The sequence below is a fragment of the Lentibacillus halophilus genome (genome assembly GCF_055395055.1).
Window position 1 is genome coordinate 2,303,768 of sequence record NZ_AP043750.1, and the last position, 461,373, is coordinate 2,765,140.

Genomic DNA, 461,373 nt, shown 5'->3' on the forward strand with positions numbered 1-461,373 from the left:
CTTCACTATGTTTCCCGGAATGCGGCTGGTCAACCTCCGTCAATGGATCATTTTGAAGATCAGGGTATGCATTCGCATAAACAGCAAACGACTGACTTAACATGTAACTGTACAAAAACGATTGTTTTATGACATGTTGAATGGAACTATTCAGCATGCAATCATCCCCTTTCGTGAGTGACTTACTTTTAAAAGATTATTAAATGGGGTATCAATTTATGTGTGCCGGGAGTTAACGATTGTGTTACAATAGCAGGAAATATATCTTTAGCAGAACGGATGATGGGAGGGTAGACCATGTTAAAAGGCGAACGAGGGTATTTGGATCTATGCAAATACATATTGGAATATGGAACGAAAAAAATGGACAGAACGAATACAGGTACCTATTCGGTTTTTGGATCTCAAATACGATTTAAACTGAACGAAGGATTTCCGCTTCTAACAACAAAGAAAGTGCCGTTCCGATTGATCACGAGTGAGCTTCTATGGTTTATTAGGGGTGATACGAACATACGTTATTTGCTTCAACACAATAACAATATTTGGAACGAATGGGCATTTAAACAATGGGTTCATAGTGATGCTTATGACGGACCCGACATGACCGATTTCGGTAATCGAAGCCAGCGTGACGCTTCCTTTCGAAAACAGTATGAAGAACAGATGGAACGATTTAAGCAAAATATTCTTTATGACGATTCGTTTTCCGAGACCTTTGGAAACCTGGGCAATGTTTATGGAAAACAATGGCGCGCTTGGGAAACATCCCGTTATGAAACCATTGATCAATTGAAAGAAACAGTCAAGTCCATTCGCAATAACCCGGATTCCCGCAGGCATATCGTATCGGCGTGGAATCCGGAAGATGTGCCGCATATGGCTTTGCCGCCCTGTCATACACTGTTTCAATTCTATGTGGCTGATGGCCAATTGTCATGTCAATTGTATCAACGCAGTGGTGATATATTTCTTGGGGTTCCATTTAATATAGCCAGCTATGCATTACTTACTCTGTTGATGGCGCATGAGTGTAATCTTGAGCCGGGCGAATTCATTCTTACGCTTGGAGATGCACACATATACACCAATCATGCAGAACAGATGAAAACACAACTTGGGCGCGATCCAAGGCCTTTCCCGTCGCTTGAAATGAATAAAGAAAAGGAATCCATGTTTGCTTTTGATGTAACCGATTTTCAATTAATGGATTATCATCCGCATCCTGCCATCAAAGCCCCAATTGCAGTATGATTGAAAGGAGGGTTGGAACGAATGATTTCGTTACTGGCTGCAATGGACCAAAATCGGGTGATTGGCTATAAAAACGATCTGCCATGGCGCCTCCCGAACGACTTGAAGTTTTTCAAACAAAAAACAACCGGAAACACCATCTTTATGGGACGCAAAACATTTGAAGCCATTGGAAAGCCGCTTCCCAACCGTGAAAATGTCGTTATTACACGAAAACAGAAGGCCCATTTTCCGGAAGGCGTTGAGGTTGTTCATGATGTGAACACGGTACTTCAATGGAATGATGAGCATCCCGATGACGAACTGTTTATTATTGGCGGTTCGACCATTTTTGAACAATTTCTTGCGCACGCAGACCGCCTGTATATTACGTTTATTGATGACAGTTTTCCTGGAGATACGTATTTCCCTCTTTTTACAGAAAAATATTGGCAATTGACCGCAGAAGAAAAAGGGGAGCGAAATGACAAAAATCCTTACGATTATTACTTCCGTCAGTATGACCGGAGATAGTAAGGGGGATGATGCAGATGCAAGGAACTGGAGTAATTCTTGCGGGTGGTAAATCATCTCGTATGGGGACCGATAAATCATTATTGACCATCTATGGAAAATCAGCAATTACACACGTCACAGAAGAACTGAAAAAATGCAGCAGCCAGACAACGGTTATCACTAATAACCCTGCATCACACACGTTTCTTGGAATCGATATGTATACAGACCGATATAAAGACATGGGGCCGCTTGCCGGTATAGAATCCGGGTTGTATCATTCAAATTCGGATGTTTGTCTATTCGCCGCATGTGACATGCCGTTTATTGATCAGAGCATATACCATTTGCTGTATCAGTCACTCGAAAATGTTGATGCTGTTATTCCGGTATATAATGAGCGAATGCATCCACTTGCAGGTATTTATAAAAAACAGGTTCTTCCACAGGTTCAGTGCCTGCTTCATCATGATGAGCGGAAAGTGCGCACATTATTTAAGTATATTAACGTCCGATATGTGTCACATTATAAAAACATACCCGATCAAAAACTTGAAAAACATTTTTTTAACATGAACGATCCCGCTCAATACGAAAAATCAAAACAATTATAAGTTCAGTTGTACGCTGGTTGTGTCCCGTGTTACAATGGCAAGGAGATAAATTACTGTCAGACGGTGTTGCGATACGTTTTATTGTATGGACTGTCTATAAGATTGTGGAAAAAATAATCACACGGGGTGATGATAGTGGGAATAGGCAGTATTGGTATTCTGGGATTAATTTTAATTCTGATAGTGGCACTAATTATTTTTGGCCCTAATAAATTGCCAGAGATTGGTAAAGCGGCAGGGACTACATTAAAAGAGTTCAAAACATCAGCACAAGATTTAACTGGTGATGTTTCCAAAGAAGTTAATGAGGCCAAACAGGTTTTTAAAGAGGATGACAACAAATAATCATATGGAGTGATGATAATGGGAATAGGCAGTATTGGTATTCCAGGATTAATTTTAATTCTGGTCATTGCGCTGATTGTTTTCGGCCCATCAAAACTACCCGAAATTGGTAAGTCTTTTGGCAATTCATTAAAAGAATTCAAAAATGCAACTAAGGACATTGTTTCAGACGATGAGGATTCCAGAAATAATGATCATTCATCTAATCAATAACCGGATGGGCAAAGGGTGTAGGGGAAACCTTACATCTTTTTTCTGCCATAGTGGGAGCGTGAACGCATGGTTGAAGGACACGAATTTGACCAGGACAAAGACATGAATGTCGTTGGCCATTTATCTGAATTGCGCAACCGGCTAATCGTTACAGCCGTTTTTTTCATCCTGTTTTTTGTGGCGGGATTTGTGTATGTCGAGGAAATTTATGATTTTATAGCTGCGGATTTACCTTTTAAGTTAAGTGTTACAGGGCTTACTGATTTAATATCGGTTTATATAACGCTTGCAGGATTGGTTGCCATCATAGGGACATTGCCGATATTGTGTCTGCAAATCTGGCTATTTATTAAACCTGGGTTGACAAAACCGGAACGCAAAGCGACATTATGGTATATACCGATTATATTTCTTTTGTTTCTTATTGGCATTGTATTTGGATATATCATTTTTGTTCAATTGATTGTCCCATTTTTATTATCTCTTAATAATGACATGTTCAATGAAATTTTTACATATGACCGTTATTTTAAATTACTGTTCCGAATTGTTATACCGTTTGCCTTGTTCTTTGAAATACCTATTATAGCTATGTTTTTGACGCGTCTCGGTGTGCTTACGCCAGACTTTATGCGTAAAACGAGGAAATATGCCTATTTAATTATTGTTATCATCGGTGCTGTCATTACACCACCGGATTTTACGCTGCAACTTGTCGTTGCTGTTCCACTTATTATTATTTATGAAATCAGTATTTATTTGGCAGCTGTTGTGTACCGTAAAAAACTGAAAAAGCACCGTGAATTTATGGATAACAATAATAGTGACTAGCTGCTCATTGATCATTGCGTCCTGATTCACAAAGATGAAAACAGATAGAATAGGGGATTCCCGTCTACAACAAAATAGGCGCGTTTTCACCATATTCTGTCATTTCTGTGTTAAAAAATGCTGTTTTGTGCGGTTTCCCGGGAAATAGTTTGGGTGTAAGTAAAGGCTCTATCAGAACAGTGGATGTGTATCGGCCATGCACTTTTTCAGCATTTGTCACGTACAATACGATACGTAACAATCATGGAAGGGGAGGATCATAATGGTATGGCCGATGCAACAGGGTCCCAATTATCCATTTTACCAGCCACAGGGATTTTTTCCCCCTGGATTGCCTCAGCAACATTCCCCAGGTGGTTTGCAACAATTGTTTACATCCCATAACATGCAGCGTTTATTATCGCCGGATCGGATAAATAATTTTTCACAAAAACTGGGAAGCTTGCAGCAAATATTAAAAACGGTTCAATCAACGGCTCCTATCATACAACAATACGGACCGATGGTAAAAAATCTGCCAATGATGCTGCAATTAATGAAAGCATTGAACGAAAACGATGATGAAGAAGAATCAGAAAATCAGACAGCCTCTGAGACGTCTTTAGAAAGTAATGAGGAAAATGATGAACAGGATATGACGACACCGTCCATGGAAAACACGTCGGACGATAATACAAGTGATACGTCGCATCATTCAGGTGTATCAACGCCAAAATTGTTTGTTTGATTGTTTGCTACTCAGGCAAAATATTTGATTTTCATAGCTGAAAACGAAAAAATGGAACCAATGAAACCAGAACAAATGGGAGGCATTCTATGACGACCGAACTGGCAACATTTGCAGGCGGATGTTTTTGGTGTATGGTGGAACCGTTTGATGAGCGTCCGGGTGTACTGAATATCGTCTCAGGTTATACCGGCGGGCACACCGAAAATCCAACTTATGAAGACGTTTGTTCAGATCAGACCGGGCATGTAGAAGCGGTTCAAATCACATTTGATCCTGAAAAAATGCCTTATAAGGAACTTCTCAACACTTTTTGGCAACAAATTGATCCAACAGATACCGGTGGACAGTTCAATGATCGAGGCGAGTCCTACCAAACAGCTATTTTTTATCATAATGAAAAACAAAAACAACTTGCAGAACAATCCAAACAGGATTTGGAAAAAAGCGGAAAATTCTCGAAATCGATTGTAACGCCAATTATAGCCGCCAAACCTTTTTACAGAGCTGAAGAAGAACACCAGGATTATTACAAAAAACAATCATTCCATTATAGCCTGTATAAGAAAGGGTCCGGACGTGAGGCCTTTATTAAGGAGTATTGGCAGCAGAAACCGGAAAAGTCAGAACTGAAGGAAAGGCTGACCCCTGTGCAGTACAACGTGACACAGGAGAATGGAACGGAAAAACCGTTTGATAATGAATATTGGGATAAAGATGACGAAGGGATATATGTGGATCTGATCTCCGGTGAGGTTTTGTTTAGCTCACAGAATAAATTTGATGCGCAATGCGGCTGGCCAAGCTTTACAAAACCTGTTGATTCTTACCGACTGAAGGAAAATACCGATACCAGCCACGGAATGGTTCGCACTGAAGTCAGAAGCAAAACAGCCGATTCTCACTTAGGTCATGTTTTTCCTGATGGACCAGCCGATCAAGGCGGATTGCGCTACTGTATGAATTCTGCTGCTATGACATTCATACCGAAGGAAGAAATGAACGAACGAGGATATGGACAATACTTATCGCTTTTTGAATAAACCTTTTAATAATTATAGGCATTGGAACAGGAGCGTTGAAACGTGATACATTTAAACTGGCAAAATCGGGAAACCATGAAAATAGTGGAATGTGTTCATGCTGATGCTGAAAAATTTATAGTTCATCATAAGCTGACCCCTGGGCGACAGTATGATGTTAAGAATGAAACAGATGAATTTTATTTCATTGTTGATAACAGCGAACGTATTGGTGGTTTTTATAAAAATTACTTCCAAGAGATAAAATAACAGCAGAAAGATCCTGCTGTTATTTTATCTATCGGTTGCCCGTTACATATAAAGATTCGCTAACATGATTCCGAGCGATGCTTGATATATTTCATCAAACTGGGTGAAAGGAAGTGGATTGACACCCGAGCCCAATTCAACCGTAAAACCAGGGCGTTGATAATTTTTTATGAACCAATCTTTGAAACCGGCATAATTATCAACATAACGAACAGGGGTATAACCGCTCACACGACCGTATTCGTCGACTATAGTCTGTGCGGATGATGGCTCGATCCCTTCATAGCCCCAATAAATGACGTCGCCTTGTGTATGAAAAGCACTAACTCGCGAAAATTCGCGGGTATTGGCCAATGTAGCCATGGCCATTGATTCCGGTTCCGATAATGGATAGGGCCCTGGGTAGTCCCTTGGTTGCGGCGAATCGGGCTTTCTTGCGGTTTCTGTTTCCCGGCGTGCCGGATATTGATTGTTTAAATCCACGCCCGCGATATTTGCTTTCCAATTGGAAAAATCGGTGTCGTGATTATTGAGTGAAAGAACGTTTCTTCTGCGGTTACCAGCTGCCGACGCGCCATTTAATACAAGATCGACACCATCTGGATTAACCATTGGAACAACCGACAAATTCGTGTCTGTTAAGAGAGGAAGTGTGGATAGCGATCGTAATGGAAGGTTATTTGTCAATGCACGCGCGTATTCGTTTATAAAACGCATAATAACAGGAGTTGTAATCCATTCATTGGCATGAAACGATCCGTTCAAATGAACTTGTTTGTTGCCATTGCCCACTTGTATTTCAATGATATCCTTCCCCATAACAGAATGGCCGATCACCTGTTGCGTGATGAATGGATAGATTGTCGTCAGCTTTTGTATGTCGTTTATCATGGTATCAAATGTATAATGATGAAAATCCGTTAAAATCCGTTCGTTCACTCGTTCGGGAATCGCAATTGTGTCATTGATTGGCAGATGATCAGCAATTATGGATGGGTTGACTGATTGAAGCATATCAACGGACAAACGTTTTTCCTTGGCTATTTTCTTTAATGTATCATTCGGTGCCGTTGACTGATAATGAAGGGTATAACCGGGAATGTGTATGTTTCGCCCCGCTGTTAATGGTTGACCATTAATCTCTGAATTTGATTGGTCAATCAATGCAAACGGGATATCAAATAGCTCACTGTAATATTGTAATGAATCACCGGGCCGAATGGTGACTTTCAATGGTATCTCTCCTTCCCGTACTTCCGATAGTACATGATATGCATGAGTGCCTAGAAATGTGTTTTAATGCTTGAATCACGAGAAAAAATTATGTAATATTTATAATGAGATATTTAATCTTGCCTCTCATTGGAAGGAGGAAATAGCTTGGCTTTTGTTATTACATCACCATGTATTAATGAAAAATCAGGAGAATGTGTGGAAGTTTGTCCTGTTGATTGTATAGAAGAAGGCAAGGATATGTTTTATATTGATCCCGATATTTGTATCGATTGCGGTGCATGTGAGGCTGTCTGTCCGGTAGAAGCCATTTATATGGAAGATGACGTACCGGAAGAGGAAAGTAAATTTATAACAACGAACCGCGAGTTTTTTGAGAACCGCTGAGATATAAAGCACCTTGATGAAGCAAGAATCGCTTTTTACTGATGGCGGTTCTTTCTTTATAAACAACGAAGGGGGCTGTCATATCCGGCCTCTAAATAAGAATTGAAACGGACGATCAGCAGGAGATAAAATGCCTACTGATCGTCCGTTTCATTTTATGGAAAAATCCGTATACCCTTTATTATTCTGATCGAAATTTACATCCACATTTTCCACATGAATAAACGGACTGAATCCTTTTTTTAATATTTGTATAAATGAACGAACTTGTTCTGCGTCGCCTTCCGCTTCAAGTTCAACTGTGCCGTCTGTCTTGTTCTGCACCCATCCTGCCAATCGATGGCTTCTTGCCTGCTGTTGTGCAGAGTATCGGAATCCCACGCCTTGAACGCGTCCGCTGACGACGATATGTGCCAGCATCGTGACCTCTCCTTTGTCTATCATTGTATCGTTGCATACTGTTATCTTAAACATATTTTTTCCCTTTTTCCAATCATCAACTGCTGTTAAAAACATTTCACATTAATTGTCATAATCTTTTCGTGACAATAATCACACTTTCGCCATATGTTTCCATGAATAAATTGTTAGAGACCAGGTTGCGTGATATGCTGTAAAAAATCGATATTATTTTCAAAGAACACGTCGGTATCAAAAATACGAAAAGGAAAGCCCCAATGGTCGTATATCACGCTTAATAGGCTGTAAGGAGTGATAAAATGTCAGGTCCTGCTCTGAAAAATGCTGATAGCCACGCAGCTATACATGAAGCAGCATTAAACGAAGCTATCGAGTTAACGGAAATGCTCGAAAAACTCGCGGATGACAGCCAACAGGAAAAAGCGATGGAATTAGCTTATGTTCTTGTCGAGCAATGGGAGACGAGAACTCTCGCACATGCTGAATCGGAGGAAGAGGGGTTATATAAAGACCTGGTGGACGAAAATCCAGATGTAAAAGATGACATCGTGGCATTAACACGTGATCATGATTTGTTACGACTATTGATGGCTGAAATTAAGCAGTTATTGCCGGAATACGGCGTGACTAATGATGTGGTGCAACGGTTTCATTCCATGATTATCGTTGACCAGCTTCATAATCAAAAGGAATTGGATGTGCTTCCGAAGCACTGAATGATTACTTATTGTATGAGAGGTGACGTTATTTGGATTCCAATCAGACAGCATCCGGCAACGAACGGTCGCTCCGTATTATACTCCCGGAGTTATATCATTTTATAACAACTGAACTGGAAAACCGTTATAACATTCATAAATATGATATTCAGGCTAATGCAATTAAAGAAGAATCTGGATACAAGGTGATCCTTTATTACGGGGATGGATTTGCCCATCAGATGTCCCGGTCTTTGACAAATGACGTTCTTCATAACAAAAGGGAAGCATTGACGGAATTTTTGGAAGAAGCAGGCGAATCCTGCAAAGAAGTCATGATTGCTGATTATTTCCGAATGATGAAACCGTGAATCGGAAAGGATGTTTGACCCATGTTTATGTTTGAAGATGAAGCAAATATAGTAGACGATCGTGAAGATTTGCTAGCGATTTTGAAGATGAGATTTGGTGACATACCGCCAAAAATGATCGAGTCGATTTATGACATTAATGATTATGATACATTGGAACGGTTAATACTGGTTGCATCAAATGCACCAAGTTTAAAAATATTCATTGAAGAATTGAATGAGGGCAGTGGTAGTTTCCGTATATTGGGTGAACGGTTTAATCCAGTTGAAGCAACCCATGAGAGGGGTGACAAGGGTGAAAAAGAATAGAAATAAATTATTTGAAAGCTTAAGACATATTAAATCCGGAAATCATATCAATGAAGGATGGACTGAAGAAAGTACCCGCCCCCGTGATTCAGAGGATATATACAGAAGACGGTGGCAACATGACAAAGTGGTCCGTTCAACTCATGGTGTTAATTGTACAGGTTCTTGCAGCTGGAAAATTTACGTAAAAGACGGCATTATCACATCGGAAACTCAGCAGACCGATTATCCAAGCACCGGAGATGATTTTCCGGAATATGAGCCGCGCGGCTGTCCAAGGGGCGCCAGCTTTTCATGGTACACATACAGCCCAATCCGAGTGAAATACCCATACGTCCGCAGTGATTTATATTCATTATGGAAAGAAGAACGTGAAGCAGGCTTTGATCCAGTCGAAGCATGGCAGAATATTGTAAATACGCCAGAAAAACGTGCCAAATATGTACAAGCACGCGGAAAAGGCGGTTTTGTACGCGCGACATGGCGGGATATGAGTGAAATGATTGCGAGCGCGTCCATTCACACGATTAAACAATATGGACCGGATCGTGTGGCTGGATTCAGCCCAATACCGGCCATGTCGATGGTTAGCTATTCTTCTGGTACCCGGTTTCTTTCACTGATCGGAGGGACGATTTTAAGCTTTTATGATTGGTATGCTGATTTGCCTCCAGCATCACCCCAAGTATGGGGCGAACAGACAGACGTTCCGGAAAGCGCCGACTGGTATAATTCGAAGTACTTCATCATTTGGGGAACGAATCTCCCGCAGACCCGCACACCGGATGCGCATTTTATGGTCGAAGCACGCTACAATGGCACCAAAATTGTTGGTGTAAGCCCAGACTATGCGGAATATGAGAAATTCGCGGATATTTGGCTTCCGGCACGTGCCGGTACGGATGCTGCATTGGCAATGGCCATGACTCACGTTATTTTAAAGGAATTTTACGTTGATAAAGAGACACCATACTTCACCGATTACGCCAAAACGTTTACTGATTTGCCATACTTGGTCACTCTGAATGAACAGGATGGAGATTATCGCAGTGACCGCTTCCTTCGTGCGTCGGATCTAAATAATGACCACGACCTTGGCGAATGGAAAACGATCGTTTGGAATTCCGGCACAAATACGCTGGAGGCACCGAATGGCAGTATCGGCTTTCGATGGGATGGTGGAAGCAATTGGAACCTTCAGCTTGATAAGGACAATGGAACAACCATTGATCCAGAACTTAGTTTCATTGATCACTATGACGACACGGCAAACGTCAGTTTTCCCTACTTTGCCGAAAAAGAAGGAGATATTGTCAAGCGCGGTGTGCCTTACAGGGAAATACAGGATGTTGACGGAAACCATTTGAAAGTAACGACGGTTTATGATCTGATGATGGCTCATACCGGTATTGACCGTGGTTTGCCGGGCGACTATCCATCCGATTATCATGACCCGAAACCATATACACCGGCATGGCAGGAATCAATAACAGGTGTAAACCAAAATCACGTTATTAAGGTCGCCCGTGAATTCGCTGATAATGCTGAACGCACCAATGGAAAATCCATGATTGCCATGGGCGGAGGAACCAATCACTGGTTCCACAGTGATCAGATTTACCGTGCTATTTTAAACCTGGTGCTTCTGACAGGCTCACAAGGGGTCAACGGCGGTGGCTGGGCTCATTATGTCGGACAGGAAAAAGTGCGCCCGCAGGAAGGTTGGCAGCAGGTAGCTTTTGCTGGTGACTGGCAAAAACCACCGCGTCACCAGAACGGAACATCCTATTTCTATTTTGTAACCGACCAATTCCGTTATGAGAGCATTCCGGACGAATATGAAACAGAGTGGGGCGGTAAATACAGTGACATGCATCCGGCTGATTTGAACGCATTGGCAGCAAGACTAGGTTGGCTTCCATCCTTTCCGCAGTTCTCACAAAACTCCATTGACTTGGTTAAAGAAAGCCGTGACAGAGGTGCACAATCAGAACAGGAAATTATTGATGATGTTGTCGGCCAAATAAAAAATAATGAGATCGATTGGTCCATCGAGCATCCGGATGATCCGAGAAACTTCCCGCGCGTCTTTTTCAATTGGCGTTCCAATTTGCTGGGCGACAGCGGCAAAGGCCACGAATTTTTCGTTAAACATTTGGTAGGTGGAGATAACCAAGTACTCGCGGAGCCGGAAAATTCATGGCAACCAGAAACGATCAATACTGAAGGAGATGCGCCAACAGGAAAAGCCGATCTGCTGGTCAGTGTTGATTTCCGTATGACAAGTTCTGGGTTGTTCTCCGATATTGTACTTCCGGCAGCAACATGGTACGAAAAGAATGACATCAGCAGTACGGATCTGCATCCATTTGTTCACCCGTTCAACGCAGCTATTTCGCCGCCATGGGAAGCAAAAAATGATTGGAATACGTTCCGGGAGATAAGTAAAGTGTTTTCTGAACTGGCGGAAAAACACCTTCCACCAACAGAAGAACTGGTTATGTCGCCACTTGGTCATGATTCACCGGGTGAAATTTCTCAAGCCATGGGGAAGGTGAAAGATTGGCGCAAAGGTGAGACCGAAGCAATACCCGGAAAAACGATGCCAAACTTTAAGGTGGTTGAACGGGATTACCCAAATGTTTATCAACAGATGACGACGATTGGTCCGCTTATTAAAAATGGTTATGGCGGCAAAGGTGTAACTATTCCCGGCGAAGAAGTCTATGACGAGTTGGGCGGACGTCTCGGTAAATCCAAACGGGAAGGAATTGGTAAAGGAAATCCTGATCTGTACACGGATGAACAGGCTGCCAATGCCATTCTGTTAATGTCGGGAGCCACCAATGGGAAACGGGCGGTTGCCGGGTGGAAATCGCTTGAATCCAAAACCGGACAAAATCTTGAGGATATCGCCCAGCCACGTGCAGAAGAGGATCACACGTTGCGTGATTTGAGCATTCAACCACGCAATGCTATATCCACACCGGTATGGAGCGGTTTGGAAAAAGATCATCGGCGTTATTCACCGTTCACCTTAAATGTGGAATACAACATCCCATGGCGAACACTGACAGGTAGACAGAGTTTTTATCTCGATCATGAAATGATGCTTGATTACGGTGAAGGATTGCCACTTTACTTGCCGCCGCTACGATATGGACCATTCCTGAAAAAAGAATTGGGTGTGGAGGAAAACGAAAATAAATCTATTACTGTACGATATTTGACACCACACCAGAAATGGGGCATCCATACGATGTTTACGGATACGACCCATATGTCCCAACTGTTCAGAGGGTGGCAGACGATCTGGATGAACGAAGACGATGCAGCTTCCATTGACTTGAAAGACAATGACTTTGTCGAGGCTTACAATCGTAATGGAGCTATTGCTGCACGCGTCGTTGTCACGTACCGAATACCAAAAGGAACGGCTTATATGTATCATGCGCAGGATCGTACATTGGGTGTTCCTGCCACTTCCATTAATAAAAAACGGGGTGGAACCCACAACAGTGTAACGAGGGTTACATTGAAAGGAACGCATATGATCGGCGGATATTCCCAGTTAAGTTATGGATTTAACTATTATGGGCCGACCGGGCATCAGCGGGATACCATCGCAGTTATCAGAGCGCTGAAGGAGGTAGATTGGCTTGAGAATTAAAGCACAGGTAGCAATGGTGATGCACTTGGATAAATGCATCGGGTGTCACACCTGTTCCGTCACATGTAAAAACACATGGACCAACCGGCCTGGAACGGAATATATGTGGTTCAACAATGTGGAGACTCGGCCCGGAACCGGTTATCCTAAGCGCTGGGAGGATACGGAACGCTTTAAAGGCGGATGGGTTTTGAAAAACGGTAAATTACAGTTGAAAGCAGGCGGGCCTATTTCCAAGCTGATGAACATCTTTTACAACCCGGACATGGCCACAATGGATGATTATTATGAACCGTGGACCTATGATTATCAACACTTGATTAACAGTCCTAAAAGTGACAATCTGCCTGTAGCACGTCCGAAGTCCATGATTACAGGTAAATATATCGACAAACCTGAGTGGGGATCCAATTGGGATGATGATTTGGCAGGGGGAACAGAAGTCGTTTCACAGGATCCCACCGTTGAAAAACTGCAGGAGCATATTTCACTTGAATATGAAAAGACGTTTATGATGTATCTGCCAAGAATCTGTGAACACTGCTTGAATCCTTCGTGTGTAGCATCCTGTCCGTCCGGCGCCCTTTATAAGCGGGATGAAGACGGTATTGTTCTTGTGGATCAGGAAGCATGCCGCGGTTGGCGTTTTTGCATGAGTGGATGTCCGTATCATAAAGTGTATTACAATTGGAATACTCATAAAGCGGAAAAATGTAATTTCTGCTATCCACGGACAGAAGCGGGGTTGCCAACGATTTGTTCGGAAACCTGTGTTGGCCGGATCCGCTATATCGGTGTTGTACTGTACGACGCGGACAGAGTCAAAGAAGCGGCATCCGTTGAAGATCCGCAAGACCTATACGAATCACAGTTGTCCGTCTTTCTTGATCCATTTGATCCCGACGTCATTAACGAGGCACAAAAAGCAGGAATCACTGATGAATGGATTGAAGGGGCGCAAAATTCACCGGTCTACAAAATGGCTATGAAATGGAAAATTGCGTTGCCCTTACACCCGGAATACCGGACATTGCCGATGGTTTGGTATGTACCGCCGTTAAGTCCAATTATGAATCATATTACCAATGAAGAGGATTTGAGTACTGATGGCTATATACCGGCTGTTGATCAAATGCGCATACCTGTGCAGTATTTAGCATCCATTCTTTCCGCAGGTGACACGACAGTCATTCGGAACGTATTGTTGAAATTAACAGCCATGCGGGTATACATGCGGGGAAAAACAGTTGGTGGTGTGGATGAATTCAGACAAAGCGAATTGCTGAAAGAAGCCAACACGGATCCGGAAGAAATAGAGGATATGGCACGATTACTCGGAGTAGCCAAATATAATGAACGATTCGTCATTCCAACCGGACGCCGGGAAATGGATGATGATCTGTATTATGAACAAGGTGCTTGCAGCCTGGAAGATCTGGCACCACCTGAAGGCCTTACCGACTATTCATCTGAAAGAAAAACATCGCCAGGTGAAATGGTGACATTCACCTCAGGAGGCAAGAAGTAATGGAACAACAAGAACGCCTATTGCTCATTGTTGGCGCCCGTTTGCTGGCATACCCTGACGAAACATTTTTTGATGATATTGAAGACATGAAGGATGAAATGAAAAACGATAGCACGTCAATGGACACGCAGCAAAAAGCAACTGATGCTCTCCAGGCATTCAATCCTTATGCCATCGACGAATTGCAAACGGAATATGTGTCCACATTTGATCTCCGGGCAAAAAATGGGCTGTATTTGACAGCTCATGAACTCGGAGACAGCAATAAACGTGGTGCAGCATTGATTAAAATGCAAAAGATTATTAATCAAGCGGGATATGAACGGATTGACAACGATTTGTCTGACTATATCCCTATGCTTCTGGAGTTTCTTTCTGTTGCGCCGGACAGTCGTGATAATGAACGACTGATTCGCAGACTCTCGGTAGCCATTCATCGCATATGGAGCAATCTTCCAGAGGGCAATCCGTATCGTCCATTTCTGCAATTATTAATGGAAACGGTTTTCCCTGAACCAACAAAGAAAGAAATAGAACAATTAGAGTATGAACGGGAAGAAGCTGATTTGGAAGAATTGCCATTTCCTATTACGTACCAATAACAATTACTATTTGTGTTTTAGCTGTACTCTAACATTAACATTCAGGGAGGAATGGGATATGGGTGAAATCTTCTGGTGGGTCATTATTCCATATATTACCGGTCTGATTATGATCCTCGGATTAATATACCGTTTCGCTTACTTGCAATTGACTTGGGCTGCTCCTTCAACAGAGTTTTTTGAGAAAAAATGGCTGCGGCTCGGCTCCCCGTTATTCCATTGGGGTATTGTGTTTGCGTTTATCGGGCATGTTATGGGAATGGTCGTACCAATTGAGTTTTATCATGCGTTTGGTATACCGGATCATTTATATCATTTTGGCGCCATTTATGGTGGCGGTTTAGCCGGATTGATGGTTGTTGCAGGCCTTATCATTCTTCTGATCCGGAAGATAGTTATCGATCCTGTACGGGTACATGCAACGTTTGCTGATTTCTTTTCCATCATTGCATTGCTCGTCGTTTCCGGCTTGGGCGTTTACATGTCCATTGTTTACAATTTAACGGTTGTAGAATATGAATACCGGACAACCATTGGGCCTTGGTTCAGAAGTTTATTTATCCTTCAGCCAAAATATGAATTGATGGGCAGCGTTCCATTTATATTTAAGGTGCATGTTATCGCCGCTTTCGGGTTATTTGCAAGCATACCGTTTACGCAGCTGGTTCATTTTTATAGTCTGCCGGTCAACTATCCGGGCAGAGCACCACAGCAATACCGGTCCAGATCCCAATACAAACATTTAAAAATTAAATAATAGCTTATAAAAGAACTGAATGTCTTTTTCAATTCTTTTATTTTTGCATAAGATAGCGTGTCTGTATCAATCCTAGAAGTGACTGCGATTACGAAAGGACTGATACACATGGCAAGCAGTCTGCACGTACCACAATTTCCTAAAACCTATTGGCGGGCATCGGTATCATTGCCTGAATTTTCTTCATTGGATACGTCTATTAAGACGGATGTCGCAATTGTTGGCGGGGGTATAACTGGAATAACAGCGGCTTACATGTTGACAAAACAGGGCATGAAAGTCACGTTAATCGATGCTGGAAACATCTTGAACGGTGTTACCGGTCACACAACTGCCAAAATAACCGCACAGCACGGCATTATTTACGATGAACTGATGCAACATTTCGGGGCTGATAACGCATCGCTGTATTATCAGGCATGCAGCGACGCGAAACAATGGATAGAAGAAACCATCTCTAAACATGATATAAACTGTCATTATCAAAACGAAGACGCCTACATTTTCACGAATAAGGATGACTCTATATCAAAACTGGAAACGGAACGAAAAGCCTATGAGCAGCTAGACATTCCCGGGGAACAATTAGACAGTATCCCTTTAAATATCCCTGTCCAATCCGCTTTGAAAATGAAAAACCAGGCGCAATTTCATCCACTGATGTATTTAAAACAGTTGGTGGAAGAGGCGGTCAATGACGGTCTGGAGATATACGAACATACGACTGCAACGGATATCGAATATAACAAGCATCCAGCCATTATCACGAGAGATGAACACCGCATTACATGCAAATACGTCATTCAAGCATCTCACTATCCTTTTTATGACGGCCAGGGGTTTTATCCGACACGAATGTATCCGGAACGAGCCTATATTATTGCTGTTAAAACACCGGAAACATTCCCGGGTGGTATGTATATCAGTGCCGATTCCCCGACACGATCCATACGATCCACATCAATGGATGGCGAGGATTTATGGCTGATCAGTGGTGAGAATCATAAACCGGGGCAAGGCGAATCAACAATGAATCATTACGATGCCTTAATGAACTATGCGGAAAACACATTCGGTATATCTGAGTATGTATACCGATGGTCGGCGCAGGATCTGACCACTGTTGATAACCTTCCTTACATTGGACCGGTCACGAAAAAAGAGGACAATATTTTTGTTGCAACCGGTTACCGTAAATGGGGAATGACAAACGGGACCATTGCAGCAAAAATCCTTAGTGATCGCATTTTAAATAAAGATAATCCATATGCAGCGTTATTTTTACCATCACGTTTTCATGCTGACCCGGCCATACGTAAATTTACGAGCATGAATACTGACGTTGCTAAACATTTAATCAAAGGAAAACTTGAATATACGATTGACAATATAAAGGATCTCGCGCCGGATGATGCAGCTGTAACACGTATTAACGGTAAACGTACCGGTGTTTATAAAGATAGTGAAAATAATTTATACGCTGTTGATACAACCTGCAAGCATCTTGGGTGTGAGGTAAATTGGAATGCAGGTGACCGGACTTGGGACTGTCCGTGCCACGGATCGAGATATGCCTATACAGGTGACGTTATCGAAGGACCTGCGAAAGAACCATTAAATAAAGTGGAATTGTAATAAAATGAATCATTGATGGATGTAGCAGAATGAAATGCAATATATGAAATCACGTTGCACACAGCACACACTATAGGTTGTTAACGTGCAGCGTGATTTTTGTTTCATCTCACTATCACAAGTAAACTTAGGATTGACACATGACAACCTCCTTTTTAAATAAAACTTCCTATAATATATATTATGTAAACCCGTTTATAAAAGAACCGAGGGAAGCTTGTGCCCCGGATTGCCAATGCCTCCCTCGTTTTCAATTCATGGCACATATATACGTTATCATTCTTATATCTTTTTGTCCATTTCAATTTCAGGCGTAATGTTTTTGAAAAAAAGCATTATTGTTACTCACGTTTCCTGAATATAAATGGATATAATCCGGTCAGTTTCAGAATTATAAATAACTGTTCCTTGAACGGTCATGCGCTCTTGGTTCGCTTGGAGTCTAAACTGGTATGTTTCTTTATTTTTTTCCGGTGATACTTGTGTTTCATCGGTAAGTTGATACTCGGTTACTTGATAGGACGGATAAGCTGTTTGGGTGATCTTGAGTAAATATTCCCCCCATTTTTGCTGAGAGGTCCCATTCGTTGGAGTTATTTCAACATTGGCAACGCCTTGCTGTGGATTGATCCCCAGTGTCTGGAACGCCCGTCTGTGCAAATTAATTTGATTCTTTGAATACCCGGGCACTTCATCAACGACTGTCACCATAATGTCTCTTCCAGTAGCGGGGTTATGAATTTTCAATGTTTGCCCGCATTCGTACGGGGAATTAGTGCCGACCGCTGCCGTCATATATTGATTCGTAGACCATGGTATGCCGCATTTGGTAAGCTGTCCGCCTTCTGTCCAAGTTGCCTGCCCGCTGATTGTCTGTTGACGAAAATCGTTACCCTGCGTCGTTGGTATATAGCTGTGCCAATTCGAATAAATGTAATCATCATACGCTGGATAAAAATTTGGATATTGCCTATACATGGTTTTCCTCCTGTCAGAATGAATTCCCTGTTATGATATGCGCCTTTCACAGGTTCGTGACAGGTGTCTTCAACGGGAAAACCATGGACTCCAGATGAGAATATCATTCATCAAACAGATTCATGCTCAAATACCGTTCGCCGGTATCCGGAGATATACATAATACATGTTTGTCCGGTCCTAGGCGTTTGGCGGTCTTTATGGCTGCTATAACAGCCGCGGCACCGGATAAACCAGTAAATATACCTTCTTTCTGTGGCAGTAATTGAAACATGTCAATGGATTCATCGTCTCCGACTTGGATAATCTCATCATAAATTGGATGTATTTAAAATATCAGGAATAAATCCAGGACTGGTGCCTACTAATTTATGTTTGCCCGGTTCACCGCCTGACAATACTGGTGATCCCTTAGGTTCGGCAACAGCAATATACAGACCAGGAATTTTTTCTTTCAGCACTTCACCTGTACCGGTTATTGTGCCACCGGTTCCGGCAGTGGCGACAAATGCGTCCAATTGTCCATCCATCTGATCATAAATTTCGAGTGCTGTTGTTGTCCGATGAATGTCGGGGTTGGCATTATTTTCAAATTGTTGTGGAATAAAACTATTAGGTATTTCCTGGTGCAATTCTTCAGCTTTCCGAATGGCACCAGGCATTTTTTCATCACTTGGTGTTAACACGACCTTGGCACCAAATCCCTGCAGAATGTTTCTCCGTTCCGCGGTGCTGTTATCCGGCATGACGAAAATCGCGTGATATCCCTTGGCTGCAGCACTCATCGCAAGGCCGATACCGGTATTCCCGCTCGTCGGTTCGAATAATGGTGGCACCGGGTTCAATCAGACCTTCCTCCTCTGCTTTATCAATCATACTGTATGCCGCACGATCTTTCACACTTTTGCTCGGATTAAATGATTCCAGTTTAATAAACACTTCAGCAGCATCTTGCGGAACAATGTGATTTAATCGGACCACCGGGGTTTCCCCGATCAATGACGTCATATTTTCAACTGATTTCATTAATAGTCACCTTTCTATTCCAACGTTTTTCATTATGATCATATTATAGAACTTTTCCTGACATTTTTTCAGGTACAAGCGATAACCAGTCGCTCAAGCCATATGAATGATATAGGAACTGCTGTTGATCAAATGTTTGCAGTCGACCGGTTTAACAGATTAATTAAGATCAGAAAATTCCAACTTTGTAAATGTTTCTTCGACTACCGAGGCGTCATAGCACCATGACGCCTCTTCCGGCGTGCACTTTATCGTAAGATCACACTTGATTTCTGCGAGTTTTCGCGATAAAATGAAGCATTTCCAGATTGTCTTTTATTTTGTTCTGTGATCCATGAGACAAATATTCCATATTAGCAAGAAGGCTGTCAATTGTCCCGTATTCCTGCAGTAATTTTAGTGCCGTTTTCTCGCCAATTCCCTTTACACCGGGGTAGTTATCCGAAGCATCCCCCATTAATCCCTTTAAGTCTATTATTTGTTGCGGGTGAATCCCTTTTTTATCGTAAAACGTTTCATTGTTGAACACGTCATAGTTGCCGATCCCTTTTTTCATGATTGCGACAGTGATCCCAGTATCAACGAGTTGCAGCATATCTTGATCACCCGTTAAGATTAACACGTCGTGATCAACAGAGAATTGACCCGCCAATGAACCAATGCAGTCATCGGCTTCATACAAATCCTGTCCAACGTTTGGTATGCTAAACGCACTTGTAACCTCTTTGATCAATTCAAATTGAGGCACAAGCTCTTCGGGTGGCTCAGACCTGTTTGCCTTGTAGTCGGGGAACAACTCTGTGCGGAATGTTTTGCTTCCCATATCCCAGCAGCAAATGACATGGGTTGGTTCAAACCGATGCAGTGCATCAAGGAAATACCGCAAGAATTGATAAACAGCGTTTGTTGGAACCCCGTCTTTCGTGTATCTATAATGGCCGGATAATGCTGTTGCATAAAAACCGCGAAAAAGCAACGCCATGCCATCCACAAGTAAAATCTTCTGTTGCTTAGTCATATTTATACCTCCGCCATTTCGTATTTTTCCAACATGGATGTAAGAACATGGGCATTTTCCTTCAACGTTTGCATATCGGCCGGTTTTTCTGTCAACATTGCTGTTTGTCGGTTTGCATAGCTGTCAATATGATCATAAATCCACTGTTGTAAATCACTTATCATTCGGTACCATTGATTCGTATAAGTTTCTCTCATCACCTCATGATAATCATCAATATATTGCTTCGCATATGCGTATAAACGATTTAGCAGCGCGTCTTTCATAATTTCTTTTTCATTTTTAGCGAAGAATGCTTTGGTTCCTTTAAATTGTTTCAATTCATACGGAAAGCTTTGAGCATCAAGTTGCTGAAACGCCTGTTCATACTCCGGGGTGTTCAACACAGGCTGGTCGGCATCCGGCAGCATAAATGCACTGTCCATATCTCGGACCTTGTTCACATAATGGCGATGAACATCTTGTTTGAGCTCGGTAATAAAGGATTCTATTCGCAACGAGACAGCCCGAAGCTCCTGCATCAAGTCGTAACCCGAGTACTCAAGCAGATTGGCCAAGCAATTTTCCAGCTGACGTTGAGCCTCTTTGCCGGAAGCCGTGATTGTTGCTGGGTTGAATGTTTCCTTGAACATATCATGAAAACGGATGGAAAAACGTTCGAGTACATAGTGTAACTGTTTTTCCAGTTTTTGATCGATTTTTTTCGTGTACGTGGATGCATGTAATTCATCCGTCCATTTTTTCAGCGATGCCACCTCCGTTTTCAATGAGGCCTGAAATTGCTCTTTTTCTTTTGCTCCCCACTGAAGTGCATCAACATAGTGGCGCATTTCGTTAAGCGTTCGTTGCATATCCCATACAGCTGCTTGTTTTGTGATGGATGTCAAATCTTCGTGAATAAAATGATTCAATGATTCTTCAATAGCCAACACTTCGTTGTTAAGCGGTTTTCCGTCTCTTTTTTCCTGAATGGTTTGTCTGCTGGATAAAGGAAACAATTTCGGAAAGCGGATACCATACGAAATTAAGTATTCTTCAATATATTGGCGGACTGTTTCTAATTCGCTTTTATCCTCAGCAAGATCGGAAGCATTCATAATAAAGAACATTTTGTCCATCTGAAATGATTCCTTGACCCGCCCCAGTTGCACAAGAAAATCCTTATCCGCTCTTGAGAAAGCATGATTGTAATAGGTGACATAACATATAGCGTCCGCGTATTTAATATAATCAAAAGCAACCGTTGTGTGCCGCGCGTTCACCGAGTCAGCCCCAGGTGTATCCACTAATGTAATCCCTTGACGTGTTAATGGACAGTCGTAGTAGAGATCGACGGATGCAATGAAACATGCTTTTCTTTCATCAGTAACATAATCGTTTAACTCACCAACTGGAACAGTCTTTTGTTGAGCCATGTTGGAACGCATATTGTCGTATCCATCAAGTACAGCTTGGAGATAATTTTGACTGGTTTTCTCCAAGTCGGCAGAATGAACGAGATTGGTTTGTCTTATCCAAGTCAACAACTCGTTTAAATAGTCAAAAGCAGGTACTGTAAAATGGTTAATCAGTTTTTGAATATCTGCGATTAGTGTGCTCTCATCTTTTATCGTGACGATGGCCGTGCCATGCTTGTATGTGTCATTGATCGGATTGATTCGATTAATGACAGCTGTTGTCGGATTAGGAGATGAAGGCAATACAGATTCTCCCAGCAACGCATTGGCAACAGAAGATTTGCCCGCACTGAATGCACCGAACAACGCTATGGTATAGGATCGATGCTGAAGGCGTTCATATTTTTGGGTCAAATCATGGATAAGCGTTTCAAAACTTGGCAAACCGGAAATCATGTCGATTGTTTTTGTTAGCTCGCTGAGGAGTGTATTTATTTGTAAGTCTGTCGTTTCAGGTGATGGTTTCGTTTGTTCCTTTTTCTGGTCAGCTTGCCCGCCATCAGTAACCGTTGCAACAGAAGCAACATTCTCCGGCCATTTCGTTTCATAGGTTGTGTCTAAAGCGTTGTCTAATTGTTCTAGGGATGACTTAGATGCATCCGGATGTTCAAGTATTTGATCCATATGTCTGTACTGTTCTGCTAAATATTCCTGCAGCTTCTGCAAAGTTTTCTGCTTTTCATTAGCTTCTTCCAATTGCTGATATTGAGTTTCATATGCCACCAGTTTTTTATTGAGTTGTTCTTTTGCTTTATTGTTGATTAAATCCAATAGATGCAACGCTTTCTGTTTGAATTTCCGCTTAATATCTTCACTGACATCATTCGTGTAAACCAGAACATAATCTCCGGTAATTTTTGCGCCCGGTTTGATTAAATCACGCAGCATTTCTGTATCGTAAGAAACCATCACTGTTTGAATTTGTTCAGTCATATGTGGATCATCGAGTTCATAATAGGCAAGTAATTCTGTCCATTTGTCTCTTAACTTCCATTGGATGGATGTTTCCAAATTTTTCTGAAGGTCGTCAAGGAAATCATTTGACCGTTTGGTTCGCTCCACATCTGTCTTTTTCTTTGATCCGAATAATCCGACTTTAAAATCGTTTTGTTGAGCTTCCAGGAATAGATGAGCCTTGTCTCTCAGCTTCGCCGGCATTAAATACGCATTTTTTAACGTTGTATTCAATTCGTGAAGAAATGCGTCTTCTATTTGCTTTGGTTTGTTTTTTAATTGAATCAATTTCTCATTCACTTGTTCTATACGCTCATTGAAGTCGTCAATTTCTTCTATATCCTGAAGTCCATGATTAGACACGTCATTTTCATACGACGCGAGCAGATAGTGTTGATGGTCATCCCGTATTTGTCTTACCGAACGTTCAATATTATAAAGTGTTGGTTTCTCGTCGGTCATGAGAGAAAACAGTCTGGACTTAATGGCCGAAGCTTGGTTAACCTCCATATTGTCGTCCTTTATAGAAGAGTAATAAATAGACTTAGGATAAACTTCCCATTGATCAAACGTTTGTTTAACTTTTTTGAAGAAGTCCTCAAACGTCAATTCATCAGGATTATGTTTATCAATTTGATTGATAATAATAAAAACAGGTATTCCGTATTTCTGAACTTTTTTCAGGAACTCAAGATTCACTTCCGACTGTACATGGTTATAATCCATAACATAAAACAGCACATCCATCAGATGCAACGATGATTCCGTGATCATTCCATCGGTGTCATCAGCCGCATCTACACCGGGAGTATCAATAATAGTGGACCCTTCCGGCAAAATAGAATTCTGCAAATGGATATCTATTTTTTTAATAGTCCCTTTTGTCTTGGCAAACGTCTTAATATCATCAATATTATAAGCTTCTTCGTCATACGTGCATATAGTACCGTCCTCTAAATAAAGTTGCGCGCCCCCGTTGCCGGATTGAATCATTACGATATTGGCACTGGTTGGTATCGGACTTTTCGGCAGGATGGACGTTTCCAGAAGATAATCAATCATAGACGATTTCCCAGCGGAAAAGTGCCCGGAAAAACCAATCATCAAGCTCGAACGATTCCATTTTTCATAGACATCCAATAATTTTTCAGCGTTTTTCGTATCACCATTTTTTAGTATAAATTGATAAAAGGAAGCAAAGTGCTGCTTGGTTAGTTGGTTTTCTTCTGTTTTCATAGGCATAAGACTGTTTCCCCTTTTGTTAACACTTATTGCCTTCCATTATACGTGGATAACCACAGCATTTCCACCTGTCAGTCCGTTATTTCTGCAATGATATTCGTGGAAATAGAACGAATGATATCTCCACGACTGACAACACCTATGACTTGTTTGTGTTCATTGATGACCGGAATTTTTTTGAAATGGTATCCAGAAAAAATAGATATAACTTCTTCAATATCATCATCGGGATGAACCGTAAAAATATTTTTCTTCATGATATTTTTTGCACGATGTTCAATGCTGGATTTAAGTTTGTTTTTGAAATCTTCATGTTCGTTAACGATGACAAGCGAAAACATGTCATAAATGGTTCTTCCTTTTGGCTGTAAATGACGGATGATATCACCATCACTAATCATTCCTTTTAAGTGGTCTGTTTCATCAATAACTGGAAGCCCACCGATTTTATTATTCACAAGAATTTTCAATAGTTGTTCAATGGTTGTATCCTCGTGAACAAAAATTACATCAGTGATCATGATTTCGTTTATTTTCATTGTTTTTCACTCCAAAATTTCGGTTGGTTTGTCACGACTAATTCCAAACGGTCACATTATTATCCTACCACCAAGTAATAAATTTTAAAACAAAACTAGGTAAAATTGAGATTACATAACTTAATTATGGTAAACTCAATATAAAAAATGTATCCTCAACCATTATGGTACGGCTGAGGCATAGTTTGTCACACTGGATAAATACCATGTTTTCTTTCTGTGAATGTTACGTTTTTGGAATCGTATATCCGAAAGCGTTCAACCAATTCGTCCCGTAATTTGTCCGGATCCACGATAGCATCAATGACCATTTCTGAGGCTAATCGATAAATATCAATATTATCTTGGTATTCGTCTTGTTTTTCTTTAATAAAACTAGAACGTTCTTCTTCCGGCAATTCAGCTATTTTATTGGCATATACAGCATTCACTGCCGCTTCCGGCCCCATGACGGCAATTTGTGCAGTCGGTAGAGCTAAACAGGCATCAGGTTCGAAGGCAGGCCCTGCCATGGCATAGAGTCCGGCTCCATATGCTTTCCGGACAACAACCGATATTTTGGGAACGGTAGTCTCACTCATTGTTGCCAACATTTTTGCGCCATGGCGAATAATGCCTTCACGTTCCACTTTCGTCCCAATCATAAATCCTGGGATATCCATAAGAAATAGAAGTGGGATATTAAACGCATCACAAAGTTGAATGAACTTGGCGGCTTTATCGGCTGAATCCGGAAATAGAACACCGCCTTTCATGCGTGGCTGATTGGCAATAATGCCTATTGTTTTTCCATTCATTCTTGCCATACCAGTAATCAGTTCTGGCGCAAATGTCTTCTTAACTTCACAGAAACTGTCCGCGTCAATGATCCGTTTAATCAGATCGTGCATATTAAACGGGATGTTTTGATTGTCAGGAATAAGCTCTGTTAAAGATTTACCATAGTCTTTTGCTTCTTTAGGCTCAGATGCAGCCGGTTTATTTCTGAAATTGGCCGGAAAATAGTCCAAGTATCGTCGTGTATAGTCAATAGCTTCCTCTTCTGTTTTAACAAGGACATCACCAACACCGGAAACTGAACAGTGCATCTCAGCACCACCCATTTCCTCCAAGCTAGCCTCTTCTCCAATCACTTTTTCGGCCATTCTCGGGGATCCAAGATACATTGATGCATTTCCTTCGACCATGACAACGATATCACAGAAGGCCGGGATATACGCTCCTCCTGCAGCTGATGGTCCGAACAGCAGACACACTTGCGGGACCCGGCCAGACAATTGAATTTGATTGTGAAAAATACGCCCCGCACCACGGCGCCCGGGAAACATATCAACCTGATCCGTTATTCGTGCACCGGCGGAATCGACCAAATAAAGCATGGGGATCTCCAGTTTTTTGGCCGTTTCCTGAATACGTATGATTTTCTCCACAGTATGCTTCCCCCATGATCCGGCTTTAACCGTTGAATCATTGGCCATGACACATATATTTTGCCCGTTTATTTGTCCAACTCCAGTGATAACGCCATCAGCAGGCAATGAACCATCCATACAATTGGCGAAAAACGCATCTTCTATATTCATATCTGCATCGAACAAAAGCTCAAGTCGTTTACGGACAAACATTTTTCCTTTTTCTTCATTTTTTTGATGGTATTTGTCTCTACCGCCTTTTTTTATTTTTTCCGTTTGCTTTTTTAATTCGTTCTGGTCCGTCATCATATGCCCTCCCCAGCGTCACTTTCCTTTATAGACAGGTGCCCGTTTTTCTTTAAACGCTTGCAGTCCCTCTTTGCGATCCTCGGTCGGGATGGTTTCGTTATAACATAATCGTTCCACGTGTAGACCGGTGGAAATATCAGCCTGGATTCCTTTATCCACGGCAAATTTTGCCTGTTGTATGGCGAACGGCCCATTTTTAGCTATTTGTAAAGCCATCGTATAAGCGTCATCCAATAAGGCGTTCGACTCAGTAATCTCTTCAACCATTCCCAGTTGCCATGCTTCGTCAGCAAGCACTGGTTTGGCAGTGAATATTAACTTTTTAGCCTGACCTGTTCCGATCAGCCTGCTTAATCGTTGAGTACCGCCGGCACCAGGAATGATGGCGAGAGATGTTTCGGTCAGTCCCATTTTGGCATTATTGGCAGCCAGACGCATGTCACAACCAAGAGCCAGTTCAAGTCCTCCACCCAATGCAGCACCATTAATAGCTGCAATGACCGGCATGTTCATGTTTTCCACCGTTCTGACCGTTTCACCGATGGTATACGCAGCATCGACAACCTGTTTTTTTGTCATTTGCTTACGTTCTTTCAGGTCGGCTCCGGCACAAAACGCTTTTGACCCCGCTCCGGTTAGAATGGTCGTACGGATGTCGTCATTACTATCAATCTGTTTCATACAATCATTCAGCTCATCAAGAAGCGCCCCAGACAAAGCGTTCATTGCTTCCGGTCTGTTTAATGTCACCACCGCAATACGATCATCTGTTATGCTGCAGTCAACCAGTGACGTCACAAGTACCACCCTTTTATACTGAAGTTATAAAGACTGATTCCGAATAAACTGATGATTATTCTATGATTGCAATAATATCCCCTTCATTGACAAAATCACCTTCCGCTACCTTGAATTCCTTGACTGTACCATCTGATTCAGCAGGGATTGGAATTTCCATTTTCATAGATTCCATAATAACGATATCCTGGTCTTGTTCAATGGTGTCGCCCTCGCTGACAGAGAATTTCCATACACTTCCCGCTATTGATGCCTTGATTTCTGTCACGTATATGACCTCCTTGGTTATTCGTTTCAAATGTATTTCCGTATGTTTTAGCAACCCAATTGTCTGGCAATAACTAGACGCTGTATTTCCGACGTCCCTTCACCAATTTCAAGCAATTTGGCATCACGCAAATATCGTTCCACTTCATATTCCCGCATGTAGCCATACCCTCCATGGATTTGGACGGCCTGATTGGCTGTGCGGAAGGCGGTTTCTGTTGCATATAATTTGGCATATGCGGCTTCCATGGAAAAAGGTTTATCATTATCTTTCAACCAAGCAGCTTTATAAACCATATTGCGGGCAAGTTCGACTTCCATGGACATATCAGCCAGCTTGAATTGGATGGTCTGCAATTTTGAAATGGGGATACCGAACTGAGTTCGCTCCCGGGCATAACGAAGGGATTTATCGAGTGATGATTGCGCAATGCCCAATCCCAGTGCAGCAATGGAAATTCGTCCACCATCAAGGGTATGCAGAAATTGATTAAACCCTTTGTCAGGGTCACCGAGAAGATTGTCTTTTGGAACACGTACATTTTCCAGTACGATTTCCGCTGTATTGGAGCCTCGTACCCCCATCTTGTCGTAATTGTCTGTTATGGTCAGTCCTTCCGAATCAGCAGGGACGATTATGGCGGAAATGATATGTTTCCCTTTTTCATTCGTGCCGGTGATAGCGGTGACGATAATAGTTTCAGCATAGTTGGCGTTGGTAATGAAACATTTTTCGCCATTAATAACGACATCGTTGCCATCTTCAACCGCTGTTGTCGTGGTGCCTTGTGCATCTGATCCTGCATTCGGTTCCGTCAGACCAAACGCTCCAAGTGCTTTTCCTTCAGCCATAGGTCTCAAGTACGTTTCCTTCTGTTCTTTCGTTCCAAAGTAGTAAATGGGACTCGCCCCAAGAGACACCGTTGCAGCAAAACTGAGCCCCGTGCTCCCGCATACTTTCCCGATTTCCTCCACAGCGATGATATAGGACATGGTATCACCGCCAGAGCCACCGTATTCTTCTGGAAAAGGAATACCCAGAAGCCCAAGTTCCCCCATTTGCTTGAATGTGTCGTGCGGAAACGCAGCGTCTCTATCAATTTGCATCGCTCGTGGTTGAATAACGTCCTGCGCAAAATCCCGCACCATTTTTTGAATCATGGCTTGCTCTTTGGTCCATTCAAAGTCCATGTCAAACCTCCTGTGTTGACGTAAAAGACCGACTGGTTGATGTCAGTCATTGCGCAATAATTCCAAATAACAGTTGGTTTCAAACGATATTTTATGGCGGTTTATTGTGTCATTTAATGTCCTCCTTACTCCTTCTTCGTTAATCTAAATTTTATCACACTATTCTGGCAATAGAAAGCGTTTCCTTAAGTAATTAAACAATACAAACAGACAACCGCTAAAAAGCAGACTGTCTGTTTTGTTTCGTTCATTCCTTGAATGGTTTATCGTATGTGGCCTGTTTCCAAACGTCTGTTACTTCTCCTTGATTCTCACTGTCAATCACAAATGATCCGTTGCTGAGGCGATCACTGATGGAGAGTTTGCTTGGATATACACATTCTTTTTCGCCTTGGGAAGTCTGGAAGCATACGGTGTCATTTTCGGTGACGACGAATAATCCCCTCAGATGATGAGTCCTTGTTTTTAGTTCTCGCAGCATAAGCAAACCACGTCTGCCGCGTGTCGATTTTTCAAACGTTCGCAATGCCATTCGTTTACAAGCACCACGATGCGTAACGACGACGAGGGATAGATCGGTTCCATCATCGAATACTTGTCCGCTGACAATCCATTCGTTCTCCTTCAGTTGCATCGCTTTGACACCTGCTGCCCGCTGACCGACAATGGATATGTCTGACTCGTGATACCATAGACCATACCCTTTGTCAGAAGCGACGAACACATCTTTATTCCCATTCGTCCGGAATACATCGATAACCTCATCATCGCCTTTCAACTTTAGCGCAATCAAAGCTTTTGAACGACGCTGTGCCTTATACAGAGTCATCTCACTGCGTTTAATAAGACCGTTTTTTGTAACGAAAACAAGAAACTCATCATCGCTGAATTGTCGAACAGGTATGCATTGAATGATGCGTTCATCGTTATCAATCGTGACCAAATTGGAAATATGCTGACCAAGGTCTTTCCATCTGATATCGGGCATCTCATGTATAGGTAGATAAATATACTTTCCTTTGTTGGTGAATAAAAGAAGGTTATCAGTGGTGTTCAGCTCCAAAAGTCCGACGAGATGATCGTCATCTTTCATTGCAAAATCCTCACCGTTTGACGCCGTATAAGAACGGATGCTCGTTCGTTTCACATAACCATCAGAGGTTGCGGATACAACGACATCTTCATTGGCTACCGTCACGTCAATATCGAAAGTCAATTCTTCAATTTTGTCTTCGATTATGGTTTGCCGTTCTCCGGAAAAGGTTTTTTTCAACTGTCGCAAATCTTTTTTTATCGTTTGCAACAATTTTTTGTCACTTGCCAGAATAGCTTCCAGTTCATTAATTTTTTTCTTAAGATCAGCTGCTTCTTTTTCCAGTGATGTGACATCCGTATTGGTGAGCCGGTATAGCTGGAGCGTGACAATGGCTTCAGCCTGTGCCTCGGAAAAATCGTATTTAGCAATGATGCGTTTTTTAGCATCCTGTTTATCGTTGGATGCACGGATAACAGCAATCAGTTCATCCAAGACAGATACAGCTTTCATCAGCCCGTCAACAATATGTGCCCGGTCGTTGGCTTTGCGGAGATCATATGTGGTTTGTCTAGTCACGACATCTTTCTGATGGGCAATATAAGAATCCAGCATTTGCGGAAGCGACAGTAGTTTCGGCGTTTTATCCTCGATGGCAACCATATTAAAATTGTATGTCACTTGCAAATCAGTATTTTTATATAAGTAATTGAGCACGCCTTCTCCATCTGCTTCTTTTTTTAGTTCAATGACGATACGCAAACCGGTTCTATCTGTTTCGTCACGGACTTCCGCTATGCCCTCCACTTTTCGATCAATGCGCAGTTCGTCCATTTTTTTAACCATAGAAGCTTTGTTTACTTCATATGGCATTTCATCAATGACGATTTGCTGGCGATTGCCCTGGACAGATTCCACTGTCGCTTTTCCGCGCACGACAATTTTGCCTTTCCCTGTTTCATACGCCTTTTTAATGCCGTCTACTCCTTGAATGATCCCACCTGTCGGGAAATCCGGCCCTTGCATAATTTGCATTAAATCAGCAACGGATGCTTCCGGTTTGTCCATCTTTTTAATAACTGCATCGATCACTTCACCGAGATTGTGGGGCGGAATATCTGTCGCATATCCGGCAGATATTCCAGTTGATCCGCTGACCAAAAGATTTGGGAATTTAGAAGGAAGGACAACCGGCTCTGAAATCGTGTCATCAAAATTAGGGATAAAATCCACCGTTTCCTTATCAATATCACGCAGCATTTCGGAAGCTATCCGGGATAACTTCGCCTCGGTATAGCGCATCGCTGCGGGTGGGTCACCATCAATGCTTCCATTGTTTCCATGCATTTCAATCAGTTGATTCCTTACTTTCCATTCTTGGCTAAGACGAACCATAGCATCATAAACAGAACTGTCTCCATGCGGGTGGTAATTGCCGATAACGGTACCGACTGTTTTGGCGGATTTGCGAAAGTTTTTATCAGATGTGTTGTTCTCTTCATTCATTGCATACAGAATTCGTCGCTGCACAGGCTTCAATCCATCTCTTGCATCCGGCAGAGCCCGTTCCTGTATGATATATTTGCTATATCTGCTGAATCGATCACCAAGCACTTCTTCAAGCGGAAGATCCAAATAGTTTTCAGTTTGTGTCATACCAATCCCCCCTAGCCTTCTCATTTTTGAAATCATTAGACGATGTGTTAATGACTGATAACATAATAATTCGAAACCCACTCACGAGTGCAATTTATCGTTTTCCAATATATTGGCATCTTCTGTCATGCCGAATTCAACATTGCCTTCGATCCATTTTCTGCGTGGTTCCACTTTGTCACCCATAAGTGTGGTAACCCGTCGCTCCGCTCGTGCCAAATCATCAATCGTAACTCTGATTAATGTTCTTGACTCCGGACTCATCGTTGTTTCCCACAATTGGCTGGCATTCATTTCACCAAGTCCTTTATAACGCTGAATCGTATATCCGTTTTTCCATTTTTGAATAGCTGTTTTCATTTCATCATCATTCCATGCATAAACGGATTGTTCTTTCTTGCCTTTGCCTTTTGTTATTTTGTAAAGCGGAGGAAGCGCTATATAAACCATACCAGCTTCTACCAATGGACGCATATATCGATAAAAAAATGTTAAAAGCAGGACTTGGATATGGGCACCATCTGTGTCTGCGTCAGTCATGATCACGATTTTATCATATTGAACATCATTCAGATTGAAATCACCACCGACACCTGCACCAATGGTATGAACGATCGTGGAAATTTCTTCGTTCTTAAATATATCTTCCAATTTTGCTTTTTCGGTATTAATGACTTTGCCGCGCAAAGGGAGTATGGCTTGAAATTTGCGGTCGCGTCCTTGCTTAGCAGAACCGCCTGCTGAGTCCCCTTCGACTAGATACAATTCATTTTTCTTTGGATTTTTGGACTGTGCAGGTGTCAGTTTTCCACTTAAAAGAGTATCTTTCCGTTTTTTCTGTTTACCGGACCTTGACTCTTCCCGGGCTTTTCTGGCTGCTTCCCGTGCCTCTTTAGCTTTCATAGCTTTTTTGATAAGCGTACTTGCAGTATCCGGGTTTTCCTCCAAAAAATAAGCAAGTTTCTCTGAGACGACAGCATCAACGACAGAACGTGCTTCCGGTGTTCCGAGCTTATCTTTCGTCTGCCCTTCAAACTGTAGCATTTCCTCTGGGATGCGGACCGATACGATAGCAGTCATCCCTTCTCGTATATCCGATCCTTCCAGATTCTTATCCTTTTCTTTTAAGTACGCATTTCTTCTTGCATAGTCATTAAATACTCGTGTTATCGCTGTTCGCGCACCTGACTCATGGGTACCGCCGTCTCTTGTCCGGACATGGTTGACAAACGAGAGCATATGTTCAGCAAAGCCATCATTAAATTGAAATGCGAAATCTGTTTCAATGCTTTGCTGCTCCCCTTCAAAAGAAACAACTGGGTGAAGTGTATCCTTCTCCTCATTCAAGTACCCGACAAAAGATTCGAGCCCCGCTGGGAATTGATAGACTTCTTTCTGTTGCTGGCGTTCATCAACCAGTTTAATTTTCAGTCCTTTAAGAAGGAAGGCAGCTTCTCTTAACCGTTCCGATAATGTATCAAATTTAAAGACAATATTCGAAAAAATGGCAGAATCAGGTTTAAAGTGAATAACAGTCCCTTTTTTTGTCGTTGTTTCCAACTCTTGCAACTTTGTTTCCGGTCTTCCACCATTGCTGAACCGCTGTTTGTATGTCATACCATTCCGGTAAATCGTTACTTCCATCCATTCCGACAGGGCATTTACAACGGAAGCTCCCACTCCATGTAATCCTCCGCTCGTTTGGTAACCGCTTTGGCCGAATTTGCCCCCGGCATGAAGCATGGTGAAAATGACTTCTGTTGTCAGCCTTCCGGTACTGTGCGTTCCGGTCGGAATACCTCTTCCGTTATCTGTTACGGAAATGCTGTTATCCTTATGTACCGTCACTTTAATGACATCTCCGAATCCAGCTAATGCCTCATCAACGGCATTGTCCACCAATTCAAATACGAGATGGTGAAGTCCGCGGTGATCTGTGCTTCCAATATACATACCAGGTCTTTTCCGGACAGCATCCAGTCCCTCTAGAACCTGGATTGATTCATCGTTATAGTGCAATGATTCCTTAGTCATCCAGATGTATGCTCCTCTCTTTCATCATGAATGATCAATCTTTTGGTTATTATTTCAATAATAGAACAAATGTTTGTGATTGTAAACATGTTTCCCAACAGTGATTCTATATTATCGCAAAACATACCCATTCGTACACTATTAAGCAAATATAATTGTTTCCTTTATATTCTCGTGACCTCCATAAAAAATCGCCAGTCCCAAGGGGGTTCTGTTTCTTCAAACATTAAGCTCTGTTTAATATCCGTTCCGTACGGGGGGCAATCTTTATAAATTTAATCATATGTTTATTCCGTTTACACGCAATCCATGTCATGATGAAACAATTCTTCAGGCAGGATTATAGAAAACAATTCATACTGTAACAATGAATAAAGGTTCTTAGAATCGTCACTTCATGGTAAAATGTAAAAAAATCAACATTATAAATAATAGCGGAAAGAAGGAAGTCTTATGGAATTTATATTATTTGCTGTTCTAGCCTATTTATTTGGCTCAATCCCATCAGGGGTAATCATTGGGAAAGTCGGTTACCATATCGACATCCGTCAACATGGAAGCGGTAATCTCGGGGCGACGAATACATTCCGAGTTCTGGGTACGACAGCCGGCATTATAGTTACACTAATGGATATACTGAAAGGAACCGTTGCCACAGTTTTACCGCTTTTTTTTGATGCAGAGGTGTATCGTCTTGCCATAGGTTTATTTGCCGTTATCGGGCATACGTATCCATTGTTCGTTAAATTCAAAGGCGGCAAAGCAGTTGCCACATCGGGCGGTATTATTTTAGGAATTAACCCCATTTTGTTTGCTTTCATGATTGTATCCTTTATTAGCGTCCTATATGTATCCAAGTATGTTTCTCTGTCCTCCATGATCACCGGAATCGTTGCCATTATTGTTTCCGCTCTTTTCGGAGATATTGGACTGGTTATCGTTACAGCAGCTCTAACCATCTTTGTGCTTTACCGTCACCGTGAAAACATTAAGCGGATTAAAAATAAAACGGAACCCAAAATTACGTGGATGTAAGCGTGTGAAGCAAGCCAATCGTTTTATATTTATGTTAACATTTTGTATACTATATTATAAATGCAGGAATGCAATAAGAAAGGATTAATGATGCACTATATCATGATTGGGCTTATAACATTTTACCGAAAAGCAATCAGTCCCTTTAAGCCGCCCTCATGCCGATTTTTTCCGACGTGCTCGGAATATGGGATAGAAGCATTTAAACGATTCGGTTTCTTTAAAGGGGGGTACTTGACCATCAAGCGAATCAGCAAATGCCATCCTTTTCATTCCGGCGGCGTTGACACAGTACCTGACAAACAAGAAAAAAAGCAGCATACGTCATGGAGTTAAATGGGGGTGGATAAACGCGGATAAGCATATAGCACGGAGGAAGCCCCCTGACTCCATCTGTGTCAAATACAGGGTGAACATGCAGAGGGCGCTTAAATAATGGCTTCAGATTACAGTTCAAATCGTTTAATCTGATCCCATTTCCCTTCCTGCTCCAGGACACGTCTCTGTATCTCGCCAAACAGATCAAAATGAGGATATCGTTCGTCCCGGTGAATCCATGCAGGGTTTAATCGATACTTCCTCCCCCAAGCCATGAGTTTTTCTAAATCACGGCACCCTGCTTTCGTCACCGTATCACAGTCCGGAAACCGTTCATCAATCCAATAATGCGTCAAAAAAGCAATCCGGCCATTTTCCACTTCCTGCTGCCATTCTTTTAACTCCATTCGATTGACGCCGAACGCCATTACTCATCCTGGTCCAATTGCTCTAAATATGCTCTATGCCAAGCCGGAAATGCCTTTCGAAGGGATAAGGGGCGAAATGTTTCCTTATCCACAATCACATGTTTCGTCGTTCCGCTAACGGCCATTTCACCGTTTTCTTTTTTGATGGTATAAGCATAAACGGTCCGGATTCCATCATATGTATCAAGCCACGTTTCCACAGTCGCTTTTTCCCCATATTGTACGGGTTTACGGAAATGAACCTGCGCGTCAACAACTGGTGACACGACATTTTTCGTTTCCATGTCGGCATAAGACAGACCCAGGCTTTCTATATATTTCGTGCGGCCGATTTCAAACCAAATCAAATAATTAGCGTGATAAACAACCCCCATTTGATCGGTTTCCTGATATCGTACTTCGATCGGTGTACTTGTTTTATGCACTATGTTGCTCCCCCTTTCGCCTTATACACTCAAGTTTAACACATGTTGCATCGAAAATAATGAAAATGTGCTTTCAATAGAAGTGAAGATGGAAAATGGCCTCAAACCATCCCATCATGGTTTGAGGCTGTGTACGCGTTATTTTCTGGCTTCGTCTTTAATTTCTTGACGCATTCCTTCAAGAGATTCTTCCCGACGTTTATTTTTAGCTTTTATTTTTTCTTTTTGATTATCGGAACTGTACTGCATTGTTTCATGAGATTCTTCAATATTTTCAATGGTATCTTGTACCATATCTTGTAATTTTTCTACATTATCACTGCGGTCATCTGGTTTTGGCTCGTATTTATCCATCATCATTCGTCTCCCTTGCAAAAAATCACCCTGAAAGGTGGTCAGAACTCATTTTTTGCTGAGAATAAAAAATTATACATGATAAAACCCCATGAAAAGAGCCTGTTATTTTGAAGGAGTTTAAAAGTCAAGCTTCTTTATCTTCTTTCTGCGACGGCCGCATTTTTGTCTCCATGTTTTTTTCAATTTGTTCCATGAGTTGTTCATTCTGTAAAATTTGTTCACGATTTTCTTGCACAAGTTCCTCGAAGGAAACATTTTTCTTTAATGAAATGGCAATCACCTCTTTTTAAACCCATTATTGCCATTTCTTTGAAAATTTATAACAACGAAAAATAAAAAAGGTCAGCACATGCTGAAACGAATGTACTGACCTTTTCTTGATTTATTCAACTGGCTGTCAGTGGGTGCTAAAAAACGCCCACTGACTTAAGTTTCATTTTTATGATTCAAGTTTTTGTCGTAAGACCATTTGTAATATGCCACCATGGCGATAATAGTCAACTTCCACATCACTGTCAAAACGTGCAACAGCATTAAATTCGGTTTTACTTCCGTCTTCATCAACAGCTGTGACATTTACACGATCATGTGGTTTAACCTGTTCATTAACATCTACATGATACGTCTCCTTACCGGATAAACCAAGATTATCCGCACTGTCACCCTGTTCAAACTGCAAAGGCAATACACCCATCATAACCAAATTGGAACGATGAATTCTTTCAAAACTCTCTGCAATAACCGTTTTAATACCAAGCAAATCTGTTCCTTTGGCAGCCCAGTCACGGGATGATCCCATTCCGTAATCTTTGCCGGCTATAACAAGTAAATCAGTATTATCTTCTTGATACTTCATAGCTGCATCATAAAATGGCATGACCTCATCCGTTGGCCAATACGTTGTAAAGCCGCCCTCTTTCCCTTGGGCCAGCAAGTTACGAATACGGATGTTCGCAAATGTTCCGCGCATCATTACTTCATGGTTACCGCGGCGCGATCCATAAGAGTTAAAGTTTCTTGGTGAAACCCCTTTATCCTGCAGATAACGTCCGGCTGGCATATCTTTAGGAATGGCACCAGCTGGTGATATATGGTCGGTCGTTACTGAATCTCCAAATTTGCCGATAACTCGGAGATTGTTCAGTGGTTCCACAGTGCCGGCTTTTCTGGATAACCCTTCAAAGAACGGTGGGTTTTGAATATAAGTTGACTCACTGTCCCAATCGAATAATGGTTCATCGGTTGTTTGGATTTCATTCCATTTTTCATTGGAATTAAATACACTCTCATATTCTTTACGGAAGATTTCTGGTTTCACAACGCTTTGAACCGTTGATTTGATTTCATCGATGGACGGCCAAATATCCATTAAGTAAATCGGTTTCCCGTTGGAATCCGTTCCCAGCGCATCTTGTGTAAGATCGATATCCACCGTTCCGGCAAGTGCATATGCTACAACTAAAGGCGGTGAAGCCAAATAGTTTGCTTTCACAAGTGGATGAATACGGCCTTCAAAGTTACGGTTCCCCGAAAGCACGGAGGAAACAGTTAAATCTTTCTCGGATATGGCCTCTTCAATCTCCGGACGAAGAGGTCCCGAGTTGCCGATACATGTCGTACATCCATAACCTACAAGGTTGAAACCAAGATAATTCAAATAATCCTGCAGACCCGAGTCATCCAAGTAACGGGTCACGACCTTTGATCCAGGTGCCAATGATGTTTTCACATATTCAGGTACTTTCAAGCCTGCTTCTACTGCTTTTTTCGCGACTAATCCCGCTCCAAGCATAACGTAAGGGTTGGATGTATTTGTACACGATGTGATCGCAGCAATGGCTAATGCCCCGGTTGTCATGGTTGAGGTTTCCCCATTCGGATGATTGACAGTTACTTCTTTATCAAATTCCGATTCATCCAGTCCAAATCCCTGGTTGCCGGATGGTGCCGTTACGGCCTTGTTGAATTCTTCTTTCATATTGGATAAAGAAATTAAGTCCTGTGGGCGTTTCGGTCCGGACAGATTTGGTTCCAGTTCAGACAAATTAATTTCCACAACTTCTGTATATTCCGGATCTTCCTGATCAGAAGAATACCAGAGGCTGTTTTCTTTGCAGTATTTTTCTACCAGTTCAATTTGCTGTTCACTGCGCCCAGTCAAACGGAGATAATTCAAGGACTCGTCATCAACTGGGAAGAAGCCGCACGTTGCCCCGTATTCAGGCGCCATATTGGAGATGGTTGCTCGATCAGCAAGCGGCATATATTTCAATCCGGGTCCGAAATATTCGACAAATTTCCCAACCACATTTTTCTCACGCAGAACCTGGGTTACTTTCAAGGCCAAGTCCGTGGCTGTCGTTCCTTGCGGGAAGCTCCCGGTGAATTTAACACCAATAACTTCCGGTTCTGGGAAGTACGATGGTTGCCCGAGCATGCCTGCTTCTGCTTCAATTCCTCCGACACCCCATCCAAGAACGCCTAAGCCATTGATCATTGTCGTGTGTGAATCCGTACCGACCAACGTATCCGGAAAAGCGTCATACGTACCATCTTTATTTTCTTTGCCGTGAACAACATTTGCAATGTATTCCAGATTTACCTGGTGAACAATACCTGTTGCGGGTGGAACCGCGCGGTAATTATCAAATGCTTTTTGTGCCCAATGAAGGAATTCATAACGTTCCATGTTGCGTTCAAATTCCAATTCCATATTGGCCTGCAGGGCATTCGGCGTACCGTACTGATCGACCTGTACCGAGTGGTCTATAACAAGATCAACCGGTACCTCTGGATTAATTTTATCCGGTTCGCCATTCTGATCCACCATTGCTTTGCGCATAGATGCCAAATCAACAACAGCCGGAACGCCGGTAAAGTCCTGAAGAATAACCCTGGAAGGCTTAAAAGGAACATCCACCGTGGCGGCATTCTCTTTCCCCCATTTTGCCAGTCCTTCTATGTGTTCATCTTTAATCACATGACCATCTTGCTGACGCATGAGTGACTCCAGAAGGACACGAATCGAAAAAGGCAGACGGGAAATATTCCCCAAGTTGGCATCTTCAAGTGCTTGTAATTGATAAAAGTTGTACGTTTTTCCATTCAGATCAAACTGCTTCTTCGTATCAATGGACATATCACTTAACTCCTCTCTCATCACCTTTTTTTACAAACAGCATAACCATTTGTACAAAAAGAATCCTACTATATTATCATATACGAAATAAGGCTATAAAACAATCATTTGGCGGCTTCTTTCCTATATTAAAAATTTATAGATTATGATAAGTTCTGGTTATATGTTCATCGGCCAGCTTAAAGCATTTATTATACCGTGTTATGTTTCTGACCACGGAAGCGTCATTCGAAATGTACTTCCCCATTTTTTATTGTGCATGATGGTTAGGTCTCCGTTATGACGATTCAAAATTTGTTTTGTAATCATAATGCCCAATCCAGTGCCGGATGGCTTAGTTGTAAAAAAAGGTTCACCCAATCTATGTATAATATCATCCGGTACTCCAGGCCCTTCATCTATTATATCGATCACAACCATTTGATCCACGACATAATAATGAATGGTTATAGTGCCTGGATCATCCATCGCCTCAATTGCATTTTTTAATATATTGATCAGCACCTGTTTTATTTGGGAGCGATCACAATTGACATCCAGCCTGTCACTTCCTTCCTGGGATATGGAGATGTTTTTCAGGCTGGCTTGCTGCTGAAGGAGCGTCATGACATCGTTTATTAACTCCGGCAAGTTTTCCCATTCTTTGCTATTGGTCATTGGCTTGGAAATAAACAGCAATTCGGATGTGATAGATTCCATCTTCTCTATTTCATCGATCATAATTTTATAATATTCTTCTTTATGATTAACCCCGGCTTGCAGCAGTTGTAAAAACCCTTTCAACGATGTCATGGGGTTTCGTATTTCGTGTGCTATTCCTGCTGCAAGCTGGCCCGCAATAGACATTTTTTCAGAACGAATCATCACCTCCTCAGCTTCCTTTTTATCAGTTATGTCTTTGGTGGATACAGCAAAATAACGTTCATTATTTTCACAGACAAATTGTGCAACGATATTTTCAGTGTGCACATCGTTTCCTTTTATGTCTTGAATGGTTGCATAAAATGTTTGTGTACGACTAGGAGATGAATAAAGCATCTGTTTTATGTGTTCTGTGTTTTTAGATGAAATTTTTTTGAACCATTTTGATCCTAGTACTTCCTCTGTCGAATATCCCAAAAAATGCTCAATAGAACTGGATACATAAATAATAGTACCACTTTCATCACATACGGTAACAAAGCCATGCAGATTCTGTTCAAACCATGTGAGTATGGAGGAAGGTAACGACGTGAAATGTCGAAATTTGCGATGCTCAGGTAGACGATCCTGTTGTGGTGTCAGATTATCATCTTCGGTTTGCTGTTTATTATAGTTATCCTTCATGCCCTTCCCTCCCTATTGCGACATTGTATTTAATGTTGTATTGTCGTTTTATGTATGAAACCGACAAAGTTATGTCACTTGTATGTATCGTAACAACCTAATATAATGATATGTAACAATTATTTCGATTAGCACGTATAGATCTATTGTCATTATAGATGATAAAAAATAAGAATTAAAGGAAAAATATAGAATCATTGTTGGGAACGAAACAGGTGATAATATGTCAATAGTGGTCGATATGTTAATTATTTTGTGGGGATTTCTGCTACTGGGGCTTATGGGAGTCGGTGGGTTTTTCATGTTCCGGAAATTTTTGAAAAAATGGCCAAAGGAAGATGGCACTTCAGCGATGGACTGGGAAGAATATTATATCGAAGAGACGAAACACATGTGGCATAACCAAGAAAAAGAACTTCTGGAAGATTTGGTTTCCCCTGTTCCTGAATTATTCCGAGATGTCGCCAAACAGAAAATAGCTGGTAAAATTGGTGAAGTTGCTCTACGAAAAAAACGAGACGTCGTTACACAGGATATTCTTATAGAGGGATATATTCTGGCAACACCAAAACGCGATCAAAAGTTTTTGCGGAAAAAGTTGAATCAGCGCAAAATTGATATGACACCGTATGAACATTTATTTGAACCTGAATAGCAGACGCTACTTGGGTTATATTGATCGTGCGCTTTAATTAAAACGCACGATCAGCCACTGGCATATTCCATTTTCTTCTCCAATTTTTTAAATTTATACAGCATGGCGAGTCGCCATGACACAATCATACCGAAAGCTAGAAGAAAAAACATCCCACTCGTTTCACCTAAGGCAATGTTCGCACCTATGACCAGCTTCATAATAATTCGAGCTAACAATAATGCAAACAGTATAAATACAAATGATTTCGAAGGTATCAGATAAATAGCATCCCCTCGAATGTGAAACTTGGACGTTTTAATCAGAAATATAGAAAAAACCACTCCTACAAGTACAGCTTCAAGTACTTGCATCCAGCTTACACGAAATACAGGAAATAAAAACATAAATGCACCTGTGCTCATAAACAACGGTGGTAATATAATTTTTTTAGTAGATGCAGGTTTTTTGGATGCTTTTAAACGAACGAAAATCATTGTTACAGCCATAAAAGCTGCAACAATGGAACTGGTTACCAGCCAAAACATTTCCAATCACTCGTTCCTTCCCATTTATAGAAGTTCATTACAGACTTGTCGTGCTAATGATCGTTTGCAATCGATAAGATAATGGAAATAGTGACTCCCAAAACGGTAAAATAAACACCAATGTCGAATAGCATAGCTGTTGCAAGCTCAAGCTCACCCAAAACAGGAAAATGAAAATAACCATAGGTATGTGATAAAAACGGCTGGCCAAAAACAAACGCCCCTACCCCTGTACCAACGGCAAGCAGGAGTCCACCGGGAATTAATAGCCGATAATTAAGGGGCAGAACTTTTTCCATAACAGTTGTCCCATATGCCATATACATCAACACAACGGCAGCAGAAGTCATTAATCCCCCAACAAAACCTCCACCAGGTGCGTTATGCCCAGCAAGCAGCAAATAAATCGAAAAGCCTAATAAAATAAAAGCAATTAATGATGTCGTCGTGCGTAAAATTAAATCATTCGGCTTGTACATGGAGTAAAACTCCTTTGTTCAATTATTTCTGTATAATGAATGCATGTTTATTTTAATACAAATAAAGAAAAAATCCAATGAAAGCGGATTTAGAAACCTGTAAATCCGAATAGGCCGCCTAAAAACGATGTCAAATCCGTCATCCAATCAAAAAACAAAGCAATTCCGACTAAAATCATCAAGTATCCGCCAATTTTCATGATCGTTGCACTGTGTCGTTTTATCCAACCCAATTTCCCGACGAATAGAGACAACACAAAAAATGGAATGGAAAAACCTAAAATATAACTTATCATCATGACCAGTCCTAAGTCTGGATTGGTTGCTGCTAACGAAATAACAAATGTCAAAATTGGTCCCATACACGGTGTCCATCCCAGTGAAAATGTCAAACCAATCAAAAAAGACCCCGCGAAACCAGCCGGCCGGTTTTTAAAAGTTATTTTTTTGTCTTTCATTAAAAAATCAAACCTGAGCACGCCTATAATGACAAGACCGAAAAAGACGATCACAATGGCGCCAATTTGTCGGATGACAGCACTGTTTTCTTTCAAAAATTCCGAAATGAACATCGACCCAAAACCAAGAACGAAAAAGATGATTGAAAACCCAAGCAAAAAGAACAATGTATGTAATAAACTTTTCCGGGTAAGCATTTTGTTTTCTTCTTTTATTTCATGGACACTCATCCCCGTTATATATGATAAAAATGCCGGGTATAGTGGCAAAACACAAGGTGAAATAAATGATAAAACACCTGCTCCAAACGCGATAAATATATTTATCTCCTCATTCATGGAATTCCTCCCATTAATCTCTCACATCCATTTTATCAAACGGAAATGAAAATACCATAACAAGCCTTTGACAATAATGCAACAATATAACGTCGTTGCCATTCATGTAAAATACCCCCGTTATCCAAATATAACAAGGGGTTTTCACGTAAACAGAAGGCAATATATCATTATTTTCCTTGCTGCTGATTATTCATTTGACGCATCATCTGGTTAATTTTCTTCTGCGACGGTTTTTGTCCCATTTGCATCATAAGTGTTCGAAGCATCTGTTCATTAATAGGTGGATTTTTCTTCAAATAATTCATCATATATTTTCTGGCAATAAAAAATCCGAGTGCAAGACCAGCTATTAATGCAACGATTGCAATTAAAACAACCCAAATTATGCCCATCCAAGCTTTCCTCCTTCATGTTGTTTCCCGTATAGTATAGTAAATCAGAGGCATGAATACAATACTTGTCCAATTTTGTCCATTTTTGTCAACCGGCATACCGGTGATACCCAGCCAAAATCTTCCGTATTGTTTCCAACAACAAACAAATAAGGCTGGAAAGACCGTAAAGCGGGAAACAGCAAATCTTCAGCATCATATATGATGTCACTACGAAAGTTTATACGTTTTTTTTCCATATGTAAAGAAATATAGCGTTCGTCGTTCGCATAAATGTTCAACAAATCATTGTTCTTTATGGCAACGGTATCAGATGGAAGACATTCTGTTATATGGGTTGTTAGTAAACTACATGGAAATGTTTGTGTGATATATTGGAATTGGGAAGCGAGGTCTTCCCTGTTTCGATCATGTTCATAACTTTTGATGAACCGATATAATATTTCACTTTTGTAATAAAAAAAGTGCGCAAATTCTTTTCTGATCCAGTAAATAGAGTAATGGTTCAACCGAATCCCTCCTCTTTTACTTGTCAATATACCAATTCTATTTTAAAAACGTTGTCATTTCGCGTAGCAAACTAGAACTAGTTTTGTCGATGATCATAAAAAAGTGACTCCCGTAAAATGGAAGTCACTTTTAGGGGATCAGTCGAGAAGTGCTTGAACACGTTTCACAACATTATCCACTGTAAAACCATATTTTTCAACTACTTCAGAACCTTTTGCAGATGCACCAAATTGATCGATAGCCATAATATCTCCATGATCGCCTGTATATCTTTCCCAACCAAATGGAGCAGCCATTTCGATGGCAAGCCTTTCCTTTACATCGGGAGGAAGAACACGGTTTTTATACGTATCATCCTGTTTATTGAACCTATCCCATGAAGGCATACTTATAACATTCACAGCAATATTTTTTTCCTTTAGTGCGTCTTTTGCCCTGACGGCAAGTTGAACCTCTGAACCTGAAGCGAGAAGAAGTGCATCCGGCGTGTCTTTTTCACACGCACTCACGGTGTAGGCGCCTCGTTTAACACCTTCATACGCATTTTCTTTTGTTCCCTCCAATACTGGAACACCTTGTCTCGTCAGTACAAGTGCTGTTGGTTGATCCTTTGACTCAAGTGCCAGTCTCCATGCTGCCTGAACTTCATTTCCATCGGCAGGGCGAATAAGAGAAAGACCTGGCATAGCTCTGAGTGATGGCAGTTGTTCAATCGGTTCATGTGTTGGACCGTCTTCACCCACAGCAATGGAATCATGTGTAAAGACATATGTGACCGGATTGTTCATAATAGCTGAAAGCCGTACTGCTGGTCGCATGTAGTCGCTAAATACAAAGAATGTTCCTGCATAAGGTTTTATTCCACCATGAAGTGCCATGCCATTGACTGCAGCTGCCATTGAAAATTCCCGGACACCAAACCAAATATTTTTGCCGGTGTAATTTTTATTTGAAAAGTCATTTTCGCCTTTAACAGTCGTTTTATTGGATCCAGCAAGGTCTGCACTCCCACCGAAGAGGTATGGAATAGCTTTTGAAACTTCATTGAGCACTTCTCCGGATGTGGCACGCGTCGCCTTGGCATCGTCATCTGTGCTGTAAATTGGTAGGTTTTCGTTCCAACTTTTCGGCAGTTCTCCTTTTATAGCGCTTTCCAACTCAGCACCTGCTTCAGGATATGTTTCCTTATAATTTTCAAATAAACGGTTCCAGTTTTCTTCAGCAGAAGCGCCTTTTCGGGCTGCTTTCTCTTGGAAGTCCTGATACACTTCATCAGGAACATGAAATTCATCAAATGTCCATTCATAATGCTCTTTTGTTAATTTCACTTCATCTTCACCAAGCGGGGCCCCGTGGGAATCAGCTGATGCGGATTTGTTCGGTGACCCAAAGCCAATAGTGGTTTTGACTTCAATTAACGACGGTTGCTTTGTATTTTCTTTTGCTTTTGTGATGGCTTGCCGGATCTCTTCCAAATTATTACCGTCTTCCACACGCAGAACTTGCCATCCGTACGCTTTGAATCGTTCTTCAGTATTATCGGAGAATGATCGATTCAGATCTCCATCAAGTGAAATGTCGTTGGAGTCATACAATGCAATTAGTTTGCCAAGCCCCAGATGACCGGCTAGTGATGCTGACTCATGCGATATGCCTTCCATCATGTCACCATCGCTGACAAGTGCATATGTGTGGTGATCGATAATAGGAAATTCCTGCTTGTTGTAAGTGCCCGCTAGATGTGCTTCGGCCATTGCCATTCCAACCGACATCGCCAATCCTTGTCCAAGAGGTCCGGTCGTGGATTCCACGCCATCCGTATGATGCACTTCTGGATGTCCTGGGGTTTTGGATCCCCATTGACGGAAAGATTTTAAGTCATCAATGGTTACATTATATCCGGACAGGTGCAGCAGTCCATACAATAACATGGAACCATGCCCGGCAGACAAAACAAAACGATCCCGGTTGAACCATTTGGCGTTTTGGGGATTGTGGGTCATGAAATCAGTCCACAATGTATAAGCCATTGGCGCAGCACCCATGGGAAGTCCGGGATGACCGGAACTGGCGTTTTCAACTGCGTCAATGGCCAAAGTGCGAATGGCATTAATCGATAATTGCTCGGTATATTGCGACAATATAATACCCCTCTCTATCCTTGTATTCCTATCCTTCTTAATTCTATAACGAATCCGGCTATCCAACAAGTATATAAAGGAAGTTCAGCGTTTGTTGTCTCCTTTTTGCAAATCACGAACCTTTTCAGGTGTAACATCTTGTCCTGCCGGATCTTTTACTTTCATGGATTTAAGTTGATTTTTAAATGATTTTCTCACATTTTGCAAATATTCTTCGCGTAATGTTTTTTGTTCCGACTGCTCTTTTACTGTTAAACCTTCTTCCTTGGATTTTTTGGCTAGTTTATTTATGCGGTCCAGCTTTTCTTGTGATATCATATTTAACCTCCCGGAACCGATGAAAATGAAAACAGTAATGGTACTCTATTGGTACATATTACGCTTCACGTGCATCATTATCAAGTCTTTTGATGTTCCTGATATCTCCTGTTCACAGTAGCCTTTGAAACCGGGTGTCCTAGTTGATTTAAGGTGTGGGCAATCTCCTCAAATGTCATTTGATGGTTTTCCCTTAAGCGTACAACTTCATCCATTGGAAATTGTTTACGTTCTTTACCCGGGGCCTTGTCGCGATTGGTTAAATTATTGCCCGGGTTAAAGCCGTTGTTAACAGCTTTCCTCATACCTCGTTTAATTTTTGCATTATGAATTTTACGCTGATACTCTTCCACGATACTTACTATATGCAGGACCATAGAATCGGATTCAGACAATTCCAGTCTACCATTATGTTGGATGGTATAGATATTGACGTTCATTTTATGAAGTTGGTGGAAAAGGGCAATTTTCGTGTTTCCCCTCCCTAATCTTGTTTCATCCTGTATAAGTAGACTGTCAGCCTGGCCTGAGGAAAAGTAATCGAGCATTTGAAAAATACCGTCTCTATTTATGTCGTAACCACTGGATCTTTCCTCGATAGATTCGGCAATGGTAAAATGATAACGGGCTGCAAGGTCTGTCAATTCGTCATTTTGGCGCTTCAGTGACGTTTCCTGCGCTGATTTATCTGTACTCACACGGCAATAAATGATGGCTGTCAACACAAAGTCCCCTTTTATATTACGCACTTATTATTAAAGCAACATATAAAAAACCTAATGCAAATGCAAATGCCACCAAATAAAATACATCTGTTTTCGTCATTTTTTCAAACATTTGAATCGTCCCCTTCCAAATTAAGAACTATTGTTCGCATATTTAACTCTTATTGTATAAGAACATGTGATCTTGTCAAGCTCTTTTTTCGAACTTATGTTTGCTTTTTTAAAGTCTCCGTGATAAACTTTCATTAATAAATTCTATTCACGGGGTGTTAAATAGATGACAAAACTCTCTAAACGACAAGAGGCAATTTTGGATTTTATAAAAGAACGCGTATATGAGAAAGGTTATCCGCCGTCTGTTCGGGAAATCGCCGAGGCAGTTGAACTCGCATCAAGCTCAACTGTACACGGGCATTTAGCAAGACTTGAAAGCAAAGGATATATCAGACGGGATCCCACGAAGCCAAGAGCTATTGAAGTGTTGGATTTGTCTGAAGAAAGTCAGATCCCCAGGGAAGAAGCACGATATGCACCCGTCATCGGTAAAGTAACAGCAGGTTTGCCGATTACAGCTGTAGAAAACATTGAACAATTTGTACCACTGCCTGGATCGGTATCAGGTACCGAGGAAAATTTGTTCGTCTTAATCATTGAAGGGGAAAGCATGATCGAAGCCGGAATACTTGATGGGGATATGGTTATTGTTAAACAACAGAATGCGGCGCAAAACGGGGATATAGTGGTTGCTATGACAGAAGAAGATGAGGCGACAGTTAAGCGGTTTTTTAAAGAACAAGATCACGTACGTCTGCAACCGGAAAATGCCACGATGGATCCACTCATTTATCATCATGTGACCATTTTGGGAAAAGTAGTCGGACTGTATCGCAATATTGACTGAAAAGTACTGGATAGTTTTGTTATGATGAGAGTTATATAACATGTTTATGATTGCCGATTGATTTGTACATGTCCTTTTTATTGGTAAGAATATAGCAGTTAGCATCATGAAGCATGAGAATAGAGAGGACAGATTGTATGTTTAGGACGTATATGTGGCTGACATTCAGTGTGTCCGCTTGGGGAAGCAATTTTGTTTTCGGAAAAATACTTGTGAACGACTTTTCCCCAGCGGTCTTGACATCGCTCCGATTATTATTCATCGTTCTTTTCCTTATTGTCTTCGTTTTATCAAGACAAAAACTCCAGAAAGTTTCAATCCGAGATTGGAAATGGATTCTTATGCTTGGTGTTGTCGGGGTATTTATAAATCAGCTGACTTTTTTTAAAGGGCTTGTTACGGCCGATTCCACTTCTTCAGCGTTGATCCTTGCCACAGCTCCTATATTGACCGGATTTTTGGGCCGCTTTTTTGAAAGAACCATTCACATCACGTATGCTTTTTGGTTCTTTTATTGCAATCATTGGTATTTACTTTGTAGTGAGCAAAGGAGGAGTGGTATTCCACTTTGAACCAGGTTTGATGTGGATTGTTGCCACAATGATCTCTTTTGCTATACTGATTATTATTACCCGGATATTGTCGCAGCGCATAGACCCAGTCAGTACGACGTTTTATTCCAATGTAACGGGTTTTATTGTGTCTCTTCCGGTCATATTCGTCATGGATGATCCTGTGGAATTGAACGGGAATTGGCAAAGCTGGTCCTTTTTGATTGGGACAGCCATTGTTGTTCATGGCATTGCCACGTTGGTATGGAATCAAAACATTCGTTACGCCGATGCATCCAAGGCATCCATTTTATCCAATCTCGAACCGTTTGCTGCTATGATAATGGGGGTTATTTTGCTGCAAAAGCCGATTACCGGTCCTGAAATAATCGGTTCACTGTTTATTGTAGGCGGCGTTATGTTTGCAACCCATCAGCGTCGAAAACAGAGTCGAAAAGCACCCCAGCACTGATGTTTAATTATTATCAATTAATGTATTGATATCTTTATCTTTATATTTTATTACCTCAACTACGGGAAGCTTGGTGCATCCATAAAACATACCGCCCATTTAATCTTGCATGGACGGTATGTTAAGAAGTCATATTTTGTGGGTGTTTGCTTATATAAGGTTGTCACGATACATTGTTTTGACATACCAATGTTAATACGAACTCAAATACTGCTCCCTTTCCCAAGGATGCACAGTCGTACGGAACATATCCCACTCAATTTCTTTTGCCTCCATGAAATGTCCGTAAAGATGCTCCCCAAGTGAGTCAACAATCGTCGGATCCTTCTGAAGTTCCCGTAAGGCTTCCATTAATGTCTCAGGCAAATCTTTTATGCCGTTTTGTTCACGTTCATTACGATCCATTGCATATATATTTCGATCAACAGCTGTAGGTGGGGTTAGTTTATTCTCAATGCCATCGAGTCCGCTTGCAAGCAATGCAGACATTGCCAAGTATGGATTGGCTGATGGATCAACACTTCTTACTTCAATTCGGGTACTCAATCCTCTAGAATAAGGAATGCGGACGAGCGGGCTTCGATTTGCCCCGGACCAGGCAACATAACATGGTGCTTCATACCCTGGCACCAGTCGTTTATAAGAATTAACAGTCGGATTTGTTACAGCTGTAAAATTGGTCGCGTGTTTAATCATACCGGCTGTAAATTGATAGGCAACATCACTGAGCTGCATGTCACCATTTTTATCAAAAAAACTGTTTTCTCCATTTGCGAATAAAGACATATTAACATGCATGCCGGAGCCGTTAACACCAAACAAAGGTTTCGGCATAAATGTTGCGTGTAGATTATGTTTTCTGGCTATCGTTTTTACAGCGAGCTTAAATGTCTGAATATCGTCAGCATGCTTGACGGCATCTGAATATTTGAAGTCAATTTCATGTTGGCCTGGTGCCCCTTCATGGTGAGATGCTTCAATTTCGAATCCCATTTCCTCTAATTCTAAAACAATATCGCGACGGCAGTTTTCTCCCAAATCCGTTGGAGCCAAATCAAAATAACCGCCACGGTCATTCAGTTCCATCGATGGATCGCCTTTTTCATCCAACTTAAACAAAAAGAATTCTGGTTCTGTTCCGATGTTAAAAGCATCAAAACCCAGCTCTTCCATTTTTTTGAGATTACGCTTCAAGTTATATCGTGGACAGCCTGCGAATGGGCTACCATCCGGATTATAAATGTCACAGATAAATCGAGCCACTTTCCCTTTTTCCGATGTCCATGGGAAAACCACAAATGAATCCAGGTCTGGGTGCAAGTACATATCTGATTCTTCAATTCGGACAAATCCCTCGATGGATGAGCCGTCAAACATCATTTTGTTGTCTAATGCCTTATCAAGTTGACTGAGTGGAATTTCAACATTTTTTATCGTTCCCAGCATATCTGTAAATTGAAGACGGATAAATCGGACGTTTTCTTCATCAATTCGTTTCATAATTTGTTCTCTGGTTAAGTGATCGGACATTCATGTTCCTCCTGAATATGTGTCATTGGTTTATCTTGATAGAGTTATTCCTATATCAATATAATAAAGTAGAGTATCAAATGTTTCCACTGTTGTCAAATGGCGTTGTACCTTCGACAGCAATAAAAAAAGAGCCCTATACAAGCTCTTTTTCAACGGTTTGATTAGTTTAATCATCAAGTGTTGTGACGGCAGCCGTCAATGCCAGTTTTACATGAGCATAGGTCAGCCCACCCTGTATGAAAGCCATATATGGTTGTCGAATCGGGCCATCTGCTGTCAGTTCAATGCTAGCGCCTTGAATAAATGTACCGGCAGCCATAATGACCTCATCGTCATACCCAGGCATTGCAGCTGGATAAGGTGTTACAAAAGCATTGACCGGTGAGTTTTGTTGGATGGCTTGACAAAAAGCAATCATTTGTTCAGAAGAGTGGAACGTTACCGACTGTATTAAATCTGTGCGCTCAGCTTGATAATCCGGTGATGTATGGAATCCGGCCAATTCCAGAAATCGCGCTGTCAAGATGGCACCCTTCAAGGCTTCTCCAACAATCATAGGCGCCATAAATAAGCCTTGAAACATCTCCTGCAACGTATGCAACGTCGCACCTGTTTCTTTCCCGAGACCCGGGGCAGTAAGTCTATTGGCGCATTGCTGCACGAGGTCTCCCCTCCCGGCAATATATCCTCCGGCACGTACAATACCGCCACCCGGATTTTTAATAAGCGAACCTGCGATGATATCAGCATTTGCGTGCAACGGTTCTTGCTCTTCAACAAATTCCCCGTAACAGTTGTCAACAAAGACTGTTACATTGGTATTAATCGATTTAACATAAGCAACTATCTCCGCTATCTCATTAATGGTGAAGGAAGGTCTGTCATCATATCCTTTTGAGCGTTGAATGGCGACAATGCCTGTATTCTCTGATAATTTGCGTTTAATTTCCGGAAAATCGACCGAACCATTATCCATCAGATCAACCTGGTCATAGGCAATATGGAAATCAGCCAGAGAACCGGCTGCCTGTCCGTTGGTGCCAATGACCGATTCAAGTGTGTCATATGGTTTTCCAGTAATATAGAGCAATTCATCACCAGGTCTGAGCAATCCGAACAATGTTGTCGATATAGCGTGTGTGCCGGAGACAATCTGCGGCCTGACAAGGGCATCTTCTCCCCCGAAAATCTCCGCATATACGGCTTCGAGTGTTTCACGTCCAATGTCATCATACCCATAACCGGTTGTTGATTGGAAATGGGTATCACTGACATGGTTGTTAATGAAAGCATCCAAGACACGTTTCTGATTGCGTTCAACGATTGTGGATACATTGTCATGAACTTGTGCGCAGTCTTTTTCGGCTTGTGTCATTAAGTCGTCTGTCATTGGTTTTGAAACTCCTTCAGTACCCCGTTGAGTGGATGGTCAGGCCGGATATACCCTTGTATCGCATACATGTTTTTGCTGTCATCAAACGATTGTCTCGTAATAATGGTTTCTCGCTCCAAACGATGCATCCATTTTCCTTCTGCCGGATCCAGGTTCACCGAAAACCAGCGCCATTCCGATTGTAAGATCTCCTCGATTTTTTTTAGCAGCATGTGAATATCTGACGATTCGTAAGCACTCATCACGATGTTCGGATGATACACTGGTATAAAATCTTCTGTCAGCAAATCGTTTTTGTTGTAAACAGTCAATATCGGTAAATGATCCGCTTTTAATTCATTCAGCATGGATTGCACGGTTTCCTGCTGCCTTTGCAAATCCGGGCTTGCTGCGTCAGCCACGTGAAGAATAAAATCAGCTTCCGATACTTCCTCCAGTGTGGAGCGGAAAGAGGCTATCAGAGATGTTGGCAAATCTTGAATAAACCCAACTGTATCGGTGATAAGCGACTGAAAACCGGAAGGAAGCTGAATCTGCCGTGTCAGTGGATCAAGTGTGGCAAACAAGTAATTTTCAGAAGTTGAATCGCTTTTGGTAAGTTGGTTAAAAAGAGTGGACTTGCCTGCGTTTGTATAACCTACAAGGGCTATCTGAAAAACGTCATTGCTTTTTCGTCGCTCCCGGTATTGCCCCCGTTGGCGATCGGCTATTTTTAATTGCCGTTTAATATCGTCAATTCGTCTCCTGATATGCCGTTGATCGGTTTCTAATTTTGTTTCACCGGGACCGCGCGTTCCAATGCCGGCTCCAAGACGCGACATCTCTTCCCCTTTCCCGCGCAGTCTTGGCAATGTATATTCAAGCTGGGCAAGCTCTACTTGCAGTTTGCCTTCTTTGGTACGTGCCCGTTTAGCAAATATATCCAATATGAGTTGACTTCGATCAATGATCTGAAAACCGGATTGATCCGTTAAGTTCCGCAGCTGAGACGGTGATAATTCGTCATTGGAAATGATGACATCTATATTCAACTGTTCGGCGATTTCCTTTATCTCTGCAAGTTTTCCCTCACCGATATAGTATGCAGGGTGAATCTTTTGACGTTTTTGCGTAATCGTTTCTTCGACAGATCCATCAGCTGTATGGCATAGAGACACAAGTTCTGCAAGCGAGGATTCGAATCGTTCTTTACGGTCGTGCGGCAATTCTACCGCGATAATCAATACTCGTTCCATCATCGGTTTATCACATCCAGTACAGAATTCCTCAATCATCATAGCAAAGTTTGCGATGTACAACAATGTCAAGCTTGGATCTCAAGGGTCAAATCAGCCCCGGTTAAATAGATCAGATCATTTGCCGAAAAAGCCTCTTGATTTAACAATCGTACGGCATGATATCGAATGGATTGCTCAATCACATTGCGAATATAGCGCGCATTGGAAAAATTAACAGATGTTTCCCGCTTTTTTTTATATAAATGCGTTCGCAATTTCCATTCAGCTTCTCTGGTCAGTTCATATTCCCGTTCCTGCACCATTTGTTTGGCGATATTCATAAGCTGGTCGATATCGTAGTCATCAAAGTCGAGAATAAATGGAAACCTTGATTTTAATCCGGGGTTAAGCGTCAGAAAACGATCCATTTCATTCGGATATCCGGCCAATATAAGCACAAAATCGTTATGACGGTCTTCCATATGCTTCACAAGGGTATCAATAGCTTCTTTTCCAAAGTCCTTTTCGCCTCCGCGTGCCAATGAATATGCTTCATCAACAAATAAAATGCCTCCCATAGCCTTTTGAATGACTGACCGCGTCTTTTGTGCGGTCTGCCCGATATATTCACCGACCAAATCGGCACGTTCCGCTTCAATGAAATGCCCTTTGGAAAGCAAATTCATACTATGATACATTTCCGCCAGTTTTCGTGCTACCGTTGTTTTGCCTGTTCCAGGATTACCTTTAAATAACATATGAAGGACTTGATTAGAACCGGGGAGACCCATTTCGTTTCGTTTTCTGTTAACGACAATGGTTGCATATACTTCTTTAATGGTTTCTTTCAGTTCGTTCATTCCGATGAACGACGAAAACGCCGAATCAATATGAGAAAACGGATTATTTGTTGATAGCTGCCTATCACCGTTTTGTTCAAGCGGTGCACTCTGTTTATCCTGCAAAATAATATTGATTTGCCCGTTTTTGTTTCGCTTTTTTTGCGTTTCCACGTCATCACCCCTTCGTCACGATAGTATACGCGACAGGAATGGAAGACGTGACAGGTGCCTATTTCTTCATATCTGTAAGCAAAAAAAGGACGCATGAAAGCGCCCGTTTGGTATGTTATTCTTTTTCAATGGACACATTTTTAACAGGGGCAAATGTGGAAATGGCGTGTTTGAAAATGAGTTGCTGTTTTCCATCTGTTTCGATAAGTACAGTAAAATTATCAAATGCTTTCAGTACACCACGCAGTTGAAATCCATTCGTCAAAAAAAGCGTTACTGAAATATGTTCTTTTCTTAATTTATTCAAATATTGATCTTGAACATTTACTGATTGCGCCATGATTTTTCCTCCTCTTTCTATCTGTACATAACTATTTCTATATACTTTATAACATTCCTGCTAAATCATTTGAAATTTTTGCAACGGTTGCTTCCATTGTCGACGGTGTAATGGTGTACCAGTGAACGTTCAGTTTGTTTTTAAACCACGTATATTGCCTTTTTGCATAGCGTCTGGAATTGCGCTTCAATAACCGTATGCTTTCTTCAAGAGTCTGTTCGTCTTTAAAATAGGGAACAAATTCTTTATAGCCGATTGCACGCATAGCTTGCGAATCGCCATATCCATGATCATACAACCGGCGTACTTCATCGAGCAATCCATCAGCCATCATTCTGTCCACTCGACTGTTAATTCGCTCATACAATTGATCACGGTCCATTTCAAGACCGATAAAAATCGGATGATAATCGCTTTCATTCACCTGATTCTGCTGATATTCTGACATGGTTCGTCCGGTTGTTTCATAGATTTCCAATGCGCGAATAAGTCTGCGATGATTATTCGGATGAATCTTGGCCGCTTGATCCGGATCCAGTCGTTGAAGACGTTGGTAGAGACGAACAGCCCCGTACGTGTCCAATTCTTGTTCCAGTTGTTTGGTTACGTGCTTATCCCGGCGCTGATCCGAAAAATTATAATGGAATAGCGTTGCTTGTATATAAAGGCCACTGCCTCCCGCAATAATCGGCAATTTGTGCTTGGACGCAATGTGCTGAATATTGTGCTGGACATAATGTTGAAAGTCAGCTGCCGAAAAGGCTTCATCAGGATGTAGGATATCTATCATGTAATGGGGGATTCCCTGTTTTTCTTCTTCTGAAATTTTGGCAGTGCCAATATCAAGTCCTTTATATACTTGCATGGAATCACCGCTAATGATTTCCCCATCAAACGCTTTGGCCACTTCCGCGCTAACTCGTGATTTGCCCACGGCAGTCGGTCCGACAATGGCAATGACTGTTTGTTTCATTAGCATTCCCCTATAATAATGATTTATTCATACGCTCGATAGGCCCCCAACATCCAGACATATTTCTCCATCTTGCCTTGAAGAGTAATCAGTAAATCCATGGTTGGTCCGTCGTTTTCTTCCGATGCGTATGGTATTCCTTCTTTTTTTATTTCCTTAATTATTTGCTGATAATCGGTCACCAGCCGCGCTATCATTTCGTTTTCTTTGTCATCGGCTGAGGCTTCATCAAGTGTTGCTTCTTTTATGTATTTGCTCATGGTGGCCAATGGCTTGCCATCAATCATCAACACCCTTTCTGCGATCACATCAATATCATTGGCCATTGCCGTATACATATCTTCAAACATATCATGCAGTTGAAAGAAATGCGGCCCCTGTACAAACCAGTGGTAACGATGCAACTTGACATACATGACAAAATGGTTGGATAATAATTGATTCAAAAAGTTAATAAGCTTTTGATTATCCATTTGAAACACCCCGCTTTTATTATGCTCGGAATGTGTTCCATTTAAACACTGTCTACATAACCCGTTTGAACATTTTTTCAAGTTCGTAAGACGAAAAATGAATGATGACAGGACGACCATGCGGACATGTGAACGGATCGTTCGCTTGTCGCAAGTCGTTCAGTAGTCTTGTCATATCTTCTTGATTTAAATAATGGTTTGCTTTGATCGACCGTTTGCAGGACATCAAGGCAGCCGCATCTTCCCGGATTGCCTCGATATTGATGGTTTCCCGTTGTATCATTTGTTCAATCATTCCCCGGATGATATCTTCTTCCAGTCCATCTGGAAACCAAACCGGTAAGGATCGTATAATGTATGACTGTTGTCCAAATGGCTCTAAAAATAACCCGACGCTGGCTAATTCGTCTTTATGCTGTTCGATAAACATCGCTTCCTGTTTCGAAAAATCAAATGTTAATGGAATTAAGAGCTCTTGAACTTCATTAGGCGTCTGTCCCAAATGTTTTCGAAATTGTTCAAATTTAATCCGTTCTTGGGCTGCGTGCTGATCAATCATATAAAAGCCGTTCTCGTTTTGGGCGAGAATATAGGTGCCATGCAGCTGGCCGATGGGATAAATGACCGGCATTGATTCGTTTTTCCCGTTCTCTGGATCCATGTCGTGTTCAGCCGTTGTCCGCTTTACAGCTCCAACATTGTCTCCATTGCTGGTATCATCGGGCGTTTCTCCGGATATGGCCACCGATTCCGGTTCTTCATGCAACAGAGGTTCCTCTGACGTTAAGGCTGGCCGGGGTTCGTTCACTTGTTCGTGTGTTTCGTTCGATGAGTGTTTTGAAACCGGTTCGTCCAACGGCATGGCGTTTTGTACGGTAACCGTGCTTGGCTCCGACTTTTTCTGTTCCATTTCCGGTATGAGCGATGTACGACGAAACGTTGAACGAATCATTTCTTCTATGGCTGCAACGAGTTCCTGATCTTTACTGAAGCGGGCTTCCAGCTTGGTTGGATGAACATTAACATCCATCAGAATGGGATCCATTTCAATAGCTAACACCGTGATCGGAAATCGGCCGACAGGTAGCAATGTATGATACCCTCTTAAAATAGCCTGCGACAACTGCATACTTTTGATATAGCGTCCATTAATAATTGTGGATATATAATTGCGCGACGCTCTGGTAGTCTCGGGTTTTGTGATATAGCCTTTGATGGAAAAGTCCAGGGTTTCATGCTGGATTGGAAGCATCTTCCTGGCTGTTCCCATGCCATAGATGTGACCGATTACTTGCAGAAGATCACCGCTGCCGGTTGTTTTAAAAAGTGATTTGCCATTATGACGCAGCTCAAAACGGATATCGGGGTGAGAAATTGCCAGCCGGTTCAGCAAATCGGTTACATGTCCTAATTCTGTATGAATGGTTTTCATATATTTTAACCGTGCCGGTGTGTTAAAGAACAAGTTTTCCACTACTATTTCCGTTCCTTTGCGGGCATCACTTTTTGAACGTTCTTTTATGGTACCACCTTCAAATTGCAGGTATGTGCCAGCATTGTCTCCCTGTGACGTTTTCACAGTCAGTCTGCTCACAGCAGCAATACTGGCGAGGGCTTCTCCTCGAAATCCCAATGTATTGACGCGAAACAAGTCAGTTTCATTTTTAATTTTGCTTGTCGCGTGTCGTAAAAAGGCCTTCTCCGCATCTTCTTCCGTCATCCCGTTGCCATTATCCGTTACTTTGACCTTTTCCAATCCGGCTTCAGTCAATTCTACCGCTATAAATGTGCTGTCGGCATCGATACTGTTTTCAATCAGTTCTTTGACAACGGAAGCAGGACGTTCCACGACTTCTCCTGCGGCTATTTTATTGGAAAGCGCATCCGGCATTTGAAAAATTTCCATGGAATTTGTCCTTTCCTGGCTTATTTTTTGGCTTTTTGTTGAAGTCGATACAATGTATTCATGGCATCAAGTGGTGTCATGTCAAACAAATTCATAGTTTTTAAATCATTGAGAATAATCGATTCTGTTTGTTCTGCAACAGGTTTTTTCTCTTTTACACTGTTTTCTTCACCAAAGAACGACAATTGACCGCTATCGTCAGTCTTTGTCGTGTCACTGTTTTCCAATTGATCCAGAATGGTATTCGCCCGTTCAATAAGTGGGGATGGAAGCTCTGCCAATTTGGCAACTTGAATGCCGTAGCTCTGATCAGCAGCACCTTCTTTGACTTGGTGCAAAAAAATGACATTCCCGTCGTATTCGTCAGCGCGGACATGAATGTTTTTTAGCTTTTCCAGTGAATTCTCAAGAGCTGTCAATTCATGATAATGCGTTGAAAATACTGTTTTCGCATGAATCTTGTCATGAATGTGTTCAACAACAGCCTGTGCTAAAGCCATTCCGTCATAGGTGCTTGTACCGCGTCCGATTTCATCGAGAAGAATTAGGCTGTTTTCCGTGGCGTTTTCGATCGCATGGTTGGTTTCAAGCATTTCAACCATAAATGTACTTTGCCCGGAAACAAGGTCATCAGCAGCTCCTATACGAGTGAAAATTTGATCAAATAACAATAGCTCTGCTGCTTCACACGGGACGTAGCAACCAATTTGTCCCATAATCACCGTTAAGGCCAGCTGGCGCATATAGGTACTTTTTCCGGACATATTCGGACCGGTAATAAGCAGGATTGATGTTTCATCATCGAGCTGAATATGATTCGGTACAAACGTATCATCGTGCATCACCTGCTCCACAACAGGGTGACGTCCATTATTGATGGACAAACGATGGGATGAAAACACCGGACGTGTATACCCGTTGCTTTCACTGACCGTCGCAAATCCTTGCAGAACATCAATCTGGCTGATAGTCTCCGCTAAAAGTTGTATAGAGGAAATATGTTCTTTCACTGTATCACGAATCGTATTGAATAATTGATACTCCAGATCCACACTTTTTTCTTCGGCTTCCAGAATTAAGGCCTCTTTTTCCTTCAGTTCCGGCGTTATATATCGTTCCGCATTGGTTAGTGTCTGTTTTCGTTCATATCGTTCTTCCGGCAAAAGATGCAGATTGGCTTTCGTCACTTCAATATAATACCCGAAAACACGGTTGAATCCAACTTTTAACGATTTAATACCGGTAGCTGCTTTTTCTTTTTGCTCCAATTCTGCTATCCATTGCTTTCCATTGCGTGACGCTTCCCGATAGGAATCAAGCTTTTCATCATAACCATCTTTAATGATAGAGCCTTCAGTAATGGATATAGGTGGTTCGTCGGCCAGGCTTTGTTCGAGCAAGGATACAAGGTCTTCCGGGTATTGCAATTTATTATAAAACGCACGTATACCATCATCATTGAATACACTTAAAATCTGCTTCACATCAGGAATTTTAGCAAGTGATTGCTTAAGTTGAAGCAAATCACGCGCGTTCACATTCCCATAAGCGATTCTGCCGGCAAGCCGTTCCAAATCATAAACGGATCGCAGTGTTTCCCTGAGTTCATCCCGTTCCATAAAACCGTTCAGCAACTGTTCTACAACGTTAAGGCGGTTTTCAATTTCCTGTTTATAAAGAAGCGGGCGATCCAGCCATTTTTTAAGCATTCGCGATCCCATCGCTGTCACTGTTTGATCAAGTACCCAGAGCAGACTGCCATGTTTGCCTTTTTTCATGATTGTTTCCGTTAATTCCAAGTTGCGTTTGGAATACATATCCAGAGACAGATGTTGGTCCAATTCGATGACAGCAGCCGGCTGTAAATGATCCAGCGAACGTTTTTGCGTTTCCTGAATGTAATTAAGAAGCCGGCTGAATGCCTTAACCAATCGTTGATCATTCAAATGGCTGCACAATTCACGGTACTCCGCATTAAATGTTGTGTCATCCATATAGGACAACGTGATGTTCAGTTTGTCTTTCAGATCGTTTTGCAGAACGTCCGGCAGTTCTGAGGAAATGACCATTTCTTTGACCGGCTGGTTGTAAAGTTCATGAAGCACAGCATTCCACCCGGCTGAAATAAGTGCAACGTTTGTTTCCCCTACCGACAAATCATTATAAACTATCACGTACGAGCCTTCTGAAAAATGGGATATGCTAGCGATATAATGGTTGCTCTGTTCGTCCAACATAGTATTTTCCATGACGGTCCCTGGAGTGATTAATTGAATGACTTCCCGTTTAACAACGCCTTTGGTTGCTTTCGGGTCTTCAACCTGCTCACAGATGGCGACTTTATAACCTTTATCGATTAAAGTTTTAATATAGGTTTCAGCGGAATGGTAGGGTACACCGCACATAGGGACGGAATCCTGTTTTCCACCATCCCGTTTTGTCAATGTGATTTCCAATTCCCTGGCTGCCTGAATAGCATCATCAAAAAACATCTCATAAAAGTCACCCAATCGGAAAAATAGAAACGCGTCTTTGTGATCCGCTTTTATCTTTAAATATTGCTCCATCATTGGTGTATTTACAGCCATAATGCATCCTCCAGAACGTACTTGCGAATATATTGTTCTATTATAGCATATTTAACCGAACCCAGACGAATGCCCGGGACGGATCAGAAGAAAAACTTACGAGAGTATTACCCCTCGTAAGTTCTTCAATCTTTATCCCGGTTAACAAAATCAGGTTTTACGTCATGTAGTTCGTCATCGGTGATATCAAAATTCCAGTCATCGTCATCATCCAGTGTGAATCCTTTAGGGTCAACCTTAACAGCAACCTTCGTTTCGCCAATAATTTGTACGACAAATTCGCGTTCCACGTCAACAGAAATGTTGTTTCCATGACTGTCTATCTCACATTCCAGGCAATTCGGCTGCTGTATGACCTTGGCTATAACATCATAGTCATCATTCAGGCAATTATCATCTTTAACAGATAAGGGAATATGGTCATAATACGTAACACGTTCTGTGACGACTTCTGTTTTAGTGTTGTCATTGTACGAATACCAGATGTTAATGTCGTAGCTTCCATTGATTTCCACCGTGTCCTCTGATTTTTTCTTGGCGTTGTACAGATGATTGATAACCCAGCAACCGAGTATGCTTGATGGTCTGTGGGACGGTTGGATGTGGTGGGTGGCTTGAGTGAACTTTCTTCCTTTTCCACAAACAGCCTTTGTTATAACTTCTCGGTAATCATGATCAAGAAATGACATAGCTTCGTTACCTCCTTTTTCTCATAGTCATCGTATGCAAGACAAATACCTAAAGTGACTCATGAGAAAGAAGGAACGCAAAAAAGCCGGGTTCCTATTCACCCGGCCAGTGTATGCTGTTGACATCAAACTGATACTCAATCAAGTATATGATCGGGGCAGAAAAGATAACATTATTAACTGTTCGCTGCTTCTTCATCTCCCCATTTGGTTCCTGTTGTGCCTTCCAGAAGGTTGCCACCTGTTGATGTGATAACATTGTTGGTCACTTCTCTGGAAATGGTGCCGGACACCAGCTGCAATACATCGTTGACGACACCCTGCGTTTCTTTGAATTCCTGTACAATGGGTATGGCATCCACTTCCTCATGGAGCCGATCGATTTCTTCTTCCACATTTTTCAATGCTTCTGTTTTACCATATGCTTGAAAATTAACGGCTTGTTTCTGTAATGTTTTAATTTTTTTAATCAGTTGCTGCACCTTTTGATTGTTATTAATTTTGGCTTCTACTTGTTTAAAACGGTCAATCTCTTCTGTATTCGCCAGCATATCAGCAAGATGTTTTGCTTCATCCAAAATTTCTTTTCGAGAATATTGTGCCATATTATTTCACCTCTGCCGTCGTTTCTGCCATAACGCCGTTTAACGACCATGTTTTCGTTTCGGTAATTTGGACATCAACCAAGCTTCCAATAAGGGATTTGGGTCCCTTAAAGTTGACAAGTTTATTGCGCTCAGTATACCCAGCAAGCACATCCGGATCCTTTTTACTTTCGCCGTCCACAAGCACTTTCACAACTTGATCCTGATACTGTCCCATTGATTCAGCCGATTGCTTATTCACGAGTTCATTCAGACGGTAGAGACGCTGTTTCTTAACGTCTTCTGGCACATCATCCTGTTTGCGTGCAGCTGGAGTGCCTTCCCGCGGTGAATAAATGAATGTGAACGCCGATTCAAATCCGACTTCTTCCACCAGCGACATGGTTTCTTCAAATTGTTCTTCCGTTTCATTCGGGAATCCGACGATGATATCGGTCGTCAGCGTTGCATTTGGCATGGCTTGGCGTATTTTCCGCACTAATTCCAAATACTCTTCACGGGTGTATCGACGGTTCATCTTTTTCAGTACCTCGCTGCTTCCCGATTGTACAGGCAAATGAATGTGGTCAAGTAAGTTTCCGCCTTGAGAAAGTACCTCAATCAGACGGTCATCAAAGTCTCTTGGGTGGGAAGTAGTGAAACGGATTCTTGGAATGTCAATTTTATGAAGGTCGTCCATCAAGTCACCCAAACCATAGTCCGAATCGTCAAAATCCTTGCCGTATGCATTGACATTCTGACCGAGCAACGTAATTTCTTTATATCCCTGGGCTGTCAGGTGACGAACTTCCTGAATGATATCTTCTGGCAGACGGCTGCGTTCTTTGCCCCGTGTCATAGGGACGATGCAGTACGTACAAAATTTATCACAACCGTACATAATGTTGACCCATGCTTTCACACTGCCTTTGCGGGCTTTCGGAAGGTTTTCAATAATATCGCCTTCTTTGGACCACACTTCGACTACTTTTTCTTTACTGAACATAGCATCTTTCACAAGGTGTGGCAGGCGGTGTATGTTATGGGTCCCGAAAATCAGATCGATTTGCGGATGCTTTTGAAGAATTCGATTGACCACTTTTTCTTCCTGCGACATGCAGCCGCATACGCCCAGAATTAAATCCGGATTTTCCCGTTTCAAGGCTTTCAGATGACCAATTTCCCCGAAGACTTTGTTTTCGGCATTTTCCCTTATGGCACATGTGTTTAACAGAATAATATCAGCTTCATGCTTATCATCCGTTGACTCATAACCCATTTCGGACAAAATTCCGGCCATCACTTCCGTATCATGTTCGTTCATCTGGCACCCATATGTTCGAATCATGAATTTTTTATCTTGTCCGATGTTTTCCATTTCTTCGGGGATATTGAAATCGTAATGAACGTCTACGTCATCACGTCCGCGTTTTCTGGCTTTGCTCATATTTGGCGGCTCATACGTTGTTTCGAAGTATTTAGCAATCATATCGTCACTTGTTGTGTTTTTCAGCCGTTGCATATTCTCCGCATCGGATTTTACGTCCGTCGGATTATCAGCCTGTTTGATGTATGATTGCTGCTTTCGTTGTTGTTCGTTCATATCGCAACTCCTTTCGTTTATGTCTTTATATAGAAAAGCTTGATCTGCAAAACCATACGTGTTTTTATTATAAAGGTTTCCATTAAAATAAACAATAGATACTGTTTTCACAGGAAATAAAAAGTGCTGCGCTTATGCACAACACTAGAAGGAATGATTATACTATTATCTCGGTTCAACAATCAGCTTAATAGCTGTTCGCTCTTCTTCCTCGATCATAATATCGGTGAATGCCGGTATACAGATGAGATCGACTCCGCTTGGTGCAACAAATCCTCTTGAAATGGCCACAGCCTTGACTGCTTGGTTTAATGCACCGGCACCGATGGCCTGTATCTCCGCTGATCCTCTTTCCCTTAGAACGTTTGCAAGTGCTCCTGCTACTGAATTTGGATTTGATTTAGCTGAAACTTTTAATACTTCCACTACTGGTACCTCCTTCATGTACTATAGTTTTTCTAATGCTACTATATTCTTGGAGATGGTTGCTTATTACTCACATTATGCATCAATTATTCTAAACTTTCAAATAATCAGCTGTCGAATGGGTGATCATCATTAATCATAATCCGTTCAATAGACGTAGCCAGACCCGATGATTCATCAACCGTGACAATCATTCCGTTTAATTGGGTCCGTCCGCTTTTATCAATTTCAAAACGAACCGGCAAGCCCGTCAGAAACTTCTTTATAACTGCATCCTTCTCCATACCCAGAATGGCATCATAAGGTCCAGTCATGCCAACATCGGTTATATAAGCTGTGCCCTTGGGCAATACACGTTCATCTGCAGTTTGTGTATGAGTATGGGTTCCCGCCACTGCACTAACTTTACCGTCGAGATACCATCCCATAGCCTGCTTTTCACTTGTTGCTTCCGCGTGAAAATCAACAAAAATAATATTAGTGCGTTTTTTCGCTATTTCAATTAATTCATCCATTTTTCGAAACGGGTCATCGATCGCTGGCAGAAACGTTCGACCTTGCACATTAATTACAGCTGCTTCTGTTCCATTGATATTCATAAACGTAATACCTTTTCCTGGTGTGCCTTCCGGAAAATTAGCTGGTCGAACCATATTTTTGGCGTCATCAATGAACTCAAATATTTCTTTTTTATCCCATGTATGATTGCCCATGGTGATGACATGAGCGCCCCACTGCAACATTTGTTTATAAATTTTTTGTGTAATCCCTTTACCGGATGCAGCATTTTCTCCGTTGATTATTGTCAGATCAGACCGATGTTTGTCTTGTAATTTCTGTAAATATGTTTGTACCATGTCTCTTCCGGGCGAGCCCGCTACATCACCGATAAACAGTATTTTCATTACGCTTCATCCTAACATGTTATGTCATTTCAGTGTTACATATTGCCATCATATTGTAAAGAAAAGAAAAAGCGGCCAAATTGACCGCTTTTCTCAGTTTTATTTACTTTGCATATTCCACTGAACGTGTTTCTCTGATAACTGTTACTTTAATGTGACCAGGATAATCAAGTTCGCTCTCAATTTGTTTGCGAATATCACGTGCTATACGAGCGGAATCAATATCATCAAGTTCTCCCGGTTTAACCATAATCCGGATTTCCCTACCGGCCTGAATGGCAAACGATTTTTCCACACCGGTAAATGATTCCGAGATTTCTTCCAGTTTTTCGAGACGTTTGATGTAATTTTCCAATGTCTCACTTCTTGCCCCAGGTCTTGCGGCTGACAGTGCGTCTGCAGCAGCAACCAAGACTGAAATAGTGGAAGTGGCTTCTTCATCACCATGGTGTGAAGCAATGGAATTGATGACAACATCGTGTTCCTTATACTTGATTCCAAGCTCCTTGCCAATTTCAACATGGCTTCCCTCGACTTCATGATCAACAGCTTTACCGATATCGTGAAGCAGGCCGGCTCTTCTTGCCAAAGCTTCATCTTCACCTAATTCAGCAGCAAGCAGTCCGGATAGATAAGCTACTTCCGTGGAATGTTTTAACACATTTTGACCGTAGCTTGTACGATATTTCAGACGACCGAGTATTTTAACGAGATCCGGGTGCAGTCCGTGAATGCCAACCTCAAATGTTGTTTCTTCGCCGACTTCGCGGATATAATCATCAATATCGCGTCTGGCTTTGTCAACCATTTCTTCAATTCTAGCAGGATGTATCCGGCCATCTTGAACAAGACGTTCCAAGGACATGCGGGCGATTTCACGGCGAATCGGATCAAATCCTGATAGAACGACTGCTTCTGGTGTGTCATCAATAATCAAATCAATACCGGTTAACGTTTCCAGTGTCCGGATATTGCGTCCTTCTCGTCCAATAATCCGGCCTTTCATCTCATCATTCGGAAGATTGACAACCGATACAGTCGTTTCCGCAACATGGTCAGCAGCACAACGCTGCAGAGCGAGTGAAAGAATATTTTTAGCTTTCTTATCAGCTTCTTCTTTCGCGCGGTTCTCAGCTTCTTTAATCATTAATGCTGATTCATGGTTGACCTCTTGCTCCACTCGGTCCAAAATAACCTGTTTCGCCTGGTCAGTTGTATACCCTGAAATGCGTTCAAGCTCCGTTTGCTGCTCATTAAGTTTTGCTTCCACTTTGCTTTCCATTTCTTCAATTTGTTGTTGTTTTTCTGTTAATGATTCTTCTTTTCCCTCCAGTGTGAGTTCTCGCTTCTCAAGCGCGTCACTCTTATTGTCCAGACTTTCTTCCTTTTGCATCAGACGGTTTTCTTGCTTTTGCACGTCCATCCGGCGCTCACGGAGTTCATCTTCTGTTTCTTGGCGCAGTTTTTGATTTTCATCTTTTGCTTCCAGAAGTGCTTCCTTCTTGGCAGCATCTGCATTTCGATGACCTTCATCAACTATCTGTTTTGCCAAATTTTCCGCACTGGATATTTTAGCCTCTGCAATTGAACGGCGAATCATATAACCAACAACAATACCGACGATCAGGATTACGGCAAGCAAAATGGAGATGATTAAGGGACTATCCATGGTTTCACCTCCTATTGCTATATAGTTGTACAATTGATTCATTATTGTTGGCATGTACAATGTTCAATAATAAATAATTTAATGTATAATAAACTATAAAATTATACAAGTTAATTTTAATGCCACCCATACCCAATGTCAAGGAAACATGCAGTCAACAAAAATAAATCCTTTGCCGATGACCACAGGCAAAGGATTTAATAGCATTGAAAGATGAAGCGCGGTTAGCTTCAGACGTCAAGACTCTCATGATTCTCTTCATCCGATTCATTTTCGGGAGCATCATCCAAGTTATGATACTGACGAATGGCATGATGAATTTCACGTTTGATGTCCTCATTTTCTTTCAGGAACTGTTTGGCGTTTTCTCGTCCCTGTCCCAATCGTTCACTGTTATACGAGTACCAGGCACCACTTTTCGTAATAATATCCAGCTCCGAACCGACATCGAGAATTTCCCCTTCTTTGGAAATGCCTTCTCCATACATTATATCGACTTCTGCTTGTTTGAATGGAGGAGCAACTTTATTCTTAACAACTTTTAATCGCGCTTTGTTGCCTACCACATCATTTCCTTGTTTCAAGGTTTCCGCACGCCGAACCTCGAGTCTGACAGATGAATAAAATTTAAGTGCCCGGCCACCAGTGGTTGTTTCCGGATTACCGAACATAACACCAACTTTTTCTCTGATCTGATTGATAAATACAGCTGTTGTTTTAGACTTGTTGATGGCACCGGATAATTTCCGCAATGCCTGTGACATCAGCCTTGCCTGCAGACCGACATGGGAGTCTCCCATCTCCCCTTCAATTTCTGCTTTTGGTACCAGTGCCGCCACTGAGTCCACTACAATAATGTCGACGGCGCCACTGCGAACGAGTGCCTCAGCAATCTCCAGTGCTTGTTCACCAGTATCCGGTTGTGATAAAAGCAATTCCTCAATATCGACACCAAGAGCCCGTGCATACGTTGGGTCAAGAGCGTGCTCCGCATCGATGAAAGCAGCTTGCCCGCCCTGCTGCTGTGCTTCAGCAATAGCGTGCAGGGCGACGGTTGTTTTACCGGACGATTCGGGCCCGTAGACTTCAACAACACGTCCTCTTGGATAGCCACCAATACCAAGTGCCACATCCAATGCAAGTGAGCCACTCGGAATCGTTGCAACCTTCTGTCCTTCTTGCTCACCCAGTTTCATAATGGATCCTTTGCCAAATTGTTTCTCGATTTGCTTCAATGCCATATCCAAAGCTTGTTGTTTATCTCCCAATGCATTAACCTCCTTTAATGACCTGGTTACATCATACGCTTTTTTTCTTGTTTTGCCAAGGAATAAACGAATGAGTGTTCCCGTATTTTGCCTTGTCTTTTACGTAGAAAAAACACATTTACGCGGATAATAGTCGGTAAAATTCCATTTTTAGTTTGTTTTCCGGTCAATATGTTCATTTTAACAAATGATATAAAAGTTCATAACCCTTTAAAACGGCTTGTTCACGAATGGCGTTGCGATCACCGTAAAAGACATGCTTTTCCACTGGAATTTTTCCGGAACGGTCGGCGGAAAGAGCGATAAACACTGTTCCCGCAGGATGCCCTTCTGAACGATCAGGACCTGCGACACCTGTGAAACTGATGCCAATATCCGCATCCAACCGTGAGCTGACATTGTCGGCCATTGCCCTAGCGCATTCCTCACTGACTGTTCCATGCTCGTTAAGCAGACGGGATTCCACACCGAGCACGTGTTCTTTCACTGTTGTATCGTAGCAGACAATTCCGCCGCGGCATGCGTCTGAAGCTCCAGGAATCGCAATCAACCGGTCTGTAAACATTCCTCCTGTTAAACTTTCCGCTGCCGCCACCGTTTTTCCCTGTTCTTTAAGCCGCTCTAGCACTTGTTCTTCCAATGATTGTTCATCCATACCGAAATAATGATCTCCTACCCTGTTAAGGATGGCGCGTTTGGACTGCTCAATCAAGGTAAGAGCTGCGTCATCCGTTTCGGCTTTAGCTGTCAGTCGAATGGCAACGCCTTCACTTTGTGCTAGGGGGGCAATGGTTGGATTTTCCTGTTGATCAATAAGGTCTTGGATGTCGTGTTCAATCCGCGACTCACCAATGCCTATAAAACGGAGCATAACAGATTTAATAATCCTGTCTTCTCCCGTCAGACGTTGTAAATGTGGAAGCACATGATCGGTCATCATTCGTTTCATTTCATTCGGTACACCGGGCAGGAAAATCCACGTTGTATTTTCAAATGGAACAATCATTCCGGGAGCCATTCCGGTATGATTTTCAAAAACATCAGATTCGACAAATACTCGTGCCTGCTTGCGGTTGTTTGGTGTCATCTTCATTCCTTTTTTATCATAATAGGATTTTATCATTTCCATGGATGGTTCATGTTCTGTCAATTCTTTGCCGGACACCTGCTGGAAAGCCTCCCTTGTTAAATCGTCCTCTGTGGGCCCAAGTCCACCAGTGACGATGATGACATCCGATCGTTTATTCGAAACACGGAACTGTTCTTCCACACGATGACGGTTATCACCAACAACAGCATGATGATGGACATTTATTCCTATGGAAGCAAGCTTTTTTGATATCCATTGCGCATTGGTATCGGCAATCTGTCCAAGCAATAATTCTGTTCCTACTGCAATAATCTCCGTACTAATGGTAGTCATTATTTTGAATCCCTCATTACATGCCAATTTTTAACAAAATATTCCAATCCTGAAAGTACCGTAAAGACAAGCGCTGCATACAGCATGATCAAACCAAGTGGAAATCCTGCGAAAGCAAACGGGAAATTATGAAGCAACAAGATAGCTATGGCAATCATTTGTGTGGCTGTCTTTACTTTCCCCATACTGCCGGCAGCCATGACAACGCCTTCTCCGGCAGCTACCAGTCGCAATCCAGTGACGGCAAATTCTCTGCCGATAATAACAATTACGATCCATCCTGGTGCCAGACCCAAGTCGACAAGCATAATCAGTGCTGAAGCAACCAGCAGCTTATCGGCAAGTGGGTCCAGAAACTTCCCCATGTTTGTAATCAGGTTGTATTTCCGTGCATAGTGCCCATCAACCCAATCAGTTGCAGCTGCGATAATAAATAATAGTGCTGCGATTAGATGAGATACAGGAAGCGCATTGTCACCAATGGACCATTTTCCCCAATCCAGTGGAATGCTCAGTAATAAAATGAAAATAGGCAGTAAAAAAATACGTGAAAGTGTCAACTTGTTCGGTAAATTCATTATCGTTTCCTCCTGCGTGATAACCCCCTTCCATGATCATATAGGAAGGGTCTTTGAATAGCATCCATTTAACCGGATTGTTCTTCTGATCGGACAATGTCAATCCAAAGATATTGATGGTCTTTATTTTGTGCATCCACTGGATAATCGACAGGGACTCCATCAATGGTTATATTAAGAGTCGGGGCATACCCCACATTGAATTGAACTCGGTCTGTATCTGTGAGATCCACTTCAATAGGTGATTCTTCCACGGAAATCGTACCAGTGTAAAGGGTTTCTCCGCGGTCATTTTCAACCGCTACCCACGTGTCACTGCTTACCTCAATAGAGGCAGATACATCATCACTTGCATGGTTCAGTGTCAGCGTCGATTCCGGTGACGCTCCTGATCCGGTTTCTTCAACTATAAGCTCGGGAGAAGGATTATTCGTCTCATTATTCGTTGTTGAATCATTATTCTCCTCCTGTTCTGAATCCGGTTTTTTTCCGGAATTCTCCCCGGTTTCATCGTTATTATCATTCGTCTCTTGTTCATCGCCCTGATTGCCATCTTCTGAATTGCGGAAGACCGCATTATCCTCGTTCGGCTCTTCCGGATTGGCGCTGCTCCCCGAGGAGGTATCCTGATTAAATATCCATACGACAGCTACGATACCAATAACTAGAAGAACCACAATCAAAGTCGGCAACAGTGAAAAAATAGACTGGCTTTTCTTTGGATTATTATCTTTTCTGGACCGTTGAATATACGTGTACTGGGACGTGTTTTCGTCTTCGAACTGCGGTATTTCTTCTTTATGCTCCTCTAGCAGTTCTTTTCCGTCAAGATCAACAGCCGAAGCATATTCTTTGATGAAAGCCCGGGCATAAAAATTCCCGGGCAAAATGTCAAAATTCCCTTGTTCAATCGCTTCTAAGTATCTTTTTTGTATTTTCGTTGTTTCCTGAAGCTTGTCAAGCGACAGGTTTTTTGCTTCTCTCGCCTCTTTCAGTCTTGCGCCAATTTCCATAGATAACACCATCCATCAATCCATTTTAGAAAACGCCGCTTGTCGATGTTTATGGCGGCAAGCTTGCTATGTGTTTACACAGGAAAAATGTGGTTGTTTCCCTTTAAAAATCAAACATGGAAAAACCATCTTCCTGAGTGAATTGATCACTTTCCATCGAGTCATATGTGATTTGTTCGCTTTCATCATTGCGAAGTTCGATAATATAGTCAAAATCACTCAATTTATATTCCGTCAGCTGCACGAACATATCAGGATGCTCTACAACTTTGACAGACGGCAACTGCATAATTTCCCGAATCAATTCCCAGTGTTGTTCACCGGCCCGTTTAGTTGATAAAATGCCGTCCATAATATACAAATTATTACTGCTGTATTCGTCCTTGATCAATTCTTTTCGAATGGTTTGTTTCAGTAGTGTGCTGGAGACAAACAACCACCGCTTATTAGCAGATACACTAGCCGCCACAATAGACTCGGTCTTCCCCACTCGGGGCATCCCGCGTATACCAATCAATTTATGTCCGTCTTTTTTAAACAGTTCCGACATAAAATCAACTAGGATGCCCAATTCATTCCGGACAAAGCGAAATGTTTTTCGATCATCGCCATCGCTCTGAATATGGCGGCCATGACGGACAGCCAGCTTATCCCGTAATTTAGGATTGCGCATTTTGGTCACGCGTATGGTGTCCATCGTTTCCATAATGGACTGCAAACGAATGATCTGCTCCTTTGTTCTTGATAGAAGCAACATTCCGCGTTTTGAATCTTCCACGCCATTAATGGATATAATGTTAATGGAAAGCATGCCAAGCAATGACGATATATCTCCCAGAAGCCCTGGCCGATTATGTAGGATTTCATATTCAAGATACCATTCCGTTTTTTCCATTATTAGCTCCTATACATACGATTTTTTAATAACGTAATCATAATACTATAATAAAGTATTTTAAGCATGGTGAAAAGGTTATTGACCGAAAAAATAAAGAAGCTGTTCACACAGCTTCTTTATTTTTTGCTTAATTTGTATTTCCTTCGTTTTGCACGAGTTTCACCATTGCGCTGGCAATTGATTGACGCTCATCATCTGATGCAGCGGTCCAAATATCTTGAAGAACACCCTCTTCGTCATTCTTGGCTTCGGTGCTTTTCGCGAGATAGTCACCAACTTCATAAGCCATATTCGATATGGTTTCCTGTCCCATGCCCTGTGATTGTGCTTGTTCAAGTCTGCTGGCCAAAAAGTCTTTCCATGTGTCAAAATTATCAAGAACAGACATGCTTATCTGCCTCCTTTTAAATTGATCATCCTTAGTATTCGACGTATTGGCCGCATTATACATGGCATTCAGGACAGCCAGCCACCGGTCACATGGATAATTTCTCCATTAATATATCCCGATTTCTCATTCATTAAAAAGCTGACCGCATGAGCCACATCCTCAACAGTACCAGCGCGTCCTGCGGGAATGTCCTGTATAATGGCTTCTTTTTCTTCAGGAAGCAGATGCTCATTCATTTTTGTATCTATAAATCCCGGACTGACAGCGTTGACAGAGATTCCAGATGGCGCGGTTTCTTTGGCAAGTGCTTTGATAAAACTATTTTGCGCACCTTTGACAGAGGAATACACGACTTCATGGCTTGCACCCACTTCCCCCCAGATGGACGTGATCATGATGATGTTGCCTTGTTTTCGTGCAATCATGTGAGGAAGAATGTGCCGTGATATTTGCCATGGTGCTTTTACATGTAATGTCAGCATGCTGTCCATTATCGTATCATCGGTATCTTGAAAAAGCCCGGTATGAGCCTTTCCACCTGCAAACACAACAGCATCCACGGGAAGGGTGAGCTGGTTCAACAAATGGTTCACCCCATTGGCGGTGCTGAGGTCAGCCTTTATTTCCATAAGGATGGATTCCTGCTGCATGATGTCAGTGAATTGAAGTCCTTGTTTATTCTGATAATAATGCAAAATAAGGTGGTCACCATCAGCAGCAATCTGTTTATAAACAGCACGCCCAATTTCCCCACTTGCGCCAATAATTAATACGTTTCTTCCCATATCATCCCTACTCATTCACCATTTTACATACCGTCATCCGGTCATCATCAATCCAATCCTGGATAAACGAGTTGAAATCATCTGCCGTCAGCGACTGAATGAAAGGGATTACCCGGAACAAATCAACGCCAACTGTATCATAATGAATATACTTATTAGCCATAAATTCCAATGAATTCATAGCGCGAAGCAATTGACCAATTTGTTTCTTTTTCATTCGTTCGACCTCTTCGTCGGTAAAGGATTTTTTTTGGACGGACCGAAGCAGTTGGATGGTTTTTTCTGCAAATCGATCCGGATCAACAGTATTTCCGCCAATCAGCGAATACCCGAAATTTTTCTCCAGGTCGGTTTCAAAATGAAAACTATCGTCGATCAGCTGTTCCTCATACAACGTTTGATAAAACGACCCACCTTTGGAAAAGAAAAATTCAAGAACCATACTTTGCAGCAAATCTTTCTTTAGAAAAGCATCGCCATAAAGTTCATCTGATAACTCTTTAATACCTACGGTACATTTGGGAACTGAGACCGGCATGACCAGTGTACTTTCTTTCTGTGCGACTGAATCAGGTTCTGTCGGATAATTACGTTTGATGTCCGGTATATCGGCAAAATGTTTCGCTGACTGATTGGTACGGATCCAATCCATCATATGATCCACTTCAAAATTCCCAGTCATAAACAATGTCATATTGCTTGGATGATAAAACGTGTCATAACATGTGTACAAATCATCTTTCGTAATGGTACGGATGGAATCAACTGTTCCGGCGATATCAACCTTGACCGGATGATAATGGAACAGATTACGGAGCGACTCCATAAAAACTTGCCATTCAGGCTGGTCGTTATACATTTCGATTTCTTGGGCGATAATGCCTTTTTCTTTTTCCACGGAGTCTTTGGAAAAGTAAGGAGTCTGCACAAAGTCAAGCAATGTCGTTGTATTTTGTTTAATTTGGTCCGTGGCTGCAAACAAGTAGGCTGTTTTAGTAAAGGATGTATAAGCATTGGCTGATGCGCCCTGTTTACCAAAATCCGCAAACACATCCCGATCTTCTTGTTCAAACATTTTATGCTCCAAAAAGTGAGCAACGCCTTCCGGAACCGTAATCGTTTCCGTTTGATCAATGGGGATGAACGTTTGATCGATCGAACCGTAATTGGTTGAAAATATACCGTACGTTTTAGCCATTTCACGTTTCGGAAGCAAATACACTGTCAATCCATTGGCAAGCTTCTCTTTGTAAAGGATTTCTTCAATCTCATTATACGCTATTTTATTCATTTGAACCGCCCCCTTTGCTGCTCAGTAAATATACCGTGTCCAGTTGACATTGGTGTGCGATGCTGATTATTTCTTCCTTCCCGACATTTTTGATCATTTCTATTAATTCATAGGGAGATTTATCGGAGTCGGCAATGACTTGTTGGTACAATAGTTCAATTAATCCTTTGGAATCATCCATTGTCTCCAGCAGTTGATTAATGATCAGCCTCTTGGTATCATCCATGTCGTCGACAGTAAAATCGCCCTGTTTTATCGCGTCCAACTGCTGTTCAATGATATTTTTTGCCTGCTCATAATCATCAGGAGCAATGCCGCTTAAGACAAATAAAAGCCCTTTATGACTTTCAAGCCGTGATGCTGCATAATAGGCCAAACTATGTTTTTCGCGCACATTCCGGAACAGCTTGGAACTTGGGAAGCCGCCGAACAGGCCATTAAAAACATGTAGGGCAGCATACTCATTGTCAGCGTATGTAATATGGGTGCGGAATCCCAAGTGCAGCTTTGCTTGCTGGACATCCTCTGTTTCAATGATTTCATTCGTCTGATGCACCTGTTTTTCCATATCCGGTATTGGCTCAACATCATCAGGCACTTGATCACGAGCGATTTTATGAATCAGCTTTTCTTTCATGTCTGCACTGTCAAAATCACCGGATACATAGATGTCAAGCTGATCGTGTTTCAAGACGGATTGATAATACGCATACAAGCTCTCCGGAGTAAGGGTATTCAAATCATCTTCATAACCATGAATATGTATACGATAAGATTCATTTTGGCACATTTCATCGATGAGGCGCATGTTGGCATAACTCGCTTTATTGTCTTTCATACTCTTCATTTTCTGGCGTAAAGTATCTTTTTCCCGGGTCACAATCGATGGCATAAATGCGTCGTTGTCACTGATTGGATGAAAAATGATCTCTTGAAGTAAATCAATCGATTCATCCATAATGGATGCTTCATCTGAAATAAATTTCTGATTCGCTGTTTCAAGCCGGATGGTCATAATATGGTTGTTCCCTTTTTTGGAACCATCCACTGATAAAACGGCTCCGTATAACCGGTCAAGTGCTGTTTGAATGGCCTTTCGATCCGGATACGTTACTGTTCCCTGTTGCAGCACATAGGGGAGCAATGCACGTTTGGTAATGGTGTCTTTAGACAAGGGAGATTTGAATTTGGCCGTGATGCTGACCGTCTTAAACTTTTTATCCGGGACGAGATGTATGTTGGTTCCGTTTTCCCGAATGACTGTTTCCAAACTATTGGTCATGGCGGTTGCCTCCTTTGCTTTTTATATTATAGCTAAAACTTGCGTTGCTTATGTATACGACAGGCGCAGACCATCCAAAACCTGTTACAACGGATGAATGACTGCCCTGTACGCATATTAGGATGTCTTTTCGTCATCCATTTGTGAGACAAGGACAGATCGCGGTTTACTACCTTCATATGGACCAACAATGCCTCTGTCTTCCATGGCATCAATCAGGCGAGCGGCCCGGGTATAACCAATGCGGAATCTTCGTTGAAGCATGGACACACTGGCACTTTGCATGTCTGTGATCATTTGCACGGCCTCGCCGTAAAGCTCGTCATCAACTTCGGAATCCGGTTCTTCCGTTTCCTCAGGGATCATCTCTTCCTGATAAGATGCTTTCTGTTGGTCAATACAATGATCAACAACCCGCTCCACTTCTTCATCCGATAAAAATGCTCCCTGCACCCGTGTCGGCTTGGATGAACCTACCGGGGTGAATAGCATGTCGCCGCGGCCCAGCAGCTTTTCCGCACCACCGGCATCCAGAATTGTCCGTGAATCGGTTGCTGATGACACGCTGAAGGCTATTCTAGATGGAATATTCGCTTTAATGACCCCTGTAATGACATCCACAGAAGGCCGCTGTGTTGCAAGTATCAAATGAATTCCGGCGGCTCTAGCCATTTGTGCTAGCCTCGTTATGGCGTCTTCCACCTCATTGGAAGCTACCATCATCAAATCGGCAAGCTCATCCACTAATACGACGATATATGGCAGGTTTGGTTGTTGCTCCTCTTCCGGAACTGTTTGGTTATACTTACGAATATAGTCATTATAGCCTTCAATATTGCGTGTGCTTGTCTCTGAGAACAGTTCATAACGCCGGTCCATCTCATCAACGATTTTTTTCAATGCTTTCGATGCTTTTTTTGGGTCCGTAACAACCGGTGTCATCAAATGCGGGATTCCATTGTAAACGTTCAGTTCCACCTTTTTGGGATCAATCATCATCATTTTCACTTCATGAGGTTTGGCACGCATTAAGATGGTTGTAATAATACCATTCACACAAACACTTTTTCCGCTTCCGGTTGCGCCGGCAACCAACATGTGCGGCATTTTGCTCAATTCGGATACCACCGCCTCACCGGAAATATCCCGGCCAAGGGCGAATAAGAGTTTGGATGATTGTTTGGTAATCACACTGTCCAACACTTCCCGTAGCGACACCATCGCTATTTCATTATTTGGAACCTCTATTCCCACAGCTGATCGGCCTGGTATCGGTGCTTCAATCCGAATATCTTTGGCGGCCAGAGCAAGAGCCAGGTCATCATGTAAATTGACGATTTTACTCACCTTGACACCGGCTTCCGGAGAAACTTCGTACTTCGTTACGGACGGGCCGACGTGGACTTTGGTCACTCGTGCCTTCACACTAAAACTTTGAAATGTCTGTTCCAATTTACGAACCGTAGCCTGAATTTGTGATTTTTCCTGCTGCTGTGAATTTTGCAATGGCTCGGCAAGCAAATGCGAAGGTGGAAGTTCGTATTCATAGTTTTCCGTTTCCGTCATGGCCAACGGATTTTCATCATCTTTTGCATCTTCCGCCACATCTTCTTCAGCTGCTGTGGAAGGTGTTTCAACGTTTTCAGCAGTCGCATTTGAGCTGTCTTCCAGTTCCTGCGTATCATACGTGTAAGCATCTGTAAAATCCTGAATAACCGGCTCTTCCGGCTTTTCTGTTTCAATAGGCGTATTCGGTTCTATATCGGCTGGAGCATCGTCATGATGCTTCGCTTGTTTAATGGTCGTTCGGTGCGACTGTATCCGTTCCTTCATTGATTGAATCATGCCACCGATTTTTTTCATCCATCCGGCAACAAAATCACCAAGTGAAAACTCGGTCATAAAAATGATGCCTATTAAAATAGAAAAAACGGAAACTATTTTTGCGCCTGCCGCTGAAAACAAATAGTAATTAAACACTAGCAACAAGGCGCCAAGCATACCGCCTCCGGTTTGTGCAGCAGTCCCTTCTCCATTAACAAATGCAAGCACATTTTCCCATGTAGCTTTCAAAACAGATGGATCTTCTGGCAAAGCAAGAATACTTTCATATGTTTCAATATGGGTGAATAGCAACAAACCACCAAAAATAATATAAAATCCTGCCATTTTTCGGTGGGAAAAGTCCGGAAAGCGTCGTTTGATCATTAACACGAGTCCCGTGATCAATAGAAAAACAGAGGCAACAAAATACCAGATTCCAAGAAAAAACCGAAAAATATACTCTAGTCCACCGGGGATGGCACCATCACTAATGGCACTGGCACCGCTTCCGAAAATGGCTATGAACAAAAACAGTAGTCCAAGCAGCTCAAATTTAACTTGTTGGTTTAATTGATTGCTTTTCTTTTTTCGCTTCTTTTTCGCCAAGATGATCACCTCTCCGGCCGTCGTTCATTCATTGGTCAACAAATTTCTTATAGAAGAATAGTAACCCCCTGCCATCTGTTTAGGCAAGGGGATGCTGACAATTAGTTCCATTATAGCACAGTTTTCCGCATTTGACGTACCTTTATCGCAAAATAGTGCCGGGAGTGTAGTTTTCATCCATAAAGTCATTCGGATCAGAAGAGAGTACTTGCAATAATTGATAGCTTCCGTCGTTCAATTCTTCGACGTACAATTGTTTCCCGTTGTGCGAGACGCAATGCCGCTTGCTCATTTCCGCTTCCGACTCCGGAAAAATATCCATTTCAGACATTGGTGTATATAAAATCATTGTATCACCTGATCTTCCGGCCCTTTATTATCGGTAATCATTTCATTCAGTTTATGCATAGCTTGTGTTACACCACCAATTCCATCAATCAAACCATTTTGAACGGCATCGTCCCCAATAATATTTGTTCCGATATCCCTGGCCAGATTGCCTTTTGCAAACATAAGCTCGTTAAACGTTTCTTCATCAATATTGGATTGCCTGACTACAAAATCAACGACACGATCCTGCATTTTATCAATGTATTCAAATGTTTGCGGTACACCGATTACTAGCCCATTTAAACGAATCGGGTGAATTGTCATGGTTGCGGTTGGTGCAATATACGAATAATCAGCCGCTACGGCGATAGGAACACCAATCGAGTGACCCCCGCCCAAAACAATCGAAACGGTTGGTTTTGATATGGATGAAATCATTTCGGACAGAGCCAGCCCAGCTTCCACATCACCGCCCACTGTATTCAGCAATACAATCAAGCCTTCGATTTGAGGATTTTGTTCAATCGCAATCAGTTGCGGCAGCATATGCTCATATTTCGTAGTTTTATTTTGTGATGGCAGCTGTACATGTCCCTCAATTTGTCCAATAATCGACAGCACATGAATATTGGAATCAGGTGCTTGTGCAACATTGGATTGACCGAGCTGCTGAATTTTCTGCACTAAAGACGAATTATTGGTCTGTTCTTCCTGATTCTGACCATCTTTTTTTCCTGGATCTTTTTCCATATATGGTCCTCCTTTACCTGTACGTTCCATCCATAGTATGAACCAAATAAAGAAAGACCATACAAACGAATAAAAATATCGGCTGATATGCCGATATTTTTATTCAATCATCACATTCTTCAGTGCTTCTTTTTCCGATTCAGTCAATTCAACCAGAGGGAGTCGAACACTACCGACGTCGATTCCATTCATGCGCAATGCAGCTTTAACGGGGGCAGGTGATGGCTGGTTAAATAATCCATTCATAAGTGGCAGCAGATGTCGATGAATGGAAGCCGATTTATTCACATCGCCCGATTGATAAGCATGGACCATGGTCTGCAGGTTTGTTCCCACAATATGTGCAGCGACTGATACGACACCATCCGCACCAACGGAAAGCATAGGCAATGTTATATTGTCCTCCCCTGAGTATATACGAAAATCTCGGGATGTCTGTTGTATGATGTCGACAACTTGATTCAGGTCACCGCTGGCTTCTTTCACTGCAACGATATTGTTAATGTGGCTTAACTGTATAATGGTATCTGCATCCATTTTAACCGCCGTACGTCCAGGGACATTATACAACATGACTGGCAATGCGGTTGCATTGGCAATTGTTTCAAAGTGGCTGTACAACCCTTTTGGATTTGGTTTATTGTAATAAGGTGTTACGAGCATAATGCCATCCACACCCGAAAATTCAGCTTCTTTAGTCAATGACATGGACGCTGCTGTATCATTGCTTCCTGTTCCGGCAATGACTGGCACACGGCCATTAACCGTTTTAACAATATGCCGGAAAAGGGACTGCTTTTCCTCGTTTGTCAATGTGGGTGATTCACCGGTTGTACCGGCAACCACCAGTCCATCACTTCCATTCTTTAGCAAATGTTCAATCAATTCATCCGTTTTTTCAAAATCGATTTCACCATGCACGTCAAACGGCGTCACCATTGCAGTCAGAACATTACCAAAGTCCATTGCATGACACCTTTCTGTTTATAATAATCCTTCAAGAGACAGGGTTCCCGTGAACATGATTCAATTCAAACACATCATGAAGTGCGTTTACAGCTGTTTTTAAATGTTGTTCATGAATCAGCACCCAAATCGTCGTATGACTGTCTGCCGACTGCAATATTTGCACGCCGGCATCAGTCAGAGACTGAACAATTTTGGAGGCAACCCCTGGTACGCCGGTCATCCCGGCACCCACAGCCGAAACTTTGGCACAGTTTTTAGTAATCTCCGGATAGAAGCCCATGGTTTCAAGGATGTGTACCGCTTTTTCTGTTTGAGCATCAGGAACGGTGTAAAGAACCCCCGTTGGCGAAATATTGATAAAGTCAACGGAAATCCCAGCTTCAGCCATTGCTTTAAAAACATCTGACTGAAGTATGGACGTTTGCTCCTCTGTTTCCACTTTTATCTGTGTAATGGATGACATATGGGCGATACCGGTGACCAAACGATCGGAAATATCAGTACCTGCTTCCTGGATGCGTGATGATGTGATCAACGTTCCTTCATCCTTGACATAAGTTGATCGGACACGCATAGGAATTTTTGCCTGCATAGCAATCTCCACAGCCCGGGGATGAATCACTTTAGCACCTTGGTAAGCCAAATTACATATTTCGGTATACGTCACCACGTCCATTGGTCTGGCGGATGAAACGATGGTCGGATCAGCTGTCATCACCCCGTTCACATCCGTAAATACTTCTACGCGATCTGCATCTACAGCGGCACCGAGAGCAGCTGCGGTTGTATCACTTCCACCACGTCCTATGGTTGTTATTTCTCCGTTTTCTGTTTGTCCTTGAAATCCGGCCACAACAACAACATCATGCTGTTTCAAGGCTTCGAGCATTTGATCGGCTTTCACATCTTTAATTTTCGCTTGTGTGAAGTCATCGTTTGTCGTAAATCCGGCCTGTGCGCCGGTAAGGGCTGTTGCGTTAATATGATGTTTCTGCAGCTCATTGGATAGTACGACTGACGCAATGGTTTCCCCGCATGACATGAGTAAGTCCAATTCACGTTTTGATGTGAAATTTTTTGGGAAATCAACCAATCCCAACAATGTGTCTGTTGCGTAGGGAGCCGGGTCTCGCCCCAATGCGGATACAACGACTGCAAGTTTATAATTATTCATTAAAGCATTTTTAATATGTTGAATGACGTGATGTCGATTGTCTTCGGTTTGTACAGACGTACCTCCGAATTTTTGAACCACTATTTGCATGATTCCACCTCAATTTTTAAAGCCATTTATTATGAATTAATCGTTCGGCGATTTGAATGGTATTCAATGCAGCCCCTTTGATCAAGTTATCAGACACAATCCAGAAGTGGAAGCCATAATCATTGTCCAGATCTTTACGGATACGTCCGGCAAAGACATCTTCTTTGCCTTCAGCACTGAGCGGTGTTGGATAGGTCTGTGTCGTCGGGTCATCTTCAACGACAACACCATTCGCGCGTTCCAGCTCATCTTGTATATCGTTAACGGTAAGGTCATTGTTTTCCACTTCGGCATATACGCTTTCAGCATGTGATGTAAAAATAGGAAGTCTGACACACGTTGCAGCGATCGCCAGTTTTTGATCATGCAGAATTTTTTTGGATTCATGGATCATTTTCATTTCCTCAAACGTGTAGCCATTTTCTTGAAACGAATCAATTTGAGGAAGCGCATTAAAGGCAATCGGGAAGTGTTTTTCATCCCCTTTGACAGGTAATTGGTCCGCAGTCATTTCGTCACCATTCATATATTGTCTGGTTTGCTCCTCCAGTTCATCGCATGCTTCATTGCCTGATCCTGAAACAGCTTGATACGTCGATACGATAACACGGTTCAGACCAAATGCTTCCTGGATCGGCTTCAATATCGCAACCATTTGGATCGTGGAACAATTTGGATTGGCAATGATTCCGTTGTGTGACTGCAAATCGTCTTCATTCACTTCCGGGACAACCAAAGGAACCTGGTCATCGAGACGATAAGCACTTGTGTTATCAACAACAACCGCACCGCGTTCCACAGCTTCCGGCGCCAATTTTTTGGAAATGGATCCACCTGCAGAGAACAGTGCTATATCAACATTCTCAAAACTTTCTGGTGCTGCCTCCTCAACGGTTAATTCTTCGTTTTTAAAACGAACTTTTTTTCCTGCTGATCGTTTTGATGATAAAAGTTTCAGTTCACCAATAGGCATATCTCTTTCCTCTAATAGTTGAACAATTTTTTGGCCGACTGCACCAGTCGCTCCTACAACTGCTATTGTAAATGTTGTTTGTTCCGCCATGTATTCTGACACCTCACTGAAATGATAGATTCATTTTATTGTACCATATGTTAACCGGAATAAGGAATAATGACTGGCTGAATTTGCTCATAATTCAGTGCCGACTCAATGGTGGCGGAAACTTGACTCATGTCCGAAACAAGGGAATTTGGCTTTTTGCGTGGATTATCCTGACCATAGGGGATGAAATAATAATATTTGCTTGCCATCAACCGCATCAGATTGACACCATTCATCCCAAGTGCATCATTGGTGGCTATCCCTAGGACAACCGGTTGTTGATTTCTAATTGTTGCTTTGGCAGCCATTAGCACCGGTGTATCAGTCAAAGCGTTCGCAAGTTTGCTCATGGAGTTTCCGGTCAGTGGAGCTATCAGCATGCAATCAAGCGGAAAATCAGGTCCAAGCGGTTCAGCTTCGGGCATCGTTCTGATCGCGCGTTTGCCTGTAATCGACTCTATTTTGCTGACGTGATCGGCTGCATAACCAAATTTACTGTCCGTATTCTGAACTGTGTAAGAAATAATCGGTACCACATCAGCTCCGGTTTCCATCAAATTTTCAAGCTGTGGAAATACTTGATCATAGGTGCAATGTGACCCAGTAATACCAAATCCGATCCGTTTTCCTTCTAAACTCATAATTGATTCTCCTTCCGATTAATCAGAAATTGTTTGATGACATCGGCCAATATTTTTCCAGCTGTTTTTGGTGCAACTATCCCCGGTAAACTTTTAGCCAAGATCGCTTTGATGCCACGCTGTTCAGCATAGTCAAAATCGGTTCCACCTGGTTTGGATGCAAGATCAAAAATAATGGCATGTGGAGGAAGTTGCTGCACCTCTTTTCTAGTGACCACCTGCGCCGGAACAGTATTAATGAGCAAGTCGCATTCTGAAGTATGTTTATGCAGTTGTTCGAATGGGATAGCTGTATGTCCCAATTCCGTTATCCGAGCCAAATCCATAATGCTTTTTGCACAAACCGATACGTTTGCGCCGAGCGCTGCGAATTTATTGGCAACAGTATTACCTACTCTTCCAAAGCCAACCACGAAGACACGTGAAGAATGAATCGTGAAATCCGTATGTTCCATGGCCTTCATAATGGTGCCTTCCGCTGTGGGGATCGAGTTATAAATAGCAACATCATCTCTATTAAGCAATGGAATCAATGTTACATTGGCTTGTTCTGTCGCTTGATTCAGATAATCATTCGAAATGCCTGTAAACAAAACAGCCGTATCTTTCATTTTCTTAAACCAATCAGTCGTTAATTGAATTTTCTGATCGGAAAAAACGGTTTCCACATACCCTGAGCGATCCGTCCCGGTGATCGGCAAAACAATGGCATCCATTTTTTCTGGATCCAAATCAGAAAAAGCAATTTGGTGTGACCCGGTAAAGCCTTCCTCCAAATTGTCAAATCCAATTAAATAAATCGTTAACTCCGGCCATGCCTGCATCTGGCGTATTAATTCCAGATACCGTGCATCTCCGCCAATAACAGCCATTTGTTGAATCATTCGTATAACTACCCTCCACTGTTCTGCTGTTTTCATTTCAATATAGCCTATGCTTTAATGGGAAGTTAGTGATGGAGAGACCATTAAAAAACCAGCATCAATTAAGATGCTGGTTTCACTGTTGCTCAAGAGCCATCAGTGGGGGATCAAAGACCCATTGATTGACGTTTCACTTTATTATACGGTCATGATTCAATCATAATCATGTCTTCACCGATTTTTTTTACAGAGCTCCATCGTATTTTCGTCTCGGCTCCTTCTTTTTTCAAACCGAACCATTTGTAGCCTGGAATGATAAACGACTCAATCTGCCCTGTTTTTTCGTCAATTTCAAGGTCAGTCTGACCAAGAATACCAAGCCGGGATCCTTCATTAACATCAATGATTTCTTTGCCGCTGATATCTTTATAACGCATGGAAACGCCCCCAAAAATATTTTCTTAATAAATCATATGATAGCGACAAGAATCTATGACTGAGCCCATTAAGAGGATGGAGCAATCAATGCTGTTGCTGGGGATTCCTGAAAAACCGATTCAATAACATGACGAATTTTATCATGATCAACGGCATCAATCTCTCCGATTATTTCATCCATAGACCGATGCCGCCCCAGCAGAAGTTCGTTTCGTCCATTTCGGCTCATCCGGCTGCTAGTGCTTTCCAGACTGAGCATCAAATTTCCCTTCAATTGCTCCTTGCTGTTTTTTAATTCTTTGTCCGTTAGCCCATTTTTAATTAAATCATCCACTGTTTTATAAAGGATATCCTGCAATTGTGGCAGCTGATCTTTTCCAGTTCCGGCATAGATAGTCAGAAGCCCACTATCCAGAAATGACTCATGATAGGAAAACACGGCATAGGCGAGGCCCTGTTTCTCACGAATGTCCTGAAATAGCCTTGAGCTCATACTACCACCCAAAACATTATTCATAACGATCAGACTGTATATATCATTGTCATCGACGGGAAGACCGTTATAACCGATGCATATATGTGCCTGCTCGGTATCTTTGGATTTTTCAATGCGATTACCCAAGAAGCTCGGATGCATCACTTCTTTTTCATGATTGGATTTTTCCGGGAACCCGCTGAAATAGGATTCGGTCGTACGAACAAACGCCTCGTCCACATTGCCAGCAATCGATACGACTACATTATCAGGGGTATAACGCTCCTGAATATATTGTTTCAGGCCGTCCGAAGTAAATGACTGCAATTGTTTTTCCGTCCCGAGGATCGGATAGCCCAATGGATGTTGTCCGAATGCAGCACGTGCCAAAACATCATGAACGATATCGTCCGGTGTATCTTCATACATATTAATTTCTTCCATAACAACTTTCTTTTCCCGTTCCAATTCTTCTTCATCAAAAGATGAATGGAAAAACATGTCTGCTAAAATAGCCAGAGCATATTCTTTGTGCGTGTCAATGACTTTCGCATAAAAACATGTATACTCTTTTGACGTGAACGCATTCACCTGTCCGCCGATAGCATCAAAAGCTTCAGCAATATCTTGTGGCGATCTTGTTTCCGTTCCCTTAAAAAACATATGTTCTAAAAAATGGGAGATACCGTTGTTGTCTTCTGTTTCATTTCTGGAACCGGTTCGTATCCATATACCAATGGTTACCGAACGAACATCAGGTATCTTTTCCGTAACAATTCGAAGACCATTCGTACTTGTATGCTTTTCCACCAACATTTCTTCCTCCTAAATCATTGGAGCGTATGCGGACGCTCTTCATTTAACAATTCATCAATGGTGCCAAGTTTATACCCTTTGTCCTTGATACGAGCAATTAATGGGTCAAGATTTTTGGCAACTGATGGAGTGGGGTGCATTAAAACAGTAGCTCCAGGATGAATATTGTTCATTACGCGATTCATCATAACAGATAACGACGGATTCTTCCAATCAATGGTATCGACTGTCCACAAAATGGTATTTAACCCTTTTTTGGAAGCTGCGGTTACAGTCTGCTCGGAATAACTGCCGCTGGGCGGGGCAAACCATTTCGGCATATCTCCGGTAATAGCTTTCAAGATCTCGTTTGTGCGTGTCAACTGTGTACCAGTTTCTTCGTTCGACAATCGGGCCATATCTGGATGATTATACGCATGATTGCCGATGCTATGACCCTGTTCTTTGATCATTTTAACATAATCTGAATGAGTTTTAGCCCACTTTCCTTCGATAAAAAAGGTCGCCTTAACCCCAGTTTCCTTCAGGGTTGTTAAAATGGATGGTATGTATTTTCCCCCCCACGACACATTAAATAACAGTGCAACCATATTTTTTTCCGGATGACCGCGGTAAATGGGGGCAGACGGAAGATCATCCATGCTTATTTCCGGAGGGATTTGTTCATAGGTCAGAAGCGTCTCATCAAAACCACCTTCTTCTTTCATTTGTTCATACGATTGGCTCACGTTTACTTTCAGCCCATTAATGCCAGGCATTTTTTTCCATACTTTATGAATAACGGCATTTTCCGGTTCTGCTTCATAGCTTGAACGTTTCCGTTTTATTTTTTGATACAGCGCATCTTCCTGCTTGGCTACCTTACTGACAGTCTGGGAAAATGTTTTGGCTTCATTTGTCTGGAATGGATTATAGCTGTTTCCAAATGAAGCGAATACAATCAATACAAATACACAGACATGTACCAATCCCCGGTAATGGTGCATCCATATCCCTCCTCACTCCACTTTATGAATAAGAAGGACAAGATATGATCGCTGATAAACCGCCACTGTACTTGCATAATGTCAGGCATAAAAAAAGAAACTGGTGCTCCAGCTTCTTGTTTTACCTTATGAACTTGATTCTGTACTTTTTTCCCGTTCTTCTTTTAGCAGTGCTTTGCGGGACAAGTTAACCCGACCCTGGTTGTCAATTTCCTTCACTTTCACCGTTATTTCATCCCCAACGGAAACGACATCCTCAACTTTATTTGTACGTTCTTCAGCCAGTTCGGAAATATGAACGAGTCCGTCCTTTCCTTTAAAGAGTTCTACAAAAGCACCGAACTTCTCAATGCGTTTTACAGTGCCCCGGTATATTTGTCCAACTTCCACTTCACGGACTAAATCTTCAATAATCTGTTTCGCTTGTTGGTTCATATCAGCGTCAGTGGATGAAATGAATACACTGCCATCCTGCTCAATGTCAATTTTTACACCGGTATCTTCTATAATTTGATTAATCTGTTTACCACTAGGTCCGATAACGTCCCGAATCTTATCCGGATCAATGGACATGGTCAATATTTTGGGCGCATGTTGTGACAGGCGTTCTCTTGGTTCATTCAGTGTTGACAGCATAGAATCAAGAATTTGCATACGTCCTTTTTTAGCCTGTTCCAATGCTTCCTTTAAAATGTCTTTGGATAATCCTTCAATTTTAATATCCATTTGCAGTGCGGTCACACCCTGTTCAGTTCCAGCCACTTTAAAGTCCATGTCTCCTAGGGCATCTTCCATGCCTTGTATATCCGAAAGAATGGTGTAATCATCGCCTGATTTCACAAGTCCCATTGCAATACCAGCAACTGGTGCTTTAATGGGTATCCCTGCATCCATCATAGCTAGCGTACTGGCACAAATACTGGCCTGTGATGTGGAACCGTTGGACTCCAACACCTCTGAAACGAGACGGATCGTATATGGAAATTCTTTTTCAGACGGAACGACTTTCTCGAGTGCCCGTTCGCCCAGTGCTCCATGACCAATTTCACGTCGACCGGGGCCTTTGATTGGTCCAGTCTCACCGACGCTGTATTGTGGAAAGTTATAATGGTGCATGAACCGTTTCGACTCTTCCAGATCCAGGCCATCGAGGACTTGGACATCCCCCAATGCTCCCAATGTGCATACACTTAATGCCTGGGTTTGTCCGCGTGTGAAGAGTCCTGAACCATGCGTCCGGGGCAATATATCGACTCGTGATGACAAGTGACGGATCTGATCAATATGACGCCCATCCGGACGGATATTTTCCTTCGTTATCAGGCGGCGGACTTCTGACTTAACCATGTCATCGAGAATGGAATCGATTTGTTTCAGGACGTCCTCGTTTTCACCTTCTTCTTCAAATGACGCCAGAATCTCATTTTTCACATGACTGATAGCTTCATCACGGGCAAGCTTTTCTTCTGTTCGGATAGCTTCAAGAAGCTTGTCTTCTGATTGTGCTTCCACTCTGGAGATTAAGTCGTTATCCTCATCAGGAGCTTGAAAATCCTGTTTCGTTATGCCGACTTCTTCCACAATGGCTTCCTGGAATTCGATCAAACGAACAATTTCTTGATGACCGAACATAATAGCCTCAAGCATAATGTCTTCCGGAATTTCGTCCGCGCCAGCTTCCACCATATTCACAGCGTTTTTTGTTCCAGCAACTGTCAAGTCAATGTCGCTTTTTTCTTCCTGTTCCACTGTCGGATTAATAATAAATTCACCGTCAATCCGTCCGACATGAACACCGGCAATCGGTTCAGAAAACGGTAAATCAGAAATGGACAGTGCAATTGATGACCCAATCATCGCAGCCATTTCGGACGAACAATCCTGATCAACACTCATAACGGTACTGATGACCTGTACTTCATTTCTGTATCCATCCGGAAACAGTGGTCGAATCGGACGATCAATCAGACGGGACGTTAATGTTGCTTTCTCGCTCGGACGCCCTTCCCGTTTAATAAAGCCTCCAGGGATTTTTCCTACGGCATATAAACGTTCTTCATAATTGATGGTCAATGGGAAAAATGGTAAATCTTTTGGTTCGTTGGATCCGGTTGCCACTGATAATACAGATGTTTCACCGTAACGAATCATCGCGGCACCATTTGCTTGTTTAGCCAGTTCTCCAGTTTCAACAGTAAACGTTCTGCCGCCGATTTCAGTGGAGAATGTTTTCTTTGCTTCTTCCATTAGTCATATAACTCCCTTCAAAAACTTTCTGCTTTCATTTTATAGTTAATAAGCATAAAAGTAAATTTTATGTATCGTTTTGTGATATTAAAATGGATCAAAGCGGAATAAAGTGAAAAAAGCAGGATTTCTCCTGCTTTTCACTTCTACTTCTTATCGGCGAAGGCCGAGTTTTTTAATTACGTCACGATAGCGTATAACGTCTTTGTTACGCAAATAATTGAGTAAATTCCGGCGCTTACCCACCATCTTCAAAAGACCACGACGTGAATGGTGATCTTTCTTGTGAAAGCGCAAATGTCCGTTAAGGGTTGTGATTTCTTCCGTCATAATAGCAATCTGTACTTCCGGAGAACCGGTATCACTTTCATGGACTTTGAACTCATTTATGATTTCATTCTTGCGTTCTTTTGTGACAGCCATCAGGCTCACCTCCAAATATGTTTATATCCCCATTCTCCCAGCAATCGCCGGAGTTACGAATTGCCATGAGATGGTTCACGATATTAAGAATACACCTTTTTGTTAAAAAATGCAAGAGTTGTCATGAATAACGGAAAAAATCACGTATTTGCCGTTCATCATCTTCAATTTGCTTGACCAATTCGGCAACATTGTCGAATTTTTCTTCATCCCGTATGAAGCGGTGCCATTCAAGGACCAATTCCTCACCATAAAGGTTATTGCTGTAATCTAGAATATTAACTTCAACGCTTGGTTTTTCCTTATTTTCCGTGAATGTTGGATTATAGCCCAAGCTTCCCATTCCTAAATAAATGTCATGCCCGTAACGGACTTTCACCGCATACACACCCACCTTAGGCAACAATGCATCGGCAGGAACATTTAAATTGGCGGTAGGATATCCAATTTCCCGTCCGCGCATATCTCCCTTTTTTACTATGCCTCGAACAGACAAGGGCCTGCCCAACTGTGAATTAGCCCTGGTGATTTGACCATTCCGAAGCCACTCCCTAATTTTTGTGGAACTTATTTTTTCATGACTCATCTTCACTTCGTCAACAGTTGTAAAGGTAAATGATCCCTGTGCATGGTCCTGAAGTGTATGTACATTTCCTCGTCCTTTATGTCCATAGGAAAAATCAAATCCTGTAACAAGATGCTTAATATGCAACTGTATAATGAAATGATTGATAAATGTTTGCGGTGTCAGTTTGGATAGTTCGTTATTAAATGTTATAACATATAGGTGGTCAATGCCAAGCTGCTCTACCAACTTTTCTTTTTCCTTCAGCGGAGTGATGTAGTTGACATGATGGACATCTTCCCGCAGCACAACGGAAGGATGAGGATGAAACGTAATGACAGCGCTTTGTATTTGTCTCGTTTCCGCTTCAGATATGGCAGTCCGGATCACGCGTTGATGACCTTTATGGACGCCATCAAAAAAGCCAATGGCAGCAACCGTTTCCGGCAGTTCGTTTCTTAATAAGGTATGTGGATAAGTCAGCATTGTCGTCTGCAATTGGATTCACCTACTTTTCAATCATTAAAAACTCGCACCGGTTTTATAAGATGTTTATCTTCAGGATGGGACTGATAAATGGCCAGAACCTGTCCATCCGCCATCATTAAAAAGGGCTCCGTCTTTGGTGGGGAGTCAGGTTTTGGCAGCTTTTGTCCACTATATATCCGTTTTTTAAGAGATACGTCCACATGCAATTGTTCCATGTGTGTCAGGCCACGCGCAATTGGAAAAAGAAGTTTATCCAATTCATTATTCGTCACGGCGTTTTCTATATCATCAAATGAGACCGTTTCTTTTGTTTCAATACCACCTGATTTTGTACGACACAGCGTTCCCATATGCGCAGGATAGTCTAATTGAGCGCCTATATCTCCACATAATGTACGGATATAGGTTCCTTTTGAACATACAACTTGCACCTGAAACGAATGGGTATCAATACTTTCGTCTATTAAATCCAAACTGTAAATAAACACGTGTCGTTCCGGCCGTTCAACCGATTCATTGTCCCGAGCATATTCGTACAATTTTTTGCCATTCACCTTCACAGCTGAATACATGGGAGGAACTTGTGTTATACCTCCTTGAAACAATCGTAACACGTTTTCAATAGCTTGTTGAGATGGAGGGGACATGACGGTTCTCGATTCGATAACATGCCCATGGCTATCCTCGGTTTCTGTGGTTGTACCAAGGATAATTTCAGCCGTGTACATTTTTTTCGTATCAGTCAGAAAAGGAACAATCTTAGTCGCCTTCCCTATGCAGACAGGCAGTACACCTTCTACTTCCGGGTCAAGTGTTCCGGTATGGCCTGCTTTGTGGATGCCTGTTAATTCTCGAATTTTCATGATGCAATCGTGCGATGTTATGCCTTTTGGTTTCCATAAAGGTAAGATGCCTTTCATACAGCCACCCCCAGTCGCTCGGTAGACAGATAGAGCACGGAAAAAATGGACCCGTCAGCCTGGTTGCCAACGAGTCAGATTGCCCATGCGCGCTGTTTAACTATTTAAATCACGTAATATCCTTTCGATTCGATTGCCGTGTTCAAGGGCTTCATCAAACTCAAATGTGATTTCCGGTGTTTTTCTCAGTCGTATACGCTGTCCGATTTCAGAGCGGATAAATCCCTTTGCTTTTGCCAAACCAGTCAGTGTGTCGTGTTTCTCTTCTTCATCGCCGAGAACGGATATGAAGATCTTGGCTTGCTGCAGATCCCCGGTGACTTCCACATCAGTAACGGTCACAAATCCAACACGCGGATCTTTTATTTTCCGGCTCAAAATCTCACCCAGTTCTTTTTTCATCTGCTCCGCCACACGATTCGAACGAATATCACCCATTTTGATCACCTCAGTTTATATGACGATCTGCCGGAGTCGTACGATTACAAATGTTCAACATCTGTAATCGTTCGTTCCAGATCAGGAAACGTATCCATCATCTTTAGTATTTCCTGTATTACTTGCTCAGCATGCACTTTATTATTGGAAATAGTGACAATGCCAAATTTAGCCCGCTGCCACAGATCGTGATAATTCAGTTCAGTAACAGCAACATTAAATTCATTTCGTAACTTGGAGCTTACACGTTTAATGATGGATCGTTTCGCCTTTAAAGACTGGACTTCATACAGCATGCATTCGACTTCGGCATAAATAATCATGTGCGCTCAATTTCTTCCATAACGAATGCTTCCAGTATATCGCCTTCTTTTATATCATTAAAGTTTTTAATGGTTATGCCGCATTCGTAGTTTTGAGCAACTTCTTTGGCGTCATCCTTGTACCGTTTCAATGTGTCAATTTCTCCCTCAAACTGCACGACGCCGTCACGAATAAGACGTACACCCGAATCTCTTGTAATTTTTCCATCTGTAACATAACTACCTGCAATGGTACCGATCCGTGACACTTTAAATATTTCCCTAACTTCCGCTTGTCCGATCACTTTTTCTTCGTATTCCGGATCGAGCATCCCTTTCATGGCTGCTTCTATTTCTTCAATGGCTTTGTAAATAACACGATGCTGACGAACATCCACTTTTTCTGATTCAGCCGCTTTTTTGGCGTTGGCATCCGGACGTACATTAAAACCAATAACAATGGCATTGGATGCAGAAGCAAGGATGATATCCGATTCTTTTATAGCTCCGACACCAGTGTGAATGATTTTGATTTTAACGCCTTCCACATCAATTTTTTCCAGTGACGATGCAAGTGCTTCGGCGGAACCCTGAACATCAGCTTTAATAACAATATTTATTTCTTTCATTTCGCCTTGTTTAATTTGTTCAAACAAGTCGTCAACACTGACTTTTGCTGTTTCTGAACGTGATTCCTGAATGTGTTTTTGCTGCCGTGCCTGACCAACTTGACGCGCTTTTTTCTCATCTGAGAATACGAGAAATTGATCACCGGCTTGCGGAACATCATTTAACCCCGTCACTTCCACAGGGGTTGACGGATCAGCGGAATTGACACGTCGTCCTTGATCATTGACCATTGCTCTCACCCGGCCGAATGTGCTTCCGACAACAATGGAATCACTCTTATGAAGTGTGCCGTTCTGTATGAGCAGTGTAGCAACTGGGCCCCGGCCTTTATCCAACTCCCCTTCAATGACCGTTCCAAATGCATTTGCCTGTGGGTTAGCTTTCAGTTCTTCCATTTCAGAAACAAGAAGCAGCATTTCCAAAAGGTTGTCGATCCCGTCATGTTTAACAGCTGACATGTTTACAAAAATCGTATTACCGCCCCACTCTTCAGAAACCAGCTCGTATTCCGTCAGTTCCTGCATAACACGATCGGGATTAGCCCCTTCCTTATCCATCTTATTGACAGCAACGATAATAGGAACGTCGGCGGCCTTCGCATGATTAATAGCTTCTACGGTCTGTGGCATAATGCCATCGTCTGCCGCGACAACCAGAACGGCAATATCTGTCACCTGTGCGCCACGGGAGCGCATGCTTGTAAAGGCAGCATGACCGGGTGTATCCAAAAAGGTTAATTTCTTTCCGTTGTTTTCCACTTGGTAGGCACCAATATGCTGGGTGATTCCGCCTGCTTCATCTTCTTGCACTTTTGCCTGGCGAATCGCATCCAGGAGTGTTGTTTTTCCATGGTCAACATGTCCCATAATGGTAACGACAGCCGGCCGTTCAACTAATTGGTCCTCATCATCTTCCTGGAGGTATTTGTTGAAATCAGTGTCATCCAGGATAATTTCTTTTTCCACTTCGACGCTGAATTCATTACAAATCAATTCGACAGCGTCATCATCAAGATCCTGATTTTTGGTTGCCATAACACCAAGAAACATAAGTTTTTTAATGATTTCTGATGTTTCTTTATTTAATTTGGTTGCCAATTCATCAACAGTAAGCGTTTCACTGTATGTGATTTTCTCAGGTACTTTTTTAGCAGGTTTTTGCTTATGTTTAGCTGATTGGTTCGTTTTATCGCCTTTTTTGTGCTGTTGATTCTTGTGTTGTCGACCCTTTTTCTGTTGCTGCCCTTGACGTTTTTGATGACCGCTTTGTTTCTGCTGTTCCTGTGATGATTGCTTTTTATTTTGGTTTTGCTGCCCTTGGGATGCCTGTTTTTTATTCTGGTTTTGTTGGTTTTGGCTGTTTGCCTTGTTATTTGATTGTTGTTGTTTATTCATACGCTGACCGCTTTCATTTTTAGTATTGTTGGTTGGATTTACGTGTTGTTTGCTGCCTCCAGGCGCCTTTTCCGTTTCATTGTTCTTTGACGCAAACGTTTTATCCAGTTCCGCGATCGTGTCGGTGGAAATGGTTGACATATGGTTTTTTACATCGATGCTTAAGTTTTTTAGTTGTTGAATGACGTCTTTACTGGTTGCGTTATTCTGCCGTGCATATTCGTATATGCGCATTTTGCTCATACATCCACCCCCAAGATTTTTTACCTCAGCAGCGATTGGATCTTGGTTGCAAACCCATCATCCAGTATAGCTGCTGCCACTCGTTGTGTTTTGCCGATGGCGTTTGAGAGGGTTTCCCTGTCCTCGACAAAAACAAATGGCACGTCATAGGTTTCACACTTATTTATGAGTTTTTTTCGTGTACGTGTACCGATATCATCTGCCAACAGAACCAGTTTTGCCCTGTTTTTCCGGATATCGTTCACAATGATGTCTTCCCCCAGGGAACACTTCCCTGCGCGATAAGCGAGTCCAATGATACTCAAATAATTATTTTTCATCGGTCTTCCCTTCTGCAGTCTGTTTCAGTTCTTCATATATGGACGGATCAATGTGTGTGTTGAGTTGACGACCAAGAAGATCCGCCTTTTTTGCTCGTACAATCACGTCCGGATCCGCTGAAACATAGGCACCTCGTCCGTTTTTTTTGCCGGTGAGGTCAATAAAAACCTCGTTTTCTTTATTACGGACAACCCGGATGAGTTCTTTCTTTGGTTTCATTTCATTCGTTACAACGCATTTTCGGTACGGTGTTTTCTTTTTTTTAACCATTGGAATCCTCCTTATTCAAACAAGTCTTCTTCATTGTCAGAATAAGAATCATCAAACTCATCAAGCTCATCGTCATCATCCGCTATAAGACCTTCTGCACGTGCTTCCGACTCGCTTTTAATATCAATCTTCCATCCGGTCAGTTTAGCCGCAAGACGTGCATTTTGACCTTTTTTTCCGATGGCCAACGACAATTGATAATCTGGTACAATCACTGTGGTCGCCTTATCGTCCTCATCCACGAGAACGTCCACCACTTTGGACGGGCTCAGGGCGTTGGAAACGTAGACAACAGGATCATCTGAAAACTCGACCACATCAATTTTTTCACCCTTCAGCTCATCAACAACAACTTGTATCCGCTGTCCGCGCTGACCGACGCATGAACCGACAGCATCAATTTCCGGATCGTCAGCATGAACAGAAATTTTAGACCGATCGCCGGCTTCACGAGCCACGGATTTTATCTCCACAATACCATCATAAATTTCCGGAACTTCCATTTCAAATAAGCGTTTTAACAATCCCGGATGTGACCGTGATATATAAATCTGCGGTCCTTTGCTTGTATTTTCAACTTTTGTAACAAATACCTTCAGCCGATCATGCACGTAGTAGTCCTCGGTCGGCATTTGCTCCGATTCAGCTAGTTTTGCTTCGATTTTACCAAGATTGACATAAATAAAACGCGAATCTTTACGAGATATAATGCCATTCATGACATCTTCTTCACGATCGGCATACTCACTAAAAATAACGCCCCGTTCCGCTTCTCTTACACGTTGAGTGACAACTTGTTTGGCTGCCTGTGCTGCTATTCGGCCGAAATCTTTTGGGGTTACTTCCACTTCGATGACATCATCAACCTCATAATTCGGATCGATTTCCCTCGCTTCATCTAAGGATGTTTCTTCTAGACTGTTTTCAATCTCTTCCACAACCGTTTTGCGTGAAAGCACTCGTAATGATGACGACTCCTCATCAATATCAATACGCACATTGGATGCTGATTTAAAATTCTTCTTATAAGCGGAAATAAGAGCGGCCTCGAGTGCCTCCATCAATATATCTTTATCAATCCCTTTTTCCGTTTCTAAATAATCAATGGCATCAAACAATTGATTGCTCACTTTCATTTTCCCCCTTTACAATGTGACCGCCAATCTCGCTTTTGCAATTTTGTCATATGGTATTTCCGCAATTTTTGTGCGGGTTTTGATTTTATATTCGATGGATGCTGTTTCTCCGTCAAATGTTTTTAATATCCCCTGGTGCTCTTTATCTCCATCAATGGGGGCATACAGTTTCACATAGACGTTATTGCCAATATTTTTTTGAAAATCATCTTTTGATTTTAACGGGCGTTCAACACCTGGTGATGACACTTCCAAAAAATAAGATCCTTCAATGGGGTCTATCTCATCAAGCTTTTCACTGAGCTGTTCCGAGACAATACCACATTCGTTAATATCAACACCGCCATCTTTGTCAATATAAACCCGAAGGAACCAATTTTTGCCTTCTTTCACATATTCAATGTCAACCAATTCCAGCCCTTTTTCTTCTAAAATAGGCGTTGCTAATTCTCTGGTCGTTTTAATGACATGAGAACTCACACAAACAACCTCCTTTTATTCAATTGTGATTATTAACCAGTTTGAATCATTTTTACACATTTTATTGTGTAAAAACTGCTAAGCAATTGCTGCACTACTTAAACGCCGTTGTTCGCTGTTCAAATTGAACAATTAGGAAGCAAATCCAACGATAATATAAACCCCCTGCCGGAAGATGGCAAGGGGGAGTAAGTGCCGAAGTCAGCAGTATGAATAAAGAGTGGGGGAGACCCACTCTTTCATCACTACGTGTCGTTACGTACTTTTAAACTATAGCATAATTGAACGATTCATGCAACGATTTCTTATTTTTGCCATTTAGTCTTAAAACAGAGATAACTGATTCTGATTGGCCATCCCGTCCAAACAGCCATGGTTATCCAAGTATTCCAATACCGTTTTGGATATGCGACTTCGCTGAAGGAGGTCTTCTTTCGACAAAAATTCACCGTCTTCTCTGGCATTAACAATGTTGATAGCGGCATTTGTGCCCAGGCCATCCACGGCATCGAATGGTGGTATTAGTGACTGACCATCAACCTTGAATTCCGATGCCTTTGACTGATAGAGACCCACTTTCTGAAACGAAAACCCTCGTTCACACATTTCCAGTGCGACTTCCAATACGGTTAAGAGACTTTTTTCTTTAGGTGGCGCATCGTTTCCTTTTGCCATGATATCTTCTATACGTTGTCGGATTGCCTGAGATCCTTTAATCATCGTATTCAATTCAAAGTCGCCAGCCCGAACAGAGAAATAGGCAGCATAGAAATAAATCGGGTAGTGGACTTTAAAATAAGCAATTCGTACTGCCATTAGTACATAAGCAGCAGCGTGCGCTTTCGGGAACATATATTTAATTTTTTTGCATGACTCGATATACCAGTCCGGGACCCCGTGATTTTTCATTTCGTCTATCCACTCATCTTTCAGTCCTCTGCCTTTTCGGACATATTCCATAATCGTAAAGGCCATGGATGATTCAAGCCCCTTTTGGAGCAGATAGACCATGATATCATCACGGCAGCCGATGACATCCGGCAGTTCACAGATTCCATCATTAATCAGCTGTTCAGCATTGCCGAGCCACACATCCGTCCCGTGCGACAATCCCGATATGATGACAAGTTCCGCAAACGTATCCGGTTTTGTATCTTCCAGCATTTGTCGGACAAACCTTGTACCGAATTCCGGTACTCCCAGTGTACCTGTTTGACAATTAATCTGTTCCGGAGTGACACCGAGCGATTCCGTTCCGGAAAAGATTTTCATCATATCTGCATCGTCCGTTGGTATCGTTTTCGGATCAATGCCGCTTAAATCTTGCAGCATGCGGATCACCGTGGGATCATCGTGTCCGAGTATATCCAATTTCAACAAATTGTTATCGATGGAATGAAAGTCAAAATGGGTCGTCTTCCATTCACTGTTCCGGTCATCAGCCGGGTATTGAATCGGTGTAAAATCATAAATTTCTTTATCTTCCGGAACAACGATGATGCCGCCCGGATGTTGGCCTGTTGTCCGCTTCACACCGGTACAACCTTGAACCAGACGATCAATTTCGGCATTTTTATATACAATTTGTTTGTCGGAAGCATATCCTTTTACATAGCCAAACGCTGTTTTTTCTGCAATGGTTCCGATGGTTCCGGCACGATAAACATTTTCTTCTCCAAACAGCTCTTTTGTATAGTTATGGGCTTTTGGCTGATACTCACCGGAAAAATTCAAATCGATATCCGGAACTTTATTTCCCTTAAATCCCAAGAATGTTTCAAAAGGGATATCTTGGCCGTCTTTTGTCAACGGCACACCACAATTCGGGCACGATTTATCCGGCAAATCAAACCCGCTTCCGACCGAACCATCTGTGATAAAATCGCTATAACGACAGTTGGTGCAAATATAGTGGGGCGGCAGTGGATTAACTTCAGTAATCTCGGACATCGTCGCAGCGAGCGACGAGCCGACAGATCCGCGTGAACCTACCAAATAGCCATCGTCAAGCGATTTTTTTACTAGTTTATGAGAAATAAGGTAGATGACGGAAAACCCGTTACCGATAATGCTGGAAAGCTCATTTTCTAGCCGGTCTGTCACTATTTCAGGAACGGGATCACCATAAATGGATTTAGCCTGGCTATAACAGAGATCCCTCATTTCCTGGTCGGCGCCTTCAATTTTCGGTGTGAACAGACCATCTTTCACCGGTGATACATCTTCAATACGATCAGCTAATGTGTTGGTATTATCCACCACGATTTCCTTAGCCTTGTCGTCACCGAGAAAATGGAAGCAATCCAGCATTTCATTTGTTGTCCGGAACTGTGTATCCGGCAATGTCTGCCTATTCAATGGGTTTCCGGACTGGGACGCGATTAAAATTTGTCGGTAAATTTTATCATGCTGCTCCAAATAATGGGCATTGCCCGTCGCAACGACCGTTTTGCCCATTCGCTCGCCCATGTCGACCAGGTTCGAAATAATATCCAAAATTTGCGCCTCGTTTTGAACAAGCTCTTGTTCAATCAGATGCGCATAATTGGCCGGTGGTTGAACTTCAATATAATCATAAAATGCAGCAACTTTTTCCGCTTCATCCGACGATTTTTGCATCATCGCTTCAAACACTTCACCTTTGTCACAGGCTGAGCCAACCAGAAGCCCTTCACGGAATTTCTGCAGCAGGGATCTCGGTATTCTCGGTACACGGTAAAAATAATCGATATGAGCTGCTGAGACGAGCTTATACAGATTTTTTATCCCCACATCTGTCTGTGCCAGCAGAATGCAGTGCGATGGACGGGAGCGTTTATACGCATCTCCTTCGCCCATATGGTCATTTAATTGCCGGTGATTGATGATATCCTTTTTCAAAAGTCGCTGAACCAGCTTCCACATGAGATAACCCGTAGCTTCCGCATCATAGATGGCCCGGTGATGCTGGGTCAGCTCGATATCCAAATGCTTACACATCGTATTTAAACGGTGGTTTTTCAAATCCGGAAAGAGAAGCCGTGACAACTCCAGTGTATCAATAACGGGATTAGCGATTTTATCAACACTCATTCGTTGAAACCCCTGATTCAAAAAGCCTATGTCAAAACTGGCATTATGCGCTACAAGGATACAGTCATCCATCCATTCATGAAATTTGCCTAACACGTCATCCGCATCGGGAGCGTCTTTCACCATATCATCCGTAATCCCGGTTAGATCAGTTGTCGTCTGTGACAATGGATGGTGAGGGTTGGCAAAGGATTCAAACCGATCAATCACTTCACCTTGATGAATTTTCACACCTGCCAGCTCTATAATCGTATCGTAAACAGCGGAAAGTCCTGTTGTTTCCACATCGAAAACAACATAGGCGCCGTTTTCCAAACCGACGTCTTTTTCATTATAGGCAATGGGTACACCATCGTCGACCAGATTGGCTTCTACACCATAAATAACTTTAACCCCATGCTTTTGACCGGCTTCATGTGCTTCCGGAAAGCCTTGTACGCCGCCGTGATCTGTAATGGCAGCAGCTTTATGTCCCCAGGAAGCCGCCTGCTTTATCAATGCTGTCGGTGACATGACCGCATCCATTTGACTCATGGTTGTATGTGCATGGAATTCAGTACGCTTCTCGTCTTCCGAAGCGGTGTCCTGGCGTTCTTGTATTTTGACTTCATGAATGTCATTGGCCATCATGGCAAGTTCATTGGTATACATATCTGTCTGAATGCTTCCTCGGGCTTTAATCCACATGCCTTCTGTCAATGATTTAAAAACTTCTGCGTCTTCATCACCTTTGGAAAACATTTTTATTTGTAAAGAATCCGAATAATCCGTTGCTTTGACAATCAGCAAGCTTCTTCCGGAACGCAACTCTCGAATTTCAGCTGAAAAAACATAACCCTGAACCGTAACCCGTCGTTCTTCATCCTGAATGGCTTCCATTTGCATTGGTTCATCTTCAATTTTATAACCGAGCATAAATGGTTTGTTTTCTGTCTCATATTGTTTTTCTTGATCACGTCTTTCCTTCTCCTGTACTGTCTTCATAACCAATTCCTGATCTTCTTGTGCTTTCTGTTCCCTGAATTTGGCTAAATCTTCGGGTGATGTTTCTTTCACTTCAACATCAATGGTAAGAGGCGGTGCTCCAACTTTTTTACAATAATCCTGAAATGGTTTCTCCAACCGTTTTTTAAGTTGCTTTCCTTCCGCCTCGTTTCTTGCGGTCAGCATCATTTTTTGATTGGATACTTGTGGAATCTGGTCAAAAACAAGATCTTTATAAGCTGGTGACAAATCGGGGACGGATTGCAAAAATATTTGCCAGTAACCTAAAATAGTCGCCTCTTCCACATAAGTGTCTTCCGTATATAATGTTATATCAACATACGCTAATGAACTGAATGTTTTCTGCAGATTATTATAAAAGAGTGAATACACATGAGCTGGGAGCAATTGATTCACTTGAATATGAAAATGCCATAGTTTTTTCTCTTTAAGGACTTCCAATTTCAGTAATTGACTCTCGTGGAAATAGGAATGATTCTCAGTTTGGCTCATCCCAATCTGATCGAGAAGCAAGTTCATTTTTTTACTTTTCGAAATACCCATTATGATGTCCCCCTGGTTTCATTCAAAAAAATCAACCATAAAGTTGTGAACCCTTGCCGTGTTTGCCGGACAAGGGTTCACATCGAAAGCTGGTTCCTGTTTTTAGAAAAGTCGCTGAATATCGTTCCATGTGACAACAATCATTAAAAGCATCAGCAGTGCAAGACCGACGAAATGAACAATACCTTCTTTTTGCGGATCGATCGGCTTGCCCCGGACAGCTTCAATGCCGACAAAAAGTAAACGTCCGCCATCGAGAGCCGGGATGGGCACCAAATTAACAATTCCCAGATTAATGCTTAAAATGGACATCCATTGCAAAAATGTCTCAAAGCCTGATTGCACCACTTGGTCTGTTGTGTCGTAAATACCAACAGGGCCTGACAACATCTCGATGGAATACTGTCCGGTTATAAGTTTACCTAAATTGGTCAAAATCAATGTCGTGGTATTATATGTCTGTTCAAACCCGTATTGAATTGTTCCGACAAACGATTTCTCGGAGGCCCGCCGTACACCCAATTGTCCTTGCGTAGCATCTGTCCCCCGGGTTTTGACTTCAGCAGGTGTGACAGATAAAGATTGGGTATTGTCATTACGCTTCACCGTCATATCCAGTTCTTCGCCAGGGCTTTGCCTAACGATTTGCGTGAACTCGTTCCATCCAGAAATGGCGTTGCCTTCAATCCTGACAATTTCATCCCCTTTTTGAAAACCGGCATCAGCAGCAGGAGTATCCGATACCACACTTTCAATTAACGCTTTGTCGGAAGGGACTCCAAAAGCAATACCGACAATGAAGAAAATAACAATCGCTAGGAGAAAATTCATCATCGGTCCGGCAAACAGTTGCATAGCTCTTTTTCCAACACTTTTGGAAGCGAATTGACGATCAAACGGCGCAATCTGTGTTTCTTCTTCATCCATAACCAAAAAAGCTTTGCGGTCAACGGAAAAATGTAATGTCTCACCTTCTTCATCCGGTTCGTAGCCCTCAATCATTAATTGATGATCCAAATCTGCACGTTCCACCTCAATGATTCTTGCATCCGGATGTTTTGATTTATGGTTGACTATGATTTTTTGCACGTTTCCATCTGCATTGAATTCAAGTCCAATATGCTGACCTGGCTTTAATTCGATAATTTCCGGGTCATCACCGGCCACCCGGACATAGCCTCCAATCGGAAGCAGTCGAATGGTATACACCGTTTCATTTTTAGTGAATGAAAACATTTTTGGTCCAAATCCGATAGCAAATTCGCGAGCAAGCATTCCCGCCCGTTTTGCGAAGATAAGATGGCCAAACTCGTGAATGAACACAAGCAGACCGAACATGAATATAAACGCAATGACTGTGGTCAATGAAACCACCTTCCTTTAAGTAATGAGAAGTCCGTATGTGTCATAGGTATGGACGCATCGTTTTCAGATTTCAATCAAAAAATTGAATGAAATGCAGGAACGGTAACACAAAGATTAAACTGTCCAGCCTGTCCAGAATGCCGCCATGCCCGGGCAATACATTTCCGGAATCTTTGACACCGTAAAAGCGTTTGAACGCCGATTCGACTAAATCTCCTATTTGTCCAAAAACCGATGCTGAAATCGTAACAATAACTATAACTATCATATCATATTCAAAAGGATAAACAATATGAAAGAAAATACCAATGACACAGGCCAGCATAATACCGCCAAGCGCACCCTCAACTGTTTTGTTCGGGCTGATTTCTGGCCATAGCTTATGTTTACCGAAAGCGCGTCCGAAAAAATAAGCCCCTGTATCGGTTGCCCAAATGACAAGCAATACATACAACAAATTGGCAAGCCCTTGTATATTACTTCCTGCATCTCGTGTTTCAATCGAATAGAAAAAACCCATTCCAACATAAATTAAACTCAATATAATAAAGCCGGCATCATCAAAAGCAAATTTATTTTTAGCCAGTACCGTATAAGCTAGCAGAAAAAGGACAAATATCATAATCAATTCCATTTTTCCGATGACTGGCCATACAGCTGCGAGATCAGGAATCAGAACAAGCCATAATAAAATAATAGCCAATACAACGGGGGTATAATACGTACCGATTTTGCGCATACGGATCAGCTCAATCAAAGCCGTTGTTGCAAGCACATACACAAGTAATCGAAACAGGGTTCCGCCGACTGCCATGAACGGAACAAAAATAATAAATGCCAGTATGGCTGTCAGAATTCGTTGTCTCATCGATCGTTCAACACCTTATACGCCTCCATAACGTCTTTTTCGACGCTGATAATCAAGGAGCGCTTTTTCAAACATTTCTATCGAGAAATCCGGCCATAATACATCCGTGAACCAGAATTCAGAATAGGCAACCTGCCATAATAGAAAATTGCTCAGCCGTTTCTCACCGCTTGTACGGATGAGTAAATCGGGATCAGACAATCCGTTCGTATAAAGGTATGCTCCAAATGTTTCTTCATTAAGTGAGTTCAGGTTCAGCTTATCATCATCAACGTCTGTGACGATTTGTCTAATAGCTTGCATAATTTCAAATCTACTTCCATAGTTTAAAGCAAAATTTAATAATAATCCATTATTATTTTTGGTTTTTTCTTTAGCATAGTGAACAGCCTTTTTGGTATGATCAGGTAACAACTCGATATCACCGATGGTTTCAATCCGGACATTGTTTTCTATAAGTTCAGGCAAATAAATATGTAGAAATTCTTTCGGTAGCCGCAGCAAATAATCAACTTCCGAATCCGGTCGCCTCCAATTCTCGGTTGAAAAAGCATAAAATGTCAGGATTTCAATACGATTGGATACGGCAGCGTTTACCACTTTTTGCACCACATCCATACCTTCTTTATGGCCGGCAATCCGCGGAAGCCCCCTCTTCTTTGCCCAACGGCCGTTTCCATCCATAATAATAGCAATATGTTTCGGCACCGTATCAAGCCCGAACTGTTCTTTTATGTTTGATTTCTTTTTTTTAAAAAAAGGAAGTCTCATTGATTGGTCCTCCGATATCGTTAATGCTCTTTATAAATAAAGCAGGGTCGGGGAGTATTATGATCAGAAACAGCACAGCCACACATGCCGTATAAATCGTATATGCTGTTCCTTATAAGGATGAATAACCACTGTATGAAAGGAATGAATTGCTGTGTGGTGATGCCGATATGGAAACAAAAGCCCTCTTCAGCAAGAGGGCTGTCGTTGCTCATAAATGGTATACCATTACGTTATATCTCCAATATTTCTTTTTCTTTCTCTTTTACAAGGGCGTCAATTTTGCCAATTTGTTGATCCGTTTCTTTTTGAACATTATCTTGTTCGTTTTTTAGATCGTCTTCGGTCAAATCGCCATTTTTTTCGGCTTTTTTAAGTTGATCATTAGCTTCACGGCGGACGTTGCGAACCTGTACACGTGAGTCTTCAGCATATTTCCCAACAATTTTACCCAGTTCTTTGCGGCGTTCTTCTGTCAATGTTGGAATGTTGATGCGGATAACACTGCCATCACTTGAAGGAGACAATCCAAGGTCAGCTTTTTGAATGGCTTTTTCAATATTAGAAATCGATGACTTGTCAAATGGGGTGATAACCAACAGTCTTGCTTCTGGCGCAGAAATATTGGCCAGCTGGTTAAGTGGCGTCATGGCACCGTAGTAATCAACTTTTACACCGTCCAAAATAGCAGGATTGGCACGTCCGGCTCTGACCGTTGCCAAACTTTTAGAGAAAGATTGTACAGCTTGTTCCATTTTGCTCTTCGCTTCTTTTACTATATCATCAGCCATCATTTATTCCCCCTTATCATTGTACCAATTGGTTCGCCTTGTAGAACACGTTTAATGTTACCTTTTTCCATAATTGAAAAGACAATAAGTTTGATATCATTGTCCATGCACAACGATGATGCTGTCGAATCCATAACCCCGAGTCCTTCGTTAAGCATTTGCATATAAGAAATCTCTGTATACTTTTCAGCGTCCTTGTTCACTTTCGGGTCATCCGAATATACACCATCAACACTGTTTTTGGCCATCAGAATGACTTCAGCTTCAATTTCAGCAGCCCGCAGTGCAGCTGTTGTATCTGTTGAAAAATAAGGATTGCCTGTACCAGCGGCGAAAATGACAACACGTTTCTTTTCAAGATGACGGATTGCTTTTCTCCTTATGTATGGTTCGGCAACTTGCCTCATTTCTATGGATGTTTGCACTCGAGTTGGAATGCCGCCTTTTTCCAAACTGTCCTGAAGCGCCAGTGAATTCATGATGGTAGCAAGCATTCCCATGTAATCAGCAGTAGCACGATCCATCCCCATTTCACTGCCTACCTTGCCGCGCCAAATGTTACCGCCGCCGACAACGACAGCAACTTCTACACCAAGTTCAGCGACTTCCCTCACTTGTGCTGCAATCGACTGAATGACTTGCGGTTCAATTCCATATCCATGGGTGCCACGTAATGCTTCTCCACTTAACTTTAACACAATTCTACGGTAATGAGCTGTTGTCATACGTACCTCCATCAAACGTCATATTATCAGCAAGCATTCATAAGCGTTTGCAAACCGCTTTTAACGACATAGGGAACGCCTATACCGGGTTCCCTGTGTCGTTTAGTCGTTTTAATTTTTCATTTGGTTCTTAACTTCTTCAGCAAAGTTTTCTTGACGTTTTTCCATTCCTTCGCCAACTTCGTACCGGACAAAGGTTTTAAGTGACGCATTTTTACCGTCAATATATTGTTTCACTTTTTGATCCTGATCTTTCACAAAATCCTGTTCAAGCAGGCAGATTTCCTCAAAATATTTGCCGAGACGTCCTTCAACCATTTTATCGACGATATGCTCGGGCTTGCCTTCATTCATCGCTTGTGTCTTCAATACATCTCGTTCTTTATTAACTTCTTCTTCTGGTACATCGTCGCGTGATACGTAGCTCGGGCTGACAGCTGCTGCATGCATAGCAATATCTTTGGCAGTATCTGCATCTGTTGTCCCTTCAAGCAATGTCAAAACGCCGATGCTTCCGTCCATATGAGTGTATGCACCAAACGTATCATTATCCGTTTTATTCAACAATGTAAAACGACGCAGCGAGATTTTTTCACCAATTTTCGCAACGGTAGCGTTAATATATTTCTCGACGGTTTCGCCGTCACCTTGAAGTTCTTGCTGCAGTGCCTCCTCAACGGTTTCGGGTTTTTGTTTGAGAATATGCTTCCCAAGCTCACTGAGCAATGCTTTAAACTGATCGTTTTTAACAACAAAATCCGTTTCGCAATTGACTTCCAAAAGAACAGCCGTATTATTGCTCACTTCAATATGTGCGGCTCCTTCAGCAGCAATGCGATCAGCTTTTTTAGCTGCTTTGGCCATTCCTTTCTCCCGCAAAAACTCCATTGCTTTATCCATATCACCATCTGTTTCTTGAAGTGCTTTCTTGCAGTCCATCATGCCGGCACCTGTTTTTTCACGCAAATCTTTAACAAGTTTTGCTGTTATTGCCATCGTATTTCCTCCTTTTGTATTATAATCATCGTCAATTACTCTTAAAAAAAGGTGATAAAAGGCTCGCATCCCCTTATCACCTATCCTCTCACCTTTTACTCATTATCTGTTTCTGATTCAGCTTCAGTGTCTCCAGCAGGAACGGCTTGGGCTTGTTCCTCTGTTTCCACATCTTCTGTTTCCTCTCCTTGTTTCACTTCAAGGACAGCATCCGCCATTTTGGACGTCATCAGCTTAACAGCACGGATGGCATCGTCATTTGCGGGAATGACATAGTCAATTTCATCCGGATCGCAGTTGGTATCAACCATAGCAATAATCGGGATGTTCAATTTATGCGCCTCCGCAATGGCAATTCGTTCTTTACGCGGATCAATAACAAACATGGCATCCGGAAGTTTGTCCATTTCTTTGATTCCACCCAAGAATTTAACAAGTCGGTCTTCCTCTTTTCTAAGACCCATCACTTCTTTTTTCGGAAGTAACTCAAATGTTCCATCTTCTTCCATACGTTCAATATCCTTCAAACGGTTAATACGCGTGCGTATAGTCTGGAAGTTCGTAAGCGTTCCGCCCAACCAGCGTTGATTCATATAAAACATACCTGAACGCGTTGCTTCATCTCGGACAGAATCCTGTGCTTGTTTTTTCGTTCCGACAAATAAGATGGAGCCACCATTGGCTGCAATATCTCGCACATAATTGTAAGCTTCTTCAACCTTTTTGACCGTTTTTTGCAGGTCAATAATGTAAATGCCGTTACGCTCCGTGAAGATATATTTTTTCATCTTCGGATTCCATCGGCGTGTCTGGTGACCGAAGTGCACACCGGCTTCTAGCAGTTGCTTCATTGAAATGACTGACATAATCCATTCCTCCTAATGGTTTTTCCTCCGCTCAAGATCATCTTTGTATTATGACCATATTGATAAACTGAACATTGCTCTCAACAAATGGCACCAATGATACAAATCACTTGGCGTGTGTATTTGATTTGTGTTTATTCCTGAGTTAAACACAGTCTTACACCAAAAATAAATATATCATAACAAGAATAACCAATCAAGGGTTATGTTAGGCATTGTTTTGAAATTTTATCACCGTTTTATTAACGTGCCATTTTTCGCTGGTGATTATCCCGGAATTGAACATTACCGGATTTCATTTTACATGATAGTTCACCAGATATATAATATTCTCTCAGTTCGTTATTGTTCCGGCATTTTTAGATAATCTTTGACACGTCGGTTCAATGCTTTTGATACAACTGCCACAAAAAACAGCTACCTTTTTGATAGCTGTTTTTGTGTGTCATTGTTGATGTTTACCTTGAACGAAGCTTATCAAGTTCAACCAGAAATTTGTCATTCAATACCTTGATATACGTTCCCTTCATGCCAAGGGACCGTGATTCAATGACGCCAGCACTTTCAAGTTTTCTGAGAGCATTAACAATTACCGATCTCGTGATACCGACCCGGTCTGCTATTTTACTTGCAACAAGGAGTCCTTCCTTACCATTAAGTTCCTCAAAAATATGATCAATGGCTTCCAGCTCACTATACGATAGTGAACTTATGGCCATTTGCACGACAGCTTTGCTTCTGGCTTCCATTTCAATTTCTTCCGTTTTTTCATGCAATATTTCCATTCCAACCACTGTGGCACCATATTCAGCAAGAAGCAGATCATCATTATTAAATTGATCGGTCAGTCTGCTTAATACGAGTGTTCCGAGTCGTTCACCGCCGCCGATGATGGGAACAATAGTGGTTAGTCCGCTTTGAAACAGTTCGCGGTTTTCTTCAGGAAATGCCGTGTACGGACTGTCAATACCAAGATTGGACGTCGTTTCATTAAAATTGAATAAGCCATTTGTATATTCTTCAGGGAATTGCCTTTCTTCAAGCACGGTTTTCATGCGCTCGTTTTCAATCTCTTGGTTAATCGCCACCCCGAGTAGCTTTCCGCGTCGGCTGACAATAAACACATTGCCTATAATCGCATCTCTTAATGTTGCGGACATATCATTAAAATCAACTGATTTTCCTGTCGTTTTCTGCAGCATGGCATTAATTTTTCTTGCACGGTGTAATAGTTCCATAATTTTTCCTCCATTTCGTTGTCATTCCATTTTAGAGAATGAACTGACTCAAATCTTTATCATTTACAATATTTTTTAATTTCTCATCAACGTAGGAATCGGTAATTTCAACAGTTTCCATCGTAATCTCAGGAGCCTCAAATGATAAATCTTCCAACAATTTTTCCATAATCGTGTGAAGCCGTCTTGCACCAATATTATCGGTTTCTTGATTCACTTGAAAAGCAATTTCCGCCAATCTATCCACAGCTTGGTCGGTGAACACAACATTTATACCTTCCGTTTTTAATAATGCTGAATATTGTTTCAACAATGCATTCGATGGCTCTTTCAATATACGCTTAAAATCTTCGACAGCCAGTTTGTCAAGTTCCACACGTATTGGAAATCTTCCCTGCAATTCCGGTATTAAGTCAGATGGCTTTGCTGTATGGAAGGCGCCTGCAGCAATGAAAAGCATATGATCGGTTTTTACCGGACCATGTTTGGTGACAATCGTCGACCCCTCGACAATGGGAAGAATATCACGTTGCACCCCTTCACGGGAAACGTTCCCAGAATTGTCCTCTTTACCGGAAACTTTATCAATTTCATCAATAAAGAGAACGCCTGTCTGTTCGGCACGGTCAATGGCTTCTTCAGCCGCCTCTTCCATATCAATAAGCTTCTGAGCTTCCTGCTGTGTCAAAACGTCTCTGGCTTCTGAGACAGGAAGTGTCCGTTTCTTTTTCTTTTTCGGCATAAATTGACTGAGTGCATCTTGCATATTCATACCCATTTGTTCCATTCCAGAACCCTGTAACATATCAAACATGGAAGGTTGCTGTTCGTCTATTTCAATGGTTACTTGATGATCTTCCAATTCACCCATTGATAACTGATGTTCCACTTGTTTCCGTTTATTTCGAGTGTCTTCATCGTTGTCTGATGACTCATCATCCTGTTGGTCATCATCTTGTGAAGAAAATAACATTTCAAACGGATTCTTCATATTGGATTGCTTCTTTGCCTGTGGAACAAGTAGTTGAACGAGACTTTTGTTCGCTTCTTCACGTGCTTTATCCTTCACGTTTTCCATTTTTTCTTCTTTAACCATGCGAAGAGCCATTTCCACAAGATCACGTACCATGGATTCCACATCACGTCCGACATACCCAACTTCGGTAAATTTTGTCGCTTCGACTTTAACAAAAGGGGCATGAACCATTTTCGCCATACGGCGGGCAATTTCTGTTTTACCGACACCGGTCGGACCAATCATCAAAATGTTTTTAGGAACAATTTCATCTTTTATTTGCTCATCAAGCTTCGTACGCCGGTATCTATTCCTCAAAGCTATGGCTACAGACTTCTTGGCATCCGCCTGGCCGACGATATAGCTATCAAGCTGATCAACGATTTGTTTCGGTGTATAATGAATACCCATAAACAAAAGCCTCCTTACTAATCAAGAACCTCCAGGGTAATCTGATTATTGGTGTATACACAAACCTCACCAGCAATCTCCAAAGCAGCCCGGGCAACCTCCTTGGCTGTCAGATTGCTTGAATACCGAACCAAAGCTCTTCCGGCACTGAGTGCAAAGTTCCCGCCTGAACCGATGGCGAGAATGTCATCATCCGGTTCAATAACTTCTCCAGTCCCGGAAACCAGAAACATCTTATCTTTATTCATGACAATAAGCATGGCCTCCAGTTTTCGGAGGACTTTATCACTGCGCCATTCTTTAGCCAATTCAACAGCTGATTTGGCAAGATTGCCGTCAAATTCCTTCAGTTTTCCTTCAAATTTCTCAAACAATGTAAATGCATCCGCCACTGAACCGGCAAACCCCGCCAGAACCTGATTATTATATAGTGTTCGGACTTTTTGGGCTGTGTGTTTCATGATGGTTGCATCTCCCAAGGTAACTTGCCCATCACCACTCATAGCACATTGTCCATTATGCCTAAGGGCAAATATGGTCGTTGCATGCATCTCAGATGTCACGATCATCACCTCTTTATAATTATTGATCCTTTGCTCGCGGATGACTGTTCATATATACACTGCGCAGTCGATCTTTGGTTACATGTGTATAAATTTGTGTTGAGGCTAGATTCTCATGTCCCAGTAATTCCTGGACCGTTCGGAGATCAGCACCTTCGTTCAGCATATGGGTAGCAAATGTGTGCCGCAGTTTATGCGGATGCACATGAACAGTAAGAGCAGCTTTTTCAACCATTTTGTCCAAAATGACACGGATGCCTCTTGCAGTTAGTGCACCGCCTCTGTTATTTAAAAAAACAGCGTCTCCGGGTGTAGATGCAGAAGCCTTTTTCAGCAGTTGTTTTCGTCCATCATCTATGTATGTTTCAAGTGCTATTTCCGCAAAACGTCCAAATGGAATATACCGTTCTTTGCTTCCTTTTCCCTTGATGAACATAGTCCCGATGGTAAAATCAATATCTGAAAGCCGCATGCGCTGGCATTCACTGACACGAATCCCGGTTGCATAAAGTGTTTCAATAAGAGCTTGATTACGCTGTCCAATTGGATCGCTTAAGTCATTTACTTCAAAAAGTTTCTCGAGTTCCTCCATATACAGAAATCCAGGAATCGCTTTTTCAGCTACGGGGAGGTTGATATGGAGGAAGGGATTGCCATATATATTCTCTTCCCGTTCCAAAAACCTGAAAAAACTCTTCAAACTCGAAATTTTCCTCGAAACAGACCGCCTGCCCAACTTTTGGTTATACAAAGACGTTAAAAAGGTTCGGATAACCCGGTAATCCACATCCTGCAGGTTTGTAATCCCTTCCCGATGTAAAAAAAGATAAAATGTTTCAAGATCATCCGTATAATACGTAATGGTATATGGTGACGCGTTCTTCTCAATTTGTAAATACGCTACAAATGCTTTTGTCAACTCTGAAAATTGTTTCACTATGTCACCCCAAAAAACAACGAATAGAGCATATCATACGTAAGCATGTAAGGCAATAAACTTAACGAAATTGTAACAAAATTCAGAAACATGTGCAAACCCTTTAAAGGGAGGTCTTTGAACCAAACACTATTAAAACGCAACCTGAATAAAACTGTCAAGCAAATCACCTTACCAATGCGCAATTATATCTGTTTCCCATATGATAGTCAATAAAGTGAAACATTAATCAGTGAGGTTACTATCCATTGATAGACAGATGTTTCCTCTTACTTTCACATGTAGCACGTTGAAGGAGAAAGTATAAGAGTTTATGGATGAAAAACAATAAATGTATTTCTAATATGATTGTTCAATGGTTAATCATTCACAATACTTTCTGGCTCGTTTAACTACCACAGTAGAGAACTGACCGCCGTGGGTCCACAGCGGTCAGTTCTCTTCGGTTTCCCTATAATCACAGTTTGTGCATTGCACACGTGTTTCTTTCTTTGTCTTTTTCTCAACCATGAATGAACTGCATTTTGGACATGGTCTGGAGATAGGTTTATCCCATGATATGAATTCACACTCCGGATAACGGTCACATCCAAAAAACTTTCTGTTCTTTTTGGACGTGCGTTCGACAACATCCCCTTGTTGACAGCGCGGACACGTTACACCAATTTTTTTAAGAATCGGTTTCGTGTTACGGCAATCCGGAAAGTTCGAACAGGCCATAAATTTACCATATCGGCCCATTTTATAAACCATTTCATGGCCGCAATGTTCACAATTAACTCCGGCAGGTTCATCACGAATTTCCACTTTTTCCATTTCCTCTTCTGCTTTTTCCAGCCGCTTTCGGAAATCAACATAAAATTCATCCAAAACCTGAACCCATTCAGCTTTTCCTTCTTCAACGGCGTCCAAATCCTCTTCCAGTTTAACAGTGAAATCAAGATCGATAACCTTTGGGAAAAACTCTTTCAATATATCAGTAACAATTTCTCCCAATTCAGTTGGAACAAACCGTTTATTATCCAGTTGCACATAACCTCTGCGCTGAATCGTATCCAGTGTGGGGGCATAGGTTGAAGGTCGTCCGATTCCCTGTTCTTCCATGGTCCGGACAAGCCTTGCCTCTGTATACCTTGGCGGAGGCTGAGTGAAATGTTGATTTGGTGTGATGTTATTTGCCTCAACAGTCATACCTTCAGTCAATTCGGGCAAAAATTTATTTTCGTCTTTTTTCTTATCATCGGTTCCTTCAACGTATACCTTCGTAAAACCTTTAAACTTTATTTTTGAGCCTGTTGCCCGGAATTCAACCCCATTATTGAGCAAATGAACCGTCATGGTATCCATGATAGCTGGTGCCATTTGACTTGCAAGGAATCGTTCCCAGATCAGTTTATAAAGACGGTATTGATCCCTTGATAAAATTGGCTTAAGCGACTGCGGATCACGTCCGACGGAAGTAGGTCTGACTGCTTCATGAGCATCTTGTGCGCCTTGCTGTTGTTTCGACTGCCCGGAAGCGCCGAGAAACTTCTTACCATAATTTTCTTCAATATAAGTTGCGGCTTCCTGTTTGGCTGTATTGGATATGCGCGTTGAATCTGTGCGCATATACGTGACGAGTCCGGTAATTCCACCTGCCTTTTTGCCTAGATCAATCCCTTCGTATAATTGCTGGGAAACCATCATGGTCTTTTTGGCCCGGAAATTCAGTTTTCGAGCCGCTTCCTGTTGCAAGGAAGATGTAGTGAATGGTTTGGCAGGATTACGTCTGCGTTCGCGTCGATTCACTTTATCGACTGAAAATGTCTTTCCGTCCAAACTGTCAGTGATTGTTCGCACATCCGATTCTGATTTCAGTTCTTGTTTCTTGCCTTCCACTCCATAAAAAGATCCTTCAAAATGTTCGGATTCCTTCTGAAAGTCAGCTTCTATGGACCAATATTCTTCCGGCTTAAAATTTTGGATTTCTTTTTCCCGTTCAATAATCATTTTCACAGCGACTGATTGTACCCGCCCGGCACTCAATCCTTTTTTAACTTTTTTCCAAAGTAAGGGGCTGATGTTGTAGCCAACAAGCCTGTCAAGAATCCGTCGAGCCTGTTGAGAATTGACCAGGTCATAGTCAATAGATCGTGGATTTTTAAATGATTCTTTAATCGCATCTTTCGTAATTTCATTAAAAACAACTCGGCATTTCGAGTCTTGGTCAACGTTGAGTGCATATGCCAAATGCCAAGCAATAGCTTCGCCTTCTCGATCGGGGTCTGCTGCTAAAAAAACTTTTTTGGACTTTTTCGCGGCGGATTTTAAATCTTTTAAAACATCCCCTTTTCCGCGGATTGTTATATATTTCGGTTGAAATTGATTATCCGGATCTACAGCCATTCGACTTTTCGGTAAATCCCGAACATGTCCCATGGATGCTTTCACCTTGTATTTTTTTCCCAAATAACGTTCGATCGTTTTCGCCTTTGCCGGCGATTCCACGATCACAAGATAATCTGACATATGTTCTCCTCCCACATCAGGACGCATTTATAGAGGTGTGTATTGCAAATCCTATTCAACATTGGAAATCTTCACTAATAGTAAATAGTCAGTTTTCGTTTGTCAACTATGATATGTCGCTTCGAACGTCTATATGTTCCAGTAAAATTCCATTTGCTTCCAGTCGTCGACAATATCTGATGAATCCAGTACTAATTTTGCACCGTCCTGAATCATTCGATTACAGCCTTTTGCGTGTTCGGCAAGCGGGGAACCGGGGAGTGCATATACATCTCTTCCTTGGTCCAGAGCTTGGTCAACTGTAATCAATGTTCCACTGCGTTCCATTGCTTCAATAACAAACGTACCGAATGACAGTCCACTGATGATTCGATTGCGTTCAGGGAAATGATAGCGTTCAGGTGAAGTGTTCGGAGGGTATTCGGATAAAACCAATCCTTTTGCTGCAATTTGCCTGAACAACTGTATATGCTGCTTTGGGTAGACATAATCGAATCCACTTCCCAGTACGGCAATGGTTTTTCCTTGGTGATTCAAAGCAAGATGATGTGCATAGCTGTCAATGCCCATGGCCATGCCACTGACGATAAGCCATCCTTCCTGAATAAGTGGGACCAAATATCGTTTCATTTTAGGCATTGCTTCTGTTGATGGCTTTCTCGTACCAATCACACTGAGCATGGGCTGGTGGGTTAATAAATTGGTGTCTCCCATAGCGTAAAGCACAAGTGGCGCATCTTTAATAGTTTTTAACACAGATGGATAGATATCGTCAACGATGGTTATTAATTTGCAATAGGTCTGTTCATGTTTTATTTGCGATTTCAGATCGGGATTACGAAGATCGGAATGAAATTTAGCGGCTTTTTTGGATGGCAACGAGAAGAACTGACTGATGTTGGAAGACGAACGTTGATAAAATGTTTTGAGTGTGGGGTCGCAGCGTATAAACGCACGTACAGTCCTGCGGCTGATACCACGGCATCGGGTTATATGAATGAGCCGTTCACGAAATGTTTCCAATGAATCACTACCTTTTTTATATTATTGTATGTGGATAACTAAATAGCATTCAGCATAATATAGGTGGAACCCGGAAAGCAAATATAGCATTCCTGGGTTCCTTCAAAACCACTAATGTGTTTTGCATTTTTCCTGCAAACCATTTTCTTTTAGTACGCCAATCATGGTGTCACCAATGTCAGCCGGTGTGGAAGCGGTCTTAATGCCTGCTTCATTCATCGTACGGATCTTTTCTTCTGCCGTTCCTTTACCGCCCGAAATGATGGCTCCAGCATGACCCATTCGTTTTCCTGGAGGTGCTGTCGCTCCACCAATAAAGCCAACAACGGGTTTATTCATATTTGCCTTTACCCATTCGGCTGCCTCTTCTTCAGCTGTACCGCCAATCTCACCAATCATGACGACTGCTTCTGTTTCTGGATCGTCATTAAAATCCTGCAGAGCATCAATGAAACTGGTGCCGTTTACAGGGTCTCCACCGATACCGACGGCCGTTGTCTGACCATAACCGGCTTCTGATAGCTGGTGTACAGCTTCGTAAGTCAATGTGCCGGAACGCGATATAACGCCGATATGACCTTTCTTATGGATGTATCCCGGCATAATGCCAATTTTGCATTCATCAGCCGTAATAACACCTGGGCAGTTTGGACCGACAAGACGCGTTTTTTTGCCTTTCATAGCCCGTTTTACTTTAACCATGTCCATAACCGGAATATGTTCAGTGATGCATATAACCAAATCCAGTTCGGCATCCACCGCTTCCAAAATAGCATCCGCCGCAGCCGGAGCCGGGACGTAAACGACAGACGCATTAGCACCAGTTGAGTCAACAGCATCCTTCACTGTATTGTATACCGGAACACCTTCTACTTCAGTTCCGCCTTTTTTGGGCGTAACACCGCCGACAACCTTTGTTCCGTATTCGAGCATTTGTTTCGTATGAAATTTAGCCGTGCCGCCAGTGATTCCCTGGACAATAACTTTTGTATCTTCATTTACATATACACTCATCTTCGTCCGTCCTTTCTGATGTAATCAATAAATGATTCACTACTTTCAGTTTTTAACCGCAGAAACAATCTTTTCGGCGCCATCAGCCATGGAACCGGCAGATGTGATGTTCAAGCCTGACTCGTCCAGAATTTGTTTGCCCCATTCGACGTTCGTTCCTTCCAGACGCACCACAAGCGGAATGTCAAGACCTACTTGTTTTGTAGCTTCAACGACACCTTCTGCAATGACATCACATTTCATGATGCCACCGAAAATATTGACAAAAATGCCTTTGACATTGTCATCGGACAAAATAATTTTAAATGCCTCAGTGACTTTTTCAGCTGTTGCACCACCACCAACGTCAAGGAAATTTGCCGGTTCGCCGCCGTAATATTTGATAATATCCATCGTGGACATGGCTAGCCCTGCGCCATTAACCATACAACCAATATTTCCATCCAGTGCTACGTAACTCAAGTCGTATTTGGAAGCTTCGATCTCTTTCTCATCTTCTTCATCCAAGTCACGCAATTCAGCAATATCTTTATGACGGAACAATGCATTGTCATCAAAGTTCAATTTCGCATCCAGTGCCATCACTTCACCGTCACCAGTCGTAACAAGCGGATTGATTTCAGCAATGGAGCAATCTTTTTCAACAAATACGTTGTAAAGACCGATCATAAATTTGGCTGCTTTGCCGATTAGTTCGTCCGGAATGTTAATGTTAAATGCGAGTCTCCGTGCTTGATAACCGGAAAGCCCGACCACTGGATCAATGACTTCTTTAAAGATTTTTTCCGGGGTTTCGGCAGCCACGTCTTCAATCTCCGTGCCGCCTTCCTCTGAAGCCATCATCACTACACGGGAAGTCGCACGATCCAGTACAAGTCCAACGTAATATTCGTTTTGAATATCGCTGCCTTCCTCTATGAGCAAACGCGTCACTTCTTTGCCTTCCGGGCCTGTCTGGTGTGTCACTAACTGTTTGCCTAATATGTCATCGGCATATGTACGCACATCATCCGAATTTTTGGCAATTTTAACACCACCGGCATTCCCGCGTCCGCCGGCATGGATTTGCGCTTTCACAACGGTAATATTGCCCTTTAATTTATTAGATGCTTCTACTGCTTCGTCGACCGTATATGCCACATACCCATTCGGAACACTCACGCCGGATTCGCGTAAGATATCTTTGCCTTGATACTCATGAATGTTCATAAATTCATCCTCCCATCAAATTTCACTACATTGTTATTGTATAAAAAAACTGGTATTTGCACAAGAAATAGCGATTCTCATCAACATATGTCTTAATGCACCTGACAATCAAATGGTTATGTAAACGTCATTGTTATTCTACTGGCTAAGAGCATTCTGTACAGGCGAAAATGATCTGCGATGATACGGTGATATTCCCTGTTCCTTCAGCATGTCAAGATGCTGTTTTGTGCCGTAGCCCATATTGGATGCAAACCCGAATGCCGGATACTGCTCATGTAATTTTTTCATGAAATGATCCCGAGTGACCTTCGCTAAAATACTTGCCCCTGCAATAGATATGCTTTCCTGGTCCCCTTTCGTTATCGCTTCGGACGTGCACGGCAGGTTATCAACAGAAACAGCATCAATCATGACGTGGTCCGGTGAAGGATCAAGCTGCTTGACCACACCATGCATAGCCCTTTTCGTAGCTTGATAGATATTGATGTCATCGATTGTTTGATTATCAATCATTGCAATGCTATAGCTGACAGCATTCTTTTTGATCAAGTGAGCGAATTCGTGGCGCGTTCGTTCATTCAACTGCTTGGAGTCATTCAGTCCGAGCAATTTAAAATCATGCGGCAATATAACTGCCGCAGCGACAACCGGACCTGCTAACGGACCACGCCCGGCTTCATCCACTCCTGCTATATAAGTACAGCCATTGGCATAATGTCTCTTTTCATTCCGAGACATGCGGTTAAAATGTTCTTCAAGTGCCTTTTCCTTCAACTTTTTTCGCTCATACCGTTGAATCAGCTGCTGTACTCCTTTGCGTTCATCTGATTTCAATGCATTTATGTATGCCTGATCCAATTCATCTGCTTCCAATGATTGTTTTAATACACCAATGGATTGCTTTTTCAAACGAATCACCTTCGTCTCTTGTTTGTTTCATTATAGAAAACTGGAATAGCGTTTATCCTATCGAAATGTGTATGTCATGCTACTGATACAAAGGAAATAAAAACACTCCAGCGATAGATTTTTATTCATCTATTGCGGAGGTGTCTCCATTGTTAAATGACCAAGTTTTCCTGCACGCAAATCATTGAGAACCAAACCGGACACTTTTTCAAAATTAACATTCCCGCCGCTTTCCAAGGCACCACGTTGTTTTCCGATCGTTACAAATATGTCCCACATGTCGTGCATGTCACGATCAATTCCGTATCGTTCCAGCAATGGCCCAGGATAATGTTCCTGCATATACTGAATGACAAATGCAACGACATCGTCCAACGGCAACAGCTGATCTTTAATCGTACCAATAGCTGCTAGCCTGTAACCAATGATTTCTTCTTCAAACTTGGGCCATAGAATTCCGGGTGTATCTAATAACTCAAGGTCACCTTTCACCTTAATCCATTGCTGCTTTTTGGTCACACCTGGTTTGTCACCGATTTGGGCAATTTTCTTATGGGCTAGACGATTAATCAACGTCGACTTCCCCACATTCGGTATACCGAGAATCATCGCCCTAGGAGAACGCGGATTCACACCTTTCTTTTTTAGCTTGTTCTGTTTTTCCTGACCAAGTTCCTGACCGGTTTGAACGACCTGCTTCATATCGGCTTGATCATTAACATCAACGGCAATAGCGGACATTCCCTGATCATTAAAATAAGCAATCCACCGATCTGTCATCGAAGCATCTGCGAGGTCTTTTTTCATCATGACGATCATTTTTGGCTTCTGATGTAAAATATCCTGAAGCATTGGATTTTGGGAGGATAAAGGTGCGCGGGCATCGACAAGCTCCATTACAAAATCCACTAGTTGCACGTTCTCCTCTGCTTCACGTTTTGCTTTAGCCATATGACCCGGAAACCATTGTATTGGCAACATCCATCCTCCTAATCATGTATTATTCGCATTCGATCAAGCGGCCAGTAAATGAAACTGGTCTGTCCGACAACCCGATCCATCGAAACAAGCCCCAACATTCGGCTGTCTGTGGAGTTATTGCGATTATCTCCCAATACCAACACATAACCGTCCGGAATGGTTTCGTATCCACCAGGAAGATCTTCAAGCTGAAAATCACCTGTCAATGTCTGATAGGAATGCATATCTTCTTTTCGTTCCTGTAAAAAGGGTTCTTTTCTTTTGTCTCCATCGATATATAAATTATCATCTTTAACGGCAACATGTTCGCCCGGCAAACCAATAACACGTTTAATAAAATCTTTTTTGTCTGATGCATGGAACACAACGATATCAAACCGCTCGGGTTCCTGTATATCATAAATAAATTTATTAACAATCATTTGATCACCATCATGCAATGTCGGCATCATTGAGGGACCATCAACAACAATAGGGGCAAAAAAGAACGTTCGTACTATAAACGCTATACCAAATGCAATCAGCAACGCTTTTACCCAGTCAATCCATTCCCTCTTCCGTTCCGTCATAATCCCACCGCCTGTAACAGTCTATATATAGCTTGTTTATTATTATGTCTGTTATTATAGCATGATGTGTTTTATTTCCACAGGGTAACGTCCTGCGTATTGTGATACGCTTATATTAACCATGCTTAAGAAGCAAAAAGGAGCTTGTGTAAAATAACCAAGCCCCTTTTCATCAGTCATTCTATTGGCGAATCTAGCGGCGTTCCTTAATACGCGCTGCTTTTCCGCGCAAATTACGAAGATAGTAAAGTTTCGCACGACGAACAAGGCCGCGGCGGGAAACGTCGATTTTCGCAACACGAGGTGAATGCAATGGGAATGTACGCTCGACACCAATTCCGTAAGAAATCTTTCTTACAGTGAATGTTTCGCTAATTCCACCGCCTTGACGTTTGATAACGACACCTTGAAACACCTGAATACGCTCACGGCTTCCTTCTACAACTCGAACGTGAACTTTAACCGTGTCACCCGCACGGAACTCAGGATGATCGGTACGAAGCTGATCTTTTGTCACTTCTTCAAGTATGTTTTGCATCCTGTTTCACTCCTTCCAAACCAATGCTCATATCGCACTACGGACAGCGGAACATCGTTTATAAAACTTAAGTATGAACTTAAGCACAATCATCAATATACCATAATAAGCAACCTTATTCAACATTCATTCTGAATTTTTACCCCAAACGTTACGTTCTTCATCTGTCAATTGTTGTTCATTCACCAGTTCGCTTCGCCGCTCTAATGTACGTTTCAACGACTCTTTTCGGCGCCAATCATCAATTTTTGCATGATTGCCGGACAGTAATATATCTGGAACTTTCATGCCCCGGAAATCAGCAGGACGGGTATAGTGCGGATGTTCCAAAAGACCGGTGGAAAAAGAATCCCCCGGTGCGGATTCGTCATTGCCAAGCACATCTGGCAATAATCGCACCACACTGTCGATGACGACCATGGCGCCAAGTTCTCCGCCAGTCAGGACATAATCACCGATGGATATTTCATCGGTGACAAGGTGTTTCCTTATCCGTTCATCATACCCTTCGTAATGGCCACAGATGAAAACCAAGTGATCTTCTTCAGCCAGTTCTTCAGCTTTTTTTTGATTGTATGGCTCTCCCTGTGGACACATTAAAATAATCCGCGAATTCATCGGTTTCCCATTGGTAACAGCATCCACGGCATCAAAAACCGGTTGCGGGGTTAATACCATCCCGGCGCCGCCACCATATGGGTAATCATCTACTTTGCCGTGCTTATTTTCCGAGTAATCACGGAAGTTCACCAGATTATAACTGAATTTCTCATTTTCCCGGGCTTTTTTGAGAATGGAAGCATCAAAGACACCTTCGATCATTTCCGGAAATAATGTCAAAACATCTATATGCATCAGTCAAGCAGTCCTTCCATCGGTTCGATGACCACTTTTTGTGCAGCAACGTCCACTTCTTGAACAATATTTTCAATATAAGGCACAAGCACATCTTTTCCCTGTTCACGTTTCACGACCCAGACATCATTGGCACCTGGAGACAGTATCTCCTTAATGGAACCGAGATAGCTGCCGTCTGTCAAGTAAGCGGAGCAGCCGATAATCTCATGGTAATAGTATTCATTTTCATCAAGTTCGGTCAGCTGGTTTTCACTGATTTGAAGGTGTTTCCCTTTGAACCACTCAACATCATTGATGGTGTCATAGCCTTTAAAATGAATGAGGTCGAACCCTTTATGAATACGGTGTCCATCGATTGTTAACACCAATTCCTGACTGTCTTCATTTACAAGTACCAACTGGTTGCCGATGTCAAATCGATCATCGAAATCCGTGATCCGTTGAACTTTAACCTCGCCTTGTACGCCATGAGTATTAATAATTTTTCCTACATTCAGCATTTGTGTCATGTCATCACCTGCTACTGATCAATTCGAACAACGATGCCATCTTCCACGACGATAGCTGCTTCTCCCATAATTTCATTCCAATGCGACCCTTCTTCAACCTCAACAAGAGCGTCAACTTCTTTTTCTGTTATTTCACTTCCGATTTCCAGTATATCCAGCTGTTCCAATTTAAAGTCAGCCTGTTTCATTTTTTCTTTTCGATTTTTTATTTCCTGCTGAAACCGTTGTGAAACTTCCTGTTTGGACGTTTTTCGTTTATTCTCCAATTTACGCTGTTCAAACCTGAGCTGTTGGCACTCTTGTTCAAGCTGCATTTTGTGATCCTGAAAGCCTTTCCTTAACGTCGCTTTGCTTTTCTCTGTAACAATCTGTTTGATAAGGACCTTTCTGATAATTTGCATACTGATTCCTCGCTCTCTCTCGAATCAATCCTAGCACAGACATGCATTTTCCGTTCATTCATCCTTATCCGGTAATTCAAGCATTATCGGTTCGATTGTCTTTAAATGGTAAAAAGGGAAAGGTGCCCCCCCCTCCCTTTCTACATAATATCTAAATAAATACGCTTGTTTGTAGTCGGCTTTGCAGAATAAACAATCGTACGGATCGACTTGGCGATCCGGCCATTTTTACCAATCACTTTGCCGACATCACTCTGATGAACGGTGAGATGGTATGTCGTTTTGTCATCTTTTTCCGTTTCTGTCACAGTGATGTCTTCAGGGTAATCAACTAATGGCGTTACAATGGTCTCAATCAGGGCCCTCATGATATCACACTACTTTATGGGTTAGTTTTTCTGTTCGTGGAATTTTTTCATGATGCCTTGTTTGGAGAAAAGATTGCGTACGGTGTCACTTGGTTTCGCACCATGTGTCATCCAGTCCAATGCTTTCTCTTCATTTATTTTGACTTCAACCGGTTTGACAACAGGATTGTATGTGCCGATTTGCTCAATAAAACGTCCATCCCTCGGTGAGCGCGAATCTGCCACAACAATACGATAGGATGGATCTCGTTTGGACCCCATTCGTTTCATTCGGATTTTTACAGCCATGTTCACACCTCCAATATCTTATGTTTCACAATTTTAGATTGTAACAGATCGTTTGAGGTCTGTAAAGTGTTTTTCCATTACAGGATGTCTGACATTTACAGGACATCTGTGCACGGAGGTTGGAAAAACGTAGCACATGTGCTTGCGAGTGTGCGTCCGCTTCATTTTTACATAAAAGGTAAGTTCATTCCTTTGCCCTTTTTTCCTTTTTGTCCAGAAGTCATTTGTTTCATCATTTTCTTCATTTCATTAAATTGTTTTAGCAGCCTGTTCACTTGGGATACGGATGTTCCGGAACCTTTGGCAATCCGCTTTTTCCGGCTTGCATTCATGATGGAAGGATCCTGTCGCTCATCCTTGGTCATGGACTGAATAATGGCTTCCACATACACCAGTTGTTTTTCATCAATTTGTGCATTCTTCAGCCCCTTCATTTTGTTGGCACCTGGTATCATTCCCATTAAATCTTCGAGAGGGCCCATGTTTTTTACTTGACCCATCTGTTCAAGGAAATCATCAAATGTAAATGTCGCTGAACGCATTTTTTCCTGTAACTCTTTTGCCTGTTTTTCGCTGACATTGGTTTCCGCTTTTTCAATCAGACTCAGCACATCGCCCATGCCAAGGATACGTGACGCCATTCCTTCGGGGTGAAAGGGTTCCAACTGATCGAGTTTTTCGCCCATACCTGCGAATTTGATCGGCTTGCCGGTGACAGCTCGTATAGAAAGCGCCGCCCCGCCGCGTGTATCGCCATCGAGCTTCGATAGGACAACGCCGGATATTCCCAGCTGGTCATTAAAACTTTCCGCCACGTTGACTGCATCCTGTCCGGTCATGGCATCAACAACGAGAAAGATTTCATCCGGATTAACGGCTGCTTTGACCTGATCGAGTTCATCCATCAAATCCTCATCAACATGCAACCGACCGGCCGTATCAATAATAACGTAATCATGATGTTGTTCTTTCGCCTGTTCCAGCGCCTGTTTGGCAATAGCCACAGGGCTTTCGTCCGTCCCTTTGGAGAAGACAGGTATATCAAGCTGCTGTCCAACTGTTTCCAATTGATCAACGGCAGCCGGCCGGTAAACGTCTGCGGCGACCAAAAGAGGTGACCGATTGTGTTTCTTGCGCAGATGCGTGGCTAGTTTGCCGGTGGTTGTTGTTTTTCCGGCACCCTGCAGTCCGGCCATCATAATAACGGTCGGCGGACGGTCGCTGGCAGCTATCTGGCTCTGTTCCCCTCCCATCAGTTCGGATAACTCTTCTTTTACAACTTTAATAACCTGCTGTCCGGGTGTTAAACTTTCCATCACTTCCTGGCCGACAGCACGCTCTTTAATCCGTTTTATCAGATCTTTGACCACTTTAAAGTTGACATCGGCTTCTAAAAGGGCAAGACGGACTTCTCTTGTCATCTCCTTAACATCCTGTTCGGAAACTTTCCCTTTGCCGGTGATTTTTTTCATGGTGCCTTGCAGCCGGTCGGCCAATCCTTCAAATGCCATGGAAGGAGTCCCCCTACTCTAATTCTTTTAATTGATGAATCAACGCTTGTATGTCACTATTATTAGCCATATGATCCATCCGATCCAAAATGGTCATGCGCTTCCGGAATCTGTCATATAACCCAAGTTTTTCTTCATAATTTTCAAGCATCTGTTCCGTCCGACGGATATTATCATATACAGCCTGTCGGGAAACGTTTAGCAACTCGGAGATTTCACCAAGCGAATAGTCCTCACGGAAATACATATCCATATAACTGCGCTGTTTCGGGGTTAATAATGGTTGGTAAAAATCAAATAAATAATTGACTCGTGTTGTTTTTTCCAGCAACTGAAAACACCCTCTATCAATACGTGAGTCATAAATTGTTAAGTGAAATCCCTTTACAAAAAGTTTACCATCATTTATCGTCATCTTCAAGCAAATCCGCGAACAATCCATAGACGAAGGCATGCGCATCAAAATGTTCAAGATCTTCCACGTTCTCACCAAGACCAACGAATTTAACAGGAATGTCCAGCTCCTTACGAATAGCCAATACAATACCGCCTTTTGCTGTTCCGTCAAGCTTAGTCAATACAATCCCCGACACGTCGGTTGCTTCAGAGAATGTCTTCGCCTGACTCAAAGCATTTTGGCCAGTCGTTGCATCCAGTGTAAGAAGGACTTCATGCGGTGCTCCAGGCACTTCCCGTTCAATCACCCGTTTAACTTTAGCGAGCTCATTCATTAAATTAACCTTGTTCTGTAGTCGGCCTGCTGTATCACAGATAAGCACATCAGCATTACGTGATTTAGCAGATTTAATCCCGTCAAAAATAACCGCAGCAGGATCACTGCCTTCGCTTTGTTTAATGACGTCGACGCCGGCCCGTTCGCCCCATATATCGAGCTGTTCAATAGCTCCGGCGCGGAATGTATCCCCGGCTGCCAACATGACAGTTTTTCCTTGCTGCTGCAATTGATGGGCCAGTTTGCCAATGGACGTTGTTTTGCCGACACCATTAACTCCGACAACGAGAATAACCGATAATCCTTCGTCCTGCAGATGTAGCTTCTCAACGTCTTCGTCATCATTGCCATAATAAATGTCCACTAACTTTTCTGAAATAACGCCTTTTATTTCGGATGAATCTTTTATATTTTGACGCTTCACTTCCATTTTTAACTCTTCAACCAAATCCATAACGGTATTAACCCCGACATCCGCACCGATCAACACTTCTTCCAGTTCTTCAAAGAAGTCTTCATCCACTTTGCGGTAGCGAGCGACTAAATCATTTATTTTTCCGGAAAATGAATGACGCGTTTTTTCCATGCCTTTTTTGTACTTTTTGGTAACGTCTTCTGCATCCTCTTCATTTTGTTTGAATTTACTTTTTAATTTGTTTATGAATCCCATCGAATGGATACCTCCTATGCATTAATCAGCTCATCGGTTTCATCCATGCGGACCGAAACGAGCCGGGACACACCCGACTCCTGCATGGTTACACCGTACAGGACATCGGATTCTTCCATCGTTCCTTTTCGATGCGTAATGACAATGAACTGTGTATTTGCACTGCATGCCTTCAAATAGTCAGCAAAACGGGTAACATTGGCTTCATCCAAAGCTGCTTCCACTTCATCCAGTACACAAAACGGTACCGGGCGGACATGCAAAATAGCGAACAATAACGTTATGGCAGTTAACGCTCGTTCACCACCAGACAGCAGTCCAAGGTGCTGCAGTTTTTTACCGGGGGGTTGAGCAATGATTTCCACACCCGTATCAAGCAAATTTTTGGGATCGGTCAACGTCAGTTCAGCTTTACCACCGCCAAATAACTGTTTGAAAACAGTAGAAAATTCTTCGTTAATTTGTGCAAATGTGTCACTGAAGCGTTTTTCCATTTCATCATCCATTTCGCTGATAACCGTGTGTAACGTCTGTTTTGCTTCTAAAAGATCATTCTGTTGTTGTGATAAAAAGTCATGCCGTTGCCAAACTCGGTCATATTCATCGATGGCACCTAGGTTCACGGTACCCAGTTGCTCGATGGCTTGCTTTATCCGATTGACTGTGTTCTCTGCTTCTTCGGCATTGTCCGTTTTTTCATATGTTTGTTGAGCTTTTTCAAATGTTATCGTATAGTCGTTCTGCAGCTTGTTCAACCGGTTTTCCAACTCAACATCCAAACGATTGACGTTGACTTCTTTTTCTTGAATGTCTTGTTGATAGGCGTTATGGTCCTTGTTTTCTTCTTTCAATTCACGTTCTTGATCCTGTACGTATTGGCTGCGTTCGGAACGATTGGAACGCAAGCTTTGGATTTTTGCTGTGATAGCCTCTTTATCTTCTTTCGCTTTCCGGATATTTGCTTCCACTGTTTCTTCGGTTTCTTCGGCCTCTTGCATTTTCAGCAATTCATTCAGATCATTGGCATACGTTTGATATTGGTCCTGATATTCACGCAACTGTGTGTGGATGTTATCCGTTTTTTCCTTCTGATTTTTCAACCGTTCTTCTTGTTCAGCCAGTGTTACTTGTTCTTTTTGATAGTCTTCTTTCAACTGTTCCTGATTATCCTGAAATGTTTTTTCCTGTTCGGACAGCTTATCAATGTGACGCTGAGCCGTTTCCAAATGCTTGGAAATAGTCTGTAACTCGTTCGTAAGCTGGTCGCGGCGTGAGTGCAGATCATTCAAATCTTTGTCAAATTGTTGCTTGTCCTGTTCATACAACGCAATTGTTTCATTCAATGAGGCTAGTTTCATTTCAGCTTCTTTAAAGGATGTGTTTAGATCCTGACGTTTTTGCCGTTCTTCTGAAATATCGTTCTCTTTAGCAGCGATGTCCTGTTCTATTTTAGTAATCTGTTCTCTCTGTTCGTCCACCTGTTTTTCGATCGCTTTTACATTGTGTTGAAAGTCACCCAGTTGTTCAGTTACTTCTTGCAAATCTTTTTCCCTTGTAAACAACGATTGCTTTGATTTTTTCTGCGCACCACCGGACATGGACCCACCCGGATTGACTACATCGCCCTCAAGTGTAACAACACGGTGCTTGCGTTTAACATCTTGGGCGATGACATTGGCATCTTTTAATGTTTCTGCAATGAGGACATGTCCCATCAGATGACGGACGGCCTTTTGAAAAGGGGAGGTTGCGGACACAAGATCGGCAGCAACCCCGACGAATCCAGAGTGGTGTTTCACTTGTCCCAGCGTATCATTTGGAATAAATCGTTCATGAATGGATTGAAGCGGCAAAAAAGTGGCTCGTCCGTTGTTGGTCGTTTTGAGCCAGTCAATGGCTTGTCGTGCCGTCTGATCATCATCGACTACCACATGCTGGGCTTGGCCGCCCAAGACCGTCTCTATGGCCGTTATATATTGATTTGGAACGTCAACAAGCTCAATGACTGCCCCGTGAATGCCTTTCAGTTTCTTTTCTTCACGTGCTTTAAGAGTGGCTTTTACCCCATGGAAGAATCCTTGAAATGACTCTTTCATATCTTCCAGCATTTCTTTTTTGGATTTCAGTTTTTCTATATATTGATAGCCTTCATTCAGCTTTGATTGTGCTTCTTGAAACGCATCACGTTTCGTTGACACGTCTTCTTTGAGTTGCTCAATAGTCTCGGATTTATGTTTGAGCACGTCTTCCTGTTTGGCATAATCCGATTTTAGTTCCGTTGCTTTTGATCTAAGGTCTTTCTGTTCAGATAATAAATCATCTATTTTTTTGTCTTGTTGTTGCATTTTGTTGGAAATATTATCAATCTGCTTTTGAATAGACTGTTGTTCATTCCGTTTGGCTGCCTGGTCATTCAAATACTCGATATAATCCGATTTCCATTCATCGATTTGTTTGGCAATATCATCTTTGTCCGTTGTTAATTCAGCCTCGAATTGCTGGAGGCGATTTTTTGTTTTATGTCGGGTTTCCTGCAGCGATGTGAGTGTCTCATTTTCTTGATTGAGTTCATGCTTAAGCGTCTCGATGCGTTCGGATGTTTCTTTTTTCTGATTTTCCAGTTTTTCTTTATTTTCATCTATGTGTTTGGTTCGTTCGTGAAATACTTGCTTTTTGCCTTCATCCTGTTCAAGTTGTTCCGTTGTCGACAGAAGGTTTGCCTGCAGTTGCTCAATCTCTTCATCCAACGTCTGAATTGTCTGCCGTTCCTGTTCCAGTTCAGCTTCTTTTGTTTGGATGGCCGTTTTTCGGTTCAGTTCCTCATTTTTCGCTTTATCCAGTTCACCCAGCATTCCCTGCCACTGGTCATAAAGCTGTTCGATTTCCGTAATGAGCAGCGAAATTTCACATTGTTTCAACTGTTCTTTTTTGTCAAGATAGCTTTGCGCGGTTTCTGCTTGGTCTTTCAACGGTCCCATTTGCTGTTCCAATTCATGGATAATATCTTCCACACGGTTCAAGTTTTCTTGTGTTTCTTCCAATTTATACTCAGCTTTTTTCTTACGTTGTTTATACTTCAAAACGCCAGCAGCTTCTTCAAAAATTGTCCGCCGTTCAACCGCTTTGGAGCTTAAAATTTCCTCAACCTTTCCCTGACTGATAATCGAAAAGGCTTCACGACCCAATCCAGAATCCATAAATAAATCAATGATATCTTTCAATCGACAATACTGCTTATTGATATAGAATTCACTGTCACCGGAACGATAAACCCGTCTGGTGACACTTATCTCGTTATAGTCAAGTGGAAGCGCCTGATCACTATTTTCCAATACGAGCGTTACTTCTGCAACATTGAGTGCTCGTCTCGTATCACTGCCTTGAAAAATAACATCTTCCATTTTCGATCCGCGCAGTGATCGAGCTGACTGTTCACCGAGCACCCATTTAATCGCTTCAGTGATATTGCTTTTCCCGCTTCCATTCGGCCCCACTACTGACGTCACGCCAGGAACAAAATCCACATTGATCCGTTCTGCAAAGGATTTAAAGCCAACACTTTCCAATCGTTTCAAATACATTAAACATTCTCCTAAATTTCCGATGCACAGAAGAAGGAATATGTTTTATAGAAAACATATTTTTCTCATTTGGCATTTTAACGTATTTATTTTATCATAAAGGCAAGGAGAAAAGAAGGCTTAATCCGATACATAAGCTTTTTGCAATGATATTTAGTAGAGGGAGTGTTCATGTGAATCTGGAAGAACCAACGCAGGAAAACTTGAAATTTATGCTCGAGGAACTCGCTGAAATGTTAAGTGTTGTTAATCGCGAAATGCTGGAGGCGCAAGATTATGATTTGAACAAATACGAGGATATTAGATTTATGTATGATATGGTCAAGCAGAAAGGTCAGCTCAGTGCATCCGAAAAGCAGGCATTTATTGACGAGCTGCGGTCTGTAAGGAAAGCATAACATACTGATCAAAAAGAAAACCTGGATCCGCTGAAAAGGCGGTCCAGGTTTTTAGATGTCTTTATCAGTCGTTGTACAACAGTCATTACTTGCTGTGTCATGGCCCCCATTCCTGCATGGGAATGGTTTTCTGCGGTGACAAAGACCTCTTTTGTTTCCCACACATTAACCTCGCCGGTAACCCAACGCCGTCTGTATATCCTGAACAACATGTTTAATGGCTACAAGAAGAACACAAAAAGCCCCGATGGGTATAATGGCCTTCAGATGATAGAGTGGTATAGAAATGGCGGTCGGTGTTGTTTCAGCCCTCGCAAACGATGATGACGCCGCCTCTATCCCTTTTGTAATCAATACATACAAATATAGAAAAGCAAAGAAAAATGTAATAATATTACAGACTGCTTTCGCTTTAGGAGACATTTTTTCATAAAACAGATCCAACTTGACAAAGGAGCCTGTGTTCAACGAGAAAGCACCGGACACGCAAGCCAACAGAACCATAGCGTATTGTATGGTTGTGGAAATCCATAACGTAGGTGCATCGAAAAAATATCTCATGATAACGTCATATAACCCGAAAAACAGCGCATAGAGAATAAGAATCCAACCAATTTTGCCCAACCACTCACTTATGACGTCAACGGTTCGCTCAACATTGTTCCAAATGGTCATTTAGTTACGTACCTCCTTTCGCATCAAAATGATTATTGATAACCATCGCATGAATGATGTTGATAGACACGCCACCTCTTCTTTGTAGCCATGTTTCTCTTTATAAAAACTGAAGAGGTGGCTGTCATTATAAAGTCAAACATACCGTTGATATAATTATTCTATTTTACCTTTATCTTTCAGGAATTGTTTCCACAACTCAACACCTTTGGCATTTCGCTCGGATTTTTCAGCAATTTTAGGCCAAACTTTCTCAATGGTTTTATTTCGCATTTCTTGTACTTTTTCTTCGCTCAGTTCGATAACCTCACCACCGCTGTCCTTGAGATCCTGCAACGATTGCTCCACACCTTCTGCATGCATTTCACTGGCTTTGAAATAGTTGGATTTAAATATTCCATTTATTTGCTCCCGTTGCCAATCATTCAAGCTTTGCCATGCATCCTGATTAACATAAATTTCTTGGTGTTGAGCAGGATTCCACCCCGGAAGCATCGCATAATCTATAACTTCCTGGAATTTCATATCATTCATGCCGCCAGTATCCCATAGCGTGCCTTCGATGGTTCCCAGATCAATGGCCGAATAAATTTCATCACTTTCCAAAGATACGGGTGTTCCGCCCATAGCTTCCAAAAATAGGGCTTGGGGACCACCGGCTCTAAGTTTCTTTCCTTCCAAATCTTCCATACCCTTTACTGGAAACTTAGTAAAGACCGAGTTAGGGCCTTGGTTCGCCCAGCCAACCCATTGCAAATTATTCTCATTGGCTGCTTCCTGAACAATTTCACCAATTCGATACTTATCATTTCCCCACATAGCTTCCCATGCTTCTTCGGAGTTTTCAGCCCCCATCGGCATGCCATATGCGAGCATACCCTCGGGCATAATGCCACCGTAAACAGTTGCCCAGCCAGCATAAACATCGATGGTTCCGTTACTAGCAGCACTGAATGCTTCATTTCCGCTGACGATTGAACCAGCTGGGAGAAGCTCAATTTTCACGGTGCCTTCCGTCGCTTCTTCCACAGCTTTAATCCACGGTTTAACGCCATTATCCCAACCGGCATCACCGGAATCAAAAGCAGGCTGAAAGGTCCATTCCGTCACCTCATCTGGAGGGCCATCTTCTCCGCCGGAATCACCTGAATCAGACCCATTTCCACCCCCGTTCGATGTGTCGTCCGCAAGACATCCAGTCATGACAATACCAGCAAAAACGAGCATCAATAATAGCACAATATATTTTTTCATCATGATAACCCCCTATTTGTAATAGACGATGTGTTCTAAACATGTCGTTTAACGTCCTTGAATGATTATGAGGCGAGTTCCGGCAGGTTCAGCACCATGTCATAAACCTATTCACCCCTCCCTTCAAAAGATAAATTGCCGGTTATAGCGCACATAGATATGTACGCAATTAACAGAAGAATCACCCCCTTTAGTCAATAGTATTTCCCATCAAAGCGAGATCCGGTTCATTATTTTATCGCATCGTGCTTGGAAGCCACGTCGCCAATTCAGGAAATAGAATCAGCAAAATAAGCCCTATTAACTGAAGCCCAATAAACGGCAAAACCGAACGGTAAACATCTCCCATCGTGACATCTTCCGGTAAGATACTTTTTATCCAAAACAGAACAAAACCAAAAGGAGGTGTTAAATAGGCAATTTGTATATTAACGATAAACAGAACACCAAACCATAACGTGCTAATATCCAATTCATTTAAAATAGGGACAAATAACGGTGTGACCATCATAATAATGGCCCAATCATCCATCACCATTCCGAGAATCATGATGATAAACATCATCATTAACAGGGCGCCCCACTTACCACCGGGCATACCTAAGACAGCTGACGTAATAACATCCTGACCACCTAAGGCACTAAAGATGTTAACAAAAAAGTTGGCAGCAATCAGAATCCAGAATCCCATACCAACGAGCTTAACAGTGAATATAATTGAATCTTTGACGATTTGCCAAGTTAAACTACGGTATAAAATATTAATCAGAAGAGCACCACCGGCACCGAATGCAGCCGCCTCAGCAGGTGTAGCTACTCCCATCCATATAACGCCTAAAACAATAATAATGAGAACAAGAAACGGCCAAATACCTGCAATAGCACCAATTTTCTCACGTACAGAGTATCTGTTATCTTTTGGGATTGCCGGTCCCATATGCGGCTGCAATTTACACCTGATCCCAATATAAATAACGTATAAAATAGACAATATTAATCCGGGAATAATACCGCCCAAAAACAGGGCACCCACTGATTCATTGGATAATATACCGTAAAAAATAAACGGAACACTTGGAGGAATAAGAGCACCCAACGCTCCACCGGCCCCGATGGAACCAATAGCAATTCCTCTGTGGTATTGATAGTGCATCATGGAAGGGTAAGCAATTTGCCCCATTGTAATGGTGGCTGGCGGCGTGACACCGGTTATAGCAGCAAAAACCGTACACACCTGCACCGTTCCCATAGCCAGACCCCCCGGTAGATGGCCAATTAATTTATATGCAGCATCATAAGCGTCCTGCGCAATACCTGAGTAACGAACAATATTCCCCATAAAAATAAACAGTGGAACAGTTACTAAAATATTTTGCCACGGTGTTGAAAAGAAAGAGCTCGGAGCAGCCATCAATACATCCGGCACGTACAAATAGCCAAACAGGGCAGCTGTACCGCCCAAGCCAAGAGCAACTGGCAATCCTAAAAATAGAACAATAAAAAGACAAGCAAACATGGCTGCTATAATAAGTATGGTGTTCAATTAATCATCTCCTTTCTGCCTCTGAAAAAAGGTATCATCCAAAAAATGGATGTACGGATATTGCTCGTAATGAAATGATTTTTTGACGTGTTAATATATTCATACCGTGATAACAGTGCCCCCTCTAATACAGGCGCTTATTACAAACTTAGAGGGCACTCAATAGAATGGGGAACCATCTCCTTTCCATTAATGAATTCGCTTACAAACCAAAGAATACTAAATGGTATTGTTTCTTATTTACTTATTGAAACATTTATCCATATAGGATTCAATGGATTTTGAATATTTTATATATTATGATTATAAATAATATTTATTAAACAGACAAATAAGTCAATTTCCGTAATGGGGGATCTACATGATACGTGTAAAATATACAGTTAGGGATGGATTCAAATAACCATCCCATGATTTATTCCGTTAATGTAAGTTTTTCGTCTAACGGTTCTGGAGGTGATTCCAAGTCAATGATGTAATCACCAAACCTTTTAATATGCCCCCTTAGATACGGACTCAGATCAGCTAAATCTTCATTTTTGATTTCATATCCTTCCTGTTGAAGTGATCGAAGTACTGTCGTTAAGTCAGCAACATTTTGAAAGATAACAGCATTTGCAACCAAGTCATTATATTTGATGGCTTTCTCCTGCTGTTCAGGATCATTATCTGTAATGATGCCTTCTTCTCCGAAGAAAAGCCATTTCGCGAAACCATTATAAGCTTCGGCAATATTGGTTGTGGCCGTAATGTATCGCCTTAAGTCAATGTTTGTAATATATTCTAAGAGAAAAACCGTACGCACAGCTCTCCCCAATTCCTGAAAAGCCTGATACAATCGATTTTTACGGCTATAAGTTCCTAACCTTCTCAATAACAGTGAGGAGGACACCTTTCCGGCCTTGATGGAAAGAACAACACGCATGAGATCCTTCCAATGCGTTTCAATCAATCCCCAATTAATCGTGTCCGTGAATAGATTGTCCGTATGTTCAAACGTCGTATCTTTCGTCGGCCGAAAAAATTTAAGACTTTTCAAGTTACGAATTCGCGGCATCAATTTAATGCCCAGCAGGTATGACAAGGCAAATACAGGTGTCGATTGTCCTTGAGTATCCGCAAACAGTGTGTCAGGTTGAACGTCGGATTGATTTTTTAAAAGCCCTTCAATAATGTAAACAGCTTCCCATACACCACAAGGAATAAAGTGGCTGAACAAAGCAATGTACTTGTCTGAAACATGATGATAGGCAACGCCTCCGTATCCACCATGCCTAATGTGATACTCAGCTACCAAATTTTCTTGGTAAATATCATAGTTGGTTCCATCAGCTGCTGCCGTCTTGCCACTTCCCCATGATTCCGGGAGTTCAAATTTATCGTACTGATCGATGATATCCTTTGTGGCTTTGTTTAATTTATGAGGTGTTACGTGTCGCTGATTAATAAAGGAAAGCGTCCTTGGTGTGACTGTACCGCGCATATGACGGGCAGCTTGTGATGGTCCCAAGTTACAACCATAAGCAAAGGTATTTAAGACATAACGTTCTTTGGGGCGATCCAATTTAGGATCGGAGCCGGAAAGAGGGCCGAAATGTCGGCTCCAATTGACCCAATATTCAACGTTAGAAAGGACATCAATAATGTTACGCTCCGGCATTCTCTCTTCGATCAAGGTTTCCAAGTGTTTTGAAAAAGAACTGGGTTCTTTTGCGTCCGCCTTCTTTAATATCGGTTCACCTTCTTCCGTAATTTCTACCGAATCTTTGTTAACGGGAAAATTCTTATCAACATCATGCGATTTATGAAGCATCCAATTCTTTAACTGGTTCACGAAATCCGGTCCATTTTCGGGAAAGCCCATTTCATTACAATAATCCTCTAGCATGGGCCGGCATTCTTCCCAACTCAATAACTGTTCCCGGTAATCAGCGTATTCATCGGATTCACTTATACAGATATCGCCGGTTTTTAATTCCTTGGCGAGATAGGAAAACACACAAACTTCTAAATGCCTCCGATGAATTTTCCATCCCGACCCTTCGCGAACTCGAATGGTTCTTCTCCATTGTTCTGAAGCAAAGGATAAATCAACCTCATCGGGTAAATAATTGCTTTTACGATGACGGTTATCCATAACATAGTAAAGCGCTGACATGACCGAGGTATCTTCACTAGTCGAGGAAAGTTGCAGACTTTCAACCATTTGAAACACTTTTGATCGGTATTGACGGAAAAATTTCAGGATAAGAGGCAAATAATTATTGCCATTATAGGAAGCCACGGCCTCACAATCCTCCAGCAATGTCTGAATGTTACCCCTTGTTGCTACGGCTTTTTTAACAAGTTTTCCGGCTTGATCATCTTCTGGTTCATCTTCTAAGGTTTGCAGTATGTCTGTCAGGGTTGCAACCAGGTTTTCCGTTTTCTCTCGATGTTGTTCTTTGACGCGCTCCAGCTCTTCTTTTCCAGAGTTATGTAAGTTGCCCATCCTTTTCATCAGCATCGTACCAAGGTTGTCGCGGGTAGCAACCTGCGTATGATAAATCATTGATAACAATAATGTATAACGTTTGGGAGCAGCATAATCCCTAATACTTTGTGCATCCAGAACCTTCGCTTGTGCAGCAAAGTGTCGAACCTTAATAGGAGGAATGTTTTCAAGGTGGTGGCCTACGTCCCCAAAATTCAAAAGCCAATGGAGTTGATTGATTTGTTCTTGGATCTTTGATAATCGTGGTCTTTTCGGCAATTGTTTCAGACGGTTATAATGGCTAAAAAATTGATCGGCGTCTTTTTGAACCAATACATCAAGTTGTCCGATCTCTTCTTTTGATAAGCGATCCAATACTTGCTGGAAAAAGGATTCGTTGACTAATCTTCGAATACGGCGAGCCAAACGATCCAAGGTGCTAAATGCGGGAAGTTCATAATATTGATTGATGAGTTCGGCAATCGCTACATTAATAAGATCTGCGGGATTATCCATGGTCTTTGCTGCCTCTTGTATGGATTGGATCGCAATTTCCTGTGCTTTCTTACCGTACGAATGAATCCCCAAGTGTTTCCGGATAGCTGTTTGATGGACATACATTGTACGCGGTTTTTCATACCCAACGACTATTAATTCAGGAGGCAGGTTTAAACTCACCCGGATATGATCTACAATACCTTGCGGTATTTCATTCAATTTAGGAAAGTAACCAAGCTTTTGAAAGGATTTAAGCAATAGAGTTGCATTAAAACGGTTGTTTTTGCCACGTGTTATCGAAAGAATAAAGTTAACCTCATCCGTCTGAGGTGTATAGACTTCATCCAACTCTTTTTGTGTCACCATGCGCTTGAAACGCGGGTATGCCGTTCGTTCAATCGACGCCAATGAAATTCCCTCCCGATTATTGCCAAGCTATTTTTTCGACCTCGCCCTGTAGGTCGGATCGAGTCGCTCGAACATAAACCATGGTTGTATTCAAACTGTCATGCCCCATGATTTGTGCCAAACGGTGTAATGGTGTTCGTTCCGACATGACGTAACCGAAACGATGCCGAAGATCATGAGGACTAATATCTTCGATATTGGCTAGTTTCATATATTTCAAAATCAAATGACGTAGAGCACGTTCCCCCATATGTCTTCCGGTTTTGTTTGAAGGAAAAAGGGGGTCATCATCTGATTTGATCGTAGGACGATAGGCTTCCAGCGCCCGTCGGATCGTTGCATTTAATGGAACTTCCCTTTGCTTATTGCGCTTCCCAGAACGAACAAGTAATCGGCCACTTCTTTTTCCGATAGTAATGTCGGATTTGACCAGGCGACAGACCTCCATGGTTCGAAGCCCGGTGTGCAGCATTAAAAGAACAAGATTGTAATCCCGTGTTGTGCCATGATTTTGAACAGCTGTAATCAGCGATGCTTCTTCCTGATCCGTCATGTGACGAGGACTGGTGGTTTCCTCGGGGACAAGTTTCAATGGTTTGGCTACATCAAGAGAAACCATTTGCTTTTGTACAGCCCATTCAAAAAAACGCTTCAGCGTGTTCAATCTCCGATTAATCGTTTTTGGTTTTAACGAACGAACCTTTTGCATGTATTCTCGATAATGGATCAAGGTCGGCGTAGTCATCTCGTTAGGTGCGAAATAAACCTCCTCTGCTTGGTGACGGTGCCAGCTACCTTCATACCAATCTGCCAAATGTCGTAGGTCGCTTGCATACTGCGTTAATGTTTTGGCACTTAAATCCTCGTTGGATTCTATATCATTAATAAATTGCTGGATGTAATGATTCGCCTGAGAAGATACCGTAAAGGATGGCTTCATAAACTGCTCCTTCCAAATAACCTTAGTGGACATGATATTTTGAGGTTATCAAAAACCTTAGCGGACATCAATACGGGGATTTTTGGCTTGTTATGTCCGCTAATGATTATTATTGGATATTATAAAAACGCCGCTTTCGCGACGTTACACTTTTTATTCCGATGCCTAACTGTATATTTCACACGTATCATATAGATCTCCCTTCGTTGGCATGAACATAATAGTTCCTCTCGTCCTTCAGGTCCAGATACGAGACCAATGTACGGGAAACCCCAATTGCTTCGTCGAATTCTCGGAATAAAAAACCACTGTATCGGACGAAAGATCTCCTCCGTTGCCAGTTAATTTGACGCGAGCATTTAAACGAAGTGTCATTTGCGGTAAAGTAGTCATTAGAAGAACCCCTTTCTGTTGGTTTGGTTGGCTACTTTAACTATAACAGAAACTGGGTTCTCTTTTCATTTTTTTGATTCATACTCAACATGGCTGGAAACCTTGGCATTCAAGAGGTTAGCCATTAATCAAGATTTTCTGTGAATAATTCAGATAAAAATATTTATTGACAACTGATTTTTCAGGGAGTAAGATTTGCTTCATCGAAATGACAGCTGTTACTTTCGTGTTTTACACGAGTTCGTGATTTCAGTTTTATGAATTTACCAACTAACCATATCGCTGAATTTTTTAGGGAGCGGGGAATCCAACATTTGCAGTTATTTTGACTGCTAGGGGTGTCTCGATATTTCGAGTAAGGCTACTTCCATGTCCGAAGCCGACAGTTAATCTCGTAAGTGTTTCGAGTGGGGATGACTAGTAATCAAAATTGACCACAAGGTTGTTACTCTAGCGGTTTTGATGTATTTAAAACAGGGTGAATTTTTGAGGTGAGTTGAAAAGGTAATTAAACAATCAAATAATCGCTGAGTCTTCTTTTTGGAAGAACGGAGGAACCGAGTTTTATGCAGTTTGAAGTATTGCTGCTAGGGGTGAATCTTTATGTTTGAAGTTAAAGTAGGGAATCTCTCAGTCCCGAACCCGACAGCTAACTTCGTAAGCGTACTGAGAGGTAACGGAGTCGTGTTGATAACACGTGTTGTTTTTGATGGAAAAAATCCGCAAAAGGTTACCTCTTTTGCGGATTTTTATTTCTTTCTGCGGGTTGTTTTTTCCTTTCATTGAAATGAAAGGAAAAAACAACTTAATATTAATTCAAAGCTTAAGTTAAGGGGGAATTGCTGTGCTGGATATTGCGATGCTTGCATTATTCATCATCTTGCCGATGTTTATGGTTGGTCTGGCCAAATGGACTTCAACTGTTGTTGAAAAAGGACGTGATGAATAATGACGACGTTATTGTTTGTTGTTGGTATTGCTGTCACATGCTATTTACTTTGTGTTCTGTTAAATCCTGAGAAGTTTTAGGAGGAATGAAACAATGATGTTAACAATTCTCTCAATCATAGTGACACTGTTGATTGCAGCAGTGCTTGCAAAATGTATGGGCACCTATATGGCTTATGCCTTCGAACATAATAAAACAAGATTGGATAGTTTTTTTGGACCATTTGAAAATTTGTTGTTTAAGATCGGCGGCGTTAAACAGGAAAATCAGACATGGAAACAGTATGCACTGGCGCTCGTATTAACAAACGGGTTTATGATGTTGCTTATTTATGCTGTATTTCGGCTTCAGGGTGTACTTCCGTTAAATCCTGAAAATGTTTCGGGCATGGATCCGACGCTGGCTTTTAATACGGCTGTAAGTTTTATGACGAACACGAATCTGCAACATTACAGTGGGGAAAGTGGATTATCTTATCTTTCGCAAATGCTTGGAATCTTGTTTATGATGTTTGCCGCACCAGCAACAGCATTAGCTGCCTGTATAACACTTATCAAAGCGTTGGCACGAAAAAGGATTGGTAACTTTTTCGTTGATTTGACACGAGCTATAACAAGGGTTTTACTGCCAATTTCCATTGTTGTAACGATTATTATGGTTGCATTTGGTATGCCACAGACATTTGAGTCTCCGGTAACAGCACAAACCATTGAAGGAGAAGAACAAGAAATTTTCCGAGGACCTGTAGCTTCCTTTTTAACGATAAAAGAACTAGGAAATAATGGAGGGGGGTTTTTTGGTATAAATTCATCACATCCGTTTGAGAATCCGAATCCTATTACGAACCTTCTGCAAATTTTGCTGATGTTGTTATTAACGACATCATTACCATTCACTTACGGAAAGATGGTGGGCAATCCGAAACAAGGGCGAATATTATTTACTTCGATGGCTTCCATCTTTTTGATTCTTCTTTCGGGAGCTTTGTTTTCGGAGTATCAGGGAAATCCAGTCATCAACCAGTTGCCGATGCAAGGGAATCAAGCGAGTATGGAAGGGAAAGAAGTTCGGTTCGGTGTCGGACAGTCGACATTATATGCGATGGTGACAACTGCTTCTGAAACAGGTGCTGTCAACACATTGCATGATAATTTGATGCCATTAACCGGGATGATTGCGCTTGTCAATATGATGCTAAATACTGTATTTGGTGGAGTAGGTGCTGGACTTATGAACGTCTTGATGTATGCAATGATTGCTGTGTTCATTTCCGGTTTAATGGTTGGGCGAACCCCTGAATTTTTAGGCAAGAAAATTGAAGGACGGGAAATGAAATTAATCGCACTGACATTGTTGATCCACCCTTTGTTGATTCTCGGATCGACGGCTTTAGCGTCATTTACACCTTTAGGTAACAGTGCCATATCCAATCCAGGATTCCATGGGTTAAGCCAGATGCTTTATGAGTATACATCGTCAGCAGCGAACAATGGTTCAGGTTTTGAAGGACTTGGGGATGCAACACCATTTTGGAACATTTCGACCGGACTTGTCATGTACGTTGGACGATTTTTCTCGATTGTGACGTTGCTGGCTGTGGCTGGATCGCTTCTAGCAAAACAGTCGGTACCAGAAACCTCTGGGACGTTAAAAACCGATAACAGTTTGTTTGGCGTGATATTCATTGCTACGACAATCATTGTCGGTGCATTAACCTTTTTCCCGGTTCTCGTACTTGGGCCTGTGGCTGAATTTTTAACACTCGGTTAAATATTTGTTAGGAATAGGAGGAAGAGACAATGGCTGAACAAAAATCATTAATAAATAGAACCATTGTTAAACAGGCTGTGAAAGATGCATTTGTTAAGCTTGATCCAAGGGTAATGTTTTATAACCCGGTCATGTTTGTCGTTGAAATTGGGTTGTTTGCAACAGTGTTACTGATGCTTGTTCCAGGTTCACTTGGAGAGATGGTTGATACGTGGTTTAACATCAGTGTTGCGATTATTTTGCTCTTGACGATATTGTTCGCAAATTTTGCAGAAGCAGTCGCGGAAGGACGAGGTAAAGCACAATCTGATGCTTTAAAACAAACAAAACAAGATATTATGGCCAATAGAATAAAAGAGAATGGTGATATTGAACAAGTTTCTTCAACAAGCCTTCAAAAAGGTAATATTGTCATTGTTTCTCAAGGTGAAATGATTCCCGGAGACGGTGAAGTGATTGAAGGGTTAGCTTCTGTCGACGAATCAGCAATCACAGGCGAATCGGCACCGGTGATTAAGGAGTCAGGCGGTGATTTCAGTTCTGTTACAGGGGGCACTCGAGTTGTCAGTGATAAAATCAAACTAACAATCACAAGCAATCCTGGACAGTCGTTTCTGGACCAGATGATTTCACTTGTTGAAGGTGCGCAGCGTCAAAAAACGCCAAATGAAATTGCATTAACCACTGTTTTGACGAGTTTAACGTTAATTTTTTTAATTGTCATTATGACGTTACCAATGTTCACCAGTTTATTTGATTTTGCGATTGGCATTCCCATTTTGATTGCGTTACTTGTGTGTCTCATTCCGACAACAATAGGCGGACTTCTTTCAGCTATTGGCATTGCCGGTATGGACAGAGTAACCCGATTTAACGTTCTTGCCATGTCCGGGAAAGCGGTTGAGGCAGCAGGCGATATTAACACGATGGCTCTCGATAAAACCGGAACGATCACATATGGGAACCGTTTGGCTGCAGAATTCGTTCCTGCAGGTGGGGCAGATCAAAAGGAATTAACTGAAATAGCCATTGTGACGTCTCTTTATGACGAAACACCTGAAGGACGGTCCGTACTTGATCTTGCCAAAGAGCAAGGTTATACCTGGGAAGGATCCCAATATGAGGGAGCGGACATCATTTCTTTTTCAGCAGAAGAACGGATGAGCGGGGTCGATCACAGCGGTTTTCGTTATCGCAAAGGATCTGTGGACGCCATCAGTGCATACGTTGAAAAATGTGACGGAGTGGTACCTAATGATTTAAAGGAGAAAAATGAAAATATTGCGCGAGAAGGTGGCACACCGCTCGCGGTTTCAATAGACAACAAGATTTTGGGAATCATTCATTTGAAAGATACGGTAAAACCGGGTATGAAAGAACGATTTGACGAAATGCGGAAAATGGGAATCAAAACGATTATGTGTACAGGAGATAACCCGTTAACTGCGGACTCGATTGCAAAAGAAGCGGGCGTAGATGATTATATTGCTGAAGCCAAGCCAGAGGATAAAATCAACGAAGCAAAAAAAGAACAGGAACAAGGAAAACTTGTTGCAATGACCGGAGACGGTACAAATGATGCTCCGGCATTGGCACAGGCGGATGTAGGGCTGGCAATGAACAGTGGTACGATTGCAGCGAAAGAAGCAGGTAACATGGTAGATTTGGATTCCAACCCGACGAAGCTCATTGAGGTCATTTCAATCGGCAAGCAACTGTTGATTACGCGCGGGGCTTTGACAACATTCAGTATTGCCAATGATGTTGCAAAGTATTTCGCGATTATTCCAGCTATGTTTATGGTTGCAATTCCAGAGATGGATGCACTCAATATCATGAGACTTGATTCACCGGTTTCAGCGATATTGTCTGCGCTAATTTATAATGCGATTGTTATTCCGTTGCTCATCCCCATCGCGATGAAAGGTGTAAAATACAAACCGTTCAGTGCAAATACGTTATTACGAAAAAATCTTTTTGTGTATGGAATGGGCGGCTTGATCACGCCGTTTATTGGAATTAAGGTGATAGATTTGATCTTACAGTTGTTCATATAAGTGAGAAAGGAAGTGAACACGATGAAACAAGAATCTCATGAGAATGGTTTGGGAACAATCATTAGAATTAGTCTGTTGATCATGCTGCTTTGCGGATTGGTCTATCCAGCTATTATGACGGGTATTGCTCAGGCCACCATGCCAAACAAAGCAGACGGCAGTCTCATTTATAATGAGAAAGAGGAAATAATCGGTTCTGAACTAATTGGGCAGCACTTTACAGAGCCGCAATATTTTCATGGCCGGGTATCAAGTATTAAATATGATGCTTCAGGTTCCAACTCACCTAATTATGCACCGTCCAATCCGAAATTACTTAAGCGAGTGAAGGCATCCATGGAACAGTGGAAGCAAAATAATCCGAAGTCTTATGTGACGGCAGATTTAATGACCAATTCCGGTTCAGGGCTTGATCCGCATATCAGCCCTGAATCGGCTCAAATACAAATTCCGCGTGTTAGTGAAGAAACTGGAATTTCCGAAGACAAATTGAAACAATTAGTGCAAGAGCATATAGATGGACCTGACCTGGGTATATTCGGTGAATCACGAGTAAATGTATTAAATCTGAATCTTGATTTACAGGAAATGTTATAGAGTTATAGTTTGTCAGGTGCCTCGATAGTATATTATCGGGGCATCTATATAAACATAAAATGATAGAAGGTCATGTTGAATGTTGTTTTTATCACTCATAAAGAGAAGCAACTTTTGCTGCATGCAAAGAACTTCAATCAGCCTTCTGAGCAAAACTTTCAGCCGGTTGTTGAGAATTAAGGGAGGGAGAATGGTCAGTAGTTATTAGAAGAAAAAATATATTTTGTATTGTTCCAAATTGTTATTGAGAGCTATGTTTAAATATTACTAACACATGTGGAGAGTGAGTCTATTGAATGCATTCACCGATGATTACAGAAAAAAAACACCTGAAGAGATTTTGGAAGAGGTTCAGAAATTACAGCAAGGTAACTTGAAACTGTTTATAGGTTTTGCTGCTGGAGTGGGTAAGACTTTCAAAATGCTTTTGGAAGCACACGATTTAAAGAAAGAAGGAATTGATGTGGTTGTAGGTCTTATCGAGACGCATAACCGAAAAGAAACAGCTGATCTTATCGGAAGCCTTGAAATTCTTCCAAAACAGAAGGTAGATTACAAAGGATACGTGTTAGAAGAACTAGACGTTGATGCTATTATAGAGCGAGCACCAGATGTCGTTCTTATTGATGAACTGGCTCATCATAATATAGCAAATTTAAAGAATGAAAAACGTTATATGGATGTTGAAAAAATATTAGACTACGGAATTAATGTTTTATCGACTTTTAATATTCAACATTTAGAAAGCCTTCATGATATTGTTGAAAAGATTACAGGAGTCAGTGTAAGAGAGCGTATTCCAGATCAAATACTTCATACAGCACATGAAAATATTTTAGTTGATATAACACCAGAAACACTTAGAAAACGATTGAGGGAAGGGAAAATTTATACGAATGAAAAAATTGAACAAGCTTTAAATAACTTTTTTAAGGAAGCCAATTTGTCGTCACTTAGAGAGCTATCATTGCGGGAAGTGGCTGATGATACAGACGAACGGATGGAAAAAGCGAGATTGAAAAACGATCAGAAGGAGCCGACAGGGGTTAATGAAAAGATTCTCGTTTGTATTCAGTATAATAAAAGTGCGGAAAAATTAATCCGACGTGGATGGCGAATTGCGAGCCGATTGAAAGTTGAGTTACATGTACTTCATGTTATAAATAAAGCAACACCAGATTCATCGCAATTAAAAAAAATTGAAGCTTGGAAACAACTCACTTCTCAATTTAATGCGACGTTTCATCTACAACAAAATACCTCAGGAAAAATCACCTCTCATCTTATCGAAGTCTCAAAAAAATGGGGTATTACTCAAATTATATTGGGGCAGTCTGCCCGAACAAGGTGGAAAGAAATACAAAAAGGATCAATTGTTAATGATATTATGCGCAAAACAAACGGAATCGATATTTATATTGTTTCAGACAAAAGCGATTTAAAGTAATTCGTGAAATGATTATTATTGGACATTATAAAAACGCCGCTTTTGCGACGTTACACTTTTTATTCCGATGCCTAACTGTATATTTTACACGTATCTTGTAGATCCCCCCGTAATATCATAAATATAGCCTGATTTAACATTAAAAAATCTCCTTGTTGTCAGGATAGAACTGCATTCCTGTCACAAGGAGACACATGACCTATATGTTTCATCCATCATAACGGATCATAATAAAAATCCGCCGTACAATAATGCTCCCGCAATAACAAAAGCTGGATGAATGTTTATCCGTTCCATGAGTAAATAACTGACACCAATCAACAAAGCAGTTTGCAGCCAGCCAATCCCTTGATACGACTCTACAAAAAATTGCAAAGCCATTACACCAAGTAATACAGCAATAACTGGTCGAACATAGAGAGTCATTCGTTTAATTTTTGGCGACTCTTTATACTTAAAAAGAATGCCTACCAAAACAATCATTAAAATGAGTGATGGTGCCACTGTTGCAAATACACCGGTAACTGCACCGGGGATACCTGCTGTTTCATAACCGATATAGCCGGCCATTTTTGTTGCAATGGGTCCAGGTAACGAATTACTAAGTGCTAACACTTCACTGAATTCCTGAACAGACATCCATCCATACCGCTGAACCACTTCATTTTCTACTAAAGGGATGGATGCCGGACCACCTCCATATCCCAGGATACCGGGTATAAAAAAGGCTAGAAAAATTTTCCAAAAAATCATGATGACGAAACACCTTCTTTTTGCCTTTGACGCTCATCATCCGGATCGGTATCTTTTTGAACTAATGCCAATATCAATAATGCGGCAATGACAATGCCTGGATGAACACCGATCCATTCGAGCAAGATGACGACTGCAGCGGACATAAGCACTGTTTTTAACCATCCCATTCCTTTGCCAGCTTTTTCGATGAATTGCCAAGTCAGGACGGCCAGCATCACGCCGACAACAGGAATGACCGCTGCCGTCATGCCTTGTACCCAATCAAATTCTTTAATGGAAGATAACGACGCAAGCAATACAATCATTAATAGAATGGTTGGCAGTATAGAGGCCATAACAGCATTCACCATTCCCCATATCCCTTTAACGCGATAACCGATGTAGCCTGCAAGTTTTGTAGCAATCGGTCCTGGCAGTGTGTTTCCCAGTGCTAGAATATCGCCAAATTCATCAGCAGTCATCCATTCATATTTATCAACCACTTCTTTGTGTATTAAAGGAATGGATCCCGGCCCGCCGCCATATCCAAGCATTCCGACACGAAAAAATGCTATAAAAAGATTCCAATGTTTCCGCATAATGAAGACTCCCAGACGTTATATTTTTACCAACAAGCAATTGTCCCATCCGTTCTGGACTCGGTTCCACCAACATATACACCTGTTTCAGGATTGCGCCAAATAATTTGACCACGCCCAAAACTATTCGGCTCCAATTGAATGGTAATCTCATGTCCCTTATCCGCGAGCTCTTGAGCAAGATGATGCGGGAATCGATTTTCAACTTCGACTTTTTTATCTTTAAACCATTGCCATCTCGGTGCGTCCAACGCAGCTTGTGGATTCATACCAAAATCAATCGTGTTCATGATTACTTGCACATGGCCCTGCGGCTGCATGAAACCACCCATGACACCAAAAGGGCCAATGGGTTGATTATTTCTTGTTAAAAAGCCGGGTATAATCGTGTGATATGTTCGCTTTCCACCTGCCAGTGCATTAACGTGATTCCGATCCATGGAAAAATTGTGACCCCGATTTTGCAATGCAATGCCGGTTCCGGGAACGACCAGACCTGATCCAAATCCCATGTAATTGCTTTGGATAAATGAAACCATATTGCCTTCATTATCAGCCGCAGCCAGATAAACCGTACCACTCATAGCGGGTTCGCCCGCTTCAGGCTGCAAGGCATGTTCCCCTATTTGACACCGTCGCTTCTCACTATATTCATCACACAATATATCATCTGTTGAACGATACATATGTTTTTCTTCCGTCACATGTCGTTCCCCGTCGGCAAATGCCAGTTTCATTGCTTCGATTTGTTTATGATAGACGGATGCTGATTCCTTTTCATTAAACGTAAAGCCTTTTAATATATTCAATGCCTGCTGCGCAACAATTCCTTGCCCATTAGGCGGTATCTCCCACACATCATAACCACGATAATTCACCTTAATAGGGTCCACCCAATCAGGCTCAAAAGTGGCCAGATCTTCCTTCGTCAGAAAACCATCATGCTCGTGTGAAAATTGACTTATTCTTTCCGCTAATTCTCCACGATAAAACGATTCAGCATATGTCTGTGCAATAGATTGCAATGTTTTGGCATGATCAATCGACGACCAAATTTCTCCAGCATGTGGTGCGCGATCTTTTGGAGCAAATGTGTTAAACCATTCCTCAAAAACAGGATCGGACAGCTCTTCTTTAAAATGAGCATAGGCATCTTTCCAATACTTGCTTACAGTGGACGAAACCGGAAACCCTTCTTCAGCATAACGGATGGCCGGCTGCAATACCTCGGATAAGGTTAATTTGCCGAATCGTCTAGATAAAGCAGCCCAAGCGGCAGGTGCACCTGGTACCGTAACTGGAGTCCAGCCATACTTCGGTATCTGTTCATACCCCGCGTCTCTAACTGCATCAATCGATACATTTCGCGGCGAATAACCACTGGCATTTAAACCGTGCAATTCACCTTTCATCCATACCAATGCAAATGCATCTCCGCCAATCCCGTTTGAAACAGGTTCAACCACGGTAAGACAAGCGGCTGTTGCAATTGCCGCATCAACGGCATTACCACCCTTTTTTAATATTTCCAATCCAGCCTGCGCAGCTTGGGGTTGAGATGTTGCTACCATGCCATTCCGGGCATAAGTTGCATTGCGTGCAACACGGTAAGGGGACGATTGATTATGAAATGAATCCATTAAACCACTCCTCCGTTTTCAGGAATATTTAGATTATTTTCTTATAACCATAATATGCAAATATAAATTTAATGTCAATATAAACATATCATTAATAATGTTATATATAATTAATACTTTCATTTATAAATATAAACATGTGTCGGATCTTCTATTTTTTTAGCTATTTTGATACTCAGTATGAGGTCGTGCATAAGGATTTACCAATTATAAATGAAACTCATCCGATAAGTTTCACTACACCTAATGTAAGAAACACCACAATAACAAACACTAATAAACCGTTATGATAAAATTTATTTCTAAATTCAGAACCCACTTGTTTGGAATTAAGAAGAATCAATAAGGTTAAAGCTAAAAAAGGTAAGAACAATGAACCTAATGCTGCATAAAACAAAATTAAGCCAACTGGTTTGTTAACCAACAATAAAAGCATTGATGGGAAGGTCAGCCAAGCTAAATACACTCGATAAGCAGGATTCTTTTCCGTAATGGGCTGTGTGTTTTCAGAACCTGTTTTATAATCTTTTTTCATAACCCTGACAAAATCTGCAAACAGATACGGTATGCCATTCCAAGATCCTAACAATGAGCTAACGGTTGCACTCCAAAATCCTATTGTTAGAATAATTTGAGGAGCAGTTCCAAAGCTATCGCCGTATAATTGAAGAAAATCCCTTATACCATTAGCACCTTCAAAACTTACATTCGATCCATATAGAAAAACTGTACTGATAACCATTAGTGATATTGAAAATAATCCGGTAACAGAATAAGCTACCGTTGCATCCATTCGCATAAATGGAATATAGGATTTATCATTCCAACCCTTTGCTTGAATCCAGTATCCATATGCTGCAAGAGCCATTGTACCTCCTATACCCCCCACTATACTCAGTACCCGATATACGGAGTCACTTGATATGGCTGGAATAAGCGCTTCAGCGGGAAGATCAGCAAGGTTGGGAATCAACATAATTGCAGAGCCTACGATCGTAACAGACATAATACCAATCAAAACAGTAATAACCCGTTCAAATATTTTATATCGACCAAACCAAATAAGGGTGAAACCTGCTACTGAATGAATAATTGCCCATGCCCACCAGGGAATAATCGGAAGAATTGCATACATCATAATTCCACTGGCAGAAGCTATTGAAGCCCCGTAAATTAAACCAAACAATGTAACGTATATAATAAAATAGCCCATTGTCCATTTTCCAAGAGAACGCCATCCTTCTAAAATGGTTTGACCCGTAGCTAGTGTGAACCTTCCAACGCTTTCAGTCAGCAGCAATTTTAAAGAAACACCTATAATTACTGCCCAAGCGAGCATAATACCAAACTCTGAACCAACTGTTGTGTTTGTGATAAGATCGCCTGATCCGATTCCAGTTGCAGCAAGAACTATGCCAGGACCAATTATAGATGTTTTTTTATTCTTTTTTTGTTTTTCTTTCTTTGTATTTTCAAGATTTTTCTTTTCCAATTCCATAGTATTACCTCCAATAAAATTTAAGGACAAACACAGAATACACACTCAAAATGTCAACGCTTTCATTTATTCTAAACCATTTTAAAACCCCCCTATTTTACTTGAATTTAAATAAATAAAAGTAGGTATCTTTCAAATCGAAAGATATTTATTATTTATACTGTATTAATGTATTATTTTCATCTTAGACACTATCATGAATTCGTATTAGGGTCAACAATGTTTTTAAATTTTCTAAACTTTAATGGATCGGTTCCTTCCTCTAATAAAACTTCACGAACTTGTATTGCACAGGTCACTACTTTTGCTCCCCTTGTCATTTTGCTATAATAAACGATATACATGGCCTTATTTTATGAATAAAGGAGCTGGAATTATGAAAAATGATCAATTTGATGAAGTCGACAGAATCATTATTAATGAGCTGGTGGATGATGGACGGATGTCTTACGTGGAATTGGCGGAAAAAGTTGGATTGTCACGTGTTGCTGTCAAAGACCGTATCAATAACCTGCAAAATCAGGGGGTCATTGAAAAATTTACTGTTGTGGTCAATTCTGAAAAATTCGGGAAGAAAGTATCAGCCTTTTTTGAGGTTGATGTTGAACCGATGCAGCTTCAGAAGGTTGCTCAAAATCTCGCGGAAAACCCTGCTGTGGCGAGCATTTATCAAATGACAGGTCCCAGCACATTACATATGCATGTTTTGGTGGAAGATTTTCAAATGCTTGAAACATTTATTAATAATGAACTTTATTCTGTGGAAGGAATTACACGGGTGGAGAGTTCTGTTATTTTGAAACGTTTTAAAAGCAGAAATGGGTTTAAGCTGTAGTTATTTAACGGTCAATCTTTCTCAAGGAACTAAAAAATACAGCGAACCTCTTTGGGATCCGCTGTTTTTCAATTCTAACCTCTCACTTCGTTTTTAATTTTGTCCGTCTTTGCTCTGATACAACGTCTCATTCAAGATCATACGCATCCAACGCATTTTTGGCAGCGCGTTGTTCTGCTTCTTTTTTTGTATGGCCCTTGCCTTCACCGGAAGAATAGCCGTTTATGATAACTTGAGCAACAAATTCCTTATCATGGGATGGACCATTTTCATCCGCAATCACATAATCCACACTATGGTTTCGTTGTTTTTGAACATATTCCTGCAGTTGGCTTTTATAGTCCATCGCATGTGAAAAAGCACCAGTGGTTATTTTCGGATACACATATTTTTGAAGGAATTGAATCACAACATCAAAGCCCTGGTCAAGATAAAGTGCTCCCAAAAACGCTTCAAAGACATCAGCAAGCAGTGCGGGACGATTCCTGCCGCCTGTCTGTTCTTCGCCCCGGCCAAGCAGTAGATACTCACCAAAATTTAATTCTCTGGCAAATTCCTCCAACGATGCTTCACAGACAATTGATGCGCGCAATTTGGTTAAATCCCCTTCAGCTAGCCGCTCTTTTTGTCGGTATAAATACTGAGACACACCCAATTCAAGAACAGCATCTCCTAAAAATTCCAACCGTTCATTATCTGATGAAGATTTCTGTCGATGCTCATTCACATAAGATGAATGCGTAAAAGCCTGCCTGAGCAGTTCATGGTCGTTAAATGTTATGTTCAACTGATTTTCCAATTCGGAAATAGTCATATCTGTTGTCACCACTCAAAATCAAAATTAAATTTGTGTACCATAAAGTCAAGCGGAATGTTGATATACATAAAGTGAACATCAATCACTTTTCATTAATGATTAGTTGAACAAATCAGAAATTGACGGGCTGTTGTCAATCCGCCATCGTCACGTATGTCATGACCCACATCGTGAAGTGGAGATAGAACAGCCCGTTAATGCATGGGAAAGCCCCCGCACTAAGCGAAACTTTCCAACAGTTATAGAGAGATCAGGATTGATTGCTGTTTATGTAATTAACAGCATCACCGACCGTATTGATTTTTTCAGCTTCTTCATCAGCAATTTCCATGTCAAATTCATCTTCAAGTTCCATAACAAGCTCAACCACATCTAGTGAGTCTGCTTCGAGATCATCTTTAAATGATGCCTCCATGGTAACTTGCGCTTCTTCAACTTCAAGTTTATCAACAATAATGTCTTTTACTTTATCAAAAACCTCATTCATTTCCGTCACCCCCTTTCAATAAAAAATGAAACCGATGGATTTTTGTTTCAGCTTCAACAGTGTTCTACATCACCATGCCACCATCAATATGAATGGTCTGTCCTGTGATATAGTTGGCATCATCAGACGCTAAAAAGCGAACGACACGTGCAACGTCTTCAGGCTGTCCCAATTTTTCCAGCGGTATCATTGAAAGTATGTCGTTCTTTTGCTCTTCGGTCAGTGAATCCGTCATATCGCTGGAAATAAACCCAGGGGCTACGGCATTCACTAAAATATCACGCGAAGCAAACTCTTTCGCTACTGATTTCGTCAGTCCGATCACACCGGCTTTGGCGGCTGTGTAGTTCGCTTGTCCGGCATTACCACTCACTCCGACAACCGATGAAACATTAATGATCCGACCGCCTTTTTGCTTAATCATTTGTCTGGAAACCGCTTTGATGCATTGGTAAACACCTTTTAAATTGGTATCAATCACTTGGTCAAACTCATCTTCTTTCATCCGCATAAGTAAATTATCCCGATTGATGCCTGCATTATTGACCAAAATATCAAGGCTGCCAAATTCATTGACAACATCTTTAACCATTGCTTTTGTATCTGTTTCATCGGCAACATCAGCCTGGATCTTTATTGATTGTACACCGTATTGTTTCACATCTTCAACAACCGATTCAGCTTTGTCTTCACTCCCTGAAAAATTCACGGCGACATTAGCTCCCTGTTTGGCCAATTCCAGTGCAATGGCGCGCCCTATGCCTCGTGAAGCGCCTGTTACCAATGCATTCTTATTATTGAGCATTAGGAATCCTCCCTATACCATGTTAAAAACGCGTTCAGTGAATCAGGATCCTGCACAGCAAACGTTTTGGCTTTCCGATTTATTTTTCGTACCAATCCACTTAATACCTTTCCATTCCCAACTTCTACAAACGCATCGATATTTTCATCCATCATTAGACGAATGGATTCATCAAAGCGGACCGGGGAATACATCTGTCTGAGCAACAAATCTTTAATACGATTTTTGTCGGTTTCCGGAGATGCGGTCACATTGGCATAAACTGGTATATTGGCATCTTGAAAATGAATGGCTTCCAATTCTTTTGCAAATTGTTCGTTAGCTGTTGTCATCAATCTGGAATGGAATGGTCCGCTCACATTCAAAGGCAGCACACGTTTAGCGCCATTTTCCTTCAGCAAATCAACGGCTGTATCCACCCCTTCTTGAGAGCCGGAAATAACAATTTGTCCGGGGCAATTCAAATTGGCTATATCCACCACGTGGTCATTATTTATTTGCTCCAGTGTTTGTTCAATCGCTTCCTGTGACATACCAAGCACTGCCGCCATCGTTCCCTTCCCTTTTGGAAAAGCTTCTTCCATCAGCCTTCCGCGGGTTGCAACGAGAGGCAACGCTTCATCAAAAGACATCGCACCTGCAGCTACCAATGCACTGTATTCACCAAGACTGTGCCCAGCAGCCATCACCGGCTGAACGCCTTCACCGCTGAGAAGCTTTTGCACAGCAATGCCTGATAGCAATAGTGCCGGCTGTGCATTTTCCGTTTCAGTCAGTTGTTCCTCAGGGCCTTCAAACATCAGTTCAGACAGCTGCTTTCCCAATAGGCTGTCCGCTTGTTGATAAAGTTCTTGCACCTCAGGAAATGCATCATTCAATGCTTTTCCCATGCCCGGAGTTTGGGAACCCTGCCCCGGAAAAAGAAGAGCTACTCGTTTCATTCGTCCTCCCCCTTCTTGTCATTCATTGCTTGGACCGTTGTTTGAATGGTTCCGGTCACATCGTTTTCAATCATATGCACCGCTTGTTGAATGGCATTGGAAACTGCTCGGCTGTTCGATGATCCATGGGCTTTTATCACCGGCGATGCCAAACCGAACAGACCAGCTCCACCATACTCGGAATAATCCATTTTGTTTTGGAGGCCCTTTAAATCACCTTTTACCATGCCGGCGGCCATTTTTGTTTTCAATGATGATTTAAACGTCTGCTTTAACATGGAAAACATCGTCATCGCGGTTCCTTCAATCGTTTTTAATGCAATATTGCCACTGAATCCATCGGTGACAACCACATCAGCTGATCCCAATAGAATGTCCCGGGCTTCCACATTGCCAACAAAATTAACCTGCGCTTCTTTTAAATAGCTGTATGCTTTTCTGGACAACTCATTGCCTTTCCCTTCTTCTGTTCCGATGTTCAATAAACCGACAGCGGGATTTGGTATTTTTCGTACATTCTCCATATAAATAGACCCCATCATCGCATATTGAACCAAATTATGTGCTTTGGCATCCACATTGGCACCGACATCCAAAAGCAAAAAGCCGGTTCCATCGGTTGTAGGCAGTGTCGGGCTGAGGGCAGGACGATCAATACCTGGGATTCTGCCAACAACAAACAATCCGGCACTCATAAGGGCGCCGGTATTGCCTGCTGATATGCACGCATCCGCACGATTTTCTTTTACTTCATTTGCCATCAGAACGAGTGATGAATTCTTTTTCCGACGTACTGCCCGGACCGGCTCATCGTCTGCGGTAATCGTCTCGTCCGTTTGAATAATATCAATCCGCTCATGATCAGCCATATATTGTCTAATTTGTTTTTCATCCCCGACAAGAGTTATATGGACATGTTCCATTTGCGAGACTGCTTCCACAGCGCCTTGAACAATCGCTTCAGGTGCATGGTCGCCTCCCATGGCATCAATTGCTATTTTCATAGTACTAATCCCCTTTTGATCCGTTTGAACGATACATATGAAAGACACCAGTGAACACTTTTTCATGGTCAACATAACTGTCTGCACGGACAATTGTCATGCCTTTATCGTCAACATCTTCAACGAAGACTTTGGCAATGACACGCTCACCTTGTTTAACTTGTCGAGTGAACTTAATGTCCGATTTGGCTGTCAGGGCAAGTTCATCATTGATAACAGCTACTGCAAGAGAATTTGCCTGCGCAAACAAATGATGACCTCTGGCTATTTTATTACGGGAAAATACGTGATTCTCTTGGATCGCCAAAATGGAAATCGCACGGTTGTCAAGTTCCAGGTCGACGACTTCCCCAACCACTTCATCCAATGGAAGTGCTTTGACCGTTTCGTTCCACTGATCGGAAGCTACCGATTTAATCCGCTCACGCAGTTCTGGAATAGCGAGTTCCATACGGTCAAGCCGGATCGTTTGTATACTGACGCTAAACTTGTTTGCTAACTTACGGTCCGTAATAAAAGGTGTCGTTTCAATCGTTTCTTTCAACAATCGTTGACGCTGAGATTTGTTGATTTTCATAATGCTGCACCGTCCAATAAGGTGAACGTGGCAATCTAAAAAATGATGATAGCCAAGTTTCCCCGATTTCACCAGTACATCTTAGGATTTAATCCTATGACTTGGTACTAATAGTAATATATAATACGGAGGCACCGTATTGCAAGTCATCTTTAATCCAGTTTTTCATAAAAAATATCTTTGCTTTCCAAATAATGATTTAACGTTTGATAAGAAGGATCCTGATGCAATAAATCCTGTTCGATTATGCTCGCGGCATCATGTCTTGCTGTTTCGAGTGCTCGGTAATCATGAATCATATCAGCTACTTTGAATTCCGGCAAACCGCTTTGTTTTTTGCCAAAGAAATCCCCTGGTCCACGCAACTTCAAATCCTGCTCGGATAACTCGAAACCATTATTTGTTTCTGTCATAATGCGCATACGCTCTTTCCCTGTTTCACTTTTCGGATCAGCAATCAGGATGCAATAGCCCGGCCGCTCTCCACGACCAACCCGACCCCTGAGCTGATGCAGTTGGGAAAGGCCGAAACGCTCCGCATCGTAAATCACCATAATCGTCGCATTGGGAACATCCACACCAACTTCCACCACTGTCGTCGAAACAAGAACATGGATATCGCCATCAACAAATTGTTTCATAACATGTTCTTTTTCTTCTGGCGAAAGGCGTCCGTGCATAAGACCGACAGTCAATCTATTCTGATAAAATGCCTCCAAATGATCGTATAAGTCGACAGCATTCTGGATGTCCAGTTTATCTGATTCTTCAATAAGCGGACAGACGACATAAGTCTGTTCACCGTGCTGCACACGTTTGCCGATAAATCGCAATAGACGGTCCAATGTGTTTTCTTTTACCCAGTACGTTTCAATCGGTTTTCGGCCTGAGGGCATTTCATTAATGACTGAAACATCCATATCCCCAAACGCTGTGATGGCCAGTGTTCGTGGAATCGGTGTGGCCGTCATAAACAAGACATCCGGATTCATGCCTTTTTCACGTAATACACGGCGTTGTTCGACACCAAAACGGTGCTGCTCATCAACAATCGCGAAACCGAGATCATGAAAATGAACATCGTCCTGAATAAGCGCATGGGTTCCGACGACAATATCAATGTCTCCATCCGTCACTTTGTCAAGCAACACCTTTCTTTTTTTACCTTTGACTGATCCGGTTAATAAAACGATGGAGGCTTTGTTACCAAAGGTTTTTTGAAGGGATTGAACATGCTGCTCGGCCAATATCTCTGTGGGCACCATTAAAGCACCTTGTTTACCGGCTGTGATGGAAGCGTAAAGACAGGCGGATGCCACTGCTGTTTTACCGGAGCCGACATCTCCTTGCAGAAGTCTGTTCATGCGATAAGACGACCTCATATCCCTCAAAATCTGATCCATTGCCTGGTTCTGCGCATCCGTCAGTTGAAACGGAAACTGTTCAATGAATTTGTGGACACGTTCCGTATCATACAGCTGTTCATTTCCAACCGTTGATTCTCTCACCGATTTCCGCAGGAGCTGCATCTTCAGCTGAAATAACAAAAATTCTTCATAAATAAAACGCCGTCTCGCGTGTTTTAATTGGACCCGATTTTGAGGAAAATGCATGATTTCCGTCGCTTGTGCCCTTGTGGGAAGTTTATAGGACCTGAGATATGTATCAGGCAATATTTCAATAATGTCATCTTTATATGTCTGCAAAGCGTTACGGACTGTTTTTTTTATGGTATGACTGGTCACGTTGCCTTTAATGGAATAGATGGGTTGAATTGATGTCTGCTGATCGGCCGGACCTTTCTTATACTGATTGACGGTTATTTGAAGACGGTGTGCATCCCACTTGCCTGTCAATGTAACCATATCGCCGGCATTCAGCTGTTTTTTGGCAAATCCACGATTGAACATAACGGCTTTTACCGCTACGTCCTCCACATCAACGGGAAATGAAAGGCGTGATTTATTTTTTCCATAAAAAGTAAGGGAAGGGTCGTGAATGATCCTCCCCTCTATCGTTACTTTATCGTCATGGATGAGCTCATCCAATGGTTTGATTTCAAAAACGTCATACCGATAAGGAAAATAAAACAAAACATCGTCCACTGTATGTATAGCCATGGACGCCAAGTCTGCTGCCAGTTTTTCTCCAATCCCTTTCAAGGTTGTCACGGGTTGGTTCAGCATGTTGTCTCACACTTTCTAAACCAATGGTCGATTATCACTTAGCTACTCTACCGAAAATATAAACGAATAAATGGGTTGGTTGCCTTGATATACGTCTATTTCGATATGGCTATAAGTATCTTCTATAAATGTCTTGATGGATTCCACCTCTTCATCACTGGTATCTTCACCTTGTAAAATGGTCAGAATGTCATCGTCTTCTGTCACCATGTTACTCAGCAATGACTGAGCTGTTTCCAGTTTGTCCGCGAAAGATGCTTGAATCGTTCCATCAGCTATACCCATGAAGTGATCTTTCTCAATCGTCATACCGTCAATCTGTGTATCACGTACAGCATATGTAACTTGTCCAGTTTTCACATCTTTGCTTGCTGATTGCATGTTTGAACGGTTATCATCCATCGCAGCTTCCGGATGAAAGGCGAGCAGTGCACTGATGCCTTGTGGAATGCTTGTTGTTGGAACAACTGTCGCATGGTCATCTGCCAGTTCAGCAGCCTGTTCAGCAGCCATAATAATATTTTTATTGTTCGGTAAAATAAGCACGTTGTTTGCATGCGCTTGCTGTATGGCTTCCGTTATATCCTGTGTGCTCGGATTCATCGTTTGACCGCCTTCAATAACAACCGTTGCACCAAGGCTTTCGAACAGTTGTTTAATACCTGTCCCCATAGCAACAGTTACAATGCCATTGGGCGATTTGTCCTGCTGCACTGTTTGGTTTTCAGTTTCGTTGACAATAGCTGTATGTTGATCGCGCATGTTGTCGATTTTTATATTCATCAAACTGCCAAACCGTTGTCCCAGTGTCATCACGTCACCAGGATATTCCGCATGAATATGTACTTTAACCAAATTTTCATCCGATACTACCAGCAAGGAATCCCCGTGCTCACTCAACGTTTTGCGAAATGCTTCTTCATCAAACGAATGGCCATGCAGCTGGTCAGAATCCAATCGGATCATGAACTCGGTGCAATAACCATACTCAATCTCAGCCGAATGTTTAAAGTCTTGAGCCATCTTGTGGTGCTCGGCATTAACCATGGCGTCCATATCAATGGTATCCGTATCCTGCTCGGACACTTGCTTACCTGTCAGCGCTGACAGAAAACCTTCATATATCGTTACCAGTCCTTGGCCACCTGAGTCAACAACACCTGCTTCGTTCAATACGGGTAACAGCTCCGGCGTACGTTTTAATGAGGCTTTCGCTTCCCGTACAATTTTTTCCATCAACGCCATCATATCCGTTTCGGTTTCCGATTCAACTACAGCTGTTTCCGCTGCATCCTTGGCCACAGTCAAAATAGTGCCCTCGACAGGTTTCATGACGGCTTTATATGCTGTTGTCACACCACTGTCCAGAGCATTGGCCAAATCTTTGGCTGACAGTGTCTCAAGCTGGTCAACACTTTTAGCAAACCCGCGGAATAATTGCGACAGAATGACACCGGAATTGCCTCGTGCCCCCATCAAAAGCCCTTTTGAAAAAGCATTCGCAACATCTGTTACATGGTCATTGTTATGTTTTTTTACTTCATCCACCCCTGATGTGATGGATAAGTTCATGTTTGTACCGGTATCCCCATCCGGAACCGGAAAAACATTTAATGCATCTATTTTTTCGGCATTGTGTTTCAAATGATGCGCGCCTGAGATTATCATCTGTGTAAACATGGCACCATTTAACGTTTCGGATGTCACTGTTTTTCCTCCTTCATAAGTGGACTGAGGATAGGCGAATGCTGCATACTACCGGGCGCCATGCAGCCAGCCTGATCCTGTCATCTACTCGCGGGACACACGCACACCTTGGATATAAATATTAACGGAGTCGACCTCCAGTCCAAGTGATTGGCTTAAGGTATACTTAACCTGCGACTGGACATTGTGCGCAACTTCGGAGATTTTCGTCCCATAGCTGACGATGATGTACATATCGATATGAAGATGGTTGTTCATTTGTCGCACAATGACGCCTTTGGAAAAATTTTCTTTTTTAAGAATTTCAGCAATCCCATCTCGTATTTGACTTTTGGATGCCATGCCGACAATTCCATAGCATTCAACGGCGGCACCACCGGCAATAGTTGTTATTACTTCGTCTGTGATCGTCACTTGACCATCATTCGTATTCAGCTCTATGGACATTATGATCCTCCTTTATGATAACTACCAGTTTATTAACTTTCCATTATTGTGATCGCATTTTCGAGGCGAACTTATCGTACCATTAAAGGAATGATTTCCTTTTCACAATGAACGATTTTAGGCTGACTGTCAAGTTTTCTTTCTTTATAATTTTTTAGTACGAATTGCAATAAGTAAGGGACTTATGATAAATTAGATAAGTATTATAAGATATAAGTGTGGAACAGGAGGGAATGTCATGTCTAGAAAATGTGTTGTTACCGGACGCAAAACTCGCACCGGTAATAATCGTTCTCATGCTATGAACGCTACAAAACGTAACTATAAAGCCAATGTGCAAAAAGTTCGCATAATGGTGGACGGCAAACCACAACGCGTTAAGGTTTCTACCCGTGCTCTGAAATCAGGCAAAGTACAGCGCGTTTAATACAATGAGAGGTCAATCGTGATATTTCTTGATTGACCGACCGTGAAAAAGCATCCGTACAGTCGGGTGCTTTTTTTGGATTGGGCCCTTTGCCCCATTGTAAAATAAGACGCCAATCAACGGGGCTCCTTTAATTAGTCAGAACCAATCGGGACAACGTGCAAACAGAAAATAAGCTTCTGCCAGCATCGTGGCAAAAGCTATACAGCGTTACTTGCCCTTCTTGAAAGCTCCGGCAACAACACGTACCATGCCGCCGATGAATCGTGGGAGTTTAATCGTATAAAATTTCATGAGTTCTCCGCCTCCTCTGTACAGAAACAAGCTTATACCATCGTCTTTGGACTATCCGCCATTCTTCTTTATTATCAATCGTATGTCTTTATCAAGCGAAAAAGTACTATATTTTAAAATAAGCTTGTTGAAAATACAGGGATTGGTATTCAAAAGCGACAGTTGATACGCCATTCATGACCATGTCCGTTTTCCTGCATAGGGCATGCAAATAGTTTATACTTGAGCTGATCGGCGGATGGCTTCCATGGCTTTGCGGCGATCGTCATGTTTAAAAATCGCGCTGCCTGCAACCAGCACATCGGCACCGGCTTCTGTGCAAGACTTCGCTGTTTCTGTATTAATGCCGCCATCGACTTCAATTTCAAAGGACAGCCCGTAAGCGTTTCGCCACCGGGCAATTTGTTCCAATTTCTCAATGGTGCGAGGGATAAATGATTGCCCTCCGAATCCCGGATTAACGGTCATGATGAGAACAAGATCGACATCATGTAAAATATCCCTGATCATTTCGGCGGGCGTAGCCGGATTAATAACAACACCCGCTTTCACCTCATGATGCTTAATTAGCTGTATCGTCCGGTGCAAATGCGGCGTTGTTTCCTGATGCACCGTGATAATCGAAGCGCCTGCATCGACAAACGCTGGAATGTATTGATCAGGATTTTCAATCATTAAATGAACATCCAACGGCAATTGAGTATGCGGCTTGATGGATTCTGCAATCAAAGGGCCGATAGTGATATTGGGAACAAAGTGTCCGTCCATCACATCAACGTGAATATAATCCGCCCCCGCCTTTTCCACATCGTCGATTTCTCTGGCCAATTGAGAAAAATCGGCGGAGAGAATCGATGGTGCCAATTTTGTCATACTAATACCTCGGCTTTCTTGAGTTAATTTCATCCAAAAATCGGATATAATGCGCATACCTCTGTTCGGTTATCTCCCCATTTTCCACCGCCTGTTTCACCGCACACCCCGGTTCTTTGTAGTGATAACAGCTGCGGAATTTACATCCGATAAGATGTTCTCTTATTTCCGGAAAGCAGTCGCCTAAATCTCCGGCATCAATCCCGCTCAAATCGAGTGCGCTAAAGCCTGGCGTGTCGGCAACAAGGCCTCCGCCAGCTTCAACGAGTGCCACATGCCTTGTCGTATGTTTTCCCCGTCCAAGACTGGTTGATATCGCGTTCGTCTGAAGGTCCAAGGATGGATTCAGGACATTGAGCAGTGACGACTTGCCAACACCGGACTGTCCGGAAATAACCGATACCCGATCCTTGAAATATTTTTCAAGACGTTGAATGCTGTCTTTGCCATGGGCAGCGGAGACACGTTCCACAGGGTACCCGATGGCCTCGTACATGTACTGGCGGTTCAGCCATTTCTCATGGTCTTGTTCAGACAACAAATCTTGTTTCGTCATAAAAATAACCGGATGAATATCTTTTGATTCAATCAATACTAAAAACCGGTCCAAAAGCAGTGGATTGAAATCAGGCTGAACAGCAGACGTCACAATGATTGCTTGATCAATATTTGCTACCGATGGACGGGTCAGTGCATTTTTTCTTGGTTTGACTGAGAGAATAAAGCCTTCCCCTTGCGTACTTTTGTCGAATTCCACAAAATCACCGACCAAGGGAGTGATATTCTTTTTGCGAAAGAGACCTCTGCCTCTGCATCGGTATATTTCGTCTTCATGCTTCACATCGTAAAAACCGCTTACTGCTTTTATAATTCTTCCTTCCGTCATTTATTCACCTTCTGCATCTTCGTATCGGATGGATTTATTCATAATCACTTTGTCATCACGAATGACTTTGTATTCAGCAATACTGTCCGGCATAATTGTCAATGTAATCGTGAATGTCTTGTCTTTGGTGATGGTGTGCGTATCATAAACCTCGGAAATCGATCGGTTTTTGTCATCAATATAAATTTTCACTTTTTGCTCGGGTTGCTTGTCGTTGCCATTATTTTTGTCACCTGGATTATAGGGGACCTCAAATTGTTCTTGATGGTTGATCGGCGGTTTTTTCTCAGGTCCTTTTGAAATATAAACGGTTACCGTATCACCCTGACTCATTTCTGTCCCTGTTTCCGGCTCCTGTCGAATCACTTCGCCCTCTGGTGTCGTTTCAGAATGTTCTTCTTTAATACTGGAGGACAGTCCTTGCTTTTTCATAGTTTGAATGGCCTTTTCCTCCGTCATTCCTTTAAAGTTGCGTAAATCAATTGAATCCGGGCCGATGCTGACTTTAAATGTAACATCTGTTTCACTTGGTATAACATCCTTTCCCGGTGTTGGACGAATATGAGAAATGATGTTGCCTTCGTCAATGTCATTGGAATGAGATTCTTTCGAAGTAACGTTATACCCCTGGGTTTCAAGAAGCTGCTTGGTCTGATTATAATCGTCCCCAGTATAATCCTTAAAAGCAACTTTCTCTTTTCCTTGGCTGACAATAAGCGTCACCGTATCGTCTTCTTTTACTTTACTTTCGGATGCGGGGTCGGTACGGATGACAAGCCCTTCCTCCATATCGGAAGAGTACATCATGTCACGTTCGGTGTTCAAGTTGGCCTCCCGTAAATCCGTCACAGCATCCTCATAAGGCATGGCTGTGACATCAGGGATAACAACATCTTTTGGACCAAACAAGCCCGGAAAGACAAAGAAAATGGCTGCACCTACACCTAAAAGAACTAATAATAAACCAAGCGGGATCAGCCATGTCTTCTTCTGTCTTGGTTTCTCTGTTTTGGCCGATGGTTCATCGACGGCGGGATTATTGTCGTGTTCCTTAGTATCTTCTTTGTAGGTATGGGTAATAGTTTCATCATGAATGTTTTGTTGGACATGATTATCCGTAATAATCGGAATAGCTTTTGTTTCTTCCCCGGCTTCTTCAGGGGGAACATATTTTTCTTCGTCGCGTTTTTCCGGATCAAGTGCTGTAACTAGTCCTTCTTCCATGTCATACACGGAATCATAGCGGTGAAAAGGGTCTTTCGTCGTTGCTTTCAGGACAATGTTCTCCACGCTTTGTGAAACACCGGGGTTGAAGCGTTTGATAGATGGTGTATCGTGCTGCAAATGTTTCAAGGCGATGGATACTGCTGTCTGGCCGGAAAATGGCAATCGACCTGTCAATAGCTCAAAAAGAACAATTCCCAATGAATAGATATCGGACTTTTTGGTAGCCATACCACCGCGTGCCTGTTCCGGTGATAAATAGTGCACCGACCCGAGAATGGAGTTTGTTTGAGTCAGTGACGTGGCACTCAAAGCAACAGCAATTCCAAAGTCTGTCACTTTCACTTGTCCGTCATTGTTTATCATTATATTTTGCGGTTTAATATCACGATGAATAATTTCGTTGGCATGAGCGTGGGCAATGGCATCGGCGACTTGTTGCATGATATCAAGCGCCTCTTGAACATCGAGTGGTGCGTAATGCTGAATATATTCTTTCAGTGTCATTCCGTCCACATACTCCATCACCATGAACAAAATCTGATCATCTTCACCGACATCATATATACTGACAATATTTGGGTGGGATAAACTTGTTGCCGATTGTGCCTCGCGGTCGAACCGGGAAATAAACTCCTCGTCATCAGCATAATCAAGACGCAGCATTTTAATCGCCACGTCGCGGTCCAGAATGATGTCCCTGGCGAGATAGACATTGGCCATGCCACCACCGCCGATTGTCCCCTTTATTTTGTACCGCTCATTCAGCAGATAACCTTGAAACATTACGAACCACCTGCTTTTCCGGAGACATCATGCTGTACGATAATAAGTGATATATTGTCCTCTCCACCGCGTTCATTTGCCAGGTTGATTAGTTCTTCCGCCGTTACATCAATCGATTGATCGTTTTGTAAATAGGAATGAATTTCGTTATCGTGTAATTTATTGGTCAACCCGTCGGAACAGAGTAAGAGTTTATCCCCTGTACGCCATACGATGGTTTGCGTTTCAGCTGTGGCATATTCTTCTGTACCCAATGCTTTTAAAAGAACGTTTTTACGGGGATGATATTCGGCATCGTCTTTGCTGATTTGCCCGGATCGAACCAGTTCATTAACTAACGAATGATCCTCCGTTACCTGTGACAAACCATGTTCATTCCATACATACAAACGGCTGTCACCGATATGTGAAATGACGGCATAAATGTCCGAACAAACGGCCATAACAGCCGTTGTTCCCATACCGGCACAATCTTCATTTTCCCGGGCATGCTCCAATAAAGCTTCATTTACATCGGACGCCGTTTCATACAGCCAGTTCTCAATGGCTTCAGAAGACGAAAAATCACCTGTTTGTTCCCATTGTTTCCGGACAAAGGCTGTTGCCATCTGACTAGCTACATCTCCGGCTTGATGACCACCCATACCGTCAGCTATAATAGCCAGCAATTCGCCTTTTTGATTATAAAACAAGCCGCCGCAATCCTCATTATGGTTCCGGACTTGTCCCTGGTCTGTCTTAAATACACCTTTCATTCTTTCACCCCTCGCACACACGTTGCTTTCTCCAAAGCAAGCAGAGCTGTTACACTCGCAAGATTCTTGTAAGAAAAAATCCATCCGTCGAAAATGTTTGCGGAAACAGTTGCAACCCTGTTGCTGATTGACCTGGTGATTCCCGCACCGGTGACGGCAAATCTTCTACGAAAGTTTCATCCACCTTATATTCCGAATGCCGCTGTAAAAACGTGTTGACGACATGCTCATTTTCTGTACGATCCACGGTACATGTACTATATATTAACAACCCGCCTTTTTTAAGCAACGGTGCTGTTTGTTCCAATATGTCGATCTGTATGCGGGCTAACTGGCCGATATCCTCTTCCTGCTTGTTATATTTAATATCAGGCTTCCCTCGAATAACGCCAAAGCCTGTACATGGAGCATCGACTAGAATACGATCAAAGCTCTCCGGTTTATGATTTGACTGCAGCTTACGGGCATCACCCTGTCCAGCAGTAATAATGGTCAAGTTCAACTGATCAGCTTTTTGTTTGATTTGTTTGGCTTTTTTGGCATGCAAATCGTAAGCAGCAATAGTCCCTTCGTTTTGCATTTTTTCTGCTGTATGGGTCGCTTTTCCACCTGGTGCACTGCAAGCATCAAGCACTGCCATACCGGGTTTTGCCTTCAACATTTCGGTCACAAGCATGGAACTCTGATCCTGAATCGTTAGACAGCCTTCGTCAAATAACCTCGTTGTAAAAACATTTCCTTCATCAATAATCATTCCTTGTTCTGAGAAGTTGGATGCACGGACGACAAATCCTTGTTCATTCAATTCGTTCATGGCTTGTTCCCGAGAAATTTTCAGTGGTTGGACACGGACCGACATCGGTTTCGGCTGGTTATTGGCATAGCACATATCTATGGTCATTTGCCAGCCGTATATATTCATCCATCGTTTGACGAGCCATTCAGGATGGCTCGTCTCGATGGACAGTCGCTGGATATCATCATCGATATCAGATGGGTCCGGAACACCCTTACGCTGTATGTTTCGGAGAACACCATTGATAAAGGATTGAATCCCTTTATGTCCGCGATGCTTAGCGATTTCAACTGCGTCATGAATGACAGCATGATCCGGAACCCGGTCCAACCATTGCATCTGATAAACCGACATCCGCAGCAGACTGCGCACCCAAGGCTGTATTTTTTTCGTTGTCTGTAAAAAAGGATTGAGATAATAATCCAGTGTCATCCGCATCTGAACAACGCCATAAACAATCTCTGTCAACAGCGCCCCGTCTTTGGTAGAAAGTTGGCGGGATTTAATCTCATGGTCAATCAGAAGATGGCTATACCCACTATCCTGTTCGATGCGTACGAGCAAGTCAACAATGGCCGCCCTCATTTCGAATGATCGCATCTAATCACCCATCACTGTTCCTATTTTCAGTCTGTCCCGAGATCCTTGCACATATTGTCCGACAGTCATACTCTTTTTCCCCGCAGGCTGTATGTTTGTAACACGGATTCCTTTGTGATCACCGCAGACGACAACGGCACCTTCCTGATCCACATGAACCATTTCACCAGGGGAGCCTGCATATGTAGTCGTATCTTTTTCTCCCCACCAAATTTTCATAACATTTCCTTCATATGTTGTAAATGCGCCCGGCCATGGGTGAAGTCCTCTAATGTGATTATAAACCATATCCCGGGGCTGCTGCCAATCTATTTTTTCCTGCTCCCGTTTCAAGTTAGGGGCAAATGTAGCCAGATGGTCATTCTGCTTTTCCGGTGTTATATTGCCGTCTACAATCGAAGGCAATGTATCAACCAGCAGATCTGCCCCAGCTTCGGCCAGTTTATCATGTAAATGTCCAACATGCTCATCTTCTGTAATGGGGACTTCCCGCTGGGCAATAACATCGCCTGCATCCAATTTTTCCGCCATATACATAATCGAAATGCCTGTTTTTGTTTTGCCCTGTAGAATGGCATAATGAATGGGTGCACCGCCACGCAACTCCGGAAGCAGGGATGCATGCACGTTAATGCAGCCCAACGGCGGTGTTGTCAAAAGTTCACTAGGCAAAATCTGACCATACGCTGCGGTTATAATCAGATCCGGTTCATAAGCGAGTATTCGGACGGCATCATTTTTTACATGTTCCGGTTGCATCACCGGCACCCCATGTTTTTCCGCCTCCGTTTTCACAGGTGGGGGTGTCATGACCTTTTTTCGGCCTTTGGGTCTATCCGGTTGTGTTACGACAAGCGCTATTTCCTGTCCGGATTCAATTAGTGACTGCAGGATAGGAACGGCAAATTCTGGTGTCCCCATAAATACCATTCGTTTCATTCAGCTGGCTCCTTTCTCCTGGCTTGCTGCGTTAAATAAGCTGGTATGGCTGCATATCAACGGTGATTTGCAGGTTACTTTTTCGCATCTGATCATCAAACTGGGCAATTAACCGGTGGATCGATGACCGCAGATTTGGCTCGTTTTTATATTTTATCATGCATTGGTAGCGGTATCTATCTTTCATTCTTGGTATGGGCGATGGCGTCGGTCCTAAAACAACCGTTTCGGTCTGCACAGATTGCCACAAACCTTTTGCTATCTGTTGCGCGGCTCGTGCAGCAGCAGCATGATTCTCATCAGATACGGTTATTAAAGCAAGAAAAACAAACGGCGGATACTGGAATGTTTTCCGCACACGCATTTCATTCTGATAAAACCGCACATAATCATATTGGCTGGCCAGTTCAATGCTATAGTGTTCCGGCGTATACGTCTGGACAATCACCTCGCCCGGCAGTTCATGTCTCCCGGCACGGCCACTCACTTGCGTTAAAAGCTGAAATGTTTTTTCTGCTGAACGAAAATCAGGAAGATGCAACATAGAATCCGCAGTGAGAACACCGACAAGCGTCACATTTTCAAAGTCAAGACCTTTTGCGATCATTTGGGTTCCAAGCAAAATATCCGCTTCTTTATTGGCAAATTGGTTCAATAGTCGTTCATGCGCTCCCTTGCGCCTCGTTGTATCCACGTCCATTCGTAATATACGCGCTTGGGGAATTAATTGAACCAAAGCTTCTTCCATTCGTTGGGTACCTGTTCCAAAAAAGCGAATCAACTCACTGTTGCAGGACGGGCAATACGTCGGCATCGGCTCTTCATACGAGCAGTAGTGACATTTTAGTTGATTGCTATTTTTATGAAATGTTAATGCGATATCACAGTGCGGACATTCTTTTACATGCCCGCATTCCCGGCACATGACAAACGTTGAATATCCGCGCCGGTTCAGAAGCAGGACTGCTTGTTCGCCGCGGCTGATGCATTGTTCGACTTTGTTTTTTAAACTGCGGGAAAACATCGACCGGTTACCGGCATGCAACTCATGGCGCATATCAACGAGTTCCATCTGCGGCATCGCTTTATTGTTGGTGCGTTTGGATAAGGTGGCCAGTTGATAGACCCCTTTTTGAGCCCTGGCATAGGATTCCAAAGCCGGTGTTGCACTTCCGAGAATAACCGGACATTGATGATGACGTCCCCGCCGTATAGCGACGTCTCTGGCATGATAGCGCGGCTGGTCTTCCTGCTTGTAGCTGTTTTCATGCTCTTCATCAATAATAAGTACCCCCAAGTTTTCAAAAGGAGCGAAAACCGCTGAACGGGCCCCAACCACCACTTGAACGTCTTTTTGTTGAATCCGGCGCCATTCATCGTATTTTTCGCCGTTTGACAAAGCACTATGCATCACGGCCACACTAGAGCCGAATCGGCCTTTGAATCGTTTGACCATCTGAGGCGTCAGTGATATTTCCGGAACCAGCACAATCGCTTCTTCCCCTTTAGCGATAACATCCTGAATGGCTTGCAGGTAGATTTCAGTTTTTCCGCTTCCGGTCACACCATGGATAAGAAAAACGTCATGCCGTTCTTCTTTTATATCCTGCTTTATCGGATCCATAGTCTTTTCTTGCTCGTCGGTCAGCTTCAGTGCTTCCGTTCGTTCAAATACCTGATTATCATAAGGGTTGCGGTATATCTCCTGCTGCGATGTTTCCAGAAGTTGTTTTTCCAGCAGAGTGTTGACTGTGGACCGTGTTGTGCCGAGCTTTTTAAGGAGTGAATTCAGCTTGATTTCTTCCGGCTGCTGTATAAAATAAGCCAGTAGTTCTTTTTGCTTTTTAGCTCGATTGGAAAGGTCATTGTATGCTTCTTCAAGTAAGTGAACATCACGGGATGGTTTGATATATGTGATACGTTTTTTGGTCACCCGTGATTTGACAAGGTAATGCACTGTGATATCCCCTTGCCGAATCGCCTTTTGTACGTGATGGTAACCAATACCGGCATCGTTGAGTTCATCATATGGAACGACTAGCCGTCCGGCAAACAAGGACTCCAGCTGATTCGGCAGTGATGCGTCCGTCAGCCGTTCCAGTTCTTTTTTATAATTGGCTTTCAGCACCTGTGGAAGCATTGCCTGATAAGCTGTAATATATAGACTGAGTGTATCTTCTGCCAGCCACATTCCCAATTCGAGCAATTCATCCGTCAAAACCGGTGTTAAATCAAGAACCTCGGCAATCGTTTTCAGTTTATTATGGGACGATTCATGCGCTAATCCTGTTACAAAACCCATCACGTTTCGTGAACCGAATGGCACAATCACCCGCATGCCCGGCTGTATAACACCCTGGAAATGCTCTGGAATGTGATAATCGAACGATTGGTTAATCGAACTGGCAGGAACATCAACAATAACGTTAGCTATCATTCCCTTTGCCTGTCTTCCTTATCACGTATAATCAATTCAAGAATGCGAACAGCAATATCCCGTTTGGACGCCAGCGACATATTTTCGACATCCTGTTGACGATTCACATAGCTTACCATATTTGTATTCCCTTCAAAACCCGCTCCTTCCGCACCTACATCATTGATGACAATCGCATCCAGTCCTTTTTTCTGCAGTTTACGAATCCCATAGTCAATCGGTTTTTCCGTCTCAGCGGCAAAACCAACTAAAAATTGATCGTCTGTCTTTTGTTCAGCAAGCGTCTGCAAAATATCATTGGTTCGCTCCATTTGGACATGCCAATGGCCATCATGCTTTTTCATTTTTTCGTCATAACGATGTTCAGGGCGGTAGTCGGCGACTGCTGCAGCTTTTATGGTAATATCATTCGATGGAAAATGGGCAATCATCGCCTCTTCCATCTCACGGGCGGTAACCACATCTACTCTATTTATCCTGGAGTCTGATAATGAAAGGTTTACCGGACCTGTTACCAGTGTCACCTCCGCACCCATGTAGCTTGCCGCCTCAGCGAGTGCAAACCCCATTTTTCCGGTTGACCGGTTGGTAAAAAAGCGCACTGGGTCAACGCTTTCCCTCGTAGGACCGGCAGAAATCAATATGTTTTTTCCTTTTAGCATCATTTTTTGCTTCTGATGGTCTTCTATCGCTGCCATAATGCTTTCGGGGTCTTCCAAACGCCCTTTGCCAACGTATCCACAAGCGAGATAGCCATCGCCGGGTTCTATGAAATGATACCCCCATGAATCAAGCTGTTTCATATTTTTCATAACAGCCGGGTGTGCATACATATGGACATTCATCGCTGGTGCTATGTAAACCTGTGACCGGGTGGCAAGCAAAATGGTGGAAAGCATATCATCACCGATGCCATTAGCGAGTTTGCCGATAATATTCGCAGTGGCTGGTGCGATAAGGGTAATATCAGCCCAATCGGCCAGATCGATATGAGCAATTTTGGTTGGATCTTTTTCATCAAATGTGTCGGTATAAACAGGATTTCTCGACAGTGCCTGAAAAGTTAGCGGAGATACAAATTCCTGAGCATGATCCGTCATGATCACTGTCACATCGGCACCACGTTGACTCAGCCTGCTCGTCAATGCACAGGCTTTATACGCCGCAATACCCCCAGACACGCCTAACAGAATACGTTTGTTCGCGATCATCATCATCCCCCTCTCGTATGGCAACTGACAGGATGCCCAAATGTAAAACCCCCGCAAACAAGAAAGAAGCGAGGGATGATATCGTTACTTGCTATCGTCTTTTACAAATAGTTTTCCTGCGTGTATTTCATCCAATGCTTGCCCTACATACTTATTGGATTTCGAATCAACAAGGACGTTATTCGTATGCTGAAGTTCATGTGCCCGTTTGGCAGCAATGGTAACCAGTGTGTATTTTGATTTGATGGTTTTCTGTAAGTCATCAATGGACGGTTCAAGCATCATAATTAACTTCCTCCAATAAACGTTTATATTGTTTCGCAATGCGATCGCGCCTGCAGTGCTCACTTTGAATAATGGACTGAATTTTCATAACCGCCTTCTGCACGTCATCATTTACAACAACGTAATCATAGGCGTCCATCATATCAATTTCACTGCGAGCTTCCTGCAACCGTTTCAAAACGGCATCCTGGGATTCTGTCCCCCTGCTGGTGATACGGCTTTTCAATTCGTCAAGACTTGGTGGGAATAAAAAAATGAAGACACCTTCCGGAAAATTGTCTTTTACTTGCATAGCTCCTTGCACTTCAATCTCTAAAAAAACGTCTTGTCCTGCTGCAAGGGTATTCTCGACGTATCTCCTTGGTGTTCCGTAATAATTATTGACAAACCGTGCGTACTCTAAAAGTTCGTTATCGGCAATAAGCTGTTCAAACTGCTGATTGGTTTTGTAAAAATAATCAACACCATCCTGTTCCCCTGCACGACGTTCCCTTGTTGTCATAGAGATGGAGTAAGCAAGGTCATCCTCCTGCTCAAAAAGCTCTTTTCTTACGGTTCCTTTCCCGACACCGGAAGGCCCCGACAATACGAACAAAATCCCATTTTCATCCATCAGCTGCGTTCCTCCTAGTTGCTGTCATCGATCATTTCCTCGTGACTGATCACGCGCTGGCCCACCGTTTCCGGTTGTACGGCCGACAAAACAACATGATCACTGTCCATAATAATAACCCCACGTGTGCGCCGGCCATAAGTGGCATCCACCAATTTATCATTGTCACGGGCAACGGTGATGATTCGCTTGATTGGTGCGGATTCCGGCGAAATAATCGAAACGACCCGATTGGCCGAAACAACATTTCCAAATCCGATATTAATCAACCGTAAACTCAAATCGACTCCCCCTCATTATTCTCTCTCGTTACTGTCATCATTGCAAGTCTTATTAAATTATTTTTATCTGTTTATTTTTTATCCGGGCTAAGCGCCTAATAAATCTATTATAAATAAACTAAAGACCCAAATACAAGCATTTACTCTCCAATGGACGCGGTTATCGTTCGGCCACACTAATAAAAAGCATGATTCATTATAATATGTGTTCAAAAAGTTGACAAATTAGAATGTTGGGCTGAGGTCGTCACGTCCTGTACACCGTAGAGTAGGGTAACCTTTCTCAAGGACACCCTTCATCAAACCGTACGTGCCCTATTAAAGCATACGGCCTACCATCGTATTACATTGTTAAAATAATCAAAGGCAGCTTATTGAAAATATGCCGTCTACAGAACTTTCATCAACTTCCGACTAGTGAACAATCGAAGCTATGGGACGAGGGAAAAACGTCATTGTTGGCGATCCTAAACAACCGCCAACGGATTTCTTTGGCACCAAACAGGAAGAGGATAATTTTGACCTGCAGGATCTGAAAAGTGTTCTGGACGATAGTCTGACGATACAACTGCCACTCTCCGGCCCGATATCGGTCGTGAGAGCCCTTTTCTCGGACTTTTTGATGGCTTTCCGGCTCGCTTCGGCCGTGAGAGCCTTTCTCTCGGACTTTTTTGACAGCTTTCTGGATTGCTTTTGGCGCTGAGAGCCCTTCTCTCGGACTTTTTGACAGCTTTCCGGTTCGCTTTTGGCCCTGAGAGCCCTTTTCTCGGACTTTTTGACAGCTTTTCGGCTCGCTTTGGCCCTGAGAGCCCTTCCCTCGGACTTTTTGACAGCTTTTCGGCTCGCTTTGGCCCTGAGAGCCCTTCTCTCGGACTTTTTGATGGCTTTCCGACTCGCTTTTGGTCGTGAGAACCCTTCTCTCGGACTTTTTGTCAGCTTTCTGGATCGCTTTTGACTGTGAGAATGTCCCAGCCTCTTTTTCCTCACCTCACATGCTGACCGTTAGAAGCTAAACGAGCACAAGTCGTATTCCGCCTTAACTGATGCAAGATTTTCTAATAAATTATTCTTTGATTTGTCCCTCACTACGGATTGTATATTTCGTTGAGGTTAATGCGGGCAGCCCCATCGGTCCACGGGCATGCAATTTTTGTGTGCTAATACCGATTTCAGCACCAAATCCGAATTCAAAGCCGTCTGTAAAACGCGTTGATGTGTTGTGATAAAGGGCTGCGGCATCCACATTATTGAAAAATTCCAGCACATGATCGTCCGTTTCTGTCACAATCGCCTCTGAATGGCTGGTACCATAACGAGCGATGTGTGCGATAGCATCCTGAACGTTTGTAACAATTTTGACGGCCAAGATTTTATCCAGGTATTCGGTTTCCCAGTCTTGTTCTGATGCCGGCACAAGATTTCCGGTCATCTCCTGTGCTCTGTCATCGGCTCGCAATTCAACATGATGATCCTGGAGGGAATTAACAAGCTCATGTAAATGCTTTTTCGCCCACCCTTCATGGACAATCACCGTTTCTGCTGCGTTACATACGGAAGGGCGTTGTGTTTTGGCGTTGACGGTTATATCGATCGCCATTTGTGGATTGGCTGATTCATCGATAAAGATGTGACAATTTCCCGAACCCGTTTCCAACACCGGAACTGATGACTGTTCAACGACGGTTTGAATGAGGCTTTGCCCACCACGTGGAATCAAAACGTCAAGATAATCATTCAGCTTAAACATCTCAGCAGCTGTTTCCCTGCTATTATCTTCAAGCAGCTGCACGGCATCCTCAGGAATATCCGATTTCTCAAGTGCACGGTGAATAACGTCTACAAGCGCCTTATTGGAATAAAGGGCTGAGGAACTGCCTCGTAGGAAGACCGCATTTCCTGTTTTCAAACAAAGACTTGCCGCGTCCACCGTCACGTTCGGTCTTGCTTCATATATGATTCCAACGACACCCAGGGGAACCCTGATCTTTTCGATATTAATGCCATTAGGGCGGTCCCACGATTCTAATACGTCACCGACGGGATCGCTCAGGTCAGCCTGTTGTTTGAGCGCATCCGCCATATCATTAATCCGTTGGTCATTTAACACAAGTCGGTCGATCAAGGCTTCATGAAAACCGTTTTGTTTAGAGCCTGTGATGTCCTTTTCATTTTCGTTGATAATAAAATTCTTTTCACTTATGAGTTGTTCGGCCATCAAATGCAATGCTGCGTTCTTTTGATCGGTGGTTTTAATACCAAGTTCCTGAGCAGACGCCTTTGCTTGTTTGGCTTTTGCTATTAATTCGCTCATAACATCTCCTCCTTTAAAGATAGTACTAATCGATCGCGATGAATCGCTTCCGGACGGTCTCGTTCCGTTTTTACCATGGCTTCCACGCTCGAGAGCCCTTTGATCGTATTTATATCTGAGGATGAATAATTCATTTGGCCTCTTCCTATGACCGTTTTGTTGGCGTTTATGATTTCGACCACATCCCCTATATCGAACTCGCCTTCAAATGCTTTGATTCCCGCCGGTAACAAACTTTTTCCGTTCGAGATAATCGCCCATTCTGCCCCTTCATCAATTTCAATTTTTCCGGAAACAGGTGAGTGAAAAGCAATCCATTGCTGCGGTTTTTTTAAATTGTGAGTCTTGCTGTCACCGATATAGGTGCCATCGCCTTCCCCATTCAAAATATGCATCAGTTTTTCCTGTCCGGTACCAGTTCCGACAAATGAAGGAACACCAAGTGACAGGGCCGTTTGTGCAGCTGACAATTTCGATGTCATACCGCCTGTTCCAACCTTGGAACCTGAATTATTTTTGGTTTGATTAAAAAGGTCCTCTGTAACAGCAGGCAAAAAATCGTACCGTTTGGCTGTATGGTTTGTCCGCGGATTGCTCTCATACAGTCCATTAATATCCGTCAACATGATCAAAAAATCCGCATGGACAAGACCACTGACCAACGCGGATAGCATATCATTGTCCCCGAACGTCAATTCATCAACTGCAACCGAGTCATTTTCATTTATAATTGGCAAAACCGACCGCTTTAAAAGCTCTGTCAGCGTACTGTAAACGTTACCGTATTGTGTTTGATTAACAAAGGCAATTCGTGTTAACAACAATTGCGAGGCAATGATTCCATGATCTTTTAAAGCGTCAGTGTAAGCCTGCACCAATAATCCTTGGCCCACCGCCGCAGTCGCTTGTTTGCCTGCCAATGTAACAGGACGGGACGGATAACCAAGTTCGCTAAAGCCGGCTGCAACAGCTCCCGAAGAAATCAGAATCACTTCATAACCTTGTTTTTTTAGATGGGCCAATGCCTCTGCGTGTTCATTCAGTTTGCTTTCGTTGAGCCCTCCGTTTTTATTCGTCAACAAACTGCTGCCGATCTTAACTACAATTCGTTTTTTTGCCATAGAATCATACCTCTCCTCCACAAACTTAGAAACACCAGACATTTCCCTTGTCCTTTAGCCGATTCAGACGTTTTACTTAAAAAACCGTCTATCATCGGTACTTTCTAACGTTATAAAAAAGACTCTTTTCCATCCTTCGCACAGTGTTGCAAAGGACGGAAAAGAGTCTACGTTCCGCGGTACCACCTTTTTTGGCACCAAAATATAATGATGCCCTCTCATCCCTGTAACGCAGGAGAACGGTTAGGTTGTTTTCCCAACAGCTCAAAGGGTAGGTTCAATAGCCTGATAAACGCTGGAGTCTTTCAGCCGGTGGACGCCATTCTCTTTCGTTCCGTGTACTATTTATTGACCCTTATCAACGCCGAATCGAACATTAATTTAAGATTATTATGCTTCATTTAACCGAATATGTCAAGAATATATTCTTATTCGGCGCCTGTCAGTTCTTGTCTTCACGAATAAATGGCAAATGACATTCATTTTCTTGTGAACCCAAACAGGATGCTCGGCAGGGCGCTCATGCCAATGATAAACAGCCAATCCTTGAAGCCCAAAAACGTTGTGTGAAATATCGGCTGCAATGGTTCCCAATAAATGACCACAGCGAGCAGAACGATAGACGATAGTACCGACAACACCAAATAGATGTTTTCAAACGGATTTCTGCTAAATATCGAATGCTCACTCCGACAATCAAAAACATGGATAAGCTGAGCCATCACCAACGTTGTAAATGCAACCGTCTGGCCATAAATAAGATTATCCGGATCACCTTGATAGGCCAGCATAAAGGCAATAAGCGTGGCTGAACCGATCAATATGCCGCGACTGATGATTTTAAAACCGAGCTCCCTGGCAAACACGCCTTCTCTCGGATTCCTCGGCCCTCGCTTCATGACGTCATCTTCCGACTCGTCCAAACCAAGCGCCATAGCCGGCAGTCCGTCCGTCACTAAATTGACCCATAAAATTTGCACTGGAACCAGCGGCAATGGCATGGCAAGAAGCATGGCAAACAACATGACGAGAATTTCGCCAACGTTTGAGGCAAGCAAATAACGAATGAATTTTCGGATGTTTTCGTAAATATTGCGTCCTTCAATGATCGCTGATTTAATCGTTGCAAAATTATCATCCATCAACACAAGAGACGATGCCTCTTTCGTTACATCGGTTCCGCTTTCACCCATGCTTATCCCGATATCACTTGCTTTAATCGCAGGAGCGTCATTGACGCCGTCCCCGGTCATAGCGACAATATGGCCTTTTTCTTGAAAAGCATTCACGATTTTCAGTTTATGTTCCGGGGTGACCCGGGCAAACACATATACTTGATCAATAATATCTTGCAGTTCGGATACGGACATGTTGTTTAGCTGCTGGCCATTGAGCACCATACCGTCCTCTGGAAGTAAATCCAATTGAGATGCAATAGCCCTGGCTGTTTTTTCGTGGTCACCGGTAATCATGACCGATTTAATACCTGCATCCCCGCATTCATGAATAGCTTTTTTGACATCTTTTCTAGGTGGATCCATCATTCCATACAAACCGATGAATGTCATATCGTGTTCCAGGGACGTTGATGTAAGGGAATCATCTCTGGACAAAGGTTTTACGCCGATCGCCAGCGTCCGCAATGCCTTTCCAGCCATATGATCAATCGCTTCATTCATATGCTTCCGGTCATCGTATTGCATCTGTCTGCGCCCATCTTTCTTCATGACATACGACGAACGCGGCAATAAAGCTTCCGGTGCGCCTTTCGTAATCAGAAAACGCATGTTATTGTCATCTTCCACAACAACGCTCATCCGTTTCCGTTCAGAATCAAACGGAAATTCTTTAACGACGCGATAATGATCATTCCATTTGCGCTGAAGTCCGAGCTTCCGTGCGGCCACGATCAATGCACCATCTGTTGGATCACCGTCGATGACATATTTCCCTTTTTTCACTTGAAGAGATGCGTGATTGCATAGCATACCATAGAGCATCATGTTTTCCAGATTCGGAAAATCATTCGTTACTTTGTCGTTGTTCCAAAAATAATCACCATGAATATCATAGCCGTCACCCGTCACAGACAATGTGGTTCCGTTCAAAAAAACTTCTTTTACTGTCATTTGATTTTCTGTCATTGTCCCGGTCTTGTCCGAACATATAACCGAAGCACACCCCAACGTCTCAACGCCTGATAGTTTCCGGACAATGGCATTTTTTCGGATCATGCGTTGCACGCCAAGCGACAGTGCCACCGTTACAATCGCGGGCAACCCTTCAGGTATAGCCGCAACGGCCAGAGACACGCCAGCGAGGAACATATTGTAGACTGAATGACCTTGATAGACACCAAAAAGAACAACCAATGCCGTTAACGCCAGCGCAACGCCAATCAGGACTTTACCCAACTCAGCCAGTTTATGTTCCAAAGGTGTCGTGGTCTTCTCGGTTGTCACCATTAATGATGCAATTTGCCCCATAACGGTATCCATGCCTGTACCGACAACAATACCGACGCCGGAACCTCTCGTTGCCATTGTGTTCATAAATGCCATGTTTCGTTGATCCTGTACATCTAGATGATCTTTGGCAATGCTGGAGGTGTGTTTTTGTACTGGCAGTGATTCACCAGTCAGCGCAGATTCTTCTGTTTCCAGACTGTTGGACCGAACAAGCCGGACATCGGCGGGAACACGGTCACCACTGTTGATGCGCACAATATCGCCTATAACAATATCAGAAGTCGGTATTTTTTCCCATTTGTTTTCGCGCAATACATTCGCTGACGGTGCGCTCATTTCTTTTAATTTAGCAAGCGACTTCTCAGCCTTTTGTTCCTGAAAATAGCCGAGAAACCCATTGACAAAAACGATTACCATTATGGCTATGGCATCAACATATTCTTCCAAGAGACCAGCGATCAATGTGGCCGCAAGTAGAACAAGAACCATAAAATCCTGAAATTGTTTCAGAAAAATGAGCCATTTGGATACCTTTTTTTCAGACTCCAGCCGGTTTGGCCCATAGTGCTTCATCCGCTCGTCCACTTGTTTATGGGCCAATCCTTGTTTTGTTGTTACATACAATTTTTGTTCGACTTGATCCGCATTCATCTGATACCACTTCATCTGCATTCCTCCAGCCACATAAAGTGAAACTTAAACCTATTGACGATTTACCTTCTTGACCGATAATTATGCAGACCTGTCCAGAAACATGCTATAATACAGAAAAAGCACGCTGACTGTATAAGTGACTTCGGACGGAAAGACGTTCGGCGAGCACCGGTGCAGACAGATGGAAAAGGTGATTACATGCCATTTGATGGAATCGTTACCCGTGCGGTGACAACAGAACTGACCGAAAAAATCATCCCAGGCAAAATAACAAAAATATATCAACCAACCGAAACCGAGCTCGTTTTCACGGTACGCAGCCAGGGTGAAAATCATTCTTTGCTCATGTCCATTCACCCTGTGTATGCTCGGACTCATTTAACCGGGGACACATACCGTAACCCAAAAGAGCCGCCGATGTTCTGCATGCTTCTGCGCAAGCACCTGTCCGGCGCTGTTCTTGAATCCATCGATCAGTATGGAATGGAACGGATCATCACATTCACCATTCAAGCGCGAAATGAGATAGGTGATCAAACGACCAAAAAACTCGTCATTGAATTGATGGGTAAGCATAGCAACATCATGCTGATTGATGACGACAAAGGCCATATTCTCGACAGCATGAAACACATCTCTGCAGCACAAAATCGGTACCGGACGATCTTGCCCGGGCATTCTTACAAACTGCCACCAAGCCAAAATAAATGGAATCCACTCGACATGAATGGCGATATGTTTATTAGGAAGCTGGATTTCAATGCCGGGAAAATGGAAATGCAAATCGTTCGGATATTGACCGGTTTCTCACCATTCATTGCCAGTGAACTCGTTCATCGAGCAAGGCTTGGAGGAGTGGATACGTATCGGGAAGCATTTGAGCAACTTCAGCAATTCATTAACGACAACCAATACGTACCGGCTATTTACCACGGCAACAGAGACGATTTTCACGTTTTGCCAATCACTTATTGGACTGGAACATCCGCTACGTTGGCCGGAACGAATGAGATGCTGGATGAATTTTATTCCGGTAAAGCTGAGCGTGATCGCGTCAAGCAACAAGCGAAAGACCTGTACCAGTTCATTAAAAGTGAGCAGGACAAAAACAAACGCAAATTAAAGAAACATGAACAGACATTGGCAAAATCCGAAGATGCTGAAATCTATCAAAAACTCGGCGAATTGCTAACCGCTCATATGCATATGGTACGTCCAGGTGATTCTGAAGTGACCGTCACAGATTATTATGATCCCGAACAACAATCCATGACAATTGAGCTGAATCCTGATAAAACGCCGAGTGAAAATGCCCAGTGGTTTTTCAAAAGGTATCAAAAGCTGAAAACATCGAAGAAAAAAGTACAGCAGGAAATAACGAAAACCCATAACGAATTCGCATATCTGGATCAGCTGTTACAGCAAATGGATACAGCTCGAGAGGATGATATTGAAGAAATACGGGACGAACTCAGGGAAGAAGGCTATATAAAGAAACAAAAACAAGGGAAAAAGAAGAAAACACAAAAACCAGCCCCGGAAACGTTTACAGCTACTGATGGGACGACCATTCTTGTTGGTAAAAACAATAAACAAAATGAGTATGTGAGCATGAAATTGGCACACCGTGATGACATATGGCTGCATACAAAAGATATACCTGGGTCTCACGTGCTTATTCGATCAAGAGAACCGAGTGAGGAAACATTATTCGAAGCAGCCCGGCTGGCAGCCTATTTTAGTAAAGCACAAGAGTCTTCATCCGTGCCTGTCGACTATACCCGGATACGGCATGTCAAAAAACCGAATGGTGCCAAGCCCGGCTACGTCACATATGATAATCAAAAAACATTGTTTGTCACACCCGATGACGAAACGACAGCCAAATTAAAAGACGGATGACCCGGTAAGGCGGTCATCCGTCTTTTTAGTCTATTAACTTGGTTTTTCCACAGCCATTGGATTCAATGTGACATTAATATTATTTCCGATGGCTTTGGAGTACGGGCAAATCAGATAAGCTTCATTGGCCAATTCTTCTGCTTCTTCCGGATTGGCTCCTTCGATTCGCACGTCCAGATTAACAGCGATTTTGTATCCGCCATCGTCCGCATCGTTGCATAAACTTACTTCAACCGTTGTTTCCGAGTCCACACTTTCATGTTTCTTTTCTGCCGCGAGCTGAACGGCTCTGTCAAAGCAGGCGGCATAAGCTGCGGCAAAAAGCTGTTCCGGATCAGCGCCTTCATCCCCATTCGGGATTAGAGGATTAACAAGGTTCAAATCAATATATCCGTCTGCTGAACGTACATGACCGTCGCGACCATTTGCTGCAATAGCTTTGGACGTAAATAGAACGTCACTCATGATTACACTCCTATCTCATCTGTGTACAGGTTGTATTCCTGCTTTCCTCCCTGTTTAAACTTATAGAAATGCTTTTTGTTCGATCCCCTCAATAAAACGGTCCACTTGTGGCAAATTGCGGACACCTTCTTGATAACATATCCAAGTCTTACGCGTGACTGGACGTCCGTCCAACTGAAGGGCTACATGCGGATATTTATCCATTAGCGAGCTGGATACACTTTCCGGCAAAACAGCCATTCCCAACCCTTCCTGCATGAATTGTTTGCACGTTTCGATTTGGTCGACACTGATTTTTTTGACTGTTTTAATGTCTTGATGATAATACAGCCAGGTATCAACTTGATTATGCATACTATCATCGCTTTTAAACGAAATAAGCGGACGTTCTTTCAATTGATGATCCGGAAACGGTTCGGTATCAAATATATATAAAGCATCTTCAAATAATAGCTTGCTGATGGATTCCTTCAACGTCTCCCCGCGTATGATACAGACATGATAATGATTATGTTCGCGCTTAATGTCCTCACTGAGCCCAGTCACTAAATCAATTTCAACGTTCGGAAATGCTTGCGTGTATTCACCCAAAATAGACGGGAGAAAACGCTGGCTGACAAGCGATGAACAAGCCACCGATAATGTGCCTTGCACCTCACCGCTTGACCGCGCAAGTGTGTTTTTAATGGCCTTTTCCTGGGTGGTTACTTGGCGGGCATGACCTAGAACTATTTCTCCTGCCGGCGTCGGGACCAGGGTTTTGGGTGTCCGTATAAATAATTGTTCACCAAAATAGTTTTCCATATATTTTAGACGCTGCGTCACAGCCGGTTGTGAAATGAGAACGTCTTTGGCAGTACCGCGAACGGTGCCAATTTTCTGCAGTTTTAAGAGTAACTCATAATCGTCTATTTTCATGCCCATTCCCTCACTTAATACATTATACCGTATTATGCTGCGTATCACACTTATCACTAAGACTGGAATTAACAACAGCAGTTCTAAAAAAGTCAGAGATGGGCGCGCCATTCTTTTAATTCGTTCTGCTCTGTGTCTGTCAACGTCCCATCATTTGCCAAGAGCTGAACAACGGTATCGAAATCCGTAACGGTCCAAAAATCCAGGTTTGCCTCGTCAAATTGTTGATGGGCTTTTTTTAGACCATACGTAAAAATAGCCGCCACCCCCAGCACGTCAGCCCCAGCTTGTCGCAATGCTTCTGCTGCTTCAATCGACGAGCCACCGGTGGATATGAGGTCTTCCACAACAAGTACACGCTCACCCTTATGTAAATGTCCTTCAATGCGATTTTCTAATCCGTGCTTTTTCGGCTTTGAACGGACATACACCATAGGCAAATCAAGTTCCTCGGCCAACCAAGCAGCATGCGGAATTCCGGCTGTGGCACAACCGGCTATAACGTCTGGCTGCTCATTCATTTCGTCTATTATCCCGGTGAATCCGGACACAATTTGTTTGCGCACATCAGGATAGGACATCGTCAAACGATTATCACAATAAATGGGAGAACGAATACCTGATGTCCAAGTGAAATAATCATCCGTTTTAATTTGGATCGCCTTTATGTCCAACAATTCTCGTGCCATCGTATCATGCATTTCCATTATTCCACTCCTCTATCACATGGTTATAAGCGACTGCGGGATCAGGCGCATCACGCACCGTCCGTCCAAGAACGAGGATGTCAGCCCCATTTTCCCGGGCTCGGGACGGCGTGGACGGGCGTTTTTGATCATCTGCGGAGACTCCTTTTAAACGAATGCCCGGTGTAACAGCCAGAAGCGATGATCCACAAGCCTTTTTTATTGCTGGTACTTCGTCGACCGACGAAACCACGCCATCGGCACCATTCCGATGGGCTAATGATGCCAAATGGACGGCATGATCTTCCACATTGCCCGTAATTTTTAACTCATTATTCATCACAGCTGCATCGGCCGAAGTGAGCATCGTGACAGCAATCAGTTTGGGTGGACGTCCGGATGAAGCACCGGCCATCAGTCCTTCTTTTGCTTGTTGGATCATGGCACTGCCACCGGATGCATGAATGGTAATCATATCCACATCCAGTCCGGCGATATTTTTCATCGCTTTGTTGACCGTTGTCGGAATATCATGCAATTTCAAATCAAGGAAAATGCGGTGACCATTTTTCTTCAACGTCTCTATAAATGTTGGACCTTCCCGATAAAAAAGTTCCATTCCCACTTTTACCGGGATGCCCTGCAAATCATTTGCATCTATAAACTGTTCAGCTTCCTTTTGACCGGAGAAATCCAATGCAAAATATATCTGTTCCTTCATTCGTTATGACCCCTTCCGATCGCGTCTTGGACCGACTCATATCCATATTGCTGTAACACACCGGGCAAACGGTTGATCATCTCCGGGCATGTATACGGATTCGTGAAATTAGCCGTTCCAACGGCAACCGCACTGGCTCCTGCCAACATAAATTCCAGAACATCTTCCGCTTCAGCAATACCACCCATCCCGATAATTGGAATGGATATATGCGGTTTCACTGCATAGATCATCCGGATGGCAACCGGTTTGATGGCCTGCCCGGAAAGACCACCTGTTTTATTGGCCAGGGTCGGTTTTTGACTAGCCAAATGAATCTGCATCCCGGTCAGCGTATTGATCATGGACAGGCCGTCCGCACCTGCCTGCTCCACCGCTTTGGCCATTGCAACGATATCAGACGTATTTGGTGATAATTTGACATAAACGGGCAAATGGCTAACAGCTTTGACGTGTTCGGTCACCTTAGCAGCCATATCCGGATCAGAGCCGAACTGAATGCCACCTTCTTTTACATTCGGACACGAAATATTCAATTCCAAAGCACTTACCGATGGTGTCTTATTAAATGCTTCTGCAACAGTCACATATTCTTGAATCGTACTACCTGCGACATTCGCTACCACCGGAACATGGTACCCTTCCAAAAAAGACACTTCACTGGCGATAATCTGTTCTACTCCGGGATTCTGCAGGCCGATCGCATTCAGCATGCCTGAGGCGGTTTCAGCGACACGAGGTGTTGCATTTCCTAAACGGGCTTCTCCGGTGGCCGCTTTCATAATAACGGCTCCGAGCTTATTCAAATCATAGAAATCACTGTATTCCCGCCCGAATCCGAAACAACCTGATGCAGGCATAACCGGATTCTTCAGGCGCAGCCCCGGTAGGTCAACAGCCAAATTAGTCATAATATCACCCCATTCGCACCAAAGACTGGTCCATCTGAGCAAATTTTTTTGTAGCCACTCGCCGAATCATCCCGTATCATGCAAGCAAGACATGCTCCTGTACCACAGCCCATACGCTCCTCCAATGAAATGGAGCCGGGTTGGTCCTGTAATTGATGCGTCACGGCTTTGAGCATCGGAACCGGCCCGCAGGAAAAATAGTAATCAAACTCTCCCGCCTCATCCACTATATCCGTGACAAGCCCGTGATGACCGAGGCTTCCGTCATCAGTAACAACATACGTTTGACCGATGCGTTCAAACCGTTCTTTGTAGAATACGTGCGCTTTGGATTGAAAACCTAGGATTGTCTTTACGTTCACCCCTTGTTCATGCAATGCGTGAGCAAGACCGTACAGAGGAGGAACGCCAATGCCTCCTCCTATCAGCAAAGCTGTCTGCAGTGATGTCTCCTGCAAAGCAAACCCATTGCCGGATGGTCCTACTGTATCCAACGTCATACCAGGTTTCAAACGCGCCAGACAACGTGTTCCGTCGCCGATAATTTTAAACAGAATTGTTACGGTTTCCTGCTCGCTATCAATCGACGCAATGGAAATGGGTCTTCTCAACGTGTGCCCCTCCGCCAATACGTATAAAAATTGTCCGGGCTTGGCGGCCGCTGCAATATACGGATGATGCAGCGTCATTTCCATCGTATCCAAAGCGATCTCCTTGACAGATAAAATGGTCATATCCACACGTTCTTTCATGAACGGACCTCCTGATGAGAAGTCATTGGTGTGGCTTTAAACGTTGTCGAATCAATGACATTCAAAATGGCATTGGCTGTATCAAGGTTGGTAAGGCATGCAATACCGTGTTCCACTGCCTCCCGGCGGATCATAAACCCATCTGAACGCGGCTGTTTCCCAGAGGTCAGCGTATTAACGACAAGCTGAACTTCCAAATTCTCAATAATGGAGATGACATTTCGCTCAGCCGAGCCAATTTTGGCGACTTCTGTAACGGGGATACCAGCGTTTTGCATATAGGCTGCTGTTCCTTTGGTGGCATACAAATGGAAACCAAGCTCGTGAAACCGTTTAGCGGATGCCAATGCTTCTTGCTTATCTTTGTCCGCAACGGTCAATAAGACAGCACCATCTTTCGGCACAGGCATACTGGCCGCTTTTAATCCCTTGTACAATGCTTTTTCCAATGTTTCATCGTGGCCGATTGCTTCTCCGGTCGACTTCATCTCAGGACCAAGTGTCGTATCCACGCTGCGTAACTTTTCAAAGGAGAAGACCGGAACTTTTACCGAAACAGCATCTTGTTCAGGCAGAATTCCGGTTGCATAGCCCATCTGCTGCAAGGATTCTCCCAAGATGCAGCGGGTGGCAAGAGCTGCCATCGTCACACCGGTAATTTTGCTCAGGAATGGTATCGTACGACTGGCTCGCGGATTTACCTCGAGAACGTATACGTCACCTTGATCAATGATGAACTGCAGATTGATCAAACCGACAGCATTCATACGACGGGTTATTTTGATGGCTGCATCCAGACATTTCTCTTTGACATCTTGACTGATTCGCTGCGGCGGATATACCGCAATGGAGTCACCGGAGTGAACACCGGAACGTTCGATGTGTTCCATAATACCCGGGACAATCACGGTTTCCCCATCACTGATGGCATCGACTTCGATTTCAATGCCGGTTAAATACTTGTCAATCAAAATGGGATGTTCGCTATCCGCTCCATCCGACTTCGCTAAATAAGCGTCGAGTTCCTCCTCATCATGCACAACATCCATTCGGCTGCCGCCAATAACATAAGAAGGCCGGACGAGCACCGGATAACCGAGTTCTCTGGCAGCATCAAAAGCATCATCAAGTTGAGGGACTGCTTTGCCTTTTGGCCGTAACAAATTAAGTTCATTCAGCAACGCTTCAAATTTATCACGGTCTTCGGCTTTATCAATCGCCTCCAAATTCGTACCCAAAATGGTAACGTTCCGTCGTTTCAGCCCATCGGCCAAGTTGATTGCTGTCTGACCACCAAATTGGAGAATGACGCCTTCAGGCTGCTCCAGATCAATGACATGCATGACATCTTCCAATGTGAGCGGTTCGAAGTAAAGTTTGTCCGATATACTGAAATCGGTTGAAATCGTTTCCGGATTGTTGTTCATAATGATGGCTTCATAACCCATTTCCTGAATGGCCATCACGGAATGGACAGTGGCATAATCAAATTCAATCCCTTGACCAATCCGTATGGGTCCGGAGCCGATAACGAGTATTTTTTTACGTTCGGACGGCTGGGATTCATTTTCATCTTCATAGGTGCTGTAAAAATACGGTGTATCCGATTCGAACTCCGCCGCACACGTATCCACCATTTTGTAAACGGGTGTAATGGATTGTTCCATGCGGAATGTATAGATTTGATCGACTGATACATCCCATAACCGTGCAATATGTGTATCCGACAAACCGGCTTCTTTTGCTTGTTTCATCACTCCAGGAGAAAAAGGTTGGGCAGAAAGACTTTCTTCCAAACCAATCAGTTGCTGCAGTTTCACAAGATAAAAGCGGTCAATCTGTGTCAGCCGGTACAATTCATCAATGGGGACATCTCTGCGAATCACCTCAGCCAAAACAAACAAGCGTTCATCATCGGCTTTTTGAAGTCGATTTTTCAGTTCGTCAACCGTCAGCTCAACAAGACTTGGAAGCCATAGTTCTTCCGTGCCGATTTCCAGGGACCGGATTCCTTTAAGTAACGATTCCTCGAAACTTCGACCAATAGCCATCACTTCGCCGGTTGCTTTCATCTGTGTTCCGAGATAGCGGTTTCCGGTTACAAACTTATCAAATGGGAAGCGTGGAATTTTCGTTACCACATAATCCAAGGACGGTTCAAAACAAGCATAGGTTGTACCTGTAATCGGGTTGACGATTTCATCAAGCGTCAAGCCAATGGCGATTTTGGCAGCGATTTTCGCAATCGGATAACCGGTTGCTTTTGATGCTAAGGCTGACGACCTGCTTAGACGCGGATTTACCTCAATAACGTAGTATGCAAAACTGTTCGGGTCGATGGCCAGTTGTACGTTACAGCCGCCTTCGATTTCCAGGGCACGAATAATGTTGAGCGATGCATTCCGCAATAGCTGATATTCACGGTCACTCAATGTCTGTGATGGAGCAGCTACAATGGAATCGCCTGTATGAATTCCTACCGGATCAATGTTTTCCATATTGCAAACAGCAATAGCCAAGTCCTGTTTATCCCGCACCACTTCATATTCTATTTCTTTAAAACCGGCAATATTTTTCTCAATCAGACATTGATTGACCGGTGAAATGGCTAGACCATTCCGGACGATTTCTTCCAATTCATTTGCGTTATAGCACATTCCTCCGCCGGTGCCGCCTAATGTGTAAGCAGGACGAACAATAATCGGATATCCGATAGATGCAGCAAAATTTGAAGCCGCCTCGACAGAATTAACAATCGTGCTTTCAGGAACGGGTTCGCCGAGGTCATTCATCAACGAACGGAACACTTCTCTGTCTTCTGCTTTTTGAATAGCGCTCAGGGATGATCCCAAAAGTTCAACGTTATACGCATCCAATATACCACTTCTATCCAATTCAACTGCCATATTCAGACCGGTTTGTCCGCCCAGTGTCGGCAGTATGGCATCAGGCTGTTCTTTCCGGATAATTTTTGTCAAAAAGTCTGCCGTTAATGGCTCCATATAAACTTTATCCGCCATAGTATGATCGGTCATGATCGTGGCAGGATTGGAGTTAGCCAGAATAACCGTATAGCCTTCCTCTGACAGTGCCTGGCATGCCTGTGAGCCAGAATAATCAAATTCAGCGGCCTGACCGATCACAATCGGGCCCGATCCAATAACGAGAATGGTCTGTATATTCGTTTTTTTAGGCATACATATCCTCCTTACCATTGCGTGTGCAGTCTGTAATCAACTGTAAAAATTCATCATATATGTGCTTCATATCTTCGGATCCCGGTGAACTTTCTGGCTGATATTGAACGGAAAAAGCCGGGTGGACCGTGTGCCGGATACCTTCTACGGAATGATCATGAACGGAAACCTGTGTCAGTTCCAAGTCAGTTTTTGCTAATGAATCACGGGATACGGCATAGCCATGATTTTGCGACGTTATGAATACCTTATCATTTGTGAGGTCCTTCACTGGATGGCTCGGACCTCTATGACCGAATGAAAGCCTTTCTGTGTCTGCTCCAGTGGCCAGAGCCAACAGTTGATGACCCAAACCGATGCCGAACACAGGATAGCTGCCAACCATTGACCGGATGGTTGCAACCGAATCAGGAATATCTTTTGGATCACCTGGTCCGTTCGAAAGCAAGATCCCATCCGGCTTCAGTCGCAAAATGGCCTCCCATCCATAGTTATATGGAACAACAGTCACATGACAATCACGTTTGGTCAGCTCCCGTAAAATGCCATGCTTCATTCCGAAATCGATAAGAACGATTCGCTTGCCACCGCCTGGTACCACATAAGGCTTCAAGGTGGATGTTTTTTGAACTAAATCGCTTTCCCGCTCCGAATGGCGCAATCGTTCCAGTGCTTGTTCTGCGTTTTCACCAATTCCACTCATGGCTGCTCGCATCGTGCCATGTGCGCGAATTCGTTTCGTTAACATTCGGGTGTCAATCCCTGAGAGTCCGGGAATATTATTGGCCCGCAAATAATCATGGAGCGTCTCTTCACTACGAAAATTGGACGGAGATGAGCAGAATTCCTTTGCAACAAATCCATATACGAACGGGGTGACGGTTTCGAAGTCATCCCTATTGATGCCATAATTGCCTGCCAAAGGATATGTTTGCATCACAATCTCTCCGCAGTACGATGGGTCTGATACTATTTCCTGATAGCCGGTCATACCGGTGTGAAACACCATTTCTCCACTGGTGCCGTTATCAGCACCGAAGCCTTCACCTTTCAACGTCGTTCCATCTTCCAAAACTAAGAAACGTTCAGTCATATACATCCTCCTTGTAAACGATATGTCCGCCCACCACTGTCATAACTGGCATGGCTTGTACATGCCAGCCTTGAAACGGGGTGTTCTTTCCCTTGGACGACAATGCATGTTTGTCGATGATGCCTTCTTTATTGAGATTGACAACCGTAAAATCAGCAACGCCACCTTCTTCTAATGTTCCGTATGGCAATTGGAAAATGTGGGCAGGGTTGACGGTCAACCAATCAACAAGTTGTTTCAATGGAACCTTTCCCGTCTGGACCAAGTAAGTATATAAAAGCGGAAAAGCCGTTTCCATCCCGGTGATTCCAAATGGAGCATCACGGAATCCGCCCGCCTTTTCATGAGCTGCATGCGGGGCATGGTCTGTCGCAATACAATCAATGGTTCCATCAAGCAACCCTTCCAGCAACGCTTGTTGATCTTCTGTACTGCGCAAAGGCGGATTCATTTTAAAATCAGCATCATCAGCTGTGACAGCTTGTTCATTCATTAACAGGTGGTGCGGTGTAACTTCGGCTGTAACACGAATCCCTGCCTTTTTGGCATCACGAATGACACGAACAGACTCCTTTGTGCTGACATGACACACATGATAATGGCAGCCACTTGCCTCAGCCAGAAGCACATCACGGGCAATCTGTACGGATTCACTCAGTGACGGGATACCCGGCAAGTTCATCCGTTCACTTACGTCACCTCGGTGCACAACACCGTTATACACCAATGAATTATCTTCACAATGGGCAACCACTGGCATTCCATTGGCGGCGGCTTCCGACATAGCCCGAAGCATGTGATCGGCCGTCTGCACCCCGACCCCGTCATCAGTGAAAGCAAACACGTTCATTCCGGAAAGTTCTTTAATAGGTGTCAAATCATCCCCCTTTAGCCCTTTCGTAATGGAGGCATATGGCAACACATTTACGTAAGCATCCCGACTTATTCGATCCAGCAGCTGACGCACCGTTTCCGGATTGTCCGGAACAGGGTTGGTGTTTGGCATGGCGCATATGGTTGTAAATCCGCCGCGGGCAGCTGCCGTTGTTCCAGTAGCTATGGTTTCTTTATGTTCCCCGCCTGGCTCACGTAAATGCACATGAACATCGACAAATCCCGGAAGGAGCAGCTGATCCATGCAATCAATAGTGCAAGCCGATTCATCACTTATAACTGGAGCCATCGTTGTGATCATACCATCTTCCACCAAAAGTTCACATGGTTCTGTTTCCCCGTTCTGTAATAGCTGACGTGCATGTTTAAATAGATAACGCATTATAAGATTCCGCCTCCTTCGTCTAATAACCGTTGAATAATAGCCATTCGTACTGGTACCCCGTTTTCCATTTGTTTAAAAATCCGTGATCGATCACACTCGACCAGCCTTGTATCCATTTCAACGCCACGGTTCACCGGTGCAGGGTGTAATATGATGGCATGATTCTGCATATTCCTTTCCCGTTCCATCGTTAATCCATAATCTGCCAAATAGGATGATGTATCATAAGCGGATAATCCATGCCGTTCATGCTGAATGCGGAGCAGCATCAGCACATCACACATCTCACATGCCTCATCCATTGTCACATACGGAATGCCTAGTGTTTCATCTTTAAATCCCGGTACTTCTACAAAATAGACGTTGGCACCCATCGTCCTGAGCGCACTGGCATGCGAATACGCCACTCTGCTGTGCTTGATGTCACCGGCAATCGCAACATTAAGGCCTTTAAAAGCACCGAATTCCTGTTTAATGGTGAGCAAATCCAGCATGCATTGCGTCGGATGATCTTTTTTCCCGGAACCGGCATTAATAAGGGGAATGGAAATGTTTCCGGACAACTGGTCATACCACGTGTCCTGGCAATGTCGGATAACCAATAGATCCGCACCGACCGCTTCATAAGTTCGGGCCGTGTCGTAAAGGGATTCCCCTTTTGACATACTGGACGTATTCGTCTGTAAATCAAGTGTCTCCATTCCCAGCTTTTTTTCCGCCACAAGAAAGCTTGTCTTTGTACGTGTGCTCGGTTCAAAAAACAAATTTGCAGCAAAATAGCCTTTGGCATTCGGTGATGGATTATTGCCAACCTCTTCTGCTCGTTGCAAAATTGAGTGTATGGCATTGGATGAGAGATCGTTTACTGATAAAAAGTGCTGCATGCTTTTTCATCCTTTCTCTTGGTTTGACTGTTTATGCCACATGGTGATCGTGACTGTGACTGTCAGTTGAAAGACTGCTGTCATCAAACAAAGCTCCGTTGCCATAACCGCTTTCCTTGCCGGGAAGCACAAGGTTCAAGAGAACACCTATGATAGCTGACAATGCCATCCCGGCAATTTGTAAGTTATCCGATAATTGGATGAATGCTCCACCGACACCAATGACAAGGATGACCGAAGCGATAACAAGATTTCGTTTGTGACTGAGATCAATCTGGTTATCAATGAGCATCCGCAGACCATTCGAAGCAATAATACCAAACAAGAGAATGGAGACACCGCCCATGACTGCCGATGGAATCGAGCTGATCGTGGCAGTGACAATCCCGAGGAAGCCGAACAGGATAGCAAAGAGAGCCGCACCGCCTACAACGAAGACACTGAATACACGTGTAATGGATAAAACGCCAATGTTTTCACCGTACGTTGTATTCGGCGGACCACCGAGAAATGATGCGATCATCGTTGCAACCCCATCACCGAGAATGGAACGGTGAAGTCCAGGCGTTTTAAGAAAGTTTTTTCCGGCAACTTTGGAGAGCACCATTTGATCACCGATATGTTCGGCAATAGTTACGAGCGCCACAGGAACCATCAACAAAACTATCTCTCCGTTCATCACATCCAATGGCGCGTAGTCCAGAAACGGAACAACGAAATCCGGTGATTGAAACAATGCAACAAAAGCACCCCAAACGGATCCTGCTGATGCAATGGCTGTCCACTGCTCATTGATGCTTGATGTGTCAACAATACCTTGAAAAAGTGCGAATACATACCCGGATACAATTCCAATAAGAATCGGAATGAGATTTAAGAACCCTCGAAAAAAAATGGTGGCAATAATCGTTACGGCCAACGTAAACAGTGCCACACTGAAATGCGTCCCGCTATATACATCGTCATCCAATCCGGGCACATACATGGACATATCAATCGCCGTGGAAGCCAATCCGAGTCCAATAACGATGATCACCGGACCAACGACAATCGGTGGCAGTATGCGCATAAGCCAATTCAGTCCAAGCAGTCCGATCAAAAGCGCGACACCGCCATATACCAACCCTGCCAGGAAGGTGCCAATCATCGCGCCGGCCGGTCCACTGGCTGAACTGGCACCGATAATCGGAGCGATAAATGCGAAACTGGACCCTAAATAGGCTGGAATTTTTCCTTTGGTAACGACAAGATAAGCCAGTGTCCCTAAACCGCTTGATATCAATGCGACTGCCGGGGACAATCCGGTCAAAAACGGAACCAATATCGTAGAGCCGAACATCGCGAATAAATGCTGCAGACTGAGAGCGATCCACCGCTGCCATTTTGGCACGTCATGTACATCCATTACCATTTCCTGTTTTTTCATCGTTATCTCCTCCAAATTTTTCATGGCTTTTCATAACCACCAAAAAAATGCCTCTTTGCGAAAAGGCCGCAAAGAGGCACACGTGGTCATCAAATCAAGTACGCGTTTCCTGGAAGCGACCTTATTAATCTCACCGGATTCACTTAAAGGTCTATCTATTTATTTATCATAAATACTCACTTCATCATGGGCATCCACATCATTCAGCTGAACAACGATGATTTCACTTTCCGATGTGGGGATGTTTTTGCCAACATAATCGGCTCGAACTGGAAGCTCGCGGTGTCCCCGATCAACAAGAACACCAAGCTGAATTTGGGATGGCCGTCCGATATCCATTACCGCGTCCATTGCCGCACGGACGGTTCTGCCGGTATACAACACATCATCGATTAAAATAACTTTTTTGTCTTGTAAATCAGCATCAATTTTCGTTTCTTTCAACTCCGGATCCGCACTGACGGTTACTGTCTCCAAATCATCCCGGTATAGCGTTATATCAAGTTCTCCAACAGGGACAGTGACACCTTCAATTTGTTTAATTTTATCTTGCAGCCGTTTTGTCAGCGGAATTCCTCTTGTTTTAATACCAGCAAGAACAAGATTATGACCACCTTTGTTCTTTTCGACAATTTCATGGGCAATTCGTGTTATAGCCCGTCCTATGGCTGCCTGATCAAGCAATACGGTCTTCTTTTGCAAATGCAACCTCCCCTTCGTACCGAAAAAATCCCTTTTTCCTAGGAGGGAAAAAGGGATTTGGATATACGTGACGTGTCAGCGCATGACATTTCCGGTACCTTTTTAGCCTCACAGGACTATATTAAAGGTTCTTTATTTATTTCCTTTTTATTATCGCAGACGTTACTACTGCTGTCAATCGATTTTTTCCAGTTGTGTCAAAAGATCACGAAAATAAGGGGGCGCTTCCACTGTGAATTGAACTCTTTCTTCTGTTTTTGGATGGATAAAGGCCAGAGATTTTGCGTGTAATGCCTGTCCGTCTATCGCCATCGTTTTACGTTTTCCGTATTTGGGATCGCCTGCAATCGGGAAACCGATATAATTCATATGGACACGAATTTGATGGGTACGGCCCGTTTCCAGCTGACATTCAATATGTGTAGCATGTTCGAATCGTTGCAACACGCGGAAATGGGTGACGGCCTCCTTACCATTATCAACGACACCCATTTTTTGCCGGTTATTTTGATCTCTGCCAATCGGAGCATCAATGATACCCGTGTTATGGTCGATGACCCCATGTACGATCGCTTCATACTCGCGGTCCACGTTGTTAGCAGAGAGCTGATCTGCCAAATGTCTGTGCACGGTATCCGTTTTGGCGACGACCAATAGACCACTCGTATCTTTATCGATGCGATGAACGATGCCGGGACGTTCTTCGCCGTTTATCTGTGACAAATGATCACAGTGGTTAAGCAACGCATTCACGAGTGATCCGGATGAATGACCGGCTGATGGGTGGACGACCATTCCACGTGGTTTATTGACAACAAGCAAGTAATTATCTTCGTAGACAACCTCCAATGGAATTTGTTCCGCTTCAATTGTTAATGAATCAGGTTCGGGAACCGTCCATTCAACAACGTCACCTGTTTGACATTTATAATTGGTTTTTACGTTTTTGCCGTTAACATGTACATATCCATCTGTTATCCATGACTGAAGCTGTGAACGGGATGTATCAGAAAGCAGCCCAGTCAGCAGTTTGTCAATCCGTTTTTGATGTTCCGTTTCTGTTACCGTGTGTTGGTGTATCATGGTTACGTTTGTCCTTTCGCTCTTCAATAATCGTTGTTATGATCACGAGTATCACACCGACAACCAGAGATGCGTCGGCAATATTAAAAATGGGGTAGTCGTATCCAAAAATGACAAAATCAAAAAAATCGACCACTTCCTGTCGGAACAATCGGTCAATGAAATTGCCGATGGCACCGCCCAGAATCAGACTTAACGCCACCGCCAGCCATCGATTTTCCTTAGCATGTGTCTGCATGAAATAAACTATCCCAATCACAACGATGACGGTAATAATGTAAAAAAAGATCATTTTGCCCTGAAGGATTCCCCAGGCCGCCCCGCTATTACGATGGGACGTCATATAGAAAAAACCGCCAATAACAGTCAGTCGTTCCCCAATTTCCATGGTCTGTACAACAAACCACTTACTCAGTTGATCCATCACAATAACGAGGAATGCCAATAAATAATAGAAATACATGCCCGTGCCTCCAGTGTCTCAATCCCAATGTTTTATAGTTTACCACAATAAACCCGTTCAATAAAAATAGGAATGCCGTAACGCAAGCATTCCCATTTTATCGACGCCTGTGTCGTTGGTTGCGTTAAGACACCGTATAATGCTCATTCACAATGTCCGCACAGCGTAAGCATAAATCCGGGTGATTCTGATCCTGGCCAACCGTTTCAGAAGCCGTCCAGCAGCGTGCACACTTCTCTCCGGGATGTTTCTCCACAAGTACATATACGTATTGATACTCGTTCGCTTCCGGTGCGTCATCGGTAATAACAGCTTCAGAAACGATAAACAATTGATGAACATGAGGAATATTTTCCAAAACGTCTTTCGTCTCTTGATCTTTCGGAACAATGGTGATTTTGGCTTCCAGCGATTTTCCAATGTCTTTTGTTTCACGAGCTTCCTCCAGCGCTTTCAGGACATCATTTCGCACCTGCATAAAGTGATCCCACTTCGCATACAGCTTGTCAAAGCCCGTTATGTCACGTGGTTCCGGAATATCAGTCAGTTGCACACTTTCCTCTTCCACACCGGGGATATACTCCCAAATCTCATCGGTTGTATGCGGGATAACCGGTGTCAACAATTTTACCAAGGTGGTCACAATCTCATAATAAGCTGTCTGAATGCTCCTGCGACGCTCATTATCCGCCGCTTCGATATATAAAATATCCTTAGCAAAATCGAGATAAAACGAACTTAAATCAATGGTACAGAAATTATGAATTTCCGAATAAACCTGAGCAAATTCATATTCATCGTAACTGTTCCTGACGTTTGTTAACATATTTTGCAGGCGATGCAGCATATAGCGATCTACTTCAGCCATTTCTGCTTCAGGTAACGCATCCTTTGCCGGATCAAAATCATTTAAGTTTCCAAGCATAAAACGCACCGTGTTTCTGATTTTCCGGTAGCCTTCTGAAATCTGTTTCAAAATTTCCTGCGAAATCCGCACATCAGCCTGATAATCTACAGACGACACCCAAAGACGCAATATATCCGACCCGAGCTGTTTTTGAATTTTCATCGGATCCATGACGTTGCCGAGTGACTTACTCATTTTGCGTCCATTTCCATCCAGTGTGAAGCCATGGCTAATAATGGTTTCAAATGGTGCCTTACCAGTCACCGCCACCGCTGTTGAGATGGATGAATTAAACCAGCCACGATACTGATCGCTTCCTTCCAGATAGACATCAGCCGGGCGCTTCTGATCATCCCTCTCCACCAATACGGCTTCATGGGAAGACCCTGAATCAAACCACACGTCCATAATATCCGTTTCTTTTGTAAAGGTTCCATTCGGGCTATGTTCCGATGTAAACCCGTCCGGAAGTAAGTCGGTTGCATCCCATTCAAACCAGATATTTGATCCGTGTTGTGCGAACAATTGGGAAACATGATCAATCGTTTCATCATTAATAATTGGCGTTCCATCTTCTGCATAAAAAACAGGTATAGGAACACCCCATGTCCGCTGCCGAGAGATACACCAATCTTCCCGGTCACGCACCATGTTATAAAGTCGTGTTTCTCCCCAAGCCGGATACCAACTGATTCGTTTGATTTCATTCAAAATATCCTGACGAAAATCTTTAATGGAAGCGAACCATTGCGATGTTGCCCGAAAAATCGTCGGTTTTTTTGTACGCCAATCGTGTGGGTACGAGTGTGTAATGAATGTCAGTTTCAACAGTTTTCCGTTTTCACTTAATTTATCGGTAATGACTTTGTTGGCCTGATCATAAAACACACCTTCCAATCCGGGAGCTTCATCTGTGAAATATCCTTTATAATCAACAGGAGACAGTGGATCGAGGCCGTAAGTGCGCGCCATATGAAAGTCGTCTTCGCCATGACCCGGTGCTGTATGAACACAGCCAGTACCGGCATCAGTCGTCACATGCTCACCAAGCATCACAAGCGAATCACGATCATAGAACGGATGCTTAGCGGTCATCCTATCTGCTTGGTGTCCTTGAAATGTTTGAACAACTTCCGGATTTTCCCATTCCAATTCCGCTGTGATTGTTTCCACCAAGTCATGAGCAACAACATATTTTTCACCGTTAACAGCGACAACAGCATAATCCAGTTCCGGATGGAGCGCAATACCAAGATTAGCCGGAATCGTCCATGGTGTTGTCGTCCAAATAATAAATTTCTCTCCACCATTTAATATATGTTTGCCATCCTTTACGTCAAACGCAACATAAATCGATGGCGAGCGTTTATCATGGTATTCGATCTCCGCCTCAGCCAGTGCTGATTCCGATGATGGAGACCAGTATACTGGCTTCAATCCTCGATAAATGTAACCATTTTTGGCCATGTCACCGAACACTCTGATTTGGGCGGCTTCATAATCGTTCGTCAATGTAACATACGGGTTATTCCAATCGCCGCGGACACCGAGTTTCTTGAATTGGGTCCGTTGATTATCAAGCTGACCCATAGCATATTCGGCGCACTTCTGACGAAACTCGGCTATGCTCATTTTTTTGCGGTCGACGTTTTTCTTTTTTGTCAAGGCAGTTTCCACCGGCAGTCCATGTGTATCCCAGCCGGGGACGTATGGCGCATGGAATCCACTCATAGATTTATACCGAGTAATAAAATCTTTTAAGATCTTGTTAAGGGCATGACCAATATGCAAATCGCCATTGGCATACGGAGGACCGTCATGCAAAATAAACATCGGACGATCGTTTGTCCGTTCCAGATTCTTTTCGTAAATGTGTTCATCATCCCATTTTTTCTGGCGTTCCGGTTCTTTATTTGGTAAATTCCCACGCATCGGAAACGTTGTTTTAGGCATCAGCAGTGTATCTTTATAATCCAATGTACTTCCTCCTATTCATTTTTGTTTACTTATTTAGACCACAGTCTGAATATAAAAAAATCCTCTCTATCCCGGAAAGGGACGAGAAGACTCGCGGTACCACCCTTATCAATTTAAAATCGATGTTTATTTTAAATTTACTCGATATCCGTAACGTGGATAAACCGTCCATTTTTACTCGCTTCCAAATGGACACTCGGGAGTGATTTTCTGAATGACCTTGCCGTATCAGGCTTTCACCATCCCTGATTCGCTGAAGCAATAGCAACATTCATACTGTCTCCGTCATCATGATTGTGTATTTGTTCAGACCTTTATCATAATGAATTATATGTAATATTTCGGAAAGCGTCAAGGCCTAAGCATTGCTGTCAACATAGTTGGATGTTTCTTCCTTTTCCTCTTCTGTTTCGTCATTAAATAAGTCTTCCCAATCGTTTGTATTGATCACTTCGAGTTGTGCTTCTACAAGCATTTTTAGACGGGATCGGAACACTTTGGCCTGTTTTTTCAGTTCCTCGATATCCATTTCAATTCTTCTCGATTTATTTAATGATTCATTCACAATTCGATCGGCATTTTTTTCAGCTTCTTTAATAATCAATTTCGATTCTTTTTGCGCATTGCCTTTCACTTCCTCAGCGGTTTCCTGCGCCGTTAGAATGGAGTTATTCAACGTGCTTTCAATATTCGTGAAGTGCGAAAGCCTTTCATTCAACTGCTCCACCTGCTCCTGCAATTCCTTCTTTTCACGAATGGTCATTTCGTAATCTTTTATAACCTGATCAAGAAATTCGTTGACCTCATCTTCGTCATAGCCCCGAAAGCTCCGTGTAAACTCTTTATTGTGTATATCGAGCGGTGATAATGACATACAGCCACCTCCTTTTATCCAAATTGATTCGACAAAAACAACAAAAATCCTTCATCGTGTACCGGAATTATTTTAATACAGCTACAGTGATGTTTATATGACCTTTTTTTGTATAACCGTTGTTGTGCACCAATTTGCTTCGGCCCTTTCCTCGAAGCGACAATATATCACCTTCTTGAAGGGTGAATTTTTTGTCGTCTATAATTTTATGATTCACCTTCACCAAACCTTGTGAGATCATGTCAGAGGCTTTTGTTCTGGACAATTTATAAATAGCTTTCACAACCGTATCCAACCGTAATGACGACACGGTATGCGTGGATTCTATCCAATCGGTTTTGCTTTCGATCATTGTTGAAAGCGGCTTTTCATCCAGGCGGATACTCGTTTTTTTGATAGTTGTCAAATTTGCAAGCACATATGGGATAATTTCATCGGCGACCACCATCTGAACAAGCCCATCTTCCACGATAATATCGCCCAATTTTTTACGCTTGATGCCCAGGGATAAAAATGCGCCCATGACATCACTGTGTGTAAGCGAAACGAATTTGGAATGATAGAACCCTTGCAAGAGAGCAAGTTGAAAGGTGTCTTCCGTGATCGGTTCATATCTTGGTGCAATGACAATCCGATTCCGTTCAGTAGACGGATGGCCGCCATGTTTCAACACGGTTATATCCTCTAGACTGGTCCCGGCCAACATGTCGACAATTTGCTGCTCTCTTGGATTTAAAAAGTCTGTCAGTTTCGGCTGAAAGGTCTTCTCTACATCGTCTATCCAAGACAAGGCTTGATCAATGAATGGCTTCTCGTCTTTTCGAAAATGTTGGTATATATCCATTGCAAACCGCCTAGAACCAGCCGAATAAAACCGGGACACCCATCCTGGCAAAATAAAGAACCATAATAGCAACAATCGGTGACAAATCAATCATGCCGAGTGGTGGTATTATTTTTCTGAATGGCTCAAGATACGGTTCGCATATTTTCGTCAACATATTTCCGAAGGCTGATTCACGAGCTCCGGGAAACCAGGACATGAAAATGTAAATAATCAGTGCAAAACTGTAAAGCTGCAATGCCCCGGACAATAAAACAAATAGTAAATCCATCGTCTGCTACCATCCTTTATATGATTCGTCGTTTTCTGTTAAAACATCGGTGATACTTCCGGAAACATCCACATTCTCTGGTGTGCACAAAAATGTTCCGGTACCAAGTTTCTGAATATCCCCATTCACAGCATATACGGTTCCGCTCAAAAAATCGACAATACGCTTGGCCTCCTGGTGATCAATACGCTGCAAATTAATGACCACGGCACGTCGATTAACAACATTATCAGCAATTTCCTGTGCTTCATTATAATTGCGCGGTTCACATAACACGACCTTCGAGGAAGGCTGCTGAATACTTGTTAAATTAACGACATTTTCCTTACTCCGATGGTGAGCCGTTTGGCCAGAACCGTCATCACTCCTGTTCATCTCCGTTTCATCATCCATATAGATTTCTTCTTCATCCATGGTGAAGAACGTTTTCAATTTATTCATAATGCTCAATACGCTCACTCCGTTTCCGCAGAACCAACCAACGACGATCCAACACGGATATGGGTGGCTCCTTCTTCTATTGCGATATGATAATCGTTGCTCATGCCCATCGATAAATAATCGCACGGAGCGTTCGGCAACTGTTCGGCCTGTACGGTATTCCTGAGCGACGCCAACGAACGGAAAAAAGACCGCAGGCGTTCTTCATCATCGATGTGTGGAGCCATTGTCATAAGACCGGCCACACGAATGTTTTTATAGTTTTCCAGTTTCTTAATGAACGGAAGAACCTCGTCCGGCGAAAGACCATGTTTCGATGCTTCGCCGCTGACATTAACCTGTACCAGGCATTGTGTGGGATTGGTGGCCCGTTTATCAATTTCTTTAGCCAGTGACATCCGATCCAGCGAATGAATCATATCTGCCTTGTCGATGACATCTTTCGCTTTTCGTGACTGCAATGTTCCGATAAAATGCCAACAAGCATCGTCCTGTATGTATTCGTATTTATCCAAAAATCCTTCCAGACGGTTTTCGCCAATATGAGTGACCCCGGCAGCAATCGCTTCCTGCGCCCGTTCGATGGTAACATATTTCGTAACACCGATAATGGTTATGTCTTCCGGATCCCGATTGCTGTTTGCGCATGCCTGTCCAATATGCTGACGAACATGTTCCAGATTGGTTGCCACATCCATTGTATCCATTCCTCCCCATCATAATCCATTAACAAAACCTATATAACCGAGCATTCGTCCAGTTTTTGCATAATCCCGTCGATGAGAGAAAAACAACGATTCATCACGGAAAGTACAATATTGTGTCACGTCTATATTACGACGTATAACACCCTGCTGTAAAAGAATTTCTGCATTTAATTGTTTTAAATCCAATAAAAAGCGTCCATTGCCCTGATCGGTGACTGTTTTTGCGCACCATTCATCAGGAATATACCGGATAACATGCTCATCCACTTCATAAGCCTCACCGGAAATGCACGGACCAATCACTGCGAGCAAGTCAGACGGATTCGTTCCCTTTGCTTGAAACGATTGCACCATTTTTTCGCAGATTCGATGCACGGTTCCGCGCCAGCCTGCATGCGCAATGCCGGCCATTTTGGATACAGGGTCTACGAAGTAAATGGGAACACAGTCGGCAAAGTAAGCCGTACATAAGATACCGCTTTCCTCTGTGATAAGTCCGTCAACACCAGGTAGCGCCGTTTTATAAAGGTGTGCTCCTTTTCCCATGTCCTCCGGTGTGACTGCATGAACGGTTGTTTGATGGGTTTGCTCTCCCGACACCCACGATGATAATGGAAAAGGAACGGTGGCCGTCAGTCGTTGTCGGTTGGTGACGACATTTTCCTGAATGTCCGAAACATGCATACCCAGATTCAATGAATGGAAAGGGGTTGAACTGCACCCACCCTGTCGTGTTGTAAATCCTGCTCGCAGATCCGGGCAAATGGCTTGCCACTTTTCAATCGCCAGTACAGATTGTGTCAGCTGCTGGAATGGTTCCGTCATTTGTGTCCCCCCCGGAATAATATTATTTCCATTCTATCACATTTTCGTTGCAATGGATAAATGGATTATATCATTCAACCATAGATGACAACCCATTCATCTGCTATTCGATTAAATATTGATCTGGATAAAGAGTAGGTGTACTCGTTTCCTTAACCAATATGACGTCCGTACCGATGACTTCAATATAATTCCACGGAATAATCAGTTCATCTGCTTTTCCAAACAACCCCGACTTTTTATTTTTTGCGTAAAGGATCAACGCTGTAATTCGTCCATTGGTTGTATCAATCTCCAAGTCAGAAATATGTCCAAGCCGTTTTCCGTCATTCAACATAATGACTTCCTTTATTTGTAAATCTGATAACGTCACCACGTGTTTTCACCTGCCTTATTACCCATCATATGCAGGCAGAGTCTTAAAATATTATGCTCGAATATGTTCTTGTACGATGATCCCCTCCATCACATTAAAAAATCGACACCACAAGATATGTTATGGTGCCGATAATCGTTTATCATTATACCTTATTAATGACTTCACTTAGACGATCAATACGCAATTGAAACGACTTATTCGAACATTTCCTTATTCATCTGATCAATGGCTGTTTTTTCAAGCCGGGAAACCTGAGCTTGGGAAATACCGATTTCATCCGCTACTTCCATCTGTGTTTTTCCCTGAAAAAATCGTTTGTTCAATATGGATTTTTCTCGTCCTTCCAATTGGTGCATCCCTTCTTTTAATGACAATTTATCCACCCAAAGGTAATCGGTATCATTGTCATCACTCAACTGATCCATAACATAAATCGGGTCTCCGCCATCATTATAAATCGGTTCAAACAAGGAGACAGGGTCCTGTATAGCATCCAATGCAAAAACAATGTCTGAATGCGAAACCCCCATTTCTTCCGCTATTTCCATTGGTGTTGGTTCTTTGGATGTTTGATTGATCAATTTTTCACGGACTTGGAGAGCTTTGTACGCGTTATCCCGCAATGACCGTGACACTCTGATTGGATTATTGTCACGTAAATATCGCCTGATTTCTCCAATAATCATTGGAACAGCATATGTGGAGAACCGTACATTATGTCCTAAATCAAAATTATCGATTGATTTCATAAGCCCTATACAGCCAACCTGAAATAAGTCATCACCATATTCACCCCGGTTATTAAATCGCTGAATGACACTCAGGACAAGACGTAAATTGCCGTTAACCAGTTCCTCACGTGCTTCGAGATCGCCTTCCTGCATTTGCTTAAATAATTGACGCATTTCATCATTTTTTAAAACGGGTAATGTTGACGTATCAACACCGCAAATTTCAACTTTATGTTTTGTCATATTCTACCCTCCCGGTTGGAGATGCTGTCCATGGTCAGTATCTCCCCGTGGGAGGGATTTTATGCAGTCAGGTATGGTTCACAGATGGCTTGAAACCTCTGGAATTCACGTCAGATCAGGGTCATACCATTTTATTAAATTCTTTTTGCAGACGTCGTATAATTTTCTTCTCAAGTCGTGAAATATACGACTGAGATATTCCAAGCATTTCAGCCACATCTTTCTGTGTTTTTTCCTCTTGACCAACAAGCCCGAAGCGAAGTTCCATAATTTGTTTTTCTCTCGGATTCAACTGGTGAAGCGCATCTTTTAACAGATGTTTATCCACTTTTGATTCCATATCTTTCGTTGTCACATCATCATCGGTTCCCATCACATCCGACAAAAGCAATTCATTGCCGTCCCAGTCAATATTCAACGGTTCATCAAACGATATTTCGGATTTTAATTTATTATTTCTCCTCAAATACATAAGTATTTCATTTTCAATACACCGTGATGCATAGGTGGCAAGCTTGATTTTCTTTTCCGGGTTAAATGTATTAACCGCCTTAATCAGCCCAATCGTTCCAATGCTGATGAGATCCTCAATGTTAATACCAGTATTCTCGAATTTGCGGGCAATATAGACAACTAAACGAAGATTACGTTCAATAAGCATAGCTCTTGCTGTTTTATCTCCGTCTGTCAGCAATTCCAGCAGTCGTTGTTCTTCTTCCTTCGACAATGGCGGAGGAAGAGCTTCACTGCCACCTATGTAATAAATTTCATCTGTTTTCAAACCGAGTTTAAATAATAATTTATACCACCATAAACGCAATCGAAGTCTTAGTAATGTCACATTGAGCCGCTCCTTTTTGCTAGTTTTGCAATCAATGGCAGTATAAGCCATTTAACGTTAGTTTCCGAAGAACCTCGTCAAGCCGTTGTCGCTCTTGCCATCTTGATAAGCTGTGGATGCAGCAGACAATGGTAGGACTGATCTTTCGAAAGTGCTGCAAATTGAATGCCTATCAATGCTTTGTGTGTCACAATTTCTTTATCGTCATACTCAATGACGATTTTATCCGGTTTCAATGCCAGCATAAATGTGCGATTGCCGTCCACGCCTTGATATGGAACAATCTGACACTTTTTTTCCCATTTTATTGGAAGTTCTTCAAAGTCGAGTGTTTCATGAGCCGTTTTCAATGCGTGCCAGTCATTTTCTGTGAACCATTGTTTCAAAAAGTGTTGATCACAAATGATGACCGGTTTTTTTGTTAGTGGGTCCGTTAATTGGTTGCCACTGTCAATATAGGCTGTTGTTGCATGTTCCCATTCTTTAATTTGAATGCTGATGGGGCACAGTTGATCATAACGGATTTTTTCCACGGCATGCTTGTCCATACGGATCTTTGTAAACAACCATGAAAGCGGGAATCCAATCACGACAAACAGCCAGCTGACCGGATCCCCATAACCGCTGTTAAATGTGAGAATGCCATTCGCTGACAGGTTGACCGGATTTTGAACGAGAAAGTGTATGGCTATCAATCCACCTCCTATGGAAAACGTTACAAAATAAAATAAGAAAAACAATTGCATCATCCGATAAATCGATCGAAATGAAAAGCTGCAAACAATAATCATGACAGAATAAATAAGTTTGCCGATCAGACTAGTGAAAAATGAATCTGGATAATAAATCGACACTGGAACCAATAACGAAGCAATAAATGCACCAAAAATAATACGCGGTTTTCCTGTGCTGTCTTTTGCGATGGCTTGCGTAAGCATAAGAAGCATCATATCCAGCAATAAATTCAGTAGCCAGACAGCATCAAGATAAATGGTCACATCCTTCTTCCTTTCTTGGAGCTGATCATTCACATCGAGTATAGAAGGATTGGACAGCAAAGTCTGTCAATTCGTGTAGGACTATTGGGGCTAATTTTATCTGCTTATCAGAGACTTTGTCGGAGATAGCTTATCGGGATAGCACTTAACGTTTTGAGCACAAAAAACACCACTATGGCCGTTTATACAACATTGCCATAGTGGTGTTTTTTGGACCCACTATACCGATTCGCATTCGTTTTGTACGAAAAATATTTACCTGTCAAACGGGTTGATTTAACGATTACGGTTGCGGTTACGCAAAAAGGTAGGGATGTCCAGTTCATCGTCCTGCTGATTTGGACTCGGACGGTTTTGCTGTTGCTGGCTTTGCTGTTGGTTTTTCCCCTCTTCATGATCACTCGAGCCATCGTCTTTCTCTCTTGTCGCTGCTGTCTGATTGTGACCGATGGAAGGACGTTGCCGTGTTTGATTTTCTTCCTGACTGGATTCGTCAAATCCAGTAGCGATAACCGTAACGATCAGTTCGTCTTTTAAGTTCTCATTTATAACCGAGCCAAAGATAACGTTTACTTCCTGGTCTGCTGCTGATGTCACAAGATCAGCAGCTTCCTGCACTTCATACAAACTCAAATTCTCGCCGCCTGTTATGTTCATCAGTACGCCATGAGCCCCATCAATCGAGGTTTCCAGAAGTGGGGACGAAACAGCTTTTTTCGATGCTTCAGACGCTCGGTTTTCACCGGTGGCAATACCAATCCCCATCAGCGCAGACCCTTTATCAAACATGATGGTCTTGACGTCAGCAAAATCCACGTTAATAAGGCCGGGTTTGGCAATCAAATCAGAAATGCCCTGCACACCCTGGCGCAATACGTTGTCTGCTTCCCGGAACGCTTCCAGCATTGGTGTGTTTTTATCCACAATTTCAAGAAGACGGTCATTCGGAATAACAATAAGTGTATCAACATTTGCTTTTAATGCATCAATACCTGTTCCAGCCTGTGTTGATCTCCTTTTTCCCTCAAATGTAAACGGACGGGTTACAACACCAACAGTCAGTGCTCCCAGATCCTTTGCTGTCTGAGCAATCACCGGAGCAGCACCTGTTCCGGTACCTCCGCCCATACCAGCTGTGACAAAAATCATGTCTGCTCCCTGCAAAGCCTCTTCAATCTGTTCCTCATTCTCTTCAGCAGCTTTCCGACCCACTTCCGGATTCGAACCTGCTCCGAGCCCGCGTGTCAGTTTTTCACCCAATTGCAACTTTGTTTCCGCATTTGACAGATTGAGAGCCTGTGCATCCGTATTAACGGCAATAAATTCAACGCCTTCCACACCATGTTCAATCATACGGTTGACAGCATTGCTTCCACCGCCGCCAACGCCGATGACTTTTATTGTAGCAAGTTGGTCCATGTTTGTATCAAAATCTAACATACATCCGTTCCTCCTAATATGCTGACTAATATGCTGAATTCAACGTATTCAAATGCTCCGAACCATGGCGCGGCGACAAGCAAACCATCTATCCGGGAGCATTGCTTAAACCGATTATTCGCTTAATCAAAGAAATACTTAAACAGATTGGCCAGTCCGGATTCTTTTTTCTTGTTTTTGGCTGGTTGATCCTCTTCGGGCAACTGTTTTGAACGTTTTGTCCTTGTTGCCTTTACGTCATCCTGTTCCGGTGCTACTGATGGTAATAATTCTTTTCCCTGTATTTTCGCATTACGGTGGGCAAATTGCAAGATGCCTACACCGGCGGCAAATTGTGGTTCACGCACGCCTATGTAGTCGGGAATGGCAATACGGACATTTGACTGGAATAAATCCTGTGCCAATTCAAGAACACCCGGCATTTTCATGGTACCACCCGTCAACACGTACCCTCCCGGCAATTGTTGGAAACCCATGCGCCGGATTTCCCGCTCAGCATAAGCATATATTTCTTCAAGACGCGCCTCTATCATATCAGCAATCTGCAGCTGGTTATATGTTTCTGAGTGATTGCTGCCTATGATAGATACATCGAAAGTCTCGTCTTCCTGAGCATCATCATAAAACCCATGCCCATAATTCCGTTTAATATCTTCTGCTTCCTCGGTTGATGTGCGCAAGCCAATGGACAAGTCTTTCGTTATATTGTCCCCTCCAAGTGGAACAACGCTTGTACTTGCCAAATGTTCATTTTGAAAAACAGAGACAGTGGTGGAACCGCCTCCTATATCAATTAATGTCACACCAAGACTTTTTTCATCTTTTGATAAGGCAACTGTCCCAGCTGCAAGTGGTTGGAGGCAGATATCGGACACGTTGAGGTTGGCACGTTCCACACATTTCAGAATGTTATGTAGGACGGTTTTGGAACACGTAATAATGGTTCCTTCCATTTCCAACCGCACACCAATCATCCCGCGCGGATCCGTTATTTCATCCAGTCCATCAACAATAAACTGCTTCGGAGTAACATCAATGATTTCACGCTCCGGCGGAATGGAGACCACTTGGGCACCGTCAATAACGCGAGTAATATCGTCATTGCCAATTTCCCGATTTTCGCTCTGAACAGCCACAACGCCGTGACACGGCTGCAGTTGTATATGCTTGCCGTCAATACCGACCACAACGCTGTCAATTTCCATGCCTACCATTCGCTCCGCTTGTTCAACGGCAGTCCGGATAGACTGGACCGTCTGATCAATATCCACAATTGCACCTTTCTTCATGCCATTGGAGTGTGCTGTCCCTACCCCGATAATATTTAGGGTATCATTTAAAACTTCGCCAATGATAACTTTAATGTTTGATGTACCTATGTCAAGACTCACTAGTATTTCGCTGTTATTCAAAGAAAGGCACCTCCTGATCGAGAAGCATACGCTCAACCGTCCGCAACATATGCAGCCGGATGGATTATCTTACTCTATTATTAGCCTTTAATCTATTATTTTAAAGGAATTATCACAAAAAGAAAATATGTATCCATTAATTCGACATAAAAACAATAAAATCCTTTTCATTCATCGTTTTATATCAGTCTAATTATCATGACTGGATCGCTCTCCTGCCTCTGATTCCTTGCTTTCGAATTCTTCAAAATAGGCCCCGACACCAATATGAAGAATCCCTTCTTTATCCGGATCCAACTGGGAAACAATGGATGGATAAACACTTATCTTATCCGCAAAATGCCGGATAGTCCCATCCACCAAATTTCCGTCATTCATATAGAGCAGAATGTTATGCTTATTATCCTTTTCCGGCTTCCAATGTATTTCCGATATGAGCTTGCGGATGCTCACGGGCAATGAACGAAGCTCTTTTGCCATATCTTTCAAATAAGTCTTTTCAGAGAAGTTTATAAGGAGCGGGGCATTTCCATTCGCCGTTGATGACTCCGGTCGTTCTGTCAATACGTTCCCGTTACCGAGAACCGGATAAACATCATCATTCTTATGGACATAACCGACCAGCTCTGTTTCAGTTATATGCAATTCAATTGTCCAAGGCAATTGGCGCTCTACATCCACATCTTTGATGGCGGGATTGGAAGATGCTGCCTGTATTATTCCATTTTTATCAACAGTCCAAATGTTCGTCCCCTCAGATAAATCAATGGCTTCTTTAACGCGCTTGTCGCTTACAAATGAATTGCCGGTAATCGTAATCGTGCGGACATCGCTTAATGGGGACTGAAGATAAACAATGACGGAAAGCAATAGGAAAAAAATAGAAACATAAAATAGAAGACGGCGATTTGCTTTTTTCTTTCGTTCTTGCTTTAGGGTTGGTATGCGATCCTCAATGGAAACAACATTCTTTTTCCTCAATTCTATTTCTTCCTTTGTCAGGTAATTAATATCTGTGAAATGATGAAAACGGCACGATACCATGCCGTTTTATCACTTTCCATTATAGCACATATGAAGATAGAATATGTAGTAAACTTGTACCAGTTTTTGCAAATCTATCTCTATTATAATTTCGCATACCGGCTGATATTCAGTAGAATTCCGGCCAAGCAAAGCGTCAATGTTAAAGATGATCCGCCATAGCTTAAAAACGGCAAGGTGACCCCAGTGACAGGAATTAAACCAATAACAACACTGATGTTCATCATAACCTGAATGGTAAGTATCGCTACAATACCAAGGGCTAAAAACTTCCCGAAGTTATCAGGAGCCTGCAACGCAATGCGCATACCTCGCCAAAACAGCAGCACAAACAATCCAATCACAAAGGTACTGCCTAGAAAACCAAATTCTTCACCAATGATTGCAAAAATAAAATCATTCTGCGGTTCCGGAAGATAAAAATATTTCTGAATGCTTTCTCCGAATCCGAGCCCCATTAACCCCCCAGGGCCAATGGCATACAAGGACTGGATAATTTGAAACCCATCACCGCTCGGATCTTCCCATGGATTTAGAAAGGCTGTAATCCGACTGATGCGATATGGCGCGGAAAGAATCAGACCGGCTAATCCAATGAGTCCAATCGCCAAAATTCCTGCAAAGTGCTTCACTTTGGCTCCTGCTGCATAAATCATGATCATACACGCCGCAACAAGTACAGCTCCTGTTCCGAGATCCGGCTGGAGCATAATGAGGCCGAATACCGTAAATACGAGAAGAAGACACGGTAAAAATCCTTTTTTTAAAGACGTAATAAATTTTTGGTGCATCGTTAAATAAGCAGCTAAATAGATAATCAAACCAAGCTTCATAAACTCAGACGGTTGCACACTGAAAGCACCGACGCCAATCCAGCTTTGCGCCCCGCCGCGTTCCATACCGATCCCCGGTATCAACACGAGCAAAAGCATGATAAAGCAGACTAAAAGAGCGATATGGCTGTATTTTTTCCATGTAGTATACGGAATGGCCATGAAGAAAACCAGTGCAACAACACCTATGCCACTGAACAGCAATTGCCGTTTTAGAAAAAAATACGGATCAGCATACTTATATTCCGCCCAAATGTAGGAAGAACTATAAACCATGACAGCCCCTATTGCGATTAACATCAGAATGACGGCAAGTAATGTATAGTCCGGTGCATTTTTAGACTTGAACAAGTTCCGTAGCATGCAAACACCCCGTTCCGAAAGGTTGGAATAGGGGCGTCGTTTCCGTTTTCTGTTCCGGATGTGCCCGGAATGGACATCTAGTAATAGCCAGGCTGCTGCGTTATGATACCAACACCTGCTATGCTTGTGTCTGAAACAAGCCCCTAATCTATTTTATGCACAGCTTGTTCAAACATGTCTCCTCTTTCTTCAAACGTGCGGTATTGATCCCAGCTTGCACACGCAGGGGACAACAAAATAATATCTCCACGTTCCGACTGAGTGAAGGCGAGTTTAACAGCTTCATCGAGATGGTCTGTTGTTTGTATAAACGGCACCGCTGCTTCAACAGCGATTCGCTGCAGCTTTTCTTTCGTTTCACCAAACAGAACCATTGCTTTGACGTTGTCTAAATACGGCTTCAGATCATCAAATTCATTGCCTCTGTCAAGGCCACCTGCAAGTAGAATCACCGGGTTTTGAAAAGCGGATAGGGCCTTCTGCGTTGCCAGTAGATTGGTTGCTTTAGAATCGTTGTAAAACAAGCGTTCGTTGATCGTTGCAACATGCTGAAGACGATGCTTAACACCCGAAAACGTCTGCAATACATGCCGTATCGCGTCATTAGTAACCCCACTTAATTTGGCAGCACATACGGCAGCAAGTATATTTTCCAGGTTATGATCGCCGACAAGGACGATATCTTTTTTATCAGCTATTTTTTCTTCATTAAAATAAATGCAGGTTTCATCCGACCATGCACCATGTGTCACTCGCTGTGAAACAGAAAACGGAATCTTTATAGCAGCTGCATCCGCGACTGACGCATTCACGACTGGATTATCGGCATTATAAACGAGATAATCATCACTCGATTGTTCAGCAAATATATTGCATTTTGCCTGTCTGTAATTTTCAAATGTTTTATGATAGTCAAGGTGGGCCTCATAAATATTCAAAAGAACGGCAATGTTTGGATGAAATGTGTTGACACCCATTAATTGAAATGATGACAATTCCAGGATTAATGTTTCATTGACCTGCAATGTCTGTGCCACGTCTGTTGCGACAGAACCGATGTTACCGGCTAGCTTTGCCGTTCGATCCCCTTCATTGATCATTGCTGTGGTTAATGTTGCCGTCGTCGTTTTACCGTTCGATCCGGTGATTCCGACGATATCATTATCTACAAGAAGTCCTGCCAATTCAATTTCAGTCAATATGGGAAGTTCACGTTGTACCGCTTCTGTCAATATCGGGTGATCATAGGAAATTCCGGGATTTTTAATAATCACATCCATATCGTCCAAAACAGATAATGGATGGGAACCGGTAATCAATTCCGCTCCAAGGGCGTGCAAGTCATCCAGCACGTCTTCATCCGGTGCTTGCTGATCGTTCACCCGAACCTTTCTCCCGGTCGACAATAAATACTTTGCTGCAGCTGTTCCACTTTTAGCCAGTCCCAATACAAGCACACGACTGTATGGGAAATGTTTTAATCCTTTCAAACGATCCACACCTCAATGTATACACCCAATGCTGCAAAAATCAATCCCATCAACCAGAATGTTGTCACGACACGCCATTCCGACCACCCAAGCAACTCATAGTGATGGTGCAGCGGGCTCATTTTAAAAATTCTTTTTCCGGTTGTTTTAAACGAAATCACTTGAATAATGACGGATAGCGTCTCCAGCACAAACACACCGCCAATAATAACTAAAATAACTTCCAGTTTTGTCAATATGGCGACAGCAGCAATGCTGCCGCCTAGAGCAAGAGAGCCGGTATCCCCCATAAACACCTTCGCCGGGTGGGCATTGAACACCAAAAAACCGAGCAGGGATCCGACGGCCGCCAGTGAGAAGATGGTCACCTCTACTTGTGGAAATCCATACCACGCCAAGACCCCAAACGCACCAAATGCGATGGCAGCTGTTCCTGCCAGCAAGCCATCCAGTCCATCGGTTAAATTGACAGCATTGGACGCCCCGACAAGCATGAAAACAATCAGCAATGCATAGCCCCAACCAAGTTCAAATGTCACGGGTGTTCCCGGAATATGAATATACGTCGCAAAATCGTGGTATCTTAAAATAATATAGAATACGAGTGCAATAATCAGCTGCCCCGCCATCTTCTGTTTGGACGTCAGCCCCAGATTTCGTTTCATTGCAATTTTGATAAAATCGTCCAGAAAACCGAGCAGCCCATAGCCAACCATGACGAACAAGAGCAGCCATAATTCATAACTAACAGCACCTACACCCGTTTTACTGATCATAATCAGGGACGTTGCCGCTACACTGACAACAATCATCATGCCGCCCATCGTCGGTGTGCCTGTTTTTTTCATATGGGATTGTGGGCCCTCTTCTCGGATGCTTTGTCCAAACTTCAGACGCCGCAGGAATGGGATGAAGATGGGTGATGTCAGGACGGTTATTAAAAAAGCTACGGCGATTGTTATTATTAATACAACGATATTCACTGTCAATCCTCCTCTTGCAGCGACCGCCCAGGATACTATGTTGACTCAGCTATTTGCTCGATATAGGATTCAAATTGCATGCCCCGGGATGCTTTGAAAAGAATAAGCGTTCCCTGCGCCATATAGGAGTCAATAGCTTGGAGCAACGTTTCTCCGGATGTGAAGTGTCTATTATCTATTTTATCAGTGCGTTCACGGACAGCCTCTGTTATAGATGTCGCCTGCTCACCAAACGTAAAGACAGCATCAATCGATTCATCAATTCCGCTTGCAGCTGATTGGTGCAAGTTTATTGCATCTTTTCCGAGTTCAAACATATCACCTAGAACCAGCACCTTCCGGTTAAACCCTTCCATCTGTTTAACCACATCAATGGCTGCTTTCATGGATGTCGGGGAAGCGTTATACGCATCATTAATAATGGCTGATCCGTTCATTCCATCCAAAAACTCAAAACGCATCGACGTCCATTCCAATGTCCCGAGCGCTGTTTTTATTGTATGATCAGGTATTTTCAAACGTCTGGCCACGGTGACGGCAAATGTAGCGTTCAATGCATGATGGCTTCCAGGAAGCGGAATCGAATACACGTCTGTTTCATGATTGAGCTGAAATTCAGTATGTTGGTTCGTTAAGGTCACGTTTTGAATAACGGTATCATTGGATGAATGGAATCCGCACAAAATAGTAGGTCCGTGCCATGTGGTTTTTTGCAACAACGGTTCATCCCCATCGATAATGAGATACCCGTCACCCGGCATTCCCCGGATAATTTCCATCTTTGCAGCAGCAATGGCTTCTCTGGATCCTAATTGAGCGATATGCGATTCACCAATATTGGTGATCACCCCATAGTCAGGTTTGGCAATGCCGGTCAGCGTTTCAATCTCACCACTATGATTCATACCCATTTCCACAACAAGCACGTCCGTTTGTGCCGGCATGGATAAAATCGTGAGAGGGAGGCCAATGTGATTATTCCAATTGCCTTGAGTCGCATGAGTCCGGTACGTTTCGCTCGTAACAGCTGCGATCAAATCTTTTGTTGTCGTTTTGCCATTGGAACCGGTGACACCGATAACGAGTGGATCTATTTTTTGCCTGTACGCTGATGCGAGTTGTTGCAGGGCTGTCAATGTATCCTCAACAAAAAACACCGGAAAATCTGCTGGCACATCATCCGGCAATGGTTTCCCTTTTTCCCACAATGTTGCTACTGCCCCGTGACGAAGTGCTTCCTTCACATAATCATGACCGTCAAAATGCGCACCGGACAACGGAACAAACAGTGAGTGGTGCATGTCTTTGCGACTATCCGTCACTACGTCATCGATCGCGATTCCATCAGACGGGGAGTTAGGAGACGGGCCCCCCTGGTGGTCACTGAATAATGTTGTAAGCCAACCGGTTGTAAATAGCATAATCTGTCCCCTTTATCATCATCAAACACATAAACAAACAAGTGTTGCCGGATTAATGTCCAGCATACACTTGCATAGCTTGCCTTGCTACGTTACGGTCATCAAAATCATATCTAATATCGCCAATTTCCTGATAGGTTTCATGCCCTTTACCGGCAATCAGTATAATATCACCTTTTTCAGCAAGTTGGACGGCATGAGTGATCGCATCGTTACGGTCTTCAATAACCTCAAAACCATCTCCGGTCAAACCACTGGTCATGTCGGCTAAGATCGCATTCGGATCCTCTGTTCGAGGGTTATCAGACGTAAATATAACATGATCGGCATGTGATGTGGCGACTGATGCCATCATTGGGCGTTTTTGTTTATCCCGATCACCACCACAGCCAACAACAACATACACGTTATTTTCCACGAACCCGTTAATGGTTTCAAGCACATTTTCCAACGAATCCGGTGTATGAGCATAATCCACAACCACGGCAAAATCGGTATGGCCATGAACAGGCTCAAACCGTCCGCTTACCCCTTTCATCTGCTTTAATGATTGTTGAATAACGGAAAGAGGAACTCCCGCACTAATTGCTGCGGCTCCGGCTGCAAGCATGTTGTAAACATTGAATTGACCGATCAGGTTGCTGTCAATCCGAATCGAACCGACCGGTGTTTCCATCGTGAAAGTCGTGTGGGTCACATCAAGTTCGATATTTGTTGCTCGGACTTGTGCAGACGGCTCACAGCCATAGGTGACGACATGCTGTGCCGTACTTTTCCGTAAAACGACAGACGCCGGATCATCATCATTAACGACAGCGAATTTTTTTCGATCACTCGCATACGTATTTCCGAGCTGTGCAAACAATAGACTTTTAGCGTGCAAGTAATCATTCATATCCTTATGATAGTCGAGATGATCCTGCGATAAATTTGTAAACACGGCTATATCAAAATCGCAACCATGAACACGTCCCAGATCCAAAGCGTGTGATGATACTTCCATAACCGCTGTATCAACATGGTCCTTTTGCATTTGCTGAAATGTTTTTTGCAGTAACAGAGCATCTGGAGTTGTATTGTTTACAGGATAAGCATCCTGGCCGATCTTCATTTGAATCGTTCCTATCAGCCCTGTTTTCCGTCCCCATTCGTTCAGAATGGATTCCAACAAATATGTGACCGTTGTCTTTCCGTTTGTGCCTGTCACACCAATAAGAGGAAAATGACGGGTCGGATTTCCATGGAATGCTGCGGCAAGAACAGCTGCCGCCCGCTGAGTACTTTCCACATGGATAACCGGTACGGACGTATCCATAGGTTTTTCTGCTAAAATAGCGGAAGCACCATTGGAAACGGCTTGTTGAGCAAAATCATGACCATCCACTGTATACCCTTTGACACAGACAAACAGTCCGCCGTCTCCCACCTTTCTCGAATCGGCTTCCAAGTGAGAGATTTCCATATCTCCCAACGGTTCCGATACATTATAAAATGGCAAAACGGAAAGCAATGGTTTCAATTTCATGATTATCATCCTATACTTGCATTATTTTTCCCAATCGATACCGAAACACGGCAGGTGCTTCTTGACCTGTGTCATATTGGAACGGTCACCGTTAAAGCAATCTTTCATTATTATAGCAAACATTCGTCTGAATCACGATGGATTTTTATCAGATAGATAAATTCTTATTTTTTCGCCTTGTTCGACTTTTGTACCGGCGCTTGGCTGCTGGTCGATAATATATTTACCGGATCCGCTCGTTTCAATGGATAACGTCGTTAAATATTCCGACAATTCCTGTTTAGTTGATCCAATCAAATCCGGCACTTCAACTTTTGGTTTATCAGGCCACGTATACTCTTTTTCCAGGCCTCCCTTACGCTTTTCAACGCCCATTGCCTGCAAGCTGTCATGAATGATCGTGCCCACAATTGGGGCTGTGACCACACCGCCGAACTGGGATGTTTTTTTTGGATTATCAACCGCAACATAAACGACTATTTCCGGATCATCCGCCGGTGCAAATCCAATAAAAGACAAAATATAATTGTTCGCTAGATAATTCCCATCCGGCCCCACTTTCTGGGCCGTTCCAGTTTTGCCACCGACACGATAGCCATCAACATATGCCGAACGGCCGGTTCCTTTTGCGACAACACTTTCCAACGTTTGGCGAATTTCCTTGGATGTGGATGATGAAATAACGTTCTCTTTTATAGTTGGTTTGATGGTATCCACAACGTTATCAGTTTGTGGATCAATCCATTTCCGGGCAATGTGCGGTTTGTATAATTTTCCCCCATTAATCGCAGCTGTCACGGCCATTATCTGTTGAATCGGTGTCACCGATACCCCTTGACCGAACGACGTTGTTCCAAGTTCCACTGGGCCTATATTATCCGGGTCAAACAAGATGCCTCTCCCTTCTCCATTTAAATCAATGCCTGTTTTTTCTCCAAATCCGAAATCATCGATATAACTAAACAATCGTTCCTTGCCAAGCTTTTGACCCATCTTCACAAATCCCGGATTGCAGGAATTTTGAACGACTTCAAGATACGTCTGGTTTCCATGTCCACCACTTTTCCAACAATGCAGTTTCGTGCCACCGACTGAAATATCGCCGTCGTCGTTGTATTCATCGTCCTGCAAATCGACTACATTTTCTTCAAGAGCGGACGCCAGTGTAATGATTTTGAAAGTCGATCCTGGCTCAAACGTGCTCCATATTGGCAAATTGCGGTTATATATTTCCGGATCAACTTGCTGATAATTCTCGGGATTGAAATTCGGTCGGGTTGCCATCCCAAGAATCCCGCCATTATCCGGGTCAACAGCTATAGCCAATGCACCTTCGGGATTGTATTTCGATTCGGCAAGATCCAGTTCACGTTCCATAATGGTTTGAATTTTGGCATCGATGGTCGTTTCTAGATTCAATCCATCTTCCGGCGGTTTATAGTCATCGGCTATCTGTTCCAGTTTTCCTCCTTTAGCATCGGAGTAAAAAGACAGGCTTCCTTCCTCCCCATCCAGTTTGTCATTATAATACAGTTCCAGTCCCATCAGCCCTTGATTATCAATTCCTGCGAAACCGAGCACATGGGACAAATAATTATCAAACGGATAATGGCGTTCGGAATCCTTGGCGAGGTAGACACCATCGAGATTAAGTGTCTGAAATGCTTCTTCCTGTTTTTCTGAAATTTTTCTGCCTTCCGGATGAACACGCGTATACACGGCATCTTCAGTCACGTACTCGTATGCCGTTTTTTCCGATATGTCCAATATATCAGCCATCTCCCCGGCTGTTTTTTGTGGATTTTTGATTTGTCTCGGCACAACAATCACCGAAGGAGCCGACACATTCTCTGCCAGAATTTCGCCGTGCCTGTCCACTATTTTTCCGCGTTCCGGTTCAAATGTAATGTCCCTACTCCAGGATTCATTGGCGAGTTTCATCAATTCATCACCAATCCAAAATTGAACATAACCTAATCTGGCATCAATGATGGTAAAGAATAACAACCCGCAAAGAAAAATAATAACCATTCGTTTCCTTACAGTGACAGTCGATACACGTTTCATTCCATATCCCCTTTTCATAGGCTGGCTTGTATCCACTATATGTTTTTTAGAAAACAAATAGAACATAATTTGGATCGGGAGAAAGGAATAGTCTTATAAAAACGAAGCTGAGACAAAAGACGTGTAGTCAAATAAAAATCCGAACTATGATTCGAAAAAGATCTGAATCAGTTCGGATTTTTCGTTTAGCGCAGGAAAAACACGGAGACTCCTGCGGGATGAAAAGCCTAGATAAGACCCCGCAGTGCGATGAGCACAAAGCAAAGCTTCCATGAGTAGGCTTCGACCTGCGAGGAGCGTAGGCTTCGACGAATAAGCTTGCAACGCGACGAGCACGAGGAGGCTTATCAGCGCCCGGGGAAAGCGCAGTGTTTTTCCGGAGCGATGGCCACGCCTTAAATATATCGTTCGTATTTGGAAGCGATTTGTTCAGTCTTGTCCCAGCCCCGTTGTCGTTTTTCGTATGACTGACTAGTCTTCGTGTCCGTTTGTTGATTCTTCAACCGATTCGGGTGGCTTCAATTCCACAGACAGGTAATCCTTTCCTTGAAGAGAGGTTCCTTCTTTAATGCTCTGTTTGGTTACATAACCCGTTCCTATTGTTTCCGCCTTTAAATCCAAGAGATCAGCAAGTTGTAACACATCTCTCTTGGACCATCCTATAACGTCTGCCATGACCGGCTTATTAGTCAGAAGAATGACACGATCGCCCTTAAGAAGCTTATCGCCTTTGTCCGCACTAGCCGCTTGCACTGTACCGTCCGAACCAATCATAGATACAGTCAATCCTTTATCCGTAAGTGTTTGTTTTATGGACGATGCGTTTTGCCCCGTTAGTTTCGGCAGTTTCACCGGCTTTACGTGATTGGCATCATTTTTATCCGGTTCAATATCCAAATAATGCAAGGCCTTTTGCATGACATTTTTGAAAATAAAAGCCACTGGTGCCGACCCGCTCTCATTGCCTTCGATATCCGGTTTCTTGACAGATACATACATCATCAGCTTTGGATCTTCTTTTGGTGCCATACCAAGAAACGAATAAATGTAGTTACCGTGCCCGTACAAATAGTTACCATTTTCATAGATTTGAGCGGTTCCCGTTTTTCCCGCCACAGAATAATTGGGTAGTTTATATTCCTGTCCTGTTCCATGTTCTGATGAAATGACGGACCCCATTAAATTCAGAACATGATCGGCCGTTTTTTCGGAAATGGGTTCACTCACCACTTCAGGTGTTTTTTCATTGATTACGTCGCCAGTTTCCGGATCAACCGATTTTGAAATGACGTAAGGCTTCATCATTTTTCCGTTATTAGCAATGGCAGTCGCTGCTTTCATTTGTTGGATCGGAGTGATGGTAGTCGCTTGGCCGAACGCTGTGGTAATCTTATCACGAGGATAATTATAAACCAGTTTTCCTTTCCGTTCATTCGGCAAGTCAATACCGGTCTTTTCATCAAAATCAAATGCCTTCAGATAATTCAGATACGCATCCGTCCCCATCTTTTCCCAGACGAGTCGGGCGGCAGCAACATTTGACGACCGTGTAAAACCTTGATCAAATGTAATGGAACCCCAGTCCTTTTTCCAATCACTCACCCGTCTGACACGGTCACTGATCTTATATGAACCCGATTTGAACTGTTCATTCCCATTATAATCGCCTTCTTCAATGGCAGCTGCCCACGTGAACATCTTCATGGTCGAACCAGGTTCATACGGAGAAGAAATCATGTTATTAAACCAGTTTTCCACATCTTCCAGCTTATTTGGGTTGTAGCTTGGCCGATTGCTCATAGCCAGAACTTCACCAGTTTTCGGATCCATAACAGCCGCCGTCATCTGCTCGGGACTATATTGATTATTCACCTGTGTCATGACATCTTCAAGAAGCGTCTGAACTTTTTGATCCAACGTCAAGTACACATCGGATCCATCTTGAGGTTTTTCCATAACTTGATCCGGGTTCAGAAGCTTATCGTTGTATTGATCCTGCTCATACGAAATATGGCCATCTTTTCCTTTAAGCTTCTCATTCATTTCTTTTTCAATGCCATTAACACCTGTGATGGTCTTATTATTTTCCTTGGCATATCCGATCGTATGAGCTGCAAACTGGCCGTTGGGGTAATAGCGAATCGCTTCTTCCTTGAAACGAATCCCGGGTAGATTAAGTTTCTCAATCTTTTCTTTTGTCTGTTGGGATATCTCTTTACCGGCACTCCCGAATTCCACTTGAAATCGATCTTCTTCTATGGCTTTTTGCAGCCGTCTTAATATATAGCTTTTATCCACATCCAGCACAGGAGCCAGTTCTTCAGCCGTTTTTTTCGGATTCTTTACATGCCTTGGCTCGTCAGGGTCAGAGGTATACGATTTTCTGACGATAGCCTGAATCCGGTAAGCCGGCCGATCATACGCTAAGGTCATACCGTTTCGGCCATATATATTTCCACGTTTGGCATCAAGAGTATAAGACGCCTCACGCTGCTTTTCAGCCCATTTTTCCAATGAAATGTTGCTAATCTCCCCTGTGGCCTGAATATAGAGAAATCGGCCGGCAATTAGCAAAAATGCTCCTGAAAACACAATAATAAGAATACTGGACATGAAATGGGTTCGTTTGTTCTTTTTCATAACCATCCGCCTTAGTTGCTGTTATACACGGTCGCTTGTTTGACATGGGCGTCTTGAATCTTCAAGCCATTCTCCTTGGCAATTCGTGCAATACGTTCCGGACGGCTTAATTGTTTCTTTTGGTACAGCAAACCTTCATTGGTAACTTGCTGTTGCTCTACGGTCTCCTCCAGTGATTGCACTTTCCGGTTGAGGGTATCGGTTGATGAGGCAAATGAAACCACATAGATGCATGTGGCAATCAATAAAAATCCTATGACGGAATAAATGAGTTTTTCTCCTTTTGTAATCCAGCGTTTTTTCTGAACATGAACCGTGGTTGTCTGCTTCTCCTGTTCAGGTATGTAGGAGGTATACGATTGATCCCATTTACGCGCTGCATTTCCATCCATCACTATTTCCACCCTTCTTCATATGTAAATGTTTCATCCCATTCACGCACCTTTTCAGCAATACGCAGTTTCGCTGATCGGGAGCGGCGATTCGTATCGAGTTCCTGCTCACTCGCAATAATCGGCTTTTTGTTTACTAATTGAAATGGAGGCTTATGGTCATCAGGAATAACCGGTAAATTCTTGGGTACCGGTTTGGTGGTGCTCCATTTTTTGAATGCTTGCTTACAAAGCCTGTCCTCAAGTGAATGAAATGTGATGACGGCAATTCGTCCATGGATTCCCGTCATTCGTGCCGCTTGGTGTAATGCATCGTTAAATGCTGTCAGTTCGTCGTTGACGGCAATTCGCAATGCTTGAAAAATGCGTTTCGCCGGATGTCCGCCCTTCCTGCGGGCAGGTGCCGGTATGGCATCTTTAATGATGTGTACTAATTGATGTGTTGTTTCAATTGGCTGTTTGCTTCGTTCCGCTTCGATTTTTCTGGCTATCTGTTTGGAAAACTTCTCCTCACCATAATGAAAAAATATTTTGGTAAGATATTCATAGGATCGTTCATTGACAATATCCCGGGCATCCAGGTCCTGATCCTGATTCATGCGCATATCCAGTCTGGCATCCTGTTGATAACTAAAGCCACGGTCGCCCCGATCCAGTTGCGGGGACGAAACACCGAGATCAAACAGAATCCCATCAGCGCTTTTCAATTGCCGGATGGTCATTTGTTGTTCGAGTTCCTGAAAGTTCGCATGAATGAATTCCACACGGTCCCCATATGTCTGGAGCCGGTTTTTTGCAGCCTCAAGCGCTTCCCAGTCCTGATCAAACGCCATCAGCATGCCTTCTTCTCCCAAGCACCCTACTATTGACTCCGCATGTCCACCGCCGCCGACGGTACAATCAACATACGTTCCATCCGGCCGGATATTCAGTCCTTGCAACACATCATCGCGTAGTACACTGTCATGTTTAAACATTGTTACACCTGCTTTTTAATCTTCTCCTTAAATATCAAAATCCATTAAATTCTCAGCAATGTCACCAAATGATTCCTGGGCATCTTCAAAGTATTCATTCCAACTATCACTTGCCCAGAATTCAACTCTGTTTGAAACACCGATGACAACGCATTCCTTATCCAGTTCTGCGTAATTCCGTAACGGTTGTGGAATGTTTATCCTTCCCTGTTTATCCACGTCACATTCAACGGCGCCCGAGAAGAAAAAACGTGTGAAAGCTCGTGCGTCTTTTTTGGTGAGTGGCAATTTTTTCAGTTTTTCTTCCAGTTGCTTCCACTCATCCATAGGGTAGGCGAACAGACATTTATCCAGTCCACGGGTGACTACAAAACTTTCTCCAAGCCCTTCACGAAACTTGGCCGGCACAATAATTCGTCCCTTGGCATCGATATTGTGCTGGAATTCACCCATGAACATAGAGCTCGCCCCACTTTCTTACACACATGTTACCACATTGCCCCACTATTCACCACTTATTTTTAAAAATTTCTTCGATGTTTTTTAAAATGGGACGAAAGATCCAGTATGGTATACAGAAAAACTCACGAGTCAGTTGCCATTCACACCCTGTTTGAACACTTGCCTGAGCGCAGGCTTAAATATATTTTTATCCAAACGTTAAAAAACCCCCACTTTTTACCGCGCTCGTTGTAAGCGTGGGAAAAAGTGGGGGCATCGGATATATCCGTTACAGATAAACAATGTAGTGGTTGTTTCTGAACGAAAATGGTTCCCTTGCCATCTCCCGAATAAAACAGGGGCCATAGTTATTCATAAACGGCAATGGGTTCCAGATACGTTCCTGAAGTCCATTTGCCGGATGTATAGCATGATGAGCAAGGTCAAATTGCCTTATTTCATTGTCGTATTTTTCTTCCACAGCTTGGCGTAGTCGTTTTTCAATGAAATCAATATTGCTGTGGAGATAATACAAATTTTTATCGCCCAATTCACCAAGATTAGCACCCATGTCGTTAGCCATTTGACGCAATGGCTCATGCACACCGCGAATGGCGTCCTTCACTTCTTGAGCAACGCGCTCCACAGGTGGATTATGTTGCGCAGCCAACCACGTCACTTTTGAATCTTCCAGACCGTATTCAACAGCGTATTCTGCGTTAATACCGAACTTGGTTAATGTTTTTTCCACATTCCGGTCAATCAATGTAAACGATAAACGCGGCTGAACCGGTGGCATTTCCATACCTAATGCATGAAATGCCGGTTTTAACGCAGCCCAGTAACCAACTTCACCCGGACCACCAATAAATGCCAGTGTCGGAAACAACCATTCCTGCATGATTGGTCTGGTCACCACATTGTTGCTCAAGCGTTCCGGGGTCTCCCTAGCTGTCTGCAACACTTCCTGGGTTGTCAGCAACACTTCATTCTGTTTCCCGACCCAGTTGCCTTCATCATCACGAACAAGTAACACTCGTTCATTGTTTAAATGATAGAAAAGATGCGCATCATTAGGCCCAACATCGAGTGATGGGCTATACCCTTGCTCCTGCAATTGCTGAATGGCGGAATGGACACCATGACTAATGTCTTCCTGTTGTTCAATCAAATGGGAAAAAGCCTCTTGTTCCAGATGGCGCATGGCCGGATGGCCCGAATCAGCGAGAATGATTGGTTCTCCGTCCAATAGCTGGTAAAGAAACCGGGCAAAAAAATCAACATAAGTCGATGATTGCTCCCAGCAGTCCTGTATCATATGATAAAGCTGTTTCGTGTGCTCTGTTTCGGGCAACGTTTCAAACAATTGATCAACCCAGGACGTGAGAGCTTCTCCATCAATCGGTATGTCAGAAACAGGTTGTTTTCCCTCTGGCTGTTGTGTCAATGAATGCTTTTTTAATCTCATTTGTTCAGATACAAATACATGATTAACTTCATCAAAATCATGATCCTCACCCGCTATCCAAAACACTGGAACAATGGGAACCCCTAATTGGCTTTCCTGCTGTTTAGCAAACTGTATCACCGAAATAACTTTGTTAATCGTATACATCGGGCCCGTCAGCAATCCTGCCTGCTGACCGCCAATGACGACGGCACTATGTTTTTCTTTCAACCGTTCTATTGCATCATATGTTGAACCGGGGGCGCCCCACTGGTTATTCATTTCTGTTAATGCTTGAATTAATTTATCACGGTCCATATTTTTTTCCTGCAATGCCTGCAAACGCTCAGAATACGTTGTTTCCGTATATGGATCATAATCAAAGTGCTTCATAACGCGCGATTGTTGATTTTGGTAATCATTTATGAGTGGATTGTGTTGTTGTTTCATTGAACTGAACTGCATAGCGTGCATACTCCTTTTACTTTAATGAATCGATCCCATACGTATTGTATAAAAAAAATATATCAATTGCACTTATTCTGTCTGTTTTCCAATAATCGTCAATGAGCTGCTGTGTCATAAAAAGTGACCGATAATTCCTGTTATCGCCAACAAACCATATAAACATGCAAACAGCAAAAAACAAACACGCCAAAAAATTTTAAAAGCTTTGCTAAAAACAACTTCCGTATGCCGCTTCCACCGAATAACAACAATGACAATAAATAACGTCATCAAAAAAACGGGAATCATTTCAACATAATCTATACCGAACATCATATAAAGCATTGTTGATACAGCCAATATGTATAAAAGGGTTGTCCAGTTCGCCGCGGTATGAATGGCTTTCCATTGGTTCCACCCAGCCCCGGAAGCTATATAATAAACACCCCAGGTTGCCAACATCGGCAGCGTAACGATGATGCCAATGATAAAAGCAATCACATCAATGATCATACGTATTTCACCCTCTCCTTCCACTTATCACACCAATCCGACACCGTCAGTACGAAAAGTGTCTCAATTATGGTTCCGCCATTCCCTTCCTTTCCTTTTTATATTATAATAAAAGATATAGATATGCTAAATGATTTTGTTAAAGGGGGAAATGACATGATTAATGATACGGATGTGGAAAAGCTTTTCATTAATTATAAAACGTTAGAGCAGTTCAAACGATTCAAAGAATACGGAAATCAGGAACTTTCGATGATTGAGGATTTGCAAAACAATATTGTTGAAAACAACAGCGAATCACCGTTTTACGGAATCTACTTCGGAGACAATCTCATTGCCCGCATGAGTTTGTACAAAGTGAAAGCAAAATACGACAACTATTTTAATCCACCTCAGGAGTATCTTGAATTATGGAAACTGGAGGTATTGCCTGATCATCGTGGAGAGGGGTATGGCAAACGAATGGTCGACTTCGCCAAAAGCTTTAACCTGCCGATTAAAACAAATCCGCGGATTAAGTCGCACGGTTTTTGGGAAAAGATGGGCTTTCAAAAAGCGAAATATGAAATGGAGCGGGACCTCGGGGAAAATCCTCTTATCTGGTTGCCAAAAGGTGTTTCCGAGAAAACATCTGACAATTCATAAAGAGATACGCCTATCAACAGGCGTTTTTACTCCCACTGATGGCCGGTATGATGCGATAAATAAAAGACATGAATGGCATATACGGACATTCATGTCTTTTCCTCTCATTGTTTCGATTCCCTTACCCAGTTCCATAGTTTACCCATTTCCCGCCATGCTTGTTCGTAATGATGCAGCTGCTGTTTAAGTACTTCATTTTCCTTTTCCAGCTGTTTAATCGTCGTTTCTTTTTCATAAAGGGCCAAGGTACTCTCATCCAAATAGCCTGCACGTACCTTTTCAAGCATAGCTATCGCGTGATCAATGGGATTTTCTCCCGTACTCAGATCTTTCATCGGTTCGTCATACCCGATGGACTGTGATCTATTTTGATTTTTTCGATCTTCTTTAGCCCGCTCAATATCCTGGGCATATGTTTTACGGATAGCGGCGTTCCATCGAAAGCCACATGCCGCCGAGGTCCTCGACAATTGCTGAGCAACATCCTGAAAAGCTTCCAGTTGTGTTTTGCCGTCTCTGACATAGCTCAGGACCGTTTTAGCAAGCAGTTGGTCTTCATCTTCTGACCACGCATCCTGACGTGCAACATTCATAACACCCCTCCTTATCAGTTGCTATCAATGTATGCAAAAAATAGGAGTGATAGAATCGCCCAGATGAAATTGTTTGGAAGCACAAAGATACTCATGACCTCCAAACGGCACAAATAAACGTTCCATATTAGCGGTTTTTCCGATGGGATTTTGATGGGATTTTGCTTTGATCCTGTCTTGTCAATACCAACTCAGCTTTTGGATCCACATAAACAATGGACCATACATAAAAAAACAGATCACTGTCTGTCAGTGATCTGCTCGTTAACGTATGAATTCTTATCAGTCGTTAGCCACGACCTGTTTTCCGTCATAATGTCCGCATGATCTGCACACGTGATGTGGTTTTGTCAGCTCACCACAGTTGGAGCACTCCACCATGCCGGGCACATGCAATTTTTTATGCGTGCGGCGTTGATTTTTCACCTTTTTCGATGTTCTGCGCTTCGGTACTGCCACGACTTACACCTCCTTCAATAGCTGACTTGCCAGATGTACTACTCGTCTTCATCGTTCAATAACTGTTCGAGTTTTTTCATACGTGGATCCGTCTTTTTTTGCTGTTGATCTTCGGTCGTGAAATTCCATCCCTCACCCTCAAACACAGCTTGATCAATGATTTCGTCATCATCAGAGAATACCCGGTAAGGCACTTCCAATAAGATATTCTCTTTAATAAGCGGGGTTAAGTCGAGGACTTCCTCCTCAATGGGGTGAATGTCATTCTCCGTCTCATCATTGGATGGTGATTCCGAAAATATTTCAACTGCATCCACGTTAAATGAATAAGGGACATCGGCCAATGTACGAGCACATGGAAGCACCATATCCCCTTCAATGTTGAACGTAAACACGATATCATTGCCCTGATCGTCTGCCGAACCATGGACATGAACAGAACCAATGTTACGTATATCATTATTCATGGTTTCCAATTCAGAAACATCCACCTGTTCATCAAACCAGTAAGGGCCATTGCTGTCGTTTTTCTTAATATGTCCTATTGGAATCTTCATCAACTATCACCTCAAGGCAACAAGAATTATTTTAAAAGGAATCCGGGTTTTTGTCAACATTTTTCCTTTACACGCTATATTATATACTACAATTATATCATGATTATCAAAATGTTCATTATCACGTATCTAACCATGCGATGGGGATTCTTTTTTGATACAATGAGAACGAATCTTTAAACAGGGGCTGAGCGTATATGAAAGCTTGCGGACTGATTGTTGAATACAATCCGTTTCACAATGGCCACGTCCACCATATGAAGCAATCCAGACAGGAATCCGGCGCCGATTGCCTGATTGCCGTGATGAGCGGTCCATTTCTTCAACGCGGTGAGCCGGCCATTATGGATAAATTCCACCGAACCAAAGCAGCATTGGCAGAAGGCGTGGATATCGTGTTGGAACTTCCTTATTTATATGCTGTCCAAGGCAGTGATTGGTTTGCTGAAGGGGCTGTTCGCACATTGTATCAAAGTGGTGTTTCCAGTATATGCTTTGGGAGTGAGTCCGGCAACTCCCGTGCGTTCACAGACGGTTATGCCATGTTTAAAAAGAATGAAGCGACATACCGAAGCGTTCTTAAACATTCTCTGAATGCAGGAGCTGCTTTTCCGGATGCGAGTCAATTGGCCTTCCAGCACATCGGTTTGAATGGTGGAAACATGGATTTGGAACAGCCAAACAACATTCTCGGCTTCAGTTATGTCCGAACCATCATGGATAACAACCTTCCCATTACCCCACTTGCCATCAAACGGAAAAAAAGCCATTACCATGATCAGACAATGGTCGGATCAATTGCCAGCGCAACAAGCATCCGGAACAAATTGCTTCAGGATCGGAGCGTTTCAGAAGCGATTGCTGATACACTTCCAGAGGAAACCATTCGTCAGCTGTTTGCTTATCTGGAAAAAACCGGATCATGGCATACGTGGGAGGACTACTTCCACCTCGTCCATTATCGTGTCATGACGATGACCATTGCTGAACTTGCTGCCATACACGGGGTTGATGAAGGATTGGAATACCGGATTAAACGAACAGCACGAGTTGCATCATCCTTCTATGACTGGATCCAACGAATAAAAACAAAACGCTACACATGGACCCGCCTGCAGCGAATGTTTGTACACATTTTGACCAATACGACTAAAACAGATATGCACCGAGTGAAACAATTACGAGAGGTTCCATACGTCAGGATTCTCGGAATGACAAAAATGGGACAAGCTTATTTAAACAGGCAGAAAAAAAGAATGGATGTTCCCCTTATTTCTAAATTGGGAAAAACCATGGATCCGCTCCTGTCAATTGAAGAAAAAGTGAGCGACGCCTATTACAGCATGCTTCCAGCAGACAAATGGGAAAAAGGGCATCAGCAGGAATTACAACCCCCGATCATCATGGACTGAATGGCTGTATGATCCCGGAGGAAGAGCATATGGATCCGTTTTCTCCCTTTCGCTATTTCTCTTTTGCCTGTAATTGTTGTAAATAATTTAATGCGTCCGAAAATGTATCAACCGGAACTATGGTCATATCGGTGCCAATGTCATCAGCAGCTTCCATGGCTGCTTCATAATTTGAATCGTTGGCACCATTCTCATTCGGCGCAAAAAATATGGCACATCCTTCATCATCTGCGGCAATGACCTTTTTCTTAACACCACCAATACGCAGTATGTTGCCTTGATAGTCAATTTCACCTGTACCGGCTACTTGAAATCCATTGGTTACATCCGTCTTTGTCAGCTGATCATAGATTTCCAACGAAAACATCAGACCGGCACTCGGACCACCAATGTCACCACTTGAAAATTGAACATCTGGATCGACCTGAACTGCCCTATCCGTTGCCAGTCGGATACCAATCCCCGTCTTATTTTTATCGTCTGGAAATGGTTTCAGTTTGATGTCTTTCGTCAGTGTCTGGTCATCCCTTTTTATATCCACTTCGATCGTGTCACCCGCCTGTTTCTTTTCCACGTAGCTGATTAATTCATCGGCCTTTTGAATGGTTGTATCATCAATACCTGTAATACGATCCCCCCGTTGCAACACATCACTGGCTGGCATCTCATCCACGACAGAAACAACATATACGCCTTTATAATCGATATCAATATCTTTATCTGCTGCTTGATACGCCACAACCTTTGCTTTTTCCTGTGAACTCTCCATCATTTGCAGTTGTACATGAAGAAATTCATCTTTTGATACACCTTCAGGCCTCACTTTCCGAAGTGGAAGAACTTGCTGGTGGGGTAGGACTTTTGCCCATAAATATTGAACTGGTGTAGCTTGTCCCCCTTGAATCGTGACCAGATGCATATCTCCCTGGCTTTTATAACCTCCTTCGACCTCCACAATGGGATTCAATGCGTCGGCCCCACCAGGTTTATATATATAATAAGGCATCTTGTACATGGAAACAAACAAAGCAATGCCTATGACAATAATTAAAAAAATGAACTGTTTTTTTGTAAATAGCACCGTAAAACTCCTTTCACCTTCTCACCAGCACGACTGACCCTTTAATGTATTCAAAAGTGTATGTCATAAAAATGGGATGTATGTGCGTATATTGATATAGACTTGTACTATTTATTCATCCAGTCTAAAACGTAAAATCGATCTGAAATGAAGCTGGCAATAATTTTACTACCGTAAGCCATAAAAGTACAGAATCAGCACTTATTAGGAGGCCCGGCATTGAAACAGCAAATAACAACCATTGCACTTGCAGGAATAACTGCCTTTATTGCCATTTCTTTAATAAAGTTCCCCGATCAGTCATTGGAAGCCAGCATAAGAGGATTAAATATGTGGTGGGAAATTGTCTTTCCGTCATTATTGCCTTTTTTTATTACGGCTGAGTTGCTGATCGGTTTCGGCTTTGTAAAATTTATCGGTGTACTGTTTGAACCGATCATGCGTCCCGTATTCAAAGTTCCCGGATCCGGAAGTTTTGCATGGGCAATGGGTATGGCCAGTGGGTATCCAACCGGTGCTAAAATCACAACCCGTCTCCGGGAAGACCGGCAGCTGACACGCATACAGGCTGAGCGACTTGTATCATTCACCAATGCATCCAGTCCACTTTTCATTTTTGGAGCTGTATCAGTTGGATTTTTTTATGATGCAAAACTCGGAATTATCCTCGCGGCTGCCCATTATATCGGGAATGCCCTAGTCGGTGTCTGTATGCGTTTTTATGGACGAAACGAAGAAAAGTACGACCCTATTTCCAAAACAGGCAAACAACGATTCTCCATCCTTAGGGCCTTCAAAGAAATGCACCGTACCAGGATGGACGACCCACGCCCGTTCGGGAGAATTGTTGGGGATGCCGTTTTAAACTCCATTCAAACGCTTGTTATGGTCGGCGGGTTTATTATACTTTTCTCTGTTTTCACAAAGCTGTTATATATTGCAGGGATATCACAGACCATCGGTGTTTTGTTTCAATATGTACTGAAAATGGTTTCCTTACCTGGGGATCTGGCCATCCCCATGCTATCCGGCCTATTTGAAATTACATTAGGAGTGAATTTAATTTCATCGAATGATGCCGCCCACCTTCTGGAAAAAATTATTGTCGTCAGTTTTATCCTTGGCTTCAACGGACTGTCCGTTCAGGCGCAGGTCGCAAGCATTATATCATCATCCGATATTCGGTTTTATCCGTACTTTTTCGCACGTATTCTGCATGGTTTGTTTGCAGCTATACTGACTGTTGCTTTTTATACACCGCTGTATTTAAACAAAACATCGTTTGATTTTAAAGGTATTCCCGTTTCCAACCATATACAGGAGGGAACGTGGCGGTATGTACTTCAGACATTAGCCGATATAGGCCCTATAATAACAGTCATTTTTCTGTTTATCGCCATCCTTATTCTGATGAACCGTCAGTACAAACGTTAAAAAGATGTTGCCCCATGCAACATCTTTTTTTGGTCATGTGACGCGATATTTCTTCTTCAGGGCTGTCTGAACGACTTCAGGGACCAAATCGGAAACATCCGCCTGATACTTTGCTACTTCTTTAACAACGCTTGAACTCAGGAAGGAATATTGATTGTTGGTCATCATGAAAAGTGTCTCTATATTGTCATCCAATTTTCTGTTCATGGCTGTAATCTGTAATTCATATTCAAAATCACTGACCGCACGAAGGCCGCGTAAAATAGCATCAGCACTATGTTGTCTAGCATAGTCAATCAGCAGTTCACTGCTTCTGTCAACCGATACATTCGATAAATAGCTGGTTGTTTCTGACAGAAGGGAAACTCGTTCATCCACTGAAAATAAGGGATCCTTGGATTGATTATTAAAAACAACAACGATAACTTGATCAAAGATTTCAGAACCCCGTTCAATAATGTCAAGATGTCCATTGGTTACGGGATCAAAACTGCCTGGGCAAATCGCTAATCGGGTCAATGGTACTTCTCCCTTCTATTCTTGCTTCTTTTGATAAATGGTGACACCAGTCGTTTCGCCATATAATCCAGTTTTAAGGATGTCATAGCGATCATCGTGGATGGCTACATGGTCATTAGCATCATGTTCACAAAAAATCATGCCATGGTCATCAAGCAAATCCCGTTTAATCACGTCATTCAAAAGTTTCGTGTAATTCATCGTATTATACGGGGGGTCAAGCAATATTAAATCGAATCGGAGGCCTCGTTTAGCTGCACTGTTCAAGGCCCGGGAGGCATCTGTTCTGAATATTTCCGCATTGTCTTCCAATTGCAGCATCCGAATATTGTCATAAATCGTATGTATAGCTTGCGGATGTTTATCGACAAATATTCCTTTCTTCATGCCTCTGCTTAGTGCTTCCACACCTAATGCCCCACTTCCGGCAAATAAATCAAGACAAACACCTTGATCAAAAAAAGGGCCCAGTATTTGAAAAACCGCTTCCTTAACTTTATCCGTTGTAGGCCTGGCTGTTTTACCAGGGACCGCTTTTAGTTTACGCCCTTTATACGAACCTGCTATAACCCGCATGCAACCACCTCAATAAATCATAATAAGTGTAACCGGATCAAAGCGCAAGACATACGATTTAACCATTATTATTTTTTATACATGATGGCCTTAAAAATGGATTAGTTATGTATAATATACGAATCAATGGTTATACTAAGCTAATGAAGCAGCTTAAACATTGCTTGGCTGTTTCAAAAACTCGGAGAAGACTTACACTTCCCCATAAGTTCTTTCTCCGGTTTCTCCTCTCCCTTTGCCTTTTTGTTTTCCAGCGTGAAAACAAAAGGACCTGCAGAGTTATATCTGCAGGTTTTTTGTTTTTCCTGAACAGGCCCGTATCTGACCCAGCGAATGGAAACGATTCTCCAAATTCATCAACACTATTGCAAAAAACCTTTGCGAGTAAAGCTATGTAGCTTCCGCAAAGGTTTAAATATCCATTTTATAGTCATATTGTTTGGCTTTATCAGGTTTTGCATTTTCAAAATTTGTTTGAACAAATGGCTTTTGTGAACGTTCCACACTTATGATAAACGGTAACTTCAGTAATTCAGCCTCTGTTTGATCAAGTGAATCCTGATCAGCATAAAGCACAGCATATTTTAATCTTTTTGATGAATGAACCAAATGTCCAAACCGTTTGATGTGTCTGGTATTTTTCATATGTTTAAACCAGACAATAAGTCCTTGCCGTTTTGTTCTCATACAGTATCCTCACTATTCCCTATTTATGGATAAGTGTACCAGAATAAGGCGTGGGCTTCAATCCATTTATGCACTGCACCCGCATGATCCCCCGTTACCACATCCATCGTCGGTCAGCGCAGCGCCATCTTTTGGTGCTTTTATCTGATCGCTAACGCTATAAGCGATATATTCACTCACTTCATCAAGCATTTTCTGTAAATTGCGTTCAGCCACTTTAAAGGCGGCAACTTTATCATTCATGTCCATTTCGCGTTTGGATGAACGAACCTTTTTCATAATGGCATTGTAATCCGGATGGTACCGCCCAAAACGTTGCACTTCTTCATATTGTTCTTTTATATCATTAAACGCATGGATTAGCTGTTGCGCTTCCTTATCTTCATCCATGGATTGACGAGCCCTTTCATAGGATTCCACGACATCCGACTGTAAAATCATATTACTGATCTGTTCGGAATAATCCAATGCTTCTGCATACTCCATTGTTCCTATCACTATTACACCTCCTATTTTTTATCTTATCATGGAATCGTTGTGAATAAAACCGGTATCCTGGCTCGTTAATCTTTCATCATATCGGCAAATTGAACCAACATTGCAGTCATTTGCATATGATGTTTGATTTTGTCCGCTTTCTGGGGCCATGTTTTTCCATAGAAGGATTTGGATACCTTTTCAAGTTCCGCCACCCTCGTCGGATCCCGTGTCAAGTACCGGTACCAAATAGGATTGAATCGAACGAAATGAGCCAATCTTGGATTTTGTTGCAAAAATTGCTGCACTGATGTTTGCATCATCTCACCTCAATCCCGGAATCCGCCAAATGGCCGGTTAGTGTTTCTAAAAGATGAACCGAATGGCTGCCGATGAGATTGATCCGATGGCTGAAATTGGTGCAACAGTTCCTGAACGGTTGAAATCGCACTATTAATGTTATCAACTTGCGATTGAAATTTGTCCATATCAATGTTTTCCGACATGTGTATGAGTCGATCCATTATTTCCCTTTTTCCATCTTTTGGCGTACTCGTTGACTCCTGTTTACCACGGTATTTGTCCCACATGGGATCATCTTCGCCAAGCAAGGCCCATTTCTCATACGTTTCTTGCCATCCCTTGCCACTCCGTCTGACTTTCTCAACCAATGTCGGGTGCCGCTGCAGGAAATCTTTAAAATCTTTTACACTTGGATGGAGGTTCTCACTCAAGTCCATTCACCTCTTTAGCAACTGATGTGTTGTTACTAATCAGCGTATGAACAAGGCGAGAAAACTGTGTTTGATACAGACATCGTGTATGAAACACGGCGAAAAACGTGTTTCGACACAGGTGTTTTCCATTATTGTTTTGTTACAAAGTTTTGCGTGTAATACAGCTTGTACACCCCTGCACCTAAATGAGTATATTCGTCTTTTAACAATGCCTCTCTGTGCCCTTCACTGTTCAACCATCCGTGCATCGCAGCCTGAGCATCGGGATACTGAGCAGCAATATTTTCTCCCGCCGATTTGTAAAAAACATCTTTTGTAGCCAATCGCTCTTTTAACCCATCACCATCCTTGTTGTAGTGGGAAAAATAATTATTATCAGCCATATCTTTGCTGTGACGATAGGCCACTTTTCCAACAGCTTCATCCCATTTTAATGGTTGCTTTTTGTGTTGATTCCGGATAACGTTCGTCATAAGAAATATTTGACGCTCCATTCCCTGATCGATTTGTTGTTGTTCGTCACTGGTATGCCTCGGCTTTTCCGGTAACTCCCCGCGATAATTGAGCTCATATGGTCGGCGAAGCAACAACACATCAGCCGTCAGTGCACGAACACCTACTAATTTATCGGTATACCTGTCAAAATACAACTGCATAAAAATATCGTCTGTAACTTTGACAAGAGGACGAGATGCAAGCTCATCATCACGGAGGTGAAACGAGTAAGTTGGGGAATCTTCGCTGTAATTCACCTCTTCGGAAAAAGAGAGCTCCTCCTTCACCGATGCATAGCTTTGTCCTATATGAATAGGGTCAAGCGACAATTGATCACCAGTCGCATAAACCGACGTTACGGTTTGATTGTCAAGGGCAAATTGAATATAATTTTTCTTGCCGTTCGTATACACCCACGATTCATACCCATAAGGGCTTAAATCTTTACGTACTGGTTTGCCGAATTCATCTTCCAGAGCATCCGTTTCCTTCCCGATCCATTGGAAAAGTTGTCCCTCATATGGTATTTCTGGACGAACATCGGGAGTGGATTTTGTTTTTAATGTGTTGTTTTTTTGTTTCATTGTCTGTTGCTGTGGCTGATTCATCCTATCTGACATCCATTCCGATTCAAGACCAATGTAATAAATGCCGGATATAACCAGTACTGCTAAAATGACTATTCGTATAAAACGCATATAGGCTTCCCCTTCTATTAAAACGTATTGGTTCCATGGTATGCTGTCGTTAATAGATACATGCTTTTTTTATTATTTTGACCATAGAGATTCAGGACAACGAATGGAATCAAAGAAAAATCCGAACAATGATTCAAAAGTCATCGGTGGAATTTCGAATCAGTTCGGATTTTATGGTGTAACAGCGTTTAAATCAATTCATGGGTCGTTTTTTGTGGTGATGATCGCTAAAAGTCATTATTTTTGTAAGACGTCATCCCTATATCATGTGATTAATGAACTTCCGGCCGTTCTGAAATATCTTCAAGAGCACTACCTGCCGCCTCATTCGACTTTTCCTCCAATGAGAGGTCGCCAAGCGAAACAATACCTGTTAACTTATCATTTTCAACAATCGGCAGACGGCGGATTTGCTTTTGAGCCATTGTATCTGCCGCCTCTTGGACGGATGTTTCCGATGACTCATAAAACAATTCGCCGCTCATTACGTCCTTGACAGCTGTTGTATCCGGCTTACGCTCAGCATACCCACGTAATACGAGATCCCGGTCCGTTATGACACCGAGCAATGTTTTGTCTTCCGAGCATACTGGTATGACCCCTGTATTTCGTTCTTTCATTTTCATGGCGGAATCGTAAAGCGTATCTTCTTTACGGCAAACAGCCACATCGGTGCTCATTACATCTTTTAACGATTTCATGATGTTAACCTCCTTAAGATAGTTCGATGCTTACATTCCTTATTTCTTCCCAAACATCGCATTATCTTTCATTAAATACGAATTCTTTTCCATTGAAACTTGGACTTTTTTCGATTATCATAACGTTGAAAGGATATATTTGTGAGGTGGATAAAATGAAACTGGAAAACACAGGAATTGACGACGCAATCATAAATGTGGAACCGTTGGACCGGCTAATGGGAAGACAGGCTTTTATCCGGGGAGGACAATGGGACTACGAACGGGTGACATACGATTATAAAATTGCTTCCAAGGAAAAGAACGTTACATATTATATCCGTATTCAGGGATACGCTGTTGAAGGAGACGTCGATCAAGGCGATGCGCTCATTCAACTGAAAACACCATTCCTTGGTAAACATTATTATCCGCACGGTGTTGAATATGGAGAAGATGAAAATTTTCCTGAAAATCTGGTTGACCGCGCCATTAATTTGGTAACGAAAATCAAAGAAGACGTTGATCAATACAAACAATAAGAGTATGTCCACTGCTCGTCACTTTTACGAGCAGTTTGTTTTTTCAAGACGAACGGGCATAAATGCACCCGGCCTGATTTGTCCCTTACCGATTACGGTTACCCATCGGTGCAATTATCACGTTAGTCATCTTAAGAATTGATCATGGACATCATTCCTGCAATGAAAGGGGACTTTTTTTAACATTGTTTCGTTCAATAACAAAACGCCAATGGTCTCTCATCTTTTTACTGCTTATCCTGATCCTGTTTATCCTGTTCATATTACCGGTATCCATTCCACTGGTTCTGGCATTGGTTACAGCCTTAATTCTCAACCCTGTGATCCGGTTTACGCAGCGAAAAATAAAACTAAGCCGAAAAACAGCAGTCATTATTGTTTTTCTGCTATTTTTGATTTTCCTGAGTTTGAGTGGGACGTTTATCGTGACGAATGCCGTAACCCAAGTCGTTACGTTTGTTGAAGATATCCCCTCCTATGTGACACAGCTTAACAGTGCTTATAAAGATTGGGAGTCCAGTTTTAAAAAATATACCGAAAACCTTCCAGATGAATTTTACCAACGGGTATCGAACACCATTGAATCACAGCTTACAAACATGAGTATGACATTAAAGGAAACAATCACCATTGAACGAATATCCCAGGTGGTTGCACAGGTTCCACAATACTTAATCAGCTTTCTGGTGTACTTGATTGCTCTATTTTTATTCATGCTCGAACTGCCGCTGCTTCAATCAAAACTGTACAGCATTATGACAAAAGAAACGACCGAAAAAGTGTCATTTATGAATCGAAGACTTTCCACTGTGATTCTTGGGTTTTTTAAAGCACAGTTTCTTGTCAGCATCATTATCTTTGTTGTCACCTTAATCGGGTTGCTTTTGATCATACCGGATGTGGCGATTATTATGTCGATTATCATCTGGTTGATTGATTTTATCCCAATAATCGGTTCCATTGCCATACTTGGACCATGGTCGGTATTTGCCCTCCTAGGCGGAAATATTTTTCTTGGGGTACAGCTTGCCGTTCTGGCTATTATTTTGCTGGCGATCCGGCGAACGGTTGAGCCGAAAGTCATGGGACAGCATATCGGCCTGTCACCGCTGGCCACATTGATTGCCATGTTTCTTGGGATTAAACTGCTTGGATTACTGGGATTCATACTCGGTCCCCTCTGTCTCATTGCATTCAATTCAGCAAAGGAAGCAGGCATTATCAAATGGAATACAAAAATTTAACGTGTGCAGACATCGTTGTCCGCACACGTTTTTTAACTGCCTAAAATAGCCTTGAGCATACTGGTGGTTTCACCGCCATCGTAAATGATGTACAAAAGAAGATAAACAGCCACACCCGTAATGGCGCTGCAAAACCAAATAATACTCGTAATCGGACCAATTTTTCGGTGTATTGATATTTTCCTTTTCAATGCCAGTGTAATCGTTACAACACCGAACACCGCTCCTGTCGTGGCCAGGAAGATATGAAAAATCAGGAATATGGTGTAATAGATCTTGATATCATCCGGGCCGCCAAAACTCGTATTACCTATGAAGGCTGTTCGGGACACATAAATAATAAAGAATAATAAAGCACTGACGGCTCCTGACAACATCGTCCGTTTATGTGCTTTTGGCTTGTTATTTACAATTAATATCCAACCAATCGCCACTAATACGGCGCTTGTAACAATAAAAAACGTACTTATCGTTGGTAAAAATGGCATACTGCTGCTAGTCATTCCTTTCCACAAACGAATAAAACACGACACCCAATAAAGGATGCCATATTTGATTCCGTTCATTTATTGTTCTTCATATGCATTCGCAGGAATTGGGTCCACACCGCGATTTTCTTTAGAAAACCATTCCGCAATAACGGACAAGAGAACCGCACCATACGTTATTTCCTGCATGAGTTTCATAACAATACCACCAAGTTGCTGATCTTCACGGATTGACATTGGTGAAAAGAATTCCGGGCCGGAAATAGAACCGGGAAGTCCTTGCAGTACACCGGTTGGAACGCATAAAGATAACGCCTGCATCCAAGCTCCGCCTTGAGTGTATGCAGCATAAACTGGATCACCAGCGAAAATAAGCAACACACATGCCGGTGTAATTAAAAGACTGTCAGCAAAAATATAGAATATTTTACCAAGTGGCGACATCCGGTCAAATTCTTTCAAAGGTGTAAGCATTGGCCACCAAACAATAAACGCTGCGAGTAACAGAATGATCGCAAAAGACGAATGAGCTATTTGTGATGATTTAGCGAAATCGAATATGACCGGTAAATGGTAAAACGAAAATAACGCATTAAATAACAACAATGGTATCAGCGGTTTTGAGAAAAACGATACGATCGGCTTGATCACTGGTCGATAAACAATGTTTTCCCACAGCCATGCTGGGATCCCTTTAATAATCAATATCGGAAAAATCAATAAATAAATCGCCATTTGTATCATATGAGCTGTCAGCGTAATATGGCTCAACAAATCGATGGGAGCCCCTTTAACAGCGTAGAGAAGAACCATACCAACATAGAAAAGGAACTGTTGTTTTCCGGATGGACGCGCGTATCCACGGCCGCCAATTTTATGACGGTAAGGCCCTGTCAGCAAATAATAAGTCAAGGCAAGTCCCAAAACAAACAGAAGATAATAAGGACTCCATAAAGCTCGAAATCCGAATATTTGTAACTCCAGCCACATACGACCACACTCCAAATATGGGTATTGTACATATTATTATAACGTATCTACCGCCAACATACACGTCAGTAATATGACAATTTATAGACAGTAACATGCAATCGGCGAACAACATTTGGCTATATTGCCATTTATGTGCGGAGTAAAAAAGACCGGGGTGAACGCCCGGTCTTTTCTCAAAGATTACCACCAAGTAATGACTCCCAGTGCAGCAAGTGTCAGGACCGCAGCCCACACACCTCCATAAAACATAACTGAAGCAAATTCATGCCCTTTGTCTTTTAGGTGCATAAAATAATACAACTGGAAAGCAACCTGTACAATAGCCAAAAGAAGTAAAAGTGGGACGACAAACATTTCGTCCATCATATCTGTTATCACAATGACGAAGGCGATAATCGTAAGCAGGATGCTCATAGCAAAAGAAATAAGCTGCTTTTGCATCTCTTCTTTTTTCTTTTGTTTCTGATACGGATTGGATTCGTTGGAATTGGTATTCTCTGCCATTGATTACCCCACCTTTCCCATCAAGTAAACAACAGTGAAAATAAACACCCAAATAACATCAATAAAATGCCAGTAAAGACTGAATGTGTAATATTTAGGTGCATTATATAAGTTTAAACGCCGTTTGGCATTCCGCACCATTAAGCCAATAAGCCATGCCAAACCAAATGTTACGTGACCACCGTGGAAACCGACCAGTGCATAGAAAGCAGAACCAAATGCAGACGAACGGAATGTAAAGCCATATTCAGTAATATAATGGGTGAACTCATAAATTTCACTGCCCAGAAATCCAATACCCAAAAGGGCTGTGATTCCAAACCATAGTTGCATCTTGTTAAAATCGTTGTTCCGCATATGATAGACCGCATAAACACTGGTTAGAGAACTTGTCAAAAGAAGCATCGTCATGATGAAGACAAGTTCCAGTCCAAATATTTCATTCCCCGTAGGACCGTCAGCCGTTGAGTGGCGCAGTGCAATGAATGTACCAAACAGACTGGCAAACAACACCGTTTCGCCACCAAGAAAGAACCAAAATCCGAGAAATTTATTCTTTCCTTCCAGGGTGGCTTTTTCCGGTTCATTCGGCATGATATCCGGATTCAATGACTGATCATGACTCATATTATTTAGCCTCCCCTTCTAGATCTTCTTTCGGTATATGGTGCCCATGATCATCTTTTAATGAACGGATCATCATGCAGACCAACGTAATTGCCATACCACCAAACAACAAACTATAAGCCCAATTATGATCCACTTGGTAAATAAAACCAAACCCTGCAATGAACAGACCAAGCGATATCATAAATGGCAGGAAGCTTGAATTCGGCATATGAATGTCACCCAGTGGTTCTGCAGGTGTCATTTTGCCTTTTCCTTCCGTTTTTTCAATCCATAATGGATCAAGACCACGTACAAGCGGTGTCTGTTTAAAGTTGTAATGCGGTGGTGGTGACGCAATGGTCCACTCAAGACTGCGCCCATCCCATGGGTCCGCTTCGGCTTTTTCTCCTTTAACAGCTGTATGCACAATGTTAATCAAGAATACAATAACGCCGAACGCCATGAAGAAGGCACCAACCGTACTTATTTGGTTTCCAAGATCAAGACCTTGATTCTCAAGGAAAACCCAATAACGACGCGGCATTCCCATTAAACCGAGGAAATGCTGGATAAAGAATGTCAAATGGAAACCAATGAAAAATGTCCAAAACGTTAATTTGCCCATGGCTTCATTCAGAATGCGTCCAAACATTTTCGGCCACCAGTGATGCAGACCTGCCATGATTCCAAACACCGTACCTCCAACAATGACATAGTGGAAGTGCGCAACAACAAAGTACGTATCATGATACTGATAGTCCGCAACCACAGATGCAACCATAACGCCGGTCATTCCACCAATGGTGAATGTAGGGATGAAGCCCAATGCCCACAGCATCGTTGAGTTTATGGAGATGCTTCCACCCCACATCGTCGCCAACCAGTTAAAGATTTTTATTCCAGTGGGCACGGCAATAGCCATGGTTGCAATCGCAAACAGCGAGTTGGCAACAGGACCAAGCCCTACGGTGAACATGTGGTGCGCCCAAACCATAAAACCTAGGAAAGCGATCAGAATCGTCGCAAATACCATGGCTGTATAACCAAACAAACGCTTTTTCGAAAATGTTGAAAACACATCGCTAAATATGCCGAAGACTGGCAATATTAGAATATAAACTTCCGGGTGACCGAATATCCAAAACAGATGTTGCCAAATAATGGCATTCCCGCCAAGGCTGACATCAAAAAATGCTGTACCGAACATCCGATCAAACATCAGAAGGAACAATCCGATGGTTAGCGCCGGAAATGCAAACAAAATCAGGACACTTGTTATAAATGTCGTCCACGAAAACAGTGGCATACGCATAAATGTCATACCGGGTGCACGCATGTTAATAATGGTGGCCAAAAAGTTAATGCCGCCAATTAAAGTTCCGGCACCCGCTATTTGCAATCCCATCACGTAAAAGTCTACCCCGTGTCCTGGTGAGGTTGTTGAAATTGGTACATAAGATGTCCATCCGGCATCAGGTGCACCGCCAAACAACCAACTCATATTCAGCATAATACCGCCGAATAAAAACAACCAGAATCCAAGCGAATTTAAGAATGGAAACGCAACGTCCCGCGCCCCGATCTGGAGTGGGACGACGGCATTCATCAGACCAAGCAATAGTGGCATAGCCGCAAGGAAAATCATCGTTGTCCCATGCATGGTAAAGAGTTCATTGTAAAAGCCGGCACTGACTAAATCATTTTCAGGTTTAATCAGCTGTATACGAATAATCATCGCTTCCAGACCGCCAAGCAAGAAGAAGAACCCTCCGCCAAACAAGTACAAGTGTGCAATTTTCTTATGGTCAACAGTTGTTAAATAGTCCCACAGAAAAGCACCGAAGCTCCTTTTTTGAGAAGCTGCCATACTCATACCAATAACCTCCCTTTCATTTTCTCAAATTGAAACCAACCATTTCCCATTAATCTTTAGCACTTTCAGGTGTTACATCGGATGGTTTTAATTGCAGCAAATACTCTGCAATTTTTCCTGCTTCACCTTTTGAAACTTCCGGATAATTACCGGTCATCTTGTTACCGGGTTTCATGGACTCAGGATCCATTATCCATTTAACAAGATTTTCTTTGTTCAATTCTTCCACGCCGGCCAGTTTAGTCCGATTGCCGAAGTCTGTCAGGTTTGGACCGACTTGAACCGGAGATGAGCCAACAGCGTGACATCCCATACAGTTATTCTCTTGAAAGAGGGACTTACCTTCCTGAGCAACCGTACTCTCCGGTTCGGCATCAGGGTTAACATTTTGCATATCTTCAACCCATTGGTCAAATTCCTCCTGGCTCACGGCAATCACTTTAAAGTCCATAAGCGAGTGGGACGGCCCGCAAAACTCAGCACATTTACCCCAGTAGACGCCCTCTTCGTCCGCTTCAATGTACATGGTATTCTCATTCTCAGGGTTCACGTCCATTTTCCCTGTAATGGTAGGGACCCAGAATGAATGAATCACGTCCGAGGACTTCATGTTCAAATATACTTTTTCACCAACCGGGATATACATGTCCTGGCTCGTCTGGATTTCTTTACCTTCATAATTAAAGTGCCACCAATACTGATTTCCGGTAACCTGAATATTCAATTTGTCGTTGGAACCGGATGTATCAGCTAAATCAAAGGTCGCCGTTACAGTTGGAACAGCAATAATCAACAATAGAATAATCGGAATAACGGTCCATACCGTTTCCAGTGTTTTGTTGCCTTCCACCTGTTTGGGGACAAAGTCCGGATGTTGTTTCTTCCTTCTGTACCTGATCAAAACGATGGTATAGACAAGCAATACAACAGCCAAAACAAAAAGCATTACAACGGTTGAAATAATGATCAAATCAAATGATTTTTCTGCTCCATAGCCTTTCGGATCAAGTGCGGTCAGGTTTTCCTTACCGCATGCCGAAAGGACCAGGGCTGTCAGACTCAATAGAAAAACTGCACGAATTTTCCCCATCCAACCTTTCATGTGTTCATACCTCTCTTTCTCCTTGTAACGTCCTTTTGCGTACTATGTGTCAGTTATTGGCTTAACCAAAGGGGAATTCAAACGTTACGCCAACCATCAATAAAAATAAGATCGTTAAATAATTCAGGGAATAGATAAAAATCATATTTGCCCATTTCAAATCATTTTTCATAACGAAGCCACTGAAACTCACTGCCAACCAACCAATGTTCAAAAGAGTCGCAATCACGATGAAAACAGGTCCCAATTCTCCCATAAGAAACGGTAAGGGCAAAAGGAATGCAACGTATATAGCAATCTGGCGTTTCGTCATGGCAAATCCGTGAACCGCCGGCAACATTGGCACACCGGCCGCTTTATATTCTTTTGTCTTTTTCATTGCCAATGCCAGAAAATGCGGTGTCTGCCAGATGAACATGATTAGAAAAAGCATATAAGCTATCGGATGAAGGCCGGGATCAACGGCTGCCCATCCAATCAGTGGCGGTACTGCTCCGGAAATACTGCCAATGGCGGTGTTCAGAGTATATCGACGTTTGGACCACACCGTGTAAAGAACGACGTAAGTGAACCAGCCCAAAAATGCAATCATTGCCGCTTCCAAAGTCGTTAACAATAAAAGGATGTGACCTAAAGCAGTTGATGAAACTCCTGCCATGAGAATACGGTTACGCGGTATACTGCCTGTCACAGATGGTCGGGTTTTTGTTCTCGACATCACCGGATCGATATCAGCATCATACCAGTTATTGATAATGCATCCACCGGCAATTACCAGTGCGCTTCCCGCCATTGTCAACAGGAAAACATCCCAATTGGCAGTGAACGAAGCACCTGTAAAATGAACGGCAAGCCAAAATCCCGCAAAGGTTGTTATCAAATTGGAATTTACAATACCTGTTTTGATTAATGCTTTCCATTCCTGGAGAAGTGATGGCCCCTTTTCTTTTGCAGCAGTTGAACCGTCGATCAGCGGTGATGCAGGTGACTCCACTTTATTCATTTCATTTATCCCCCCTTTAACCCCGATAAAAAACATCAAATGGATAGGTGCATTATTATCATACCTAAGTACCCCTATTATCCTTTGAATTACCGCAATTATACCATGGAATATTAATACAATCCATCGGTGGACGGCACGATTCAACATAATTCACGCGAAAAAGTATGACGAATTTGTGAAAAATGGACTGACATAAAACGAAAGGCCCTTTCAGGCCTTTGAACCAAATTTTTTTACATATGTACTTCTTCCCATAATGGCGGGTACGGAGGTTTGAAACCCACTGAATTTCCCCTATATTATTTCTAGCAAACAACAATCAACATTGCAAGAGGTTTTTTGTTTTTATAATGAAAACCCGCTTGAATCATGATAAGATGAGCGTGGTGATTCAAATAGTACTCTATACACTCAGTTGATGCAATCACGCCTATATCAGTAACACAGACATACATTATTATCCATGAAGTGAGGCAATCATATGATTAGAACCTTAAAATCACTCGCCGTCGTTTGCACCCTTGGCATGGTGTTTGTACTCATTGGAGGATCCCTTGTCACCAAAACCGGTTCAGGTATGGGATGTGGCGCTAGCTGGCCGCTTTGCAACGGGCAATTCCTTCCATCTGATATAACACCAAAACTTGTGATTGAGCTGAGTCACCGACTCATGTCCGGAATTATGGGAATTGCTGTTCTTACCCTCTCTGTTCTTTCCTGGATTAAAATAGGACATATACGCGAGGTGAGATTCCTTGCTTTTATGTCATCGTTTTTCCTATTGTTGCAGGCACTGATCGGAGCAGCTGCCGTGATATGGAACCAATCGGATTTGATCATGGCCACCCATTTCGGGATTTCACTCATTTCATTCACTGCCGTGTTTTTACTGACGCTTCTCATTTTTGAAATCGATCAGAAATTCGATGCCAAATCATTGACCATTAAGAAAAAACATCGTCGTGAGATATACGCCATAAGCATTTATACGTTGGCTGTTGTTTATACGGGCGCGCTTGTACGACACGTTAACGCTAGTATGGTATGCGGTGGCTGGCCTTTTTGCTATAATGGTTCTCCATTTTCGTTTAATATATACACCGTTGATCAGTGGGTGCAGATGGGGCACCGCCTTGCTGCTGGTATATTATTCATATGGACAATTGTATTATTTATCAAAATGATGACAAATTATCGAAAACATCGGGTCATGGCTTGGGGCTGGACGGCAACATTGCTGTTCATTGCTCTTCAGGTAGGTTTAGGGGCCATGATTATTTTCACGATGCTTAACCTTTGGATTGCTTTATTGCATGCATTTATCGTATCGTGCTATTTCGCCATGCTCAGCTACTTCTGCTTGCTGTCTTCCAGAAGTGCAAATCATGAAAAAGGGTAATGGCAATCCGCCATTACCCCTTTTTTTATTCAAATTCAAGCAACAGGTCATTGACTTCGATCGTATCCGTATCCTTCACGTAAATCCGTTTAATAACACCACTGAATGGCGCCTGTACTGTTGTTTCCATTTTCATTGCTTCATTAATAAGAAGGTGATCCCCTTTTTGGACCGATTCTCCTTCACCACAAATCACTTTTACAACGGTTCCAGGCATGGTGGCGCCAATGTGTTTTTCATTTGTCTGATCTACTTTTGGCCTGGTTTCAACGACGGACGTTACATTTTCATCCTTGACGACGACTTGTCTGGCTTGCCCGTTTAATTCAAAATAAATAACCCTCGTGCCATCCGAACGTGGCTCAGATATGGAAACCAATTTAACAAATAGCGTCTTCCCTTGTTCAATTTCCACCTCAATTTCTTCATCCAATTTCATGCCATAGAAGAACGTCAGCGTATCAAGGACCGAAATATCTCCATACGTGTCATAAAAACGGTTGTAATCCATAAACACTTTCGGATACAACGCATACGAGATCAAGTCAAAATCGGTAATCGGTCGGTTCAGTGTCTTGTACAGGGAATCGCGCATTCGTGTAAAATCAATAGGATCCAATAATTCGCCAGGACGATCCTCAACCGGATTCTTTCCTTTCAGGATAATGCGCTGTAACTCTTTCGGAAAACCCTGATACGGCTGACCGATATACCCTTGCATAAATTCAATAACTGATTCCGGAAAGTCCAACGATTCTCCGCGCTCATAAATATCATCTTCTGTTAGGTCATTCTGAACCATGAATAAGGCCATATCCCCTATCACTTTAGAAGACGGGGTCACTTTGACAATATCACCAAACATATCGTTGACACGCCGATACATTGTCTTCACATCATTCCAGCGTTCCTCCAGGCCAACCGCTCGTACCTGCTGCTGCAGATTGCTGTACTGCCCTCCCGGCATTTCATGATAGTAAACTTCGGAATGTGGTGCTTTCAGACCAGCTTCGAAATCCTGATAGTGATTGCGGACGCCCTCCCAGTAATGGGACAGCTCCTCATAATTATTTATATTAATCCCAGGCTGACGCTTCGTTCCTTCCAGCGCATAATACAATGTCTGCGCACTTGGCTGTGATGTCATCCCGGCCATTGGCGCATTAGCCACATCAACAGCATCCACGCCTGCATCGACAGCACGTGCATACATATGAATGCCATTGCCGCTTGTATCATGCGTATGCAAATGAACCGGCAAGTCAATGGTCTCTTTTAATTGAGAGATGAGCTGATACGCTGCTTCCGGCTTCAGAAGCCCCGCCATGTCTTTAATACCAAGTATATGGGCACCGGATTGCTCAAGTTCTTTAGCGAGATTTTTGTAGTAATCCAGATCGTATTTCTGACGTCCTGAATCCAAAATATCACCCGTGTAACACATAGCTGCTTCAGCAATTTTGTGATTGTCACGAACGGATTGAATGGCTGGACGCATCCCATCGACCCAGTTCAGACTGTCAAATATTCGGAATACGTCAATGCCGGCTGATGAACTTTTCTCAACAAAATCATTAATTAAGTTATCAGGATAGTTTTTATAGCCGACAGCATTGCCGGCACGCAGCAACATTTGCATCAAGACATTTGGCATTTTTTCGCGCAATGTTAATAGTCGTTGCCACGGATCTTCTTTCAGAAATCGGTAGCTGACGTCGAAGGTTGCACCTCCCCACATTTCAACCGAGAATAACTCAGGAAGCATTCTTGCCGTCGGTTCAGCAATTTGTTCCAAGTCTTTCGTCCGCACTCTAGTTGCAAGCAACGACTGATGGGCATCCCGAAATGTTGTATCTGTTAATTTGACGTTGTTCTGTTTTTTCAGCCATTCGGCCAAATAGTCCGGACCATGCTCATCAAGAATCTGCTTCGTGCCATCCGGAATGTTTTCCCTTTTGTTTATATACGGAATTTTCGGACGATTAAGATCCGGCTTTTCTCGTTTTGGAACACCCTCAAATCCATTAACGGTCGTATGCCCAATATAGGTCAGCATTTTGGTTCCGCGATCTTTCCGTTTTGGAAATACAAACAATTCCGGTGTTTGGTCAATAAACGTTGTCTTATATTCCCCTGAGAGAAAATGTTCATGAGATATAACATTTTCCAAAAACGGAATATTCGTTTTGATACCCCGTATTCGGAATTCCTTTAAATTTCGGACCATTTTTTGTGCAGCTTGTTCAAACGATAACGCCCATGTCGATACTTTCACAAGAAGCGAATCGTAGTGCGGCGAGATAACCGCTCCTTGAAATCCATCTCCTGCATCCAAACGGACACCGAAACCACCCCCGCTCCGATATGCCATAATCTTTCCGGTATCAGGCATAAAGTTATTCAAGGGATCCTCGGTTGTGACGCGGGATTGGATCGCATATCCAAGCGTTTTAATATTTTTCTGTTCCGGTATACCGACAGATGTGCTGTGAATATGTTTCTTTTCGGCAACCTTGATCTGTGTTTGAACGATATCAACACCGGTAATCATTTCAGTAATGGTATGTTCGACTTGAACACGCGGGTTTACTTCAATAAAGTAAAAACCATCATCTGTCACAAGAAACTCTACTGTGCCGGCGTTGATGTAGCCTACATTCTTCATGAGACGGACAGCTGCATCGCAAATGTCTTCCCTGAATTTCTCAGAGAATGATACGCTTGGTGCTGTTTCAACGACTTTCTGGTGCCGGCGCTGCACGGAACAATCACGTTCATACAAATGAATGATATTCTGATGAGCGTCTCCGATAATCTGCACTTCTATATGCTTTGGATTTTCAATCAGTTTTTCCAAATAAACTTCTTCGCTTCCGAAAGATGCCTGGGCTTCTGATCTGGCACGATCGAACGCTTCCGTTAAAGCTTGTTCACTCCTCACAATCCGCATGCCGCGGCCACCACCACCGAGTGAGGCTTTAATAATGATCGGGTAGCCATGTTCCTTTCCAAATGCTTCCGCTTCCTTCAGGGAGGAGACAGGACCGTCACTACCAGGAATAACCGGAAGTCCAGCATTAATTGCCTGTGTCCTCGCTTTCACCTTGTCACCAAACATATTCAGATGTTCACTCGTCGGGCCGATGAAAATGATCCCCTCTTCTTCACATCGCCTGGCAAAATCAATATTTTCCGAAAGAAAGCCATACCCTGGATGAATCGCATCAACGCCGACATTCTTAGCAAGGTCGATAATCCCTTCGATATCAAGATAAGCTTCAATCGGTTTTTTTCCTTCCCCTATAAGATAAGCTTCATCCGCTTTATACCGATGAAAGGAACTGATATCTTCTTTGGAATAAATAGCCACTGTCCGGATATCCAATTCGGTACAAGCACGAAACACCCGTATAGCAATTTCTCCACGATTGGCTACCAAAACCTTGTTGATCTCATTTACCTCACCCATGTTTTTCCTCCTTCAAATGTAAAATCACTTTTTTCCGAATCTTTTTGTTTATGGACAGGTACAGGGTCTTGATCGTTCTTTTTAACAGATTTAGCGATGTTGTTCAACATCCCCATGCTTGTCATCATAACCAGTAGTGAGGAACCGCCATAACTAACAAATGGCAGTGGAACACCTGTTATAGGCAGCATACCACTTATCGCTCCAAGGTTCACAAGAGCCTGAGTTCCTACCATGGCCGATATTCCAACAGCCAGGAGCGATCCAAAGCTGTCCGTACATTTTTTTGCAATGACCAAACCGCGCAGGACAATGGTGGCAAGCATGCCAACAACAATTACGACTCCTAAAAACCCGAGCTCCTCAGCTATAATAGCCATAATGAAATCGGTATGCGGCTCCAAAAGATAACCCAGTTTTTGAACACTCTGCCCCAGACCCTCACCAAAAAGATCTCCTGCACCAATCGCCAGATAAGACTGAATCAGGTGATAACCATCATCGCCCGGGTCTTCAAATGGTTGATAAGCTCCAGCAAATCTGCTTATTCGTTCGTCCGTTATTAAGCTTGGCACTGTAAGCAAAACAAGAAGTGATCCGACCAGAACAAGCAGCATGAGATGTTTGAATTGTATGCCTGAGCTAAAGATAATTGAACAAGCGATTAAGAATATGATCGCAGCCGTTCCGATATCCGGCTGCAATACAATAAGTCCGAGTATAATAGCAGTGAGTACCAATGGAGGAAGGACTCCGCGGTAAAATTCGTTAATATACGATTGTTTTTTGGAATAAATAGATGCCAAATAAATAATTAACCCAAGCTTGGCAATCTCGGCAGGTTGCAGGCTAATTGGTCCAAGAACAAACCATGACTGAGCATTGTTGAAAGTATTTCCAAAAATAAGCACACCGACTAACAGGAACACGATAATAAGTACAATGGGCTTAATCAGTTTCTGGTACATTTTATATGGGATTATGCTCGTAACAATGAATCCTCCGAGAGCTAAAACGAACCACTGCATTTGTTTAACGAGATAATAAGAACTCTCATGCTCTTCCACTACAGCCAAAACCATACTTGCACTGTAAATCATAACCATTCCGAACGCCGCAAGCAGTATAGGTGTGATAATGAGTGTAAAATCGTAGTCCTTTATTTTCTGTAACATGGTACATCTCCTTAGAATACGTATGATATAAATGAAATGAAATTCCAAAGAGCATAACATAACATTCGAATCGTATCTCAATGTTTAAACACATATGCTACACCTATATAGTAAAAAACCTTGCCACAATCCATACAGGCAAAGGTTCACAGCGCCGAAATATTTACACGGATTTCTGTGCTGTTTCATGTAAAATATTAAGTTGTCTTTCCAATCTGTCCAACAGTGCTTTGCCTTCATGTTCGTCGATTAAATTAAGGCGAACAGCAAAATCAATTTCCCGTGAAAGACCGAACATTTGAGTGTCCAACACCTCTTCATATAGAGGACATTGTGGTTTTGTCAAGTTTTCTATTTGCACTTCAATAAGTCCGTGTATTTTTTCAGCATCCGCCTTTAGAAGGGCATAAGCTTTTTCACGATGCGTTTCGGTCACATTTTGAATCAAATATATCCCTCCATTAAGTACAGTCCCTTATAGGTTATAATATCGTTTGTATTATGAAAATGCAAACAATATTTATTCCTTTGTATAAAAAAAACAACGACAGCCATCAGCTTTTTTGTATATTCCACCGTTGATCAACCACACTAATAAAACAGCCTGTTCCGGTTTTACATTAAAGGAGGATTAATCCCATGCCATTACGTACAGGAATGCTGTTTTTGTTTGGCGTTGCCGTTTTGTTGTCCGGATGCCAGCAAAACAATGACGAGGAATCGTTGCCGGAAGAAACGGGCAATAATCGCTATATTCAGGTGGAAGATTCTGATCAAACGGAACAATCTGATTTGTCAAGCCATGACATAGCTTCTCATCTGGCCGGGGTTGCCGGTGATATACCGAATGTCCACGATGCCACTTCCGTAGTAGCCGGACCATATGCTGTTGTCGGTATTGATGTGGACAAGGATTTGGATCGTTCGCGTGTCGGTTCCATTAAGTATACGGTGTTGGAAGCGTTGCAAAAAGACCCATATGGTAAAACAGCCGTTGTCGTTGCTGACGGTGATGTGGTAGAACGCATCCGATCAATGCATGATAAAATCAGACAGGGTTATCCTGTTCAAGGGGTCATTGACGAATTATCAGCGATAGTGGGAAGATACATGCCTGATTTTCCAATTAATGAAGATCGACCAAAAGAACGGGATCAGAATAAACATTCGATCCCAAAAGATGATAAAAAACAATTGGATGATATAGAGGAAGAACAATCCAATCATCAAAACGACGAATAACAAGGGTGCACAACCCCATATCATCCGGGTGTGCACCCTTATTTTAATCGTGCAAAGATTCGTCTTTTACCGTGTTATAGTATTCTACACCAAATTGCGATCCCTCTGAAACCATTTTTGCATTTTCCACCTGTGCTGCGTCATCATCGTCCACCTGACCCGGCATACCGGCATCCATTAGTGTCGACTCCATTTCTTCATCACGCTGTCGATTATGCCGATTCATCAACATATAATATGTCATACCTGCTCCAACCGCTCCGGCTACCGACGCAATATATCTCTTTTTCATGCAACCACCTCTTTAATTACTGCTTTTTATCCTTATTCCCCATTAGTTTCATTTAAAACGTATTCTTTTATACATAGTTAATTCATGTTATAGTATAAAATGCCCTGTATAGGCGATTATATCAACATTCTGCGTCCTGATCATCGGAGGTGACAAGATGAAAGTAACATGTGCCCTATGTGATACACTCCATGATTTACAAGATGATTCGTTACAGGCCAAACGACTCCGCAACCGCAGAATCAGCATGTATTTATGTGAAGAGTGTAATGGACGGATTTATAATAAAACGAAAAAACGCCATGAAACGGGCCAATTCCAGCTATACAATAGACACAGAAAAAAGAAAGACCTTATTTAAACCTCCCATGTTGGAGGTTTTTTAATTGGCAGGCTTTTCATTTCCTGGTTTCCGCTGTAAATGAAGACGATACCGGTAAATGCCCAGAATAAGACAAATAACAATGAGGCTGTCTGTTACCGGATAGCCAACAATGCTGAACAAATTTAATACAAGCATACCTACCGCAAGCATCACATACACTAGCACCGATTTGAGCACTGGAAGCTTCCGTGCAAACCCGAGTTTATACGCAACGGCTGCGAAAGCCAGATTCAATACGTAAAAAACCCAATAGACATTGACGCTGTCCTGATAGTTTACAACCAAGTCGAAAATGAAACTGAAATCTGAAACCATATAAATCCTCCATTTGGTATTGCAATCCATACTCTTTTCTATCATACTAAATCTTGCGCTCGCATGCCAGAAAAAATAGAGACGTTTTCTCTTAGTGGCCACTGCATCCAATCTTTTGATAAAAAATGGAGTGTTTTTATGAAAAAAATTGACATACCCATGTTGTTATTAGCGACACTCGTTATTTTTATGTTTGTTCTCGTTGGAGTCTCTATTGCTTACCGGAATATTTGGCTTATCTTATTGTTTCTGATCCTCGGATTTGTGTTCATGGGAGTCGGTCTCTCGATCAAACGAAAAAGAAAGTGACTTCATACGAAAAGTCACTTTCTTCCTTGTCGGGTGTAATCATGGATTATCGGTTTATGAATAGATGGATTGCACGTCAATACCGAGGTTCCACGAAGCAGTTCGATCGGATCACCGAAAGCCGTTGTTGTCAGACCACCCGCCTCATCCACAATGATGATGCCTGCTGCTATATCCCATGGGGAAAGTCTCATCGCCATATAACCATCGATAACGCCTTCTGCAACAAAAGCAAATTCAATAGCCGCTGAACCATATGTCCGTACTCCTCTTACCGTCCGGACCAGCTCTTGCATCTTCTTTTCATGAACAAACCGGTTGTTGCAAAGCCAAAAATGATTCATGCCTAAGATGGATTCATAAATGCTTTTGTCATGGGAAAGCCGGGACAGTCCGAATTCATTTTTAAATGCTCCTTCCCCTTTTTTGGCGCTGTATAAATTATCCCCTATGACATCATAAATTAGCCCAATTTCGCCAACCCCATTGTGATATACACCGATGGAAATGGCGAAATTCCGTTGTTGATGGACAAAATTCATCGTCCCATCAATGGGGTCAATAATCCATACTGTCCCATCAAATGTTCTCACATCATCGCCGTAACCTTCTTCACTCATAATCAAATGATTTGGATAGACATGTTTTATGTTGTTTATGAAATAGTATTCCGTATCCTTATCCATACTCGTTACAAGATCATTCGCATCCGATTTGGTATCGATGGTAAGCGGGTCATACAAACGCTTTCTGATTGATTCGCCCGCCTCAAGAATCCATCCTTTTGCCAGTGCAAACATAGCATTACGTTCCTGCTTATTCATTTGTATGCCTCCAGTTTCCGAATCTGTTGCCATCATATCAGAATAGCGGATAAGAATCATTTCCCATGGTGCTTATCGGAGGCAGGATGGCACCTGGTAATCAACCATAACTCCCAAATGATTCATACCCTTAGCGTAAGCGTATGTAACTTTGGGATCACATTCCTTATTATTCCATGGCTTCTAACAGACGTGCTCGTAACGCTTTTAATTTGTCTTTCGATTTCATTATTTGCACATGATCATTTGCCTGCATGGCATCGTATAAAGTCATCAGTTCATAATCAATTTCAATGCGGATAACGGGCAGTTTGCTTCTGTTGACGTCTCTTTTCAGTTCCTTCACAACATATTTCACGTCATCCACAACCTTTCAATAGCTTTAATTATATATATGCTGTTCAATGCCATTTTGTTCATCCTTTCCTCCGTTCATTGGCTTTTAAAACGTTTTGCGGGAGATAAACAACTTGACGAGCCGTTCAATTTCACAAATAATAAGAACTATAAATCTCTTAACGACGGGAAAGGAGTTGATAATGATGGCATTCACAGGGTTCCATCAAGATGATTTTAATGTTTTTGACATAGACGGGTTGGATGAACGGATGGAATCAATCAGGAATCGCATCCAGCCGAAATTCAAGGCTATCGGGGATGAACTTACTGAACCAGTGTCGCGCATGACGGGCCAAGAAATGCATGTGCATATTGCCAAACATGCCAGACGGACTAAAAATCCGCCAAATGACACGTGGATGGCCTTTAGTCATGACAAAAAAGGATACAAAAAACACCCGCATTTTCAAATCGGGCTGTTTGATGATCATTTGTTTATGTGGCTGGCCTATATTTATGAACTGCCTGGAAAAGAGCAGGTGGCCGAGTCGTTTCTAAATCACATAACCGATATACATCAATCCATACCGGGAGATTATGTCATATCGCTCGATCACACCAAAAAAGAGGCTGAACGTTTGGATGCCATTGATCTTGAAAAAGCGTTGACACGGCTTCAAAACGTAAAAAAAGCAGAATTTTTGATTGGCAGGCATTTTCAACCGGATGATTCTGTTTTGAAAGATCGAAATCGTTTTTTAAAAGAAGCACAGACCACATTCCAAACGTTAACGCCCCTTTTCAATATTTCCATGGAATCGACATAATAAAAGACCTTTCATCGCGAAAGGTCTTTTATTATGTCATACGTTTTTCACCTATGGTATGTCCAGGCATTCATACCAATCAATTGAAACGGCACCATACAACTCTCTTAGTTGCAACGGGCGCATGTTCCATAGAGTGTAGCCACTTTCTCATTATCAAAATGCTCAATCACTTCCTGACACTTCTGACAAACAATCGTCCCCATCTCTCCCAACTCCTTTTTACGTGTTTAGTTAGGTGTATTATAGTATGACACAATTTAATTTTCAACCGCTTATTTGTATATCATATTATTTATTTTATGTTTTGTTTCCACCCTCATTATTTTCTTTTTTCTTTACTGTGCGGACACATATGACGTATCGGATGATCACTACGTGGAACAATAACGTAAGTAAAATATATTTAAATGATGCATGTCAGCCTATCGGTTGAATTAAATGACAATTTATGACACAATTCCTTATTGTGCTGTCTTCCATTGCAATTTACATAGAGAGGAGCAGGTGATATGAAAAAAGTAACACGCGTCTTTTATATTTCAGCTATTGTTGCCATTATTTTCATTATTTGGGGAATTTTGCCCGGATCCAATATGGATAACGTAACCAATCAGATCCAGAGCTTCATTGTTGATAAATTCGGTTGGTTCTATTTAATGAGTGCAACGGGATTTGTTATCTTTTCCATCTATTTGATTTTTTCAAAATATGGTAAAATTAAATTAGGCAAACCGAACGATGAACCGGAATACTCGTATATTACTTGGTTTGCCATGCTTTTCAGTGCAGGTATGGGCATCGGCCTCGTATTCTGGGGCGCAGCTGAACCATTATCCCATTATCACACCCCCCCATTCGGAGAACCAACAACAAATGATGCTGCAAAAACAGCCATGCAGTACAGTTTTTTTCACTGGGGGCTGCACCCATGGGCGGTTTATGCCACGATTGCCATGGCACTGGCCTATTTCAAGTTTAGAAAGCAGGCCCCAGGCGTCGTCAGTGCTATTCTTGAACCGTTATTTGGTGATAAAGTTAAAGGGTCACTTGGAACAATCGTCGATTTTATTGTTGTTTTTGCCACTATATTTGGTGTAGCAACCTCGCTCGGACTTGGTGCAAAACAAATTTCCGGTGGGCTATCCTTTGTGTTTGATTTCGAAGATACGATTATGCTTCAATTGATCATCATCGCCATTGTAACCGTTTTTTACATGACATCGGCCATGACAGGATTGAATAAAGGGATTAAATATTTAAGCAACACAAACATTGTTTTAGCCCTGTTACTGATGATTTTCGTCCTGTTTGCCGGGCCTACGAATTTCATCATGGACTTTTTTACAACAACGTTTGGAAGCTACATTCAAAACCTTCCCAACATGAGTTTCCGATTGACACCTTTCGATACAGATAATACATGGATCAACGACTGGACGCTTTTTTACTGGTCATGGTGGATTGCTTGGTCACCATTTGTAGGAACATTTATTGCTCGTGTATCCAGAGGTCGGACGATTCGTGAGTTCGTTCTTGGTGTTCTACTCGTTCCCACCATTTTTGGAGGGTTATGGTTCTCTGTTTTTGGAGGAACCGCCATTAATTTGGAACACTTTGGTGGCATCAACTTGATCCAGTATATTAACGACTTCGGTGAGGAAATCGCATTGTTTGCTCTGTTTGAACATATACCGATGGGCTTTATAATATCTATATTGGCCATTCTTCTGATCAGTACATTTTTTATCACGTCTGCCGACTCGGCGACATTTGTTCTGGGTATGCAAACAACGGGCGGAAGCTTATACCCATCGAACAGTGTTAAATTCGTTTGGGGTATTATTCAGTCAGGCGCCGCGGCCGTTTTACTTTGGCAAGGTGGTCTGCAGGCGTTGCAAACTGCGTCTATTATTGCCGCACTTCCGTTCGCGATTATTTTGATACTAGTCGTCTTTTCACTATTGAAAGCCTTTAAAGAGGAAAGACATGACATGGAACAAAAACGCAAACACCGCGTATAAGATGCTCATATATAAGAAGGCCGGATTCACTGAATGAATCCGGCCTTCTTTCGTCTTAAAAGATATGCAGTCATTATTTAAAATGGTTCTGTTGCACTATTTTACATCGTATGAACAGGTGTCCCGAGTGCTACATCCGCAGCTTCCATCGTTATTTCACCCATGGTCGGGTGAGTATGGATGGTAAGAGCAATGTCTTCAGCTGTCATTCCGCCTTCAATAGCCAGTCCCACTTCAGCGATTAAATCACTTGCATTTATTCCAGCTATTTGTGCACCGATCACCAATCCGTCGTCTTTTCTGGTAATCAGTTTCAGGAAGCCATCTGTTTCGTTAAGGGAAAGTGCACGGCCATTAGCAGCGAATGGAAACTTCGATGCTTTTACATCATAGCCGGCATCTTTAGCACCTTTTTCGGTATAACCCACGGTCGCTAACTCAGGATCGGAGAATACCACTGCAGGAATGGCCATATAATCAATCTCGGCTTTTTCACCACTAATAACTTCCGCAGCCACTTTCCCTTCATACGACGCCTTATGGGCAAGTGGTGGTCCCGTGACAATATCCCCTATGGCATAAATATTGTCAATGTTGGTGCGGCATTGTTTATCAATGGTGACCAAACCGTCATCATCCATCTCAATGCCAACTTGTTCAAGTCCAAGTTCATCCGTGTTTGGACGACGACCGACCGTTACCAATACATAATCAGCATCGATGGTTTCTTCCTGATCGTTCGCCTTATAAGTAACTTGAACACCGTTATCCGATTCCTCAACACCCTGTGCCATTGCACCTGTAACGATGTTAACACCTTTAGCTTTCAACCGTTTCTTTACCAATTGAGCCATTTGTTTTTCAAATCCGCCCAAAATATCTTCCGTTCCTTCCAAAATCGTTACGTCCGTTCCAAAATTAGCATACGCTGTTCCCAATTCAGTGCCAATATATCCGCCGCCAATCACTACCATTTTTTCCGGAATTTCCTGCAGGTTTAATCCGCCGGTGGAATCCAGAACCCGGTCGGAGAACTTGAAATTCGGGATCTCGACGGGAGATGACCCCGTAGCAATAATGCAGTTGTTGAAGGTATACGTTTGAGAATTTTTCTCATCCATAATTTTCACAGAGTTTTTATCAACAAAATAGACTTCCCCTTTTACAATGTCTACTTTGTTCCCTTTCAATAAACTTTCCACTCCGGAGGTCAGCTTCTTAACAACGCCGCCTTTCCATTCTTGAACTTTGGAAAAATCGATCGAAACATTTTCTGTTGTAATACCCAGCTCTTCATCTCCGCGTGCACTTTCTGCTTTATGACCGGCTTCAATAAGTGCTTTGGACGGAATACAACCAACGTTCAGGCATACACCACCAAGATTGTCTTTGTCGACAATCGTCACATTTTGTCCTTTTTGTGCCGCCCGGATAGCTGCCACATAGCCCCCGGGGCCCGCACCAACAACTAATGTATCTGTTTCAATCGGGAAATCTCCTACTACCATAGTTCACGCCTCCATCATTATTAATTGTGGATCATTCAATAAACGTTTTACCTGATTCATGGCCAGCTGTGCCGTTGCCCCATCAACAATACGATGATCAAAACTCAGCGATATGGCTAAAACAGGGGCTGCAACAATGTCACCTTCCCGTACGATTGGCTTGTCTTGAATACGGCCAATGCCAAGAATAGCCGCTTCCGGATAATTGAGAACCGGTGTAAACCATTGTCCGCCAGCAGAACCAATGTTGGTAATCGTGTTCGATGCCCCTTTCATCTCTTCGGGTGCCAGTTTACCACTGCGGGCTTTTTCTGCCAATTCATTTACTTCCTGTGAAACAGCAAAAATCGATTTGCGGTCAGCATCTTTAACAACCGGCACGAGCAGTCCTTTATCCGTATCGGCTGCAATGCCAACATTGTAATAATGCTTATGAATAATTTCATCAGTTTCATCATCAACAGAAGCATTTAAAATAGGATATTGCTTGGATGCAGAAATAAGTGCTTTAACAACATAAGGCAAATAAGTCAATTTAATATCCTTCTCAGCAGCTACCGATTTAAATTTCTTACGGTGTGCAACAAGCTCTGTGACATCAACCTCATCCATAAGTGTAACGTGTGGTGCTTTTGTCTTAGAATCGACCATAGCCTTAGCAATGGATCTACGGATGCCAGACATTTTTTCACGGGTTTCTGGATAGGTTCCTTGTGGAATGTCGGTAGTTACATCCGCTTGTTTGGATGTGTCTTTTGCTTCAACTGGTTCTTCTGTTGTTTGTTCACCGCTTAAGTACTGATCGATGTCTTCCTTCAAAACACGGCCATTTTTCCCGGATCCTTGCACGTCTTGAATGGTTACATCATTATCACGTGCGTATTTGCGAACAGACGGCATGGCAATAACGCGCCCGCTGTCATCATCGGTTTGTCCGGAATCCGTTGTTTTATCGTCAGCGGACGTGTCCGTTTCAGCTTCTTCATCCGCCTCAGCAGTCTTCTGTTCTGCTGATGTGTCCTGTTCAGCCGTCTCGCCTTCATCTTCATCGGATTCGTAGCCTTCCGCGTCAAAAGTGATCAGTGTGTTACCAACAACCGCTACTTCTCCTTCATCCACATGAACTTTTTTTACCGTGCCTTCAACCGGTGATGGAATCTCGACAACGGATTTATCGTTCTGCACCTCACACAGCACATCGTCTTCCTGTATTTCATCGCCTTCTTTGACGAACCATTTGGCAATTTCACCTTCATGTATACCTTCCCCGATGTCAGGGAGTTTAAAGTTATATGCCATTATAACAACATCCTCCAATCATTCATTAAAAGTTAATAACCTCATTTACTTTATTGATGACATCCTTATGGTTCGGAAGCCACACCTCTTCAGCTTGTGAGAATGGATACACGGTATCCGGTGACGTCACTCGCATGATTGGTGCTTCTAGATGCAGAATAGCACGTTCCTGAATTTCAGATATAACATCTGCGGCGACTCCTGCCTGGCGCTGTGCCTCCTGAATCATGACAACCCGGTTGGTTTTTTTCACGGATTCGACAATGGTTTCGGTATCAATCGGAGAAATCGTACGCAGGTCAATAACTTCTGCATCGATATTATCCTGTTCCAATTCATCGGCAGCTTTTAATGCTGTATGCACCATCGCACCATAGCCGATAAGAGTGACATCTTTACCGTCGCGTTTAATATCAGCTTTATCCAATTCGACCGTATATTCCTCATCCGGTACTTCCCCTCGGAAGGAGCGGTATAATTTCATATGCTCCATAAAGAATACCGGGTCGTTGTTCCGGATGGAGGCGATAAGCAACCCTTTGGCATCGTAAGGTGATGTCGGAACCACTACTCTAATTCCTGGTTGTTGGGTAATTAGGCCTTCAAGAGAATCAGCATGCAATTCGGGTGTATGCACACCGCCTCCGAACGGCGTACGTATCGTTATTGGCGCCGGTTTGGTGTCGCCCGAACGATAACGCATACGTGCTATCTGGCCATTAATGGCATCCATGGCTTCGTACGTGAAACCGATAAACTGTATTTCCGGAACAGGTCGGAAGCCTTGCAGCGCCAAACCCAAAGAAAGACCGCCAATCCCGGACTCAGCAAGCGGTGTATCAAATACACGTTCTTCCCCAAACTCATCCTGTAATCCTTCTGTTGCACGGAACACACCGCCATTTTGGCCGACGTCTTCACCGAACACAAGTACATTGTCATCATTCTTCAGTTCATGATGCATTGCATCCGTAATTGCCTGAATCATTGTTTTTTGCGCCATCTTACTTCGACTCCTTTTCCCTGTATTCTTCCATTTGCTCCTGCAGGTTGGATGGAAGCTTTTCATGCATGATATCGATCAGGTCGGTTACTTTTTGTTTTGGATAGTCATCAGCCTTCTTGATAGCTGCTTTAATTTCTTCTTTCGCCTCATCGATCACGTTATTTTCATCTTCTTCCGACCATAAGTTTTTGGCCCCAAGGTATTTGCGGAAGCGAATGAGCGGATCACGTTTTTCCCATTCGTTATCAAGATCATCGGTACGATAGCGTGTCGGATCATCACCGGCCATGGTATGCGGCCCGTAACGGTATGTCAGCGTTTCTATCACTGTTGGACCTTCCCCATTAAGTGCCCGTTCGCGGGATTTCTTTGTGGCAGCATAAACAGCCAGTGGATCCATGCCATCAACCTGCAATCCTTCCACACCGGCAGCAACCGCTTTTTGCGCTAACGTTTCTGTATTTGTCTGCTTTTCCACCGGAACCGAAATAGCAAACTGGTTATTTTGGACAAAGAAAAGCGCCGGAGCATTATACGCGCCCGCAAAGTTGACACCTTCATAGAAGTCACCCTGAGACGTCCCTCCATCGCCTGTATAGGTTACGGCAACGCTTTGTTTGCCGCGTTTTTTCATCCCCAGGGCAACGCCTGCAGCTTGTGTGATCTGCGCACCGATAATAATTTGTGGGCTTAGACCATTAACACCTTCCGGAAACTGATTGCCATGGAAATGCCCTCTTGAAAATAAAAATGCTTGATACAGTGGCAAACCGTGCCAAATAAGCTGAGGAACATCACGATATGCCGGCAACAGAAAATCGTCCTGCTCAAGAGCGTAATGGCTGGCAAGCTGAGATGCCTCCTGCCCTGCAGTCGGTGCATAAAATCCTAAACGCCCCTGGCGGTTCAGTGCAATGGAACGCTGATCAAGAACCCGTGTATAAACCATTCTGCGCATAAGTTCTTTTAAATCATCATCCGAGAGATCTGGTTCATAGTCTTTGTTCACGATCTCACCATTTTCATCAAGAACCTGAAACATTTCAAATTGATTTTCAATACTTTCCAGTACTTGTTTCAAATCGTTCACCTCTTCCTTTCTAATCCTCTGTTATTTTATTCTTTTCCAGCTTTCCCGAAACATGAAAAAAAGTGCACTTGTTTGCCTTTATGTATGTCTCGACATCATGCGTCATCGCCATCAACCAACAACGTCAACATGACCTCAACTGTTACATTAGAAAGGCAAAAGTAATTAGTACAATATGTGTTCCATGTTAGAGTTTAGCGCATTTTGAATCTGTTGGTCAATTACTTTGATTTATTTATCATTGTTTTTTTCCTGAATGATACCGCTTTCGTTCATTACTGTACCATTTTAACAAAACTGTTATAATAAATGCTGGAAACTGTATCACTTTTGGTTGACAACAACCTTAAACATTCGAAAAATCAAAATAATCCGTCAGTCGGATCTCTGCTTACGACCCATCCTCCTGCATACAAAAAGAACCGGACAACGCCCGGTTCTTTTTGTATGCCATTCGTTCTATTTATCGTTTTCCGATTTCGGATTGTTTTCTTTGTTTTCATTATCCTTGTTGTCTTTATTCTTTTTATTTTTATCGTCTTTATCTTTTTTCTCTTCATTGTTCTTATTTTCATTGTCATATTGAACGTCAATCTCAGCAGCGTCATAGAATTCCTTTTTAAGTTTGTTATACTCATTCGTCAGATTATTGAATGTTTCGTTCGCTTCAATAACCGCCTGATAGCTGTTGTTCAGATCCTCAATATGGTCGGATAATGCGTCCTGTTTCAAATCTTTATCCTGCAGCATTGTATACAATTCTTTTTCCTTGGATAATGAATCCGAATAAGCATCATGCAGCTTTTCGTATGCATCATAACGATCGGACATGACGTTAAACATATTATCGGCCTTGTTGCTCACAGATTCATCCTCAAGATCGTTGAGAATGTCCTCTATTTTCATAAATTCCTCTTTGGACGATTGCATGCTTTCGTTTTCTTTCTTTATTTTTTTCTCGCGTTTTTCAATGTTTGTAATGGCTTTTTTGGATAATTTTTTGATTTTATCCATATCATCCATATTTAATTCGATAACCTTCTTATAAATCTCTTGTTCCTCTTGTTCTAATTCCATAATGGGGTCCTGTTGTTTTTCAAATGTTTCTTCCAGCTTCACCGCTTTTTCCAGATGGTTATAAATTTTTTCCGCTGGAGGTGTGTTGCTGCAGGCAGTTAATAATACCATCATAATAATAGGACTAATGAATAATACCTTTTTTAATACCACGCTAATAGATCCTCCTTCTCCCCTAATACAACGTTTTTTAAGTATAACATACAATATATGATAGCAAATCTTTTTTTCGATCACTAACAATTAAAATAGATGATCTTCAGCATTTTTATGATACGGAAAAATAGTTTATGTTAAAATGAAGTTATTCACGTGTGTCGCAAGTTGTTTTGCCCATCATTTCAGGGTTCCAGCTTACACAGCATGTAATAGCTATCGACGATAAGGAGTGTTCAGCATGATAACAATGGACGATATTGTGCGGGAGGGACATCCGGCTTTGCGCAAACAAACGCAAGAAGTGACCGTTCCCCCTTCTGAAGAGGATCAGCAATTATTAAAAGATATGCTTACATTCATACAAAACAGTCAGGACGAAGAGTTGGCTGACAAATATCAATTACGGGCGGGTGTCGGGCTTGCCGCACCACAGCTGGGTGTCAGTAAACGGTTGTGCGCTGTCCATTTTGAAGATTTCAAAGGCGTGATACATAGTTATCAACTTGTCAATCCAAGAATCGTTAGTCACTCTGTCGAAAAGGCCTATTTATCTTCCGGAGAAGGCTGTCTATCGGTTGACCGGGATGTGGAAGGCTATGTACCCCGTTATGCCCGAATAACAGTCAAAGCCAGTGATATGGAAGGAAACGAATACAAGCTGCGTCTGCGTAACTTCGCTGCCATTGTTGTTCAGCATGAAATTGATCATCTCGACGGCATCATGTTTTACGACTATATTCATCCGGAAGATCCTTTTTCCGTACCAGACCAAGCGAAGGCAATCGATTGATGGTTGGTTTGTTGAATGCATAAAATCCCAGTTGTTAGCAAACACTAACGACATATCAACGCCGGAAAACAAGCTTTTTTCAATCAAATATAGTATTTTCATTTCAAAAATACAAAAACCGTATTATACTAGGAAATAAGAGGGATTGGATCGGCAGTACGTTTTTATCGCTTTTCTTACACAATAGAAAGGAGATGCGTATCACATGTTGAAACGCTTACGGGAAAAGCTAAAAAAACGCTGGAAAGATTTTCTGGGAAGAGGACGTGTACCAACCACCTTTAACAATGATTCCCCTGAATAAATGAGGCGGCACATGTATGAGCAAAATCGCCCAGAGACGAAACATCGAACCGGATGAATATGACTGTGTAAAAGAGGTAGAACTGGGTTATACTGAACAACCGGAAACCGTTACACAGCTGAACAACTAATAAAATGAACGTTGACATGTATGGATGAAGATTCCATTCCATCGACAAGGAAACAGACGACGAAAAAACTATTTGTTTAACAAGCGAATCGACAGAGGAGAGATAACCATGATTTACAAAGTATTTTATCAGGGCTTGCCCGATGAGATACCAGTGCGCGAACGAACGCAAAGCTTGTATGTCGAGGCCGAGTCCGAACAAGAAGTCCGTAATAAATTGTATGATCGCAACTATGATATCAATATTGAATATATCCAGCCGCTTAGTGATGCACATTTGAATTATGAAAAACAATCCAGTCAATTTACAGTGGAGTCCGTCTAGCTGATGAAATTTGTAAAAAATGATCAGACAGCGGTATTTGCACTGGGCGGACTTGGTGAAATCGGAAAGAACACATATGGCATTCAATTTCAGGATGAAATCGTCTTAGTGGATGCCGGGATTAAATTCCCAGAAGACGAATTGCTAGGGATCGATTATGTGATTCCCGATTACACCTATCTTGTGCAAAACCAGGATAAAGTTAAAGGATTATTCATCACCCACGGACATGAGGATCATATCGGAGGCATTCCGTACCTCTTACGTGACATTAATGTGCCTATTTATGCCGGCAAACTTGCGATCGGATTAATCCGCAACAAACTGGAGGAACATGGCTTGTTGCGCAGTACACAATTGTATACTATTGAAGAAGATACTGTTATTAAATTTCGTAAAACGTCTGTTTCTTTTTTCCGTACAACCCATAGCATACCCGATTCATTCGGTATCGTTGTCAAAACGCCGCCTGGAAATATTGTTCAAACCGGTGACTTTAAGTTTGACTTCACACCTGTTGGCCAGCCCGCAAACCTTGCAAAAATGGCCGAGCTGGGTCAGGAAGGGGTTCTATGCCTGCTCTCCGATAGCACGAATAGTGAAGTGCCAGGTTTCACGATGTCCGAACAAGTCGTGGGCGATAATATTAATGATATTTTCAGCAGAGTTGATGGGCGTTTAATATTTGCGACATTTGCTTCTAACATTTATCGTCTGCAACAAGTCGTGCAGGCGGCCGTCAAACATGATCGTAAAATTGCTGTGTTTGGACGGAGCATGGAATCATCCATCCGAATTGGACAAGAGTTAGGCTATATTCAGGCACCGAACGACACATTTATTGATGCCAATCAAATCAGCCGTCTCCCAGCTCATAAAGTAACGATTCTGTGCACAGGTTCTCAGGGTGAACCGATGGCGGCACTGTCCCGTATTGCCAATGGCACCCATCGTCAAATTCAAATTATTCCTGGCGATACGGTGGTGTTCTCATCATCCCCAATCCCCGGCAATACGGTCAGTGTAAGCAGAACAATCAATAAACTTTACCGTGCCGGTGCGGACGTCATCCACGGTAAGCTCAGTAATATTCATACTTCGGGCCACGGCAGCCAAGATGAACAAAAGCTGATGCTTCGATTGATGCAGCCAAAATATTTCATGCCGATTCATGGGGAATATCGCATGTTGAAAGAACACCTAAAACTGGGCGAGGCGTGTGGAATCGATCCGAATCATTCCTTTGTCATGGATAACGGTGACGTTCTCGCCCTCGGTAAAGATAACGCGATGATTGCAGGCAAAATTCCATCCGGCTCCATTTATGTTGATGGAAGTGGAATCGGCGACATAGGCAACATCGTTCTGCGTGATCGTCGTATTCTCTCGGAAGAAGGCTTGGTGATGGTCGTTGTGAGCATCAATATGAAAGAATTCAAGATTGCTTCCGGACCCGATATCATTTCGCGCGGTTTCGTTTATATGCGTGAATCCGAAGACTTGATCAATGAGGCGCAAAAGTTGGTGGCCAAACACTTGAAGAAAGTTATGGAACGCAGAACGAGTCAATGGTCCGAGATTAAAAATGAAATAACCGATACGATTTCACCGTTTCTGTTTGAAAAAACAAAGCGGAGACCGATGGTGTTGCCCATTATTATGGAAATATAACCAAAAAGGAATGGAAAACGTCCCTTATCCCGGAAACCTGATGCAATTTCATCAAAAAGTGCCGTGGACACTTATCGTGTCCACGGCACTTTTTACATTAAAGATTGGGGCTGGGACAAAAGACGTTTAGTCAAATGAAAATCCGAACTATGATTCGAAAAAAATATGAATAAGTTCGGATTTTTCGTTTAGCGCAGGAAAAACACGAAGACTCCTGCGGGATGAAAAGCTTAGATAAGACCCCGCAGTGCGATAAGCACGAGGAGGCTTATCAGCGCCCGCGGAAAGCGTAGTGTTTTTCCGGAGCGGTGACTACGTCTTAACTATATTATTCGTGTTTAGATGTGATTTGTTTAGTTATGTTCCAGCCTCTTTTTTACACTACAGATTCACCAGCTTCGGTTGGCAACCATTTAATCGATAACCAGGTTCTTTTCAAATCTGGAGATATCTTTATCTGAACCAATAATAATGAGAATATCCCCTTCCTCAAGAACATCATCTGCTGCCGGCGATACATTAATGTCTTTCTCCTGTTTAATGGCGACAACGTTACAACCGTAATTCGCACGTATATCAAGGTCCACTAACGTCTTACCACGCATTCGTTCCCCTACTTTCACCTCTACAATGCTGTGATCATCCGATAGTTCTAAGTAGTCCAAAATATTATTTGAAATAATATTGCGGGCAATGCGTTTTCCCATATCCCGTTCCGGGTGCACAACTTGATGAGCACCAATACGGTTTAATATTTTTTCATGATAATCATTCTGTGCTTTTACGGTAATTTTCTTTATGTTCAAATCTGTCAGAACAACGGTTGTCAAAATGCTCGCCTGAATATTGTCTCCAATGGCTACAATCACATGGTCAATATTTTTAATACCCAATTCCCGTAACGTTGCTTCATCTGTTGAATCAGCCATAACGGCATGCGAAGCTATATTTTTGAATTCATTTATTTTGTCTTCATCTTTATCGATGGCCAAAACCTGCATTCCTTCTTGATTCAGCTCTTGACAAATACTGCCGCCAAAGCGGCCAAGCCCGATTACGGCATAGTCCCTTTTCAATCCGGACTCCCCCTGTCACTCTATTTGCTTCTTATAGTCTATCATACCGCGTCCGTAAATGATATGTTGTTGACCAAACGCGTTGTCACCCTTTTGACGTAAAGTTTTCATCTTAATGTCATAGCCAGACGCGTTTCTGTATGACACAATCGTATATACTTATTGACATAAGAGAAACTATAATAACGACTTGGTTGCTGGAATTGAATTGACCCATCAATGTCACAAGGAGGAACGATAATGGAATTGGACACCGTCCTGATGAGCCGTTTGCTGACCGCAATGACGCTTGGATTTCATATTATTTTTGCCACGCTTGGAGTGGGCATTCCACTGATGATTTCCATTGCTGAGTTTATTGGTATCAAAAAGAACGACCCGCACTATCAACTTCTTGCCAGACGTTGGACCCGCGGATTTGTCATTACAGTTGCCGTCGGTGTCGTCACAGGTACCGCTATTGGACTGCAGCTGTCTCTCATATGGCCGAATTTTATGCAAGTAGCCGGCAATGTTATCAGTTTGCCGCTGTTTATGGAAGTGTTTGCATTTTTCTTTGAGGCGATATTTTTAGGAATCTATTTATACACGTGGGATCGGTTTACCAATCCGTATATCCATTGGTCCTTCTCGCTCCCTATTATTATTGGCGGTGGATTTTCAGCCGTATTCATCACCACGGTCAACGCTTTTATGAACACACCGGAAGGGTTTACAACAGAGAATGGAACGTTTGCCGCGGTCAACCCGCTCGCAGCCATGCTGAATCCGGCAACGCCAACGAAGGTATTTCATGTTCTGAGTTCTGCCTACTTAACGTGTGCAGCTATTTTGGCGGCGATCACCGCCTTTATGATATTGAAAAGGAAAACGACAGATTATCATAAGAAAGCATTGCGGCTAACGATGACTATGACATTCCTGTTTGGCCTTGTGACAGCTTTAGCAGGAGACACGTCAGCAAAATTTCTGGCCGATCATCAATCTGAAAAATTAGCTGCCGCCGAGTGGCATTTTGAAACATCAAACAACGCTGATCTGATTTTGTTTGGATGGCTGAATGAAAACAATGAACCGACCGGCGAAATGCGCATCCCAGGGTTACTGAGTTTCCTGGCCCACGGTAATTTTAATGCGGAAGTAACCGGTCTGGAAGAGGTTCCGACAGATAAACAACCCCCTCTTTGGATACATTACATGTTTGATTTGATGGTCACCATCGGATTTTTATTACCGGGCATCGCCTTATTGTATTTCATTTTAGCCATGGTGAAACGATGGAATGAGCACAATAAAGGACTTCTATCATTGATTTTTCTCAGCGGCCCATTAGCGGTATTAGCTATTGAATTCGGCTGGATTTATGCAGAGGAAGGGCGTCAACCATGGATTATCAGAGGGTATATGACGGTGGAAGAAGCCGTCACATCATCGTCCTACGTCCCGCATATGTTTGTTCTTTTCTTCGTGCTTTACGTGGTGCTCGGCACATTATGTGTTGTGACATTGCGTAAACTTTTCCGCAACAATCCTGCTGAAGTCGAATTGGAAAAACATTATCCAACGATAACAAAGGGTGATGACGAATGAGTTATGAACTGGTTGGTATCAGCGTTTTATGGTTATTTCTTTATGGCTATTTAATTGTCGCATCGATTGATTTCGGTGCCGGGTTCTTTGCCTTTTATGCCAAGGTTACCAAAAAGGATCATGTGATCAATCAACTGATCGCACGATACCTCTCCCCTGTCTGGGAAGTGACCAACGTGTTTTTTGTGTTTTTCTTTGTCGGAATCGTCGGCTTCTTCCCGGATACTGCCTATTACTATGGAACGGCCATGCTGGTGCCGGCGAGTTTCGCCATCATCCTGCTCGCCATCCGTGGCTCATTTTACGCGTTTGAAAATTATGGGTCCAAGCAAAGCACACTTTATACATTCCTTTACGGCGCATCCGGCCTTTTCATTCCAGCATCCTTATCGGTGGCCCTGACCATATCGGAAGGCGGCTTTATTACAGAAGCGAATGGCAATGTCTCGCTGAACTATATGGACCTGTTCACCAGTCCGTTATCATGGAGCATCGTTGCCCTGTCCATTGTCTCCATTTTGTTTATCAGTGCAACGTTTTTAACATTCTATGCTGCGCGCGCCCAAGATTGGCCGGCTTTAAAGCTCGTTCGGACATTTGCGCTGTTCTGGAGTACGCCAACCATCATTGCCGCTCTGACAACGTTCATTGTCTTAAGTCAACATAATGAACGGCATTATGAGAACATGCTCAATCTCTGGTGGGTATTCGGCCTGTCGGTTGGTTTCTTTTTGATAGCTATTTGGCTTCTTTACCAGCAAAAACGTTATGGCCTGGCATTCATCAGTGTCATGCTGCAGTTTTTATTTGCCTTTTTTGGTTATGGCGTCGGGCAATACCCGTATTTGCTTGATCCCTATATATTGATTCATGAAGGGGCTACTCATCCATCAATGGGCATTGCGCTGATTGCTGCATTCATCGGCGGCCTTTTGTTATTGATACCGTCGCTGATTCTGCTGTTCAAACTCTTTCTGTTTGACGCCGCATATGTTAAAGGAAAAAAATAACCACTCAAACAATCATAACGCATTGGAGGAAACAATATGTCCGGAGCAACCATTCTGTCCCGTCACAAAAAAACGGTTCTTTTCCTGTGCATCCTGGCCGTACTGACAGCCGTTATGATTGTACTGCAAGCCTATTTCCTTGCAGCTATCGTCGAGAGCATCTTCGTCCAGAAGCAGGTCTTTTCACATGTTACTTGGATGCTGGCCGGACTTCTGGGGGTTTTTCTGCTTCGCACGACATCCACATATATCGGACGGCGGACAGGTATTGCGATGGCCGCAAACGCGAAAGCCGATTACCGACAATCACTCTTGGATAAGTTTGCAGGAAAATCTGTCCTTCAAGCTTCACAGGGACAAGCAGGCGGAAAAGTGAGTGTAGTGCTTGATGCTGTTGATGACATGGACAGCTATTTCAGTAACTATATTCCACAACTGATCCAGGCTTCCATTATTCCTGTCATCATTCTGGCGACAGCTTTTTCGCAGCATGTCAACACAGGGCTGATTATGATTATTACTGCCCCGTTCATTCCGATATTCATGATTATTATCGGTATGCAGACGAAAACTAAATCCGAAGAGCAGCAGGAGACATTATCTGCCTTTTCCGGTCAATTTCTGGATGCATTGCAGGGACTGACGACATTGAAATTATACCGGCAATCCCGGAGGCAGGAAAAAGCCATGGAAACGAGCAGTCTTCGCTTCCGGGATGCCACGATGGAAATATTAAAAATAGCGTTCACCTCGTCATTCATGCTTGAGCTTATTTCCATGCTAAGTATTGGCATTGTCGCTCTCGAACTGGCTATACAGCTCATTATTTACGAACAGGTATCATTTTTTACAGCCTTCTTTCTCCTCATACTGGCACCGGAATTTTATACGACGTTAAAAGAACTCGGCAGCACCTTTCACAGCGGACAGACCAGTAAAGGGGCGGCTACAAACGTATTAAATGAACTGGACGCAGAAACGCAAACCTTGCAATGGGGAGACATGGAACTGGCTAGTGGTGACGCGCCTCCGTCGATTCAACTACAGCACGCCGGCTATCACTATGACGAAGGGAATTTCAGTCTGGAGGACATCCACACCGCTTTTCCTCCATATGGAAACATCGCTATTGTCGGACGCAGCGGGTCAGGCAAGTCGACCTTGCTTCATCTGATTGCCGGCCTCCTCCCTATTAAGGAAGGCACCATCATCATTAACGGGCATCCATTAGCTTCCTATTCCGAGACAGCATGGTTCGAACAAATCAGTTATATATCCCAGCATCCGTATCTTTTCGCAGGAACCATCGCCGACAATATAGCGATTGGCAGCAACCGCAAGCCGACGCGTGCAGACATTCAACACGCAGCTGAGCAGGCAGGTCTTAAAACGGTCATCAGTCAGCTTGAAAACGGCTATGATACACCAGTCGGTGAAGCTGGAAGAGGGCTTTCAGGTGGAGAAATGCAGCGGCTGGCACTGGCCCGGGCCTTCCTGAAACAGCCTGCGATCATCTTGTTCGATGAGCCGACAACCGGGCTTGACCTTTATACCGAACGTATCCTCTATTCATCAATCAATCAATTGGCACAGCAGGCGACAGTGATAACCGTAGCCCATCGCCTCTATACCATCAAAGATGCAGATGCCATTCTATTTTTAAAACATGGGCGGCTTTTAGCGGAAGGCACGCATATTGAACTTATGGAAAACGTCCCGGACTATTACGATATGGTCACAGCTCACGAAGGAGGGAACGATCATGCGTGATTTGGCGATCATTCTGAAAGCAATGGCAACCGAAAAAAAAGATATTATTTATTCCATTTTATTCGGCTTTATAGCTGGCATTACGGCTGTCGGCCTATTTGCCGCCAGTGGCTTTCTGATTTCCAAAGCCGCGCTGACACCGCCTCTTTATACGCTGATCATTCTGACATCAGCGGTGAAACTGCTTGGAATAACCAAAGCCATCGCCCGGTATGCTGAACGTTATTTTTCACACCGGGCAACGTTCACGATTTTGAGTAATCTGCGGGTTGCTTTTTTCCAAAAATTAGAGCCATTGACACCAGCCTTGTTTCAAAAATATAGAAGCGGTGATTTGCTCTCCCGAATTGTAGGCGATGTGGAAACACTGCAGCATTTCTTTCTTCGTGTTTTCTATCCGCCGATTGTGCTGGTGACTGTTTTTCTGAGTACCATTTTGTTTACGTCTTTCTTCTCCATAACGATCGCGATCATTTTATTAGCAGGTTTATTGCTTACCGTGGCTGTCATTCCAACCTTATTTTTATGGCGCCAGGAACGAATCGACCAGGATGTGCGAAACCGCCGCAGCCATTTGTCAGCACGCACAACCGAGTTTCTTCAAGGGTTCCGTGATTTAACCATTCATCAGAAAGTCCATGAAGCAAAAACAAACGTCATCCAGTCATCAGACAGCTATATCAGCGAACAAAAACGGGAAAACCTGAACAAATTGTACAGTGAATCGGTTAATACACTTGTTTCGCTAGCCATTACCTGGACCGTCCTTGCCTTCGGAGCGCTTCTCATTACGAATGGCCAGCTGGACGGCATTCTGCTGGCCATGCTCGTGCTGATTTCGTTGACAGTCTTCGAGGATGCGGGGCCGATGGCTGCGTTTCCGCTTCATCTGCAGGATTCGAAACGGGCTTCATCCAGGCTTTCAGCTGTAACTGCAGAGACGCCGAATCGTTGCGGTGAGCACACCGGGGTCACCTATCTGGTACAATCCCGCCCCATTACTGCAGCGCTGGAAGGTGTGTCTTTCCATTACTCCGGTGAAAAACGGCCAACATTACACAACGTCGACATAACATTGCCGGCTGGTTCCAAAACAGCCATTGCCGGTCCCAGCGGCTCGGGTAAATCGACACTTCTGCAGCTTCTGCTAGGGTTGAACCAGCCCAATAAAGGCACGATTTCCCTGGACAATATCCCTATCGAGCAGCTTGATAAGGCGTCCATCTGGGACCATGCAGCTGTCATGCTGCAAGACAACCACTTTTTCTTTGGAACAGTCAGGGATAACCTTCTTCTAGCAAAGAATGACCTGACAGATGACCAAATGACGGCCGTTCTGACGAAAGTCCATCTGGATTATTTCCGTTTGGATGATCCTGTCCAGGAAAAAGGCGATAACTTATCGGGCGGAGAAAAGCAGCGGCTGGCTCTGGCCCGTACGATGCTGAAGGAATCGCGCCTGTGGATCCTGGATGAACCGGCGTCATCAGTGGACGCGTTGACCGAACAGGCCATTTATGACCATCTTTTCGAACAGGCTGCCGGTGACACGATGGTCATTGTCAGCCACCGCTTGACAAACCTGGAAAAGATGGATCAGATCATCGTTATCGATCATGGTGAAATCGTTGAAACAGGCACATTCGATCATCTCATGCACCAGCAAGGCTATTTATACGACATGAAACAAATTGAAAAAAGTCTGCTGTAAAGGACCCCCTCCCGATGAAGACGGGAAGGGTGCCTTTTCATTTGGCTATCGTTGATTTCATCGGACAAGCCAATTGCCAGAATTTCGAACGCTTCAGTGTAATCCGCTTTTTTCATCCCAGACGTTCCATCAGCCAGAAATTCTTGCCGATGGCCATGTCATGTTTACAACAAGTGAAAAAGGGTATATCATTACAGCATTGGAGACTGCTATTAGGAGGATACATATGGAGTTTTTTGGAATATCATTCGATTTGTCAGCTATCATTGGCATGCTCTTACGAATCGCACTGCTTATTATCTTATTCATTATATTCGTTCCGTTCGGTAAAAAAATAGTGGAAAAATCCATACAAAAGGCGGGAGCAAACCAAAAACTGTCACCGACTAGGGTGAAAACACTTCAAAAATTACTCGTTAATTTGTTTTCCTATGCCGCCGTGTTTTCATTCATCGTTATGCTGTTTGCAGCACTTGGCATCCCTATCGGTCCGTTGCTCGCGGGAGCCGGCATTGTTGGACTGGCCATCGGTTTCGGTGCACAGGGACTTGTCAGCGATATCGTAACCGGATTTTTCATCCTACTGGAACACCAGCTTGAAATAGACGATTATGCGACCGCTGGCGGATATGATGGGATTATTGAAGAAATAGGACTGCGCACAACAAAGATTCGCAGTTTTGACGGAACCCTGAATTACGTACCGAATCGACTCATTACAGGCGTAGCAAATCATTCCCGTGGTAATATGCGTGCATTGGTTGATATGCGCATCAGCTATCAAGATAATATGGATGAGGCGATTGCTGTATTGGAAAAGGTATGTGCGGAATTTCAGGAAGATGAACGGTTCAAAGACGGCCCTAATGCGGTTGGTGTGCAAAGTTTGGGAGCATCGGAAGTCGTCTTGCGTGTTGTCGGGCAGACGGAAAATGGTCTGCAGTGGGAATGTGAACGTGCCTTGCGGAAACGGATGAAAGAAGCATTTGACGATGACGGGATCACTATTCCATATCCGCACCATACGATTGTGCAAAAATAACAAAAGCTTCGGTCATGCTGGAAAGCAAACGACCGAAGCTTTTCGTTTCTCTATTGATTGGTAGTTAACCGATCATTGACGAGCTGACAAACATCCTGGGCAGTCTGACCGCCTGCATTAATGACAGGGCCCGCTATGCTTGCTGTGGACATTCCCATCACATCTTTATCCTGTCCTGATATGACACAGCAGTCACAATTGCCCGTATCGTCTTCTGATTTTAAGTCGACTGTCTGATGCCCCATTTCCGCCAAAGCTTCCTTAACGTCTGTCAGTGTTTCTTCGACTCCGATTCGTGCCATTTGTATACCTCCTCCAGGCAGAAAATAGTCATTACCTAGTTTTGACGATTGCGGCATACATATACAGACACATTACCGGCCGGACAGAGCATGAATCATCGATGAAACGGCACGGATGCCTGTCTCTAACGCAGCTTCATCAGGCTGCAGCTGCGCACTGTGCAGGCCGGCGGGCGAATCCACTCCAAGCCAGAACATGAATCCAGGAATTTCCTTAAGCATATAGCCAAAGTCTTCTCCTGTCATCGCCGGTGCTGCTTCTTGATGCGCTATATGACATTCTCTGGAGACGTCAGCAAACAAATCCGTCAACCATTGCTCATTCGTTACCTGATAATAGTTTGCGCCGTAATCAACAGAAATCGAACAGTCATGAGCCACCTCAAACCCTTTGATAGACTGTTCCAGCTTTTGTTTTATAATCCCGATAGAAGCTGGATCAAGTGTGCGGATTGTTCCTTCCAAACGTGCAGTTTCGGCAATGGCGTTCTGAACGGAACCACTTTCGATTTTTCCGATCGTCAGCACCGCACTTTCCAACGGGTCCAGTTTTCGTGAAATAATTTCTTGTATTTCCACGACGAAACTGCTCGCCGCCACCCCCATATCCTTTGTCAGATGTGGATACGCGGCGTGGCCTCCTTGGCCTGTGAAATCAAGGAACAATTCACTCGTATTGGCAAACAGAATTCCTGGACGGCTGGAGACCGTTCCAGTCGGAAGCTCCGGAGCAATATGAAGAGCAAACACCACATCCGGCTTCCATGCCTGAAATGGTTCGGACTGAAGCATAGGCCATGCACCACCCGGCCCTTCTTCAGCAGGCTGAAAAAGGAATACCGTGTGATCATCCGGTGGGTTCTCAATGATTGTCTCGAGCGCTCCCAAAGCAATGGTCATGTGAAAATCGTGACCGCATGCGTGCATCTGTCCGGAATGCTGTGACGCAAATGAATACCCGGTTTCTTCCGTTATCGGCAATCCATCCATATCACTGCGGTATCCGATTGTTTTAGCAGGATTTTCCCCTGCAACATGGACAAGTATACCGGTTTTCCACGTTGTAATCGTCATCCGATCGGTTTTGATGGTTTGCAGTTTGTCGAGCAGATATCGCTGCGTTTTTACTTCCTGAAAGCCAAGTTCAGGAATTTGGTGCAATTCCCGACGAATGGTCTGCCATTTAAATGTAGCCATTTCATCCCCTGCTTTAATCATCCAATTTGCGGAGTTCTTGCTTAATCTCCGTTTTTGCTTTCGTATTTTCATCGATTTCTTTAAGTACTTTAGCAGGTGTTCCGGCGACCAATTTATTCGGCGGAACATCCTGTGTTACAACCGATCCTGCAGCCACAATGGATCCCTTGCCGACTGTCACTCCTTCCAATATGACAACATTGGCTCCGATAACAGCTTCGTCCTCAATGACCACTGGTTTTGCGGAAGGCGGCTCCACCACCCCGGCCAATACTGAACCAGCCCCAATATGACAATTTTTCCCGACAGTGGCCCGTCCGCCGAGAACAGCATTCATGTCAATCATAGTCCCTTCACCGACGACGGAGCCAATATTGATAGCTGCCCCCATCATGATGACGGCGCCATCACCGATGGATACCTGGTCACGAATAACAGCTCCAGGCTCAATGCGGGCATTGATTTCCTTTTTATCAAGCAGCGGAATAGCGGAATTTCTTCGATCGTGTTCCACAACGTAATCCGTAATGGAGGCCTGATTCTGTTCCAAAAAGGCACTGACATCGTTCCATTCACCGAACACAACACCACTTTTTTGTTCGGCAAAAACCTGGACGGCGTCATCATGATCAGATAAAGCGTCCAGCTGCTCACCCTTCACATACACTTTGACAGGTGTCTTTTTCTTACTGGTAGAAATAAAATTGATAATCTCATTAGCATCCATCATTTCCATGTTGATCCCTCCCTATTTTTGTCACTCAACAACTTTACTTTAGCAAAGGAATCCGGCACTCGCAACAGGAAGCCTGAACCGAACGTAAGCGCAACCATGGCGATTGTCGGTATACCAATATCATTCATGCTCATGTTCGACGGTGTAATAATTCCTTTTTAATTGTTTCAAAATGGCACGTCTCGTCAAAATGCCGTCGAAGTGATTGTCTTCATCCGCAACACAAACAAACGGGTAATTAATAACAGTCTTTAATCCGTCCATGAAAGAATCGGACCTGGATAGACTTGGAACATCTGTGTTCATGGCTTCATCTACCCGCATATCGGATAATTTTTCCGTTTCAAATCGTTCCAACCCCAATACGGCATTTAAAATGGGGGTTTTACCAATGGTTCCTTTCAATTTAAATGATGAATCCAAAACCGGCACAGCGGAATACCCTGATTTCACAAGAATCAACAGGGCGTGCTCCAGTGGGTTATGCAGTTGGACATGTGCCACTTTTTCCGATGATATCATTAAATCATCTATTACAATGTCTGTCAGCTTTTTATCTTGTGTTGCACTCATAACAAACGCTCCTTTTCATTACTTAAAAAGTACCATACTATGTTACGCCGATAAAAGGAGTTGGGGTCATTTATCTTTACGTACAGTTTACCACATGACTCCGGCAGAAACATCACTTCGTTCTGAATAGCCCGGCACCATTATCACATCCTACTCAACACGATGGTTATCACAGAACACATTCGCTCTGTATATAATGAAACGACTAATATAATGAAAAAGAGGAACGATCATGCAACTGCAAACCTATACCAAAAAAGAAGAAGCCGTACATGCCATTACTCACGGCTTTGGTGCGTTATTGAGCATTGTCGGTCTCATGTTTCTTATCGCCGACACGCCGCCGGATAGTGATGGGAAACGCATGGTTGCTGTGCTCATTTTCGGTATCACCATGTTTCTCATGTATTTAATGTCCACTATTGTCCACAGCCTGCCTCAAGGAAAATGGAAAACCCTTTTCAAAACCGTTGATCAAGCTTTTATTTACTTATTCATCGCGGGAACCTATACACCTTTTTTGTTGATGCTTCTGCCGGATAATTTGGGAAAGACAATGCTCATGATCGTATGGGGGATCGCAGCGGCAGGCATTTTGTTGACCATTGGTTTTATCAAACGGTTTCGTGTACTATCCACATGTTGCTATATTTTTCTAGGATGGCTCATTTTATTTGTGTGGGGGCCACTGACATCAGCTATGCATGAAAATGGGGTTACTCTTTTAATGACCGGCGGTCTATTTTATACCATAGGCACTATTTTTTATCTATGGCGGGGGTTTTGTTATCACCATGCTGTTTGGCACATTTTCGTGCTAATGGGATCGGGGTTCCATTTTTTTTGCATATTTCATTATGTTCTTTGATGACCAGCCAACCATAAATTATGTCCATAACTTCCATGATGTTCCCTACTTTACAGCATAAATGCGACAATGATAAAAGTCAAAACAGGTGCACATATCGATATCTTTTCATCCCGACATCTTTCCTAAGCATGTTAAATAAGGTATGATGATAACAGGTAGACTATACAAACCTGAAAGGCAGATACGTATGAACAGGCGGACCTTTTTGAAACGAATACTGGGAAGTGTAACGGCACTTGTCGGCCTGGGTGGGGGAGGCTATTATTATGCGCGTGATGTGGAACCGCGACTACTCACCACTACGAGCGAAAACCTTACATCATCTAAAATCCCTCCTGAACTTGATGATTTTACTATCGTACTTTTTTCAGATACCCATATCGGCTTTCATTACTCGCTGGAACAGTTTGCTGATCTCACCGACGACATCAACCGTTTAGATCCTGATTTAATTGTTTTCAGCGGGGACCTTGTTGATGCACCGGATACGTACAACTGGAACAACGAGCTGATCCAACTGTTGCAAAAACTTAAAGCCAATCACGGAAAGTACTGGATTTACGGCAATCATGACCATGGGGGCTATGGAACAGAGACTGTAAAAAACGTCATGGACAAGGGTGGATTTGAACTTCTGCAAAATACGCATAAAACGATTAAACGAGACAGAGGTCAATTTGTATTGGCAGGCATTGATGATGTCATACTTGGCAAGCCAGATCTGAAGATGGCATTGTCCGGTGCGGATCCCGATCTGTTCACCATCCTGCTGGCTCACGAGCCCGATTATGCGGATAACACCGCCCATTTTCCGGTGGATGTCCAACTTTCAGGCCATAGTCATGGCGGTCAAGTTCGCCTTCCGTTCATCGGTCACTTGTACACCCCTCTCTATGCACAGAAATATGTACAGGGGAAACATGTACTCGATGAAGGCAATCTGGCATTATACGTGAACCGCGGAATCGGTACCACTAGACTGCCGTATCGATTTTTTTGCCGACCCGAGATGCATATATTCCGGCTGAAATCCTGACATATACACAGTTGAAGCCGTCCGTGCAGTCTGTTTGTCTGCACTCTATCTGGAAAACATATATATTGCAACTGTCCAATATTTGTGATATATTATTTTTACGTATAAACGATTGTCCAAAACATAGATAAGGAGGTTTGATGAATGAGCGAAAAAGCCACCATTCCACTCAATGAGCTCGCTAAGGCGCTGTTCACCATTAACCGCCATGCTAAAACCGCTCCCCAGCCCCAACATCTCTATTATATTAAGAAAGAATCGATTAACCGTCTTCTGCGAGAAAACCGCGCCCAAAAAATAGGCTTGCATTTTTCCAATCACCCTAAACTGAGCAATCAACATTCAACGCTTTTAGTGAAGGTTGGCGACTATTTTTTTCACATTCCCCCATCAAAGGAAGATTTTAAACAGTTGAAGCATTTAGGTACATTGGACAAGCAATACCGAAACCCCCAGGTAAAAATGTCCTTATCACAAGCCAAAAAAACAATTTATCGGTATATCAACTGGTCACCGCCGAAAAAACGCCATACGACAGCACGACACAATACATCCGCCAGTTTCACCCCATCATCCCTCGGCAAAATGAATGGACCCCCAAAAAAACCGCGGCGGAGCACCAGGACACATTTTTAAATCCTCTTAAGCGCGCCGATTCATTCAGACGCGCTTTTTTCTGTTTCGGAAAAGATATTCCACGGTATGGATAACAATCAACATTAAACCGAACAAAGCCAAACAATTAAGCACTACTGCCAAAATCATCTTGTCCAAAAAGGCGGTTAATACAATTCCTGACAAAATCAGCACGAGAAGTAACAGACTACTGAGTATGTAATTAAGAAATTTGGTCGTTTTAACCATGACTGCCCACTTGATCATCGGGCGGATGATTGTATAAAGAGCCATCAATGCGATAAAAATATAAATATATGTTTTATTGAGTTCGTTCCATAGACTATCCAGCTCTTCCAACATAAACATCCCCTCCTTTTCAACTTATTCGCGTTTTACAAACAATAAAAACCCTACTATCACTATGTACGAAATTATTACGCATTATACTTGGATGATTGCCCTGCTTTACACAGGATCTGTATGATGATTCATCCTATCATCGAACGATCCTGATATATCTCAAAATCGAGATCAATAAGTGATAGTCATCACGTCATAAGTAAAAAAAACCCTTTATGATGGATATATATCAATTATTTGGAGGGTTTGATGATGACTGAATTTACACTGGATCATAAACCGGCTGACATTGTAAAAGTTTTTCCTAAGGCAAGTGACGTATTCAAACGGAACCGGATCGATTTTTGCTGTGGTGGTGACCAGCCATTGAGGGATGTATGCTCGAAACGGAATCTGGATGAAACGGCTGTTATGGAAACGCTGAACCATGCGTATCAGGACTGGCTAAAGGAAGACGAGCACCCCATTGACTGGGATCGTATGCCAGCAAGTGATATCATCGATCACATTACCCAAACACACCACGCTTACTTAAATGAGGAACTTCCGGCACTGGGAACATTTGTTTCTAAAATTTTCCGTGTGCACGGTAAGAATCATCCGCATCTGAAAGAACTGCATCGTCTGTATAATGATTTTAAAGTGGACATGGAAGAACATACAGTCAAAGAGGAAGAAGAGGTCTTTCCACTGATCAAACAATATGAAGATCATCCAAATGATGACCTGCTGCAGCAGATTCACGAAGCCAATGGCGGATTGGAAGATGAACATGACGCAGCCGGAAACATGCTGAAGCGAATGCGAGAGATTACCAATGGATTTGAACCGCCGGCAGATGCATGCAACTCTTACCGTATTACGTATGCCCGCTTGGCCGAACTGGAAGCCGACACGTTTCAGCATATCCATCTTGAAAACCATGTGTTGTTCAAAAACTTATAATCCATCAAACGAATCGTGGGGTTGGGACGAGATTGAACAAATCACTTCTAAACACGAACTATATATTTAAGACGTAGTCACCGCTCCGGAAAAACACTACGCTTTCCGCGGGCGCTGCTGAGCCTCCTCGTGCTTATCGCACTGCGGGGTCTCACCTAGGCTTTTTGATCCCGCAGGAGTCTCCGTGTTTTTCCTACGCTAAACGAAAAATCCGAACTGATTCAGATTATTTGTGAATCATAGTTCGGATTTTTCTTTAATTAAACGTCTTTTGTCCCAGCTCCATATAGAAAAAGCAGGAAGCATGAACTATATGCTTCCTGCTTTTTCATTTTTGTTGTATTTCACCGCATACACGGTATGTTATGATATATTTAATGTCTCATCATCTTGTTCTTTGACAGATGTATGACGACTGAATCGTTTTTCGAGACGATTCTCAATTTGTTCGATCTTTTTATCGTTTTCCATAAGTTCTTGTTTATTTTGTTGAACTAAGTCTTCAAAACGTTGATGCTTTAAGCGCATACTCATCTTCTCCTTTGCCTAGTCTATGATCTGTCCGTACTTATAGTATAACGTATTTTTTTATCTTCAAATCAAAATTGTTTGAACATTTTATAACATTTTCTCAGGAGGTTGCCACATGCGGCCAAACATTGATCCAACTGCCCAATCCATTGAAATATCAGGGATTCGACAATTTTTTAATATGGTCTCCGATGAACAGGGGGTCACATCATTAACGATTGGACAACCCGATTTCAGTACACCTGACCATGTAAAAAACGCGGCCAAAATTGCCTTGGACACAAATCAAACTACCTACACACCGAATGCTGGCTTGATGGCATTGCGCACAGCAATAAGTGATTTTTATGAACGGAACTACGGCGTGAATTACCAGCCAGATTCGGAAGTCATTGTCACATCCGGAGCATCTCAAGCTATCGATATAGCGTTACGGACCATTTTGACAGCCGGAGATGACGTTCTTCTTCCAGCACCCATCTACCCTGGTTATGAACCATCAATTAAAATGAACGGTGCAGAACCTGTCCATATTGATACGACCCATGATGACTTTAAGTTGACGAAAGACCATTTAAAAGAACATATAACAAGTCGGACGAAGTGTGTGGTTCTGCCCTACCCTTCCAATCCAACAGGTGCCTCGTTCACGAAAGAGGAGTTGGCGAACCTTGTTTCCGTTTTGAAACATGAAAATATTTTCATTTTAGCGGATGAAATATACAGCGAGCTAATCTATGACCAAGAGCATACATCGATTGCACAGTTTGAAGACGTGAAAGACCGTACGATTGTCATTAATGGCGTTTCCAAATCGCATGCGATGACCGGATTCCGCATTGGCTATGCCCTTGCCCCCGAATGGTTATCTAAGCACATGCTGAAGGTGCATCAGTTTAATGTATCGTGCGCGTCATCAATCAGTCAGCACGCAGCAATCGAGGCTCTAACCAATGGCCTTGATGACCCTATCGCCATGCGGGATGCCTATAAACAACGGCGCGATTACATGTACAGCCGGTTAAAAAACATGGGACTTGAGGTTAATAAACCGGACGGAGCCTTTTATTTCTTCCCTGCATTTCCCATCGATAAATCATCCTTTGATTTTGGCTTGGATCTGGTACAGAAAGGAAAAGTTGCGCTCGTACCAGGCAGCTCGTTTTCATCGATTGGTGAAGGATATATGAGGTTGTCCTATGCTTACCATATGAGTACGATTGAGGAAGGCCTTAATCGTCTGGAATCGTTTTTATTGAAAGAGAACATGATATCATGAAAGTCATGAACAACGTCCGGTGATTGACGTCTGTTAGCACGTATTACCTGTATGTTTCATTGAGTCATAATGGTTCATCAACCTGTCCAATTCTTGACTCAGCTTAATGGATTCATGGCTTGTAAAACCTTTTTCCAATGCGACAACCGTCATATGACGACGCAATCGTTCAATATGATTTAAAAGCTCGTCAGCATTCATAGTTAAGGGGTACTCCTTTTATCCGGGATGAGATGGTAACATAGCAACATAATAACAAAAACTGACAAATCCCAGAAAGAATTGGTTTTCAAATGGGACGAAACATCATGCATTTGGACATCAATGGAAACTATAAAGAAATAGTGACAATAGAGCTTAAGCATATCGCTAAAAAGAATAAAGAATCTATATCGTTTGGCTGAAAGGTTGAGTGCACTTGAAAAAAACAAAAAAGAAAAACGAGTGGTTGGAATGGGGAAAGGCTCTTCTTATTGCAGTCATACTGGCTTTATTTCTCCGGTCATTTATATTTGCAACGTCTGTGGTTGACGGTGAGAGTATGGAGCCTACACTTGAAGATGGTGAAACGATTCTGTTTAATAAAATGACTTATTTATTCGATGAACCCGAGCGGGAAGATATCGTTATTATTAAAAAACCGTTAAAAAATTATGTCAAACGGATTATAGCTATGCCGGGAGAAACGATCACTGTTAAAAATGGTGGGTTATATATCGATGGAAACCTTTATGATCAAGCGTTCCTCCATAGTGATCAATTGACTGGAACCGGAAGATTCGGACCCATTAAAATACCCGAAAACAGCTATTTCGTTATGGGTGATAACCGAATGATAAGCAAAGACAGCCGTAATGGACTTGGTCTCATACAAGAAACTGAAATCATCGGAAAGTCGGAATTCATCATTTTCCCTTTCAATGAATGGTCCGTGACGGATTGAAATCATGACCCTTGCGAAATGGACATGCTGCATCCGCTGCACTGGACCAATTCCTCGAAAAATCCCAACTTGCCGGCCGGAGCAGCACATGAATTTGTTGTCCGGCCCTATTCATAATGCCTGCTGCCAACGGTTCCTACCCATTATCAAAGATACAGTAGCCAATATTCAATACGATCAATCCCAGGCAAACTACACCAAAAACAGTTTCCCAAACGTCCATATGCTTGTACCTCCTTTATATGTGTTATGGTATGCAATGTCATTCAACGTATCCGTTTCTTCCATAATACCAATTTCCTCATCCAAAATAAAGTAAAAATATGATAAAATAAAATTATCTAAGAACGACCGGAAACGACAAAATATAACACGAAAAAGAAAGCAGGTATAACGATGCACTACTGCCCTTATTGCGGTGCAAACGTTCTGGAGAATGAGGACTATTGCATCAACTGTGGCAAACAACTGCCACAAGACCGGCATGAACGGATGAAAACCAAACAACCATTCAATAAATATTGGTATATCCCGATCGCGGTCGTCGCTCTAATCCTATTTGTTTCTGGTTCCTATTACATTTTTCTACAAAATCAATCTGCTGAAGCCACCGACTTGTATCAAAATGCTGAAACATATGCGCTGAATGGGGACTATTCAAAAGCAACGTCTTCACTTGAAGAATCGCTTAACCACCGAAGTGACTTCCAACAGGCGAAGAATGCCCTTGCATTCACCCAAAAGGCTGTAAAAATAAACGAAGACTTAGACAAAGCGTCAAACCTGCAAAAGAAAGGCGAATACCGGGACGCATCAGCACTTATCAATGAAGCGGAAGACAGCATTGCCAACTATGACGGGGAAGCAGTCACGAAGCTTATCGATAAACTTACTGCCAAGCGCAACCATATCAAACTGGCCCATTTAAAAAATAAACTGAATCAGGATCCAGGTATCGATAAATTAAAAGTACTTTTATGGGAAGCAGATGCGATCCCCTCCGATGAGGCCGACGACATCAAGTCGTCTATCCGGGGACAAATTGTTGATTATGTTTTTTCCAATGCAAGTAATCAACTCAACAACCATCAATTCTCAGATGCGTTGTTGATGGTGGAAGATGGATTAAAATATGCACCCGATTCCAAAAAGCTTCTCAGTCTTCAAACAACAATTAAAAAGGAAAAAACTGCTTTTGAAACAGCCCGAAAACAGCGAATTGAGCAAGCGATCAGTTCGGCGGAAAAAGAAAAGAAATTAAACGAAAATGATGCTGTCGAACTTATCTCCGTCAGCACCGAAGAAAACAAACAAGGGAATCTATCGGTCACAGGCAAAGTGAAAAGTGTTGCCACTGTCCCGATCCATTCCATATTGATTGAATACTCCCTGTCTTCGGATGAGGAAACCATTTTAACGAATGACGTCTATATCTATCCGGACACGCTTTACCCGGATGCCACCGGTGAATTTGAATTCACGCATTATAATATGGAGCAGCAGAAACCGAACGATATCCATATTAACGTAGACCGGATCAAATGGTATACAGATCAATCATAGGAGATAATTTGGGGTGAAATTTATGCACAAAAAAATACTTGGTCCGGTCATTGTGTCCGTCCTTCTAGCAGCGGCCAGCGTTTTTATACTGATTGTGATACATAATCAATACACATCACATAACATTAGCGTTAATAATCCGGTGATCCGGAAAGTGAAAACAGCTACTCAGGACCTTGATTTGAAATCCATCATCCATACCGCTGAAAAAAGCGTTGTGCAAATTGAAGGAAAGCATGAGAAAACAACCGTCACCGGTTCCGGTTTTCTATTTAATGAAAAAGGCGATATTGTAACAAATGCGCACGTTATCAAAGATGCAGATGTCATTTATGTCCGGACGACGAATGGGCGTGTTTACCCAGCTGCCGTCGTTGGAGCAAGTTCGGATACGGATATTGCCGTTATTCGGGTACCACAGCTTGCCGGCCAACCATCACTGGATATCAACACGGAAACCAAAGCAGAGATTGGTGATGACGTTATTGCACTTGGCAGTCCCCACGGCTTTCAAAATACTGTCACGCTCGGAATCATATCGGGAACCGAGCGGAATTTCTCTGTGGATGGATATAACTATGAGCATGCCTATCAGATTTCTGCTCAAATAACCAATGGCAACAGCGGTGGTCCCCTTATCAGCCGAAAAAGCGGCAAAGTCATTGGTATCAACGCCGTTGGAACAAACGATGGAACACTCGGATTCAGTATACCTATTGATGACGTTTATAAACAGCTGTCAACATGGGCAAACGAAGCACAAAACAAAAACCTGACATTTGGCTCCACCAAAGATATCACCGATGCAGCCAATACCCAACAACTGGTTAATGATGCGGAATATGTGGTTGACTACTTCCTGGAAAGCATCAGCATGCGGGATTATGTCGCTGCCTACACCCTGCTTGGGAGCAACATGCAAACAGAGTCGGCCTATTCTGATTTTCGGAAGCAGTTCATTCATTATATTGATCTTCAATACTCAAATATGACAAGCAAAGTGACCGACGATGGCAACGTGGAAACAACCTTATCGGTAACAGCGGAGAAAAGCCAAAATAATAAAACAAAAACAAAACAGGAAACATACACCTATGTCTTCACGCTTGGTCATGAAAACGATCAGCTGAAAATATTGCAGATCAACCAATCACCCGAAGATAGCGAATAGAGTTGTGTACAATCATCTGCTTTTTATTAGTTGAATCAGTCAACTTCTCCCTGACCAGACGTTTTCGGCCAGGGAGAATGCGATTATCCGTCAATCATGATGGTTGTTTGTTTATGCATTACTTCCCCCTTTTATAATCATTACCCAATCACCATCTTTTCTTTTGGATAGTGATATTTTCCTGTTTGCTTATGACTGGTGAAAATGAATAGAAACGTAAGGATACCAATCCGGCCAATGAACATCAGTATCATGAGAACAATCTTGCTGAATACAGATAAATCATCGGTGATTCCAAGAGACAGACCAACCGTACCGAACGCAGAAGATACTTCAAACAATATCTGGGATAAGCCAAATGGCTCGGCAATGCTTAACAAAATGGTCGCTGTTAAAACAAAAACAATCGCCATTAACGTGACGGTTACAGCTTTGAATAAATCCTGTTCATGTACTTCACGGTTGAATATCCGGATGTTTCTTTGGCCTCTCGCATACGTAATAATAAAAATAACGACTAGTGCAAACGTTGTCGTCCGTATTCCACCACCGGCACTGCTGGGGGAAGCACCAATGATCATCAGAATGGACATAAACAGATGATTCGGTTCACTGAGCTGGCTCACATCCATCGTTGTCAATCCTGCGCTTCTTGTTGTAATGGACTGAAACAGCGAATAAAAGAGTGTCTCATGCCATGATTTCCCTGCAAAAAATCCACCTGCATCAAGCAGCATAATGAACAGAGCGCCAACAACAATCAAGATCAAAAATGTCAACGTCGTTACTTTTGCAAACAATGAAAAGCGGAGCGTCTGCCGCTTCACCTCGCCTGCAAACAAATATTCCTTCACTTCAATGAGAACCGGATAGCCAATCGCCCCGAAAATGATCAACAGCATATTAATGAATTGAACAAAATAATCATCTTTAAACAATTTTAACGATTGACCGGTAATATCAAAACCACCATTTGTTGTGGCACTGATAACTCCGAAAAAACTTTGAAAAAACGCTTCTTTTGCTGTTGGAAAGTATTGGAGATAATACGTACCCAGGACAATGAATCCAATAAACTCAATCGTTAAAATGACGAGTAATATTTCCCGGACAAGTCGGACAATGCCTGAGAAGGACGACTGATTTTGATCAGCCATAATCAGCTTCCGCTCCCGGAGACGAATTTTCTTACCAACAACCATCCAGATAAATGTACCGATGGCCATTACACCGACTCCACCCAATTGAAGAACGACAGCAAGTAGAACCGCCCCCGTCGTACTGAACGTGTCGGCAATTGTCAACGTGGACAAGCCTGTCACACTGAGTGCGCTGACAGCAGTGAACAAAATGTCAATAAACGGTGGCCGGGCTCCTGATTGATATGCAGCCGGCATAGCAAGAAGGGCTGTGGCTACGATAACTGCTATAAAATAAAATAAAAAGATCATTTGAACTGGGGATAATTGTTTCACCCAGCGTGAAATGGATTGTCTGAACATAGTATACTCCTTGGTACCATAGTCATTACATCAAATTATAATCAAAAACGTAATAACATTATAGCAGGCAACGGGATTCAATGTCTCTATTACAATAAATATTAACGCACCTTTTAACAGTACGTAATAGTTGGAGATAAAAAAGGTTAGTCATAACGGCTAACCTTTTAAATCTTTTCTTTAAATTTTTGTAGCAGCAATGGACCCTGATACCCTTCATCAATCAATTCTTTCAACGTTTTTTCAATCTTTTCTTTACGTTGATCGACAATGGTTCCCATAAAGAGAACGTTGATTTGATCACCGATATCATTGATCCCGATGATGGAAGTAATGAATGTAGCCGGCTCATTGCTTTCTTTCGTTATTTTCACCTGCAGCAACACGTCTGTTTCTTCGCGGGCCAGTTTCTGAAAAAAATCGTTGTAGGATGGCTCAAGGTAGATTTCGATAAGCCAACGGTTCTGTTCATCTTCGCGATTAATGATCAGACCGTCCATGAAGAGGATATCCTGCTGCAGCATATCCTCTTCATCATTATCAATCACTTTTAATGATTGGAGCTTGAATGTCTTCAACGCTCGTCGCCTCCTTATCAGCCACCGATATAAGACATTTCAATTTTTTTGCGGTTCTTCCGAGTTTCCTCGGATCGCTCTTCCGAATAGCGATCCTTACGCCTTCCCCACAGATTGGTCAACACTTCCTGGAGTTGATCATCGGTCAGATCATTGCGTATTTTTTCCCGGATATCAAAACCGTCTGAAGCAAAGAGGCATGTGAATAGTTTACCATCCGGTGACAATCTAATCCGAGTGCACGTTCCACAAAAAGCATCGGTAACCGAGGAAATGACACCTATTTCCCCATCTCCATCCTTGTAGCGATATCGTGATGCAACCTCTCCATAATAATTTTCTTCGGCAGGCTCAATCGGCATTTCCTGGTCAATCGTTTGAATGATATCCTTTTTGGAAATGACGTTTTGAAAGTCCCAGCCGTTATGGTTGCCGACATCCATAAACTCAATATATCGCAGGATGATATCTTTTCCTTTGAAATACCGTGCCATCGGCAAAATCTGACTGTCATTCATCCCCTTTTTAACGACCATATTCACTTTCACCTGAAGCCCGGCTTCCTCAGCAGCCTCAATCCCTTTCAGGACAGGGCGGGGTACGACACCTTTTCCGTTAATTTGCTTGAACACGTCATCGTCTATGGCATCAAGGCTCAAATTCACACGTTCGAGTCCGGCGGCTTTCAGTTTTTTGGCGGTTTTGGGAAGAAAAACACCATTCGTTGTTAACGCAATATCTTTAATGCCGGGTATTTGCGACAGCTCAGCAATCAGTTGATCTAAATCACGCCTCATGAGCGGTTCACCGCCTGTAATGCGTATTTTTTCCACACCGAGATCGGCGAATATTCTGGCCAAACGGATGATTTCATCAAAACTGAGGAGTTCTTCTTCCGACAAAAATTGGTAATCGTCACCAAAGATTTCCTTAGGCATACAATATGTGCACCGAAAATTGCACTGATCAATCACCGAAATACGAAGATCTTTCAGTACTCTTCCGAAATGATCTTTAATGGGGGCTGGATTTTGTTGCACACGACCACTCCTTTTGGAATCAAAATTCACGCTGTCCTTCCCGATCGTCGAGTAACAGTACTTCCACGTCATCACCGTTTTTAAATCCGCGTGTTCCTCCGGGCAATACTGTTAAGGCGTCAGCATTGGCCAGTGATGTCACAACATTCGATTTATCGATCCCGGACGGCAAGGCGTGAACGGACCCGTTGTGATATGTTATATAGCTGCGCACAAACCGGGTGAACGGATTGGGTTTTGGAAAGTCCGTTCCCAGTACCGCTTTAATCCGTTTTAAAAATGGCTTTTGGCTGGCCAATTGATGCTGCAAAATAGGCCGTACAAACAATTCAAAACCAACGTAGCAAGCAGACGGATTACCGGACAATCCATACAACAGGGTGTCTCCGCTTACTGCCGCTGTCGTGACACTCCCCGGGCGCATGGCCACCTTATTAAACAGCACATCTGCTTCCAGTTTATCATAAATAGCCGGCATAAAATCAAAATCACCGACAGAGACGCCGCCTGTCGTTATCAGCATGTCAACCTCTGCCAGTGCTTTGGAAACCATGTCATAGCTTTCTTCCAGGTTGTCCTCGAGTTTGCCGAAATAACGATAGTCAGCACCAACCCGCTTTATCTGCGAGGCAATCATGTACGCATTGGAATTGCGAATCTTGCCGGGTTCCAGATCCTCATCTACATCAAGCAATTCAGTTCCTGTGGCAATAATGCCGACAACCGGTTTTCTGCTCACTTTCACATCACTGTATCCGAACGTAGCCAATACGGCCTTCACTCCAGGGTTAATCATTGTCCCCCGCGGAATTAGCAAATCCCCTTTGGCCACTTCCGACCCTTCTTCAATAATATTCTGTCCGGACTCCATCGTGCGTGTCATGGACATATACGACTGGCCATTATCGGTATATGTCTGACAAATTTCAAACATCGCAATGCAATCGGCTCCGTCGGGAATTTTGGCTCCAGTCATGATCCGGGTTGCCTCGCCTTCATGCAACTGTTTTTGCGGCAATTCGCCTGCTCCGATATGTTCCACAACCTTGAATGATACAGAGTGATTTCGACCGGCTTCGGTTGTATCCGCCGAACGCAACGCAAATCCGTCATACGGTGATTTTGGAAACGAAGGAACAGAGTGCGAAGCAAAAATATCGTCAGAAAGCCTTCGATTATCCACATCCGTTATCGGTATATCATCGGTAGCTCCATTTGGCCTTCTCTCCCAAACACGTGATATGGCTTCCTCAACCGGAATGGGTTTTCGCATGTCTTCCATATTACATCAGACCTTCCATACTAACCATACTAAGTCGCTATCGCCATTTTAACAAAATTGAAAGGAAATTGATAACAATGGCAAGTATGTGTCAATCTTTTCTCGATGTGGTTGTCACACCAATATATCTGGCACTTTATCTTTGTACACTTTTTCCGGCTACCGCGCTGTCGCTTGGTGGCCTGCATATTTTCGTCACGTTCCAAAACCCGGAACCTGACAAAAACATGCAGGATATTACCTAAAACTCTTCATCAAGTTTCCTATCGCTGATGAATGGGCTGTATATAAACTGATGGATCCTTCTTTTGCGCCAATCGATGGGCGTGTTGGCTGATTCAAGTATTCCGTCATACGAATGGTCTTTTCAACGTCTCGCTGCTTGCGTGCGCTTCGTTTTTGGGATGTGAGATAAACATCTCGCAACGTGTTATTGAGGATACCCTGTTTTACTTTCACCATAGCTTCACTGCCGTCGGCGCTCCAATGCATCCCACGTCTTTTCATCCGGAAAGAAACGCGGCGCTGATTGGATTCCATAGCCCCTAAGCCTCGTGCGTCTTCTGGCGGGTCTTCCACTTTCTCACGCCAGTCAAATAGACGATTCCAATTGTGCTGAATGTAAGTTCGAAAACCGTTTACCTTTTCCAGCTGTTTCGCGTCTTCCAGGGTACTTTCGTATGTATCCAGCCAAAGTATGACCTGTTGCCAATCGTGTTGTTCTAACGCTTTCCTTATCCCATCCTTAAATTCACTCTTTTCACCGCCTAATGCCCGATTTAACGCCTGGGCTATATGATACGTGTCAAGTTGATTCAATACGGGGTAACGGGACTGGGAAAAGGCTTCTTGAAATCGTTCAGCTGTATAGCCCTGCCCGCCATCACTATTGGTCACAACCTGCGTATTCTCCAGCGAATAACCATGGGCTGCATATGACTGTACCTCTTTCCAAAAGTCATCAGCCGGTTTGGTTGTCATGATCACATGTTGATTGCTGAGTGATACTCGTTTGCCATTTTTGACCCAGCCTTCATGCATCATCGCATGCCGGATCTCATGGCTTTTCTTCTTTTTCGTTGAACGTACAAATACACCGTCAGCCTCTGCATACAAAAAGTCTACTTCTCTTGCCTCCGGAAGGGACGCTGCTTCCTCCAGTTCAGCCGCCATTTCCATATCAGCCTGGGACTGCGCCTCTCCAACACGCTTTACGATACTCCCGACTGTTTGATGACTCATCGTTACGGGTGTCCATTCCTTCAAAGTTTGGGCTGATGCACGATACGTGCTCTCACTAGCCAATTCAGCCACTTTTACCTCCGTCAGGGGACTGTACCGTTGACTTTTCCGAAGACCAGCCCACTCATCAAAGGGATAGTGAGAATCACCTTTCAGGTCATGCATTAATGTATGCCGAAAACGAACCGCCCCAAACGTGAATTGAACCGTTTTCCAATCTTCGCGCTCGACAGTCCAGCCCAACTTCTGTTTCTCAGCTTTAATCACCTTATTAATCTGTGTGAACACTTCTCCCACCTGGGAAGCGAACACCTCATACATATAGAGTCGAATGCTTTCTTCCAAATCAACTAAGTTGTTTGTTTCCTTTATTAATGCGTATAATCTTGATATAATAGTTTCCATGAGAAGGCCTCTTTCGAAATGTATTTGCCCGTCAAAGCATACATTTCATGATAGAGTGCCTTCTCTTTTTTGACTAGAAAATTGCCTCAGGTGGCCCCGAGAATTATTTTACACATATCAATGGCAACCATTCGTTCTGCCTACTTAAATAAAAGGTTATCCTTATGATTAATCGTTATCGTCTCTCCGCCTGCTGTGAACGTCGATTGACTGTATAATGCGTGTTCTCCTTCGGTAGGTGCTTTAAATATTTTTGGTCCCTGCGGATGGTAACTGCCACCTTTGTGGACCGTTTTCGAAATAGTGCTGCCTGTATAGTCGTGATTCCGATTTTGGAATGAAACAGAAATGAGTGGTGTCTGATGTTTCAATGTAATAGGCTTGTCCCCCATATATTGAATCGACCGAAGTACTTGGAAACCATTCTCCACATCCTCCACTCGGATATGGAGGATAAAATTACCTTTATGTATTTCTTTTGTTTTGTCGCTGACGAGCTCAGCATCCACCTGCCCATAAACCAAATACAGCGATAAAAAAAGCAAACCACTAACAATAACCAAGATACTTCCTACTTTTTTCACATGTAATCCTCCTGTCTTCTTATTAGACGAATGGCACTGCTCAAACGTTTCCAATCATTCATAAAAAAAGGGAAAAAAATAGAAAGCATAATTCCAATCATTCTTTAAAAAATAAATGATGAAGCACTTGGGAAAAAGAACTTATTTTCTTTATTCCCGTTTGCTGTGACCTAAAAACCCGTTCTTGAAGGAGGATACCAATGACCGTCGCAACCCAAGTGAAACAAACAGTCGCTGGTTTAAAAAGCGCACAGGCAAGCTTTGAACAATTTGCCCTGGAAACCGAAAACAAACAGGCTAAAAAGTTGTATGAAAGTGCTGCACAACAGACACAAACCATACTTCAGTCGGTAGAGCCGCGCGTACAGCAAATCGAGCAGGAAGAACCACAATATAAAGGATTTTAAACCGTGAGGCTGGCCATCACAGCCAGCCTCATGCCATTTGGAGGAAGGCCATGAAATTATGTCAAATCGCGCTGATACTCGGAATGATTATTTTCTTGATAGGGTGTGGAGCACCGAACGACAATGATACATCACAGTCGAAACCGGACAATACGCATTTTCAAAAAATAACGACCACCGGTACTATGAGCCAATCCATTGCCAACCAAGCAAAAGAAAAATTGAAAAAACGGGAATCTATAACAGCGATTTATGCGATTAATACCGATAAAAAACTTCTTATCGCATTTGAGATCAAACATCACAAACGTTTTCAGCTGGATTCCATTCGAAAAAATGTGCGCAAACAAATGAACAAACGATTTCCCGACTACAAAGTGAACGTGTCCATAGACAAACGAATCGTACTTGACCTCAAACAACTCGAAAAAACGATAGCCAAAGACAAATTGTCCAAAAAAGAACTGAAGAAAAAAGCAAAACAGGAAATCAAGTTAATGAAAGATAAAACATAAAGCGAGCGTGATCGACCATGGCAAATAAAAAGAAGAAAAATTTACCACCGGCTGCACAACGGTATCAGGAATTTCAAAACAAAAGGGAAACGAAACGCCCTTTGTTAAAAAATTGCGTAAAAGCATTCTTCGTAGGCGGTTTTATTTGTTTCATCGGTCAAGTTATATCCACCATATACATCTATTTCTTTAATTTCACGGAACAGACAGCAGGCAATCCAACCGTGGCGACTCTCATTTTTATAACGATGCTTTTGACTGGATTTGGGGTTTATGATCGTATTGGCCAATTCGCCGGGGCTGGATCGACAATTCCTGTCACTGGTTTTGGAAATTCTGTCATATCAGCAGCCATTGAACATCGATCAGAAGGCTTCATTATTGGTGTTGGTGGCAATATGTTCAAACTGGCCGGACCAGTTATTGTGTACGGTGTTTTTTCAGCCTTTGTCATCGTTCTAATCAAAACAATTTTTAAACAGTGGGGTGGCTTGTAATGTTGCAAGGACGTACATGGATCTTTGACAATCAGCCTGTCATTATCTCGACCGGTACGGTTGGCGGCCCATTCGAGGCTGAAAGTCGAATACCGGAAGCATTTGATATATTGCACGACGATATTTGGATGAATCAATCATCATTTGAAAAAGCACAACAAATAATGATGGAAGAAGCAAGCCAAATGGCTATTAAGAACAGCCTGATTCAAAAGGAAGACGTTCAATTTTTTATAAGTGGCGACTTAATCAACCAGATTACACCAAGCAATTTCGCTGCCAAAACCATGGATATTCCTTATTTGGGATTATTCAGCGCATGTGCCACCTCCATGGAAAGCCTGGCACTTGCTGCATTTTTCCTTAATAGCAATGGGGCGGATTATATTTTAAGTGGAACCGCCAGCCATAATGCAGCCGCCGAAAAACAATTCAGGTATCCAACGGAGTATGGCGGACAAAAACCGCCTACCGCTCAATGGACCGTGACCGGTGCTGGATGTGCACTCGTCGCCAAAAATGGTATTGGGCCAAAAGTAACGTCGGCAACGATGGGTAAAATCGTTGATATGGGAGTGACCGACCCATTCAATATGGGTGGGGCAATGGCTCCTGCTGCTGTTGATACGATTGAAGCCCATTTACGTGATTTGAATGTGGATGCATCGCACTATGATTTAATTATTACAGGCGACCTTGGTCAAGTTGGGCAGGAGGCTTCTCTGGATATGTTACAAAAGAAAAATATTGGGATTACGGAAGCCATGTATGAAGATTGTGGACTGACGATTTATCGGAAGGATCAACCTGTTTTCTCCGGCGCAAGTGGAACAGCCAGTTCAGCCGTTGGTGTTTACGGGCATTATTTGCAGTTGCTCAAAGAAAAACAACTCACCCGCATTCTTGTTGTGGCAACAGGCTCATTACATTCACCATTGAGCGTACAACAAAAAGATACCATTCCTTGTATTGCCCACGCCGTAGCCATCGAAGCAGGATGTGATGGATCATGATTTTTTTCTGGGCGTTCGTTGTTGGTGGCCTTTTTTGTGTCATCGGACAAATTCTATTCGACGTGTTTAAATTGAATCCAGGCGTGGCACTGACCATCTTCGTCGTTTCCGGCGCTGTACTGGAAGGAATTGGTTTATACAGACCACTTATTAATTTCGCAGGCGCCGGTGCGACGGTGCCAATCACTAATTTCGGCAATCAACTCGTCGAAGGTGCCATGCAGGAAGCTGAACAGCATGGATTGATCGGTGTTGTAACAGGCATTTTTGAGGTCACGAGTGCCGGAATTTCGGCAGCTATTATTTTTGGTCTCATCGGTGCCTTTCTTTTCAAACCAAAAGGATAGGAGTGTTCATTATGACAGTCGGTGCACAAGTAAAAGGATGTTTTGCGTCGCTTAAAAGTGTTGAAGCGACACTGGAAACCCTGGCAGCTAAAACACAGGATCAAGAAGCTGAACAGGCGTTTCAAGACGTCCGGAAAACGATTCAAACCATTCAAAAGGACTTGGAGAACCAAGTTATTTTCCTGACGAAGGAAGAGCCGCAGTATAAAAGCTGACTCTAAGCGAAGTGGCAGAGTGTTTTAACATCCCATACAAACAGGCAAAGGAGTGGATATTGTGCCAAACTGGGTTGAAATCATCATTCGTTCGGTAACCTTATTACTCGTTTTATTTGTTTTGAGCAAAGGTCTCGGCAAAAAAAGCTTGGCACAGATGACTGCGTTTGAATCGATGGTGATGATCGTTATTGGCGGAATCGTGGCCTTGAATACCGTCAATCCGGCCACTCCGATCGTATATGGCCTTACAGCGTTGGCTGTATGGTTCATGATTCCTTATATAGCCGTATTCATTGCAATGAAAAGTAAACGATTCCGCAATGTCACGCAAGGCAAAGGAACCGTACTCATTCAAAATGGTAAAATTATGGAGGATAATTTGAAAAAAGAACGGGTATCAACCGACGATCTCCTCAGCAAATTGCGCAACAATCAAATCTTTACTGCTGCCGATGTCGAATTTGCCGTCATTGAACCGAACGGAGACGTGAATGTGCTTCCGCAAAAACAGCATCAGCCGGTTACACCGAGCATATTGGGAATTAACGTATCACCTGTGAAAGAACCTCAAACCGTCATCATGGATGGAAAAGTGCTGCTGGAACCATTGGCGAATGCATCGTTGAATCCAAATTGGCTGGAGACAGAGCTGGAAAAGATGAACGTCAGCATAGAAAACGTTTTTCTTGGACAAGTTGACAGTGATGGCCAGTTGACGGTTGATTTATTCGATGATCAGCTCTCAGTGCCAAGTCCGACCGAAAAACCCCTCCTTTTGGCCACCATGAAAAAATGTCAAGCCGATTTGGAAATGTTTGCTCTAGAGACGGAAAACGAACAATCCAAAACCCTCTACCAAACAAACAGCGAACGACTTCAGCAGGCAATCAGTAAGCTCAAACCATATGTGAATGAATAAAGGAGACCCCCTCGGATTGAAGGGGTCTGTTTCATGCTACGAGCGAATATCGATGTAGATTTTTCCAAATTGTTTGGTTTCTTTTAAATACGAGAACGCGTCGGACGCTTCGTTAAGCGTAAATCCCTGATCAACCACCGGATGTATGTTGTGGTTTTCAATAAATTGGATCATATCGCGAAGTTCATCTCTGCTTCCCATCGTTGTGCCAATCAACTGATATTGTCCATAAAAAAATGCTCGGATATTCAATTCAACCGTATCTTCCGTTGTCGCACCGAATGTAACGAATCGCCCGCCTTTCTTTAATACCTCTAATGAGCGGTTAAATGTTGCCCTACCTACACTATCAATGACTAAATCAATCGTTTCGTCCGCGAGTTCTTCCGGCCAGCTGCTGTTGGTATCAATGGCGCGGTCGGCTCCAAGTTTTTCTGCTTGTTCCCGTTTTTCCTGACTGCGGGAGGTGACAATCACTCGTGTACCCGCCTTTTTGGCAAATTGAATTAGGAACGTTGCGACGCCACTTCCAGCCCCGGGAATAAAAACCGTCTCGCCCTTTTTAACATTCCCTTTTGTAAACAATGCCCTGTAACCGGTTAAGCCTGACAACGCAAGCACACCTGCCTCCTTCCATGACAAATGGTCCGGCTTTTTTTCCACTTGCTCTGCGGGCAGAACGATATACTCCGTAAACGTTCCATGATCAGGCATCCCCAAAATATCAAATGATGTCGGTGGTGCATCACTATTGTCATACCAGCCAAGTGCCGGATTTATAATAACCTCATCTCCCGGCGAAAATGCCGTGACACCTTCCCCGGCGGATTCGATAACACCTGCTCCGTCCGAACCGAGAATAAGCGCCTTAGCATCATCTCCCCGCCGGCCGGGAACAGCACAATCGCGCCGGTTCATTCCGGCTGTTTTTAACGCAACGGTGACCTGTCCGTGATCCGCAAACGGTTTGTTCATGTCTTTAAGATGTAATGCACCTTCTTCATGTACATATGCTCTCATTTTCTTACGTCCTCCTTATAAATAGTTACTTAATGTACTAATATCCTGTTTTTCGGTTATGTCGTGTGAAAAAAGTGGGATATAAATTTTTTCTTGTTCCGGAAATGTCTCGTTGTCTGGTTCTGCAGCATTCCCTCAATCCAGACTCCCATCAATTCAGGCAGTGACAGCAGACGGATCGTATGTCCTGTTGGTGCTGTGTCAAATATCAGCTTATCATAATGTTGCCTCTCTTCTAAAATAATTGATATTAATTTATCGAATAGCGCCGCTTCATCGGCACCGGGGGATGCTTTTGCTGTATCCAGCTGACGGTGTACCTCTTCCATCATACCGGAATGCACAACATTGCTGATATTGGATTTCACTTCTTTTATATAGGCGCCCGTCTCTTTCTGCGGATCGATTTCAATGACATCAAGGCTGGTGGCTATTTGGGTAACCACCGATCTGCCGATTAAAAATATCCCCCAAGTTATGGGCAGGATCTGACAGAAATTAAAAATCCCTCACTGGAATATATGCGGAAAACGTTTTCTAGTACAACTTTATTTTACAATATACCCAGATGTGAGATGAGAAAAAAAGAGGCTGGGACATTCTCACTGAAAAAAGCGAGCTGAAAAGATGTCAAAAAGTCCGAGAGAAAGGCTCTCATGGCCAAAAACGAGCTGAAAAGATGTCAAAAAGTCCGAGAAAGGGGCTCTCACGGCCAAAAAAGGGCTGGAAAGATGACAAAAAGTCCGTGAGAGGGGCTCTCATGGCCAAAAGCGGGCCGGAAAGATGACAAAAAGTCCGTGAGAAAGGCTCTCACGGCCATTATACGGTCATCCATCATTTACAGTCTCTGACGTTATTAAAACCCTGACAGCGTCAATCGCTGCCAGGGTTTTATTTAAGCTTTTCCCATGCCGCGCAAAAACTGCAACAGCATCGTGACGCTTCGATTTATCTCCGGATCTTTCAATGCTTTAAGCAAATCCATATAGGATGTCTTTTCCGATGTCTCGGAAGCAGCAGCCTCCTTGACCGCATGGTTCATCCGATCAGCTAAATACTGCATTTCATCCACATCCATTTTTCCTGCTATTTGAACCAATTTCACGATGTTTTCAACAGGCGCGGCATACTCAGACTTATTCAGTTCGCGTGTGATATTGGACAGTGCAGCTTCCCGATGCTTAACAAGAGCTGTCAGCGTATCGAGCATTTCACTCTGATTAAGAGCTTCCAGCAGATCAATGCCTTTGAGAATAGACGTCTTATGGTTACTGACGGCTGTTGCCACTTCCTCCAGGTTGTTCTGACGAATGGTTTCTTCAGGTATTTCCATCCGCTTTACATTTGATATTTTTTCAGCCATTCTGTTTCACCTGACTTCCCGGAAAAATATAGTCGTCACGCTCCCATTTTTCCTCAACCCGGACACTTACTTGCGGTTGCGGATTGCCGCGCCGGTAGTTGTTTGGCGGAAGCGGACTTTTTCCTTTTTTCTTGATGACTTCCATTTTCACCGCGACCTCTTTATACGCCGGTGTGTCCGTATCTTTATCGACATTATTGTCCGTTAAATAATTAATAGCTGTTCGTCCATTGTCATTTAGTGGCAAATACAGTTCATTGCCGCTGACGCGATCGGTAATATGCACCGCTCCAGTAACTTCTCCTGTTCTTGATATCAATTTTACTTCAGCGCCTTCATTGATGCCCCGTTCATTCGCCAGATCAGGCGATACTTCTATAAAAGCGGTGGGCATTTTACTAGTGATGCCAGGCGACTTATATGTCATATTCCCTTCATGGAAATGCTCTAGCACGCGACCGTTATTCACATGCAAATCATATTCATCATCTGTGTCATACCTCAACTCAAATGACAATGGATACAACTTCGCCTTATTATCAGCAAATGGGAATCCGTCTGTGAACAGAAGTGGCGTGTCTGTGCCATCCGGTGCCACCGGCCATTGCAGACTATTGTAGTTGGTTAATCTGTCGTAGCTGACACCGGCAAACAATGGTGCCAGGGACGCTGCCTCATCCATAATGTCTGACGGGCTGTCATAAAGCCAGTCATAACCCAGTTTTTCAGCAATATCCCTAATGATCCGCCAATCCGGGCGGGAGTCACCAACCGGATCAAGCGCCTGATACAACCGTTGGATGCGACGTTCTGTATTGGTAAACGTTCCTTCCTTTTCAAGACTTGGAACAGCCGGCAAAATAACATCAGCATATTTGGCCGTCTCCGTTAAAAACAAATCCTGTACGACAAAGAAGTCCAGTTTTTCAAATGCAGCTGTTACATAATTGATGTTGGCATCCACAATACCCGTGTCCTCACCGAGAACATAGAGACTTTGGAGCTCACCCTCATGGATGGCACCGATCATTTCGTGATTGTCCAGACCGGGCGTAGCAGGAATATCCACTCCCCACGCATTTTCATAGCGCTGGCGCACCTCATCGGATGCAACTTCTTCATAACCGGGGAAGAAATTCGGCATGCTTCCAAAATCGCTGCACCCTTGCACATTATTGTGTCCGCGCAATGGATAAGCACCGGTTCCTTCGCGCATGTAATTGCCGGTGACGAGCAGCAGATTGGAGATGGCTGTACTTGTATCGCTGCCAAGCTGGTGCTGTGTGACACCCATAGCCCAGCATATGGCTAATTTCCCGACACTTGCAACCTGTTCAGCAATCTCTGTCAAATTCGCCTGGGTAATGCCGGTCATCTCCTCCGCATACTCAAGCGTAAAAGGTTCTAACGATTGTTTGTAAGCATCAAAATCGTTTACCCATTGATCGATAAATGCGCGGTCTTCCCATCCTTGGTCTATAATATATTTGGTCACCGCCGACAGCCAGACAAGGTCCGTGCCACTCTTCGGCTGGAAAAACCGATCAGCGCGCTGACCCATTTCCTGTTTGCGCAAATCAAACACGTATAACGTCTGCCCAAACAATTTTTGCGAGCGTTTAATCCGTGAAGCGAGCACAGGATGAGATTCCGCCGTATTGGATCCAATTGTTATCACCATATCTGCCTTGGCAATGTCATCAATAGATCCGGAGTCACCGCCATGCCCAACGGTTCGAAATAACCCCTTCGTCGCCGGTGATTGACAATAGCGGGAGCAGTTATCAACATTGTTCGTGCCGATAACTTGCCGCGCCAATTTTTGCATGGAGTACGACTCTTCGTTGGTCGCTTTAGATGAGGAGATAAATCCTAGTGCATCCGCGCCTTTGTCAGCCTTAATCTCTTCAAAGCGCTTCGCTGTATAGTTCAATGCCTCATCCCATTCCACTTCAACAAACGACTCCCCGTTACGAATAAGCGGCTTGGTCAGACGTTCTTCCGAATTCACATAATCCCAGCCGAATTTTCCTTTGATACAAGTGGATATACCATTGGCCGGTGATTCCTGTTGCGGCTCCACCTTAAGCACTTTCCGATCTTTGGTCCATACATCAAACGTGCAGCCGACACCGCAGTATGTACAAACGGTTTTTGTCTTGTCAATACGCTCTTCACGCATTGATGCCTCTGTGTCGGAAACAGCAAATAAGGGGCCGTATCCAGGCTCCGCTGTCTTGGTTACATCAATCATGGATCGGAGCAAACCTGGTTCATGATCGGTCATATAGCCGGCCTCACCCACCATGGATGTTTCCATTAGGGCATTGCACGGGCAAGCGGTTACACATTGACCGCAGCCAACGCAGGATGATTCATCAATCGGTACATCATTATCCCAAACAACACGCGGACGCTCACGATTCCAATCAATTAAAAGTGTTTCGTTCACTTGAATATCCTGGCACACTTCAACACATCGTCCACATAAAATGCACTGATCCGGATCATACCGGTAAAACGGGCTGGAATTATCGATTTCATATGGTTTGGACTCAAACGGGCGTGACTGGTGTTCAAGTCCGAATTCCTGTACGGTATTATGAATTTCACATGATCCATTATTATAATCACAGACCGTGCAATACAGCTCATGATTTTCCAGTATTCGATCCAGCGCCTCTTTCTGTGCTGTATTCACATGCACTGGATCTGTCTTCACATTCATGCCTGCCTGTACGGTGGTTCCGCATGCGCGGACTATTTCCCCGTCCAATTCAACCATACACGTATCACATGTCTGGATAGGACCCAACGATTCGTTATAACAAATTTGCGGAACAAACGTTTCTGTTGTGTTGATCAGATCCAATAAGTTCTGACCCGGAGAAGCCAAATAGTCTTCCCCATCGATCGTTACGATAAGATGGTCGTGGTTTTCCACCTTCCACCCTCCCTTATTTGATAAAGTGCCATGTTTATCCGTGGGCATTTTTTGATTGCCCACGGATGGTTTATTTAATAAATAACTATTTTAGCAATATTATAACATAACGTGGCATAAAAACGAATCAGTTTTATGACTTTTGCGAAGATAGTCTATCAATTTAACGATTGGAAACGTCTTCGAAACCCGTATACAACGATCCTTCCTTCATCTTCCGCATGACTGCCCTGATCCAAATAGAGATCAATAACGAAACGACATGCATGATGCCAAATATAACGAGGACCAGCTGATAACTGTTGGTTGAATCATAGATCAACGACAAGAGCATCGGGCCAACAATACCGGCGACTGCCCAGGCGGTCAGCATGTAGCCATGGATGGCACCAAGCTGTTTTGTTCCGAACAAATCGCCAATATAAGCCGGAACCGATGAAAACCCGCCTCCATAACAGGACACGATGGCATATACGAGAATTTGAAACAAAACAATCGATGTGATAACCGGCAAGAAAAAGTACGCGATGGTTCCTATAATGAAAAACAATGTGTACACATTCGGCCGGCCAATATAGTCGGAAATCGTCGCCCAACCGATTCGCCCGACACCATTGAAAAGCCCCATTATCCCGACCATGGAAGCTCCTGTAACAGCTGACATGCCGGCAATTTCCTGTCCCATTGGTGATGCAACCGAGATGATCGCAATACCTGTCGTCACATTCAAAAACAGCATCGTCCACAGCATCCAAAATGGTTTTGTTTTAATGGCCTCTCTGGCCGTCATTTGCGAAAGATCTTCTTTTTGACGTTTCGGTTGAGAGGCTTGGTCATCTTGCATGCCTTTGGGCTTCCAACCTTCAGGAGGCGGTGCAAGGTACTGAGACGCAGCCATCATAACGATCAAATAGCTTGCTCCCAATATAAAAAATGCATTGGGAATACCAACCGAACTGACTAACGCTTCTCCCGCCGGACCACTGATCAGCGATGCGAAGCCAAACCCCATAATAGCAAGGCCTGTCGCCAAACCACGGTGATCCGGGAACCATTTGACGAGGGTTGATACAGGCGCAATATAGCCAATGCCCAGACCTATTCCACCAATAATACCGTAGAAGAGATACATCAATGTCAATGATTCAAGGGCTGTCGCCAAACCGGTTCCCATGACACCAATTCCGAAAAACACTGCAGCAAGCATTCCTGAAATGCGCGGCCCCTTTTTCTCAACAAATGTTCCCAGAAAAGCAGCAGAAAAGCCGAGAAGAAAGATAGCGATACTGAATGCAAAGGAAATCTGACTCGTGCTCCAACCATACGCATCAGCCATTGGATTGGTAAATACGCTCCATGCATATGCTGACCCAATACAAATATGAATGCCTACACCCGACAGAGCGATTAACCAACGATTTTTCACCTTTTCCAAGTTTGCTCCCTCCTGTCAAAATTAATTTAATTTTCTTATTATTTACGCCTTATGGTACTAGGATTATATTATTTATGCCAGTAAAAATGCGAATAATTTAAAAATTCATTATAAAAACCCGGCAAAAATGTTGTTCACACATCTTTGCCGGGTTTTTATTCATCATTTAAGGGTAGTGGATTACTGGTTAGAAAACAATCAACGCAACAACTGTGGACAGAAACAAACCGAACATAACCGGTAGAAAGTTTTTGCGGACGAGGTCCATGACCGACACACCACAAAAACCGGCAATAGCTATTAATGATGACCAGGCAACAATGGTTCCACCACCGGTCCAAATTGACCCCATTTGTCCAATAGCCGCCAAAGTACCCGCATCAATGGCCCCATTTTGCAGCGATGAGGCCAGTGCGCCGGTCAATGGCAAGCCGGAAAACCCGGATCCATCAAGACCTGAGACGATGCCAATAATCAATATGCTGAATGCAGCCGGAAAAGCATGTTGTGGAAGAAATGCCTGCGAAGATTTGACAAGATCAAACAACAATCCTGGTGCGTTGTCATCGATCCCGAGTATACTGCCGGAAAAGTCAGAACTGCCAAGGAAAAAGAACCCTGCAATCGGGATTACCGGTCCCATTGCTTTAAACGCGAACACAAACCCCTCTGTTATATGGTTGGTAATATAGTCGAGCGCGTGCTGACGGCCGAAAGCGACCGTTGACAAAAGTAGGAGTATAACGGCAACACCACCGACAAATGCTGCACCATCACCGCCTTCAAACCCGGTCGTGCGGCCGGAATTTACTTTTGCAACCATCATGTAAATAACCACGGCGAGCAGGGAAATCGGGACAAGGACGGCAAACAATTTGCTCCATACTGTCAGATGAACGGATTTCGATGTGTTTTCGGATTCCTTGGCAGTTTGCATTTGATTCATTTCAATTTCATTAAGTGGATCGTCTTTTGAGCGTATTGTCCTGCGGTAAAGAACATAAGCCATGCCAATCGCCGCTGCTCCTGCCACGAGTGACAGTATAAGTGCTTTCTCAGCGACAACTGTTGTATCAATGCCTGCTGACACTGCCGATAGATTGGGGGCTACTTGCACAATGTAATCAGACGACAGTGCCATGCCTTGCCCGGCTAATGCAACCGCGACACCTGCTGTTATAGCGGGAAGACCAGAGCGGATTGCTGCAGGAACAAGAAGAGCACAGATGAGCGGAACGGCCGGTGTCGGCCAAAAGAATAGGGAAATACAATAGGTAACAACGATTAACACGAAAAAGGAAACATGTCCATTAATCATCAGTTTCTGAATCGGTTGAATCATTCGCCGGTCGGCGCCAAGATCTTTTAACGAATGCAATAAGGCTATCATGAAGGTGATAATGAGGAATATATTAAAAAGTTCTTTCGCTGCAACAAGATTTGCGTTAAATATGGCTGTGAACCCGCTAATCATACTTCCTTTGTACACCCAGGCGATAATAAATGTTCCAAGCAACGTTGGCAGCACAACACCTCTACGGAAAATCATTGTCAAAATGATAATCAGCGTAAAAATCCCATATAACGCATGGGCGGCAGTCAGTTCCAAAACGACCACTTCCTTTCTCAACTGTGTACATAGCCTATGCACAAGTAAAGGAAGCGGTGCAGACTGGAACATGGCGACCATCATACACCTTTGAAAGACAACAATCTATGAACCATATTCGTCACCCGCACATTCATGGCAGAGCAATTGTCCATCCTCTTGAACGCCATCGAAAAACCCGTTCTCGCAATAAACATTCTCACCACAAATGTGACACGGACCAATTAATTCACGCATGAGACATCCCCTCCTGTATCAATGGTTTATTTCCAGTATATATCGCCATGTTCTCCTATGTAAAAAAAGATGGCAGCCCAATAAGCCAACACACAAGGCGGCGTTTGGGTCTGCCTGTTTTCTCAATTATGAATTAAACTGTTCTGATTCTGTTGATCCTGCCAATGCGCCCGTTGACGATGTGTTATTGGAGATAACCTGGGCCACATCATCAAAATATCCCGTTCCGACTTCACGTTGATGACGTGTTGCTGTATAACCGTGCTTTTCACTGGCAAATTCGTTCTGTTGCAGTTCGGAATAAGCGGCCATACCATCCTCTTTATACTTTCTTGCCAAGTCGAACATGCTGTGATTTAAGGCATGGAAACCGGCCAATGTAACAAATTGGAATTTGTATCCCATCTCAGCCAATTTATCCTGAAATTCTTTAATTTCTTTTTCTGAAAGTTTTCCTCTCCAATTAAAGGAAGGGGAACAGTTGTAAGCCAGCATTTTATCCGGATATTGTTCATGAATGGCATCCGCAAACCGTTTAGCGTCTTCCAGATTCGGCTCCGATGTTTCACACCAGACCATATCCGCATAAGGAGCATAAGCTAAGCCTCGTGCAATCGCCTGATCCAATCCGGCTTTTGTTTTAAAGAATCCTTCTGACGTCCGTTCACCGGTAATAAACTCTGCATCGTCCGGATCGATATCACTCGTAATCATGTCAGCCGCATCAGCGTCCGTTCGTGCAATAATAACGGTTGGCGTTCCCATGACATCAGCTGCGAGTCTGGCAGAGATAAGATTGCGTACGGCCGTCTGTGTCGGCAAAAGAACTTTTCCGCCCAAATGACCGCATTTCTTTTCGGAGGCCAGCTGATCTTCAAAATGAACAGCCGATGCACCGGCTTCAATCATGGATTTCATTAATTCAAATACGTTCAATTGACCGCCAAATCCTGCTTCAGCATCAGCAACAATGGGAGCAAACCAATCCGTTGAGTCATCCCCCTCTGAATAATGAATTTGATCGGCCCGTTGCAGCGCTTGGTTAATCCGTTTAACAACTGTGGGGACACTGTTGACCGGGTATAGACTTTGATCCGGGTACATTTGTCCTGCTTCATTGGCATCTGCGGCAACCTGCCAGCCACTTAAGTAAATGGCCTGCAAACCTGCCTTAACCTGCTGTACCGCCTGATTTCCCGTCAGAGCACCCAATGCATTAATATAATTCGGACCATTGAGCCGATCCCACAACTTTTCCGCACCTTTTTGAGCCAGTGTGTATTCCATATCCAAAGAGCCTCGTAGTCGATCCACATCCTCAGCAGAATACGGCCGTTCCACACTTACCCAGCGCATATTATTCTCCCAGTCTTTTTGAATCTTTTCCACACGTTGATTAGACATATCAGTGTCCCCCTTTGATTTATTCATAGACCGTTACGTTAAATTTCCCGACCATTCATGGTCATTCACACGATTCATATTTCGTAAGCTTGAACCGATGACACTCTATTCTTCTTTTTTGGACAAGCAGTACTCGCATTCAAGAATCATGCTTCGTTCATCAATGGTTCCACCACATTCAGGGCACATTGGCTTAATCATATATGAGCCTCCTTCCTTATATATAACAGTTAATTCATTTATCGTGTTGTTATAGTACAGTTTATGGGATGTGTTTAAAAAATGCAACCCCTTTTTTTAAAAATTTTTAATTGATTTCCCTGAAAGGAACGTTATGTATGTTCATCCTTGTTACAGCAGTCTTTTGACAAAATAAAAAAAGCCTCGATTTAATCGAGACTTTTTATTTCGTCTTTCTACCAGCATAGTGACAGTTATGTATTAAAAACTACATCTATGATCCATCATGGTCGTAAGCATGTATTACGCATTAGTCAGTTTTACAAATCGGTCTTCGTATTGCTGTTTTTTCTTTTCTTGACCAGTTCGATCGAAAAAAGCAATTACATCGCCCAGTGCATTTTCCAACAGTTCACGATCATTCGTTTTCTCCAAACGGGCCACAGCTTTTTCATATGTGTTTCCGGCCTGAGAGATATCGTTTTCTTCCATATATTCCAGGCAGTAGGCATATTGCATGTCAATCATCCCTAATTTTCTGTGCGGCGTTTGCGACAGTTTCTCATAAATGGCAACGGCTTCGCGATAATATGGGACTGCCTGCTGCAATGCCGATTTATAAAAATGATAATAAGCCATTTCTGTCAACGCTTCGGCATGAGTGGCGGTCTGTTCCTGTTCCGATCCTTGCAGAAGGTTGAGTGCGTTTTCCAGATAGGGGTACGCTTTTTCATTGTCATTATTGCTTCCATATGTTTTGGCAATCGTCACCAAGCTGTTTATTTTCAATCCGACGTTTGTTTCCCCGGCGTTATTCAGGACATAGCTGTGATACGCCAATGATTGTTCCGGTTCATTCTGCATGGAATACATCATGCCGATTTTAAAATGCAGATATAGTATCATATACTGATCCGTCGAATCGTCCGTTTGAAAATAACTCAGTCCTTTTTTAAAATATTTAATGGCCCGAACAAATTTTTCCAGATTTTCTTCTGTTTCAGCCAGCACCAAATAACCACGTGCCAATGTAAGACGATCGGTCGTGTCGTCGTTTTCCATTTGATTAACGGCTGTGCTTAAAATCCGGCGGGCCAATTTAAAATCACACATGTACGCCAACTCACCCAATAGCATATTATCGATGTTAGATGTATTGAACAGCTCCGATATAATGGATGTGGCTGCTTTTACCTCGCCTATTTCCGAATGCGCTATGGCTTCCACCATGCGCAATTTCTCGCGCATCTCATTATCCAGGTCCGTCTCTGCACGCAGGTCGGATGATTTGGACAGCACATTCGGATAATGACCGCGTTTAAACTCGTCCAACAGTTCCTTAAGGCGGTCGTGGTAATTAGACACCAAATCTTGTTTAAAATAGTCGTCCAAGTTCAAAATATCCATGCGAGGCACCTCCCTTTCCTTAAATGTTAACCAAAAATCATTGCAAAAAAAGTAGAAAGAAGACGGGAATTGCCCTTTTTCCATTTATCGTGACTCTGATGACAAAATTTCAATCGCCATATTTCCATTTTTCGCTGAGGCACGGATCAGAACCGGTCTGCTCGTTGTATTTTTAAAGACAAAATCAGGTCCATGCCAGCTCACCGTTGCATCACGCCCCGGGGGCACATAGGGAACACTGCGGCTGTGCGAATACCGTTCAACAATGCTGATGCCATTGATATCAACAGCATTGTACAGTGTCGAGGAAACTTGGCAAATCCCGCCGCCGATATCTTCAGCCAATTCGCCTTTAACAATAACCGGCGCGCGTTTATACCCTTTTTCTTTCGTCCGTTTGCCGACTGTTTCGTTAAATGAAAACGATTCATTCGGAAAGATAACCTGATTATCAATGGCCTTTGTTGCCAATTCAATATTGCGCGTCCGTTTTTTATTCGTTTGACGGAAGGTTGTTCGATAATGGCCGACGGTTTGCTCTGTAATATCAGCTAGCAGCTCACTGTCAACACGCGGATAAACGTTACGTGTAGGCAGCGTCAATTCGGCTGGTTCGCCATAGTAAAAATAGTCACGGAACATCGTTCGAAACGTTGTCTTATCCAGTGCCAAACCAGGCTTTTCGCTTATGATGTCACCGTTGTCATCCAATTTGGCGCTCACCGGTGCCTGATACACTTTCTTATTTAAAACATCCATTTGAAAATCCAGCTTGACATCATCCATGAACAGTCTATCCACGCCGGTAAGTTCAAAATCTTCTTTCACTAATTTGTCTACCATTTGTCCATCATGCATAATCGATAACGGCGTTGATGCCAATAAAACAGACAGGAAAACGGTCAACATATCACCACCTCCTGTCTGTTAGCATCCATCATTGCTTTAAAAATATGCCAGTGGATGGATAGATTCTGCAATCAATGGTCAGTTAATGTAGAACGCAAAAACGAGCAATGAACCGACAATGGCAATGCTATATATGGCAATCTGCAGCGGTATATTTGATTTAAGTGATGATGATTCATACTCACGGGAGCGACGCAGCTGATCATCCGCTGTATCCCCCTCTTCTTCCAATCGTTTCATTTTGTTCTCTTCCTGTTTAAAAGCGTAAAGAGTCCCACCCAATGCCGCTATAAAAAGAATCGTCAACAAAATAAGCAGTTTAATGGTCATGGAAATTCCCTCCCTATCATTCATCCTACATGATTAATACGATTCAAACAGTGATAATCATCACATTTTTAATAAAATATGAAAAAACCATCCTGATGGTTATTTACACAGGATGGTTCATAGGTTTGTTTCTTTTACTTCCGTTGTTCAGCCTTAACGAAAGTCCCGTGTGTTCTCAAGACTGCGTGTTGCCACGGTATATCCGGTCATAGCCGCAATGGCTAACAAGAACACATACAGTACAGAATTTTTCATAAAAAAGCCCTCCTCGATTAATTAAAGCATGCGCAATTTACCTTTTTTCAGGATGAGTCTCGGTCCGCCAAGCATAAACAGATAACGGTTATCAATGACTTTTTTCATGGAAACAGCCGGTTTGCCGTACAATTTCGTGTCATTGAATATGGTTCCCATGGCATCTGATTGACCGAGGGACGCCACTGTTCCTTTGTCATCAAATACAAATTTATCCAATGGCTCATTATGCAACAGCGCCCGCAGATTGTTGGAACACGTATCTGCATGCTGCATGGCTGCTTGTGCTGTCGGTGGAAATGGTTTGCCTTTCTCTTCATCCATAACCCACGCACAGTCACCAAGAATGAAAATGTTTTCTTCACCCGGTGCACGCATATCTCCATTAACGGTTACTTTGCCTTTCGTAATATCAAATCCGGCTTTGGACAGGAGTGAATTTCCGGTGACACCGCCGGTCCAAACAATGGTGCCCGCTTTGACCTCTTCATTGTCATCACCGATCACAAAGCTATTTTTCTTGCATTCGTTAATTTTGGCACCTTCCATAAATTCAACGCCGCGGTCTTCCAACGATCGTCGTGTATAGTCAATAAGCTCGTTATTAAAGCCCGGCAATATGCTCGGCGCGGCTTCGACATTAATAATGCGCGCCTTATTGCGGGGGACATCATATTTTTTACACAGTTCCGGCACTTTTTCGGCCAATTCACCGACAAATTCAATGCCTGTAAACCCGCCACCGCCGACGAGTATGTTCAGATCCTCGTCTTTTGGTTGATCGGATGAGCTGTATTTGGCAAATTTATAATCCAAATGCTCGCGGATCATGCGGCTTGATTCAATGTCAGTAATGGAAAATGCATTTTTCTCCATCCCTTTAATGCCAAATGTATTCGTCTCGAAGCCCAATGAAATAACCAAATAATCATATGTAATTTCACTGTTTTTTAAAACGACACGGTGATCATCTTTTTTCACATCAATCACGTCATCATAAATCAGATTGACACGATTGGGATTGATAACATCACTGATCATCATGCGGGCTTGATTTGGGTTGACCGTACCAGCTGCCACTTGATGAAGCCACGTTGTTTGATAATGGTAATTATGCTTATTGACAAGCACCAATTCTGCTTCTTCCGGGCGTAGTTTTTGCATTAACCGTTTTGTTGTCATCATACCGGCATATCCTGCGCCAAGGACAACTATTTTTGGTTTAGACATACAATATCCACCTCTCTTATAATAATAAACAGCACATACATGCAGATTGTAAAAAATGCATTGAATTGATAGCATCATAATTATACCAAAGAATGATAGTTTAGGCTAACAAATTTCCGTGATCATCCTTTCATTTCCCAAATATAATAAAGACGAGGTGGATTTATGGAACCATTAACCATTAAGCAAGATGATCAAGCCGTTATGGAACTGGGACAGGCTGATCCAACCATGGGCAAACTGATCCATACAATCGGAGATATACAAGCAACTATGCGCCCTGAGTTATTTAAATCGCTCGTACGCGCCATCATCGGCCAGCAGATTTCCGTACAAGCAGCGAGTGCTATTTTTAAACGTCTGGATGCCCTTCTGGATGAGCACATTACGGCCGAAACCATTTCATCAGCATCGGATGAATCGTTACGAGCCATCGGTCTGTCAGGCAGAAAAGTTGTTTACTTGCGTGATCTGGCTGAAAAAATTCTCAGCAGCGACCTAAGACTGGACCAATTGCATGAACGTGATAACGACGACGCCATAAAGCAGTTGACAGGCATCAAAGGAATTGGAAAATGGACGGCGGAAATGTTCCTTATTTTTTCGCTTCGCCGAATGAACGTGCTCGCCATCGATGATATAGGCATTCAACGTGGTGCTAAATGGTTGTACGGGGTGGATAAATCGGAACGTCGGAACATTTTGGTGGAAAAGGAGACAGTCTGGCGTCCGCATCTGACCATCGCTTCGTTTTATTTATGGGAAGTTGTCCACCTTGATTTCGAGAAAACATTTGCGTCCATCGATGATATGTGACTGGGGTGACAGTTATAATCCGGTGCTGCTGGTTAGCCCCTCCATCGCCGCTTGTCTCAGTTTCTGACACCGTATTCCGTAAGCACCATATCCGTTTTAACCGTGATGGGAATATCGGGATAGACGTCTTTAAATTTTTTTTGCTGAACATCCCGGATTTGTTCCTTGGCCCGTTCGCCGATGCCGAGCGGATCGACTCCCAGCTCCTGAAAACGGTCAATGAGCCGTTTGGCATTTTTCCGAAAATCCTTTTGCACCTTTTTTTCTATTTCCGTGAGGTATCTTGATGCTCTATCCTTGGAAAATTCCCTGATGACGCCGTCCATTTGCACATTGATCGTTACTTCTATTTGTCCGTTTTTTTGGACAACGTTTATATGTCTCGATGAATCCATATTTTGAATGGACGCTTTAAAATCGGAAGCAGCAATATTGTATTGGCCATCCTCAACACTTTCATACAGCTTCTTAAACACCGAAGCTTTCTCAATCGGTATCGTAGCCACCAGTTTATCCTCATCGAAAAAGGCCAGAGCTTTCACACGCGGATGGCCCTTCTTAAGCCCAAAAACCGGAAGAAATGGATCCTGCCCTTTGCTTATCAATCCGGAACTGAACGTTTTCAAGTTCGACATCGGCAGCGGCCCGTGCTTCACGTTATGCCGCATTAAATCCTCCATATACTTGCCGACTCCTTTAGAAAATTTAACGGTGTTCAGAAAATCTTCTGAAGAATCTTCAACAACAGCCAGGTACAACGCATTGCCGATCGATGGATCACGCAACAGGTAACGCACATAATTAGACAGTCCTTTTTTTGCCAGGTCTTTATTGTACATCGACATCATCATTTTAGCGTCAAGAAGCTGTTCCGATGCCTGTTCGTTCAGCTTAAGCTTGTTTTTATAAATGCTGTTAGCTGTCCCGGTATACCGCAAGTCCTTCTGCTGGCTCTCTGCCGGAAAAAAGGGGGTGACAACAGTCGTTGTTACTTTCCCATTTTCTGCAAGGTCATGACCAGCGACCGTAACCATCTGAATTTGGTCAATAATTTTTTTAGGCATATTAAAATTGACTCCCATACTGATCATAACGAATAACAGGAAAACAGCATAATTACGGCCCATTTTTCTGCCCCTTTCTGCGAATCCAATTCAGAACAAATAAGAACGGCACATAGCCAAACAAAAAACCGAGCCCGATGTTCCCCAGCACATTATTCAGAACACCAATAGTCATTCTGTCTGTCAAAACGATATTCGCCACAAACAAAATAACAAGCAGCAGGATGGCCATGCGCTTATGCCCTGCGTTAAACGTTCTGTCCAATGTGCGTGCCGACGCCCAAACCAGCAGCACAAGGTTCGGCAGAATGGCAAAAAACAGGGTGGCTATGCCTAAATATTCAAAGCGTGCAAAGAACGGAAGCTCAATGATCTTCCATAAGCCGAGTGTTGGCCAGATAACTTCCCGCAGTTCCGTCTGATTGTAGTAAAGATAGGTCACGAGACTGACCATTAAATAGATAAGCAAGGAATACCCATTTCCGAGGTGGGCATACGTTTGCGATTTCACCGCATCCCGGATGTACGGGTAAAACACAAGCAAAGCGGAAAATCCTATAAACTCCAGAACAGCCAATGATGACGATTGCATAAGCTCAGTCACCGAGTGATCCATGACCGGCATGATGTTTGTTAATGTTGCATATTTCAAGGGGTAAAATAATGTCAGCAGCAGGAGAGACGGATAAACAACCCCAAGAAAACAGACCCCAACAACCGTCCGGAATTCCGAAGATATCGTATAATAAACAAGGGGCAGAATCAGCAGCAGCAATGCCCATATCTTGATATGCGGAAACATCCATACTTGAATGACTTCCACATACGTGCGCAATACCACGGCAGTCATCAGCATTAAGTATGCCGTGAACAGCAAGGTAAAAATGGCCCCCAGCCACTTGCCATAAGTGAACCGGTGAATAGCGACAATATCACCTATATCATGGTGAGACAACAAACGATACATGATCCAGATGATCACACTGATGGCGATCCCCGCAATGATGACAGCTATCCAGGCGTCATGGCCGGCGTATTGACCGATAACCCTCTGAAATCCAAGCACCCCAACGCCAACCTGTGATGAGGTAATCAAAAAAAACACGAAAAACGCTGAAACTTTATCTTTTAGCTTGATCATTAGGAATCCCTCGTCTGGTCGTTTTCTTTTGCTGGGGGACGCATGACTTTACTGGGTCTGACTTCATACGGCCGTGTGTTTTGCTTTTCAAACGGCAGCCGGATTAAGGCATCTTTGAAATCCTTGATGCGGAATGGAAAAATGGGTTCCATAAACGGCCGGCCGAGCGATGTCAGCCGCAGCAAGTGCACCATAATATAAGCAATAAAAATCGCCAGTCCGAGCAAACCATACACGTGGGCAACGATTAACAGCGGAAAACGGATCAAGCGAATGGTGTTGCTCATTTTATACACGGGTGTCGTAAATGACCCCAATGCGGCAATTCCGACAACAATCAAGAGGACATTGCTCGTCAGTCCCGCCTCGACCGATGCCGTACCAATAACAATACCACCCACAATACCAATGGTCTGGCCAACCTTTGTCGGCAGTCTTGCCCCCGCTTCACGCAGCAGCTCAATAGCCATTTCCAGCAAAAGGGCCTCCAAAATGGGAGGGAATGGCACTTGTGCCCGGGAGCTGATTAACGTACTCAGCATTGTATTTGGTATAATTTCAAAATGGTGCGTCAGAACGGCCACATAAATTGGTGTGACCAAAATGGAAAAAAATACGGCAATAAGACGAATCAGCCGAAATGCAGAAGCTGTCAGCCAATTATAAAAATAGTCATCAAAAGCCGAAAAAAATTCAATCAGCGTTGTCGGCCCCAACAGCACATGCGGGGAGCCGTCTACAAAAATAGCAACTTTTCCTTCCACCAGGATCGAAGCAATCCGGTCAGGCCGTTCGGTATCAAGCAACTGTGGAAATGGCGAATTTTTATTGTCGGTAATGGTTTGCTGAACGAACGAACTGTCAACAACCTGATCCATGTTCATATCTTTAATTCGCTGAGTGACGGTTTGGACGTTATCATCATCTGCTATCCCTTTAATGGACACGACGGCAACGGCTGTTTTTGTGACGGTTCCCACTTGAAGTTTTTGAATGTTTAATTCCGAAATGGCCAAGCGTTTGCGAATGAGATTTAAATTCGTATCGATATCTTCCACAAACGCTTCCTTAGGTCCGACGACACTGAATTCCACTTCAGGTGTACTCACTTCCCGTTTGTTATCCAGTGGAACGGGAACCAGCAGATAGGCCGGGTCTGACCCTTCCATATGTATAAACAAAAACCCGTTTACAAGCTTTTCTTCTATCGTATCCGGGTTGTTCTGCAGTTCTGTTTTCGTTATGGGAATATGATCTTTCAGCTCCGTCAGATTGTTATAAAGATAATCCTGTACCCGGGTCAGGATATACTTCTCCAGCTTTTTTGGATCAACGGACGTCTTGAAATAGCCGACATGCACCATGCTATTGTGATGCTTGACCTGGTGATGAATGAATCCGTCTTTCTTCTTTAAGGCCGACAGCCATTTTTCAAAATCCCGCTTCATCTTTTTTTGCTCTGTGTTCTTGTTCATTCAGATAACCTCTCAGGCGGAAGATATAGTCATGATTTTTAGTATGAAAGAAATGTCGTTTGCTTATACAGGAAAGGAAGACAGACTTTATGTGAATGGCGTCTTCACAATAATTCCGCATGTATCGTTTTAAAATGCTAGAAAAAAATTTTAAAAAGCATACATATTTTCACAGACATCGGTAACAACTAGGTAAGGAGCATGAAAGGCTCTTAAACTAAATATCCAATTGGAGGTTATTTATTATGGCTCAACAGAACCAACAGCAACAGCTGCAACAAGCTGTTCAACAAGCTCAGCAGGCTGAACAGGCGGTACAGCAAGCTCAAGCGAGTGCGGATCCGCAACAGCTGCAACAAGCCCAGCAACAAGTTCAGCAGGCTCAGCAGGAATTGCAAAACGCACAGTCACAAGCTGGTGCCAATGCTCAGCAGGATCCACAGGTCCAGCAGGCGCAACAGCAGCTTCAGCAGGCTCAGCAACAAGCGCAGCAAGCACAACAAAATAACAATCAATAAACGCCTGTATTATAAAAAAGGAGCCACACACGGCTCCTTTTTTTATGTGATGTTGCTCGTTCCACGCCGCCATCATGAAAAAAGTCACCCGTTTGGATGACTTTTTAAGATCTACATCATTTTTTTAATGGTCGATGGATCGACATGGCCTTTTTTCTTCATCAGTGTATCAACAATTTTATCTTCTGTTTGCTTGGAAACCGGTTTATTGGCGATTTTCGATACTTGTTTGACAAGCTGGCGAATACTCTGTTCATCTGAGAAATCCATACCATTCACCGATTGAGCGAGCTTCTGAATATCTTTGCTATTGACACCTGTTTTGTTTTCCACTTTTTTCAACATATCATCCACTCGGTTCACCTCCCTTACTTCCCTTTTCAGCATTATCCTATGCAAGTCGACCAACAAGGGACAAGGCGGGTGTCGGATGATAAAGAAATATATATTTCTACAAAACAGCCTGCTGCAAAGTCAGCGAAGAAAAAAACACCGGCCATTCCTGAGTTTTGAATGACCGGTGTTACCATTATTCACGAACTAATCCATCGCTGCTTCCATGATTCGGTGCGGATGGGTATAGACATTCATTTTGGATCCTCTGGCAAATCCGATGACCGTTATTTGCAAATCGTTAGCCAGCCGCAGCGCGAGATCGGTCGGTGCCGATTTGGACAGAATAATCCCGGATCCGATTTTGGCTGTCTTCAACACCACCTCAGACGATAGCCGACCGCTGAATACGATCAGCTTATTTTTGACAGCTATCCGGTTTTCCAACAAATGGCCGTATATTTTATCAAGGGCATTATGCCGCCCGATATCCGTCCTGACAGCAAGAAGATGATCCGGTTCTGCCAGTGCGGCATTGTGAACACATCCCGTGCGCATAAATTGTTCGGATTGCTGCTGCATTTCTTCCATCAGTGCATAACATTGTTCCACCGATACTGACAGCCTGCTGTAAACAGTTTTAGCCGTTTTGGCATCGGTTTTAAAATAAAACTGCCGACTTTTCCCGCAGCATGACCCAATTAAGCGTTTGGAATGATCATTACGGATGTCGTCCAGTTTTTTATCAACAGTCATATAGGCAAACCCTTTGTAGTCGTCAATGGACATACTGGTTATCTCCGTATAGGAACGAATGATACCTTCCGATGCGAGGAATCCTATCAGCAAATCGTTTAAATCAGTGGGCGAGCACACGATGGTGGCAAATTCATCCCCGTTCAAAACAACCGTAAGCGGCCATTCGCTGGTAACCTCATCATTTTTGACAGAAGATTCCGTGCCTTGAAACTGGATTATCTCCCACGCACGTTCTTCAGTTTTGTCCATGTCATCACCTTCTGATTGTATTCCGTTTGTCTCTGCGTTGAATAGGCAGGTGCATGCAAAAATATACACAGCACGAACGTTCCATGCATTGTTTATTCATTTAATTCTGTCTTTTCAATTTATCATGAATATGCGTCCAGTTCAATGATTCTCCTGCGATGGTATGTGTCAATCTTTTCTCGATGTGGTTGTCACACCAATATATCTGGCACTTTATCTTTGTACACTTTTTCCGGCTACCGCGCTGTCGCTTGGTGGCCTGCATATTTTCGTCACGTTCCAAAACCCGGAACCTGACAAAAACATGCAGGATATTACCTAAAACTCTTCATCAAGTTTCCTATCGCTGATGAATGGGCTGTATATAAACTGATGGATCCTTCTTTTGCGCCAATCGATGGGCGTGTTGGCTGATTCAAGTATTCCGTCATACGAATGGTCTTTTCAACGTCTCGCTGCTTGCGTGCGCTTCGTTTTTGGGATGTGAGATAAACATCTCGCAACGTGTTATTGAGGATACCCTGTTTTACTTTCACCATAGCTTCACTGCCGTCGGCGCTCCAATGCATCCCACGTCTTTTCATCCGGAAAGAAACGCGGCGCTGATTGGATTCCATAGCCCCTAAGCCTCGTGCGTCTTCTGGCGGGTCTTCCACTTTCTCACGCCAGTCAAATAGACGATTCCAATTGTGCTGAATGTAAGTTCGAAAACCGTTTACCTTTTCCAGCTGTTTCGCGTCTTCCAGGGTACTTTCGTATGTATCCAGCCAAAGTATGACCTGTTGCCAATCGTGTTGTTCTAACGCTTTCCTTATCCCATCCTTAAATTCACTCTTTTCACCGCCTAATGCCCGATTTAACGCCTGGGCTATATGATACGTGTCAAGTTGATTCAATACGGGGTAACGGGACTGGGAAAAGGCTTCTTGAAATCGTTCAGCTGTATAGCCCTGCCCGCCATCACTATTGGTCACAACCTGCTTATTCTCCAGCGAATAACCATGGGCTGCATATGACTGTACCTCTTTCCAAAAGTCATCAGCCGGTTTGGTTGTCATGATCACATGTTGATTGCTGAGTGATACTCGTTTGCCATTTTTGACCCAGCCTTCATGCATCATCGCATGCCGGATCTCATGGCTTTTCTTCTTTTTCGTTGAACGTACAAATACACCGTCAGCCTCTGCATACAAAAAGTCTACTTCTCTTGCCTCCGGAAGGGACGCTGCTTCCTCCAGTTCAGCCGCCATTTCCATATCAGCCTGGGACTGCGCCTCTCCAACACGCTTTACGATACTCCCGACTGTTTGATGACTCATCGTTACGGGTGTCCATTCCTTCAAAGTTTGGGCTGATGCACGATACGTGCTCTCACTAGCCAATTCAGCCACTTTTACCTCCGTCAGGGGACTGTACCGTTGACTTTTCCGAAGACCAGCCCACTCATCAAAGGGATAGTGAGAATCACCTTTCAGGTCATGCATTAATGTATGCCGAAAACGAACCGCCCCAAACGTGAATTGAACCGTTTTCCAATCTTCGCGCTCGACAGTCCAGCCCAACTTCTGTTTCTCAGCTTTAATCACCTTATTAATCTGTGTGAACACTTCTCCCACCTGGGAAGCGAACACCTCATACATATAGAGTCGAATGCTTTCTTCCAAATCAACTAAGTTGTTTGTTTCCTTTATTAATGCGTATAATCTTGATATAATAGTTTCCATGAGAAGGCCTCTTTCGAAATGTATTTGCCCGTCAAAGCATACATTTCATGATAGAGTGCCTTCTCTTTTTTGACTAGAAAATTGCCTCAGGTGGCCCCGAGAATTATTTTACACATATCCTGCGATGGTGGGTTCCGGAATACAATCAGCCATACGCATGATGCTTACTTTTTCATGAATTTTGTAAACAACGGACTTACTTGACCATAAAGTTTCCCGACTTGTTGTGCTGTATTGGTAATTTTATCGATATCAATATTCCCTTCTGAATCACGGAATTGATTGATCAATTGTTGCTTCATAGGCGCCGGTCGTTGCTCCATCGGCGGTCCCGGTCGGTTCATAAATGGTTGTGGAGGCGGCATGGGACGTCTCGGCCGTTCTGGAAACATAAACACATCACCCCCTTGAGCAAATTTACTATAGTCTATTCAACCGGGAGCATAAATGAAAAGGTATGTGTCTATGCAAAACGCAATAATCGGTAACATTCCCCTGTATTCCGACATAGTTTATGGAAAAACCATTAGTATGAGGAGTAGACACATATGACTGTTATTCGAACCGACAAATGGCTGTTGGACTTCTGTGAAAACCCAATAGACCTTTGCCAGAAATTAAAAGCTCAATTTGATGAGGATGTCCGTTCTTCTGACATTCACCAGCACCTCTCGAACCACGGCATGTATCGCCAAGCCCCCATGAGCGGCGAGGAATGGATTGGCCGTCTACAGGAAAAAAACATATGGCAAACGGTTAGACGGGAAGAACGGCAGCTTCGCACGTTATGGCAAGGGCCGGACATTCCTGTTTTTATTTTCCCATCGGACCCATTTAACCAGACACTTTGGAAGGATCAAAACGGCAAGTCAGGACTGGCATTCCCAGACAAATTATTTCTTTTCGTATCAGAAAAAAACTCTGAAAACGAAATACGGGCCCTGTTCACGCATGAATACCATCATGTTTGCCGGCTGAACAGCTATCGCAAACATATGCAGGACTACGAGCTGCTGGATACAATTATTCTGGAAGGAGCGGCTGAAAGTGCCGTCCGGGAGCGTTTGGGAGAACAGTATACAGCGGACTGGACAGCCTATTATTCAAATGAGACAGTGGAAAGACTATGGAAGCACTACGTTTATCCGAACAGAACAGCCCACATAGTCAGTCCGATTCATCAACAAATTTTGTATGGGCATGGTTTTTTGCCTAAAATGACCGGCTACTGTACCGGTTATTACCTTGTTAATCACTATATGGAAGCCACTAACGCAACATCGTCTGATTTATTGACCACTGAACCAACAACCATTATTGAAAAAATGGATGGTGCCTAATCCCTTCTATCGGACACGTCGAGCGAAATATCACCTAATTCGGCCTCGAGAACCGTTATATCGGACGCTTTCATCGAAAAAATCACTGCTCCCAGCCCTGGGAATCACTCTATCAGATGTTTTAACCAAAAATAACACTGCATCCAGGATCCATCACAAATAGCATACCAATCACAGTCCGATGTGGTATGCTATCTCAACCATTCACTTTTCATCCATCAAACACATGATGGGTTCCAGTCCTCATCTGTTGTTTCCTCCCTATCAAAAGAAAAATGGAAGCAAGGCGAGTGTGCCAATGGCTCCTAACGCAATACCATAACCGAAGCCACCATAACCACCGTAGCCACCGTAGCCATACCCTCCAGAACCATAACCCGGACCGTAGAATCCATATCCAAACCCACCTAAACCGGATGAGCGCCCTATTGGCTGTAAATACACGCAATCCCTATCAACATGGCGTATGATCCCTTTATGAACACCACCATCATGGGTGTTAATGCGAACGCACTTCCCTTTATACCGACAGCATAAATCGTAATAATAATCTTTTGACATGTTTCCATCCCACCTTTTTTGACGTATACATCATTCTATGCGGGAAGCTGTCATCCGCAAGGGACAATTGTATTGAGGAAAAAGTGGAAAGTACGCCATACATCGCCCAATTGTGCCTATTTGGCAGGGCATCCATATCAATTTATATTCGCCTGCATATAGTATTAACAAATGGTTATGGAGGTGTTATTGAATGAGCGATTATGCCGGCGGATCAGGCTACGGCGGCGGTTTCGCCCTGATCGTAGTACTGTTTATTCTCTTGATTATTGTAGGCGTTGCTTACGTTGGATACTAATAATAACGTTACACCCACTAAATATATAAGGAGGAATTTCAATGGGTTTCGGATCTAGTTGCTGTGGACCCGGATACGGACATGGCGGTCAAGTTGCAGGCGCTGGTTATGGTGGACCAGTCGGAGGTGCCGGCTACGGCGGTGGCTACGGCTGTGGCGGCAGCGGATTTGCGTTGATCGTCGTACTGTTCATCTTGCTGATCATCGTTGGCGCAGCCTGGTTTTAATCATTGCAGCCGCTAATCAAAAAGCAGTGGAAAAGCTGCCGGGAACTATCCGGTAGCTTTTTCGTCTATTAACTCAAAAAAACAGATTCAAAACGGGACTGCTCTTATAACTGAGCAGTCCCGTTTTGCATATCAGGATTCATTCGTCTGAGCTTCTCCATGAATCTGACGGACGATTGCTTTTTCTTTTTTCGGCGGATGAAGAAACAAAGCAAGAATCAAAGCTGCGATGGACAAAATGGTACTGCCCATAAAGGCCCACTCAAAACCTGACACTTGTGCTTGCTGCTTCATCAATTCAGGCGATGCGGATCCCTGAGGTTCGAAACTTTTCGCTCCCATTGCAACGAGCGTCACAAGAATAGCCGTCCCCATCGATGCTGAAATCTGCTGCAACGTGTTAGCCATGGCTGATCCGTGCGAATACCATTTCGGTGGGAGTTGATTCAACGCGGACGTCATCACTGGCATCAAAGTAAACGACAAGCCAAACATACGAATGGCATAAATGACCGCAAGATACGTAAACGATGTCTCAAGCGACAATTGGGTAAACATAAATGTCGTGACCGAGACAATGGTGAGTCCGATAAGCGCCAACCACTTTGCCCCGAACTTATCAAACAACCGACCCGTCAGCGGCGACATAATTCCGATAACAACGGCTCCAGGCAAGAGCATGAGTCCGGATTTTAATGGTGAAAAACCAAGGACGTTTTGCATAAATAGCGGCAGCAATGTTTCTGCCCCGATCAGTGATACAAGCACTGTCATCGTAATGATGATGGCCAGTGTAAAGATCCGGAATTGAAACACGCGGAATTCAAGCATTGGTGTGTCGAGAACCATTTGACGCCAAATAAATAGTCCGATGACGACCGATCCAACAATGATTGACGCGAGAACGATCGCACTGCCCCAGCCATTATCGGATGCAATACTGAAGCCATACAGGAACGAACCGAAACCAACGGATGACAGTATAATTGACAACACGTCAATCTTTGGCTTACGCAGGTCCGTCACATTTCGTAAAAACAGGGCCGCAACGATAATGGTCACCGCCACGATCGGCAATACCGTTAAAAACAGCGCCCGCCAATTGTAATGTTCCAGGAGCCATCCGGAGAGTGTCGGACCAATCGCCGGACCAAAAGCGATGACGACTCCAATCAACCCCATGGCTGTCCCGCGACGTTCAACAGGAATGACTGCCAGTAAAACGGTCATGAGTAATGGTAGCATGATCCCGGAACCGGCGGCCTGTATCACACGCCCCAGTAAAAGAACGGGGAAAAAAGGAGCCGCGGCTGCAACAGCGGTTCCCCCACCAAATAAGCTAATGGCCGTTAAAAACAAGCCGCGTGTAGTGAATCGATCAATCAGAAAAGCAGATACCGGTATCATTACGCCATTTGTCATCAGAAACGCGGTTGTCATCCACTGCACATGCGACTGTGATATCGAAAAAGCATCCTGAATGGATGGAAGTGCCGTCGCCAGCAATGTTTCATTTATAATTCCCATAAAAGCGCCTATTAATAATGCAGCTATCATCAATCCTTTTTGTTTGGGAGAAAAATCCCAAGAAATCTCTGTTCCACTCATGTCCAATCTCCTTTCCACATTTCCCAATTTGTCAATATCTTCGTAAGGTGTTTTCTAAAATCCGACCGTTGATGAAGCCGCTGCAGCAACGCGTCAATCAGAAATTCTCTCGGATTATCCTGATCAAGTTCATCCATCAGTAACGCCATTGTCTGCACATCTTTCTGTTCTGCAAAATTATCAGTCTCCGGATTACCCGCCTCTGTATATAATCGCTGAATGTCCTGTCTAATCGTGTCGATCAGAGTCTCATCCCGGAATTCATTTTCGGAATAACTAAGCATGACCGGTGACAATTGATCGCCATTGACAGCTATAATATGCAAACAATCCACAACGAAATCAGCCAGCCTCTCCGATGATAATTCCGATTGTTGCCAAGCAATCGCCATCAAATAACTGCGGAGAATCCCTTCCATGATAATCGTCAAATCTTTGGCATACTTCGCTGTCTCTGATCCAAATGCCTCCAATATCGCATTGGTGTGCCACTGCTGGTGGTCCGTATGAATTTGTTTCAAAAATTCAGGAACCGGCCCCTTCATATGTGGTGGAAATTCCATGATTAACGCATAAAAAAACGACCGGTATTCAATCGACTTTTCTATCTCAATAGCCATTTTCTTTTTCAATTTCAAAAGTGGAGCATGAGAAAGAGCTTCGGCATACCTGTCCGCTTCCGTAAATATATCATCATAATACCGTTGCACCAATTCCAACATCATGTTTTCTTTGGAATCAAAATGCTTATAGAAAGCCCCCTTCGATATACCACAGGCACTGGTGATGGCTTCAATCGATGTCGCATGGAAACCGTGCTGCTGAAACAGTTTGGCAGCCGCATCCAAAAGATCATCATGTCGTGTGGCCATGGATCCGCCCCCCCTTTTATGACTATTCATTTACCTTTTGTAAATAAAATTCACCTGATCATAATAGCATCTTCTGCATGCTGAATCAACACAATATATGGAACGATTCAGATGCAAAAGACATACGGGAATCCTTTTTATTTTCCATATGCATAAATGGAACTGCCATAGGAAATACTGAAAGGAAAATGCAGGAAAGGAGTGTTACGGATGACCGATGACTATTCAAACAATAATCATACCGATGAAGCCAGTGACCCGGGCCGACGCAGGTTTATTAAGAATACTGGAATGATAGCAGGAGGCGTTGTCGGAGGTTCATTACTCGGTGGATTGCTGACGAATCAATTTACTGATACGGAAGACGATGTCAAAACAGAATCATCGAAGGACAAAGAAACAAACTTTCAAGAAGCGCGTCAGTTTTTCACCCGAATGGAAGACTTCGCTGTATTGCAAGCTGCCACCGAACGACTATTTCCTGAAAATGATGATGGACCGGGTGCCATAAAACTTGGTGTCCCTTATTATATTGATAAACAATTGGCCGGTCTGTGGGGAATCAATGGGCAGGATTATCGTCATGCACCATTTAATCCACAGGCGCAAATTGATATCAAAAACCCGGAATACCAAGCATCTCAAATTCCACTGAACCGCGGGACTGTATTTTTGCACGGGTTGCGCAAATTGAATGAAGAAAGCCAAAAACAATTTAATAGTACATTTGATAAAGCCGATAACGACCAACAAGAAACCATCTTAAGCAAAGCGGAAGAAGGCAACATAACGATGAGTGGAATGACATCATCCAACTTCTTCTTCCTGTTGCGCCAGGCAACATTGGAAGGCGCCTATTGCGACCCGTTGTATGGCGGAAATCGGAATATGGAAGGCTGGAAAATGAAAGAATTCCCAGGAGCACAAGCGTCTTATGCCAATGTCATTGACAAAGACGAATTCGTAACTATGGAACCGGTCAGCTTGAAGAGCTACCAAGGAGATTAATGCTAGGAGGGTCACTATTATGCCAAAAAAGCTGGAAAAAGTGGATGCCGTTATCGTGGGCTCTGGATGGGCCGGTGGCATTACCGCAGCTGAACTGACGAAAAAAGGCCACCAAGTCGTTATTTTGGAGCGCGGGCAGTCACAAAAGCAGCAGGACTATATCGGCAGCAAAGACGAACTTCGCTATTCTCTGCGCTATGATCTTATGCAGGATTTAAATAAGGAAACGATAACGTCGCGAAATGATTTGGACGAAACAGCATTGCCCGTGCGAAACAATGATAATGCGAGATTAGGTAATGATACGGGAGGCGCCGGGGTACACTGGAATGGAATCAGTTTTCGCTGGCTGCCTTACGATTTTGAAATTTACAGTAAAACCGTCGAACGCTACGGCAAAGATAAAATACCCGAAGGAAGCACGATGCAGGATTGGGGGATCACTTATGACGAATTGGAACCGTATTACGACCAATATGAAAAAACAGCCGGAATCTCGGGCGAAGAGAATCCCATCGGACCGCCCCGTTCCAATAAATACCCAAATCCGCCCCTGAAGAGTACGCCGTCCATTGATCTTTTTAAGAAAGCCACCAGTAATCTGGGCTATCACCCGTATCATTTGCCCTCAGCAAATGTGTCCCAACAATATGAGAATCCGGACGGTGAGACGATTAATGGCTGTATGTACTGTGCTTTTTGTGAAGAATTCGGCTGTGACTTCGGCGCCAAGGCGGACCCAATGGTGACCGTACTTAAAACTGCCGAAAAAACTGGCAATCTTGAACTGCGGAATCATGCCAATGTGACACGTGTCTCCCATGATGGAAATCGCGCATCAGGACTGGTATACACCGACACAAACACAGGAGAAGAATTCGAACAGCCAGCTGATATCGTGGTGCTGGCAGGTTTTGTTTTCACGAATACACGACTGTTGCTGCTGTCAGAAATCGGCAAACCATATAATCCAGAAACTGGACAAGGAATTATCGGCAAAAACTTCACCGGTCACTTCACCAATATTTCCACCTATATCGGTGCACGTGGATTTTTTGAAGATAAAAAGTTCAATCTATTTATGGGAGCCGGTGCCCTAGGAGCAACGATCGACGATTTCAGTGGTGACAACCAGGACCATACTGATTTAAACTATTTGCATGGCTATGAAGTGCATTACAGCCAGTTAGGAAAGCGCCCTATGGCCAATAACCATGTTCCTAAGGGCACGCCTAACTGGGGAGAAACATTTAAGAAAAATTCGTTGCATTACACGAACCGAAATTTGTTTATCACGCCTCAGACAGGATTTTTACCGAATAAAAACAGCTATATGGATTTGGATCCAACATATAAAGACGCCCTTGGAAATCCGCTCCTTCGTGTCACGTGCAAATACGCAGAGCAAGATCGTGAACGTGCCCGGGCAGGTGTCGCACGATGCGAAGAAATTATGAAGGAAATGGGTGCAGACATTGTTGATGTGGATGATGTAGCAGATGATGCAGATTTTGATCATAAATTTTATACGGACCATTTTTTTGGTGGTGCTATTATGGGAGCAGATCCGGATACATCAGCCGTCAATACATACTCACAAATGTGGGAGATGGAAAATTTATTTGTTGTCGGCGGCTCGTCCTTTCCACACAACAGCAACTACAACCCTACTGAAACGATAGGAGCGTTTGCTTACCGCGCAGCTGAAGGAATGAACACCTATTTGAAACAAGGAGGCGGACTTTTGACACAAGGTAAAGAAGCGCAAAAAAATGCTTAATATACCGAAATGGATAGAATGAATGGATCGCGTGCATAAACAGTAAGAACGATCCCACATTAACGGGAAAAAGGGCTATTTTTATTGACATGGTCTTTTTTCTCCCTACTATTCCAATAAAAGAGGTGAGACTTATGGGGATAGCCAACATCGGTATTCCAGGTTTGATCCTAATTGTCGTTCTGGCTTTGATTATTTTTGGACCAAAAAAATTGCCAGAAATCGGAAAAGCTACTGGACAAACGTTGCATGAATTTAAACGTTCTGCCAACGACTTAGTCGGTGACAGCGAAGAAGAACCAGTCGAGCAACCAGATCAAGCAAATCATTCCGGAAAAGGCAGTAACCATGATTCATAAGCATTTCACAATCGAACACCGACGATGGAAGAATATTATTAAACCATAACGAACTTAACCCTGCCCTCCATTCCCAGTGATGATAATAAAAACTAAATCGCGGATATTTGACGTTTTCACCACTGGGACAACGGGCCATAGCCTGCTAAGATAACTAGAGTTACGCTAATATTCGTAGGAATCCTTCACGTCACGCATCATTTGAGCGAAAGGCGTTCAAAAGATTTTTTCCATTAACGTGGACACTTCCGTAAAACCCAATCGTTTATAAAATGTTTGTGCGTCATTTCCTTCAAATACGTTTAACTGTACTTTGCTGTAACCATCTCGTTTCAGTTGACGGCATGCTTCCTTACATAACTTTTGACCAATACCTTGTCTGCGATACAAAGGGAACACGTAAAGTTCCGAAATCATGCCAGTCCTTTCTTCTGTTAGCGGATCTGTCATCTTTCCAATACCAATCCATCCTTTGATCGCCATACCATCTTCATAGACCAAATAATAACCACCCCCTGCCAACGTATCCGATAACACAACGCTTTCCACAGTTCTTGGCGTCATATATCCAGCAGTTGCTTCCTTTTGAACAACTGCAGCGTGGTTATATATAAATTCCAACGCTTCACGCCCAGCTTTTTTGATGGCCATTCTCATACACCTCCCAGATGATTAACACCCCGACTATCTGTCACCGCTGCTTGCATTTCACAGACGTTCCGGGATAGATTCATTTTTCTCTATTGTCCGACCGTCTCAAAGTATATAAATTCGGTATGATAATACATGCAATCAATGGTTTATACCGATAGATTATTTAAAGCGGGACATAGAGGATTGGATCGGGAACTCCTTCGCCCTGTAACATGTTAAGTGACAGTTACCGATAACGAAAACCAAGCAAGTAAAACGATTGAAAAACCCAACGTACTGAATGATTGGCTTTCATCGTGGGAGACTTATAGTAGAGACAGCTAAAAAGCGAACAGCCTTTATTGATGTTCGCAGGAATCCCCTATATTAGTGGTAGGATGTTCAAACAGACGATCAATATATCCTTATGGTATGAATCATAAGCCTGTATGATTCGGCTATTTTCGTAAGTTTATCAGCGATGTTACTAACTTCACTCTTGTGGGTCAATCGAGGTTTAAAGATAAGAGGTTCGTTATAAGTAATCCAATAGGGAGTTGCGATGCGAGGTTCTGACTGATTGCACGAGATTATCACGATGGTACAGGAGGTTCTTGATTGTGGCACGACTTTTCGCCGCAGCCGTGCGCGTTTGGAGCTGAATGGCGCGCGTTGAGCCTCGAGTCACGCGAAATTGCTAATTATTTCGTGAGTTTGTGCTTGGAGCTGCGCGAGTGTTAGCCATTACTGCGCGAGCTTTCTCCTGAGCCGCACGAGTTTCGCTCTGAACTGCGTGACCTTCATCCAAAGCTGCGCGAATTAACCGATTATTGCGCGACTTGATCCTTGAATGCGCAACTTTCCGCAGAACTGCGCGAGTTTATCGATTATTGCGCGAGCCCGGCTCTAAGCTGCGCGACCTTCTCTCGAACTGCGCGCGTGTCTATCGATTTCATTACCGGTCTTTTTAAGGTCAATGATTTACTAAATAAAAAAAGCCAGTGTACTCGAAAAGATTCGATACACTGACCTTTCAGTTTGCCTGGCGGTGTCCTACTCTCGCGGGGGCAAGGCCCCGACTACCATCGGCGCTGGAGAGCTTAACGGCTGTGTTCGGCATGGGAACAGGTGTGTCCTCTCCGCTAATACCGCCAGACCTAAGTTGTGACAATAGACGATGATTGATACCCAAACCCGATGTCATCAAGGACAAGGATTATTATAGCGATTATCGTCGAAAAATGCAAGGTTTTTTTTAATTGCACCCTGAAAACGGAATAAGAACATTAGGCCATTCCAATGTGAAATGTGTGGTTAAGTCCTCGATCGATTAGTATCCGTCAGCTTCACGTGTTGCCACGCTTCCACCCCGGACCTATCTACCTCCTCGTCTTGGAGGGATCTTACTCACTGAACGTGATGGGAAGTTTCATCTTGAGGGGGGCTTCATGCTTAGATGCTTTCAGCACTTATCCTGACCACACGTAGCCACCCAGCCGTGCTCCTGGCGGAACAACTGGTGCACCAGCGGTGTGTCCATCCCGGTCCTCTCGTACTAAGGACAGCTCCTCTCAAACTTCCAGCGCCCACGACGGATAGGGACCGAACTGTCTCACGACGTTCTGAACCCAGCTCGCGTACCGCTTTAATGGGCGAACAGCCCAACCCTTGGGACCGACTACAGCCCCAGGATGCGATGAGCCGACATCGAGGTGCCAAACCTCCCCGTCGATGTGAACTCTTGGGGGAGATAAGCCTGTTATCCCCGGGGTAGCTTTTATCCGTTGAGCGATGGCCCTTCCATGCGGAACCACCGGATCACTAAGCCCGACTTTCGTCCCTGCTCGACGTGTCAGTCTCGCAGTCAAGCTCCCTTATGCCTTTGCACGCTGTGAATGATTTCCAACCATTCGGAGGGAACCTTTGGGCGCCTCCGTTACCTTTTGGGAGGCGACCGCCCCAGTCAAACTGCCTGCCTGACACTGTCTCCGGACCGGATCACGGCCCTGGGTTAGAATGTTCGTACAGCCGGGGTGGTATCCCACGGATGCCTCCACGTAAGCTGGCGCTCACGCTTCGACGGCTCCCACCTATCCTGTACAAGCTGCACCAACATTCAATATCAAGATGCAGTAAAGCTCCACGGGGTCTTTCCGTCCTGTCGCGGGTAATGCGCATCTTCACGCATAGTATAATTTCACCGGGTCTCTCGTTGAGACAGTGCCCAAGTCGTTGCACCTTTCGTGCGGGTCGGAACTTACCCGACAAGGAATTTCGCTACCTTAGGACCGTTATAGTTACGGCCGCCGTTTACTGGGGCTTCGGTTCAACGCTTCGCGCGCCGAGCGCGCTAACGCATCCCCTTAACCTTCCAGCACCGGGCAGGTGTCAGTCCCTATACATCGCCTTTCGGCTTTGCAGAGACCTGTGTTTTTGGTAAACAGTCGCTTGGGCCTGGTCACTGCGGCTCACGTAAGTGAGCACCCCTTCTCCCGAGGTTACGGGGTCATTTTGCCGAGTTCCTTAACGAGAGGTCTCCCGAACACCTTCGGATACTCTCCGTGCCTACCTGTGTCGGTTTGCGGTACGGGCACCTGTGAACTCACTAGAGGCTTTTCTCGGCAGTGTGAAATCCGGAACTTCGGTACTTGATTTCCCTCCCCGTCACAGCTCAGGATCCGTTGAGCGGATTTGCCTGCCCAACACCCTTGCTGCTTGGACGCACACATCCATCGGTGCGCTTTCCGTATCCTTCTGCGTCCCCCCATCGTTCCAACGCTCACGAGGTGGTACAGGATTATCGACCTGTTAGCCATCGCCTACGCCTTTCGGCCTCGGCTTAGGTCCCGACTTACCCTGAGCGGACGAACCTTCCTCAGGAACCCTTAGGCATTCGGTGAAAGAGATTCTCACTCTTTTTTCGCTACTCATACCGGCATTCTCACTTCCAGACGCTCCACCGGTCCTCACGGTCCGACTTCGCAGCATCCGGAACGCTCTCCTACCATTGTTCGATGAACAATCCGCAGCTTCGGTGATACGTTTAGCCCCGCTACATTATCGGCGCAGCGTCACTCGACCAGTGAGCTATTACGCACTCTTTAAATGATGGCTGCTTCTAAGCCAACATACTGGTTGTCCGGGCAACGCCACATCCTTTTCCACTTAACGTATACTTGGGGACCTTAGCTGGCGGTCTGGGCTGTTTCCCTCTCGACCATGAACCTTATCACCCATGGTCTGACTCCCAAGGTGATACGTTGCCGGCATTCGGAGTTTGACTGAATTCGGTAACCCGATGAGGGCCCCTCGTTCAATCAGTGCTCTACCTCCGGAACGCATGCCTTGAGGCTAGCCCTAAAGCTATTTCGGAGAGAACCAGCTATCTCCGTGTTCGATTGGCATTTCACCTCTACCCACACCTCATCCCCGCATTTTTCAACATACGTGGGTTCGGGCCTCCTGTCAGTGTTACCTGACCTTCACCCTGGACATGGGTAGATCACACGGTTTCGGGTCTGCGCCCGTATACTTATGCGCCCTGCTTCAGACTCGCTTTCGCTACGGCTCCGTGTTGGCCACTTAACCTTGCATACGAACGCAACTCGCCGGTCCATTCTACAAAAGGTACGCCGTCACCCATCAACGGGCTCCGACTACTTGTAGGCACACGGTTTCAGGGTCTTTTTCACTCCCCTTCCGGGGTGCTTTTCACCTTTCCCTCACGGTACTGGTTCACTATCGGTCACCGGGGAGTATTTAGCCTTGGGAGATGGTCCTCCCAGATTCCGACGGAATTTCTCGTGTTCCGCCGTACTCAGGATCCACTCCGGAGGAAATGGCTTGTCGACTACAGGGCTCTTACCTTCTCCGGCCGGTCATTCCAGACCGTTTCGTCTAAGCCATTTCTTGATGACTCCCATGGAGTGTCCTATCAACCCCGGAAAGCTATCTTTCCGGTTTGGGCTGGTTCCGTTTCGCTCGCCGCTACTCGGGAAATCGCGTTTGCTTTCTTTTCCTCCGGGTACTGAGATGTTTCAGTTCCCCGGGTGTGCCGTGCGCATCCTATGAATTCAGATACGCATGCTGTCCCATTACGGACAGCGGGTTCCCCCATTCGGAAATCCCCGGATCAACGTCTGCTTACGACTCCCCAGGGCATATCGGTGTTGGTCCCGTCCTTCATCGGCTCCCTGTGCCAAGGCATCCACCGTGCGCCCTTGGTCACTTAACCATTGTTTCATTATTAATCATTGAAATGGATGGCTCTTATTCCGTTTTCAAGGTGCAACAACCACCAAAGGTGGCTGATTCATGAGGGTTGCTCCCTCAAAACTGAACCAAACAGCCATGTATGACATCCGTTTTCTCATTCGTCCTTAGAAAGGAGGTGATCCAGCCGCACCTTCCGATACGGCTACCTTGTTACGACTTCACCCCAATCATTGGCCCCACCTTCGGCGGCTGGCTCCAAAATGGTTGCCTCACCGACTTCGGGTGTTGCCAACTCTCGTGGTGTGACGGGCGGTGTGTACAAGGCCCGGGAACGTATTCACCGCGGCATTCTGATCCGCGATTACTAGCGATTCCGGCTTCATACAGGCGAGTTGCAGCCTGCAATCCGAACTGGGAATGGTTTTGTGGGATTGGCTATCACGTCGCCGCTTCGCGTCCCTTTGTTCCATCCATTGTAGCACGTGTGTAGCCCAGGTCATAAGGGGCATGATGATTTGACGTCATCCCCGCCTTCCTCCGGTTTGTCACCGGCAGTCACCTTAGAGTGCCCAACTTAATGCTGGCAACTAAGATTAAGGGTTGCGCTCGTTACGGGACTTAACCCAACATCTCACGACACGAGCTGACGACAACCATGCACCACCTGTCACTCTGTCCCCGAAGGGAACACGGCATCTCTGCCGCTGTCAGAGGATGTCAAGACCTGGTAAGGTTCTTCGCGTTGCTTCGAATTAAACCACATGCTCCACCGCTTGTGCGGGCCCCCGTCAATTCTTTTGAGTTTCAGCCTTGCGGCCGTACTCCCCAGGCGGAGTGCTTAATGCGTTAACTTCAGCACAAAGGGGCGGAAACCCCCTAACACCTAGCACTCAACGTTTACGGCGTGGACTACCAGGGTATCTAATCCTGTTCGCTACCCACGCTTTCGCGCCTCAGCGTCAGTAACAGACCAGAGAGTCGCCTTCGCCACTGGTGTTCCTCCACATCTCTACGCATTTCACCGCTACACGTGGAATTCCACTCTCCTCTTCTGTACTCAAGTCTCCCAGTTTCCAATGACCGCTCGCGGTTGAGCCGCGAGATGTCACATCAGACTTAAGAGACCGCCTGCGCGCCCTTTACGCCCAATAATTCCGGACAACGCTCGCCCCCTACGTATTACCGCGGCTGCTGGCACGTAGTTTGCCGGGGCTTTCTGGTCAGGTACCGTCAAACCATGGCCCTGTTCGAACCACGCCTGTTCTTCCCTGACAACAGAGTTTTACGATCCGAAGACCTTCATCACTCACGCGGCGTTGCTCCGTCAGACTTTCGTCCATTGCGGAAGATTCCCTACTGCTGCCTCCCGTAGGAGTCTGGGCCGTGTCTCAGTCCCAGTGTGGCCGATCACCCTCTCAGGTCGGCTACGCATCGTCGCCTTGGTGAGCTCTTACCTCACCAACTAACTAATGCGCCGCGGGCTCATCCGTAAGTGACAGCACAAAGGCCGTCTTTCAGCCCTCCCCCATGCAGGGAAAGGCATTATCCGGTATTAGCTCACGTTTCCGCAAGTTATCCCGGTCTTTCGGGCAGGTTGCCCACGTGTTACTCACCCGTCCGCCGCTCGTTCCACAGACGCACGCCCCGAAGGGCGATTGTCTGCTTCCCGCGCTCGACTTGCATGTATTAGGCACGCCGCCAGCGTTCGTCCTGAGCCAAGATCAAACTCTCCAAAAAAGTTTGGAATACGACTGACACCGATCAGCCGTTCATTGGCTTCGCTTATTTTGTGGATTTCAAGGGGTAAGTCATCCAGCTGATATACACATCAGCATTCCGACTTCCTGCCTCTGACATCCAACTGTCATACTGGCTGTTTTGTTCAGTTTTCAAGGAGCAACTTATCATTAGTGTTTTAATATCAATCAACTTTTTAAGTTTAACAAACAGTCACTTTCAAGTCAATAACTTTTAATAACTTTTTATGAAATAGTTTAATTGAGTTGGTTCGTTGAAAAGCGACTTAATAAATATATCATTTGTTGCAAATGAAGTCAATAGTTTCAAAGAGATTCTATAAGACGAAAATATTGCTTCTTGCTGTTCATTACCTTTTGAAAGGTGCTCTTTTGAAGGAGCACGATATATATTACATGTTACAGATGGATGAGTCAATACGTTTATAACATACAAATATTTCACTCTTTTTGTTCTTTATTGATACGTTTATCACGCATGAAAAAGCCGTTCATCTCCACTCTCAATACAGGCAGTAGCCACATGTGTGAAAATGGCTTATTACCATCCAACCATGTGATGTTGCTCAACGAACCATCAATAGAACAAAACGTGCGTTGATTAACGTATCTTGTTACGCGTTGCTATTTTTCACACCTTTAGCTACTTAAACTATGCCCCAAATTCTGACCAGTGAAACATAGTGCAACAAACAATGGGAATAATTATAGGCAGTGAACAAATGTTATAAATGGGAGGTGATACATGATGGATGAAAGAAAAAAGAAGCAACAGGACTATGATGGTGTTGCTCCGGGTATTGACCCTGATGATGCTTTCGGCCAAAACGCTTCTGAAAATGACATTAAACGAGGAGAATCTACAAAGGTAACCAGACTTATATATGATGAATACGACCCTGACCAATCATAAACACTGCTCTCTACTGCTCTCTGCGCGATTTATGCTCGTGTACGGATTTGCTCATGCTGGCCAAAAACAAACAAGCAAATGACAGAAAGCGACATCGTTCAGTCAAATTTTTTACGCTGAAGTGAATCCGGATGGCACGCTGTATATTGATAAAAAAAGAGATGGCATACATTGAGCGCTATTAAAAACGTCGTAACAGCAAAAGACGTGCCCATCGCGTCGTTGGGCACGTCTTTATGACGGCAAACGCGTCTATTCCCGCTTAAAACTCTCTTTTGCTAATGGGGGATAACGGCTTTATCCCTTTTTTGTTACCTGGAATAATGCGCGAATCAGCTGCGAGATGAGAGGCATAACCCATCACACAAGCAACAAACATACCCTCCACCTGTACATCTGCTGCAAACAAATAACTGATATAACTGAAAAAAAGCAGACCGAGCAACGTATGGGTGTATGATCGATGAGAAAAAAGCGATGCCAAAAACACAAATCCGCCTGCGAGCAAAAGCCACAACACATTCATAATCGCTCCCAAAACGAGAATGCTTATGCCTGTTACGGTCAGCATCTTTTTTTGTGACAATTTCCTGGAGAGGGCAAACAACAAAACGCCGGTACCGACCCCGGTTACACGTTCTGCACCTGTTCCGGAATGAATGGAATAATAGACAAGCCATAAAGCCACAAAGCCGATGATTAATTTAAAAGGTTCAGCAGGAATCGTCATTCGCCGGGATAAACGACCACTTGTGTCCAGATCCGGACAAAGCCCGGCAATCATTCCCGCACTGATAAGCGCAAAACTGTCCACAGCGGATGCGCCATAATAAACCGCTGCGCCAAAGCCAGCCGCTCCGCCTAACACGGCATGGGATGTTCCCTTCATGATGGTTCCTCCTCTCTTTGGGAGTATACCGCAAGGAGCGTTCATGAAACGTGAGCCTTTAGCACCAAATCAGCACGAGGCAGATTCGTATGCCGGCGTTTTGCCAACGATCGTTAGAAATATACCTTTATAATGCTGTTCCACACGGCTGACCCTAATGCCTGACTGTTTGACAGCCAAAAGGGTATCACGGTTAAGGTGGCAGCCATCACAGACATGTCAAACGTGGAAACCAGTTTTTCATCAAATGACCCCATTTTTAGCGCTTGAATTCCGATTAGTACCTGCTGCTCAACTTATATATCAAAAATGAAAACCCATACCTCGTAAGAAGCATGGGTTTGTAAACGAGCAGTCCGCTGACAGGTTTTTTGTTTTATAATACGTCACTATTATTTTGCTGCGCTTCCTGCACTTGCTGCCTTGTGTCATGCAATTGTTCATACGCCTGCTGAAATTGCGCATTTTCGGTTGCATCTGTCCCCGATTCGTCCTGAACCGACTCCAGTTGCTGCTGTGCTTCCATTAGTTCCTGCTCCGCCTGTTCAAGAAGCTTCATATCAGAGCCTTGTCCGATACGGGCGGACTCTTGTGCATCATGTAATTTTTTGCTTGCCTGCTGCAGCTGCTCATGTAAACGCTGATCAGCCATATACGTCCCTCCATTCTGTTCATGATTGAAGAAAGTCCGTATATAGTGTTCCCCTGATGTTTAAGTTTATCCGGGCCAGCTTCTGCCTATCTTCCGCTTATTTTAATCAGTGGGTTTTGCGTGTTTATCGGCGATTTCGCTCAATTATCATCGGTTTTCACGTTTTTATCGGCGGTTTACACTCGTTTATCAGCGGTTTCCACGATTTTATCAGCGATATCAATCATTCCGGCACAGTGCAGCACCATTAAGCAACTTTTAGCTCATGCGCCCAAACTACTTGTTCCGGATCCCATACATCTTCCCCATGTATGCTTGTAATGCCGCTTTTATATTCCTCCAAGTCTGAATATCCTTCCTGACGCGCATCATCATCAGTAATTTCACGAAGCTTCTGAGGAAAAACATGTTCCACAATGACCGTACGTCCATTTAACGTCATGCTGTCACCCGGGTCAGCGTATCGGTCATTGCGCCGTACCGACGTTTTTTTGCCGCCAATAATTTTGTCCACATCGTTCTGGATTGTGACAAGTCGATTAATATCATATTTGTCAGGCCAGTTTTGCTTTGCTAATTCCATGTTATCATCTCCCTTTTATAATTTTCCTGTTTCAGCGTAAAATTAAACACAGATCAGACGATTCCCACCATTGGTTTTTTCTTAAAAACAAATGTAGAATGAATTCAAGTCAAAAACGACGGGAGGGATGGTATGAGCATAGCAGAACAACGCCTTTTATCACAGTCGGTAACGAAAAGTTTTTTCCAATATCTCCTCCCTACCCTTGTCGGTATGATGCTGATGTCGGTCAATATTGTCATTGATGGAATCTTTGTCGGGAACGGCGTTGGGTCCGTGGCGCTTGCCAGTGTCAACATTGCTGTGCCTGTCTGGTCCATTATCATATCCATCTCGCTCTTAATCGGGGTTGGCGGAGGGACGCTGTATTCCATAGAAACCGGAGCCCGCGATGCAAGCAAAGCAAAACAGATTTTCACACTTTCCATGATCCTTGTGACTATCGTGATTACGTGTATCGGTATCACGGGTTATCTGACCGCAAAACCGCTCGCTTTCCTGTTCGGTGCGAATGAGGAAACACTCGCTTATACTATGGATTACATGCAAATACTTTTCTTATCGGCTCCCATCCTTGCCTGGGAAAATTCACTCAGTATTTTTGTCCGCAATGATGGCGGTCCGAATATTGCCATGGCTGGTCTTGTCGTATCAGCATTGCTTAATATCGTTCTGAATTACTGGATGATTTTTATATTGGGCATGGAAGTAACTGGCGCCGCACTTGCATCCGTGATAGCAACAGGAGCGGGGCTGCTTATTTATACGATCCATTTCTTCAAACCCGGATCGGGATTAACATTTATACGACCGCAGTGGACAAAAACAGATATCCTTTCGATTGGAAAATTGGGATTCCCTAACTTTCTTGCCGAAGCAGGAACCGGTGTTTTCGTCATGGGCTACAACGTGGCATTATCCTACTATGCGGGGACTACCGGACTCGCTGCATTTTCTGTTATAAATTATTTGCATACATTTATGTTTCTGGCGTTTATCGGCATCGGCACATCCATTCAGCCGATGATCAGTTTTTATTTTGGCGCCAAAAAATACGGATCCATTAAACATACCGTCACGATGGCGGAGATAACCGGATTGGCGCTGGGTGTTGCCTTTCTTGGTATTGGTTATTTCGGGGCTGATTATCTCGTATCCATTTTCGGAGTGGAGACCGAGGGCGTTCGTAACCTTGCCATGAAAGGCATCAAACTATTTTTTACTGGTTACTTGTTTATGGGCATCAATTTTGTCTACATGACCTATTACCAATCGATCGCCTATATCGGGCCATCCATTGGGATCACGCTGTTCCGGGGCTTTATTCTGCTCATTGCCGCCCTTTTGATAATGCCGGTCCTGTTCGGCACGACGGGAATATGGCTGGCACTTCCGGTCGCAGAAGGTCTGGTTGCTATTTTTCTCATCGTGTTTGCGCGAAAAGGTGTCCAGAACCGGCCCCTGCGGTCACAAGGATATTGACATCAGCGCTCTGCTTCTCCTTTTCAAATTTTGTATAGAAAGGCATCTTATGGGAAATATAAAGGTGACCAGATAAGAAGGAGGCGATTATCATGCGGAGACTGATTCTTTATTTCGGGGTCATCCTGATGCTTGGAGCCGTTTTGACAGGATTTACGGACAATACGGGACAACATGCATCCACTGACGAAAGTACCGATATACAAGAGGGCACCGATGGCGTCATTGCTAAAGTAAAGGAATTAAAGGACCTAACTGAAAAAGATGCCAGCAATACGGAAGACATCAATGAGCTTGGAGAAGCGTTGAAGAAAAACTGGGATACGATCGAAAAGAAGGTAGAGACGTCTTATCCTGACGATTACCAAAATATTGAGGAGAGCCTTTACCCATTAATCGCTTTGGCTAAAAAAGACAAGGCGAATAAAGCCCATATACGTGAGTTATCACTTGAAACATTGGATAAGTTAGAAGCGTTCAAAGAAAAACTGTAGGTGTGGCTCAACGAGGAGATACCGGGCCATCTCCTCGTTTTTTGCTTTGAGCTGGTCTGCTCGGCCTTGCTACCATCCAGCTCTTTAATACTTCTGGTAAGCTTTCAGCGACCAACGCCAGCACAGGGTCCAGACACCAATGGTCAGCACAACCGTGGCTCCCCACATCAAGAACGGGGTCCGCGCCATCCAATCCATCGTCTGCTTGGCTAAATGGTCGACAACATCCAACTGATTCGCAACCAATAGCACCAATACTAAAGCAAAACTAGTGCTGCCCCAATGAAAAAAGATTCCCAATTGAACAGCCAACATACTGAAAGCCAGCAAGAAACCAATCATACATAGCCCTGTCCAGACTTGCAGTGATGCTGCATCCGCCACACTGATTTCATAAAGACGCCACACCATACTAAGCCAGCCGAGCATCAATCCGTTTATAAGGAAAGCAGCCGTGTACTTCGCCGTGACCACTTCTTTTATAGCGATTGGTAATGTATGCACAAATGTGTAAAATCCTGCTCGTTTCTCTTTATCCACCTTATAAACAAGGATCATCCAACTGATGGCATACGGTATAAAGAGAATAGCGAATACACTCAATGAAAATTGTTCGAAACTGAGCGCAGACTGACGAATCTGCTGAGTCACCCACTTAAGCTGACTGCAAATAATCATCGCTATATCCAAAATCAACGTCAATCCTATGTACCATAATAGCATACGCCGCTGACGGTACCATTCTTCTTTAACAAAACGGAATATCACTCTTGCCCTCATGTCAATCCCCTTTTCCCCTTGTGCCAATAACTTTGATGTCATCTTCCTTATATCCTGTTTCTGGTGGGAATCCGTGCTTGTTCACGTTTCGTATCACGAATCCCCAGCAACATAGATACACCAGCAGTGACACTAGTATATAGATAACAAAAACGAAACGATCCGGTTCTTTCCCCAAGCTTTTCATGAATAATCCACTTAAAACAAACAGAACCGCCCAACCAATAAGAGAGATCCAGTACATAACGGTTAGTTTATCAGCACCTTTTGTAAAATAAGTCAGGAGCACGACAGCCTCAATAAACATAATCATCGATGAAAAAAATCCCGTTGCAAGCCAGAAGTCACTTGCCGTAACGTCGCTTAATAATGTATTGACACCTGCAATGATAAACATCCAACCAATAATACATACGCTTAACAACAGGACACTCGTAAATTTGGCATGTATAATGGACGTTTTTTTCACCGGTAATGTCTGCAGGAATGTTAACTGCCGATAGGTGCTTTCCCGGAACAAGTACAGCGAGACCGCTTGCGAGCTGTGAATCAAACCAATAACTAAAACCGACGTATTCATCATTTCTCCACTCATAAGGCCAACGACGCCAGGACCGAGCACCCAAATGATAACCGGAACTCCGATTCCTAAAAAGCCGTAGATGGACATAAATGCTTTACGTTTATTTTGGTAGTCCGAAGCGAGGTGCATGCCATCGATTTCTCGTTTCATTAACGCTCCCATCAGCGAGACCTCCTTTCCACCTGCCACACCATTAATAAACCTCATCCGTGACAAAATCATCCCTGTTCTCTTCCGGAATTCCCCTTGCATTCACTTTCCGTACAGCAATCCGCCAGCTTATACCACATATGATAAAGGCTGCTATCAATGCTGTTCCCCAAAGTTCACCTTTCGACAGCCCCGTTTCTTTCAAAGTTAACCCCAGCGGAATAAAGATAGCCGCCCAAGCCAAGGCAGACAAATAGAACACCGCTTGAACACCGCGATACCCCTTTGAAAAATAACACAGCAAGGCCATTGCCTGAATAAATAAAGACGCTGATGTGAACCCCCAAACGTGTGTCCACAATTCAAACGTCCAACTGCCATTCAAAAGCAAATTTACAGAAGTAACAGCGGAAAGCCAGACAAATGCCATAGCCCACATTAATAACATATGAAGAAATTTGGCATGGACCAGTTGGCTTTTAGGTACCGGCAACGTTTGTAAAAAGCTCATTTGCCGGTTGCTGCTGTCATTCTTTAACTTTTCATTAATGGTCGACGAAACCACTATAATTGCCATAACGGAAACAAACCGATTCATCCCCATTATGCTAAACCAATCTAGTACCCGTGGACCGAGAAGCCACGTCAGAACGATCAGCACCGTACCGTACATAGCATAATAAATGATTCTTTCCTTCAGATCGGATGCCAATTCCCCTTCCAGTTCCCGTTGCATCAAAACGTTCATCTACTACGCCTCCTTCCGTCCTGTCAACAACACGAACAGTTCTTCCAGTGTCAGGCGTTCAGCGTGCCAATTCCCTGTAGCAAATTTCCGGAATTGCTGAAAACGGTCGGTATAGCCAATATAACCACCCGCAGTTGCTTGACAGTGAAACAATAATGGCGAGTCCGTCGCTTGTTGACCACTTTTTCCTGGAATGACAATACGCCGATATCGGTCCAGGAGTGATTCCTTGTCTTCGCTGAAAACGATATGCCCATCGTCAAGCACTGTCACCCAATCCGCAATTTTTTCCACATCGGACGTAATATGGGAAGAAAAAAGCACACTGCGATTTTCATCTTGAACAAAATCCAATAACATTTCCAGGACCTCTGTTCGCACGACAGGATCCAGTCCGGATGTCGGCTCATCCAGAAGCAGCAATTTCGGTTCATGAGCCGTCGCGAGGATGAGTGATGCTTTTACTTTCATCCCTTTTGATAACGCGCTTATTTTTTTATCCTTAGCAATCGCAAAGCGCTCCAGGTTTTGTTCGACCGCCTCCTCATTCCAATTTGGATAAAACTGGCGGGCAAAACGCAATGTCTGTTCCATCGTCCAAGCGTTGTTCAAGAGCGGGGTATCCCCGACATAGCCAACTTGTTCCTTCACGGCAACCTCCTCTTCCGGCATCGGCATACCAAGAATATGAATGGCTCCTTCGTCCGGCTTGATCAGATCCATGATCGCTTTCATGGTCGTGCTTTTCCCCGCACCATTCCTGCCGAGAAAACCCATGATGGTACCGGCGGGAAGACTCACGTTCACATCCTTTAACTGAAAATCCGGATACGTCTTGGTTAGATGGCGCACGTCCAACAAAAGCTGTTCATTATTATGAGTCATTGTCGTCTCCCTCCTGTTTGCCTTCATCCACTTCCTTCCACATCCGTTTGATTAATTCGTGGAATTCGTCTTCTCTTAAATGCAGTTTTTTCGCTTGCAATACCGACTCCAACAACGGTCCCCGCACCTGTTTCATTTTCCACTGTGCCAGCCTTTCGTCACTTAGTTTGGCTACATAACTGCCTTTTCCTTTCCGTGTATAAATAAACCCTGTCTGTTCCAGTTCCTGATAGGCACGCCGAATGGTGATCCCGCTTATCATCAACTGTTTTGACAATTCACGAATCGACGGAAGCATCTCCCCCGGATCCATATGCCCCATGGCAATAAGCCGTTGAATCTCCTCAATCACCTGTTCATACATTGGCGTCGAACTCGTTTGCGAAATATGTATCAGCACATTCGAACACCCCCTCACTCAACCAAGTATACTGTGTATACGTTATATACACAGTATACATAGAAAAATACATGAACGCAAGACTAAACAACAGGGGTAATGGCATTCAGTCTGACGTTCCAATGATTGTGCAATCATTCATTGATATATGTTTGCAAATCAGCTTTCCGTGTTATAATATAAGTAGAAAGACATAAAATAAGAAAGACCGAAGATAAGGGTATATCTTCGGTCAGCAATAAGTCGCTTCCCCTTCAAGAGGGGTCAGCGCAATGAAGGATATAGACCTCCACCAGGCTGTTAAACTCTAGGGAGGTCTATTTTCTTTGGTCTATGATTGTAACAACTAATGTTGCAAACGCAATCATTAGAATTAATGTTTCAAAGATAGACAAGGCAACACCTCCTTTCGTTATAGCGTATCGCGTGACACTACAACGACGGAAATGCGCCGACCCCCCCTTGAGAAATGCGACGATTGCATGTACCAATTATAACCTATCGTATAACCTATCGCTACCTTGCTTTGACGTTATTTTCATCATTGTGAAGCTATACGATGAAATAGAATAATAAACGTTTTCAACCAGCTAAACATGTTGATATACTGAATTCAGTACACTGTGTCAGATGGAGAGAGAAATAATGAATAGGAGAGGGAGGAGTGACAATGGATGTCAAATACCCCATTGGGCCATTACACGTTCCTGAAAAAGTAACATCGGAAACGATTCAGGAATGGTTAAAGAACATCGAAACGTACACAACCCGATTAAGAGAAACGGTTGACGCATTAAGCGATGAGGAATTAAACAGAACATATCGTGATGGCAGCTGGACCGTTCGCGAGCTTGTTCACCACATTGCGGATTCCCAGTTGAATATGTATCAACGTTTGAAGCTGGCTTTAACAGATGAGAATCCGACAGTGCCAGCTTTTGATCAAGACAAATGGGCTACTCAACCGGATACTAAGCTCCCTGTTGAAAGTTCCATTAAAATGCTGGAAGGTATCAATGAGCGCGTCGTATCTTTGGGTTATCGTTTAAATCAGGAGCAATTAGATCGGACGTTTACGCACCCGCAAAACGGTCAAATAACCGTTGCTACAAAAATTGCCAAATTATCGTGGCATGAAGAACACCACTTAGCCCATATAAACATCGCATTATCAAAATAATATCATTTGTATAAAACTGGCTTATCAACGTTCGATAGGCCAGTTTTTTAAAATAAGGAATAATAATTCGTTCAACGAAAACAAAGAAGACAATAGACCTGTATCAATAGCTTTGCCAAATCAGAAGCTCTACGCTTCCGATCTGGCAAATCGCATCGTAATATTTTAATAGCATTTATTAATATCAGGCTTCTCTCGGCCAATTTTTGTATTGTTTTTCGGCCTCTTCCATCACGGCATTCGTAATAAATTCCAGCTGTTGACCGGTGATTTTTTCCTTCAAAAGCACTTGCTTGACGGCTAGTTTCATTTTAGCGTAGATATTTTTACGGTGATCACTCGTCCAATCCTCGCCCAAATTCTTTTTAAGCTGTTTAACGATTTTATGAATAAGATCTGCTAAAAATTGATTATCAAATGCATCCAATTCCAAGGCTGTGATAGCTTTATAGAATTCCGCCTCTTCATCACTCAATCCGAGTTCTTCCCGAAACGCTGCTTCCTCATCTGTTTCTTCTTTCATATTGACCATCATGCGCACCACATCAGCGGCTTGTATAATGCGGTTATGGTAATCCTCAAGTGTTTTCTCCAGCATTTCGCGCATATCGCGTTCCTTTTTACTGCCTGATTTAAAATTAACAGTGATATGATCCTCCAGCAATTTTTGCAACAGTTTCAGACGAAGGTCCTCATGTTCTTTGCCTTCAGTATCTTTCAGGAAATTTTCATCTAAAATGCTGATATCTGGCTTTTCGATCCCAGCTACAGCATAAATATCGACAGGGTCCTGGGTCTCCAGATGATCATCCACAAGATCATTCAATCGTTCTTCAATGGTCTTATTCCCCTCAGGTTGAACGGGTTTAGAGGTTATATGTTTTTTCACTTGAACACGAACCATTTGATATAAGGTGACCTCATCCCCATACGGGATAATCTCATCCAGATGTTTTACGAGCTTATAAGCCTTTTCCAGCTTGACACACGTCTCAACGAAAGATTCCGGTTCCTGGTTAAGTTGAGCACTCAACTTTCGCACCGCAGAATGAGCCTGTAACCCTTGATATGCCTTGATCTAAACCAAACTGACTATGCTGCTTGTGCGTTAAATTCCTCATTGCCAAGAAATGTTTTCTTTAAAAATTGCGGGAGGTTATCAAATAGCTCATCGATGATGGATTTGACTTTTTCTTCTGAAAGCACTGGTTCATTTGAAAGTGTTGACTTTAACGCATCTATGATCATCATGAACGCTTGGGCAAACCGAATGTCTTCCATTTCATCGCAGCACAAATAGAAGAGCTGTCCAATCGTTTTTGGATCTTTCTCTTCACGGGAGCTTATCGCAAGCATGATATAGCGTGTGAAGACGATTGTCGTATGGGCTACGAGCGCATCATAATGACGTGACTGGCATTCTTTCGCTAAACGTAGATGGGATTTGGCGACCTTGAAAAAGCACTCGATATCCCAACGCTTCCCATAAAGGCGAACAACTTCTTCTTCCGGCAAATCCAGATTTGTAGAAAGAAGCGCCAACCATTGTTTAGAGCGGTTTCGATCCCGTACAAAAACAATACGGGCTTGTATATCCTTACCATTGTCATCTAATCCCAGGCTGACAACAACAGAAGCAAGAATCTTAGCACGTCCCCGTTTTTTTCGCACTTTTTTATAGAGTTGGTTCAAGGTATATTTCTCGCCTTCGTAGGTGTAGTAAACCCGATGCATGCTTTTGAGCATACAGATGACATGAAGAGGATAGTCAGAAACAACGCGCTTAATCACTTTAGGAAAGGCAAACCAACTGTCAAACAACAAGGTTCTGGCACAAAGCTGTAACGGATTAACGTCATCCAAGAGATCAAACATCGCTTCAGTTGATTTTTGCAGGGCTTCCTGACGTCGCTTGTAGCCAACCGTGCGCTTGTCAATTTTGGAGTTTATCTCCTGAAACCGGTTCTTGCGCTGTTTGGAGCTTAATAACGAGAAAGCCAATGGAATGAACGTATTCCCATCTGACCAGCCAAGTGTAAGCATTCGAAACCCTTTGACAAACTGCCCTGTGGTATGGTCATGCACACGAGCAAGCAGTTCGACGGTCTTACTGCGAGCACGGCTGTATAAAGAATCATCGAAAATAAGGACGCGTTCACGGTCACTTGAGACCAGAGACAACAGGCTGGTTACAATCACATTCCTGCTCAACAACACAAGAAACTTTCGCCAGTTGTATCTGGGATTGTTGAGAAAACGGTGGACTGCATCTTTTCTTGGAGCATCTGAAACACGGTCCGAATCAAGAATTCGAAAAAGGTTCTTGCCGTGCAGGACAAGCGAAAAAATAAACTGGAGAAGGAACACGGGAGAAAATCCATCTTCTTTTCGAATGTTCGCCTGATTAAGCAGTGACCCCAGTTTATTTTCCTTGAAAAAGCGTGAAATATAAGAATTAGCCTCGTTTTTTGGTTCAGAATTTGGTAAAATAGTAGCCATAAATACATCCCTTTCTGGTTTTAGTTGTGGTGACTATATTTTACCAAATTGGGATGTATTTTTGTGTGATTTTTTAATATTGTTTTCCGGATTAGCTCAGTCATATCAAGGAATTATTAGCGTTTTTTAGATGCGAAAGTTGAGTTGAGCATTAACAAGATCGGCAATTAAATCATCCCGTTCAACTTTTGTTAACGACCGCCAGTCCTGAACATGGTCAACGTCACCTATATAACGGCGCACTTCTTCCAGATGCGTATAGAAAATATCCATTGCAGCACTGATATCAACATTAGATCCGCCGCTTCCTTTACCACCTGTGTAGTCATTCGTCGCTTCTTTAAGAGAGGTGGCAATGCCGATGAAATCAACTATGACACCGCCCTCTTTACCGGGGAATACACGGTTAACTCTTGCAATAGCCTGGATTAAATTGTGACCGCGCATTGGTTTATCGATGTACAAATAAGACAGGTTCGGTGCATCAAATCCCGTCAGCCACATATTGACCACAATCACTAGTTTCAGCGGATCATCGACGTCACGCAGTTTTGATTTAATTTCTTCTTGTTCTTCCTTCGTTTTAATATGTGCGTACTGACTACCCGGATTCTTTTCCCGCCAGCTTGTTGGGTCTTTTTCAATATAGCCAGTCATAATAATTTCAACTTCCGGACAGTCTTCGTGCTCTGTCATCGCGTCATATAATCGAACCGCTATATAACGATTCATGGCGACAATCATACCTTTTTGGAACGGATCAGCCGCCGCATTAAAATGATCTAAAATAGAACGTGATAACTTTTTAAGACGCTTAGGCGTCCCCACCACTTTTTCCAAAGCAGCCGATTTCAGCTTGTATTTGTCCGATTCTTCATCTTCCATATCAAGTTCTGATACGACATCACTAAATTCTTCTTCAATGCCGGCTCCCTCGAAATCGAGCGGAATCATACGGCTTTCATAATACAAAGGCAACACAGCTTTATCCTGAACAGCCTGAGACATGTCATAGCGGTGAATAATATGACCAAATATCTCTTCTGTGTCATTTCCGAGCAAGTTCACCGGTGTTCCAGTGAACCCGACAAATGACGCATTAGGCAAACTGTGGCGCAGTTGAGCCGCATAACCGCCGTCAAAACCGCTCTGTGTCCGGTGCGCCTCATCAGCAATCACAATAATGTTTTTCCGTTCCGATAAGACTGGATGCCTGGCCTCGCCTTCCTTCAAGCGGAATTTCTCAATCGTGGAGAATACAATCTGGCCACCTTCGCCTTTCAGCCATTCCCGCAATTGGTCACCCTTTTGCGCGTGATGGACATGACCAATCATACTGTGGCCTTCTGAAAAGGTATCATACAGCTGTTCGTCCAAATCATTTCGGTCAACTTGCAGGACGATCGTGGGGTTATTAAGTTTCGAATGCTTTGACAATATATTAGCATAAAACAGCATACTCAAAGATTTACCAGAACCAGTGGTATGATAAATTACACCGATGCGGCGATCACCGTCTGTATCTGTTGCACGAACAGTTTCACCTACCGCAAAATTAACACCGAAAAACTGGTGATATTTCGCACCGATTTTGACGTACTTTTCCCCTTTATCCAAATAGACGATAAAATTCTGTATGTAATTGAGCAATCGCTTTTTCGAAAACAACCCTTCAATTAACGTACGCATCGTATTAGCCACATTATTATCAACGGTATGGCCGTCAATTGATTTCCAGGAAGCAAAGTAGTCATAAGGCGCAGACGGCATGCCATGCATCGTTTCCACGCCATCAGAAATAACAACAAATGCATTATACTCGAAAATCTTCGCAATATCGTATGTGTAATTGCGAATTTGGTTGTACGCATCATAGACCGTGACATTTTCTTTGTTCGGGTTTTTCAATTCAAAAACAACCAGCGGAAGACCATTGATATAAATAACGATATCCGGCCGGCGCGGCATGCGTCCCTCAATGGACAGCTGATTAACGACTAAAAAATCATTATTTTCCGGTTCATTCCAATCAATCGGAAATACATGCTGAAATCGTTTCTCACCATCCATTTCATATTCAAAATCAATTCCCTTAATAGACCGTTGATGAAAATTAAAATTCCGTTGTTCCCATCCCACGCCTTCATTTGTCACCAGCATACTAGCTAATCGAGGAATCTCTTGGTCAGGAATCATCGGATACGCTTGTTTCAAATGATCTCTCAAACGCCCATGAAGGACAACTTCCTGCAGGCGGTCTCGCTCGCCATTCTGAAACAACTCTTGTCCGTTACGATATTCATAACCTATCTGCTTCAATCGTTCAATCGTTGTTTCTTCAAATTCTGATTCTGGCAAAACAGCCATATTAACACCTCCTTCTATAAAACTTGTTCAACTTCTTTTTCCTCTTCTGATAAGTCTATTTCGCCTGATAAGAGCTTAGGGAGAAGATAGTCACGTGTTTCAATCAGTCTTTTTATTTCTAATGAATTAGCCAAAATTAGTTCATAGTAAGTTTCCAGTTTTTCTTGAATTTTTAATAATATATAATCATTAGGTAAAGCTATCTTTTCTTCTTTTAGATGATTTTTGGTTATATGACCCATTGTTGTTGCTCTGCTAGAAGCAATAGAAATGAATTTTTGCATTAATCTTTTTAACATAAAATATATAAAGGATTTCTCCAAAATGGAATCTTGTTTAGGTTGGACATTAAAAATATGTTGATTTAATAATGCTTTATCCCCGTCCCATAAATAAACACCTAAAGATGCAGACCAAGCGAATAAGACATCACCATTATTTATTTCATATTTTGCTTATAAGAGTCAGGGCAATATTTGGTTGTATTACCTATACCTGATTTTAATTCAGCTATTTTAATAACTGGTAAACCTATATGTTCTTCATTTAAATTAGCTGTTTTGAAAGCCTTTCCGTTTACAAATTCGGCCAAATCAAACAGTGAATAAATATCCCAGCCTTCTGGAGTCATTCCTAATTCTGATTCCACAAATTCACCATCTTGGAAAGGGCCGAAATCGACGAACCAATGTTTGTATAGCGTCATTGCCATTTCCTCAAGCGTTTCGTTCATTTGTAGATTGATTTCGATTTTATCGTCTAAACCTTTCAATATAGATGAAATTCTTTGTTGGGTACTTATTTCAGGGACAGAAATGGGTAATTTTTTTTGATTTGTAATATTCAAATAATATCTTGTAGATCCTCCGCCTGCCCAGGAATTAATAAGAGATTGAAAGTAAGGTGATCTGAAATAATACATTAAATAATCTCTATCCAGAAAATTATCATTTAATATTCTATAATAAGTAACCTGTGGTGTTGTCATAAGAAATTCACTAGCTATATTTTCAACGAGAGCAACACGTCCTATAGTAGCTTTATGACTTAATAAAACATCTCCTTCTCTAGAAAAACCTTTTGGTAATGTTTTTGCCTGCTCTTTTGTAATATATTTACAATTTTTAAGATCAACTTTACCATTTTGTAAATCAGAAGCCATAACAAATGGTATTCCATCAGAAACATAATCGGAACCTTTGGGATGCTTCCCTCCGTGATTACCATCAAGAGGAGGTTCTAATACTCCCTCTTTTATTAAATCATTAACGATATATTTTTTTGCACTCACAACAATCCCTCCAAGTCTTTCTTAATTTTTTCTTGAAGGCGGTTGGATTCCTCGAATTGTTCTAGCAATTGTGTTCGCAGTCCTTCCATTTTTTCTTCAAAAGGGGTGCCGTCATCTTCCTCTTCTTCCACACCAACATAAATGCCTGGCGTCAGCTTATAATCATTTTCCTTCACTTCATCCAACGTGGCGATTTTGCTGAATCCAGGTGTTTCTTCAACCTCGTCTGCATCATATTTGAAGTTATGATAGACATTCGCAATCTCTTCAATTTCCTCAGTTGAAAGTGCTTTTTGCCGTCGGCTGACAAGCGACCCTTTTTGACGGGCATCAATAAACAAAATCTCATTATCACGTTGACGATAACCTGCTTTACCATCCCGGTTTTTACTCAAGAAAAATAAACAAACTGGAATACCTGTGGATAAAAACAGTTTTTCCGGCAAAGCAACAATACAGTCAATATAGCCGTTATCAACATACCATTCCCGAACCGTTTTTTCTTCACGCAAATTGGTTGTCATAGCACCATTCGCCATAACAAAACCCGCAGTACCGGACTCATTCAAGTGGGAGAAGAAATGCTGCATCCACATATAGTTAGCATTACTATTCGTAACTGTACCGACAAGACGTGGGTCATCATTAGAGATTCGGTCTGCACCCCAATCACTTTGATTAAATGGTGGATTGGCGATAACATAATCCGCTTTGAGATCGGCAAATTGATCATCCAGCAACGAGTTGCCCATGCGCATATCCGCGTTGATACCATGAAGTAAAATATTCATTTTCCCCAATCTGCCTGTTGTCATCACATTTTCCTGCCCGTGGAACGACAAAGCAGATTTTCGGGATGTATAATTTTCACTTTGTATGAACATCCCGCCTGAACCACATGCGGGATCCAGTACCTGTCCTTCCTGCGGCTCTAACATTGATACAAGCAGGGAAACCACACTATAAGGCGTGTAGAACTCGCCGCCCCGATTGCCTTCTGTTGATGCGAATTCACTAATGAAATATTCATATGTACGTCCGAGGACATCCACACTATGCTCATCATCAGCTCTGAAAACGTCACGTGAAAATATCTCAATCAGCCCAGACACATTATCCGTCGATAAGTTACTGCCCTGAAACGTTTGCGGAAGCATTCCTTCTAATTCCGGGTTCTCTTCTTCCAATCGCTGCATGGCATGATCCAGAATTTCTTTGATATTCGGCTGTTTAGCATTGTCACGGATGGTTGACCAGCGTGCTTCTTCCGGTACAAAAAAGACATTTTCCGCCTGATACATATCCCGGTCTTCAATGAGCATTTGCTGCGTGTCTTTGTCTGGCGCATACCAGCCACTGTTTGGATCATTAACCGTTTCGTGTAATTCATCTTTTTTAAGTTCATAACTATTGCTTAAATAACGCAGGAATATAAGCGGCAGCACATAATGTTTATAATCCGCTGGCGCAATACTTCCCCGCATTTTGGTCGCAGCATCAAACAAATCTTTCTGAAAATCTATATCAGCTTTTGCTGGCATTCATCATTCTCTCCCCATATTCGTTTTAGGTCTATATGACTAATCTTATCAAACAATGGTCAAGATTGCAGTCTATGATTCTAAAGGAAATTTAAATGAGTAAATATGAGAGAGACTCCATTCATTTCAATCATAAAATTTGTTGACCCATAATTTTTGTATCAATCCCTACAAAATAAAGACCGAAAATACTCAAATATCTTCGGTCAACAATAAGACGCTCCCCCTTGCGATAGTGGACCAGTGGACCTGTCCCCGTGGTCCACTAGTTTGGTGTTGTTACGACTGATTTGCCTCGGGCGTGTCTTGTTTCAGTTTTTTCGAGTGCGTCTAATCCCTGCTCGAAAGGATAGTCATTCTCGATAACGAGCGTGATTTTTTCGTCTGCAATGTCTTTTGTAAGCTGGATGACGTCCTGTTGGGTATCCGGATGGTGGCCAATCTGCTGAACAGTAACGCCCTGTTCGTCCGCCAGCTGATCGCCTGATACCGTAACCACCTTCCCGCCATTTTTAACCACGTGGATGCATTCCTTTCCTGTTCCCGGCTGGATGGCCAACGCTGCTGTCACACCGTCACCAGACCATTCCCTGATTTGCTGTTGCCAGTCAGTATCATGATAATCGACCGTTTTGTCCGCACCAAGGGATGTCATGTAGTCATGATTTTGAGCAGAAGCTGATCCGGCCGCGTGAATGCCCCTAGCTGCTGCCAGCTGGATAACAAGCGTGCCAATAGCTCCCGAAGCACCTGCGATAAACAGGCTGTCACCTTCAGAGAGGTCAAGGGCCCGCATGCTTTCCAGTGCTGTTTTTACAGGAACTGGTATTGCTGCACCTTCCTGGAAGGTCAGCTGGTCAGGCATAGGGACCAAGGTCGCTGGCTTAACAGCGGCATATTCCGCCCACGCACCGCCTTTTGACTGCATAACGGTCGTGAAAATAACCCGGTCGCCCACCGCAAAATCGTTCACCTGACTGCCCAGCTCAGCAATTCTGCCTGCTCCTTCAACACCTATCGTGTAAGGAAATTCAGCATCTTTCGGAATATAATATCGATCGTGAATGCCGACACCAAATGCTTCCACCCGGACGAGCACTTCATCATCCTCAATAGTCGGTACAGGAAGGTCAGTGATTTCCACATCCCGGGTAGTGGCGTTTGTCCGCACGAAAGCTTTCATCGTTTTCATGTCTGTTACCTCCTTCAGTTGATGCGTTACTGCTCAGTTGAAAAGCGACTTACGCGATCAATCAGAATTGACGTCTCCTTCAGTTGGGACTGGACCAATGAACCCGCCCCTTATCCAAAAGAGGCAGCGTTCAATGCTTCAAATTAAAGCCTTACGCTTCCGTTTTAGCAAATCTTACTGTAGCCAGGACAATAAACACGGCTGCAATCCCGAGAACAATCAGGATATCTTCCGTAAATGAAATCGTATGCCCGAATAAGTCCAGGTTGAGCCCCATCGCTTGCTGCATTGGTTCACTCAGCGTATCCGGCTGCAGGACAACATTTTTAAGCATATCGACTGAATAGGTTAACGGATTAATTTTGACGATAATATCCATCCATGCCGGCATTCCATTTAATGGGAACAGTGCGCCGGATAAAAACAGCATGGGGAATAATAGTATTTGCGATACCATTTGGAAACCTTGGGCTGAATTTAACAGACTTGCTATCAGGAGACCAATGGATGACATGGTAAAGCCAACGAGAAACATAATCGGAATTAATTGCATGACCATGAGAACGCTTATTGAAACACCGATAAATGGTACAAAAATAAGCATCATTAAACCTTGAATAACAGCTACCGTCGTACCACCCAGCACTTTTCCAATCGCAATGGTTACACGGGACATAGGTGAAACAAGAATTTCACGCATGTAGCCAAATTCCTTATCCTGTACAACGGATAGCGCAGAAAATATAGAGTTCGTAAAAACAACCATTCCGATAATACCTGGAAACATAAACGTCACAAAGTCGAAATCAGCCAGTGGACCGCCGCTACCGCCGATCATTGACTGCATCGCGCCACTCATGCCGCTCCCAAAAAGAATTAAAAACATAAATGGCATAGCAAATGAGCCTAATAACCGGCTTATATCACGGAAAAATTTGATGACATCACGTTGCCATACAGCCAGAATCGCTTCCATCAGTCCGTCCCTCCTTCAGTTTCGTCATTCTGCGTTGAGGCGTCTTCCCGGATTTCCCGACCGGTTAAATACAGGAATACATCATTTAAGGTTGGCCGGCGCAAATTAACAGTCAAAATGTCGATCGAAAAATCTCTGACAAACTGAACAAGAAATTCGCTGCCGTTGCTTACTTGAAATGTCAGGGTATTATCCTTTTCCTTAACCTCCACACCGTAATCAGCTTCGATTTTAGCTTTAGCCTGATCATTATCAGCTGTCTGAATTTCTATAATATCTCCGCCAACATCCGTTTTCAGCTTTTCGGGGGAATCGAGGGCAATCACTTCACCGTGATCCATAACAGCGATACGGTCACAAATTTCTGCTTCATCCATATAATGAGTGGTCAGAAACATAGTAATCCCCTGCTTTTTCTTCAAGTCCAAAATATAATCCCAAATATGATTACGTGTGTTCGGGTCAAGACCAACAGTTGGCTCATCCAGAAACAGCACCCGCGGATAATGCAGCAGACCGCGTGCGATCTCCAACCGGCGCTTCATACCGCCCGAAAAGGTTTCAACAATCTGCTTTCGGTTGTCTGACAGATCTACAATTTCCAGCACTTCCTGAATACGCGCTTCTCGTTTTTCTTTAGGCACGTTATAAAAACGGCAATGCAGCATCAAATTTTCATTCGCAGTCAGCTTTTCATCGAGCGTTGTCTCCTGAAAAATCAGACCGATGCTGCCGCGCACTTTATTTTTATCAGATACGACCTGAAATCCGTTGATAATGGCATCACCACTGGTTGGTCTGTTAATGGTTGACAGCATATCAATCGTGGTACTTTTGCCGGCACCATTTGGGCCAAGAAAACCAAATATTTCGCCCTTTTCAACGGAAAAATTGACGCCCTTAACAGCTTCTTTATCCTTATAACTCTTTTTTAAGTCATTCACTTCCACAATTGTCTCCATATGACTCCTCCCCTTTCTCAGTCTGAGCATTTCTGTTTAATACATCTTTCATTAATTGCAAACCGCTGATAATCTGATCACGTTCCTCAGCTGTGGCGTCTTGCACCATGTTTTCCATTGTTGAGTTAAGACTCGTGCGCAAGGAATCCTTCCATTCCATGGCCCGTTCAGAAAGAATAATCTGGACAACCCGCTTATCCTCTTGTTTGCGCCTGCGAACAACTAAATTATGTCGTTCCAGCCGGTCCAGAATGCTGGAAACCGTGCTGGCCGCTAAATGAAGATCGCGGCTGATATCACTCACCATGCATGCGTTATGATTATATAAATAATGCAAAATCATCATCTGAGGCGGCGTGATGCCCACTTCCTGGAATGATTGTCGCATTCGCTGATCTAATACTTTATTGACTTCACGAAAAAGCTCAGCAGCACGAGTGCCTGTCTTTGAAAATTCCTGGTTTTCCATGCCCGCCCATCCTTCCTTTTTTTCGCATTCTAATATTTCGTACACTAAATAATTTATCACATTCGTAACGATACGTAAAATAAAAAAACTCCATTTGGCGTTTTTATTCCAAACAGAGTTTTAACTGTCTTTTTTATGATCCAATTTAACTATTTGTTTCATCAAAAAGCGGATGATTATCAGAAACAAAAAGATGCTGATCAGGGAGTAATACCAATGCCACTGCATATACGCAACGAGGTTCGTATTTTTTTCCAGGATGACTTCAAAAATCGTTAAAATACCACTCGAGGCCAATGCTATCCATACCATTCGGAATATGGAGCTGCGACTGGACGTTTGATAATAGTAATGGACAATGATCATGGGAAGCAACAAGTATTCATAAAGGATGCTTGACTCAAATTGCGGAAACAGTTTGACCGGGTAGTCCAACAGCTGATAATGGACCACTAACTGACCCAGTAACATAGCAACTTGAGCAGCCAGCAAATAGCATAACAACCATTCCTGAAACGGGTGTTTTATCCACGATCGAATAAATAATACAATCCCGATGATAAAAAATAACCATAAAAGCATCATTTCCATATTACCAACTCCTCAGCCAAAGCATTGAATTTAATCCATCGCACGTCAAACCAAAAAATGCAATGGCAACCATATACAGAATTGTTGTGTGGAATTCATAAAAGCGATGCCAGTCAACCGAATGCCACATAATCGCAACGACAAGAAGAATAACAAATAAATGCATCCTTATTCTTCTATGGTGTTTTGTATCAGTCAACTATTTTCCCTTATCGAATCTTATTCTGAGAGAAAGCATTGCTGTAGTTCGTTTATCACTTCTGGCACATTTTTGTCTTGTTTCGACATGGGGAATCCGTGTACATTTTCGCTATGTATAGATTTCCAATCATGTTATAAATTATTCGTTTGTGCTAAATCAAAGCAGTGGTGTTTATCGACCTGGTCGAGGTGGATATCAACCTGATTTGGGATTTATCGACCGGAGCGGCGAGGATATCAACCGGATTTGCGATTTATCAACCAGGACGGCGGGGATATCAACCGGATTTGCGATTTATCAACCAGGACGGCGGGGATATCAACCGGATTTGGGATTTATCAACCAGGACGGCGGGGATATCAACCGGATTTGAGATTTATCGACCGGATCGGCGAGGATATCAACCGGATTTGGGATTTATCAACCAGGACGGCGGGGATATCAACCGGATTTGAGATTTATCGACCGGATCAACGCGGATATCAACCAGATTTGAGATTTATCAACCGGAGCGGCGCAGATATCGACCGAATTTGAAATTTATCAACCAGATCGACGGGGATATCGACCGGATGTGCAATTTATCAACCGGAGCGACGCGGATTTTTCAACGGGGTGATTTTTACACTATAAAAAAACCGACTTCCCCTTTTCAGAGGGAGCCGGTTTTTATTACGCGACGACATCATAGCCTTGATCCTCAACGGCTTCATGCATGGCGTCAATGGTTACCACAGCATCATCGTACGTGACATCCACCTTGCCTGTATCGAGATTGACGTTCACGGTCTGGACACCTTCCAGATTTTCCAGTGCTCCTTTTACCGCGCTTTCACAGTGACCACACGTCATTCCTTTTACATCCAATGTTGCTTGCATCATTTATCACTCCTTTTAAAATAGTTATCTTTTCACAAAATGTCTCTTGATAAAGAGAGTATCATTCAATTTTAACCCGCTTCAATCGAAGGGCATTGGATACGACGCTCACCGAACTTAACGCCATCGCACCGCCGGCAATCCATGGTGCTAACAGTCCGGCGGCGGCAATCGGAATGCCGGCTGTGTTGTAGGCAAATGCCCAGAACAGATTTTGACGGATGTTTCGAATGGTTGCTTGACTGATCTGGATTGCTTTCGGTATCAGCAACAGCTCCCCGCCAAGAATCGTAACATCAGCCGCTTCGATGGCAACTTCCGTACCTGTTCCGATCGCAATACCGGTATCAGCAACGGCTAATGCGGGTGCGTCATTGATACCGTCGCCGACCATGGCTACTTTTTTGTCTTGATTCTGGACGTCTTTCACTTTATCCGCTTTTTCTTCCGGCAACACTTCGGCTATCACTTGATCGATACCTGCTTGCCGCGCGATAGCCTGTGCTGTTCGTTCATTATCGCCGGTCATCATCACTACTTCAAGTCCCTGATCATGCAGCTTTTGAATGGCTTCACCAGCGGTTTCCTTAATCGTATCAGCCACCGCAATCATACCCTGATATTCGCTGTTGACAGCAACAAGCATGGCCGTTTTTCCGTCGGATTCGTAGCTTTCCAAATCAGCCGCAGCGTCAACTTGCACACCATGTTCATCCATCAGTTTGCGATTTCCGACCAAAACGTCCTTACCGGCAATCGTAGCTTTAATGCCCTGACCGGGTATGGCTTCAAAAGCATCGGCATCGACCATTTTCATATCCTGCTCCGTGGCATAGGCGACAATGGCTTCAGCCAGAGGGTGTTCGGATCCTTTTTCAGCGCTGGCCAATAACTGCAATGTGTCGGTGTCACCGGTAAAATCGGTTACTTCAGGCTTACCTTTTGTAATCGTACCGGTTTTATCCATAATGACCGCATCCAACTGATGGGTGCGTTCCAGATGTTCGCCGCCTTTAAACAGGATACCGGTTTCTGCGGACTTCCCTGTTCCAACCATAATCGATGTCGGTGTCGCAAGCCCGAGCGCGCATGGACAGGCAATAACCAAAACCGCAATCGCGGCCACCAGTGCTGGTTCAAATGCACCGGGCGAAACAAACGCCATCCAAATGCCGAATGTAATCACGGCAATGCCGACGACAACCGGGACGAAATACCCGGAAATGACATCAGCCATGCGTTGAATCGGAGCTTTTGATTCCTGTGCGTCCTCGACAACTTTCACAATCGATGCAAGCGCGGTGTCTTTGCCGACTTTCGTTGCTTCCATTTCCACCGTGCCATTTTTGTTGATGGTCGACCCAACAACATTTGAATCAACGTCTTTTTCAACAGGGATGGATTCCCCGGTAATCATCGACTCATCAACCGATGTTTGGCCTTTCATGACCGTGCCGTCGACCGGAAATTTTTCACCTGGTTTGACACGCAATTGATCACCGACAGCAACATCCTCTACATTCACCATCACTTCCTCACCATCACGGATAACGCGTGCCTGTTTGGCCTGCAAATCAAGCAATGTCGATAAAGCAGCTGTTGTTTTGCTTTTGGCGGCTGTTTCCAAATACTTACCAAACAGAATCAACGTGATTAAAATAGCGCTCGTTTCAAAATAGAGATGCGGGTCATACGCTGGGCTGCCAATGGTTTTCAACGCTTCGTATAAGCTGTAAAAGTAGGCGGCACTTGTCCCAAGGGCAACGAGCACGTCCATGTTAGCTCCGCCGTTACGCAGGTTTTTGTAGGTACCGACGTAAAATTGCCAGCCGATGATGAACTGCACCGGTGTCGCCAATGCAAACTGGAACCACGGATTAACCAAAATAGACGGTACATCGACGCCAACCATTTGAACAATCATCGTTAAGAGAAGGGGCGCGGCCAGTAAAGCGGACGTGATCAATTTCGTTTTCATCCGTGCTATCTGTTTTTCTTTGGCGCTCTCTTTATCGTCGTCATCGGTTTTAACGTTCGCATCGTAGCCGAGTTTTTGGATTCGTTCAATAATGTCGGTTTCTTCCATCAGTCCCGGGGTATATTCAACGGCCGCGTTCTCGGTTGCCAAATTAACACTGGCCGTCTTCACACCATTTTGTTTATTCAGCACTTTTTCAATCCGGTTGGAGCACGCGGCACAGGTCATGCCGGTGACATCCAATTCGGCCGTTTCCGTCTCAATCCCATACCCGAGCTTTTCAATTCTTTCAGTTATATCGTCAATAGAGACGGCAGACGGATCATAGTCAACAGATGCTTTTTCCGTCGTTAAATTAACTTTCGCCTCGACGCCGTCCATTTTATTTAAAACTTTTTCAACGCGATTGGAGCACGCTGCACAGGTCATCCCTGTCACACCAAGTTTGGTTTGCTCTGTTTCACTCATGTGTCATACCCCCCTTACTTGGCAAACTGCTTCATGACTTCCATCAGTTCATCAATCGCTTCGTCGCCATTGCCGGATTGCACGGCATCACTGACACAATGCTTCGTATGGCGTTCGGCAACGGAAAATCCGACTTTTTTCAAGGCAGCATTGATCGCACTGACTTGCACTAATATATCAACACAATACCGATCGTCTTCCACCATTTTTTGAATACCCCGAACCTGTCCTTCAATACGTTTCAAACGATTGACGACAGCATCTTTTTCATCCTGTGTCCGGGGCGTCACCGGTTGGTCATGCATGTATTCTCCCAACGGCCTCACTCCTTTTTTGTTCTAATTATAGGGTACCCCCCAATCGTATTTTTGTCAAAAGATAGAACTTATATGAACGGTTGAAACAATAGTTACTCCAATACTTTTAATCGTGACGTCAAAAACCGATTCACTCGTTCAAACATAAAAAATGAGGCTGGGACATAAGACGTTTAATCAAAGAAAAATCCGAACTATGATTCACAAATAATCTGAACCAGTTCGGATTTTTCGCTTAGAGTAGGAAAAACACGGAGACTCCTGCGGGATGAAAAAGCCTAGGTGAGACCCCGCAGTGCGATAAGCACGAGGAGGCTCATCAGCGCCCGCGGAAAGCGCAGTGTTTTTCCGGAGCGATGGCCATGCCTTAAATATATCGTTCGTATTTAGAAGGGATTTGTTCAGTCTTGTCCCATCCCCATTTCAATATCCATGTTCCTTCGTTTAAAAACTCAAAAATGCAACATATCCTTTTCGACATTCCCGACAAAGTCTACAAATCCATCATCTTGTCCTGTGGTTGAATAGCGTTCATTCCACCTGTTTCTTATGTTTTATAACCTATTACGGACATACTCTCTCGTTAATTCAGCCGGCCATTTTCCGGCATTCTTCCGCACATTGCCGGCAAATGGCTGCACACTCCTGGCAATGGTTGTCCTTCATCTTTTCACATTCGGTGGCACATTGGTCGCATATACTGGCACAAACGCCGCACAGTTGCGCTGCAAATGAACTGTTCCGAGACATATATTGCGCTGCCTGCGCGCATATCTCCGCACAGTCATTCAATGTCTGAATACAATTCACGCGCGCCTGGACATCCGGCTCCTGCAAACATGCCGTTGTACATTCCTCGCAAGCCCGCACACACTTAAGACATGCCTCAATACAAGCATCCATAGTGGTTGGTGATGTTGATAATACACCCATGGTCATTCCCCTTTCAGTTGGTTCGTCCTGTTTAGTTTGTCTGAATGGAACCATGGTATGTATATGACTGATTCTCTTTCAATTTCTGCGGGATGCGTCAGCTTTCGTTACGCTTTCAACAATTTCGCGTTAATGGCAACGACAATGGTGCTTAGACTCATTAAGACAGCTCCGACGGCAGGGCTGAGTATAATACCGATGGGTGCCAACACACCGGCAGCAAGGGGAATAGCGACGATGTTATACCCCGCTGCCCACCACAGGTTCTGAATCATCTTACGGTATGTTTTTCGGGACAGCTCCATCAGCGATACCACATCATTCGGATTGCTTTTGACCAGGACAACGTCGGCCGATTCCATGGCTACGTCGGTACCTGCACCGATCGCAATGCCCAAATCAGCCGTTGCGAGTGCCGGCGCGTCATTGACGCCGTCCCCTGTCATGGCAACCTTCCATCCTTTGCCTTTGATCGTCTTCACCTGATTGGCTTTGTCGTCAGGGAGCACTTCGGCATAAACCTCGTCGATACCGAGCTGACCAGCCACCCAATTGGCTACCTTTTTATTGTCACCGGTAAGCATAATGGTTTCGACACCCTTTTTCTTAAGGGATGCGATGGCTTCCTTCGCTGTTTCCCGAACCATGTCGGCCAGCGCAATCATGCCGATCAATTCATTGTCGAGCAGTACAAAAACAACCGTTTTCCCTTCTTCCGACAGTTGATCAAACGTTTCCCGGTCATAGGTCATGTCCTGTTGTTGCACATAGCCGGGACTGACAACATTCACCTTGCGTCCATCGATGCTTCCTTCGATCCCTTTGCCGGTAATGGATTCAAATGTCTCGATTGTTTTCAGTTCGAGATTTTGTTCGGTTGCCGAGCTGACAATGCCGGCTGCAATCGGATGTTCGGAGTTTTGCTCAAGACTGGCCGCCCATGTGAGAACACCGTCTTTTTCAAAACCGTCATTCGGAATCAATTCCGTCACGCCAAATTCGCCTTGTGTGAGTGTGCCTGTTTTATCAAAAACAACCGCATTCAACTGACGTGAACCTTCAAAGTTGGCTCGGTTGCGAATTAATAGACCGCGTTTTGCCGATAAGGACGTCGATACGGCCACAACCAATGGTGCTGCCAGCCCGAGCGCGTGTGGACACGTAATAACCATAACAGTCACCATCCGTTCCAGCGCAACATCAAAGGCATAGCCGAGCGTGAGCCAGATAAACAGAGTAATAAACCCGGAGGCAAGCGCGAGATAAAATAGCCATTTGGCAGCCCGGTTCGTCAAATCCTGTGTTTTGGACTTCGATTCCTGCGCTTCCTTAACCATCGTAACGACTTGGGATAGATAGGAATCCTCGCCCGTTTTCTCCACCGATATTTTAATTGATCCTTCTTTATTGACCGATCCGCCAATCACGTCATCGTCTTTTTCTTTTTCGATCGGAACGGATTCACCGGTGAGCATCGATTCATCAATAGCGGATTCGCCCTCATAAATGGTACCGTCAACCGGTATCTTTTCACCGGGTTTGATCAGTACACGGTCACCTTGTTGCAATTCCGATGTCGGAACGTCGGTCATATCCTCATTTTCATCAAGTTTGTGCGCTTCGTTCGGCATCAATTTAACGAGTTCTTCCAAGGCATTCGACGCGCCCATAACCGATCTCATTTCAATCCAATGGCCGAGCAACATAATGTCAATCAATGTTGCGAGTTCCCAGAAGAAATCCTTGCCTTCCCAGCCGAAAACCGTCATCGAGCTGTAAACGTAAGCAACGAGAATAGCCAGGCCAATCAGTGTCATCATGCCCGGATTCTTCTCTTTTATCTCACTGACGCCACCTGTTAAAAAGGGCCATCCGCCATAGAAGAATAGAAATGTTGCGAGCACGAACACAATGTATTGGTCAAACGGAAACCCCCAGTCCACACCGATAAAGCTTTGCAGCATCGGGGATAGCACAAGAATCGGGATGGTAACAACCAGCGATATGTAAAACCGCTTCTTAAAATCGTTCACCATATCCCCGTGATCATGATGACCGTGACCGCCGTGGTCGTGGCCTTCATGACCGTCGTGACTGCCATGTTCATGGTTACTGTGATCATGGTCATGTTGCCTATGTGCTTCATGACTATGCTCATGGTGTTTGTTATTGTCATCATTCGACATAAAGTCAACCCCTTTCTTTCATGCTATTATTCGTTTCCTGTCAGGTACAATACCCCAGTATGGTAATTATTAATCATAGAATGCTTAATAATTTCCATACCTTCAATCTCTATTGATTGATTGTTGGGACTGCCAATACTTTCAGATAGTCATTCACGCGAGGAACCACTCAAATAACACCGTTCATGCAAAACAAAAAAGCCATAAACGTCCATAGATACTGACGTTTATGGCTCACGTGTTATTTTTTAACTATCGTTTACTTCTCAACATCACCATCCCAGGCGAGCATGCCACCGTCAACGTTGGTCACATCATAGCCTTCCTTTTGAAGAAATTCACTTGCTTTACCACTGCGTCCGCCTGAACGGCAAACCATGTAGTAATGTTTATTTTCGTCCACTTCATCAAGACGGTCCGGGATTTCGCCCAGTGGAATGTGTTTGGCACCAGGAATTTTACCTTGTGCCACCTCATCATCTTCGCGAACGTCGATAACGTTCACGTCTTCTTTGTTTTTTATTTTCTCGGTTAACGCTTGCATGTCAATTTGTTTCATTATTTGTCCCTCCTAGTTTCGCTATAAAGTGAACATCTATCGGCTTGACCGTTTTTTAGCAAAAACAGCACCAATACAACTATAGGATATCGAATATAAAAGCATTTTTCCAGTAACCGCTACAAAGAATGTAATTGCGATGATTCGTGAGTTTATTCAAGCGGAATGGATTCGTTTTCTCTCTTTTTCGCTTGAATCGCATAGTGTTCGGGACCTGGACGGAACATATCCGTATCAAATCCATGATCTTGCAGCATGTTTGCCATTTTTTCGGAAGGTATTCTGATTTCAAGTGGCGGACCTGATTCCGACGCGACCGCTTCCCAATCCATTAATAACAGATATCCGCCCGGTGTGAGAATCCGTTTCATTTCATCAATGGCCTGGTCAATGCTTTCAACTTCATGAATGACAAATGCATTTAAGACCCGGCTCACCGAATGATCAGCCAGTTGTATATTTTCTAGATCATTTTTCATAAGACTGATATTTTTAATATCTTCCTCTTCTGCATTCTTCTTGAGCCTTTCAAGCATGTCGGGTTCGATATCAACAGCATAAACATCATGTTCTGTCCGTTTAGCTAAAGGGATGGTAAACAAACCCGGTCCAGCACCTAAATCAGCAACCGTATCGTCTTTGGTCACATGTAGGTAATCAATTATTTTTTCAGGTTGTAATGTTTTGCGCCGTTCCTGGTCCATTAATATATCAGCATTCTTTGGGTCAAAGCGCTTGTCCGTCATGATATCACCTCATTAAACATTGTCATTCACCAGGCCCATATTTAAACGAAATCCGACCAAAACTCAATGACATAAGGCGATTGCCGCGTTCTTCTTTAAGCTTTTTTAATCCAGAATTTCAAGACATCATCTTCTTCCGCTTCATCGATCAGTTCATGACCACCGGATTTAGCCCATGCGCTTAAATCACTTCTAGCACCTTTATCTGTTGCATGAACTTCAAGGATCTCGCCTGAATCAATGTCATCAATCGCCTTTTTCGTTTTTACAACCGGCATCGGGCATGCCATCCCTTTTGCGTCCAATACTTTTGCTGCTTCCATCATCCATTCCTCCTAGAATAGTTATTCAAAAATGTTCATAACGCAATGCTTAACGGTTAGCCATGGACCGCACAGCGATTTGGTCCAATTTCCATTTCGCGCTGTTTGTCATCTTCCGGATTGATTTTTCCCATATTGGTCTGCCGGATCGTGTCATGTTCATTCGGCTGTGGCGGCAGATTTTCGGTGACCATTCGCCGGAAAGCCTGTTCATCGTCCACATTTAAGGATTCATTGCGCTGGTAAAGATCACCCAAGCGAGCTTGAACACTGCCATGTTCATCTAATTCTTCCACAAACGAATAGTGGGCCGGCAATACAATCAGGTCATCAGACAACGCTTTATACCGGCTGTACAGCGTCTCACGCAAATCGCCGACCCAGTCTTGTGCTTTTCCAGCTAAATCCGGCCGCCCGATTGATTTGACGAACAGAATATCGCCTGTCAGCAAGTACTGGTCATCAATTATCAGTGATGTGCTTCCAAGCGTATGCCCCGGTGAGTAAAGCGGCTGCACCTTAATCGTCGTACGGCCAACGGTTATATCATGGGCTTCTTCCAATGATGCATAATCAAATGTTACATCCTGGGCATCTTTCGGTGGAAAATGATACGTTCCACCTGTCTTTTCGGCAAGGTCACGGCTGCCTGAAATATGGTCCGCATGCAGATGCGTGTCAATAGCATGGTTAATGGTGACACCTTTTTCTTTGGCAAACCGTTCATAGATACCGGTCATGCGGTTGGCGTCAATCACCGCCGCTTCATTTTCGGAAACCGCCATATACGACAGACAGCCCTTGCCTAAGCGCACGAATTGATACAGACTGCCACCCCCGTGCAATTCCGCTATTTTAACTGGTTCAAGATGCTCACTCCAGGCTTGCATCCCACCTTCCAAATCACGCACATTCGTAAAGCCCTCTTCCTCCATCATTTCAGCGATCATCTGGGATGAACCGCCTTTGGCACATACGACAATGACTTCCTGGTCTTTGTCAATCTTTTCAGTGACAGGATTGATGCCATCGAGCAAATTGAAATAAGGCTCATTGATGATATCCACATGATCCCCTTCAATTTTCCAGTTATCGAATTCATCCGTATTTCGAACGTCCAGGATAAGCGTATCTTCACGTTGAACCACACGTCTGGCCAGTTCTTGTGTCGAAATGCTCTGTGACATACTATATAGCCTCCTTCATTTTTAAAACGTCAGTGACATGTCGGCGTCTTTGGCAAATTCTATGAATGATGCTGCACCACCAACTTCAATGCCATCAATAAAATCATACTTTTCTAAATTCATAACATCCATCGTCATTTGACAGCCGATCATTTTCACACCCATTTCCTGAGCCATCCCCAATAATTCACTGATGGATGGCACATTCGCTTTATCAAACCCTTCCTGGAAGTGTTCCTTTCCTTCCGGGAGCGGCAGATTTTTGTGCCCTTCCTTGTGGATCATATTCAGCCCTTCAAATGTGAAGAAAATACCGACCTCTTTATCGGACGCTGCGGCTGCGGTGGCAAGGTTGAATACTTTATAAGCATCGAACATACTGCCGTTTGAGGCAATAATAGCGACGCGTGTATTGTTTTCCATCGTTGATTCCTCCTAAAAATTGAATGGTTTATTTGCTTATTTATTCTTGGTAATAAGATGATGCAATAAATACACTGGTACGGGTATGGGTATATAAACATTTAGAAAAAAAGGCTCGTGCCCATCACGAAACCTATATACTGTGTTTGAAAAATGGTAACCGTCAACAACGTTTGTTTATCTGCTTTTAACAAGCAGGTTGACCGCTTCGTTGACAAGATCTTCGGAGCTTTCGCCATTCTTTTTCTCTTCACGGATGCATTGTTCCAGATTCTGACTGACAATCAGTGCAGTCGTGCGATCAAGCGCATTTCGAACGGCAGTCATTTGTGTGACAACGTCGCGGCATTCTTTGTTTTCCTCCAACATTTTTGATAAACCCCGGACTTGCCCTTCGATGCGTTTGACACGATTTTTCACATCGGAATTATAGTCCATGCTTATCTCACCTCTCTCGTTCATCTGTTCTCAAGAACTGACTCCACCGTATACCCCCTTAGGTATTTTGTCAAGGTGTCATCCATAAGACACTCTATTCCTAATCGTAGAGTTCCTCATTTGTTTTACCACTATCCACGTTTGACGAAACCATTCCGACGTGCTATCTTTTGATGGTAATAACGCAGCATAACGGCACGAATCTTCTCCTCACTTATCCACCCCCAAATCAAAAGCTACTCCAGATGAAAGGGATTGTTTATGACGATACATGATGAAGTGAACAAACGGAAAACATTTGCCATTATTTCGCACCCGGACGCAGGGAAAACAACGATGACGGAGAAACTGCTGCTGTTCGGGAACCTTATCCGCTCAGCCGGGACCGTCAAAGGTAAAAAAACAGGAAAATTTGCCACGTCCGACTGGATGGAAATTGAAAAACAGCGCGGCATTTCCGTCACCTCCAGTGTGATGAATTTTCCTTATAAAGATTATCAGGTTAATATTCTCGACACCCCGGGCCACGAAGATTTCAGTGAAGATACGTACCGGACGCTTACCGCTGTTGACAGTGTTGTCATGATTATTGACGCAACCAAAGGAATTGAGGCACAGACCCTTAAATTGTTTAAAGTATGTAAAATGCGTGGCATCCCCATTTTCACCTTTATAAATAAACTCGACCGGGAAGGACGAGAACCATTCGAACTGCTTGAGGAAATCGAGCAAGTCCTGAATATCAAGACGTATCCGATGAACTGGCCTGCCGGTATGGGTAAACGGTTTTTAGGAACGTTTGACCGATACAATGAGCAATTCATCCAATATAACGGCAATGAGGAAGAGACGTACATTCCATTCAGCGACTTAGATCAGTCGGAACATGAAACATTGGTGTCCGATCCGACCTATCAAGCCGCCAATGATGAGCTTGCCCTGGTTGAGGAGGCGGGCGACGACTTTTCATTGGACGACGTACTGGCCGGCGAACAGACACCCGTCTTTTTCGGCAGTGCCCTTGCGCCATTCGGTGTGCAAACGTTTTTCGATACGTTCATCTCCATGGCGCCAGTACCGGCACCACGCAAATCAACCGAGGGCGTTATTTCGCCGGATAATCCGGACTTTTCCGGTTTCGTTTTCAAAATCCAAGCCAACATGAACCCCGCACACCGGGACAGAGTGGCCTTCCTTCGGGTATGTTCGGGAAAATTTGAACGCGGCATGAGTGTGAAGCTGGCGCGAACCGGCAAACCGATCAGATTGGCTCAGTCGCAGCAATTCGTCGCTTCGTCGCGTGGTACGATTGAGGAAGCCTATGCCGGCGACATTATAGGTATATATGACCCGAATGCCTACCAAATCGGGGATACGCTGCAAGAGGGGAAAAACCTTTTTGAGTATCAAGAGCTGCCCCAATTCCCACCGGAGCAATTCCAGTGGGTCACGGCCAAAAACGTCATGAAAGCCAAACAATTCAAAAAAGGCATCGAACAGCTCGTCCAGGAAGGTGCGATTCAAATGTACAAGCACCACCGTTCCGAGTCATACATCCTGGGTGCGGTCGGGGAATTGCAGTATGAGGTTTTTCAATACCGGATGAAAAACGAATATCATGTCGATGTCGCGCTCGAACCAATCGGCGAACGGGTCCCACGCTGGCTGAAACCGGATCAAGTCGACCCATCCCTTTTTGATGAACGTAATATGCTGGTACGAGACCGGTATGACAATTATGTCGTGCTATTTAAAAATGAATTTTCCATGAACTGGTTCCACGATAATCACCCGGACATCGAGCTCATTGATTTGTTCAGTGTGAATCAATACGATCAGACAACGTAATCGTACAAAAATAATGCGGCCGCTCCGAGGTTAGTACCTTAGAGCGGCCGCATTAGTATAAATACCGGTTCTATTCAGTCAGGAAAGTTTCCCGGCTGTCTATTTTATGAACTTGTTGTCAGTATACCGCTTTTTCTTACGGCAATGTATTCCGGCCGGTGTTTCCCCCCCGAAAATGGCTCAGTCAGACGGTTCTCCACACTATTGTACACCATGAACACATTATTGCGCGGATACGGCGTCATGTTACTGGTTGATCCGTGCATGGTATTGCTTTCAAATAGCGTAATCGAACCTGCTCTACCAGTCGGAACAGAAATACCGCCACCAGTTTCAGCGAGCCAGCGCAGACTTTCCTTATCCGGAACGCCGACCTTTTGTTTTTTAAGCGACTCCTTATAATTATTGGCCGGTGTTTCACCGACACAGCTGACATAGTAATTCTGTGACCCGGGTATAAGCATTAATGGGCCATTAAATACATAGTTGTCAGACAGTGCAATAGACAAGCTGACCGCCCGCATACGCGGCATACCGTCCTCGACATGCCATGTTTCAAAATCGGAATGCCAATCGAATTCCTTCCCTTTAAAACCTGGCTTATAATTAATGCGGGATTGATGTATATAGACATCGCTTCCCAGGAGATGGTTGACGATGTCGAGAATCCGCTGATCGTTTGCTACATCTTTGAAGTAATTGTCATCTTTGTGCACGTGAAAAATAGAACGGATATCATCGCTCTTAGGTTCACGAATAACTTTATCCGACGTGACATTCTTGTTGGAATCCTGCAATTCAAAAATGGCTTTTTGCATATCGGACACTTCTTCATCAGAGAAAAAGTTTTCTATTTGTAAAAACCCATTTTGCTCGTAGGAATCAAGCTGTTCTTTGGAAATAGGGGCTTGATTATCCTGGGATCGATCTGTGTGTACCACAGGATCCTTCCTCTTCAAAATTTCCGGCTGGTCCTTTTTCCTGGAAGGATAAAGATCTTCCATTCCAAACACTCCCCTTTGCCAGTATGTTTATTTATGTTTTATCTATCATTCAGTTCCCTGGTAACCGGGAAACTTTCCTGCCAATGTAAAAACGACACGTCTATCCCTCAATTCGCAGCTATTTTCCTAATAAAAAAATAATTAGGAAATTAATCTGTAATTACAGAGTATACTACGAACCATGTAATTTTGCAAATTTTATTAAACATAATAAAATAACAATTCTGTCTATGTTTTAAATATGGGCACCCGGCTTCAGTCAGGGCGGCATCATTTCCAGTTCTTCTCCTTATCTTGTTTCAACGCTTTAGAAAAGGACACAACCATAAGCACCATGATAAGGGAAAATGGCAGAGCTGCTGAGATAAGCGCATTTTGCAGCGCCTGGAGGCCTCCGGTATATAAAAGAACCGCGGCGATAGTCGATTGCGCCAGCCCCCATGTAAACTTCACTGATGTCGGTGGTGACATGGAGCCATTGGTCGTCTGCATACCAAGAACAAACGTTGCCGAATCAGCCGACGTAATAAAAAACGTGCTGATCAGCAAAATCCCCAATATGGACAACACCATGCTAAGCGGAAAATAATCAAACATTGCAAACAATGCCTGTTCTTTAGGGAGACCAGCAACGTTTGCTCCGTTATTTTGCGCATCAATCCCGGCCATACCAAAAGCAGAAAACCATAGGAAACTAACTACCGTAGGAACGATCAGAACGCCGGATATAAATTCTCGTATAGTACGTCCTTTCGATACACGGGCAATGAATATACCGACAAACGGAGCCCAGGCAATCCACCAGGACCAGAAAAAAATCGTCCAGTCCATCACCCATTGCCGCTCGTCTGCGTCATTCGGTGCCAATCGGAAACTTTCCCGAGGCAGCTGCTGGATATACTCCCCAACTGTATCCATAAATGAATTGATAATATACAATGTTGGTCCAAGAATTAAGATGAACAAAAACAACAACGCACCCAACCCCATATTGGCATTGCTCAAATATTGAATGCCTTTACTCAGGCCGGTATACATGGACATCATAAACAGAACGGTCACAACGACAATAATCACAAGCTGCACCCAGAATGTATTCGGAACAGCAAACAAATAAGAAATGCCGCCATTAACTTGTGTCGCACCAAATCCAAGCGTCGTGGCCACTCCTACAATGGTTGCAAACACAGCAATGATGTCAATCACTTTCCCGAACGACCCTTTCATTTTATCGCCGAACAGTGGTTCCAATGATGCACTGACGAGCCCCGGCTTCTCCTGACGAAACATAAAATACGACAGTACCAATGCGATCACCGCATAGATAGCCCATGCATGAATGCCATAGTGAAAGAATGTAACACGTAATGCATCCTTCACAGCTGCCGTTGTACCAGGCTCAGCCGTTGGCGGGTGTATGGCATAATGGGTGACCGGTGAGGCAACACCGTAGAATACAAGCCCAATCCCCATCCCGGCACTGAACAACATGGAAAGCCATGACGAATAACTGAATTCCGGTTTTTCACCCGCCTTTCCCAGTCTAATTTTACCATATGGACTGAATATCAAATACGCGCAAAATAAAACAAACAGCGTTACAACCAGCAAATAATACCAACCAAAATAAGTCGATATATAACTCATCACAGCAGCTGAAATATCTTCAAATGAATTCGGCGTAATAACGCCCCAAGCGGATAAACCGACTGTAATCGCCAGTGTGATCCAAAAAACTATGGTCACTTTTTTCATAAAGAGCCATCCTCCAATCAATCCGGAATCAAATATCTTGCCATTAGTCTTTCAAAAAACAAACAGCCTATACGGATTGGAGAACGATGATCAGCGGACACACCTTGGCAAATCGTATAAAATAAATAAATTTATCCACACTATGAAGAGAAAGAATACGGAAAAAAACAGGACAGGAAGGTGACAGAAATGGCAACGGCTACCGACGAAAAAACGAAAACGATACATTTAGTGATTGAACGGCAACATGACCCGGATTCGGAACCTTATCAGGAGGAATTTACTGTTCCTTACCGTTCGAATATGAACGTGATCTCAGCATTGATGGCCATCCGGGAAAATCCGGTGAACAAAAACGGCCAAGAAACGTCACCCGTTCAGTGGGAAATGAGTTGTCTGGAAGAAGTGTGCGGGATATGTTCCATGGTGATTAATGGCGTTCCTCAACAAGCCTGTTCAACATTGATTGACGAATTGGAACAGCCCATCCAGATCAAGCCCATGCGCACATTCCCCGTTGTTCGGGATTTGATTATTGACCGGGACAACATGTTTGATTCGCTCAAGCAAGTCAAAGCGTGGATTCCCATTGACGGGACCTATGACCTCGGCCCCGGCCCCCGTATGAATGAGAACAAGCGTCTTATGGCCTATGAACTGTCCAAATGTTTTACGTGCGGCATTTGTCTGGAAGCATGTCCGAACGTCAATGACAAAAACGAATTTTTAGGTCCGTTTGTTTTCCCGCAGGTCCGTCTGAAAAATGCCCATCCGACCGGAGAAATGAACAAAAGCGACCGAATTGAAGCATTCATGGAAGATGGCGGCCTGCAAGGGTGTGGCAATGCTCAAAATTGTGTGCAAGTCTGTCCAAAAGGAATCCCTATAACAACCTCCATTGCTGCGGTCAACCGGGAAGCGACCCTCCAGGCATTTAAAGGGTTTTTTGGCAGTGACAATAAATAATCAAACCACTTTGATCCTACATGCCTCTGCAAGCAGCTTCATTGTTTATGCGAACAATACCTGCTATAATGCTACTTATCCGATAAAACGAAAAAGGAAGTGTAGCAGACATTGAAGCATAATGCAGGCCTCATGCTGGAGGGCGGTGGCATGCGATGCGCATTCACTGTTGGCGTGCTTGATTATTTCCTCGACCGGCAAGTGACATTTCCCTATGTTTCCACAGCGTCAGCAGGTGCACTGATTGGAAGTTCCTATATCGCCAGACAGCGCGAACGAAATTACCAACTGCTCGAAGCATTGGGAAAACATCCAGACGTCATTTCCTTGAAACGCATGCTAAAAAAACGGGAACTATTCAGCATGGACCTTATTTTTGACAAATTGGCCAACGAACAGTTCCCCTTGGATTTTTCATCGTTTTTGCAAGCCGACTCCGGATTCATCATTGGAACAACCGATATCGACAAAGGACGACCGCTTTTCCATGACACGTTCACCAACAAAGAAGACTTGCTTCACATCATCCGTGCCTCCTGTTCCTTACCGGTACTGGCACCAAGCATCGATTACAAAGGCAAACTGTTAATGGATGGGGGCATTTCCGACCCTATACCGATCCGTCCGCTTATGAAACTCGGCTTAAATAAACACGTCGTCGTGCTCACAAGACACAGAGGTTATGTGAAAACATCATCGAAAGGAAACTGGTTTTTCAAATATTTTTTCCGCAACAAGCCTGAACTAGTCAAATTATTGCGGGATCGGCATTTACGCTATAACGAAACGATAAACGATCTGCTCGACATGGAACAGAGCGGTCACGTATTTTTTATACAACCGGAAGAACCATTGCCAGCCAGTCGTATCGAAAAAAGTAGTGAAAAATTGAAATTGCTGTATCAACAAGGGTATCAAAGAGCCGAAAAGAATTTCGACGCGTTGCAGCAGTTTCTGGAACAACCCATAAGGCCTTCCGTTCACGAATCCCCAGTACCACCCACTATAACAACGGGCTAGAGCTGCTGCATGAGCATGTTCCGCTGTCCCAACTATACAAAAACCCGGCCATATGACGAAACATACAGCCGGGTAACCACAGAGCCCGTTATTCGATTCATACACTCTCACCCGCCTCAATTGACCCAAGATATCAGAAGGTAGTTGTTAAGGTGGGTTAAAGCTATACTCCCGAATGCAAATTACAAATCGCGTTGGGAACCCTGGAGGTTATCTGAGGCGGTATCATTCCCACCTTAGGGCATTGACGTTGTCTTCATTCTCCTGAAAATGAGCTAGGTTTATTCAATGGTTATTATTGGTTGTATTTCCGTTGTATACCAGATCGGAATTAAAAAACAGCTTCATCCACACTTCTGCTACCCATGTAATTCCAAGTACAATGTGAACATCAATACAATGAAACCCCCTAAATACACTAAAATTTATTTTTCATCCAAGTATCTTAACACACCTGGATGTAAATTTTCTTTTTCCAACCCCTCTACCATTGTATCTTCATTGAAATTAGATAATACGGAGTCTACTTCTTCCAGTTCATCTCTATTTTCCATTATGGCCTTTGTAATTCGGTAGGCCAACTCCTCTGGGACCTCACTGCTCATTACAAGGTTTGTGTAAGAGCCAACTGTGGATACCGGTTCACTCTGGCCATCATAAGTCCCTGCAGGCATTTTCATTGGAGTAATTCCGGGAACTTCCTCCTGTATATATTCTTGTACATCAGATTCCATTTCAATAAATTTAATATCATCCTGGGCGTTAAGTTCCATAATGAACCCTGAAGGTGCCGCTGTCATACCTATTGCAACATCCGCATGACCATCCTTAACCAACCCGGTCATGTCAGAATACCCTGTATAAGAGACACTTCCGCCATTCTCACGTATAGAATCATAGGAAATATCATAATAATTTAATATCTTTTCTACATGTTGAACTGTTGCGTAAGATGCCTCTCCAGGAAGAATATCTTTATCACCAAAATCCGCATATGATTCAATGTCATTATCTGCCAAAGTTACTGTTTGTAGATGTGATTTGTACAAACTTAAAAATGTATTAACGTTTTCAGTCTTGCCATCTTCCTCAAATACACCAGTTCCAGTGAATCCGGACATAACATCATTTGTGAAAGCATAACCTATTTGAGCTTTGCCTTTTTCTACTAAGTTAATATTTTCATATCCGCCTCCTTCATTAACAGTCACATTTAAGCCGTCTATCTCCCGCATAAGTATTTCAGCAATTCCGGCCGCTGTATTATACCAACCTCCCCCAAGTGGTCCGGATGAAATAACAATGTTGGACATTTCAGGTTCATAACTATCAGCTGATTCTGCTTTATCTGATTCCTCACATGCACCTAAAAACAAGAGAAAAAATACCAATATCGGCATACTCAATAATTTTTTCATTAAAAACCCTCCCAAAATAATTATTTACTGACCGATTAAACAACTCTAGAAAATTAATGCATAAATCCCCCCCATTTGCCAAAATTAAAATTGGTTAACTACCTAAACTATCCTGAAGATGACCATACACCGCCCTTTTGTTTCGTGTATATTGAATCACTAATAGTAAAAACAGTAGCATAATACCAACTCCATCGGTGATAAGACCTGAATACATCAGAAAAAGTGCACTGGCAAAACCAAGGATTCTTTCAAATAGTTTCATATCAGTAAACATCCAACCAATCAGAGATGTTGTTAATGCTAAAATACCGGATACAGCAGTGATAACAGCTATTGTAGTTTCTCCAATACTCCCTTGTAATAATAATGTTGGACCAAACACAAACATATATGGGATGATAAATGTTCCCAAACATATTTTTAGAGCACTAAACCCAGTTTTATTAGGCTGAGTGTTCGCTATGGCCGCCGCTGTATAGGCTGCTACCGCTACCGGAGGAGTCACATTCGACATAATAGCAAAATATAAAACAAATAAATGTGCAGCCACCTCGTTAATACCAAGGCTGACTAAAGCGGGTACTCCAAGCACTGCTAATATGACGTATGCTGATACTGTTGGCATTCCCATACCTAACAAAATAGATGCGAGCATAATAAGTATCAGCGATATAAGGACACTCTCACCAGTAATACTTAACACTAATGATGAGAACTTGAGACCTAACCCAGTTAAATTGACACTACCAATAAGTAATCCAGCAGCTGCACATATGATGCCAATAGAAACTGCATTTTTCCCGCCAATTTCCAATGCAGCTAAAATATCTTTTAAACTCATTCTTGTACTTTTACGAATTGCAGACAGAGCAACAATACCCAATATTGAATAAAAACCTGCAAATTGTGGAGAGTAGCCCATAACCAACAAGACTATAATCATTATAATAGGAAGAAATAAAAGCCATCCTTCCTTCAGAACATTTTTGAAGTTAGGTAACTCATTCTTTGGCAAACCCTTCAAATTATTCTTTTTGGCCTGAAAATGAACCATAAAGTAAACGGCTAAATAATGGAGTATAGCAGGTATTAAAGCAAAAAGTGCTAAGTGTATATATGGTATTTTAAGGTTAGAGGCAATTATAAAAGCTGAAGCTCCCATAATAGGCGGCATTAATTGCCCTCCAACCGAGGCGGCAGATTCAACCCCTCCAGCGAAATGCGGTTTATAACCCACACGTTTCATCAATGGAATCGTTAATGTTCCGGTTGTCGCAACGTTGGAGACAGCAGCTCCTTGTGTCATCGCCATTAAACCGCTGGCAAAAACGGACACTTTGGCTGGTCCTCCACTTCTTGAACCTGTTAAAGAGTAAGCTAGATCAATAAACAGTTGTCCTGCTTTTGACTTGAGCAAAAAAGCACCGAATATAATAAAGATAATGATATAGTTTGACATTGCTCCTAATACGATTCCGAACATACCAGATGTGGAATTATAAAAGGTAGCAACAATTCGTTCAACACTAAAACCTGGATGTACTAGCATACCCGGCATGTAATTTCCAAAATATGCATATAAGACAAAGAAAAGAATTAAAGCTGACAAAAAGTAACCAACAGCTCTTCTAGTTCCTTCTAATACTAATAAAACAGCGATAACACCCACAATAACATCTGTTTGGTTTGGGTCAGTTTCTCTAAAAAGAATATCCGGATACACCTGTAATGAATAAACCACAACTAAGGCAGCTAATATAAAGAAGGCTAAATCAATTATAATATTTAGCAATCTTTTCTCGAATTTCGAAGGAAACAATAATGGTATTAAAAGCAGAATAAAAGATAGTGTAAGAGACCTTTGCTTCCAGGCTTCGAAAACTCCAAAACCAGATGTATACATATGAAAAATTGACATTGAAATAGCGATAACAGCAATAATTGCCAATTTAATTAATTTTGATTTATGAACGTTTTTATTGAATAATTTTTCCACACTTGATTCTGAATCGGTTTCAGGTTTGCTGACATTATGATCGCTTGTTTGATTCTTCATATTTTTACTCCTTTCGTGTTGAATTCGTTTTCATAAAATATTGTTCAAATCATTTGATTTAAATAAAAATTAAATGCACTCATATAGGGAATGCAAATAACTTTTTCTCCTTAGTCAAAAGATAGTATTCAATATTTTTTATTTTTGATTATTCTAATAATAATAAAAACATAAATAAATGTCAATGGATTTTTTAATTTCTTTTATAATAACTATTATTTTTATACTTAACAAAATGAAAGAAAATGTTTGCCGATCTATCACATAAATCAAAATATATGCACATTTATTTATATAATGGTTCCAAAGATAAATTAGAACCATTCAAAAAGTCATTGATGGATTGGATGGGCGAAGACATTAATGTGCATATCGCCCCTACCCCGGAAGAAGCTATTAATGACGCTGATATTGTTATAACAGCGACAACATCCCACGACCCTGTATTCCCTGACTTTCCACATATGTTGAAAAATAAACTATTTATCGGTATCGGATCATTTCAGCCTGGCATGTGGGAGTTTCCCCAATCGCTTTATACTATTGCAGATGCTCTGTTCGTTGATACTGAGCACGCTATTGTTGAATCAGGTGATATAACTATTCCACTTGAAAAAGACTGGATAACCAAGGATTCTATTATGACAATGACCCGTCATATTGAAAAAAAAAGACTCAGGTTAATAGTGATAATAAACCCGGAACAACCGTGTTTAAATCAACGGGAATGGCATTATTCGACGTTGTAGTTGCTAACTTAATATGTAAGAAAGCAAACCAGACAAAAAAGACTAAACCGAAACCATATCCAAAAGGTATTTGGTCAAGCAAAGTCAGTATCGTAAGAAATAGCAGCCCGGATGCTGTATTTGGTTCCATTTGAAAAGCAAAAAAGGCCGGGAAAATAGCCAGTCCTGATAGGAATTCAATAAACGTATCCAGCGATATCACCTATACTCCATCTTTCACCAAATACCAGACAAACCCTGACAGCCAGTCGTATCGAAAAAAGTAGTGAAAAATTGAAATTGCTGTATCAACAAGGGTATCAAACAGCCGAAAAGAATTTCGACGCCTTGCAGCAGTTTCTGGAACAACCCATAAGGCCTTCCGTTCACGAATCCCCAGTACCACCCACTATAACAACGGGCTAGAGCTGCTGCATGAGCATGTTCCGCTGTCCCAACTATACAAAAACCCGGCCATATGACGAAACATACAGCCGGGTAACCACAGAGCCCGTTATTCGATTCATACACACCTATCCACGTTTTAAACGTTTGATAACAAATCGGGTGATGGTTTTTTCAGTATGTCTTTAAATACCATTTATCCGTTCCCCACTGATCACTTAAATACGTTTCAGATTCCCCTGTAATTGCATTTATAATCCTTGAATCAGGCAGCAAGTCACCACTCAATTTAACTTTCCAAAGCGGTAAATAAACCAGAAAATAATCGACTATTTTGTGATTTGGTTTTTTCAGTACATATGAACGATTTATTTGTCTATGCTGAACGTCTTGTATATATCGCGTAACATCATCGTATTCCTCTATTTTTGGCGCAATCATGTTAGCGGGATCTATTGAATATTTATTTGTTTTAAGCGAGCTGGATAATCCGCGGTACCCTGAAACCGCATCCACAAAACCAATCATTGGTATTTCTTTAGATGGGAAAGGTTTTCGGTCCGCTATAACTAATAATTTTGCTAGCCACATCGGATGAAAGATTAACTCTGTATGAAAGATGTTCGACCTTAAACGCTCAACTGTTATCCCATTCTTTAACTTAGTGGACATACGTAACGACTTATAGACATAGTAACCCAAATCGTTATTATCTATCAATTGATTATCTCCTATTATAGATATCTCCTTGTTTTTCATTGATACCACCTCATCCAACAGTCTTTTTAATATTGGATTTTTCATCGTCGTCTGAATGATACTGATTGACCTGATTGCGGATATCAAGTGATGGTGGCTGTGTCAGCAGGCTGAAGCAAATGACAAGTATTAATGAAACAGGGGCTGCAATGATTGGTTCTGATACGAGCGAAAAAGGTTTTGTAATGACTAGTAGAAGAAACGTAAATGCCCCACCCAGCATACCTGCCAGAGCACCAGCTTTATTTGCCCGGTTCCACCATATACCCAAAATAAGAGGAAAGCCAAAAGAAGATAATAAGAATCCACCAACCCATCCAACCATAATTGCTATTAATTGAGGAGGATTGATGGCAATAATAATACCGATAATACTTGCAACAACCATGACTACAAACCCTATTTTGGTAACAGTGCTTTCAGATGCATTCTTATTTATATATTCCTTGTAAATATCACGGGCCACGCCAGCCGAGATCGCCAAAAGCATTGCATCAGCAGAGGACATGATAGCAGCAAGAAGCCCTGCAAGCATAATACCTGCTAAAAGTGGCGACATGTAACTTTCAATTACCGATACAAAAATCATATCCTGATTGTTCAATTCATCCGCTATTCCTAAACTTGCTCCGCCCGCAGCTACAATAAACCCAAATGCAAATATCAATAAATACAACAAACAGGACCACATGGCTGATCGACGTGCTGTTTTCGCATCCTTCGAAGCAAAATTGCGCATGACGGCTGACGGTGAAACAATTCCAAACCACAGAAACGCTAAAAAGAGCCCGAAATAGGACATCCAGGGCTGTGTCACATCACCAAAATTCGGACTTGTTGCCAAAGCATCCTGTATCAATGATGAAAATCCATCATGCTGAACTAAAATAATCAGTGATAATACGAGCATGCCAATAAGCATAACTGATCCTTGAATGAGGTCGGTATACGTTATAGCCCACATTCCGCCCAAGGCTGCATAAATGGTAAAACCAATCCCCAATACGATAACAGCTGTTTTGTAGTCAATCCCCAAAACATGGGATCCAATCAATCCCGATGCTGTAAGTTGGGGAACCATATAAAACGTCATCCCAAACACAACGATGAATACGGCTACTATTTGCACTGTTTGACCGTACCGCTGTTTAAAAAACTCCGGCAATGTATTGACACCGGAACGTCTGATTTGACCGGATACAAGAAAAAGCGTAAATGGCAAAATAGCAACCGCACCAAACCCATAGGCAAATAAAAAAGGCACCCCCAACGCGACACCGGAACCTACCGCTCCCATTAATGAGCTGGAGCTTGCCAGAGCAGCAAATAATGCAAACGCACCTACAAATGTATTAATACTTTTACCTGCAGTCCAATAATCATTTTCAGACGAATGAGCACGTTTTGTAAAGTATATTCCCATTAATGTCATTAAAACCAGATAAACTCCTAATATAACGGTTTCAAGTATTTGCATATCAGAATTTCCCTCCCGTTCATTAATTGTTTTTTGTTTTAGACTGTTTTTCCTTCCAAACAACATAAATTACGGCCAAAATAAACCATATACCATAACTTGAAAACATTAACCAGCCTGCTAAAGAGATTCCCATAAGGTAAACATCAGTCGGCCACCATATCAATACAACTGCAGCACAAATAAGCAAAATAGAAACCAAAATAATACCGGGATCAAAAAGCCTTGATTTCGACTTCATTTCTTCCACTCCTTTCATTTATTTATCTAATTATTTCTCAACTTCACATGGAGAGCTTCGTTCCAGTATTATTTTCTAGTGCTTTCTTATATATTAAATTAGCAACAACGACATCGAATAATGCCATTCCCGTTGATTTAAATACGGTTGTTCCGGGGTTATTATCACTATTAATCTGAGTCTTTTTTTCAATATGACGCGACATTGTCATAATAGAATCTTTAGTAATCCATCCTTTTTCAAGTGGAACAGCCATATCTCCCGATTCAACAATAGCGTGCTCAGTATCAACGAACAGAGCATCTGCAATAGTATAAAGCGATTGAGGGAACTCCCTCATGCCAGGCTGAAATGATCCGATACCGATAAATAGTTTGTTTTCCAACATATGTGGTGAGTCAGGGAATACAGGGTCGTGGGATGTTGTTGCTGTTATAACAATATCAGCGTCATTAATAGCTTCTTCCGGGGTAGGGGCGATATGCACATTAATGTCTTCGCCCATCCAATCCATCAATGACTTTTTGAATGATTCTAATTTATCTTTGGAACGATTATGCAAGTAAATGTCCTTGATAGGCCTTTCAGTACACGCTGCAATAGCTTGATAAAAACCTTGTGTGCCCGTTCCTATAACGGCCAGCGAAGATGCACTCTCATCCGACAAATGACGAACCGCCGATCCCCCAACAGCGCCGGTACGCATGCCGGTGAGAAACGTTCCATTTAATACACTTTTCACTTCACCTGTTTCCTGGCTATTAAGCACTACTAATCCATTTAATGTCGGGTGTTCCTGATTATTTGGAAACACGGTGACAAGTTTCGTTGCCATTGCGTCATCAGTTAGGCAAGGCATTAATAATAGCGTATTATCATGATCCTTTACCTGCATACGTTCTGGCATTTGATGGATTTGTGATTCGTAAATATGATACGTTTCATCAATAGCATCAATAATATCTTTCATTGTCACGGATTGTTTCATATTTTGTTCACTTAAAAAGAGCATTCTATAATCCCCCTTCAAAAATCAAAGTACTTACCACCGTTTCATCCAGACTTTCAAATTGAGAGAGTCGGCCCACCTATTCCGATCAGCGATATATAACTACCCTTCTTTTCGTTTACATTAGGCCCAAAATACCGATGTCGAAAATATGCACACTTATAGCCCCTGCGATAAGATGGATGGTATTACCAATAAAAATGTCTCGCCAATCACCATCCAAAAGCTCATGTTTCTGTTCCAAAAAGTTCAGAGACATTGGCTGCAAGTGTTTCAATCAGACCAACTCCTGTAGTGATGGAGCCAATGATGACCAGAAAAAAGACTAAACTGAAACCATATCCATAAGACATTTGGTCAAGCAAAGTCGGTATCGTAAGAAATAGCAGCCCGGGTCCTGAATTTGGTGCCATTTGATAAAGCAAAAAGAGCCGGGAAAATAACCAGTTCTGATAGGAATGCAATAAACGTATCCAGCGATATCACCCAGGCTCCAACCTTTACCTAGCACTTTCTTTATCATCACTGACCCCGGCATCAACTTCTAATTTTGCTTTACTGCTCTGGCTCATAAAGAAAATTTTATAAACACCAATCGTTAACAAAGGTAATCCAAAAATTAAAATCATTCCATATGCCATTGCTGTATATCCTTTTGATATCAAATCAATTATGCCAATTCGGGATAATAATATTGAAAGGATCAATGTGCTAACCGCTATAATTCCTTTTTGAAACTTCGTTAAAACTTTTTCAAAGTGTTCTTCTATTTGCGAATCAATTCTGTCAATAAACGCGTGAATCATACCTGAAGCTGTTTCAATCAAAGTCCAGCCAACAACAACTCCAAAAAGGACTATAACAAAGGACGGAAATCCACTTAACATTTCAAGCCAAGGTACTGGTGATCCTAGAACGTTGTCAGCTGGATAGAAACCCAAGATGCTAAAATAAGTTAAAAACCAAGGGATAGTCATTAAAATACCAGCTATTACCCCTGAAAACACTGCCTCTTTACGGGATTTTTGCCGCTTTACAGTAAATAAGGCAGATGGGTAGATAACAAGACTGTATCCAACATATAAAATTCCACTCCATAACACGGTTCCAACATTGAACGTATCTTTTACAAAGCTAGTATCTTCCAGTCTTATAACGGAAATAGCATCCTGCCAAGTGGTTGAAATGACTAGTACAGCAAAAATTAAATAACCAATCATTAACATTAATGTCCCAATCGATTTAAAACGTTCTATAAATTCCTTACCAAAAAAGTTTAGAATACCAACAATAACTGTTATGAAAATAACGCCGATCCAATAGTTAATTCCAAGCGTGGTTTGCATTATCTCCCCTGTTGCTGATGCCATAATTGAAATAATCAAAATTGCAAGAAACAAGTAAATAAGATCGAATAAAATCCAAAATGGGCCGATTAATTCTTTAAGCATTGATCTATAATTAAATATCCTAAATTTCCTTGCAAATTCAAATGTCACAACTGCTGTAACCGTAAAACCAACAAAAATTCCTATGCCAGCAACCCAACCCATAGCTCCGTACTTGGCACCAAATTCAACAATCTCTCGGCCAGTAGCAAATCCTCCGCCAATTAATACAGATTGCAGAATAATTGCTGGTAAAAAATACCTACCATATTTACCTTGAAAAAATCGATTCATATAAGAATTCCTTTCTTAAATTAATTTTTACAAGAACCCATGATAAGGTTTTTGAGCTGTTGAATGATGAATCCAATTAATCAAAGATATAAAATCAAATACTGGTAGTTTTATATCCCTTTGTATGTCTGAAGCATAGGGCGGGATATCGCTGCACTCTAGTAAAATCGCACCTATTTCTGGGTGATTATTTACCATTTCTCTAGCCGCATCAACCACTTCCTGCTTTACTATTTCATTGTTGAAACTTCCTCGATTCTCAATTATGGCAGAAAATTCAGCATAATGACTCAGATCTTTAATGACACATCGGGAAGAATCATAAATACCGCAGTTTTTAAATAATTCCTGGGTCATTCCTTCTTTATAAGCTGTCAAAATACCGACTTTCTCATTTGGCTTTATACCTGTATAAATCCATGGAACTTGTATAATACTGGATAAGTAGACAGGTATATCAACGGATGCTGATACGTCTTCTTGATAGTTACCAAAGAATCCGCATGCCGATGAAATGGCACGTGCTCCTTCCTCCTCTAACTCCTTAGCTGCTTTTATAACATCATCAAGCATTTGAGGATCACCATTGAGTATTCGAGAAGTGTTTGAGTTTGGTACTTTTTTTAGTCTTACAGGATAGTCATACGTACTTAAATTTGCTACATTCCCTGGTATTACTGGATACCAACAGTTATCCAAATGTAAAATACCAATGGAATAACCGGAAACATATTGCCCTTTTTTTTGAACAACAACAGAATTATTAGAGTTATTATCAATAAATCCATATTCCCTATCTGTTGAGGAACGGTTCATTTTTTATTCCCCCTTTTAGCTATAATCCAACATTGATTTTTATTTTCTTACACAACGGCGCCTTCAATGACCAATTCATTCCTAGCAAAGCGTTCAAAACGGAGTGGATTCAAATCCAGTGTTTCATAGCGACCTTTACGAATTAATTCAGAGAGGCCTTTCCCCACACCGGGAGCCTGCTGCATGCCGTGTCCGCTGAATCCGCAAGCCATGTAATACCCATCCAGCTGCGGGTGTTCACCAATAATGGCGTTCTGATCTTTAGTGTTATGGCTGTAAATGCCGGCCCAACCACGATTGATTTTAGCCCGTTCAAAATTCGGTACCCTTTCCGCAAGCACGGGCCATAACTGGTCTTCAAAAAACGATCGTTTCCATCTGAAATCAATGCCTGGTTTCACGTTTTCTGAAAAGCCGGTTATGAGTGAGCTGCCTTCATGTCGGAAATATACACCGCTTGGGTCAATCGTTAGTGGTAAATGATTTGCGAATGGTTCTGCAATATCAAACTGAATGATTTGCCGCTTTAAAGGTACAATAGGAAGCGGAAGGCCGATTCGCTCGCTTAGTTCGGGCGCCCATGGTCCAGCACAATTGATCACGATAGGCGCTTGATAAACATCACCATTGACCAATCTTACGCCTGTTGCTTTCCCCCTTTCCGTCAGAATGGTTTCAACATCCCCATAAATATACTCTCCCCCCAGTTCCCTCGTTTTACGAACATATCCCTGCATGACGGAGTATGGATCCAGATAGCCATCCTCACCACAGTATAATCCTCCTTGCAGATCATCTATGACTAACTCAGGAATAATGTCATGAAGTTCCTCCTTAGCCATTAATTTAGCAGGCACACCATAATATTGCTGCAATTTGAGCTGTTCCTGTAGTTGTTTCATATTTTCATCTTTAGCGAGAAACAAGTACCCACGCTGTTTGAAATCAATTTCAGCCGCTTCACCATCAACCATCATATCGTCTGAAAATGTTCTATATTTCTGTAATCCATACCGACTCAATTGAATATTGACACCTGTTGTAAAAAGTTGTCTCAATCCACCGGCACTTCTTGGCGTTGATGCAAATTCATATATTTTATCTTTTTCAAAAATCGTTACTGACCCTTCAAATCCATCGTGCAATAAGTTATACGCAATACTTGATCCCACGACTCCACCACCGACAATGATAATATCCGTATGCTTCGTCAAAAAATCACCCCACGCGTAATAAAAGTTGAATTATTTGAAATGTTATATCTATTTAAACGTATTAAGCCCTGCAAATGCTATGGTTACCATAACCAAAAAATACCCTTTTATTGTTTGAATAGTCATAATTGTGTTATAATAAACTCGGTTTTAATGATTTGAATAAAGGATGTGAGCACAATCGAGGGGTTCGTGCAATTTGCACAAAAGGTAGTGAAAGCGGTTTCAGAAATTTTGCCATTTCCCATTAGTTTAAGTGATAAAAACGGGTATATCATCGGATCCACTGATTCAAATCGGATCGGAAAACTGCATGAACCTTCCAAAGACGTCATAACAAAAGATACCTTTTTGTTATACGATGAAGATACGATCAAGGGGATGTCCAATGTTCTTCCGGGTGTTGCCGCTCCCCTTAAATTAAACAACAAAACTGTTGGTGTACTCGGGATTATCGGTCCGCCCGAGGAAGTGAAGCCGTATGTGGAACTCGTTAAAAACCATGTTGAAATGGTGTGGCAGGACACATTTTACAAGCAGTTGGAAGACTTGGAAACGAAAACATTGGAAACATTCGCCCAATATATTTTGCTTAATGAATCGATCAGCCATGTCAAAGCGGAACAATATTGCCGGATGCTCAATATTCCCTTTTATGCGATGCGATTTTGCATCGTTATTGATATTGAAAATTCCCTTATCAGTAATATCCAACGAAAAATACCAATTGACCAACTGAAAGACCGTTTGCTCGACTGCTCAAAAAAAGCATTCGAGAGCGACAATGACGTTGTTTGTACGTTTTTAAACACTGAAAAATTGATTCTTCTTAAAACAGTCGCATCCGAAACAGACTATCTTGAAGCACTGGATCACTTCATGGGTCAAAGCAATAGCCTTTTGGAAGCGTTTGCAGCTTATCACGTTACCAATGCATCGATTGCAGCCGGAAGCCTATCCTGGTCCCTTGCAACGCTTAATGAATCCTACCATGAAGCCGAAACACTCCTAACCATTGGAAAACGGAGAGATGCATCTAAGAAGATTTATAGTTATCATAGTTGGGAATTGATTAAAACATTGCTTCCCGAACAGCTGTCTGCATCATTCAGCGAAAAAGTACAGTTCCGTCTGAGGCGATTCCTCAACGATGACAACTTCGCGGAGCTGTCGAAAAGCTTTATTGCCTACTGTGATAATAATTTGACAATCAGCCAAGCGGCTAAAGACTTATTTATCCACAGGAATACACTGATTTATCGCCTGCAAAAAATCAATTCACTGACATCCATCAACACCGGATCATTCGATGACTGTCTGACTCTTTACTTAATTTTAAAAAACTTGAAGCTCGAAAAAGAACCCCACAACAATAAAGGATAATACCGTCAAAAAACGTATAAGCTAATGGTTAAATCCTGTACATCCAGTAACATTTTGCTGTCATGAAGAAGGTGAAACCGTTGGCACAAGCAGAACTACTCAGCATTGTTATTATCGTTGTCCTGGGGATATTCTCCCAATGGCTGGCATGGCGAATCCAATGGCCATCCATTGTGATTATGTCCGTGGCCGGGCTTTTAATTGGTCCGATTTTTGGGCTCATCGATCCGGAACAAGCACTTGATGAATTGTATACACCACTTATCTCCCTGGCTGTTGCTGTTGTCTTGTATGAGGGCAGCTCCAGTCTTGATTTCCGTGAACTGAAAGGGATTTCTAAATCCGTCTTGCGGGTTGTAACTGCCGGAGCATTTCTAGCTTGGATCGGTGGTGCGTTGGCGGCTCATTATATAGCCGGATTGAATTTTGCCATTTCCTTCATCATCGGCGGGCTGTTTATCGTCACCGGTCCAACGGTTATTATTCCGCTCTTGCGGCAGGCAAAATTGAAACCAAGAGTGGCAGCTGTGCTGAAATGGGAAGGGATTATCATTGACCCGATCGGCCCGCTATTAGCATTGTTTGCCTATCAGGTTGTCAAAGTTATTGGCGATGATGCCATTCAATGGAGTTATTTGCTCGCCTTTTTCGGAGGAGCCGTACTGGCTGCTGTTATAGGATTCGGTGTCGGCATTCTGGTCACTTGGATGGTGCGCAAAGGACTATTTCCGGAATTTTTGAAATCGCCTATTGTCTTATCATTCGTCCTTCTTTGCTTTGGAGGCAGTGAAGTCATTATGCATGAGACCGGGATGCTTGCGGTCACCGTTATGGGACTGACGATGGCCAGAACAAAAAAGGATATTACATCGATCGGCAATGTGTCACATTTTGTCGAAAATATATCTGTTATCCTGACGTCCACCATTTTTATTTTATTGACAGCATCCTTGACAAGGGAAACCATTTTGGAAGTATTCACGATTCCGATTATTGGTTTTGTCCTGATCATGTTGTTCGTGGTCCGACCGCTTTCCATTTGGATCACGACGATCGGCACAGAGTTGACATCCGCTGAGAAGACACTGATCAGCTGGATAGCGCCACGCGGCATTGTGGCCTTGACCGTATCGGGCTATTTCACGGGTGTCCTGGTTGAGGATGGGTATGCAGGTGCGTCGATTTTGACGACCATTACATTTGCACTTGTCTTCATCACCGTTTGTGCGCACGGTTTCACACTGAAGCCGTTTTCTAAAAAGCTGAACCTTGCCAACAACGAACAGGCAGGGGTTCTGATTATCGGGGCGAACCATTTTTCCATTGCCTTTGCGGAGTACGTTAAATCATTGGAAATACCCGTTTTAATCATTGATGATTCCTATGAACACTTGGCCGATGCCCGGAAGAAAGACATTGACACCTTTTACGGTCAAATTCTATCCGAATACATTGAATTTGAAGTGGATCTCACACCGTATGACTATATCCTGGCGATGACGGACGAACCTGCTTACAACGCGCTAATTTGCCAGTCGTTTGCTCCGGAATTTGGCTATAACAACACATTCGCGCTGCCAGCGAGTAAGAAAGGCGACTCCGATAATGACGAAATCGCTCCTGCTATCAAAGGGCACGTGCTTTTTCATGAAGACGCAGTACTGAGGGAATTAAAAAGGAAAATACGCGAAGGCTATACGTTTGATTCCGTGGAAATAACGGAACAACAAACACTCAAACGGGAACAATTTGCTGATTACGGCCTGCTCTTATTTGTATGGAAAGAAAATAAAGAAATGACCTTCATGACCCTCCAACTGGATAAAATTGAACTTGCGGAAGGTGACCGGATTATTAAGCTGTCGGAAAAGGCAAAAGCACAGGCAGAGAGCGACCAGGGTGATTCCTGATCGCTCCGATGAACCGTTCTCAGGCACTTTCTGGATGCTGATGCGCTGTCCTCGTTTTTTTATTTCGTTTGACGGGTGTCATGTTGAAAACAATATTTAATACAATGGCTGTTATACTTCCTGCTACGATCCCATTGCTGGTCAGAATCTGCACACCGGAGGGAAACTGCTGGAATAGCTCCGGAACAGCGGTCACACCCATCCCCATGCCAACCGAGCAGGCTACGATCATTGCATTTTCAGCAGACTCGCCAATAACCGCGCTGAGCATTTTAATTCCTTGTGCAATCACCATTCCAAACATGGCAACCATAGCGCCGCCTAGAACAGAGGTCGGAATAATGGTGGCCACTGCGGCAATCTTGGGAACCAGTCCCAGGGTAATGAGCATAACACCGGTAAGCATAATAATTCTCAGCGATTTGACCCCTGTCATCTGCAAAAGGCCGACATTCTGTGAAAAAGCGGTATACGGGAACGCGTTGAAAATTCCGCCTAGAAGAACAGCCAGTCCTTCCGCCCGATAGCCGCGTGTCAGGTCTTCTTCCTGCAAGTCTTTATCCGTCATATCTCCCAGTGCAAAATAAACACCCGTCGATTCAACGAGCGATACCATAGCAACCAAAATCATGGTCAGAATAGCCGACCATTCAAACGTTGGCATGCCAAAGTAAAAAGGCTGAATCATATGAACGTAGGATGCCTCGCTGACAGCGGAAAAATCCACCCTGCCCATCAGTGCAGCCACGATTGTACCCGCTGCAAGCCCCAGCAAAATAGCAATGGACTGGACAAATCCTTTGGAAAAGCGATACAGCAGAATGATAAAAAACAGAGTACCAAAAGCCAATGAAATATTCGTCATCGATCCAAAGTCACTGGCGTCTTCGCCTCCCCCCATATTGTTTATGGCAACCGGTATAAGCGTAATTCCTATAATCGTTACAACGGTTCCTGTTACAATCGGTGGAAAAAAACGGATCAGTTTGCCGAAAAATCGACTGATGAGCACGACAGCGATACCAGAAACGATAATAGATCCGTAAATGGCCGAAATACCATACTCACCGCCAATAGCAATCATCGGACCGACAGCGGTAAATGTACAGCCGAGAACAATCGGTAAGCCTATCCCGAAATAGCGATTGCGGACCACCTGCATAATCGTCGCGACCCCGCTCATTAAAATATCGATACCGACCAGATAGGTCAGCTCTTCTGATGTCAGACCAAGCGACTGCCCAACAATGAGCGGCACCAAAATAGCTCCTGCATACATGGCAAGCAAATGCTGCAAGCCAAGTGTGAATGTCTTCATTTAAGTGATGCCTCCTCATTATGAAAGGTCACGCTGCCATTTTCGAGCGAATCAACAACAGCCAGTGATTCCACCCGGACACCACGATCTTTAAGAGCAGCCCCGCCATTCTGAAAGCCTTTTTCAATGACAATTCCAATACCGGCCAGGGACGCTCCGGCCTTTTCCACAATCGAAAGCATACCAAGGACTGCTTGTCCATTGGCAAGAAAGTCATCGATAATCAGGACAACGTCATCACTTGAAAGGTAATCCGTTGATACGGAGATTTCGTTTGTTTCATTTTTGGTATACGAATAGACACCAGCACTGTAAAGCTGGTCTGTCAGGGTGAGCGATTTGCGTTTCCGGGCAAAAACCACCGGCACCCCCATACGCAGTCCCGCCATGACTGCAGGCGCAATTCCTGACGACTCGAGGGTTATAATCTTGGTAACTCCTTCACCAGCGAAACGGGAAGCAAATTCTTCACCGATTTCCTGCATCAATACGGGGTCAACCTGATGATTCAAAAACCCATCTACTTTTAACACCGAATCGGATAGGACAATTCCCTCGGTTCTAATCTTCTGCTTTAATAAATTCATGATGATCTCCTTTCTGCGCTCAGGAATGTAACCGCTCATGGATTCGGGCGTTAAAATAAATAAAAACCCGGAAGACAAGCTTCCACTCATCCTATGAGGAAAGCATGTTTTCCGGGTATCAATCATCCGAAAACAAAGTAGGCACCGAATTATAACGGCACCAGCATGGCGCTTTCTTTCATAGTCAGTTCATTTACGGTGAACCGGTAGAAACTTGCAGGCCATATCCCTGCTATTATATGAAACGAAGCGATTCAATTAATATGTAGATTATAACACGCACCGGTACAAAATCAACCCCCATTCATTACACATAGAAAGGCGTCCACCCCGGACATACTAGATGTAAACAGCCTTCCTGCCTTGCAAGGGCTGCTTTTCTTTCTATTTTGAATGTTTATAAACAAAACTGGTTACCTCTTACAGTCTATTTACAAATTTGTTGACCATGTTAACGAAAATGCGGGGTGAAAATCGATCCGTCCGCCCCGCAGCTTGTTTATTTCGTAATAATCGTTCCCGTGAACCCGCTCATACTGATTCGTTGATGCGCATCGGCGATCATAACATTGGACAGCCCTTCCCCAAGGCTTCCGGCTGCTGCTTTCACTTTCGGGATCATGCCGCCGAAGATGACACCATCGGCAATCATATGGTCAATCTCCGTCTGGGACACATTGCTGATCACTTCTTCTTCCTGCATAATGCCCGGCACATCCGTCATAAAAATTAACCGATCTGCATTCATGTCTCTGGCAATGGCACCAGCGGCTGTATCTGCATTTACATTATAACGGCTTCCGTCTCCTCCGGTTGCAATCGGAGCAATAACCGGTACAACACCGGAATCAAGCATCCGTTGTAAAAACAGCGTATTGACGGCTGTTACATCACCGACATAGCCATACCGCTCGAAATTTATCGGCTCGGCTTGTATTAGCTGAGCATCCGATCCGGAAAATCCGGCAGCCTGTATATTATTGTCATTAATTTGGCGTGTCAACGCGTTGTTGACATAGCCCGAAAGCACCATTTCGACAACATTCATGGCATCCGCCGATGTTGTCCGGAGCCCGTCAACAAATGAACACGTCACGTTAAGCTTATCAAGCATATCCTGAATAGCCGATCCGCCGCCATGCACGACAATAGGACGAATCCCTTTTTCCTGCATCTTGGCTATATTGCCGAAAAATTGATCGGTTAAATTGTCCAGGATGCTCCCGCCGCACTTAATAACAGCGATGCTCATGGCTGAATTCCTCCTTAAGTCGTGTAGCTGGCATTGATGCGAACGTAATCGTACGTCAAATCGCATCCCCATGCCTTTCCGATTCCATCACCATTGTTCAATCCAATCGTAATCGTAATGGTGTCCTGGAGCAGGTAGTCTGACGCTTCCTTCTCCGAAAAGGCAAGTGGTTGACTGTTTTTCAATAATTGCACCGGACCCACAAAAGCATCGATGGTCTCCGGATTGATATCCGCACCACTGCGTCCAATGGCGGCAATAATGCGGCCCCAGTTCGGATCAGCGCCATATACAGCTGTTTTAACAAGCGATGAGCCGACAACTGTTTTGGCCACTTGACCTGCTTGTTGATCATCATGGGCCCCTGAAACATTAACTTCAATTAACTTCGTCGCTCCTTCGCCATCACGTGCAATCATCGTCGCCAAGTCCTCACACGTCGCCCGCAGCATCTCCACAAAAGCGTTCCAATCTTTATGATCCGGTGTCAGGCTTTCGTTGCCTGCTTTTCCACTGGCCATTGTCAGAACCATGTCATTGGTTGATGTGTCCCCATCCACCGTTATACAATTAAATGTTTTATCCGTTACATCTTTCAATGCCAATTGCAACATATCTGGTTCGATAGCAGCGTCTGTTGTCACGAATGCAAGCATGGTTCCCATATTCGGCTCAATCATTCCGGACCCTTTCGCCGATCCGGCCATCGTTACCGGACTGTCGTCAATAATGGTCTGACGGCAAGTGGATTTACGTATGGCATCCGTCGTCAATATGGATTCGTTAAAAGCTGTTGCTGCTTCTTGATCCGTATCCAGATGAAGTTCTTTAATATTCGGAATGATGCGGTCCATTGGCATAGGCAAGCCAATAATGCCAGTCGATGATACAGCTACACGATGGTCTGGCAGTTCCAACTGTTGGGCGGTTGCATGTCGCATTGTGTAGGCGTCCTGTTCCCCCTGCTTTCCTGTGCATGCGTTGGCATTGCCGCTGTTAATAATGATAGCTTGCAATTTTCCCTCTGAGGCAATGCTGTCCTTCGTTGTTTGCAGCGGGGCAGCCTGAATCATATTTTTTGTGTATAACGCAGCAGCACTCGCCGGTACATCACAATAAATCATTCCCAAATCGTTTCGTTTCCGTTTCACGCCTGTGTGCATACCGGCTGCATAAAATCCACGCGGTGTGACAATGGACCCTCTTTCTATTGTTTGAATGCCATCTTCTGCCGTCAGCATTTTGTTCTCCTCCTTTCATTTATTCGCTTATTCCTACTATGGATACATTGGCATCGTATCCAGTCCGGCCGTCTCTTCCAATCCAAACATCCGATTCATATTTTGAACAGCCTGACCAGCGGCACCTTTAACGAGATTGTCAATGACGGAAACAATCATAATCCGGTTCGTCCGTTCATCATATGACAATGATATATCACAAAAGTTGGAACCGTAAACGTCTTTTGTGGTTGGATATTCGCCTTGTTTCCGGACACGTACAAAATAGGTGTCCTTGTAGCTTTCCTGGTACAAATCAAACAATTCACGTGCCGTCATACCGTCCGGAGCATCCGCATAAATGGTCGTCATGATCCCTCGTGTCATCGGAATCAGATGCGTGCTGAACGTTATAGCTGTTTTCGTTTCGCTCCATGCATCAAGCATCATTTCTATTTCCGGTGTGTGCTGATGCTCGAGTACCTTATAGATTTTAAGATTATCATTTGTTTCGGTGAAATGGGAAGCCGCACTGACTTTTCGTCCAGCCCCGCTCACACCGGTCTTGGCGTCAATGATAATAGAATTGGGATCAATCCGCTTCTCCTTCACAAGCGGGGCAAGCCCGAGCAAAGCTGCCGTCGGATAACACCCCGGGTTGGAAAGAAGCTGTGTTCCTTTGATATCGGTGTCCAACCATTCGGTCAATCCATACACGGCCTGATTAACATAGTTTTGATCAGGTGCCGTTTTATGATACCACCGTTCATACGTATCGGTATCTTTCAAACGGAAATCACCGGATACGTCAATTACCTTTGTATCATGCTTCATAAACTCCGGAACAAGCTCGGTTGATACACCGGCTGGCGTGGCTATAAATACCACATCAACGTCTTGTGCCATTCGTTCCGGATCAATATCTTCCAAGTCGTCACCAATCATGCCCTGCATATGGGGATAGCTCGCCATCACCGGCTGGCCGTGCTGGCTTGATGAGTGGAACGACTGCAGGGTGACATTCGGGTGGCTGTACAACAAGCGGATCAGTTCCGACCCGCCATAGCCAGTCGCCCCGATAATAGCTGCTTTCACGATAAATGCCTCCTCATATTAACGTTGTTTCCCATTATTATAAAATGTATAAAAATAAAGTCAAGTGTATAATTATAATTTCTATAAAAAATTAAATAATGTCCAGGATAACTAAGCGAACCTTTATGAAATAATAATATTCCGACAATAAGCGTCTTTATTCTTTATGGATAAAAGAACCCCGGCATCCGCAATAGACACAAAGCGGATGCCAGGATCTCCAAACATTGCATAACTCATTTTGATTCGGATATTTGCGTTCCCGATTTGGAAGGTTAGTCATTTGCCGTCATGTTGGCCAGCTTTTCGTAAAATGTCAAAATCGCCGCATGATCCCGATCACCCTGGCCACCCGCCTGCAGCGCCTGTAGGGTCTCTTTGACGGAGGCAGCCAAGGGCAGCGGCACACCAATATCACCGGATGTTTCCAGCACGTTATGCAAGTCCTTCAAATGCAGATCAATCGTAAAGCCGGGGTCGAAATTACGATCCATCATCATTGGTGCTTTGGCATCCAACGCATTGCTGCCGGCCAGGCCGCCACGGATTGCTTCATAAACGGATTCGGTATCAACACCCATGTTTCGCGTCAACACCATGGCTTCTGAAATAGCTGCAATATTGAGCGCGACAATAATCTGATTGGCCAGCTTCGTTGAATTACCGGCCCCTATGTCACCAGTGCGCACAACCGATCCGGCCATCGTTTCCAGAATGGGAAGGCAATCGTCAAAGGTTGCTTGTTCGCCACCGGCCATCACCGCAACAGTACCATCAATCGCTTTTGGTTCCCCACCGCTTACCGGAGCATCCACAAAGCCAATGCCTTTTTCCTTCAGCGCTTCACCAATCTCCTGACTTGCAATCGGAGCAATGGAACTCATATCGATGATCACACTGCCTGATCGTGCTCCATCTATGAGCCCTCCCTGCTCAAGAACAACTTCCTTGACTTCCGGTGAATTGGGAAGCATCGTAATGATGACATCCGTCGCAGCTGCCAATTCGGTATAGGAATCAACGACCGTCGCACCACGTTTTCCAAGTTCCTGATTGGTATCCGGGTTACTGCTGGAGATGACCAGTTCATAACCTGCTTTCATCAGATTTTGACACATCGGTTTCCCCATAATACCAAGACCAACAAACCCTATTTTCACAGCTCATCCCCTCCTTGTCCCCATCATTTTACAACAAATCAAAAAATAGGGAAAGATAAATTATTTTGAAATATACATTTTAATAGAAACATTCCATCGCTTTAGTACTGTGATCAGGAAGCTCTCGGTTTGCGCCAGGCATATATGTATAACCCCCCAAGCAAAACGGTCTGCCCGACAAACACAGCCGCATCCCAAAAGAGTGGATTCCCGACTGGATCGAGTAATTCCGGCAGCGTCTCAGCATAGGCGTAAACAGCCTGCGGAATGAAATAAAACAAAAATACCCCAAACGTAAGCAGCAAACCAATGCTATAAAATAGCGCATATAATCTTATCGTTGTCGCTTCCCCGGCAAACGCTTCCGTTGTTGAATCCTGTTTCATAAATGGAATCCACTTGCGTAAATACTGTTGGCTGTTTTCCATCAAATTGTAGCTACCTGTCATATTTTCAAATAAATAATATAAGTCCGTTTTCATATAAAAGCAACACTGATAAATGGTTTTTATAAAAATATCCAATACAACGAGAGCAAAAATGCCGGAAACAAGCGTGCTTCCACTCACAGCCAATTGAATTACAAGTGCGATAAGCACCATCACCTGCTCAAAACAAATGCCGGCCAAATAGAGCCTATTCCGCTGCTGTGGTGCCAGTTTCCATGCACAGGTCAAATCCGTTTCAAACACTACAAGAAAAAGTCGACGTCCCACATCCAGTGTAGCGGGCAAATCATACGATCGGACCGCCAAAATGTGGGCGAATTCGTGCATCAAAACCAATAATAGACTAATCCCCATGTACAACAGCATATTAAGCGTCATCGCATCAAACAAAAATAAATCCTGATACGCTGGCACTAACTGTGGGTTCATAAACATGAGCCACAAATTAACAAGAACGATGACGATATAAAGTTTCATAGTGAAACGATTAAAAAAGAACCGCCCCACACTGGCAGCTAACCAAGTAAACCCACTCGGCAACGGCTCTTGCTTGGTTAGCGGCACCGTTTCTCCGTCCACTTCTTTCACCAAACCCAAATCCACCAACTGCTCTACAAATGGAATGAGCGCCACATCTTCGTCCGGATATGTCGCCTGGAGCTCCCGTTCGATGTTATCCAACGGCTCTCCTCTATTAATCAAATGAATCGCGTCAACGCTGACGGCCGGCATTTCGAAAAAGTCACCCGAAACAGGCTCCTCTACTATATAGTGCTTTTTATCCTCTCGAATCGATAAAGGGTACAGTGTCAAATGTGATTGTAACGTGATGTCCATGTTAGTTATTCACCTCTTGGTTCGGGGGGGAATGATGCTAGGCCGGGCTAGTCTTTAAAAAATGGGACTGGGACAAGATTGAACAAATCCTTTCTAAACACGAACAATATAGTTAAGACGTAGTCACCGCTCCGGAAAAACACTACGCTTTCACCTTGCCAGGCACAAGCGCGACATCTGTTCAAGCTTCCTTTGGTCGCTTTCACAGTGTCTTCTTTGCCGCGGGCGCTGATAAGCCTCCTCGTGCTCGTCGCGTTGCAAGCTTATTCGTCGAAGCCTACGCTCCTCGCAGGTCGAAGCCTACTCATGGAAGCTTTGCTTTGTGCTTATCGCACTGCGGGGTCTTATCTAGGCTTTTCATCCCGCAGGAGTCTCCGTGTTTTTCCTACGCTAAATGAAAATCCGAACTGATTCAGATTTTTCGCGAATCATAGTTCGGATTTTTCTTTGACTAAACATCTTTTGTCCCAGCCCCATACGTTGGAATTAGTGCGAGAAATTAAGCAAAAATACACCACCAGCATGTTGTTTTAATTTTGTTCAGTTTACGGATTCTCATGTTCAATCACCTCCTTTCATGTCAGGTGCTGCTTCGTCAAACGCCGTCTCATGTGTTTGGTAATGCTCATGATATGCCACCCACTCTGGGTACACGTGTTTAAACGTTTCCATTAAGTCAGGATCAAATTGCGTCCCTTTATTGGAAACAATTTCTTCATACGCAACGTCCACGGGCAATGCAGTGCGATATGACCTCGAGGACGTCATCGCGTCAAACACGTCAGCAATGGTGATAACTCTGGTGAGGAAAGAGATTTCCGTACCTTTTAAGCCATCTGGATAACCTCTCCCATCCCAGCGTTCATGATGGTGTCTGATGACATCGAGGTTATCATCGATACCTTCCACTTCCTGAACAGCGTCAGCACCAACAACAGGATGCGTTTTAATCAGTTCAAACTCTTCGTCGGTGAGTTTGCCGGTTTTGGTCAAAATTGAATCGGGAATGTAAACTTTTCCTATATCGTGCAGCAAGCAAGCATAGTAAAAAGATTTTAATTCATCCGCTTGATATTTCCCCGTTGCTCTCGCTAGAGTCATGGCATATTGAGCCACCCGTTCGCTATGACCGCGTGTATAGTGATCTTTCAGCTCCAGTGTAGCAATAACCCCTTTAACAATGCCTTCAAGCTGTTTGTCATACGATATTTCCACCGCTGATACATACCTTATAAAACGGTGAAGCAGGATATAACCTATGATGGATAAAACAACAATTAACGTAATTGGCAATGTAACGACAAAATCCCTGAGAACGATACCTAAAACAATAAATTTAAAAATTGTGCCCAAGGATACGAGGTTGAAGAATGTTTTATTTACAAATATGGGAGCAAACAAGACTATGACAATTTCAATGATATTGCCGTTGCTGTATGTAGATTCAACTCCCCAATATATCCATATATCATTGATAATATTCATAATGGTGAACGTAATAAAATACATATACTTGATAATCCATGTTTTTTCCCGATGCATTAAATAAAAAGCGATGGGCAGTAAGCTTAATAAAATGATATACGTCCAATATCCCAAGCCATTGTTTAACACTTTTTGTGCCGATTCCCACGGCATTTCAGGCAATATTATATAATAAACTATGTCGTAAGAAAAATAAATAATATAAAAGATCCACAAAAACCATATGGTTGTTCGTCTTTCTTCATCTAGTAACGTCGATGCTTTTCTTAGCTCCGCCTGCATTTCGGTGTCCTTTCTATCTCACGTGTTCAATGTATTTAATTAATCACCGCCGCATGAATATTGAAAAAATTATATTTTATTAATAATAAATCATTTGTCGAGTTTTGTAAATAATATCCTTCGGTTAGGTTACGATTTAATTCGACACGATAGCATTGCCAACAACGGAAAAACATAGAAAAATAATAGAAAACCCTTTAAAACAAATTTTATCAGCATTCAGCAGTGATGGAAAAACGTAATCTGTCCTCACCTACTGAATGACATTCTTTAAACGGTTACGCCCACATTCCGTTTAATAGCATGACAGATAATCTCTTTATCCGATGTCGTCGATACGCACATCTAAAACATCTTCCAACTTAATCGTCGCACCATTATCCAGCCACAACTGTCTCTCATCTATTTTCGACACGGTTCCTTTACTCGTCAGAAAGTCCCGACCGTTGTAATGTTTTACTTCCACTGTCCGATGATAGTAAACAGCTTCTTGCAGTCGCGCATCCACGTCTTCTTTTTGCTGTTCATCCAATATCGGCTTCTCTTTATAATCCTGCTCCTTCCACATTTTCCGAAGCAATTCTTCGTGTTCCGGCATCATCATAGCCGTCCATTTTTTGCTCCCACGATCATAAATATTACTCATATCGATCCCTCCATGGAACATGTGTTCTTAATATAACAAATCTTATTCTCTTTTTCAACTCTCGTTACCAAACGGATCATTGACATTTACGAATTTTTGTGATAATTTAACGTTAACAATCAAAATTAAATACGATTATTGATTTGCTCTAGGGGTGCCCTTCAAAAGGGCTGAGATCAAAGTAATGAACTTTGGGACCCATTGAACTTGAGACGGTTAAAACCGGCGTAGGGATGTGGCAATGTTACAAACGTTAATCCATCATACGAACACAAACCACTTTCCGGCCGGTCTTCGGAAAGTGGTTTTTTGTGTTGGCCGGATATGTACCAATCGCTTCGGGGGAGGTGATACGCTATTGCTGAGTTGCATGTCATTTCAACAGGACAGCAGTCGCCTGAAGAACTTCTGGGCATTTTAGAACAGATACACCCCTTTACGGACTACATCCATCTTCGGGAAAAGACGTGGACGGATCATGACTGGGAAAAAGCGATGGATTCTTTGACACAACGCGGTATACCGTCACAAAAGATCATCATAAATCAACGAATCGACATCGCACACAGGATGAAAGCAAAAGGGGTTCAGCTGACACACCAAAGCATCGATCCAGCAACGGCCAAACATTCTTACGGGCACTTGCGGATAGGCTGCTCGGTTCACTCGGTCAGTGAGGCGGTAACGGCCGAAAACAGCGGTGCGGATTATCTCGTGTATGGTCACATCTTTGCGAGCGCCTCCAAGCCGGACCTGACGCCTAAAGGACTGCAAAAGCTGACGAACGTCACTCAAAATACATCTGTTCCGGTGATAGCGATCGGCGGCATAACACCAGAGAATACACCGGATGTTCTCGCCTCCGGAGCCAGCGGTATCGCCGTACTGTCCGGCATACTGCTGGATCCGGACCCGCTGGAAGCAATCCAACGGTATCAACACCAATTACATGATTAAGGAGGTCAAATGTTGGAACTCACGGTAAACGGTAATAGAACACAAGTACCAGAACACGTGAAAACCATATCAGATGTGAAACAACATTTTCATATCGAGAATCAAGCCATGATTGTCGAGCATAATGGCGAAATATTGGATAAGTCGGCTCACACCGAACAAGAAGTAGCCGACGGAGACAAAGTCGAATTAGTTCAATTTGTTGGAGGTGGCTGAATGTTAACCATAGGCGATAAGCAATTTAATTCCCGTTTATTTCTGGGAACAGGCAAATACCCTGATTTTGATACGCAAAAAGCAGCGGTTGATGTCTCTGAAACAGACGTATTGACGTTTTCCGTGCGTCGAATGAATATTTTTGAACCGTCGCAGCCAAATTTTCTGGAAAAACTGGATGTGGAACAATACAGTTTGCTGCCGAACACAGCCGGTGCTAAAACGGCACAGGAAGCCGTTCGGACGGCAAAATTGGCCAACGCTTCGGGACTTTGTGACATGGTCAAAGTGGAAGTGATCGGCTGTGATAAAACGTTGCTGCCCGACCCGGTGGAAACGTTAAAAGCAACGGAAGAATTAGTCAAAGAAGGCTATACCGTGCTGACTTATACGTCCGATGATGTCGTGCTGGCACAAAAACTGGAGGAAGCCGGTGCCCATGCAGTTATGCCCGGTGCCTCCCCTATTGGATCCGGCCAGGGAATTATTAACCCACTTAATTTGAGTCTGATCGTTGAGCAAGCCAACGTCCCCGTGATCGTGGATGCCGGCATCGGATCGCCTCAGGATGTGGTAACGGCCATGGAACTCGGTTCAGATGGGGTGTTGCTGAACTCGGCCGTATCAGCGGCAGCAGACCCAGTCAAAATGTCTGAAGCAATGAAGCTCGCCGTAAAATCCGGCCGACTCGGCTATGAAGCAGGGCGCATTCCGAAGAAACGCTATGCAACAGCGAGCAGCCCAATGGAAGGAATCAGTGTCTAATGTTCGAACGCTATTCAAGACAAATGTTATTCTCCGGTATTCAAGAAGAGGGACAGCGCTTAATCAGGAATAAACACGTCCTCGTCATCGGAGCCGGTGCGCTGGGAACCGGCAATGCGGAAATCCTCGTCCGGTCCGGTATCGGTAAACTTACCATCGTCGACCGGGATTACGTTGAATGGAGTAATTTGCAACGCCAGCAATTGTATACAGAGGACGACGCGAAAAATTATATCCCGAAAGTTGTTTCTGCTAAAGAACGGCTGGAGGCCATCAATAGTGAGGTCACCATTGAAGGGCACATTGCTGATGTGACTCCGGAAGAAATGGAACAATTCGTGCCGGGCGTTGATTTAATTATGGACGCAACGGACAATTTTGAAATCCGCATGATTATCAATGATGCCTCACAAAAGCATGACATACCATGGATTTATGGATCCATTGTTGCCAGTTACGGGGTTAGTTACACCGTTCTTCCAGGAACGACCCCATGCCTGCATTGCCTGATGGGTGACATTCCGCTCGGCGGGCTAACCTGTGACACAGGCGGCGTGATCAGCCCAGTCGTCCAGTTAGTGGTCGGACACCAAACAGCGGAGGCTCTGAAAATCCTGACGGAAAACTGGGACTCCTTGCGTCAGGAACTGATTTCGTTTGATGTATGGGCCAATCACCATTCATCCATTAACGTCCAGCAGCTGAAAAAGGACGATTGCCCATCATGTGGCACAGACGCCATGTATCCATTTCTTTCTGCCGGCGACCATACGAAAACAGAAGTGCTCTGCGGACGTGATACGGTACAGATTCGCCCGCCTTCCAAAGAAGAACGAGACTTGGATGTCGTTGCTGCCAACCTTTCTGAACTCGGCAGCGTCAACCATAATACATTTTTGCTGCAGTTTAAAACAGACACCAATCGATTGGTCCTGTTTAAAGATGGCCGTGTGCTTGTTCATGGAACCAACGATGCCGCCAAAGCCAAATCGCTTTATCACCGGTATTTGGGGTGAAACAGGTGTCTTATAAAACGGGGCTAGGACAAAAGACGTTTAGTCAAAGAAAAATCCGAACTATGATTCACAAATAATCTGAATCAGTTCGGATTTTTCATTTAGCGTAGGAAAAACACGGAGACTCCTGCGGGATGAAAAAGCCTAGATGAGACCCCGCAGTCCGATAAGCACAAAGCAAAGCTTCCATGAGTAGGCTTCGACGAATAAGCTTGCAACGCGACGAGCACGAGGAGGCTCAGCAGCGCCCGCGGCAAAGAAGACACTGTGAAAGCGACCAAAGGAAGCTTGAACAGATGTCGCGCTTGTGCCTGGTAAGGTGAAAGCGCAGTGTTTTTCCGAAGCGGTGACTACTTCTCAAATATATCGTTCGTGTTTAGAAGTGATTTGTTTAGTTATGTCCCAGCCTCACCGTTTTTATGTTGCGATTTCCACGATCAGACCACGTGCGTTTACCTTTCTTTCCACTTCCTGTAACATCGCACTGGGACAAGTTCGTATTCATATCCAAATGAAGGATTACTCGTCTTCTTTTAAAACTCCGGCTTCTTTATAATATTTTTTGGCGCCATCATGAAGTGGAACACCGCTCAATTCGGTTGTGGCTTCCTCAATGTCCATCTGTTCAACGATGGCATGGGAATCTTTCAGCTTGTCAAGGTTTTCCCAAAATGTTTTCGTCATATTATAAATGGTTTCATCATCCATGGATGCATCAGTCATAAGCATCATTTTAATCCCAAGCGTCTCAACGTCCTTCTCCTGATTGTCATACGTGCCAGCCGGAATCGTTACTTCGGAGTACCACGGGTATTCGTCCATCAAGGACGTGCGAACGTCTTTGTCAATGCCAATCAGTTTGCCACCAGCTGTGGAAGTCATTTCCGTAACAGCAGATGTTGGTAAACCTGCTTGAATTAAGGCACCATCTATCTGTTTGTTTCTCATTAAATCAATCGCTTCCGTGAAACCGACATAGTTCTCCTTAATACCGTCCGGATAATCAATACCATACTCAGGAAGGATGATGCTCGTTTCCACCTCTGGGGTGCTTCCAACAGCTCCCGGTGCAAACTTTCGCCCTTCCAGATCAGCCACTGACTCCACGCCGGATTCTTCACGAACGACAAATTGGTTTGGGTTATAATAAAGGCCTGCCATAATACGAACGTCATCGTACTTGCGATCTTTAAACCCGCGCTTGCCATTGTATGCTTCCCATATAATGCCAGCTGTTGCAAATGAAATTTGTCCTTGTCCCTTTTTCAGCATATTCAAATTCTCAACTCCCCCGTTGGAGGCTTGAGCCGTGACACGAACATTGTCCATTTGGTTGTTCCATACATTGGCCATCGCAGACCCTAATGGATAAATCGTACCTGTCGTACTTGCTGTCGGGAAGTTCATTTCTTGCACTCCGGACGATTTTCCGGATGATTCATTGTCACCGTTGCCTCCGCATGCGGCCATTAGAATGGTAATCGCTGCCAGAGAAACAGTTATTAACATCTTTCGGGATAAACATTTAGTCATTGGGATAACATCCTTTCTCTCGTTGATACGTCATGATTTTTATTTTTAATGATATATAATTGCCAAACGGATACAATTAAAATAATACTAAGGCCCAAACTGTTAGACCAAACGCCGGGAGCCATCATACAGAATCCTGCGCCGATAAGAAGTATGCGCTGGATGATAGAATCGCGGATAAAAAGCCAGCCCTGCAGTCCAGATGCCAGTGCCACTGCTCCAATCGTCGCGGTGACTGCCGGCAGAATACCACTCATAAGCTCTGTCGGATCAAGCAGGAGGTTCGGCTCAAAAATAAAGAAAAATGGAAGTATGAACCCTGTAAGAGCAAGCTTGACAGCCGTTAAAGAGACTTTATTCTGATTCGAATCCGCTATACCGGAAGCCACATAGGACGCAAGCGCCACTGGCGGCGTAATGTTTGATAGACACGCATAAATCAGTACGAACATGTGAGCTGCCATCGGCTCAACGTCAAACTCCAACAGGACAGGCGCGGCAACTGTAGCAACAATCACATAGGCAGCAACACCAGGGACCCCCATTCCAAGAACAATACTCATCAGCATTACGAGAATACCGGCAAACAATAAACTTTCATTCGTATAGTCCATGATAGAGTATCCAAATGCCAAGCCCAATCCAGTCAAAGACACTGTACCTATAATGATTCCAATGATAGCACAAGCTGCTCCGACACCGACTGCTCCCTTAGCGCCTTCTTCTAACGCTCGAAAAATATCTTTTATCCCCATCCGTGTCTCTTTCCGCAGCCAACTGGCCACGACACAGGCAGCAATGGAAAATACCGCCGCATACAATGGGGTATACCCCATAAACAACAGAGTAATCAGAACAATTAAAGGTAACGAAAGATGACCTTGTTTTTTAATAACCTCTACCATTTTTGGTATATTTTCTTTAGAAATACCTTTTAATCCAAGACGCTTTGCCTCAAAGTGAACAACGAATATTAATGTTACATAATATAAAAAAGCAGGAACCAGTGCAGCAACCAGAACTGTTGTATAAGGTACGCCGAGATATTCAGCCATGACAAAGCCCGCTGCTCCCATAATCGGCGGAGCAAACTGACCGCCCGTAGAAGATACTGCTTCAACCGCTGCCGCGAATCGTGAGCGGTAGCCATTTTCTTTCATCATTGGAATGGTAATCGTCCCGGTCGTTGCGACATTAGCAAGTGCACTGCCATTGATCATTCCCATCAAACTGCTGGCCAGGACAGCGACTTTCGCAGGACCTCCAGGAGATCGACCGGCTACTGTCAAAGCTAAGTCGTTAATAAACTGACTGAACCCGCTTATTTTTAAGAAAGCACCAAATAATATAAAAAGGAAAACAAACGTCGCTGACACACCGATAGCAACACCGAAAATTCCTTGGCTTCCCCAAAACATATGATCAATAACTCTGTTCAAACCGAATCCGCTGTGACCAAACGAACCAGGAATAAAGGTTCCTACAAAATTATAAAGGAGGAATAACAAAGCCAGAACAGCCAAGTTCCCGACAACACGGCGCGCCGCTTCAAAGACCATAAGAATGCCAATCCCGCCAAAAACATAATCGCGTGGCAGTAAATAACCGCCTCTTAAAGCAATATCGTTGTAATTCATCAGCAAATAGCCAAAAGAAACGATGGATAACAAAATGAGCAACGCATCAAGCAGCGTAGGAGAACGGTGGATTTGTCCTTTTTTCCATGCTGGATATAGTAGAAATACCATGATTAGCAAAAAGATAATATGCCAGGCACGAAGACTGATAGCATCAAACGTGCCCGAAACCGCAGAATATAATTGAAAAATAGACCAGATAACTGCCAAAACAGAAATAAGTATCGCTGTCTTCCTCGTATAATCCCGGTTTTTTATATTTCCGCCATCGGTTGACCCGGATTTAAAAAATTCTGCTATTTTAGCCATCAAGACCCCCCTTCTTTTAAAAAAATCATTAAGTAACAGCTTAAACAAACCTATGTTTGAATAATTTTTATTTTACTATCACTTAATTATATTTGCATATCACTATTTTTTCAAGGATGTTTTGAAAAGGTATAAAGGGTTTTCATACAATTAGAGACGATATAAGTACAATTCTTAACATGCAACGATTACGACATATAAAAAAGCTTCCGATGCGTGCAAGCACGGAAGCTTTTCTCAATCACACAGCGGAAGCATCAGCTACTGTCTTTTCCAGAAACGCTGCTGCGCTATCGCTGAAATGAAATCTTTCCCGAAATCCGGATTGTTGACAGCAAACACGACGCCTTCCAAGTTATTAGTGTCTGATGTCTGAATATAGTTCGTTGCCGTCGTTGCAATGCCGATGGGTTTATAGTGTTTATAAGCTTCATCGAGAAAATCCATAACATCTTGCTTGAATTTAGCTTCATGTTCGGGACTTCCGCCAACGACATACAGGGCGTCATAAAGAACAGGGTATGTTGTAATAAATGTTTTATTCGCTTCGACGATGGTTCCATCTGACCCTCTGATCGCGCCTAGCTTTTCACTAATAATATCAACAAACACCCCGTACTTGTGCAGTATATCCAAGGTGTTTCTAACTTCTTCACCGTGAAAGCCATTTCCGATTAATACGCCTACTTTTTGTGTATAAGCAGAATGTGGCATATTGGCCAGGCTGAGGGCGGGCGACTGTTTCTCAACCGGTACATGGGATCCTGTCGGTCGATCCACGCCAATGTTATCCGCGATGATACAAGCCATCTCCCGGTCAACATTGACAAACATATCGACATTCTGTTTCCGAACCGATTTGCTTTCCACTTTGGCAAGATGATAGATAAACGTTTCGATCAAGTCCTCTTTTTCCACATGAGTCATACTGTTCCAAAAAAGCCGTGCCTGTGAAAAATGATCATTAAAGGATTCACTCGGAACTTCTCTCGTTTTATAGCCATCGACGTTTTCCGGATAATGGGCATAGCCACCTTCTTCCGGTGGTGTCGTTTCCGGCGTATTACCCGCGAGTGAATTTTCACGATAATGGACGGAATCCGCATCAATCCGATGGCGCATATAGCCTTGACGTTCGTTAAAATTCACGTCATTAACGGGCTGGTTAACCGGGATTTGTTGAATATTTCCGGAACCGAGCCGGTGATAATCGGTGTCCCGATAGGCAAATGACCTGCCCTGCAAGACCGGATCATTCGTGAAATCAATTCCTGGAACAACATTGGACGGGTCAAACGATGATTGTTCTTCTTCCGCAAAGAAGTTATCAACCAGTCGATTCAATGTCATTTTGCCGACAATTTCAACAGGAATGAGCTCTTCCGGCCACAATTTGGTATCATCCAGAATATCGAAATCATACTTGAACTCATCCTCTTCAGGAATTAACTGCACCCCGAATTCATATTCCGGATATGCGCCACATCGGATGGCTTCAATGATATCATTCCGGTGATAGTCCGGATCCACTCCCCCGATAACGTTCGCTTCGTCCAATAACAAGGAATGGACGCCAAGCACCGGTTTCCATACAAAGCGGACAAAGGTTGATTTGCCATGTTCGTTAATAAAACGGAATGTATTAATCGGCCACCCTTCCATCATGCGCCAACTTCTCGGTCGCCCCCGCATGGACATCAGCCACATAATCATGTGAGCCGTTTCCTGGTTATTGGCAACATAATCCCAGAAATTATCATGAGCTGCAGCGGCTTGCGGGACATCGGTGACCGGATTAGGTTTAATGGCATGCACCATATCCGCAAACTTCATCGCATCCGCAACGAGAAAAACAGGAAATTGCAAGGCTAAATTATCATAATTTCCTTCAGTCGTGTAAAATTTCGTGGCAAAACCACGAACATCGATCGCGGTGTCCTTGGATCCTTTACTTCCTATAAAATTGGAAAACCGGACAAATACCGGCGTTTTGCAACCGGGGTCCTGCAGAAATTCAGCGGTGGTAACGTGTCTCATCGATTTGTATAGTTCGAAGTCACCATAGACCCCGAAACCCCTGGCATGAACAACCTTTTCCGGTATCCGCTCGCGGCTGAAATGCGACTGTTTCTTATAAAATCGAAAATCTTGAAATAATGTAGGACCACGTCTCCCCGCTTTCAGGGACCGATCATCATTGGAAATTTTTAAACCAGCATCACTCGTTAATTTTTTACCCGGACCCGTATTATGTTCGCGGTATTGCTCCAGTTGCTCATCTTTTGGATTGTGATGAAAGCCGCCTCTTTCGTCACTTTTTTCATCATTTCTTTCATTGTTTTTTTCGTTGTTTATTTCTTCGTTGCGCTTGTTGTCATCTGATGAATGATCCACGTAATCACCCTCCTGTTGTTGAATTCCATACCACTTACATACCTATGCTCATTCATCTAAATTAGAACTAATAATGTATGAAAACAGGAAGGATCATCATTCCGATACCATAAAAAAACAGCCCGACTAATGGACTGTGTCTAAGCTTAACGATGCTGCATTTTCCTTTTCATCGTGTGTATATCCTTTTCATTATGCCATGTTTTGTCTGAAAGGAAATCAAAACCGTCTTGCAGTTTGTCCACCTTTTTCTCTAATTGATTAAATCTCTCATCCATTTTCTTAAACCTCTCATCCATCTCTTTAAATCTGGTATCCATCTCTTCATACATGCTATTAAACCGTTGATCCACATTTGCAAAACCTTGATTCATCTGTTCCTGCAATTCCTTGATGGCTTGCATAATCTGATTATTTTGCTCATTCGTCAATACATACCCCCCCTTTTTGCGTACTCATTTCACTGATACTGCTATTATAATCTGTCTTGATCAATACGTCTATCAATCTCTGCAAAACGACGCCATCCAAAAATAAAACCTCCCTATGACAGGAGGTTTTGTTAATCCATTATTTTTCTTTGTTAAATACCTTGACGCCAGCTTCTGCCACTTGAACGTCTTGTGGCACAGCGCCGCCACTGACACCGATAGCACCGATGACTTTTCCGTCCTTTTCCAGCGGGATGCCGCCACCGAATACAACGATCTTTCCTTGATTGGTTGTATTCAGACCCCATAGTTCAGCATTCGGAACAGTGGCTTCTTCCAGGTTGGAGGTTGGCATTTTTAGAGCAACGGATGTCCATGCCTTATTCCGTGCAATATCCACACTTGCCAGCCATGCATCATCCATGCGGTGTGTCGCAACCAGATTGCCTCCATCATCCATTATCGAAATAACCATCTGAACCCCGATGTTGGCCGCTTCTGCTTCTGCGCCCTCGATCACTTTTTTAGCTGTTGCCAGATTTAACTTTTCCATGTTTAATCATCCTTTCTTAAAAATCCTTTATGAGTTTATTCAACTACTAGTGATATATTCCCAGAATTGTTATGAAATAAACAAACGATTTAATTTTTTGAAAAGATGAATGTTACTCCTGACTTTTTCAAAGCCGGTTACCCGAAATTTGAAAAAACTTACGGTGTAAAATGAGCGCTTAACAAACCATAGTCACGATTGCCAGATCGAATGACGTGCAAACGCCTTCAAACGGACGTTTTCTTTGCGGCTTTCATATTTGAAACCTTTTTATGACCATCTTTATATTCAACACTGAATCCTGTAAAGCCGTATATAATCGCCATTAAAGGACTAAGCAAGCAAAGGAAAGCAAATGGTGCATAACTTAACGTGCTGACACCAAGAGTCGCTGTCATGAATGCGCCACATGTATTCCACGGAACAAGAGGCGACGTCATCGTCCCGGCATCTTCAACCGTTCGGGAAAGGTTTTTCATTTTCAATCCTTTTTTGTCGTATGCGTTGGCATACATTCTGGCAGGAATAATGATGGACAAGTATTGTTCAGAGCCGACGACGTTTGCGAAAAATGACGTACCGACTGTAATCCCAATAAGACTGCCAGCCGATCGAGCCAGACTGAGCAAGCTTTCCACAATGGTTTGGAAAAATCCAGTAGATTCCATAATGCCACCGAAGCTCATGGCAATAATGATAAGTGAAACCGTAAACATCATAGCTTCAATGCCGCCATTGTTTAACAAATTATCAAGAACGTCAACACCGGTATCGGCGGAATACCCATAGTACAGTGTCGATATGGCCTCCTTCATGGGCAATCCTTGAACCAAAACAGCTGTCACAGTACCGAGTATAGCACCGGTGGAAAGAGCTGGAATAGCGGGCATCTTTTTGATCATCATGATAATAACCACGGCCGGTACAATTAATAATAACGGACCGATCGTAAATAAGTCGGACAATTGATTTTGTAACGTGGATACTTGTTCCAAATTTGAATTGTCATGATTTGTTACAAAACCGAGAACGAAATAAAGAATCAGGGATATGATTAAAGCCGGAACCGTCGTAAATAACATATGTTTAATATGTTCAAACAGCTCGGACCCAGCAACGCCTGGCGCCAAGTTGGTCGTTTCGGAAAATGGGGATATCTTATCGCCAAAGTAAATGCCTGAAATGACGGATCCGGCCACCATGGCTGTATTCAATCCCAATCCTTCACCGACCCCCATCAAAGCTATGCCAATCGTTCCCGCTGCCGTCCAGGCATTGCCGGCAGCAATGGCTACCAGACCGGATATGATACAGGAAGCAAACAGAAAATAGGTTGGTGATAATATATCCAGACCATAGTAAATCATCGTTGGAACAATACCACCAGCCAACCACGAACCGATAATCATCCCTATGATCACCAGAATAATAATCGCTTGCAGAGCCAAACTGATGCCATTAATCATACCACTTTCAATCGTTTTCCACGAGTTTCCTAACAACAACGCTATAGCAGCAGCGACGACCCCACTGAAAAATAGTGGAATATGTGGGTCAGCACCATAGACGGCAATTCCGATAATAAGTGCAACGATCATAAAAACGACGGGTATTAAAGCGACTAAAAGACTAGGTTTTTTCACTTCATTTGTTTCTGCAGACACTGGTTATGCCTCCTCTGTTGCATATATGGTGTAAGATAGTGACGTGTCTTAGTCGTTTTTCCATTCCATTAGTGTTGCATGAGTGCATGATTCCGCATCATCAGGCAAATAGTTTCTTAAAATACGCAGAAAATTGAAGTCATTTTTAAGCTGAAATGTCATAACAGGATCGTAAATGTCGTTATTCACGACAAGCTCAGCATATGTTTCCGGTGTATATTGATCAGCATACTTGTGGTAGTGAGGTATGCGACCGCCTACGACAATACCATTCAAGCTCAATTGTCTGCAAAGTTCTTTTCGTTCGTTATAAAGCGTTTTTCCAAGTTTCAAATTTCGGTAGTCCGGGTGAACCGAAACTTCTATGCCATATAAATAGTCACCGTTAGGGTCGTGATTCCGGATATAACCCTCATCGCAAATCTCATCAAATGTATGATCTTTATCCCAATCGTTTCGTGATACCATCAAGCTTCCCGAAGCACCGACAATTTTACCTTCATACTCGACACAACGCTGGCCTTCCGGAAAACGGGCTAATTGACTTTCATAGTGTTTACAATCGAACGCAACATCTTCCCCAAAGCACATAACGGCCAACGCTTGAACCTCAGGGATATCCTTTTCTTCCAGTTGTCGTACAATGACATTGCTTTCAGATGACGTATCCACTTGATTTTTCATAAGAAAAACGCTCCCTTTAAAAGTTTTATAGGTAGGCAAGCAAGAAAATAGACAAGATTGTGTGATTAAGCTATCTTCTTGCTTCCGATGGTGTGTGAGAATTTACATTATATTAAATTGGCTGATGTTTTAATGGAAACAAATTTTTCTTCCATAAATTCATGAACACCGGACGTTCCACCTTCGCGGCCAATGCCACTTTCTTTCATGCCTCCAAACGGGGCATGCGGGACGATGGGAGCCGGATCGTTAATACCAACCATTCCATACTCGAGTTGGTGCATCATTCGCATACTGCGGCTCAAATCATTGGTGAAGCAATACCCCATCAATCCATATTGCGTATTGTTAGCTCGCTCAACGACCTCTTCTTCGGAATCAAAGGTGAAAATCGGTGCAACAGGGCCAAACGTTTCTTCTTTTGCTATATTCATACCATCTGTGACATCAGCGAGTACCGTCGGCGTGTAAAAGAAACCGTCCTTATTCTCCATAACGGAAGCCCCTGTTACCGTACTCGCCCCGGCAGACAGAGCTTTTTGCACTTGGTCATCCACTTTGTGCAGCGCGGCTTCATTGACCAACGGCCCCATGTCGGTATTTTCGTCCAGTCCATCACCAACGTTCAATGCTTCCACTGCTTCAGCCAGACGTTTGCTGAACTCATCCTTAATGCCGTTTTGTACATAAATACGGTTGGTACTGATGCACGTCTGTCCGGAATTTTTAAATTTCGTGCCGACAACCGAGTTAACAGCATCATCCAGGTTAGCGTCATCAAATACGATGAACGGGGCATGACCGCCAAGTTCCATGGATATTTTTTGTACATTTTCAGACGCTTGACGCATTAACTGTTTTCCGACATTTGTCGATCCTGTAAATGTCAGTTTTTTAACGATCGGATTGTCTGTCATCTCTGTACCAATAGCTTCGGCATCACCGATAACAAGATTGGCCACACCCGATGGAAGGCCGCCTCTTTCAAAGCATTTAAACACTTCAATCGCGCATTGAGGGGTGGATGGAGCCGGTTTCAAAACGGCTGTGCAACCGGCCGCCAAAGCTGGACCTAACTTCCGCAAAATCATGGAAACAGGAAAATTCCAAGGTGTTATGGCTCCAATGACCCCAATGGGTTGACGGAGAACCATCAGCTGTTTCTTTGAATCAAGTGCCGGAATAACGTCGCCGTATATTCGTTTAGCCTCTTCCCCATTCCATTTAAGGTAAGCTGCAGCCGACGCTACTTCCCCACGTGCATCTTTAATGGGTTTTCCCATTTCCTTCGTAATCATGGTTGCGATATCGTTTTTAACATTCAGCAACTCATCCGCAATATTTATTAAAATGGTACCGCGTTCATTTCCGGTCATAGCTTTCCATGTTTTAAACGCATCATTGGCGGCATTAATGGCTTCGGAGGCTTCATCTTTGCCACCTGTATAAACATCCCCGACTGCCTCTTTTGTCGCAGGATTGATAATCGTTTCAGTTCGATCTGTTTTGATCCATTGTCCGTTAATAAACAATGTCATAATCCCCCTTCTTATTTATTTAAAAGTCTATTGTTTGGTAATCGTATAGGTTTCAAAAGGGTCATGCGCCGGCATGCCATCACATACATGCAAACGGTTGGTTGATAGATTCATCACAACAGCAAAAACGGTTTCAATTTGTCGATGGCTGGGAACCTGCTCATTGGCATAATGGTTAATGGAGTTGGGAGCATTAAACGTATCGCTTAACCACGTTTTAAACGTTTCATCGGTAATGGTCTGTTGCTCCTGTATCGCTTGCGTAACCAATTGTTTCGCCCGTCGCTCCCGAATTTCCGAATCGCTGTAACGCAGGTTGTTATTGTCGCCCACTTTCATTTGAATTTCTTGTGAACAAATGTGATTGGCATGCACACCATAGGACGTATCCTGATTGGTCACAGCTATGCCATATGGGGAAACTTCGACATGTAAAGCCATGCCTCCACGTTGGTCCTCGTGATAACCGATCATGAAATTAGCTGCCGAAGCCATCTGGCCCTCCTGGACATTAGCCATCGCCTCATGCAGAGATGACGTATCCAAAATAGAGCGAAGTCCCAAATGAATCGGAATCCCTTTGGTTTTTTGGCTGGAATGCAATGCATTCAATCCGACACCAATAGCATGGTCATTGCAGCCAATTTTTCCAATAATGCCGGCTTCCGTAATCATCGATACATTCGGTCTGTCTTCCCGCTCGATGTTTAGCATGAGCAAGCTGTCCTTCTGTGACCCTTTCCAATCCCATGTTTGCCCCATTATGGTATCGTTTGTAACAGGACTGCACGTACTAATACTGGTACACCCATCACTGAACGATGTATGCGCGTCCCCTGTTAAGGCAATTTCACTTCGCGCATTGAGTGCCAAAACATCCTCAAACGTCATTCCGGATCCTTCTGCTACCCCTTCCATTTCTTCCAGCAAGGCGATGTCAAAGGCCTCAATAGCCGGAATATGGATTTTGGCCCGTTCTTTAACATCGGTCCAATCAATTCCCTGAAATTCATAAAACAGGCGTTCATACGTGTTCATACTGTTTATCATTTCCTGCTTCCCTTGTTCACCGTGTTGGCGTCCTATTTCCTTTGGATCCCCACTTAAATGTAATACGTTCATTTGTTTCACCCTTCTCCATAGGAATGTTTATCCATGTATCAATCACTCAATCACTAGTTATCATATTAGGTCTTTCAGCTTTAATTAGAAACACACGATCCAAATTAGCTGAGTTATCAGTTAACTCCTGTTATTCGTACCTTGTATGAACAACCCCTTTATCATTTAAAATTTCGTCACATTTCAACAAGCAAATTCCATGCCAACTTATAGCGATGTGACGCGGAGATAGAACCTAAACTGCCAACAAGGGGGCTCGTGAAGGAATGAGAAGATGATTTTTTTCGACAAATATAGACATATAGAAATGTATAACTTATTTTATTTTTCATAACATATTCACTTTTGAATAACATGCTGGGTATTAAATACAGACAATTGCTTTGTAAGCAACCGTCGTCGTTATGTCGTTGTCAACCGGCTTCATCGTCACTTCCCATATCCGGTATGCGACGACGAAAGAATCCAGTAATAATGAGCATGTATATAAACCCAATAGCGACCCAAACAACGCCCCCGATAAACGCATCTTTATGAAGGAAAAACCACAATATACCAGTTAACCCGGCTCCAATAAGAGGCATAATCAAATATTTAAATATATCCTGTGCGGTTTTGTACCTTTTTTTCTTAACAATAAAATAGGCAATCACAGATAAATTAACAAACGTAAAGGCAATTAACGCACCGAAATTAATCACTGCTGAGATTAATTCGAGATCAGGCCCGATAGCCAATAACGACACAGCTCCAACTAGTATAACGTTAAACGCAGGTGTACGGAATCGCGGATGCACATAACCAAACAGTTTATTTGGAAGGACACCATTTCGTCCCATCACATACAACAGACGGGAGACACTCGCATGGGATGCCAGACCGGATGCAGCTGTTGCCGCAAATGCCCCGGAAAGAAAAATCAATTTAAACACCTCTCCACCCGTATATAAGGCAATTTCTGGTAACGTATCATCCGTCACTTGAAAATGGGAAACATCCGGGAATAATGCTTGCGCAAAATACCCACCCACAAAGAAAATCGCACCACCTATGAGAACCGTCAGGAAAATGGCTTTCGGAACGGTTTTTTGATCAACGGCTTCCTCGGTATACATGGTAATGGCGTCAAATCCAATAAATGAAAAAGCGACGACGGTTGCCCCTGTAAATACCGCTGACAACTGTACATCGTCATGAAATAACGGTTGTGCCGTGAAAATCGTGCCTTGCCCCATACCCTGGGAAAGTTTCATCCATGCCAGGAGAACAAAGACACCAATCAAAAGGATTTCATAAACAACGAGAATCATATTAAAATTTGATGTTTTCCCCATGCTCCATACGTTAATACCAGTGACAATGGCGACATAAATGACCACCCAGATCCAAGCTGGAACGTCTGGAAATAGGGATGCAAAATAAATGCGAATGATAAGCGCATTGACCATAGGAAGCAATAAATAATCCAGTAAAGACGCCCATCCCACAATAAAGCCCATACCAGGGCTCATTGTTTCACGTGTGTAGGTATAGGCTGAACCGGCACTTGGAAAAATTTGAGTCATTTTTCCATAACTGATCGCCGTAAACAACATCACACATAAAGCAACAATGTAAGCAAGTGGAACCACACCGTCCGTTTGCTGAGACACAATGCCGAACGTATCGAACACGACAGTCGGTGTCATATACCCCAGTCCAAGGCCAACAATGGACCAAAGTCCCAGAGATCGTTTTAGCGATGGGTTTTTTGCCATACATCATCCCTCCATTCCATATGTCGATTCACAAAGGTTAGGAAAGCGGTTTCATTTCTCGCCTGATACATGATCAAAATCATACGACACCTCACCATTAAATAATTTTTAAACTATTCACCACACTCATGCAAAAATTATGCCAATAAATAAAATAGTCTAAATTTTTCAGAACTGGGCCACAACACTATCGTTCGGGCGTATTTAATCCGTTCGCCTCGTCGCCCATTATTTAAAATTAAATACTGTTATGATATATTGAATAAGATGGGTATCAAGGAGGGATCATCATGTCAAACTGGGTCAAGAACAAACTTCACCCACTTGTTGTTATATCAATGACTCCCGAAGATGATCATTGGCGGGACTATCTCCAATACAATCATTCGGATGCATTCGTGTTTCTAGAAAGGAATGGAACACTAGATTCATATATTTATTTACGCGATTTAGATTGGGACCATGTTGACGACCTAACGATGGATGAATTATATAACCATGCACACACTTTGGAAAACGTCGGTGTGATCCATGCCAACCAGCCGGAGGTGCCATTTACATTTCTTTTTCAAATCTTGGGCGAACCACTTGCTCTGGTCAAAGACAACGATAGCTACATTGGTTATATTCGGCGTGAGGATCTGCTCGTGGAATTATTACGCTTGGAGGATGGAAACACAAACTTTTTAAAAGTGATCCTTTCATCGATTCCTATGGGCATATTCATTTCTGATAATCATGGCATCATTGTCAACTCAAATGAAGCCGGGATACGCATGATCAAATCCTCCTATCAGGAAATAAGCGGCACACCCGCGAAAAAATGGTTTAATAATGATCACATTGATACGGTTCTTGATACAAAAAAGAAAATATTAAACCAAATACAGATCGATGATGAGACGGGCATCCTAGTTGATTATATTCCCATTTTAGATTCCAAAGAAAATTTGGATGGTCTTATTTTCGTTGTTCAGGATTTGCCAAAAGTCGAAGAAATGGCGATGGAAATTGAACACATCAAAAATTTAAACGATGATTTAAACACCATTCTATCCACCATGTACGATGACATCTTAGTGATTAACAATAAAGGCGATATCCTCCGTTTTAATAATCAATTCACCGCCGGGCTCTGGGACGAGGATTTAAAAAATCTGATCGGTCAAAACCTGTTTAATCTGGAGGTAAAAGGCTATTTTAATGCGGAAATTTTGCGATTGGTCTTAAAAAAAGGTGACAAAGTATCCATTGTTCAGGAATTACGTCAGGGAAAAAATATCCTGACTGTCGGCAATCCGGTTTTTGACGACCATGGCGAGGTGCATCGGATCGTGATCGCGTTGCGGGACATTACAGAAACGACACAGCTCAAGTCGGAACTGGACGAAACTAAAAAACTGACGCATCGCTATAAACAGGAATTGGAACGATTGCGTAATCTGGAAAGTATGAATCATGACGTTATTTACTGCAGTGCTGCCATGGAACAAGTCATGCTGAAGGTGAATAAACTGGCTGAGTTTCATTCAACCGTGCTTATTACAGGTGAATCAGGGGTTGGCAAAGAAGTGATTACACGAACGATTCATAAGTACGGACGACGCGCCAACAAACCATTTTTGTCGATTAATTGCGGAGCGATACCGGAAGATTTGCTGGAAAGTGAATTATTTGGCTATGTAAAAGGTGCTTTCACCGGAGCACATAATCAAGGCAAAAAAGGATACTTTCAACAGGCCCATCAAGGCGTTCTGGTATTAGATGAAATCGGGGAGGTTTCTCAAAATCTTCAAGTCAAATTGTTGCGCGTGCTGCAAGAGGGGGAAATTATCCCCGTAGGAAGCTCTCAACCCGTATCGGTCGATGTGCAAATCATCGCTACTACCAATAAAGACCTGGACAAAATGGTTCGTGAGGGAAGGTTTCGGGAGGATCTGTACTACCGCATTAACGTCATTCCGATTACAGTACCACCACTGCGGGAACGCACCGAGGATATTCCGTTGTTGGCTTATCACTTTTTGCAAAAATTGAACACGAAATACGAAAAGACGTATTATTTTTCACCAGATGCTCTTAATCTATTGGAAGTCTATTCGTGGCCTGGAAACATCCGTGAGCTTCAAAATATCATTGAACGTTTGGTCGTAACCACCGAAGAACAAGTCATCTCAGCGGATTCCGTAAAAACATTGTTACGACTGGGAGAAAGCGGCAAGCATCAACCCATCATAACGGATATCATCCCGCTTGATGAAGCACAAACATCAGTTGAAGAACAATTGATAGCACTTGCCATGAAGAAATATAAAACCACGACCAAAGCGGCAGAGGCTTTAAATATTAGTCAATCCGCTGTCAGCCGTAAATATAAAAAACATCAGCAGAATTAGTCAGCAAACATGTCGGCTTATACAGCGGTCAATCCATCACATGCGTCCAAAACATTTGGAAGAAGGCCCATGGGAATACGTTCTCTGGATGCCTTCTTCCTGTTTCAGCAATCAGAAGTCATATTCAGAAAGACATACGATCCAGCGTCGTTTCGACCGTTTTCATTAAAGCGTGTTTTCAAACGCCGTTATCGACTCATCGATAATATTTATCATTTTTTTAATTTCCTCTTGAGTAATCACAAAAGGTGGTGCAATGGCAACTTTATAATCGCCAATATTTCTTAAAATCAATTTACGGTCAAAGCACGCATTAACAACCGAAGCTGCCGCTTGTAATGATGAATCGAACGTTTCTCCTGTGTCAGGATTGTATAGTTCAAACGCCGCCAGCAGCCCGAGTGTACGGCAATTTCGTACCGTGTCATGCTTCTCTTCTAAATATGCAAGTCCTTTGCGCAACTCGTCTTCCATGTCTTTCACATGACTGACCAGATTTTCACGTTCAATGATTTCGATGTTCTTCAGAGCAACCGCACACGCTGTTGGATGGCCACTGTAGGTAAAACCATGTGACATCACATTCTCATAACCGATAATGTACTCTCTTATTTTATCGCTGATCATAACGCCACCCAGCTGTGAATAACCACTGGTGATTCCTTTGGCCATACACATCATATCCGGTATGACATTCCAGTTTTCCACGCCAAACATTTTTCCAGTACGCCCAAAACCGCAAATAACCTCATCGGCTATGAACAAAATGTTAAACTCGTCACAAAGCTTTCTGACGGCTTCTATATAGCCCTCAGGTGGCATATTCACCCCACCAGCGCCTTGTACAGGTTCCATGACGACCGCAGAAATGGTATCAGCACCTTCCTGTTCGATAAGCGCCCGTATGGAATGCTCATAATCCGGATCAGTGGTATCCCCTAATTCACAATTGGTTAAATGCGGTGTGGCATGAAAGAATCCTTTTATATTGGAGCCAGCAAACGTATGAGTGGCGGGAATGCCGGTCGCACTTTGAGATGCTTGTGTGACACCATGATACCCGGCTTTCGTTCCAATAATCTTTTTCTTATTTGGCTGACCTTTTAACTCCCAATAAAAGCGGGACAATTTAAATGCTGTGTCGTTCGATTCGGATCCACCCGATGTGAAAAATACGGAATTCAGATCTCCGGGTGCCATTGATGCCAGCTTTTCCGCCAATTTAATAGCCGGTTCATTTGAAAAGCCTTTGAACGCGGATGAATAAGCCATTTTCATCATTTGCTCACTTGCCGCGTCGGCCAATTCCTTTTGACCGTGCCCCACGTTCACATTCCAGAGCATCGACATCCCATCGATATATGCTTCGCCTTCCATATTATTGACATAAATACCATTGCCTTCAGAAAAAATGATACCCGGTCCCTCTTCAGCAGCAGCCTTGGGCGATGACGTCGGGTGTATAAAATGTCGTTTATCCAATTCAACTAACTCATCCGTTGTGGAACCCATTACCTGTTGGTCCTTTGCCATCTTAAAAACCTCCCTTAATCGTTTTCATTATTAGTATAGCAAATATCATGCCAACTACTCTAGTTAGTGGGTGAAACAAAACCAACAATAGATGTTCATGTGACAGACTGCCTGTTCAAGCTTTATGCCGTTTATCATTAGTTGCGGGTTTAATGCTTTTATAACACATCGCATAAATTTATGATTATGTTCATAAGCATGGATAATACGATCAGTGGACCATCGTTAAAAACGTTAACAAAAAAAGTGAACCCCCACCCGTGATTGACAATTTAAAACGGGCTAGGGGGTCACTCTGTACGTCTTTTTTCAGTATAACTAGAAAACCAAAGCCATTAAACCCAACGTGTCGTTATCACTTTTTTCCGTGTATAAAACTCAACCCCGTCTTTTCCATTCGCATGCAAATCACCATAGAACGAATCTTTCCATCCTGAAAACGGGAAAAACGCCATTGGAGCCGGTACACCAATGTTCACACCAAGCATTCCCGCGTCAATAGTCTCTCGGAATTGACGCACACTTCCACCATCGTTGGTGAAAATGCAGGATCCGTTCGCAAAAGGCGACTGATTCGTTAAGTCAACCGCATCATCCAAGTCCTTCACACGGGCGATCGATAGAATGGGAGCAAACATTTCATCCTGCCAAATCGTCATTTCGGTTGTTACATGGTCAAAAATCGTAGGCCCGACAAAGTACCCTTCTCTCTTTGCCTCTTCATCATTACGCCCGTCCCGGACCATTGTTGCGCCTTCCTTTTCACCTGTTTCAATATATTGCATGGTCTTTTTCTTATGATCATCGCGAATTACCGGTCCCAAAAATACGCCTTCATCCAACCCATTTCCAATTTTAATCTCATTGGCCTTTTGAACAAGCTGCTCAATAAATTCATCAGCCACGGAATCCTCAACAGCAACAACGGAAGCCGCCATACACCGTTCGCCGGCCGAACCAAATGCCGCGCCAAGTATTTGCGTCGTCGCATTATCCAGGTTGGCATCATTTAATACGATTGAGTGGTTTTTCGCTCCTGCCAATGCTTGCACCCGTTTGAGATTATGCGTCCCCCGTTTATAGACATATTCCGCCACAGGCTGGGAACCTACGAATGAAATCGCTGCTACATCGTTATGATCCAGTAGCCCATTAACGACATCATGAGCACCATGAACAATATTGAGAACACCTTCAGGCAACCCGGCTTCTTCCATCAATTCCGCCAGTCGGTTGGCCAGCAATGGCGTACGCTCGGAAGGTTTTAAAACAAACGTATTTCCTGTCACAATCGCCATCGGGAACATCCAAGCAGGAACCATCATCGGAAAGTTGAATGGTGTAATGCCGCCAACAACACCGATGGGATAACGATAGACACCAGATTCTAAACCGGATGCAATCGACGGTAATTGTTCCCCCATCATTAAAGAAGGCGCACCGGCCGCAAATTCCACATTTTCAATGCCACGCTGGACTTCCCCTTTTGCTTCCTTGAAACTTTTTCCGTTTTCTGTTGTAATAATTTCGGCCAACTCATCCCAGTGATCGACAAGCAATTGCTGGTACTTGAACATAATCCGTGCCCGTTTTGGCACAGGCATTTCTTTCCATTCCTCATAGGCTTCATTCGCTTTTTTTACGGCATTATCCACATCTTCCTGAGTCGAAATGGGTGTGTGCGCAATCACTTCGCCTGTGGCCGGGTTGATGACTTCCTCTGTTTTATCAGTCCCGGCTTCCACCCATTCGCCACCGACGTAATTTTTTAGTACGTTCACTTGTGTTTGAACCATATCCATACCTCCCGAAATGATTATTCTTACTTTAAATTGATAGAATTAGAGTTGTGCAAATGCTTCTTTTACCGTTTTTGTAATAAACTTAAAATCTTCCTCAGTTATGCTGAGCGGCGGACTGAGCGTCAAAATATTATTATAGCCAGCAACGGTGTCCCCGTTTTTACCGATGATCAACCCTTTTTGTTTACAGAAGGAAATAACACTATCGAGTTTATCGGATGTGGCAGGTTCTTTGGTTTCCTTGTTTTCAACCAATTCAATTCCTAAAAGAAGCCCTTTCCCACGAACATCGCCGACATACGGATGCTCTTCAAGTTCCGACATCTCATCTAGCAGCCTTTCACCCATGGTTGCCGAGCGTTCAACAAGATTCTCCCTCTCCAGGATCTCTATATTTTTTAACGCAACAGCACACGATGTTGGATTCCCCCCAAACGTATTAACATGCCGGAAGTTATCATATTCTTCCGTTCCCATAAACGATTCATAAACCTCTCTTCTGACTGCTGTTACCGACAGCGGAAGGTAGGCACTGGTAACGCCCTTGGCCATCGTTACAATATCAGGTTTTACACCGTAATTTTGAAAACCAAAAGGCTTCCCGGTTCTGCCAAACCCGCAAATCACTTCATCAATGATTAAAAGTGCTCCGTGTTTGTCACAAATGTCTCTTACGCGCTGCAAGTAACTGTCATGCGGCATAATGACGCCACCGCCGGTAATAATCGGCTCCATAATGACAGCAGCTATCGTTTTATCCAATTCCCATGTCATGACACGATCAATTTCATCCGCGCACGCAATACTTTGTTCTTCCTTCGTCCCCTTATATGGGCTTCGATACATATCCGGTGGTGTGACATGAAGAAAGCCCGGTGCTAATGGTTCATACCGATACTTCCGCTCTGCCTGGCCAGTCGCTGCAAGGGATCCCATCGTATTTCCGTGATAGGCACGGTAACGTGATATAAACTTTTGCCGTTCTGGCTCGCCATTTTGCTGATGAAATTGACGAACCATCTTAAAAGCGGTTTCATTTGCTTCCGATCCGCTATTGGAAAAGAACATAACATAATCATCGCCAAGCCATTCATTTATTTTTTCACCAAGCTTAATGGCTGGTATATGGCTTTGGGTCATTGGAAAATACGGCAGCTTTTTCATTTGCTCATAAGATGCCTGTGCCAATTCCTCCCGGCCATAACCAACATTCACACACCAAAGACCGGACATCCCATCCAGATAACTATTTTCATTAATATCGGTTACCCATGCACCGTCCCCTTCACGGATAACCATGGTTGCATCCGGATTATAATACCGCATTGCATGCCATACATATTTTTCGTCTTTGTTCAATAATTCGTTGGATTTAGTATCCATTGTGGTGATGCCTCCTTTTTTTCTATTGAAACAAGATTTGGAATTACAGACACTTAGAACTCTAATTCCTATATTCATATTAAAAGGGATAAATCTTTATTTCATTAGACAGAAAGTTAAATGATTTTAGTTTGATATCAACACCTAACTAAATTTTCTATTAAAAGGTAATTCTGCTAAATTCCATAACTATTTAACTGTTAGGGATAGAGCCTTAAATATCCCTGCACACTGTTCGATTTCTTCTACATGAACCCATTCTTCTACTGCATGGCTTGTTCCAAACTTCCAGAGCCGAAATAAATCGCATTGTATTTTTCAACCCCGACATAGGCAAGTTAATTAATTATCTCGCAAAGCATTTGCAATCAGCTCAAACAGTTCAATCATAAACACACATTCTTTTTCTTTAGGTTTAATTACTTGTAAGGCGGGTGGAATTAGATTCCATGTAGTAGATCCAATTAAGCTATCAGTCCGGATATACCACCTTTTCTTTCGAATTGAATATTCTAAATTCAAGTTTAGTAGATCTAATTTTACTAACCTACTAATTATTAATGGATTATTAAGTTTTTCTAATATAGAAGCTGCCTCTTGATTTCCGTTTAATATAGAAAATTGAGCACCATCGACTTTAGTTTTCCCTAAATAACATAGTTTAAATTTCATATTTTCATTAAAAATAGCAGGTATCTCAAATTCAAATACCAAATCATAGCTCCGCGCAAAGAATCTGTCTTTCAGTAAATAACTCATTTTTAACTCTTTCAAAAAGTATAGATTATCAAAGTAAACTTTCTTACATAAAAATCCATCATAACCTGTTTTCCAGTATCCATTTAAAGCATTCGAATAAATGTTTGCAACTAAATTCAACTTATCATTTGCTTTTCGATTTAATATACCCATCGCATTGTCGTTCTTTGTCTTTTGGTTAACTAAGTTATCATTTTTGATATTTAAATTCCTTTCTATTTCATTATTTAACTATTATCGATGTTATCGGTTCATGGAGTCATCTTGGGGATTGCTTGTTCAACCATTCTGTCACTTTTTCATCCCATATCGGCAAGTATTCTGAACGAGTTTGAATCTCTTTTGTGATATTTTCAAGAGGAGTTTTTTCGAAAATCGGGATTTTTTTATAATTGAGCCATAACAAGGCATAAATAGCAACTATCGCCATTGCAATCAATGCGTTCATCCAATAAGGCTTAAGAGTCCATATTGCATAGATAACCCCAAGTATACCAATTGGTAGCGTAACCCAGGCCAAAGGTGCCTTCCACAATCTTGGAAAATCAGGGTATTTTTTCCTGAGAATTAACACATTCAACATTGCAATGGCATAAGAGATCATCCAAGTGATACTGGCGGTATTAATAAAGACTAGCACCGTATCGACATCAGCTCCGTTCATAGTGATGTACAAGAAGGTGATAAACATCAAAAGGCCTGTAAAAAAAATCCCGTTCCATGGTGTCCTGTATTTTGGATGTATTTTAGCAAACATTGACGGTACTAAGCTTTCCCTTGCCATCCCATAGAGCATTCTAGGAAGTGCTGCTGTATAAGCATTAGCTGTTGTAAGTGATGCCGCAATGGTAAGCAGAGATATGGTGATAAATCCAGCCTCACCCAGCATTGCACGTGCTCCTTCTACATGTGGAATAGCAGAATTAAGCAAGACATCTAGTGATGTGTATCTTACACTTGCTGCCGAGAAGATAATATCAATTATATATATAGATAATAAACCTAATATTAAACCGTACGGAAGGTTCCTATATGGTTTCTTATTTTCTTCTGCTAACGGCAAGGCAAATTCAAACCCAATAAAAAACCAAATGGCCACACCAACAGTCCCAAATACAGTAGTCCATCCTCCTTCTGGAAGAAAAGATAAAGACTCATTAACCGGAACGGCTCCCATGGTTTCACCAACACGCGCAAATCCTAAAATAGAAAGAAGCGCAAACACAATCATCATCGCAACTGTGACTATTGCCTCTGTCTTTCCATAAAACCCAACGCCCCTTAAATTAATAAAAATAACAAATAAAAATAAAGTTGCAGTCACTATCGGCTGTGGAATTCCGACTAATGAATTCATAGATAGACCACCCATTACTAATTGGGTGCCTCCATCTGCCGCAATTAATACTACATATCCACTAAGCAATGAAAAAATTGACCAAAATCGACCAAGTGCTGGCAAGGTATAGTCAGAAATCATTCCACTTCCTGGCAACATTGATGCTAATTCACCATAAGCAAAAGCAGCACACATCATTGGTATTAGTGCAATTGCTGCTGTTATAATGGTTGCATATCCCGTAGTTCCTCCTACATTTCCAACAGAAAACATAGCCGTTCCGGATACTACCAAGCCTACAGCTGCTCCATAGGCTGGCCAAAAACCAAGAACTCGTTTAAGCTTTTTAATCTCACTCATAAATATTACCTCCAAGGACTTTTCTTTTTATGAGCATCGCTAGTTCACACAAAGAAGTGATCATTTATAATAGTTCTTAGACGAACTAGCGATGCCACACTAATAGATCCTACATTTCCTCAGTATATATTATTCAGCGTATATTTTTTTGAATAGATCAACATAATCTTTTTTCATTATTTTCCGTGGATTACTTGGATGGGATATATTATTTAAAGCGCCTTCGGCTAGATATTCAAAATCTTCAGGATTAATATATTCTAAATCACTCATCCTGGGAATATTAAGATCTTCTGCTAATTTCTTAAGAAGTAACACTCCTTCATACGCATTTTTCTCTAAGTCAAACTTATCAGCACCCAAACGGCGAGCAATAATAGAATGTTTTTCCATGTTAGAAGGTATATTATATTCAAATACATATGGCAACATCATTGAGTTTGCTACTCCATGTGGTGTATCATAAAGTCCTCCAAGTGATTCAGCCATACAATGCACACTAGCAACGTCGGCGTTCCCAAATGATATCCCTGCCATAAGGCTTGCAGCTAGCATCCTTTCTCTAGACTCCATGTTTTCCCCATCCTTTACAACTATGGGTAGGTGCTCGGTAATAAGATCAATAGCATGAAGTGCAAGTCCATCTGTAATTGGTTGAGATACATTGCATGTATAAGCTTCAATCGCGTGCGTGAGAGCATCCATACCAGTTGACGCAGTGACTTCTTTAGGTAAGCTGATAGTTAATTCAGGATCTAACAAAGCAATTTGAGGTGCAACTTTTAGATCAACTATATTCATCTTATAGTTAGTTTCAGTGTCTGTTATTACAGAAAAAGTTGTTATTTCACTCCCCGTGCCAGCTGTTGTAGGTATACAAATAAGTGGCGGTATAGTTTTTCTTAATTTGTCAAAGCCATACCAGTTCTTTAATTTTCCTCCATGTGTCAGAAGAGTTCCTACTGCTTTTGCAGTATCCATTGAACTCCCACCGCCAATTCCAATTAAGGAATCTACATTTTCTTGTAAGGCTAATTTATAAGCTCTTTCACAATCTACATCTTTAGGATTAGGCTTTACTTCATCAAACACTGTATAAGAGATTTTTTCATCATCTAATATCTTTTTTACTTTATCAATAATTCCAGATTTTACTAAACCTTTATCTGTTACTATTAGCACCTTTTTTCCATTGATGTCATTAATAAAATTACCTAATTTTTTAAGTTTTCCTCTTCCAAATTCAATTTTGGTTGGAAGATTGAATTCAAATTCTATAGTCATAATATTCCCTCCATAAAACATAATGTTGATTTTTGTCATATTACTTAGTCTTACATGATGTGAATTTTCCCGTATATTCCCGTTTATCACCTAAACATCGTTTTTCCATTTATATAGAAAAGTGTTTATTTTAACATGCTAGGTTACACATTTTAACATTTCTGATAATAGGAAAGGATGGTTCTCATTATTCCTTCAACTATTATGGGAAAGTAAAAAGCAGACATATTTCCCTACAGAAATTTAAATCAACTTACCCTTTATACCAGCCTGAAGGCTGCACATTAAGCGCTACATTTACTTGTTTTGTAGTCAGATATTCTTCAAACCCATACGTTCCTAAGTCACTGCCAAGGCCGCTTTGTTTGTATCCGCTCCATGGTGCTTCATTGAATGTTGGGTGATACGTATTTACCCAAGTGATGCCTGCTTGCAAATTTCTAATCACACGCTGTGCTTTAGAACCATCGTTCGTGAACACTGCAGCAGCAAGCCCGTAAACTGTATCGTTCGCTAATTTAATTGCTTCCTCTTCTGTATCAAAAACCTGAATAACAAGTACCGGCCCAAAGATTTCTTCCTGTACTATTCTCATATCGGGCGTTGTATTTGAAAAGATGGTAGGTTCCATATAATTACCCTGCACCAGTTCTCCGCTAGTGATCTGATTACCGCCGCATAAAAGTTTTGCACCCTCTTCTATACCTATATTGACATATTCCAGAACGCTTTCCATATGACCTTTGGATATTAGTGGGCCCATTTCGGTATCTTCCTTCCAACCCGGACCAACCTTTATCTTTTTAGCACGATCAACCAATTCAGAAACAAACTTGTCATAGATGCTTCGTTCTAAAATAAGTCGCGATCCGGCTGAACAAACCTCTCCTTGCTGGGCGAAAATGGCCAATAATGCATAGTCGACCGCAGTCTCAAAATCCGCGTCACCAAACACAATATTTGGCGATTTCCCACCCAGTTCTAATCCAACCTTTTTGATTGTATCTGCTGAATCTCTAATGATCTGCTTACCAGTTGATGTTCCACCAGTGAAGGCTATTTTATTTACTTTTGTATGATTCACCAGAGCATCACCCGCCACAGATCCGGAACCAAGAACTAAATTTGCTGTACCCTCAGGGAAATCGATTTCATCAATGATTTCAAATAGCCTGATAATTGTAAGCGGCGTTTGTGAAGCCGGCTTAACAATGACAGTACATCCGGCAGCTAGTGCTGCAGCCATTTTTTGAGTCGCCATTACTAATGGATAATTCCAAGGGACAATCTGAGCAACCACTCCGACCGGCTCACGCACAACCATAGCTTGAATTTCATCAGGAACCTCATATGTTTGGCCAAATGGTTTTGTTGCAAGACCTGCATAATATTGAAATTGATTAATAGAATCTTCAATATCATCTATGGAGTCCGCATACGTTTTCCCATTATTTAATGTCTCCAGCATAGCGAATTCTTCTTTTCGTTCTTCCAGTTTATTTGATAATTTCAACAGAAGATCTGACCTGGTACGAGCGTAAGTTGTCTTCCATTCGCCTTCAAAAGCATCATGAGCAGCTTCAACAGCCTTTTTAACTTCATCAACCCCTCCATCCGTAACAGTCGCAATCACTTCATTGTTAGCGGGGTTTAATATTTCACGAGATTTATTTGTAGTGCTAGAGACCCATTCCCCATTAATATACATATTTTGAATTTCCGTTTTGTCCTTGAGCACTGAACTAAAATTCTCCAGAGTAGACTCCATAAATAATGACCTCCCTTTTCATGTGTTAATTAAATTATATAATTCGGAAACTTTTAAATCATTAGACAAAATGTTAAACTATGATTGCGCTTACATTTACATTTATATTTGAATGCAAGTATTTAACTGTGACCTATACATATAATGACATTTCAGATACCATACAATGACCTTCAAAGGGGGCCGCAAACATGTTAGCTGTTGAAGATATGTTAAATCGTCCATCATTTCAAGAAGCGGAAGTACTGGCAGGAACAAATGGGCTTCATAAAAAAGTGAAATGGGTTCATGTTGTGGAAATAAATAATTTTGGACATTTGCTTCATGGTCAGGAAGTTATTTTAACAACAGGAGTAAATTGGATAAACGATGAAGAGAAAAGTGTTTATTTTTTGGAACAGCTTTTAGAGAAAGAGACGTCAGCGCTTTGTGTGGAACTTGTTGAACACTCCAAAACGTTGCCAACAGACATGCTTAACATAGCTGAAAAGCACAATCTTCCTGTTATAGGATTCAACAAGGAAGTCAAATTCATTGATATAACTATGGACTTACATGAAATTATTTTAAACTATCAACAACATTCGTGGTGGAAACTGGACAACCTATATAAAAAACTCCATAACTCTTTGGTGTCTAATTATCCTATTGGTGACTTTTTAAAATTGTTGCATCAAGCAACCAACAAACAAATGTTACTTAGCCAAAACAAGGATCAGTATCGCTTCTTTCCTTCTCCATCCAAACGAAAGCAAAGCGAGTGGATCGAACAAATACAACAAGACACAAACTCATATAACGCCTATCCCATTCATTTATTGGATCAACCAATCGCCTACCTATATATTTTAGAGAAACAAAATAACATAAGTTTGTTTGATGAGGAAGCTGCCAAACGATGCAGTGAATTTCTCGAACAATATTTCTGGAAACACTATCAAACCAAGGAAAGAGAACAAATAAAACAAAATGAATGGTTACTGGACGCGTTGGATGGCCCCCTTTCTCGAAAACAAATAACTGAAAAAATATATGAAAGCAGCCCGACAACGACATTCAATGACGCTATTGTAGGGGTACTTTCTGATAAGCATTCACTGTATGAAGAAGAAAATGATAGTTTTATGACTGAAACGTTTATGTTTTTCCGTTCCATTTTAGAAAATAACGGATTTCACCTCTTCACAACAAAAGGGAACGTTCAAAATGGCTATGTGTTATTAATCATTAACCAACAGGAGAATGATTCGTGTTACGAGCGCCTGAATTATTCTCTTCAACAGGTTTATGCGTCAAATAATTATCATCATATACAAGGAATCAGTTTTGGCAAGATCATATCTGACTATGAATCTCTTTATCAAAGTTACCAGACAGCATTAACCACTCTAAACTACCAATTGAAACATGACATATTGACTGAACCGTTTTACGATAATTTAGGCGTGTATCGGCTGGTTAATCAGGTAGAGAATACAAATGAACTCGAAAGAATGATTAAACATTATGTAGGTCCCTTAATGTCATATGATCAGCGAAATGGGACGGAATTACTGAAAACATTTCAAATTTACCTGAAAAACTTAGGCTCCAAAAATGACACATCACGAGAATTATACATTGTACGCCAAACCTTATATCATCGGCTGGATCGAATCAAAGAACTGCTGGGCGAGGACTTCATGAGTCCTGAAAATCGAATCATGGCTGAATTATCGGTTTATATGCTGACGTATCTTGATATTGAAGAACAGGCATTAGTCGAAAAGTGACCGGGGAGCATTCCATAAGCAAATCGTTGAAGAAAACTAAGCACCACTCTATGGATGGGTGCTTAGTTTTCTATGTATCCGGAAAATAACCGTTTGCTCCCCAACCTATTCCCAACAACACCTCACGCCTTTGCCATTCGATTGTAGGTATAGAAGGAATCACTGCTACAATCGAATTCTATCGGGAAAATGTGTCATCGTTAAACTAAGCTGAACATTTCCCAATACCTGCTTATTTTACCCATTTATTTTTGAACACGTTTCTCAATATGTCGAAAATCCGGTCGATTGTCCAAGCAGCGATGTTTTCCTTTAATAAACTGATAAGAAGGAGGTGATGGTGATGAAACTTTATTTGGATCCGGGCCATGGTGGTTCGGATACGGGTGCACAAGGAAACGGAATGAATGAAAAAGATATCAATCTAGATATATCGCTCCGAATCCGAACGATGTTAACAAAACAATACCATGATGCCGATGTCACGATGAGCCGGACCGACGACAGCAGCAAACGTTTGAGCGAGCGTACAGACGAGGCCAACGCATGGGGGGCGGACTACTATCTGTCCATCCATTGCAATTCATTTAACGGATCCGCTCAAGGGTACGAGGATTATATCCACAGCAGTCTGTCCGACACCTCAGCAACTGCTGATTATCAGGACACGATTCATACGGCGGTCGCTAAAGCCGATCAACTTGCTGACCGTGGTCAGAAAAAGGCTAACTTCCACGTACTGCGGGAAACAACGATGCCAGCACTCTTGACGGAAAACGGGTTTATCGATAACGACCATGACGCCGCATTAATGCGTGATTCGTCCTGGCGACACGATGTTGCACAAGCGCATGTGACCGGGTTGGCAAACGCATTTCATTTGAAGCCCCGGAAAACCTCTAAAACGCTTTATAAAGTCATCGCCGGTTCTTTCAAGGACAACCAAAATGCAGAAAACCGGGTGTATCATTTGCAATCAGAAGGAATGGATGCATTCGTAGAGGCGGTCACCATTTCAGGTGAACGCTGGTACCGTGTACAGGCAGGGGCCTTTTCAAATCGGGAAAATGCGGAACGTCAGCTGGAAAAGGTTAAAAATGCAGGCATTGCCGACGCGTTTATCACCGCCGAATAGGATCAACGAAAGCAAATCCTCTCTGATTCAGCACAATGTTTTTCGAGGGGGCTGGGATATAACTAAACAAATCAATTCTAATAATACGAACGATATAGTTAAGAAGTAGTCACCGCTCCGGAAAAACACTGCGCTTTCACCTTGCCAGGCACAAGTGCGACATCTGTTCAAGCTTCCTTTGGTCGCTTTCACAGTGTCTTCTTTGCCGCGGGCGCTGCTGAGCCTCCTCGTGCTTATCGCACTGCGGTGTCTCATCTAGGCTTTTCATCCCGCAGGAGTCTTTGTGTTTTTCCTACGCTAAACAACATTCCGAACTAATTAAGATTATTTGTGAATCATAGTTCGGATTTTTCTTTGACTAAACGTCTTATGTCCCAGCCCCTTCTATTTGGACACAAACGCGTTTCCCTCCATCCAAAAACGCCACGGATAATATCTGGCTTCCCCGGCATTACCAATTCCGACTCGTGGACCTGAAACGATTTCCGTCGTATCCGGGCGTTTCCCCGGGGCCATCCAAAGCGGCGACTGATCGAGTCTATGGCCATAATCACGCATGGTGATACCGAGTGCTTGTGTTAATTTACCGGGGCCATTGGTCCACTGGCCCTTTTTCTTAGCCTTTGGACGGCGCTGCGCCATTAATTCTTGACCGGTATAAGGCTCTACCCCACGGATTAATACCGCTTCAGGCTTTTCACTATCGCCGCTTACGACATTAAAGAGGCAATGCGTATGCATCGTGAAGGTATATACATATCCGGCTTCACCGAACATGATTTCCGTTCGTTTTGTGCGACGGTTATTAAAGCTGTGTGCCGCACGGTCATCCGGCCCGATATAGGCTTCTGTTTCCACGATGAATCCACCGGCAACTCCCTCATCCGTTTCCTTGAACACGAGTTGACCAAGCAATGACTGCGCCAATTGAAAGGTAGGCTGATTATAAAATGACATGTGCAGAGCTTCAGGCAAATGGTGCATCATAAGCCTCCTTCTTTATCCTCATCAAATAATACCATTTCCCGATTCCGCCGTCATATTTTAAAAATTCTATTATGCCCAACATGTCCCCTTCTGTACCTGGATGGGGACTTGTTTCATATTTGAAATTGGCACCGTAGAACAGCATCGTCTAGGACAAATTGAGACGCCACACAAACAAATTAAAAAATTTCCTTCTGACGACACTTTTTGCCCTTCTTGTTTCGATTATAGGGGTAAAAAGAGTTACAGTTAGTGAGAAGGGAGAGTTTTCACATGAACCAAAAACCGACATTTGATGATATTTTCAAGCAAAACGAGCGACGGATTCACTATCAAATTCACAAAATGAATATCCGTGATCCGCATCAGGAATTTTTTCAAGAAGGGTTGGTGGCGCTGTGGAACGCGTATGAAACGTATCAGCCGGACAAAGGCTCCATGGCAACGTATTTCAATTATATGATCCGGAACCGTCTGATTGATCGCATGCGCCGCGATAACCGGCGAGATGAAATCAAGAAGCTGGCGGCTCACGAACAACAGACCCAATACACCGACGGCAATTACCACCGGGGTACGGAAGGGGCCCGTCCCATCACCGCCAATTCCCCCTTGCCATTGGATGATTCCAACCTTTGGAAGAACCTTCAATCCCAATTGACGGACAAGCAATGGAAATGGGTTAATTATGCTATTATTCAAGAGATGCCCTACAAAAAAATCGCTGAACTGGAACATACGACGGTGGATGCGGTGAAAAACTGGGGGCGACAAGTGAAGAAAAAACTAAATAATCCGTACTTCCATGAAATGCTGTCACTGGATGAGATAAACATGTCATCCAGTGTCCATTAGGTTCAAAAAGGACGAGAGGCTGCGAAGAACAAGAGAATAGAACTGTTAATTGGTGTTTGATATCTTGTGAGGAGCAGTAGCCAATCCCAATTTCTGCTTGTTCTTCCAGTTAAATCACGAGCGTATTCTGTGCACGTTGTCATAATCCGGGAACGTTAAAATTGAAAATTATCGTTCGTTTCCAGCGCCCATTCATGAATTTCCCAATTTCTAGCTCCATTTACAATATAAGGGTCCTGGTTTAAAAAGGAGATGGCCTCTTCTTCATTATGTGCAGCATATATAACCAATCCCCCTGCTCCATCCGTAAATGGACCATTCATAACGACTTTTTGCTCCTGTTTCATTTGCTCCAGAAACGCCAAGTGCTGCGGACGAAATGATCGATTTTTTTCTTCATCCCGCATGGTTAAAATGACGGCAAAATATTTCATATCAAAATCGGCTCCTTATTCAATTCTGAGTATTGTTAATTTAATAGTGAGTATACCATACCAAACGATCGCAAACAAGTGTTCTTATACCGTTTTTTAAACACTCATATCTTTTATTCCTGTATTCGCCAGTCGATAGGCGTGCGGCCAGCCTCTTGTAAAAATTGATTGGCACGAGAGAACGGGCGACTGCCAAAAAACCCTTTATGGGCGGAAAACGGGCTTGGGTGCGGTGACTTCAAAATCAGATGGTGCGGCGCAGTAATCAACGATTCTTTAGCTTGCGCGTGCCGACCCCAAAGGATAAAGACAACCGGATCCTGTTTGGCATTCACCTGCCTTATCACTTCATTTGTGAAATATTCCCAGCCTTTTCCCCGATGAGATGCCGGCTGCCCTGCCCGGACGGTCAAAACGGTGTTTAACAACAGAATCCCTTGTTCAGCCCAGTCCGTCAGGCATCCGTGATCAGGAATGGGAACGCCGAGATCTTCATTTAGTTCCTTATAAATATTTTTTAACGAGGGTGGTACTGTGACTTCCGGTTGGACGGAAAAGCTTAATCCATGCGCCTGATTGGGGCCATGATAGGGATCCTGTCCGAGAATAACTACTTTCGTATTGTCATAACGTGTATAATGAAGAGCGTTAAAAATATCATACATACCGGGATAAACAGCACCTGTTCCATATTCCTGTTTCAAAAATGAACGCAGCTGCACATAATAGTCTTTTTGAAATTCTTTCTCTATAATCGATGCCCAGTCATTGGTTAATATAGTCAAAATCTCAGCCCCTTGCGATGAAATCATATTCATTATCCTATCACGCAATCGGCAGACTGAAAAATAGAAACAACCAGTGCATTGGTTTTCATCAGCCATTTTTTCAGTGCTCAATCAGATGGTTTAAAGACACCATAAATCTAATTTTTTACAATATTTAGTTTTATAACTCTAAAAACGGGAATAGGATGAGTAAGGTGAATGGTAAATAGTTACCTATTGGTTTATTTCATTATCTCAAGGAGGTATTTTTAATGGCTGATAATCGTGGTGTCGTATACTTAGGAAATGGTGAAGTCGATGTTCAGGATATTTCATACCCGGATTTGGTTTTGCGCGATGGCCCCGGTGTCCCCAAAGAAAATGTCGGACGCAAGTGTGAGCACGGGGTCATTATTAAGAACATCGTCACCAATATTTGCGGCAGCGACCAGCACATGGTCCGGGGCCGTACGACAGCGCCGGAGGGAATGGTGCTTGGCCATGAAATCACCGGCGAAATCGTTGAAGTCGGTCGTGACGTGGAATTTTTAAAGAAAGGCGATATCGTCTCCGTCCCATTCAACGTGGCATGCGGCCGCTGTAAAATGTGCCGTCGTCAGGATACGCATATCTGCCTGAATGTGAACCCTGCGCGTCCGGGCGGTGCATACGGCTATGTCGACATGGGAGGCTGGGTCGGCGGCCAGTCCGAATATGTCATGGTGCCCTATGCCGACTTTCAATTATTGAAATTCCCGGACAAAGATCAAGCCATGGATAAGATTCTGGACCTTACGATGTTATCCGATATTTTCCCAACCGGGTATCACGGAGCCGTGAATGCCGGCGTTACAACAGGATCGACGGTTTATGTAGCCGGAGCAGGGCCGGTTGGTCTGGCGGCTGCTCATTCGGCGCAGTTGCTCGGAGCGGCTGTTGTTATCGTCGGTGATTTGAAAGAAGAACGGTTGAAACAGGCACGTAGCTTCGGCTGTGAAACGATTAATCTGCAGGATCATGATGATGTTGGCGAGCAAATCGAACAAATTCTTGGTGTTCCTGAAGTGGACTGCGGCATTGATGCGGTTGGGTTTGAAGCGTACGGACACGGGACAAACCACGAGGATGCCCCGGCAGCGGTATTGAACACGATGATGGACGTCGTTGAAGCCGGTGGTAAATACGGCATGCCCGGTCTGTATGTCACCGATGACCCCGGTGCCAAAGACAAAGACTCGCAGCAGGGATCGTTGAAAGTGCGCTTCGGCTTGGGCTGGTCCAAAGCTCACAGCATCACGACGGGACAGACACCGGCCATGAAGTACCATCGTCAGTTAATGAACGCCATTTTGAATGAGAAAGCGGATATTGCCAATGTCGTAAATGCCACTGTTATTTCGCTGGATGAAGCACCACAAGGGTATAAGGAATTTGACGACGGCGCTGCTAAAAAATTCGTCATTGACCCGCATGGCACATTAAGCAAATAACGGTAATCAGTCAAAATAGTTGTTGCTTCTGATATAACATGAAAAACCCAGCCTGCATTCGTTTCCGAGAGGCTGGGTTTCATGTTTGGAAACAGCCGGTTTTATTGAAAAAGGTTTTTCAGCCGCTCCCAAAATCCGTTGTTTTCCTTATCGTCCTCGACGTTATCCGATGTATCGTCATCTTCTTTTTTAATTGGTTCGGTCTGCAGAACAAACTGCACGACGTCCACGTTTTTATTTTGATCCGAGACATATGATTTCGGCTCAAAGTCCGATGCATCGTACCCCTCCATCATGTCGTCCACTTCTGATTGCATCTCACTGGGCAAGTCGCTCGTCTCTTTCTGCAGCTCCTGGGTACCGTTTTTCAGGTCACTGGCGCCACTATCCAGCGCAGAAGCCCCTTGTTCAAGGTCGCCAATACCGGCATGAATGTCCTGATACGTTGACGTCAAGCGGCCGAGGCCATCGGTATAGTCCACCAGTCCGCTATGGAAGGTTTGATATTGACTGCTGAGTGACGATAACCCTTCCTGCAGCTCCTTCAATCCGTCCATTTGATCCATGTTTTTCAGATTTTTGTCAAGTTCGGATGCCTTATTGTCAGCTTTATCAGCCATGCTCCGCAAATGACCGGCTGTTTTTCCCAGTGTGGAGGAAACGGAATCAAATACGTCTCGAGACGCTTGATATATCCCTTTCGCTTGACGGGCGGCCTTATAGGTTTCGGAAAGTTTTTTGATGACAGCTTTTCCGTTCTGATCTTCCGTGTTTTGAAGCAGGGCTTTAATTTGATTGTCTTTTATGTCGTAATCCGGTATCCCTTGTATAGCCTCATTCAATTGACCATAAGCCTTGCTGTAACTTTCTTTTAGCGTATCCAATCCATCAGCAGCTCCGCGCAAACCTTTTGCCAGATCGCGAAGCCCGCCAGGCAATGTTTTAAGATCACTCAAGTCCGGGGTACCGGTATTTTTTTGCATAGACTGGTTCATTTGCTTCAAGGCATCACGAATATCAGCGGATCCGGTCACAAGCTCACTGGACTGTTGATCAAGACTGTTAATACTATTCAAAAATTCCTTTGATCCATTGTTCACATCAGCAGCGCCTGTACGCAGATCGGAAATACGGTCGTTCAAATCGCCGACCCCCTGGTTAATATCCCGAATCGAATGCGATAATGACCGAATGTCGCTCGTCATATCACCTAAATTCGGATTTTCAATCGGCATGGAAGCCGGCGTAGCGGAAATACTCACCGGATCCATTTCAAAATCCGTGACATTAGCTGATACAATAAACATTTTTTCCTTTTCCGGCATGGCGGTAAACGTCACTTGGGTATCCTTTCCCGACGTGGCTTTCGTTCCATCCGGTGCCTGAATATGATCAAATGTTTCCGGCCCCAGTGTCATCGTTAGTTGCAGCATGTAGTTGTTAAAAAACGCAGGATCCGCCTTGTCATTACCGGACGTGTGAATCCGCATTTCCAGCTCCCCGCTTTTACCGGCTAACTGATCCGGCGCTACTTCTTCTCCGTCCAACACGTAGGTGATAGCAATGTTCCATGGAAGCGGGCGTTTGTTCAAGTCTCCCTGATAATAAAATTCGTCCCCTTCCGCTTGAAAACGGATGGTATTCCCCGATTGGTCGATCGTTTTTAAATTGCTTAAATTGCGCACATCGGTATAGTTCCCATGGTCGACGATGTCACCGGGTTTGGTGATGTGAAACGTGTTGACGACATACATATCCTGCAATGTACCGGTAGCACCCAGATTGCCATAAATCGTTTCATCTTTTTCGGAATAGGCACCGTCCTGCGTCTGCGCGCTTCCATCGTTGTCCGCCTTTTCAGCCAACACAGCCCATGAAGGCGATCCCAGTATAAGCACGGCACTCATTAAGGCGATAACTAATTTATTCGGCTGCATAGCATCACGTCCCTTTATAAAATTTGGATTTCCACGTCGTTTTGTCAATGATTCGGTCAAATATAAGCAGTAATGCCGGCAAAAAGAGCACAACCAGCAGGAATGCCAATAACGCTCCCCGTCCGAGCAAAAGCCCAATGGACGACACGATCGGATCGGTCGATGTTGTCCATAAAATAAAGCCGACACTGGACAGAATGGATGCCGATACACCAATCGAGAAAATCTTTTCATCAACCGTTTTCTTAATGGCATCAAATGCGGGCATGGCTTTTCGATTTTCCGTATAAGCTTCCGTCAGCAAAATCGCGTAGTCCACAGTTGCCGCAAGTTGCACCGTGCTAATAATCAGGTAGCCGATATAGACAAGCGGTGAATCGGTGAAATACGGCACGGACAAATTGATCCATACAGCCGATTGAATCGTCAACAGCAATACAATCGGTATCGAAATCGACCGGAACGTCATTAGTAGAACGATCGCAATGGTGATAACCGTCAGTGCATTGACCACGGTGTTGTCCTGCTCGACAATATGTTTCATATCATACAAGGTGACACTTTTTCCAAGCGCATAATAATCGTTACCATAATAATCCGCCGCTGTCTCCCTGACGTTTTCCACCAAAGAAAAGGCTGTTTCCCCTTCTGTCTCGGTTGTTGTATTTAAAACAATCCGGCTGTAATTGTCTGAGAAAAACTGCTCTTTCGCCGATTCATCGAGGTAGCCCGTCGGTATGCCCGCTCCGACGTTACTGACATAGGAAACAGTGCTTTTAACGTTCGCAAAATCATCAAGCTCCTGAACAAGCTCATCTTCCCGCGCGAGATCCCCTTTTGGCACGAGCAGAACGATGGGTGTAAACTTACCGAACGTATCATTAATCGTGGCAGCATCGCTTCCAGCCCGGGTTGACTCCGGATGATCCCCCATTCCGTAAAGAAAATTGGTCTCACTTTGCGCCAAAAATGCTGGCACGATTAAAAGCAGAACAACGATAAGCGCCGGGATGCGTAATTTGATGAGATTCTTCCCGACACGTGGAATGCTCGGCAGCAATGGCTTATGCTCCGTTTTATCAATCCATTTATACAACATAAGCGTCAGTGCCGGCAGAAAAATCATGACACTGATAAAGCTGAGCAAAATGCCTTTTACCAGATTCAAGCCTAAATCAGCACCAATTTCAAAATCCATAAAGGTGAGCGCAGTGAATCCGAAGAACGTCGTTGAAGCACTGGCAGCAATCGCCGGAAACGAACGCTTCATCGCCTTTTTCATCGCTTCAGCTGGGCTGGTGACCTCCTGACGGTAATCGGCAAAACTATGGAGAAGAAAAATGGCGTAATCGAGCGACACAGCAAGCTGCAAAATCGGTGCAACTGCTTGCGTGATAAAGGAAATTTCTCCAATAAAAATGTTCGTCCCCAGGTTGATCAGGACTGAAACTCCGATCGCTGTTAGGAAAAAAAGTGGCTCAGCCCACGATGTCGTCGAAAGAAACAAAATCAGAATGACGACAGGCACCAAAATCGCTGCAGCGAATCCTGCCTCTTTACCCGTTTTCTTTTGCGACAAAGCAGTATCCAGGGCATCCCCGGACAACGCACCTTCGTCACCAATTAAATCGTAGACGGCATCGGTCGTTTTCACTTCCTCACCATCCGCAATTTCAAACGAAAACAACGCTTTGTTGTTTTTATAGTACGATTCAACGGTATCCTGATCCGCTGTTTCAATCGGTGTTGTTATATCCATGGCGTCATCCAGCCACGTGACGTTTGAAACACCATCAATTTCATTCAATTTTTTCTTAAATGACAGAGCTTGCTGGATAGTGACGTCCGGCATCATGACGCGTGCATTGGCCACACTGCCGTCAAATTCTTCATCCATCACATCCTTGGCCTCGATGGACGGGGCATCCTCCGGCAAATAGTCCACCATGTCATGATTGACCGATACAGCAAACTGCACCAACGAACTGACCAACGCTAATATGGTAAAGATAATAACAATGGCTTTTTTGTGTTTTAAAATACGTTCCGTCATATCGATCGGTGTACATCCTCTCTTGATTCATCGAACACGATAACAGTATAATAGACACTGTGTTGGATTTACAACAGACAGTCCGATAATTTGCGTACAAAAAGCAACACATAATGCAAATGCGTTGTTAAATCGCCAATATGAAAGTGTGACGATTTGATGAACAAAAAAATCGACCGCCGAAAACAATATACCCGCATGGTTTTAAAGGACAGTTTAATCTTATTATTAAAATCTAAACCCATTTCATCCATCACAGTTAAAGAAATTTGCGAACGAGCGGATATTAACCGGTCCACGTTTTATGCCCATTATAACGATCAACTGGATTTGCTGGAGCAAATAGAGGAAGAACTCATTGCAGACTTGAACACGTATTTGCATCAGTATAATTTCAACCGGGATGACGAATCACTGCAAATGACGGAGAAACTGTTGGAGTACATCGCCTCCAAGTACGACGTCTGCCAAACACTCCTGAACGAAAACGGCGACCTTTCATTTGAACGACGTGTCATGGATGTTGCCCGTCAATTTCTGATCAAAAACTGGAGCGAAAACAAGACTATGGATGCAGAATATGCGAGCACCTTTATTATCGGGGGAAGCATCTACGTTATCAAACATTGGCTGGCCAATAACATGGACCAATCACCAAAACACATTGCCCGGCTGATTACCAGCGTCGATATAAACGACTGAAACGGCAACGACTGCACGGTATATGCATATATTTTCCTTAAAATGGGTATAGAAATGATGGTAAGTGACTACAAAAAAGGAGCGTGCATCATGAAAGCAATTGTGATTGATCAATACGGAGAAGCCGACGAATTAGTAGAAAGAGACATGCCTGAACCGGCCATCAGCGATCATCAGGTGCTGGTGGAGCAGCATGCCACCTCCATTAATCCGATTGATTGGAAAGTGCGGGCAGGCTATATGAAAGAAATGCTGACATTTGACTTCCCTTTGATCCTCGGCTGGGACGCAGCGGGAGTCGTTCGCGATGTCGGAGCAAATGTGACTCAGTTTCAGACCGGTGATGCCGTATTTGCGAGACCGGCGAATGAAAATGGCACATATGCGGAGTATGCGGCTGTTGACGAGCAAAAACTTGCTGCCATACCGGATGGCGTATCTTTTCAAGAGGCGGCAGCCGTTCCGCTCGCAGGATTAACGGCCTGGCAATGTCTGGTGGATTTCGCCGCCATTCAATCCGGTGAGAAAGTTCTCATTCACGCCGGTTCCGGAGGGGTCGGCAGTTTTGGAATACAAATTGCCAAAAGCTTTGGCGCCTATGTCATCTCAACCGCAAGCGGGAAAAATGAAGCGCTTTTAAACGAATTGGGCGTTGATGAATTCATTAATTATGAAACGACCGATTTTGCTGATGGTATTCAAGATGCGGATATCGTACTTGATACACTCGGCGGCGATATCCTCGACAAAAGCCATGACGTCCTAAAAGCCGGCGGACGCCTTGTTTCGATTGCCGGACAACCCGATCAGGACCGGGCGGAAGCCAACCAGCTGAAAGCCGACTCGCTTTGGCTCAATCCAAATGGAAACCAATTAGCCGAATTGGGAAAATTAATGGAAAAAGGCCAAATAAAGCCGGTGATCGGGCACACATTCCCACTGACACAAGACGGGTTGCGTGATGCGCATCGGTTGAGCGAAACCCATCATGCCAAAGGAAAAATTGTTATCACAACAAAATAGTGTGGACCAACCACAGCCGCGATCCCGTTGTTTTGGACGCGGCTGTGATAAAAAAAGCAGCCTTTTTGACTGCCTTAGCTATTCCTGCCCGATGGTCTGCTTCATCCAATGAATGTCCTTTTCATTTTTCCAGATTCTATTCGCCAGCAGATCGACACTTCCCTGTACCTTATCTATTTTTTCATCCATTCGATCAAACCGATTATCTATCGCCTCAAATCGTTTGTCTACCTGTTCAAAACGTCTATCTATCGCTTCGAACCGTTTCTCTACCTGTTCAAACCGTCTGTCTATCGCTTCAAAACGTTTATTGACTGATTCAAACCCATTATTCATCTGTTCCTGCAATTCCTTAATGGCCTGCATGATTTGATGATCACTCATATAGTCACCTCCTCTTTCCTTCTGACTAACGACTTAAGTAACAAATCTATTATAATAGATTGAATCGTTAACGTCTATATAAGTGTGAAAGGTAAGTAACGTTTGTATTGGTAATTAAGGGGCTGGGACAAGACTGGGCAAATCGCTTCTAAATACGAACGATATATTTAAGGTGTGGCCATCGCTGCGGAAAAATACTTCGCTTTCCGGGGGCGGCTGATGAGCCTCCTCGTGCTCGTCGCACTCCGGGGTCTCATCTAGGGCCTTTGCTCCCCCAGGAGTCTGCGTATTTTTCCTCCGCTAATTGAGGCAAAACTCTTTAATAAACGAAAATCCGAACTGATTCAGATTGTTTAGAAATGATAGTTCGGATTTTTCTTTGACTAAATGTCCTTTGTCCCAGACTCTTATTTGACAGGAAATCTATTTCCTTGTTTAAACTATTTTTCCAACCATTTATTAACCTTATCCTGATGATCGTTCACCCAGTTTTCAGCTAATTCTTCAGGATCTTTGTCTTCTGAATTAATGCCTACTTGCCATTTCTCCACCATATCCAATGTCAATTTCATATTGGAAAACAATGTATAGGCTGTCGGTGACTGATCTTGTAAATCGTCTGTAACGCCAATTTGAACATCATCCAATTTCCAAGCGTTTTTAGGATCCTCTAAAAATTTGATATCCAATCTGGTGAACATCGGGTGAGGACGCCAGGCATTAAAAACAACGCCACCTTTGTCATCCATCACACTTTCAACTTGGGCAAGCATCGCGGCGGTACTGCTGTTTTTAATTTCAAAATCCTGCATATCATAGGTTTCGACCATTTTCTTAGTGGTTTTTGCCATCCCGCTCCCCGGGTCAATGGCATACACTTCCCCATTAAATGTTTCCTTATGTTTTTTCACATCAGAAATCGAGTTGATATCGTCCATATAGCTTGGAACAGCTACACCAAGTGGCATTTCTGAATAAAGTGTACCTGCGATTTCGAATTCACCTTTATATTCTTTTAAGTAGGAACTATGCAGATTGGGGGACCAAATATCAATAAAGGCATCAATCCCCTCATTGGACAAAGCTTCATACAGTATACCAACCTGGCCTTCCTCAATCTCAACATCGTACCCTTCCTGTTCCAAAATGACTTTAGAAAGATAGGCTGGAACCGTCGCATAATCGTACGGATCCAATCCGATTGATATGGTTTTTTGTTCGTTTTCACTCTGATTTTCCTGATTGTCCTTACTTCCCTGCTGTTCCCCGTTGCATGCAGACAACACGAACATAAGTGTCACACTTAACAAAACGACTTTTGTTGCAATCATTGCAGATTTAATAATCATTCCCGCTTTCTTAATTTTTAAGTGCTGTCAATAAATGGTGCACGCACCCCCCCATGTTTTTTAATCGCACTTTCCATTTATAATAACACAATTTTGCAACTTATAAGAAGATATGGATATCCAATTTTCAATTACGTCATTTCCTTCCTATATACATTTTTGTCTCTTTTTTGTATAATGAGCACTAATATAATAGAACGGTTTCTGAATTGTACGAAAAAGGAAGGGGTTTTACCATGCTAAGTGTACTGGATTTAAAAACGATGAAAGAAAACAACGAAAAACTATCCATGGTGACGGCTTATGACTACCCTTCTGCCAAACAGGCGGAACAAGCCGAAATGGATATGATCCTCGTTGGTGACTCAGTGGGTATGGTTGTCCTCGGTTACGAGTCAACCGTCGAAGTCACGATGGACGATATGATTCACCACGCAAAAGCCGTCAAACGCGGAGCTCCAAATACGTTCACTGCGGTTGATATGCCGTTTATGTCGTACCATATTTCACTGGAGGATTCCCTTCGCAATGCGAAACGGTTATTTCAGGAAACGAACGCACAATGTTTGAAAATCGAAGGCAATTCCGCGGAAACGCCGCTTTTCATTCAGCGCCTGGCCGAAGCCGGAATTCCGGTGATCGCCCATTTGGGGTTAACACCTCAGACGGTTAATGTGCTCGGTGGATTTAAAGTTCAGGGAAAAAATAAAGACGCAGGGGAAAAACTGCTTAATGACGCTAAAACAATGGCGGACTGTGGCGCTGCTGCGCTTGTATTGGAGTGTGTTCCAAAAGAGTTGGCAGAAATGGTGACCAATGCCATCAGTATCCCAACCATCGGAATTGGTGCTGGTTCCGATTGCGATGGACAAGTGCTTGTCTATCACGATATATTGAAATATGGTGTTGACCGTCTTCCTAAATTTGTTAAATCGTTTGCAGATTTTAATGACACGGGCACTGAGGCGTTACAATCATACATATCAGAGGTGAAACAGAAAAACTTTCCGGATGATGCTCATTCCTTCTTAATGAAACACAACGATTCATTGCCTGATAACGGCAAATAAACGGGAGGGAAAAGATATGCAGGTGATTCGCTCGATTCAAGACATGCGACAATTAATGACCGATTATAACGATCAAAAAAAGCAGATCGGCTTTGTTCCCACGATGGGGTTTTTGCACGAAGGACATTTAAATCTGATGCGTGAAGCGCGTCAAGAAGACGATATCGTCGTCGCCAGTATTTTCATTAATCCATTACAGTTTGGGCCCAATGAAGACTATGAGCGTTATCCGACAGATGAACAAACGGATGCATGTCTTGCGGAAGAAGCAGGCGTTGATGTGCTGTTCATTCCAACCGCTGCTGAGATGTATCCCAAACCGACGCTCATTCAACTGGGAATTCATGAGCGAACCGACGTTTTATGCGGGCGTTCACGTCCCGGCCATTTTGAAGGCGTACTGACCGTTTTAACGAAACTATTTCACATCATCCATCCGCATAAAGTGTATTTCGGTTTAAAAGATGCCCAACAATTGGCTGTGGTCGATGCATTAATCAATGATTTAAATTTTCCTATTGAGTTGGTCGGGCTGCCAACCGTTCGGGAAGCAGACGGACTGGCCAAAAGCAGCCGCAATGTTAATTTGACCGAACAGGAACGGCGTGAGGCACCCTGGCTTTACAAAGGATTGCACTATGGGCAGCGACTCATCCGAGGCGGCGAACGCGATCCGGATCAGGTTGTTCGTGACGTGACCGAAACCTTGCAGCAGCATCTGTCGGGAACCATTGATTATGTTGAATTGCTCGGTTATCCGTCGCTACAACCTGTGTCATCCATGCATAAGCGGATCATTCTTGCTGCTGCCGTTTACTTTGACAAGGCCAGATTAATTGACAATATCCTTCTCGATGAAAAGGGAGACATCATCACCCGATACGACTAGGAGGCAGGCGAGATGTTTCGTACGATGATGAAAAGTAAAATACACCAAGCACGCGTCACAGAGGCGGATCTAAACTATGTCGGAAGTGTAACAATTGACCAGGACATCCTGGATCAACTTGACATGCTCCCACACGAAAAAGTGCAAATCGTCAATAACCATAATGGTGCCCGTTTGGAAACCTATATCATTTCCGGTGAACGAGGGTCGGGCGTCATTTGTCTCAACGGGGCCGCAGCACGGCTCGTACAAAAAGACGATATCATTATTATCATTTCCTACGCGCTCGTTTCAAGTGATGAATTAAAAAGCTATAAGCCCCTTGTCGCCTTTATGAATGACAATAATGAGATTATGGAACTAGTGGAGCAGGAATCGCCATAAACAACGTAGCATACCATACGATTTTATTTAACAATACGTTATCTTTTTCGTGATTTCTGAAATCACTCTGAAAAATAAGAGATGAGCCCGTTTTGGCTCTTTACTGGACTACGTATTTTTCCTTTGCTGTTTGGAGGCAAAAACCGATGATATGATAAAAAGAAAAATCCGGACTGATTCAAAGTTTAAAAGAAACGTTCTAAATCATCATTCGGATTTTTCTCTCACTCTATGCATTATCCCAGCTGCTTCGTCTTCAAGCGTGGTTGATTGCCTTTGAAACCACGCTATTTTTTTACTTTGACGAGCGCTTGCAATTCGTCGACTTTGTCGGCTTTTTCCCACGGGAATAACATGTCCGTTCGTCCGAAATGACCGTATGCGGCTGTGTTTTTGAACATGGGCTTGCGCAAATCAAGCATGCGGGTGATGCCTGCCGGACGAAGATCAAATACGCTGCGAATGGCATCTACAAGGGGGCCCTCATCCACCATACCGGTACCGAATGTATCCACCGAAATCGATACGGGCTCGGCAACACCGATTGCATACGCCAGTTGCACCTCGCACGATTGTGCCAGACCAGCAGCGACAATATTTTTGGCAACATATCTTGCTGCGTATGCGGCCGAGCGATCCACTTTCGTCGAATCTTTGCCACTGAAAGCACCGCCGCCATGACGTGCGTAACCACCATACGTATCGACGATAATTTTTCGTCCAGTGAGGCCGGCATCGCCTTGCGGACCACCGATAACGAAACGACCGGTTGGGTTGATGATGTAATACGTCTTCTCATCCAGTAAATGAGCCGGGACAATCGGGCGAATAACTTGGTCAATCAAATCCGATTCAATCCGTTCGACTGATATGTCCTCGTGATGCTGGGCGGAAATGACGATGGTATCGATCCGTTCCGGTTTGCCATCGTCTGCATATTCAACGGTCACCTGCGTTTTTCCATCGGGACGCAAGTAGTCCAAACTATGTTCTTCGCGGGCATTGGTCAGCTGTTTGGCGAGTTTGTGCGCCAGTGAAATGGATAACGGCATTAATTCTTCTGTTTCATCACAGGCATAACCAAACATGAGCCCTTGGTCGCCGGCACCAATGGCGTCGATTTCCTCATCACTCATGTTTCCTTCGCGAGCTTCCAGGGCGTTATCAATACCACCGGCAATATCGGGTGACTGCTCATCAATGGCTGTGAGCACGGCGCATGTATCAGCATCAAGGCCGAATTTGGCACGTGTGTAACCTATATCTTTAATGGTCTGACGTACAATGGTGGGAATATCGGCATACGTTGTTGTCGTAATTTCGCCGGTAACCAGTACCATTCCTGTCGTAACCATGGTTTCACAGGCGACCCGGGCATTGGGGTCTTTGGCAAGTATTTCATCCAGTATGGCATCGGATATTTGATCACTCATTTTATCCGGATGGCCTTCTGTCACCGATTCCGATGTGAATAATCGACGTTTCATACCCATGCGGGCTTGTCCTCCCTTACAACGTGGTGCGCAACTCTATATGGTTCACGTTTATGATACGGTTTTTGATTGACTTAAACAAAAAAACCTTTCCTGCATCATGAGGAAAGGAATGAAGCCTTTCACTCTTATCATTCAAGGATTCAACCTTGTACCAGATTAGCACCTTTTCACCTATTGTGACGGTTGCCGGGTTTCATCGGGGCTGTCCCTCCACCGCTCCAAATAAGAGAGTATCCGCTCGACGTTTATCGTACCGAATTCCCTATGCGATGTCAACCAATCCTGCTTGCTTTCAACATGAACACTGACAAAAAATTTTCATATAAATATTGTAAAATTAGTATGGACTATTAAGTGAAATGTGTTATACTAATAATCAGATTACGTTGGTGATTGGTTTTCAATATCATGTTAAAAGGCAGGTATCACAAATGAAAACGAAAGAAGACACAATGATTACGAGCGATTTATTGACACACCCGCACATAAAGACAAATTTAGTTGTTTCACAATTGGTTGAAGTGATTTTATCCCGTGAGGAAGGTACTTTAAGTGCAACAGGAGCTGTCAGCGCTCATACAGGCAAGTACACCGGACGCTCCCCGGATGATAAGTATATTGTCCATGACGAAACCAGTGACGATGTGGATTGGGGAAAAGTGAACCAATCCATCGATGAAGCCACCTTTGATCATCTGTTGGAAAAAGTAACGACCTACTTGCGCAACAAAAATGAGCTGTTTCATTTCCGCGGCTTTGCAGGAGCAGATGAAAATTTTCGGCTCCCGCTTCAAGTCATTACGGAATATGCATGGCATAATCTGTTCGCCCGCCAGCTGTTCATCACACCGACAGAGAAGGAATTGGCCGAACATCAGTCGCAATTCACCGTGATATCGGCACCGACATTCAAAGCGGATCCGGAAACCGATGGAACGAATTCCGAAGTTTTCGTTTTCATTTCCTTCAAAAAACGAATTGTGTTGATCGGCGGAACCGAATATGCCGGAGAAATTAAAAAATCCATTTTTTCGGTTATGAACTATCTACTTCCAAAGTCTGATGTATTGCCCATGCACTGCTCGGCCAACATTGGCCATGAAGGGGATGTAGCTCTGTTTTTCGGTCTATCCGGAACTGGCAAAACAACGCTGTCTGCGGACCCGAACCGGCGTCTGGTCGGCGACGATGAACATGGCTGGAGTCCGAATGGCGTCTTTAACATCGAGGGCGGATGCTATGCCAAGTGCATTAATCTTTCCGAGAAAAAAGAACCACAAATTTACAACGCTATCCGATTCGGTTCGGTTCTGGAAAATGTCATTCTTGATGATGCATCACGGCATCCGGATTACGATGACACGTCCCTGACCGAAAACACACGGGCAGCCTACCCATTGGAAAACATGGAAAACATCGTTAAACCAAGTGTCGCGGGTCATCCAAATACCATTATCTTTTTGACAGCGGACGCATCCGGAACATTGCCGCCGATCAGCAGACTGTCCAAAGAGCAGGCCATGTATCACTTTTTGAGCGGCTATACAAGCAAACTCGCGGGCACTGAACGTGGCGTCACCCAACCACAGGCAACATTCTCGTCCTGCTTTGGCTCGCCATTTTTGCCACTGGCGCCGTCCACTTATGCCGAAATGCTCGGTGAAAAAGTCGATCAGCATGACGCCAATGTATTTCTCGTCAACACCGGTTGGACTGGCGGCTCGTACGGAACAGGCGAACGTATCAGCCTTGCCTACACACGGGCGATGGTGCGTGCCGCATTGGAAGGCGAACTGAACACGGTTGAAACGGTTCAAGATTCTATTTTCGGTTTGAATATACCAACCCATATAGCAGGCGTGCCTGATGATATACTCGTCCCGATGAATACGTGGAGTGACCAAGAAGCCTACAAACAGGAAGCGAAAGCACTGGCGATGAAATTTCACGACAACTTCAGCAAGTTCCAACATGCCAGTGAAGCGATACGCCAAGCAGGCCCGATTTACACAGGCAACGAATAACTGGATATGTGCTAAAAATAATAGCCGCATTTTTGCGGCAAACCGGTCCCGATCACGGTGACCGGTTTTTTAATGATAAAAAGCAAGGATGATGGATAGTGTCAATTCCGTATATGTGTGTTCACATAATGCAAACACCTGGGCAAAACGTCATCTTTCATAATAAAGCTGTACGACGCCCGGTGCTTCACATTTTTCGGTATAGTCTCAAGAAGAATAGGGCCGTGAGTCTCGTAATATGTCTTTTGAGGAATCAGGTCTTGAACAATCGCCATGTAAACATTCTTTACAATGGTTCCCCCTTTGCCTGCAACGATGTATTGGCCAATATAGACGATGGATTCCGTCACTCCCCCTGTTTCTTCCCACACTTCGCGAACAGCGGCATCTTCCGGGCGTTCCTTATCCTCCACTTTTCCACCGGGAAATTCCAATCCCCGGTCTTTATGTCGTGTCAACAACCATTGATCGCCATATAGGCAAATCACCCATACATGTTTTGGATGTCGGGCGAAAGGGTGATCGTCAAACGATAATGTTACTTTATTGCGATAGAAGTCTTTAAATGTATGCATGATTTCAACTGCTTTCCATTTCATTGACATTATTATGAATACCAGATGGCGGTTACCATCCAATGATCGTGATAAGTCGGTAAGCATGATTTTATTCGTCTCGCTCGGTTCGACTGTATCATATCATAGTCCTTGTCATCACGAAACCGTGACGATGCTGCCACCACCATAATCACTTATGTTCTGTCGTCCTCCCGGTGCCCGTACTCAATTCCTGTTTTCCCTATCCGTTAAACAAAAAAGGGACTGGGACATAACTAAAACGTTAAACACTAGATACGAACGATTGTCCAGATACTTTAAAAAATGTTGGGATATATTTACCATCGCTGCGGAAAAATACTTCGCTTTCCGGGGGCGGCTGATGAGCCTCCTCGTGCTACCGCACTCCGGGGTCTCATCTAAGGCCTTTGCTCCCCCAGGAGTCTGCGTATTTTTCCTCCGCTATTTTAGGTAAAAACCCGTTATATAAAAATAAAATCCGAACTGATTCAGATTTTTTGCGAATCATGGTTCGGATTTTTATTTGACTAAACATCTCTTGTCTCAGCTCTGTTATCCGTTACAAATCACGGTCGGATAATATGCCCATTGTGGTAATATGCTGTTTCGTTTCGTCATCCCCCAGCGCATGAATCATTCGGTACGCTTCCGTTATTTCATGATCGTAATCATCATTGGACTCATCGTCGTGGTACGGTTTGATGGGTACATGAGCCCTGAAAAACGTCCGAGTATCTGATGCGTCCATGTTATTCATTTTATGGCGCAATGTATTTACTTCATCGTCGGTTGCAAAAATCGTAAATACGTCGTTGTTATCAAATCGAACTTGCGAAATCTCTTTACTGCCGGCATTCACATAATATTTCTTCCTATCCATACAGCACCTCCTGTTCCTATTTTGCCGCTGAACGGGAGATACATGCATACAAACCCGGAGTGGCGTTTTACGTTAACAATTGGTGACGCATCAATTTATTGGACGCATTTCGCGGCAGCTTATCGATAAAACGAATGTCTCTCGGCTGTTTGTATCGTGCCAAGTAGCGGGAAACGAACTCCAAAATGATCTCCGCCGTTACGGACGGATCGTTGACGACGACAAACGCAACGGGAATCTGCCCCCATGTATCATCATCTTTACCGACGACACCAGCTTCATCAATCGCCTCCATGGCAGACAAAACATTTTCAATTTCGGTCGGGTAAATATTTTCACCGCCGGATATAATTAAATCCTTTCGCCGGTCGGAAACGTATAAAAACCCGTCCGCATCCGTATAACCAAGATCCCCTGTGGCAAACCATCCATCACGGAATGCGCTTTCGGTGGCTTCAGCATTATGGTAATAGCCACCCGTCACCATGGGGCCTTTTACAAATATGTCACCGACCCCGTCATCCTTCTCAGCAATCGTTAATTGGGCGGGAACGAGTGGTTTGCCTGATGACCCTAGCTTTTCCAATGCATCAGCCGGACGTAACGTTACAATCTGTGACGCCGTTTCGGTCAGTCCGTATGATTGAAAAACAGGTATACGAAGCGATTTCGCCTGTTCAAGCAACGATTTAGGCGCAGGACCGCCGCCAAGCAGCATGCATCGGAAAGTCTCTGGGTAACGGGGCTCTCCCAGATATTCGACCAAATCCTTCAGCATGACGGTGACGACGGACGCAATCGTCACATGTCGCTCCATAATTGCCGTATGTACAGTCTGTCTCTCATAGGATTCCAGCAAATACACCGACATGCCGTAAATAACACTGCGCAAAAGAATCGACAAACCGCTGACATGAAACAGAGGCAAAACGGCCAGCCATTTGTCCGAATCGTTCAATCCAAGATTCAACACCGATCCGATAGCACTCCACCAATGGTTGCCGTACGTGTGAACGACACCTTTCGGAAAGCCGGTTGTTCCTGACGTATACATAATGGTAAACGCATCATCGAGGTTCAATTCCGTTTGCAAGGTGGCGGGTGGCTCCGGGAGATTCCACACATCGGCAAACGTATGGAGATCGTCATCAGCATGGCGAAAACCGCTTTGTCCAATAACGACGGAAACATCGGCGTCGTTTATTTGAAAGGTCCGTTCTTGCTTAGTTAAACGCGTATTTAACAGAACAGCGACAGCCCCGATATAACTCACCGCATGAATAGCTATGACCATATCGGCATGATTGGCCGACAAGATCCCGATATGGGACCCCTTGTCCACACCGAGCTGTTTCAATTTGCGGGCAAATGATTGACTTTTTTCTTTCAGTTCGCGAAATGTGTACACCGTGCCATCCGACAGCTCAAGCGCTAATTTATTCGGGACAACGTCCGCCTGTTTCGTCAACCAGTGCGGTATGGTTTCAGCCATTGGAATGTCTCCCTTCCTATCCATGAAAAAGAAGACCTTTGCCCAGAAAGCAGCATAAGCAAAGGTCCTCCAGTGCTAACATTTATTACGGAAAACGCGGAAATTGTTTGAAGTCCGGTTTGCGTTTTTCTTTAAAGGCATCGCGGCCTTCTTTGGCTTCATCGGTTGTGTAATAAAGCAACGTGGCGTCACCGCCCATTTGCTGCAGACCGGCCATCCCGTCCGTATCAGCGTTAAACGACGCTTTCAAAAAGCGAAGAGCCGTCGGTGATTTCTCCAGCATTTCCTGACACCATTGCACGGTTTCATCTTCCAGTTTTTCCAATGGGACAACCGTGTTGACCAGTCCCATATCATAGGCTTCATCTGCATTATACTGCCGGCAAAGATACCAGATCTCTCTTGCCCGTTTTTGGCCGACCATCCGCGCGAGCATTCCGGCACCATATCCAGCATCGAAACTGCCCACTTTCGGACCAGTCTGGCCGAAAACAGCATTTTCAGCGGCAATCGTCAAATCGCATACAACGTGCAGTACATGGCCGCCGCCAATGGCATACCCGCTTACCATGGCTACAACCGGTTTGGGAATCATACGGATCAGCCGCTGCAAATCCAGCACATTCAAGCGCGGCACCTGATCATCATCAACATAACCGCCATGCCCGCGTACAGACTGGTCACCGCCGGAACAAAACGCCTTCTCCCCTGCCCCTGCTAGAATAATGACGCCGATGGACGAATCATCACGAGCATCCGCAAAAGCATCAATCATTTCGTTAACGGTTAGCGGCGTGAATGCATTCCGTTTTTCCGGACGGTTCATGGTAACTTTGGCCATGCCGTCATATTTTTCATAAATAATTTCCTTGTATTGTTTCGCATCTTCCCATTGAATGGTCATGTTTGTGCCTCCTTCGTTTATTGGTCCGTAACGTTCATCGATTGAAGAAACGCCCTTACTATTTTACCAAACTTGTCCGTCTGTTCCACGTGAATGGCATGACCGGCATGGCTTACGACAAAAAAATGGCTTTGTGACATATCATCATCCATGGCACGAAGAATCGTGCAGAATTTTGCATCGTTCTCCCCGGCCAGTAACTGCACAGGCACATGAAGCGATGTGAGACGATGCCACCACGACGGCTGCATCCCGGTTCCCATCGTCACAAGCGACTGAGCAAGACCTGTTGCCGATTGCTCAAGCCGTTCCTCACGTATGGATTGTTGCACTGTCTGTGGCAAGGATTTCTGTGTGTCAAACATCGGCAGCGACGCCCAGTAATCGGCAAAAGCGCGTATGCCTCTGGTTGTGATCCACGATGCCAACGCGTCATCGCGGCACCGGCGATTGTGTCGTTCATTTGCATCGTCCAGGCCCGGGGAGGCGCTCTCCAATGTAAGTGATCGAACCCGTTCGGGATGCAGCATGGCGAATGACAGCGCGGTACGTCCCCCCATGGAGTAGCCGATCACATGCACCGTGGTCCATTGCAGATGATCCAGAATGTTCGCCAAGTCGTGACAGCAGGCTTCCATACTCGTTGGGTGTGCCGTAGTTTTTCCGTGTCCGGGCAAGTCCACCGCGATCGTTTGGTAATCCGGAAGCCAATCGGTGATGACAGCATCCCACGTCCGGGACGTGCCGGTAAAGCCGTGCAGCAGCAAAACCGGTTCCCCGTTTCCTCGTATGTGACACCAGTAAGCAGCATCGTTGACACGAACATACATAGGCTCATCTCCCGTCCCGAAGCAGTTCGTTTTCAATGGCTTGCCACTTATCCCGGTGCCACCGGCTATTATCCGCCCGGTCCGTTTTCACCTCAATGACGGACAGACCATCTTGTTGGTAACTACTGTGCAGAGCATTTTCCAATTCAAATAACGTCGTCGGCTGTTGATACGTACCACCATACATAGCAATGGCTTGCCCGAAATCGATATCCATCGGTGTGCCAAACAGTGTTTCAAAATGACTCTGGTGATTGACTTGCGGCAAAAACGAAAAGATACCGCCACCATTGTTGTTGATGACGAGAATCGTGATATTCAGTTTGTACTGTTTGGCTGCCAGCAACCCATTCATATCATGAAAAAAAGATAAATCACCGAGCATAAGGGTGACAGGCGCACCTGAGGCGGCGGCCCCCATACCACTGGAGACCATGCCATCGATTCCATTGGCGCCGCGATTGGCCAGAACCTCCAGGGACATTGATGCGGTCATGAAAAACGTATCCAAATCCCGAACAGCCATACTGTTTCCAACATAAAGACTGCTCTCGTCCGGAATGACACGCATCAGTTGCCGGACAGCTCCACCCTCGGTAAGCTCACCCGTTTCAGGCTCGCTCAGCAGCTGGTCTTTTGATAGACGATTCATCTGTTGCCATGTTTCCAACCATGCCTCATCCGTACCAACACCAGCATTAAATTTGGCCAGATTGTTGCACACGATGATCGCATCCGCATCGATGAATTCGGTTTGTGTTCCGGCAGGTTCCCGGTAGCCCCCGACGTTTTCCACGACGAACTGCGGGATGTCGTCGTGTTCCTCTACAAAGAAACGATACGCTTTGGAAACGGGCATGGCCCCGAATCGGATGATATAGTCCGGTTCTAATTGCTTCCGGATCGTCTCGCTTCGCAAAAACGCATCATAGCTTTCGATGATATGGTCTTTGAAGTGACTTCCTGCACGCAGCTGGGATAACGGATCAGCGAGTATAGGTGTGTCCCACGCACGGGCCAGGCCAGTGATGGCATCAGCGAGATCCGGATCTGTCTGCGGTCCGCACACGATGAGTCCTTTTTTACATGACGTCAGTCGTTGGTGGATCTGTTCCAATTGCTTATTATCAAGCGTCCGTTTGCCTTCCGTTCGCCCGCGGGCAGGAGCACCCGACCGTCTTCCCCACAGATCGTTCAATGAAAAATCCGGGACTAACGGTTCGCGAAAAGGAACGTTCAAATGCACCGGACCGTCGTTTCCTTCCGCTGCGGTCCGGACCGCACGAAAGGCTTTATTCCGAACATAAGCGAGCATATCATCCGAGGCTTCCGGCAGCGCCATGTCATGAAACCATTTTGGATAATCGCCGTACAACTGGATCTGATCGATGGCTTGTGGCGCCCCAACGTCACGCAGTTCGTGCGGCCGGTCAGCGGTCAGAACAATTAGCGGCACACGACTGTAATACGCTTCAATAACCGCTGGAAAATAGTTGGCGGCCGCTGTTCCCGACGTACACACCACAGCAACCGGGCGCTTCGTCTGTTTCGCCATGCCTAAAGCAAAAAATGCGGCGGAGCGCTCATCAATAACGACCCATTGCTTTAAGTCCGGATGTTCAGTCATCAGCATGGCCATCGGGGTAGAACGGGATCCGGGTGAAATTACGGCATCCGTCAGACCCGACTCCACCAATTGATCGATAAAATTGGCCGTATATCGTGTTAATTGTTCCGTATGGTTCATGATGAGCCCTCCAGTACGGACAGGATGGGCTGGAGTTTGATCCTTGTCTCGTCATATTCCGCTTCCGGATCCGAATCCCGGACCACACCGCAGCCGGCAAATAACGATACGCTGTCGTCGCGAATCAGCCCTGAACGGATGCCGACAGCAAATTCTCCGTTGCGATGATTGTCCACCCAGCCGACAGGAGCCCCGTACCAGCCGCGATCAAGCTGTTCATGCTCACGGATGAATGCCAGCGACGCTTCCCGCGGAACGCCGCCGAGAGCCGGTGTGGGGTGCAATTGATCAATGATATCGAAAATGCTGTACGTTTGATTCAACTTAGCTGTGACCGGTGTGTATAAGTGCTGCAAGTTTTGAAACGGATGGATAACCGGTTTGTCAGGGACGTGTACAACATCGCAGCAGGTATCCATCGCTTGCCGGATCATTTTGACGACAAAATCATGCTCGCTGCGGTTTTTATCATCATGCAGCAACGCCTGTGCAATAGCACGATCATCCTCGTCTGTTTGTCCACGCGGCGCTGTGCCGGCAAGACAAACCGAAAACAATTGCTCATCATCCTGCTTGACGAGCCGCTCCGGTGACGCACCGACAAAGCAATCGCCGTCCCGTTCAATGGCAAACACATAACTGTTCGGCTGGGTTGTTAACAGCTTGTTCAAAATGGAAGCGATAGGTGCCCGGTCCTTCAGTGTCACACGCAATTCACGGGCTAGAACAATTTTTTCTGCATGCCCGACTTTGATCGTGTCTGCTGCCCGTTGGACGGTATCTTTCCATTGCTCAGGTTCTATTTCCTCTTGGCTGTCGATTCCGGGAATGGCTGGAAGTGGTTGCCGAGTAGATGTTACCACGGCTTTTGTTTCCTGCACCCACTTTTTCAAGTCATCCACATTGTCTGTCGCGCGGACTTGAATATTGAACGTTAAATAATGACGAGCATGCCTTTGCGTCAACAGCACATTCGGAACCTGAAGGGACCCATGACCGAAGCGGTTCCAGCGCCCGGATGATCGGGCATCGGGATCGAATGACATGCCGCCGAGGGCCACCAGACCGGTGCCTGGTTCCTGGTACGGGTTATGGACCAAAGCGTGATTCTGCAAATACTGCCAATACCGTTCAGCCGTTTGCGTCCGGTTTTTTTCTGCCTCTATTTCCCAGGCATTCCCGACGCCTGCCATGGAAAACGACTCGGATGTGCTTGTCCAGAACACGCGATCCGTGGACAGGTTCCCAGCTGATGCAAAGAAATGGACCGGATCCGTGTCTTTTATTTGTTCGGTCACACTTAACAATTGTGCGCCGTTATCCGCTTTTGCTTGGGCTACGGCTTCACCGAGCAAAGTTTCCAATGATTTTGTTTGAACGTCAATCATTATTTATTTTCCTCCATACCTTCCACCATTTCAACTCTTTATACCTATTTTATTCTTTTTTTAGTCGTACCTCAAGGAATGCTATTTACGGCCCCGTAACACCTTTCTCAATGATAGTCATGTTGAACCGGATGTACAACGAATCCACACCAGTCGTTTCTAACAACATACGCATTGACACACCGTCATCAATTGCCTAAACTTATAGTGATATAAAGATGTCATATGTCACTGGTGCAAAGGAGAGAGGTACCATGAATTCCACCAACCATTCACCCATTAAAGACGAGCTTAATAAAAACGAGAGTCTGCAAATATGGTGGCGTCTATTGCGGCCACATACATTGACAGCATCCATCGTACCGGTGTTTGTCGGGACTATGTTTGCTTTGACACACAGTCACATCAATGTATTATTATTTTTAGCAATGCTGTTGGCATCCATTCTTATTCAGGCCGCCACCAATATGTTCAATGAATATTATGATTTTGTTCTGGGGTTGGACAATGAGTCATCGGTCGGTATCGGCGGGACGATTGTCCGGGACGGTATCTCACCAAAAACAGTGCTTCGTCTCGCCCTTACCTTTTTTGCCATAGCCATGCTTCTTGGCGTCTATATTTGTGTGGCATCAAGCTGGTGGGTTGCTGTTATCGGCATCGTATGCATGCTGTTCGGCTATTTGTACACCGGTGGCCCTTACCCAATTGCCTACACACCGTTTGGCGAACTGTTTTCCGGTTTCTTTATGGGAACGGTCATCATCGGGATCAGTTTTTACATTCAGACATCGGTATTGACAAGTTCTGTTATTTGGTTGTCCATCCCGGTCGCCATTTTCATCGGTTCGATCATGCTTTCCAACAATATCCGTGATCTTGACGGAGACAAGGAAAACGGGCGTAAAACCGTTGCTATTCTGCTCGGCCGGAAAAATGCCGTGCGATTGCTGACGATTCTGTTTATCACCGCCTTCAGTCTGACCGCTGCCTATGTCATTGCTGGAATCCTGCCAATATGGTCTCTTCTTGCCTTGTTAAGCGGGATTAAGGCGGTGGATGTCATCCGTAAATTTAAGGGTAAAAAAAGTTCACTGGAAATGATGCCGGCTATGGCGGCTACCGGCAAAACAAACACCATATACGGATTTCTGATTGGCCTTTCCCTTTTGATCAGCAACTATGTTTAACGAAACGGAGGCGCGCGAAAATGGATGTTTCCAATACATTGATCGAAGCACTCGGTATGCGCGTGCAGTCGCTTGATAAAGACCTGGTTGTCATGACCATGCCGGTGGACCATCGCACGCACCAGCCGGCAGGGTTTCTGCACGGCGGAGCGAACGTTGCCTTGGCGGAATCTGCTGCCAGCATCGGTGCTTACAACAACAGCGACCCGGACCAATACCGTGTGTTCGGCATTGAAATAAATGCCAATCATGTTAAATCCAAGCGTGACGGTACGGTTACCGCCCGGGCCAAGCCATTGCACAAAGGAAACCGGACGATGGTATGGGAAATCCGCATAACAGACGAAAACGACCAGCTTGTATGTGTATCCCGCTGCACGATCGGCATTGTCCCCAAATGACATGATAATCAGAGGCAGAAATGCGGGAGGCTGTTTCACAAACACAAACCAACATTATCTGCACCATTGCCGCTATTGGCATTCGACAAAGACGAAAAGAAACTGGCACAAAAGATGTTTAGCCAAAGAAAAATCCGAACTGATTCACAAATAGTCTGAATCAGTTCGGATTTTTTGTTTAGCGTAGGAAAAACACGGAGACTCCTGCGGGATCAAAAGCCTAGGTGAGACCCCGCAGTCGATAAGCACGAGGAGGCTCAGCAGCGCCCGCGGAAAGCGTAGTGTTTTTCCGGAGCGGCGACTACGTCTTAAATATATCGTTCGTATTTAGAAGTGATTTATTTTCGTTGTCCCAGCCCCTTTTTAAGATGCCAAATCCATTCGCTTCTTTTCAATCCATGTTTTCATTTTCATAAAGACGGGTATAAACAGAATGCCTACGATAAGACCTTTCAACATATTAAACGGTAAAATTCCTCCGGTGACGGCAACCCATTTCGCCGTCGTTGCAGCCATTTCAGGAGCACCGATGAACCAGGCATAGGCCGGCAGAAACACATAATAGTTCAAAACACTCATGGCAACAGCCATAATAATCGTACCGGTCACAAGTCCGGAAACAACGCTTTTGACACCCTTTGATCGGTGATAAAGGACAGCTGCCGGCACAATGAAGATTACCCCAGCCACAAAGTTGGACAACACCCCTATCGGATCAGCGGCTCCGGATACCACCAAGTATAAAACGTTTTTAATCCCTTCCACGATAACTCCTGCCATTGGTGAAAATATGAGCGCCGCCATTAGCGCCGGCACTTCACTGAAGTCAATTTTCAAATAAGGCGGCAAAAATGGAAGTGGAAAGTTCAGAAAAAATAAAATGAGTGAAATCGTCCCCAGCAACGCCAGGATAACAAGCTTTGTTAAATGTGATGATCGTGCAGTTGGCTGCATCATCGTCTCCTCCTTCATCCACCGATTCCAATCTTACATTGATGAAGGTGAGCCTTCTCCTGCCGTTGGCGTTTCTGCACAAACAGAGATGTGCTAAACCCACACAAAAACCCTAAAACCTACACGGGGCTTTAGGGTGTCGGATTACAGGAAAAAAATCATGGCATAGTCTTAAACCTGTTTTGGCTCGTCATCTTCTCCCCTCCAGACTTTCACTGTCGGTCCCGGACTCACACCAGGTCCACCGCTGCATTACTGCAGACGGGTCACGGACTTAAAACAGTCTCCTGTTTCTTACCGTCGGTCGGGAATTGCACCCTGCCCCGAAGATGGAATCGATATTTTGTTAATGATTATGGTAACGCATTCATCACCAAAATGCAAGCCTTCCATGTCATTTTTTTGTTTTCCATTTCGTGGGATAAAATTTTTGCCAGCAACGATATCAGTCTTCGAGCGGATTCAATTGTTCATCACCGGTCATATTGGCTATCATGGTGACAAGCAGCTCTATTTCCTCTTCCATATCCTTTAAGCTGGATGTTTCCACCGGTGAGTGCATATACCGAAGCGGCAAGGAAACGAGCGATATGGGGACACCGGGACCGGTTAGCCGCATACGATCGGCATCTGTTCCTGTCATGCTCGATGTTAATTCATATTGGATAGTCATGTTTAAGTCCCTGGCCGTCTGCTCCAGCCATTTGTTCATGTTCCGGTTGATGGGAGCCCCTTTGGCGAGAACAGGACCGCCATCAAGTCTCACATCGCCATATTTATGTTTGTTTACACCGGGATAATCGGTCGCAAAGGTGACATCACATGCAATGGCCATCGTCGGCTGCATACCGGCGGCAGCGAAATAAGCACCACCCATATTGGTCTCTTCATTCACAGTACTGGCTGCATAAACACCGACACGGCACCCGTTTTCAGAAAGACGGCGCAGCACCTCGGCCACGATAAATGCACCTGTCCGATTGTCGAGCCCCCGTCCGGATATGTAGCGGTCCATCAACGACTCCGGCTCTGTTTTATAAACAGCCAAATCCCCAATCTGCACCAGTCGCTCGGCCTCTTCTTTGGTTTTACACCCACAATCAATAAACAAGTCCTCCAAGCCAAAATCGTCTTTCAGGCCACCATGATGCTGGGCGTTGACACCGATGACACCTGTTAATTCCCCATGTTGGCCCGATACCGTTACTTTCATGCCAACAGCCGCTTTCGGGTTAATGCCACCCATTTTATCAAAATGAAGAAACCCATCCTCGTCAATCCGATTGATAACCAGCGCTATTTCATCACAATGACCGGCCAACAATACGCTGAATTCTACCTCCGGGTTAAGGACACCGAACGCATTACCAGCATTGTCCGTTTTGATTTCATCGGCAAATGGCCGGACATATTCAATCCATTTTTTCTGTATAGCCACCTCGTCGCTTGAAGGTGACGGCGTGTTCAATAAATCCATAAGAAATGGTTTGTTTTCCAACGCCATGAAAAAAGCCTCCTTTGTCCATTTCTTCCATCATAGCAGATTTGTTGGTAACATGCCTGAAAAAAATGAGGTAATGATCGGTATCGATGGTGCGTGTCATTTTCATAGCAAGTGTATGAAAGTCTCACTCTTCTGCCCATACTATATATGTGTGATGTTAACAACAATCAGGCGACATGAGCCGTCCGGACCCATGCGCCTACCGCACCAGAGGGCAGGTGAGCAACGTGAATCTGGAAGTATTCAAACATATTTATTACCGGATGCCGGCACCCGTAAGATTGCTTCTGTCCATCTTTGTGCTGATGTTTTTGTTCGGACTGACGATTCACCTTGTGGAGCCAGACCAATTTCCGTCCATATTTGATGGTGTCTGGTGGGCATTTATCACAGGGGCGACGGTTGGTTATGGCGATTACGTCCCGCTCACGGTTGCAGGGCGATTGATCGGTATTCTTCTTTTGCTTACAGGCGGCGGAATGCTCACCTTTTACATAACAACCCTTGCTGCATCCACCATCAATCACGAAAATGAGCTATCAGAAGGGAAAGTATCGTTTAATGGAAAACAGCATATTGTTCTTATCGGTTGGAATGAACGGACGAGACAGTTGGCTGATATGATCGATGATAAAGATACCAATCAGGAAGTCGTTCTGATCGACCGGTCATTGAATCAATTGCCTTACCGTCACTATCCGGTTCATTTTATCCATGGCGACCCAAGCGAAGACGCCGTGTTGCATCAGGCGAATATTGATACAGCCAAAGCGGTTCTCATTTCTGCTGATGTTACCATCGACGAACGAAAAGCCGATATCAATACGGTTCTGGCCGCCATCGCCGTTCGGGGAAATAATCAAGATGTCCCAATAAACACTGAAATTCTGACCATCAGCCAAGTTGAAAATGCTATCCGGGCCGGAGCGGATACCGTCATCAGTTCCAATGATTTTATGAGCACATTATTTTATCATGAACTTTTTCATAAAGATCAAACCAAGCCGTTTGAAACCGTATTGACTCTGTTGAATAAACAGCAGTTCAATCATATCCCGCTTCCTGACCCATTGGATGAAAGCACATTTAAAGAAGCCATTTTGTTTTTTCTGGAAAATGGCGAATTGCTTATCGGGTTTATCCGTGACGGCGAATGGTATATAAACCCAAACGATGATATGACGCTTAACAACAATGACACGGTCATTATTCTAGCCGAATGGTAATAGCCGCTTGTCCACCTTTCGCACGACCGTCTAAGGCCGTCATTGTATGTGTCTCCAACATATACAATAGCTGATACATCATATGTTTTGCCCGGTTCTACGATATATGCTACAATATTTTACTGTATTAAAAAGAATCGAATATGATATGGGAGTTGTTCAACATGGCAGATACATTCGAATCAGGGCAAATTTTAGATGGAAAAGTTACCGGCATACAGCCATATGGCGCATTTATAGCTTTGGACGACGACACCCAAGGCCTCGTCCACATTTCCGAGATAACCCATGGCTTTGTCAAAAATGTTAACGATCATCTGACGATCGGCGATGACGTTAAAGTCAAAATTTTAAGCATTGATTCGGAAAATAATAAATTCAGCCTGTCCATGCGGGCTGTACAGGATCCTCCGAATAATGATGCAAACGATCAAAACAAAACCGAAAGCCGTTCGTCAAACGACCATACCGGTTTTAACTCATTAAAAGACAAGCTGGAAGAATGGATTAAACAATCGGAAACGCAAAAATAAAAAAACAAGAGGCTCGTTCAAATATGCGCATCACTGACACCATTGGCATATTTGAATTGGCCTCTTGCGTTTTAACTCTTTAAGCATCATCGGTTTGTGCACGTCGATCAACGCCGAATGCTTCATCCGTTCTAAACAATAATGTTAATGAAAACAAACCGCCGATTCCAACCAGGGTATAGATGACCCGGGCAATCACGCCACTCTGTTCACCGCCACCAAAGATGGCAGCAACCAGGTCAAATTGGAACAACCCAATCAATCCCCAATTGATGGCGCCAATGATAACTAAGGCTAAACAAAAACGATGAAATCCACTCATGAATATTACCTCCTTTCCCTTTTCTATTGTCCACGATTTGCAACACAATATGCGAATGCATCATTATAATCTGTGCAAATTCTTGAATGAATGAAGCCTTATCCATTAAAGTGATAAGCAAGGAGGAATTATATGACACATATCCGCTTTTCCGGAGAAAATGCATCTCACCTTAAGCAGGCGGACCTGGATCAGTTGAATGATGATATAGAAAAAGCACATCTCCAGCTGCATGAGAAAACCGGAGCAGGCAACGATTGTTTGGGATGGATCGATTTGCCGGAAAAAATGATGAATAGTGACGAATTCAGTCGGATAAAAATCGCCGCGGAAGCCATTCAACATTCCTCCGACGTGCTGCTCGTTATTGGAATCGGGGGATCGTATTTGGGTGCACGTGCAGCGATGGATATGTTGAATCATTCGTTTCAACATATGCTTCCTGAAGACAAACGCAACGTCCCCCACGTAATTTTTGCAGGCAATCATATCAGTTCAACATACATACGGGACTTGCAGGATGT

At 43.3% G+C, this 461,373-nt stretch carries 439 protein-coding genes, 3 rRNA genes, 2 pseudogenes, 6 riboswitches and 1 other annotated feature (2 of these 451 only partly in view); of the genes and pseudogenes, 109 read left to right on the forward strand and 335 right to left on the reverse strand.

Annotation, left to right across the window (positions count from 1 at the left end; translation table 11 throughout):
• Positions 1 to 157: the beginning of a C40 family peptidase gene (locus tag ACZ5Q7_RS11400; protein WP_343753159.1), read on the reverse strand. The gene continues 896 nt to the left of window position 1, outside the view; the window shows 157 of its 1,053 coding nt (coding positions 1-157); its start codon is at positions 155 to 157; its stop codon lies off the left edge, out of view.
• Positions 158 to 297: 140 nt separating this feature from the next.
• Here ACZ5Q7_RS11400 and ACZ5Q7_RS11405 point away from each other — a divergent pair, with 140 nt between their 5' ends.
• The 9 genes from ACZ5Q7_RS11405 to ACZ5Q7_RS11445 all read left to right on the forward strand — a co-directional run bounded on the left by ACZ5Q7_RS11405 (position 298) and on the right by ACZ5Q7_RS11445 (position 5,771).
• On the forward strand, positions 298 to 1,254 hold the full coding sequence (locus ACZ5Q7_RS11405) for a thymidylate synthase (RefSeq protein WP_343753161.1): 957 nt from the start codon (positions 298 to 300) through the stop codon (positions 1,252 to 1,254).
• Between the two features lie 21 nt (positions 1,255 to 1,275).
• Positions 1,276 to 1,767, forward strand: coding sequence for a dihydrofolate reductase (locus ACZ5Q7_RS11410; RefSeq protein ID WP_343753163.1), 492 nt, complete (start codon positions 1,276 to 1,278; stop codon positions 1,765 to 1,767).
• A 17-nt stretch (positions 1,768 to 1,784) separates the two neighbouring features.
• Entirely contained in the window at positions 1,785 to 2,363 is a 579-nt protein-coding gene (mobA, locus tag ACZ5Q7_RS11415; RefSeq protein WP_343753165.1) for a molybdenum cofactor guanylyltransferase, read from the forward strand.
• A gap of 129 nt (positions 2,364 to 2,492) precedes the next feature.
• A complete protein-coding gene (gene tatA, locus ACZ5Q7_RS11420; protein WP_343753167.1) occupies positions 2,493 to 2,708 on the forward strand; it encodes a twin-arginine translocase TatA/TatE family subunit in 216 nt (71 codons plus the stop codon).
• Between the two features lie 18 nt (positions 2,709 to 2,726).
• Complete coding sequence (tatA, locus tag ACZ5Q7_RS11425) at positions 2,727 to 2,921, forward strand: twin-arginine translocase TatA/TatE family subunit (RefSeq protein WP_343753169.1); 195 nt, start codon at positions 2,727 to 2,729, stop codon at positions 2,919 to 2,921.
• Between the two features lie 66 nt (positions 2,922 to 2,987).
• Complete coding sequence (gene tatC / locus ACZ5Q7_RS11430; protein WP_343753171.1) at positions 2,988 to 3,752, forward strand: twin-arginine translocase subunit TatC; 765 nt, start codon at positions 2,988 to 2,990, stop codon at positions 3,750 to 3,752.
• A gap of 262 nt (positions 3,753 to 4,014) precedes the next feature.
• Entirely contained in the window at positions 4,015 to 4,479 is a 465-nt protein-coding gene (gene vrrA / locus ACZ5Q7_RS11435) for a VrrA/YqfQ family protein (RefSeq protein WP_343753173.1), read from the forward strand.
• 89 nt (positions 4,480 to 4,568) lie between these two features.
• Positions 4,569 to 5,522 carry a peptide-methionine (S)-S-oxide reductase MsrA gene (gene msrA / locus ACZ5Q7_RS11440; protein ID WP_343753175.1) on the forward strand — a complete coding sequence of 318 codons (954 nt, stop codon included), beginning with the start codon at positions 4,569 to 4,571 and terminating at the stop codon, positions 5,520 to 5,522.
• Between the two features lie 42 nt (positions 5,523 to 5,564).
• Entirely contained in the window at positions 5,565 to 5,771 is a 207-nt protein-coding gene (locus ACZ5Q7_RS11445; RefSeq protein WP_343753177.1) for a DUF6501 family protein, read from the forward strand.
• Between the two features lie 42 nt (positions 5,772 to 5,813).
• On the opposite strand, the gene ACZ5Q7_RS11450 is transcribed toward ACZ5Q7_RS11445, so the two are convergent.
• On the reverse strand, positions 5,814 to 7,004 hold the full coding sequence (locus ACZ5Q7_RS11450; protein ID WP_343753178.1) for a M14 family metallopeptidase: 1,191 nt from the start codon (positions 7,002 to 7,004) through the stop codon (positions 5,814 to 5,816).
• 147 nt (positions 7,005 to 7,151) lie between these two features.
• Between ACZ5Q7_RS11450 and ACZ5Q7_RS11455 the strand changes: the two genes are divergently transcribed.
• A complete protein-coding gene (locus ACZ5Q7_RS11455) occupies positions 7,152 to 7,391 on the forward strand; it encodes a 4Fe-4S dicluster domain-containing protein (protein ID WP_343753180.1) in 240 nt (79 codons plus the stop codon).
• A 150-nt stretch (positions 7,392 to 7,541) separates the two neighbouring features.
• Here the strand turns inward: ACZ5Q7_RS11455 and ACZ5Q7_RS11460 are convergent, their stop codons facing one another.
• Positions 7,542 to 7,811 (reverse strand): acylphosphatase, encoded by a 270-nt coding sequence (locus ACZ5Q7_RS11460; protein WP_343753182.1) that lies wholly within the window; start codon positions 7,809 to 7,811, stop codon positions 7,542 to 7,544.
• Positions 7,812 to 8,110: 299 nt separating this feature from the next.
• Between ACZ5Q7_RS11460 and ACZ5Q7_RS11465 the strand changes: the two genes are divergently transcribed.
• From ACZ5Q7_RS11465 to ACZ5Q7_RS11500, 8 genes are all read left to right on the forward strand, one after another.
• Positions 8,111 to 8,527, forward strand: a complete 417-nt coding sequence (locus ACZ5Q7_RS11465) for a hemerythrin domain-containing protein (protein WP_343753184.1) — start codon at positions 8,111 to 8,113, stop codon at positions 8,525 to 8,527.
• A gap of 32 nt (positions 8,528 to 8,559) precedes the next feature.
• Positions 8,560 to 8,880: a hypothetical protein gene (locus tag ACZ5Q7_RS11470; protein ID WP_343753186.1), complete on the forward strand. Its 321-nt coding sequence runs from the start codon at positions 8,560 to 8,562 to the stop codon at positions 8,878 to 8,880.
• A 21-nt stretch (positions 8,881 to 8,901) separates the two neighbouring features.
• A complete protein-coding gene (locus ACZ5Q7_RS11475; RefSeq protein ID WP_343753188.1) occupies positions 8,902 to 9,189 on the forward strand; it encodes a hypothetical protein in 288 nt (95 codons plus the stop codon).
• Positions 9,176 to 12,859 carry a nitrate reductase subunit alpha gene (locus tag ACZ5Q7_RS11480; protein WP_425542377.1) on the forward strand — a complete coding sequence of 1,228 codons (3,684 nt, stop codon included), beginning with the start codon at positions 9,176 to 9,178 and terminating at the stop codon, positions 12,857 to 12,859. Before ACZ5Q7_RS11475 ends, ACZ5Q7_RS11480 begins: the two co-directional genes overlap by 14 nt.
• Positions 12,849 to 14,387, forward strand: coding sequence for a nitrate reductase subunit beta (narH, locus tag ACZ5Q7_RS11485; RefSeq protein WP_343753190.1), 1,539 nt, complete (start codon positions 12,849 to 12,851; stop codon positions 14,385 to 14,387). The genes ACZ5Q7_RS11480 and narH overlap by 11 nt, the downstream gene beginning before the upstream one ends.
• Positions 14,387 to 14,989: a nitrate reductase molybdenum cofactor assembly chaperone gene (gene narJ, locus ACZ5Q7_RS11490; protein WP_343753192.1), complete on the forward strand. Its 603-nt coding sequence runs from the start codon at positions 14,387 to 14,389 to the stop codon at positions 14,987 to 14,989. The genes narH and narJ overlap by 1 nt, the downstream gene beginning before the upstream one ends.
• A gap of 58 nt (positions 14,990 to 15,047) precedes the next feature.
• A complete protein-coding gene (gene narI / locus ACZ5Q7_RS11495; RefSeq protein WP_343753194.1) occupies positions 15,048 to 15,746 on the forward strand; it encodes a respiratory nitrate reductase subunit gamma in 699 nt (232 codons plus the stop codon).
• 108 nt (positions 15,747 to 15,854) lie between these two features.
• A complete protein-coding gene (locus ACZ5Q7_RS11500; RefSeq protein ID WP_343753196.1) occupies positions 15,855 to 17,381 on the forward strand; it encodes an FAD-dependent oxidoreductase in 1,527 nt (508 codons plus the stop codon).
• A 345-nt stretch (positions 17,382 to 17,726) separates the two neighbouring features.
• On the opposite strand, the gene ACZ5Q7_RS11505 is transcribed toward ACZ5Q7_RS11500, so the two are convergent.
• The 11 genes and pseudogenes from ACZ5Q7_RS11505 to parE form a co-directional block, all read right to left on the reverse strand.
• Positions 17,727 to 18,359 carry a DUF3889 domain-containing protein gene (locus ACZ5Q7_RS11505; RefSeq protein WP_343753198.1) on the reverse strand — a complete coding sequence of 211 codons (633 nt, stop codon included), beginning with the start codon at positions 18,357 to 18,359 and terminating at the stop codon, positions 17,727 to 17,729.
• Between the two features lie 103 nt (positions 18,360 to 18,462).
• Positions 18,463 to 19,385: pseudogene (cysK, locus tag ACZ5Q7_RS11510) on the reverse strand (cysteine synthase A).
• A gap of 259 nt (positions 19,386 to 19,644) precedes the next feature.
• Positions 19,645 to 20,403, reverse strand: a complete 759-nt coding sequence (locus tag ACZ5Q7_RS11515) for a 5'-3' exonuclease (protein WP_464432871.1) — start codon at positions 20,401 to 20,403, stop codon at positions 19,645 to 19,647.
• A gap of 2 nt (positions 20,404 to 20,405) precedes the next feature.
• Complete coding sequence (locus ACZ5Q7_RS11520) at positions 20,406 to 24,056, reverse strand: dynamin family protein (RefSeq protein ID WP_343753204.1); 3,651 nt, start codon at positions 24,054 to 24,056, stop codon at positions 20,406 to 20,408.
• A gap of 71 nt (positions 24,057 to 24,127) precedes the next feature.
• A complete protein-coding gene (locus tag ACZ5Q7_RS11525; RefSeq protein WP_343753206.1) occupies positions 24,128 to 24,595 on the reverse strand; it encodes a CBS domain-containing protein in 468 nt (155 codons plus the stop codon).
• 188 nt (positions 24,596 to 24,783) lie between these two features.
• Positions 24,784 to 26,313 (reverse strand): acyl-CoA carboxylase subunit beta, encoded by a 1,530-nt coding sequence (locus tag ACZ5Q7_RS11530; RefSeq protein ID WP_343753208.1) that lies wholly within the window; start codon positions 26,311 to 26,313, stop codon positions 24,784 to 24,786.
• Positions 26,314 to 26,331: 18 nt separating this feature from the next.
• A complete protein-coding gene (locus ACZ5Q7_RS11535; protein WP_343753210.1) occupies positions 26,332 to 27,114 on the reverse strand; it encodes an enoyl-CoA hydratase in 783 nt (260 codons plus the stop codon).
• Between the two features lie 55 nt (positions 27,115 to 27,169).
• Entirely contained in the window at positions 27,170 to 27,382 is a 213-nt protein-coding gene (locus ACZ5Q7_RS11540) for an acetyl-CoA carboxylase biotin carboxyl carrier protein subunit (protein ID WP_343753212.1), read from the reverse strand.
• Between the two features lie 47 nt (positions 27,383 to 27,429).
• On the reverse strand, positions 27,430 to 28,572 hold the full coding sequence (locus ACZ5Q7_RS11545; RefSeq protein WP_343753214.1) for an acyl-CoA dehydrogenase family protein: 1,143 nt from the start codon (positions 28,570 to 28,572) through the stop codon (positions 27,430 to 27,432).
• Between the two features lie 247 nt (positions 28,573 to 28,819).
• Positions 28,820 to 31,261, reverse strand: coding sequence for a DNA topoisomerase IV subunit A (gene parC, locus ACZ5Q7_RS11550; protein WP_343753216.1), 2,442 nt, complete (start codon positions 31,259 to 31,261; stop codon positions 28,820 to 28,822).
• A gap of 81 nt (positions 31,262 to 31,342) precedes the next feature.
• Positions 31,343 to 33,295, reverse strand: a complete 1,953-nt coding sequence (parE, locus tag ACZ5Q7_RS11555) for a DNA topoisomerase IV subunit B (RefSeq protein ID WP_343753218.1) — start codon at positions 33,293 to 33,295, stop codon at positions 31,343 to 31,345.
• Between the two features lie 453 nt (positions 33,296 to 33,748).
• Here parE and plsY point away from each other — a divergent pair, with 453 nt between their 5' ends.
• Positions 33,749 to 34,330, forward strand: coding sequence for a glycerol-3-phosphate 1-O-acyltransferase PlsY (gene plsY / locus ACZ5Q7_RS11560; RefSeq protein ID WP_343753220.1), 582 nt, complete (start codon positions 33,749 to 33,751; stop codon positions 34,328 to 34,330).
• A 90-nt stretch (positions 34,331 to 34,420) separates the two neighbouring features.
• Positions 34,421 to 34,666 (forward strand): membrane protein insertion efficiency factor YidD, encoded by a 246-nt coding sequence (gene yidD / locus ACZ5Q7_RS11565; RefSeq protein WP_343753745.1) that lies wholly within the window; start codon positions 34,421 to 34,423, stop codon positions 34,664 to 34,666.
• Positions 34,667 to 34,776: 110 nt separating this feature from the next.
• On the opposite strand, the gene ACZ5Q7_RS11570 is transcribed toward yidD, so the two are convergent.
• The 6 genes from ACZ5Q7_RS11570 to ACZ5Q7_RS11595 form a co-directional block, all read right to left on the reverse strand.
• Positions 34,777 to 35,076 (reverse strand): hypothetical protein, encoded by a 300-nt coding sequence (locus ACZ5Q7_RS11570; protein ID WP_343753222.1) that lies wholly within the window; start codon positions 35,074 to 35,076, stop codon positions 34,777 to 34,779.
• On the reverse strand, positions 35,076 to 35,501 hold the full coding sequence (locus tag ACZ5Q7_RS11575; protein ID WP_343753224.1) for an acyl-CoA thioesterase: 426 nt from the start codon (positions 35,499 to 35,501) through the stop codon (positions 35,076 to 35,078). The genes ACZ5Q7_RS11570 and ACZ5Q7_RS11575 overlap by 1 nt, the downstream gene beginning before the upstream one ends.
• Before the next feature lie 138 nt (positions 35,502 to 35,639).
• Positions 35,640 to 35,855 (reverse strand): small acid-soluble spore protein Tlp, encoded by a 216-nt coding sequence (tlp, locus tag ACZ5Q7_RS11580; protein WP_425542384.1) that lies wholly within the window; start codon positions 35,853 to 35,855, stop codon positions 35,640 to 35,642.
• Positions 35,856 to 35,982: 127 nt separating this feature from the next.
• Positions 35,983 to 36,138, reverse strand: a complete 156-nt coding sequence (locus ACZ5Q7_RS11585) for an FbpB family small basic protein (RefSeq protein WP_343753228.1) — start codon at positions 36,136 to 36,138, stop codon at positions 35,983 to 35,985.
• A gap of 159 nt (positions 36,139 to 36,297) precedes the next feature.
• Positions 36,298 to 38,997: an aconitate hydratase AcnA gene (acnA, locus tag ACZ5Q7_RS11590; protein ID WP_343753230.1), complete on the reverse strand. Its 2,700-nt coding sequence runs from the start codon at positions 38,995 to 38,997 to the stop codon at positions 36,298 to 36,300.
• Positions 38,998 to 39,198: 201 nt separating this feature from the next.
• A complete protein-coding gene (locus ACZ5Q7_RS11595; RefSeq protein ID WP_343753232.1) occupies positions 39,199 to 40,323 on the reverse strand; it encodes an ATP-binding protein in 1,125 nt (374 codons plus the stop codon).
• Positions 40,324 to 40,546: 223 nt separating this feature from the next.
• On the opposite strand from ACZ5Q7_RS11595, the gene ACZ5Q7_RS11600 reads away from it, so the two are divergent.
• Positions 40,547 to 40,978, forward strand: a complete 432-nt coding sequence (locus ACZ5Q7_RS11600) for a DUF2621 family protein (protein WP_343753235.1) — start codon at positions 40,547 to 40,549, stop codon at positions 40,976 to 40,978.
• Positions 40,979 to 41,028: 50 nt separating this feature from the next.
• Here ACZ5Q7_RS11600 and ACZ5Q7_RS11605 read toward each other — a convergent pair whose 3' ends face one another.
• The 8 genes from ACZ5Q7_RS11605 to ACZ5Q7_RS11640 form a co-directional block, all read right to left on the reverse strand.
• Complete coding sequence (locus tag ACZ5Q7_RS11605; RefSeq protein ID WP_343753747.1) at positions 41,029 to 41,505, reverse strand: CcdC family protein; 477 nt, start codon at positions 41,503 to 41,505, stop codon at positions 41,029 to 41,031.
• Between the two features lie 53 nt (positions 41,506 to 41,558).
• On the reverse strand, positions 41,559 to 41,984 hold the full coding sequence (locus ACZ5Q7_RS11610) for a Na(+)/H(+) antiporter subunit B (protein ID WP_464432872.1): 426 nt from the start codon (positions 41,982 to 41,984) through the stop codon (positions 41,559 to 41,561).
• A gap of 89 nt (positions 41,985 to 42,073) precedes the next feature.
• Positions 42,074 to 42,781 (reverse strand): cytochrome c biogenesis CcdA family protein, encoded by a 708-nt coding sequence (locus tag ACZ5Q7_RS11615; RefSeq protein ID WP_343753237.1) that lies wholly within the window; start codon positions 42,779 to 42,781, stop codon positions 42,074 to 42,076.
• A 170-nt stretch (positions 42,782 to 42,951) separates the two neighbouring features.
• The gene (locus tag ACZ5Q7_RS11620; protein WP_343753239.1) at positions 42,952 to 43,176 is read right to left on the reverse strand and encodes a YneF family protein; all 225 of its coding nucleotides are present in this window, start codon (positions 43,174 to 43,176) and stop codon (positions 42,952 to 42,954) included.
• Between the two features lie 44 nt (positions 43,177 to 43,220).
• Complete coding sequence (gene sirA / locus ACZ5Q7_RS11625; protein ID WP_343753241.1) at positions 43,221 to 43,685, reverse strand: sporulation inhibitor of replication protein SirA; 465 nt, start codon at positions 43,683 to 43,685, stop codon at positions 43,221 to 43,223.
• A gap of 138 nt (positions 43,686 to 43,823) precedes the next feature.
• Complete coding sequence (gene tkt, locus ACZ5Q7_RS11630; protein WP_343753243.1) at positions 43,824 to 45,827, reverse strand: transketolase; 2,004 nt, start codon at positions 45,825 to 45,827, stop codon at positions 43,824 to 43,826.
• Positions 45,828 to 45,911: 84 nt separating this feature from the next.
• Complete coding sequence (locus ACZ5Q7_RS11635) at positions 45,912 to 46,145, reverse strand: DUF896 domain-containing protein (RefSeq protein WP_343753245.1); 234 nt, start codon at positions 46,143 to 46,145, stop codon at positions 45,912 to 45,914.
• A gap of 80 nt (positions 46,146 to 46,225) precedes the next feature.
• On the reverse strand, positions 46,226 to 46,867 hold the full coding sequence (locus ACZ5Q7_RS11640) for a YneB family resolvase-like protein (RefSeq protein WP_343753247.1): 642 nt from the start codon (positions 46,865 to 46,867) through the stop codon (positions 46,226 to 46,228).
• A 280-nt stretch (positions 46,868 to 47,147) separates the two neighbouring features.
• Here ACZ5Q7_RS11640 and lexA point away from each other — a divergent pair, with 280 nt between their 5' ends.
• The 3 genes from lexA (at position 47,148) to ACZ5Q7_RS11655 (ending at position 48,794) form a co-directional block, all read left to right on the forward strand.
• Positions 47,148 to 47,771 carry a transcriptional repressor LexA gene (gene lexA / locus ACZ5Q7_RS11645; protein ID WP_343753249.1) on the forward strand — a complete coding sequence of 208 codons (624 nt, stop codon included), beginning with the start codon at positions 47,148 to 47,150 and terminating at the stop codon, positions 47,769 to 47,771.
• A gap of 152 nt (positions 47,772 to 47,923) precedes the next feature.
• Entirely contained in the window at positions 47,924 to 48,343 is a 420-nt protein-coding gene (locus ACZ5Q7_RS11650) for a DMT family transporter (protein ID WP_464433200.1), read from the forward strand.
• On the forward strand, positions 48,327 to 48,794 hold the full coding sequence (locus tag ACZ5Q7_RS11655; RefSeq protein WP_343753253.1) for a DMT family transporter: 468 nt from the start codon (positions 48,327 to 48,329) through the stop codon (positions 48,792 to 48,794). The genes ACZ5Q7_RS11650 and ACZ5Q7_RS11655 overlap by 17 nt, the downstream gene beginning before the upstream one ends.
• 192 nt (positions 48,795 to 48,986) lie before the next feature.
• Here ACZ5Q7_RS11655 and glnA read toward each other — a convergent pair whose 3' ends face one another.
• From glnA to smc, 75 genes are all read right to left on the reverse strand, one after another.
• A complete protein-coding gene (gene glnA, locus ACZ5Q7_RS11660; protein ID WP_343753255.1) occupies positions 48,987 to 50,324 on the reverse strand; it encodes a type I glutamate--ammonia ligase in 1,338 nt (445 codons plus the stop codon).
• Between the two features lie 169 nt (positions 50,325 to 50,493).
• Positions 50,494 to 51,717, reverse strand: coding sequence for a methionine gamma-lyase family protein (locus ACZ5Q7_RS11665; RefSeq protein WP_343753257.1), 1,224 nt, complete (start codon positions 51,715 to 51,717; stop codon positions 50,494 to 50,496).
• Positions 51,714 to 52,958 carry a GTPase HflX gene (gene hflX / locus ACZ5Q7_RS11670; protein ID WP_343753259.1) on the reverse strand — a complete coding sequence of 415 codons (1,245 nt, stop codon included), beginning with the start codon at positions 52,956 to 52,958 and terminating at the stop codon, positions 51,714 to 51,716. The genes ACZ5Q7_RS11665 and hflX overlap by 4 nt, the downstream gene beginning before the upstream one ends.
• A gap of 65 nt (positions 52,959 to 53,023) precedes the next feature.
• Positions 53,024 to 53,950: a stage V sporulation protein K gene (gene spoVK / locus ACZ5Q7_RS11675; RefSeq protein WP_343753261.1), complete on the reverse strand. Its 927-nt coding sequence runs from the start codon at positions 53,948 to 53,950 to the stop codon at positions 53,024 to 53,026.
• Between the two features lie 115 nt (positions 53,951 to 54,065).
• Positions 54,066 to 54,290 (reverse strand): RNA chaperone Hfq, encoded by a 225-nt coding sequence (gene hfq / locus ACZ5Q7_RS11680; protein ID WP_343753263.1) that lies wholly within the window; start codon positions 54,288 to 54,290, stop codon positions 54,066 to 54,068.
• A 46-nt stretch (positions 54,291 to 54,336) separates the two neighbouring features.
• On the reverse strand, positions 54,337 to 55,263 hold the full coding sequence (gene miaA / locus ACZ5Q7_RS11685; protein WP_343753265.1) for a tRNA (adenosine(37)-N6)-dimethylallyltransferase MiaA: 927 nt from the start codon (positions 55,261 to 55,263) through the stop codon (positions 54,337 to 54,339).
• 23 nt (positions 55,264 to 55,286) lie between these two features.
• The gene (locus tag ACZ5Q7_RS11690; protein ID WP_343753267.1) at positions 55,287 to 55,736 is read right to left on the reverse strand and encodes a Dps family protein; all 450 of its coding nucleotides are present in this window, start codon (positions 55,734 to 55,736) and stop codon (positions 55,287 to 55,289) included.
• A 52-nt stretch (positions 55,737 to 55,788) separates the two neighbouring features.
• Positions 55,789 to 57,642, reverse strand: a complete 1,854-nt coding sequence (mutL, locus tag ACZ5Q7_RS11695) for a DNA mismatch repair endonuclease MutL (RefSeq protein ID WP_343753269.1) — start codon at positions 57,640 to 57,642, stop codon at positions 55,789 to 55,791.
• Positions 57,643 to 57,662: 20 nt separating this feature from the next.
• Complete coding sequence (gene mutS, locus ACZ5Q7_RS11700) at positions 57,663 to 60,230, reverse strand: DNA mismatch repair protein MutS (RefSeq protein WP_343753271.1); 2,568 nt, start codon at positions 60,228 to 60,230, stop codon at positions 57,663 to 57,665.
• 125 nt (positions 60,231 to 60,355) lie between these two features.
• Entirely contained in the window at positions 60,356 to 60,919 is a 564-nt protein-coding gene (cotE, locus tag ACZ5Q7_RS11705) for an outer spore coat protein CotE (RefSeq protein ID WP_343753273.1), read from the reverse strand.
• 176 nt (positions 60,920 to 61,095) lie between these two features.
• Positions 61,096 to 61,524, reverse strand: a complete 429-nt coding sequence (locus ACZ5Q7_RS11710; RefSeq protein WP_343753275.1) for a YlbF/YmcA family competence regulator — start codon at positions 61,522 to 61,524, stop codon at positions 61,096 to 61,098.
• Position 61,525: 1 nt separating this feature from the next.
• Positions 61,526 to 63,106, reverse strand: coding sequence for a tRNA (N6-isopentenyl adenosine(37)-C2)-methylthiotransferase MiaB (miaB, locus tag ACZ5Q7_RS11715; RefSeq protein ID WP_343753277.1), 1,581 nt, complete (start codon positions 63,104 to 63,106; stop codon positions 61,526 to 61,528).
• Positions 63,107 to 63,271: 165 nt separating this feature from the next.
• Positions 63,272 to 63,532: a stage V sporulation protein S gene (locus ACZ5Q7_RS11720; protein WP_129674070.1), complete on the reverse strand. Its 261-nt coding sequence runs from the start codon at positions 63,530 to 63,532 to the stop codon at positions 63,272 to 63,274.
• A gap of 107 nt (positions 63,533 to 63,639) precedes the next feature.
• Positions 63,640 to 64,437, reverse strand: a complete 798-nt coding sequence (locus ACZ5Q7_RS11725; protein WP_343753283.1) for a TIGR00282 family metallophosphoesterase — start codon at positions 64,435 to 64,437, stop codon at positions 63,640 to 63,642.
• 103 nt (positions 64,438 to 64,540) lie between these two features.
• Positions 64,541 to 66,106, reverse strand: coding sequence for a ribonuclease Y (gene rny, locus ACZ5Q7_RS11730; protein ID WP_343753285.1), 1,566 nt, complete (start codon positions 66,104 to 66,106; stop codon positions 64,541 to 64,543).
• Between the two features lie 230 nt (positions 66,107 to 66,336).
• The gene (gene recA / locus ACZ5Q7_RS11735; protein ID WP_343753287.1) at positions 66,337 to 67,374 is read right to left on the reverse strand and encodes a recombinase RecA; all 1,038 of its coding nucleotides are present in this window, start codon (positions 67,372 to 67,374) and stop codon (positions 66,337 to 66,339) included.
• Between the two features lie 175 nt (positions 67,375 to 67,549).
• Positions 67,550 to 68,797: a competence/damage-inducible protein A gene (locus ACZ5Q7_RS11740; RefSeq protein ID WP_343753289.1), complete on the reverse strand. Its 1,248-nt coding sequence runs from the start codon at positions 68,795 to 68,797 to the stop codon at positions 67,550 to 67,552.
• Entirely contained in the window at positions 68,797 to 69,375 is a 579-nt protein-coding gene (pgsA, locus tag ACZ5Q7_RS11745; protein WP_343753291.1) for a CDP-diacylglycerol--glycerol-3-phosphate 3-phosphatidyltransferase, read from the reverse strand. The genes ACZ5Q7_RS11740 and pgsA overlap by 1 nt, the downstream gene beginning before the upstream one ends.
• Before the next feature lie 68 nt (positions 69,376 to 69,443).
• Positions 69,444 to 70,388, reverse strand: coding sequence for a helix-turn-helix domain-containing protein (locus tag ACZ5Q7_RS11750; protein WP_343753293.1), 945 nt, complete (start codon positions 70,386 to 70,388; stop codon positions 69,444 to 69,446).
• Positions 70,389 to 70,491: 103 nt separating this feature from the next.
• Entirely contained in the window at positions 70,492 to 71,283 is a 792-nt protein-coding gene (locus tag ACZ5Q7_RS11755; RefSeq protein ID WP_343753295.1) for a YmfK family protein, read from the reverse strand.
• Positions 71,284 to 71,413: 130 nt separating this feature from the next.
• Entirely contained in the window at positions 71,414 to 71,674 is a 261-nt protein-coding gene (locus tag ACZ5Q7_RS11760) for a DUF3243 domain-containing protein (RefSeq protein WP_343753297.1), read from the reverse strand.
• A gap of 68 nt (positions 71,675 to 71,742) precedes the next feature.
• Complete coding sequence (gene ymfI / locus ACZ5Q7_RS11765) at positions 71,743 to 72,462, reverse strand: elongation factor P 5-aminopentanone reductase (protein ID WP_343753299.1); 720 nt, start codon at positions 72,460 to 72,462, stop codon at positions 71,743 to 71,745.
• A gap of 7 nt (positions 72,463 to 72,469) precedes the next feature.
• On the reverse strand, positions 72,470 to 73,753 hold the full coding sequence (yfmH, locus tag ACZ5Q7_RS11770; protein WP_343753301.1) for an EF-P 5-aminopentanol modification-associated protein YfmH: 1,284 nt from the start codon (positions 73,751 to 73,753) through the stop codon (positions 72,470 to 72,472).
• On the reverse strand, positions 73,746 to 75,035 hold the full coding sequence (yfmF, locus tag ACZ5Q7_RS11775; RefSeq protein ID WP_343753303.1) for an EF-P 5-aminopentanol modification-associated protein YfmF: 1,290 nt from the start codon (positions 75,033 to 75,035) through the stop codon (positions 73,746 to 73,748). The genes yfmH and yfmF overlap by 8 nt, the downstream gene beginning before the upstream one ends.
• A gap of 117 nt (positions 75,036 to 75,152) precedes the next feature.
• Positions 75,153 to 77,465, reverse strand: coding sequence for a DNA translocase FtsK (locus tag ACZ5Q7_RS11780; RefSeq protein ID WP_343753304.1), 2,313 nt, complete (start codon positions 77,463 to 77,465; stop codon positions 75,153 to 75,155).
• A 142-nt stretch (positions 77,466 to 77,607) separates the two neighbouring features.
• Complete coding sequence (locus ACZ5Q7_RS11785; protein ID WP_343753306.1) at positions 77,608 to 77,814, reverse strand: YlzJ-like family protein; 207 nt, start codon at positions 77,812 to 77,814, stop codon at positions 77,608 to 77,610.
• Positions 77,811 to 78,545, reverse strand: coding sequence for a ClpP family protease (locus tag ACZ5Q7_RS11790; RefSeq protein WP_343753308.1), 735 nt, complete (start codon positions 78,543 to 78,545; stop codon positions 77,811 to 77,813). The genes ACZ5Q7_RS11785 and ACZ5Q7_RS11790 overlap by 4 nt, the downstream gene beginning before the upstream one ends.
• Positions 78,546 to 78,644: 99 nt before the next feature.
• Complete coding sequence (gene dapA, locus ACZ5Q7_RS11795) at positions 78,645 to 79,511, reverse strand: 4-hydroxy-tetrahydrodipicolinate synthase (protein WP_343753310.1); 867 nt, start codon at positions 79,509 to 79,511, stop codon at positions 78,645 to 78,647.
• Positions 79,512 to 79,542: 31 nt separating this feature from the next.
• The gene (gene dapG, locus ACZ5Q7_RS11800; RefSeq protein WP_343753312.1) at positions 79,543 to 80,778 is read right to left on the reverse strand and encodes an aspartate kinase; all 1,236 of its coding nucleotides are present in this window, start codon (positions 80,776 to 80,778) and stop codon (positions 79,543 to 79,545) included.
• Positions 80,779 to 80,794: 16 nt separating this feature from the next.
• A complete protein-coding gene (asd, locus tag ACZ5Q7_RS11805; protein WP_343753314.1) occupies positions 80,795 to 81,841 on the reverse strand; it encodes an aspartate-semialdehyde dehydrogenase in 1,047 nt (348 codons plus the stop codon).
• Positions 81,842 to 81,891: 50 nt separating this feature from the next.
• Positions 81,892 to 82,482, reverse strand: a complete 591-nt coding sequence (gene dpaB / locus ACZ5Q7_RS11810; RefSeq protein WP_343753316.1) for a dipicolinate synthase subunit B — start codon at positions 82,480 to 82,482, stop codon at positions 81,892 to 81,894.
• Positions 82,479 to 83,366: a dipicolinic acid synthetase subunit A gene (dpaA, locus tag ACZ5Q7_RS11815; protein WP_343753318.1), complete on the reverse strand. Its 888-nt coding sequence runs from the start codon at positions 83,364 to 83,366 to the stop codon at positions 82,479 to 82,481. Before dpaA ends, dpaB begins: the two co-directional genes overlap by 4 nt.
• Before the next feature lie 185 nt (positions 83,367 to 83,551).
• On the reverse strand, positions 83,552 to 83,782 hold the full coding sequence (locus tag ACZ5Q7_RS11820; protein WP_343753320.1) for a YlmC/YmxH family sporulation protein: 231 nt from the start codon (positions 83,780 to 83,782) through the stop codon (positions 83,552 to 83,554).
• Between the two features lie 68 nt (positions 83,783 to 83,850).
• Positions 83,851 to 85,071: a M16 family metallopeptidase gene (locus ACZ5Q7_RS11825; RefSeq protein ID WP_343753753.1), complete on the reverse strand. Its 1,221-nt coding sequence runs from the start codon at positions 85,069 to 85,071 to the stop codon at positions 83,851 to 83,853.
• Positions 85,072 to 85,088: 17 nt separating this feature from the next.
• Positions 85,089 to 86,060: a polysaccharide deacetylase family protein gene (locus ACZ5Q7_RS11830; protein WP_343753322.1), complete on the reverse strand. Its 972-nt coding sequence runs from the start codon at positions 86,058 to 86,060 to the stop codon at positions 85,089 to 85,091.
• 126 nt (positions 86,061 to 86,186) lie between these two features.
• On the reverse strand, positions 86,187 to 88,307 hold the full coding sequence (gene pnp / locus ACZ5Q7_RS11835) for a polyribonucleotide nucleotidyltransferase (RefSeq protein WP_343753324.1): 2,121 nt from the start codon (positions 88,305 to 88,307) through the stop codon (positions 86,187 to 86,189).
• 153 nt (positions 88,308 to 88,460) lie between these two features.
• The gene (gene rpsO / locus ACZ5Q7_RS11840) at positions 88,461 to 88,730 is read right to left on the reverse strand and encodes a 30S ribosomal protein S15 (protein WP_343753326.1); all 270 of its coding nucleotides are present in this window, start codon (positions 88,728 to 88,730) and stop codon (positions 88,461 to 88,463) included.
• Positions 88,731 to 88,851: 121 nt separating this feature from the next.
• Positions 88,852 to 89,793 (reverse strand): bifunctional riboflavin kinase/FAD synthetase, encoded by a 942-nt coding sequence (locus tag ACZ5Q7_RS11845; RefSeq protein WP_343753328.1) that lies wholly within the window; start codon positions 89,791 to 89,793, stop codon positions 88,852 to 88,854.
• Positions 89,794 to 89,810: 17 nt separating this feature from the next.
• Entirely contained in the window at positions 89,811 to 90,704 is an 894-nt protein-coding gene (gene truB, locus ACZ5Q7_RS11850) for a tRNA pseudouridine(55) synthase TruB (protein WP_343753330.1), read from the reverse strand.
• Between the two features lie 96 nt (positions 90,705 to 90,800).
• Positions 90,801 to 91,142 carry a 30S ribosome-binding factor RbfA gene (gene rbfA / locus ACZ5Q7_RS11855; RefSeq protein WP_343753333.1) on the reverse strand — a complete coding sequence of 114 codons (342 nt, stop codon included), beginning with the start codon at positions 91,140 to 91,142 and terminating at the stop codon, positions 90,801 to 90,803.
• Positions 91,143 to 91,186: 44 nt separating this feature from the next.
• A complete protein-coding gene (locus ACZ5Q7_RS11860) occupies positions 91,187 to 91,465 on the reverse strand; it encodes a DUF503 domain-containing protein (RefSeq protein WP_343753335.1) in 279 nt (92 codons plus the stop codon).
• Entirely contained in the window at positions 91,462 to 93,711 is a 2,250-nt protein-coding gene (infB, locus tag ACZ5Q7_RS11865; protein WP_343753337.1) for a translation initiation factor IF-2, read from the reverse strand. The genes ACZ5Q7_RS11860 and infB overlap by 4 nt, the downstream gene beginning before the upstream one ends.
• Positions 93,712 to 93,731: 20 nt before the next feature.
• A complete protein-coding gene (locus ACZ5Q7_RS11870) occupies positions 93,732 to 94,031 on the reverse strand; it encodes a L7Ae/L30e/S12e/Gadd45 family ribosomal protein (protein WP_343753339.1) in 300 nt (99 codons plus the stop codon).
• Entirely contained in the window at positions 94,021 to 94,302 is a 282-nt protein-coding gene (rnpM, locus tag ACZ5Q7_RS11875) for an RNase P modulator RnpM (protein ID WP_343753341.1), read from the reverse strand. The genes ACZ5Q7_RS11870 and rnpM overlap by 11 nt, the downstream gene beginning before the upstream one ends.
• An 11-nt stretch (positions 94,303 to 94,313) precedes the next feature.
• Positions 94,314 to 95,432: a transcription termination factor NusA gene (gene nusA, locus ACZ5Q7_RS11880; protein ID WP_343753343.1), complete on the reverse strand. Its 1,119-nt coding sequence runs from the start codon at positions 95,430 to 95,432 to the stop codon at positions 94,314 to 94,316.
• 15 nt (positions 95,433 to 95,447) lie between these two features.
• Positions 95,448 to 95,918 carry a ribosome maturation factor RimP gene (gene rimP, locus ACZ5Q7_RS11885; protein WP_343753345.1) on the reverse strand — a complete coding sequence of 157 codons (471 nt, stop codon included), beginning with the start codon at positions 95,916 to 95,918 and terminating at the stop codon, positions 95,448 to 95,450.
• Between the two features lie 324 nt (positions 95,919 to 96,242).
• On the reverse strand, positions 96,243 to 100,538 hold the full coding sequence (locus ACZ5Q7_RS11890) for a PolC-type DNA polymerase III (RefSeq protein WP_343753347.1): 4,296 nt from the start codon (positions 100,536 to 100,538) through the stop codon (positions 96,243 to 96,245).
• 102 nt (positions 100,539 to 100,640) lie between these two features.
• Positions 100,641 to 101,903 (reverse strand): RIP metalloprotease RseP, encoded by a 1,263-nt coding sequence (rseP, locus tag ACZ5Q7_RS11895; RefSeq protein WP_343753349.1) that lies wholly within the window; start codon positions 101,901 to 101,903, stop codon positions 100,641 to 100,643.
• A gap of 70 nt (positions 101,904 to 101,973) precedes the next feature.
• Positions 101,974 to 102,771 carry a phosphatidate cytidylyltransferase gene (locus tag ACZ5Q7_RS11900; RefSeq protein ID WP_343753351.1) on the reverse strand — a complete coding sequence of 266 codons (798 nt, stop codon included), beginning with the start codon at positions 102,769 to 102,771 and terminating at the stop codon, positions 101,974 to 101,976.
• A gap of 15 nt (positions 102,772 to 102,786) precedes the next feature.
• Positions 102,787 to 103,542 carry an isoprenyl transferase gene (locus ACZ5Q7_RS11905; RefSeq protein ID WP_343753353.1) on the reverse strand — a complete coding sequence of 252 codons (756 nt, stop codon included), beginning with the start codon at positions 103,540 to 103,542 and terminating at the stop codon, positions 102,787 to 102,789.
• A 233-nt stretch (positions 103,543 to 103,775) separates the two neighbouring features.
• A complete protein-coding gene (gene frr, locus ACZ5Q7_RS11910) occupies positions 103,776 to 104,333 on the reverse strand; it encodes a ribosome recycling factor (RefSeq protein ID WP_343753355.1) in 558 nt (185 codons plus the stop codon).
• Positions 104,333 to 105,058 (reverse strand): UMP kinase, encoded by a 726-nt coding sequence (pyrH, locus tag ACZ5Q7_RS11915; RefSeq protein WP_343753357.1) that lies wholly within the window; start codon positions 105,056 to 105,058, stop codon positions 104,333 to 104,335. The genes frr and pyrH overlap by 1 nt, the downstream gene beginning before the upstream one ends.
• Before the next feature lie 111 nt (positions 105,059 to 105,169).
• Complete coding sequence (tsf, locus tag ACZ5Q7_RS11920; RefSeq protein WP_343753359.1) at positions 105,170 to 106,054, reverse strand: translation elongation factor Ts; 885 nt, start codon at positions 106,052 to 106,054, stop codon at positions 105,170 to 105,172.
• Between the two features lie 95 nt (positions 106,055 to 106,149).
• Entirely contained in the window at positions 106,150 to 106,920 is a 771-nt protein-coding gene (rpsB, locus tag ACZ5Q7_RS11925; protein WP_343753361.1) for a 30S ribosomal protein S2, read from the reverse strand.
• A gap of 458 nt (positions 106,921 to 107,378) precedes the next feature.
• A complete protein-coding gene (gene codY, locus ACZ5Q7_RS11930) occupies positions 107,379 to 108,158 on the reverse strand; it encodes a GTP-sensing pleiotropic transcriptional regulator CodY (protein WP_343753363.1) in 780 nt (259 codons plus the stop codon).
• 31 nt (positions 108,159 to 108,189) lie between these two features.
• Positions 108,190 to 109,584, reverse strand: a complete 1,395-nt coding sequence (hslU, locus tag ACZ5Q7_RS11935) for an HslU--HslV peptidase ATPase subunit (RefSeq protein WP_343753365.1) — start codon at positions 109,582 to 109,584, stop codon at positions 108,190 to 108,192.
• A gap of 17 nt (positions 109,585 to 109,601) precedes the next feature.
• On the reverse strand, positions 109,602 to 110,147 hold the full coding sequence (gene hslV / locus ACZ5Q7_RS11940) for an ATP-dependent protease subunit HslV (RefSeq protein WP_343753367.1): 546 nt from the start codon (positions 110,145 to 110,147) through the stop codon (positions 109,602 to 109,604).
• 19 nt (positions 110,148 to 110,166) lie between these two features.
• Positions 110,167 to 111,084, reverse strand: a complete 918-nt coding sequence (gene xerC, locus ACZ5Q7_RS11945) for a tyrosine recombinase XerC (protein WP_343753369.1) — start codon at positions 111,082 to 111,084, stop codon at positions 110,167 to 110,169.
• A 432-nt stretch (positions 111,085 to 111,516) separates the two neighbouring features.
• Positions 111,517 to 113,595 (reverse strand): type I DNA topoisomerase, encoded by a 2,079-nt coding sequence (topA, locus tag ACZ5Q7_RS11950; protein ID WP_343753371.1) that lies wholly within the window; start codon positions 113,593 to 113,595, stop codon positions 111,517 to 111,519.
• 129 nt (positions 113,596 to 113,724) lie between these two features.
• Positions 113,725 to 114,618: a DNA-processing protein DprA gene (dprA, locus tag ACZ5Q7_RS11955; RefSeq protein ID WP_343753373.1), complete on the reverse strand. Its 894-nt coding sequence runs from the start codon at positions 114,616 to 114,618 to the stop codon at positions 113,725 to 113,727.
• A 111-nt stretch (positions 114,619 to 114,729) separates the two neighbouring features.
• Positions 114,730 to 115,632, reverse strand: a complete 903-nt coding sequence (gene sucD / locus ACZ5Q7_RS11960) for a succinate--CoA ligase subunit alpha (protein ID WP_343753375.1) — start codon at positions 115,630 to 115,632, stop codon at positions 114,730 to 114,732.
• A 45-nt stretch (positions 115,633 to 115,677) separates the two neighbouring features.
• A complete protein-coding gene (sucC, locus tag ACZ5Q7_RS11965; protein WP_343753377.1) occupies positions 115,678 to 116,841 on the reverse strand; it encodes an ADP-forming succinate--CoA ligase subunit beta in 1,164 nt (387 codons plus the stop codon).
• Positions 116,842 to 116,979: 138 nt separating this feature from the next.
• Positions 116,980 to 117,753 carry a ribonuclease HII gene (locus tag ACZ5Q7_RS11970; RefSeq protein WP_425542378.1) on the reverse strand — a complete coding sequence of 258 codons (774 nt, stop codon included), beginning with the start codon at positions 117,751 to 117,753 and terminating at the stop codon, positions 116,980 to 116,982.
• Between the two features lie 129 nt (positions 117,754 to 117,882).
• Complete coding sequence (gene ylqF / locus ACZ5Q7_RS11975) at positions 117,883 to 118,731, reverse strand: ribosome biogenesis GTPase YlqF (protein ID WP_343753381.1); 849 nt, start codon at positions 118,729 to 118,731, stop codon at positions 117,883 to 117,885.
• 11 nt (positions 118,732 to 118,742) lie between these two features.
• The gene (gene lepB / locus ACZ5Q7_RS11980) at positions 118,743 to 119,303 is read right to left on the reverse strand and encodes a signal peptidase I (protein WP_343753383.1); all 561 of its coding nucleotides are present in this window, start codon (positions 119,301 to 119,303) and stop codon (positions 118,743 to 118,745) included.
• 193 nt (positions 119,304 to 119,496) lie between these two features.
• Positions 119,497 to 119,841 (reverse strand): 50S ribosomal protein L19, encoded by a 345-nt coding sequence (gene rplS, locus ACZ5Q7_RS11985; RefSeq protein ID WP_343753385.1) that lies wholly within the window; start codon positions 119,839 to 119,841, stop codon positions 119,497 to 119,499.
• Positions 119,842 to 119,967: 126 nt separating this feature from the next.
• On the reverse strand, positions 119,968 to 120,696 hold the full coding sequence (gene trmD, locus ACZ5Q7_RS11990; RefSeq protein ID WP_343753387.1) for a tRNA (guanosine(37)-N1)-methyltransferase TrmD: 729 nt from the start codon (positions 120,694 to 120,696) through the stop codon (positions 119,968 to 119,970).
• Positions 120,696 to 121,208, reverse strand: a complete 513-nt coding sequence (gene rimM, locus ACZ5Q7_RS11995) for a ribosome maturation factor RimM (RefSeq protein WP_343753389.1) — start codon at positions 121,206 to 121,208, stop codon at positions 120,696 to 120,698. Before rimM ends, trmD begins: the two co-directional genes overlap by 1 nt.
• 11 nt (positions 121,209 to 121,219) lie before the next feature.
• Positions 121,220 to 121,609 carry a YlqD family protein gene (locus ACZ5Q7_RS12000; protein ID WP_343753391.1) on the reverse strand — a complete coding sequence of 130 codons (390 nt, stop codon included), beginning with the start codon at positions 121,607 to 121,609 and terminating at the stop codon, positions 121,220 to 121,222.
• Between the two features lie 140 nt (positions 121,610 to 121,749).
• Positions 121,750 to 121,977, reverse strand: coding sequence for a KH domain-containing protein (locus ACZ5Q7_RS12005; RefSeq protein WP_343753393.1), 228 nt, complete (start codon positions 121,975 to 121,977; stop codon positions 121,750 to 121,752).
• Between the two features lie 21 nt (positions 121,978 to 121,998).
• Entirely contained in the window at positions 121,999 to 122,265 is a 267-nt protein-coding gene (gene rpsP, locus ACZ5Q7_RS12010) for a 30S ribosomal protein S16 (protein WP_343753395.1), read from the reverse strand.
• A 167-nt stretch (positions 122,266 to 122,432) separates the two neighbouring features.
• The gene (gene ffh / locus ACZ5Q7_RS12015; protein WP_343753397.1) at positions 122,433 to 123,776 is read right to left on the reverse strand and encodes a signal recognition particle protein; all 1,344 of its coding nucleotides are present in this window, start codon (positions 123,774 to 123,776) and stop codon (positions 122,433 to 122,435) included.
• 13 nt (positions 123,777 to 123,789) lie between these two features.
• Positions 123,790 to 124,107, reverse strand: coding sequence for a putative DNA-binding protein (locus tag ACZ5Q7_RS12020; RefSeq protein ID WP_343753399.1), 318 nt, complete (start codon positions 124,105 to 124,107; stop codon positions 123,790 to 123,792).
• A gap of 70 nt (positions 124,108 to 124,177) precedes the next feature.
• On the reverse strand, positions 124,178 to 125,179 hold the full coding sequence (gene ftsY, locus ACZ5Q7_RS12025) for a signal recognition particle-docking protein FtsY (RefSeq protein ID WP_343753401.1): 1,002 nt from the start codon (positions 125,177 to 125,179) through the stop codon (positions 124,178 to 124,180).
• Between the two features lie 14 nt (positions 125,180 to 125,193).
• Entirely contained in the window at positions 125,194 to 128,760 is a 3,567-nt protein-coding gene (gene smc / locus ACZ5Q7_RS12030) for a chromosome segregation protein SMC (RefSeq protein WP_343753403.1), read from the reverse strand.
• Between the two features lie 173 nt (positions 128,761 to 128,933).
• Here smc and ACZ5Q7_RS12035 point away from each other — a divergent pair, with 173 nt between their 5' ends.
• The gene (locus ACZ5Q7_RS12035) at positions 128,934 to 129,158 is read left to right on the forward strand and encodes a DUF1128 domain-containing protein (protein WP_343753404.1); all 225 of its coding nucleotides are present in this window, start codon (positions 128,934 to 128,936) and stop codon (positions 129,156 to 129,158) included.
• A gap of 165 nt (positions 129,159 to 129,323) precedes the next feature.
• Here the strand turns inward: ACZ5Q7_RS12035 and ACZ5Q7_RS12040 are convergent, their stop codons facing one another.
• The 5 genes from ACZ5Q7_RS12040 to ACZ5Q7_RS12060 all read right to left on the reverse strand — a co-directional run bounded on the left by ACZ5Q7_RS12040 (position 129,324) and on the right by ACZ5Q7_RS12060 (position 136,949).
• A complete protein-coding gene (locus ACZ5Q7_RS12040) occupies positions 129,324 to 129,833 on the reverse strand; it encodes a TRAP transporter small permease subunit (RefSeq protein WP_343753406.1) in 510 nt (169 codons plus the stop codon).
• A gap of 156 nt (positions 129,834 to 129,989) precedes the next feature.
• A complete protein-coding gene (locus ACZ5Q7_RS12045; protein ID WP_464432878.1) occupies positions 129,990 to 131,090 on the reverse strand; it encodes a TRAP transporter substrate-binding protein in 1,101 nt (366 codons plus the stop codon).
• A gap of 232 nt (positions 131,091 to 131,322) precedes the next feature.
• Positions 131,323 to 132,630, reverse strand: a complete 1,308-nt coding sequence (locus ACZ5Q7_RS12050) for a TRAP transporter large permease (protein ID WP_343753410.1) — start codon at positions 132,628 to 132,630, stop codon at positions 131,323 to 131,325.
• A gap of 415 nt (positions 132,631 to 133,045) precedes the next feature.
• Positions 133,046 to 136,009 (reverse strand): Tn3 family transposase, encoded by a 2,964-nt coding sequence (locus ACZ5Q7_RS12055; protein WP_343753412.1) that lies wholly within the window; start codon positions 136,007 to 136,009, stop codon positions 133,046 to 133,048.
• A gap of 16 nt (positions 136,010 to 136,025) precedes the next feature.
• On the reverse strand, positions 136,026 to 136,949 hold the full coding sequence (locus tag ACZ5Q7_RS12060) for a tyrosine-type recombinase/integrase (RefSeq protein ID WP_343753414.1): 924 nt from the start codon (positions 136,947 to 136,949) through the stop codon (positions 136,026 to 136,028).
• Between the two features lie 663 nt (positions 136,950 to 137,612).
• A riboswitch (cyclic di-AMP (ydaO/yuaA leader) is annotated at positions 137,613 to 137,759 on the forward strand.
• A 98-nt stretch (positions 137,760 to 137,857) separates the two neighbouring features.
• Positions 137,858 to 138,020: riboswitch (cyclic di-AMP (ydaO/yuaA leader) on the forward strand.
• A gap of 166 nt (positions 138,021 to 138,186) precedes the next feature.
• Between ACZ5Q7_RS12060 and ACZ5Q7_RS12065 the strand changes: the two genes are divergently transcribed.
• From ACZ5Q7_RS12065 to kdpDN, 6 genes are all read left to right on the forward strand, one after another.
• Positions 138,187 to 138,291 (forward strand): signal peptide protein, encoded by a 105-nt coding sequence (locus tag ACZ5Q7_RS12065; RefSeq protein WP_343753416.1) that lies wholly within the window; start codon positions 138,187 to 138,189, stop codon positions 138,289 to 138,291.
• Positions 138,291 to 138,371, forward strand: a complete 81-nt coding sequence (locus ACZ5Q7_RS12070) for a potassium-transporting ATPase subunit F (protein ID WP_425542385.1) — start codon at positions 138,291 to 138,293, stop codon at positions 138,369 to 138,371. Before ACZ5Q7_RS12065 ends, ACZ5Q7_RS12070 begins: the two co-directional genes overlap by 1 nt.
• A gap of 13 nt (positions 138,372 to 138,384) precedes the next feature.
• Positions 138,385 to 140,061 carry a potassium-transporting ATPase subunit KdpA gene (kdpA, locus tag ACZ5Q7_RS12075; protein ID WP_343753418.1) on the forward strand — a complete coding sequence of 559 codons (1,677 nt, stop codon included), beginning with the start codon at positions 138,385 to 138,387 and terminating at the stop codon, positions 140,059 to 140,061.
• Positions 140,062 to 140,090: 29 nt separating this feature from the next.
• Positions 140,091 to 142,118, forward strand: coding sequence for a potassium-transporting ATPase subunit KdpB (gene kdpB, locus ACZ5Q7_RS12080; protein WP_343753420.1), 2,028 nt, complete (start codon positions 140,091 to 140,093; stop codon positions 142,116 to 142,118).
• Between the two features lie 21 nt (positions 142,119 to 142,139).
• Complete coding sequence (kdpC, locus tag ACZ5Q7_RS12085; protein ID WP_343753422.1) at positions 142,140 to 142,715, forward strand: potassium-transporting ATPase subunit KdpC; 576 nt, start codon at positions 142,140 to 142,142, stop codon at positions 142,713 to 142,715.
• Positions 142,716 to 143,007: 292 nt separating this feature from the next.
• Positions 143,008 to 144,162 (forward strand): KdpD-like non-kinase potassium sensor, encoded by a 1,155-nt coding sequence (gene kdpDN / locus ACZ5Q7_RS12090; protein WP_425542379.1) that lies wholly within the window; start codon positions 143,008 to 143,010, stop codon positions 144,160 to 144,162.
• 225 nt (positions 144,163 to 144,387) lie between these two features.
• Here kdpDN and ACZ5Q7_RS12095 read toward each other — a convergent pair whose 3' ends face one another.
• The 4 genes from ACZ5Q7_RS12095 to ACZ5Q7_RS12110 all read right to left on the reverse strand — a co-directional run bounded on the left by ACZ5Q7_RS12095 (position 144,388) and on the right by ACZ5Q7_RS12110 (position 148,634).
• Positions 144,388 to 144,915, reverse strand: coding sequence for a chromate transporter (locus ACZ5Q7_RS12095; protein WP_343753426.1), 528 nt, complete (start codon positions 144,913 to 144,915; stop codon positions 144,388 to 144,390).
• Entirely contained in the window at positions 144,912 to 145,496 is a 585-nt protein-coding gene (locus tag ACZ5Q7_RS12100; RefSeq protein WP_343753428.1) for a chromate transporter, read from the reverse strand. Before ACZ5Q7_RS12100 ends, ACZ5Q7_RS12095 begins: the two co-directional genes overlap by 4 nt.
• A 26-nt stretch (positions 145,497 to 145,522) precedes the next feature.
• Complete coding sequence (locus ACZ5Q7_RS12105) at positions 145,523 to 147,136, reverse strand: gamma-glutamyltransferase family protein (protein WP_343753430.1); 1,614 nt, start codon at positions 147,134 to 147,136, stop codon at positions 145,523 to 145,525.
• Between the two features lie 220 nt (positions 147,137 to 147,356).
• Positions 147,357 to 148,634, reverse strand: coding sequence for an Nramp family divalent metal transporter (locus tag ACZ5Q7_RS12110; protein ID WP_343753432.1), 1,278 nt, complete (start codon positions 148,632 to 148,634; stop codon positions 147,357 to 147,359).
• A 376-nt stretch (positions 148,635 to 149,010) separates the two neighbouring features.
• Between ACZ5Q7_RS12110 and ACZ5Q7_RS12115 the strand changes: the two genes are divergently transcribed.
• Positions 149,011 to 149,469, forward strand: coding sequence for an Lrp/AsnC family transcriptional regulator (locus tag ACZ5Q7_RS12115; protein ID WP_343753434.1), 459 nt, complete (start codon positions 149,011 to 149,013; stop codon positions 149,467 to 149,469).
• A gap of 127 nt (positions 149,470 to 149,596) precedes the next feature.
• On the opposite strand, the gene rnc is transcribed toward ACZ5Q7_RS12115, so the two are convergent.
• From rnc to ACZ5Q7_RS12160, 9 genes are all read right to left on the reverse strand, one after another.
• Complete coding sequence (gene rnc / locus ACZ5Q7_RS12120) at positions 149,597 to 150,283, reverse strand: ribonuclease III (RefSeq protein ID WP_343753436.1); 687 nt, start codon at positions 150,281 to 150,283, stop codon at positions 149,597 to 149,599.
• Between the two features lie 253 nt (positions 150,284 to 150,536).
• Positions 150,537 to 150,773: an acyl carrier protein gene (gene acpP / locus ACZ5Q7_RS12125; protein WP_343753438.1), complete on the reverse strand. Its 237-nt coding sequence runs from the start codon at positions 150,771 to 150,773 to the stop codon at positions 150,537 to 150,539.
• A 64-nt stretch (positions 150,774 to 150,837) separates the two neighbouring features.
• Positions 150,838 to 151,578 (reverse strand): 3-oxoacyl-[acyl-carrier-protein] reductase, encoded by a 741-nt coding sequence (gene fabG / locus ACZ5Q7_RS12130; protein ID WP_343753440.1) that lies wholly within the window; start codon positions 151,576 to 151,578, stop codon positions 150,838 to 150,840.
• Positions 151,578 to 152,519, reverse strand: a complete 942-nt coding sequence (gene fabD / locus ACZ5Q7_RS12135; protein ID WP_343753442.1) for an ACP S-malonyltransferase — start codon at positions 152,517 to 152,519, stop codon at positions 151,578 to 151,580. Before fabD ends, fabG begins: the two co-directional genes overlap by 1 nt.
• Entirely contained in the window at positions 152,516 to 153,523 is a 1,008-nt protein-coding gene (gene plsX, locus ACZ5Q7_RS12140) for a phosphate acyltransferase PlsX (RefSeq protein ID WP_343753445.1), read from the reverse strand. Before plsX ends, fabD begins: the two co-directional genes overlap by 4 nt.
• Before the next feature lie 4 nt (positions 153,524 to 153,527).
• Positions 153,528 to 154,100, reverse strand: coding sequence for a transcription factor FapR (gene fapR / locus ACZ5Q7_RS12145; protein WP_343753447.1), 573 nt, complete (start codon positions 154,098 to 154,100; stop codon positions 153,528 to 153,530).
• A 152-nt stretch (positions 154,101 to 154,252) separates the two neighbouring features.
• Entirely contained in the window at positions 154,253 to 156,286 is a 2,034-nt protein-coding gene (gene recG / locus ACZ5Q7_RS12150; RefSeq protein ID WP_343753449.1) for an ATP-dependent DNA helicase RecG, read from the reverse strand.
• Positions 156,287 to 156,328: 42 nt separating this feature from the next.
• Positions 156,329 to 157,993, reverse strand: a complete 1,665-nt coding sequence (locus ACZ5Q7_RS12155; protein ID WP_343753451.1) for a DAK2 domain-containing protein — start codon at positions 157,991 to 157,993, stop codon at positions 156,329 to 156,331.
• 84 nt (positions 157,994 to 158,077) lie between these two features.
• Positions 158,078 to 158,440, reverse strand: coding sequence for an Asp23/Gls24 family envelope stress response protein (locus ACZ5Q7_RS12160; RefSeq protein WP_343753453.1), 363 nt, complete (start codon positions 158,438 to 158,440; stop codon positions 158,078 to 158,080).
• A 238-nt stretch (positions 158,441 to 158,678) separates the two neighbouring features.
• Here ACZ5Q7_RS12160 and rpmB point away from each other — a divergent pair, with 238 nt between their 5' ends.
• A complete protein-coding gene (rpmB, locus tag ACZ5Q7_RS12165) occupies positions 158,679 to 158,867 on the forward strand; it encodes a 50S ribosomal protein L28 (RefSeq protein ID WP_343753455.1) in 189 nt (62 codons plus the stop codon).
• Positions 158,868 to 159,077: 210 nt separating this feature from the next.
• Here rpmB and spoVM read toward each other — a convergent pair whose 3' ends face one another.
• The 12 genes from spoVM to remA form a co-directional block, all read right to left on the reverse strand.
• Complete coding sequence (gene spoVM / locus ACZ5Q7_RS12170; protein ID WP_425542386.1) at positions 159,078 to 159,161, reverse strand: stage V sporulation protein SpoVM; 84 nt, start codon at positions 159,159 to 159,161, stop codon at positions 159,078 to 159,080.
• Between the two features lie 216 nt (positions 159,162 to 159,377).
• The gene (gene rpe / locus ACZ5Q7_RS12175) at positions 159,378 to 160,034 is read right to left on the reverse strand and encodes a ribulose-phosphate 3-epimerase (RefSeq protein ID WP_343753457.1); all 657 of its coding nucleotides are present in this window, start codon (positions 160,032 to 160,034) and stop codon (positions 159,378 to 159,380) included.
• Position 160,035: 1 nt separating this feature from the next.
• Positions 160,036 to 160,920: a ribosome small subunit-dependent GTPase A gene (rsgA, locus tag ACZ5Q7_RS12180; protein ID WP_343753459.1), complete on the reverse strand. Its 885-nt coding sequence runs from the start codon at positions 160,918 to 160,920 to the stop codon at positions 160,036 to 160,038.
• The gene (gene pknB / locus ACZ5Q7_RS12185; protein ID WP_343753461.1) at positions 160,921 to 162,930 is read right to left on the reverse strand and encodes a Stk1 family PASTA domain-containing Ser/Thr kinase; all 2,010 of its coding nucleotides are present in this window, start codon (positions 162,928 to 162,930) and stop codon (positions 160,921 to 160,923) included.
• Positions 162,930 to 163,685 (reverse strand): Stp1/IreP family PP2C-type Ser/Thr phosphatase, encoded by a 756-nt coding sequence (locus tag ACZ5Q7_RS12190; protein WP_343753463.1) that lies wholly within the window; start codon positions 163,683 to 163,685, stop codon positions 162,930 to 162,932. The genes pknB and ACZ5Q7_RS12190 overlap by 1 nt, the downstream gene beginning before the upstream one ends.
• Before the next feature lie 49 nt (positions 163,686 to 163,734).
• Positions 163,735 to 165,081, reverse strand: a complete 1,347-nt coding sequence (rsmB, locus tag ACZ5Q7_RS12195; RefSeq protein ID WP_343753465.1) for a 16S rRNA (cytosine(967)-C(5))-methyltransferase RsmB — start codon at positions 165,079 to 165,081, stop codon at positions 163,735 to 163,737.
• A complete protein-coding gene (gene fmt / locus ACZ5Q7_RS12200) occupies positions 165,082 to 166,020 on the reverse strand; it encodes a methionyl-tRNA formyltransferase (RefSeq protein WP_343753467.1) in 939 nt (312 codons plus the stop codon).
• Positions 166,021 to 166,051: 31 nt separating this feature from the next.
• Positions 166,052 to 168,457 carry a primosomal protein N' gene (priA, locus tag ACZ5Q7_RS12205; RefSeq protein WP_343753469.1) on the reverse strand — a complete coding sequence of 802 codons (2,406 nt, stop codon included), beginning with the start codon at positions 168,455 to 168,457 and terminating at the stop codon, positions 166,052 to 166,054.
• Positions 168,454 to 169,668 carry a bifunctional phosphopantothenoylcysteine decarboxylase/phosphopantothenate--cysteine ligase CoaBC gene (coaBC, locus tag ACZ5Q7_RS12210; RefSeq protein WP_343753471.1) on the reverse strand — a complete coding sequence of 405 codons (1,215 nt, stop codon included), beginning with the start codon at positions 169,666 to 169,668 and terminating at the stop codon, positions 168,454 to 168,456. Before coaBC ends, priA begins: the two co-directional genes overlap by 4 nt.
• Positions 169,669 to 169,752: 84 nt before the next feature.
• Positions 169,753 to 169,953, reverse strand: a complete 201-nt coding sequence (gene rpoZ / locus ACZ5Q7_RS12215) for a DNA-directed RNA polymerase subunit omega (protein ID WP_343753473.1) — start codon at positions 169,951 to 169,953, stop codon at positions 169,753 to 169,755.
• On the reverse strand, positions 169,943 to 170,569 hold the full coding sequence (gene gmk / locus ACZ5Q7_RS12220) for a guanylate kinase (RefSeq protein ID WP_343753755.1): 627 nt from the start codon (positions 170,567 to 170,569) through the stop codon (positions 169,943 to 169,945). The genes rpoZ and gmk overlap by 11 nt, the downstream gene beginning before the upstream one ends.
• Positions 170,570 to 170,580: 11 nt before the next feature.
• Entirely contained in the window at positions 170,581 to 170,847 is a 267-nt protein-coding gene (gene remA, locus ACZ5Q7_RS12225) for an extracellular matrix/biofilm regulator RemA (protein WP_343753475.1), read from the reverse strand.
• Between the two features lie 433 nt (positions 170,848 to 171,280).
• On the opposite strand from remA, the gene ACZ5Q7_RS12230 reads away from it, so the two are divergent.
• Complete coding sequence (locus ACZ5Q7_RS12230; RefSeq protein ID WP_343753477.1) at positions 171,281 to 171,550, forward strand: hypothetical protein; 270 nt, start codon at positions 171,281 to 171,283, stop codon at positions 171,548 to 171,550.
• A gap of 360 nt (positions 171,551 to 171,910) precedes the next feature.
• Here the strand turns inward: ACZ5Q7_RS12230 and ACZ5Q7_RS12235 are convergent, their stop codons facing one another.
• The 3 genes from ACZ5Q7_RS12235 to ACZ5Q7_RS12245 form a co-directional block, all read right to left on the reverse strand.
• Complete coding sequence (locus ACZ5Q7_RS12235) at positions 171,911 to 173,158, reverse strand: glutamate-5-semialdehyde dehydrogenase (protein WP_343753479.1); 1,248 nt, start codon at positions 173,156 to 173,158, stop codon at positions 171,911 to 171,913.
• Entirely contained in the window at positions 173,155 to 174,279 is a 1,125-nt protein-coding gene (proB, locus tag ACZ5Q7_RS12240; protein ID WP_343753481.1) for a glutamate 5-kinase, read from the reverse strand. Before proB ends, ACZ5Q7_RS12235 begins: the two co-directional genes overlap by 4 nt.
• A gap of 479 nt (positions 174,280 to 174,758) precedes the next feature.
• Positions 174,759 to 177,413: a calcium-translocating P-type ATPase, SERCA-type gene (locus ACZ5Q7_RS12245; RefSeq protein WP_343753483.1), complete on the reverse strand. Its 2,655-nt coding sequence runs from the start codon at positions 177,411 to 177,413 to the stop codon at positions 174,759 to 174,761.
• Between the two features lie 186 nt (positions 177,414 to 177,599).
• On the opposite strand from ACZ5Q7_RS12245, the gene ACZ5Q7_RS12250 reads away from it, so the two are divergent.
• Positions 177,600 to 179,303: an Rqc2 family fibronectin-binding protein gene (locus tag ACZ5Q7_RS12250; protein ID WP_343753485.1), complete on the forward strand. Its 1,704-nt coding sequence runs from the start codon at positions 177,600 to 177,602 to the stop codon at positions 179,301 to 179,303.
• Positions 179,304 to 179,336: 33 nt separating this feature from the next.
• On the opposite strand, the gene ACZ5Q7_RS12255 is transcribed toward ACZ5Q7_RS12250, so the two are convergent.
• The 40 genes from ACZ5Q7_RS12255 to ACZ5Q7_RS12450 all read right to left on the reverse strand — a co-directional run bounded on the left by ACZ5Q7_RS12255 (position 179,337) and on the right by ACZ5Q7_RS12450 (position 223,356).
• On the reverse strand, positions 179,337 to 179,768 hold the full coding sequence (locus tag ACZ5Q7_RS12255) for an Ohr family peroxiredoxin (protein WP_464432883.1): 432 nt from the start codon (positions 179,766 to 179,768) through the stop codon (positions 179,337 to 179,339).
• Positions 179,769 to 179,828: 60 nt separating this feature from the next.
• Positions 179,829 to 180,686, reverse strand: coding sequence for a LysR family transcriptional regulator (locus tag ACZ5Q7_RS12260; protein WP_343753489.1), 858 nt, complete (start codon positions 180,684 to 180,686; stop codon positions 179,829 to 179,831).
• 92 nt (positions 180,687 to 180,778) lie between these two features.
• Positions 180,779 to 181,387, reverse strand: coding sequence for an orotate phosphoribosyltransferase (gene pyrE, locus ACZ5Q7_RS12265; RefSeq protein ID WP_343753756.1), 609 nt, complete (start codon positions 181,385 to 181,387; stop codon positions 180,779 to 180,781).
• On the reverse strand, positions 181,380 to 182,093 hold the full coding sequence (gene pyrF / locus ACZ5Q7_RS12270; RefSeq protein ID WP_343753491.1) for an orotidine-5'-phosphate decarboxylase: 714 nt from the start codon (positions 182,091 to 182,093) through the stop codon (positions 181,380 to 181,382). Before pyrF ends, pyrE begins: the two co-directional genes overlap by 8 nt.
• Positions 182,090 to 183,004 carry a dihydroorotate dehydrogenase gene (locus ACZ5Q7_RS12275; RefSeq protein ID WP_343753493.1) on the reverse strand — a complete coding sequence of 305 codons (915 nt, stop codon included), beginning with the start codon at positions 183,002 to 183,004 and terminating at the stop codon, positions 182,090 to 182,092. Before ACZ5Q7_RS12275 ends, pyrF begins: the two co-directional genes overlap by 4 nt.
• Positions 183,001 to 183,756 (reverse strand): dihydroorotate dehydrogenase electron transfer subunit, encoded by a 756-nt coding sequence (locus tag ACZ5Q7_RS12280; protein WP_343753495.1) that lies wholly within the window; start codon positions 183,754 to 183,756, stop codon positions 183,001 to 183,003. The genes ACZ5Q7_RS12275 and ACZ5Q7_RS12280 overlap by 4 nt, the downstream gene beginning before the upstream one ends.
• Positions 183,753 to 186,953: a carbamoyl-phosphate synthase large subunit gene (gene carB, locus ACZ5Q7_RS12285; RefSeq protein WP_343753497.1), complete on the reverse strand. Its 3,201-nt coding sequence runs from the start codon at positions 186,951 to 186,953 to the stop codon at positions 183,753 to 183,755. The genes ACZ5Q7_RS12280 and carB overlap by 4 nt, the downstream gene beginning before the upstream one ends.
• The gene (locus tag ACZ5Q7_RS12290; protein WP_343753499.1) at positions 186,946 to 188,046 is read right to left on the reverse strand and encodes a carbamoyl phosphate synthase small subunit; all 1,101 of its coding nucleotides are present in this window, start codon (positions 188,044 to 188,046) and stop codon (positions 186,946 to 186,948) included. The genes carB and ACZ5Q7_RS12290 overlap by 8 nt, the downstream gene beginning before the upstream one ends.
• Positions 188,039 to 189,322: a dihydroorotase gene (locus tag ACZ5Q7_RS12295; RefSeq protein WP_343753501.1), complete on the reverse strand. Its 1,284-nt coding sequence runs from the start codon at positions 189,320 to 189,322 to the stop codon at positions 188,039 to 188,041. The genes ACZ5Q7_RS12290 and ACZ5Q7_RS12295 overlap by 8 nt, the downstream gene beginning before the upstream one ends.
• A complete protein-coding gene (locus ACZ5Q7_RS12300; RefSeq protein ID WP_343753503.1) occupies positions 189,322 to 190,209 on the reverse strand; it encodes an aspartate carbamoyltransferase catalytic subunit in 888 nt (295 codons plus the stop codon). Before ACZ5Q7_RS12300 ends, ACZ5Q7_RS12295 begins: the two co-directional genes overlap by 1 nt.
• Positions 190,210 to 190,240: 31 nt before the next feature.
• On the reverse strand, positions 190,241 to 191,635 hold the full coding sequence (locus ACZ5Q7_RS12305) for a uracil-xanthine permease family protein (protein WP_343753505.1): 1,395 nt from the start codon (positions 191,633 to 191,635) through the stop codon (positions 190,241 to 190,243).
• 159 nt (positions 191,636 to 191,794) lie between these two features.
• Positions 191,795 to 192,337, reverse strand: coding sequence for a bifunctional pyr operon transcriptional regulator/uracil phosphoribosyltransferase PyrR (gene pyrR, locus ACZ5Q7_RS12310; protein WP_343753507.1), 543 nt, complete (start codon positions 192,335 to 192,337; stop codon positions 191,795 to 191,797).
• 174 nt (positions 192,338 to 192,511) lie between these two features.
• Positions 192,512 to 193,420 (reverse strand): RluA family pseudouridine synthase, encoded by a 909-nt coding sequence (locus ACZ5Q7_RS12315; RefSeq protein ID WP_343753509.1) that lies wholly within the window; start codon positions 193,418 to 193,420, stop codon positions 192,512 to 192,514.
• Positions 193,371 to 193,883: a signal peptidase II gene (lspA, locus tag ACZ5Q7_RS12320; protein ID WP_343753511.1), complete on the reverse strand. Its 513-nt coding sequence runs from the start codon at positions 193,881 to 193,883 to the stop codon at positions 193,371 to 193,373. The genes ACZ5Q7_RS12315 and lspA overlap by 50 nt, the downstream gene beginning before the upstream one ends.
• A 124-nt stretch (positions 193,884 to 194,007) precedes the next feature.
• Positions 194,008 to 196,767 (reverse strand): isoleucine--tRNA ligase, encoded by a 2,760-nt coding sequence (gene ileS, locus ACZ5Q7_RS12325; RefSeq protein ID WP_343753513.1) that lies wholly within the window; start codon positions 196,765 to 196,767, stop codon positions 194,008 to 194,010.
• Positions 196,768 to 196,841: 74 nt separating this feature from the next.
• Positions 196,842 to 197,065: a binding site (T-box leader), on the reverse strand.
• 60 nt (positions 197,066 to 197,125) lie between these two features.
• A complete protein-coding gene (locus ACZ5Q7_RS12330; RefSeq protein ID WP_343753515.1) occupies positions 197,126 to 197,641 on the reverse strand; it encodes a DivIVA domain-containing protein in 516 nt (171 codons plus the stop codon).
• Between the two features lie 67 nt (positions 197,642 to 197,708).
• On the reverse strand, positions 197,709 to 198,485 hold the full coding sequence (locus ACZ5Q7_RS12335) for a YlmH family RNA-binding protein (RefSeq protein ID WP_343753517.1): 777 nt from the start codon (positions 198,483 to 198,485) through the stop codon (positions 197,709 to 197,711).
• 10 nt (positions 198,486 to 198,495) lie between these two features.
• The gene (locus ACZ5Q7_RS12340; protein ID WP_343753520.1) at positions 198,496 to 198,756 is read right to left on the reverse strand and encodes a YggT family protein; all 261 of its coding nucleotides are present in this window, start codon (positions 198,754 to 198,756) and stop codon (positions 198,496 to 198,498) included.
• A gap of 6 nt (positions 198,757 to 198,762) precedes the next feature.
• Positions 198,763 to 199,206, reverse strand: a complete 444-nt coding sequence (locus tag ACZ5Q7_RS12345) for a cell division protein SepF (RefSeq protein WP_343753522.1) — start codon at positions 199,204 to 199,206, stop codon at positions 198,763 to 198,765.
• A 5-nt stretch (positions 199,207 to 199,211) separates the two neighbouring features.
• Positions 199,212 to 199,895 (reverse strand): YggS family pyridoxal phosphate-dependent enzyme, encoded by a 684-nt coding sequence (locus ACZ5Q7_RS12350; RefSeq protein WP_343753524.1) that lies wholly within the window; start codon positions 199,893 to 199,895, stop codon positions 199,212 to 199,214.
• Between the two features lie 18 nt (positions 199,896 to 199,913).
• Positions 199,914 to 200,729: a peptidoglycan editing factor PgeF gene (pgeF, locus tag ACZ5Q7_RS12355; RefSeq protein WP_343753526.1), complete on the reverse strand. Its 816-nt coding sequence runs from the start codon at positions 200,727 to 200,729 to the stop codon at positions 199,914 to 199,916.
• 103 nt (positions 200,730 to 200,832) lie between these two features.
• Positions 200,833 to 201,105 carry a YlmC/YmxH family sporulation protein gene (locus tag ACZ5Q7_RS12360; protein WP_343753528.1) on the reverse strand — a complete coding sequence of 91 codons (273 nt, stop codon included), beginning with the start codon at positions 201,103 to 201,105 and terminating at the stop codon, positions 200,833 to 200,835.
• Positions 201,106 to 201,302: 197 nt separating this feature from the next.
• On the reverse strand, positions 201,303 to 202,082 hold the full coding sequence (gene sigG, locus ACZ5Q7_RS12365) for an RNA polymerase sporulation sigma factor SigG (protein WP_343753530.1): 780 nt from the start codon (positions 202,080 to 202,082) through the stop codon (positions 201,303 to 201,305).
• A 121-nt stretch (positions 202,083 to 202,203) separates the two neighbouring features.
• Entirely contained in the window at positions 202,204 to 202,923 is a 720-nt protein-coding gene (gene sigE / locus ACZ5Q7_RS12370) for an RNA polymerase sporulation sigma factor SigE (RefSeq protein WP_343753532.1), read from the reverse strand.
• 77 nt (positions 202,924 to 203,000) lie between these two features.
• On the reverse strand, positions 203,001 to 203,921 hold the full coding sequence (spoIIGA, locus tag ACZ5Q7_RS12375) for a sigma-E processing peptidase SpoIIGA (RefSeq protein ID WP_343753533.1): 921 nt from the start codon (positions 203,919 to 203,921) through the stop codon (positions 203,001 to 203,003).
• A 276-nt stretch (positions 203,922 to 204,197) separates the two neighbouring features.
• Entirely contained in the window at positions 204,198 to 205,361 is a 1,164-nt protein-coding gene (gene ftsZ, locus ACZ5Q7_RS12380) for a cell division protein FtsZ (protein WP_343753535.1), read from the reverse strand.
• A gap of 122 nt (positions 205,362 to 205,483) precedes the next feature.
• On the reverse strand, positions 205,484 to 206,773 hold the full coding sequence (ftsA, locus tag ACZ5Q7_RS12385; protein ID WP_343753537.1) for a cell division protein FtsA: 1,290 nt from the start codon (positions 206,771 to 206,773) through the stop codon (positions 205,484 to 205,486).
• Positions 206,774 to 206,962: 189 nt separating this feature from the next.
• The gene (locus ACZ5Q7_RS12390; RefSeq protein WP_343753539.1) at positions 206,963 to 207,754 is read right to left on the reverse strand and encodes a cell division protein FtsQ/DivIB; all 792 of its coding nucleotides are present in this window, start codon (positions 207,752 to 207,754) and stop codon (positions 206,963 to 206,965) included.
• A 146-nt stretch (positions 207,755 to 207,900) separates the two neighbouring features.
• Positions 207,901 to 209,013 (reverse strand): stage V sporulation protein E, encoded by a 1,113-nt coding sequence (spoVE, locus tag ACZ5Q7_RS12395; protein WP_425542380.1) that lies wholly within the window; start codon positions 209,011 to 209,013, stop codon positions 207,901 to 207,903.
• 143 nt (positions 209,014 to 209,156) lie between these two features.
• On the reverse strand, positions 209,157 to 210,503 hold the full coding sequence (gene murD, locus ACZ5Q7_RS12400) for a UDP-N-acetylmuramoyl-L-alanine--D-glutamate ligase (RefSeq protein ID WP_343753541.1): 1,347 nt from the start codon (positions 210,501 to 210,503) through the stop codon (positions 209,157 to 209,159).
• Complete coding sequence (mraY, locus tag ACZ5Q7_RS12405) at positions 210,500 to 211,486, reverse strand: phospho-N-acetylmuramoyl-pentapeptide-transferase (protein WP_343753543.1); 987 nt, start codon at positions 211,484 to 211,486, stop codon at positions 210,500 to 210,502. Before mraY ends, murD begins: the two co-directional genes overlap by 4 nt.
• Before the next feature lie 35 nt (positions 211,487 to 211,521).
• Positions 211,522 to 212,907 (reverse strand): UDP-N-acetylmuramoyl-tripeptide--D-alanyl-D-alanine ligase, encoded by a 1,386-nt coding sequence (locus ACZ5Q7_RS12410; RefSeq protein WP_343753545.1) that lies wholly within the window; start codon positions 212,905 to 212,907, stop codon positions 211,522 to 211,524.
• Between the two features lie 52 nt (positions 212,908 to 212,959).
• Positions 212,960 to 214,432 carry a UDP-N-acetylmuramoyl-L-alanyl-D-glutamate--2,6-diaminopimelate ligase gene (locus ACZ5Q7_RS12415; protein WP_343753547.1) on the reverse strand — a complete coding sequence of 491 codons (1,473 nt, stop codon included), beginning with the start codon at positions 214,430 to 214,432 and terminating at the stop codon, positions 212,960 to 212,962.
• 132 nt (positions 214,433 to 214,564) lie between these two features.
• Positions 214,565 to 216,499, reverse strand: a complete 1,935-nt coding sequence (locus ACZ5Q7_RS12420; RefSeq protein WP_343753549.1) for a stage V sporulation protein D — start codon at positions 216,497 to 216,499, stop codon at positions 214,565 to 214,567.
• Positions 216,500 to 216,970: 471 nt separating this feature from the next.
• Positions 216,971 to 219,139: a penicillin-binding transpeptidase domain-containing protein gene (locus ACZ5Q7_RS12425; protein ID WP_343753551.1), complete on the reverse strand. Its 2,169-nt coding sequence runs from the start codon at positions 219,137 to 219,139 to the stop codon at positions 216,971 to 216,973.
• An 11-nt stretch (positions 219,140 to 219,150) separates the two neighbouring features.
• Positions 219,151 to 219,531 carry a cell division protein FtsL gene (gene ftsL / locus ACZ5Q7_RS12430; protein ID WP_343753553.1) on the reverse strand — a complete coding sequence of 127 codons (381 nt, stop codon included), beginning with the start codon at positions 219,529 to 219,531 and terminating at the stop codon, positions 219,151 to 219,153.
• 2 nt (positions 219,532 to 219,533) lie between these two features.
• Positions 219,534 to 220,508, reverse strand: coding sequence for a 16S rRNA (cytosine(1402)-N(4))-methyltransferase RsmH (gene rsmH / locus ACZ5Q7_RS12435; RefSeq protein WP_343753555.1), 975 nt, complete (start codon positions 220,506 to 220,508; stop codon positions 219,534 to 219,536).
• Positions 220,509 to 220,535: 27 nt separating this feature from the next.
• A complete protein-coding gene (mraZ, locus tag ACZ5Q7_RS12440) occupies positions 220,536 to 220,967 on the reverse strand; it encodes a division/cell wall cluster transcriptional repressor MraZ (RefSeq protein WP_343753557.1) in 432 nt (143 codons plus the stop codon).
• 271 nt (positions 220,968 to 221,238) lie between these two features.
• On the reverse strand, positions 221,239 to 222,861 hold the full coding sequence (bshC, locus tag ACZ5Q7_RS12445; protein ID WP_343753559.1) for a bacillithiol biosynthesis cysteine-adding enzyme BshC: 1,623 nt from the start codon (positions 222,859 to 222,861) through the stop codon (positions 221,239 to 221,241).
• 114 nt (positions 222,862 to 222,975) lie between these two features.
• Positions 222,976 to 223,356, reverse strand: a complete 381-nt coding sequence (locus ACZ5Q7_RS12450; RefSeq protein ID WP_343753561.1) for a DUF3397 domain-containing protein — start codon at positions 223,354 to 223,356, stop codon at positions 222,976 to 222,978.
• A gap of 156 nt (positions 223,357 to 223,512) precedes the next feature.
• On the opposite strand from ACZ5Q7_RS12450, the gene ACZ5Q7_RS12455 reads away from it, so the two are divergent.
• Positions 223,513 to 224,001: an N-acetyltransferase gene (locus ACZ5Q7_RS12455; protein WP_343753563.1), complete on the forward strand. Its 489-nt coding sequence runs from the start codon at positions 223,513 to 223,515 to the stop codon at positions 223,999 to 224,001.
• Between the two features lie 104 nt (positions 224,002 to 224,105).
• Here the strand turns inward: ACZ5Q7_RS12455 and ACZ5Q7_RS12460 are convergent, their stop codons facing one another.
• From ACZ5Q7_RS12460 to ACZ5Q7_RS12470, 3 genes are all read right to left on the reverse strand, one after another.
• Positions 224,106 to 224,594, reverse strand: a complete 489-nt coding sequence (locus ACZ5Q7_RS12460; protein WP_343753565.1) for an RsfA family transcriptional regulator — start codon at positions 224,592 to 224,594, stop codon at positions 224,106 to 224,108.
• Between the two features lie 282 nt (positions 224,595 to 224,876).
• Entirely contained in the window at positions 224,877 to 225,053 is a 177-nt protein-coding gene (gene rpmF, locus ACZ5Q7_RS12465) for a 50S ribosomal protein L32 (RefSeq protein ID WP_343753567.1), read from the reverse strand.
• 38 nt (positions 225,054 to 225,091) lie between these two features.
• Positions 225,092 to 225,610, reverse strand: coding sequence for a YceD family protein (locus ACZ5Q7_RS12470; RefSeq protein ID WP_343753569.1), 519 nt, complete (start codon positions 225,608 to 225,610; stop codon positions 225,092 to 225,094).
• Between the two features lie 197 nt (positions 225,611 to 225,807).
• Here ACZ5Q7_RS12470 and ACZ5Q7_RS12475 point away from each other — a divergent pair, with 197 nt between their 5' ends.
• Positions 225,808 to 227,022, forward strand: coding sequence for a nucleotidyltransferase (locus ACZ5Q7_RS12475; RefSeq protein WP_343753571.1), 1,215 nt, complete (start codon positions 225,808 to 225,810; stop codon positions 227,020 to 227,022).
• 52 nt (positions 227,023 to 227,074) lie between these two features.
• Here the strand turns inward: ACZ5Q7_RS12475 and ACZ5Q7_RS12480 are convergent, their stop codons facing one another.
• Positions 227,075 to 228,103: a SepM family pheromone-processing serine protease gene (locus ACZ5Q7_RS12480; protein WP_343753573.1), complete on the reverse strand. Its 1,029-nt coding sequence runs from the start codon at positions 228,101 to 228,103 to the stop codon at positions 227,075 to 227,077.
• Between the two features lie 219 nt (positions 228,104 to 228,322).
• On the opposite strand from ACZ5Q7_RS12480, the gene ylbJ reads away from it, so the two are divergent.
• On the forward strand, positions 228,323 to 229,537 hold the full coding sequence (gene ylbJ / locus ACZ5Q7_RS12485) for a sporulation integral membrane protein YlbJ (protein WP_343753574.1): 1,215 nt from the start codon (positions 228,323 to 228,325) through the stop codon (positions 229,535 to 229,537).
• A gap of 33 nt (positions 229,538 to 229,570) precedes the next feature.
• On the opposite strand, the gene coaD is transcribed toward ylbJ, so the two are convergent.
• The 8 genes from coaD to ACZ5Q7_RS12525 form a co-directional block, all read right to left on the reverse strand.
• Positions 229,571 to 230,056 (reverse strand): pantetheine-phosphate adenylyltransferase, encoded by a 486-nt coding sequence (gene coaD, locus ACZ5Q7_RS12490; protein ID WP_343753576.1) that lies wholly within the window; start codon positions 230,054 to 230,056, stop codon positions 229,571 to 229,573.
• A gap of 15 nt (positions 230,057 to 230,071) precedes the next feature.
• Positions 230,072 to 230,632, reverse strand: a complete 561-nt coding sequence (rsmD, locus tag ACZ5Q7_RS12495) for a 16S rRNA (guanine(966)-N(2))-methyltransferase RsmD (RefSeq protein WP_343753578.1) — start codon at positions 230,630 to 230,632, stop codon at positions 230,072 to 230,074.
• A 411-nt stretch (positions 230,633 to 231,043) separates the two neighbouring features.
• Positions 231,044 to 231,319 carry a YlbG family protein gene (locus tag ACZ5Q7_RS12500; protein ID WP_343753580.1) on the reverse strand — a complete coding sequence of 92 codons (276 nt, stop codon included), beginning with the start codon at positions 231,317 to 231,319 and terminating at the stop codon, positions 231,044 to 231,046.
• A gap of 66 nt (positions 231,320 to 231,385) precedes the next feature.
• Complete coding sequence (locus ACZ5Q7_RS12505) at positions 231,386 to 231,817, reverse strand: YlbF/YmcA family competence regulator (protein WP_343753582.1); 432 nt, start codon at positions 231,815 to 231,817, stop codon at positions 231,386 to 231,388.
• A gap of 65 nt (positions 231,818 to 231,882) precedes the next feature.
• A complete protein-coding gene (locus tag ACZ5Q7_RS12510) occupies positions 231,883 to 232,119 on the reverse strand; it encodes a YlbE-like family protein (protein WP_343753584.1) in 237 nt (78 codons plus the stop codon).
• 6 nt (positions 232,120 to 232,125) lie between these two features.
• Complete coding sequence (gene ylbD, locus ACZ5Q7_RS12515; RefSeq protein WP_343753586.1) at positions 232,126 to 232,530, reverse strand: YlbD family protein; 405 nt, start codon at positions 232,528 to 232,530, stop codon at positions 232,126 to 232,128.
• 131 nt (positions 232,531 to 232,661) lie between these two features.
• Positions 232,662 to 233,726: a CAP domain-containing protein gene (locus tag ACZ5Q7_RS12520; protein ID WP_343753588.1), complete on the reverse strand. Its 1,065-nt coding sequence runs from the start codon at positions 233,724 to 233,726 to the stop codon at positions 232,662 to 232,664.
• 272 nt (positions 233,727 to 233,998) lie between these two features.
• Positions 233,999 to 234,427 carry a CBS domain-containing protein gene (locus ACZ5Q7_RS12525; RefSeq protein ID WP_343753590.1) on the reverse strand — a complete coding sequence of 143 codons (429 nt, stop codon included), beginning with the start codon at positions 234,425 to 234,427 and terminating at the stop codon, positions 233,999 to 234,001.
• A 155-nt stretch (positions 234,428 to 234,582) separates the two neighbouring features.
• Between ACZ5Q7_RS12525 and ACZ5Q7_RS12530 the strand changes: the two genes are divergently transcribed.
• Together ACZ5Q7_RS12530 and ytvI are read left to right on the forward strand one after the other, a co-directional pair.
• Entirely contained in the window at positions 234,583 to 234,948 is a 366-nt protein-coding gene (locus ACZ5Q7_RS12530; RefSeq protein WP_343753592.1) for a YugN family protein, read from the forward strand.
• Positions 234,949 to 235,133: 185 nt separating this feature from the next.
• The gene (gene ytvI, locus ACZ5Q7_RS12535) at positions 235,134 to 236,192 is read left to right on the forward strand and encodes a sporulation integral membrane protein YtvI (RefSeq protein WP_343753594.1); all 1,059 of its coding nucleotides are present in this window, start codon (positions 235,134 to 235,136) and stop codon (positions 236,190 to 236,192) included.
• Between the two features lie 32 nt (positions 236,193 to 236,224).
• Here the strand turns inward: ytvI and ACZ5Q7_RS12540 are convergent, their stop codons facing one another.
• From ACZ5Q7_RS12540 to cyoE, 7 genes are all read right to left on the reverse strand, one after another.
• Positions 236,225 to 236,680: a DUF420 domain-containing protein gene (locus tag ACZ5Q7_RS12540; RefSeq protein WP_343753760.1), complete on the reverse strand. Its 456-nt coding sequence runs from the start codon at positions 236,678 to 236,680 to the stop codon at positions 236,225 to 236,227.
• 78 nt (positions 236,681 to 236,758) lie between these two features.
• Positions 236,759 to 237,670 carry a cytochrome c oxidase assembly factor CtaG gene (ctaG, locus tag ACZ5Q7_RS12545; protein WP_343753596.1) on the reverse strand — a complete coding sequence of 304 codons (912 nt, stop codon included), beginning with the start codon at positions 237,668 to 237,670 and terminating at the stop codon, positions 236,759 to 236,761.
• Between the two features lie 183 nt (positions 237,671 to 237,853).
• A complete protein-coding gene (ctaF, locus tag ACZ5Q7_RS12550) occupies positions 237,854 to 238,177 on the reverse strand; it encodes a cytochrome c oxidase subunit IVB (RefSeq protein WP_343753598.1) in 324 nt (107 codons plus the stop codon).
• Between the two features lie 3 nt (positions 238,178 to 238,180).
• Positions 238,181 to 238,804 carry a cytochrome (ubi)quinol oxidase subunit III gene (locus ACZ5Q7_RS12555; RefSeq protein WP_343753600.1) on the reverse strand — a complete coding sequence of 208 codons (624 nt, stop codon included), beginning with the start codon at positions 238,802 to 238,804 and terminating at the stop codon, positions 238,181 to 238,183.
• Position 238,805: 1 nt separating this feature from the next.
• A complete protein-coding gene (ctaD, locus tag ACZ5Q7_RS12560) occupies positions 238,806 to 240,659 on the reverse strand; it encodes a cytochrome c oxidase subunit I (RefSeq protein ID WP_343753602.1) in 1,854 nt (617 codons plus the stop codon).
• 49 nt (positions 240,660 to 240,708) lie between these two features.
• A complete protein-coding gene (coxB, locus tag ACZ5Q7_RS12565) occupies positions 240,709 to 241,761 on the reverse strand; it encodes a cytochrome c oxidase subunit II (protein ID WP_343753604.1) in 1,053 nt (350 codons plus the stop codon).
• Positions 241,762 to 241,822: 61 nt separating this feature from the next.
• A complete protein-coding gene (gene cyoE / locus ACZ5Q7_RS12570) occupies positions 241,823 to 242,764 on the reverse strand; it encodes a heme o synthase (RefSeq protein WP_343753606.1) in 942 nt (313 codons plus the stop codon).
• A gap of 484 nt (positions 242,765 to 243,248) precedes the next feature.
• Here cyoE and ACZ5Q7_RS12575 point away from each other — a divergent pair, with 484 nt between their 5' ends.
• The gene (locus ACZ5Q7_RS12575; RefSeq protein WP_343753608.1) at positions 243,249 to 244,166 is read left to right on the forward strand and encodes a COX15/CtaA family protein; all 918 of its coding nucleotides are present in this window, start codon (positions 243,249 to 243,251) and stop codon (positions 244,164 to 244,166) included.
• Between the two features lie 25 nt (positions 244,167 to 244,191).
• On the opposite strand, the gene pyc is transcribed toward ACZ5Q7_RS12575, so the two are convergent.
• The 3 genes from pyc to ACZ5Q7_RS12590 all read right to left on the reverse strand — a co-directional run bounded on the left by pyc (position 244,192) and on the right by ACZ5Q7_RS12590 (position 249,258).
• Positions 244,192 to 247,635 carry a pyruvate carboxylase gene (pyc, locus tag ACZ5Q7_RS12580; protein ID WP_343753610.1) on the reverse strand — a complete coding sequence of 1,148 codons (3,444 nt, stop codon included), beginning with the start codon at positions 247,633 to 247,635 and terminating at the stop codon, positions 244,192 to 244,194.
• Positions 247,623 to 248,810, reverse strand: a complete 1,188-nt coding sequence (gene ftsW / locus ACZ5Q7_RS12585; RefSeq protein WP_343753613.1) for a putative lipid II flippase FtsW — start codon at positions 248,808 to 248,810, stop codon at positions 247,623 to 247,625. Before ftsW ends, pyc begins: the two co-directional genes overlap by 13 nt.
• 163 nt (positions 248,811 to 248,973) lie before the next feature.
• Complete coding sequence (locus tag ACZ5Q7_RS12590) at positions 248,974 to 249,258, reverse strand: Fpa/YlaN family protein (protein WP_343753615.1); 285 nt, start codon at positions 249,256 to 249,258, stop codon at positions 248,974 to 248,976.
• Between the two features lie 191 nt (positions 249,259 to 249,449).
• Here ACZ5Q7_RS12590 and ACZ5Q7_RS12595 point away from each other — a divergent pair, with 191 nt between their 5' ends.
• Complete coding sequence (locus ACZ5Q7_RS12595) at positions 249,450 to 250,052, forward strand: YhcN/YlaJ family sporulation lipoprotein (RefSeq protein WP_343753618.1); 603 nt, start codon at positions 249,450 to 249,452, stop codon at positions 250,050 to 250,052.
• Positions 250,053 to 250,095: 43 nt separating this feature from the next.
• On the opposite strand, the gene ACZ5Q7_RS12600 is transcribed toward ACZ5Q7_RS12595, so the two are convergent.
• Complete coding sequence (locus tag ACZ5Q7_RS12600; RefSeq protein ID WP_343753621.1) at positions 250,096 to 250,344, reverse strand: hypothetical protein; 249 nt, start codon at positions 250,342 to 250,344, stop codon at positions 250,096 to 250,098.
• Between the two features lie 157 nt (positions 250,345 to 250,501).
• Between ACZ5Q7_RS12600 and ACZ5Q7_RS12605 the strand changes: the two genes are divergently transcribed.
• Positions 250,502 to 250,705 (forward strand): YlaI family protein, encoded by a 204-nt coding sequence (locus tag ACZ5Q7_RS12605; RefSeq protein WP_343753623.1) that lies wholly within the window; start codon positions 250,502 to 250,504, stop codon positions 250,703 to 250,705.
• 21 nt (positions 250,706 to 250,726) lie between these two features.
• On the opposite strand, the gene ACZ5Q7_RS12610 is transcribed toward ACZ5Q7_RS12605, so the two are convergent.
• Positions 250,727 to 251,044, reverse strand: coding sequence for a YlaH-like family protein (locus ACZ5Q7_RS12610; protein WP_343753625.1), 318 nt, complete (start codon positions 251,042 to 251,044; stop codon positions 250,727 to 250,729).
• 138 nt (positions 251,045 to 251,182) lie between these two features.
• Here ACZ5Q7_RS12610 and ACZ5Q7_RS12615 point away from each other — a divergent pair, with 138 nt between their 5' ends.
• Positions 251,183 to 251,353: a DUF5325 family protein gene (locus tag ACZ5Q7_RS12615; RefSeq protein ID WP_343753627.1), complete on the forward strand. Its 171-nt coding sequence runs from the start codon at positions 251,183 to 251,185 to the stop codon at positions 251,351 to 251,353.
• Positions 251,354 to 251,367: 14 nt separating this feature from the next.
• On the opposite strand, the gene ACZ5Q7_RS12620 is transcribed toward ACZ5Q7_RS12615, so the two are convergent.
• Together ACZ5Q7_RS12620 and ACZ5Q7_RS12625 are read right to left on the reverse strand one after the other, a co-directional pair.
• A complete protein-coding gene (locus ACZ5Q7_RS12620; protein WP_343753630.1) occupies positions 251,368 to 252,177 on the reverse strand; it encodes an inositol monophosphatase family protein in 810 nt (269 codons plus the stop codon).
• Between the two features lie 169 nt (positions 252,178 to 252,346).
• Complete coding sequence (locus ACZ5Q7_RS12625) at positions 252,347 to 252,535, reverse strand: hypothetical protein (RefSeq protein ID WP_343753632.1); 189 nt, start codon at positions 252,533 to 252,535, stop codon at positions 252,347 to 252,349.
• Between the two features lie 181 nt (positions 252,536 to 252,716).
• Between ACZ5Q7_RS12625 and ACZ5Q7_RS12630 the strand changes: the two genes are divergently transcribed.
• Positions 252,717 to 253,343, forward strand: a complete 627-nt coding sequence (locus ACZ5Q7_RS12630; protein ID WP_343753634.1) for a YktB family protein — start codon at positions 252,717 to 252,719, stop codon at positions 253,341 to 253,343.
• Positions 253,344 to 253,450: 107 nt separating this feature from the next.
• Here the strand turns inward: ACZ5Q7_RS12630 and ACZ5Q7_RS12635 are convergent, their stop codons facing one another.
• The gene (locus tag ACZ5Q7_RS12635) at positions 253,451 to 253,549 is read right to left on the reverse strand and encodes a GapA-binding peptide SR1P (RefSeq protein WP_343753636.1); all 99 of its coding nucleotides are present in this window, start codon (positions 253,547 to 253,549) and stop codon (positions 253,451 to 253,453) included.
• Positions 253,550 to 253,855: 306 nt separating this feature from the next.
• On the opposite strand from ACZ5Q7_RS12635, the gene ACZ5Q7_RS12640 reads away from it, so the two are divergent.
• Complete coding sequence (locus ACZ5Q7_RS12640; RefSeq protein ID WP_343753638.1) at positions 253,856 to 255,367, forward strand: glycine betaine uptake BCCT transporter; 1,512 nt, start codon at positions 253,856 to 253,858, stop codon at positions 255,365 to 255,367.
• A gap of 101 nt (positions 255,368 to 255,468) precedes the next feature.
• Here the strand turns inward: ACZ5Q7_RS12640 and lpdA are convergent, their stop codons facing one another.
• The 5 genes from lpdA to ACZ5Q7_RS12665 form a co-directional block, all read right to left on the reverse strand.
• Positions 255,469 to 256,875, reverse strand: a complete 1,407-nt coding sequence (gene lpdA / locus ACZ5Q7_RS12645; protein WP_343753640.1) for a dihydrolipoyl dehydrogenase — start codon at positions 256,873 to 256,875, stop codon at positions 255,469 to 255,471.
• Positions 256,876 to 256,878: 3 nt separating this feature from the next.
• Positions 256,879 to 258,174 (reverse strand): dihydrolipoamide acetyltransferase family protein, encoded by a 1,296-nt coding sequence (locus ACZ5Q7_RS12650; protein ID WP_343753642.1) that lies wholly within the window; start codon positions 258,172 to 258,174, stop codon positions 256,879 to 256,881.
• 25 nt (positions 258,175 to 258,199) lie between these two features.
• A complete protein-coding gene (locus ACZ5Q7_RS12655) occupies positions 258,200 to 259,177 on the reverse strand; it encodes an alpha-ketoacid dehydrogenase subunit beta (protein ID WP_343753644.1) in 978 nt (325 codons plus the stop codon).
• A gap of 1 nt (position 259,178) precedes the next feature.
• Complete coding sequence (gene pdhA, locus ACZ5Q7_RS12660) at positions 259,179 to 260,261, reverse strand: pyruvate dehydrogenase (acetyl-transferring) E1 component subunit alpha (protein WP_343753646.1); 1,083 nt, start codon at positions 260,259 to 260,261, stop codon at positions 259,179 to 259,181.
• A 468-nt stretch (positions 260,262 to 260,729) separates the two neighbouring features.
• A complete protein-coding gene (locus ACZ5Q7_RS12665; RefSeq protein ID WP_343753648.1) occupies positions 260,730 to 261,500 on the reverse strand; it encodes a YkyA family protein in 771 nt (256 codons plus the stop codon).
• 244 nt (positions 261,501 to 261,744) lie between these two features.
• On the opposite strand from ACZ5Q7_RS12665, the gene def reads away from it, so the two are divergent.
• The 3 genes from def (at position 261,745) to rnjA (ending at position 264,725) form a co-directional block, all read left to right on the forward strand.
• The gene (gene def, locus ACZ5Q7_RS12670) at positions 261,745 to 262,296 is read left to right on the forward strand and encodes a peptide deformylase (protein WP_343753650.1); all 552 of its coding nucleotides are present in this window, start codon (positions 261,745 to 261,747) and stop codon (positions 262,294 to 262,296) included.
• 542 nt (positions 262,297 to 262,838) lie between these two features.
• Positions 262,839 to 263,054 (forward strand): DNA-dependent RNA polymerase subunit epsilon, encoded by a 216-nt coding sequence (locus ACZ5Q7_RS12675; protein ID WP_343753652.1) that lies wholly within the window; start codon positions 262,839 to 262,841, stop codon positions 263,052 to 263,054.
• A gap of 3 nt (positions 263,055 to 263,057) precedes the next feature.
• The gene (gene rnjA, locus ACZ5Q7_RS12680) at positions 263,058 to 264,725 is read left to right on the forward strand and encodes a ribonuclease J1 (RefSeq protein ID WP_343753654.1); all 1,668 of its coding nucleotides are present in this window, start codon (positions 263,058 to 263,060) and stop codon (positions 264,723 to 264,725) included.
• A gap of 413 nt (positions 264,726 to 265,138) precedes the next feature.
• Here rnjA and ACZ5Q7_RS12685 read toward each other — a convergent pair whose 3' ends face one another.
• On the reverse strand, positions 265,139 to 265,801 hold the full coding sequence (locus ACZ5Q7_RS12685) for a potassium channel family protein (protein ID WP_343753656.1): 663 nt from the start codon (positions 265,799 to 265,801) through the stop codon (positions 265,139 to 265,141).
• 240 nt (positions 265,802 to 266,041) lie between these two features.
• Between ACZ5Q7_RS12685 and ACZ5Q7_RS12690 the strand changes: the two genes are divergently transcribed.
• From ACZ5Q7_RS12690 to ACZ5Q7_RS12710, 5 genes are all read left to right on the forward strand, one after another.
• On the forward strand, positions 266,042 to 267,391 hold the full coding sequence (locus tag ACZ5Q7_RS12690; protein ID WP_343753658.1) for a cytochrome ubiquinol oxidase subunit I: 1,350 nt from the start codon (positions 266,042 to 266,044) through the stop codon (positions 267,389 to 267,391).
• Positions 267,388 to 268,401, forward strand: a complete 1,014-nt coding sequence (locus ACZ5Q7_RS12695; RefSeq protein ID WP_343753660.1) for a cytochrome d ubiquinol oxidase subunit II — start codon at positions 267,388 to 267,390, stop codon at positions 268,399 to 268,401. The genes ACZ5Q7_RS12690 and ACZ5Q7_RS12695 overlap by 4 nt, the downstream gene beginning before the upstream one ends.
• A 36-nt stretch (positions 268,402 to 268,437) precedes the next feature.
• Entirely contained in the window at positions 268,438 to 270,171 is a 1,734-nt protein-coding gene (cydD, locus tag ACZ5Q7_RS12700) for a thiol reductant ABC exporter subunit CydD (RefSeq protein ID WP_343753662.1), read from the forward strand.
• A complete protein-coding gene (gene cydC, locus ACZ5Q7_RS12705; protein ID WP_343753664.1) occupies positions 270,164 to 271,882 on the forward strand; it encodes a thiol reductant ABC exporter subunit CydC in 1,719 nt (572 codons plus the stop codon). Before cydD ends, cydC begins: the two co-directional genes overlap by 8 nt.
• Positions 271,883 to 272,108: 226 nt before the next feature.
• Positions 272,109 to 272,924: a mechanosensitive ion channel family protein gene (locus tag ACZ5Q7_RS12710; protein WP_343753666.1), complete on the forward strand. Its 816-nt coding sequence runs from the start codon at positions 272,109 to 272,111 to the stop codon at positions 272,922 to 272,924.
• Positions 272,925 to 272,974: 50 nt separating this feature from the next.
• Here the strand turns inward: ACZ5Q7_RS12710 and ACZ5Q7_RS12715 are convergent, their stop codons facing one another.
• The 4 genes from ACZ5Q7_RS12715 to cbpB all read right to left on the reverse strand — a co-directional run bounded on the left by ACZ5Q7_RS12715 (position 272,975) and on the right by cbpB (position 275,732).
• Complete coding sequence (locus ACZ5Q7_RS12715; RefSeq protein ID WP_343753668.1) at positions 272,975 to 273,226, reverse strand: YkuS family protein; 252 nt, start codon at positions 273,224 to 273,226, stop codon at positions 272,975 to 272,977.
• 72 nt (positions 273,227 to 273,298) lie between these two features.
• Positions 273,299 to 274,423, reverse strand: coding sequence for an N-acetyldiaminopimelate deacetylase (locus tag ACZ5Q7_RS12720; protein ID WP_343753670.1), 1,125 nt, complete (start codon positions 274,421 to 274,423; stop codon positions 273,299 to 273,301).
• Positions 274,424 to 274,436: 13 nt separating this feature from the next.
• Positions 274,437 to 275,159 carry a 2,3,4,5-tetrahydropyridine-2,6-dicarboxylate N-acetyltransferase gene (gene dapD, locus ACZ5Q7_RS12725; RefSeq protein ID WP_343753672.1) on the reverse strand — a complete coding sequence of 241 codons (723 nt, stop codon included), beginning with the start codon at positions 275,157 to 275,159 and terminating at the stop codon, positions 274,437 to 274,439.
• 120 nt (positions 275,160 to 275,279) lie between these two features.
• Positions 275,280 to 275,732 carry a cyclic-di-AMP-binding protein CbpB gene (cbpB, locus tag ACZ5Q7_RS12730; protein WP_343753674.1) on the reverse strand — a complete coding sequence of 151 codons (453 nt, stop codon included), beginning with the start codon at positions 275,730 to 275,732 and terminating at the stop codon, positions 275,280 to 275,282.
• Between the two features lie 232 nt (positions 275,733 to 275,964).
• Here cbpB and trhA point away from each other — a divergent pair, with 232 nt between their 5' ends.
• The 3 genes from trhA to ACZ5Q7_RS12745 all read left to right on the forward strand — a co-directional run bounded on the left by trhA (position 275,965) and on the right by ACZ5Q7_RS12745 (position 278,275).
• On the forward strand, positions 275,965 to 276,600 hold the full coding sequence (trhA, locus tag ACZ5Q7_RS12735; protein WP_343753676.1) for a PAQR family membrane homeostasis protein TrhA: 636 nt from the start codon (positions 275,965 to 275,967) through the stop codon (positions 276,598 to 276,600).
• A 208-nt stretch (positions 276,601 to 276,808) separates the two neighbouring features.
• Entirely contained in the window at positions 276,809 to 277,639 is an 831-nt protein-coding gene (locus ACZ5Q7_RS12740) for a metallophosphoesterase (protein WP_343753678.1), read from the forward strand.
• Positions 277,640 to 277,783: 144 nt separating this feature from the next.
• Positions 277,784 to 278,275, forward strand: coding sequence for a YkyB family protein (locus tag ACZ5Q7_RS12745; protein ID WP_343753680.1), 492 nt, complete (start codon positions 277,784 to 277,786; stop codon positions 278,273 to 278,275).
• 24 nt (positions 278,276 to 278,299) lie between these two features.
• On the opposite strand, the gene ACZ5Q7_RS12750 is transcribed toward ACZ5Q7_RS12745, so the two are convergent.
• A complete protein-coding gene (locus ACZ5Q7_RS12750) occupies positions 278,300 to 278,617 on the reverse strand; it encodes a hypothetical protein (RefSeq protein ID WP_343753682.1) in 318 nt (105 codons plus the stop codon).
• Between the two features lie 249 nt (positions 278,618 to 278,866).
• Between ACZ5Q7_RS12750 and ric the strand changes: the two genes are divergently transcribed.
• A complete protein-coding gene (ric, locus tag ACZ5Q7_RS12755; RefSeq protein WP_464432894.1) occupies positions 278,867 to 279,562 on the forward strand; it encodes an iron-sulfur cluster repair di-iron protein in 696 nt (231 codons plus the stop codon).
• Positions 279,563 to 279,925: 363 nt separating this feature from the next.
• On the opposite strand, the gene ACZ5Q7_RS12760 is transcribed toward ric, so the two are convergent.
• Positions 279,926 to 280,090 carry an FbpB family small basic protein gene (locus ACZ5Q7_RS12760; RefSeq protein WP_343753687.1) on the reverse strand — a complete coding sequence of 55 codons (165 nt, stop codon included), beginning with the start codon at positions 280,088 to 280,090 and terminating at the stop codon, positions 279,926 to 279,928.
• Positions 280,091 to 280,208: 118 nt separating this feature from the next.
• Between ACZ5Q7_RS12760 and ACZ5Q7_RS12765 the strand changes: the two genes are divergently transcribed.
• Positions 280,209 to 281,372 carry an aminotransferase A gene (locus ACZ5Q7_RS12765; protein ID WP_343753689.1) on the forward strand — a complete coding sequence of 388 codons (1,164 nt, stop codon included), beginning with the start codon at positions 280,209 to 280,211 and terminating at the stop codon, positions 281,370 to 281,372.
• 33 nt (positions 281,373 to 281,405) lie between these two features.
• Here the strand turns inward: ACZ5Q7_RS12765 and ACZ5Q7_RS12770 are convergent, their stop codons facing one another.
• A complete protein-coding gene (locus tag ACZ5Q7_RS12770; RefSeq protein WP_343753691.1) occupies positions 281,406 to 281,573 on the reverse strand; it encodes an aspartyl-phosphate phosphatase Spo0E family protein in 168 nt (55 codons plus the stop codon).
• A gap of 217 nt (positions 281,574 to 281,790) precedes the next feature.
• On the opposite strand from ACZ5Q7_RS12770, the gene lepB (ACZ5Q7_RS12775) reads away from it, so the two are divergent.
• From lepB (ACZ5Q7_RS12775) to ACZ5Q7_RS12785, 3 genes are all read left to right on the forward strand, one after another.
• Positions 281,791 to 282,315, forward strand: a complete 525-nt coding sequence (lepB, locus tag ACZ5Q7_RS12775) for a signal peptidase I (RefSeq protein WP_343753693.1) — start codon at positions 281,791 to 281,793, stop codon at positions 282,313 to 282,315.
• A gap of 396 nt (positions 282,316 to 282,711) precedes the next feature.
• The gene (locus tag ACZ5Q7_RS12780) at positions 282,712 to 283,878 is read left to right on the forward strand and encodes a zinc-ribbon domain-containing protein (protein ID WP_343753696.1); all 1,167 of its coding nucleotides are present in this window, start codon (positions 282,712 to 282,714) and stop codon (positions 283,876 to 283,878) included.
• Positions 283,879 to 283,900: 22 nt separating this feature from the next.
• Entirely contained in the window at positions 283,901 to 285,049 is a 1,149-nt protein-coding gene (locus ACZ5Q7_RS12785; protein ID WP_343753698.1) for a S1C family serine protease, read from the forward strand.
• A 140-nt stretch (positions 285,050 to 285,189) separates the two neighbouring features.
• Here ACZ5Q7_RS12785 and ACZ5Q7_RS12790 read toward each other — a convergent pair whose 3' ends face one another.
• The 6 genes from ACZ5Q7_RS12790 to ACZ5Q7_RS12815 all read right to left on the reverse strand — a co-directional run bounded on the left by ACZ5Q7_RS12790 (position 285,190) and on the right by ACZ5Q7_RS12815 (position 291,682).
• Entirely contained in the window at positions 285,190 to 286,551 is a 1,362-nt protein-coding gene (locus ACZ5Q7_RS12790) for a TrkH family potassium uptake protein (RefSeq protein WP_343753700.1), read from the reverse strand.
• A gap of 167 nt (positions 286,552 to 286,718) precedes the next feature.
• Positions 286,719 to 287,129, reverse strand: coding sequence for a YwpF-like family protein (locus ACZ5Q7_RS12795; RefSeq protein ID WP_343753702.1), 411 nt, complete (start codon positions 287,127 to 287,129; stop codon positions 286,719 to 286,721).
• 17 nt (positions 287,130 to 287,146) lie between these two features.
• Entirely contained in the window at positions 287,147 to 288,169 is a 1,023-nt protein-coding gene (moaA, locus tag ACZ5Q7_RS12800; RefSeq protein ID WP_343753705.1) for a GTP 3',8-cyclase MoaA, read from the reverse strand.
• 19 nt (positions 288,170 to 288,188) lie between these two features.
• Positions 288,189 to 289,451, reverse strand: a complete 1,263-nt coding sequence (locus ACZ5Q7_RS12805) for a molybdopterin molybdotransferase MoeA (RefSeq protein WP_343753707.1) — start codon at positions 289,449 to 289,451, stop codon at positions 288,189 to 288,191.
• A gap of 237 nt (positions 289,452 to 289,688) precedes the next feature.
• Entirely contained in the window at positions 289,689 to 291,098 is a 1,410-nt protein-coding gene (locus ACZ5Q7_RS12810; RefSeq protein WP_464432896.1) for an ISLre2 family transposase, read from the reverse strand.
• Positions 291,099 to 291,238: 140 nt separating this feature from the next.
• Positions 291,239 to 291,682, reverse strand: coding sequence for a hypothetical protein (locus ACZ5Q7_RS12815; protein WP_343752407.1), 444 nt, complete (start codon positions 291,680 to 291,682; stop codon positions 291,239 to 291,241).
• A 200-nt stretch (positions 291,683 to 291,882) separates the two neighbouring features.
• On the opposite strand from ACZ5Q7_RS12815, the gene ACZ5Q7_RS12820 reads away from it, so the two are divergent.
• The 7 genes from ACZ5Q7_RS12820 to ACZ5Q7_RS12850 all read left to right on the forward strand — a co-directional run bounded on the left by ACZ5Q7_RS12820 (position 291,883) and on the right by ACZ5Q7_RS12850 (position 295,598).
• A complete protein-coding gene (locus ACZ5Q7_RS12820; RefSeq protein WP_343752408.1) occupies positions 291,883 to 292,089 on the forward strand; it encodes a DUF1657 domain-containing protein in 207 nt (68 codons plus the stop codon).
• Positions 292,090 to 292,139: 50 nt separating this feature from the next.
• A complete protein-coding gene (locus ACZ5Q7_RS12825) occupies positions 292,140 to 292,604 on the forward strand; it encodes a YhcN/YlaJ family sporulation lipoprotein (protein ID WP_343752409.1) in 465 nt (154 codons plus the stop codon).
• A 17-nt stretch (positions 292,605 to 292,621) separates the two neighbouring features.
• Positions 292,622 to 293,101 (forward strand): stage V sporulation protein AC, encoded by a 480-nt coding sequence (gene spoVAC, locus ACZ5Q7_RS12830; protein ID WP_343752410.1) that lies wholly within the window; start codon positions 292,622 to 292,624, stop codon positions 293,099 to 293,101.
• Positions 293,101 to 294,114, forward strand: a complete 1,014-nt coding sequence (spoVAD, locus tag ACZ5Q7_RS12835) for a stage V sporulation protein AD (protein WP_343752411.1) — start codon at positions 293,101 to 293,103, stop codon at positions 294,112 to 294,114. The genes spoVAC and spoVAD overlap by 1 nt, the downstream gene beginning before the upstream one ends.
• The gene (gene spoVAE / locus ACZ5Q7_RS12840) at positions 294,111 to 294,461 is read left to right on the forward strand and encodes a stage V sporulation protein AE (protein WP_343752412.1); all 351 of its coding nucleotides are present in this window, start codon (positions 294,111 to 294,113) and stop codon (positions 294,459 to 294,461) included. Before spoVAD ends, spoVAE begins: the two co-directional genes overlap by 4 nt.
• 11 nt (positions 294,462 to 294,472) lie before the next feature.
• Positions 294,473 to 294,676, forward strand: a complete 204-nt coding sequence (locus ACZ5Q7_RS12845; protein WP_343752413.1) for a DUF1657 domain-containing protein — start codon at positions 294,473 to 294,475, stop codon at positions 294,674 to 294,676.
• Positions 294,677 to 294,737: 61 nt separating this feature from the next.
• Positions 294,738 to 295,598, forward strand: a complete 861-nt coding sequence (locus tag ACZ5Q7_RS12850; RefSeq protein WP_343752415.1) for a DUF421 domain-containing protein — start codon at positions 294,738 to 294,740, stop codon at positions 295,596 to 295,598.
• A 36-nt stretch (positions 295,599 to 295,634) separates the two neighbouring features.
• On the opposite strand, the gene ACZ5Q7_RS12855 is transcribed toward ACZ5Q7_RS12850, so the two are convergent.
• The 12 genes and pseudogenes from ACZ5Q7_RS12855 to ACZ5Q7_RS12910 form a co-directional block, all read right to left on the reverse strand.
• A complete protein-coding gene (locus ACZ5Q7_RS12855) occupies positions 295,635 to 296,618 on the reverse strand; it encodes a zinc-binding dehydrogenase (protein WP_343752416.1) in 984 nt (327 codons plus the stop codon).
• Positions 296,619 to 296,734: 116 nt separating this feature from the next.
• A pseudogene (locus ACZ5Q7_RS12860) lies at positions 296,735 to 297,110 on the reverse strand (ArsA family ATPase); the annotation flags it as partial.
• A gap of 403 nt (positions 297,111 to 297,513) precedes the next feature.
• The gene (locus ACZ5Q7_RS12865; protein ID WP_343752417.1) at positions 297,514 to 297,981 is read right to left on the reverse strand and encodes a helical membrane plugin domain-containing protein; all 468 of its coding nucleotides are present in this window, start codon (positions 297,979 to 297,981) and stop codon (positions 297,514 to 297,516) included.
• The gene (gene fdhF, locus ACZ5Q7_RS12870) at positions 297,974 to 300,925 is read right to left on the reverse strand and encodes a formate dehydrogenase subunit alpha (protein WP_343752418.1); all 2,952 of its coding nucleotides are present in this window, start codon (positions 300,923 to 300,925) and stop codon (positions 297,974 to 297,976) included. Before fdhF ends, ACZ5Q7_RS12865 begins: the two co-directional genes overlap by 8 nt.
• A gap of 163 nt (positions 300,926 to 301,088) precedes the next feature.
• Positions 301,089 to 302,360 (reverse strand): L-lactate MFS transporter, encoded by a 1,272-nt coding sequence (locus tag ACZ5Q7_RS12875; RefSeq protein WP_343752419.1) that lies wholly within the window; start codon positions 302,358 to 302,360, stop codon positions 301,089 to 301,091.
• A gap of 187 nt (positions 302,361 to 302,547) precedes the next feature.
• Positions 302,548 to 303,969, reverse strand: a complete 1,422-nt coding sequence (locus ACZ5Q7_RS12880; protein ID WP_343752420.1) for a hypothetical protein — start codon at positions 303,967 to 303,969, stop codon at positions 302,548 to 302,550.
• Positions 303,970 to 304,074: 105 nt separating this feature from the next.
• Positions 304,075 to 304,206, reverse strand: a complete 132-nt coding sequence (locus ACZ5Q7_RS12885; protein ID WP_343752421.1) for a hypothetical protein — start codon at positions 304,204 to 304,206, stop codon at positions 304,075 to 304,077.
• Positions 304,207 to 304,332: 126 nt separating this feature from the next.
• The gene (aceA, locus tag ACZ5Q7_RS12890) at positions 304,333 to 305,610 is read right to left on the reverse strand and encodes an isocitrate lyase (RefSeq protein ID WP_343752422.1); all 1,278 of its coding nucleotides are present in this window, start codon (positions 305,608 to 305,610) and stop codon (positions 304,333 to 304,335) included.
• A 483-nt stretch (positions 305,611 to 306,093) separates the two neighbouring features.
• On the reverse strand, positions 306,094 to 307,197 hold the full coding sequence (locus tag ACZ5Q7_RS12895) for a tetratricopeptide repeat protein (RefSeq protein ID WP_343752423.1): 1,104 nt from the start codon (positions 307,195 to 307,197) through the stop codon (positions 306,094 to 306,096).
• Between the two features lie 84 nt (positions 307,198 to 307,281).
• A complete protein-coding gene (locus ACZ5Q7_RS12900) occupies positions 307,282 to 308,106 on the reverse strand; it encodes a VanW family protein (RefSeq protein ID WP_343752424.1) in 825 nt (274 codons plus the stop codon).
• Between the two features lie 78 nt (positions 308,107 to 308,184).
• Positions 308,185 to 308,436 (reverse strand): hypothetical protein, encoded by a 252-nt coding sequence (locus ACZ5Q7_RS12905; RefSeq protein ID WP_343752425.1) that lies wholly within the window; start codon positions 308,434 to 308,436, stop codon positions 308,185 to 308,187.
• A gap of 276 nt (positions 308,437 to 308,712) precedes the next feature.
• A complete protein-coding gene (locus tag ACZ5Q7_RS12910; protein ID WP_343752426.1) occupies positions 308,713 to 309,921 on the reverse strand; it encodes an NAD(P)/FAD-dependent oxidoreductase in 1,209 nt (402 codons plus the stop codon).
• Between the two features lie 165 nt (positions 309,922 to 310,086).
• On the opposite strand from ACZ5Q7_RS12910, the gene ACZ5Q7_RS12915 reads away from it, so the two are divergent.
• The gene (locus tag ACZ5Q7_RS12915) at positions 310,087 to 310,737 is read left to right on the forward strand and encodes a DNA-3-methyladenine glycosylase family protein (RefSeq protein ID WP_343752427.1); all 651 of its coding nucleotides are present in this window, start codon (positions 310,087 to 310,089) and stop codon (positions 310,735 to 310,737) included.
• 56 nt (positions 310,738 to 310,793) lie between these two features.
• On the opposite strand, the gene ACZ5Q7_RS12920 is transcribed toward ACZ5Q7_RS12915, so the two are convergent.
• Genes ACZ5Q7_RS12920 through ACZ5Q7_RS12930 form a run of 3 tightly spaced genes read right to left on the reverse strand, consistent with a single transcriptional unit; the run spans position 310,794 to position 314,417 of the window.
• Positions 310,794 to 311,864 (reverse strand): Ger(x)C family spore germination protein, encoded by a 1,071-nt coding sequence (locus ACZ5Q7_RS12920; RefSeq protein ID WP_343752428.1) that lies wholly within the window; start codon positions 311,862 to 311,864, stop codon positions 310,794 to 310,796.
• A complete protein-coding gene (locus ACZ5Q7_RS12925; protein ID WP_343752429.1) occupies positions 311,854 to 312,942 on the reverse strand; it encodes a GerAB/ArcD/ProY family transporter in 1,089 nt (362 codons plus the stop codon). Before ACZ5Q7_RS12925 ends, ACZ5Q7_RS12920 begins: the two co-directional genes overlap by 11 nt.
• On the reverse strand, positions 312,942 to 314,417 hold the full coding sequence (locus tag ACZ5Q7_RS12930; RefSeq protein WP_343752430.1) for a spore germination protein: 1,476 nt from the start codon (positions 314,415 to 314,417) through the stop codon (positions 312,942 to 312,944). Before ACZ5Q7_RS12930 ends, ACZ5Q7_RS12925 begins: the two co-directional genes overlap by 1 nt.
• 245 nt (positions 314,418 to 314,662) lie before the next feature.
• Between ACZ5Q7_RS12930 and ACZ5Q7_RS12935 the strand changes: the two genes are divergently transcribed.
• Positions 314,663 to 314,935, forward strand: a complete 273-nt coding sequence (locus ACZ5Q7_RS12935) for a hypothetical protein (RefSeq protein WP_343752431.1) — start codon at positions 314,663 to 314,665, stop codon at positions 314,933 to 314,935.
• A 111-nt stretch (positions 314,936 to 315,046) separates the two neighbouring features.
• On the opposite strand, the gene ACZ5Q7_RS12940 is transcribed toward ACZ5Q7_RS12935, so the two are convergent.
• The 4 genes from ACZ5Q7_RS12940 to ACZ5Q7_RS12955 all read right to left on the reverse strand — a co-directional run bounded on the left by ACZ5Q7_RS12940 (position 315,047) and on the right by ACZ5Q7_RS12955 (position 318,392).
• On the reverse strand, positions 315,047 to 315,280 hold the full coding sequence (locus tag ACZ5Q7_RS12940) for a stage VI sporulation protein F (RefSeq protein ID WP_343752433.1): 234 nt from the start codon (positions 315,278 to 315,280) through the stop codon (positions 315,047 to 315,049).
• Positions 315,281 to 315,475: 195 nt separating this feature from the next.
• Positions 315,476 to 316,276, reverse strand: coding sequence for a formate dehydrogenase accessory sulfurtransferase FdhD (fdhD, locus tag ACZ5Q7_RS12945; protein WP_343752432.1), 801 nt, complete (start codon positions 316,274 to 316,276; stop codon positions 315,476 to 315,478).
• A 314-nt stretch (positions 316,277 to 316,590) separates the two neighbouring features.
• Positions 316,591 to 318,000 (reverse strand): ISLre2 family transposase, encoded by a 1,410-nt coding sequence (locus ACZ5Q7_RS12950; protein ID WP_464432903.1) that lies wholly within the window; start codon positions 317,998 to 318,000, stop codon positions 316,591 to 316,593.
• Positions 318,001 to 318,164: 164 nt separating this feature from the next.
• Positions 318,165 to 318,392, reverse strand: a complete 228-nt coding sequence (locus ACZ5Q7_RS12955) for a YppG family protein (RefSeq protein ID WP_343752080.1) — start codon at positions 318,390 to 318,392, stop codon at positions 318,165 to 318,167.
• A 156-nt stretch (positions 318,393 to 318,548) separates the two neighbouring features.
• Between ACZ5Q7_RS12955 and ACZ5Q7_RS12960 the strand changes: the two genes are divergently transcribed.
• A complete protein-coding gene (locus ACZ5Q7_RS12960) occupies positions 318,549 to 319,340 on the forward strand; it encodes a DUF2268 domain-containing putative Zn-dependent protease (protein ID WP_343752079.1) in 792 nt (263 codons plus the stop codon).
• 264 nt (positions 319,341 to 319,604) lie between these two features.
• Here the strand turns inward: ACZ5Q7_RS12960 and ACZ5Q7_RS12965 are convergent, their stop codons facing one another.
• On the reverse strand, positions 319,605 to 319,901 hold the full coding sequence (locus tag ACZ5Q7_RS12965; RefSeq protein ID WP_343752078.1) for a hypothetical protein: 297 nt from the start codon (positions 319,899 to 319,901) through the stop codon (positions 319,605 to 319,607).
• Positions 319,902 to 320,094: 193 nt separating this feature from the next.
• On the opposite strand from ACZ5Q7_RS12965, the gene ACZ5Q7_RS12970 reads away from it, so the two are divergent.
• Together ACZ5Q7_RS12970 and ACZ5Q7_RS12975 are read left to right on the forward strand one after the other, a co-directional pair.
• Positions 320,095 to 320,199 carry a YjcZ family sporulation protein gene (locus ACZ5Q7_RS12970; protein ID WP_343752077.1) on the forward strand — a complete coding sequence of 35 codons (105 nt, stop codon included), beginning with the start codon at positions 320,095 to 320,097 and terminating at the stop codon, positions 320,197 to 320,199.
• 41 nt (positions 320,200 to 320,240) lie between these two features.
• Positions 320,241 to 320,426 carry a YjcZ family sporulation protein gene (locus ACZ5Q7_RS12975; protein ID WP_343752076.1) on the forward strand — a complete coding sequence of 62 codons (186 nt, stop codon included), beginning with the start codon at positions 320,241 to 320,243 and terminating at the stop codon, positions 320,424 to 320,426.
• Positions 320,427 to 320,558: 132 nt separating this feature from the next.
• Here ACZ5Q7_RS12975 and ACZ5Q7_RS12980 read toward each other — a convergent pair whose 3' ends face one another.
• Positions 320,559 to 322,034: a DHA2 family efflux MFS transporter permease subunit gene (locus tag ACZ5Q7_RS12980; RefSeq protein ID WP_343752075.1), complete on the reverse strand. Its 1,476-nt coding sequence runs from the start codon at positions 322,032 to 322,034 to the stop codon at positions 320,559 to 320,561.
• Positions 322,031 to 322,906 carry a TetR/AcrR family transcriptional regulator gene (locus ACZ5Q7_RS12985; RefSeq protein ID WP_343752074.1) on the reverse strand — a complete coding sequence of 292 codons (876 nt, stop codon included), beginning with the start codon at positions 322,904 to 322,906 and terminating at the stop codon, positions 322,031 to 322,033. The genes ACZ5Q7_RS12980 and ACZ5Q7_RS12985 overlap by 4 nt, the downstream gene beginning before the upstream one ends.
• Before the next feature lie 210 nt (positions 322,907 to 323,116).
• On the opposite strand from ACZ5Q7_RS12985, the gene ACZ5Q7_RS12990 reads away from it, so the two are divergent.
• The 3 genes from ACZ5Q7_RS12990 (at position 323,117) to ACZ5Q7_RS13000 (ending at position 326,053) form a co-directional block, all read left to right on the forward strand.
• Entirely contained in the window at positions 323,117 to 323,914 is a 798-nt protein-coding gene (locus tag ACZ5Q7_RS12990) for a gluconate 2-dehydrogenase subunit 3 family protein (protein WP_343752073.1), read from the forward strand.
• Between the two features lie 19 nt (positions 323,915 to 323,933).
• Positions 323,934 to 325,694, forward strand: a complete 1,761-nt coding sequence (locus ACZ5Q7_RS12995; RefSeq protein ID WP_343752072.1) for a GMC family oxidoreductase — start codon at positions 323,934 to 323,936, stop codon at positions 325,692 to 325,694.
• A 134-nt stretch (positions 325,695 to 325,828) separates the two neighbouring features.
• Positions 325,829 to 326,053, forward strand: a complete 225-nt coding sequence (locus ACZ5Q7_RS13000; protein WP_343752071.1) for a twin-arginine translocase TatA/TatE family subunit — start codon at positions 325,829 to 325,831, stop codon at positions 326,051 to 326,053.
• 216 nt (positions 326,054 to 326,269) lie between these two features.
• On the opposite strand, the gene ACZ5Q7_RS13005 is transcribed toward ACZ5Q7_RS13000, so the two are convergent.
• From ACZ5Q7_RS13005 to ACZ5Q7_RS13020, 4 genes are all read right to left on the reverse strand, one after another.
• The gene (locus tag ACZ5Q7_RS13005; protein WP_343752070.1) at positions 326,270 to 326,704 is read right to left on the reverse strand and encodes a GNAT family N-acetyltransferase; all 435 of its coding nucleotides are present in this window, start codon (positions 326,702 to 326,704) and stop codon (positions 326,270 to 326,272) included.
• 1,022 nt (positions 326,705 to 327,726) lie between these two features.
• Positions 327,727 to 327,842 (reverse strand): 5S ribosomal RNA (gene rrf, locus ACZ5Q7_RS13010).
• 154 nt (positions 327,843 to 327,996) lie between these two features.
• Positions 327,997 to 330,920, reverse strand: a 23S ribosomal RNA gene (locus tag ACZ5Q7_RS13015).
• Between the two features lie 149 nt (positions 330,921 to 331,069).
• A 16S ribosomal RNA gene (locus ACZ5Q7_RS13020) occupies positions 331,070 to 332,638 on the reverse strand.
• The 16S, 23S and 5S rRNA genes sit together here, the layout of an rRNA operon.
• Positions 332,639 to 333,403: 765 nt before the next feature.
• On the opposite strand from ACZ5Q7_RS13020, the gene ACZ5Q7_RS13025 reads away from it, so the two are divergent.
• Positions 333,404 to 333,571, forward strand: a complete 168-nt coding sequence (locus ACZ5Q7_RS13025; RefSeq protein ID WP_343750551.1) for a hypothetical protein — start codon at positions 333,404 to 333,406, stop codon at positions 333,569 to 333,571.
• Between the two features lie 262 nt (positions 333,572 to 333,833).
• Here the strand turns inward: ACZ5Q7_RS13025 and ACZ5Q7_RS13030 are convergent, their stop codons facing one another.
• The 3 genes from ACZ5Q7_RS13030 to ACZ5Q7_RS13040 form a co-directional block, all read right to left on the reverse strand.
• Entirely contained in the window at positions 333,834 to 334,460 is a 627-nt protein-coding gene (locus ACZ5Q7_RS13030) for a metal-dependent hydrolase (protein WP_343750550.1), read from the reverse strand.
• Positions 334,461 to 334,836: 376 nt separating this feature from the next.
• Positions 334,837 to 335,112, reverse strand: a complete 276-nt coding sequence (locus tag ACZ5Q7_RS13035) for a hypothetical protein (RefSeq protein WP_343750549.1) — start codon at positions 335,110 to 335,112, stop codon at positions 334,837 to 334,839.
• 247 nt (positions 335,113 to 335,359) lie between these two features.
• The gene (locus ACZ5Q7_RS13040; protein WP_343750548.1) at positions 335,360 to 335,695 is read right to left on the reverse strand and encodes an ASCH domain-containing protein; all 336 of its coding nucleotides are present in this window, start codon (positions 335,693 to 335,695) and stop codon (positions 335,360 to 335,362) included.
• A 132-nt stretch (positions 335,696 to 335,827) separates the two neighbouring features.
• Here ACZ5Q7_RS13040 and ACZ5Q7_RS13045 point away from each other — a divergent pair, with 132 nt between their 5' ends.
• Both ACZ5Q7_RS13045 and ACZ5Q7_RS13050 read left to right on the forward strand, forming a co-directional pair.
• On the forward strand, positions 335,828 to 337,177 hold the full coding sequence (locus ACZ5Q7_RS13045; protein ID WP_343750547.1) for an MATE family efflux transporter: 1,350 nt from the start codon (positions 335,828 to 335,830) through the stop codon (positions 337,175 to 337,177).
• Between the two features lie 92 nt (positions 337,178 to 337,269).
• Positions 337,270 to 337,671 carry a hypothetical protein gene (locus ACZ5Q7_RS13050; protein ID WP_343750546.1) on the forward strand — a complete coding sequence of 134 codons (402 nt, stop codon included), beginning with the start codon at positions 337,270 to 337,272 and terminating at the stop codon, positions 337,669 to 337,671.
• An 84-nt stretch (positions 337,672 to 337,755) separates the two neighbouring features.
• On the opposite strand, the gene ACZ5Q7_RS13055 is transcribed toward ACZ5Q7_RS13050, so the two are convergent.
• The 6 genes from ACZ5Q7_RS13055 to ACZ5Q7_RS13080 form a co-directional block, all read right to left on the reverse strand.
• On the reverse strand, positions 337,756 to 338,493 hold the full coding sequence (locus tag ACZ5Q7_RS13055; RefSeq protein WP_343750544.1) for an ABC-2 transporter permease: 738 nt from the start codon (positions 338,491 to 338,493) through the stop codon (positions 337,756 to 337,758).
• Positions 338,453 to 339,196, reverse strand: coding sequence for an ABC-2 transporter permease (locus ACZ5Q7_RS13060; RefSeq protein ID WP_343750543.1), 744 nt, complete (start codon positions 339,194 to 339,196; stop codon positions 338,453 to 338,455). The genes ACZ5Q7_RS13055 and ACZ5Q7_RS13060 overlap by 41 nt, the downstream gene beginning before the upstream one ends.
• Before the next feature lie 31 nt (positions 339,197 to 339,227).
• Positions 339,228 to 339,932 (reverse strand): ABC-2 transporter permease, encoded by a 705-nt coding sequence (locus tag ACZ5Q7_RS13065; RefSeq protein ID WP_343750542.1) that lies wholly within the window; start codon positions 339,930 to 339,932, stop codon positions 339,228 to 339,230.
• A gap of 3 nt (positions 339,933 to 339,935) precedes the next feature.
• Positions 339,936 to 340,817, reverse strand: coding sequence for an ABC transporter ATP-binding protein (locus ACZ5Q7_RS13070; protein ID WP_343750541.1), 882 nt, complete (start codon positions 340,815 to 340,817; stop codon positions 339,936 to 339,938).
• On the reverse strand, positions 340,807 to 341,217 hold the full coding sequence (locus tag ACZ5Q7_RS13075) for a GntR family transcriptional regulator (protein WP_343750540.1): 411 nt from the start codon (positions 341,215 to 341,217) through the stop codon (positions 340,807 to 340,809). The genes ACZ5Q7_RS13070 and ACZ5Q7_RS13075 overlap by 11 nt, the downstream gene beginning before the upstream one ends.
• A 317-nt stretch (positions 341,218 to 341,534) precedes the next feature.
• Entirely contained in the window at positions 341,535 to 341,585 is a 51-nt protein-coding gene (locus ACZ5Q7_RS13080; RefSeq protein WP_464433201.1) for a hypothetical protein, read from the reverse strand.
• 302 nt (positions 341,586 to 341,887) lie between these two features.
• On the opposite strand from ACZ5Q7_RS13080, the gene ACZ5Q7_RS13085 reads away from it, so the two are divergent.
• Complete coding sequence (locus tag ACZ5Q7_RS13085) at positions 341,888 to 342,397, forward strand: YfiT family bacillithiol transferase (protein WP_343750539.1); 510 nt, start codon at positions 341,888 to 341,890, stop codon at positions 342,395 to 342,397.
• A 184-nt stretch (positions 342,398 to 342,581) separates the two neighbouring features.
• Here ACZ5Q7_RS13085 and ACZ5Q7_RS13090 read toward each other — a convergent pair whose 3' ends face one another.
• From ACZ5Q7_RS13090 to ACZ5Q7_RS13140, 11 genes are all read right to left on the reverse strand, one after another.
• Positions 342,582 to 343,430, reverse strand: coding sequence for a type I restriction enzyme endonuclease domain-containing protein (locus ACZ5Q7_RS13090; protein ID WP_343750538.1), 849 nt, complete (start codon positions 343,428 to 343,430; stop codon positions 342,582 to 342,584).
• Positions 343,431 to 343,489: 59 nt separating this feature from the next.
• On the reverse strand, positions 343,490 to 344,896 hold the full coding sequence (locus ACZ5Q7_RS13095) for an IS4 family transposase (protein WP_464432720.1): 1,407 nt from the start codon (positions 344,894 to 344,896) through the stop codon (positions 343,490 to 343,492).
• A gap of 126 nt (positions 344,897 to 345,022) precedes the next feature.
• A complete protein-coding gene (locus ACZ5Q7_RS13100; RefSeq protein WP_343750348.1) occupies positions 345,023 to 347,263 on the reverse strand; it encodes a type I restriction endonuclease subunit R in 2,241 nt (746 codons plus the stop codon).
• A gap of 14 nt (positions 347,264 to 347,277) precedes the next feature.
• Positions 347,278 to 347,706: a restriction endonuclease subunit S gene (locus ACZ5Q7_RS13105; protein ID WP_343750517.1), complete on the reverse strand. Its 429-nt coding sequence runs from the start codon at positions 347,704 to 347,706 to the stop codon at positions 347,278 to 347,280.
• Complete coding sequence (locus ACZ5Q7_RS13110; RefSeq protein ID WP_343750349.1) at positions 347,703 to 348,554, reverse strand: restriction endonuclease subunit S; 852 nt, start codon at positions 348,552 to 348,554, stop codon at positions 347,703 to 347,705. Before ACZ5Q7_RS13110 ends, ACZ5Q7_RS13105 begins: the two co-directional genes overlap by 4 nt.
• Positions 348,551 to 350,095, reverse strand: coding sequence for a type I restriction-modification system subunit M (locus tag ACZ5Q7_RS13115; RefSeq protein WP_343750350.1), 1,545 nt, complete (start codon positions 350,093 to 350,095; stop codon positions 348,551 to 348,553). The genes ACZ5Q7_RS13110 and ACZ5Q7_RS13115 overlap by 4 nt, the downstream gene beginning before the upstream one ends.
• A 265-nt stretch (positions 350,096 to 350,360) precedes the next feature.
• Positions 350,361 to 351,287 carry an NADP-dependent oxidoreductase gene (locus ACZ5Q7_RS13120; protein WP_343750352.1) on the reverse strand — a complete coding sequence of 309 codons (927 nt, stop codon included), beginning with the start codon at positions 351,285 to 351,287 and terminating at the stop codon, positions 350,361 to 350,363.
• Positions 351,288 to 351,438: 151 nt separating this feature from the next.
• A complete protein-coding gene (locus ACZ5Q7_RS13125; RefSeq protein ID WP_343750353.1) occupies positions 351,439 to 352,263 on the reverse strand; it encodes an ABC transporter permease in 825 nt (274 codons plus the stop codon).
• Positions 352,263 to 353,225, reverse strand: coding sequence for an ATP-binding cassette domain-containing protein (locus tag ACZ5Q7_RS13130; protein ID WP_343750354.1), 963 nt, complete (start codon positions 353,223 to 353,225; stop codon positions 352,263 to 352,265). The genes ACZ5Q7_RS13125 and ACZ5Q7_RS13130 overlap by 1 nt, the downstream gene beginning before the upstream one ends.
• Positions 353,200 to 353,694 (reverse strand): MarR family winged helix-turn-helix transcriptional regulator, encoded by a 495-nt coding sequence (locus tag ACZ5Q7_RS13135; RefSeq protein WP_343750355.1) that lies wholly within the window; start codon positions 353,692 to 353,694, stop codon positions 353,200 to 353,202. Before ACZ5Q7_RS13135 ends, ACZ5Q7_RS13130 begins: the two co-directional genes overlap by 26 nt.
• A gap of 120 nt (positions 353,695 to 353,814) precedes the next feature.
• Positions 353,815 to 354,285 carry a CBO0543 family protein gene (locus tag ACZ5Q7_RS13140; RefSeq protein ID WP_343750356.1) on the reverse strand — a complete coding sequence of 157 codons (471 nt, stop codon included), beginning with the start codon at positions 354,283 to 354,285 and terminating at the stop codon, positions 353,815 to 353,817.
• 369 nt (positions 354,286 to 354,654) lie between these two features.
• Here ACZ5Q7_RS13140 and ACZ5Q7_RS13145 point away from each other — a divergent pair, with 369 nt between their 5' ends.
• Positions 354,655 to 354,942 carry a hypothetical protein gene (locus tag ACZ5Q7_RS13145; RefSeq protein ID WP_343750357.1) on the forward strand — a complete coding sequence of 96 codons (288 nt, stop codon included), beginning with the start codon at positions 354,655 to 354,657 and terminating at the stop codon, positions 354,940 to 354,942.
• Positions 354,943 to 355,159: 217 nt separating this feature from the next.
• On the opposite strand, the gene copZ is transcribed toward ACZ5Q7_RS13145, so the two are convergent.
• From copZ to ACZ5Q7_RS13200, 11 genes are all read right to left on the reverse strand, one after another.
• On the reverse strand, positions 355,160 to 355,366 hold the full coding sequence (gene copZ / locus ACZ5Q7_RS13150) for a copper chaperone CopZ (protein ID WP_343750518.1): 207 nt from the start codon (positions 355,364 to 355,366) through the stop codon (positions 355,160 to 355,162).
• Between the two features lie 61 nt (positions 355,367 to 355,427).
• Positions 355,428 to 357,812, reverse strand: coding sequence for a heavy metal translocating P-type ATPase (locus ACZ5Q7_RS13155; protein WP_343750359.1), 2,385 nt, complete (start codon positions 357,810 to 357,812; stop codon positions 355,428 to 355,430).
• 14 nt (positions 357,813 to 357,826) lie between these two features.
• Complete coding sequence (locus ACZ5Q7_RS13160) at positions 357,827 to 358,117, reverse strand: metal-sensing transcriptional repressor (protein ID WP_425542320.1); 291 nt, start codon at positions 358,115 to 358,117, stop codon at positions 357,827 to 357,829.
• Between the two features lie 600 nt (positions 358,118 to 358,717).
• Complete coding sequence (locus ACZ5Q7_RS13165) at positions 358,718 to 359,062, reverse strand: four-helix bundle copper-binding protein (protein ID WP_343750361.1); 345 nt, start codon at positions 359,060 to 359,062, stop codon at positions 358,718 to 358,720.
• A gap of 107 nt (positions 359,063 to 359,169) precedes the next feature.
• Positions 359,170 to 361,248 carry a heavy metal translocating P-type ATPase gene (locus ACZ5Q7_RS13170; protein WP_343750362.1) on the reverse strand — a complete coding sequence of 693 codons (2,079 nt, stop codon included), beginning with the start codon at positions 361,246 to 361,248 and terminating at the stop codon, positions 359,170 to 359,172.
• Positions 361,249 to 361,507: 259 nt separating this feature from the next.
• Complete coding sequence (locus ACZ5Q7_RS13175) at positions 361,508 to 361,807, reverse strand: rhodanese-like domain-containing protein (RefSeq protein ID WP_343750363.1); 300 nt, start codon at positions 361,805 to 361,807, stop codon at positions 361,508 to 361,510.
• Between the two features lie 152 nt (positions 361,808 to 361,959).
• On the reverse strand, positions 361,960 to 362,553 hold the full coding sequence (locus tag ACZ5Q7_RS13180; protein ID WP_343750364.1) for a class I SAM-dependent methyltransferase: 594 nt from the start codon (positions 362,551 to 362,553) through the stop codon (positions 361,960 to 361,962).
• A gap of 95 nt (positions 362,554 to 362,648) precedes the next feature.
• Positions 362,649 to 362,876: a sulfurtransferase TusA family protein gene (locus ACZ5Q7_RS13185; RefSeq protein WP_343750365.1), complete on the reverse strand. Its 228-nt coding sequence runs from the start codon at positions 362,874 to 362,876 to the stop codon at positions 362,649 to 362,651.
• A gap of 56 nt (positions 362,877 to 362,932) precedes the next feature.
• Complete coding sequence (locus ACZ5Q7_RS13190; protein WP_343750366.1) at positions 362,933 to 364,063, reverse strand: MBL fold metallo-hydrolase; 1,131 nt, start codon at positions 364,061 to 364,063, stop codon at positions 362,933 to 362,935.
• A 21-nt stretch (positions 364,064 to 364,084) separates the two neighbouring features.
• Entirely contained in the window at positions 364,085 to 364,486 is a 402-nt protein-coding gene (locus tag ACZ5Q7_RS13195) for a DsrE/DsrF/DrsH-like family protein (protein ID WP_343750367.1), read from the reverse strand.
• Positions 364,487 to 364,663: 177 nt separating this feature from the next.
• Positions 364,664 to 364,924 carry a metal-sensitive transcriptional regulator gene (locus ACZ5Q7_RS13200; RefSeq protein WP_343750368.1) on the reverse strand — a complete coding sequence of 87 codons (261 nt, stop codon included), beginning with the start codon at positions 364,922 to 364,924 and terminating at the stop codon, positions 364,664 to 364,666.
• A gap of 261 nt (positions 364,925 to 365,185) precedes the next feature.
• Between ACZ5Q7_RS13200 and ACZ5Q7_RS13205 the strand changes: the two genes are divergently transcribed.
• A complete protein-coding gene (locus ACZ5Q7_RS13205; protein WP_343750369.1) occupies positions 365,186 to 366,772 on the forward strand; it encodes a peptide chain release factor 3 in 1,587 nt (528 codons plus the stop codon).
• A 104-nt stretch (positions 366,773 to 366,876) separates the two neighbouring features.
• Here the strand turns inward: ACZ5Q7_RS13205 and thpD are convergent, their stop codons facing one another.
• Together thpD and ACZ5Q7_RS13215 are read right to left on the reverse strand one after the other, a co-directional pair.
• Entirely contained in the window at positions 366,877 to 367,776 is a 900-nt protein-coding gene (thpD, locus tag ACZ5Q7_RS13210) for an ectoine hydroxylase (protein WP_343750370.1), read from the reverse strand.
• 270 nt (positions 367,777 to 368,046) lie between these two features.
• Positions 368,047 to 369,531 carry a glycine betaine uptake BCCT transporter gene (locus tag ACZ5Q7_RS13215; RefSeq protein WP_343750371.1) on the reverse strand — a complete coding sequence of 495 codons (1,485 nt, stop codon included), beginning with the start codon at positions 369,529 to 369,531 and terminating at the stop codon, positions 368,047 to 368,049.
• 189 nt (positions 369,532 to 369,720) lie between these two features.
• On the opposite strand from ACZ5Q7_RS13215, the gene sdhB reads away from it, so the two are divergent.
• Together sdhB and ACZ5Q7_RS13225 are read left to right on the forward strand one after the other, a co-directional pair.
• On the forward strand, positions 369,721 to 370,497 hold the full coding sequence (sdhB, locus tag ACZ5Q7_RS13220) for a succinate dehydrogenase iron-sulfur subunit (protein ID WP_343750372.1): 777 nt from the start codon (positions 369,721 to 369,723) through the stop codon (positions 370,495 to 370,497).
• 111 nt (positions 370,498 to 370,608) lie between these two features.
• Positions 370,609 to 371,517 carry a patatin-like phospholipase family protein gene (locus ACZ5Q7_RS13225; RefSeq protein ID WP_343750373.1) on the forward strand — a complete coding sequence of 303 codons (909 nt, stop codon included), beginning with the start codon at positions 370,609 to 370,611 and terminating at the stop codon, positions 371,515 to 371,517.
• Positions 371,518 to 371,942: 425 nt separating this feature from the next.
• On the opposite strand, the gene ACZ5Q7_RS13230 is transcribed toward ACZ5Q7_RS13225, so the two are convergent.
• On the reverse strand, positions 371,943 to 372,935 hold the full coding sequence (locus ACZ5Q7_RS13230) for a TAXI family TRAP transporter solute-binding subunit (protein WP_343750374.1): 993 nt from the start codon (positions 372,933 to 372,935) through the stop codon (positions 371,943 to 371,945).
• Between the two features lie 94 nt (positions 372,936 to 373,029).
• Complete coding sequence (locus tag ACZ5Q7_RS13235) at positions 373,030 to 374,994, reverse strand: TRAP transporter permease (protein ID WP_343750375.1); 1,965 nt, start codon at positions 374,992 to 374,994, stop codon at positions 373,030 to 373,032.
• A gap of 245 nt (positions 374,995 to 375,239) precedes the next feature.
• On the opposite strand from ACZ5Q7_RS13235, the gene ACZ5Q7_RS13240 reads away from it, so the two are divergent.
• Together ACZ5Q7_RS13240 and ACZ5Q7_RS13245 are read left to right on the forward strand one after the other, a co-directional pair.
• The gene (locus ACZ5Q7_RS13240) at positions 375,240 to 375,743 is read left to right on the forward strand and encodes a hypothetical protein (RefSeq protein WP_343750376.1); all 504 of its coding nucleotides are present in this window, start codon (positions 375,240 to 375,242) and stop codon (positions 375,741 to 375,743) included.
• A gap of 279 nt (positions 375,744 to 376,022) precedes the next feature.
• Positions 376,023 to 376,148 carry a hypothetical protein gene (locus tag ACZ5Q7_RS13245; protein WP_464433202.1) on the forward strand — a complete coding sequence of 42 codons (126 nt, stop codon included), beginning with the start codon at positions 376,023 to 376,025 and terminating at the stop codon, positions 376,146 to 376,148.
• Positions 376,149 to 376,301: 153 nt separating this feature from the next.
• Here ACZ5Q7_RS13245 and ACZ5Q7_RS13250 read toward each other — a convergent pair whose 3' ends face one another.
• The 8 genes from ACZ5Q7_RS13250 to ACZ5Q7_RS13285 all read right to left on the reverse strand — a co-directional run bounded on the left by ACZ5Q7_RS13250 (position 376,302) and on the right by ACZ5Q7_RS13285 (position 383,325).
• Complete coding sequence (locus ACZ5Q7_RS13250; RefSeq protein ID WP_343750377.1) at positions 376,302 to 376,886, reverse strand: hypothetical protein; 585 nt, start codon at positions 376,884 to 376,886, stop codon at positions 376,302 to 376,304.
• Between the two features lie 10 nt (positions 376,887 to 376,896).
• On the reverse strand, positions 376,897 to 378,363 hold the full coding sequence (locus ACZ5Q7_RS13255) for a sodium:solute symporter family protein (protein WP_343750378.1): 1,467 nt from the start codon (positions 378,361 to 378,363) through the stop codon (positions 376,897 to 376,899).
• Positions 378,364 to 378,385: 22 nt separating this feature from the next.
• Entirely contained in the window at positions 378,386 to 378,604 is a 219-nt protein-coding gene (locus ACZ5Q7_RS13260) for a hypothetical protein (RefSeq protein WP_343750379.1), read from the reverse strand.
• A 43-nt stretch (positions 378,605 to 378,647) separates the two neighbouring features.
• Positions 378,648 to 379,616, reverse strand: coding sequence for an ornithine cyclodeaminase family protein (locus ACZ5Q7_RS13265; protein ID WP_343750380.1), 969 nt, complete (start codon positions 379,614 to 379,616; stop codon positions 378,648 to 378,650).
• A 115-nt stretch (positions 379,617 to 379,731) separates the two neighbouring features.
• Positions 379,732 to 379,890, reverse strand: a complete 159-nt coding sequence (locus tag ACZ5Q7_RS13270; RefSeq protein WP_343750381.1) for a hypothetical protein — start codon at positions 379,888 to 379,890, stop codon at positions 379,732 to 379,734.
• 223 nt (positions 379,891 to 380,113) lie between these two features.
• Entirely contained in the window at positions 380,114 to 381,295 is a 1,182-nt protein-coding gene (locus ACZ5Q7_RS13275) for a YkvI family membrane protein (protein ID WP_343750382.1), read from the reverse strand.
• A 27-nt stretch (positions 381,296 to 381,322) separates the two neighbouring features.
• Positions 381,323 to 382,111, reverse strand: coding sequence for an aspartate/glutamate racemase family protein (locus ACZ5Q7_RS13280; RefSeq protein ID WP_343750383.1), 789 nt, complete (start codon positions 382,109 to 382,111; stop codon positions 381,323 to 381,325).
• 47 nt (positions 382,112 to 382,158) lie between these two features.
• Entirely contained in the window at positions 382,159 to 383,325 is a 1,167-nt protein-coding gene (locus ACZ5Q7_RS13285) for an NAD(P)/FAD-dependent oxidoreductase (RefSeq protein ID WP_343750384.1), read from the reverse strand.
• 192 nt (positions 383,326 to 383,517) lie between these two features.
• Between ACZ5Q7_RS13285 and ACZ5Q7_RS13290 the strand changes: the two genes are divergently transcribed.
• Together ACZ5Q7_RS13290 and ACZ5Q7_RS13295 are read left to right on the forward strand one after the other, a co-directional pair.
• Positions 383,518 to 384,708 carry a CdaR family transcriptional regulator gene (locus ACZ5Q7_RS13290; protein ID WP_343750385.1) on the forward strand — a complete coding sequence of 397 codons (1,191 nt, stop codon included), beginning with the start codon at positions 383,518 to 383,520 and terminating at the stop codon, positions 384,706 to 384,708.
• A gap of 80 nt (positions 384,709 to 384,788) precedes the next feature.
• Entirely contained in the window at positions 384,789 to 386,618 is a 1,830-nt protein-coding gene (locus ACZ5Q7_RS13295) for a cation:proton antiporter (protein WP_343750386.1), read from the forward strand.
• 19 nt (positions 386,619 to 386,637) lie between these two features.
• Here the strand turns inward: ACZ5Q7_RS13295 and ACZ5Q7_RS13300 are convergent, their stop codons facing one another.
• From ACZ5Q7_RS13300 to ACZ5Q7_RS13340, 9 genes are all read right to left on the reverse strand, one after another.
• Complete coding sequence (locus tag ACZ5Q7_RS13300; protein WP_464432907.1) at positions 386,638 to 387,936, reverse strand: nucleobase:cation symporter-2 family protein; 1,299 nt, start codon at positions 387,934 to 387,936, stop codon at positions 386,638 to 386,640.
• Positions 387,933 to 388,523: a xanthine phosphoribosyltransferase gene (locus ACZ5Q7_RS13305; protein ID WP_343750388.1), complete on the reverse strand. Its 591-nt coding sequence runs from the start codon at positions 388,521 to 388,523 to the stop codon at positions 387,933 to 387,935. Before ACZ5Q7_RS13305 ends, ACZ5Q7_RS13300 begins: the two co-directional genes overlap by 4 nt.
• A 161-nt stretch (positions 388,524 to 388,684) precedes the next feature.
• Positions 388,685 to 388,786, reverse strand: a riboswitch (purine riboswitch).
• Between the two features lie 236 nt (positions 388,787 to 389,022).
• Positions 389,023 to 389,775: an acetylglutamate kinase gene (argB, locus tag ACZ5Q7_RS13310; protein ID WP_343750390.1), complete on the reverse strand. Its 753-nt coding sequence runs from the start codon at positions 389,773 to 389,775 to the stop codon at positions 389,023 to 389,025.
• A 14-nt stretch (positions 389,776 to 389,789) separates the two neighbouring features.
• Positions 389,790 to 391,016, reverse strand: coding sequence for a bifunctional glutamate N-acetyltransferase/amino-acid acetyltransferase ArgJ (gene argJ / locus ACZ5Q7_RS13315; RefSeq protein WP_343750391.1), 1,227 nt, complete (start codon positions 391,014 to 391,016; stop codon positions 389,790 to 389,792).
• A 36-nt stretch (positions 391,017 to 391,052) separates the two neighbouring features.
• Complete coding sequence (gene argC / locus ACZ5Q7_RS13320; protein WP_343750392.1) at positions 391,053 to 392,090, reverse strand: N-acetyl-gamma-glutamyl-phosphate reductase; 1,038 nt, start codon at positions 392,088 to 392,090, stop codon at positions 391,053 to 391,055.
• Positions 392,091 to 392,365: 275 nt separating this feature from the next.
• Positions 392,366 to 393,250, reverse strand: coding sequence for a 2-hydroxy-3-oxopropionate reductase (garR, locus tag ACZ5Q7_RS13325; RefSeq protein WP_343750393.1), 885 nt, complete (start codon positions 393,248 to 393,250; stop codon positions 392,366 to 392,368).
• A 113-nt stretch (positions 393,251 to 393,363) separates the two neighbouring features.
• The gene (locus tag ACZ5Q7_RS13330) at positions 393,364 to 394,536 is read right to left on the reverse strand and encodes a peptidase (RefSeq protein WP_343750394.1); all 1,173 of its coding nucleotides are present in this window, start codon (positions 394,534 to 394,536) and stop codon (positions 393,364 to 393,366) included.
• Positions 394,537 to 395,097: 561 nt separating this feature from the next.
• Complete coding sequence (locus ACZ5Q7_RS13335) at positions 395,098 to 396,303, reverse strand: HD-GYP domain-containing protein (protein ID WP_343750395.1); 1,206 nt, start codon at positions 396,301 to 396,303, stop codon at positions 395,098 to 395,100.
• A 319-nt stretch (positions 396,304 to 396,622) separates the two neighbouring features.
• Positions 396,623 to 396,949, reverse strand: a complete 327-nt coding sequence (locus tag ACZ5Q7_RS13340) for a YolD-like family protein (RefSeq protein WP_343750396.1) — start codon at positions 396,947 to 396,949, stop codon at positions 396,623 to 396,625.
• A gap of 140 nt (positions 396,950 to 397,089) precedes the next feature.
• A riboswitch (TPP riboswitch) is annotated at positions 397,090 to 397,200 on the forward strand.
• 115 nt (positions 397,201 to 397,315) lie between these two features.
• Between ACZ5Q7_RS13340 and ACZ5Q7_RS13345 the strand changes: the two genes are divergently transcribed.
• Genes ACZ5Q7_RS13345 through ACZ5Q7_RS13360 form a run of 4 tightly spaced genes read left to right on the forward strand, consistent with a single transcriptional unit; the run spans position 397,316 to position 399,903 of the window.
• A complete protein-coding gene (locus ACZ5Q7_RS13345) occupies positions 397,316 to 397,906 on the forward strand; it encodes a thiamine phosphate synthase (protein ID WP_343750397.1) in 591 nt (196 codons plus the stop codon).
• Positions 397,907 to 397,915: 9 nt separating this feature from the next.
• The gene (gene thiS / locus ACZ5Q7_RS13350) at positions 397,916 to 398,122 is read left to right on the forward strand and encodes a sulfur carrier protein ThiS (protein ID WP_343750398.1); all 207 of its coding nucleotides are present in this window, start codon (positions 397,916 to 397,918) and stop codon (positions 398,120 to 398,122) included.
• Positions 398,123 to 398,887, forward strand: a complete 765-nt coding sequence (locus ACZ5Q7_RS13355) for a thiazole synthase (protein WP_343750399.1) — start codon at positions 398,123 to 398,125, stop codon at positions 398,885 to 398,887.
• Positions 398,887 to 399,903, forward strand: coding sequence for a thiazole biosynthesis adenylyltransferase ThiF (locus tag ACZ5Q7_RS13360; RefSeq protein WP_343750400.1), 1,017 nt, complete (start codon positions 398,887 to 398,889; stop codon positions 399,901 to 399,903). Before ACZ5Q7_RS13355 ends, ACZ5Q7_RS13360 begins: the two co-directional genes overlap by 1 nt.
• Before the next feature lie 519 nt (positions 399,904 to 400,422).
• On the opposite strand, the gene ACZ5Q7_RS13365 is transcribed toward ACZ5Q7_RS13360, so the two are convergent.
• The 10 genes from ACZ5Q7_RS13365 to ACZ5Q7_RS13410 form a co-directional block, all read right to left on the reverse strand.
• A complete protein-coding gene (locus ACZ5Q7_RS13365; protein WP_343750402.1) occupies positions 400,423 to 401,436 on the reverse strand; it encodes a TAXI family TRAP transporter solute-binding subunit in 1,014 nt (337 codons plus the stop codon).
• Complete coding sequence (locus ACZ5Q7_RS13370) at positions 401,433 to 403,382, reverse strand: TRAP transporter permease (RefSeq protein ID WP_343750404.1); 1,950 nt, start codon at positions 403,380 to 403,382, stop codon at positions 401,433 to 401,435. Before ACZ5Q7_RS13370 ends, ACZ5Q7_RS13365 begins: the two co-directional genes overlap by 4 nt.
• Positions 403,383 to 403,643: 261 nt before the next feature.
• Positions 403,644 to 405,776, reverse strand: coding sequence for a catalase (locus ACZ5Q7_RS13375; RefSeq protein ID WP_425542317.1), 2,133 nt, complete (start codon positions 405,774 to 405,776; stop codon positions 403,644 to 403,646).
• Between the two features lie 146 nt (positions 405,777 to 405,922).
• The gene (locus ACZ5Q7_RS13380; protein ID WP_343750405.1) at positions 405,923 to 406,207 is read right to left on the reverse strand and encodes a hypothetical protein; all 285 of its coding nucleotides are present in this window, start codon (positions 406,205 to 406,207) and stop codon (positions 405,923 to 405,925) included.
• A gap of 139 nt (positions 406,208 to 406,346) precedes the next feature.
• Complete coding sequence (locus ACZ5Q7_RS13385) at positions 406,347 to 406,760, reverse strand: GlcG/HbpS family heme-binding protein (RefSeq protein ID WP_343750406.1); 414 nt, start codon at positions 406,758 to 406,760, stop codon at positions 406,347 to 406,349.
• Between the two features lie 227 nt (positions 406,761 to 406,987).
• Entirely contained in the window at positions 406,988 to 408,424 is a 1,437-nt protein-coding gene (gene nhaC, locus ACZ5Q7_RS13390) for a Na+/H+ antiporter NhaC (RefSeq protein WP_343750408.1), read from the reverse strand.
• Positions 408,425 to 408,472: 48 nt separating this feature from the next.
• Positions 408,473 to 409,108 carry a GNAT family N-acetyltransferase gene (locus ACZ5Q7_RS13395; protein ID WP_343750409.1) on the reverse strand — a complete coding sequence of 212 codons (636 nt, stop codon included), beginning with the start codon at positions 409,106 to 409,108 and terminating at the stop codon, positions 408,473 to 408,475.
• A gap of 107 nt (positions 409,109 to 409,215) precedes the next feature.
• A complete protein-coding gene (locus tag ACZ5Q7_RS13400; RefSeq protein WP_343750410.1) occupies positions 409,216 to 410,646 on the reverse strand; it encodes an NAD-dependent succinate-semialdehyde dehydrogenase in 1,431 nt (476 codons plus the stop codon).
• 27 nt (positions 410,647 to 410,673) lie between these two features.
• The gene (locus tag ACZ5Q7_RS13405; protein WP_343750411.1) at positions 410,674 to 411,768 is read right to left on the reverse strand and encodes a C45 family peptidase; all 1,095 of its coding nucleotides are present in this window, start codon (positions 411,766 to 411,768) and stop codon (positions 410,674 to 410,676) included.
• A 413-nt stretch (positions 411,769 to 412,181) separates the two neighbouring features.
• Positions 412,182 to 413,525: an APC family permease gene (locus ACZ5Q7_RS13410; RefSeq protein ID WP_343750412.1), complete on the reverse strand. Its 1,344-nt coding sequence runs from the start codon at positions 413,523 to 413,525 to the stop codon at positions 412,182 to 412,184.
• Positions 413,526 to 413,815: 290 nt separating this feature from the next.
• Here ACZ5Q7_RS13410 and ACZ5Q7_RS13415 point away from each other — a divergent pair, with 290 nt between their 5' ends.
• Positions 413,816 to 415,921 carry a sigma 54-interacting transcriptional regulator gene (locus tag ACZ5Q7_RS13415; protein WP_464432909.1) on the forward strand — a complete coding sequence of 702 codons (2,106 nt, stop codon included), beginning with the start codon at positions 413,816 to 413,818 and terminating at the stop codon, positions 415,919 to 415,921.
• 165 nt (positions 415,922 to 416,086) lie between these two features.
• Here the strand turns inward: ACZ5Q7_RS13415 and ACZ5Q7_RS13420 are convergent, their stop codons facing one another.
• The 7 genes from ACZ5Q7_RS13420 to ACZ5Q7_RS13450 form a co-directional block, all read right to left on the reverse strand.
• Positions 416,087 to 417,454, reverse strand: coding sequence for an aminotransferase family protein (locus tag ACZ5Q7_RS13420; protein WP_343750415.1), 1,368 nt, complete (start codon positions 417,452 to 417,454; stop codon positions 416,087 to 416,089).
• A 335-nt stretch (positions 417,455 to 417,789) separates the two neighbouring features.
• Positions 417,790 to 419,250: a CoA-acylating methylmalonate-semialdehyde dehydrogenase gene (locus tag ACZ5Q7_RS13425; protein WP_343750417.1), complete on the reverse strand. Its 1,461-nt coding sequence runs from the start codon at positions 419,248 to 419,250 to the stop codon at positions 417,790 to 417,792.
• Positions 419,251 to 419,295: 45 nt separating this feature from the next.
• Complete coding sequence (locus ACZ5Q7_RS13430; protein ID WP_343750418.1) at positions 419,296 to 420,639, reverse strand: aspartate aminotransferase family protein; 1,344 nt, start codon at positions 420,637 to 420,639, stop codon at positions 419,296 to 419,298.
• Positions 420,640 to 420,981: 342 nt separating this feature from the next.
• Positions 420,982 to 421,551, reverse strand: a complete 570-nt coding sequence (locus ACZ5Q7_RS13435) for a DUF3156 family protein (RefSeq protein ID WP_343750419.1) — start codon at positions 421,549 to 421,551, stop codon at positions 420,982 to 420,984.
• A 106-nt stretch (positions 421,552 to 421,657) separates the two neighbouring features.
• Positions 421,658 to 423,097, reverse strand: coding sequence for an APC family permease (locus ACZ5Q7_RS13440; protein ID WP_343750420.1), 1,440 nt, complete (start codon positions 423,095 to 423,097; stop codon positions 421,658 to 421,660).
• Between the two features lie 129 nt (positions 423,098 to 423,226).
• Positions 423,227 to 424,381: an iron-containing alcohol dehydrogenase gene (locus tag ACZ5Q7_RS13445; protein ID WP_343750422.1), complete on the reverse strand. Its 1,155-nt coding sequence runs from the start codon at positions 424,379 to 424,381 to the stop codon at positions 423,227 to 423,229.
• Between the two features lie 253 nt (positions 424,382 to 424,634).
• A complete protein-coding gene (locus ACZ5Q7_RS13450) occupies positions 424,635 to 426,149 on the reverse strand; it encodes an aldehyde dehydrogenase family protein (RefSeq protein WP_343750424.1) in 1,515 nt (504 codons plus the stop codon).
• Positions 426,150 to 426,340: 191 nt separating this feature from the next.
• Between ACZ5Q7_RS13450 and ACZ5Q7_RS13455 the strand changes: the two genes are divergently transcribed.
• Complete coding sequence (locus ACZ5Q7_RS13455; protein ID WP_343750425.1) at positions 426,341 to 427,921, forward strand: PucR family transcriptional regulator; 1,581 nt, start codon at positions 426,341 to 426,343, stop codon at positions 427,919 to 427,921.
• 343 nt (positions 427,922 to 428,264) lie between these two features.
• On the forward strand, positions 428,265 to 429,056 hold the full coding sequence (locus ACZ5Q7_RS13460; protein ID WP_343750426.1) for an N-acetylmuramoyl-L-alanine amidase: 792 nt from the start codon (positions 428,265 to 428,267) through the stop codon (positions 429,054 to 429,056).
• A gap of 384 nt (positions 429,057 to 429,440) precedes the next feature.
• Here ACZ5Q7_RS13460 and ACZ5Q7_RS13465 read toward each other — a convergent pair whose 3' ends face one another.
• Positions 429,441 to 430,040: a DNA-3-methyladenine glycosylase gene (locus ACZ5Q7_RS13465; RefSeq protein ID WP_343750427.1), complete on the reverse strand. Its 600-nt coding sequence runs from the start codon at positions 430,038 to 430,040 to the stop codon at positions 429,441 to 429,443.
• 276 nt (positions 430,041 to 430,316) lie between these two features.
• Between ACZ5Q7_RS13465 and ACZ5Q7_RS13470 the strand changes: the two genes are divergently transcribed.
• Positions 430,317 to 430,898 carry a sigma-70 family RNA polymerase sigma factor gene (locus ACZ5Q7_RS13470; protein WP_343750428.1) on the forward strand — a complete coding sequence of 194 codons (582 nt, stop codon included), beginning with the start codon at positions 430,317 to 430,319 and terminating at the stop codon, positions 430,896 to 430,898.
• A gap of 155 nt (positions 430,899 to 431,053) precedes the next feature.
• Here ACZ5Q7_RS13470 and ACZ5Q7_RS13475 read toward each other — a convergent pair whose 3' ends face one another.
• Both ACZ5Q7_RS13475 and ACZ5Q7_RS13480 read right to left on the reverse strand, forming a co-directional pair.
• Positions 431,054 to 431,332: a YciI family protein gene (locus ACZ5Q7_RS13475; protein ID WP_343750429.1), complete on the reverse strand. Its 279-nt coding sequence runs from the start codon at positions 431,330 to 431,332 to the stop codon at positions 431,054 to 431,056.
• Positions 431,333 to 431,445: 113 nt separating this feature from the next.
• Positions 431,446 to 432,117: a uracil-DNA glycosylase gene (locus ACZ5Q7_RS13480; protein ID WP_343750431.1), complete on the reverse strand. Its 672-nt coding sequence runs from the start codon at positions 432,115 to 432,117 to the stop codon at positions 431,446 to 431,448.
• A gap of 254 nt (positions 432,118 to 432,371) precedes the next feature.
• Between ACZ5Q7_RS13480 and fdhA the strand changes: the two genes are divergently transcribed.
• Positions 432,372 to 433,589 (forward strand): formaldehyde dehydrogenase, glutathione-independent, encoded by a 1,218-nt coding sequence (gene fdhA, locus ACZ5Q7_RS13485; protein ID WP_343750432.1) that lies wholly within the window; start codon positions 432,372 to 432,374, stop codon positions 433,587 to 433,589.
• 101 nt (positions 433,590 to 433,690) lie between these two features.
• Here fdhA and ACZ5Q7_RS13490 read toward each other — a convergent pair whose 3' ends face one another.
• Both ACZ5Q7_RS13490 and ACZ5Q7_RS13495 read right to left on the reverse strand, forming a co-directional pair.
• Positions 433,691 to 435,526, reverse strand: a complete 1,836-nt coding sequence (locus tag ACZ5Q7_RS13490) for a YhgE/Pip domain-containing protein (protein WP_343750433.1) — start codon at positions 435,524 to 435,526, stop codon at positions 433,691 to 433,693.
• 4 nt (positions 435,527 to 435,530) lie between these two features.
• Positions 435,531 to 437,579: an efflux RND transporter permease subunit gene (locus ACZ5Q7_RS13495; RefSeq protein ID WP_343750434.1), complete on the reverse strand. Its 2,049-nt coding sequence runs from the start codon at positions 437,577 to 437,579 to the stop codon at positions 435,531 to 435,533.
• Positions 437,580 to 437,738: 159 nt separating this feature from the next.
• On the opposite strand from ACZ5Q7_RS13495, the gene ACZ5Q7_RS13500 reads away from it, so the two are divergent.
• On the forward strand, positions 437,739 to 438,281 hold the full coding sequence (locus ACZ5Q7_RS13500; protein ID WP_343750436.1) for a TetR/AcrR family transcriptional regulator: 543 nt from the start codon (positions 437,739 to 437,741) through the stop codon (positions 438,279 to 438,281).
• Between the two features lie 90 nt (positions 438,282 to 438,371).
• Positions 438,372 to 439,304 (forward strand): NADP-dependent oxidoreductase, encoded by a 933-nt coding sequence (locus ACZ5Q7_RS13505; protein ID WP_343750437.1) that lies wholly within the window; start codon positions 438,372 to 438,374, stop codon positions 439,302 to 439,304.
• A gap of 78 nt (positions 439,305 to 439,382) precedes the next feature.
• Here the strand turns inward: ACZ5Q7_RS13505 and ACZ5Q7_RS13510 are convergent, their stop codons facing one another.
• The gene (locus ACZ5Q7_RS13510; RefSeq protein WP_343750438.1) at positions 439,383 to 439,688 is read right to left on the reverse strand and encodes a hypothetical protein; all 306 of its coding nucleotides are present in this window, start codon (positions 439,686 to 439,688) and stop codon (positions 439,383 to 439,385) included.
• A 440-nt stretch (positions 439,689 to 440,128) separates the two neighbouring features.
• Entirely contained in the window at positions 440,129 to 441,037 is a 909-nt protein-coding gene (locus ACZ5Q7_RS13515) for a glycine betaine ABC transporter substrate-binding protein (RefSeq protein ID WP_343750439.1), read from the reverse strand.
• A gap of 236 nt (positions 441,038 to 441,273) precedes the next feature.
• Here ACZ5Q7_RS13515 and panB point away from each other — a divergent pair, with 236 nt between their 5' ends.
• The 3 genes from panB to panD are packed head-to-tail and all read left to right on the forward strand — an operon-like array spanning position 441,274 to position 443,380.
• A complete protein-coding gene (gene panB / locus ACZ5Q7_RS13520; RefSeq protein WP_343750440.1) occupies positions 441,274 to 442,107 on the forward strand; it encodes a 3-methyl-2-oxobutanoate hydroxymethyltransferase in 834 nt (277 codons plus the stop codon).
• Positions 442,108 to 442,123: 16 nt separating this feature from the next.
• Complete coding sequence (panC, locus tag ACZ5Q7_RS13525; protein ID WP_343750441.1) at positions 442,124 to 442,996, forward strand: pantoate--beta-alanine ligase; 873 nt, start codon at positions 442,124 to 442,126, stop codon at positions 442,994 to 442,996.
• A gap of 12 nt (positions 442,997 to 443,008) precedes the next feature.
• The gene (panD, locus tag ACZ5Q7_RS13530; protein ID WP_343750442.1) at positions 443,009 to 443,380 is read left to right on the forward strand and encodes an aspartate 1-decarboxylase; all 372 of its coding nucleotides are present in this window, start codon (positions 443,009 to 443,011) and stop codon (positions 443,378 to 443,380) included.
• Between the two features lie 287 nt (positions 443,381 to 443,667).
• On the opposite strand, the gene metK is transcribed toward panD, so the two are convergent.
• Positions 443,668 to 444,873 (reverse strand): methionine adenosyltransferase, encoded by a 1,206-nt coding sequence (gene metK, locus ACZ5Q7_RS13535; protein ID WP_343750443.1) that lies wholly within the window; start codon positions 444,871 to 444,873, stop codon positions 443,668 to 443,670.
• 125 nt (positions 444,874 to 444,998) lie between these two features.
• Positions 444,999 to 445,105, reverse strand: a riboswitch (SAM riboswitch).
• Between the two features lie 202 nt (positions 445,106 to 445,307).
• Here metK and pckA point away from each other — a divergent pair.
• On the forward strand, positions 445,308 to 446,900 hold the full coding sequence (pckA, locus tag ACZ5Q7_RS13540) for a phosphoenolpyruvate carboxykinase (ATP) (RefSeq protein WP_343750444.1): 1,593 nt from the start codon (positions 445,308 to 445,310) through the stop codon (positions 446,898 to 446,900).
• Positions 446,901 to 447,001: 101 nt separating this feature from the next.
• Here pckA and ytkD read toward each other — a convergent pair whose 3' ends face one another.
• The 7 genes from ytkD to ACZ5Q7_RS13575 all read right to left on the reverse strand — a co-directional run bounded on the left by ytkD (position 447,002) and on the right by ACZ5Q7_RS13575 (position 454,719).
• Positions 447,002 to 447,475 carry an RNA deprotection pyrophosphohydrolase gene (gene ytkD / locus ACZ5Q7_RS13545; RefSeq protein ID WP_343750445.1) on the reverse strand — a complete coding sequence of 158 codons (474 nt, stop codon included), beginning with the start codon at positions 447,473 to 447,475 and terminating at the stop codon, positions 447,002 to 447,004.
• Positions 447,476 to 448,037: 562 nt separating this feature from the next.
• The gene (locus ACZ5Q7_RS13550; protein ID WP_343750446.1) at positions 448,038 to 448,358 is read right to left on the reverse strand and encodes a hydrolase; all 321 of its coding nucleotides are present in this window, start codon (positions 448,356 to 448,358) and stop codon (positions 448,038 to 448,040) included.
• A 67-nt stretch (positions 448,359 to 448,425) separates the two neighbouring features.
• Positions 448,426 to 449,850 (reverse strand): o-succinylbenzoate--CoA ligase, encoded by a 1,425-nt coding sequence (locus tag ACZ5Q7_RS13555; RefSeq protein ID WP_343750448.1) that lies wholly within the window; start codon positions 449,848 to 449,850, stop codon positions 448,426 to 448,428.
• Between the two features lie 85 nt (positions 449,851 to 449,935).
• The gene (menB, locus tag ACZ5Q7_RS13560; protein WP_343750450.1) at positions 449,936 to 450,754 is read right to left on the reverse strand and encodes a 1,4-dihydroxy-2-naphthoyl-CoA synthase; all 819 of its coding nucleotides are present in this window, start codon (positions 450,752 to 450,754) and stop codon (positions 449,936 to 449,938) included.
• 17 nt (positions 450,755 to 450,771) lie between these two features.
• Positions 450,772 to 451,584: a 2-succinyl-6-hydroxy-2,4-cyclohexadiene-1-carboxylate synthase gene (menH, locus tag ACZ5Q7_RS13565; RefSeq protein ID WP_343750452.1), complete on the reverse strand. Its 813-nt coding sequence runs from the start codon at positions 451,582 to 451,584 to the stop codon at positions 450,772 to 450,774.
• Between the two features lie 4 nt (positions 451,585 to 451,588).
• Positions 451,589 to 453,331 carry a 2-succinyl-5-enolpyruvyl-6-hydroxy-3-cyclohexene-1-carboxylic-acid synthase gene (gene menD / locus ACZ5Q7_RS13570; protein WP_343750454.1) on the reverse strand — a complete coding sequence of 581 codons (1,743 nt, stop codon included), beginning with the start codon at positions 453,329 to 453,331 and terminating at the stop codon, positions 451,589 to 451,591.
• Positions 453,328 to 454,719, reverse strand: coding sequence for an isochorismate synthase (locus ACZ5Q7_RS13575; RefSeq protein ID WP_343750456.1), 1,392 nt, complete (start codon positions 454,717 to 454,719; stop codon positions 453,328 to 453,330). Before ACZ5Q7_RS13575 ends, menD begins: the two co-directional genes overlap by 4 nt.
• A gap of 254 nt (positions 454,720 to 454,973) precedes the next feature.
• On the opposite strand from ACZ5Q7_RS13575, the gene ACZ5Q7_RS13580 reads away from it, so the two are divergent.
• Together ACZ5Q7_RS13580 and ACZ5Q7_RS13585 are read left to right on the forward strand one after the other, a co-directional pair.
• Positions 454,974 to 455,909: a 1,4-dihydroxy-2-naphthoate polyprenyltransferase gene (locus ACZ5Q7_RS13580; protein ID WP_343750458.1), complete on the forward strand. Its 936-nt coding sequence runs from the start codon at positions 454,974 to 454,976 to the stop codon at positions 455,907 to 455,909.
• A gap of 20 nt (positions 455,910 to 455,929) precedes the next feature.
• Positions 455,930 to 456,310, forward strand: a complete 381-nt coding sequence (locus tag ACZ5Q7_RS13585) for a hotdog fold thioesterase (RefSeq protein WP_343750460.1) — start codon at positions 455,930 to 455,932, stop codon at positions 456,308 to 456,310.
• 363 nt (positions 456,311 to 456,673) lie between these two features.
• Here ACZ5Q7_RS13585 and ACZ5Q7_RS13590 read toward each other — a convergent pair whose 3' ends face one another.
• Positions 456,674 to 457,267, reverse strand: coding sequence for an ECF transporter S component (locus ACZ5Q7_RS13590; RefSeq protein ID WP_425542318.1), 594 nt, complete (start codon positions 457,265 to 457,267; stop codon positions 456,674 to 456,676).
• 185 nt (positions 457,268 to 457,452) lie between these two features.
• A riboswitch (FMN riboswitch) is annotated at positions 457,453 to 457,599 on the reverse strand.
• A 110-nt stretch (positions 457,600 to 457,709) separates the two neighbouring features.
• Positions 457,710 to 458,768 (reverse strand): M20/M25/M40 family metallo-hydrolase, encoded by a 1,059-nt coding sequence (locus ACZ5Q7_RS13595; protein ID WP_343750463.1) that lies wholly within the window; start codon positions 458,766 to 458,768, stop codon positions 457,710 to 457,712.
• A gap of 227 nt (positions 458,769 to 458,995) precedes the next feature.
• Between ACZ5Q7_RS13595 and ACZ5Q7_RS13600 the strand changes: the two genes are divergently transcribed.
• On the forward strand, positions 458,996 to 459,994 hold the full coding sequence (locus ACZ5Q7_RS13600) for a potassium channel family protein (RefSeq protein ID WP_343750465.1): 999 nt from the start codon (positions 458,996 to 458,998) through the stop codon (positions 459,992 to 459,994).
• A 164-nt stretch (positions 459,995 to 460,158) separates the two neighbouring features.
• Positions 460,159 to 460,527 carry a S1 domain-containing post-transcriptional regulator GSP13 gene (gene yugI, locus ACZ5Q7_RS13605; RefSeq protein ID WP_343750467.1) on the forward strand — a complete coding sequence of 123 codons (369 nt, stop codon included), beginning with the start codon at positions 460,159 to 460,161 and terminating at the stop codon, positions 460,525 to 460,527.
• A 79-nt stretch (positions 460,528 to 460,606) separates the two neighbouring features.
• On the opposite strand, the gene ACZ5Q7_RS13610 is transcribed toward yugI, so the two are convergent.
• Positions 460,607 to 460,849 (reverse strand): DUF378 domain-containing protein, encoded by a 243-nt coding sequence (locus ACZ5Q7_RS13610; RefSeq protein WP_343750469.1) that lies wholly within the window; start codon positions 460,847 to 460,849, stop codon positions 460,607 to 460,609.
• A gap of 132 nt (positions 460,850 to 460,981) precedes the next feature.
• On the opposite strand from ACZ5Q7_RS13610, the gene ACZ5Q7_RS13615 reads away from it, so the two are divergent.
• Positions 460,982 to 461,373, forward strand: the beginning of a protein-coding gene (locus ACZ5Q7_RS13615) for a glucose-6-phosphate isomerase (protein ID WP_343750470.1). It continues 991 nt past the right edge of the window; only the first 392 of its 1,383 coding nucleotides appear in the window; its start codon is at positions 460,982 to 460,984; its stop codon lies beyond the right edge, outside the window.

Coding starts and splice junctions, on each gene's coding strand:
- ACZ5Q7_RS13425 (WP_343750417.1), bottom strand. CDS start 419,250: ATGGTTCAAACACAAGTGAACGTACTAAAAAATTACGTCGGTGGCGAA.
- ACZ5Q7_RS12690 (WP_343753658.1), top strand. CDS start 266,042: ATGGAATTGGACACCGTCCTGATGAGCCGTTTGCTGACCGCAATGACG.
- ACZ5Q7_RS11525 (WP_343753206.1), bottom strand. CDS start 24,595: ATGAAAATAAACGAAATCATGATCACTGATGTAATTTTTGTTCACGAG.
- fabD (WP_343753442.1), bottom strand. CDS start 152,519: ATGAAACGAGTAGCTCTTCTTTTTCCGGGGCAGGGTTCCCAAACTCCG.
- thiS (WP_343750398.1), top strand. CDS start 397,916: ATGTTGGAACTCACGGTAAACGGTAATAGAACACAAGTACCAGAACAC.
- narJ (WP_343753192.1), top strand. CDS start 14,387: ATGGAACAACAAGAACGCCTATTGCTCATTGTTGGCGCCCGTTTGCTG.
- ACZ5Q7_RS12105 (WP_343753430.1), bottom strand. CDS start 147,136: ATGGATTCATTTCATAATCAATCGTCCCCTTACCGTGTTGCACGCAAT.
- vrrA (WP_343753173.1), top strand. CDS start 4,015: ATGGTATGGCCGATGCAACAGGGTCCCAATTATCCATTTTACCAGCCA.
- rnjA (WP_343753654.1), top strand. CDS start 263,058: ATGAAATTTGTAAAAAATGATCAGACAGCGGTATTTGCACTGGGCGGA.
- ACZ5Q7_RS13430 (WP_343750418.1), bottom strand. CDS start 420,639: ATGGATACTAAATCCAACGAATTATTGAACAAAGACGAAAAATATGTA.
- pyrH (WP_343753357.1), bottom strand. CDS start 105,058: ATGACAACAGCTCATTACCGTAGAATTGTGTTAAAGTTAAGTGGAGAA.
- rsmH (WP_343753555.1), bottom strand. CDS start 220,508: ATGTTTAAACATGACAGTGTACTACGCGATGATGTGTTGCAAGGACTG.
- ACZ5Q7_RS13265 (WP_343750380.1), bottom strand. CDS start 379,616: ATGCTCTTTTTAAGTGAACAAAATATGAAACAATCCGTGACAATGAAA.
- ACZ5Q7_RS13005 (WP_343752070.1), bottom strand. CDS start 326,704: ATGGCCATCAAAAAAGCTGGGCGTGAAGCGTTGGAATTTATATATAAC.
- ACZ5Q7_RS12575 (WP_343753608.1), top strand. CDS start 243,249: ATGATTAGAACCTTAAAATCACTCGCCGTCGTTTGCACCCTTGGCATG.
- ACZ5Q7_RS12330 (WP_343753515.1), bottom strand. CDS start 197,641: ATGTCATTATCACCGCTCGATATACACAATAAAGAGTTTACACGGAGC.
- coaBC (WP_343753471.1), bottom strand. CDS start 169,668: ATGATCGCGAACAAACGTATTCTGTTAGGCGTGTCTGGGGGTATTGCG.
- bshC (WP_343753559.1), bottom strand. CDS start 222,861: ATGCAGTTCAGTTCAATGAAACAACAACACAATCCACTCATAAATGAT.
- plsY (WP_343753220.1), top strand. CDS start 33,749: ATGGAATTTATATTATTTGCTGTTCTAGCCTATTTATTTGGCTCAATC.
- ACZ5Q7_RS11820 (WP_343753320.1), bottom strand. CDS start 83,782: ATGCGTTATAAAGATATCAGCGGCAAAGAAATCATTGATGTTAATGAA.
- ACZ5Q7_RS13025 (WP_343750551.1), top strand. CDS start 333,404: ATGATGGATGAAAGAAAAAAGAAGCAACAGGACTATGATGGTGTTGCT.
- ACZ5Q7_RS11650 (WP_464433200.1), top strand. CDS start 47,924: ATGTGGCTGACATTCAGTGTGTCCGCTTGGGGAAGCAATTTTGTTTTC.
- ACZ5Q7_RS13590 (WP_425542318.1), bottom strand. CDS start 457,267: ATGATGCAGCCAACTGCACGATCATCACATTTAACAAAGCTTGTTATC.
- ACZ5Q7_RS12000 (WP_343753391.1), bottom strand. CDS start 121,609: ATGCAAATTATCAGAAAGGTCCTTATCAAACAGATTGTTACAGAGAAA.
- menH (WP_343750452.1), bottom strand. CDS start 451,584: ATGTATGTTCGTGTCAACGATGCTGCTTACTGGTGTCACATACGAGGA.
- mraZ (WP_343753557.1), bottom strand. CDS start 220,967: ATGTTCATGGGTGAATTCCAGCACAATATCGATGCCAAGGGACGAATT.
- ACZ5Q7_RS12810 (WP_464432896.1), bottom strand. CDS start 291,098: ATGGAAACTATTATATCAAGATTATACGCATTAATAAAGGAAACAAAC.
- ACZ5Q7_RS12950 (WP_464432903.1), bottom strand. CDS start 318,000: ATGGAAACTATTATATCAAGATTATACGCATTAATAAAGGAAACAAAC.
- ACZ5Q7_RS13235 (WP_343750375.1), bottom strand. CDS start 374,994: ATGAAGAATCAAACAAGCGATCATAATGTCAGCAAACCTGAAACCGAT.
- rpsO (WP_343753326.1), bottom strand. CDS start 88,730: ATGGCTGTCACAAAAGAACGCAAGAATGAAATCATAAATGAGTTCAAA.
- ACZ5Q7_RS12605 (WP_343753623.1), top strand. CDS start 250,502: ATGAAAGTAACATGTGCCCTATGTGATACACTCCATGATTTACAAGAT.
- pgsA (WP_343753291.1), bottom strand. CDS start 69,375: ATGAATTTACCGAACAAGTTGACACTTTCACGTATTTTTTTACTGCCT.
- thpD (WP_343750370.1), bottom strand. CDS start 367,776: ATGGAAGATCTTTATCCTTCCAGGAAAAAGGACCAGCCGGAAATTTTG.
- rnc (WP_343753436.1), bottom strand. CDS start 150,283: ATGACTATTTCCGAATTGGAAAATCAGTTGAACATAACATTTAACGAC.
- ACZ5Q7_RS13360 (WP_343750400.1), top strand. CDS start 398,887: ATGTTCGAACGCTATTCAAGACAAATGTTATTCTCCGGTATTCAAGAA.
- ftsL (WP_343753553.1), bottom strand. CDS start 219,531: ATGGATGGAAATGCAGCGCGTAAATGGGATCAATCGTATACCTCCTAC.
- ACZ5Q7_RS12315 (WP_343753509.1), bottom strand. CDS start 193,420: ATGATACACCAACACACGGTAACAGAAACGGAACATCAAAAACGGATT.
- cyoE (WP_343753606.1), bottom strand. CDS start 242,764: ATGAATAAAGTGGAGTCACCTGCATCACCGCTGATCGACGGTTCAACT.
- ACZ5Q7_RS12745 (WP_343753680.1), top strand. CDS start 277,784: ATGAGCGAAAAAGCCACCATTCCACTCAATGAGCTCGCTAAGGCGCTG.
- ACZ5Q7_RS13240 (WP_343750376.1), top strand. CDS start 375,240: ATGTTTGCCGATCTATCACATAAATCAAAATATATGCACATTTATTTA.
- ACZ5Q7_RS11760 (WP_343753297.1), bottom strand. CDS start 71,674: ATGTCTGTTCTTGATAATTTTGACACATGGAAAGACTTTTTGGCCAGC.
- miaB (WP_343753277.1), bottom strand. CDS start 63,106: ATGAACGAACAACAACGAAAGCAGCAATCATACATCAAACAGGCTGAT.
- ACZ5Q7_RS13550 (WP_343750446.1), bottom strand. CDS start 448,358: ATGGATAGGAAGAAATATTATGTGAATGCCGGCAGTAAAGAGATTTCG.
- ACZ5Q7_RS12420 (WP_343753549.1), bottom strand. CDS start 216,499: ATGAAACGTGTATCGACTGTCACTGTAAGGAAACGAATGGTTATTATT.
- aceA (WP_343752422.1), bottom strand. CDS start 305,610: ATGTCTAATCAACGTGTGGAAAAGATTCAAAAAGACTGGGAGAATAAT.
- ACZ5Q7_RS13180 (WP_343750364.1), bottom strand. CDS start 362,553: ATGACGGACAAGCGCTTTGACCCAAAGAATGCTGATATATTAATGGAC.
- rpoZ (WP_343753473.1), bottom strand. CDS start 169,953: ATGATGCTTGAACCGTCCATTGATGACTTACAGAAAACCATCAAATCA.
- trmD (WP_343753387.1), bottom strand. CDS start 120,696: ATGCATATAGATGTTTTGACATTATTTCCGGAAATGATCGAAGGTGTC.
- ACZ5Q7_RS13500 (WP_343750436.1), top strand. CDS start 437,739: ATGAACAAAAAAATCGACCGCCGAAAACAATATACCCGCATGGTTTTA.
- cbpB (WP_343753674.1), bottom strand. CDS start 275,732: ATGAGTGCAACACAAGATAAAAAGCTGACAGACATTGTAATAGATGAT.
- ACZ5Q7_RS12805 (WP_343753707.1), bottom strand. CDS start 289,451: ATGGAAGACATGCGAAAACCCATTCCGGTTGAGGAAGCCATATCACGT.
- ACZ5Q7_RS13260 (WP_343750379.1), bottom strand. CDS start 378,604: ATGAAGTCGAAATCAAGGCTTTTTGATCCCGGTATTATTTTGGTTTCT.
- yfmH (WP_343753301.1), bottom strand. CDS start 73,753: ATGAATAAAATAGCGTATAATGAGATTGAAGAAATCCTTTACAAAGAG.
- dpaB (WP_343753316.1), bottom strand. CDS start 82,482: ATGAGTTTAGAAGGAAAACGGATCGGATTTGGTATTACTGGGTCACAT.
- ACZ5Q7_RS11790 (WP_343753308.1), bottom strand. CDS start 78,545: ATGGAAAAAGATCCAGGAAAAAAAGATGGTCAGAATCAGGAAGAACAG.
- cydC (WP_343753664.1), top strand. CDS start 270,164: ATGCGTGATTTGGCGATCATTCTGAAAGCAATGGCAACCGAAAAAAAA.
- ACZ5Q7_RS12410 (WP_343753545.1), bottom strand. CDS start 212,907: ATGCTATTTACAACCGGTTGGCTTACAACATTATTCAGTGACCACCAG.
- ACZ5Q7_RS12045 (WP_464432878.1), bottom strand. CDS start 131,090: ATGATGAAAAAATATATTGTGCTATTATTGATGCTCGTTTTTGCTGGT.
- ACZ5Q7_RS12340 (WP_343753520.1), bottom strand. CDS start 198,756: ATGGATTTACTATTTGTTTTATTGTCCGGGGCATTGCAGCTTTACAGT.
- rsmD (WP_343753578.1), bottom strand. CDS start 230,632: ATGCGGGTTATAGCAGGTTCGTATAAAGGGCGTAAACTAAAAGCGGTC.
- ACZ5Q7_RS13255 (WP_343750378.1), bottom strand. CDS start 378,363: ATGCAAATACTTGAAACCGTTATATTAGGAGTTTATCTGGTTTTAATG.
- ACZ5Q7_RS12095 (WP_343753426.1), bottom strand. CDS start 144,915: ATGATTTTTTGGAAAATTTTTCTAGCCTTTTTTATACCCGGTATCCTG.
- ACZ5Q7_RS13280 (WP_343750383.1), bottom strand. CDS start 382,111: ATGAACCGTTCCTCAACAGATAGGGAATATGGATTTATTGATAATAAC.
- fdhA (WP_343750432.1), top strand. CDS start 432,372: ATGGCTGATAATCGTGGTGTCGTATACTTAGGAAATGGTGAAGTCGAT.
- ACZ5Q7_RS13070 (WP_343750541.1), bottom strand. CDS start 340,817: ATGACTCATAATAATGAACAGCTTTTGTTGGACGTGCGCCATCTAACC.
- cotE (WP_343753273.1), bottom strand. CDS start 60,919: ATGTCATTTCTTGATCATGATTACCGAGAAGTTATAACAAAGGCTGTT.
- argJ (WP_343750391.1), bottom strand. CDS start 391,016: ATGCTGACGGCAGAAGATGGCATTCAAACAATAGAAAGAGGGTCCATT.
- yugI (WP_343750467.1), top strand. CDS start 460,159: ATGGCAGATACATTCGAATCAGGGCAAATTTTAGATGGAAAAGTTACC.
- fmt (WP_343753467.1), bottom strand. CDS start 166,020: ATGAAACGAATGGTATTTATGGGGACACCAGAATTTGCCGTTCCTATC.
- sigG (WP_343753530.1), bottom strand. CDS start 202,082: ATGACAAAACATAAAGTTGAAATTTGCGGTGTTGATACGTCAACATTA.
- ACZ5Q7_RS13040 (WP_343750548.1), bottom strand. CDS start 335,695: ATGGAATTAGCAAAGCAAAACTGGCCTGACAAATATGATATTAATCGA.
- def (WP_343753650.1), top strand. CDS start 261,745: ATGATAACAATGGACGATATTGTGCGGGAGGGACATCCGGCTTTGCGC.
- panB (WP_343750440.1), top strand. CDS start 441,274: ATGCTAAGTGTACTGGATTTAAAAACGATGAAAGAAAACAACGAAAAA.
- ACZ5Q7_RS13435 (WP_343750419.1), bottom strand. CDS start 421,551: ATGGGTATATTAAATCGAAAAGCAAATGATAAGTTGAATTTAGTTGCA.
- ACZ5Q7_RS12305 (WP_343753505.1), bottom strand. CDS start 191,635: ATGAAAAAACAGGAAATGGTAATGGATGTACATGACGTGCCAAAATGG.
- ACZ5Q7_RS12965 (WP_343752078.1), bottom strand. CDS start 319,901: ATGTCAAAAGATTATTATTACGATTTATGCTGTCGGTATAAAGGGAAG.
- ACZ5Q7_RS12450 (WP_343753561.1), bottom strand. CDS start 223,356: ATGATCATTGATGTGATTGCTTTTATCATTGGCATCATCGTTACGCTG.
- ACZ5Q7_RS13365 (WP_343750402.1), bottom strand. CDS start 401,436: ATGACTAAATGTTTATCCCGAAAGATGTTAATAACTGTTTCTCTGGCA.
- ACZ5Q7_RS13060 (WP_343750543.1), bottom strand. CDS start 339,196: ATGGGAGCGTTAATGAAACGAGAAATCGATGGCATGCACCTCGCTTCG.
- ACZ5Q7_RS12920 (WP_343752428.1), bottom strand. CDS start 311,864: ATGGGCCGTAATTATGCTGTTTTCCTGTTATTCGTTATGATCAGTATG.
- ACZ5Q7_RS13340 (WP_343750396.1), bottom strand. CDS start 396,949: ATGAGTAATATTTATGATCGTGGGAGCAAAAAATGGACGGCTATGATG.
- ACZ5Q7_RS12785 (WP_343753698.1), top strand. CDS start 283,901: ATGCACAAAAAAATACTTGGTCCGGTCATTGTGTCCGTCCTTCTAGCA.
- pyrF (WP_343753491.1), bottom strand. CDS start 182,093: ATGAAGGAACAGATATATTTTGCATTGGATTTCTCCGGTCAAAAGGAA.
- ACZ5Q7_RS11900 (WP_343753351.1), bottom strand. CDS start 102,771: ATGAGACAACGAATTCTGACAGCCATACTGGCATTTATTATTTTTGTT.
- ACZ5Q7_RS11600 (WP_343753235.1), top strand. CDS start 40,547: ATGTCAATAGTGGTCGATATGTTAATTATTTTGTGGGGATTTCTGCTA.
- ftsY (WP_343753401.1), bottom strand. CDS start 125,179: ATGGGATTCATAAACAAATTAAAAAGTAAATTCAAACAAAATGAAGAG.
- ACZ5Q7_RS13115 (WP_343750350.1), bottom strand. CDS start 350,095: ATGCCAGCAAAAGCTGATATAGATTTTCAGAAAGATTTGTTTGATGCT.
- ACZ5Q7_RS13580 (WP_343750458.1), top strand. CDS start 454,974: ATGAATTCCACCAACCATTCACCCATTAAAGACGAGCTTAATAAAAAC.
- tatA (WP_343753167.1), top strand. CDS start 2,493: ATGATAGTGGGAATAGGCAGTATTGGTATTCTGGGATTAATTTTAATT.
- ACZ5Q7_RS12780 (WP_343753696.1), top strand. CDS start 282,712: ATGCACTACTGCCCTTATTGCGGTGCAAACGTTCTGGAGAATGAGGAC.
- ACZ5Q7_RS13450 (WP_343750424.1), bottom strand. CDS start 426,149: ATGGAGTCTACTCTGGAGAATTTTAGTTCAGTGCTCAAGGACAAAACG.
- ACZ5Q7_RS12995 (WP_343752072.1), top strand. CDS start 323,934: ATGCCAAAAAAGCTGGAAAAAGTGGATGCCGTTATCGTGGGCTCTGGA.
- ACZ5Q7_RS13185 (WP_343750365.1), bottom strand. CDS start 362,876: ATGGAAGCAGCAAAAGTATTGGACGCAAAAGGGATGGCATGCCCGATG.
- ACZ5Q7_RS11740 (WP_343753289.1), bottom strand. CDS start 68,797: ATGACTACCATTAGTACGGAGATTATTGCAGTAGGAACAGAATTATTG.
- ACZ5Q7_RS11570 (WP_343753222.1), bottom strand. CDS start 35,076: ATGGCGTTCGGCGTCAATCGAATGGAGTTAAAAGAATGGCAGCAGGAA.
- ytkD (WP_343750445.1), bottom strand. CDS start 447,475: ATGCATACATTTAAAGACTTCTATCGCAATAAAGTAACATTATCGTTT.
- ACZ5Q7_RS12825 (WP_343752409.1), top strand. CDS start 292,140: ATGAAATTATGTCAAATCGCGCTGATACTCGGAATGATTATTTTCTTG.
- ACZ5Q7_RS12935 (WP_343752431.1), top strand. CDS start 314,663: ATGGCTCAACAGAACCAACAGCAACAGCTGCAACAAGCTGTTCAACAA.
- ACZ5Q7_RS13330 (WP_343750394.1), bottom strand. CDS start 394,536: ATGGACATCACGTTACAATCACATTTGACACTGTACCCTTTATCGATT.
- parC (WP_343753216.1), bottom strand. CDS start 31,261: ATGACACAAACTGAAAACTATTTGGATCTTCCGCTTGAAGAAGTGCTT.
- ACZ5Q7_RS12425 (WP_343753551.1), bottom strand. CDS start 219,139: ATGAAAAAGAACAAACGAACCCATTTCATGTCCAGTATTCTTATTATT.
- panC (WP_343750441.1), top strand. CDS start 442,124: ATGCAGGTGATTCGCTCGATTCAAGACATGCGACAATTAATGACCGAT.
- ACZ5Q7_RS12710 (WP_343753666.1), top strand. CDS start 272,109: ATGGAGTTTTTTGGAATATCATTCGATTTGTCAGCTATCATTGGCATG.
- ACZ5Q7_RS13065 (WP_343750542.1), bottom strand. CDS start 339,932: ATGAACGTTTTGATGCAACGGGAACTGGAAGGGGAATTGGCATCCGAT.
- ACZ5Q7_RS13000 (WP_343752071.1), top strand. CDS start 325,829: ATGGGGATAGCCAACATCGGTATTCCAGGTTTGATCCTAATTGTCGTT.
- ACZ5Q7_RS11520 (WP_343753204.1), bottom strand. CDS start 24,056: ATGCCTATGAAAACAGAAGAAAACCAACTAACCAAGCAGCACTTTGCT.
- ACZ5Q7_RS12970 (WP_343752077.1), top strand. CDS start 320,095: ATGAGCGATTATGCCGGCGGATCAGGCTACGGCGGCGGTTTCGCCCTG.
- ACZ5Q7_RS12765 (WP_343753689.1), top strand. CDS start 280,209: ATGCGGCCAAACATTGATCCAACTGCCCAATCCATTGAAATATCAGGG.
- ACZ5Q7_RS12720 (WP_343753670.1), bottom strand. CDS start 274,423: ATGGCTACATTTAAATGGCAGACCATTCGTCGGGAATTGCACCAAATT.
- ACZ5Q7_RS13515 (WP_343750439.1), bottom strand. CDS start 441,037: ATGATTATTAAATCTGCAATGATTGCAACAAAAGTCGTTTTGTTAAGT.
- hslU (WP_343753365.1), bottom strand. CDS start 109,584: ATGGGTATTCATTATACACCGAAACAAATCGTTGATCAGCTTGATAGC.
- spoVE (WP_425542380.1), bottom strand. CDS start 209,013: ATGCTACGGAACTTGTTCAAGTCTAAAAATGCACCGGACTATACATTA.
- ACZ5Q7_RS11755 (WP_343753295.1), bottom strand. CDS start 71,283: ATGGAAAAAACGGAATGGTATCTTGAATATGAAATCCTACATAATCGG.
- ACZ5Q7_RS13410 (WP_343750412.1), bottom strand. CDS start 413,525: ATGGCAAAAAACCCATCGCTAAAACGATCTCTGGGACTTTGGTCCATT.
- sdhB (WP_343750372.1), top strand. CDS start 369,721: ATGGCAACGGCTACCGACGAAAAAACGAAAACGATACATTTAGTGATT.
- ACZ5Q7_RS12455 (WP_343753563.1), top strand. CDS start 223,513: ATGATTAATGATACGGATGTGGAAAAGCTTTTCATTAATTATAAAACG.
- ACZ5Q7_RS12250 (WP_343753485.1), top strand. CDS start 177,600: ATGCCATTTGATGGAATCGTTACCCGTGCGGTGACAACAGAACTGACC.
- rpe (WP_343753457.1), bottom strand. CDS start 160,034: ATGACAAAATTGGCACCATCGATTCTCTCCGCCGATTTTTCTCAATTG.
- ACZ5Q7_RS13355 (WP_343750399.1), top strand. CDS start 398,123: ATGTTAACCATAGGCGATAAGCAATTTAATTCCCGTTTATTTCTGGGA.
- ACZ5Q7_RS12070 (WP_425542385.1), top strand. CDS start 138,291: ATGACGACGTTATTGTTTGTTGTTGGTATTGCTGTCACATGCTATTTA.
- ACZ5Q7_RS12715 (WP_343753668.1), bottom strand. CDS start 273,226: ATGGCACGAATCGGAGTCGAAGAAACACTGACAGACGTTAAGGAAGCT.
- ACZ5Q7_RS13045 (WP_343750547.1), top strand. CDS start 335,828: ATGAGCATAGCAGAACAACGCCTTTTATCACAGTCGGTAACGAAAAGT.
- ACZ5Q7_RS13165 (WP_343750361.1), bottom strand. CDS start 359,062: ATGGGTGTATTATCAACATCACCAACCACTATGGATGCTTGTATTGAG.
- ACZ5Q7_RS12415 (WP_343753547.1), bottom strand. CDS start 214,432: ATGAAATTGAAACCATTGCTTTCCGTTTTGCCATTTTATAATGTATCG.
- ACZ5Q7_RS11860 (WP_343753335.1), bottom strand. CDS start 91,465: ATGATTATTTATGCCGAAGTCGAATGCATGCTGTATGAAGTCCAGTCT.
- ACZ5Q7_RS12915 (WP_343752427.1), top strand. CDS start 310,087: ATGGAACCATTAACCATTAAGCAAGATGATCAAGCCGTTATGGAACTG.
- ACZ5Q7_RS12110 (WP_343753432.1), bottom strand. CDS start 148,634: ATGGAATTGGAAAAGAAAAATCTTGAAAATACAAAGAAAGAAAAACAA.
- ACZ5Q7_RS13125 (WP_343750353.1), bottom strand. CDS start 352,263: ATGGAAGCGATTCTGGCTGTATGGCAACGTGATGTCATCAAATTTTTC.
- ACZ5Q7_RS12760 (WP_343753687.1), bottom strand. CDS start 280,090: ATGCGCTTAAAGCATCAACGTTTTGAAGACTTAGTTCAACAAAATAAA.
- ACZ5Q7_RS13395 (WP_343750409.1), bottom strand. CDS start 409,108: ATGAAAAATCAAGTGGATACGTCATCTGAAAGCAATGTCATTGTACGA.
- ACZ5Q7_RS11905 (WP_343753353.1), bottom strand. CDS start 103,542: ATGAGACTTCCTTTTTTTAAAAAAAAGAAATCAAACATAAAAGAACAG.
- ACZ5Q7_RS13250 (WP_343750377.1), bottom strand. CDS start 376,886: ATGAAAAACAAGGAGATATCTATAATAGGAGATAATCAATTGATAGAT.
- ACZ5Q7_RS11500 (WP_343753196.1), top strand. CDS start 15,855: ATGGCAAGCAGTCTGCACGTACCACAATTTCCTAAAACCTATTGGCGG.
- rimM (WP_343753389.1), bottom strand. CDS start 121,208: ATGACACAAATGCTGAATGTAGGAAAAATTATTAATACTCATGGCGTA.
- lspA (WP_343753511.1), bottom strand. CDS start 193,883: ATGTATTTCTATTATTTATTGGCATTCCTCGTTATTGTGATGGATCAA.
- ACZ5Q7_RS13195 (WP_343750367.1), bottom strand. CDS start 364,486: ATGGAAAACAATACACGCGTCGCTATTATTGCCTCAAACGGCAGTATG.
- truB (WP_343753330.1), bottom strand. CDS start 90,704: ATGAAAGGCATCTTACCTTTATGGAAACCAAAAGGCATAACATCGCAC.
- ACZ5Q7_RS13445 (WP_343750422.1), bottom strand. CDS start 424,381: ATGACTATAGAATTTGAATTCAATCTTCCAACCAAAATTGAATTTGGA.
- fabG (WP_343753440.1), bottom strand. CDS start 151,578: ATGCTCAATAATAAGAATGCATTGGTAACAGGCGCTTCACGAGGCATA.
- ACZ5Q7_RS13200 (WP_343750368.1), bottom strand. CDS start 364,924: ATGGACTATAATTCCGATGTGAAAAATCGTGTCAAACGCATCGAAGGG.
- rpsB (WP_343753361.1), bottom strand. CDS start 106,920: ATGTCAGTCATTTCAATGAAGCAACTGCTAGAAGCCGGTGTGCACTTC.
- ACZ5Q7_RS12280 (WP_343753495.1), bottom strand. CDS start 183,756: ATGAAAGAACGTGTGGATATGACCATTTTATCTGTCAAGGAGATCGCT.
- recG (WP_343753449.1), bottom strand. CDS start 156,286: ATGCTGAACCAACCCGTGACAACCTTGAAAGGGATTGGAGAAAAACTG.
- ACZ5Q7_RS11505 (WP_343753198.1), bottom strand. CDS start 18,359: ATGTATAGGCAATATCCAAATTTTTATCCAGCGTATGATGATTACATT.
- ACZ5Q7_RS12635 (WP_343753636.1), bottom strand. CDS start 253,549: ATGGGGACGATTGTTTGTCAGAAGTGTCAGGAAGTGATTGAGCATTTT.
- ACZ5Q7_RS12335 (WP_343753517.1), bottom strand. CDS start 198,485: ATGGATATATACCAACATTTTCGAAAAGACGAGAAGCCATTCATTGAT.
- ACZ5Q7_RS12650 (WP_343753642.1), bottom strand. CDS start 258,174: ATGGCATATAACTTTAAACTCCCTGACATCGGGGAAGGTATACATGAA.
- ACZ5Q7_RS12905 (WP_343752425.1), bottom strand. CDS start 308,436: ATGACCATTAAACTGCTTATTTTGTTGACGATTCTTTTTATAGCGGCA.
- ACZ5Q7_RS12900 (WP_343752424.1), bottom strand. CDS start 308,106: ATGTTGACCGTTTTCCTGTCTGTTTTATTGGCATCAACGCCGTTATCG.
- ACZ5Q7_RS13305 (WP_343750388.1), bottom strand. CDS start 388,523: ATGAATTTATTAAAGCAGAAGATTAGAACCGAGGGAATTGTCCTATCC.
- spoVAD (WP_343752411.1), top strand. CDS start 293,101: ATGTTGCAAGGACGTACATGGATCTTTGACAATCAGCCTGTCATTATC.
- ACZ5Q7_RS12100 (WP_343753428.1), bottom strand. CDS start 145,496: ATGCGGAAACATTGGAATCTTTTTATAGCATTTTTTCGTGTCGGAATG.
- ACZ5Q7_RS12770 (WP_343753691.1), bottom strand. CDS start 281,573: ATGAATGCTGACGAGCTTTTAAATCATATTGAACGATTGCGTCGTCAT.
- ACZ5Q7_RS12620 (WP_343753630.1), bottom strand. CDS start 252,177: ATGAATAAGCAGGAACGTAATGCTATGTTTGCACTGGCAAAAGGATGG.
- ACZ5Q7_RS13035 (WP_343750549.1), bottom strand. CDS start 335,112: ATGGCTGATCAGCGTTTACATGAGCAGCTGCAGCAGGCAAGCAAAAAA.
- codY (WP_343753363.1), bottom strand. CDS start 108,158: ATGGAACTATTACACCGTGCAAGAAAAATTAATGCCATGCTGCAGAAA.
- ACZ5Q7_RS12940 (WP_343752433.1), bottom strand. CDS start 315,280: ATGTTGAAAAAAGTGGAAAACAAAACAGGTGTCAATAGCAAAGATATT.
- ACZ5Q7_RS12005 (WP_343753393.1), bottom strand. CDS start 121,977: ATGAGGGCCCTGATTGAGACCATTGTAACGCCATTAGTTGATTACCCT.
- ACZ5Q7_RS12910 (WP_343752426.1), bottom strand. CDS start 309,921: ATGTCTAAACCAAAAATAGTTGTCCTTGGCGCAGGATATGCCGGTATG.
- ACZ5Q7_RS13215 (WP_343750371.1), bottom strand. CDS start 369,531: ATGAAAAAAGTGACCATAGTTTTTTGGATCACACTGGCGATTACAGTC.
- ftsW (WP_343753613.1), bottom strand. CDS start 248,810: ATGTTACAGAAAATAAAGGACTACGATTTTACACTCATTATCACACCT.
- kdpC (WP_343753422.1), top strand. CDS start 142,140: ATGAAACAAGAATCTCATGAGAATGGTTTGGGAACAATCATTAGAATT.
- ACZ5Q7_RS12960 (WP_343752079.1), top strand. CDS start 318,549: ATGACTGTTATTCGAACCGACAAATGGCTGTTGGACTTCTGTGAAAAC.
- ACZ5Q7_RS12820 (WP_343752408.1), top strand. CDS start 291,883: ATGACCGTCGCAACCCAAGTGAAACAAACAGTCGCTGGTTTAAAAAGC.
- spoVAC (WP_343752410.1), top strand. CDS start 292,622: ATGGCAAATAAAAAGAAGAAAAATTTACCACCGGCTGCACAACGGTAT.
- proB (WP_343753481.1), bottom strand. CDS start 174,279: ATGGCAAAAAAACGAATTGTAGTTAAGATCGGCAGCAGTTTGTTGACG.
- parE (WP_343753218.1), bottom strand. CDS start 33,295: ATGACTAAGGAATCATTGCACTATAACGATGAATCAATCCAGGTTCTA.
- ACZ5Q7_RS13490 (WP_343750433.1), bottom strand. CDS start 435,526: ATGCAGCCGAATAAATTAGTTATCGCCTTAATGAGTGCCGTGCTTATA.
- ACZ5Q7_RS13400 (WP_343750410.1), bottom strand. CDS start 410,646: ATGACATTGTTTATTAACGGACAATGGATCAAAACAGATCGAACTGAA.
- tatA (WP_343753169.1), top strand. CDS start 2,727: ATGGGAATAGGCAGTATTGGTATTCCAGGATTAATTTTAATTCTGGTC.
- ACZ5Q7_RS12460 (WP_343753565.1), bottom strand. CDS start 224,594: ATGAATGTTGCACGTCAGGATGCGTGGTCAGAAGATGAAGACCAACTG.
- ACZ5Q7_RS12350 (WP_343753524.1), bottom strand. CDS start 199,895: ATGGATGTGGCAACCAATCTGGAACATGTTCGTCAGCATATTGGACAG.
- ACZ5Q7_RS11515 (WP_464432871.1), bottom strand. CDS start 20,403: ATGACTAAGCAACAGAAGATTTTACTTGTGGATGGCATGGCGTTGCTT.
- ACZ5Q7_RS13190 (WP_343750366.1), bottom strand. CDS start 364,063: ATGTCACAGAGCATTTCGACACAAGAACTGGCCAGACGTGTGGTTCAA.
- ACZ5Q7_RS12525 (WP_343753590.1), bottom strand. CDS start 234,427: ATGAAATCGTTAAAAGATGTAATGAGCACCGATGTGGCTGTTTGCCGT.
- dapG (WP_343753312.1), bottom strand. CDS start 80,778: ATGCAAATAGTGGTTCAAAAATTCGGAGGTACGTCTGTACAAACCGAA.
- ACZ5Q7_RS12275 (WP_343753493.1), bottom strand. CDS start 183,004: ATGACTAATTTGGCTGTTGACCTACCGGGGCTGCGCCTGAAGAATCCG.
- ACZ5Q7_RS11830 (WP_343753322.1), bottom strand. CDS start 86,060: ATGCACCATTACCGGGGATTGGTACATGTCTGTGTATTTGTATTGATT.
- ACZ5Q7_RS13385 (WP_343750406.1), bottom strand. CDS start 406,760: ATGGAAAAGTTAAATCTGGCAACAGCTAAAAAAGTGATCGAGGGCGCA.
- rplS (WP_343753385.1), bottom strand. CDS start 119,841: ATGCAAAACATACTTGAAGAAGTGACAAAAGATCAGCTTCGTACCGAT.
- lepB (WP_343753383.1), bottom strand. CDS start 119,303: ATGACGGAACGGAAGAGGGAATGGATTGACTGGGTAAAAGCGTTGCTG.
- ACZ5Q7_RS13055 (WP_343750544.1), bottom strand. CDS start 338,493: ATGACATCAAAGTTATTGGCACAAGGGGAAAAGGGGATTGACATGAGG.
- carB (WP_343753497.1), bottom strand. CDS start 186,953: ATGCCTAAAAAAACGAATATACAGACCATTCTCGTTATTGGATCGGGC.
- ACZ5Q7_RS12520 (WP_343753588.1), bottom strand. CDS start 233,726: ATGCGTTTTATACGAATAGTCATTTTAGCAGTACTGGTTATATCCGGC.
- lpdA (WP_343753640.1), bottom strand. CDS start 256,875: ATGGTAGTAGGAGATTTCCCGATTGAAACAGATACATTAGTTGTTGGT.
- dapD (WP_343753672.1), bottom strand. CDS start 275,159: ATGGAAATGATGGATGCTAATGAGATTATCAATTTTATTTCTACCAGT.
- ctaD (WP_343753602.1), bottom strand. CDS start 240,659: ATGAGTATGGCAGCTTCTCAAAAAAGGAGCTTCGGTGCTTTTCTGTGG.
- ACZ5Q7_RS12790 (WP_343753700.1), bottom strand. CDS start 286,551: ATGTTCAGACAATCCATTTCACGCTGGGTGAAACAATTATCCCCAGTT.
- copZ (WP_343750518.1), bottom strand. CDS start 355,366: ATGCAAGCAACATTGGATGTAAAAGGAATGACGTGTGGTCACTGTGAA.
- ACZ5Q7_RS12615 (WP_343753627.1), top strand. CDS start 251,183: ATGAAAAAAATTGACATACCCATGTTGTTATTAGCGACACTCGTTATT.
- rnpM (WP_343753341.1), bottom strand. CDS start 94,302: ATGGTTAAAAAAAAGAAAACACCGTACCGAAAATGCGTTGTAACGAAT.
- ACZ5Q7_RS13405 (WP_343750411.1), bottom strand. CDS start 411,768: ATGAACGTATTACATTTAAGTGGGGATCCAAAGGAAATAGGACGCCAA.
- ACZ5Q7_RS11635 (WP_343753245.1), bottom strand. CDS start 46,145: ATGATATCACAAGAAAAGCTGGACCGCATAAATAAACTAGCCAAAAAA.
- asd (WP_343753314.1), bottom strand. CDS start 81,841: ATGGCGGAACAAACAACATTTACAATAGCAGTTGTAGGAGCGACTGGT.
- ACZ5Q7_RS12475 (WP_343753571.1), top strand. CDS start 225,808: ATGAAAGCTTGCGGACTGATTGTTGAATACAATCCGTTTCACAATGGC.
- argB (WP_343750390.1), bottom strand. CDS start 389,775: ATGAGCATCGCTGTTATTAAGTGCGGCGGGAGCATCCTGGACAATTTA.
- ACZ5Q7_RS12530 (WP_343753592.1), top strand. CDS start 234,583: ATGAAACTGGAAAACACAGGAATTGACGACGCAATCATAAATGTGGAA.
- ACZ5Q7_RS13140 (WP_343750356.1), bottom strand. CDS start 354,285: ATGGAAATGATGCTTTTATGGTTATTTTTTATCATCGGGATTGTATTA.
- ACZ5Q7_RS12865 (WP_343752417.1), bottom strand. CDS start 297,981: ATGGCTGAAAAAATATCAAATGTAAAGCGGATGGAAATACCTGAAGAA.
- ACZ5Q7_RS12290 (WP_343753499.1), bottom strand. CDS start 188,046: ATGACTGAACGTTTCTTAGTTTTGGAAGATGGAACGACGTTGAAAGGT.
- ACZ5Q7_RS12990 (WP_343752073.1), top strand. CDS start 323,117: ATGACCGATGACTATTCAAACAATAATCATACCGATGAAGCCAGTGAC.
- ACZ5Q7_RS12540 (WP_343753760.1), bottom strand. CDS start 236,680: ATGCCATTTTTACCAACGATAAGTACGTTTTTTATTGTTACAAGCGCC.
- hfq (WP_343753263.1), bottom strand. CDS start 54,290: ATGGCGCAATCAGTAAATGTTCAAGATCAATATTTGAATAAATTAAGA.
- ACZ5Q7_RS13370 (WP_343750404.1), bottom strand. CDS start 403,382: ATGGCTAAAATAGCAGAATTTTTTAAATCCGGGTCAACCGATGGCGGA.
- ACZ5Q7_RS12235 (WP_343753479.1), bottom strand. CDS start 173,158: ATGAGCGAATTAATAGCAAAAGCCAAACAAGCAAAGGCGTCTGCTCAG.
- topA (WP_343753371.1), bottom strand. CDS start 113,595: ATGTCAGATTATCTTGTGATCGTGGAATCGCCGGCAAAGGCGAAAACG.
- rbfA (WP_343753333.1), bottom strand. CDS start 91,142: ATGGGTGATATTCGTTCGAATCGTGTGGCGGAGCAGATGAAAAAAGAA.
- ACZ5Q7_RS12610 (WP_343753625.1), bottom strand. CDS start 251,044: ATGGTTTCAGATTTCAGTTTCATTTTCGACTTGGTTGTAAACTATCAG.
- tsf (WP_343753359.1), bottom strand. CDS start 106,054: ATGGCAATAACAGCAAAACTTGTTAAAGATTTGCGTGAAAAAACAGGT.
- acpP (WP_343753438.1), bottom strand. CDS start 150,773: ATGAATGAGGTTTTTGATAAAGTAAAAGACATTATTGTTGATAAACTT.
- rsgA (WP_343753459.1), bottom strand. CDS start 160,920: ATGACGGAAGGAAGAATTATAAAAGCAGTAAGCGGTTTTTACGATGTG.
- pyc (WP_343753610.1), bottom strand. CDS start 247,635: ATGGGTGAGGTAAATGAGATCAACAAGGTTTTGGTAGCCAATCGTGGA.
- metK (WP_343750443.1), bottom strand. CDS start 444,873: ATGGGTATGAAACGTCGATTATTCACATCGGAATCGGTGACAGAAGGC.
- ymfI (WP_343753299.1), bottom strand. CDS start 72,462: ATGGGAAGAAACGTATTAATTATTGGCGCAAGTGGGGAAATTGGGCGT.
- pckA (WP_343750444.1), top strand. CDS start 445,308: ATGAAAACGAAAGAAGACACAATGATTACGAGCGATTTATTGACACAC.
- lexA (WP_343753249.1), top strand. CDS start 47,148: ATGACAAAACTCTCTAAACGACAAGAGGCAATTTTGGATTTTATAAAA.
- menB (WP_343750450.1), bottom strand. CDS start 450,754: ATGACCATTCAATGGGAAGATGCGAAACAATACAAGGAAATTATTTAT.
- ACZ5Q7_RS12640 (WP_343753638.1), top strand. CDS start 253,856: ATGAAAAAAGTAACACGCGTCTTTTATATTTCAGCTATTGTTGCCATT.
- ACZ5Q7_RS13095 (WP_464432720.1), bottom strand. CDS start 344,896: ATGGCTACTATTTTACCAAATTCTGAACCAAAAAACGAGGCTAATTCT.
- sucC (WP_343753377.1), bottom strand. CDS start 116,841: ATGAACATTCATGAGTATCAAGGCAAAGATATCTTACGCGAATCCGGC.
- ACZ5Q7_RS13455 (WP_343750425.1), top strand. CDS start 426,341: ATGTTAGCTGTTGAAGATATGTTAAATCGTCCATCATTTCAAGAAGCG.
- ACZ5Q7_RS11465 (WP_343753184.1), top strand. CDS start 8,111: ATGTCAGGTCCTGCTCTGAAAAATGCTGATAGCCACGCAGCTATACAT.
- mutS (WP_343753271.1), bottom strand. CDS start 60,230: ATGGCTGTAAATACACCAATGATGGAGCAATATTTAAAGATAAAAGCG.
- ACZ5Q7_RS13155 (WP_343750359.1), bottom strand. CDS start 357,812: ATGAGTGAAACAGAGCAAACCAAACTTGGTGTGACAGGGATGACCTGT.
- msrA (WP_343753175.1), top strand. CDS start 4,569: ATGACGACCGAACTGGCAACATTTGCAGGCGGATGTTTTTGGTGTATG.
- ACZ5Q7_RS13205 (WP_343750369.1), top strand. CDS start 365,186: ATGACGATACATGATGAAGTGAACAAACGGAAAACATTTGCCATTATT.
- kdpB (WP_343753420.1), top strand. CDS start 140,091: ATGGCTGAACAAAAATCATTAATAAATAGAACCATTGTTAAACAGGCT.
- ACZ5Q7_RS13470 (WP_343750428.1), top strand. CDS start 430,317: ATGAACCAAAAACCGACATTTGATGATATTTTCAAGCAAAACGAGCGA.
- ACZ5Q7_RS13130 (WP_343750354.1), bottom strand. CDS start 353,225: ATGGAGACAATTGTGGAAGTGAATGACTTAAAAAAGAGTTATAAGGAT.
- pknB (WP_343753461.1), bottom strand. CDS start 162,930: ATGTTTCAAGGTTATCTGCTGAATGAGCGGTACAAAATAAAGGGGACA.
- infB (WP_343753337.1), bottom strand. CDS start 93,711: ATGAGCAAAATGCGCATATACGAATATGCACGGCAGAATAACGCAACC.
- ACZ5Q7_RS11460 (WP_343753182.1), bottom strand. CDS start 7,811: ATGCTGGCACATATCGTCGTCAGCGGACGCGTTCAAGGCGTGGGATTC.
- ACZ5Q7_RS13050 (WP_343750546.1), top strand. CDS start 337,270: ATGCGGAGACTGATTCTTTATTTCGGGGTCATCCTGATGCTTGGAGCC.
- ACZ5Q7_RS12750 (WP_343753682.1), bottom strand. CDS start 278,617: ATGTTGGAAGAGCTGGATAGTCTATGGAACGAACTCAATAAAACATAT.
- ACZ5Q7_RS13495 (WP_343750434.1), bottom strand. CDS start 437,579: ATGACGGAACGTATTTTAAAACACAAAAAAGCCATTGTTATTATCTTT.
- ACZ5Q7_RS13170 (WP_343750362.1), bottom strand. CDS start 361,248: ATGTCGAATGATGACAATAACAAACACCATGAGCATAGTCATGAAGCA.
- ACZ5Q7_RS13415 (WP_464432909.1), top strand. CDS start 413,816: ATGTCAAACTGGGTCAAGAACAAACTTCACCCACTTGTTGTTATATCA.
- ACZ5Q7_RS12675 (WP_343753652.1), top strand. CDS start 262,839: ATGATTTACAAAGTATTTTATCAGGGCTTGCCCGATGAGATACCAGTG.
- ACZ5Q7_RS12510 (WP_343753584.1), bottom strand. CDS start 232,119: ATGATGCAAACATCAGTGCAGCAATTTTTGCAACAAAATCCAAGATTG.
- ACZ5Q7_RS13465 (WP_343750427.1), bottom strand. CDS start 430,040: ATGCACCATTTGCCTGAAGCTCTGCACATGTCATTTTATAATCAGCCT.
- spoVAE (WP_343752412.1), top strand. CDS start 294,111: ATGATTTTTTTCTGGGCGTTCGTTGTTGGTGGCCTTTTTTGTGTCATC.
- ACZ5Q7_RS11530 (WP_343753208.1), bottom strand. CDS start 26,313: ATGACGGACCAGAACGAATTAAAAAAGCAAACGGAAAAAATAAAAAAA.
- mobA (WP_343753165.1), top strand. CDS start 1,785: ATGCAAGGAACTGGAGTAATTCTTGCGGGTGGTAAATCATCTCGTATG.
- ACZ5Q7_RS13585 (WP_343750460.1), top strand. CDS start 455,930: ATGGATGTTTCCAATACATTGATCGAAGCACTCGGTATGCGCGTGCAG.
- ACZ5Q7_RS12115 (WP_343753434.1), top strand. CDS start 149,011: ATGAAAAATGATCAATTTGATGAAGTCGACAGAATCATTATTAATGAG.
- ACZ5Q7_RS13275 (WP_343750382.1), bottom strand. CDS start 381,295: ATGAATCGATTTTTTCAAGGTAAATATGGTAGGTATTTTTTACCAGCA.
- ACZ5Q7_RS12230 (WP_343753477.1), top strand. CDS start 171,281: ATGGGACGAGGGAAAAACGTCATTGTTGGCGATCCTAAACAACCGCCA.
- ACZ5Q7_RS13510 (WP_343750438.1), bottom strand. CDS start 439,688: ATGAGTGATCATCAAATCATGCAGGCCATTAAGGAATTGCAGGAACAG.
- ACZ5Q7_RS12975 (WP_343752076.1), top strand. CDS start 320,241: ATGGGTTTCGGATCTAGTTGCTGTGGACCCGGATACGGACATGGCGGT.
- ACZ5Q7_RS11545 (WP_343753214.1), bottom strand. CDS start 28,572: ATGGACTTTGAATGGACCAAAGAGCAAGCCATGATTCAAAAAATGGTG.
- ACZ5Q7_RS13460 (WP_343750426.1), top strand. CDS start 428,265: ATGAAACTTTATTTGGATCCGGGCCATGGTGGTTCGGATACGGGTGCA.
- ACZ5Q7_RS13030 (WP_343750550.1), bottom strand. CDS start 334,460: ATGAAGGGAACATCCCATGCCGTGTTAGGCGGAGCGGCTGGCTTTGGC.
- rpsP (WP_343753395.1), bottom strand. CDS start 122,265: ATGGCTGTAAAAATCCGAATGAAACGAATGGGGTCCAAACGAGATCCA.
- ACZ5Q7_RS13575 (WP_343750456.1), bottom strand. CDS start 454,719: ATGATTGACGTTCAAACAAAATCATTGGAAACTTTGCTCGGTGAAGCC.
- pyrE (WP_343753756.1), bottom strand. CDS start 181,387: ATGCATGATACGATGGCACGAGAATTGTTGGACATAAAGGCGATCCAA.
- ACZ5Q7_RS12925 (WP_343752429.1), bottom strand. CDS start 312,942: ATGATCAAGCTAAAAGATAAAGTTTCAGCGTTTTTCGTGTTTTTTTTG.
- ACZ5Q7_RS12985 (WP_343752074.1), bottom strand. CDS start 322,906: ATGGCCACACGACATGATGATCTTTTGGATGCGGCTGCCAAACTGTTT.
- ACZ5Q7_RS12630 (WP_343753634.1), top strand. CDS start 252,717: ATGATGGCATTCACAGGGTTCCATCAAGATGATTTTAATGTTTTTGAC.
- ACZ5Q7_RS11890 (WP_343753347.1), bottom strand. CDS start 100,538: ATGGGTATTTCGAAAAGTAAAAAAATGAACTTGCTTCTCGATCAGATT.
- ACZ5Q7_RS13475 (WP_343750429.1), bottom strand. CDS start 431,332: ATGAAATATTTTGCCGTCATTTTAACCATGCGGGATGAAGAAAAAAAT.
- ACZ5Q7_RS12245 (WP_343753483.1), bottom strand. CDS start 177,413: ATGAAGTGGTATCAGATGAATGCGGATCAAGTCGAACAAAAATTGTAT.
- ACZ5Q7_RS12930 (WP_343752430.1), bottom strand. CDS start 314,417: ATGAACAAGAACACAGAGCAAAAAAAGATGAAGCGGGATTTTGAAAAA.
- ACZ5Q7_RS11610 (WP_464432872.1), bottom strand. CDS start 41,984: ATGTACAAGCCGAATGATTTAATTTTACGCACGACGACATCATTAATT.
- mutL (WP_343753269.1), bottom strand. CDS start 57,642: ATGGAAATTTTTCAAATGCCGGATGCGCTTTCCAATAAAATAGCCGCA.
- dpaA (WP_343753318.1), bottom strand. CDS start 83,366: ATGATTCAACAAATGGCTGTTATTGGCGGAGATGCACGGTATCTGGAA.
- ACZ5Q7_RS11725 (WP_343753283.1), bottom strand. CDS start 64,437: ATGAAAATACTGTTTATCGGTGATGTAGCGGGCTCGCCCGGAAGAGAC.
- ACZ5Q7_RS13135 (WP_343750355.1), bottom strand. CDS start 353,694: ATGGAAAACCAGGAATTTTCAAAGACAGGCACTCGTGCTGCTGAGCTT.
- ACZ5Q7_RS12845 (WP_343752413.1), top strand. CDS start 294,473: ATGACAGTCGGTGCACAAGTAAAAGGATGTTTTGCGTCGCTTAAAAGT.
- ACZ5Q7_RS12855 (WP_343752416.1), bottom strand. CDS start 296,618: ATGAGAGCATATGTACATGAAGAAGGTGCATTACATCTTAAAGACATG.
- ACZ5Q7_RS11665 (WP_343753257.1), bottom strand. CDS start 51,717: ATGACAGACGACTTAATGACACAAGCCGAAAAAGACTGCGCACAAGTT.
- trhA (WP_343753676.1), top strand. CDS start 275,965: ATGCAACTGCAAACCTATACCAAAAAAGAAGAAGCCGTACATGCCATT.
- yidD (WP_343753745.1), top strand. CDS start 34,421: ATGCACTATATCATGATTGGGCTTATAACATTTTACCGAAAAGCAATC.
- ACZ5Q7_RS12040 (WP_343753406.1), bottom strand. CDS start 129,833: ATGACCATTTGGAACAATGTTGAGCGAACCGTTGACGTCATAAGTGAG.
- tlp (WP_425542384.1), bottom strand. CDS start 35,855: ATGGATAAATACGAGCCAAAACCAGATGACCGCAGTGATAATGTAGAA.
- rsmB (WP_343753465.1), bottom strand. CDS start 165,081: ATGCGATCATTCGAAATGAGGGCGGCCATTGTTGACTTGCTCGTACGC.
- ACZ5Q7_RS13595 (WP_343750463.1), bottom strand. CDS start 458,768: ATGGCGTTGGAAAACAAACCATTTCTTATGGATTTATTGAACACGCCG.
- ACZ5Q7_RS13160 (WP_425542320.1), bottom strand. CDS start 358,117: ATGCATGACCAACCGGTGACGCCCCGGACACAGGATGAAAAAGATGCT.
- frr (WP_343753355.1), bottom strand. CDS start 104,333: ATGGCTGATGATATAGTAAAAGAAGCGAAGAGCAAAATGGAACAAGCT.
- ACZ5Q7_RS12955 (WP_343752080.1), bottom strand. CDS start 318,392: ATGTTTCCAGAACGGCCGAGACGTCCCATGCCGCCTCCACAACCATTT.
- yfmF (WP_343753303.1), bottom strand. CDS start 75,035: ATGACCAATAGTTTGGAAACAGTCATTCGGGAAAACGGAACCAACATA.
- plsX (WP_343753445.1), bottom strand. CDS start 153,523: ATGAAAATAGCAATTGATGCCATGGGAGGCGACCATGCACCTGAAGCG.
- tatC (WP_343753171.1), top strand. CDS start 2,988: ATGGTTGAAGGACACGAATTTGACCAGGACAAAGACATGAATGTCGTT.
- fapR (WP_343753447.1), bottom strand. CDS start 154,100: ATGAAAATCAACAAATCTCAGCGTCAACGATTGTTGAAAGAAACGATT.
- ffh (WP_343753397.1), bottom strand. CDS start 123,776: ATGGCATTTGAAGGATTGGCCGACCGGCTGCAAGGCACCATGAAAAAA.
- smc (WP_343753403.1), bottom strand. CDS start 128,760: ATGTATTTGAAACGATTGGAAAGTGTTGGCTTTAAATCCTTTGCAGAA.
- ACZ5Q7_RS11750 (WP_343753293.1), bottom strand. CDS start 70,388: ATGGAAATTGGCGCAAGACTGAAAGAGGCGAGAGAAGCAAAAAACCTG.
- ACZ5Q7_RS13610 (WP_343750469.1), bottom strand. CDS start 460,849: ATGAGTGGATTTCATCGTTTTTGTTTAGCCTTAGTTATCATTGGCGCC.
- ACZ5Q7_RS11870 (WP_343753339.1), bottom strand. CDS start 94,031: ATGAAAAATAATTATTTGAGTATCATTGGACTCGCTTATCGCGCAGGG.
- menD (WP_343750454.1), bottom strand. CDS start 453,331: ATGAACCATACGGAACAATTAACACGATATACGGCCAATTTTATCGAT.
- ACZ5Q7_RS13335 (WP_343750395.1), bottom strand. CDS start 396,303: ATGCAGGCGGAGCTAAGAAAAGCATCGACGTTACTAGATGAAGAAAGA.
- coxB (WP_343753604.1), bottom strand. CDS start 241,761: ATGAAAGGTTGGATGGGGAAAATTCGTGCAGTTTTTCTATTGAGTCTG.
- pnp (WP_343753324.1), bottom strand. CDS start 88,307: ATGGAAGAAGCAAAGAAAACATTCTCCACTGAAATCGGCGGCAGAACG.
- miaA (WP_343753265.1), bottom strand. CDS start 55,263: ATGAAACAAACAGTCATTGCCATTGTCGGACCGACTGCCGTGGGCAAA.
- ACZ5Q7_RS12300 (WP_343753503.1), bottom strand. CDS start 190,209: ATGCAGCACTTTTTATCAGTAAACGATCTCTCATCCAATGCCATACAC.
- rpmB (WP_343753455.1), top strand. CDS start 158,679: ATGTCTAGAAAATGTGTTGTTACCGGACGCAAAACTCGCACCGGTAAT.
- ACZ5Q7_RS11605 (WP_343753747.1), bottom strand. CDS start 41,505: ATGTTTTGGCTGGTAACCAGTTCCATTGTTGCAGCTTTTATGGCTGTA.
- ACZ5Q7_RS13555 (WP_343750448.1), bottom strand. CDS start 449,850: ATGGCTGAAACCATACCGCACTGGTTGACGAAACAGGCGGACGTTGTC.
- ACZ5Q7_RS13175 (WP_343750363.1), bottom strand. CDS start 361,807: ATGAAACAAATTGACATGCAAGCGTTAACCGAGAAAATAAAAAACAAA.
- ACZ5Q7_RS12470 (WP_343753569.1), bottom strand. CDS start 225,610: ATGAAGATTCCAATAGGACATATTAAGAAAAACGACAGCAATGGCCCT.
- ACZ5Q7_RS12500 (WP_343753580.1), bottom strand. CDS start 231,319: ATGAGAACAAAACGGCAAGGACTTATTGTCTGGTTTAAACATATGAAA.
- ACZ5Q7_RS11405 (WP_343753161.1), top strand. CDS start 298: ATGTTAAAAGGCGAACGAGGGTATTTGGATCTATGCAAATACATATTG.
- narI (WP_343753194.1), top strand. CDS start 15,048: ATGGGTGAAATCTTCTGGTGGGTCATTATTCCATATATTACCGGTCTG.
- ACZ5Q7_RS12600 (WP_343753621.1), bottom strand. CDS start 250,344: ATGAAAAAGAGATATATTGCGTCGGTAGCCGGAGCGGTTGGAGCAGGT.
- ACZ5Q7_RS12260 (WP_343753489.1), bottom strand. CDS start 180,686: ATGAAAATAGACGATTATGAGTTACTCTTAAAACTGCAGAAAATTGGC.
- ACZ5Q7_RS13300 (WP_464432907.1), bottom strand. CDS start 387,936: ATGAAGACATTCACACTTGGCTTGCAGCATTTGCTTGCCATGTATGCA.
- ACZ5Q7_RS12555 (WP_343753600.1), bottom strand. CDS start 238,804: ATGAGTCATGATCAGTCATTGAATCCGGATATCATGCCGAATGAACCG.
- ACZ5Q7_RS12980 (WP_343752075.1), bottom strand. CDS start 322,034: ATGAGTGGAACAGAGATTTCTTGGGATTTTTCTCCCAAACAAAAAGGA.
- dapA (WP_343753310.1), bottom strand. CDS start 79,511: ATGGACTTTGGTAATGTTCTGACTGCAATGGTGACGCCGTTTGACGTG.
- glnA (WP_343753255.1), bottom strand. CDS start 50,324: ATGTCCGATCACTTAACCAGAGAACAAATTATGAAACGAATTGATGAA.
- ACZ5Q7_RS12060 (WP_343753414.1), bottom strand. CDS start 136,949: ATGAAGCCATCCTTTACGGTATCTTCTCAGGCGAATCATTACATCCAG.
- rny (WP_343753285.1), bottom strand. CDS start 66,106: ATGGATAGTCCCTTAATCATCTCCATTTTGCTTGCCGTAATCCTGATC.
- hflX (WP_343753259.1), bottom strand. CDS start 52,958: ATGATGGAACGAGTATTGATTATCGCGGTAGAATTGCCGCACGACCGT.
- acnA (WP_343753230.1), bottom strand. CDS start 38,997: ATGTCCATTGATACGAAGAAGCAGTTTGATCTGAATGGAAAAACGTAC.
- ACZ5Q7_RS12190 (WP_343753463.1), bottom strand. CDS start 163,685: ATGAAAGGTGTATTTAAGACAGACCAGGGACAAGTCCGGAACCATAAT.
- cydD (WP_343753662.1), top strand. CDS start 268,438: ATGTCCGGAGCAACCATTCTGTCCCGTCACAAAAAAACGGTTCTTTTC.
- ACZ5Q7_RS13230 (WP_343750374.1), bottom strand. CDS start 372,935: ATGAAAAAATTATTGAGTATGCCGATATTGGTATTTTTTCTCTTGTTT.
- ACZ5Q7_RS13120 (WP_343750352.1), bottom strand. CDS start 351,287: ATGAAAACGATGAAAGCTTTCGTGCGGACAAACGCCACTACCCGGGAT.
- ACZ5Q7_RS12160 (WP_343753453.1), bottom strand. CDS start 158,440: ATGTCCATAGAGCTGAATACGAATGATGGTCAAGTGACGATCACAGAC.
- ACZ5Q7_RS13100 (WP_343750348.1), bottom strand. CDS start 347,263: ATGGCTGTTTTGCCAGAATCAGAATTTGAAGAAACAACGATTGAACGA.
- ACZ5Q7_RS12655 (WP_343753644.1), bottom strand. CDS start 259,177: ATGGCGCAAAAAACAATGATTCAGGCAATTACGGATGCAATGCATCAT.
- kdpA (WP_343753418.1), top strand. CDS start 138,385: ATGATGTTAACAATTCTCTCAATCATAGTGACACTGTTGATTGCAGCA.
- ACZ5Q7_RS12885 (WP_343752421.1), bottom strand. CDS start 304,206: ATGCGTGAATTAATTGGTCCGTGTCACATTTGTGGTGAGAATGTTTAT.
- ACZ5Q7_RS12695 (WP_343753660.1), top strand. CDS start 267,388: ATGAGTTATGAACTGGTTGGTATCAGCGTTTTATGGTTATTTCTTTAT.
- ctaF (WP_343753598.1), bottom strand. CDS start 238,177: ATGGCAGAGAATACCAATTCCAACGAATCCAATCCGTATCAGAAACAA.
- ACZ5Q7_RS12595 (WP_343753618.1), top strand. CDS start 249,450: ATGCCATTACGTACAGGAATGCTGTTTTTGTTTGGCGTTGCCGTTTTG.
- fdhD (WP_343752432.1), bottom strand. CDS start 316,276: ATGGACAAAACTGAAGAACGTGCGTGGGAGATAATCCAGTTTCAAGGC.
- ACZ5Q7_RS12255 (WP_464432883.1), bottom strand. CDS start 179,768: ATGAGTGACGTTCTATTTACGTCCAAAGCTATTGCAGCAAATGGTCGC.
- ACZ5Q7_RS13085 (WP_343750539.1), top strand. CDS start 341,888: ATGGATGTCAAATACCCCATTGGGCCATTACACGTTCCTGAAAAAGTA.
- ACZ5Q7_RS11615 (WP_343753237.1), bottom strand. CDS start 42,781: ATGAATGAGGAGATAAATATATTTATCGCGTTTGGAGCAGGTGTTTTA.
- ftsZ (WP_343753535.1), bottom strand. CDS start 205,361: ATGTTAGATTTTGATACAAACATGGACCAACTTGCTACAATAAAAGTC.
- priA (WP_343753469.1), bottom strand. CDS start 168,457: ATGATAGCTAACGTTATTGTTGATGTTCCTGCCAGTTCGATTAACCAA.
- ACZ5Q7_RS11785 (WP_343753306.1), bottom strand. CDS start 77,814: ATGATTTTATATACACCAATGTCTGAAATGGATATTTTTCCGGAGTCG.
- spoVM (WP_425542386.1), bottom strand. CDS start 159,161: ATGAAATTTTATACGATTAAACTCCCACGATTCATCGGCGGCATGGTA.
- ACZ5Q7_RS13505 (WP_343750437.1), top strand. CDS start 438,372: ATGAAAGCAATTGTGATTGATCAATACGGAGAAGCCGACGAATTAGTA.
- ACZ5Q7_RS12295 (WP_343753501.1), bottom strand. CDS start 189,322: ATGCGTTATCTATTTAAACATGCACGTCAGCTATTACAGAACGGGGAA.
- panD (WP_343750442.1), top strand. CDS start 443,009: ATGTTTCGTACGATGATGAAAAGTAAAATACACCAAGCACGCGTCACA.
- ACZ5Q7_RS11710 (WP_343753275.1), bottom strand. CDS start 61,524: ATGGCACAATATTCTCGAAAAGAAATTTTGGATGAAGCAAAACATCTT.
- ACZ5Q7_RS12895 (WP_343752423.1), bottom strand. CDS start 307,197: ATGGATATTTTGAACTTGGACGACTATTTTAAACAAGATTTGGTGTCT.
- ctaG (WP_343753596.1), bottom strand. CDS start 237,670: ATGTGGCTGGAGTTACAAATATTCGGATTTCGAGCTTTATGGAGTCCT.
- ric (WP_464432894.1), top strand. CDS start 278,867: ATGATGACTGAATTTACACTGGATCATAAACCGGCTGACATTGTAAAA.
- ACZ5Q7_RS11410 (WP_343753163.1), top strand. CDS start 1,276: ATGATTTCGTTACTGGCTGCAATGGACCAAAATCGGGTGATTGGCTAT.
- ACZ5Q7_RS11690 (WP_343753267.1), bottom strand. CDS start 55,736: ATGGATAATCAAAAGCTTATTAACTTTTTGAATCAATTATTATCCAAC.
- ACZ5Q7_RS11595 (WP_343753232.1), bottom strand. CDS start 40,323: ATGAAGGATAACTATAATAAACAGCAAACCGAAGATGATAATCTGACA.
- ACZ5Q7_RS11475 (WP_343753188.1), top strand. CDS start 8,902: ATGTTTATGTTTGAAGATGAAGCAAATATAGTAGACGATCGTGAAGAT.
- sucD (WP_343753375.1), bottom strand. CDS start 115,632: ATGAGTGTATATGTAAATGAAGATACAAAAGTTATTGTCCAGGGAATC.
- ACZ5Q7_RS11620 (WP_343753239.1), bottom strand. CDS start 43,176: ATGGGCATAATTTGGGTTGTTTTAATTGCAATCGTTGCATTAATAGCT.
- ACZ5Q7_RS13420 (WP_343750415.1), bottom strand. CDS start 417,454: ATGGCAAAGGACCAACAGGTAATGGGTTCCACAACGGATGAGTTAGTT.
- ACZ5Q7_RS13440 (WP_343750420.1), bottom strand. CDS start 423,097: ATGAGTGAGATTAAAAAGCTTAAACGAGTTCTTGGTTTTTGGCCAGCC.
- pgeF (WP_343753526.1), bottom strand. CDS start 200,729: ATGACGGAACCATTCCAGCAGCTGACACAATCTGTACTGGCGATTGAA.